The sequence below is a fragment of the Streptomyces sp. NPDC001108 genome (assembly GCF_053598535.1).
Map to the genome: position 1 here is coordinate 1 of NZ_JBSFKL010000006.1, position 414,925 is coordinate 414,925.

Annotated in this window: 347 protein-coding genes and 7 pseudogenes; 209 read left to right on the plus strand and 145 right to left on the minus strand. The window is 72.9% G+C overall.

The features are described 5' to 3' along the window. Positions 1 to 188 precede the first annotated feature (188 nt). A complete protein-coding gene (locus ACWC97_RS15435) occupies positions 189 to 1,487 on the plus strand; it encodes a DUF6986 family protein (RefSeq protein ID WP_450649657.1) in 1,299 nt (432 codons plus the stop codon). Between the two features lie 35 nt (positions 1,488 to 1,522). Here the strand turns inward: ACWC97_RS15435 and ACWC97_RS15440 are convergent, their stop codons facing one another. Then, on the minus strand, positions 1,523 to 2,551 hold the full coding sequence (locus tag ACWC97_RS15440; protein ID WP_450649659.1) for a LacI family DNA-binding transcriptional regulator: 1,029 nt from the start codon (positions 2,549 to 2,551) through the stop codon (positions 1,523 to 1,525). A gap of 182 nt (positions 2,552 to 2,733) precedes the next feature. Here ACWC97_RS15440 and ACWC97_RS15445 point away from each other — a divergent pair, with 182 nt between their 5' ends. Next, positions 2,734 to 3,690 (plus strand): ROK family protein, encoded by a 957-nt coding sequence (locus tag ACWC97_RS15445; RefSeq protein ID WP_450649661.1) that lies wholly within the window; start codon positions 2,734 to 2,736, stop codon positions 3,688 to 3,690. Between the two features lie 127 nt (positions 3,691 to 3,817). Here ACWC97_RS15445 and ACWC97_RS15450 read toward each other — a convergent pair whose 3' ends face one another. Continuing rightward, positions 3,818 to 5,863: an NPCBM/NEW2 domain-containing protein gene (locus ACWC97_RS15450; RefSeq protein ID WP_450649663.1), complete on the minus strand. Its 2,046-nt coding sequence runs from the start codon at positions 5,861 to 5,863 to the stop codon at positions 3,818 to 3,820. A 265-nt stretch (positions 5,864 to 6,128) separates the two neighbouring features. Between ACWC97_RS15450 and ACWC97_RS15455 the strand changes: the two genes are divergently transcribed. From ACWC97_RS15455 to ACWC97_RS15470, 4 genes are all read left to right on the plus strand, one after another. Further along, positions 6,129 to 7,418, plus strand: a complete 1,290-nt coding sequence (locus ACWC97_RS15455) for an ABC transporter substrate-binding protein (RefSeq protein ID WP_450650084.1) — start codon at positions 6,129 to 6,131, stop codon at positions 7,416 to 7,418. An 85-nt stretch (positions 7,419 to 7,503) separates the two neighbouring features. Continuing rightward, positions 7,504 to 8,379 carry a carbohydrate ABC transporter permease gene (locus tag ACWC97_RS15460; protein WP_385212679.1) on the plus strand — a complete coding sequence of 292 codons (876 nt, stop codon included), beginning with the start codon at positions 7,504 to 7,506 and terminating at the stop codon, positions 8,377 to 8,379. Next, a complete protein-coding gene (locus ACWC97_RS15465) occupies positions 8,376 to 9,293 on the plus strand; it encodes a carbohydrate ABC transporter permease (RefSeq protein WP_450649664.1) in 918 nt (305 codons plus the stop codon). The genes ACWC97_RS15460 and ACWC97_RS15465 overlap by 4 nt, the downstream gene beginning before the upstream one ends. A gap of 112 nt (positions 9,294 to 9,405) precedes the next feature. After that, a complete protein-coding gene (locus ACWC97_RS15470; protein WP_450649666.1) occupies positions 9,406 to 10,443 on the plus strand; it encodes an NUDIX domain-containing protein in 1,038 nt (345 codons plus the stop codon). Here ACWC97_RS15470 and ACWC97_RS15475 read toward each other — a convergent pair. Then, positions 10,402 to 11,112, minus strand: coding sequence for an MBL fold metallo-hydrolase (locus ACWC97_RS15475; RefSeq protein WP_450649668.1), 711 nt, complete (start codon positions 11,110 to 11,112; stop codon positions 10,402 to 10,404). The two genes, ACWC97_RS15470 and ACWC97_RS15475, sit on opposite strands and share 42 nt — an antisense overlap. A 103-nt stretch (positions 11,113 to 11,215) precedes the next feature. Beyond that, a complete protein-coding gene (locus ACWC97_RS15480) occupies positions 11,216 to 12,580 on the minus strand; it encodes a dipeptidase (RefSeq protein WP_352281143.1) in 1,365 nt (454 codons plus the stop codon). 183 nt (positions 12,581 to 12,763) lie between these two features. On the opposite strand from ACWC97_RS15480, the gene ACWC97_RS15485 reads away from it, so the two are divergent. Further along, positions 12,764 to 13,978 carry a geranylgeranyl reductase family protein gene (locus tag ACWC97_RS15485; protein ID WP_385212645.1) on the plus strand — a complete coding sequence of 405 codons (1,215 nt, stop codon included), beginning with the start codon at positions 12,764 to 12,766 and terminating at the stop codon, positions 13,976 to 13,978. A 42-nt stretch (positions 13,979 to 14,020) separates the two neighbouring features. On the opposite strand, the gene ACWC97_RS15490 is transcribed toward ACWC97_RS15485, so the two are convergent. Next, on the minus strand, positions 14,021 to 14,473 hold the full coding sequence (locus ACWC97_RS15490; RefSeq protein WP_352281141.1) for a nitroreductase/quinone reductase family protein: 453 nt from the start codon (positions 14,471 to 14,473) through the stop codon (positions 14,021 to 14,023). A 127-nt stretch (positions 14,474 to 14,600) separates the two neighbouring features. On the opposite strand from ACWC97_RS15490, the gene ACWC97_RS15495 reads away from it, so the two are divergent. Beyond that, positions 14,601 to 15,299, plus strand: coding sequence for a TetR/AcrR family transcriptional regulator (locus ACWC97_RS15495; RefSeq protein WP_352281139.1), 699 nt, complete (start codon positions 14,601 to 14,603; stop codon positions 15,297 to 15,299). 57 nt (positions 15,300 to 15,356) lie between these two features. Continuing rightward, positions 15,357 to 15,443 (plus strand): annotated as a pseudogene (locus ACWC97_RS15500) (DNA-binding response regulator); the annotation flags it as partial. Positions 15,444 to 15,470: 27 nt separating this feature from the next. Here the strand turns inward: ACWC97_RS15500 and ACWC97_RS15505 are convergent. Next, the gene (locus ACWC97_RS15505; RefSeq protein ID WP_450649671.1) at positions 15,471 to 16,682 is read right to left on the minus strand and encodes an MFS transporter; all 1,212 of its coding nucleotides are present in this window, start codon (positions 16,680 to 16,682) and stop codon (positions 15,471 to 15,473) included. A 109-nt stretch (positions 16,683 to 16,791) separates the two neighbouring features. Here ACWC97_RS15505 and ACWC97_RS15510 point away from each other — a divergent pair, with 109 nt between their 5' ends. Then, positions 16,792 to 18,006, plus strand: a complete 1,215-nt coding sequence (locus tag ACWC97_RS15510) for an ROK family protein (RefSeq protein ID WP_352277824.1) — start codon at positions 16,792 to 16,794, stop codon at positions 18,004 to 18,006. 282 nt (positions 18,007 to 18,288) lie between these two features. Here the strand turns inward: ACWC97_RS15510 and ACWC97_RS15515 are convergent, their stop codons facing one another. Together ACWC97_RS15515 and ACWC97_RS15520 are read right to left on the minus strand one after the other, a co-directional pair. Next, entirely contained in the window at positions 18,289 to 18,810 is a 522-nt protein-coding gene (locus ACWC97_RS15515) for an ATP-binding protein (RefSeq protein WP_385212638.1), read from the minus strand. Positions 18,811 to 18,995: 185 nt separating this feature from the next. Next, positions 18,996 to 19,313: a hypothetical protein gene (locus tag ACWC97_RS15520; RefSeq protein ID WP_352277827.1), complete on the minus strand. Its 318-nt coding sequence runs from the start codon at positions 19,311 to 19,313 to the stop codon at positions 18,996 to 18,998. 206 nt (positions 19,314 to 19,519) lie between these two features. On the opposite strand from ACWC97_RS15520, the gene ACWC97_RS15525 reads away from it, so the two are divergent. Beyond that, complete coding sequence (locus ACWC97_RS15525; protein WP_352277828.1) at positions 19,520 to 20,650, plus strand: L-cysteine desulfhydrase Cds1; 1,131 nt, start codon at positions 19,520 to 19,522, stop codon at positions 20,648 to 20,650. Between the two features lie 297 nt (positions 20,651 to 20,947). Here ACWC97_RS15525 and ACWC97_RS15530 read toward each other — a convergent pair. Next, positions 20,948 to 21,088 (minus strand): annotated as a pseudogene (locus tag ACWC97_RS15530) (MerR family DNA-binding transcriptional regulator); the annotation flags it as partial. Positions 21,089 to 21,145: 57 nt separating this feature from the next. Between ACWC97_RS15530 and ACWC97_RS15535 the strand changes: the two are divergent. Then, the gene (locus tag ACWC97_RS15535) at positions 21,146 to 21,712 is read left to right on the plus strand and encodes an RBBP9/YdeN family alpha/beta hydrolase (RefSeq protein ID WP_352277829.1); all 567 of its coding nucleotides are present in this window, start codon (positions 21,146 to 21,148) and stop codon (positions 21,710 to 21,712) included. A 24-nt stretch (positions 21,713 to 21,736) separates the two neighbouring features. On the opposite strand, the gene ACWC97_RS15540 is transcribed toward ACWC97_RS15535, so the two are convergent. Genes ACWC97_RS15540 through ACWC97_RS15550 form a run of 3 tightly spaced genes read right to left on the minus strand, consistent with a single transcriptional unit; the run spans position 21,737 to position 23,609 of the window. Beyond that, the gene (locus ACWC97_RS15540; protein WP_450649675.1) at positions 21,737 to 22,216 is read right to left on the minus strand and encodes an SRPBCC family protein; all 480 of its coding nucleotides are present in this window, start codon (positions 22,214 to 22,216) and stop codon (positions 21,737 to 21,739) included. Positions 22,217 to 22,274: 58 nt separating this feature from the next. Continuing rightward, entirely contained in the window at positions 22,275 to 22,715 is a 441-nt protein-coding gene (locus ACWC97_RS15545; RefSeq protein WP_450649677.1) for an SRPBCC family protein, read from the minus strand. Positions 22,716 to 22,772: 57 nt separating this feature from the next. Beyond that, complete coding sequence (locus tag ACWC97_RS15550) at positions 22,773 to 23,609, minus strand: DeoR/GlpR family DNA-binding transcription regulator (RefSeq protein ID WP_352277833.1); 837 nt, start codon at positions 23,607 to 23,609, stop codon at positions 22,773 to 22,775. Between the two features lie 185 nt (positions 23,610 to 23,794). Here ACWC97_RS15550 and ACWC97_RS15555 point away from each other — a divergent pair, with 185 nt between their 5' ends. Further along, positions 23,795 to 26,173 carry a hypothetical protein gene (locus ACWC97_RS15555; protein WP_450649679.1) on the plus strand — a complete coding sequence of 793 codons (2,379 nt, stop codon included), beginning with the start codon at positions 23,795 to 23,797 and terminating at the stop codon, positions 26,171 to 26,173. Here the strand turns inward: ACWC97_RS15555 and ACWC97_RS15560 are convergent. The 3 genes from ACWC97_RS15560 to ACWC97_RS15570 form a co-directional block, all read right to left on the minus strand. Further along, on the minus strand, positions 26,143 to 28,578 hold the full coding sequence (locus tag ACWC97_RS15560) for a right-handed parallel beta-helix repeat-containing protein (RefSeq protein WP_450649681.1): 2,436 nt from the start codon (positions 28,576 to 28,578) through the stop codon (positions 26,143 to 26,145). The genes ACWC97_RS15555 and ACWC97_RS15560 overlap by 31 nt on opposite strands. Before the next feature lie 153 nt (positions 28,579 to 28,731). Next, positions 28,732 to 29,331: an Rv1733c family protein gene (locus ACWC97_RS15565; RefSeq protein WP_385212623.1), complete on the minus strand. Its 600-nt coding sequence runs from the start codon at positions 29,329 to 29,331 to the stop codon at positions 28,732 to 28,734. Positions 29,332 to 29,594: 263 nt separating this feature from the next. After that, positions 29,595 to 30,095: a DUF6643 family protein gene (locus tag ACWC97_RS15570; protein ID WP_450649683.1), complete on the minus strand. Its 501-nt coding sequence runs from the start codon at positions 30,093 to 30,095 to the stop codon at positions 29,595 to 29,597. A 311-nt stretch (positions 30,096 to 30,406) separates the two neighbouring features. On the opposite strand from ACWC97_RS15570, the gene ACWC97_RS15575 reads away from it, so the two are divergent. The 3 genes from ACWC97_RS15575 to ACWC97_RS15585 all read left to right on the plus strand — a co-directional run bounded on the left by ACWC97_RS15575 (position 30,407) and on the right by ACWC97_RS15585 (position 33,508). Then, the gene (locus tag ACWC97_RS15575; RefSeq protein WP_450649685.1) at positions 30,407 to 31,048 is read left to right on the plus strand and encodes a nucleotidyltransferase domain-containing protein; all 642 of its coding nucleotides are present in this window, start codon (positions 30,407 to 30,409) and stop codon (positions 31,046 to 31,048) included. A gap of 38 nt (positions 31,049 to 31,086) precedes the next feature. Continuing rightward, on the plus strand, positions 31,087 to 31,827 hold the full coding sequence (locus ACWC97_RS15580) for a type 1 glutamine amidotransferase (protein ID WP_352277842.1): 741 nt from the start codon (positions 31,087 to 31,089) through the stop codon (positions 31,825 to 31,827). Between the two features lie 310 nt (positions 31,828 to 32,137). Continuing rightward, a complete protein-coding gene (locus ACWC97_RS15585; protein WP_352277843.1) occupies positions 32,138 to 33,508 on the plus strand; it encodes a TerD family protein in 1,371 nt (456 codons plus the stop codon). Positions 33,509 to 33,541: 33 nt separating this feature from the next. Here the strand turns inward: ACWC97_RS15585 and ACWC97_RS15590 are convergent, their stop codons facing one another. Next, positions 33,542 to 34,714, minus strand: coding sequence for a glycosyltransferase (locus tag ACWC97_RS15590; protein ID WP_352277844.1), 1,173 nt, complete (start codon positions 34,712 to 34,714; stop codon positions 33,542 to 33,544). Between the two features lie 58 nt (positions 34,715 to 34,772). Here ACWC97_RS15590 and ACWC97_RS15595 point away from each other — a divergent pair, with 58 nt between their 5' ends. The 4 genes from ACWC97_RS15595 to ACWC97_RS15610 all read left to right on the plus strand — a co-directional run bounded on the left by ACWC97_RS15595 (position 34,773) and on the right by ACWC97_RS15610 (position 38,344). Further along, on the plus strand, positions 34,773 to 35,561 hold the full coding sequence (locus tag ACWC97_RS15595; protein WP_352277846.1) for a glutamate racemase: 789 nt from the start codon (positions 34,773 to 34,775) through the stop codon (positions 35,559 to 35,561). A gap of 59 nt (positions 35,562 to 35,620) precedes the next feature. Continuing rightward, complete coding sequence (locus ACWC97_RS15600) at positions 35,621 to 36,184, plus strand: hypothetical protein (protein WP_352277848.1); 564 nt, start codon at positions 35,621 to 35,623, stop codon at positions 36,182 to 36,184. Between the two features lie 64 nt (positions 36,185 to 36,248). Continuing rightward, positions 36,249 to 37,835, plus strand: coding sequence for an apolipoprotein N-acyltransferase (gene lnt / locus ACWC97_RS15605; RefSeq protein WP_450649689.1), 1,587 nt, complete (start codon positions 36,249 to 36,251; stop codon positions 37,833 to 37,835). 29 nt (positions 37,836 to 37,864) lie between these two features. After that, positions 37,865 to 38,344, plus strand: a complete 480-nt coding sequence (locus ACWC97_RS15610) for an NUDIX hydrolase (protein ID WP_352277849.1) — start codon at positions 37,865 to 37,867, stop codon at positions 38,342 to 38,344. Between the two features lie 55 nt (positions 38,345 to 38,399). On the opposite strand, the gene ACWC97_RS15615 is transcribed toward ACWC97_RS15610, so the two are convergent. Continuing rightward, positions 38,400 to 39,785, minus strand: a complete 1,386-nt coding sequence (locus ACWC97_RS15615; protein WP_450649691.1) for an MFS transporter — start codon at positions 39,783 to 39,785, stop codon at positions 38,400 to 38,402. 214 nt (positions 39,786 to 39,999) lie between these two features. On the opposite strand from ACWC97_RS15615, the gene ACWC97_RS15620 reads away from it, so the two are divergent. Beyond that, the gene (locus ACWC97_RS15620) at positions 40,000 to 40,617 is read left to right on the plus strand and encodes a TOPRIM nucleotidyl transferase/hydrolase domain-containing protein (RefSeq protein WP_450649693.1); all 618 of its coding nucleotides are present in this window, start codon (positions 40,000 to 40,002) and stop codon (positions 40,615 to 40,617) included. A gap of 13 nt (positions 40,618 to 40,630) precedes the next feature. On the opposite strand, the gene ACWC97_RS15625 is transcribed toward ACWC97_RS15620, so the two are convergent. From ACWC97_RS15625 to ACWC97_RS15640, 4 genes are all read right to left on the minus strand, one after another. After that, positions 40,631 to 41,707: an ABC transporter ATP-binding protein gene (locus ACWC97_RS15625; RefSeq protein WP_450649695.1), complete on the minus strand. Its 1,077-nt coding sequence runs from the start codon at positions 41,705 to 41,707 to the stop codon at positions 40,631 to 40,633. Continuing rightward, positions 41,704 to 42,561 carry an ABC transporter permease gene (locus ACWC97_RS15630; RefSeq protein WP_352277873.1) on the minus strand — a complete coding sequence of 286 codons (858 nt, stop codon included), beginning with the start codon at positions 42,559 to 42,561 and terminating at the stop codon, positions 41,704 to 41,706. The genes ACWC97_RS15625 and ACWC97_RS15630 overlap by 4 nt, the downstream gene beginning before the upstream one ends. Then, positions 42,558 to 43,379 (minus strand): molybdate ABC transporter substrate-binding protein, encoded by an 822-nt coding sequence (gene modA / locus ACWC97_RS15635; protein ID WP_450649697.1) that lies wholly within the window; start codon positions 43,377 to 43,379, stop codon positions 42,558 to 42,560. Before modA ends, ACWC97_RS15630 begins: the two co-directional genes overlap by 4 nt. 198 nt (positions 43,380 to 43,577) lie before the next feature. After that, positions 43,578 to 43,970 carry a TOBE domain-containing protein gene (locus ACWC97_RS15640; protein ID WP_352277876.1) on the minus strand — a complete coding sequence of 131 codons (393 nt, stop codon included), beginning with the start codon at positions 43,968 to 43,970 and terminating at the stop codon, positions 43,578 to 43,580. Positions 43,971 to 44,258: 288 nt separating this feature from the next. On the opposite strand from ACWC97_RS15640, the gene htpG reads away from it, so the two are divergent. The 3 genes from htpG (at position 44,259) to ACWC97_RS15655 (ending at position 49,309) form a co-directional block, all read left to right on the plus strand. Next, positions 44,259 to 46,196, plus strand: a complete 1,938-nt coding sequence (htpG, locus tag ACWC97_RS15645) for a molecular chaperone HtpG (protein WP_450649699.1) — start codon at positions 44,259 to 44,261, stop codon at positions 46,194 to 46,196. Between the two features lie 120 nt (positions 46,197 to 46,316). Next, complete coding sequence (locus ACWC97_RS15650) at positions 46,317 to 47,798, plus strand: MFS transporter (RefSeq protein ID WP_450649701.1); 1,482 nt, start codon at positions 46,317 to 46,319, stop codon at positions 47,796 to 47,798. Between the two features lie 92 nt (positions 47,799 to 47,890). Further along, complete coding sequence (locus ACWC97_RS15655) at positions 47,891 to 49,309, plus strand: MFS transporter (protein ID WP_450649703.1); 1,419 nt, start codon at positions 47,891 to 47,893, stop codon at positions 49,307 to 49,309. Positions 49,310 to 49,367: 58 nt separating this feature from the next. Here the strand turns inward: ACWC97_RS15655 and ACWC97_RS15660 are convergent, their stop codons facing one another. Further along, positions 49,368 to 49,883 carry a DUF6630 family protein gene (locus tag ACWC97_RS15660; protein ID WP_352277878.1) on the minus strand — a complete coding sequence of 172 codons (516 nt, stop codon included), beginning with the start codon at positions 49,881 to 49,883 and terminating at the stop codon, positions 49,368 to 49,370. Positions 49,884 to 50,114: 231 nt separating this feature from the next. On the opposite strand from ACWC97_RS15660, the gene ACWC97_RS15665 reads away from it, so the two are divergent. Further along, positions 50,115 to 51,260 carry a glycosyltransferase gene (locus tag ACWC97_RS15665; protein WP_450649705.1) on the plus strand — a complete coding sequence of 382 codons (1,146 nt, stop codon included), beginning with the start codon at positions 50,115 to 50,117 and terminating at the stop codon, positions 51,258 to 51,260. A gap of 74 nt (positions 51,261 to 51,334) precedes the next feature. Here ACWC97_RS15665 and ACWC97_RS15670 read toward each other — a convergent pair whose 3' ends face one another. Continuing rightward, positions 51,335 to 52,633: a sugar ABC transporter substrate-binding protein gene (locus ACWC97_RS15670; protein WP_352277881.1), complete on the minus strand. Its 1,299-nt coding sequence runs from the start codon at positions 52,631 to 52,633 to the stop codon at positions 51,335 to 51,337. A gap of 741 nt (positions 52,634 to 53,374) precedes the next feature. Here ACWC97_RS15670 and ACWC97_RS15675 point away from each other — a divergent pair. From ACWC97_RS15675 to ACWC97_RS15685, 3 genes are all read left to right on the plus strand, one after another. Then, positions 53,375 to 54,349, plus strand: a complete 975-nt coding sequence (locus ACWC97_RS15675; protein WP_450649708.1) for an acetylxylan esterase — start codon at positions 53,375 to 53,377, stop codon at positions 54,347 to 54,349. 135 nt (positions 54,350 to 54,484) lie between these two features. Continuing rightward, complete coding sequence (locus ACWC97_RS15680) at positions 54,485 to 55,198, plus strand: hypothetical protein (protein ID WP_450649710.1); 714 nt, start codon at positions 54,485 to 54,487, stop codon at positions 55,196 to 55,198. Beyond that, complete coding sequence (locus ACWC97_RS15685; protein WP_352277885.1) at positions 55,195 to 55,839, plus strand: hypothetical protein; 645 nt, start codon at positions 55,195 to 55,197, stop codon at positions 55,837 to 55,839. The genes ACWC97_RS15680 and ACWC97_RS15685 overlap by 4 nt, the downstream gene beginning before the upstream one ends. A 28-nt stretch (positions 55,840 to 55,867) precedes the next feature. On the opposite strand, the gene ACWC97_RS15690 is transcribed toward ACWC97_RS15685, so the two are convergent. Continuing rightward, positions 55,868 to 57,607, minus strand: a complete 1,740-nt coding sequence (locus tag ACWC97_RS15690; protein ID WP_450649712.1) for a protein kinase domain-containing protein — start codon at positions 57,605 to 57,607, stop codon at positions 55,868 to 55,870. A gap of 67 nt (positions 57,608 to 57,674) precedes the next feature. Between ACWC97_RS15690 and ACWC97_RS15695 the strand changes: the two genes are divergently transcribed. Both ACWC97_RS15695 and ACWC97_RS15700 read left to right on the plus strand, forming a co-directional pair. Continuing rightward, the gene (locus ACWC97_RS15695; RefSeq protein WP_352277889.1) at positions 57,675 to 58,376 is read left to right on the plus strand and encodes a ribonuclease H family protein; all 702 of its coding nucleotides are present in this window, start codon (positions 57,675 to 57,677) and stop codon (positions 58,374 to 58,376) included. A gap of 74 nt (positions 58,377 to 58,450) precedes the next feature. Continuing rightward, positions 58,451 to 59,182: a CDP-alcohol phosphatidyltransferase family protein gene (locus ACWC97_RS15700; RefSeq protein ID WP_385212553.1), complete on the plus strand. Its 732-nt coding sequence runs from the start codon at positions 58,451 to 58,453 to the stop codon at positions 59,180 to 59,182. On the opposite strand, the gene ACWC97_RS15705 is transcribed toward ACWC97_RS15700, so the two are convergent. Next, positions 59,157 to 59,597 (minus strand): adenylyltransferase/cytidyltransferase family protein, encoded by a 441-nt coding sequence (locus ACWC97_RS15705; protein WP_352277892.1) that lies wholly within the window; start codon positions 59,595 to 59,597, stop codon positions 59,157 to 59,159. The genes ACWC97_RS15700 and ACWC97_RS15705 overlap by 26 nt on opposite strands. Positions 59,598 to 59,809: 212 nt before the next feature. Here ACWC97_RS15705 and ACWC97_RS15710 point away from each other — a divergent pair, with 212 nt between their 5' ends. Genes ACWC97_RS15710 through ACWC97_RS15720 form a run of 3 tightly spaced genes read left to right on the plus strand, consistent with a single transcriptional unit; the run spans position 59,810 to position 64,004 of the window. After that, a complete protein-coding gene (locus ACWC97_RS15710) occupies positions 59,810 to 61,075 on the plus strand; it encodes a glycosyltransferase (protein ID WP_450649715.1) in 1,266 nt (421 codons plus the stop codon). Continuing rightward, positions 61,072 to 62,748: a lipopolysaccharide biosynthesis protein gene (locus ACWC97_RS15715; protein ID WP_450649717.1), complete on the plus strand. Its 1,677-nt coding sequence runs from the start codon at positions 61,072 to 61,074 to the stop codon at positions 62,746 to 62,748. Before ACWC97_RS15710 ends, ACWC97_RS15715 begins: the two co-directional genes overlap by 4 nt. Further along, positions 62,745 to 64,004 carry a hypothetical protein gene (locus ACWC97_RS15720; RefSeq protein WP_450649719.1) on the plus strand — a complete coding sequence of 420 codons (1,260 nt, stop codon included), beginning with the start codon at positions 62,745 to 62,747 and terminating at the stop codon, positions 64,002 to 64,004. The genes ACWC97_RS15715 and ACWC97_RS15720 overlap by 4 nt, the downstream gene beginning before the upstream one ends. On the opposite strand, the gene ACWC97_RS15725 is transcribed toward ACWC97_RS15720, so the two are convergent. Further along, complete coding sequence (locus ACWC97_RS15725; RefSeq protein ID WP_450649721.1) at positions 63,910 to 65,430, minus strand: hypothetical protein; 1,521 nt, start codon at positions 65,428 to 65,430, stop codon at positions 63,910 to 63,912. The genes ACWC97_RS15720 and ACWC97_RS15725 overlap by 95 nt on opposite strands. A 144-nt stretch (positions 65,431 to 65,574) precedes the next feature. On the opposite strand from ACWC97_RS15725, the gene ACWC97_RS15730 reads away from it, so the two are divergent. Then, positions 65,575 to 66,765, plus strand: coding sequence for a glycosyltransferase (locus ACWC97_RS15730; RefSeq protein ID WP_450649723.1), 1,191 nt, complete (start codon positions 65,575 to 65,577; stop codon positions 66,763 to 66,765). Here the strand turns inward: ACWC97_RS15730 and ACWC97_RS15735 are convergent. The 4 genes from ACWC97_RS15735 to gmd form a co-directional block, all read right to left on the minus strand. Then, on the minus strand, positions 66,737 to 67,564 hold the full coding sequence (locus ACWC97_RS15735) for a glycosyltransferase family 2 protein (RefSeq protein ID WP_450649725.1): 828 nt from the start codon (positions 67,562 to 67,564) through the stop codon (positions 66,737 to 66,739). The genes ACWC97_RS15730 and ACWC97_RS15735 overlap by 29 nt on opposite strands. Then, a complete protein-coding gene (locus ACWC97_RS15740; protein WP_450649727.1) occupies positions 67,561 to 68,259 on the minus strand; it encodes a hypothetical protein in 699 nt (232 codons plus the stop codon). Before ACWC97_RS15740 ends, ACWC97_RS15735 begins: the two co-directional genes overlap by 4 nt. Beyond that, positions 68,256 to 70,511, minus strand: coding sequence for a LamG-like jellyroll fold domain-containing protein (locus ACWC97_RS15745; RefSeq protein WP_450649729.1), 2,256 nt, complete (start codon positions 70,509 to 70,511; stop codon positions 68,256 to 68,258). Before ACWC97_RS15745 ends, ACWC97_RS15740 begins: the two co-directional genes overlap by 4 nt. Positions 70,512 to 70,596: 85 nt before the next feature. After that, positions 70,597 to 71,610 carry a GDP-mannose 4,6-dehydratase gene (gene gmd / locus ACWC97_RS15750; RefSeq protein ID WP_352277905.1) on the minus strand — a complete coding sequence of 338 codons (1,014 nt, stop codon included), beginning with the start codon at positions 71,608 to 71,610 and terminating at the stop codon, positions 70,597 to 70,599. A gap of 129 nt (positions 71,611 to 71,739) precedes the next feature. Here gmd and ACWC97_RS15755 point away from each other — a divergent pair, with 129 nt between their 5' ends. Then, positions 71,740 to 72,723: a GDP-L-fucose synthase family protein gene (locus ACWC97_RS15755; protein WP_385212538.1), complete on the plus strand. Its 984-nt coding sequence runs from the start codon at positions 71,740 to 71,742 to the stop codon at positions 72,721 to 72,723. Positions 72,724 to 72,780: 57 nt separating this feature from the next. Here ACWC97_RS15755 and ACWC97_RS15760 read toward each other — a convergent pair whose 3' ends face one another. Beyond that, positions 72,781 to 74,394: a sugar transferase gene (locus ACWC97_RS15760; RefSeq protein ID WP_352277907.1), complete on the minus strand. Its 1,614-nt coding sequence runs from the start codon at positions 74,392 to 74,394 to the stop codon at positions 72,781 to 72,783. A 402-nt stretch (positions 74,395 to 74,796) separates the two neighbouring features. Continuing rightward, the gene (locus ACWC97_RS15765; RefSeq protein ID WP_450649731.1) at positions 74,797 to 76,302 is read right to left on the minus strand and encodes a SulP family inorganic anion transporter; all 1,506 of its coding nucleotides are present in this window, start codon (positions 76,300 to 76,302) and stop codon (positions 74,797 to 74,799) included. A gap of 396 nt (positions 76,303 to 76,698) precedes the next feature. On the opposite strand from ACWC97_RS15765, the gene ACWC97_RS15770 reads away from it, so the two are divergent. Further along, a complete protein-coding gene (locus ACWC97_RS15770; RefSeq protein ID WP_450649732.1) occupies positions 76,699 to 77,133 on the plus strand; it encodes a MerR family transcriptional regulator in 435 nt (144 codons plus the stop codon). A 13-nt stretch (positions 77,134 to 77,146) separates the two neighbouring features. On the opposite strand, the gene ACWC97_RS15775 is transcribed toward ACWC97_RS15770, so the two are convergent. Both ACWC97_RS15775 and ACWC97_RS15780 read right to left on the minus strand, forming a co-directional pair. Beyond that, entirely contained in the window at positions 77,147 to 78,142 is a 996-nt protein-coding gene (locus ACWC97_RS15775; RefSeq protein ID WP_352277911.1) for an MASE1 domain-containing protein, read from the minus strand. Positions 78,143 to 78,208: 66 nt separating this feature from the next. Then, a complete protein-coding gene (locus ACWC97_RS15780) occupies positions 78,209 to 79,066 on the minus strand; it encodes a PP2C family protein-serine/threonine phosphatase (RefSeq protein ID WP_352277912.1) in 858 nt (285 codons plus the stop codon). A 213-nt stretch (positions 79,067 to 79,279) separates the two neighbouring features. Here ACWC97_RS15780 and ACWC97_RS15785 point away from each other — a divergent pair, with 213 nt between their 5' ends. Then, positions 79,280 to 79,579, plus strand: coding sequence for a DUF1876 domain-containing protein (locus ACWC97_RS15785; protein ID WP_352277914.1), 300 nt, complete (start codon positions 79,280 to 79,282; stop codon positions 79,577 to 79,579). Between the two features lie 39 nt (positions 79,580 to 79,618). Here ACWC97_RS15785 and ACWC97_RS15790 read toward each other — a convergent pair whose 3' ends face one another. The 4 genes from ACWC97_RS15790 to ACWC97_RS15805 all read right to left on the minus strand — a co-directional run bounded on the left by ACWC97_RS15790 (position 79,619) and on the right by ACWC97_RS15805 (position 84,945). After that, positions 79,619 to 81,322 (minus strand): acyl-CoA dehydrogenase family protein, encoded by a 1,704-nt coding sequence (locus tag ACWC97_RS15790; protein ID WP_450649735.1) that lies wholly within the window; start codon positions 81,320 to 81,322, stop codon positions 79,619 to 79,621. Between the two features lie 55 nt (positions 81,323 to 81,377). After that, on the minus strand, positions 81,378 to 81,995 hold the full coding sequence (locus tag ACWC97_RS15795) for a TetR/AcrR family transcriptional regulator (RefSeq protein ID WP_392279600.1): 618 nt from the start codon (positions 81,993 to 81,995) through the stop codon (positions 81,378 to 81,380). 103 nt (positions 81,996 to 82,098) lie between these two features. Beyond that, entirely contained in the window at positions 82,099 to 83,739 is a 1,641-nt protein-coding gene (gene pgm / locus ACWC97_RS15800) for a phosphoglucomutase (alpha-D-glucose-1,6-bisphosphate-dependent) (RefSeq protein ID WP_450649737.1), read from the minus strand. 120 nt (positions 83,740 to 83,859) lie between these two features. Next, entirely contained in the window at positions 83,860 to 84,945 is a 1,086-nt protein-coding gene (locus ACWC97_RS15805) for a HEAT repeat domain-containing protein (protein ID WP_450649739.1), read from the minus strand. Positions 84,946 to 85,008: 63 nt separating this feature from the next. Between ACWC97_RS15805 and ACWC97_RS15810 the strand changes: the two are divergent. From ACWC97_RS15810 to ACWC97_RS15820, 3 genes and pseudogenes are all read left to right on the plus strand, one after another. Further along, a pseudogene (locus ACWC97_RS15810) lies at positions 85,009 to 85,167 on the plus strand (alpha/beta hydrolase); the annotation flags it as partial. Positions 85,168 to 85,288: 121 nt separating this feature from the next. Further along, positions 85,289 to 85,768, plus strand: a complete 480-nt coding sequence (locus ACWC97_RS15815; RefSeq protein WP_450649740.1) for an N-acetyltransferase family protein — start codon at positions 85,289 to 85,291, stop codon at positions 85,766 to 85,768. 50 nt (positions 85,769 to 85,818) lie between these two features. Then, positions 85,819 to 86,136, plus strand: coding sequence for a cupin domain-containing protein (locus ACWC97_RS15820; RefSeq protein WP_352277922.1), 318 nt, complete (start codon positions 85,819 to 85,821; stop codon positions 86,134 to 86,136). Here the strand turns inward: ACWC97_RS15820 and ACWC97_RS15825 are convergent. Further along, positions 86,126 to 87,379 (minus strand): MFS transporter, encoded by a 1,254-nt coding sequence (locus ACWC97_RS15825; protein WP_450649742.1) that lies wholly within the window; start codon positions 87,377 to 87,379, stop codon positions 86,126 to 86,128. The two genes, ACWC97_RS15820 and ACWC97_RS15825, sit on opposite strands and share 11 nt — an antisense overlap. A gap of 79 nt (positions 87,380 to 87,458) precedes the next feature. On the opposite strand from ACWC97_RS15825, the gene ACWC97_RS15830 reads away from it, so the two are divergent. Then, on the plus strand, positions 87,459 to 88,352 hold the full coding sequence (locus ACWC97_RS15830; RefSeq protein WP_450649743.1) for a LysR family transcriptional regulator: 894 nt from the start codon (positions 87,459 to 87,461) through the stop codon (positions 88,350 to 88,352). Positions 88,353 to 88,460: 108 nt separating this feature from the next. Then, a complete protein-coding gene (locus ACWC97_RS15835) occupies positions 88,461 to 89,396 on the plus strand; it encodes a carbohydrate kinase family protein (RefSeq protein ID WP_352277925.1) in 936 nt (311 codons plus the stop codon). 6 nt (positions 89,397 to 89,402) lie between these two features. Here ACWC97_RS15835 and ACWC97_RS15840 read toward each other — a convergent pair whose 3' ends face one another. After that, positions 89,403 to 90,695, minus strand: coding sequence for a hypothetical protein (locus ACWC97_RS15840; protein WP_450649744.1), 1,293 nt, complete (start codon positions 90,693 to 90,695; stop codon positions 89,403 to 89,405). 197 nt (positions 90,696 to 90,892) lie between these two features. On the opposite strand from ACWC97_RS15840, the gene ACWC97_RS15845 reads away from it, so the two are divergent. The 4 genes from ACWC97_RS15845 (at position 90,893) to ACWC97_RS15860 (ending at position 95,791) form a co-directional block, all read left to right on the plus strand. Further along, positions 90,893 to 92,170, plus strand: a complete 1,278-nt coding sequence (locus tag ACWC97_RS15845) for a beta-ketoacyl-[acyl-carrier-protein] synthase family protein (protein ID WP_450649746.1) — start codon at positions 90,893 to 90,895, stop codon at positions 92,168 to 92,170. A gap of 13 nt (positions 92,171 to 92,183) precedes the next feature. After that, complete coding sequence (locus tag ACWC97_RS15850; protein WP_450649748.1) at positions 92,184 to 94,034, plus strand: acyl-CoA dehydrogenase family protein; 1,851 nt, start codon at positions 92,184 to 92,186, stop codon at positions 94,032 to 94,034. A 261-nt stretch (positions 94,035 to 94,295) separates the two neighbouring features. Further along, positions 94,296 to 94,571, plus strand: coding sequence for an acyl carrier protein (locus tag ACWC97_RS15855; RefSeq protein WP_352277930.1), 276 nt, complete (start codon positions 94,296 to 94,298; stop codon positions 94,569 to 94,571). Then, positions 94,568 to 95,791 carry a beta-ketoacyl-[acyl-carrier-protein] synthase family protein gene (locus tag ACWC97_RS15860; protein WP_450649750.1) on the plus strand — a complete coding sequence of 408 codons (1,224 nt, stop codon included), beginning with the start codon at positions 94,568 to 94,570 and terminating at the stop codon, positions 95,789 to 95,791. Before ACWC97_RS15855 ends, ACWC97_RS15860 begins: the two co-directional genes overlap by 4 nt. Positions 95,792 to 95,891: 100 nt before the next feature. On the opposite strand, the gene ACWC97_RS15865 is transcribed toward ACWC97_RS15860, so the two are convergent. Beyond that, positions 95,892 to 96,866, minus strand: a complete 975-nt coding sequence (locus tag ACWC97_RS15865; RefSeq protein WP_352277933.1) for a PRC and DUF2382 domain-containing protein — start codon at positions 96,864 to 96,866, stop codon at positions 95,892 to 95,894. 413 nt (positions 96,867 to 97,279) lie between these two features. Here ACWC97_RS15865 and ACWC97_RS15870 point away from each other — a divergent pair, with 413 nt between their 5' ends. Beyond that, complete coding sequence (locus tag ACWC97_RS15870; RefSeq protein ID WP_450649753.1) at positions 97,280 to 97,864, plus strand: adenosylcobinamide amidohydrolase; 585 nt, start codon at positions 97,280 to 97,282, stop codon at positions 97,862 to 97,864. Positions 97,865 to 97,875: 11 nt separating this feature from the next. Here ACWC97_RS15870 and ACWC97_RS15875 read toward each other — a convergent pair whose 3' ends face one another. Next, a complete protein-coding gene (locus ACWC97_RS15875; RefSeq protein WP_450649755.1) occupies positions 97,876 to 98,781 on the minus strand; it encodes an RNA polymerase sigma factor SigF in 906 nt (301 codons plus the stop codon). A 423-nt stretch (positions 98,782 to 99,204) separates the two neighbouring features. Between ACWC97_RS15875 and ACWC97_RS15880 the strand changes: the two genes are divergently transcribed. From ACWC97_RS15880 to ACWC97_RS15905, 6 genes are all read left to right on the plus strand, one after another. After that, a complete protein-coding gene (locus ACWC97_RS15880; RefSeq protein WP_450649757.1) occupies positions 99,205 to 100,125 on the plus strand; it encodes an NADP-dependent oxidoreductase in 921 nt (306 codons plus the stop codon). After that, positions 100,122 to 100,871 carry a GNAT family N-acetyltransferase gene (locus ACWC97_RS15885; protein WP_450649759.1) on the plus strand — a complete coding sequence of 250 codons (750 nt, stop codon included), beginning with the start codon at positions 100,122 to 100,124 and terminating at the stop codon, positions 100,869 to 100,871. Before ACWC97_RS15880 ends, ACWC97_RS15885 begins: the two co-directional genes overlap by 4 nt. 178 nt (positions 100,872 to 101,049) lie before the next feature. Continuing rightward, complete coding sequence (locus ACWC97_RS15890; RefSeq protein WP_385212485.1) at positions 101,050 to 102,264, plus strand: PP2C family protein-serine/threonine phosphatase; 1,215 nt, start codon at positions 101,050 to 101,052, stop codon at positions 102,262 to 102,264. Between the two features lie 88 nt (positions 102,265 to 102,352). Beyond that, entirely contained in the window at positions 102,353 to 103,024 is a 672-nt protein-coding gene (locus ACWC97_RS15895; protein ID WP_450649761.1) for a TetR family transcriptional regulator, read from the plus strand. Further along, positions 103,021 to 103,794, plus strand: coding sequence for an SDR family NAD(P)-dependent oxidoreductase (locus ACWC97_RS15900; RefSeq protein WP_352277942.1), 774 nt, complete (start codon positions 103,021 to 103,023; stop codon positions 103,792 to 103,794). Before ACWC97_RS15895 ends, ACWC97_RS15900 begins: the two co-directional genes overlap by 4 nt. A gap of 59 nt (positions 103,795 to 103,853) precedes the next feature. Then, a complete protein-coding gene (locus tag ACWC97_RS15905) occupies positions 103,854 to 104,894 on the plus strand; it encodes an NAD(P)-dependent alcohol dehydrogenase (RefSeq protein WP_352277944.1) in 1,041 nt (346 codons plus the stop codon). A 36-nt stretch (positions 104,895 to 104,930) separates the two neighbouring features. Here ACWC97_RS15905 and ACWC97_RS15910 read toward each other — a convergent pair whose 3' ends face one another. Next, the gene (locus ACWC97_RS15910; RefSeq protein ID WP_450649764.1) at positions 104,931 to 105,533 is read right to left on the minus strand and encodes a phosphatase PAP2 family protein; all 603 of its coding nucleotides are present in this window, start codon (positions 105,531 to 105,533) and stop codon (positions 104,931 to 104,933) included. Then, complete coding sequence (locus tag ACWC97_RS15915; RefSeq protein ID WP_450649766.1) at positions 105,533 to 106,207, minus strand: DedA family protein; 675 nt, start codon at positions 106,205 to 106,207, stop codon at positions 105,533 to 105,535. The genes ACWC97_RS15910 and ACWC97_RS15915 overlap by 1 nt, the downstream gene beginning before the upstream one ends. Positions 106,208 to 106,461: 254 nt before the next feature. On the opposite strand from ACWC97_RS15915, the gene ACWC97_RS15920 reads away from it, so the two are divergent. After that, on the plus strand, positions 106,462 to 106,794 hold the full coding sequence (locus tag ACWC97_RS15920) for a BlaI/MecI/CopY family transcriptional regulator (RefSeq protein WP_352278028.1): 333 nt from the start codon (positions 106,462 to 106,464) through the stop codon (positions 106,792 to 106,794). After that, complete coding sequence (locus ACWC97_RS15925; protein ID WP_450649768.1) at positions 106,791 to 107,729, plus strand: M56 family metallopeptidase; 939 nt, start codon at positions 106,791 to 106,793, stop codon at positions 107,727 to 107,729. The genes ACWC97_RS15920 and ACWC97_RS15925 overlap by 4 nt, the downstream gene beginning before the upstream one ends. 21 nt (positions 107,730 to 107,750) lie before the next feature. Here ACWC97_RS15925 and ACWC97_RS15930 read toward each other — a convergent pair whose 3' ends face one another. After that, the gene (locus ACWC97_RS15930; RefSeq protein WP_352277950.1) at positions 107,751 to 108,248 is read right to left on the minus strand and encodes an NUDIX domain-containing protein; all 498 of its coding nucleotides are present in this window, start codon (positions 108,246 to 108,248) and stop codon (positions 107,751 to 107,753) included. 434 nt (positions 108,249 to 108,682) lie between these two features. Here ACWC97_RS15930 and ACWC97_RS15935 point away from each other — a divergent pair, with 434 nt between their 5' ends. After that, positions 108,683 to 112,099 carry a phosphodiester glycosidase family protein gene (locus ACWC97_RS15935; protein WP_450649770.1) on the plus strand — a complete coding sequence of 1,139 codons (3,417 nt, stop codon included), beginning with the start codon at positions 108,683 to 108,685 and terminating at the stop codon, positions 112,097 to 112,099. Positions 112,100 to 112,148: 49 nt separating this feature from the next. Here the strand turns inward: ACWC97_RS15935 and ACWC97_RS15940 are convergent, their stop codons facing one another. The 4 genes from ACWC97_RS15940 to ACWC97_RS15955 all read right to left on the minus strand — a co-directional run bounded on the left by ACWC97_RS15940 (position 112,149) and on the right by ACWC97_RS15955 (position 114,909). Then, the gene (locus tag ACWC97_RS15940) at positions 112,149 to 112,559 is read right to left on the minus strand and encodes a PTS-dependent dihydroxyacetone kinase phosphotransferase subunit DhaM (protein WP_352277953.1); all 411 of its coding nucleotides are present in this window, start codon (positions 112,557 to 112,559) and stop codon (positions 112,149 to 112,151) included. Then, positions 112,556 to 113,161 (minus strand): dihydroxyacetone kinase subunit DhaL, encoded by a 606-nt coding sequence (gene dhaL, locus ACWC97_RS15945; RefSeq protein WP_450649773.1) that lies wholly within the window; start codon positions 113,159 to 113,161, stop codon positions 112,556 to 112,558. Before dhaL ends, ACWC97_RS15940 begins: the two co-directional genes overlap by 4 nt. A gap of 54 nt (positions 113,162 to 113,215) precedes the next feature. After that, entirely contained in the window at positions 113,216 to 114,208 is a 993-nt protein-coding gene (dhaK, locus tag ACWC97_RS15950) for a dihydroxyacetone kinase subunit DhaK (protein ID WP_352277956.1), read from the minus strand. 146 nt (positions 114,209 to 114,354) lie between these two features. Continuing rightward, positions 114,355 to 114,909: a hypothetical protein gene (locus ACWC97_RS15955; RefSeq protein ID WP_450649775.1), complete on the minus strand. Its 555-nt coding sequence runs from the start codon at positions 114,907 to 114,909 to the stop codon at positions 114,355 to 114,357. Positions 114,910 to 114,987: 78 nt separating this feature from the next. Here ACWC97_RS15955 and ACWC97_RS15960 point away from each other — a divergent pair, with 78 nt between their 5' ends. Together ACWC97_RS15960 and ACWC97_RS15965 are read left to right on the plus strand one after the other, a co-directional pair. Beyond that, the gene (locus ACWC97_RS15960; protein ID WP_352277959.1) at positions 114,988 to 115,680 is read left to right on the plus strand and encodes a response regulator transcription factor; all 693 of its coding nucleotides are present in this window, start codon (positions 114,988 to 114,990) and stop codon (positions 115,678 to 115,680) included. Continuing rightward, positions 115,677 to 117,041, plus strand: coding sequence for an ATP-binding protein (locus ACWC97_RS15965; protein WP_450649777.1), 1,365 nt, complete (start codon positions 115,677 to 115,679; stop codon positions 117,039 to 117,041). The genes ACWC97_RS15960 and ACWC97_RS15965 overlap by 4 nt, the downstream gene beginning before the upstream one ends. 22 nt (positions 117,042 to 117,063) lie before the next feature. On the opposite strand, the gene ACWC97_RS15970 is transcribed toward ACWC97_RS15965, so the two are convergent. Continuing rightward, positions 117,064 to 117,993 carry an LLM class F420-dependent oxidoreductase gene (locus tag ACWC97_RS15970; protein WP_450649779.1) on the minus strand — a complete coding sequence of 310 codons (930 nt, stop codon included), beginning with the start codon at positions 117,991 to 117,993 and terminating at the stop codon, positions 117,064 to 117,066. A 231-nt stretch (positions 117,994 to 118,224) separates the two neighbouring features. Here ACWC97_RS15970 and ACWC97_RS15975 point away from each other — a divergent pair, with 231 nt between their 5' ends. From ACWC97_RS15975 to ACWC97_RS15985, 3 genes are all read left to right on the plus strand, one after another. Next, entirely contained in the window at positions 118,225 to 120,447 is a 2,223-nt protein-coding gene (locus ACWC97_RS15975) for an NADP-dependent isocitrate dehydrogenase (protein WP_385212457.1), read from the plus strand. A gap of 318 nt (positions 120,448 to 120,765) precedes the next feature. Then, positions 120,766 to 122,493: an aa3-type cytochrome oxidase subunit I gene (gene ctaD / locus ACWC97_RS15980; protein WP_450649782.1), complete on the plus strand. Its 1,728-nt coding sequence runs from the start codon at positions 120,766 to 120,768 to the stop codon at positions 122,491 to 122,493. A 155-nt stretch (positions 122,494 to 122,648) separates the two neighbouring features. Continuing rightward, positions 122,649 to 124,010 (plus strand): NAD(P)/FAD-dependent oxidoreductase, encoded by a 1,362-nt coding sequence (locus ACWC97_RS15985; protein WP_352277968.1) that lies wholly within the window; start codon positions 122,649 to 122,651, stop codon positions 124,008 to 124,010. A gap of 53 nt (positions 124,011 to 124,063) precedes the next feature. Here ACWC97_RS15985 and ACWC97_RS15990 read toward each other — a convergent pair whose 3' ends face one another. Together ACWC97_RS15990 and rho are read right to left on the minus strand one after the other, a co-directional pair. Then, entirely contained in the window at positions 124,064 to 125,050 is a 987-nt protein-coding gene (locus ACWC97_RS15990) for an aldo/keto reductase family protein (protein ID WP_352277969.1), read from the minus strand. 74 nt (positions 125,051 to 125,124) lie between these two features. Continuing rightward, positions 125,125 to 126,267, minus strand: a complete 1,143-nt coding sequence (rho, locus tag ACWC97_RS15995; protein WP_450649785.1) for a transcription termination factor Rho — start codon at positions 126,265 to 126,267, stop codon at positions 125,125 to 125,127. Positions 126,268 to 126,643: 376 nt separating this feature from the next. On the opposite strand from rho, the gene ACWC97_RS16000 reads away from it, so the two are divergent. Next, entirely contained in the window at positions 126,644 to 127,534 is an 891-nt protein-coding gene (locus tag ACWC97_RS16000) for a GNAT family N-acetyltransferase (RefSeq protein ID WP_450649787.1), read from the plus strand. A gap of 50 nt (positions 127,535 to 127,584) precedes the next feature. Here ACWC97_RS16000 and meaB read toward each other — a convergent pair whose 3' ends face one another. The 3 genes from meaB to mutA are packed head-to-tail and all read right to left on the minus strand — an operon-like array spanning position 127,585 to position 132,647. Then, positions 127,585 to 128,574 (minus strand): methylmalonyl Co-A mutase-associated GTPase MeaB, encoded by a 990-nt coding sequence (meaB, locus tag ACWC97_RS16005; RefSeq protein WP_450649789.1) that lies wholly within the window; start codon positions 128,572 to 128,574, stop codon positions 127,585 to 127,587. Between the two features lie 12 nt (positions 128,575 to 128,586). Continuing rightward, a complete protein-coding gene (scpA, locus tag ACWC97_RS16010) occupies positions 128,587 to 130,788 on the minus strand; it encodes a methylmalonyl-CoA mutase (RefSeq protein ID WP_450649791.1) in 2,202 nt (733 codons plus the stop codon). Then, positions 130,788 to 132,647, minus strand: coding sequence for a methylmalonyl-CoA mutase small subunit (gene mutA, locus ACWC97_RS16015; protein ID WP_450649793.1), 1,860 nt, complete (start codon positions 132,645 to 132,647; stop codon positions 130,788 to 130,790). Before mutA ends, scpA begins: the two co-directional genes overlap by 1 nt. Before the next feature lie 498 nt (positions 132,648 to 133,145). Here mutA and ACWC97_RS16020 point away from each other — a divergent pair, with 498 nt between their 5' ends. The 4 genes from ACWC97_RS16020 (at position 133,146) to ACWC97_RS16035 (ending at position 136,030) form a co-directional block, all read left to right on the plus strand. Further along, complete coding sequence (locus tag ACWC97_RS16020) at positions 133,146 to 133,949, plus strand: tyrosine-protein phosphatase (RefSeq protein WP_450649795.1); 804 nt, start codon at positions 133,146 to 133,148, stop codon at positions 133,947 to 133,949. A gap of 116 nt (positions 133,950 to 134,065) precedes the next feature. Next, a complete protein-coding gene (locus tag ACWC97_RS16025; protein WP_450649797.1) occupies positions 134,066 to 135,007 on the plus strand; it encodes a hypothetical protein in 942 nt (313 codons plus the stop codon). A 66-nt stretch (positions 135,008 to 135,073) separates the two neighbouring features. Beyond that, positions 135,074 to 135,478: a DnaJ family domain-containing protein gene (locus ACWC97_RS16030; protein ID WP_450649798.1), complete on the plus strand. Its 405-nt coding sequence runs from the start codon at positions 135,074 to 135,076 to the stop codon at positions 135,476 to 135,478. 66 nt (positions 135,479 to 135,544) lie between these two features. Next, positions 135,545 to 136,030, plus strand: a complete 486-nt coding sequence (locus tag ACWC97_RS16035) for a GNAT family N-acetyltransferase (RefSeq protein ID WP_450649800.1) — start codon at positions 135,545 to 135,547, stop codon at positions 136,028 to 136,030. 120 nt (positions 136,031 to 136,150) lie between these two features. Here the strand turns inward: ACWC97_RS16035 and ACWC97_RS16040 are convergent, their stop codons facing one another. From ACWC97_RS16040 to ACWC97_RS16050, 3 genes are all read right to left on the minus strand, one after another. After that, a complete protein-coding gene (locus ACWC97_RS16040) occupies positions 136,151 to 136,540 on the minus strand; it encodes a VOC family protein (protein WP_352277984.1) in 390 nt (129 codons plus the stop codon). 131 nt (positions 136,541 to 136,671) lie between these two features. Next, the gene (locus ACWC97_RS16045) at positions 136,672 to 137,499 is read right to left on the minus strand and encodes a VOC family protein (protein WP_352277986.1); all 828 of its coding nucleotides are present in this window, start codon (positions 137,497 to 137,499) and stop codon (positions 136,672 to 136,674) included. 87 nt (positions 137,500 to 137,586) lie between these two features. Continuing rightward, complete coding sequence (locus ACWC97_RS16050; RefSeq protein WP_450649803.1) at positions 137,587 to 137,919, minus strand: DUF6479 family protein; 333 nt, start codon at positions 137,917 to 137,919, stop codon at positions 137,587 to 137,589. A gap of 225 nt (positions 137,920 to 138,144) precedes the next feature. On the opposite strand from ACWC97_RS16050, the gene ACWC97_RS16055 reads away from it, so the two are divergent. The 6 genes from ACWC97_RS16055 (at position 138,145) to ACWC97_RS16080 (ending at position 146,487) form a co-directional block, all read left to right on the plus strand. After that, a complete protein-coding gene (locus tag ACWC97_RS16055; RefSeq protein ID WP_450649804.1) occupies positions 138,145 to 138,546 on the plus strand; it encodes a hypothetical protein in 402 nt (133 codons plus the stop codon). A 224-nt stretch (positions 138,547 to 138,770) separates the two neighbouring features. Beyond that, positions 138,771 to 139,757: an FAD binding domain-containing protein gene (locus tag ACWC97_RS16060; RefSeq protein WP_450649806.1), complete on the plus strand. Its 987-nt coding sequence runs from the start codon at positions 138,771 to 138,773 to the stop codon at positions 139,755 to 139,757. A 34-nt stretch (positions 139,758 to 139,791) separates the two neighbouring features. After that, positions 139,792 to 141,891 (plus strand): xanthine dehydrogenase family protein molybdopterin-binding subunit, encoded by a 2,100-nt coding sequence (locus ACWC97_RS16065; RefSeq protein ID WP_450649808.1) that lies wholly within the window; start codon positions 139,792 to 139,794, stop codon positions 141,889 to 141,891. Positions 141,892 to 142,039: 148 nt separating this feature from the next. Further along, a complete protein-coding gene (locus ACWC97_RS16070) occupies positions 142,040 to 142,540 on the plus strand; it encodes an ATP-binding protein (RefSeq protein WP_352277994.1) in 501 nt (166 codons plus the stop codon). A gap of 111 nt (positions 142,541 to 142,651) precedes the next feature. After that, a complete protein-coding gene (locus tag ACWC97_RS16075) occupies positions 142,652 to 144,055 on the plus strand; it encodes an NADP-dependent succinic semialdehyde dehydrogenase (RefSeq protein WP_450649810.1) in 1,404 nt (467 codons plus the stop codon). A gap of 59 nt (positions 144,056 to 144,114) precedes the next feature. Further along, the gene (locus ACWC97_RS16080) at positions 144,115 to 146,487 is read left to right on the plus strand and encodes a phosphoketolase family protein (RefSeq protein ID WP_450649812.1); all 2,373 of its coding nucleotides are present in this window, start codon (positions 144,115 to 144,117) and stop codon (positions 146,485 to 146,487) included. Positions 146,488 to 146,509: 22 nt separating this feature from the next. On the opposite strand, the gene ACWC97_RS16085 is transcribed toward ACWC97_RS16080, so the two are convergent. Continuing rightward, entirely contained in the window at positions 146,510 to 146,833 is a 324-nt protein-coding gene (locus tag ACWC97_RS16085) for a plasmid stabilization protein (RefSeq protein WP_450649814.1), read from the minus strand. Between the two features lie 113 nt (positions 146,834 to 146,946). Next, positions 146,947 to 148,059 (minus strand): baeRF3 domain-containing protein, encoded by a 1,113-nt coding sequence (locus ACWC97_RS16090; RefSeq protein WP_450649816.1) that lies wholly within the window; start codon positions 148,057 to 148,059, stop codon positions 146,947 to 146,949. A gap of 96 nt (positions 148,060 to 148,155) precedes the next feature. Between ACWC97_RS16090 and glsA the strand changes: the two genes are divergently transcribed. Then, entirely contained in the window at positions 148,156 to 149,490 is a 1,335-nt protein-coding gene (gene glsA, locus ACWC97_RS16095; protein WP_450649818.1) for a glutaminase A, read from the plus strand. A 40-nt stretch (positions 149,491 to 149,530) separates the two neighbouring features. On the opposite strand, the gene ACWC97_RS16100 is transcribed toward glsA, so the two are convergent. Then, positions 149,531 to 150,367 carry an endonuclease I family protein gene (locus ACWC97_RS16100; RefSeq protein WP_352278006.1) on the minus strand — a complete coding sequence of 279 codons (837 nt, stop codon included), beginning with the start codon at positions 150,365 to 150,367 and terminating at the stop codon, positions 149,531 to 149,533. 256 nt (positions 150,368 to 150,623) lie between these two features. On the opposite strand from ACWC97_RS16100, the gene ACWC97_RS16105 reads away from it, so the two are divergent. The 7 genes from ACWC97_RS16105 to ACWC97_RS16135 all read left to right on the plus strand — a co-directional run bounded on the left by ACWC97_RS16105 (position 150,624) and on the right by ACWC97_RS16135 (position 157,193). Then, the gene (locus tag ACWC97_RS16105; RefSeq protein ID WP_352278008.1) at positions 150,624 to 150,824 is read left to right on the plus strand and encodes a hypothetical protein; all 201 of its coding nucleotides are present in this window, start codon (positions 150,624 to 150,626) and stop codon (positions 150,822 to 150,824) included. 88 nt (positions 150,825 to 150,912) lie between these two features. Further along, positions 150,913 to 152,070, plus strand: coding sequence for a methyltransferase (locus ACWC97_RS16110; protein WP_352278010.1), 1,158 nt, complete (start codon positions 150,913 to 150,915; stop codon positions 152,068 to 152,070). A gap of 102 nt (positions 152,071 to 152,172) precedes the next feature. After that, positions 152,173 to 153,363 (plus strand): acyl-CoA dehydrogenase family protein, encoded by a 1,191-nt coding sequence (locus ACWC97_RS16115; protein ID WP_352278012.1) that lies wholly within the window; start codon positions 152,173 to 152,175, stop codon positions 153,361 to 153,363. 339 nt (positions 153,364 to 153,702) lie between these two features. Continuing rightward, positions 153,703 to 154,224: a hypothetical protein gene (locus ACWC97_RS16120; RefSeq protein ID WP_450649822.1), complete on the plus strand. Its 522-nt coding sequence runs from the start codon at positions 153,703 to 153,705 to the stop codon at positions 154,222 to 154,224. A 281-nt stretch (positions 154,225 to 154,505) separates the two neighbouring features. Further along, positions 154,506 to 154,637 (plus strand): hypothetical protein, encoded by a 132-nt coding sequence (locus tag ACWC97_RS16125; RefSeq protein ID WP_450649823.1) that lies wholly within the window; start codon positions 154,506 to 154,508, stop codon positions 154,635 to 154,637. Between the two features lie 122 nt (positions 154,638 to 154,759). Continuing rightward, positions 154,760 to 155,428, plus strand: coding sequence for a macro domain-containing protein (locus ACWC97_RS16130; RefSeq protein WP_352278018.1), 669 nt, complete (start codon positions 154,760 to 154,762; stop codon positions 155,426 to 155,428). A 124-nt stretch (positions 155,429 to 155,552) separates the two neighbouring features. After that, positions 155,553 to 157,193, plus strand: coding sequence for an ADP-ribosyltransferase domain-containing protein (locus ACWC97_RS16135; protein WP_450649825.1), 1,641 nt, complete (start codon positions 155,553 to 155,555; stop codon positions 157,191 to 157,193). A gap of 152 nt (positions 157,194 to 157,345) precedes the next feature. Here the strand turns inward: ACWC97_RS16135 and ACWC97_RS16140 are convergent, their stop codons facing one another. Beyond that, entirely contained in the window at positions 157,346 to 157,948 is a 603-nt protein-coding gene (locus tag ACWC97_RS16140; RefSeq protein ID WP_450649826.1) for a TetR/AcrR family transcriptional regulator, read from the minus strand. 100 nt (positions 157,949 to 158,048) lie between these two features. Between ACWC97_RS16140 and ACWC97_RS16145 the strand changes: the two genes are divergently transcribed. Then, positions 158,049 to 158,975: an NmrA family NAD(P)-binding protein gene (locus ACWC97_RS16145; protein ID WP_450649828.1), complete on the plus strand. Its 927-nt coding sequence runs from the start codon at positions 158,049 to 158,051 to the stop codon at positions 158,973 to 158,975. A gap of 134 nt (positions 158,976 to 159,109) precedes the next feature. Here the strand turns inward: ACWC97_RS16145 and ACWC97_RS16150 are convergent, their stop codons facing one another. Next, positions 159,110 to 159,628, minus strand: coding sequence for a CGNR zinc finger domain-containing protein (locus tag ACWC97_RS16150; protein ID WP_450649830.1), 519 nt, complete (start codon positions 159,626 to 159,628; stop codon positions 159,110 to 159,112). Positions 159,629 to 159,721: 93 nt separating this feature from the next. On the opposite strand from ACWC97_RS16150, the gene ACWC97_RS16155 reads away from it, so the two are divergent. Then, a complete protein-coding gene (locus ACWC97_RS16155) occupies positions 159,722 to 160,600 on the plus strand; it encodes an alpha/beta fold hydrolase (protein ID WP_450649832.1) in 879 nt (292 codons plus the stop codon). A gap of 673 nt (positions 160,601 to 161,273) precedes the next feature. Here ACWC97_RS16155 and ACWC97_RS16160 read toward each other — a convergent pair. Next, complete coding sequence (locus tag ACWC97_RS16160; protein ID WP_450649834.1) at positions 161,274 to 162,908, minus strand: amidohydrolase; 1,635 nt, start codon at positions 162,906 to 162,908, stop codon at positions 161,274 to 161,276. 123 nt (positions 162,909 to 163,031) lie between these two features. Between ACWC97_RS16160 and ACWC97_RS16165 the strand changes: the two genes are divergently transcribed. Then, entirely contained in the window at positions 163,032 to 163,748 is a 717-nt protein-coding gene (locus tag ACWC97_RS16165; protein WP_352278845.1) for a TetR/AcrR family transcriptional regulator, read from the plus strand. 121 nt (positions 163,749 to 163,869) lie between these two features. Here ACWC97_RS16165 and ACWC97_RS16170 read toward each other — a convergent pair whose 3' ends face one another. Then, on the minus strand, positions 163,870 to 165,339 hold the full coding sequence (locus ACWC97_RS16170) for an MFS transporter (protein WP_450649836.1): 1,470 nt from the start codon (positions 165,337 to 165,339) through the stop codon (positions 163,870 to 163,872). A gap of 80 nt (positions 165,340 to 165,419) precedes the next feature. On the opposite strand from ACWC97_RS16170, the gene ACWC97_RS16175 reads away from it, so the two are divergent. The 3 genes from ACWC97_RS16175 (at position 165,420) to ACWC97_RS16185 (ending at position 170,021) form a co-directional block, all read left to right on the plus strand. After that, positions 165,420 to 165,833, plus strand: a complete 414-nt coding sequence (locus tag ACWC97_RS16175) for a winged helix-turn-helix transcriptional regulator (RefSeq protein WP_450649838.1) — start codon at positions 165,420 to 165,422, stop codon at positions 165,831 to 165,833. 351 nt (positions 165,834 to 166,184) lie between these two features. Next, positions 166,185 to 168,413: a tetratricopeptide repeat protein gene (locus ACWC97_RS16180; RefSeq protein WP_450649840.1), complete on the plus strand. Its 2,229-nt coding sequence runs from the start codon at positions 166,185 to 166,187 to the stop codon at positions 168,411 to 168,413. A 63-nt stretch (positions 168,414 to 168,476) separates the two neighbouring features. After that, a complete protein-coding gene (locus tag ACWC97_RS16185) occupies positions 168,477 to 170,021 on the plus strand; it encodes a phytoene desaturase family protein (RefSeq protein WP_450649842.1) in 1,545 nt (514 codons plus the stop codon). Positions 170,022 to 170,053: 32 nt separating this feature from the next. Here the strand turns inward: ACWC97_RS16185 and ACWC97_RS16190 are convergent, their stop codons facing one another. The 11 genes from ACWC97_RS16190 to ACWC97_RS16240 are packed head-to-tail and all read right to left on the minus strand — an operon-like array spanning position 170,054 to position 184,035. Next, positions 170,054 to 171,028, minus strand: a complete 975-nt coding sequence (locus ACWC97_RS16190) for an acetylxylan esterase (protein ID WP_450649844.1) — start codon at positions 171,026 to 171,028, stop codon at positions 170,054 to 170,056. A gap of 4 nt (positions 171,029 to 171,032) precedes the next feature. Next, positions 171,033 to 173,459 (minus strand): polysaccharide lyase 8 family protein, encoded by a 2,427-nt coding sequence (locus ACWC97_RS16195; RefSeq protein WP_450649846.1) that lies wholly within the window; start codon positions 173,457 to 173,459, stop codon positions 171,033 to 171,035. A 7-nt stretch (positions 173,460 to 173,466) separates the two neighbouring features. Next, entirely contained in the window at positions 173,467 to 174,618 is a 1,152-nt protein-coding gene (locus ACWC97_RS16200) for an SGNH/GDSL hydrolase family protein (protein WP_352278834.1), read from the minus strand. Next, positions 174,615 to 175,694 carry a right-handed parallel beta-helix repeat-containing protein gene (locus ACWC97_RS16205; protein WP_352278833.1) on the minus strand — a complete coding sequence of 360 codons (1,080 nt, stop codon included), beginning with the start codon at positions 175,692 to 175,694 and terminating at the stop codon, positions 174,615 to 174,617. The genes ACWC97_RS16200 and ACWC97_RS16205 overlap by 4 nt, the downstream gene beginning before the upstream one ends. Further along, the gene (locus ACWC97_RS16210; protein WP_450649848.1) at positions 175,691 to 176,293 is read right to left on the minus strand and encodes a DUF624 domain-containing protein; all 603 of its coding nucleotides are present in this window, start codon (positions 176,291 to 176,293) and stop codon (positions 175,691 to 175,693) included. The genes ACWC97_RS16205 and ACWC97_RS16210 overlap by 4 nt, the downstream gene beginning before the upstream one ends. Before the next feature lie 2 nt (positions 176,294 to 176,295). Next, a complete protein-coding gene (locus ACWC97_RS16215; protein WP_450649850.1) occupies positions 176,296 to 178,281 on the minus strand; it encodes a hypothetical protein in 1,986 nt (661 codons plus the stop codon). A gap of 3 nt (positions 178,282 to 178,284) precedes the next feature. Next, the gene (locus ACWC97_RS16220; protein WP_450649852.1) at positions 178,285 to 180,066 is read right to left on the minus strand and encodes a heparinase II/III domain-containing protein; all 1,782 of its coding nucleotides are present in this window, start codon (positions 180,064 to 180,066) and stop codon (positions 178,285 to 178,287) included. Continuing rightward, positions 180,063 to 180,827, minus strand: a complete 765-nt coding sequence (locus tag ACWC97_RS16225) for an SDR family NAD(P)-dependent oxidoreductase (protein ID WP_450649853.1) — start codon at positions 180,825 to 180,827, stop codon at positions 180,063 to 180,065. The genes ACWC97_RS16220 and ACWC97_RS16225 overlap by 4 nt, the downstream gene beginning before the upstream one ends. 45 nt (positions 180,828 to 180,872) lie before the next feature. Next, positions 180,873 to 181,796: a carbohydrate ABC transporter permease gene (locus tag ACWC97_RS16230; protein ID WP_352278826.1), complete on the minus strand. Its 924-nt coding sequence runs from the start codon at positions 181,794 to 181,796 to the stop codon at positions 180,873 to 180,875. Further along, the gene (locus tag ACWC97_RS16235; RefSeq protein WP_352278824.1) at positions 181,783 to 182,754 is read right to left on the minus strand and encodes a carbohydrate ABC transporter permease; all 972 of its coding nucleotides are present in this window, start codon (positions 182,752 to 182,754) and stop codon (positions 181,783 to 181,785) included. Before ACWC97_RS16235 ends, ACWC97_RS16230 begins: the two co-directional genes overlap by 14 nt. Positions 182,755 to 182,766: 12 nt before the next feature. Beyond that, positions 182,767 to 184,035 carry an ABC transporter substrate-binding protein gene (locus tag ACWC97_RS16240; protein ID WP_352278823.1) on the minus strand — a complete coding sequence of 423 codons (1,269 nt, stop codon included), beginning with the start codon at positions 184,033 to 184,035 and terminating at the stop codon, positions 182,767 to 182,769. 224 nt (positions 184,036 to 184,259) lie between these two features. On the opposite strand from ACWC97_RS16240, the gene ACWC97_RS16245 reads away from it, so the two are divergent. Beyond that, the gene (locus ACWC97_RS16245) at positions 184,260 to 185,318 is read left to right on the plus strand and encodes a LacI family DNA-binding transcriptional regulator (protein ID WP_352278822.1); all 1,059 of its coding nucleotides are present in this window, start codon (positions 184,260 to 184,262) and stop codon (positions 185,316 to 185,318) included. A gap of 375 nt (positions 185,319 to 185,693) precedes the next feature. Here the strand turns inward: ACWC97_RS16245 and ACWC97_RS16250 are convergent, their stop codons facing one another. The 4 genes and pseudogenes from ACWC97_RS16250 to ACWC97_RS16265 form a co-directional block, all read right to left on the minus strand. Then, on the minus strand, positions 185,694 to 186,929 hold the full coding sequence (locus ACWC97_RS16250) for an MFS transporter (protein WP_450649856.1): 1,236 nt from the start codon (positions 186,927 to 186,929) through the stop codon (positions 185,694 to 185,696). Then, positions 186,926 to 187,417 (minus strand): annotated as a pseudogene (locus ACWC97_RS16255) (HIT family protein). The gene ACWC97_RS16250 and the pseudogene ACWC97_RS16255 overlap by 4 nt, the downstream one beginning before the upstream one ends. A gap of 38 nt (positions 187,418 to 187,455) precedes the next feature. Next, the gene (locus tag ACWC97_RS16260; RefSeq protein WP_450649858.1) at positions 187,456 to 188,331 is read right to left on the minus strand and encodes a phosphotransferase; all 876 of its coding nucleotides are present in this window, start codon (positions 188,329 to 188,331) and stop codon (positions 187,456 to 187,458) included. A gap of 50 nt (positions 188,332 to 188,381) precedes the next feature. Next, positions 188,382 to 189,377, minus strand: a complete 996-nt coding sequence (locus ACWC97_RS16265; protein WP_450649859.1) for a hypothetical protein — start codon at positions 189,375 to 189,377, stop codon at positions 188,382 to 188,384. 390 nt (positions 189,378 to 189,767) lie between these two features. Between ACWC97_RS16265 and ACWC97_RS16270 the strand changes: the two genes are divergently transcribed. Further along, on the plus strand, positions 189,768 to 189,926 hold the full coding sequence (locus ACWC97_RS16270) for a hypothetical protein (protein WP_450650087.1): 159 nt from the start codon (positions 189,768 to 189,770) through the stop codon (positions 189,924 to 189,926). 112 nt (positions 189,927 to 190,038) lie between these two features. Here ACWC97_RS16270 and ACWC97_RS16275 read toward each other — a convergent pair whose 3' ends face one another. Beyond that, positions 190,039 to 191,889 carry a serine hydrolase gene (locus ACWC97_RS16275; RefSeq protein ID WP_450649861.1) on the minus strand — a complete coding sequence of 617 codons (1,851 nt, stop codon included), beginning with the start codon at positions 191,887 to 191,889 and terminating at the stop codon, positions 190,039 to 190,041. A gap of 181 nt (positions 191,890 to 192,070) precedes the next feature. On the opposite strand from ACWC97_RS16275, the gene ACWC97_RS16280 reads away from it, so the two are divergent. The 4 genes from ACWC97_RS16280 to ACWC97_RS16295 are packed head-to-tail and all read left to right on the plus strand — an operon-like array spanning position 192,071 to position 197,450. Next, positions 192,071 to 193,180 (plus strand): NAD(P)H-dependent flavin oxidoreductase, encoded by a 1,110-nt coding sequence (locus ACWC97_RS16280; RefSeq protein ID WP_352278809.1) that lies wholly within the window; start codon positions 192,071 to 192,073, stop codon positions 193,178 to 193,180. After that, entirely contained in the window at positions 193,177 to 194,727 is a 1,551-nt protein-coding gene (locus ACWC97_RS16285; RefSeq protein WP_450649863.1) for an acyl-CoA synthetase, read from the plus strand. The genes ACWC97_RS16280 and ACWC97_RS16285 overlap by 4 nt, the downstream gene beginning before the upstream one ends. A gap of 56 nt (positions 194,728 to 194,783) precedes the next feature. Continuing rightward, positions 194,784 to 195,890 (plus strand): calcium:proton antiporter, encoded by a 1,107-nt coding sequence (locus ACWC97_RS16290; protein WP_352278806.1) that lies wholly within the window; start codon positions 194,784 to 194,786, stop codon positions 195,888 to 195,890. Positions 195,891 to 195,938: 48 nt separating this feature from the next. Further along, positions 195,939 to 197,450 carry an acyl-CoA synthetase gene (locus ACWC97_RS16295; protein WP_352278804.1) on the plus strand — a complete coding sequence of 504 codons (1,512 nt, stop codon included), beginning with the start codon at positions 195,939 to 195,941 and terminating at the stop codon, positions 197,448 to 197,450. A 195-nt stretch (positions 197,451 to 197,645) separates the two neighbouring features. Here the strand turns inward: ACWC97_RS16295 and ACWC97_RS16300 are convergent, their stop codons facing one another. After that, entirely contained in the window at positions 197,646 to 198,686 is a 1,041-nt protein-coding gene (locus ACWC97_RS16300; protein ID WP_450649866.1) for an RNA ligase family protein, read from the minus strand. A gap of 121 nt (positions 198,687 to 198,807) precedes the next feature. On the opposite strand from ACWC97_RS16300, the gene ACWC97_RS16305 reads away from it, so the two are divergent. After that, positions 198,808 to 199,266: a hypothetical protein gene (locus tag ACWC97_RS16305; protein WP_352278802.1), complete on the plus strand. Its 459-nt coding sequence runs from the start codon at positions 198,808 to 198,810 to the stop codon at positions 199,264 to 199,266. Positions 199,267 to 199,416: 150 nt separating this feature from the next. Here the strand turns inward: ACWC97_RS16305 and paaK are convergent, their stop codons facing one another. Then, positions 199,417 to 200,706 carry a phenylacetate--CoA ligase PaaK gene (paaK, locus tag ACWC97_RS16310; RefSeq protein ID WP_450649868.1) on the minus strand — a complete coding sequence of 430 codons (1,290 nt, stop codon included), beginning with the start codon at positions 200,704 to 200,706 and terminating at the stop codon, positions 199,417 to 199,419. Positions 200,707 to 200,877: 171 nt separating this feature from the next. On the opposite strand from paaK, the gene ACWC97_RS16315 reads away from it, so the two are divergent. Then, a complete protein-coding gene (locus tag ACWC97_RS16315; RefSeq protein ID WP_450649870.1) occupies positions 200,878 to 202,401 on the plus strand; it encodes an alpha/beta fold hydrolase in 1,524 nt (507 codons plus the stop codon). A gap of 22 nt (positions 202,402 to 202,423) precedes the next feature. Here ACWC97_RS16315 and ACWC97_RS16320 read toward each other — a convergent pair whose 3' ends face one another. Further along, the gene (locus ACWC97_RS16320; RefSeq protein WP_450649872.1) at positions 202,424 to 204,052 is read right to left on the minus strand and encodes an FAD-dependent oxidoreductase; all 1,629 of its coding nucleotides are present in this window, start codon (positions 204,050 to 204,052) and stop codon (positions 202,424 to 202,426) included. A 265-nt stretch (positions 204,053 to 204,317) separates the two neighbouring features. On the opposite strand from ACWC97_RS16320, the gene ACWC97_RS16325 reads away from it, so the two are divergent. The 7 genes from ACWC97_RS16325 (at position 204,318) to ACWC97_RS16355 (ending at position 209,622) form a co-directional block, all read left to right on the plus strand. Continuing rightward, positions 204,318 to 205,433, plus strand: a complete 1,116-nt coding sequence (locus tag ACWC97_RS16325; RefSeq protein ID WP_385212332.1) for a SchA/CurD-like domain-containing protein — start codon at positions 204,318 to 204,320, stop codon at positions 205,431 to 205,433. A gap of 78 nt (positions 205,434 to 205,511) precedes the next feature. Then, complete coding sequence (locus ACWC97_RS16330; protein WP_352278795.1) at positions 205,512 to 205,946, plus strand: cupin domain-containing protein; 435 nt, start codon at positions 205,512 to 205,514, stop codon at positions 205,944 to 205,946. Further along, positions 205,943 to 207,211: a beta-ketoacyl-[acyl-carrier-protein] synthase family protein gene (locus ACWC97_RS16335; RefSeq protein ID WP_352278793.1), complete on the plus strand. Its 1,269-nt coding sequence runs from the start codon at positions 205,943 to 205,945 to the stop codon at positions 207,209 to 207,211. Before ACWC97_RS16330 ends, ACWC97_RS16335 begins: the two co-directional genes overlap by 4 nt. Beyond that, positions 207,208 to 208,458 carry a ketosynthase chain-length factor gene (locus ACWC97_RS16340; RefSeq protein WP_352278792.1) on the plus strand — a complete coding sequence of 417 codons (1,251 nt, stop codon included), beginning with the start codon at positions 207,208 to 207,210 and terminating at the stop codon, positions 208,456 to 208,458. The genes ACWC97_RS16335 and ACWC97_RS16340 overlap by 4 nt, the downstream gene beginning before the upstream one ends. A 15-nt stretch (positions 208,459 to 208,473) precedes the next feature. Beyond that, positions 208,474 to 208,731, plus strand: coding sequence for an acyl carrier protein (locus ACWC97_RS16345; RefSeq protein ID WP_352278791.1), 258 nt, complete (start codon positions 208,474 to 208,476; stop codon positions 208,729 to 208,731). A 3-nt stretch (positions 208,732 to 208,734) separates the two neighbouring features. Beyond that, on the plus strand, positions 208,735 to 209,214 hold the full coding sequence (locus ACWC97_RS16350; RefSeq protein ID WP_352278790.1) for an SRPBCC family protein: 480 nt from the start codon (positions 208,735 to 208,737) through the stop codon (positions 209,212 to 209,214). 75 nt (positions 209,215 to 209,289) lie between these two features. After that, complete coding sequence (locus ACWC97_RS16355) at positions 209,290 to 209,622, plus strand: TcmI family type II polyketide cyclase (protein ID WP_352278788.1); 333 nt, start codon at positions 209,290 to 209,292, stop codon at positions 209,620 to 209,622. 70 nt (positions 209,623 to 209,692) lie between these two features. On the opposite strand, the gene ACWC97_RS16360 is transcribed toward ACWC97_RS16355, so the two are convergent. The 3 genes from ACWC97_RS16360 to ACWC97_RS16370 form a co-directional block, all read right to left on the minus strand. Next, positions 209,693 to 210,769, minus strand: coding sequence for a methyltransferase (locus tag ACWC97_RS16360; RefSeq protein ID WP_392279672.1), 1,077 nt, complete (start codon positions 210,767 to 210,769; stop codon positions 209,693 to 209,695). Between the two features lie 35 nt (positions 210,770 to 210,804). Beyond that, positions 210,805 to 211,875 carry a right-handed parallel beta-helix repeat-containing protein gene (locus tag ACWC97_RS16365; RefSeq protein ID WP_450649877.1) on the minus strand — a complete coding sequence of 357 codons (1,071 nt, stop codon included), beginning with the start codon at positions 211,873 to 211,875 and terminating at the stop codon, positions 210,805 to 210,807. A gap of 110 nt (positions 211,876 to 211,985) precedes the next feature. Beyond that, positions 211,986 to 213,614: an acyl-CoA synthetase gene (locus tag ACWC97_RS16370; RefSeq protein WP_352278782.1), complete on the minus strand. Its 1,629-nt coding sequence runs from the start codon at positions 213,612 to 213,614 to the stop codon at positions 211,986 to 211,988. A gap of 166 nt (positions 213,615 to 213,780) precedes the next feature. Between ACWC97_RS16370 and ACWC97_RS16375 the strand changes: the two genes are divergently transcribed. The 5 genes from ACWC97_RS16375 to ACWC97_RS16395 all read left to right on the plus strand — a co-directional run bounded on the left by ACWC97_RS16375 (position 213,781) and on the right by ACWC97_RS16395 (position 218,534). Further along, a complete protein-coding gene (locus ACWC97_RS16375; protein ID WP_450649879.1) occupies positions 213,781 to 214,581 on the plus strand; it encodes a crotonase/enoyl-CoA hydratase family protein in 801 nt (266 codons plus the stop codon). Positions 214,582 to 214,596: 15 nt separating this feature from the next. Continuing rightward, complete coding sequence (locus ACWC97_RS16380) at positions 214,597 to 215,544, plus strand: Zn-ribbon domain-containing OB-fold protein (protein ID WP_392279674.1); 948 nt, start codon at positions 214,597 to 214,599, stop codon at positions 215,542 to 215,544. Next, positions 215,545 to 216,597 carry a thiolase domain-containing protein gene (locus ACWC97_RS16385; protein ID WP_385212317.1) on the plus strand — a complete coding sequence of 351 codons (1,053 nt, stop codon included), beginning with the start codon at positions 215,545 to 215,547 and terminating at the stop codon, positions 216,595 to 216,597. It begins immediately after the preceding gene. Then, complete coding sequence (locus ACWC97_RS16390) at positions 216,590 to 217,756, plus strand: thiolase domain-containing protein (RefSeq protein WP_450649882.1); 1,167 nt, start codon at positions 216,590 to 216,592, stop codon at positions 217,754 to 217,756. The genes ACWC97_RS16385 and ACWC97_RS16390 overlap by 8 nt, the downstream gene beginning before the upstream one ends. A gap of 277 nt (positions 217,757 to 218,033) precedes the next feature. Continuing rightward, positions 218,034 to 218,534 (plus strand): hypothetical protein, encoded by a 501-nt coding sequence (locus ACWC97_RS16395; RefSeq protein ID WP_352278775.1) that lies wholly within the window; start codon positions 218,034 to 218,036, stop codon positions 218,532 to 218,534. A 101-nt stretch (positions 218,535 to 218,635) separates the two neighbouring features. Here the strand turns inward: ACWC97_RS16395 and ACWC97_RS16400 are convergent, their stop codons facing one another. Further along, positions 218,636 to 220,849: a terpene synthase family protein gene (locus tag ACWC97_RS16400; protein WP_352278773.1), complete on the minus strand. Its 2,214-nt coding sequence runs from the start codon at positions 220,847 to 220,849 to the stop codon at positions 218,636 to 218,638. Between the two features lie 382 nt (positions 220,850 to 221,231). Between ACWC97_RS16400 and ACWC97_RS16405 the strand changes: the two genes are divergently transcribed. Both ACWC97_RS16405 and ACWC97_RS16410 read left to right on the plus strand, forming a co-directional pair. Continuing rightward, entirely contained in the window at positions 221,232 to 222,563 is a 1,332-nt protein-coding gene (locus ACWC97_RS16405) for an N-acetylmuramoyl-L-alanine amidase (protein WP_450649884.1), read from the plus strand. Positions 222,564 to 222,608: 45 nt separating this feature from the next. After that, a complete protein-coding gene (locus ACWC97_RS16410) occupies positions 222,609 to 222,878 on the plus strand; it encodes a hypothetical protein (RefSeq protein ID WP_450649886.1) in 270 nt (89 codons plus the stop codon). A gap of 112 nt (positions 222,879 to 222,990) precedes the next feature. Here the strand turns inward: ACWC97_RS16410 and ACWC97_RS16415 are convergent, their stop codons facing one another. After that, positions 222,991 to 224,112: an aminoglycoside phosphotransferase family protein gene (locus ACWC97_RS16415; RefSeq protein WP_352278767.1), complete on the minus strand. Its 1,122-nt coding sequence runs from the start codon at positions 224,110 to 224,112 to the stop codon at positions 222,991 to 222,993. A 230-nt stretch (positions 224,113 to 224,342) separates the two neighbouring features. Here ACWC97_RS16415 and ACWC97_RS16420 point away from each other — a divergent pair, with 230 nt between their 5' ends. After that, a complete protein-coding gene (locus ACWC97_RS16420) occupies positions 224,343 to 225,842 on the plus strand; it encodes a DNA-binding protein NsdB (RefSeq protein WP_385212306.1) in 1,500 nt (499 codons plus the stop codon). A gap of 53 nt (positions 225,843 to 225,895) precedes the next feature. Here ACWC97_RS16420 and ACWC97_RS16425 read toward each other — a convergent pair whose 3' ends face one another. Both ACWC97_RS16425 and ACWC97_RS16430 read right to left on the minus strand, forming a co-directional pair. Next, a complete protein-coding gene (locus ACWC97_RS16425) occupies positions 225,896 to 227,428 on the minus strand; it encodes a PP2C family protein-serine/threonine phosphatase (protein WP_352278765.1) in 1,533 nt (510 codons plus the stop codon). Between the two features lie 353 nt (positions 227,429 to 227,781). Further along, entirely contained in the window at positions 227,782 to 228,510 is a 729-nt protein-coding gene (locus tag ACWC97_RS16430; RefSeq protein ID WP_450649889.1) for a YoaK family protein, read from the minus strand. 360 nt (positions 228,511 to 228,870) lie between these two features. Here ACWC97_RS16430 and ACWC97_RS16435 point away from each other — a divergent pair, with 360 nt between their 5' ends. Further along, entirely contained in the window at positions 228,871 to 229,386 is a 516-nt protein-coding gene (locus tag ACWC97_RS16435) for a lytic polysaccharide monooxygenase auxiliary activity family 9 protein (protein WP_352278762.1), read from the plus strand. A gap of 77 nt (positions 229,387 to 229,463) precedes the next feature. On the opposite strand, the gene ACWC97_RS16440 is transcribed toward ACWC97_RS16435, so the two are convergent. Both ACWC97_RS16440 and ACWC97_RS16445 read right to left on the minus strand, forming a co-directional pair. Then, on the minus strand, positions 229,464 to 230,198 hold the full coding sequence (locus ACWC97_RS16440; RefSeq protein ID WP_352278761.1) for a hypothetical protein: 735 nt from the start codon (positions 230,196 to 230,198) through the stop codon (positions 229,464 to 229,466). Positions 230,199 to 230,327: 129 nt separating this feature from the next. Further along, positions 230,328 to 231,281 carry a hypothetical protein gene (locus tag ACWC97_RS16445; protein WP_352278759.1) on the minus strand — a complete coding sequence of 318 codons (954 nt, stop codon included), beginning with the start codon at positions 231,279 to 231,281 and terminating at the stop codon, positions 230,328 to 230,330. Between the two features lie 370 nt (positions 231,282 to 231,651). Between ACWC97_RS16445 and ACWC97_RS16450 the strand changes: the two genes are divergently transcribed. The 10 genes from ACWC97_RS16450 (at position 231,652) to ACWC97_RS16495 (ending at position 244,662) form a co-directional block, all read left to right on the plus strand. Next, positions 231,652 to 234,204, plus strand: a complete 2,553-nt coding sequence (locus tag ACWC97_RS16450; protein ID WP_450649892.1) for an ATP-dependent Clp protease ATP-binding subunit — start codon at positions 231,652 to 231,654, stop codon at positions 234,202 to 234,204. A gap of 148 nt (positions 234,205 to 234,352) precedes the next feature. Beyond that, the gene (locus tag ACWC97_RS16455) at positions 234,353 to 234,667 is read left to right on the plus strand and encodes a hypothetical protein (protein WP_450649894.1); all 315 of its coding nucleotides are present in this window, start codon (positions 234,353 to 234,355) and stop codon (positions 234,665 to 234,667) included. Positions 234,668 to 234,801: 134 nt separating this feature from the next. Continuing rightward, complete coding sequence (locus ACWC97_RS16460; RefSeq protein WP_352278755.1) at positions 234,802 to 235,305, plus strand: hypothetical protein; 504 nt, start codon at positions 234,802 to 234,804, stop codon at positions 235,303 to 235,305. Next, positions 235,275 to 236,693, plus strand: coding sequence for a hypothetical protein (locus ACWC97_RS16465; protein WP_450650089.1), 1,419 nt, complete (start codon positions 235,275 to 235,277; stop codon positions 236,691 to 236,693). The genes ACWC97_RS16460 and ACWC97_RS16465 overlap by 31 nt, the downstream gene beginning before the upstream one ends. Beyond that, the gene (locus ACWC97_RS16470) at positions 236,690 to 238,147 is read left to right on the plus strand and encodes a vWA domain-containing protein (RefSeq protein ID WP_450649896.1); all 1,458 of its coding nucleotides are present in this window, start codon (positions 236,690 to 236,692) and stop codon (positions 238,145 to 238,147) included. Before ACWC97_RS16465 ends, ACWC97_RS16470 begins: the two co-directional genes overlap by 4 nt. Before the next feature lie 11 nt (positions 238,148 to 238,158). After that, positions 238,159 to 239,271 carry an ATP-binding protein gene (locus ACWC97_RS16475; RefSeq protein ID WP_352278751.1) on the plus strand — a complete coding sequence of 371 codons (1,113 nt, stop codon included), beginning with the start codon at positions 238,159 to 238,161 and terminating at the stop codon, positions 239,269 to 239,271. Then, positions 239,268 to 242,069 (plus strand): hypothetical protein, encoded by a 2,802-nt coding sequence (locus tag ACWC97_RS16480; RefSeq protein WP_450649898.1) that lies wholly within the window; start codon positions 239,268 to 239,270, stop codon positions 242,067 to 242,069. Before ACWC97_RS16475 ends, ACWC97_RS16480 begins: the two co-directional genes overlap by 4 nt. A 119-nt stretch (positions 242,070 to 242,188) precedes the next feature. Next, a complete protein-coding gene (locus ACWC97_RS16485) occupies positions 242,189 to 242,746 on the plus strand; it encodes a GNAT family N-acetyltransferase (RefSeq protein WP_450649899.1) in 558 nt (185 codons plus the stop codon). Between the two features lie 135 nt (positions 242,747 to 242,881). Continuing rightward, entirely contained in the window at positions 242,882 to 243,691 is an 810-nt protein-coding gene (locus tag ACWC97_RS16490; protein ID WP_450649901.1) for an aminoglycoside N(3)-acetyltransferase, read from the plus strand. A 200-nt stretch (positions 243,692 to 243,891) separates the two neighbouring features. Then, on the plus strand, positions 243,892 to 244,662 hold the full coding sequence (locus tag ACWC97_RS16495; protein ID WP_352278744.1) for a VOC family protein: 771 nt from the start codon (positions 243,892 to 243,894) through the stop codon (positions 244,660 to 244,662). 112 nt (positions 244,663 to 244,774) lie between these two features. Here the strand turns inward: ACWC97_RS16495 and ACWC97_RS16500 are convergent, their stop codons facing one another. After that, a complete protein-coding gene (locus ACWC97_RS16500; protein ID WP_450649904.1) occupies positions 244,775 to 246,178 on the minus strand; it encodes an LAETG motif-containing sortase-dependent surface protein in 1,404 nt (467 codons plus the stop codon). A gap of 474 nt (positions 246,179 to 246,652) precedes the next feature. Here ACWC97_RS16500 and ACWC97_RS16505 point away from each other — a divergent pair, with 474 nt between their 5' ends. Together ACWC97_RS16505 and ACWC97_RS16510 are read left to right on the plus strand one after the other, a co-directional pair. Next, positions 246,653 to 247,636: a lytic polysaccharide monooxygenase auxiliary activity family 9 protein gene (locus ACWC97_RS16505; protein ID WP_450649906.1), complete on the plus strand. Its 984-nt coding sequence runs from the start codon at positions 246,653 to 246,655 to the stop codon at positions 247,634 to 247,636. 243 nt (positions 247,637 to 247,879) lie between these two features. Next, the gene (locus ACWC97_RS16510) at positions 247,880 to 250,126 is read left to right on the plus strand and encodes a PAS domain-containing protein (RefSeq protein ID WP_450649908.1); all 2,247 of its coding nucleotides are present in this window, start codon (positions 247,880 to 247,882) and stop codon (positions 250,124 to 250,126) included. A 100-nt stretch (positions 250,127 to 250,226) separates the two neighbouring features. Here the strand turns inward: ACWC97_RS16510 and ACWC97_RS16515 are convergent, their stop codons facing one another. After that, positions 250,227 to 251,336, minus strand: coding sequence for a class E sortase (locus tag ACWC97_RS16515; protein WP_450650091.1), 1,110 nt, complete (start codon positions 251,334 to 251,336; stop codon positions 250,227 to 250,229). A gap of 360 nt (positions 251,337 to 251,696) precedes the next feature. On the opposite strand from ACWC97_RS16515, the gene ACWC97_RS16520 reads away from it, so the two are divergent. The 3 genes from ACWC97_RS16520 (at position 251,697) to ACWC97_RS16530 (ending at position 256,623) form a co-directional block, all read left to right on the plus strand. Further along, the gene (locus ACWC97_RS16520) at positions 251,697 to 253,076 is read left to right on the plus strand and encodes a ferredoxin reductase family protein (RefSeq protein ID WP_450649910.1); all 1,380 of its coding nucleotides are present in this window, start codon (positions 251,697 to 251,699) and stop codon (positions 253,074 to 253,076) included. Between the two features lie 173 nt (positions 253,077 to 253,249). Further along, positions 253,250 to 255,538 (plus strand): LuxR C-terminal-related transcriptional regulator, encoded by a 2,289-nt coding sequence (locus ACWC97_RS16525; protein WP_450649912.1) that lies wholly within the window; start codon positions 253,250 to 253,252, stop codon positions 255,536 to 255,538. A 308-nt stretch (positions 255,539 to 255,846) separates the two neighbouring features. After that, positions 255,847 to 256,623, plus strand: coding sequence for a hypothetical protein (locus tag ACWC97_RS16530; RefSeq protein WP_450649914.1), 777 nt, complete (start codon positions 255,847 to 255,849; stop codon positions 256,621 to 256,623). Between the two features lie 183 nt (positions 256,624 to 256,806). Here the strand turns inward: ACWC97_RS16530 and ACWC97_RS16535 are convergent, their stop codons facing one another. The 3 genes from ACWC97_RS16535 to ACWC97_RS16545 form a co-directional block, all read right to left on the minus strand. Then, positions 256,807 to 258,396, minus strand: a complete 1,590-nt coding sequence (locus tag ACWC97_RS16535) for an MDR family MFS transporter (protein ID WP_450649916.1) — start codon at positions 258,394 to 258,396, stop codon at positions 256,807 to 256,809. Between the two features lie 75 nt (positions 258,397 to 258,471). Then, positions 258,472 to 259,077 (minus strand): acyl-CoA-like ligand-binding transcription factor, encoded by a 606-nt coding sequence (locus ACWC97_RS16540; RefSeq protein ID WP_450649918.1) that lies wholly within the window; start codon positions 259,075 to 259,077, stop codon positions 258,472 to 258,474. Positions 259,078 to 259,177: 100 nt separating this feature from the next. Further along, a complete protein-coding gene (locus tag ACWC97_RS16545) occupies positions 259,178 to 259,975 on the minus strand; it encodes an SDR family NAD(P)-dependent oxidoreductase (protein ID WP_450649920.1) in 798 nt (265 codons plus the stop codon). A 182-nt stretch (positions 259,976 to 260,157) separates the two neighbouring features. On the opposite strand from ACWC97_RS16545, the gene ACWC97_RS16550 reads away from it, so the two are divergent. After that, complete coding sequence (locus ACWC97_RS16550; protein ID WP_450649922.1) at positions 260,158 to 260,652, plus strand: MarR family winged helix-turn-helix transcriptional regulator; 495 nt, start codon at positions 260,158 to 260,160, stop codon at positions 260,650 to 260,652. A 9-nt stretch (positions 260,653 to 260,661) separates the two neighbouring features. On the opposite strand, the gene ACWC97_RS16555 is transcribed toward ACWC97_RS16550, so the two are convergent. From ACWC97_RS16555 to ACWC97_RS16565, 3 genes are all read right to left on the minus strand, one after another. Beyond that, positions 260,662 to 261,207, minus strand: a complete 546-nt coding sequence (locus ACWC97_RS16555) for a GNAT family N-acetyltransferase (RefSeq protein ID WP_450649924.1) — start codon at positions 261,205 to 261,207, stop codon at positions 260,662 to 260,664. 56 nt (positions 261,208 to 261,263) lie between these two features. Beyond that, the gene (locus ACWC97_RS16560; protein WP_385212252.1) at positions 261,264 to 261,617 is read right to left on the minus strand and encodes a hypothetical protein; all 354 of its coding nucleotides are present in this window, start codon (positions 261,615 to 261,617) and stop codon (positions 261,264 to 261,266) included. Positions 261,618 to 261,734: 117 nt separating this feature from the next. After that, a complete protein-coding gene (locus ACWC97_RS16565; RefSeq protein ID WP_450649926.1) occupies positions 261,735 to 262,340 on the minus strand; it encodes a dihydrofolate reductase family protein in 606 nt (201 codons plus the stop codon). Between the two features lie 159 nt (positions 262,341 to 262,499). Between ACWC97_RS16565 and ACWC97_RS16570 the strand changes: the two genes are divergently transcribed. Then, positions 262,500 to 263,102, plus strand: a complete 603-nt coding sequence (locus ACWC97_RS16570; protein ID WP_450649928.1) for an ArsR/SmtB family transcription factor — start codon at positions 262,500 to 262,502, stop codon at positions 263,100 to 263,102. Next, positions 263,099 to 264,343: an MFS transporter gene (locus ACWC97_RS16575; protein ID WP_450649930.1), complete on the plus strand. Its 1,245-nt coding sequence runs from the start codon at positions 263,099 to 263,101 to the stop codon at positions 264,341 to 264,343. The genes ACWC97_RS16570 and ACWC97_RS16575 overlap by 4 nt, the downstream gene beginning before the upstream one ends. An 18-nt stretch (positions 264,344 to 264,361) precedes the next feature. Here ACWC97_RS16575 and ACWC97_RS16580 read toward each other — a convergent pair whose 3' ends face one another. Next, positions 264,362 to 265,414: a protein kinase family protein gene (locus ACWC97_RS16580; RefSeq protein WP_450649932.1), complete on the minus strand. Its 1,053-nt coding sequence runs from the start codon at positions 265,412 to 265,414 to the stop codon at positions 264,362 to 264,364. A 347-nt stretch (positions 265,415 to 265,761) separates the two neighbouring features. On the opposite strand from ACWC97_RS16580, the gene ACWC97_RS16585 reads away from it, so the two are divergent. After that, positions 265,762 to 267,417, plus strand: coding sequence for a TlrC/CarA/OleB/SrmB family ABC-F type ribosomal protection protein (locus ACWC97_RS16585; protein WP_450649934.1), 1,656 nt, complete (start codon positions 265,762 to 265,764; stop codon positions 267,415 to 267,417). A gap of 51 nt (positions 267,418 to 267,468) precedes the next feature. On the opposite strand, the gene ACWC97_RS16590 is transcribed toward ACWC97_RS16585, so the two are convergent. Then, the gene (locus ACWC97_RS16590; protein WP_352278718.1) at positions 267,469 to 268,398 is read right to left on the minus strand and encodes an N-acetylmuramoyl-L-alanine amidase; all 930 of its coding nucleotides are present in this window, start codon (positions 268,396 to 268,398) and stop codon (positions 267,469 to 267,471) included. A gap of 440 nt (positions 268,399 to 268,838) precedes the next feature. Between ACWC97_RS16590 and ACWC97_RS16595 the strand changes: the two genes are divergently transcribed. Together ACWC97_RS16595 and ACWC97_RS16600 are read left to right on the plus strand one after the other, a co-directional pair. Beyond that, the gene (locus ACWC97_RS16595; protein WP_450649936.1) at positions 268,839 to 269,363 is read left to right on the plus strand and encodes a hypothetical protein; all 525 of its coding nucleotides are present in this window, start codon (positions 268,839 to 268,841) and stop codon (positions 269,361 to 269,363) included. Between the two features lie 38 nt (positions 269,364 to 269,401). Next, a complete protein-coding gene (locus tag ACWC97_RS16600) occupies positions 269,402 to 270,292 on the plus strand; it encodes an alpha/beta fold hydrolase (protein WP_450649938.1) in 891 nt (296 codons plus the stop codon). Positions 270,293 to 270,352: 60 nt separating this feature from the next. Here ACWC97_RS16600 and ACWC97_RS16605 read toward each other — a convergent pair whose 3' ends face one another. Together ACWC97_RS16605 and ACWC97_RS16610 are read right to left on the minus strand one after the other, a co-directional pair. Then, entirely contained in the window at positions 270,353 to 271,636 is a 1,284-nt protein-coding gene (locus ACWC97_RS16605; RefSeq protein WP_450649940.1) for a phosphatase PAP2 family protein, read from the minus strand. Between the two features lie 257 nt (positions 271,637 to 271,893). Further along, on the minus strand, positions 271,894 to 273,060 hold the full coding sequence (locus ACWC97_RS16610) for a hypothetical protein (protein WP_352278712.1): 1,167 nt from the start codon (positions 273,058 to 273,060) through the stop codon (positions 271,894 to 271,896). Between the two features lie 366 nt (positions 273,061 to 273,426). Here ACWC97_RS16610 and ACWC97_RS16615 point away from each other — a divergent pair, with 366 nt between their 5' ends. Next, on the plus strand, positions 273,427 to 274,932 hold the full coding sequence (locus ACWC97_RS16615) for a carotenoid oxygenase family protein (protein ID WP_352278711.1): 1,506 nt from the start codon (positions 273,427 to 273,429) through the stop codon (positions 274,930 to 274,932). Between the two features lie 22 nt (positions 274,933 to 274,954). Here the strand turns inward: ACWC97_RS16615 and ACWC97_RS16620 are convergent, their stop codons facing one another. Beyond that, the gene (locus ACWC97_RS16620; protein WP_352278710.1) at positions 274,955 to 275,947 is read right to left on the minus strand and encodes an SDR family oxidoreductase; all 993 of its coding nucleotides are present in this window, start codon (positions 275,945 to 275,947) and stop codon (positions 274,955 to 274,957) included. A 123-nt stretch (positions 275,948 to 276,070) separates the two neighbouring features. On the opposite strand from ACWC97_RS16620, the gene ACWC97_RS16625 reads away from it, so the two are divergent. Continuing rightward, positions 276,071 to 276,598, plus strand: a complete 528-nt coding sequence (locus ACWC97_RS16625; RefSeq protein WP_352278709.1) for a DinB family protein — start codon at positions 276,071 to 276,073, stop codon at positions 276,596 to 276,598. Positions 276,599 to 276,757: 159 nt separating this feature from the next. Further along, on the plus strand, positions 276,758 to 277,594 hold the full coding sequence (locus ACWC97_RS16630; protein WP_450649943.1) for an EamA family transporter: 837 nt from the start codon (positions 276,758 to 276,760) through the stop codon (positions 277,592 to 277,594). 72 nt (positions 277,595 to 277,666) lie between these two features. Here ACWC97_RS16630 and ACWC97_RS16635 read toward each other — a convergent pair whose 3' ends face one another. The 4 genes from ACWC97_RS16635 to ACWC97_RS16650 form a co-directional block, all read right to left on the minus strand. After that, positions 277,667 to 278,989, minus strand: a complete 1,323-nt coding sequence (locus ACWC97_RS16635; RefSeq protein WP_352278705.1) for a BNR-4 repeat-containing protein — start codon at positions 278,987 to 278,989, stop codon at positions 277,667 to 277,669. 221 nt (positions 278,990 to 279,210) lie between these two features. Beyond that, complete coding sequence (locus tag ACWC97_RS16640) at positions 279,211 to 280,512, minus strand: sugar ABC transporter substrate-binding protein (RefSeq protein WP_352278704.1); 1,302 nt, start codon at positions 280,510 to 280,512, stop codon at positions 279,211 to 279,213. A 68-nt stretch (positions 280,513 to 280,580) separates the two neighbouring features. Next, positions 280,581 to 281,501, minus strand: a complete 921-nt coding sequence (locus tag ACWC97_RS16645; RefSeq protein ID WP_352278702.1) for a carbohydrate ABC transporter permease — start codon at positions 281,499 to 281,501, stop codon at positions 280,581 to 280,583. Then, positions 281,501 to 282,427 (minus strand): carbohydrate ABC transporter permease, encoded by a 927-nt coding sequence (locus ACWC97_RS16650; protein ID WP_352278701.1) that lies wholly within the window; start codon positions 282,425 to 282,427, stop codon positions 281,501 to 281,503. The genes ACWC97_RS16645 and ACWC97_RS16650 overlap by 1 nt, the downstream gene beginning before the upstream one ends. Positions 282,428 to 282,864: 437 nt before the next feature. On the opposite strand from ACWC97_RS16650, the gene ACWC97_RS16655 reads away from it, so the two are divergent. Next, on the plus strand, positions 282,865 to 285,162 hold the full coding sequence (locus ACWC97_RS16655) for an FAD-dependent oxidoreductase (protein ID WP_450649947.1): 2,298 nt from the start codon (positions 282,865 to 282,867) through the stop codon (positions 285,160 to 285,162). Positions 285,163 to 285,247: 85 nt separating this feature from the next. On the opposite strand, the gene ACWC97_RS16660 is transcribed toward ACWC97_RS16655, so the two are convergent. Next, on the minus strand, positions 285,248 to 286,036 hold the full coding sequence (locus tag ACWC97_RS16660) for an IclR family transcriptional regulator (RefSeq protein ID WP_352278698.1): 789 nt from the start codon (positions 286,034 to 286,036) through the stop codon (positions 285,248 to 285,250). Positions 286,037 to 286,409: 373 nt separating this feature from the next. On the opposite strand from ACWC97_RS16660, the gene ACWC97_RS16665 reads away from it, so the two are divergent. Continuing rightward, on the plus strand, positions 286,410 to 287,072 hold the full coding sequence (locus tag ACWC97_RS16665; RefSeq protein ID WP_450649949.1) for a lysophospholipid acyltransferase family protein: 663 nt from the start codon (positions 286,410 to 286,412) through the stop codon (positions 287,070 to 287,072). A gap of 174 nt (positions 287,073 to 287,246) precedes the next feature. On the opposite strand, the gene ACWC97_RS16670 is transcribed toward ACWC97_RS16665, so the two are convergent. Together ACWC97_RS16670 and ACWC97_RS16675 are read right to left on the minus strand one after the other, a co-directional pair. Continuing rightward, positions 287,247 to 287,939 (minus strand): tyrosine-protein phosphatase, encoded by a 693-nt coding sequence (locus tag ACWC97_RS16670; protein ID WP_450649951.1) that lies wholly within the window; start codon positions 287,937 to 287,939, stop codon positions 287,247 to 287,249. Between the two features lie 163 nt (positions 287,940 to 288,102). Next, entirely contained in the window at positions 288,103 to 289,356 is a 1,254-nt protein-coding gene (locus tag ACWC97_RS16675; RefSeq protein WP_450649953.1) for an oxygenase MpaB family protein, read from the minus strand. A 44-nt stretch (positions 289,357 to 289,400) separates the two neighbouring features. On the opposite strand from ACWC97_RS16675, the gene ACWC97_RS16680 reads away from it, so the two are divergent. Together ACWC97_RS16680 and ACWC97_RS16685 are read left to right on the plus strand one after the other, a co-directional pair. Next, positions 289,401 to 290,015 carry a TetR/AcrR family transcriptional regulator gene (locus tag ACWC97_RS16680; protein ID WP_352278692.1) on the plus strand — a complete coding sequence of 205 codons (615 nt, stop codon included), beginning with the start codon at positions 289,401 to 289,403 and terminating at the stop codon, positions 290,013 to 290,015. 112 nt (positions 290,016 to 290,127) lie between these two features. Further along, positions 290,128 to 291,645 carry an FAD-dependent monooxygenase gene (locus tag ACWC97_RS16685; protein ID WP_450649955.1) on the plus strand — a complete coding sequence of 506 codons (1,518 nt, stop codon included), beginning with the start codon at positions 290,128 to 290,130 and terminating at the stop codon, positions 291,643 to 291,645. 56 nt (positions 291,646 to 291,701) lie between these two features. Here ACWC97_RS16685 and ACWC97_RS16690 read toward each other — a convergent pair whose 3' ends face one another. Beyond that, positions 291,702 to 292,172 (minus strand): MarR family winged helix-turn-helix transcriptional regulator, encoded by a 471-nt coding sequence (locus tag ACWC97_RS16690; RefSeq protein WP_352278689.1) that lies wholly within the window; start codon positions 292,170 to 292,172, stop codon positions 291,702 to 291,704. A gap of 254 nt (positions 292,173 to 292,426) precedes the next feature. On the opposite strand from ACWC97_RS16690, the gene ACWC97_RS16695 reads away from it, so the two are divergent. The 4 genes from ACWC97_RS16695 (at position 292,427) to ACWC97_RS16710 (ending at position 295,188) form a co-directional block, all read left to right on the plus strand. Beyond that, positions 292,427 to 292,819 (plus strand): VOC family protein, encoded by a 393-nt coding sequence (locus ACWC97_RS16695; protein ID WP_450649957.1) that lies wholly within the window; start codon positions 292,427 to 292,429, stop codon positions 292,817 to 292,819. Continuing rightward, the gene (locus ACWC97_RS16700; RefSeq protein WP_450649959.1) at positions 292,820 to 292,921 is read left to right on the plus strand and encodes a VOC family protein; all 102 of its coding nucleotides are present in this window, start codon (positions 292,820 to 292,822) and stop codon (positions 292,919 to 292,921) included. Between the two features lie 164 nt (positions 292,922 to 293,085). Further along, positions 293,086 to 294,297 (plus strand): MFS transporter, encoded by a 1,212-nt coding sequence (locus ACWC97_RS16705; protein ID WP_450649961.1) that lies wholly within the window; start codon positions 293,086 to 293,088, stop codon positions 294,295 to 294,297. A gap of 63 nt (positions 294,298 to 294,360) precedes the next feature. Next, positions 294,361 to 295,188 carry an aldo/keto reductase gene (locus ACWC97_RS16710; protein WP_385212199.1) on the plus strand — a complete coding sequence of 276 codons (828 nt, stop codon included), beginning with the start codon at positions 294,361 to 294,363 and terminating at the stop codon, positions 295,186 to 295,188. A gap of 72 nt (positions 295,189 to 295,260) precedes the next feature. Here the strand turns inward: ACWC97_RS16710 and ACWC97_RS16715 are convergent, their stop codons facing one another. After that, the gene (locus ACWC97_RS16715; RefSeq protein WP_450649963.1) at positions 295,261 to 295,983 is read right to left on the minus strand and encodes a class I SAM-dependent methyltransferase; all 723 of its coding nucleotides are present in this window, start codon (positions 295,981 to 295,983) and stop codon (positions 295,261 to 295,263) included. A gap of 88 nt (positions 295,984 to 296,071) precedes the next feature. Continuing rightward, positions 296,072 to 297,034, minus strand: a complete 963-nt coding sequence (locus ACWC97_RS16720; protein WP_450649965.1) for a GlxA family transcriptional regulator — start codon at positions 297,032 to 297,034, stop codon at positions 296,072 to 296,074. A gap of 101 nt (positions 297,035 to 297,135) precedes the next feature. Here ACWC97_RS16720 and ACWC97_RS16725 point away from each other — a divergent pair, with 101 nt between their 5' ends. Next, on the plus strand, positions 297,136 to 297,786 hold the full coding sequence (locus ACWC97_RS16725) for an HD domain-containing protein (RefSeq protein ID WP_352281125.1): 651 nt from the start codon (positions 297,136 to 297,138) through the stop codon (positions 297,784 to 297,786). Positions 297,787 to 297,889: 103 nt separating this feature from the next. Here the strand turns inward: ACWC97_RS16725 and ACWC97_RS16730 are convergent, their stop codons facing one another. Further along, entirely contained in the window at positions 297,890 to 298,741 is an 852-nt protein-coding gene (locus ACWC97_RS16730) for an MHYT domain-containing protein (RefSeq protein WP_450649967.1), read from the minus strand. Positions 298,742 to 299,009: 268 nt separating this feature from the next. On the opposite strand from ACWC97_RS16730, the gene ACWC97_RS16735 reads away from it, so the two are divergent. Together ACWC97_RS16735 and ACWC97_RS16740 are read left to right on the plus strand one after the other, a co-directional pair. Further along, positions 299,010 to 299,744: a dienelactone hydrolase family protein gene (locus ACWC97_RS16735; RefSeq protein ID WP_450649969.1), complete on the plus strand. Its 735-nt coding sequence runs from the start codon at positions 299,010 to 299,012 to the stop codon at positions 299,742 to 299,744. Between the two features lie 79 nt (positions 299,745 to 299,823). After that, positions 299,824 to 300,216, plus strand: coding sequence for a glyoxalase/bleomycin resistance/extradiol dioxygenase family protein (locus tag ACWC97_RS16740; RefSeq protein WP_450649971.1), 393 nt, complete (start codon positions 299,824 to 299,826; stop codon positions 300,214 to 300,216). Between the two features lie 16 nt (positions 300,217 to 300,232). Here the strand turns inward: ACWC97_RS16740 and ACWC97_RS16745 are convergent, their stop codons facing one another. Beyond that, complete coding sequence (locus ACWC97_RS16745; protein WP_352281137.1) at positions 300,233 to 301,216, minus strand: LuxR family transcriptional regulator; 984 nt, start codon at positions 301,214 to 301,216, stop codon at positions 300,233 to 300,235. 206 nt (positions 301,217 to 301,422) lie between these two features. Here ACWC97_RS16745 and ACWC97_RS16750 point away from each other — a divergent pair, with 206 nt between their 5' ends. Continuing rightward, positions 301,423 to 302,859, plus strand: a complete 1,437-nt coding sequence (locus tag ACWC97_RS16750; protein ID WP_352281117.1) for an aminopeptidase P family protein — start codon at positions 301,423 to 301,425, stop codon at positions 302,857 to 302,859. 66 nt (positions 302,860 to 302,925) lie between these two features. On the opposite strand, the gene ACWC97_RS16755 is transcribed toward ACWC97_RS16750, so the two are convergent. Beyond that, the gene (locus tag ACWC97_RS16755; protein WP_450649973.1) at positions 302,926 to 303,666 is read right to left on the minus strand and encodes an SDR family NAD(P)-dependent oxidoreductase; all 741 of its coding nucleotides are present in this window, start codon (positions 303,664 to 303,666) and stop codon (positions 302,926 to 302,928) included. A 131-nt stretch (positions 303,667 to 303,797) separates the two neighbouring features. Here ACWC97_RS16755 and ACWC97_RS16760 point away from each other — a divergent pair, with 131 nt between their 5' ends. Both ACWC97_RS16760 and ACWC97_RS16765 read left to right on the plus strand, forming a co-directional pair. Further along, positions 303,798 to 304,157: a VOC family protein gene (locus tag ACWC97_RS16760; protein WP_352281135.1), complete on the plus strand. Its 360-nt coding sequence runs from the start codon at positions 303,798 to 303,800 to the stop codon at positions 304,155 to 304,157. 450 nt (positions 304,158 to 304,607) lie between these two features. Continuing rightward, complete coding sequence (locus ACWC97_RS16765) at positions 304,608 to 305,090, plus strand: DUF402 domain-containing protein (protein WP_450649975.1); 483 nt, start codon at positions 304,608 to 304,610, stop codon at positions 305,088 to 305,090. Between the two features lie 139 nt (positions 305,091 to 305,229). Here the strand turns inward: ACWC97_RS16765 and ACWC97_RS16770 are convergent, their stop codons facing one another. Next, a complete protein-coding gene (locus ACWC97_RS16770) occupies positions 305,230 to 306,450 on the minus strand; it encodes a neutral zinc metallopeptidase (protein WP_352281112.1) in 1,221 nt (406 codons plus the stop codon). A 404-nt stretch (positions 306,451 to 306,854) separates the two neighbouring features. Here ACWC97_RS16770 and ACWC97_RS16775 point away from each other — a divergent pair, with 404 nt between their 5' ends. Then, complete coding sequence (locus ACWC97_RS16775; RefSeq protein WP_450649978.1) at positions 306,855 to 307,736, plus strand: hypothetical protein; 882 nt, start codon at positions 306,855 to 306,857, stop codon at positions 307,734 to 307,736. Positions 307,737 to 307,916: 180 nt separating this feature from the next. Here ACWC97_RS16775 and ACWC97_RS16780 read toward each other — a convergent pair whose 3' ends face one another. Continuing rightward, positions 307,917 to 308,501, minus strand: a complete 585-nt coding sequence (locus ACWC97_RS16780; RefSeq protein WP_352281108.1) for a TerD family protein — start codon at positions 308,499 to 308,501, stop codon at positions 307,917 to 307,919. 144 nt (positions 308,502 to 308,645) lie between these two features. After that, positions 308,646 to 309,521 (minus strand): aminoglycoside phosphotransferase family protein, encoded by an 876-nt coding sequence (locus ACWC97_RS16785; RefSeq protein WP_450650094.1) that lies wholly within the window; start codon positions 309,519 to 309,521, stop codon positions 308,646 to 308,648. A 400-nt stretch (positions 309,522 to 309,921) separates the two neighbouring features. On the opposite strand from ACWC97_RS16785, the gene ACWC97_RS16790 reads away from it, so the two are divergent. Then, entirely contained in the window at positions 309,922 to 310,251 is a 330-nt protein-coding gene (locus tag ACWC97_RS16790) for a hypothetical protein (protein ID WP_450650096.1), read from the plus strand. 313 nt (positions 310,252 to 310,564) lie between these two features. Here ACWC97_RS16790 and ACWC97_RS16795 read toward each other — a convergent pair whose 3' ends face one another. Continuing rightward, on the minus strand, positions 310,565 to 311,356 hold the full coding sequence (locus tag ACWC97_RS16795; RefSeq protein WP_450649980.1) for an SDR family NAD(P)-dependent oxidoreductase: 792 nt from the start codon (positions 311,354 to 311,356) through the stop codon (positions 310,565 to 310,567). 365 nt (positions 311,357 to 311,721) lie between these two features. Here ACWC97_RS16795 and ACWC97_RS16800 point away from each other — a divergent pair, with 365 nt between their 5' ends. Together ACWC97_RS16800 and ltrA are read left to right on the plus strand one after the other, a co-directional pair. Next, positions 311,722 to 312,180, plus strand: coding sequence for a PH domain-containing protein (locus ACWC97_RS16800; protein ID WP_450649982.1), 459 nt, complete (start codon positions 311,722 to 311,724; stop codon positions 312,178 to 312,180). Between the two features lie 699 nt (positions 312,181 to 312,879). Then, positions 312,880 to 314,142: a group II intron reverse transcriptase/maturase gene (ltrA, locus tag ACWC97_RS16805; protein ID WP_450649984.1), complete on the plus strand. Its 1,263-nt coding sequence runs from the start codon at positions 312,880 to 312,882 to the stop codon at positions 314,140 to 314,142. A 33-nt stretch (positions 314,143 to 314,175) separates the two neighbouring features. On the opposite strand, the pseudogene ACWC97_RS16810 reads toward ltrA, so the two are convergent. Next, positions 314,176 to 314,667: pseudogene (locus ACWC97_RS16810) on the minus strand (transposase); the annotation flags it as partial. Positions 314,668 to 314,807: 140 nt separating this feature from the next. Next, complete coding sequence (locus ACWC97_RS16815; protein ID WP_450649986.1) at positions 314,808 to 315,812, minus strand: methyltransferase; 1,005 nt, start codon at positions 315,810 to 315,812, stop codon at positions 314,808 to 314,810. A gap of 353 nt (positions 315,813 to 316,165) precedes the next feature. Here ACWC97_RS16815 and ACWC97_RS16820 point away from each other — a divergent pair, with 353 nt between their 5' ends. The 8 genes from ACWC97_RS16820 (at position 316,166) to trpD (ending at position 326,557) form a co-directional block, all read left to right on the plus strand. Beyond that, entirely contained in the window at positions 316,166 to 316,366 is a 201-nt protein-coding gene (locus ACWC97_RS16820; protein WP_450649988.1) for an acyl-CoA carboxylase subunit epsilon, read from the plus strand. 10 nt (positions 316,367 to 316,376) lie between these two features. After that, positions 316,377 to 318,029, plus strand: coding sequence for an acyl-CoA carboxylase subunit beta (locus ACWC97_RS16825; protein ID WP_450649990.1), 1,653 nt, complete (start codon positions 316,377 to 316,379; stop codon positions 318,027 to 318,029). Positions 318,030 to 318,442: 413 nt separating this feature from the next. Then, positions 318,443 to 321,427: an AfsR/SARP family transcriptional regulator gene (locus ACWC97_RS16830; protein ID WP_352280131.1), complete on the plus strand. Its 2,985-nt coding sequence runs from the start codon at positions 318,443 to 318,445 to the stop codon at positions 321,425 to 321,427. Positions 321,428 to 321,671: 244 nt separating this feature from the next. Then, positions 321,672 to 322,706: a 2,3-diaminopropionate biosynthesis protein SbnB gene (gene sbnB / locus ACWC97_RS16835; RefSeq protein ID WP_450649992.1), complete on the plus strand. Its 1,035-nt coding sequence runs from the start codon at positions 321,672 to 321,674 to the stop codon at positions 322,704 to 322,706. A 12-nt stretch (positions 322,707 to 322,718) separates the two neighbouring features. Next, positions 322,719 to 324,302, plus strand: a complete 1,584-nt coding sequence (locus ACWC97_RS16840) for an anthranilate synthase component I family protein (RefSeq protein ID WP_450649994.1) — start codon at positions 322,719 to 322,721, stop codon at positions 324,300 to 324,302. After that, entirely contained in the window at positions 324,299 to 324,931 is a 633-nt protein-coding gene (locus ACWC97_RS16845; protein ID WP_450649996.1) for an anthranilate synthase component II, read from the plus strand. Before ACWC97_RS16840 ends, ACWC97_RS16845 begins: the two co-directional genes overlap by 4 nt. A 190-nt stretch (positions 324,932 to 325,121) precedes the next feature. Continuing rightward, on the plus strand, positions 325,122 to 325,403 hold the full coding sequence (locus ACWC97_RS16850) for a hypothetical protein (RefSeq protein ID WP_450649998.1): 282 nt from the start codon (positions 325,122 to 325,124) through the stop codon (positions 325,401 to 325,403). A 35-nt stretch (positions 325,404 to 325,438) separates the two neighbouring features. Continuing rightward, positions 325,439 to 326,557, plus strand: coding sequence for an anthranilate phosphoribosyltransferase (gene trpD, locus ACWC97_RS16855; RefSeq protein ID WP_450650000.1), 1,119 nt, complete (start codon positions 325,439 to 325,441; stop codon positions 326,555 to 326,557). A 97-nt stretch (positions 326,558 to 326,654) separates the two neighbouring features. Here trpD and ACWC97_RS16860 read toward each other — a convergent pair whose 3' ends face one another. The 3 genes from ACWC97_RS16860 to ACWC97_RS16870 all read right to left on the minus strand — a co-directional run bounded on the left by ACWC97_RS16860 (position 326,655) and on the right by ACWC97_RS16870 (position 330,193). Continuing rightward, positions 326,655 to 327,971: a cation:proton antiporter gene (locus ACWC97_RS16860; RefSeq protein ID WP_450650002.1), complete on the minus strand. Its 1,317-nt coding sequence runs from the start codon at positions 327,969 to 327,971 to the stop codon at positions 326,655 to 326,657. Further along, positions 327,958 to 328,494: a flavin reductase family protein gene (locus ACWC97_RS16865; protein ID WP_352280138.1), complete on the minus strand. Its 537-nt coding sequence runs from the start codon at positions 328,492 to 328,494 to the stop codon at positions 327,958 to 327,960. Before ACWC97_RS16865 ends, ACWC97_RS16860 begins: the two co-directional genes overlap by 14 nt. An 85-nt stretch (positions 328,495 to 328,579) precedes the next feature. Continuing rightward, on the minus strand, positions 328,580 to 330,193 hold the full coding sequence (locus ACWC97_RS16870) for a tryptophan halogenase family protein (RefSeq protein WP_352280139.1): 1,614 nt from the start codon (positions 330,191 to 330,193) through the stop codon (positions 328,580 to 328,582). A 257-nt stretch (positions 330,194 to 330,450) separates the two neighbouring features. Between ACWC97_RS16870 and sbnA the strand changes: the two genes are divergently transcribed. The 13 genes from sbnA (at position 330,451) to ACWC97_RS16935 (ending at position 353,062) form a co-directional block, all read left to right on the plus strand. Further along, the gene (gene sbnA, locus ACWC97_RS16875) at positions 330,451 to 331,500 is read left to right on the plus strand and encodes a 2,3-diaminopropionate biosynthesis protein SbnA (RefSeq protein WP_352280140.1); all 1,050 of its coding nucleotides are present in this window, start codon (positions 330,451 to 330,453) and stop codon (positions 331,498 to 331,500) included. A 161-nt stretch (positions 331,501 to 331,661) separates the two neighbouring features. Continuing rightward, positions 331,662 to 331,925, plus strand: a complete 264-nt coding sequence (locus tag ACWC97_RS16880) for an acyl carrier protein (protein ID WP_352280141.1) — start codon at positions 331,662 to 331,664, stop codon at positions 331,923 to 331,925. Next, complete coding sequence (locus ACWC97_RS16885) at positions 331,922 to 333,208, plus strand: beta-ketoacyl-[acyl-carrier-protein] synthase family protein (protein WP_450650006.1); 1,287 nt, start codon at positions 331,922 to 331,924, stop codon at positions 333,206 to 333,208. Before ACWC97_RS16880 ends, ACWC97_RS16885 begins: the two co-directional genes overlap by 4 nt. 35 nt (positions 333,209 to 333,243) lie before the next feature. After that, complete coding sequence (locus tag ACWC97_RS16890; RefSeq protein ID WP_352280143.1) at positions 333,244 to 334,338, plus strand: beta-ketoacyl synthase N-terminal-like domain-containing protein; 1,095 nt, start codon at positions 333,244 to 333,246, stop codon at positions 334,336 to 334,338. A 39-nt stretch (positions 334,339 to 334,377) separates the two neighbouring features. Further along, on the plus strand, positions 334,378 to 335,121 hold the full coding sequence (fabG, locus tag ACWC97_RS16895) for a 3-oxoacyl-ACP reductase FabG (RefSeq protein ID WP_450650008.1): 744 nt from the start codon (positions 334,378 to 334,380) through the stop codon (positions 335,119 to 335,121). A 71-nt stretch (positions 335,122 to 335,192) separates the two neighbouring features. After that, a complete protein-coding gene (locus tag ACWC97_RS16900) occupies positions 335,193 to 335,903 on the plus strand; it encodes a DsbA family protein (protein WP_450650010.1) in 711 nt (236 codons plus the stop codon). Continuing rightward, on the plus strand, positions 335,900 to 337,381 hold the full coding sequence (locus ACWC97_RS16905; protein ID WP_352280146.1) for a condensation domain-containing protein: 1,482 nt from the start codon (positions 335,900 to 335,902) through the stop codon (positions 337,379 to 337,381). Before ACWC97_RS16900 ends, ACWC97_RS16905 begins: the two co-directional genes overlap by 4 nt. Beyond that, a complete protein-coding gene (locus ACWC97_RS16910; protein ID WP_352280147.1) occupies positions 337,378 to 338,550 on the plus strand; it encodes an FAD-dependent monooxygenase in 1,173 nt (390 codons plus the stop codon). Before ACWC97_RS16905 ends, ACWC97_RS16910 begins: the two co-directional genes overlap by 4 nt. Positions 338,551 to 338,726: 176 nt before the next feature. Beyond that, entirely contained in the window at positions 338,727 to 338,942 is a 216-nt protein-coding gene (locus tag ACWC97_RS16915; protein WP_352280148.1) for an MbtH family protein, read from the plus strand. 72 nt (positions 338,943 to 339,014) lie between these two features. Next, complete coding sequence (locus ACWC97_RS16920; protein WP_450650013.1) at positions 339,015 to 344,090, plus strand: amino acid adenylation domain-containing protein; 5,076 nt, start codon at positions 339,015 to 339,017, stop codon at positions 344,088 to 344,090. Next, entirely contained in the window at positions 344,087 to 350,653 is a 6,567-nt protein-coding gene (locus ACWC97_RS16925; protein WP_450650015.1) for an amino acid adenylation domain-containing protein, read from the plus strand. Before ACWC97_RS16920 ends, ACWC97_RS16925 begins: the two co-directional genes overlap by 4 nt. Positions 350,654 to 350,657: 4 nt before the next feature. Beyond that, on the plus strand, positions 350,658 to 351,635 hold the full coding sequence (locus ACWC97_RS16930) for an ornithine carbamoyltransferase (protein ID WP_450650017.1): 978 nt from the start codon (positions 350,658 to 350,660) through the stop codon (positions 351,633 to 351,635). Beyond that, on the plus strand, positions 351,632 to 353,062 hold the full coding sequence (locus ACWC97_RS16935) for an MFS transporter (RefSeq protein WP_450650019.1): 1,431 nt from the start codon (positions 351,632 to 351,634) through the stop codon (positions 353,060 to 353,062). Before ACWC97_RS16930 ends, ACWC97_RS16935 begins: the two co-directional genes overlap by 4 nt. Before the next feature lie 84 nt (positions 353,063 to 353,146). Here the strand turns inward: ACWC97_RS16935 and ACWC97_RS16940 are convergent, their stop codons facing one another. Then, positions 353,147 to 354,049, minus strand: coding sequence for a hypothetical protein (locus tag ACWC97_RS16940; RefSeq protein WP_352280153.1), 903 nt, complete (start codon positions 354,047 to 354,049; stop codon positions 353,147 to 353,149). Between the two features lie 371 nt (positions 354,050 to 354,420). Between ACWC97_RS16940 and ACWC97_RS16945 the strand changes: the two genes are divergently transcribed. The 11 genes from ACWC97_RS16945 (at position 354,421) to ACWC97_RS16995 (ending at position 366,942) form a co-directional block, all read left to right on the plus strand. Then, on the plus strand, positions 354,421 to 355,212 hold the full coding sequence (locus ACWC97_RS16945; RefSeq protein WP_450650021.1) for a Tat pathway signal sequence domain protein: 792 nt from the start codon (positions 354,421 to 354,423) through the stop codon (positions 355,210 to 355,212). Positions 355,213 to 355,387: 175 nt separating this feature from the next. Further along, positions 355,388 to 356,575, plus strand: a complete 1,188-nt coding sequence (locus tag ACWC97_RS16950; RefSeq protein ID WP_450650023.1) for an inositol-3-phosphate synthase — start codon at positions 355,388 to 355,390, stop codon at positions 356,573 to 356,575. Next, positions 356,572 to 357,537, plus strand: a complete 966-nt coding sequence (locus tag ACWC97_RS16955; RefSeq protein ID WP_450650025.1) for an SCO3242 family prenyltransferase — start codon at positions 356,572 to 356,574, stop codon at positions 357,535 to 357,537. Before ACWC97_RS16950 ends, ACWC97_RS16955 begins: the two co-directional genes overlap by 4 nt. Beyond that, positions 357,534 to 358,412, plus strand: a complete 879-nt coding sequence (locus tag ACWC97_RS16960; protein ID WP_352280157.1) for a sugar phosphate isomerase/epimerase family protein — start codon at positions 357,534 to 357,536, stop codon at positions 358,410 to 358,412. The genes ACWC97_RS16955 and ACWC97_RS16960 overlap by 4 nt, the downstream gene beginning before the upstream one ends. Then, positions 358,409 to 359,068: an EboA domain-containing protein gene (locus ACWC97_RS16965; protein ID WP_352280158.1), complete on the plus strand. Its 660-nt coding sequence runs from the start codon at positions 358,409 to 358,411 to the stop codon at positions 359,066 to 359,068. Before ACWC97_RS16960 ends, ACWC97_RS16965 begins: the two co-directional genes overlap by 4 nt. Positions 359,069 to 359,123: 55 nt before the next feature. After that, entirely contained in the window at positions 359,124 to 359,981 is an 858-nt protein-coding gene (locus ACWC97_RS16970; protein ID WP_385213102.1) for a TatD family hydrolase, read from the plus strand. 12 nt (positions 359,982 to 359,993) lie between these two features. Next, the gene (eboE, locus tag ACWC97_RS16975) at positions 359,994 to 361,175 is read left to right on the plus strand and encodes a metabolite traffic protein EboE (RefSeq protein ID WP_392280079.1); all 1,182 of its coding nucleotides are present in this window, start codon (positions 359,994 to 359,996) and stop codon (positions 361,173 to 361,175) included. Further along, positions 361,172 to 362,548, plus strand: a complete 1,377-nt coding sequence (locus tag ACWC97_RS16980; RefSeq protein WP_450650029.1) for an alkaline phosphatase family protein — start codon at positions 361,172 to 361,174, stop codon at positions 362,546 to 362,548. The genes eboE and ACWC97_RS16980 overlap by 4 nt, the downstream gene beginning before the upstream one ends. Positions 362,549 to 362,584: 36 nt before the next feature. Beyond that, positions 362,585 to 363,373: a 4'-phosphopantetheinyl transferase family protein gene (locus ACWC97_RS16985; protein ID WP_352280162.1), complete on the plus strand. Its 789-nt coding sequence runs from the start codon at positions 362,585 to 362,587 to the stop codon at positions 363,371 to 363,373. A 216-nt stretch (positions 363,374 to 363,589) separates the two neighbouring features. Continuing rightward, the gene (locus tag ACWC97_RS16990) at positions 363,590 to 364,375 is read left to right on the plus strand and encodes an ABC transporter ATP-binding protein (RefSeq protein WP_352280163.1); all 786 of its coding nucleotides are present in this window, start codon (positions 363,590 to 363,592) and stop codon (positions 364,373 to 364,375) included. Next, positions 364,375 to 366,942 (plus strand): FtsX-like permease family protein, encoded by a 2,568-nt coding sequence (locus tag ACWC97_RS16995; protein WP_385213090.1) that lies wholly within the window; start codon positions 364,375 to 364,377, stop codon positions 366,940 to 366,942. Before ACWC97_RS16990 ends, ACWC97_RS16995 begins: the two co-directional genes overlap by 1 nt. Positions 366,943 to 367,119: 177 nt before the next feature. Here the strand turns inward: ACWC97_RS16995 and ACWC97_RS17000 are convergent, their stop codons facing one another. Beyond that, on the minus strand, positions 367,120 to 368,130 hold the full coding sequence (locus ACWC97_RS17000; protein WP_352280165.1) for a TauD/TfdA family dioxygenase: 1,011 nt from the start codon (positions 368,128 to 368,130) through the stop codon (positions 367,120 to 367,122). Positions 368,131 to 368,369: 239 nt separating this feature from the next. Here ACWC97_RS17000 and ACWC97_RS17005 point away from each other — a divergent pair, with 239 nt between their 5' ends. Next, positions 368,370 to 369,209 (plus strand): 4'-phosphopantetheinyl transferase family protein, encoded by an 840-nt coding sequence (locus tag ACWC97_RS17005; RefSeq protein ID WP_450650032.1) that lies wholly within the window; start codon positions 368,370 to 368,372, stop codon positions 369,207 to 369,209. Then, positions 369,206 to 369,754 (plus strand): hypothetical protein, encoded by a 549-nt coding sequence (locus ACWC97_RS17010; protein ID WP_450650034.1) that lies wholly within the window; start codon positions 369,206 to 369,208, stop codon positions 369,752 to 369,754. Before ACWC97_RS17005 ends, ACWC97_RS17010 begins: the two co-directional genes overlap by 4 nt. Before the next feature lie 35 nt (positions 369,755 to 369,789). Here ACWC97_RS17010 and ACWC97_RS17015 read toward each other — a convergent pair whose 3' ends face one another. Further along, positions 369,790 to 371,631, minus strand: coding sequence for a BTAD domain-containing putative transcriptional regulator (locus tag ACWC97_RS17015; protein WP_450650036.1), 1,842 nt, complete (start codon positions 371,629 to 371,631; stop codon positions 369,790 to 369,792). A gap of 162 nt (positions 371,632 to 371,793) precedes the next feature. Next, positions 371,794 to 372,297, minus strand: a complete 504-nt coding sequence (locus ACWC97_RS17020; RefSeq protein WP_352280169.1) for a MarR family winged helix-turn-helix transcriptional regulator — start codon at positions 372,295 to 372,297, stop codon at positions 371,794 to 371,796. Between the two features lie 38 nt (positions 372,298 to 372,335). On the opposite strand from ACWC97_RS17020, the gene ACWC97_RS17025 reads away from it, so the two are divergent. After that, positions 372,336 to 373,274, plus strand: coding sequence for a DMT family transporter (locus tag ACWC97_RS17025; RefSeq protein WP_450650038.1), 939 nt, complete (start codon positions 372,336 to 372,338; stop codon positions 373,272 to 373,274). A 59-nt stretch (positions 373,275 to 373,333) separates the two neighbouring features. Here the strand turns inward: ACWC97_RS17025 and ACWC97_RS17030 are convergent, their stop codons facing one another. Next, positions 373,334 to 374,641, minus strand: a complete 1,308-nt coding sequence (locus ACWC97_RS17030) for a serine hydrolase domain-containing protein (RefSeq protein ID WP_450650040.1) — start codon at positions 374,639 to 374,641, stop codon at positions 373,334 to 373,336. Between the two features lie 223 nt (positions 374,642 to 374,864). Further along, a complete protein-coding gene (locus ACWC97_RS17035; RefSeq protein WP_450650042.1) occupies positions 374,865 to 376,169 on the minus strand; it encodes a bifunctional folylpolyglutamate synthase/dihydrofolate synthase in 1,305 nt (434 codons plus the stop codon). Positions 376,170 to 376,466: 297 nt separating this feature from the next. On the opposite strand from ACWC97_RS17035, the gene ACWC97_RS17040 reads away from it, so the two are divergent. From ACWC97_RS17040 to ACWC97_RS17060, 5 genes are all read left to right on the plus strand, one after another. Further along, on the plus strand, positions 376,467 to 377,333 hold the full coding sequence (locus ACWC97_RS17040; RefSeq protein ID WP_352280173.1) for a DUF4132 domain-containing protein: 867 nt from the start codon (positions 376,467 to 376,469) through the stop codon (positions 377,331 to 377,333). Beyond that, complete coding sequence (locus ACWC97_RS17045) at positions 377,330 to 382,246, plus strand: DNA-binding protein (RefSeq protein ID WP_450650044.1); 4,917 nt, start codon at positions 377,330 to 377,332, stop codon at positions 382,244 to 382,246. Before ACWC97_RS17040 ends, ACWC97_RS17045 begins: the two co-directional genes overlap by 4 nt. 121 nt (positions 382,247 to 382,367) lie before the next feature. Continuing rightward, positions 382,368 to 383,522 (plus strand): ATP-binding protein, encoded by a 1,155-nt coding sequence (locus ACWC97_RS17050; protein WP_450650046.1) that lies wholly within the window; start codon positions 382,368 to 382,370, stop codon positions 383,520 to 383,522. Next, positions 383,519 to 387,217, plus strand: coding sequence for a vWA domain-containing protein (locus ACWC97_RS17055; RefSeq protein ID WP_450650048.1), 3,699 nt, complete (start codon positions 383,519 to 383,521; stop codon positions 387,215 to 387,217). Before ACWC97_RS17050 ends, ACWC97_RS17055 begins: the two co-directional genes overlap by 4 nt. Continuing rightward, positions 387,214 to 389,037 carry a hypothetical protein gene (locus ACWC97_RS17060; RefSeq protein ID WP_450650050.1) on the plus strand — a complete coding sequence of 608 codons (1,824 nt, stop codon included), beginning with the start codon at positions 387,214 to 387,216 and terminating at the stop codon, positions 389,035 to 389,037. The genes ACWC97_RS17055 and ACWC97_RS17060 overlap by 4 nt, the downstream gene beginning before the upstream one ends. Positions 389,038 to 389,231: 194 nt before the next feature. On the opposite strand, the gene ACWC97_RS17065 is transcribed toward ACWC97_RS17060, so the two are convergent. Together ACWC97_RS17065 and ACWC97_RS17070 are read right to left on the minus strand one after the other, a co-directional pair. After that, positions 389,232 to 389,777 (minus strand): hypothetical protein, encoded by a 546-nt coding sequence (locus tag ACWC97_RS17065; RefSeq protein WP_352280890.1) that lies wholly within the window; start codon positions 389,775 to 389,777, stop codon positions 389,232 to 389,234. A gap of 138 nt (positions 389,778 to 389,915) precedes the next feature. Beyond that, complete coding sequence (locus ACWC97_RS17070; RefSeq protein ID WP_450650052.1) at positions 389,916 to 391,166, minus strand: oxidoreductase; 1,251 nt, start codon at positions 391,164 to 391,166, stop codon at positions 389,916 to 389,918. Between the two features lie 95 nt (positions 391,167 to 391,261). Between ACWC97_RS17070 and ACWC97_RS17075 the strand changes: the two genes are divergently transcribed. Then, positions 391,262 to 391,885, plus strand: coding sequence for a TetR/AcrR family transcriptional regulator (locus tag ACWC97_RS17075; protein WP_352280886.1), 624 nt, complete (start codon positions 391,262 to 391,264; stop codon positions 391,883 to 391,885). Positions 391,886 to 392,022: 137 nt separating this feature from the next. After that, positions 392,023 to 392,823 (plus strand): DUF6585 family protein, encoded by an 801-nt coding sequence (locus ACWC97_RS17080; RefSeq protein WP_352280884.1) that lies wholly within the window; start codon positions 392,023 to 392,025, stop codon positions 392,821 to 392,823. Positions 392,824 to 392,835: 12 nt separating this feature from the next. Here the strand turns inward: ACWC97_RS17080 and ACWC97_RS17085 are convergent, their stop codons facing one another. After that, on the minus strand, positions 392,836 to 393,150 hold the full coding sequence (locus tag ACWC97_RS17085; RefSeq protein WP_450650055.1) for a hypothetical protein: 315 nt from the start codon (positions 393,148 to 393,150) through the stop codon (positions 392,836 to 392,838). A gap of 362 nt (positions 393,151 to 393,512) precedes the next feature. Between ACWC97_RS17085 and ACWC97_RS17090 the strand changes: the two genes are divergently transcribed. The 4 genes from ACWC97_RS17090 to ACWC97_RS17105 all read left to right on the plus strand — a co-directional run bounded on the left by ACWC97_RS17090 (position 393,513) and on the right by ACWC97_RS17105 (position 398,017). Further along, complete coding sequence (locus ACWC97_RS17090; RefSeq protein WP_450650057.1) at positions 393,513 to 395,090, plus strand: alpha/beta fold hydrolase; 1,578 nt, start codon at positions 393,513 to 393,515, stop codon at positions 395,088 to 395,090. A 126-nt stretch (positions 395,091 to 395,216) separates the two neighbouring features. Continuing rightward, positions 395,217 to 395,813: an RNA 2',3'-cyclic phosphodiesterase gene (thpR, locus tag ACWC97_RS17095; RefSeq protein ID WP_385213041.1), complete on the plus strand. Its 597-nt coding sequence runs from the start codon at positions 395,217 to 395,219 to the stop codon at positions 395,811 to 395,813. A gap of 145 nt (positions 395,814 to 395,958) precedes the next feature. Next, the gene (locus ACWC97_RS17100; RefSeq protein WP_450650059.1) at positions 395,959 to 396,816 is read left to right on the plus strand and encodes a class I SAM-dependent methyltransferase; all 858 of its coding nucleotides are present in this window, start codon (positions 395,959 to 395,961) and stop codon (positions 396,814 to 396,816) included. A 181-nt stretch (positions 396,817 to 396,997) separates the two neighbouring features. Beyond that, complete coding sequence (locus ACWC97_RS17105) at positions 396,998 to 398,017, plus strand: proline racemase family protein (protein ID WP_352280875.1); 1,020 nt, start codon at positions 396,998 to 397,000, stop codon at positions 398,015 to 398,017. Positions 398,018 to 398,079: 62 nt separating this feature from the next. On the opposite strand, the gene ACWC97_RS17110 is transcribed toward ACWC97_RS17105, so the two are convergent. Beyond that, positions 398,080 to 398,400 carry a hypothetical protein gene (locus tag ACWC97_RS17110; protein ID WP_450650061.1) on the minus strand — a complete coding sequence of 107 codons (321 nt, stop codon included), beginning with the start codon at positions 398,398 to 398,400 and terminating at the stop codon, positions 398,080 to 398,082. 155 nt (positions 398,401 to 398,555) lie between these two features. On the opposite strand from ACWC97_RS17110, the gene ACWC97_RS17115 reads away from it, so the two are divergent. Then, positions 398,556 to 399,281 (plus strand): class I SAM-dependent methyltransferase, encoded by a 726-nt coding sequence (locus tag ACWC97_RS17115; RefSeq protein ID WP_450650063.1) that lies wholly within the window; start codon positions 398,556 to 398,558, stop codon positions 399,279 to 399,281. On the opposite strand, the gene ACWC97_RS17120 is transcribed toward ACWC97_RS17115, so the two are convergent. Further along, positions 399,260 to 400,030: an AraC family transcriptional regulator gene (locus ACWC97_RS17120; RefSeq protein WP_352280869.1), complete on the minus strand. Its 771-nt coding sequence runs from the start codon at positions 400,028 to 400,030 to the stop codon at positions 399,260 to 399,262. The two genes, ACWC97_RS17115 and ACWC97_RS17120, sit on opposite strands and share 22 nt — an antisense overlap. Before the next feature lie 263 nt (positions 400,031 to 400,293). Between ACWC97_RS17120 and ACWC97_RS17125 the strand changes: the two genes are divergently transcribed. The 4 genes from ACWC97_RS17125 (at position 400,294) to ACWC97_RS17140 (ending at position 404,706) form a co-directional block, all read left to right on the plus strand. Next, positions 400,294 to 401,295, plus strand: a complete 1,002-nt coding sequence (locus ACWC97_RS17125; RefSeq protein WP_352280866.1) for an AraC-like ligand-binding domain-containing protein — start codon at positions 400,294 to 400,296, stop codon at positions 401,293 to 401,295. Between the two features lie 125 nt (positions 401,296 to 401,420). Further along, positions 401,421 to 401,570, plus strand: a complete 150-nt coding sequence (locus ACWC97_RS17130; RefSeq protein ID WP_450650066.1) for a hypothetical protein — start codon at positions 401,421 to 401,423, stop codon at positions 401,568 to 401,570. A gap of 144 nt (positions 401,571 to 401,714) precedes the next feature. After that, entirely contained in the window at positions 401,715 to 402,515 is an 801-nt protein-coding gene (locus ACWC97_RS17135) for a sulfite exporter TauE/SafE family protein (RefSeq protein WP_352280862.1), read from the plus strand. Positions 402,516 to 403,473: 958 nt separating this feature from the next. Next, the gene (locus ACWC97_RS17140) at positions 403,474 to 404,706 is read left to right on the plus strand and encodes a DUF4041 domain-containing protein (RefSeq protein ID WP_450650068.1); all 1,233 of its coding nucleotides are present in this window, start codon (positions 403,474 to 403,476) and stop codon (positions 404,704 to 404,706) included. A 72-nt stretch (positions 404,707 to 404,778) separates the two neighbouring features. On the opposite strand, the pseudogene ACWC97_RS17145 reads toward ACWC97_RS17140, so the two are convergent. The 5 genes and pseudogenes from ACWC97_RS17145 to ACWC97_RS17165 form a co-directional block, all read right to left on the minus strand. Beyond that, positions 404,779 to 405,288, minus strand: a pseudogene (locus tag ACWC97_RS17145) (transposase family protein); the annotation flags it as partial. After that, a complete protein-coding gene (locus ACWC97_RS17150; protein ID WP_450650098.1) occupies positions 405,203 to 405,760 on the minus strand; it encodes a transposase family protein in 558 nt (185 codons plus the stop codon). The gene ACWC97_RS17150 and the pseudogene ACWC97_RS17145, both read right to left, overlap by 86 nt. A 290-nt stretch (positions 405,761 to 406,050) precedes the next feature. Beyond that, complete coding sequence (locus ACWC97_RS17155) at positions 406,051 to 406,326, minus strand: hypothetical protein (RefSeq protein ID WP_351525384.1); 276 nt, start codon at positions 406,324 to 406,326, stop codon at positions 406,051 to 406,053. A gap of 530 nt (positions 406,327 to 406,856) precedes the next feature. Continuing rightward, positions 406,857 to 407,183 carry a hypothetical protein gene (locus ACWC97_RS17160; protein WP_450650070.1) on the minus strand — a complete coding sequence of 109 codons (327 nt, stop codon included), beginning with the start codon at positions 407,181 to 407,183 and terminating at the stop codon, positions 406,857 to 406,859. Between the two features lie 419 nt (positions 407,184 to 407,602). Next, on the minus strand, positions 407,603 to 408,253 hold the full coding sequence (locus ACWC97_RS17165; RefSeq protein ID WP_352280855.1) for a class I SAM-dependent methyltransferase: 651 nt from the start codon (positions 408,251 to 408,253) through the stop codon (positions 407,603 to 407,605). A 166-nt stretch (positions 408,254 to 408,419) separates the two neighbouring features. Between ACWC97_RS17165 and ACWC97_RS17170 the strand changes: the two genes are divergently transcribed. Together ACWC97_RS17170 and ACWC97_RS17175 are read left to right on the plus strand one after the other, a co-directional pair. After that, on the plus strand, positions 408,420 to 408,587 hold the full coding sequence (locus tag ACWC97_RS17170; RefSeq protein WP_450650072.1) for a hypothetical protein: 168 nt from the start codon (positions 408,420 to 408,422) through the stop codon (positions 408,585 to 408,587). Positions 408,588 to 408,991: 404 nt separating this feature from the next. Further along, a complete protein-coding gene (locus ACWC97_RS17175; RefSeq protein ID WP_450650074.1) occupies positions 408,992 to 409,732 on the plus strand; it encodes a DUF6193 family natural product biosynthesis protein in 741 nt (246 codons plus the stop codon). Between the two features lie 75 nt (positions 409,733 to 409,807). On the opposite strand, the gene adhP is transcribed toward ACWC97_RS17175, so the two are convergent. Continuing rightward, on the minus strand, positions 409,808 to 410,833 hold the full coding sequence (gene adhP / locus ACWC97_RS17180; RefSeq protein WP_450650076.1) for an alcohol dehydrogenase AdhP: 1,026 nt from the start codon (positions 410,831 to 410,833) through the stop codon (positions 409,808 to 409,810). A 339-nt stretch (positions 410,834 to 411,172) separates the two neighbouring features. Between adhP and ACWC97_RS17185 the strand changes: the two genes are divergently transcribed. From ACWC97_RS17185 to ACWC97_RS17200, 4 genes and pseudogenes are all read left to right on the plus strand, one after another. Beyond that, positions 411,173 to 412,798 (plus strand): helix-turn-helix domain-containing protein, encoded by a 1,626-nt coding sequence (locus ACWC97_RS17185; RefSeq protein ID WP_450650078.1) that lies wholly within the window; start codon positions 411,173 to 411,175, stop codon positions 412,796 to 412,798. After that, the gene (locus ACWC97_RS17190; protein ID WP_450650080.1) at positions 412,798 to 413,373 is read left to right on the plus strand and encodes a transcriptional regulator; all 576 of its coding nucleotides are present in this window, start codon (positions 412,798 to 412,800) and stop codon (positions 413,371 to 413,373) included. The genes ACWC97_RS17185 and ACWC97_RS17190 overlap by 1 nt, the downstream gene beginning before the upstream one ends. A gap of 175 nt (positions 413,374 to 413,548) precedes the next feature. Next, positions 413,549 to 413,865, plus strand: a pseudogene (locus tag ACWC97_RS17195) (transposase); the annotation flags it as partial. A 92-nt stretch (positions 413,866 to 413,957) separates the two neighbouring features. Beyond that, positions 413,958 to 414,668: a hypothetical protein gene (locus tag ACWC97_RS17200; protein WP_450650082.1), complete on the plus strand. Its 711-nt coding sequence runs from the start codon at positions 413,958 to 413,960 to the stop codon at positions 414,666 to 414,668. Positions 414,669 to 414,925: the final 257 nt, after the last annotated feature.

The following is a 414,925-nucleotide window of genomic DNA, read 5'->3' on the forward strand; positions in this document are numbered from 1 at the left end:
GAGATCAACGCCCGCAAGGGCTGACATCCCCCGGGACGGCGAACGGGTGCGGGGCCGCGCGGTACACACCGCACGGCCCCGCACCCGTTTCCCGTCACCATTGACGCAGGTCCGGGCGCCTTATAACTTCACTATACGGATTGTTGATTCCGGGAAGCGGAAACGGCGTGACTGTGAAGGGTGTGGAAATGGGTCAGCAGGAGAAGGTGGCAACGAGCCTCGCCGGTGCGGTCAGCGAGGAGATCAGTGCTTCCCTCACCTCGGTCGACGCCGAGCTCGCGCGCCGCTACCCGGGCGACCCGGGCACCCGCCAGCCGGTCCACACCGTCTACGTCCCCGGCGACGCCTTCGCCGCCGGCACCCTCCGGTCCTGGGGCGACCAGGCCCTGGCCGCCCTCGACGAGCACGCCCCCGACGCCGCCTCCTTCGCCGCCGTCCTCGGCATCCCGGAGGAACTGGCCGGGCCCGTCCACGACCGGGTCCGGGCCAAGCTGGAGCGCGAGCCGGTCGAGGACCTGCGCATCGACTTCGAGGACGGATACGGCCCCCGCCCCGACGCCGAGGAGGACGCGACGGCGGCCCGCGCCGCCCGACTGGTCGCGGAGGCGTACGCGAACGGCACGGCGGCCCCGTACATGGGCATCCGGATGAAGTGCATGGAGGCCGCCGTCCGCGACCGGGGCATCCGTACCACGGATGTCTTCCTCACCGGCCTGATGGAGGCCGGCGGTCTGCCCGAGGGGCTCGTCCTCACCCTGCCCAAGGTGACCTACCCCGAGCAGGTCACCGCCTTCGTCCGGCTCCTCGAAGCCTTCGAGCGGGCGCACGGGCTGCCCGACGGGCGGCTCGGCTTCGAGATCCAGATCGAGACCAGCCAGTCCATCCTCGCCGCCGACGGCACCGCCGCCGTAGCCCGCATGATCGACGCGGCCCGGGGGCGGGCCACCGGTCTGCACTACGGCACCTTCGACTACAGCGCCTGCGTCGGCGTCAGCGCCGCCTACCAGGCCAGCGACCACCCGGCCGCCGACCACGCCAAGGCCGTCATGCAGGTCGCCGCGGCGGGCACCGGCGTACGGGTCTCCGACGGCTCCACCAACGTCCTGCCGGTCGGCCCCACCGAGCGGGTCCACGAGGCGTGGCGGCTCCACTACGGCCTCACCCGCCGCGCCCTGGCCCGCGCCTACTACCAGGGCTGGGACATGCACCCGGCCCACCTGCCGACCCGCTACGCGGCCGTGTACACCTTCTACCGCGAGGGCCTGGAGCAGGCCGCCGCGCGGCTCGCCGCGTACGTGGCCAAGGCCGGCGGCGACGTGATGGACGAGCCGGCCACCGCCAAGGCGCTCAGCGGCTACCTCCTGCGCGGCATCGACTGCGGCGCCCTCGACGTCGCCGAGGTCGCCCGGCTGACCGGTCTGACGCGCGAGGACCTGGACGGCTTCGCCTCGCCCCGCCGGGCCGGCCTCACCGTCACCGCGCCGTAGCGGGTCCTTTGCGAGGGCCGCACCGGCCGCGTGGCTCAGGCGGGCGGAAGCTCGCCCGAGCCTCGCGGCACGAGCCGGGTCGGCAGCTCCACCCGGGCCGGGGCGTGCCCCGCTCCGTCGAGCCGGCGGAAGAGGTGCTCGGCCGCGGTGCGCCCGGCGGCCGCGGCGTCCTGGGACACGACGGTGATGCCGAGCAGGTCGGCCAGCTCGATGTCGTCGAAACCGACCAGGGCGACACGGCGCTTCAGCTCGGCGAGGACCCGCACCACCGTCACCGTCACCCGGTTGTTGCCCGCGAAGATCGCGGTGACCGGCTCGGGGCCGGAGAGCATCCGCTCGGCGGCGTCCCGCACTCGCGCCGGGTCGGTCGGGCCGAGCGACACCCAGGCGTCCCCGGCCTCCGTACCCGCCTCCGCCAGCGCGGCACGGTAGCCGCGCAGCCGCTCGGCGGCGGTGTGGATGTGCGGCTGGTCGCCGATGAAGCCGATCCGGCGGTGCCCGTGCGCGATCAGGTGTGCGACGCCCTCGCGGGCGCCGCCGAAGCTGTCGCACAGGACGGTGTCGGCGTCGATGAGGCCCGCCGGGCGGTCCACGAAGACGGTGGCGACGCCCGCCCTGATCTCCGGTTCCAGATAGCGGTGGTCGTCACCGGCCGGGATCACGATGAGCCCGTCCACCCGGCGGGCGCACAGTGCGAGCACCAGCTCCTGCTCGCGCTCCGGGTCCTCGGCGCTCGACCCGTTGATGAGCAGGGCGCCGTGGGCCCGCGCGACCTCCTCCACCGCGCGGCTCAGCGGTCCGTAGAACGGGTCGGCGAGGTCCTCCAGGACCAGGCCGATCGAGGCGGTGCGGCCCTTGCGGAGCACCCGCGCGCTGTCGTTGCGGCGGAACCCGAGCGCCTCGATGGCCTCCTGGACCCGGCGCTCGGTGTCGGACGTGACGCCCGGCTCGCTGTTGACCACACGGGAGACCGTCTTGAGGCCCACTCCGGCGCGGGCGGCCACGTCCTTCATGGTCGGCCGGTTGCCGTAGCGGGACTCGGGGTGACGGGCGGTCTCGGCCACGGTGCGCTTGTCCTGTTCTCTGGTGCGGACCGGCCGGCTCCCGCACGGGCGGTGCCAGGGAGCGGGCCGGGTCGTGTGCGGTCGAGCATAGGCCCTGGACAACGTTGTCAGCGGCAGGGAGACTGAGCCGGACCGTTTCCGGAAGCCGCAGGTCCCCGCCCCCTACCCACGGAGCCGTACCCATGCCATCCGATCTCGTCGCCGCGCTGGACATCGGCGGCACCAAGATCGCCGGAGCGCTGGTGGGCGGCGACGGCACACCGGTGGTCCGGGCGCGGCGTCCTACGCCGGCCCGGGAGGACGCCGGGACGGTGATGGGCGCGGTCGCGGAGGTGCTGGCCGAGCTGACCGGATCGCCCCGGTGGGCGCGGGTGACGGCGGTCGGCATCGGCAGCGCGGGCCCGGTCGACGCCTCGGCCGGTACGGTCAGCCCGGTCAACATCCCCGGCTGGCGCGGATACCCGCTGGTGGAGCGGGTGGCCGGGCTGGTCAGCGGGATGCCGGTCCGGCTGGTCGGCGACGGGGTCGCGATGACCGCCGCCGAGCACTGGCTGGGCGCCGCCCGGGGGTACGGCAACGCGCTGTGCATGGTCGTGTCGACCGGCGTCGGCGGCGGGCTCGTACTTGACGGCAGGCCGCACCCCGGCCCCACGGGCAACGCCGGACACATCGGCCATGTGAGCGTGGAACTGGACGGCGACCCCTGCCCCTGCGGTTCGCGCGGTTGCGTCGAGACCATCGCCAGCGGCCCGAGCATCGCCCGCCGGGCGCTGGCGGACGGCTGGCGGCCCGGACCGGACGGCGACACCTCGGCGGCCGCCGTGGCCGCCGCCGCGCGGGCGGGCGACGGGGCGGCGCTGGCCTCCTTCGAGCGTGCCGCCCAGGCGCTGGCCGCCGGGATCGCCGCCACCGCCGCCCTCGTCGAGATCGACATCGCGGTGGTCGGCGGGGGAGTGGCCGGTGCGGGCGACGTCCTCTTCGTACCGTTGCGCCGGGCGCTGGCCCGGTACGCCACGCTCTCCTTCGTCCGCCGGATCGAGGTGGCCCCGGCGGTGATGGGGGCCGACGCGGGCCTGGTGGGCGCTGCGGCGGCGGCCCTGGGGGCGGGACCGGACGGCGGGCCCGCCGCCCGCGGCTGACCGGTCCGCCGTGGTGCGGTGCACGGGACTCGTCCGGGCGGGCCCGCGGATGTCCGGTTCCGGGGCACGGGGATGCGCCGGGCGGGCTCCGGGGCGCACGGTACGCGGCAGCCCGCCCGGCCATCCGTCAGCAGGTGATCCGCAGATCCGCCCAGTCCGCGTGGTCGGAGTCGGTGCCGTCCCCGCCGTCGGTGACGACCAGGCGCACCACCCGCGCGCCGCCCACGTCCGCGGCGATCGGCTGCGCGGGCATCGCGTTGGTCAGCACACCGGTGGACGCGGCCGTGCTGTCGTCGGCCCGGATCTCGAAGGCGACCGATCCCTTGGCGCCCTTCTCGTCGTCCACGCCGACCCGCGCCGTCACCGTGGAGCAGGCCCCGCCCGTGTAGAACTCGACGGAACTGTGGGCGTGCACACCGAGCCCCTTGGCGAAGACCGTGCCGCCGATCGTCATCGGGTTGCCGTCGCCCGCCGCGCTCTCCCCGTTGCTGGTGTCCCGCTCCACGGGGCCCCAGCCGTTGCTCGCGGAGAGCCGTGGCAGATCGCTCAGAAAGCTGGTGCCCGCCGGGGGCGCGACCACCACATGGGCGCCGAGCGGGACGGCGGACCGCGCGCGGGTCCCGTTCGGCGCCCTGTAGCGGACGTCGAGCGTCAGACCGTACGCGCCGGCGGGGGTGGACGCCGGGGCCGTCACCCGCCAGCGGGTGGTGAGGGAGCGGCCGGTGGGCAGGGCGGGCGCGCCGGTCGGCGACACCGCCTCCACCCGCCAGCCCGAGGGGCCGTCCAGCCGGGCCGTCACCGCCTTGGCCGGGGTGCGGCCCAGGTCGGTGACGGTGGTGGTCAGGGTGGTGGTGCGGCCGGCCTCCAGCAGGGGCGCGGAGTCGATCCCGAGCCCGACCGCGGGCGGGTACGCGGCCCAGCCGTCGTCGGCGGCCACCCGCAGCAGCACGGTGCCGTGGGCCGGGACGGTCGCCGCCAGGGCGCCCGCCGTGTTGTACGTCCGGTGCTCCCACAGGTCGCGCACCGTGTAGCCGTCGGCCTTCGGCAGCCCCGCCCCGGCTGCGGTCGTCGCGATGTGCTGGGCGCTGTCGGTCTCGTTGAAGAGGGCGACCGCGCGGCTGCCGTCCGCCATCTCCTTGGCGACCACCCAGCGTCCGTCGGTCGAGGACAGCACGGTGCCCTGCTTGCCGAGCGGGTCCTGGTCGACCGCGACGACCTCGCGGTTGGAGAGGATCTCGTAGGTCTCCGCGCTCGCCCCGCGCAGGTCGGAGCCGATGAGCAGCGGTGCCGCCATCACGGACCACATGGAGAAGTGCGTGCGGTACTCGGTGTCCGTCATGCCGCCGTTGCCGACCTCCAGCATGTCCGGGTCGTTCCAGCGGCCGGGTCCGGCCGCCGCGGCCAGTGGCAGGTTCTGCTTCATGATCGACAGCATGCTGCCCCAGCTGTCGTTGATGTCGCCGGTGGTGCGCCAGAGGTTGCCGACCTCACCGGCCCATTCCCAGGGCTTGTTCTGGCCCCATTCGCAGATGCTGTAGACGATCGGGCGGCCGGTCGCCTCCAGCGCGTCCCGCATCGTCCTGTAGCGCTGCCTGGCGTCGACGCCCTGGTTGTTGCAGTTGTCGTACTTGAGGTAGTCGATGCCCCAGTCGGCGAACTGCCGCGCGTCGCTGTACTCGTGGCCCAGCGCGCCCGGGAGGCCGACGCTGTCGCAGGTCCTGGTACCGGCGCTGGTGTAGATGCCTATCTTGAGTCCCTTGGAATGGACGTAGTCCGCGACGGCTTCGATGCCGTTCGGAAAGCGCTTCGGGTCGGCCTCCAGCTTTCCCTCCGCATTGCGCTGCGGTGCGGCCCAGCAGTCGTCGAGATTGATGTACTGATATCCCGCGTCCTTGAGGCCCTTCTCGACGAAGATGTCGGCGATCCCCTTGATCATCGACTCGTCGAACTCCGCCCGGCAATGCGTGGAGTTCCAGTTGTTGAATCCCATGGGCGGGGTGAGCGCAAGGCCGTTTCCGGACTGCGGGGCGACGGCGCGGTGCGGCGCGGGGGAGTCCGCGGCGCCGGCGGGTACGGCCGTTCCCGCCGCGCACAGCAGCCCGGCCGCCAGCGCTCCTGCGGCCCGGCGGGCCGCCCGAGCGGTTCGGGTTGTACGGGTTGGAAGATGACGCATCGTCACGTTCCTCCACACTCGCATGATCGGATGGCGTCATGTGCACGCCAATGAGTGCGATTACGTTAGGGCGTGTTGGAGTCTGTTGGAAGGGGAGTGGCGCCAGTTAACTGGCATCTCGTCAAAACCCTTGACGGCACGAATAGTTGGGGGTGAGATCCAAGCGCACGTTCGGTTGTGTTGGGTTGCATCTCCGAGGGAGTCGGGCATGACGCAGTCTGATGACGGCAGGTACACCGTGCCGGGAAGTGTGGCGGGACACCGGATGTCCCGGCGGAGTCTGCTGCGGGGTGCGGCCGTCGGTGCCGGAGCCGTGGCGCTGCCCGCACTGCTGACCGCCTGCGGCAGCGGGCCCGGCGGCGACGGAAAGACGATCACCCTCGGGTCGAATTCCTCCGATCCGGTCCCGAAGAAGGCATTCGCCGACGCCTTCGCCGCGTACGAGGCGCAGTCGGACGGGCGGAAGGTGAAGGTCAACACCGTCGACCACAACACCTTCCAGGAGAACATCAACCGATATCTGCAGGGCAAGCCGGACGACGTCTTCATGTGGTTCGCCGGAAACCGGATGCAGTTCTTCGCCGAGAAGGGTCTGCTGCACGACATCAGCGATCTCTGGCAGGAATACGAGGGCTTCTCCGACGCGCTGAAGGCCCAGTCCACCGGGGCCGACGGAAAGCAGTACCTCACGCCGTACTACTACTATCCGTGGGCCGTTTTCCACCGCAAGAGCCTCTTCGCCGACCGCGGCTACCAGGTGCCGAAGACGCTCGACGCGTACGTGGCGCTCGCCCGGCAGATGCGGAAGGACAAACTGGACCCGATCGCCTTCTGCGACAAGGACGGCTGGCCCGCCATGGGCACCTTCGACTACATCGACATGCGGACCAACGGCTACGCGTTCCACAAGAGCCTGATGGCCGGCGAGGTGGCCTGGACCGACAGACGGGTCAGGGAGGTCTTCGACACCTGGCGGCGGCTCCTCCCGTTCTGCCAGCCCGGCGCCAACGGCCGTACCTGGCAGGAGGCGGCCGCCGGCCTCCAGAAGAAGGAGGCCGGCATGGGCGTCTTCGGACTGCCGCACCCCGGCGCCCAGTTCCCCAAGGACGAACAGGACGACCTCGACTTCTTCCCCTTTCCCGTCATCGCACCGGAACACGGGCAGGACGCCGTCGAAGCGCCCATCGACGGGTTCCTGCTGGCCGCGAAGTCGAAGAACCTCAAGAACCGCAAGACCCTGGAGAGCGCCAAGGACCTGCTCAGGTGGCTGGCCACCGGAAAGGCCGAGGACATCTACCTGAAGAGCGACCCGAACAACATCGCGGTCAACGACCGGGCGGACATCTCCGCGTACTCGCCGATCCAGAAGAAGGCGGTGGAACTCGTCTCCGGGGCGAAGCAGATCTCCCAGTTCCTGGATCGGGACACCCGGCCGGACTTCGCCTCCACGGTCATGATCCCGGCGATCCAGCAGTTCATCAGCGACCCGAACGACGTGGACGGACTGGTCAACAGCATCGAACGGCAGAAGAAGTCCCTCTTCGCCGCGGGATGACCCCGGCCCGCCCCGACACCATCCGACCGAACCTGGAGCCCCGACCGTGTCGTTGAACCCGGCCCGGCGCGCCGGACGGCGGTCCATGCGGCGGTTCACCGGCCGCGACCTCGCCGTACTCGGTGTGCTGCTCGGCATGCCCGTCCTGCTCGACATCGTTATCGTCTGGGGGCCGACCCTCGCCTCCGTGGCCCTCTCCTTCACCGACTGGGACGGTGTCGGGGACATCGAGTGGGCCGGTACCCGGAACTACGAGAACCTCTTCACCAACTACCCGCCGTTCTGGCCCGCGGCCCGGCACAATCTGCTCTGGCTCGCCTTCCTCGGCCTGGTCGCAACCCCGTTCGGCCTGCTGCTGGCCGTACTCATCGACCGGGGCGTGCGCTTCAGCCGCTTCTACCAGTCGACGCTGTACATGCCCGTCGTGCTCTCGCTGGCCGTGGTCGGCTTCATCGCCCAACTGGTCTTCTCCCGCGACCAGGGCGCCCTCAACGCCGTCCTCGGGGACACGGCCTCGCCCACCGACTGGCTCGGCGACCCGGACCTCAACATCTGGGTGGTGCTCCTCGCCGCCGCCTGGCGGCACACCGGCTACGTGATGATCCTCTACCTCGCCGGGCTGAAGGCCGTCGACCCCTCCCTCAAGGAGGCCGCCGCGATCGACGGCGCGGGCGAGGCCCAGACCTTCTTCCGCGTCGTCCTGCCCACCCTGCGCCCGGTCAACGTCATCGTCGGCGTCATCACCGTCATCGAGTCCCTGCGCGCCTTCGACATCGTGTACGCCGTCAACCACGGCCGCAACGGACTCGAACTGCTCTCGGTGCTGGTCACCGACAACATCATCGGCGAGGCCGGCCGGATCGGCTTCGGCTCCGCCATCGCCGTGGTCCTGCTGCTGGTCTCCCTGGGCTTCGTCGTGACGTACCTCGTCCAGGAGTACCGAGGGGAGAAGAACCGTTGAGCGCCCCGGCCGCCCCCGCCCCCGCCCGACCCGGCCCACCGGTCCGGGCCGCCCGCCGCCGCTTCCGCCCCGGCCGCGTCGGCGTCCACCTCTTCCTGACCGCGGTCTCCCTCGCCTTCCTCGCCCCGCTCCTGCTCGCGGTGTACGCCTCGCTGCGGCCGTACGACGAGACCTCGGAGCACGGCTACTTCTCGCTGCCGCGCCACCTCTCCCTGGACTACTACCGGCAGGCGTTCACCGATTCCGGAATGACGAAGTACTTCGTCAACACCCTGCTCATCGCCGTTCCCGGGGTGCTCGTCACACTCTTCCTCGCATCGTTCGCGGCCTTCGCGCTGGCCCGGCTGCACATGCGCGGCAGCCTCGTCCTGCTCATGTTCTTCACCGCCGGGAACCTGCTGCCCCAACAGGTGATCGTGACCCCGCTGTACGTGCTGTTCAACCGCGTCCCGCTGCCGTACTGGATGTCCGACTCGATGACGATGTACGACTCCTACTGGGCCGTCGTCGCCGTGCAGATCGGCTTCCAGCTCGGCTTCTGCGTCTTCGTCCTGGCCAACTTCATGCGCACCCTGCCGCAGGAGATCCTGGAGGCGGCCGTCGTCGACGGAGCGGGCGTGTGGACCCGGTACTGGCGGATCACCCTCCCGCTGTGCCGCCCGGCCCTGGCCGCGCTCGGCACGCTCCAGTTCACCTGGATGTACAACGACTTCCTGTGGGCGCTGGTCTTCATCTCCGACGGGGACAAGCTCCCCATCACCTCGGCGCTGAACAACCTCAGGGGGCAGTTCTTCACCGACTACAACCTGCTCGCCGCCGGATCGGTGATCGTCGCCCTGCCCACCCTGGTGGTCTTCCTGCTGCTCCAGCGCCACTTCATCGCGGGTCTCACCCTCGGCTCGACGAAGGGCTGAGGGGCCCGGCCGCCGCCGTCGGTCCCGTCCGGGAGACAACCGCCGCCCCGGCCGGGTTTTCGCGGCGGGGTGTTGCGGGCAAGCCTCAGGGGGCTACGGAAGAGGGGGAACCGTGATCGTCTGGGTGAACGGCGCGTTCGGCGCGGGCAAGTCGAGCGTCGCGCGTGAACTGATCGATCTGATCCCGAACAGCACCTTGTACGACCCCGAGCTCGTCGGCGCGGGGCTGCGGCAGCTGCTGCCCCAGAAGAGACTCGCCGAGGTGACCGACTTCCAGGAGCTGCCGATCTGGCGCCGCCTGGTCGTGGACACCGCCGCGGCGCTGCTCACCGAGGTGCCCGGGGTTCTGGTGGTGCCGATGACCCTGCTGAGACAGGAGTACCGCGACGAGATCTTCGGCGGGCTGGCCTCCCGGCGCATCCCCGTGCACCATGTCCTGCTCGCACCCGAGGAAACGATCCTGCGTGCGCGGATCGCCGAACGGGTGGAGGACCCCGACGACCCGGAGCACAGCGAACGGGTACGGCAGTGGGCCTACCAGCACATCGAGCCCTACCGGGCGGCCCTCGGCTGGCTCACCCGGGACGCGCACCTCATCGATTCCGGGGCGCTGACCCCGTACGCGACGGCCGAGCGGATCGCCGAGGCGGTCGGCGACGGCACCGCCGCCCCGTGCGAGATCGTCCAGACCCCCGAGCCGACCGCAGAGACCGTGGCCGCCGGGGTGCTGCTCTTCGACGAGCACGACCGCGTGCTGCTCGTCGACCCGACGTACAAGCCCGGCTGGGAGTTTCCCGGCGGGGTGGTGGAGTCCGGGGAGGCGCCGGCCCAGGCCGGTATCCGCGAGGTGTTCGAGGAGATCGGCATCCATCTGGACCGGGTGCCCACGCTCCTGGTCATCGACTGGGAGGCGCCCGACCCGCCCGGATTCGGCGGGCTGCGGCTGCTCTTCGACGGCGGGCGGCTCACCGGGGCGGACGCCCGGCGGCTGCTCCTCCCCGGTTCCGAACTGCGCGGCTGGCGGTTCGTCACCGAGGAGGAGGCGGCCGACCTGCTGCCGCCCACCCGGTACGCACGGCTGCGCTGGGCGCTGCGGGCCCGGGAACGCTCAACCGTGCTCAACCTGGAGGCCGGGATCCCCGTCGGCTGAGGCGCGCAGCACCGCCGCCGCGCCCCCGGCCACCGGATCGCCGTGGCCGAAGCAGACCGTGTCCGGCTCCAGCGCGGCCAGCCGCCGGAAGGAGGCCAGGGCCAGGTCCGGGTCGATGTTGAAGACACCGAGCATCACCCGGCCGACCCCGGCCACGCAGTCCCCGGTGAACAGCACACCGTGTTCCGGCAGATGGATCCCGATCGAGCCGGGGGTGTGGCCCGGGGCGTGCACCACCCGGGCCCCGCCGCCGAACCCGAGCACGTCCCCGTCGGCCAGTTCGCGGTCGACCCGGGTCGGCGGGGCGGCGGGGACGGTCCGCGTCCGCTCCCACAACGGGCGTTCCCAGTCCAGGAGCACGGGGGCCGCCATCGTCTCCTCGCCCCGGATCACCGCCGCGTCCGCGCCGTGCGCGAGGATCTCGGCACCGTGCCGGTCGGCGAGTTCCCGCGCGGCGCCGTAGTGGTCCTCGTGCCCGTGGGTGACGACGATCCGGGAGACACGGCCCGGGTCCAGGCCCAGTTCGCGTATCCCGGACTCGATCGCGGGCGCGGCGTCGGCGTCGCCCGCGTCGATCAGCGTCAGATCGGAGCCGTCACGCCACAGATAGGCCTGACCGATGGAGAAACGGAACATGTGCAGCCGGGGAAGCACTTCGACGAGGTCCATGCCGCGAACGTACGTCTCCGGCCCGCCTCGGGACCCCGTTCTACGCTCTCGGCGAGCTTCGCCGAACGCGTAGCGGGACCCGGAACGGGCCGGCCGGGGGCGGTCAGCCCTGCTTGGACTCCGCGTAGTTCCGCAGGAACAGGGCCTCGGCGAGGGAGAGCCGCTCCAGCTCCTGGGGCGACACGCTCTCGTTCACCGCGTGGATCTGCGCCTCGGGCTCGCTCAGCCCGATGAGCAGGATCTCCGCCTCGGGGTAGAGGGCGGCGAGGGTGTTGCAGAGCGGGATCGAGCCGCCCATCCCGGACGTCTGCATCTTCTCGCCGGGGTACGCGAACTCCATCGCCCGCGCCATGGAGGTGTACGCGGGGCTGGACGTGTCCGCCCGGAAGGGCTGGCCCTGGCCGACCTGCTCCACCGAGATCCTGGCCCCCCACGGGGTGTGCGCCCTGAGGTGGGCGGTCAGCAGTTCCGTCGCCTCGACGGCGTCCTGGCCCGGCGGGACCCGCAGGCTGATCTGGGCCCGCGCGCTCGCCTGCACCGAGGGCGTGGCCCCGAGCACCGGCGGGCAGTCGATGCCGATGACGGTGACGGCGGGCCGGGCCCAGATGCGGTCGGCGACCGTGCCGGTGCCGATCAGCCCGACCCCGTCGAGCACCTTCGCGTCCTTGCGGAAGTCGGCCTCCGGGTACTGGAGTCCGTCCCACTCGGTGTCCTGGGCGAGCCCGTCGACGGTCGTCGTGCCGTCCTCGGCGCGCAGCGACGCCAGCAGCTGGATCATCGCGGCCAGGGCGTCCGGGGCGGCGCCGCCGAACTGCCCGGAATGCAGGTTGCCCTCCAGGGTGTCGAGGGTGACCCGCAGCATCGTCATGCCGCGCAGCGTCGCGGTGACCGTCGGCAGCCCGACCCGGAAGTTGCCGGTGTCGCCGATGACGATGGTGTCGGCGGCCAGCAGTTCGGGGTGCGCCTCGGCGTACCGCTCCAGACCGCCGGTGCCCTGCTCCTCGGAGCCCTCGGCGATCACCTTGACGGAGACCGGCACGCCGCCGTTGGCCCGGAGGGCGCGCAGCGCGAGCAGGTGCATGATGAAGCCGCCCTTGCAGTCGGCCGCGCCGCGCCCGTACCAGCGGCCGTCGCGCTCGGTCAGCGTGAACGGCGGGGAGAGCCAGGCGGACTCGTCGAGCGGCGGTTGCACGTCGTAGTGCGCGTACAGCAGCACGGTGGGGGCGCCGGCCGGGCCGGGCAGGAAGCCGTAGACCGAGCGGGTGCCGTCGGGGGTGTCCAGCAGGGCGACGTCCTGGAAGTCCTCGGCGCGCAGCGCGTCGGCGACCCAGTCGGCCGCCGCCTCGCACTCGCTCTTCGGGAACTGCGCGGGGTCCGCCACCGACTGGAAGGCCACCAGCTCGGCCAGCTCCGACTTGGCGCGGGGCATCAGCGAGGAGATGGTCTCGGCGATCGGACGGGCGGTCATGGGCACGCTCCTCGTGGGTGCGACGTTATCTGGACGAATCCGGCCGCATGCGCACCGAGTGTGCGGCGTCGCACGCAGGACGAACGTACGGTCGATCCTCCCACAGCGGGGGCCGGGGGAGACGCGCCGTAGGATGCCGTGAGCAGCATGGGCCACTGGTGGGATCGGGAGCAGAAGCACATCGTGAGCAGCGAGAACGCAGACGCCGTACAGGAGCACGAAGAGTCGTCCGTGTGGGACGTCGTCGTAGTCGGCGGCGGACCGGCCGGGGCCTCGGCGGCCTACGCGGCGGCAGTCGCCGGTCGGCGGGTCCTGCTTCTGGAGAAGGCGGAGCTTCCCCGGTACAAGACATGCGGTGGCGGCATCATCGGTTTTTCGCGCGATTCGCTGCCGCCCGGGTTCGAACTCCCGCTGCGGGACCGGATCCACGCGGTCACCTTCTCGCTCAACGGCCGTCTGGCGCGGACCCGCCGCTCCAAGCGGATGCTCTTCGGGCTCATCAACCGCCCCGAGTTCGACGCCGGCCTGGTCGAGGAGGCGCAGAAGGCGGGAGCCGAGCTGCGCACCGGCGCGACGGTGACGCGGGTGGAGCAGCACGGTGCCGCGGTGCCCGACCGGCGCACGGTCGCCGTGGTGCTGTCCGGCGGTGAGACGGTGCTGGCCCGCGCGGTCGTCGGCGCCGACGGGAGCGCGGGGCGGATAGGAGCCCATGTCGGCGTCAAGCTCGACCAGGTGGACCTCGGCCTGGAGGCGGAGATCCCGGTCCCGCCCACGGTCGCGGAGGACTGGGCCGGCCGGGTGCTCATCGACTGGGGCCCGCTGCCCGGCAGTTACGGCTGGGTGTTCCCCAAGGGCGACGTGCTGACCGTCGGCGTGATCTCGGCGCGCGGCGAGGGCGCGGCCACCAAGCGGTACCTGGAGGACTTCATCGCCCGGCTCGGTCTCGCGGGCTTCGAGCCGAAGATCTCCTCCGGCCATCTGACCCGCTGCCGCAGCGACGACTCGCCGCTCTCCCGGGGCCGGGTCCTGGTCTGCGGCGACGCGGCGGGGCTGCTGGAGCCGTGGACCCGCGAGGGAATCTCCTTCGCCCTGCGGTCGGGGCGGCTGGCCGGTGAATGGGCGGTCCGGATCGCGGAGTCGCACGACGCGGTGGACGCCCGTCGCCAGGCGCTGAACTACGCGTTCGCCATCAAGGCCGGCCTCGGTGTCGAGATGGGCGTCGGGCGGCGGATGCTGAAGCTGTTCGAACGCCGTCCCGGAGTGCTGCACGCCGTGCTGACGGGTTTCCGTCCCGCCTGGAACGCGTTCGCCGGGATCACCCGGGGCACGACCTCGCTCGGCGAGCTGGTCCGTACGCACCCGCTGGCGCAGCGCGCCCTGTCCGCGATGGACCGTTAGCCCCGGCCCCGTTCGTCGGCCCCGGCCCGTTCGGGCGTACGGTCACCGCTCCACGGCGATCCGGAAGACGGGGTGGTCCGGGCAGGCCGCCAGCAGTTCGGCGTCCGAGGACTGCGCCGTGATGCCCTTGAAGTAGTCCTTGACCTCCCAGCCCCAGCGTTCCAGGTAGGCGCGGACGACGAGCGCCTTGTGCTCGTCGTCCGCGATCTCCACGGCTGTGAACGCGTGGACCTTCCGGCCCACCCGCAGTTCGCCGCCGCCGGCCGCGCGCATGTTGCGCACCCACTGGGAGTGGCCCCGCGCGGAGACCAGGTACCGCGCGCCCTCGTACGTGTGCGGGTTCACCGGGATGCGCTGCATCTGCCCGCTCCTGCGGCCGGGTACCGACAGCTCGGCCGAGCCGAAGAGGCTGAGACCCCGGCGGGCGAGCCAGCCGATCAGGCCGTTCATCCGGACGTTCATCGCGCTGCCACGGAGGTAGTACGGCTGGGACATGGGGACTCCTCGACTTCTTGAGAGCGGTGCTCTCGCTTGAGATCAGTGTGCACGAGCGGGGTACCGTAAAGCAAGAGCACTGCTCTCGTTCTTGGTCGGTGCTCTTCCTCCATGGCAGACTGGAGGCATGAGCACTGTCCGAGGAGTCAGGGAACGCGCCCGCGCGGAGATCACCGCGGCGATCAAGGACGAGGCGAAGAGACAGCTCGCCGCCGAGGGCGCCGCGAAGCTCTCGCTGCGCGCCGTCGCGCGCGAGCTGGGCATGGCCTCGTCCGCCCTCTACCGTTACTTCCCCAGCCGGGACGAGCTGCTCACCGCCCTGATCGTCGACGCGTACGACTCCGTGGGAGGGGCCGCCGAAGCCGCCCACCGCGCCGCCCTCGCCGAGGACGCCCCGCATCTCGCACGCTGGCTCGCGGTCACCCGGGCGGTGCGCGGCTGGGCCCTGGCCCACCCCCACGAGTACGCCCTGATCTACGGCTCGCCCGTGCCCGGCTACACCGCGCCCCAGGCCACGATCGGCCCCGCCGCCCGGGTCGGCCTCGTCCTGATCGCCGTGGTCGCGGACGCCCACCGCGCGGGCGAGCTGGCCCCGCCGCCGCTCGCCGGTGATCTGCGCGCCGAAGCGGAACGGCAGGTCGCGGACATCGCCCCCGACCTGCCCCCTCAGGCCGTGGTCCCGTTGATCGCCGCGTGGTCGCAGCTGTTCGGGCTGGTCTCCTTCGAGATCTTCGGCCAGTTCCACCGGGTGGTGGACGACCGGGAGGTCTTCTTCCGGGAGGCCGTCACCGCACTCGCCCGTACGGTCGGCCTGCCCGGCGCCTGAACGGTCCGGCCGGAGGGCCGCCCGCGCGGGCGGCCCTCCGGCCGGACCGGCTCACCGGAACGGGAGCGTGAGGTGAGGGCGCTCGTCAAGAGGGGGTTCTCCAACGAGGAGATCGCCCGGCGGCTGGTGGTCGGCCCGCTCACGGTGCCGGGCCGTGGACGGTGCGCGTGTTCAGCCGTGCGTCGCGCCGCGTGCCCCGTATCCCAGCGCCGCCGCCGCGACGGCCAGCACCGCCACCGTGGTGAGGGCCACCGGGAGCGAGGACCATTCGGCCAGGAAGCCGATGGCGGGCGGCCCGAGCAGCATCCCGCCGTAGCCGAGCGTCGATGCGGCGGCCACCCCGCCGGGCCCGGCCAGTGCACCGGCCCGGCCGACCGCGACCGGGAAGATGTTGGCCAGACCGATACCGGTGACCGCGAAGCCGAGCAGTACCGCCCACGTGCTGGGCGCGAGCGCGCCGAGCAGCATTCCCGCCGCGGCGGTCGAGCCGCCCATGACCAGGGTGCGGGTCTGGCCGAGCCGCTCCAGCAACGCCGTGCCGCTCAGCCGCCCCGCCGTCATCGCCAGCGCGAACAGGGAGTAGCCCGCGGCGGCCACGCCGGGGTGGGCGTGCAGGTCCTGCTCCAGGTGGAGGGCGCCCCAGTCGGCCAGCGCGCCCTCGCCGTACGCCGTGCAGAGCGCGATCACGCCGAACAGCAGCACCAGGCGCCTGGTCCGCCCGCTCATCCCGGGCGCACCGGACCCGGTCGCCCCGGCCACGGGCGGTGGCGCCGGACGGCTCAGCAGCACCGGCCCGGCCACCGCGGTGACCAGCAGCCCGATCACGGTGAGGGCGAGGAGGTGGGTGGCGGGGGAGAGGCCGCCCGCGACCAGCCCGCCGAGCCCGGCGCCGACCATCCCGCCGAGGCTGAACGCGGCGTGGAAGCCAGGCATCACGGGGCGCCGCAGGGCGGCCACCAGATCGACCGCCGCACTGTTCATCGCCACGTTCATCCCGCCGTACGCGGCGCCGAAGAGCAGCAGCACCAGCCCGAGCGAGAGAGCCGAACGCGTCTGTGCGGGCAGCGCGATGGCGAGCGGGAGCAGGACACCGCAGGCCACGGTCACCGGATGGCTGCCGAAGCGGCGGCAGAGCCGCCCGGTGAACATCATGGTCACCACGGCCCCGGCGGACACCCCGAGCAGGGCGAGCCCCAGCGTGGCGGCGGAGGCGCCGGTCTGCTGCTTGATCGCGGGGATGCGGACCACCCAGCCGGCGAAGAGGAAGCCGTCGAGGGCGAAGAAGAGGGTCAGGGCAGTACGGAGACGGGGCGGGGGAGGCACGGCGGGGTCACCGCCGGGGTCCCCCGGAAGAGCCGTCCGCAGTTTGTTTAGTTGCGGCACAAATTGAGGATAGGGGCGCCCCGGCGGTCGACGCAAGGCGGCTGCGGGCAGCCTCCCGGCGCCACCGGGGGGTCCGGTGCGGCCCGGGAATCATGGGAGACTCGCCCCCATGAACGGCAAGGTGTCCACCACCCGGACGAAGTTGGAGAGGGGCCGCAGCGCGCTCGGACCCGCGCTGGAGCTGGTCCACACGGGACGCGCGCCCACCCGCGCCGTGCTCACCTCCGAGCTCGGCGTCACCCGGGCGACGGCCGGTGCGGTCGCCGCCGAACTGGAGGCGCTCGGCCTGATCCGGGTCGACTCCCGGCCGGGCTCCGCCGCCGGATCGCAGGGCCGCCCCTCGCACCGGCTGGCGGTACGGGAGGACGGGCCCGTGGTCATCGCCGCCCAGGTGCACGCCGACGGGTTCCGGTCCGCCCTCGTCGGGCTCGGCGGCCGGCTCGTGGCCACCGCCCCGGGCCGTGTCGCCGTCACCGCCGATCCGGCCCAGGTCATCGGCGAAGTGGTCGACGAATGCGCCCGGTTGCTGCGCGACAGCGGACTGCGCTGCGTCGGCGCGGGCCTCGCGGTCCCCTCGGCGGTCGCGGAGCCGGAGGGCACCGCGCTCAACCCGCTGCACATCGCCTGGCCGGCCGGTGCCCCGGTCCGCGAGATCTTCGCCGACCGGGTGCGGGCGTCGGGCATCCCCGGCCCCGCGTTCACCGGCAACGACGTCAACCTCGCCGCCCTCGCCGAGCACCGGCACGGCGCGGGGCGCGGCGCCCGGCACCTGCTGTGCGTGGCCACCGGCCACCGGGGCGTGGGCGGCGCCCTGGTCCTCGACGGCCGCCTGCACACCGGGAGTTCGGGGCTCGCGCTGGAGGTCGGCCACCTCACGGTCCACCCCGACGGCCGCCCCTGCCACTGCGGCGGACGCGGCTGCCTGGACGTGGAGACGGACCCGCTGGCCTTCCTGCTCGCCGCCCGTCGCGACCCCGGCCCGGAGGAGTCGCTGCTCAAGCAGGCGGGCGACCTGCTCCGCACGGAGTACGAGGACGCGGCGGTACGGGGGGCGGCCGAGGAACTGATCGACCGGCTCGGCCTCGGGCTCGCCGGACTGGTCAACATCCTCAACCCGGACCGCATCGTCCTCGGCGGCCTGTACCGTGCCCTGCTCGACGCCGACCCGGAACGGCTGCGTGCGGTGGTCGCCGACCGGAGCCTGTGGGGCCGCAGCGGCAGTGTGCCCATCCTGCCGTGCACGCTCGACCACAACAGCCTGGTCGGCGCGGCCGAACTGGCCTGGCAGCCGGTGCTGGACGACCCGCTGACCGTGCTGGCCTGACCCGGCCCCGCCGGGGTGGTCCCGAGGGGGAACCCGTACGGCCATCGGCGGTACGACGGCACCGCACCCGCTCCGGGCGAGGCTCGGGAGTGCCGGGAGCCCCGGCCGCGCCACCCGAACCGACGCGCCGACCCGGCCGGACCGGCGCCGATCGCCCTGCTCCCCGGCGCTTCGCGGCCGGGGAGACCGGCCAGGACGAGTACGGGCGCCGGCTCTCCGTCCTGGACGAACGGTTCGGCCGGGGCAACGGCAGCGGAAGCACGGCCTGATCGTCGCGACGGGTCAGCCGACCGCCACGGACCGCTCGGTGGACGGCGCACGGCTCCCCAGGTCCATGGCGGGACCCAGCGCGAAGGGGCCGTCGGTGGTCGCTCCGTACACCGGGCCGGATGGCGGGGCGGTGAGGAAGGGCGGGGCCGGAAGGGTGAACCAGACCACCTTCCCGGCTCCGCCGCTCGGCCGGACCCCCCAGCTCTCGCTGACGGCGGCGATCAGCGCGAGCCCACGTCCCGAGGTGCTGGACATGCTGGGCGGGCGCACGGTCGGCAGCCTCGGATCGTGGTCGTGGACGGACACCATGAGCCGTTCGAGCAGCAGCTCGATCTCGACGGTGCACGACTTGTCCGGCTGGGCGTGCCGGTGGACGTTGGTCAGCAGCTCGGTGACGCCGAGTGCGGCTTGGTCGATCAAGGGTTCGAGATGCCAGGAGCGCAACTGCGCCGAGACGATTCTGCGGACCTGGCCGATCCGCGACGGCAGGGCCTGGAGCTCCACCGTGCAGTGCCTGCTTGGGTCGGTGATCACGACTGCGACTCCCCGAAAGAGGTCCGGAAGAAGACGAAGAAACGGATCCAGCAGTTGGCGGCTGCTGATGTGGTGCCGGCGGAGCGTCCTACCGTCACCGCCGGTGAACCGTGAGTGACGTGTTCAATGTCACTCAGGGGTCACCGCTCCGCAACTCGCGGCCTTCCGGCGCCGCGGGGCCCGCGTCAGGTCGTCCGGCCGCCCGCGCTGCGCAGCGTCTCCAGGAACCGGCGGGCCGGTCCGGTCCGGTCCGGCCCGTGGTTGCGCTGTCCCATCGTGAGCCGGTAGCGCGTCCCGTTGAGGCGGGCCACCGTGGCGTCGGACCCGGCGAACCAGGGCCGACCTGCGCTGACGGTGCCCACCGGGGCGCTGTCGATCTCCCGGCCGTTGCTGGTCAGCAGTGCGAGTCTGCCGTCCTTGACGACCACCTGTCCGGCCCGCGTGAGCGAACGGGCCCACCGCTCGATGCGGACTCCCGTCGCGCTGAACTCCGTTTCCTTCATGACTGCTTCGCCCCCTTCATGACACCTCTGATGGGCAGTCTGCACAATGCCGGGCCAGGACGCCAGGCCGCGTGCGGGCCGGGTGTCCCGGCCGTCACGGCCCGGGGGTCCAAGGCAGTGCTATGACCTGTCAAAGTGAACGTTTTTGCAGGTGGGGAGGGTAGGTTGCGGGAGACGGCGACAGCGGCACGAGGAGGAACGGGCTGATGGGCACCAAGACGCACGAGCACGCCGGACGGGTCGTGGAGACGGTCGACGTCGACCGCTCCGACGCCGAGTACCGGGCCTGGCTCAAGGAGGCGGTACGCAAGGTCCAGGCCGACGCCAACCGGTCCGCCGACACCCATCTGCTGCGCTTCCCGCTGCCCGAGGCGTGGGGCATCGACCTCTACCTCAAGGACGAGTCGACGCACCCCACCGGCAGCCTCAAGCACCGGCTGGCCCGCTCACTCTTCCTGTACGGGCTCTGCAACGGCTGGATCCGGCCGGGCAAGCCGGTGATCGAGGCGTCCAGCGGCTCCACCGCCGTCTCGGAGGCGTACTTCGCCAAGCTGATCGGCGTCCCGTTCGTCGCCGTGATGCCCCGCACCACCAGCCCCGAGAAGTGCCGGCTGATCGAATTCCACGGCGGCCGATGTCACTTCGTCGACGACTCCCGGAAGATGTACGAGGAGTCCGCCAGGCTCGCCGCGGAGACCGGCGGGCACTACATGGACCAGTTCACCTACGCCGAGCGGGCCACCGACTGGCGCGGCAACAACAACATCGCCGAATCGATCTACCAGCAGATGAGGCTGGAGCGCTATCCGGAGCCGACCTGGATCGTCGCCACGGCCGGAACCGGCGGCACCTCCGCGACCATCGCCCGCTACGTGCACTACATGCAGTTCGACACCCGGATCTGCGTCCCCGACCCGGAGAACTCCTGCTTCTTCGACGGCTGGACCCACCACGACCCCCTGGCCACCAGCGACTGCGGCTCCCGGATCGAGGGCATCGGCCGCCCCCGGATGGAGCCGAGCTTCGTGCCCGGGGCGATCGACCGGATGATGAAGGTGCCGGACGCCGCGAGCGTCGCCGCCGTACGCGCCCTGGAGCGGGCCATCGGCCGCAAGGCGGGCGGCTCCACCGGCACCGGGCTCTGGAGCGCGTTCACGCTGGTCGCCGAGATGGTTCGACAGGGCGCCACCGGCAGTGTCGTCACCCTGATCTGCGACCCCGGCGACCGCTACCTCGACAAGTACTACTCCGACGACTGGCTCGCCGAACAGGGCCTGGACATCGCCCCGTACGCGGCGACCATCGACTCCTTCCTGGCCGACGGCGACTGGCCCTGACCGGTCGGCCGCCCTCTCGGTGTGGCTCCGTCCCCGGAGGTCCGGCCCGGCCGGCCCGGGGCCGTCGGGTCGTTCGCCAAGCTGCTGCCCGCCGGCGGACAGGAGCGCGGACAGGCGCTCGCGGGTCCGGCGGAGGCCGTCCCGCTGGGCGTCGATGCGCCCGGCCAGGGCCTCCAGCTCGGCCCGGAGCGCCGGGCACATCTCCAGCGGGGCCTCCTCGCCGTCCGGGCGGAGGCAGTCCAGGTAGCGGCCGATCGCCTCCGTTCCCAGGCCCGCGTCGATCATCGTCCTGATCCGCGCCACCCGGTCGACGTCGGTGTCGGAGTAGATCCGGTAGCCGTTGCTGTCGCGAGCCGGGACCAGCAGCCCGCGGTCCTCGTAGTGGCGCAGCGCGCGCGGGCTCACCCCGGTCCGCTCGGCGAGTCCGCCTATGAGCACGGCTCCTCCTCGGTGACTTGACCTTCACGCCGACGTGAAGCCGTACCGTCCGGCGTCATGACACACACCTCAACCGAACGGCGCGCCTCGATCATCCACGGCTACGGCGCGACCCCCGAGGACCACTGGTTCGGCCGGCTGGCCGGGCAGTTCGAAGCCGATGGCATCCGCACGGCGGTCCCCGCCCTCCCGGACTCCGGGGCCCCGGACCCCGACCGCTGGGTGGCGGCCGCCGGAGCCGCCCTGGGCACGCCGGACGCGGGCTCGATCGTGGTGGCGCACAGCCTCGGCTGCGTCACGGTCCTGCGGCATCTCGGCTCACTGACCGGGCCGTGGCGCCTGGGCGCGCTGGTGCTGGTCGCGGGGTTCGTCGACCGGCTGCCGGACCTCCCGGAGCTGGACGTCCATGTCGACGGGGTGCCGGACCCGACGGGGATCGGCGGCCATGTCGACCGGCTCACCGTCCTGCGGTCGGACGCCGACCCGATCGTGCCGACCGGCCACACCGACCGCCTCGCCGGCCTCCTGGGCGTGTCCGCGCTGGTGGTCCCCGGCGCCGGGCACTTCCTCGCCTCCGACGGCGTGACGTCGCTCGACGAGGCGCGGACGGCCGCCCTGGGGTGACCGTCCGCACCGCGGGGGCGTCCGCTACGCGACGGCCCCCGCCAGCCGCCGGTCGAGAGCGCGCACCGCCTCCCGGAAGGCCCGGCCCACCCCCGGCCGGGCCAGCCGCATGAGCAGCCGGTAGGGCGCCGGACCGTCCACGGCGAACGTCCATTGCACCCGGGTGCCCGTACCCGCCGGAGTCAGCCGCCACTCCTCCAGCAACGCCCGTACGGCGGGCGCGTTGACCAGGTCGGCCCGGTAGGCGTACCGCTCGCCGGGCTCCGCCGCCATGATCGTCTCGTGGGCGGTGAAGCCGCCCTTGAGCCGGACCACGCGGCCATCGCCGTCCGGGGTGGGGCGGGCGGACGTCACCGCCGTGAACCATTCGGGCCAGCCCGGCACGTCGTCGGCGAGCGCGCGGTACACCGCCTCCGGGGGCGCGGACACCCCGGCGGAGAAGACCAGCCGCACCGGGGCGGTGTCGATGAATTCCAGCTCCACGGAACGGAGTCGGCGCGGCATGGAACGTACCTCCCGTGCGGTCGTGGGCCCGGTCGGCCACACCATAGCTGACGCGATATCAGATGTCTTGTGCCAGAAGGCCGTCGAGGACCCGGCCGAAGACCCGGCGCCCCGCGCGGGCGAGCGCCGGATCGCACCACCGGGGCAGCGGACGCACGGTCAGCTCCTCCACCCACACCACATGCGAACCGGACCCCGTCGGGGACACCTCGATCGATGCCCGGCCCCGCACCAGCGCACCGCGCTTCTCCAGCCGGCACGACCCCGCCCGCCCGGCGACGGGCGGCACCCACCGCACCACTTCCATCGGATCGTCGAACGCCAGCGGCCCCAGCCCGGTACGCGCCACGAAGACCGTACCGACCCCGGTCGGCGAATCCTCCGCGACCGTGATCCCGGTCAGCGGGACATGCGCGGCGTGCCGCTCCCAGTCCGTCACCCGGCGCCAGGACTCGGCGGCGGGAAGTGAGGTGAAGCGCTCGATCCGGAAGACGGCCATCCCGTGATTCTACGGAGTGTCCGACAAGTCCGGTACGCACCCCGCCGGGGGCGGGGATCAGGCGCCGTCGTCCGGGCCCCGCCCCGCCACCACCAGTCCCGGCAGATGCTCCTCGATCTCCGCCCGGGCGGCGGCCGACAGTCCCGCGTCCGTCACGAACGTGTCCACCTGCTCCAGCGCCGCGAACGAACTCAGACCCACCGTCCCCCACTTGGTGTGGTCGGCGACCACCACGACCCGCCGCGCCGACTGGACGAACCGGCGGTTGGTCTCCGCCTCCGCCAGGTTCGGCGTCGACAGCCCGGCCTCCACGGAGATCCCATGGACCCCCAGGAACAGCACGTCGAAGTGGAGGGAGGCGATCGCCTGGTCCGCGACCGGACCGACCAACGAGTCCGAGGGCGTCCGCACCCCGCCGGTGAGCACCACCGTGGCCGCCCCGGGCCGCGCCCCGGACGTCCCCGACGGCCGCTGCGCGGTGTGGAAGACATCGGCGACCCGCACCGAGTTGGTCACCACCGTCAGATCGGGCACCTCCAGCAACCGCTGGGCCAGGGCGAACGTCGTCGTACCGCCGGAGAGCGCGATGGCGCTGCCCGGCACCGCCATGGCGGCGGCCACCCGCGCGATGTCCTCCTTGGCCGTCAGCTCCAGCGCCGACTTCGCCTCGAAACCCGGCTCGTGCGTACTGGCCTCGACCACCGGCACGGCCCCGCCGTGCACCTTCTCGACGACCCCCTGGCGGGCCAGCGCGTCCAGGTCACGGCGCACCGTCATGTCGGAGACATTGAGCCTGCGCGTCAACTCGTTGACCCGGACCCCGCCGCGCCTGCGTACCTCGTCGAGGATCAGCGCACGCCGCTGCTCCGCGAGCAGGTTCTGGTTCTCGCTCAACGCCGGTCCGCCCCTTTCCTCCGTGGCCGTGCGGCGGTCATGTCGAACGGGGTCATCCTGCCACGCGGTGTGGTCCACCGCCGCACTGGGGAGATTCCGTGAGAGCGGCGCGGACACCGGCCCCTTCCACGATCCTGGTGACACCGCGTCAACACCCCCCATGAACCAGAGAGCGAGTCACCCTCGTGCCACCTGCCTCCCAGGCCCCGCAGAGTCCGGGGCCCGCGCTGGAACTGCTGGTCCACGGGGTGGGCGGCACCACCCCCCAGGAGATGCTCGACGATCCGCGCACGGTCCGGATCACCGGCGACGCGACCGCCGCCATCTACCGGCGGGCCGAGGACACCGACGCCGAACAGCACCCGGAGCGCTACCGCGACCGCCCCATCCCCGAGGCGTACTGCTGGTCCAACCTGACCTCGGGCAACGGCTCCCGGGCCCTGTGGCTGCTGCTGCTCCCCTTCATGGTGGTCAACCTCGCCCACTGGATGCGCCCCACCGCCCGCGCCCGCACCCGGGCGGTGCGCCTGTACGGGGTGGTCGTCCGGCTCGTCGCGCTCAGCCTCACCGCACTGCTCACCGCGGCCGCCTGCGAGGTGGCGCTCGACCTGGTGGCCTGGCAGTGCGCGGGGGTCCCGGCCTGCTCCGACCAGCGCTCCTGGCTCGGCTTCCTCTCCACCGCCCAGGGCGGCTGGTGGTCCCAGCCGGGCCGCCGGCTCGCCCTCGCCGCCGTGGTGCCCACCGCCCTGGTGATGCTCCTGTGGTTCCTCTCCAACCGCACCTGGAGCGCGTACGAATCGCAGCGCACCCTCACCGGCTCGGCCCCCGACGACGACACCTACGACTCCGGCGCCGGCACGCCCTCCGGCGTCCCCGCCCTCGCCCGGCCCGGATTCTGGTACGGCCGCCGGCTGGTCGCCCGGCTGCGCGCCGCGCACACCGCCGCCGGCTTCCTGACCGTCGCCGCGTCGGTCGCGGGCGCCGCGGCCCGTCACGACCGCTCCGTCGCGAGCCCCGTGCCGGGCTTCGTCGGCCGGCTGATCGAGGCGACGCTGCTGCTCTGCGGGTTCGTGGTGGTCTGGGTGGTCTGCCGCCGGGGCCGCAGCGAACGGCGCCTGGACAACAAGCTCGACCGCGCCCTCATCACCCACCTGCCCGGCGTCGCGCTGGCCCTGCTCGTCCTCTCCGCCGCGTACGCCGCCTGGTCCCGCCCCGGCTGGGTCTCCTCCGGCACCCTCCCGGGCGACTTCGCCTTCAGCTTCCTCGCCATCGGCCAGGGAACCCTCGTCGTGGTGCTCGCCGCCGTCTCGCTGGGCCTCTACCACCGCACCCCCGAAGCCCGCACCGTCCTGTACGGACTGGGCGGCCCGGTGGTCGCCATGCTCGCCTGCGCCCTCGGCGGGGTGATGAGCGGCGGAGTCTCCCAGCGCGTCGCCGACTGGCTCGACGGCCCCGGCACCCCCGGCATGGGCAAGGGCTCCGTCATCCCCGGACCGCCCGTCCTGCTCAGCTGGCAGGCATCGATCATCCCGGTGCTCCTGGTGCTGCTCGCCCTGCCCACCCTGTTCCTGCTGGCACGGACCTGGCGCACCGCCCGCGCCATGGAGCCCGGGATCGACCGGGAGTACGCCGAGGGCCGGCCGGAGCCCGCCCGTACCCGGCAGATCGCCCGCGTCCGGGCCGCCGCGGGGCTCACCGACTCCGTGGCCTGGATGCTCGGCCCCCTCTGCGGGGCCGCCCTGCTGCTCGGCGCCGGGGCGGTCCTCGGCGCCTGGGCGACCGGGGAGGTCCCCGGGCTCGCCATGAAGGGCAGCGGCGCGTTTCTCGAATCCCTCGCCGACGCCGCCCAGTCCACCGGTTCCTGGATGGTCGGACTCGGCTTCATCCTCTTCGTCACCTGGGGCCGCCGCGCCTACCGCGACGCCTCCGCCCGGCGCACCATCGGCATCCTCTGGGACGTCGGCACGTTCTGGCCGCGCGCCGCCCACCCCTTCGCCCCGCCCTGCTACGCCGAGCGCGCCGTCCCCGACCTGGCCTCGCGGATGTCCGGCTGGACCGGACTGACCCACGGCAGGCTCGTCATCTCCGGGCACTCCCAGGGCAGTGTGCTGGCCGCGTCCGCGGTCTGGCAGCTGCCCGCCCACACCCGCGGACGGGTCGCCCTGCTCACCTACGGCTCACCGATCGAGCGGCTGTACGGGCGTTGGTTCCCGGCCTACTTCGGGACCGGGCCGATGCAGGTGCTGCACCGGTCCGTGCACTGCTGGCGCAACCTGTGGCGGGCCACCGACCCGATCGGCGGCCGGGTCCGCCTCGACGACGTCACCGGCCCCGAGGTGGACCGAGGTCCGCTGCGCGACCCCCTGGTCTACGGCCGGACCCCGGAGCATCCGCTGCCCGAGGCGATCCTCGGGCACGGCGACTACCAGGCCGACCCGGTCTTCGCCGAGGAACGGGCCGCGCTGCTGGAGCGCCTCGACCCGGTCGTTCCCCGGCAGGCGGCCGGGGCGGACGGGGCAGGAGCGCCGCAGGGTCAGGGAAGTTCCGGCAAGTCCTCCGGGTAGAGCAGGGTGAGGTCGTCGGTGCTCACCTCGTCGAGCTGGGCGACCCGTCCCGCGTGCCGCTCCACCATCGACTCGAAGGTCTGGCGCGCGGTGCGGCCGTTGCCGAACGCCGGCCCCTTGGGAAGCTCGGTGAAGTACTTCAGCAACGCCTCCCCGGTCCCGGAGGCCAGACGGTACTCGTGCTCGTCGGCCTGCTGTCCGACGATCCGCAGCAGCTCGGCGGGCTCGTAGTCGCTGAACGTGATGGTCCGGGAGAAACGGGACGCCACACCGGGATTGACGGTCAGGAACCGCTCCATCTCGTGGGTGTACCCGGCGACGATCACGACCACCGCGTCCCGGTGGTCCTCCATCAGCTTCACCAGGGTGTCGATCGCCTCCCGGCCGAAGTCCCGGCCGGAGTCCTCGGGCGACAGGGCGTACGCCTCGTCGACGAACAGCACCCCGCCACGCGCCCGGTCGAACGCCTCCTGGGTACGGATCGCGGTCGAGCCGATGTGCTCACCGACCAGGTCGACCCGGGACACCTCGACCAGATGGCCCCGCTCCAGCACCCCGAGCGAGGCGAGGATCTCGCCGTAGAGCCGGGCCACGGTGGTCTTGCCGGTGCCGGGGGAGCCGGTGAAGACCAGATGGCGCCGGACCGACGCGGCCTTCAGCCCGGCCTCCTGACGGCGCCGGCCCACCTCGATCATGTCGGTGAGGGCCCGCACCTCGCGCTTGACGCTGTCCAGGCCCACCAGCGCGTCCAGCTCCGCCAGCACCGCGTCCGAGGGGCGCGCGGGAGCCTCGGGTGTCCCGGCCGGGGCGGGCTCCACCGCACGCTGGCCGGGAACCCCGCCGAGCAGCCCGGGGGAGGACTGGGTGGCCGTCAGTACGGTGGGCGCCGGGGGAGCGGAGGAGCGCAGCGCGCTCTCGTCGCTCGTGCAGTCCTCCACCACCGGGCCGGTCCCCTGGCCGTCGCCACGGGTGACGGGCGGCTCGGCGAACTCGTACCCGCCGCGGGCGCACCGCTCGGTCCGGCAGCGGGTCAGCGTCGTACGGCAGCCGTCCATCACATGGAATCCGTAGCCGTCGCTCCCGGTGACCCGGCAGCCGTTGAACGTGCCGCGGCCCTCGGCGGAGACGTAGAAACCGGCCTCGGCGGGCGAGGTGACCGTGCAGCGCTCGATCGTCGGGTCGGCGCCCTTGGTGACGATCACGCCGGTCTGGACGGTGTCGACGGTGCAGTTGTTCAGCGTGCCGCCGCTGCCGTGGTCGCGGAACCAGGCACCGGTGGACGTCTCGCGGATGCGGCAGTCGTCGAGTTGCGCGGTGGCCCCGTCGCTCACCGACACGGCGGTGTTGCGGACCTGGGAGAGATCGCTGTCGACGACGTCGGCGCGCGAGCCCCGGTCGAGGACGAAGAGGGCGTCCGGCACGTCGTGGACCCGGCACGAGTCCAGTATCACCGTCGCCCCGTCGCTCACCCAGACGGCGGGGTAGTCGCCCGTACTGTCGTGGATCTCGCACTGGTTGGCGTCGACCCGGGTGCCGGGATCCCAGACCGAGAGGCCGTTGCGGCCGAAGCGGCGCACCGTGGACCGGGTCAGGGTGAGCACCGAACGGGACCGCAGGTCGACCGCGTTCTCCGGGATGTCGTGGATGTCGCAGTCGGCCAGCGTCAGTACGGCGTCGGTGTCGAGCGTCACCCCGTCCGCGGACGTGCGGTGCACCGTGCAGTCGGTGAGATGGGCGGACGCCCGGGAGGTGACCTGGACACCGCTGCCCTTGATCTCGTACACCTCGCAGCCGAAGCCCTCCAGGCCGCTGCCCTCCCCGGTGACGCTCAGCCCCGCGCCCGAGGCGTGGTGGATCCGGCAGCGCTCCAGCCGGGGGTGTGCGCCGTCGCGCACCGAGACGCCGGACTGCCCGGCGGAGACCACCTCGCACTCCTCGAACACACCGCCCGCCCCGTCGAGTACGGCGAGACCGGCACCGGCGGGATTGTCGACGGTGCACCGGCGCACGGTCGGACGGGCGGCCCCGCGTACCTCGATCCCGGCGGCGGAGCGGGTGACGATCCGCAGGTCCGCGATCTCCGGCGCCCCGTCCTCGATCAGCAGCGCGGGCGCCGTCGAGTCCTGGCCCTCCACATGGATGTCCGAGACGACGGCGGAGGCGCGGACGGTCAGCGGCACACCGTCGACCGGCGCGATCCGCACGGAGCCGACCGAGCCCTCGGTGCCGCGCAGGGTCACCGCGCGGTGCAGGACCAGATTCTCCCGGTAGGTGCCCGGCGAGACGGTGAGGACGTCCCCGTCGGCCGCGGCCTCCAGGGCCGCGGTGAGGGAGGGGTACTCGCCTGTGCGGCGCCGCCACCGCGAAGTTCCGGTGTGTGTCACCTGGACCGTGCCCTGTGCCATGGCGCTGTTGTGTCCCCACCTCGTGCGTGCCTGATGCCCTGGTCACCGGCCTCGCGGCAGCGGTGGGTCCCCGGGACCGCCCACCGGGAAACCGGGCGGGCCGGTCCACCGTAGCGCGCGCGGCGGGCGGGAGTTGCCCCGATCAGCAGCCGATCAACTGCCGGTACCGGTCCTGCCCCAGTCCGGACCGGTGCTGGCCCACTCCTGGTCGATCCGGTCGTACCGCGCCTTCTTCAGACGACGGACGATCAGCTGCCGGACCCCCTCGACCGCGCCGGCCGCCAGCAGCCCGGCACCGATCCCCGCCAGCACCGCGTGGGCGCGGGCGGTGGCCGCGTCCATCGGACGGGGGACGGGGCGGCCCGCGTCGTCCGTCCAGATCTCCACCCGGGCGCCGGGGGCGGTCCGCCGGGATTCGATCGTCACGGTGCCCTGCCGCTCCGTGCCGTCGGGGGACCGCCAGCGCGCCACCACCGAGGACGGCAGGGTGTGCCGCGGGGCCGTCTCGGGGTCGGAGGGAAAGCGGGGGCCCTGCGGCGACCGGCGCACCACGACCGCGGTGGTGGCATGACGTCCGGCCCGCTGCGCCCGCGCCGACTCCTGCAGGGCGTCGTCCGTCCGCGCCCCGCACGCCCAGCCCAGCGCGGGCGCCGCCAGCACCATCAGGAGCAGCGAGGCCAGGGCCGTCCACGCCTCGCGCCGGTCCGTGGCACGGCGCAGCGAATTGTGCCGCCAACGCCAGACACCCGTCACCGCTCGCACTGTCCACGCCCCCTTCCGTATCCGTCTTAGCCCGGTACGGGATGCTTCATGCGCGGAGGAAGGGGCGAGAATGAGCCCTCTCTCCGCTCGGCGTGCGGAGCTCCCCCGCCCCGCGGCCCGGCTGACGAACCGTCCACTGACGCCCCATCCACTGACGCTCCGTCTGCTGACGGCCCATCCGGTACGGGACACGGAAGCCGCCGCCGAGTCCCCATGGCCCGGCGGCGGCTCCGTACGACGGTGCATGTCCCGGTTCAGTACCCCCGGCCCTGGTAGGGGCGGTTGTACGGGTCCTCGTAGGGCGAGGGGGCCGGGCGGGGTGCCGGGGCGGGCGCGGGGCGCGGCGCCGCCGGGCGCATCGCCTCGTAGCCGGTACCGGGCGCGGGGCGCTGCGGCTGCTGGGGATGGGGCGCCGGGTAGCCGCCGCGGGCCGCGGCGGGCTGCTGCGGGATGTACGGCGCCGGGGCGTGCTGCAACGGCGCGGGCGGCGCGGGCGCGTACCCCTGCGGGGGCGCGGGCTGAGGATAGCCGTACGACGGCGCGGGCGGGGTGGGGGTGGGGGCCGCGGGAAGAGCCGGCAGCGCCGCCGGGAGGGCGGGCAGATAGCTGTTGCCGGTGTCGTAGGCGGCCGGGACTCGGATCGGAGCGATCTGAGGAGTGCCCCGCTCCGCGACCAGGGAGTCGTAGATCGGAGTGTCGGGGAACGACGGTGCGGCGTAGTAGCCGCCGTCGAAGGTGGAGCGGGGGGACGTCATGACACCTAAGTTAAGCCCACGATGTGCCGGTTGGGGAGTCCCCATCTCGGGGGCATCCGATTTACGCTGATTCTGTCGGCGCGAGCCGCTGTAAAGATTGCTAAATCCGCTGTGAACACGAGGTCATTTCCGGTGGTGGGCGCGATGGTTCACGAGAAGTGGCCGCCGGGCCGCAAAGGGTGACATCCGCGTGGCGGTGCCCGGAGCGGAGATCGTCGGCCCGGAACGCTTTCGCCGGGCCGGTTAAATGCGGGATAAGGGTTCCGTCGGTGAAATTTCCGCGCGGCAAGTGCCACCAGTATCTTGGGTCGATGACCGAACTACCGCCGCCCGGCGGCACCGTGGCCGACTTGGACGAAGTGGAGGCCCGCTGGGCGGGTGCCTGGCGGCCGGAGCGGATCACGGAGCGGTTGCGCGGAATCGATACCCCGTGGTGCGTCGCGGCGGGATGGGCGCTGGATCTCTTCCGCGGGGAGCGAACACGGGCGCACGGCGATCTGGAGATCGCGGTGCCCGCCGCGGATTTCCCCGGGATTCGGGACCGATTCCCCGATCTTGTCTTCGACGCGGTCGGCTGGGGGCGGATCTGGGAAGAGGCGGGAGCCGGGGTTCTGGCGGCCACGCATCAGACGTGGGCGCGGGATCCGGAGACCGGCCGGTTCCTGTTCGACGTGTTCCGCGAGCCGCACGACGGCGGTATGTGGATCTGCCGCCGCGACCCGGAACTGCGGCTGCCCTACGACGAGATCATCGAGTGCACACCGGACGGCATCCCTTATCTGGCACCCGAAGCCGTGCTGCTCTTCAAGGCGAAGGCGGCGCGGCCCAAGGACCGGGCGGACTTCCGCGGAGTGCTGCCGCTGCTGGACCGGGCGCGACGGTACCGCCTGAGCGCCTGGCTGGAACGCGTCCATCCCGGGCACGTATGGCTGACGGAGCTGACGGAACGGTAGTCGGAGCCACGCGACGGACGACGGCGAGGAGCGGCACGATGAAGGACACCGGCACGACGGCCACGGCCCTGGTGGTGCAGCACGACTCCGGAGGCGGCCTCGGCCGCTGGGCCGCCTGGCTGGCGGAGCGGGGCGTCACGGCACGGGTGGTCCGGGCCCACGAGGGCGACCCGCTTCCGGACCGGCTGGAGGATTCCGCGCTCATCGTGCTCGGCGGAGCCTTCCTCCCCGACGACGACGTCCGCGCGCCCTGGCTGCCCGCGACCCGGGAGCTGGTGCGGCAGGCCCTCGCCGTACGGACGCCGGTGTTCGGCATCTGCCTCGGGGGCCAGTTGCTCGCCCAGGTCGCCGGTGGCGAGGTGCGCGGCAACCACGGAACGCCCGAGTTCGGCAGCACCCGGCTCGACCTGCGGCCCGAGGCGGCCGACGATCCGCTGTTCCACGGACTTCCCGCACACCTCTCGGCCATCGAGAACCACGTCGACGCCGTCACCGCGCTCCCCGCCGGCGCCCACTGGCTGGCCCGCAGCGAGGACTGCCCCTACCAGGCGTTCAGGATCGGCTCCGCGGCGTGGGGCGTGCAGTTCCATCCGGAGACCACCGCCGAACGGATCCGCGGCTGGAACCGCGACCGCCTGCACCGCAACGGCGCGCCGGACCCGGAGACCCTGCATGCCCGGGCGGTGCGGGACGAGCCCGGGTCCACCGCCACCTGGCGCACCGTCGCCCACCGCTTCGCCGACCTCGCGGCCGGGGCGGCCCCCGGCCCGGCGGCGTGACCAGGTGACGGGTACCGCGTCGACGCCGTGGAACACGTCGGCCGAGCACGCTCTCGTCGGGAAAGCCGGGCGGCGGGTCGGCGGAACCGCGAGGGGGCACGCGGTACTTCTCCCGAAGACCGGCCCCGTGTGCGGGGCGGGCCGCGCCGGACCCGCCGGGAACACCCGATCGGAAGACCGGAGCGGACCGGGGAGGCTCCGGACCCCGCGCGGACGGACGGGTCGTCGGGCCGGCCCGGTCTCCGCGCCCCGTGCGCCCGCCCGGCGGGTTAGGTTTGCGGGGAAGAGATTGTGGACCGAGGGACTCGCGATGGGGGCGAGCATGACCATGCTAAAAGGGGCCAATGTTCCGGTGCCGGCCCAGGCCGTGCGGGTCGAACTGGGGTGGCGTACCGCCCCGGGCACACCGGACGTCGACGGCTCGGCGCTCCTTCTCGTGTCGGGAAAGGTGCGCGGCGACGCCGACTTCGTCTTCTACAACCAGCCCTCGCACGCCTCCGGTGCGGTGCGCCACGAGGGCAAGCGCCCGTCCGCGGAGGGAATGACGGACAACCTCGCGGTCGATCTCGCCCGCGTCGAACCGGCCATCGACCGGGTGGTCCTGGCGGCCTCCGCGGACGGCGGCGCCTTCGGCCGGGTGTCCGGGCTGTACGTACGGATCACGGACGCGGCGAACGGCGGGGAGATCGCGCGCTTCGACAGCGCGGACGCCACGGTCGAGACCGCATTCATCCTCGGTGAGCTCTACCGCCGCCAGGGCGCCTGGAAGTTCCGGGCCGTCGGCCAGGGGTACGACACCGGCCTCGCGGGTCTCGCGACCGACTTCGGGATCTCCGTCGACGAACCGCAGCAGCCGCCCCGGCCGCCCCGGCCGCCGCAGTCTCCCTCGTACCCGCCGCCGCCCCAGTCCCAGCAGCCTCAGGCATACCAGCCGTACGCACAGCCCCAGCCGCCCCAGCCGTCCTGGGCTTCCCAGCAGACGCAGAGCGCGACCATGCCTCCCGCCCCGCCCGTCCCGCCGGCTCCGCCGGCCGCCGCCCCGGTACGCCTCTCCAAGGTGACGCTCACCAAGGAGGCGCCGCGGGTCTCCCTCGCCAAGCAGGGCGGCACGTCGGGGGCGCTCCGCGTCAACCTCAACTGGGAGGTGCGCAAGCAGTTCAAGGGCTGGGGGAGCAAGCTCGGCCGGGCCATCGCCCAGCACGCGGACCTCGATCTCGACCTCTGCGCCCTCTACGAGCTCACCGACGGCAGCAAGGGCGTCGTCCAGGCCCTGGGGAACGCCTTCGGCGCCCTCCACCAGCCCCCGTACATCCATCTCGACGGGGACGACCGGACCGGTGCCGTGGCCACCGGTGAGAACCTCACCGTCAACCTCGACCACATGGACAGGCTCCGCCGCGTCCTGATCTTCGTCACCATCTACGAGGGCGCCCGGAGCTTCGCCGATCTCCACGCGACCGTCACGCTCCAGCCGCAGCACGGCGCGCCGATCGACTTCTCGCTCGACGAGTGCACCGTCCCGTCCACCGTCTGCGCCCTGGCCCTGCTGACGAACAACGGGGGAGACCTCACCGTCCAGCGCGAGGCCCGCTATCTCGTCCCCGAGCGCGGAGTGAGCCCGCAGCGCACCATCGACCACGCCTACGGGTGGGGCATGAACTGGACCCCCGGCCGCAAGTGACGCCGGCGGGGCCGGTCCGCCGCCGGCCCCCGCTCACGGCTCCGGCGCGGCCTCGGGACGGGCGTACGTACGCCCCTTCCAGGCCGCGCCCCGGCCCCGGTAGTGCCGCACCGCCGAGTCGACCGTCATCAGCAGGTAGAGCAGGGCGGTGAACGGCAGCAGCGGCGCCCACCACGGCGACTGCCGGTAGTAGCGGAGCATCGGGAGGTACGTCCCGGCCATCACCGCCCACGCCAGACCGCCCGCGCACGCCGCCACCGGGTCCCCGCCCAGCAGCCCGGCGGCCAGCGCCAGCGGCGGCGCGAGATAGACCAGCGCCAGCCCCAGCACCGTCCCCACCAGCAGCGGCGGGCTGTGCCGCAGCTGCGCGTACGCGCTCCGCGCCACCATCCGCCACAGATCCCCGAGCCGGGGATACGGCCGCACACTGTCCACCCGCTCGGCGAGCCCCAGCCAGATCCGTCCCCCGCTGCGCTGCACCGCCCGCGCCAGCGAGACATCGTCGATCACCGCCTGCCGGATCGACTCCGGCACCCGGGCCCGCTCCGCGGCCCCGGTCCGCAGCAGGACACAGCCACCGGCCGCGGCGGCCGTCCGCGCCCCGGCCCGGTTCACCCACCGGAACGGGTAGAGCTGCGAGAAGAAGTAGACGAAGGCCGGGACGACCAGCCGTTCCCACCCGCTCGACACCCGCAGCCGGGCCATCTGCGAGACCAGGTCGTAGCCGCCGGACTCGGCGGCGGCGACCAGCTCGCGCAGACTGTCCGGCTCGTGCGCGATGTCGGCGTCCGTCAGCAGCAGGTACGCCGGCCTGCGCAGCCGGGCGCGGGCGATCCCGTGCCGCACCGCCCAGAGCTTGCCCGTCCAGCCCGGCTCGGGCTCACCCGGCGACAGCACCGACACCGGCAGCCCGCCGTACCGGACGGACAGCGCGCGGGCGACGTCGCCCGTACCGTCCGTACTGCAGTCGTCGACGAGGAAGACCTCCGCACGCCCCGGGTAGTCCTGCGCCAGCAGGGACGGAAGGGTCACCGGCAGCATGTCGGCCTCGTCACGTGCGGGCACCACGACGGCGACGGACGGCCAGCGTCCGGGGTCCTCACGACGGGGCAGCCGCTGGCCGGTCAGCCAGAAGAACCCCTGTCCCAGCAGCAGCCACACCCATGCGGCCAGCGAACCCACGGCGATCCAGGCAACGGCGCTCATTCGCCGCAGTCTGCCCCACCCGGACGTAACCGCACGAGCCGTCGACTATGGTGACCGGGTGAAGATCGCGCTCATGGACTCGGGAATCGGCCTCCTCGCGGCGGCCGCCGCGGTGCGCCGGCTGAGGCCCGACGCCGATCTGGTGCTGTCCTCCGACGCCCCCGAGCACACGCCCTGGGGACCGCGTACGCCCGAGTACGTGACCGCCCACGCGCTGGACGTCGCCCGCGCGGCCGCCGCCCACCGGCCGGACGCACTGATCGTCGCCTGCAACACCGCCTCCGTTCACGCCCTGCCCGCGCTCCGCGCCGCGTTCGAGCCCGCGCTGCCGGTCATCGGCACCGTCCCCGCGATCAAGCCGTCCGTCGCCACGGGCGGTCCCGTCGCGATCTGGGCGACGCCCGCCACCACCGGCAGCCCGTACCAGCGCCGGCTCATCGCGGAATTCGCCGGCGCCGTCGACGTCACCGAGGTGCCCTGCCCGGGTCTCGCCGACGCCGTGCAGGAGGCCGACGAGGCCGCGATCGACCGCGCGGTCGCCGCTGCCGCCGCCCACACCCCGCCCGACGTGCGGGCCGTGGTCCTCGGCTGCACCCACTACGAGCTGGTCGGCGAGCGCATCCGCGCCGCCGTGGGGCGGCCCGGCCTGCCGCCCGTCGCGCTGTACGGATCGGCCGGGGCCGTCGCCGCCCAGGCGCTGCGCCGGATCGGGGCCGAACCCGCTCCGTCGGCCGAATCCTCCGGACGCGTCTCGGTGCTCGTCGGCGGAGACCTCACCGACCTCCCCGAGGCCGCGCCCGCCTACCCGGAAGGGCGTCTGCTGGGAGCCGTCAGCCCGGTCCGCTGACCCGGTGCGGGCCGTTCGACCCCTGCCCGGCGTGCGGATTCCTGAGTACGCTGCTGGACATGAGGGACGACTCCCGCGAATCCCGTCACAACGGAACAGATCCCCACCCCGCCGTCTGGACCGGCCGGGCCACCAACCGCGCCCAGTGGGTCCTCGCGGCCGGGGGAGCCGCCTGCCTGGCGCTCGGCGTCCAGCTGGCCGTGAGCTCCAACTGGACCTCCGGGGTCGCCCCCCTGCTGATGTCCGTGATCGGCTGCGTCGCCGCCGGACTCCTCATGCTGTTCGGCACCCTCGCCTTCGTGAACGTGGCCGTCCGGATCGACGGGGACGCCCTGGAGGTGCGCTGCGGCCACATGGGCCTGCCCCGGCGCCGGATCCTGCTGACCCAGGTGGTCGGCGCCGAGTTCGCCCCCGAGGTCACCCCGCGCCAGTGGGGCGGCTGGGGGTACCGCTGGCGCCCCGAGCAGGGCACGGCCGTGGTGGTCCGCCGGGGCGAGGGGCTGGTGCTCCGGCTCGGCGACGGCCGGACGTTCACCATCACGGTCGACGACGCCGAGGCGGGCGTCCGGTTCATCCGCGAACGCCTGCGGCTGACCACGGGCGGCGCGACGGCCGGAGCCTGACCAGGGGCACTTCCTGCCGGGAGGGGCTCCCGGGCGCACAGCCAGCCACCGTAGACTCCGCCGGGTGAGCGCCACCATCACCCCCGTCGGAGCCGCGCAGCCGGTTCCCTCCACCGTCTCCCGGCGACAGCGCCTGGTGCGACCCGCCGCCGCAGTGATCGCGGGCGTGCTGCTCTATCTGAGCTTCCCGCCCCGCCCCCTGTGGTGGCTGGTCCTGCCCGGGTTCGCCCTGCTCGGCTGGGTGCTGCACGGCCGACGGCTGCGCGCCGGGTTCGGGCTCGGTCTCCTCGCCGGCCTCGGCTTCATGCTGCCGCTGCTGCACTGGACGGGCGAGGACGTCGGCCCCGTGCCCTGGCTGGCCCTCGCCACCGCCGAGGCACTCTTCATCGCGGTCGGCTGCCTCGGGATCGCCGCCGTCAGCCGGCTCGCCTGCTGGCCGCTGTGGGCCGCCGCCGTCTGGGCGCTCGACGAGGCCATCCGGGCCCGGGTGCCGTTCGGCGGCTTCCCCTGGGGGAAGATCGCGTTCGGCCAGGCGGACAGCGTGTTCCTGCCACTGGCCGCCCTGGGCGGCACCCCGCTGCTCTCCTTCGCGGTGGTGCTGTGCGGCTTCGGCCTCTGCGAGGCGGTGCTCCGCTTCCGGGCGTACCGGGCGACCGGGACCGTGCCGCGCGGAGCCGTGGTCGCCGCGGCCGCGGCCGTGCTCGTCCCCGTGGCCGGGGCCTTCGCCGCACTGCCGCTGGTCGACGACTCCGCCGAGGACGGCACCGCGACCGTCGCCGCGATCCAGGGGAACGTGCCCCGGCTCGGGCTCGACTTCAACGCCCAGCGCCGCGCCGTCCTCGACAACCACGTACGCCGCACCGAGCAGCTCGCCCGGGAGGTGAAGCAGGGCAAGGCCCCCCAGCCCGACTTCGTCCTGTGGCCCGAGAACTCCTCCGACCTCGACCCCTACCGCAACGCCGACGCCCGCATCCTGATCGACGAGGCGGTCAAGGCGATCGGCGCGCCCACCGTGATCGGGGCGGTCGTCGAGCCCGACACCGGGAACCTGCGCAACACCCTCATCCAGTGGAACCCGGGCAAGGGCCCGGTCGACACCTACGACAAGCGCCACATCCAGCCGTTCGGCGAGTACATGCCGATGCGGTCCGTCGCCCGGGTCTTCAGCTCGGACGTGGACCGGGTGCAGCGCGAGTTCGGTCCCGGCAGGAAGGTCGGCGTCTTCGACCTGGCGGGCACCAGCGTCGGGCTCGTGACCTGCTACGAGGCCGCGTTCGACGACGCCGTACGGGACACCGTCATGCACGGCGGCCAGCTGATCGCCGTACCCAGCAACAACGCCACCTTCGGCCGCAGCGAGATGACCTACCAGCAGCTGGCCATGTCCCGGGTGCGGGCCGTCGAACACAGCAGGTCCGTCGTCGTCCCCGTCACCAGCGGGGTCAGCGCGGTGATCCGCCCGGACGGGACGATCGTCCGGCAGACGGAGCAGTTCACCCCGGACGCGCTCGTGGACAAGGTGCCGCTGCGCTCCTCGCTGACGCCCGCGACCCGGATGGGGCCGCTTCCCGAGGGCGTCCTCGTCCTGATCGCCGCGGCCGGGCTCGGCCTGGTCGCCCTGCGCGCGGTCCGCGCCCGGAGCACCCGGTGACCGGCAGCCGCACCACATAGGGTCGGGGCATGGCTACTCCTGACTTCATCCGTGAGATCCGCGCCACCGCGGGTCGACAACTGCTCCTGCTGCCGGGGGTCACCGCGATCGTCTTCGACGACGAGGGCAGGGTGCTGCTCGGCCGCCGCACCGACACCGGCAAGTGGGCGGTGATCGGCGGCATCTGCGAACCGGGGGAGCAGCCGGCGGCCACGGCCGAACGCGAGGTGTTCGAGGAGACGGCGGTGCGCTGCGTGGCGGAGCGGGTGGTGCTCACCCAGGCCCTGCAGCCCGTGGAGTACGCGAACGGCGACCGCTGCCAGTACCTGGACGTGACCTTCCGCTGCCGGGCCACCGGCGGTGAGGCCCGGGTCAACGACGACGAGTCGCTGGAGGTGGGCTGGTTCTCGGTGGACGCGCTGCCGCCGCTGGACGAGTTCGGGCTCTTCCGGATCAAGCAGGCCCTGACCGACGAGCCCACCTGGTTCGAGCCCACCCCGCAACCCTGAGCGGGACCGTCCGCCGGGCGGGCCGTGCACGCGGCCCCGCCCGGCGGACGGCGCTTCAGGCGGTCCGGGCGTCCGCCGCCCGCACCCCGGAACCGTCCGGGTCGGAGGCCGTCGCCCCGATCTCCGCGAGGTCCCGGTGCCGGGTCTCCCGGGCGCAGCCGACCGCGAGCAGGGTGATCAGGGCCGCGGCGATGACGTACAGCGAGACCGGCGTCGAGCTGTCGTGGTCCGCGAGCAGCGCGGTGGCGATGAGCGGGGCCGGGGCACCGGCCGCGACCGAGGAGAACTGCGCGCCGATCGACGCGCCCGAGTACCGCACCCGGGTCGCGAACATCTCGGAGAAGAACGCCGCCTGCGGCGCGTACATCGCACCGTGGAACACGAGCCCGACGGTGACGGCGAGCAGCACGTTGCCGAAGCTCCGGGTGTCGATCAGCGCGAAGAACGGGAACGCCCAGACCGCGACGCCGACCGCACCGACGAGATAGACCGGCTTGCGGCCGACCCGGTCCGAGAGGGCACCCCACATCGGGATGACCGCGAAGTGCACGGCCGAGGCGACGAGCACCGCGTTGAGCGCCGTCTGTTTGCTCAGGTCGGCCGCCGTCGTCGCGTAGACCAGCACGAACGCGGTGATCACGTAGTAGCTGATGTTCTCGGCCATCCGGGCGCCCATGGCGATCAGCACATCGCGCCAGTGATGGCGCAGTACGGCGACGAGCGGCATCTTCTCCACCGCCCCGGCGGTGGCCCTGCGGGCCTCGGCCCGGGCCAGCGCCTCCTGGAAGACCGGCGACTCGTCGACGGAGAGCCGGACCCACAGGCCGAGGAGGACGAGCACACCGGAGAGCAGGAACGGGATGCGCCACCCCCATGCCCCGAAGGCGGAGTCGGACATCAGCGCGGTGAGCGCGGAGAGCACCCCGGTGGCGAGCAGCTGCCCCGCCGGGGCGCCGGTCTGCGGCCAGGAGGCCCAGAAGCCGCGCCGCCGGGCGTCGCCGTGCTCCGAGACCAGCAGTACCGCCCCGCCCCACTCGCCGCCGAGCGCGAAGCCCTGCACCAGCCGCAACACGGTGAGCAGCACCGGGGCGGCGGACCCGACGGTGGCGTGGGTCGGCAGCAGCCCGATCGCGAACGTCGCCCCGCCCATCATCAGCAGGCTGATCACCAGCAGCTTCTTGCGGCCGAGCCGGTCGCCGTAGTGCCCGAACACCAGGGCACCGAGCGGCCGGGCGGCGAAGCCGACCGCGTAGGTGAGGAAGGACAGGAGCGTGCCGACGAGCGGGTCGGACTCGGGGAAGAACAGCTTGTTGAAGACGAGGGCGGCGGCCGAGCCGTACAGGAAGAAGTCGTACCACTCGACGGTGGTGCCGATGAGGCTGGCGGCGACGATGCGTTTGAGGTTCGAGGATGCCGGCGGGGAGCTTGCTGGGGCGGCCATGGACACCACTTCCGGAGGGTGGGGACGGTTCCGTGTCGCCACACCGTAGGAAGGGCCGCATCGGCGGCGTATGTGGTGGGGCACCATACTTCCCGCGCGGCGTGTGCCCGGAGCCACCACGGCGGACGGGCCACCGGCCCGTTCGTCCCGAAGGTCCGGCCGGGGCGGGGAAATTCCTTGGCGGGAAGGAGACCCGGGAGCGAGACTCGGCCCCATGACGGAGATGCGGTTGTTCCGGGAGACGGTCACGGCGTGGGCGGCGGGCGGCCCCGAGGGCCCCGCGCGCGAGCTGGCCGCGCGGCTGCCGGTCCGGACGGTCGTCCTGCTGGAGGGGCCGAGCGACGCCGCCGCGGTCGACGCGCTGGCCGCCGCCCGGGGCCGGGACCTGGCGGCGGAAGGGATCTGCGTCCTGCCGATGGGCGGGGCGATGAGCGTCGGACGTTTCGCCGGGCTGCTCGGCCCGACCGGTCTGGGACTGCGCCTGACCGGGCTCTGCGACGAGCGTGAGCGCGGCTACTACGCCCGCGGTCTGGAGCGGGCCGGCGCGGTGCCGCAGGAGTTCTTCGTCTGCGCGGCCGACCTGGAGGAGGAGCTGATCCGCGCGCTCGGCGTGGCCCGGGTGAGGGAACTGATCGCCGCGGAGGGCGACCTGCGCCCCCTGGAGACCTTTCTCGGCCAGCCCGCCCAGCAGGGCCGTGCCCCGGAACAGCAGATACGGCGCTTCCTCGGCACGAAGAAGGGCCGCAAGATCCACTACGGCCGGGTCCTGGTCGAGGCCCTCGGCCCCGGCCGCGTCCCCGCCCCGCTCGACGGCCTGTTCGCCGCCCTCTGACCGCCGCCGGGTCTCACACCGGGTACGCGTGGGTCTGCGCGGCCTTCACCGTCGCCCAGACCTCCGCCCCCGGGTGCAGGCCGAGTTCGGCGGCGGCCACCGTCGTGAGGTCGGCGGCGAGCGGGAGTCCACCGGTGAGCGAGGCGCGGATCTGGTCGCCGTGCGCCTCCAGCCCGGCGACCTCGCAGCGCCACACGTTGCGCGCGCTGGAGCCGGTGGGCCGGCTGCCGTGGAGGGTGACCGCGCTCGGCGGGAACGCCACGAAGACCTCCCCGGCCAGGACCTCCGTGGTGGTGACGGCGGGGCCGTCGTCCAGCCGTACCGTGTGGCCGTCCGCCCGGCCCCGGTAGAGGTTGAGCCCGACGAGCTGGGCGATGTAGTCCGTACGGGGGTGGCGGGCGATCTCCGACGGGCTGCCCTCCTGGACGACCCCGCCCCGCTCCACGACGACCAGCCGGTCGGCGAGGACCATGGCGTCGAGCGGGTCGTGCGTGACGAGCACCGCCACCGCCTCGAACTCGGCCAGATGGCGCCGGAGCTGACCGCGCACCTCCAGCCGGGTCCGGGCGTCGAGGGCGGCGAGCGGCTCGTCGAGGAGAAGCAGCCGCGGACGGGTGGCGAGGGCGCGGGCCAGGGCGACCCGCTGCGCCTGGCCGCCGGAGAGCCGCCGGGGCCGCATTCCGGCGTGGTCCGCGAGGCCGAGGCGGTCGAGCCACTCGGCGGCCCGGTCGCGGGCGGCCGCCTTGCCCATCCCCTGGCAGCGCGGCCCGAACGCCACGTTGTCCAGGGCGGTCAGATGGGGGAAGAGGAGGTAGTCCTGGAAGACGACGCCGACCGGCCGGGACTCCGGCGGCGTACGCTCCAGGGCCGTGCCGTCCAGCCGCAGATGGCCGCCGGTGAGCGGGGCCAGCCCGGCCAGTGCCCGCAGGGCCGTGGTCTTGCCCGCGCCGTTCGGCCCGAGCAGCGCCACCACCTCGCCCGGTGCGACCCGCAGCTCCACGTCGAGCCGGAAGGCCCCCCGCTCCACCACCAGCCGGGCGTCGAGGCCCGCCGCTTCGGCACCGGCCGGTTCGTCGTGATTCCTGGTCATCCTGCGGTCATCCAACGGTCGCGCAGCCCGGCCAGTACCGCGATGGACACGGCCAGCAGCACCAGGCTGAGGGCGATCGCCGCCTCCGGGTCGCTCTGCAGCGCCAGGTAGACGGCGAGGGGCATGGTCTGGGTCCGCCCGGGGAAGTTGCCGGCGAAGGTGATCGTCGCGCCGAACTCGCCGAGCGCGCGGGCCCACGCCAGCACCGCGCCGGCCGCGATGCCCGGTGCGATCAGCGGCAGCGTGACCCGCCGGAACGCGGTGAAGCGGGAGGCGCCCAGGGTCGCCGCCGCCTCCTCGAAGCGCGGATCGGCCGCCCGCAGGGTGCCCTCCACACTGATGACGAGGAACGGCATCGCCACGAAGGCCTCCGCCACCACCACCCCCGCCGTGGTGAACGGCAGGGTGACGCCGAACCACGCGTCCAGCCACGTACCGACGACCCCGTTGCGGCCGAGCGCCGACAGCAGCGCCACACCGCCCACCACCGGCGGCAGCACGAGCGGCAGCGTGACGAGGGCACGTACGAGACCGCGGCCGCGGAACTCGACCCGGGCCAGCAGCCAGGCCAGCGGCACCCCGAGAACCAGGCTCACGGCGGTGGCGGCGGTCGCGCAGACCAGCGACAGTCGGAGCGCCTGCCACACCTCGGGGCTGGTCAGCTGCTCCGGCATGTCCCGCCACGGGGCCCGCACCAGCAGCGCGAACAACGGCACCACCAGGAAAGCCAGTCCGAGCAGCGCGGGCACGAGCAGGGGCAGCGGCGCGCCGCGGCCGCCCGCCCGGACCCGGTGACGTCGCGCCCCGCCCGGACGGGGGCCGCGCGCGGCGTCGGACTCGACGGGCGGGGTCACGGCTTCAGGAACCCGGCCCCGGTCAGGACCTTCTGCCCCTCGGCGGACCGCACCAGCGCGATGAACGCCTCGGAGGCGGCGGCGTTGGGGGCGTTCTTCAGCAGGGCGATCGGGTAGTCGTTGACGGCGTCGGCCGACTCGGGGAACTCCACGCCCTCCACCTTGTCACCCGCGGCCTTCACGTCGGTCCGGTACACGACCGCCGCGTCGGCCTCCTTCAGCTCGACCTTGGTCAGCGCGCTCCTGACGTCCTGTTCGTAGGAGACCGGGGTCAGCCTGAGCTTCGCGGCGTCGAGGGCCTTCTGCGCGGCGGCGCCGCACGGCACCTCCTTGGCGCAGAGCACCACCTTCAGGCCGGGGCCGGTGAGGTCCTTGAGCGAGGCGACCTTGTCGGGGTTGCCCGGCAGGGTGGCGATCTCCAGATGGTTGCGCACGAAGGTGGCGGGGGTGCCGGAGGCGTCGCCCGCGTCGGTGACGATCTTCATCGTCCTGGCGCTGGCCGCCGCGAACACGTCGGCCGGCGCTCCGCCGGTGATGCTCGCGGCGAGGGAGTCGCTGCCGCCGAAGCTGAACGTCACCTTCGTGCCCGGGTGCCGGCTCTCGAACGTCCTGCCCAGGGCGGTGAAGCTCTCCTTCAGCGAGGCCGCGGCGAAGACGGTCACCGTGCCGGACAGCTTTTTCGAGGAGGCCGCGGCGTCCGAGGCCGGTACGTCGTCCTTCCCGGACGAGGAACAGGCGGTCAGGACCAGCAGCGCGGCGGAGCCCGCACCGGCCACCTGAAGGGTCCGGCGGGTCCGGCGCGCGGTACGGGTTGTCACGGGTTCCACTCCCTCTGGTCCTCACGGACCCGTCTACGGTCTACCAGCACCACCGGGCCGACCCGATGATAATGCCGCAGATGCGAGGAGGAAGTCTGCTGTGGCTTCGCATGAGCCCGGCAGTCAGTCTCAGGGGCTTGCATGTGCGTTTGTACGGGACGGTCGCCCCGGTGGAGCCGGGAGGGGTGTCACCCCCGGTCAGGCACGGTCGATATGCACATTGGTCGACTTGATCCGGGCGGTCGCCTCCATCCCGACCTCCAGCCCCAGCTCCTCCACCGCCTCCCGCGTCAGCAGCGACACCAGCCGGTGCGGCCCGGCCTGGATCTCCACCTGGGCGGCGACGTCACCGAGCTTGACCGCGGTGACGATCCCCGGGAAGGCGTTGCGGACCGAGGTGTACGAGGCGTCCTCCTCGCTTCCGTCCTGGGCCAGCTCGACGGAGAAGGCGGCGAGGTCCTTGCCCTCGACGAGCCGCCGCCCGCTCTCGTCCCGGTGCGTGGCCACCCGGCCCGCGTCGGCCCAGCGGCGCGCGGTGTCGGGGCTCACGCCGAGGAGCCGGGCCGCCTGACCGATCGTGTAGTACTGCATACCGGCCAAGATAGGCCCACCCGCCCCGGGCCCCGGCGCCGGGCGCGCCCGGCCGGACCGGGGGTTGCTGGGCACGCATGTCCGCTTCGAGCGGCGCGTGGCCGAATGTCCCCAGCGTGTTTCAAGCCGCTGTGCAATCCCTCGGGAGGGCTCGTTCGACGCGGTGGGCCGGAGACACCGTATCCGACGCGGGAGCAGTTGGCGGAAGCCGTCCGGTGTCAAGAGCGGCTGATCTAAAGTGCTCAGGCCGGATCCCGAACCGAGGACCTGAGAAGGAATCACGGAATTATGCCCACTGAGACGTTCGAGTTTCAGGTGGAAGCGCGACAGCTTCTGCAGATGATGATCCACTCGATCTACTCGAACAAGGACGTGTTCCTGCGTGAACTCGTCTCCAACGCCTCCGACGCGCTCGACAAGCTCCGCCTCGAAGCGCTGCGCGACGACGCGCTCGACGTGGATGTGTCCGACCTGCACATCGCGATCGAGGCCGACCGGAAGGCCCGCACCCTGACCGTGCGGGACAACGGCATCGGCATGTCCCACGACGAAGTGGTCCAGCTCATCGGGACCATCGCGAACTCCGGGACCGCGAAGTTCCTGCGCGAGCTCAAGGAGGCCGAGGGCTCCGCCGCGGCCGAGGGGCTGATCGGCCAGTTCGGCGTCGGCTTCTACGCCAGCTTCATGGTGGCCGACGAGGTCGAGCTGCTGACGCGGCGCGCGGGGGAGGACCAAGGCACCCGGTGGATGTCGACGGGTGAGGGAACGTACACCGTCGAGACCGTCGACGACGCACCGCAGGGGACGTCGGTCACGCTCCGGCTCAAGCCCGAGGACTCCGACGACCAGCTCCACGACTACACCTCCCCGTGGAAGATCAGGGAGATCGTCAAGCGGTACTCCGACTTCATCACCTGGCCGGTCAGGATGGCCGCGGAGACCACGCCCGAGGATGCCGGGGCCGCCGGGGAGGAGGCCGACGACACCCCGCGCGAGCCCGAGACGCTGAACTCGATGAAGGCCCTGTGGGCCCGCTCGCGCGACGAGGTCTCCGACGACGAGTACCACGAGCTGTACAAGCACATCAGCCACGACTGGGTCGATCCGCTCACCACCGTCCGGCTCCAGGCCGAGGGCACCTTCGAGTACCAGGCGCTGCTCTTCATCCCCGCGCACGCGCCCCACGACCTGTTCATGCAGGGGTACAAGCGCGGCATCCAGCTGTATGTGAAGCGCGTCTTCATCATGGACGACTGCGAAGCCCTGATGCCGCCGTACCTGCGCTTCGTCAAGGGCGTCGTCGACGCCCAGGACCTCTCCCTCAACGTGTCGCGCGAGATCCTCCAGCAGGACCGCCAGATCCAGCTGATGCACCGGCGGCTGGCGAAGAAGGTGCTGTCGACGGTCAAGGACATGATGTCCGCCGAGCCGGAGCAGTACGCCACCTTCTGGCGCGAGTTCGGCCGGGTCGTCAAGGAGGGGCTGCTGAGCGACTTCGAGAACCGGGAGACGATCCTCGGCATCTCGTCCTTCGCCAGCACCCATGACAAGGACGAGCCGACCACGCTGCGGAGCTACGTGGACCGGATGAAGGAGGGCCAGGAACACATCTACTACCTGACGGGCGAGTCCCGGCAGGCCGTCGAGAACTCCCCGCACATGGAGGCGTTCCGGGCCAAGGGCATCGAGGTGCTGCTGCTGACCGACCCCGTCGACGAGGTGTGGGTCGAGGCGGACCCCGAGTTCGACGGGAAGAAGCTGCGCTCCGTGGCCAAGGGCGAGGTGGAGCTCGGCACCGAGGAGGAGAAGAAGGAGGCCGCCAGCGAACGGGAGGGCCGGCAGCAGGAGTACGCGGATCTGCTCGGCTGGATGACCGAGCGGCTCGGCGAGAGCGTCAAGGAGGTCCGGCTCTCCTCGCGCCTCACCGTCTCGCCCGCCTGCGTCGTCTCCGACACCAACGGTGTGACGCCCGCCCTGGAGGCCATGTACCGCGCGATGGGCCAGGAAGTGCCGCACTCCAAGCGCATCCTGGAGCTCAACGCCGGGCACCCTCTGGTCAGCGGCCTCAACCGGGCGTACGCCGCCCGGGGCGAGGAGCCCGTCACCGGTCTGGAGGAGACGGCGGAGCTCCTGTACGACCTGGCGCTGCTGGCGGAGGGCGGCGAACTGGGCGACCCCTCGCGCTTCGTCAGGCTGATGGCCGACCGGCTCGAACGCACGCTGTAGGCAGCACCGCGCGACGGGGCCGCGCCCCGCGCCATCGGGCGCGGCCCCACCGGTCCGATCCGGGACGGGACGGGGCCGACCCGTCGCCTTCCCCGTACGCACGCCGCAACGGAGGTCTCCGTGAAGTCCAGCGCCCCGCCCCCGGCCGGAAACCGGCCCCCGGAGGTGCGGTTCACAGCCGCGGACCGCCTGGTCGCCGTGCTCGCCCTCTCCGGGATCGTCGTCTCCCTGATGCAGACGATCGTGATCCCGCTGGTGCCCGAGCTGCCCGACCTCCTGCACGCCTCCCCCTCCGACGCGACCTGGGCGATCACCGCGACCCTGCTCGCCGGAGCAGTCGCCACCCCGGTGATGGGCCGGCTCGGGGACATGTACGGCAAGCGCCGCATGCTGCTGGTCAGCCTGCTCCTGCTGGTGGCCGGCTCGGTGGTCAGCGCGCTCGGCGACGGCCTCGGCCCGATGATCGTCGGCCGGACCCTCCAGGGCCTCGCCTCCGGCGTCATCCCGCTGGGCATCAGCATCATGCGCGACGAACTGCCCGCCGAGCGGCTCGGATCGGCGGTCGCGCTGATGGGGGCCTCCCTGGGGATCGGGGGCGCCCTCGGACTGCCCGCCGCGGCCTTTCTCGCCGAACGGGTCGACTGGCACGTGCTGTTCTGGGTGGCGGCCTGCATGGGCGGGCTCGCCACGGTACTCGTCCTGACGCTGGTTCCGGAGTCGCGGGTGCGCACCGGCGGACGGTTCGACCTGGTGGGCGCCGCAGGGCTCTCCGTGGCCCTCCTCTGCCTGCTGCTCGCGATCTCCAAGGGGGCGGCCTGGGGGTGGGCCAGTGGGTGGACGCTCGGCCTGATGGGCGTCTCGCTGGTCGTCCTGGCGGTGTGGGGCCGCTGGGAGCTGCGGACCGGGCAGCCGCTGGTCGACCTGCGGACCACCGCCCGGCGGCAGGTGCTGCTGACGAACATCGCCTCGGCGGTCTTCGGCTTCGCGATGTTCGCGGTCTCGCTCGTACTGCCCCAGGTGATCCAGTTGCCAACGGCCACCGGGTACGGCCTGGGGTCCTCGCTGCTGACCGTCGGACTGGTCATGGGCCCGTCCGGGCTGGTCATGATGGCGGTCGCGCCCCTGTCGGCGCGCATCTCCCGGACCCGTGGGCCGAAGACGACGCTGATGACCGGAGCCGTCGTGGTCGCCGCCGGGTATCTGCTGGGCATCGTGCTGATGTCCGCGATCTGGGAACTCCTGCTGGTGTCGGCCGTGATCGGGGCCGGGATCGGCCTTGCCTACGGGGCGATGCCCGCACTGATCATGGGCGCGGTGCCGGTCACCGGGACCGCCGCCGCCAACAGCTTCAACACCCTCACCCGGGCCATCGGCACCTCCGCCGCGAGCGCCGTGGCGGGCGTGGTCCTCGCCCAGATGACCACCCGGTTCGGCCCCATCGAGGTGCCGTCGCTGAACGGCTTCCGTACCGTCCTGGCGATCGGCGCCGGCTCCGCGCTGCTGGCCTTCCTCGTCGCGTCCTTCCTACCCGCCCACGACCTCGCCGGCGCCGGGGCCCGGCCGGCCACCGGGGCCACCGCGGCCGAACCCGCCGAGAGCTGAACGGGCCACGGGCAGGGGGCAGGGGCGCGGGCTCCCCGGCGCGCGGAAAACCGGTGGCGGGCGCCGCGCCGGGCCGCATAGCTTGTCGGCCCGTGACCGATGCCCGCGAGAGCACAGCGCCCGCCACCCCCGCCCGACCGGCTCAGGAACGCCCCGAAGCGGAGGAAGGGCTGTTCTCCCGTACGTACCGGTCGGCCACCGCGGGCTTCGCCGCGGTGATGTTCCTGACCGGGCTCGCCGCGCTCGCCGTGGTGCCCACCCTGCCGACCGCGGTACGGGACCTGGACGGGGTGGCGCTCTTCCCCCTGGTGGCGGGCTGTTTCGTGGCCGCGAGCCTGCTGGGCGGGGTGCTGGGCGGGCAGTGGGCGGACCGTTCCGGGGCACAACGCCCGCTGGCGGTGGGCATGGTGCTGGCGGTGGTCACCCTGCTGGTCTCGGCCGCCAGCGGCTCGGTGTGGCAACTGGCCGCCGGACGCTTCGTGGACGGCGTCGCGGGCGGCATGATCGCGGTGGCCGTCAACGCGGCGATCGGCCAGGCCTATCCCGACCAACTCCGGCCGAGGGCCCTGGCGCTGATGAGCGCCTGCTGGATCGTCCCGTCACTGATCGGCCCGCCGCTGGCCGGTCTGGTGGCCGAATGGTGGTCCTGGCGTGCGGTGTTCTACGGGCTGGCGGCGCTCACCGCGCTGCCTGCCCTGGCGGTGGTCGCCGCGCTGCGCGGCCGCTCCTGGCAGGCCCCGCCCGCGCCCGCCGGGGACGACGCGCCGCGACCGGCACCGATGGTGGCGCTGGCGGTGAGCGCGGGAGCCGCGCTCGGCCAGTACGGTGCGTCGGGCTGGGACATCCGCCATCTGCTGTTCGCGGCGGCCGGGCTGGCCCTGCTGGTGCTGTTCGCCGACCAACTGCTGCCGACGGGCACCTGGCGCGCCGCACGCGGGCTGCCCGCCACCGTGCTGCTGCGCGGCCTGAGTTCGGGCGTGTTCTTCACGCTGGAGGCACTGGTACCGCTGATGCTGGTCACCGGCCGGGACGTGGCCCCGGTCGTGACCGGACTGGCCTTCACCGGGGCCGCGCTGGCCTGGGCGGCCGCCTCCTGGGTGCAGGGCCGCCTGCCGGAGCGGACCCCGCGTCATCGCCTGGTCGTGGTGGGCGCCGTGGTGCAGGCCGCGGCGGTCGTGCTCGCCGCCGTCGGGTCGCTGCCCGGGATGCCGCCCGCCGTCGCCGCCTCGTCGATGGTCGTCGCCGCGACCGGCATGGGCCTGCTCACCCCGTCCCTCACCGTCCTCTCGCTCGGCCACGCCCCCCGCGACCGGCAGGGCTACGCCAGCAGCGCCATGCAGACCAACCAGAACCTGGGCCAGATCGTGATCCTGGGCATCGCCTCCGCCCTCTTCAACGCCTTCCTGAGCGCCGGATCGGACGACCACACCGGCTACGCCGCCGCGTTCACCCTGCTGCTGGTGCCGGGAGTCCTGGCGGCCGTGCTCGCCACCCGGGCCCGTGAGGCGTGACCGGAGCGCCCCGGGACACCGGGACCCGGCGCGGCCGCGTCGCCGGAACCCGCCCGGCTCAGACGCCGAAGGCGTGCACGACGATGCCCGCGCGCCCGGCGAGCTCCGTCAGCTCCCCGGCCCGCGAGGCCGGCAGGCACACCACCGGATAGCAGTCCGACTCCAGATCGATCACGGCGAGTGCCGCGCCGACCTCGCGGTAGCGGCGGCCGCACACCTCCAGGAAGTCGTACGTCGGCAGCAGCAGGTCACCGTCCTCGAAGAGCCCCCAGGGGTCGACGGCGGGCGCGGAGTCCAGCAGGCGCAACTGGGCGCGGATCTCCTCCGGATGCTCCTTCCAGTCGAACTCGGCGAGCAGCCCGTGCGCGTACAGGGCGTCGACCAGCGCTATCCGGAGGAGCTCCGGGACGGGGCCGTCGACGCCCCGGTCCTCCAACTCGTCCGCGTACGCCCGCGCATAGCCCTCCGGGTCGTCGTGGGCGAGCAGCACCCGCTCGGCGACGGCCGGGCGCTCGGGGGCGAGCAGGGCGGTGACGGCGGTCAGGGAAGCGGCGACGACTCCGGTGCCGGACACGGGCGTTCTCCTTCGAAGGCCCGGGGCCGCGACCGGTCCCGGGGACGCGAACGCCCTGTTCGGCGCTCATGGGGGAAGCCTGGCACAGGGGTACGACAGTCGGAGCGGGGAGCCGGATGTGCGAGCCGTACGCCCTGAGTGGGGCGTTGCGGATCAAACGCCGGTAACACGCCGTAATCAGGCGGAAAGTGGCCCTGTGGGTGGAGAAGGCGGAATCCTACGCTCGGTCCCATGCGCGTACTTTTCACCTCGACCCGCGGTGCGGGCCACTTCTACCCACTCGTCCCCCTCATCGACGCGTGCGCGGCGCGCGGTGACGACGTCCTCGTCGTCGCCCCCTCGGCGCTCGAACCGGTGCTCGCAGCCCGGAAGCAGCCGTACCGCATCGGCGGGGAGCCGCCGAGGGAGGCCATGGACGCGATCAGAGCGCGTGCGATGTCGCTCGCCCCGGACGACGGGGTCTCCGTGATGGTCGCGGAGGGGTTCGGCCGGCTTTGCACCGCCGCGATGCTGCCCGTGGTGGAGGAGGTCTGCCGGGACTGGCGGCCGGATCTGGTCCTGCACGAGACGTTCGAGTTCTCCTCCGTCGTGGCGGCCGAGCGCCACGGCATCCCGCACGCCCGGGTCGCGGTCTCCGCCGGGGGATTCACCGCCCTGGCCGACCCCCTGGTGGGCCCGGTGCTCGACGCGTACGGCTCCGGCATCGCGGAGCGGCTCCTGGCCTCCCCGTACCTGACCCGCCTGCCCGTCTCCATGGACCCGTCCCCGTACGACGTGACCCACCGCTACCACGAGGAGCCCCGGTCGGCGGTCCTGCCGGACTGGTGGAACGGGGCGAAGGAGCCGCTGGTCCATCTCACACTCGGCTCCGAGGCGGGCGCGCTGCCGACCGCGGCGGGGCTGTACCGGGGGCTGGTGGAGGCGGTGGGTGCGCTGCCGGTCCGGGTCCTGCTCACGACCGGGCGCCACCTCGGCCCCCGGGACCTCGGACCGCAGCCGCCGCACGTCCACGTGGAGTCATGGGTGCCGCAGGAGGACGTCCTGCGCAGGGCCTCCCTCGTGGTGTGCCACGGCGGGTCGGGGACGGTCTACGGCGCTCTCGCGGCCGGTGTCCCGCTGGTCTGCGTCCCGCTCTTCGCCGACCAGCCGGCGAACGCGCGGCTGGTGACCGCGGCGGGGGCCGGCGCGGCCGTCGTCCCGGCGAACGCCGGCGGCGAGGAACCCACGGTGCTGGGCCCCGACGACGTACGGAGCCTCGGCACCGCCGTCGAGCGGGTCCTCGCCGCGCCGTCGTTCCGCGAGCGGGCCCGGGCGCTGGCCGACGAGATGCGGTCCACCCCCTCGGCCGCCGAACTGGTCGGGGCCCTGTACGGGTGACCCCGGCGCACCGTCCGCTCCGGCGGACGGTGCGCCACAGGCCGTCCGGGACCGGAGGGGTCCCGGACCGCGGCTCAGTCCTGGATCAGGTCCTTGACCGCCTGTCCGGCCTCCCGCATGGCGTTCTTGGGCGTGGCCGAGCCGACCAGCACCGCCTGTACCTGCTTGGCGACCGCCTCCTCGATCTGGGAGTTCTTCGCGAACCGCCAGAAGGGGCTGCTGGTCGCCGTTCCGGTGATCTTGTCGGTCCAGCCGGTGGTGAAGGTGTCGCCCTGGACCTTCGGGTCCTCCAGGCCCTCGGTGGTGGTCGGCGGCAGCGCGAGCTGCTCGAAGTAGTCGGTGACCGTCTTCCTGTCCGACGTGGTGTGCAGCGCGAACTCGGTGGCCGCGTCCTGGCCGTGGCCCCGCACGATGACGATGACCTGGCCCCACAGCAGGGCGCGCGGGATGTCGCCCTTCTGCAGGACCGGACGGGCCACGGGCTGCATCGCGTCCGCCAGCTTCTTGTCCTTCGCCTGCGCGGCGATCACGCCCTTGCCCACCAGGGCGTCGTCGTAGAACGCGGCCCTGCCCTGGGCGAACAGGGCGCGCGCGTCGAAGCGGTCCACGTCGGCGGAGATCAGCCGCTCGTCGTACAGCCGCTTGTACCAGGTGACGGCGTCGATCGACGCGTCGTCGCCGATCGTCACCCGGTTTCCTTCGAGGAGCGTGCAGCCGAAGGTCTGCATCCACGGGAAGATGTCCTTGAGCTGCGCCACCTTCGTCGCGGCGGCGTACGGCACCAGCCCGCCGCCCAGCGCCTTCAGCTCGCGCAGGGCCGACTCGAACTCCTCGGTCGTGGTGGGGTGCTTGGTGATTCCGGCCTGCTCCAGCAGCTTTCCGTTGGCGACCAGGCCGATCGACCCGGTGGTCCACGGCAGCCCGAGCTGCTTGCCGTTGTACGTGCCACTCTCCAGCGCCACGTCGGTGTAGTGGCCCTCCGGGGCCTTCGTTCCCAGGTCGGCGAGCTTGCCGGTCTGGGCGATGGTGCCGAGCCAGGCGATGTCGAGCTGGACCGCGCCGGTGACCTGGCCGCCGCCCAGCTTGACCGCGAGCTGGCTGAGGTACTCGTTGTACGGGTACGAAGTCGTCTTGATGCTGGTGGACTTGAGCTTCTCCCAGTTCGAGACGATCTTCTGGACCGCGGGTCTGGCGGCCTCCTCGTTCATCGACCAGGACGTGAAGTGGAAGTCCTTGGCGCCGGTGTCGCCGCCGTTGGAGTTCGATCCGCTGGACGGCGCGCAGGCGCTCAGCGCCCCGGAGCCGGCGACTCCGAGCGCGCCGAGGGAGAACATCCGGAGCGCGCTGCGTCGGCTGAGGTCGAACCTGGTCATGAGGGTCTCTCCGTACGGGGAAGTCGAGCGGTTGAAGGTGGGGCGGGGGCCGCGTGCCGGGACCGGATCAGTGCCGGGTGCCGGGGATGCCGGATACGGCGTGACCGGCGGGCGGGACCGCGGGACGCGGACCGGGCGCGTCGGCGGACCGTGCTCCCGATGGGGGGAGGCGGCGGACGGGCTCCGCGGTGCGGTGGTCGACCGCGCGGACGCCCGGTGCGCCGGGCGGATTGCCCGGGGGGACGGGGCGGTCGAGGGGACCGCGTGCCACCGGGCCGGGCCGGTGCCCGGCGGTCGGCGGGTGGGGGGAGACGGGCGTGCCGGGCCGTGGTGCCCCGGCCGGGGCGACGGCCCGTGACTCGGGCCGGCCGCTGAGTAATCCGCTCAGCACGGACATGGCCCGCCGCACGCTCTGGTCGTTCCCTCGATCGAATGCCGTTACCGTGCGCACTCCGGCGAACCCGGCGTGCAACATGCGGAATCGTCGTCCATTCATCACGGAAACGTCAACCCTTGGGCGGGATGTGTTTGCGGTGTGCTGGCAAAGAAGTTTGACGATCCCTCAGCGAGGGAGTCTGAATCAGGATTCAGTGCCGCTCCATGCAAATTAATTGCGCAATATGGGCGCGCTTGCGGGATCCCGTGCCCGGCGGCGCCGGCTCCCGCGCCGGGCCCCCTGTTCGGCGGCGCGTTGCCGCACGGCACACTGTTCGGAAATACCGCACCGCGAGGAGACCAGTCATGGCCCTGTTCGACCTGTCGCTGCCCGAACTCCGCTCCTACCGGCCGCAGGTGGACGAACCGGAGGACTTCGACGCGTTCTGGGCGGAGACCCTCGACGAGACGCGCTCCTTCGACCTCGCGGCCTCCTTCGAGCCCGTCGAGACCGGGCTGAGCGGCATGCGCACCTGGGACGTCACCTTCGCCGGTTTCGGCGGCCATCCGATCAAGGGCTGGTTCAGCGCCCCCGCCGGTGCCGAGGGGCCGCTCCCGCTCGTCGTCCAGTTCCACGGCTACAACGGCGGACGCGGCCTGCCGCACACCCACGGCCTCTGGCCGCTGGCCGGGTACGCCCACTTCATCATGGACGTACGGGGCCAGGGCAGCGGCGGAAACGTCGGCGACACCCCCGACCCGATCGGCTCCGGCCCCTCCATCGCGGGCTTCATGACCCGGGGCATCGAGGACCCGCGGAGCTACTACTACCGGCGGGTCTACGCCGACGCCGTACGCGCCGTCGAAGCCGCCCGCTCGCACCCGCTCACCGACGCCGCCCGCACCCTCGTGGTCGGCGGCAGCCAGGGCGGCGGCCTCGCCCTCGCGGTCGGCGGACTCGTCCCCGGCCTGACGGGCATCGCGCCCGACGTCCCCTTCCTCTGCCACTTCGGCCGGGCCGTCACCCTCACCGACTCCAACCCGTACGCGGAGATCGCCCGTTACCTCAAGATGCACCGGGACAAGGAGCGGTGCGTCCTGCGCACCCTGTCGTACTTCGACGGGGTCTCCTTCGCCGCCCGGTCCACCGCCCCCGCGCTCTTCTCCGTCGGTCTGATGGACCAGGTCTGCCCGCCCTCCACGGTCTTCGCCGCCCACAACGCGTACGCCGGCCCGAAGGGCATGGAGGTCTACTCGTTCAACGGCCACGAGGGCGGCGACATGTTCCACGAGGCCGTCAAGGTCCGCTGGGTGCGCGAGGTGCTGAACGAAGCGGGCTGACCGGTGCCGGGGCGGGGGACCGGCGGGGTGTGGCCGGGGCCACGGACACCATGTCGACGCCTCGTATAGGGTCCAACGGGGTATGTCAATACCCCGTTCCGGTGGTCGGTGGCCAGGCAAGAGCAAGGGCGGACAGTGCGGCAGAGAATCTATGCGCAGACCCTGCGCGTCATCGCCTGCGCGCTGATGGTGTGGCAGGTCTGGCTGACGTGGTACGTCGCCGCCCACGAAGCCGTCGGCGTGCGGTGGAGCTGCGACGGCACCGGAAGCTGCGCCAGCGACCAGTTCGCCTCGGTGGCCCCGTTCCTGGGCATCGGCATGGCCGTCCTCCTCGGACTGCTCACCGCCCGGTACCTGCACCGGGCCGTGCCCGGTGCGATGGTCTCGCTGTCCGCCGCGGCCGCGCTCGCCGGCTGGTACGACGCGCTGGACGAAGGGCTGGTAGAGCGGGGGACCACCACCTCCTTCCACATCATCTTCCCGTTCGGCGAGTTCGCCGTCTCCAGCTGGCTCGCCTTCCTCTGGTCCGTCGCGGGCGCGGGCTGCCTGGCCGCCTGGTGGGGGGCGGCGGTCAGCCTGCGCCGGGGCGGCGGGCTGCGGAGGTTCTCCCGCCGCTGCGCCACGGCCGAGGCGCGGCTCACGGGCTGGCGCTCCGCGGGCGGCGGCAGGTACGGCGAGGTCACCGTGGTCTTCGAGGACGCCGCCGGGGTCCACCACGAGGTCCCGGCCGTCGTGGAACGCCTCGCGCTGCGCCGCGACGTCCTCGCGCTGTACGACCCCGACCGCCCCGACGACCCGGACCGCACCCGGGTCGTCATCCCCCGCAGGAAGGCGCTGCGCCTCGTATGAGCATCCCGACCCCTTCCCCCGTCGCCCGGCTGCGCGGCGCCTTCCGGTCACTCGGCGTCCTCTGCGCGCTCGGTACCGGACTCGTCCTGGCGGTCACGGTCCAGGGCGCCGTGCACGGCCCCCGCTGGCTGCTGTTCCTCGGGCTCCCCCTGGCGGCCCTCACCCTGGCCGCGTACGGCAGGATCGCCGAGGACATGGGCGAGAACGCGACCGCCGCCCCGCTGCGCTCCGACGGCCCGCGCGCCTTCGCGCCCGCCGTCGTCAACAAGGTGCGCGCGGTGGACAGGGCCAGTGGCCGGACCGTCGGTGACGGGCGGTCGGTGAACTCCGCCTTCGCCTTCGACCTGACCGTGGTGGCCGACGGACTGCCCCCGTACCGGGTCGAGGTCCGCCACCCGCTCGACCTCCAGGGGCTGCTGCACCGCTCCAGGGCGGTCGTCGAGTACGACCCCGAGCAGCCCTGGCGGGTCGTCGTCCCGCAGAACCCGCCGCGCGTCTGGCTGGCCAGGGCGGAGACGCTCACCCCGCCCCAGGGCGAGGTGGAGCGGGCCGGGCGCGGCGGCCCGGCCGGTCTGTGGGCCCTGGTGGCGGGTGCGGCGGTCGCCGCCGTGCTGCTGGTGGCGGTGGCGGTTCTGGGCTGAGCCCGGGCCCTGCCGGGCCGCCGGTGGCTCAGCTGTCGCGCGGGTACTTCTTGAGCACCTTGCCGTGGATGTCGGCCCGCAGATAGGCGCCGCCGTACTCGTCCGAGACGTAGACGCTGAGCGTCGGCTGGTAGTCGTCGAACGGGGACGCCGGGTCGATGTCCACGTAGTGCGTGGTGGGCTCGGCGACCCCCAGCTCCTTGTCCGCCCGGCGGATCAGCTCGGGCAGGGCGTCCCAGTCGAACTTGAGCAGGTCCACCGACTTGGCACCCGACATGAGTGTGCCGCCCGCGCGGTCCCGGACGGCCTTGCCGTCCCGGTAGGAGAAGACGTCGTACAGGGCCTTGTTCTTCGCGAGCGGGGCCTCGGCGCTCGCGTGCACGTCGTACAGCGTGAACGAGGTGATCTCGGTGCCGCCCATCACCGGCTTGAGCGAGGCGATGACGGACCGGGCACCGGCGGGCGTCAGCAGGTTCCTGGGCGGTGCCGGGGTCTTCTCCGTGGTGTCCGGGCCGGTGTTGTCCGGGGTGGTGCCCTTCCCGGCGGAACGGGCCGCGGCCGTACGTTCCGACTGCGGCCGGTCCGCGGCGGAGGCGGCGCCGGTGTCGGCCGGTCCCGTCTCCGTCCCGGGCAGCAACGACCACACCAGGACGCCGGTCAGGGCCGTCCCGGCGAGCGCGGTGGAGACCGCCACGATCCGGCCCCGCCGGACCCGCCGGTTGACCTCCCGGGTCCCCAGCGTCGGAGGCGCGGGGTTCGGGAAGGCGGGCGGGGCGAACGGATCGGCCGGCCGGGGAGCGGGGCCGGGGGGCAGGACGGCGGTCGGGGCGGGGCCGAAGCCGGGGCCCGGCGGTACGGCGTCCTGCGGGGCGGGTGTGGCCCGCCGGGGCGGTACGGCGTCCTGCGGGGGAGCGGTCCGGGGTCCGGACCCGTCGGCCACCGCGGCCAGCAACCGGTCCAGCTCCTCGGGGCCGGGCCGGGCGGCCGTGTCCCGGACCAGCAGCGCGGTCAGCACCGGTGCCAGCGGACCGGCCTGCCGGGGCGGCGGCACCTCCTCGTCCAGCACGGCGGCCAGCGTCGCCAGCGTGGTGGCCTTGCGCAGCGGATGGCGGCCCTCGACGGCGACGTACAGCATCATGCCGAGCGACCACAGGTCCGAGGACGGGTCGCCCTCGTCGCCGCGTATCCGCTCGGGCGCCATGTAGTCGGGGGAGCCGATGATGGAGCCGGTCGCCGTCAGGCTCGTGGACTCGCGGATCGCCGCGATGCCGAAGTCGGTGAGGACCGGGCTCCCGTCGGCCCGCAGCAGCACATTGGCCGGCTTCACGTCGCGGTGCAGGATCCCGGCGGCGTGGGCGGCCCGCAGCGCGGAGAGCACCCCGCGCCCGAGCCGGGCGGCCTCGGCCGGGGCGAGGGTGCCCTCGGTCAGCCGCTCCGCCAGGGAGGCGCCGGGCACCAGCTCCATCACGATCCACGGATACGTACCCGCTCCGCCGTCCACGATGTGGTGGACCGTGACCACCCCGGGGTGGTCCAGCCGGGCCAGCGCCCGCGCCTCGCGCAGCACCCGCTCGCGCAGCAGCCGGGCCGACTCCGGATCGTTCTCCATGAGCGCCGGGTCCGGGGGCCGCACCTCCTTGAGCGCCACATCGCGGTGCAGGGCCAGGTCGTGGGCCCGCCACACCATGCCCATGCCACCGCTGCCGAGCCGGTTCACCAGCTCGAAACGGTTGTCGATCACGCGGCGCTCAGGCCCCCCAGCGGTCATGGGGAAGAGGGTACGGGGCAACGCCGGGGCGGCACGCACCCACCCCGCGCGCTGGCATGATCAGGGCATGAACGAGAGCATCATCGCCGCCTGCGACGGCGCCTCCAAGGGCAATCCGGGACCCGCGGCCTGGGCCTGGGTGGTGGCCGACGCGCAGGGGCGGCCCGAGCGCTGGGAAGCCGGGCCGCTGGGCACCGCCACCAACAACGTCGCCGAGCTCACCGCCCTGTACGAGTTGCTGGCGGCCACCGACCCGGCCGTGCCGCTGGAAGTACGGATGGACTCGCAGTACGCGATGAACGCGGTGACCAAGTGGCTGCCGGGCTGGAAGCGCAACGGCTGGAAGACCTCGGCGGGCAAGCCGGTCGCCAACCGCGAGCTGGTCACCGGCATCGACGAGCGGCTGACCGGCCGGACCGTGCGGTTCACCTACGTCCCCGCCCACCAGGTCGACGGCGACCCGCTCAACGCCATCGCCGACCAGGCGGCCAGCGAGGCCGCCGTCGCCCAGCGCCCGGCCGGTACCGCGCACGGCGCCACCGAGCCCCCGGCGCCCGCCCCCGCCCGCGCCACCGGCACCCGGAGCGCCGGTGCCTCCTCCGGGGGCGGGAAGCGCCCGGGCGCCTCCCGCCCGGCCCGGTCCGGCGGCACCATCCGGGCCAGGTTCGCGGGCCGCTGCCGGTGCGGTCGCCCCTACGCCGCCCAGGAGATGATCGCCAAGAACCCCGAGGGCTGGGGCCACCCGGAGTGCCGTACCGCCTCCGCCTGATCCGGCCGACGGGCGGCGCCCGGACCGGCCCGCGTGCCATGATGCGGACCGGGGAGCGGCACGCTGGGGGGCGGATGCGAAGCACGGGCACGGTTCTGCGTGAGCTGCGCGGCGCCCAGAAGACGGCCAGAGGGGTGTCGCTGTACTCGCGGTACGTGAACCGGCCCGTCGGCCGGCTGTTCGCCGCGGCCGCGTACCGCATCGGCCTGACACCCAACCACGTCACTCTGGTCAGCGCGGCGTTCACCTTCTCCGGGATCGCCGCGGTGGCGCTGGTCCGGCCCTCGGCCGGGCTCGCGCTCCTGGTCTACGCCGCCCTGGCCGTCGGCTTCGCCCTCGACTCCGCCGACGGGCAGCTGGCCCGGCTCACCGGCCGGGGCGGCCCGGACGGCGAGTGGCTGGACCATGTGGTGGACTGCGCCAAGATGATCCTGGTCCACACCGCCGTCCTGATCTCCTTCCAGCGGTACGGCGGGGTGCCCGGCACGGGCTGGCTGCTGCTGCCGCTGGGCTTCCTGTTCACCGCCGTACTGACCTTCTGCGCCGGGCTGCTGCGCGAACAGCTGGGCCGGGCGGCCGCCCGGCCGGGCGCGGGCACCGGCGCCGCCGCCCCGGCCTCCCGGCTGCGGGCGCTCGCCCTGCTGCCCGCCGACTACGGGGTCTTCTGCCTGGTGTTCCTGCTGCTCGGCGACCGCGACGCGTTCCGGACCGGCTACGCGGCCCTCGCCGCCGTGCACACGCTGTTCCTGGTGCTGTTCCTCGTCAAGTGGTTCCGGGAACTCAGAGCGCTCCGGACTGACGGCTGACGATCACCTCCAGCGCCCGGCGCAACTGGGTGCTGGAGGTGTGCACGGTGTACGGGAAGTAGACGACCTCCACGCCGACCGCGGCCAGGTCGCGTTCCAGCCGTTCTCCGCGCTCCGTGCCCCGCCAGTCGTCCCCCTTGAAGAGGACGTCGAACCGCACCTGCTGCCAGGTCTCCACCTTGTCCGGCACCGTCTCCACGAAGGCCGCGTCCACGTAGCGCACGCTGCGCACGATCTCCAGGCGTTCCGGCAGCGGTATCACCGGCCGATGGCCCTTGGCGCGTTCGGCCATCTCGTCGGAGACGACTCCGGCCACGAGGTAGTCGCACTGACCGCGGGCATGCCGCAGGATGTTGAGGTGCCCCACATGGAACAGGTCGTAGACCCCCGGCGCGTAGCCGACCCTGTGCACCATCCGTTCTCTCCCCCCACGGTGGGCGCGACACCCCGGCCCCGCACACGGGGTGTCCGGACATGCCGTCCGGTGCGACGGGATGTCGGCATCGGTGCTGATGGTCCAACGACCTTACTGTGAAGAACAGTTGCGCATCTCGTGAACGGATAAGCTCGCTTTTGGGACCGTTCCCCGCGGGGAACACGGAGGGTCCCGGGGGGAAGGCGAGCGCCATGACCGATGCCCAGCTTCACCGACCGTTCGACGGCCGCACCCTGCTGCTCGTCTCGACGAACTACGCGCCGGAGCTGACCGGCATCGGCCCGTACGCCGCCCAGCTCGCCGAGCACTGGGCCGCGGCCGGGGCCGACACCCACGTACTGGCCGGGATGCCGCACTACCCGTCCTGGCGGACCGACCCCGGGTACCGGGGGGTGCGGCGGGTCACCGAGGAGCGGGCCGGGGTCACCGTGCACCGGCGTCGGCACTACGTCCCGCCCCGCCAGAGCGCCCTGCGCCGGGCCCTGTTCGAGGCGACCGTGCTCGGCCACGGAGTGCTGTCGCCGCCGGAGACACCCCCGCCGGACGCGGTGGTCGCCCAGATCCCCAGCCTCGCCGGAGGCGTGCTCGGCGCCCGGCTGGCCGCCCGGCACCGGGCCCCCTACATCCCCGTCGTGCAGGACCTGATGGGCGCCGCCGCCGCGCAGAGCGGCATCCGGGGCGGCGGAAGGGCGGCGGCCCTGGCCTCGGCCGCCGAACGCCGCGCGCTGCGCTCCGCCACCCTGGTCGGCGTCATCCACGAGAGCTTCGTGCCCCGCGTCGCCGCGTACGGCGTGGACCCGGGCCGCATCCGCACCGTGCCCAACTGGTCGCACGTACCGACGCCTTCGGCCGACCGGGCCGCGACCCGGGCGCGCCTGGGCTGGGACGAGGGCACCCCGGTCGTGCTGCACTGCGGAAACATGGGGCTCAAACAGGGGCTGGAGGTACTGGTCGACGCCGCCCGGCTGGCCCCCGGGATACACGTGGTGCTCATGGGCGACGGCAACCAGCGCGAGACGCTGCGCGGACGCGCGTCGGGCCTGCGCAACCTCGACTTCCTGCCCCCCGCCGCCGAGGACGAGTTCACCGACGTCCTGGCCGCCGCCGACGTGCTCGTGGTGACCCAGCGGGCCTCCGTCCTCGACATGAGCGTCCCCTCCAAGCTGACCTCCTACTTCGTCTCGGGCCGCCCCGTGGTGGCCTCGGTCGCCGAGGGCGGCGGCACCGCCCAGGAGGTCCACCGCTCCGGAGCCGGCCTCCTGGTCGCCCCCGAGGACCCGGCGGCCCTCCTCTCGGCGGTACGCAACCTCGTCGAGGCACCGGCCAGGGCGGACGCCCTCGGCGCCAACGGACCGCAGTACGTCGCACGCCATCTGGGCCGGGAAGCGGGCCTGGCCCGCTTCGACGCCCTGCTCACCGAGGTCCTCGCGGACGCGCAAGGGAGACCACGCCGATGAACCAGCCGAACACCGCCCTGGAGGACCAGGACGAACCGGCGCTGCTGCGGGACCAGTTCCGCCAGCTGCTGCGCTACCGGACCCTGCTCGTCTCCGGAGTGGTCGCCGGTCTCCTCGGCGGCGGCTGGCTCGCCCTCGGCGGGGAGGACACCTACACCTCCACCGGCGAGGTCGTCGTACGCTCCGCCGCCTCGGACCCCTTCGCCGCCGGCGCCTCCGCCGACAAGGGCATCAACATCGGCTCGGAACGGCAGACCGCCGTCAGCGACACCGTGGGCACCCTGGCCGCCGCCAACCTGGCCCGGCAGGGCGACCGGGTGGAGGTGGAACCCCTGCTGTCCGGCCTCCAGGTCACCAACCCGCCCAACACCCTGGCCCTCCGCTTCGCCTACACCGGCGCCACCCCCGCTCTCGCCCAGCGGCGCGCCCAGGCACTGGCCGCCGCCTATCTGGAGATCCGGCAGCAGCGCACCGAGAACAGCATCGCCAACATGGTCGAGGGCTACCGCGCCCAGCTCGCCCCGCTCACCACCCAGCGCGACCAGCTGACGCAGCAGACCGGCGGAAGCGGCGACGTGACCAGCGCGCGCGCCAACCTCGTCGTCTCGATCTCCGAACTCTCCCGGAAGATCTCCGAGCTGCGCGCCCTGGACACCACACCGGGCTATCTGACGAAGAAACCCGCCACCCCGACCGGACCCAGCGGCCCCTCCCTGCCGCTGCTGCTCGGACTCGGCGGCGTCGTCGGCAGCGCGCTCGGGCTGCTGCTGTCCTGGGTGCGGCTGGTCTTCGACCCGGCCGTACGCTCCACCCGGGAACTGGTCCGCTCGCTCGGCGCCCCCCTGCTCGGCACCCTGCCGAGGGAGCGCTCCGCGACCGGATCGCCCCTGGCCATCGGCCGCGGCGGCAGCCGGCTCGCCGAGGAGTACCGCGCGGTGGCCTTCCGGCTCGCCTACGACCCGTCCTTCGACCGGCGCCGCAGACTCCTGGTCACCGCCCCGCGCGGGGACGGCGCCGCCGCGTCCGCCGCCGCGGCCAACCTGGCCGCCGCCTTCGCCGAGATGGGCCGCGACGTCATCCTGGTCGAGGCGGACCTGCGCACCCCCGCCCTGGCCGCGAACCTCGGCCCCGCCGCCCAGGGCGTCCCGCCGCGCGGCATCAACCGGGGCGAGTGGTCCTGGCCCGCCGAGAGCCGGATGAACGTGGACGTGCCGGGCTCGGGCGCCTTCACCCTGATCGCGGGCCGCCGCACCGACAACGTGCCGCGTGCCCTGACCTCGGCCCTGGTCGGCCGCATCCTCGCCGAGGGCGACCGGCCCGGCGCCGTCGTCATCGTGCTGGCCCCGCCCGTCCTGGCCTACGCCGACGCCGTCGCACTGCTCGACCGGGTGGAGGGCGTCGTCGTGGTCTGCGACCAGCGGGAGGTGCACCGCGCCGACCTGGAACGCATCCGCGAGATCATCGCCGGGGCGGGCGGCTCGGTGCTCGGCGCCCTGCTCCATCCCGGCCTCGGCCGCCCCGAACGCCGGGCCCGCAGCCGCGCCGTCGGACACCGGGCGGGCGGCGGACGACCGGACCGGCGGCCCGGACCGGACGGCCACCCGGCGGACACCGGCGACCCCACCCAGACACTGGGCCTGCGCCCCTTCGACCCCGCCGCCGGACACAGATGAGGGCACGGACCGCGATCGTCTGCTCGGTCGCGGACCAGGGGGTGGCCGCCCTCACCAACATCCTGGTGCTGGTGAGCGCCGCCCGGATCTCCACCACGGCCGACTTCGCCCGCTTCTCGGCGGTCTACCTGGTCTTCACGGTCCTCCTCGGCGTCTCCGGCGCCCACACCGGCCAGCCGCTGGTGCTGCGGCGCGGCGACGGTCCGCAGGTGCGCGGCGCCTGCCGGTCGGCGGTCGCCTTCACCCTGCTCGCGGCGGCGGCGCTCGGCGCCCCGTCGGCCGGGATCTGCCTGCTGCTGCCCGGCGCCACCCCGGCCGCCCTGGCCGCCCTGGGAGCCGTACTCCCCGTCGTCCTGGGACAGGACGCCCTGCGGTACGCCTTCGCCACCCTGCACCGGCCGCACCTCGCGCTCGCCGGTGACACCCTCCGGCTGCTCTGCGTACTGGGCGCCCTCGCCGTACAGCCGCACGGCGTCTCCGCCGCCCGGCTGGTGACCGTCTGGGGGCTGGCCACCCTGCCCGCCCTGCTGCTGTCGGCCGCGCTGCTCCACCGGGAGACGGCCGGGGCGCCGCTGCGGATCGGGGAGCCGCTGCGCCGGGACCGTCTGGGGCGGCGGTTCGTCGTGGAGTTCGGGGTGGGCAACGCCACCGCCCAGCTCTCCGTGCTCGGGCTCGGCACGGTCGGCGACCCGCTGGTGGTCGGCGCCCTGCGCGGCGCGACCACCCTCTTCGGTCCGCTGAACGTGCTCTACGCCTCGGCCACCGGCTTCGGCCCGCCGCTGCTCGGCCGCCTCGCCGACGACCGGAGCCGGATCCGGGCCGCCGCCCTGCTCTCGGCCGTCCTCGCGGTCACCGCCGCCGCCTGGGCCACCGCACTGGCGCTGCTGCCCGAACCGGCCGGCCGCCGGCTGCTCGGCGACACCTGGCCCGTCGCGGCCGCCCTGCTCCCGGCGACCGGCAGCCAGTACGCGGCGATGGCCGTCGGCACCTGCGGGCTGCTGGCCCTGCGGGTCCTCGACCCGCGCACCACCCTCGCCGTCCAGGTGGTCTTCTCGCTCACCGCCGTCGCCCTCCTCACCGGCGGGTACCTGCTCGGCGGGGTGCCGGGCGCCGCCTGGGGGCTCTGCCTCGGCTCGGTCTGCAAGGCGCTGGCCACCTGGATCAGGGTGGTCCGGACCGGGCGCCGGACCGCGGCCGGACCGCTGCCCCCCGGCGCGGACGCCCGTCCCGTCCGCCCGGAGTCCGCAGGCTCATGACCAGCAGCAGGCACAGGGCCGCCACCGCGGGCTTCCCCGCCGCCTGCAACAGCGGGCCGCGCAGCAGGATGAAGGTGTACCCGGCGACGAACGGCACCGCCACCGCGAGAACACCGCCCGGCCCCGGCCCCGCCCGGGAGACGGCCCGCGCGTACCGCCGGTCGGTACGGGCGGCGGCGTACCCGATCAGCGCGAACGCGCCGGCCATGCCCGGAGCCCCGAAGTCCACCCAGATCTCGGCCCACAACGGGGCCGACAGGTTGGTCATGGTCATCCCCATCCACTGACCGACCCGCACCCCGGTGTCCTCCGGCTTGCCCTCCCACACCGAACGGGGCACGAAGAACAGGGCGGACCCCGCCAGTTGACGCCCGTAGCCGTGGCCCCGGCCGTCCACCCAGGTGATGGCGTTGGCGAACATCACCGTCTGGTCGTAGTCCTTGGCGGCCAGCGGCTCGAACACCGACGACGACTCCACCGGCCGGTACCCGTCGCTGTCGTAGCGGAACCGGTCCGCGTACGGGAACAGCACCAACGCCCCCACCACCCCCACGGCCAGCACCGAACGGTACATCGCCGCGCTGCTCGGGAACGCGGTGAACAGCAGCGAGACCAGCACCGTCAGGAACCAGTAACGGGCGTTGGAGAACGGGTTGTTGACGACGACGTTGAGCGCCACCAGCCCGGCCCAGACCAGCACCGTCGACGGGGAACGCCGCGCCCGCCGCGAGGTCACCAGACGGCGGGTGAAGAACAGCAGCGCGAGCAGCGCCGGCACCGTGCCGAAACCCTTGAGGAAGGCCGACCCCACATTGGACTGCCCCGACACCACCCCGCTGGCCGCCACCGAGGCGCTGATCTCCTGACGGCTGCTGAAGAAGACCGCGGGCCCGCCGAGCTTCACGACGTAGTAGCCGCTCGCCGCGAACGCCAGCACCACCAGCACCCTCAGCCGCACCGGATGCGCCACCGCCGGACCGCGCCCCGGCCGTGGGGCCGGCCGCGCGCGCAGGGGCCGCCGGGACGCCAGCAGCGCCCCCAGGTCGAAGGCCGCACACCCCACCAGCACCAGCGCCACCGCCGTCACCAGGTCCGCCCGCGGCCCCACCAGCGGTGTGGGCGTCCGCCCGAGCACGAGCTGGGTGAAGGGCGCCACCCCCATCGCGATGTACACGAACATCCAGAACACACCCTGCAGCAGCCGCCGCCGGGTGGAGAGGATCATCGTCGCGAGCCGCGCCCCCGCGTAGCAGGTCAGCACGAGCTGGAGCCAGTACGCGGCGTCCCGCGCCCCGTCGCCCGGCTGCGCGGCGACCACCGCCGGCAGGAAGCAGACCAGGGCGAGGATGAGGGGGATCGCCAGGGCGCGCGAGAGCATCGCCCACGACATGGGCTTCGCCGGTGGCGCCGCCTCCCGCGCGGACATCGTCTGCTCCCCGCCTCCATGGACCGGAGGGTCCGCGCACCATGGAGCCGCGTACCCGTGAACCGTGAACACTCTAACGAATCAACCCACTTGGGGTGTTTGGACGACTAGTCTCGGGGCGTCGGCCGAGGGCTGGAGGGCCTGGTGAAGATCCTGCACATCGTCACACTGCACACCCCGGACCACGCGTTCGGCGGACCGACCAGGGTGGCGCTCAATCTGTCGAAGGCCCAGCGGGCCGCAGGCCACGACGCCAGGATCATGGCACTCGCCGACGGATTCGACGAACCGCCGCCCCGTACGGTCGAAGGCGTACCGGCCCACCTCTTCCCGGCCCGCCACCCGCTGCCCGCCTTCGAGGTCAGCGGCATCACCTCCGGAGCGCTGCTGCGCACCGCCCACCGGATGGCACGCGGCGCCGACATCGTCCATCTCCACCTGATGCGCGACCTGGTGACCCTCCCCGCCGGACTGCTCACCCTGGCCTCCGGCACGCCCCTGGTCGTCCAGACCCACGGCATGGTCGACCCCACCGAGAACCGGATCGCCCGGCTCACCGACCTGCTGGGCGTACGCCGCGTCCTGCGCGGCGCCGACGTCGTACTGCACCTCACCGAGACCGAGCGCCGCGAGGTGGAAGCGGTCGCCGCGCCCGTGCCGCCGGCCCGCGCCGTACGACTGGTCAACGGGGTGCGCCCGCAGCCGATCAAGACCGCCCGGACCCCGGGGCGCCCGCCGACGGTCCTCTTCCTCGCCCGGGTGCAGCAGCGCAAGCGACCCGAGGACTTCGTCGCCGCGATGCCCGAGGTCCTGGCCCGCCACCCCGACGCCCGCTTCGTGCTGGCCGGACCCGACACCGGGGCCCTGCTCGCCACCCTGCGGCTCGCCCGCCGGCTGGGCGTGGCGGACTCGCTCGACCAGGTGGGGCCGCTCGGCCACGAGGAGGTCCTGGCGGCGGGGCGGGCGGCCGATGTGTACGTGCTGCCCTCGATCGAGGAACCGCTCGGCGTCTCCGTCCTCGAAGCGATGTCGGTGGGCACCCCCGTGGTGATCACCCGCACATGCGGGCTCGCCCCCGACGTGGCGCGCGCGGGCGCGGGCCGGGTGATCGACAGCCGGGTGGGCGAGGACGGGCAGAACGCGCACAAGGTCGCCACGGCCGTCCTGGAGCTGCTCGAACCGGAGGCCAACTCCAGGGCGGGGAAGGCCGCGTGGGAGCTGGTCAACGCGGACTTCACCATCGACGCCGTCGCCGAATCCCTCCGGCGGACCTACGAGGACGTGCTCCGCCGGAGGGACGGCCGGGTCAGGGGACGCGCCCCTCGCGGGACTTGAGCGCGATCTGCCAGCGGTAGAAGCTCATCGCCACCGCGAAGTCGAACCCCGCCCGCCCGTCGAGGAACCCCCGCCGGTAGACGTACATGTAGACGAAGGACACCAGCGGCTTGAACGGCGCCCGGTGGAACAACTGCCCCTGGCGGGACTTCGCCCGGCGCACCTGTTCCTTGACCTCGGGGTGGTGCTCCAGCCACGCCTCCCAGTCCGAGTAGCGGTTGTGCCGTTCGAACCAGGCGGCGACCGGGTCGAGGTCCTGGTGCTCGATCGGATGGCGCAGCGCCCCGACCTCGTCGGCGACCGGCTGGTAGTGCCCCTCGACCTCGCCGATGCCCGGTGCGTCGAGATCCGCCACCTCCGGGTACCGGCAGCGGGTCCGGTCGGTCAGCGACCGCTTGCGGATGGTGTAGCCGTGCCGCAGCCGCTTCCCGGCGAACCAGTAGCCGAGCGGGATGTCGTACGCGGCCGGCTTCGGCGAACCGGGGTCGGCGAAGATCCGGCGCAGCTCGGCCAGCAGGCCGGGGCTGATCCGCTCGTCCCCGTCGAGCAGCAGGATCCAGTCCAGGTCCGTGCGGACATGGTCCAGGCACCACTGCTTCTTGCGCGGATGGCCGCCGTCCCAGGTGTACGTGACCACCTCGGCCCCGCACTCCTCGGCGATCTTCACCGTGTCGTCCGTGCTGTGCGAGTCCACGACGACGACCGCCTCGAAGTGGCCGAGCACCGAGCCGACCGCCTCGGCGATGTTGAGCCCCTCGTTCCTCGTGGGGATCGCCACGGCTATCGGAAGCTTCTTCATCCGAGGTCCCCTTCGGGCAGCCAGGCGTAGCAGCCTGTGGAGGTGAAGGCGCGGGCGTCACGGCCCAGGGTGAGGACGGTCCGCTTCCCGTTGTCGGTCCCGCCCCCCTCGGCGAGCGGGGTGCCGTCGGCGCCGGTGATCCGCCAGGCGCAGCCCTCGGTGGGGGAGACGACCCGGTAGCGGCCCGGCCGCAGCCGCGCGCCCTGGAACGTGCCGTCCGGGTATCCCCGGGCCGCGTCCCGCAGCAGGTCGCGGCGCTGGGGGCAGAGGTGCTCGATCGCCGGCTCCGCGTCGGCGATCTCACCGGTCAGGAGCGCGCCGACCGCCACGTCCCGGTCGGCCTTCACCAGGTAGCGCAGCCGGTCGCAGGTCTCCTGGCCGGTCTGGAGCACGGCCGCCGGGTCCATGCCCCGGGGCACCCGGTCGGTCAGGTACTCCTTCTGCTTCCCGGTGAACGAACCGGTGGCCGGGGTGAGCTGCTCGACCGGGATCCTCGGCGGTTCGGTGGTGCGCGGGGCCGAGGGGTCTGCGGGGTCCCGGGGGACGGAGGAGGCGTGCGGGGGCGGGGTCGCGCCGGTGCCGGCCGCCTCCGGCGCGCCGCCCGGGTGCGGGGCCGGGGAGGGCGACGAGCCGCAGGCGGCCAGCGCCGCCGTCAGGACGACGACGGCGGCACCGGCCCGGAACGGACCCCTCATCCGCTGGTCCTCAGCGCGTAGTGGGCACTGATCTGCGCACTGGTCAGCGCGGTCGGGTAGACGGCGGTCTCGTCGACCTGACCGGCGAAGAACGTGCTGGACGGCTTGTTCGGCCAGCCGTTCAGGTTGTCCCCGCCGACCCGCCAGTAGCCGTCGTACTTCTCGTTGGTGGTGTACTGGGTGGTCGAGGCGCGCAGCACCCCGTCGACGTACAGTGCCATTCCGCCGGTGCCCTGGGTGGCGACGACGTGGTGCCAGGCGCCGTTGTTGTACGCGGCGGGGGTGGTGATGGTGCGGGCGCTGCCGCTCTTCACGCCGAAGACCAGCTTCCCGTCGTCGCGCATGTAGATGTGCTTGTCGTACTGGGTGCTGTCCTGCATGGTCAGATTGCTGAAGCCGACGATCCGGCCGCCCGTGGTGGTCGTGGTCCGGAACCAGGTCTCCACGGAGAACTTGGCGGGCTGCGGGTGGCGCTTGTTGCTGTAGACGTACTGGCTGGTCCCGTTGAGGCCGAGCGCCGTGGACGGGCCCGCGACGGCGGCCGGGACCGCCTGCCGGGTGGGGGAGTTGCGGGCGAAGCCGTTGTCGCGGCCGCCGCCGGTGTCGCCGACGAACGTCGAGGGGTCGTCGTACCGCCAGTACAGCGAGGCGCCGTCGGAGAGGACCCTGGCCGGGTACTTCGCGGCGGCGGACGCCACGGTCGCGGAGACGGCGGGCGACTTGGCGCTGGTGTTGGTGCCGTCGCTCGCGGTGATCCGGTACGTGTGGGTCTCGCCCGGTGCCACGTCCGTGTCGGTCCACCTCAGCTGAGGCCGGTCCCAGAACACCGAGTAGCCGGTCGTGGTGTACACCGGGGTGGTCCCGCCGTCCCGGTAGATCCGGTAGGTGAGGGTGCCGTCGTCGGTGTCGAAACTGGCCTGCCAGTTCACCTCCACCTTGCCGGCGGCGACCGTGGAGACGCTGACGTTCGGCACCCAGGGCGCCCCGGTGTCCGGGCCGTCGGCGAACCGGGTCAGCCCCTGCTGGGCGGTGCCGTTGACGGTGGTGAACTCGCCGCCCACCCAGAGGTAGTGGTGACCGCCCTTGTCCGCCTGGGCCATCACCCTCGGCCCGACCGGCTCGCCGATGCCGTCGTTGGTGTCCGGGAACCAGGGCAGCAGGGTGGGATCGGTCACCGACTGGGCCAGCAGATGCTTGCGCGGCTGGTTGGGGAACTCGCCCATGGTGGCGCAGTCATGGGCGTGGGACCCGCTGTACAGAACGTCCTTGTACACCAGGACGGCCTGGGTCGCGCCGAGGCAGGTGTCCCGCCAGCGCTGCGCGAAGGTGCCCAGGTCCAGGGCGATCCGCCCGTCGAACACACCGCCCCCGGTGCCCTCGTTGGCGGTGTAGAAACCGGTGGCGTCGGTCGCCAGGTCCTTCACCACTGAGGCGTCGGGGATGAACCCGGCCGGATAGCTCTTGGCCACCGCCCCGGTCGTCGCGTCGACGACCGCCAGCGCGTGCGACGTGGTGCCGTTGACGGTGAAGAAGTCGCCGCCGAGCAGCACGTGCTTGCCGTCCGGGGTGAGCTCGACCGCCCGGCCCACCTCGTCGGTGTCCGCCTTCCACGGCTTCAGCGCGGCCGCCGTGGTGACCGCGGCGAACTTGTTCCTGGTCTGCCCGGCCACCGAGTTGAAGTCGCCCCCGAGATACACGGTGTCGGCGGTGACGCTCAGCGCCCGCACCGTCGCGGAGACGGCGAGCTTGAAGTCCTGGCGCGGGGTGCAGGTGGCGGTGTCGATCGCGGCGATGTTGCTGACCCCGACCCCGCTCACCGACCCGAACTGGCCGCCGACATACAGGGTCTTCTGATCCGGTGAGAGCGCCAGGGCGCGCACGGTGGCCGTCCCGGACGACAGGGTGAACGAGAGCCGGCAGTCGGTCGGTTCGCCCGTCGCGGCGTCGAAGGCGGCGAAGTTCACCGCCGGTTGCTCCGAGGTGCCGGCCGCCGCGCCGGGCGGGCGGACGGTGGAGAAGGTCCCGCCGGTGTAGACGACGCCACTGGACGAACCGGCCATCGCCCAGACGATGCCGTTGGTCTGCCAGGTGGACAGGTCGTCCGCCGTCAGCGCGACCGGTGCGGTGAGGGCCGAGGCGGGCGAGGTCACCGACGCCGCGGCGGACAGGGCCCCGGCGAGCAGGGCGAGCGCCGCGGCCGCGGCACGCAGCCGGCCGGGCCCGGAGCGTCTGCGCCCCGTGGTTGCGTTCATCATTCGGCTCCGATGGTGAGAGCGAGCGGCGACCGGGCGGCCGCCGTCGGTGAGGGGCGCACAGCGGCGCCGGGGCCGCGAGGTCTCATCGGTCCACCCGCACGGACGCTCCGGCGAGCTGGTCGGACAACTGCCGGATGTCCGCCTCGACCATGATCCTGGCGAGCTCCCGGGACCGCACCACCGGTTTCCAGCCGAGCAGTTCCTCGGCCTTGGCGGCGTCCCCGATCAGGGCGTCCACTTCGCTGGGACGTTCGTACTTGGCGTCGTGGCGGACGTGTTCGCGCCAGTCGAGGCCCGCGTGCGCGAAGGCGTACTCCAGGAACCGCCGGACGCTGACGCCCTCGCCGGTGGCGACCACATAGTCGTCCGGGGTGTCGCGCTGGAGCATCCGCCACATCGCCTCGACGTACTCGGGGGCGTACCCCCAGTCGCGGACCGCGTCCAGATTGCCCAGGTGGAGATGGGTCTGCAGGCCCGCCTTGATCCTGGCCACGCCCCGGGTGATCTTCCGGGTCACGAAGGTCTCACCGCGGCGCGGGGACTCGTGGTTGAAGAGGATCCCGTTCACCGCGAACATCCCGTACGCCTCGCGGTAGTTGACGGTGGACCAGTACGAGTAGACCTTCGCGACGCTGTACGGGCTGCGCGGATGGAACGGGGTGCGCTCGTTCTGCGGCGGCGGGTTGGCGCCGAACATCTCGGACGACGACGCCTGGTAGACCCGGGTGTCGATCCCGCTGGCCCGGACCGCCTCCAGCAGCCGGACGGTACCGAGTCCGGTCACGTCCCCCGTGTACAGCGGGGCGTCGAACGAGACGCGGACATGCGACTGCGCGCCCAGGTTGTAGACCTCGTCCGGCCGGATGTCGCGCAGCAGGTTGACCAGCGCGACCCCGTCGGCGAGGTCGGCGTGGTGCAGCAGGAACGAGCGGTTCTCCTCCTCGGGTCCCTGGTAGATGTGGTCTATCCGCTCGGTGTTGAAGCTCGACGAGCGTCTGATCAGCCCATGGACGGTGTACCCCTTGTCGAGCAGCAGCTCGGCCAGGTACGAGCCGTCCTGGCCGGTCACGCCGGTGATGAGCGCGGTCTTCGCCACGATTCCCCCTTCTCCGGTCACCTCGGTGACCGTTGTCTCCGCACCGAATGCTTTCCGCCGGGATAGCCGCATCGGGCGATCCCCGGCAAGACGTCATCACCGACCGCGCCGACTGGCAGAATCCGGCCCATGACGACCGATCTCCCCGGCCGCCCCCGGGATTCCGCCCGTCCGCTGCTGCGATCCGGCGCGCGCGTCTTCGTCGCCGGGCACCGCGGCCTGGTCGGCTCGGCGGTGGCCCGCCGCCTGACCGCCGAGGGGTACGAGGTGCTCACCCGGGACCGCGACCGGCTGGACCTGCGCGACGGCGAACGGACCGGGGCGTTCCTCCGTTCCGCCCGGCCGGACGCCGTGGTGCTGGCCGCCGCCCGGGTCGGCGGGATCATGGCCAACAGCACGTACCCCGTGCAGTTCATCGAGGACAACCTGCGCATCCAGCTGAGCGTGATCGCCGGGGCGCACGCGGCCGGGACCGAGCGGCTCCTCTTCCTCGGCTCCTCGTGCATCTACCCCCGGCTCGCCCCGCAGCCGATCCCCGAAAGCGCCCTGCTCACCGGCGCGTTGGAGCCGACGAACGAGCCGTACGCCATCGCCAAGATCGCCGGGATCACGCAGATCCGCTCCTACCGCAGGCAGTACGGCGCCTCCTACATCAGCGCCATGCCCACCAATCTCTACGGACCCGGCGACACCTTCGACCTCGCGACCTCGCACGTTCTGCCCGCGCTGATCCGCCGGTTCCACGAGGCCCGCGTCGGCGGCGCGCCGGAGGTCGTGCTCTGGGGGTCGGGGAGCCCGCGCCGGGAGTTCCTGCACGTCGACGACCTGGCTGCCGCCTGCCTGCTGCTGCTGGAGCGGTACGACGGCGACGAACCGGTCAACATCGGCTGCGGAAGCGATCTGACCATCCGCGAACTCGCCGGGCTCGTCGCGGATGTGACCGGATTTCGCGGGAAGGTCGGCTGGGACGCGGACAAGCCGGACGGCACCCCGCGCAAGCTGCTCGACGTCTCCCGCCTCACCGCCCTCGGCTTCGCGCCGCGGATCGCGCTGCGCGACGGGATCGCCGGGACCTACGCGTGGTGGCTGGAACAGCACGCCGACAAGGGGTGAGCGTCCGGGCGTGCCGTCCCGGGGCGCGGGGGCTCCTCGCATCGTCCGCCGCCGCTCTCAGTACGCCCCGCGGCCGTCGGCGACGGCGCGCAGCGTGCGGGCCATGAGCCCCATGTCCGTGGCCACCGACCAGTTGTCGACGTACCAGAGGTCGAGGGAGACCGTCTCCTGCCAGGACAGGTCGGAGCGGCCGCTGACCTGCCAGAGGCCGGTCAGCCCCGGCCGCACCGCGAGGCGGCGCAGCTCGCGCTCGTCGTAGCGGGACACCTCGTCCGGCAGCGGGGGCCGGGGGCCGACCAGCGACATCTCGCCGCGGACCACATTGAGCAGCTGGGGCAGCTCGTCGAGCGAGGTACGGCGCAGCAGGCGGCCGACGGCGGTGACCCGGGGGTCGCGGCGCATCTTGAACATCGGGCCGTCGGTCTCGTTCTCGGCGGCCAGGCGCGGCTTGCGGCTCTCGGCGTCGAGGACCATCGTGCGGAACTTCCACATGGTGAAGGGCCGGTTGTTCCGGCCCTGGCGGATCTGGCGGTGGAAGACCGGACCGGCGGAGCCGAGCCGGACCGCCGCCCCGATCAGCACCAGCAACGGGGCCAGGGCCAGCAGGCCGAGGGCGGCGCCCAACCGGTCCACCACCGCCTTCACGACCGGCTGCGGCCCCCGGCGCAGCGGCGGCGCGATGTGCAGCAGGGTGAGCCCGGCCGCCTCGGCGGGCCGGACGCGGGCGGGCGCGAGGCCGGAGAGCCCCGGCAGGACGGACAGCGCGAGCCCGCCGTCGTGCAGCCCCCAGGAGAGCCGGGTCAGCCGCTCCTCGGAGAGCCGGGGGCCGGGGACCACCAGGGCCAGGTCCGCGTCCTGGGCGAAGGCCCCGCCCAGGACGGTCGACACGTCGTCGTCGGCGGGCTGTGGGGCGAGGCGGCCCGGCACCGGCACCCCGCACCCCAGCGGCGCGCCCCCCACCGGCACCGCGGCCACGACCCGGTACGGATGGTCGGTCCGGGACGCGAGAGCCCGCACCGCCCGGTCCACCCCCGGCGCTTCACCGACCACCAGCACCCGCCGGACCGGGCCGCGCCGGTGTCCGGGCCGGGGCAGCCGCCGCAGGGCCTGCGCCGCGACGGAGGCGGGCAGGGCGGGCAGCACGGCCAGGACCGCCGTCCCGGGACCGACCGGATCGCCGGTCAGTCCGCGCAGTACGGCGAGCACACCCATGAGCAGCAGCCAGTCACCGGCCGAGGCCAGGACTCCCGTGGCCCCGTCCGGCGGACGGTCGGCGTACCGGCCGCGTAACGCCCGCAGCCCCGACCAGAGCAGCGCGGCCGAGGCGACGGAGACGGCGAGCGGCGCGGGCGGCAGCCCCGCGGCGCGCAGCACCAGCCACGCGGGTATCCCCAGCCCGAGGAGCTCGGCGCCGAGGACGGCCGTCTGTGTGCCGGGTATGTGCTCGGGCGCCCTCGCCCCCTGGGGGGCCGGGCCGGTCCTGCGGCGGGGCCCGGCCGGTGTCCGCCGCCGGGGGCCGGTGCCGTTGCCCCGGGGCGGCTCCGGCAGCGGGTGCGGGCGCCGCACCCCGGGAGCTCTTGTCCGGATCGCGCCGGGCTGATTCGAACGAAGCACCCAGGCCGGTCCCGGCCGGGCCGACCTGTCCGCATCGGGTAGCTCGGCGTACCCCATGAACCCCCCAGTCGCCGTCGCAACGTCATGAGCAGGGCGCATCCGCCGATCTCCTGGTCCGACGGACGCGCCCACGCTCGCTGCACGATATCCACACGTGTGGCTTTTCGCTGGAGTTCTCGTGAAGTTCAGACATGTGTACTGGCTCGGTTCTCGTCCCGTTCCGCGCCGGATCGATCGGTCTGTGGCCGAGTGCGGCATTTGAAGTACGCCCGAATGCGGAGGTGTGGGGGCATCCGTGCCGGTCGACCGCTCGGGTCGCCCACCCAGGTTGGTTCGCCACGGGGCGCCGCCGGGAGGCCTTCCCCGGCCAACAAACGAGCGAACAGCCGTACGGTGACGCCGTTGGCCGGAAAGCTTCGGCGCGGTGGTGCGCCGGACCGGCCGGGGGCGCCCCGTGGGTCAGTGGCCGCCGGTGAGTCCGCCGGTCAGCCTGGCGTGGAGGTCTGCGCTCGGGTCGTTCAGGCCGGTGATCTCCACCGTCTTGCCGCGCTGGGCGTACTTGGTCCCGATCGCGTCCAGGGTGGCCACGGAGGAGGCGTCCCAGACGTGGGCGGCCGACAGGTCGATGACGACCTTGTCCGGGTCGCCGGCGTAGTCGAACCGGCCGACGAGGTCGTTGGAGGAGGCGAAGAACAGTTCTCCGGTGACCCGGTAGACCACCGTGCGGCCGTCGGGGTCGGTGACGGCGGTGACCCCGGTGAGGTGGGCGACGCGCCTGGCGAAGACGGCCATGGCGGTGAGGGAACCGACGACGACGCCGATGGCGAGGTTGTCGGTGGCGACCACCACGATCACGGTGATGGCCATGACGGCGATCTCGCCGGCGGGCATCCGCTTCAGGGTCCTGGGGGCGATGGAGTGCCAGTCGAACGTCGCGAAGGACACCATGACCATCACGGCGACGAGGGCGGCCATCGGGATGTCGGAGACGACGGGGCCGAAGACGATGCACAGCACCATCAGGAACACGCCCGCCAGGAAGGTGGAGAGGCGGGTACGGGCGCCGGAGACCTTCACGTTGATCATCGTCTGGCCGATCATGGCGCAGCCGCCCATGCCGCCGAAGAAGCCGGTGACGATGTTGGCCACGCCCTGGCCGATCGACTCGCGGGTCTTGGAGGAGCGGGTGTCGGTGAGGTCGTCGACGAGCTTCGCCGTCATCAGTGATTCCATCAGGCCGACCAGCGCCATCGCGAACGCGTACGGGGCGATCGTCGTCAGGGTGTCGAGGGTGAACGGCACGTCCGGCAGGCCCGGTACGGGCAGCGAGGACGGCAGCGTGCCCCTGTCGCCGACGGTCGGCACCGCTATCCCGGCCCCGACCGTGATGACGGTCAGGACGACGATCGAGACGAGCGGGGCGGGAACCACCCTGGTGACCTTCGGGAAGAACACCATCAGGGCCAGCCCGCCGGTGATCAGCGGATACACCGCCCAGGGCACGTCGTGCATCTCGGGCACCTGCGCCATGAAGATCAGGATCGCGAGGGCGTTGACGAAGCCGACCATCACGCTGCGCGGCACGAACCGCATCAGCTTCGCCACCCCGAGCGCGCCCAGGACCACCTGGAAGACACCGGCCAGGATGACGGTGGCGAAGAGGTGGCCCAGGCCGTGCTCCCGGTTCAGGGGAGCGATCACGAGGGCGACGGCGCCGGTGGCGGCGGAGATCATCGCCCGGCGTCCGCCGACGACGGAGATGACCACGGCCATGGTGAAGGAGGCGAACAGGCCGACCGCCGGGTCGACCCCGGCGATGATCGAGAAGGAGATCGCCTCGGGGATCAGGGCGAGGCCGACGACCAGCCCGGCCAGGACCTCGGTGCGCCAGACCCTGGGGTCGTTCAGCCAGTCGGGCCTGAGGCCGCGCAGCCACGCGGCGGGGGTCGCAGCAGCAGAAGACAAGGGGATGCGTACCTGTCGTGCTTGGGCACACCGGGGGCGGGCCGGGGCGTGCGGGGAGGAGCCGCGGGAGACCGGCCGGTATCCCGTGGGCGGCCCGGGTCGGGCCGGGGGTCGTGGCGGGCGTGGGCCGGGGGCCCGGGTGGTGTCCGGACCGACGGGTCACGTCCGGGGGCGGAGCGTCACGGCGGGCAGGCGGCGGCGATCGGCGTCATGGGCTCGCGCACGCTCTCTCCTGCGAGAATCGGGATGTCGCCGGGAACGTCATCGGCCCCGGAACGGCGGCGGGGCGGTCGGACCGCGCTCGCCTTCAGCAACTCTACCCTAACGTTAGGGTAGAGATCGGTGAGGTCGTGGTGGGCCGAGTCCCGCCACGACGGGGAGGACCAGGGAGACGGCGTGGACGACAGGCACATGCAGATCGGCGAGGTCGCCGCGCGGACGGAGCTGTCCCTGCGCACCATCCGGCACTACGAGGAGACCGGCCTGGTCATTCCCTCCGCCCGGTCCCAGGGCGGGTTCCGCCTCTACACCGAGACGGACGTCGCCCGGCTCATGGTGATCCGCCGGATGAAGCCCCTGGGCTTCACGCTGGAGCAGATGCGCGACCTGCTGGACGCCACCGACCGCCTGGACGGCGCTGACGCTCTCGACGACGGCGAGCGCGAGGCGCTGCTGGAGCGCGTGCGGACCTACCGGCAGACCGCCACCGAGCAGGTGGAGAAGCTGCGCGTCCAGCTGGCCCGCGCCGAGGACTTCGCCGCCACCCTGGGGGCCCGCCTGGAGCGGGACGCTCCGGCCGCGGGGGAGCACGTGCGTCCCGGACGACGGTGACGGGGCGCGCGGTTCAGCGGTGGTCGACCCCGTCCCCGGACCGGGGCGGCCAGGCCGCCGCGGCTCGTCCGGGCGCCAGCTGATCGACCACTTCGGCCAGTTCCTCGCAGGCGCGTTCGATGCGGTGGCGGACGTTGAGCTGCTCGGTCACCACCGCCGCGAGGAGCAGCGCGGTCAGGGCCACGCAGCCGTTGAACACGGCGAGGCTGACCATCACATGGACGATCGCCAGCCCCTCGAACGGGCCCGCTCCCTCCGTACCGGCGGCCGCGGCCAGCACCGACACCAGCAGGGCGCAGGGCGCGCTGCCCGCCAGCTGAAAGCGGAGCGCGGCCCAGACGATCAGGGGGAACACCAGGCAGATCATGGACAGCGAGCTGCGGGTGGCCACCAGCGACACCACCACCGAGACGACCGCCAGCGCACTCGCCTCGCCCCACCGGTCACCGGCCCGGGGCAGCCGGGCCCTGCGCAGCACGAGCAGCAGCGGGGTGACCACGAGCACCCCCATCGCGTCCCCCGACCACCAGGCCGCCCAGACCGGCCAGAATCCGCTCTGCGGCAGCTCGCCGTCGATCAGCAGCATGCCCGCGCCCACGGTCGCGCTCACCGTCATCCCGGCCAGCGCGCCGAGGAAGACCAGCACGACCCCGTCGCGCAGCCGGTCCAGCTCGCTGCGGAATCCGGCCCTGCGCAGCATCAGGTACGAGCAGAGCGGGGCCGCGGTGTTGCCCGCCACCACGACGAAGGTGGACGGGGTGACCGACCCGCTGAGCGTGGCGACGACGAGCAGCGAGCCGAGCGCGACACCGGGCCAGACCCCCGGCCCCAGGAGGACCAGCGCGCCCAGCGCGATACCGGTCGGCGGCCAGAGCGGGGTGACGACCGCCCCGTGGACGGAGACCTGCTCGATGAGGCCGAGCCCGCCGGCCGCGTAGTAGGCGGCGGCGACCGCCAGGACACGCAGGACGGTCGCCGCCGTCCGCCCGGTTCTCTCACTGCGGATCACGCGTCTCATCAGACACCGGCCCGGACAGGCGGCGGCCGCGTGACACGCCTGGGGGCGCCGGGCCGGTCAGGCCGCTCCGGACACGGCCGCCCGGCGGCCCGTGCCGGGCGCGGCGCCGTGGCGCACCACGAGCACGGCGGCGTCGTCCCGGTGCCCGGTCTGCCCGGCCGCCCGCAGCACCGTGTCGGCCAGCTCCCCGGCGCCGGAGCCGGCCCCCGCCCGCACCAGCCGGGTCACCGCTTCGAGGCCCTGGTCGATCGGGAACGAGGGGCCCTCCACCACCCCGTCCGTGACCAGCACGAACGCGCCCGGATCGGTCAGCCGCCGCCGGGTGACCGGATACCGCTCGCCAGCCTGGATGCCGAGCGGCAGCCCGCCCTCGTCGCTGGTCACCCCGGACCGGCCGTCGGTGGTGGCCCACACCGCGGCGACATGACCGGCCCGCGCGCTGTACAGCTCCCGCGACTCCGGGTCGAGCCGGACGAACGTACAGGTGGCGAAGAGCCCGGAGCCCGCCGAGACCAGCAGGTCGTTGGTCCGGGCCACCACCTCGCCGGGGTCCGTGGCCGTGGCGGAGATCGCCCGCATCGCGATCCGCACCTGGCCCATGAAGGCGGCTGCCTCGACGTCGTGGCCCTGGACGTCCCCGATGGCGAACGCCAGCGTCCCGTCCGGCAGCACGAACCCGTCGTACCAGTCGCCGCCGATGTCGAGGCCGCTGCGCGCCGGTGTGTACCGGGCGGCGGTCTGGAGTCCGGGGCGGGCGGGCAGCGAGGCCGGGAGCATGTCGCGCTGGAGGACCTCGGCCAGCTCCAGCCGCGCCCGGTGCAGCTCCACCTCGCGGCGGGCCCGGGAGGTCAGCTGCTGCAGGGTGGTGAGCAGCTCGTCGGAGCTCGCCGCACGGGGAGGCCGACGCCGGTTCATGGGCCGCTCCGCACCGCGCCCGTCCGTGCGGCGCACTCCGGGGCCGGTCGGCGCCCGCCCTCGCTGGACATCGTCATCCCGCATCCTATTTCGGCGGTGCCGTCCCCGCAGGGCGAGCGGGAACGCGCGGACCGGGCCGCCCGGGTGGATGCTGGGGACAGGACCGCGTCGAGGCGGCGCGACGCGACCGGGCGCGGTCGCAGGAGGTGTGCGATGACCCGCACGCAGGAGTGGCGGCTCCGTCTCGGCCTGACCGAGGACGACGGCACGACCAGGGCGGAGGCGGTCCTGGACACCGGTGCCGGGAAGGTCACCGGGCACGGGGTGGCCCACTGCAATCCGCAGGACGTGGACGTACCCGCCATCGGCGACGATCTCGCGGCCGGGCGGGCGATGAAGGACGTCGCCGCCCAGCTGATGAGGGCCGCCGACAAGGAGCTGGAGACCGTGGGCGGCGACCCCGCGACGGGCCCGGTGCCCCCGCCGTACGCCTGGCGCGACGCGACGGCCTGAGGCCGGGCCCGGGAACACCGCCCCGGGCCCGGTGGCGGCTCAGCCCTCCGCGCCGGAGTGCCGCTCCACGATCGCGGCGGTGGCCGTCCCGCGCGGCAGGACACCGTACTGGTGGCCGCGCTCCTCGCCCAGCCGGGCGGCGACGAACGCTTCGGCCGACGCCGAGGGCGCGTGGCGGAGCATCAGCGAGGCCTGGAGCGCCAGCGCCATGCCCTCCACCGAGGCACGCGCCCGCAACTGCGCCGCGACCGGATCCTTCAGGTTCTCGGCGAGTTCCCGCCGCACCCGGCCGACATGCGCGTCCAGCACGGAGCTGGCACCGGCCGTGGTCTCCAGCTCGGCCCAGAACGCGTCCAGCGCGTGCGGGGTCCGCCCGATGCCGCGCAGCACGTCGAGCGCGATGACGTTGCCCGACCCCTCCCACACCGCCATCACCGGCTGCTCGCGGTAGCGCCGGGCCAGCGGCCAGTCCTCGGTGTAGCCGTTGCCGCCCAGGCACTCCAGCGCCTCGTAGGCGTGGTGCGGACCGCGCTTGCAGATCCAGTACTTGGACACGGCGGTGGCCAGCCGCCGGAACAGCTCCTCGGACTCCCCGGCGCCGCTCTCGTACGCGTGCGCCAGCCGCAGCGAGGTCCAGGTCGCCGCCTCCGTCTCCAGCGCCAGATCGGCCAGGACCGCCGCCATGGCCGGCTGATCGACGAGCCGGGCGCCGAAGGCACTGCGGTGCCGGGCGTGCCAGATCGCCTCCGAGACCGACTGCCGCATGCCCGCGGTGGTGCCGAGCACGCAGTCCAGCCGGGTGTGGTTGACCATCTCGATGATGGTCGCCACGCCCCGGCCCGGCTCACCGGTCCGGACCGCCCAGGTGCCGTCGAACTCCACCTCCGAGGAGGCGTTCGACTTGTTGCCGAGCTTGTTCTTCAGCCGCTGGACGCGGAGGGTGTTGCGGGTGCCGTCGGGCAGCACGCGCGGCACCAGGAAGCAGGTCAGCCCGGCCTCCGCCTGGGCCAGCACCAGGAAGGCGTCCGACTGCGGGGCGGAGAAGAACCACTTGTGGCCGGTCAGGAGATGGGCCCGGCCCTCGGGGTCGGAGGCCACCGGGACGGCCCGGGTGGTGTTGGCCCGTACGTCGGAGCCGCCCTGCTTCTCCGTCATCCCCATGCCGAAGATCAGCCCGGACTTTTCGGCCGGGGCGATCGTCCGGGGGTCGTAGGAGCGGCTCAGCAGCCCCGGCAGCCACGCGCGCCCCACGTCCGGGTCGCGCTGGAGGACCGGGACCACGGCGTGCGACATGGACATCGGGCAGGCGTGGCCGGGCTCGATCTGCGCGAAGAGCATGAAGGACGCCGCCCGCGCCACCGCCGCCCCGGGCTTCGGGGCGGCCCAGCCCGCGGTGTGCGTGCCGTGCGCCACGGCCGCGCCGATGATCTCGTGGTACGCGGGGTGGAACTCGATCTCGTCGATCCGGTTGCCGAACCGGTCGTGGGTGCGCAGGACGGGCGGCGAGGTGTGGGCCAGCTCCGTGGCGTCCTGGAAGTCCCCGGAGCCGACCAGGGTGCCGATCGTGTGCAGGCGCGGCTCGTGCCAGCTGGCGCCGAAGGTCCGGACGGCTTCGGCGAGCGGCGCGTTGGTGCCGTACTCGTCGAGATCCCTGCGGGGCGGTGCCTGGTTGGTGACCTCGTGGGTGGGGTGCGGTGCGGGGGCCCCGGGGTGCGGGCCGGCCCGGTGCTCGGTGACGGTCATGGCGGTGCTCCTGTCCTGTTGCGTCGATGAGGGCGGGGCGTGCGGGGCCGGTCGTTCAGGCGGGCCGGGCGCCGACCGCCCTGAGGCACAGCGCGGTGAGGGCCTCCACGACCGGCTCCGCCTCCGCCCCGGCCCCCTCCCCGACCGGCGAGAGCGGGCCGAGCAACGCCTCGCCGACCGCGCCGATCACCGCGGCGGCCGACAACTCGACGTCCTGCGGCGGGAGTTCGCCCGTACGGATCCCGGTGGCGATGATGGTCCCGGCAAGTGCGTGATAGCCGCGCCGGTAGCCGAGCCGCTCCTCCTCGACGAGCGGGTCGACCGGCTCGGCCAGCAGCGCCCAGGCGGTACGCGGACTGCTCAGCGCGCGGTACGAGAAGACCTCGACCAGCGCCCGCAACTGCTCCCGGGCGCCGTCGCGGACCCGCACCGCCTCCCGCACCGCTTCGAGTTCATGACTCGCGACATGCCGGAAGACCGCGGCCAGCAACTCCTGCTTGGAGGCGAAGTGGTTGTACACGCTGCCGGTCGCGACACCGGCCCGCCGGGCGAGCGCGGAGACACTGGCCGCCGGGTACCCGCCCTCGGCGAGCAGCTGCCGCGCCGCGTCGAGGAGCCGTTCGCGGTGGGCGAGCCGGGTGGCCTCGGTACGGGCGGTGGCGCGGTAGGCCATGGTCTGAACCCCTATTCATATCTTGTGGTGTCCAGCCAAGCACTGTTCCCGGCCGGGCGCAACGGCCGGTTCCGGACCACCGGAACCGGCCGTCGCCCGGGGCTCAGGAGCCCAGCGCAGTGGCGACCACCGCCTTCGCCTCCTCCTGGACCCGGGAGAGGTGGTCGGCGCCGAGGAAGGACTCCGCGTAGATCTTGTAGACGTCCTCGGTCCCCGAGGGGCGGGCCGCGAACCAGGCGTTCTCCGTGGTCACCTTGATGCCCTCGATCGGCGCCCCGTTGCCGGGCGCCTCGGTCAGCACCGCCGTGACCGGCTCACCGGCCAGGGTGTCCGCGGTGACCTGCTCGGGGGAGAGGCGCGCGAGAACCGCCTTCTGCTCCCGGTCGGCCGGGGCGTCGATCCGCGCGTACGCCGGCTCGCCGAACCGGGCGGCGAGCTCCGCGTACCGCTCCGAGGGGGACGAGCCCGTCACCGCGAGGATCTCCGAGGCGAGCAGCGCCAGCAGGATGCCGTCCTTGTCGGTCGTCCACACCGAGCCGTCCTTGCGCAGGAACGACGCCCCGGCGGACTCCTCGCCGCCGAACCCGAGCGAACCGTCGGCCAGCCCGTCCACGAACCACTTGAATCCGACCGGGACCTCGACCAGCCGGCGGCCTAGACCGGCGGCGACCCGGTCGATCATCCCCGAGGAGACCAGCGTCTTGCCGACCCCCGTCGACTCCGGCCAGCGCTCTCGGTGCCGGTACAGGTAGTCGATGGCGACGGCCAGGTAGTGGTTCGGGTTCATCAGCCCGCCGTCCGGTGTCACGATGCCGTGCCGGTCCGCGTCGGCGTCGTTCCCCGTCGCGATCCGGAACCGGTCGCGCCGCTCGATCAGCGAGGCCATCGCGTACGGCGAGGAGCAGTCCATCCGGATCTTCCCGTCCCAGTCCAGCGTCATGAACCGCCAGGTGGGATCGGTCAGCGGATTGACCACCGTGAGGTCGAGCCGGTGCTGCTCGGCGATCCGGCCCCAGTACGCGACCGACGCCCCGCCCAGCGGATCGGCGCCGATCCGCACCCCGGCCGCCCGCACCGCGTCCAGGTCGAGCACCGCCGGAAGATCGGCCACGTAGCCGCCGAGGAAGTCGTACGTCCCGGTGGTCGACGCCGCACGCGCGCGGGCGTACGGCATCCTCCGCACCTCCTTCGACCCGGCGGCGATGATCTCGTTGGCCCGCCGCTGGATCCAGCCGGTGGCCTCGGACCCGGCGGGGCCGCCGTTCGGCGGGTTGTACTTGAACCCGCCGTCGCCCGGCGGGTTGTGGGAGGGCGTCACCACCACGCCGTCGGCGAACCGCTCCGTGCGGCCCCGGTTGTGGCCGAGGATCGCGTGCGAGACCGCCGGGGTCGGGGTGTAGCCGTCGGCCGGATCGAGCAGCACGGTCACGTCGTTGGCGGCGAACACCTCGACGGCGGTCACCCGGGCGGGTTCCGACAGCGCGTGGGTGTCGGCGCCGAGGAAGAGCGGCCCGTCGATGCCCTGGAGCGCCCGGTACTCGCAGATCGCCTGGCTGGTGGCGGCGATGTGGTCCTCGTTGAACGCGGTGGCCGTGGCCGAACCGCGGTGGCCGGAGGTGCCGAACGCCACCCGCTGGTCCGGGTCGGCCGGGTCCGGGTGCAGCGTGTAGTACGCCGTCACCAGCCGGGCCACATCGATGAGATCCTCGGGCCGGGCCGGTTGTCCGGCTCGCTCGTGCGGCATGCCTGCTCCTTGGTGTCGGTGGTCGCTCCGGTTGCTTCCGTCCCATTTTCCCGGGCCGCCCGCACCGTGCCGAGACCGCCCCGCCGGACGGCGGTCCGGCGACGGCCCCCGCCGCGCCGCCTACGCCGGGGACCCCGGGAGCCCGCCGGTCCGCGACCCGCCCGCGGCAGGACCGGCGAGGTCGGCCACCACCAGAGCGGCCGCCCGTGCCGGGTCGCCACCGGCGCGGGCGAGCAGCGCGGCCGCGTCGTACTCCGTACCGGCCGACTCCCGGTGACTCACCTTCAGCGCGTGCACCGACTCGTAGCGCGGTGACCGGAGCGCCGCGCCGAGATCCGGGCGCAGCCGCTCCAACTCCACGACGACCGCCCAGGCATCGGCCTCCATCCGGACCCGCCGCACCGGGTCGCAGGCCGCGGCGGCCCACTCGGCCCCGGCCGGATCGGGCCCGTAGGCGGCCAGCGCGGGCAGGAGTTCGGGGACGCCCAGGATCGCCGCCGCGTCGACGAGGAAGAGGCAGGATCCGTCGTCGGAGTCCAGCAGGTGCGCGATCAGCGGGACGGCCCGCGGGTCGTGCCGTCGGGCCAGCCCCCGGGCCCCCTCCTCCCGGACCGCGCCGTGCGTGTCGGTGGTGCACGTCCGGAGCGCGTCCCTGATGGCGGCGGTGTCCTGCTCCAGCTGGAACCCCAGCGTGAAGGCCGCCCATGCGCGGACCTCCGGGTCCTGGTCCCCGGTGAGCCGGATCAGCGCCCGGACGTCGGGCCCGTCGGGCAGGCCGCTGTCGACGGAGGCGAACTCCGAGGCGACGTCGCGCCGCAGACCGGCGTCCTCGTGTCCGGACAGCCGCACCAGCACGGGAACGGCGCGCGGGTCCCGCGTCCGGCCCAGGGCGTGGACGAGGGACGACAGCACACGGCGCTCCGTCTCCACCCCGGCCAGCGCCATCAGGGACATCGCCGCCCCGCCGCGCAAGGACTCGTGCGCCTCGGCCGCCTTTCCGGCCAGATCGCAGCCCGCCTCCCGCTCCAGGACACCGGCCGATCCCAGCAGCTCCGACGCGCAGTGCGCCACGGTCTCCGCGCTCGCCCCCTCCACCACCTCCTCGACCAGGGCCCAGTAGGCGTGCAGGTCCTCGTCCGCCCCCGAGTTCTCCGCCACCCGTGCCGCGGTCGTCAACCGCCCCCGTATTCCAGCCCCGTCGTCCATCCACGCATTCTCACACCGGGGACGGGCCGCGCGGGCCGGTGTCAGCCCGCGACCCCGGGCACGCGCGGCTCCCGGGTGCTCACCGTCGCCGACGGCGAGGGACACGGCGTCCTCTACGCGCCCGGCGGCGATTCCTGCGCGGACACGGCGGCCACGGCCTACCTGACCAGGGGCCGGCTCCCCGCCGAGGATGTGACCTGCCGGGCCGGGGCCGAGCGGTAGCCCGCCACGGCGCGCTTCCCGTCTCCCGAGGACCGGCCGAACCAGGCCCCCGCGGACCGGGTAGGTTCGGCCACGACGACGGGCGGCCCGCCGGGGTCGGCCGGACAGGAGGGGTGGAAAGGTGCCGAACGATTCCGTACCGGAGGACCGGGTGGTGCTCCGAGGGGCGACCGCGCAGGACGCCGGGCCGCTCACCCGGCTCTTCCTCGACTCGCGCGCCGCGGCCATGCCGTATCTGCCGAAGGTGCACAGCGACGAGGAGACCCTCGCCTGGATGACCCATGTGGTCCTGCCCGGCACCGCGGTGCGGATCGCCGAGACCGGGGCCGGCGAGCTGCTCGGTTTCTCCTCCGTGAACGGGACCGAGCTGGAACACCTCTACCTCCGTCCCGACGTACGGCGCCGGGGCATCGGTTCGCTGCTGCTGGCCGAGGCACGCGAGCGGGCGGCCGGGGAGCTCACGCTCCACGTCTTCCAGCGCAACACCGACGCCCGGGCCTTCTACGAGCGGCACGGATTCACCGCCGTCGCCTTCGACGACGGGAGCCGCAACGAGGAGGGGGAACCGGACGTCAGATACCGCTGGACGGCAGGCGGCTGACCGGCCGCGGCAGGATCGCGGCCGGGCGGACCCTGCGGCACAGTGGGCACATGGACGACCTGAACAGCCTCGCCGACGAGCACCTGACCGCGGCCCGCGCCTCCGCGCACGGCCGCAGCGCCCACCGTCTGCTGCACGAGGAGCCCCTGCGGCAGACCGTCATCGCCCTCACCGCGGGCTCCGCCCTCGACGAGCACAACGCCCCCGCCGCCGCCTCGCTCCAGGTGCTCCGCGGCCGGGTCCGGCTCACGGCGGCCTCCGGCGACGTGGAGCTGGGGGCCGGCGGGCTCCAGCCGATCCCGCAGGAGCGGCACGGGCTGCTGGCCCTGGAGGACGCCGTGGTGCTGCTGACCGCCGTCAACGAGTGACGGCACCGGGGCCGGGGGCCGCCCGGACCCGCTCCAGGACCCACACGGCCAGGCTGCCCGCGGCGAGCGCGCCGCCGAGCAGGCAGACACCGCTCCAGCCGGCCCGGGACCAGACCACCGAGGCGAGCGCGGCCCCGGCCGCCCCGCCCATGAAGAACAGCGTCATGAAGGCGGAGTTGATCCGGTTGCGGGCCTCCGGACGGAGCGCGTAGATCACGTTCTGACTGCTGTTGAGCCCGGCCTGCTGGGCGATGTTGAGCAGGATGACGCCCACCGTCAGCCAGAACAGCGAGGTCCCCCCGGCCAGCAGCGGCAGCCAGGCGAGCGTCAGGAGCAGGGCGGCCGTCGCCGAGACCGCCTGCACCCGGCCCCGGTCGCCGAGCCGCGCCGCGATGTTCATACCGATCACCCCGATGACCCCCACCAGACCGAACCCCCCGATGGCGGCCGCGTTCCAGCCGAAGGGGGAACCGGCCAGCAGGAAGGTCAGCGAGGTCAGCTGCACGCTGTACGAGGCCATGGAGAACGCGCCGAAGGCGGCCCGGCGGCGCAGCACGGGCTCCTCGCGCAGCAGCGCCAGCGTGGAGCGCAGCAGTCCGGTGTACGGGATCGAGGCCGTGCCGCCCGGCCGGGGCAGCCGGGGCAGCCGACGGTGCAGGAGCACCGCCATGACGGCCATGAGCGCGGCGTTCACCCAGTACACGGTCCGCCAGCCGCCCAGTTCGGCGAGCGCGCCTGCGGCCATCCGCCCGACCAGTCCGCCGAGCAGCACCCCGGACATCACGATGCCGACGACGCGGCCGCGCTCGGCCGGGGCGGCGAGCGTCGCCGCGAACGGCACCACCACCTGCGCCCCGACCGAGGTCAGCGCGGTCAGCAGGGTCCCCGCGACGAGCAGCGGCCCGGTCGGCGCGGCGGCCGTCGCCAGCAGGAAGAACGAGGTGAGGGCGAACAGCCCCACCGCGAGCCGCCGCCGGTCCAGGACGTCCCCGAGCGGGACGAGGAGGATCAGCCCCAGAGCGTAACCGGCCTGGGCGGCGGTGACGATGAGTCCGGCCGCGGTCGGCCCCAGGTCCAGACGGGCCTGGATGACGTCGAGGAGCGGCTGCGCGAAGTAGTTGCCCGCGCAGGAGAGGGCGGCGGCGAGCGCCATCAGCAGAACCAGGCCGCGTCCGAGGGCGGGCGGTCGGGAGGAAGTGCCGGGGACGGCCCGGCCGGGGATTTCCTGAGTGGTGTGAGCCATGCGCCCAGCTTCCGGGAGCCACCATCCATGAGTCCAACACATGTTTTTCATTTCATCGATCGTGATTCACGATGGACGCATGGAACTTCAGCAGATGCGCTACGTCGTCGCGGTCGCGGAACTCGGCAGCTTCACCCGCGCCGCGCAGCGGTGCCTGGTCGTCCAGTCGGCGCTGAGCCATCAGATCGCCCGGCTGGAGAAGGACCTGGGCGCCCGGCTCTTCGACCGCACCAGCCGCCGGGTCCGACTCACCGCGGCGGGCGAGGCGTTCCTCCCGCAGGCCCGCCAGGCGCTCGACGCGGCGGAGCGGGCCCGCGCCGAGGTCGCGGCGACGGCGGGGGAGGTGCGCGGCCGTCTGGCGGTCGGGGTCATCCCGACCGTCTCCTCGGTCGACGTCCCGGCCGCGCTGCGGGCGTTCCACCTGCGCCACCCGCAGGTACGGATCGTGCTGCGCGAGGGGGCCAGCAAGGACCTCGTCCAGGAAGTGCGGGACGGGACGGTCGACGTGGCGTTCCTGGGCGTGCTGCCGAGCTACCGCCCCACGGGGGTGAACGACCACGAGCTGAGCACCGGCGAACTGGTCGCCGTCGTGGCCCCCACCCATCCGCTCGCCGCGGAGCGGCAGGTGGACCTCGCCCGGCTGGCGCGGGAGCTCTTCGTCGACTATCCGGACGGCACCGCGGCCCGCGCGCAGTCGGAGGAGGCGTTCGCCGCCCACGGACTCACCCGCGAGGTGGCCTGCGAGGTCAACGGCACCGACTTCATCGTCCGGCTGGTCCGCAGCGGCCTCGGCATCGCCCTGCTCCCGTCCGCCTTCGCGGCGGAACTGACCGGTGTCAGCGTGCTGTCCGTCGACGGAGCCCCGGCCCGCACGGAACGCCTGGTCTGGAGCCGCTTCCGGCCCACCCCGGCCGCCGCCGCGTTCCTGACCGGACTCGGCGTCGGCCCCGGCGACGGGGCGGGGGACCGGTGACGCCGCCACCGGGCCGCGTCCCCGCGCACGGCAGGATCGGGGGGAACGGCCCCGGGCACCCGGCCGGCCGGGACACGTACACCAGCGCACGGTAGGAGACCCCACCCCATGCTCGACGGATTCGACCTGCTGGTCATCGGCGAGTGCGTCGCCGACATCGTCCGGCGGCCCGGCCTGGCCGACCGGGTCCACCCGGGCGGCAGCCCGGCCAACGTCGCCCACGGCCTGGCCCGGCTCGGCCACCCCACCACCCTGCTCACCCAGCTCGGGCCCGACGCCCACGGCCGGCTGATCCGGGACCATCTCGCCGGGGCGGGCGTCGAGGTCCGCACCGACGGCGCCACGGCCGCCACCCCGTCCGCCGCCGTGACCCTGGACGGGACGGGCCGGGCCACGTACACCTTCGACATCGGCTGGACGCTCGGCCCGGTCGCCCCGGAGCGGCCGCCGCACCACGTCCACACCGGTTCCGTCGCCGCCGTGCTGGAACCGGGCGGGGACACCGTCGTCGGCGCCGTCGAGTCGCTGCGGACCACCGCCACCGTCAGCTACGACCCCAATGTGCGCCCCGCGCTGATGGGGGACCGGGACGTCGCCCTCCGCCGGGTCGAGCGGTGCGTCGCGCTCAGCGACGTGGTCAAGGCCAGCGACGAGGACCTGGACTGGCTGTACCCCGGCGAGGAGCCGGAGCGGGTCGCCGAGCGGTGGCGGGCGAGCGGCCCGGCGCTCGTCCTGGTCACCCGGGGCGGCGACGGGGCGCTGGCGGTGTGGTCCGGCGGGCGGGAGGCGATCGCCGCGCTCCCCGCCGAGGTCGTCGACACCGTGGGGGCGGGCGACGCCTTCATGTCCGGCACCCTGCACGCCCTCGCCGCGCACGGGCTGCTCGGCGCGGCCGCCCGGGAGCGGCTGCGCCGGGCCGACCGGGCCCTGGTCGCCGACGTCCTGCGGTACGCGGCGGCCTCGGCGGCGGTGACCGTGGCCCGGGCGGGCGCCAACCCGCCGGACGCGGCGGAGCTGCGGGCGGCGCTGGGGCCCGCCCGGTAGCCCGGATCAGCCGGTCACGGTGGGGCGCGGGCCGCTGTCGTCGTCGAGGAACTCGACGACGGCGAGCGCGAACAGGGCGCACAGCGCGATCCACACCGTGACCAGTCCGGTCGGCCGGTCCCACACCAGCAGGACCGCGCCGGCCACCACGACCACCGTCCAGTTCAGCGGGCGCCGGGCGCGGTGCACCCACCGGCCGACCGGGCCGCCGGTGAACCCGGCCGCCTCCCGCACCGCTCCGATGCCGCCGCTCCACACCGCCGTCACCCGGGTCGCGGCACGGCCCCTACCGGTGAGCCACGCGGCGAGGGCCACCACGACGCCCAGCGTGACGACCAGCCGCACCAGCACCCGCATGGGTCCGGCCAGCGCGTCGAAGACCGCACCGGCGGCGGGCCGGGACACCCCGGAGGGCAGGCTGTCGAGGTAGAAGGCCCGGCCCAGCCACAGGGCCAGCCCCAGCACCGCCGCGCCCGCCCCCACGGCCAGCGCCGTCGCGACCAGCGCGCGCCGCCGGCGAACCGAGAGGAGCACCCCGCCCGCCGCCAGTGCCAGGGTGACCGGCGGCAGCCAGAGGCCGATGAGCTGGAGGGCCCGGAACCACATCGTCGCCCTGCCCACCGACGGGGCGGTGAGCACGGTGAAGTCGGTGTGGACGGCGGGGAGTTTCGCCGCCGCCTTCAGTCCCCGGTCGACGAGCCGTTGTTTCACCTGGTCGACGACGGGCGCGAGATCGACGGTGACGGTGTCGTCCGTGATCCGTACCGCTCCCTCCCGGCTCCCGGACAGGGCCTTCACCGCGGCGGACTGGGAGGCCCGGTTGAGATCGGTCCAGATCCTGGCGAAGGCGTCGCCGGAGACGAACCTCTCCACCGTCCCGTGCACGAACCCGGTGATGCCCGTGGTGAGGGGGCCGCTCAGCGTCGCCAGCGCCCGGTCGAGCGCGGGCCGGTCCGCGGGCGCCACATCGGCCAGCAGCGTCTTCACGTCCAGGTGCTGCATGACCGCGCCGGTGACGCGGTCGGTCACCGCCGCCCGCACCTCCGGGTCGGAGGCCAGCGGCGCCATCATCGCGACGTAGTTGCCGGTGTCGCCGATCTGGTTCTTCGCCCAGGTGGACACGATGCCCAGCGGGGTCAGGACGGTGGCGACGAGCACGAGCAGCACCGCGAGGGCCGACCGCGCACGGGGCGGGCGGTGCCGCGCGCCCCCGGCCTCCAGCGCTGCCACCCTGGCCCGCAGCGCCGCCAGTTCGCCGTCGTCCGGGGAGGGGCCGGCCCGGTCGTGCTCCGCTTCCATCCCTCCACCTGACGGCCTTCCGGGACGGGGCGCGTGGCGGGCTGCTGCGGATGGCGGAACGCGGTCACCACGGCGTGCGCCCCGGGACACGCGCCGGGCGAAGAAATGACCCGATCGGCTCATTGGCCGCATCCTCACCGGGGCTACGACCGTTCGACCACCAGTAGGGGTGATCGATTACAGCGGAGGGGGCGGAGATGACACGGGTCGGTGCGGACGTGGCGGTGACGGGACTGGGGCTGGTGACTCCGGTGGGGGTGGACGAGGACGCCTTCTGGGACGGGCTGTGCGCCGGGGTCTCCACGGCCCGTCGCTGCGAGGAACTGGCCGGTCTGCCGGTCGACTTCGGCTGCCCGGTGGACGGCGTCGACCTGGACGAGGCGATCGGCGGGCGTTCGGTCTGGCGGATGGCGAGGTTCGTGAAGATGGCGCTGCTCGCCGCCCGCCGGGCGGTGGCGGACGCCGGCCTGTCGCCGGACCGGTGGGACGGCGACCGGGTCGGGGTGGTGCTCGGGGTCGGGGTCGGCGGGGTGTCCGCGCTCGTCGACAACGTGCGCAGGCTCGACGGCGGCGGGGCGGAGGCGGTGTCACCGCTCCTGGTCCCGATGATGATGCCCAACGCGGCGGCCGGGGAGGTGGCCATCGCGCTGCGGGCGTACGGCCCGAGCCTGGCCCCGGCGACCGCCTGCGCCTCCGGGGCGACCGCCCTCGCACTCGCCCGCGACCTGCTGCTGGACGGCCGGTGCGACGTGGTGGTGGCGGGCGGCGCGGACGCCGTGCTCACCCCGCTGGTGGTGAGCGCCTTCGCCGGAATGGGGGCGCTCTCCCGGCGCACCGGCGATCCGGCGGGGGCCTCGCGGCCGTTCGCCGAGGACCGGGACGGGTTCGTGATCGGCGAGGGGGCCGGCGTACTGGTGCTGGAGCGGCCGGCCGACGCCCTCGCCCGGGGCGGCCGCCCGCGCGCCCTGCTGACCGGCGCCGGTTCCGCCACCGACGCCCACCACCCCACCGCCCCCGACCCGTCCGGGGGCGGGGCCCGCAAGGCCGTCACGGCCGCGCTGAACGAGGCCGGCTGGAGGCCCGACCAGGTCGACCACATCAACGCGCACGGCACCGCCACCCCGCTGAACGACGCGATGGAGGCCGCGCTCATCGCCGGGCTCTTCCCGCACCGCCCCTCGGTGACCGCCCCGAAGGGCGTGCTCGGGCACACCCTCGCGGCGTCCGGAGCGATCGAGGCGGCCGCCTGCGTGCTGACCCTGGAGCGCGGGACCGTACCGCCGATCGCCAACCTGGGCGCGGCGTCGGAGGAGTTCGATCTCGACTGCGTGACCGGCGGGGCCCGGTCCCAGGAGGTCGAACGGGTGCTCAGCCACTCCTTCGGATTCGGCGGGCACAACGTCGTCCTCGCCCTGCGGCGGTTCGGCACGGACCATCCGTCGCCCTCGGACCGGGGTGTCCTCGACAATGCTTGATCGTTCTATTTTCATGACCGCAGCGACCGACCACACCTCCGCAGAACGGACCAGGGACCTCCTCACCGGTGTGCTACTCGGCGACGAATTCCACCGGGAGCACGGTTTCTGGCAGCGGCTGATCCGTACCGAACCCTTCCGCAGCCCGTGGCGCGGCTCCACCGAGGAGGAACGCCGGGCCCTCGCGTACGAGCGGCTGCGCCACCTCAACGACAGCCTGGAGGGCGAGGCCCCGCCGACCGGTGCCCGCGCGCTGGCCGCTCTGCACGAGTGGCTGGGCCCGGTGGACCCGGCGCTGACCACGGTGGCGGGCATCCACTACAACCTCTTCCTCGGCAGCCTCCTCGACCACGGCGGTGAACACCGCCGCGACCTCTCGGACTTCCTGCGGCTGCGGCGCGTCGGCACGTTCCTCTGCACGGAGGTGGCGCACGGCAACGACGCGGTCGCCGTCGAGACCACGGCCGAGTACGACCGCGAGCGCGACGGCTTCGTCCTGAGCACCCCGCACGCCGGGGCGCAGAAGTTCATGCCCAACACCAGCCCGTGCGGCGGCCCCAAGTCCGGACTGGTGGCCGCGCGCCTCCTCGTCGACGGCCGTGAACACGGTGTCTTCCTCTTCCTGGTGCCGCTCACCGACGAGGCGCGGACCCTGCCCGGCGTACGCGTGCGGCTGCTGCCAACCCGTACCGGCAGCCCGGTCGACCACTGTCTGACCTCCTTCGACCGGGTGTTCGTGGACCGCACCGCGCTCCTGGACGGGGAGCACGGCCGGATCGGCGAGGACGGGGAGTTCAGCAGCGCCGTCGCCAACCGCAGGCGCCGCTTCCTCGCGTCGATCGGGCGGGTCACCTCCGGCAAGATCTCGATGACGGCCTGCGCGGTCGGCTGCGCGCGCGCGGCGCTCGCCGTCGCCGTCCGCTACGGGGGCCACCGCCTCATCTCCGGCCCCCGGGGCTCGGACCGGGTGCCGGTGATCGCGCACCGCAGCCACCACGGGCCGCTCGCCTCGGCGATGGCCACCGTCTTCGCGATGAGCCTGCTGCACCGCCGGGCCCTGGACCGCTGGGAGGCGGAGGGGCCGGGGGAGGAGGCGGAGCGGCTGGTCGCCGTCGCCAAGGGCTGGGTCACCTGGGAGGCCAGGTCGGTGATCGTGGAGTGCCGGGAACGCTGCGGCGCCCAGGCGCTCCTGGAGCACAACGGGCTGAGCGAACTCCTGACCGGGATCGAGGGCGCCATCACCGCCGAGGGGGACAACCTCGCCATCCACGCCAAGGCCGCCGCCGAGATGCTCTTCGCCACCGCCCCGGCCGGCCCCGGTCATCTCCCCGGGCCGGGCGCACTCGACGATCCCGGCTTCCTCGGGCGGCTGCTCGCCCGGCTGGAGGGGATCTGGTTCGACCGGGCCCGTGAGCGGATGCGCCTGGTCCCGCACGGCGACCCGCTGGCGCGCTGGAACGCGGCCTCCGGGCCCGCGCTGCGCGGCGTCGAGGCGCACGCCCAGCGCCAGGCCGCCGAAGCGTACGCCCGGGCGGTGGCCGCGCTCCCCGAGGGACCCGCCAGGGAACGGCTCGGCGCGCTGCAACGGCTCTTCGCGCTCGAACGGATCGCCCGCGCCGGTGGCGATCTGCTGGCGGCGGGGCTGCTGACCGCCGATCAGGTCGACGGGCTGCCGGACCGGCTGGAGGAGCTGACCGCGGAGATCGCCCCGCACCTGCCCGAGCTGGCCGAGTCCTTCGCGCTGCCGCCGGAGGTGCTTGCCGACTGGCCCATCGCCCGCCCCGACTACGTGGACGCCTACGACGATCCGGAGGCCCCGTGGCGGCCGGACACGGACGGGGCGCCGTCCTCCGAGGAGCGGTGAGAACCATGAACCTAAGGAGAACAACCGTGCGTGGCAGTCGGGTCGGAGAGGCGATCGGAGCCGTCGGCGTCCGCTTTGTCCTATTGGCGTACTGGAGTGCGACGGCCGTGCTGGCCCGCTGGTGCGAGGGGTGTGAGGAGAACGGTGCCGAATCGGTTCGGCGCAAGGCGTAACTGGACGCACTCCATCCAGTTGATCCGGCGTCGGGATGGTTTCGCCGCCGTCCCGGCAGTCCTTACCGAACGATGGAAAGAAAGAAACATGAGTACGATTCACCCGAGGATCGCCGAGGTGCTGACGCAGACCTTCAAAGTGCCCGCCGCGGAGATCCACCCGAGTTCCACCATGGACAGCCTGGAGATGGACTCCCTCGCCGTCGCAGAGTTCGCCGTGCTCATCAGGGAGGCGACCGGCTGCGACCGGGAGTTCGAGCAGTTCCCCAAGGGCGCCACACTGGCCGACATCACCCGGTTCATGGACGCGGCGGCCGGCGGGGTCCGGCTGGGCGGCGAGGCAGCGATGAGCAAGGCCCGATGAGCAGGCCGGACATCGCCATCACCGGTCTGGGCATGATCACCCCGGTCGGCAACGACACCGAATCGACGTGGCGGGGGGTGTGCGCGGGCGTGTCGCCGGCGCGTACCGTCGCCGGGCTCGAAGGGTGCGCGATCGACTTCGCCTGCGTGGTCGACGGCATCGACCTGGACGCCGCGATCGGCGGCCGGGCGGCCTTCCGTATGGGGAAGTACGTCAAGCTCGCCATCCTCGCCGCCAGGGAGGCGGTCGCCGATGCCGGGCTCGATCCGGCACGGTGGGACGGCACCCGGGTCGCGGTGATCGTCGGCACCAGCAGCGGAGGATCCACCTCGCTGACCGAGCAGGCCGTGGTGCTCGACCGGCTCGGGGCCGGAGCGACCTCGCCCTCGGCGATCCTGCTCACCATCCCGAACATGCCCGCCGCCGAGATCGCGATCCAGATGAAGGCCACCGGGCCGAGCATGGCCCCGTGCACCGCCTGCTCGTCCGGCGTCACCGCGCTGTCCGTCGCCCGCGACCTGCTGGTCAGCGGACAGTGCGACATCGCGCTCGCCGGGGCCACCGAGTCGATCGTCTACCCGGTCGCGATGGCGGGGTTCGCCAGGTCCGGTGCCGGCGCGCAGCGGGACGGGGACCCGGCCGGGCTGTGCCGCCCCTTCGCGGCCGACCGGGCCGGACTGGTGCTGGGCGAGGGCGCCGCCGTCATGGTCCTGGAACGGGCGGACGATGCCCGGACCCGGGGCGCGGCCCCCCGGGCCCTGCTCGCGGGCACTGGTGCCACCACCGACGCCCACCACCCCATCAGTCCCCACCCCTCCGGGCGGATCGCCCAGGCGGCGGTGGAGGCCGCACTGCGCGACGCGGGCTGGGCCGCCGAGGACGTCGACCACGTCAACGCGCACGGCACGGCGACCACGGCCAACGACGCCATGGAGGCCGCCCTGATCTCCCGCGTCTTCCCGCACCGGCCGCCCGTCACCGCCCCCAAGGGTGTTCTCGGGCACTGCATGGGGGCGGCCGGGGCGATCGAGACCGGGCTCACCGTCCTCGCGCTCCAGCGGGGCGTCGTGCCCCCGATCGCCAACCTCGACGCCCCGTCGCCCGAGTTCGACATCGACTGCGTCGTCAAACAACCGCTGCGGCAGCCCATCCGGCGGGCCGTCAGCCACTCCTTCGGATTCGGCGGACACAACGCCGTGATCGCTCTCCAGCGTCCGTAGGCATCCGGCAGGTGGTGCGACGGGGGGAACACCGCCCGGCGTACCACCGGCCACCCCCCCCGTGCACCACCCGCGGAAACGTGCGGACCGGAGGGCCGGATCAGCGGCGGCGGCCGCGACCGAAGTCGCCGCCCATGCCCTTTCCGGGTATGTCCGTGCCGTCCGCGTAGTCGATCTGCTCCTTGCGCAGCTCCGCGGAGACCTCCTTCTGCTCGGTCACCTTCCTGGTCTCCATCCGCACCCGCTCGACGGGCACGGTCTCCTTGCTGGTGGTCGCGCGCTCCGCGTGCAGGGTGACCTCCACGTCCTGCTCGCGGATGTCCGGGTGCTGCGCCGCCGTCTTCTCGTCGGGGCGGAGCGGTTCCCGGATCAGCCGTACCTCCTCGTGCGTCACCGGCACGGTCCGGGTCACGTTCTCCGTGACGACGTACTTGTGGAGGCGTGCCCTACCGCTCTCGTACTCCTCGGTGCCGACGTGCAGCTGTTCCTCGGAGCGGATCATCTCGCCCTTGCCGCCCGGCTCGCCGGCGGAGCGCATGGGGCCCGCTCCGGCACCGGCCAGGGGACGGGAGGTCGCGGCCGTCCCGGTGGTCTCGTGGTGCATCGGCCGGCCGGGGGTGCCGGTCGCCCCGGGCATTCCGGTCGGCGTGGTCCTGCCGGTCCCGGTGGTGCCGGCCGCGCCCATGGCCGTGGTGCCCGTACCGGTGCCGGTCGCGGTGTCCGTGCGGCCGCGGGGCCTCATGGCGGTGGTGTTCCTGGGCAGACCGTAGTGGTCGTACAGCTCCTCCTCCTCGGCCACGGACAGATGCGCGTCCGCGTCCACCCGGGGCGCGTCCTTGACACGGGTCTTCGGGTGCGAGATGTGCAGATCGGAACCCACCCGGCGGGCCCCGGCCAGCGGGACGAAACTCTCCTTCATGCCGAACAGGCCGGTCTTGACCGTGATCCAGTCCGGCCGGCCCGTGTTGTCGTCGACGTACACCCGGCCCACGGTGCCGACCTTCTCACCGTCGGTGTCGTACACCGTCAGGCCGTCGAGTTCTCCGGAATCCGTGAAACCGTCAGCGGCTGCCATGGTCGATTCCTCCTCCTCCGGGCGCGTCCTGCGGCGGGGGCCGCCAGGGGAGGCGCGTCCGTACTCCATCGCGCCTCACCCGGATGGACGGTGCAACCGGGTGAGGCGCCGCTCCCGCCGTCCGCCGTCCGCCCGGTCCGCGACGGCGGCCCGCGACGGGCTTGGACACCCGGCCGAAGCGTTGCGCCATTCGGGTGATTCGATGGCCGGATCCGGCCGGTGCACGGTGGTGGCCGGCTTCGAACGGGCGCGGGGTACGTTGGCCTCCCGCACCGGGCCGACGGCGGAGAACGTCGGCCGCAGCCCCGCCGAGCCACCGGGAGTGTCCCATCCGTACCGTACGCAGCCTGCTGCCCGGACAGCGCGGCGAACTGCTCGCCCGGCACGAGGACGGTGCGGAGCTGCACCATCTGGTGTGGCGGCTGGGCCCGGGGTGGCGGGTCTGCGGCAGCGCGGTGCTCGGTGGCGGCATCGGCCCGCGTGAGTGGATCCTCAACGCCCAGGTGCCCGGCGGCTACCCGCGGACGGACCCCGACCGGCACCTCGCGGAGATCGCCGCCGCCGAACGGCTCACCGGCCCCGGCGCCGGGCTGATGACGGCCGCCGACGTGACCGCGTACACCGTGGCGGCCGACGGCGGGGTGACCGCGACCGCCACCTGCGGACTCGGGGTACGGGGCTGGGCCGCGGCCCCGGCCGAGGGCATCGACGGCCCGCCGCCCCCGGGCACGGTCAACATCGTGGTCACCGTCCCGGCGCCGCTCTCCGACGCCGCGCTCGTCAACGCCGTCGCCACGGCCACCGAGGCGAAGGTGCAGGCGCTTCTGGACGCGGGCCTGGACTGCTCGGGCACCCCCACGGACGCCGTCTGCGTCGCCGCCCCGGACCCGGGGGCGGGGCCCGCCGAACCCTTCGCGGGACCCCGCTCGCGCTGGGGCGCGCGACTCGCCAGGGCGGTGCACGCCGCCGTGCGCGAAGGAGCGCTCCGCCAGCGCTGAGCGGGCCCGGCTCACTCCTCCACGAGCAGCCCGCCGCGGAGCTTGCGCAGGATCCGGCTGATCAGCCGCGAGACGTGCATCTGCGAGATGCCGAGCTCCGCACCGATCAGGGACTGCGTCATCTCATGGCCGAAACGCAGGTCGATGATGCGGCGCTCGCGCTCGTCCAGGCCGTCCAGCAGCGGGGCCAGCGTGTGCAGGTTCTCGACCGCCTCCAGTGCCGGGTCGGGGCCGCCCAGCACCTCCGCGAAGGTGCGCGCCGGTGCGCGGAGCCGCCCCGCGTCCGAGGCGTCGGCCGGTACGTCCAGGGAGCCCGCCGCGTACCCGTTGGCCGCGACGATGCCCTCGATGATCTCGTCCTCGCCCAGCCCCATCCGCTCGGCCAGCTCCCGGACCGTGGGTTCCCGGTCCAGCTCGGTGAGGAGCGCCTCCTTGGCCCGGGCCAGGTCGACCCGCAGCTCCTGGAGGCGGCGCGGCACGTGGACCGCCCAGGTGGTGTCGCGGAAGAACCGCTTGATCTCCCCGGTGATGTAAGGGACCGCGAAGGAGGTGAACTCGACCTCGCGGGACAGCTCGAACCGGTCGATGGCCTTGATCAGCCCGATGGTGCCGACCTGGACGATGTCCTCCATGTCGTCGCCCCGGTTGCGGAACCGGCCCGCGGCGAACCGGACGAGCGAGAGGTTCATCTCGATCAGGGTGTTGCGCGCGTACTGATGGGCGGGGGTCCCCTCCTCCAGGTTCTGGAGGCGGTCGAAGAAGAGCCGGGACAGCTCGCGGGCGTCGGCGGGGGCGACCCGTCCCGCGTCCTCGATCCACGGCAGGCCGCCGATGTCGCCGACGGAGGCCGGCGGCGGTCCGGGCCGGGCACCCTCCGCTCGCTCCGCACCGGCGGTCCGCGCAGTGTGCGCCCTCATTCCGTCACGCTCCCCTGGTCGTAGCCCGTGAGGTGTATGCACATGCCCAGGGACGCGGCACCCATGCGGACGGACCGGTGCCTGGCCGGGCCGTGTACCCCAGGATGGCCGGGAATCGCCGTACGCGTCGACCGGCCGCCGGGCGGGGCCGTGCGGACAGCGCAACCGCCCCACCGGTACGGGGGAGCCCGGTGGGGCGGTCGTCCTTCAGACTGCCACAGCCGGGGGGCGGTACGGGGCCGACCGGCGCATATGCGGCGCTAGTTGAGTCGAAATCGACGGTCCCGCCCCGCGGCTCCCGGCCCCACCGGGCACCCGACGGAACCGGAACCTGGGAATACCCGGGCGGGCGGGGGACTTGCCGCTGCTGGGCGGCCGGTGCGGCCGCCCAGCCGGTGCCCTGCGGCAGCAGAGAGGAAGCCCATGCCCAAGGCGTATGTGTTCACCCGCTACGGCGGTCCCGAGACGGAGGCCCTCGCCGAGCAGGACAAACCGGTACCCGGACCGGGCGAACTGCTCGTCGCGGTCCGGGCCGCCGGGGTCAACCCGGTCGACTGGAAACTGCGCACGGGGTACGTCAGGCCCGGCAGCGAGCCGCAGCCCTTCCCCACCGTGTTCGGCAGCGAGGCCGCCGGGACGGTCGAGGCAGTCGGTCCGGACACCGAGGGCTTCGCGGTCGGCGACGAGGTCTTCGGCAACCCGGTGACCGGCGGCTACGCCGAGTACACGCTGCTGCCCGTCGCCGTCACCGCGCACAAGCCCGCCGGGCTGTCCTTCACCGACGCGGCGACGCTGCCGGTCGCGGCGGCCACCGCGTACGACGCGATCCACCAGCTGGACCTGGCGGCGGGGGCGACCCTGCTGATCACCGGCGCCGGTGGCGGGGTCGGCAGTGCCGCGATCCAGCTCGCCCGACACCGGGGCGTCCGAGTGGTCGGCGTCGCGAGCCCGGCCAAGAAGGAGTTCGTCGAGTCGCTCGGCGCGGTGCACGTCGCGTCCGGCCCCGGACTCGCCGAGCGGGTGCGGAAGGCGGCCCCCGAAGGGGTGGACGCGGTCGTCGACCTGGTCGGCGGCGAGACCCTGCGGGCCGCGGCGGCCCTGCTCGACGACCCGGCCGGCCTGATCGGCATCGGGGACAAGCAGCTCGTGGTGGAGCTCGGCGGCGCGGCCGTCCGGCGGGCCCGCAACGCGGCGGTCCTCGAAGCGCTGGCGCGGCTCACCGAGGACGGCGTGCTGCGGACCCATGTCGACCGGACCTACCCGCTCACCCGGGCGGGCGACGCGCTGCGCGCCGTGGAGCAGGGCCACGCACGCGGCAAGACCGTGATCGAGGTGGCCCGGTGAGGGCTCCGGACGGCACGCATCCGCTGGACAACCCGGTCCGCGCCGCGCTGACCGGGCCGCACGCCCGGTTCGCCGAGCGCCGTGGCCGGATCCTGCGCTACCCGGTGGACGTGGCCCCGTGGGTCGCCCTCCCGGACGAGCCGGAGGCCCGGGACTGGGCGGACGCGGCGGCCCTGGTCGGGCCCGGCGGCGCCATCAGCATCACCGCCTTCCGCGAGCCGCCGCCGGACGGCTGGGAGGTCGTCTTCGACATCGACGGCGTCCAGCTCGTCGACGCCGGGGTCGCCACCGAATCCTTCCCCGGCGCCGTGCGGCTCGGCCCCGCCGACGTACCGGAGATGCTCGCCCTGGTCGAGCGGACCCGGCCGGGCCCGTTCCTGCCCCGCACCGTCGAGCTCGGCACCTACCTCGGGGTGCGGCGCGAGGGGGTGCTCGTCGCCATGGCGGGCGAGCGGATGGTCCTGCCGGGCTGGTCCGAGATCAGCGCCGTCTGCACCGACGAGTCCGTGCGCGGGCAGGGCCTGGGCACCGGACTGGTGCGTGCCGTCTCCCACGCGATCAAGGAGCGCGGCGACACGCCGTTCCTGCACGCGGCCGCCGCCAACACGAATGCCGTCCGGCTCTACGAAGCCATGGGGTTCGTGCTCCGCCGCCGCACGTCCTTCCTCGGGGCGCTGGCCCCGGACCGGCCGGCCTCCGACCTGTCGGCCTCCGACGGCGACCGCCCCGCCGCGGCCGTGCGCTGACCCCGGCCCGGGGTGTCCGGCCGGCCTCTGCCGGACACCCCGCCCGGCCGGACGGTCCGGTTCTCGGGACCTTCGGCGCGGACCGGAAGGCCCTACGACTCGTGTGCCGCGCCCGGATGCGGGGTGCACTGGTAAGGAGTGCCGGCACCGGGCCGGCGGGTCCCGGGAGGAGTCGGCCGTGAGGATCGGGCTTCGACGCCTGTTCTCCGTACCCGGAGCGGTGCTCCCGGGGACGGACGCGGGGGAGGAGGCCGTACGCGCGCCACGGGTCCGCAACCCTGTGCTGTTCGGCATCCTGGCCCTGCTGACGGCCGTGTTCGTCCTGGTGGACGTCCGGACCGCCGGTGAGCTCCGCCTGGTGCCGCTGCTGGTGGTGGTCCCCGCCCTCGTCTCCGTCTTCGGGACGATCCGGCAGACCGCCGTCGTATCCCTCCTGATCATGCTGGTCGTCACCGGATCGCACCTGTCGACCGGCGGCTCCCGCGGGGACGTCCTCACCGGCATCGTCTTCACCGTGCTGGCCTGCTGCCTGGGCATCGGCGCCTGCGTCCTGCGCGTCCGGCACGCCACCCAGATCGCCCGGCTGCGCTCCGCCGCCGTCGCCCTCCAGCGCCAGATCCTGCGCCCGCTGCCCATCCTGACCGACCAGGTCCTGGCCCACGGCATCTACACCCCGATCGAGGAGGACCGCCTGGTCGGGGGCGACATCTACGAGGTCGTCCAGTCGCCCTACGGGACCCGGGTGATCATCGGGGACGTCCAGGGCAAGGGGGTCGCCGCGATCGGGGCCGGCTTCGCCGTGCTCGGGGCCTTCCGGGAGGCGGCCATCCGCGAGCCCGCCCTGACGGGCGTGGTCGACGCCCTGGAGGACGCGGTCGCCCGGCACAACACGTTCTCCGCCCAGACCGGGGAGACCGAACGCTTCGTCACCGCCCTGGTGCTCGGCTTCGACGGGAGCGACCGGGTCGAGGCCGTCAACTGCGGCCATCTGCCGCCCCGGCTGCTGCACGGGGGCGTGGCCGCCGCCGTACCGCTGCGTCACACCTCCGTGCCGCTGGGCATGGCGGAGCTCAGCCACGAGGGCAGGGCCGCCGAGCGGCTGGACTTCCCGCCCGGCGCCACGCTGCTGCTGTGCACCGACGGGGTCACCGAGGCCCGTGACGCCTCCGGCGCCTTCTACCCGCTCGACGCCCGACTGGGCCGCTGGGCGGAACGGGCCCCGTACGACGTGCTGACGGAGCTCGACGCCGACCTGGACTCCTTCTCCGGAGGCGTACGGCGGGACGACATCGCCGCACTCGCCCTGCGCCGGGCGGTGGCCGGTGACCCCGCCCGCGGCGGTGCGGCCGGGCACGGCGCCCGCCGGTCCGCCGAGGCGTTCGGCGGCCGGTAGGGGCGGCCCGGAGCGGCGCGCCGCACGATCGAATGTCCCGCCGGGACTCATGTCGCGGTGGGACATTTTTTAGGTGTACGGTGCATGTATGAATCCGGAACGGAAGAGCCCGGAGCGGCGGGGCCGCAAGGCCCGCCGGACCCGGGACACGCTGGCGCGGGCCGCCTTCGAGCTGGTGCTCGACCGGGGCCTGAGGAGCGTGACGGTCGAGGAGATCGCGGACCGCGCGGACGTCGACCGGCGCACCTTCAGCCGGTACTTCACGAGCAAGGAGGCCGCGGTCCTGGACTCGATCCGGGGCGACAGCGACCGGATCAACGACGCCCTGCGGGCCCGCCCGGCCGATGAGCCACCGCTCACCGCCTACCGAAGGGCCGTGGAGGACTGGCTGGAGGACCCCGACACCCCGGCCTGGCACCGGCGTGAGCGGATCTTCGAGCTGGTCGTCCTCGCCGAGCGGGAGCCGACCCTCTACGCGGCGTTCCACCACATCCGGGTGGACGCGCAGGAGGACTCGGTCGCCATCCTCGCGGACCGGCTCGGCGTCGACGCCCGGGACGACCTCCGCCCCGCCGTCGCGGTCGCCGCGGGCGCCGGGGCGCTCCTCGCGGCCCAGGCGGCCTGGGCCCGCGCCGACCGACCGGACGACCTGCCCCGACTGATCGGACAGGCGTTCGACGCCCTGGCCGGGGAGCTGCTCACGCGGCCTCCCGGCGGGCAGGCACCACACCGCACCACCGAAGAAAGCAGAGACCGATGAGCACCACCCCCACCCCCGCCGACCAGGAGTTCACCGGCCGGACCGCCCTCGTCACCGGCGGTGCCTCCGGCATCGGCCTGGCGCTGGCCCGCAGGCTGGCCGCGGGCGGCGCCGCCGTCGTCGTCGCCGACTACGACGAGGCGGGTGCCCGCGAGGCCGCCGCCGAGCTGGCGGGCACCGGGGCCGAGGCCGCCGCCGTCGCCCTGGACGTCACCGACCCCGCCTCCGTCGAAGCGGGCGTACGGTTCGCCGTCGACACCTTCGGCGCCCTGCACCTCGCCGTCAACAACGCGGGCATCGCCGGACCCTCCAACCCCACCGGCGCCTACGAGGTCAAGGACTGGGACCGGGTCGTCGCCACCAACCTCAGCGGCGTCTTCTACTCGATGCGCTACGAACTCCCCGCCATCGTCGAGGCGGGCGGCGGCGCCATCGTCAACATGTCGTCGATCCTCGGCACCAACGGCTTCGCCGGATCGCCCGCGTACGTCGCCGCCAAGCACGGCGTGGTCGGCCTGACCAAGACGGCGGCCCTCGAATACGCGGCCCGCAACGTCCGGATCAACGCCGTGGGCCCCGGCTTCATCGACACCCCGCTGCTCCGGAACACCGACAGCGCGGCCCGCGAGCACCTGATCTCGCTCCACGCGGCCGGACGGCTCGGCACGGCGGAGGAGGTCGCCGAACTGGCCGCCTTCCTGCTCTCCGACCGTGCCTCCTTCGTCCACGGGAGCTACCACCTGGTGGACGGCGGCTACTCCGCCGCCTGATTGGCGCACGGGGGCAACGGGGGTGAAGTCGTGCAGAGATCGAACGTGAGGAGAACTCCATGAAGGCCGTCCAGTACCGCACCGTGGGCGCGGCGCCCGAGGTCGTCACCGTGCCCGACCCGGAGCCCGGTCCCGGCCAGGTGCTGCTGAAGGTCACCGCCGCGGGCGTCTGCCACTCCGACATCGCCGTGATGAGCTGGCCCGCGGAGCAGATCCCGTTCCCGCTGCCGCTCACCCTCGGCCACGAGGGCGTGGGCACCGTCGCCGCGCTCGGCGACGGGGTGAGCGGGCTCGCGGTCGGCGACGCCGTCGCGGTGTACGGCCCCTGGGGCTGCGGCACCTGCGTCAAGTGCGCCGAGGGCAAGGAGAACTACTGCCTGCGCGCCAAGGAGCTCGGCATCGCCCCGCCCGGACTGGGTGCCCCCGGCGCCATGGCCGAGTACATGATCGTCGACGACCCGCGCCACCTGGTGCCGCTCGGCGGACTCGACCCGGTGCAGGCCGTGCCGCTCACCGACGCGGGCCTGACCCCGTACCACGCGATCAAGCGCTCGCTGCCCAAGCTGGTCCCCGGCGCCACCGCCGTGGTCATCGGCACGGGCGGGCTGGGCCATGTCGCGATCCAGTTGCTGCGGGCCATGACGGCCGTACGGGTCGTCGCCCTCGACGTCTCCGAGGAGAAGCTGGCCCTGGCCCGCGAGGTCGGGGCCCATGAGACCGTCCTGTCCGACGAGGGCGCGGCGGCGAGGATCCGGGAACTCACCGGTGGGATCGGAGCCCAGGTCGTCCTGGACTTTGTCGGGGCCCCGCCCACCGTCGCCACCGCCGGGGCGGCGGCCGCGATCGACTCCGACGTCACGATCGTCGGCATCGGCGGCGGCGCGCTGCCGGTCGGCTTCGGCTCCCTGCCGTACAACACGACGGTGACCTCCCCGTACTGGGGGTCGCGCGCCGAGCTCGCCGAGGTGCTCGACCTCGCCCGCGCCGGGGCGGTCCGGGTGCACGTGGAGACGTACACCCTGGACGAGGCGCCGCTGGCGTACGAGCGGCTGCACCACGGGAAGATCAACGGTCGCGCGGTCATCCTCCCCCACGGCTGACCCGGCCGGCCGGGGCCCGTCCGCACGGGCCCCGGCTCACCGCGTGGCGACCAGCGGCCGCAGCGCGGTGCCGCGCATCCGGTCCACCGCCGGGGCGCAGCGCCGCGCCGCGACCGTCAGCGGCCAGGCGACGACCACCCCGGTCACCAGCGCGGCCAGCACGTCGTGCGGGTAGTGCGCGCCGACCCACACCCGGGACGCGGCCATCAGCGCGGCGGCGGTCACCGCGACCGCGCCGAGTCTGCGGTCGGCCAGCCAGATCGCGGTCGCCGCGGCCACCGCGATCGCGGTGTGGTTGCTGGGGAAGGACCAGTCGTTCAGCGGCGGGCAGGCCTCCACCGTCACGACCTGGAGGGTCCGGCAGGGGCGCTGCTCGTGGAAGGCGGACTTGACCAGCTCGTTGGCGAGGAAGGCGGCCACCACGACCAGCGGGGCGCTCAGCGCCATGGCGGTCCGCGCCGGGTCGCCGGAGCGCGAGCGCCACCAGGACATGAGCATCAGCAGGGCGAACAGGGCGAGCCCGTAGTCCGTCCAGAGGCGGACGGCGGTGTCCAGGGCGGCGGGGGAGCGCTGCGCCAGCTCCGTGACCCAGGTGTACAGGCCGCCGTCGAACGAGGCGGCGGTGGAGGCGAGGTGCATCAGCCGTTCTCTCCTTCCGCCCCGGCGGCCCGGCGGTTGCGGGACCGGAGCAGTTCGACGGCGAGCGGGATCAGGGAGACCACGACCACGAGGGCGACGATCGGCAGCAGATAGCGGTCGACGTTCGGCACCGAGGAGCCCAGCGCGTAACCCGCCAGGACCAGCCCCACCGTCCAGACCAGCCCGCCGACCGCCTGCCAGAGCGCGAACACCCCGGCCGGTACGTTGAGCGCCCCGGCCAGCGGGTTGAGCACCGTACGCACCACGGGGACGAAGCGGGCCAGCACGATCGCCCGCGCGTGCCCGTATCTGCCCAGCAGCTCCTCGGCGCGGGCGGCGCCCTCGTGCAGCCGCCGGGAGCGGCTGCGGGCGAGCAGGGCCCGGCCGCCCCGCCCGCCGATCCAGTACCCCGTCTGGGCGCCGAGCAGCGCGCCGGCCACGGCGGCGACCAGGACCTGCGGCAGTGACAGGTGCACCGGGCCGTGGGCGCCCGGCACACAGAGCAGGCCCGCGGTGAAGAGCAGGGAATCGCCGGGCAGGAAGAAGCCGACGAGCAGCCCCGTCTCGGCGAACAGCACGACGGCGATGCCGAGCGCGCCGAACGCCGCGAGCAGCGAACCCGCGTCCAGCGGGTTCACCGCCAGCGGCACGGAGGCCAGTGAGAATCCGGACACGGTGGTGGGTCTCCCATAATGGTGAGCGGGCGGCCGACGGGGCGCCCGGACTGACTACAGTGGCGTAGACGGTCTACATCACTGTAGACGCCCGATGGGGGAGGAGAGTTCCCATGTCCCAGGCGAAGGGGATACCGAACGGGGAGACAGCCCCCGACCCGCACCGCGAACCGCCCTCCCGGCCCGCCCCCGGCACCCCCCGCCCGGCCGCCACGAGCCCCGGCGCCGCACCGGAGCGCCGCCCTTCCGGCGAGCTGGAATCCACGATCCTCACGGCCCTGTGGGCGGCCGGAACCCCCCTCACCCCCGGCCAGGTCCAGAGCGCCATCGGCCCCTCCCTCGCCCGCACCACCGTCACCACGATCCTGTCCCGCCTGTACGAGAAGGGCGCCGTCGCCCGCAGCCGCGCCGGCCGCGGATTCGCCTACACCCCCACCGAGGACGAGCCCGGACTGACCGCCCGCCGGATGCACAGCGAACTGCGCAAGCGCGAGGACCGGGGCACCGTCCTGGCCCGGTTCGTCTCGCAGCTCACCGACGAGGACGAGCGACTGCTCCGGGAGCTGCTCGACGGGGAGGCCCCATGATCTACGCCGTCTGGATCCCCCTGCTGATGCCGTTCCTGGTGGTGCCCGCGGCCCGTCGCCTCGCCGACGCGCTGGCACCCGCCCGCGCCGTGCTGCTGCTCACCGCGACCGGCGCCGGCCTCGCCCTGTCCGGCCTCCTCGCCCTGGCGCTGCTCGTGGTCCCCGGCGCGACCCGCTTCTCCGTCGTCTCCGCCCTCGGCGAGCTGGTCCGGCCCCCGGCCGGGGCCGCCCCGGCCGTCGCCGTCCCCCTGGCGGCCGCCGCGTTGGCCCTGCTGCTCGGCTGCGCCACCGCCGTCGCCCGCACCGTCCGCCGCCACTGGGCGGAGCTGGGGACCGCCGCACCGGCCGGGGGACCGGCGGACGGTGAACTGACCGTGCTGCCCGACAGCCGCCCCGACGCCTACGCCCTCCCCGGACGCCCCGGCACCCCCGGCCGGATCGTCGTCACCACCGGAATGCTCCACGCCCTCGACCCCGCCGAACGCGAGGCGCTGCTCGCCCACGAACGCGCCCACCTCACCGGCCGCCACCACCTCTTCACCGTCGTCGCCGAGGCGGCCGCGCTCTGCCACCCCGCGCTGCGCTCCCTGCGCGCCCCCATGCGGTACGCCCTGGAGCGCTGCGCCGACGAGGCCGCGGCATCGGCCGTCGGGGACCGGCGGATCGCCGCCCGCGCCATCGGCCGGGCCGCCCTCGCCGCCCGCGCCGACGAGAGCGCCGCACCGACCCGCCCGAGGGCCGCGCTCGCCGCCGCGGCCGGTCCCGTACCGCGCCGGGTCGCCGCCCTGCTCGGCCGCGCCCCCGCACGCCGCCGCGCGGGGCGCGCCGCGGCCGCCGTACTGCTCGCCTGCCTGGTCGTCTCCGGTGCCGCCGCGCTCGACGCGACGGACGACCTGCACAGCAGCATCGAGGCCGCCCAGGTCGGCCACGGCTGACCCGGCGGGGCCGGGCCCCGGTCAGGGCGCGGCCGGCCCCTCCGCCAGCCGCTCGCGCAGCCGGTCGAGGAAGACCCGCTGCCCGGCCACGAGCCGCCCGGCCGCCTCCTCGGGCGCGCACCAGGCGAACCGGTCGACCTCCGGGAACTCCCGCTCCACCCCCGACCCCCTCGGCCACTCCATGGTGAACGTCCCCGGGACCGCCGAAGCGGCGTCGACATCGGCCTCCAGCGCCCACACGGTCACGGTCTTCCCCCCGGACTGACGGCTCTCGCCCAACGCGATCCACGGCCCCTCCGGCACCGGGTGCCCGAACTCCTCCCCGAACTCGCGGCGGGCCGCCGCGGCCGGCTCCTCGCCGGGGCCGTACTCCCCCTTGGGGACCGACCACGCCGCCTGCTCCCGGCGCGCCCAGAACGGGCCGCCCATGTGCCCGATGAGCACCTCGAAACCGGTCCCGCCCGTACGGCGGAACAGCAGAAGACCCGCACTGCGCGTGGTGCGCCCCGGTGATGGCATGCCGTCAAGTCTGCGCCCCGGCCCCGGCGTACCGGCGCCGACGACACCCCCTCTTCCGGGACGTGCTTCGAAAGTACCGGGGCGGCCTTCCGCCTCGCGATCGCACGCACCGGGCACCCGCGGGGCCGCCCTCCGGGCAGACGACGCTCCTTCCGGAGCACGCCCTTGATCATCCACGTCATCGGTCCGACGCCGCCTGTTCTCCGTGAGGTTCCCGATGCCCCCTGGTGTGCCGCCCCGGCCCCGGCCATGCTGTCCGCCGGACACGCCCGCCGCCCGCACCGGGCCGCGCAACCATCGGGAAACCAGGAGGACTTGTGGGCCTTGGCACAGTCGGTACGACGAACGGACCGCGCGGGAGGGCGGCGAGACGGCCCAGGACCGCGGCCCGCCCGCTGGTACTCCTCGCGACGGCGTCCGCCCTGACACTCGGCATGATCCAGCCCGCACTCGCGGACCCGAACCCCGACCCGCGTCCCGGCACGGCCGCCGAGATCCTCCGCCCCGTCGCCCCGCCCCCGGCGAGCAGCGCCCCGAGCGCGTCGCCCCGGGCGCTCGCGGACGGCGACGGCATCGAGACCGCGCGGGCCTCCCGCCCCCTCGCCCCCGGGATCCGGCTCGACTCCTACGACCGGCTGGAATCCGACAAGTGGCTGCGGGTCGACCAGCTCTCGGTCGATCTCGCCGGCAGCGGGGTACGCGCCGACTACCTCTCCTCCGGCAAGGTCTCCGAACGGCGCACCGTCTCCGAACTCGCCGCCCGGCACGACGCCGGTTCCGGCCGCCGGACCGTCGCCGCGATCAACGCCGACTTCTTCGACATCAACCAGACCGGGGCCCCGGAAGGCATCGGCGTCAAGGACGGGGTCCCCGTCCAGTCGCCCGCCCCCGGGATCAACCGGGCCGTCGGCATCGGCCCGGACAGCGCGGGCCGCATCCTCGACCTCTACTTCGAGGGGACGCTCACCCTGCCCTCCGGCCGGCGACCGCTGACCGCGTACAACGCCGCCAATGTGCCGTCCGGCTCCATCGGCGCGTACACCTCCGCCTGGGGGAGCGCCGACCGCGCCCTCACCGTGGACGCCGGGAAACCGGTCGCCGAGGCGGCCGTCCGGGACGGCAGGGTCGTCTCCGTGGCGGACGCGCCCGGATCGGGGCCCGTCCCGGACGGGACCACCTTCCTGATCGGCCGGGAGGCGTCCGCCGCCGCGATCGCCGCGCTCCGGCCCGGCGACCCGGTGTCCCTGGCCTACCGGGCGCGCACCGACTCCGGCGCCGTACCGCGCACCGCCGTCGGCGGCCGGGAACTCCTGGTCGTCGACGGCGTCGCCCAGAACCACGAGGGCGAGGGCAACAACACCGCCGCGCCCCGCACCGCCGTCGGATTCTCCAAGGACGGCCGGGCGATGCAGATCATCACCGTCGACGGCCGCCAGGCGGACAGCGGCGGCGTCACCCTCACCGAACTCGGCCTGATGATGCGCCGGGCCGGCTCGTACAGCGCGCTCAACCTGGACGGCGGCGGCTCCTCGACCCTGGTCGCCCGCGCCCCCGGGAGCGATGCGCTCCAGGTGGAGAACAGCCCGTCCGACGGCAGCGAGCGCACCGTCCCCAACGGCCTCGCCCTCACCGCCCCCGACGGCAGCGGACGGCTCAAGGGCTACTGGGTCCAACCCCGCACCCCCGCCGCCATCGCACCGGGCACCGACCCCGTCAAGGGCGGCCACCCCGACCGGGTCTTCCCCGGCCTCACCCGGCGCCTCACCGCGACCGGCTACGACGAGACGTACGGCCCCGCCCAGGGCGCCCCGCGCTGGAACACCACCCGCGGCTCCGTCGGCACGGTCGACGCCCGCGGGCTCTTCACCGCACGCGCGGGCGGTACCACCGAGGTACGCGCCCAGCACGGACCGGCCCGCGGCACCGCCACCCTCACCGTCCTCGACGAGCTGGCCCGCATCCAGCCCACCACCCGGCGGGTGGGCCTCGCCGACGGCGGAGCCACTGGCACCTTCGGCATCGTCGGGCTCGACGCCCACGGCACCAGCGCTCCCGTCGAACCGCGCGACGTCACGCTCGACTACGACCGCGCGCTCTTCGACATCCGCGACGACGGGCAGGGCTCGTTCACCGTCGCCTCGCGCACCGGCTCCGGCGCCGGGCTGGTCACGGCGACCGTCGCGGGCACCACCACCGTCCTCGCCGTCAGCGTCGGCCTCACCGAACAGGCCGTCTCCTCCTTCGACGACGCCGCGTCCTGGAAGTTCAGCCAGGCACGGGCCGACGGATCGCTGACCGCCACCCCCGACGGCCGCACCGGCACCGGGCTGAGGCTCGACTACGACTTCACCCTCTCCACCGCCACCCGCGCCGCCTACGCCGCCCCGCCCCGGCCGGTCACCGTTCCCGGCCAGCCCCAGTCGTTCAAGCTGTGGATCAAGGGCGACGGCAACGGTGCCTGGCCGACCCTGCACCTCAAGGACGCGGCCGGCTCCGACCAGCTGCTGCGCGGTCCGTACGTGACCTGGACCGGCTGGCGGCAGGTCACCTTCGACGTGCCGCCGGGCACCGCCATGCCGCTCTCCGTCTCCCGCTTCTACCTCGCGGAGACCGCGGCCGCCAAGCAGTACACCGGAGGGATCGTCATCGACGAACTCACCGCCCAGGTGCCGCCCACCGTCGAGCTGCCCGAACAGGCCGCCCCCGCCGATCCGCTGATCGACCCGGCCGCCGTGACCGGCCGCCGGGACTGGAGGTTCGCCGTGATGTCCGACGCCCAGTTCGTCGCCCGCGAACCGGACAGCGCCCTCGTCGCCCAGGCCCGGCGCACCCTGCGCGAGATCAGGGCGGCCGCCCCGGACTTCCTGGTGGTCGCCGGGGACTTCGTCGACGAGGGCTCGCCCGCCGACCTGGCCTTCGCCCACCGGATCCTCGACGAGGAGCTCGGGTCCGCGCTGCCCTGGTACTACGTGCCGGGCAACCACGAGGTGATGGGCGGCCGGATCGACAACTTCGTCCAGGAGTTCGGGCCCGCCCAGCGCACCTTCGACCACAAGGGCACCCGCTTCGTCACCCTCGACACCTCCAGCCTCGGCCTGCGCGGCGGCGGCTTCGCCCAGATCCGGCAGCTCCGCGCCCAGCTGGACGCGGCGGCCAAGGACCGGAGCGTCGACTCGCTGATGCTGATCCAGCACGTCCCGCCGCGCGACCCGACCGTGCAGAAGGGCAGTCAGCTCGGCGACCGCAAGGAGGCCGCCCTGATCGAGCAGTGGCTCGCCGACTTCCGCCGCACCACGGGCAAGGGCGCGGCCTTCATCGGCGGCCACGTGGGGGTCTTCAACGCCTCGCACGTCGACGGAGTGCCCTATCTGATCAACGGGAACTCCGGGAAGGCGCCGGCCGGACCCGCCGCCGAGGGCGGCTTCACCGGATGGTCGCTGGTGGGCGCCGACCGCGTCGGACCGGGCGAACAGGCCGCGGCACGGCAGCGGCCGTGGCGGGGCGGACCCGACTGGGTCTCCGTCCAGACCCGCGCGCACGTCGACGCGGTACGGATCGACGCACCGCCGGTGCTCCAGGCCGGAGGCCGTACGAAGGTCACCGCGACCGTCACCCAGGGCAGCCGCGAGGTCCCGGTCGGCTTCCCGCTGGCGGCGGACTGGACCGGATCCCCGAACGTCCTCATCGGGGACGCGAAGGGACCGGGGCCCCGGCGCACGGCCGTCCTCGACCCGGCCACCGGCACCCTCACCGCGCTCCGGCCGGGCACCGTCACCCTCGCCGTGACGGTGAACGGCACGACCGAGCGGGTACGGATCAGGATCGTCGCGGCCGCCGCCGACGCCGCCTGACGCCACGGGACCCGGGCTGCCCGCACCACGGTGCGGGCAGCCCGTCCGGCTACAGCTTGCGGTACGCGTACGCCTCCGACGCGGCGGCCGCCACCGCCTCGATGTCGCCGCCCGCCGACGCGGTGACCACCGCGGCCACCGCGCCCTCCACGAACGGCGCGTCCACCAGCCGGGAACCGTCCGGCAGTTCGTCGCCCTCGGCCAGCATCGACTTCACCGTGAGCACCGCGCTGCCCAGGTCGACCAGGAGCGCCACACCCGCGCCGGAGTCCACCGACCGGGCGGCCCCGGCGATCAGCTCCGCGCTCGTCCCCAGCCCGCCGCCGGGCAGCCCGCCCGCGGCGGCCACCGGAGCCGTGGCACCGCCCGCCGCCAGCCCCCTGGCCAGCTCCGCCACGGACTCGGCCACCGGACCGCTGTGCGAGACCAGCACGATCCCGACCCCGCCACCGGCGCTCATGCCGCACCCCCGGCCGTTTCGGCCAGTGCGGTGATCAGCAGCGCCGCCGAGGTGGCCCCGGGATCCTGGTGCCCGACGCTGCGCTCGCCCAGATAGCTCGCCCGGCCCTTGCGGGCGAGCATCGGCACCGTGGCCACCGCCCCTGTGTCCGCCGCCTCCCGCGCCGCGTCGAACGAGGTGCCGAGCGCCTCGACGGCCGGCAGCAGCGCATCCAGCATCGTCTTGTCCCCGGCCTTCGCCCCGCCGAGCCGCGCCACCGCGGCGACGCCCTCGGCCAGCGCCCCGGCCAGCTCCCGCTCCGACACGGCGGGGGCGTCGCCCAGGGCCTTGCCGGTGCGCCGCAGCAGCGTCCCGTACAGCGGGCCGGAGGCGCCGCCGACGGTCGAGATGAGCTGCCGCCCGGCCAGTGTCAGCACCGCCCCGGGGGTCCCCGGCCCCTCCTCGGCCAGGACCTTGGTCACCGCGGCGAAGCCGCGCCGCATGTTGCTGCCGTGATCGGCGTCCCCGATCGCGGCGTCGAGGTCGGTGAGACGGTCCGCCTCACGGTCCACCAGGGCGGCGGACGCGGTCATCCAGCGGTGGAAGAAGTCGGTGTCGAGCACATGATCTCCTTGTCGCTCCAGCAGAACGGGCGGGACGGGCGGGGCACGGGCGGATCAACGGCCCCAGCGCAACGCGGGTGTCTCCACCGGCGCGTCCCATAGCCGCAGCAGCTCCTCGTCCACCTGGCAGAGCGTCACCGAACAGCCCGCCATGTCGAGCGAGGTCACATGGTTCCCCACGAGCGTACGGGCCACCGCCACACCCCGCTCGGACAGCACCCGCGCCACCTCCGCGCCGAACCCGTACAGCTCCAGCAGCGGCGTGGCGCCCATGCCGTTGACCAGGACGAGCACCGGCCCGGTCGGCCGCAGGTCGTCCAGGACCGCGCCCACCGCGACGTCCGCGATCTCCCGCGAGGTCATCATCGGCCGCCGCTCCCGGCCGGGCTCGCCGTGGATGCCGATGCCCAGCTCCAGCTCGTCCGGCGGCAGGTCGAAGGTGGGGGAGCCCTTGGCCGGGGTGGTGACCGCGCCCAGCGCCACCCCGAAGCTCCGCGACGACGCGTTGACCTGCCGGGCGACGGCCGCCACCCGGTCCAGCGGCGCGCCCTCCTCGGCCGCCGCTCCGGCGATCTTCTCGACGAAGAGCGTGGCGCCGGTACCCCGCCGCCCCGCGGTGAAGAGGCTGTCCGTCACCGCCACGTCGTCGTCGACCAGCACCTGCTCGACCCGGACGCCGTCCTCCTCGGCGAGCTCCGCGGCCATCTCGAAGTTCAGCACGTCGCCCGTGTAGTTCTTGACGACGAACAGCACGCCCGCGCCGCCGTCGACCGCCGAGGCGGCCCGCACCATCTGGTCCGGCACGGGCGAGGTGAACACCTCGCCGGGGCAGGCGGCCGACAGCATCCCGGGCCCGACGAACCCGGCGTGCAGGGGCTCGTGCCCGGAACCGCCGCCGGAGACCAGCGCCACCTTCCCCGCCACGGGCGCGTCACGGCGCACCACCGTGCGGTTCTCGACGTCCACGACCAGCGCCGGATGGGCGGCCGCCATACCGCGCAGCGCGTCCGCGACCACGGTCTCGGGGGTGTTGATCAGCATGCTCAACGGGGTCTCCTGACGAGAGGGGAAGGCCCGCTCCTCGGGGCAGGAGGCGCGCACCGACCGGGCGGACTCGCCGAGTCGCCGCCGACTCTACTGAGTCGGCGGCGCGTTGTGCCGGAGGCGGCCGGAGGGATGTCCGGCGGGCCGGGCTACTGCCCCTCGATCTCGACGAGCGGCGCGTGCTGGTACCAGGTGCAGAAGACCGAGATCTCCCGGTCGCCCTGGGTGAACGTCACCCGGATCCACTGGGCCGTCTTCCAGACCTGCATCTGCCAGCCGGAGTTCGGGGTCGCCGAGACCAGCTCGGCCGAGGACCGCTCGATGTCGAAGACGACCCGTCCGCCGTCGACGGTGTAGCCCTTGACGTTCGCGGACCCGCCGGGGGCGGTGCGGCTCGGGTCCGGCGCGGGCGGCCGGGCGGGGGCGCGGGGGGCGTCGGGCGACGGGCTCCCGGCGGAGCCGTCCTGCCGCACCCCGCCGGGCTCGGAGCGGGTGGGTTCCGGGGACTTCACCGGACGCCGGGAAGGGGTCTTCCCGGGCTCGGGCAGGCTGTTCGAGGCGCGCTCGGCCTCCGCGATGGGCACGGCGCGGGGAGGGTCGTACGCGGTGCCCGTCATCGCGGTGTGAACTCCCCACCAGGACAGCGTGACAGCGGCTCCCGTGGAGAGCACCCAGGCTATGCTGTGTACCAGTGCTCGTCGCATCGTGGGGCCCATTGCATCATGTGCGCGTCCCGGCAACCGATGCGGGGAGCAGTTCGTTGAACGCCATACAATTTTTCCATGGCTAGTGTGCTCGTCGTCGAGGACGACCGTTTCGTGCGATCAGCCCTCATCAGGCATCTGACCGAGGCCTCGCATGTCGTACGGAGCGTCGGAACCGCCCTCGAAGCACTGCGCGAAGTCTCCCAGTTCCGTTTCGACGTGGTCATTCTCGACCTCGGGCTCCCCGACCTGGACGGGGCCAAGGCGCTGAAGATGCTGCGCGGCATCACCGACGTACCGGTGATCATCGCCACCGCCCGGGACGACGAGACCGAGATCGTGCGGCTGCTCAACGACGGCGCCGACGACTATCTGACCAAGCCGTTCTCCGTCGAGCACCTCTCGGCGCGCATCGCCGCGATCCTGCGGCGCGCCCGCGCGGCCGACACCGGTGGTGCCCCGGTCTCCCAGGTGATCCAGGTCGGCGGGCTCACGATCGACCCGCTCCGCCGACAGGCGGCGCTGGACGGTGCCGCGCTCGATCTGACCCGCCGTGAGTTCGACCTGCTCGCCTTTCTCGCCGGCCGGCCCGGGGTCGTCGTCTCGCGCAAGGAGCTGCTGGCCCAGGTGTGGCAGCAGTCGTACGGCGACGACCAGACGATCGACGTCCATCTGTCGTGGCTGCGGCGGAAGTTGGGCGAGTCCGCGGCGTCGCCGCGCTATCTGCGTACCTTCCGGGGCGTGGGCGTGAAGCTGGAGCCCCCTCGGTGAGATGGGCTCTGGTCAGGGTCTGCCTCGCGGTCACCGTGATGGTGGTGGTCGCCTTCGCGGTGCCGCTCGGACTGGTCGTCAGGGAGATGGCGTCGGACCGGGCGTTCTCGAACGCCGAGCGGCAGGCGGCCGCCATCGGGCCCACGCTCTCCATCACCACCGACCGGACCCAGCTGAGCCGGGCCATGCTCTCCACCGACGCCGGGGCGGCCGGGCGGATGGCCCTGCACATCCCGCCCCACGGCGACCGCCCCGAGGTCGAGCTCGGCCACGGCCGGGCCTCCCGCGACGAGATCGAGGCCGTCCGGCGGCTGGGCCGTTCCGGGATCTCGGACGTACCGGGCGGATCGGCGCTGCTGGCACCCATCGCGCTGAACTCCGCCGAGACCTCGATCGTCGAGGTGTTCGTCTCCGACGCCGATGTCACCGACGGGGTGACCACCGCCTGGATCATGCTGGCCGGGGTCGGTGTCGCGCTGGTCGTCGGCGCGGTCGCGGTGGCCGACCGGCTCGGCGTACGGCTGATCCAGCCGGCCGAGCAGCTCGCGGACGCCGCGCTCGAACTGGGCGAGGGCAGGCTCGGCGTACGGGTGCCCGAGGACGGGCCCACCGAGCTGAAGCAGGCCGCGGTCGCCTTCAACTCCATGGCCGACCAGGTGGTGCGGCTGCTCGCCAACGAACGCGAACTCGCCGCGGACCTCTCGCACCGGCTGCGCACGCCCCTGACGGTGCTCCGGCTCAACGCCGCCTCGCTGGGCGAGGGGCCCGCCGCCGAGCACACCAGGGCCGCCGTCGAGCAGCTGGAGCGCGAGGTCGACACGATCATCCGCACCGCCCGCGAGGCCAGGCCGCGCACCGGCGTGCCGGTCCCCGGGGCGGGCTGCGACGCGGCCGAGGTGATCCGCGAGCGGATGGACTTCTGGTCCGCGCTCGCCGAGGACGAGGGGCGCCCGGTGAGCGTCGCGGGCATCGACCGCCCCGTACGGATCCCGGTGGCCCGGGCCGACCTGGTGGCCGCGCTCGACGCCCTGCTGGGCAACGTCTTCCGGCACACCCCGGAGGGCACCGCCTTCTCGGTGGACGTGCACAACGGCGGTGACGTGGTGATCGTGCTGGTCTCCGACGCGGGGCCCGGCATTCCGGACCCGGCGGCGGCCCTCGCCCGGGGCAACGGCGACGGCCGCACCGGTTCGACCGGGCTCGGGCTCGACATCGTCCGGCGGATGGCGGAGGCCACCGGCGGCGATGTCCGCGTCGGCCGGTCCGTCCTCGGCGGGACCGAGATCCGGATCTTGCTCCAGCTGGACGGCGGCCGCCCCGAACCGGGGCGCCGCCGTCGCGGCGCGGGGCGCCGCCGCTGACGCCCCGGACCGGGGCGGGCGCTCAGACGCCGGCCGCGCGCGCCGCCCGGTACACCTCGGCGGCCACGTCGATCAGCTCCGAGGCGTCGCGCGTCGTGCCCTGGAGGTCCAGCAGGATCTCCGGGACGCCGGTGGCGGCGTGGGCCGCCAGGTCCGCCACGATCTGCGCCACGTCGCCGTGGAAGGGTGCGCGGTCCGCCCCCGCCACCGGTGCGGCGCTGTACCGGGCGTTGGCCCGTACGCAGACGCCGAGCGGCCGCTCCCGGCCCCGTTCGGCCGCCAGCTCCCGGATCCGGTCCCACTGCTCGGTGAGCCGGTCGGCGCCCATGGCGACGGGCAGCCAGCCGTCCGCCCGGTCGACCAGGCGGCGGGTGGCCCGGGGGCTGTTCGCCGGCAGGTACACCGGGACGGGACGGGCCGGCTTCGGGCCGACCTCGGAGGGGGCGATGGTGGTCAGCGTCCCGGTGTACGAGACCGGGTCGGGGCCCCAGACGGCGGCGCACACGTCGAGCAGCTCGTCCAGGACCGCGCCCCGCTTCTCGAACGGGGCGACCGAGGCGGCCGCGTACTCGTCCAGGGACCAGCCCGTACCGAGGCCCGCGACCACCCGGCCGCCGCTCGCGGCGTCGAGCGAGGCGAGCGAACGGGCCAGCTGGAAGGGCACGTGCAGCGGGGCGACCAGGACGCTGGTGCCGAGCCGGGCCCGGCTCGTCGCCCCGGCGGCCAGCGCCAGGGTGATCAGCGGGTCGGCGACGCTGCGGTACTGGTCGGGCCAGGGCAGGCCCGGAACGTTGTACAGGCCCTGCGTGGCGGGCTCGGGGAAGATGATCCGCTCGAAGACCCAGAGGCTCTCGTAGCCGATGTCCTCCGCGGCGCGGGCCACCTCGGCCACGTCGCGGCCGAGGTCGTACTGCTTCATCTGCGGAAGACCGAGACCCAGCGAGACAGCCATGTGCGCACTCCTTCTGAAGGCGGTCGGCAACCACCGTATGCCACCCGCCCGTTGACCGCCGCGAGGGCGGGCCCGAGCGCCGGGGGCCGGGGCGGACGGGCCCGCCGGGGCGTGCCGTACGGCGCCGAAGGGGCGGTTCGCCGGGAGCGGGGGCGGGGCCCTGTCGAGACCGGGGCGGTCACGAGATATCTTGATGTCAAGCAATGTCGCAGACGTGGAGCGGAGCACAGGGTGACTGACTCGACCATCATCTACACACACACCGACGAGGCCCCGGCCCTGGCGACGTATTCGTTCCTGCCGGTCGTCCAGGCGTACGCCTCGACGGCGGGGGTCAATGTCGAGAGCCGTGACATCTCGCTGGCGGGGCGCATCATCGCGGGCTTCCCGGAGCGCCTGGAGGAGGGCCAGCGCATCGACGACGCGCTCGCCGAGCTCGGTGAGCTGGCCAAGCGCCCCGAGGCCAACATCATCAAGCTGCCCAACATCTCCGCCTCGATCCCGCAGCTGAAGGCGGCGATCGCCGAGCTCCAGGCGCAGGGCTACGCGCTTCCGGACTACCCGGACGACCCGCAGACCGACGAGGACAAGGACGTCCGCGCGCGCTACGACAAGGTCAAGGGCAGCGCCGTCAACCCCGTACTGCGTGAGGGCAACTCCGACCGCCGCGCCCCCGCCTCGGTCAAGAACTACGCCAAGGCGCACCCGCACCGCATGGGCAAGTGGTCCGCCGACTCGAAGACGAACGTCGCCACCATGGGCGTCGACGACTTCCGCTCCACAGAGAAGTCCACGGTGATCACCGAGGCCGGTTCGCTGCGCATCGAGCTCGCGGGTGACGACGGCACCACCACCGTGCTGCGCGAGTCGGTCCCGGTCCTGGCGGGCGAGGTCGTCGACGCCGCGGTCATGCGCGTCGCCGCGCTGCGCGAGTTCCTGACCGCGCAGGTCGCCCGCGCCAAGGCCGAGGGCGTGCTCTTCTCGGTCCACCTCAAGGCCACCATGATGAAGGTCTCCGACCCGATCATCTTCGGCCACGTGGTCCGCGCCTTCTTCCCGAACACCTTTGCGAAGTACGGTGACGTGCTCGCCGCGGCCGGCCTCTCCCCGAACGACGGCCTCGGCGCCATCCTCAAGGGCCTGGACGGGGTGCCGCACATCGGCGCCGAGATCAAGGCGTCCTTCGAGGCCGAGCTGGCCGAGGGCCCCGCGCTCGCCATGGTCGACTCCGACAAGGGCATCACCAACCTGCACGTGCCGAGCGACGTCATCGTGGACGCCTCCATGCCGGCCATGATCCGCACCTCCGGCCACATGTGGGGCCCGGACGGCCAGGAGGCCGACACCCTCGCCGTGCTGCCGGACAGCAGCTACGCGGGCGTCTACCAGGTCGTCCTCGACGACTGCCGCGCCCACGGCGCCTTCGACCCGTCGACCATGGGCTCGGTCCCGAACGTCGGCCTGATGGCGCAGAAGGCCGAGGAGTACGGCAGCCACGACAAGACCTTCGAGATTCCCACCACCGGTACGGTGCGGGTCCTCGACGGCAACGGCGACGTCGTCCTGGAGCAGGCCGTCGGCGCCGGCGACATCTTCCGCATGTGCCAGGCCAAGGACCTGCCGATCCAGGACTGGGTCAAGCTCGCCGTCACCCGGGCCCGCGCCACCGGCGCCCCGGCCGTGTTCTGGCTCGACGAGGACCGCGCCCACGACGCGCAGCTGATCGCCAAGGTCAGGACGTACCTCGCCGACCACGACACCGACGGTCTGCAGATCGAGATCATGTCGCCGGTGAAGGCCACCGCCTTCTCGCTGGAGCGCATCCGCCGCGGTGAGGACACCATCTCCGTCACCGGCAACGTGCTCCGCGACTACCTGACCGACCTGTTCCCGATCCTGGAGCTGGGCACGAGCGCGAAGATGCTCTCGGTCGTCCCGCTCATGAACGGCGGCGGTCTCTTCGAGACGGGCGCCGGGGGCTCCGCGCCCAAGCACGTCCAGCAGCTCGTCAAGGAGAACTACCTGCGCTGGGACAGCCTGGGCGAGTTCTTCGCCCTCGCGGCCAGCTTCGAGCACCTCGCGGCGACCACGGGCAACGCGCGGGCCAAGGTCCTCGCCGACACGCTCGACCGCGCGACCGGCACCTTCCTCAACGAGGACAAGTCGCCGAGCCGCAAGCTGGGCGGGATCGACAACCGCGGCAGCCACTTCTACCTGGCTCTGTACTGGGCCCAGGAGCTGGCGCGCCAGACCGAGGACCCGCAGCTCGCGCAGTCGTTCGCCGCCCTCGCCAAGACGCTGGGCGAGCAGGAGCGGACCATCGTCGACGAGCTGATCGCGGTGCAGGGTTCGCCCGCCGAGATCGGTGGCTACTACCAGCCCGACCCGGCGAAGGCCGCCGCAGTCATGCGCCCGTCGGCGACCTTCGTCGAGGCCATCGCCTCCATCGGCTGACGAAACGCCCGGAAACACCTCCGGTGGGCGCGCCCAGGCGCCCCGCCCCTCCGCCCCGGCCGGCAGTACGCCCGGCCGGGGCGGTTCCGTATCTCCGTTCGGGTACGGAACTGGTGTTCCAGTCGTTCCCGGCCCCGGGCCGCCCCCTGTCGGGTGAATGTGGCGCGGCGGCGGCCGGGCGGAACCCGTCCGGCCGCCCCGTGGCTGATTTGCTGCACCTGCAATCCGGCGTGACGCGCGCGGGAGGAGCCCGCCGGCCGTCGCGGCGGCGGAGGCGCCCCACGGCCGGCCGCGAGCGACGACCGAAGGAGCGCCCCGGTGACGACGGGCACAGCAGGTGCGGCCGAGGACGAGGCGGCGTACGCCGACGAACTGCCGCTCCGCGCCAGGGAACCCGGGAACGCCGTCGTCACCTGGCTGACCACCACCGACCACAAGACCATCGGCAGCCTCTACCTCGTCACCTCCTTCGCCTTCTTCCTCGTCGGCGGGGTGCTGGCCCTGATGATGCGGGCCGAACTGGCCCGCCCGGGACTGCAGTTCCTGTCGGCCGAACAGTTCAACCAGGCGTTCACCATCCACGGCACGATCATGCTGCTGATGTTCGCGACGCCGCTGTTCGCCGGATTCACCAACTGGATCATGCCGCTCCAGATCGGTGCGCCCGATGTCGCGTTCCCGAGGCTGAACGCCTTCGCGTACTGGCTCTACCTCTTCGGCTCGCTCATCGTCGTCGCGGGCTTCCTCACCCCGCAGGGCGCGGCCGACTTCGGCTGGTTCGCCTACTCGCCGCTGACCGACGCGGTCCGCTCGCCCGGCATCGGCAGCGACCTGTGGATCATGGGCCTGGCGTTCTCCGGCTTCGGCACGATCCTCGGCTCGGTCAACTTCATCACCACGATCATCTGCCTGCGCGCCCCCGGCATGACCATGTTCCGGATGCCGATCTTCGTCTGGAACGTCCTGCTGACCGCGGTGCTCGTCCTGTTGGCCTTCCCGGTCCTCGCGGCGGCCCTGCTGGTGCTGGAGGCGGACCGCAAGTTCGGCGCGCACGTCTTCGACCCCGCCAACGGCGGCGCGCTGCTCTGGCAGCACCTCTTCTGGTTCTTCGGCCACCCGGAGGTCTACATCATCGCCCTGCCGTTCTTCGGCATCGTCAGCGAGGTCATCCCGGTCTTCAGCCGCAAACCGATCTTCGGCTACATCGGCCTCGTCGGCGCGACGATCGCCATCGCCGGGCTCTCCGCGACCGTCTGGGCCCACCACATGTTCGTCACGGGCGCGGTACTGCTGCCGTTCTTCTCGTTCATGACCTTCCTCATCGCGGTGCCGACCGGGGTGAAGTTCTTCAACTGGATCGGCACGATGTGGAAGGGATCGTTGTCCTTCGAGACCCCGATGCTCTGGTCGATCGGCTTCCTGGTCACCTTCCTCTTCGGCGGCCTGACCGGGGTGATCCTGGCCTCGCCGCCGATGGACTTCCACGTCTCGGACTCCTACTTCGTGGTCGCCCACTTCCACTACGTCGTCTTCGGCACGGTGGTGTTCGCGATGTTCTCCGGATTCCATTTCTGGTGGCCGAAGTTCACCGGCAAGATGCTCGACGAGCGGCTCGGGAAGGTGACGTTCTGGACGCTCTTCGCCGGTTTCCACGGCACCTTCCTCGTGCAGCACTGGCTGGGCGCGGAGGGCATGCCGCGCCGCTACGCCGACTACCTCGCCGCGGACGGCTTCACCGCGCTGAACACGGTCTCCACCGTCTCCTCGTTCCTGCTCGGCCTGTCGGTCCTGCCGTTCCTCTACAACGTCTGGAAGACCGCCAGGTACGGCGAGCCGGTCCGGACCGACGACCCGTGGGGCTACGGCCGCTCACTGGAGTGGGCGACCTCCTGCCCGCCGCCGCGCCACAACTTCACCGCCCTGCCGAGGATCCGCTCCGAGTCCCCGGCCTTCGACCTGCACCACCCCGCCGTCCGGGCCCTCGACGCATCCCGCAACCGCCCGCCCACCGGGATCCCCGGCGCCCCCGGGAGCGAGCGGCCCTGAGCCCCCGGCGCGGCTCCGTCCGTCCGCCGTCGTCCGTCCGCCGTCCCCAGCAGGCGAAGTCCGCACGGGTTCGTCAGGATGGGTGACGACGGGCGCGTGCGAGGGGAGGGGCAGGCGAACGGACGACCGTACAGGCCCGAGAAGGGACGAACACCGTGGCACGACCCAGGATCCTCGTTGTCGGCGCCGGATTCGCCGGAGTGGAGTGCGTACGCCGCCTGGAGCGCCGCCTCGCCCCGGGAGAGGCGGACATCGCCCTCGTCGCCCCGTTCTCGTACCAGCTCTACCTCCCGCTGCTGCCGCAGGTCGCGGCGGGCGTGCTCACCCCGCAGTCGGTGGCCGTCTCACTGCGCCGCAGCCGCAGGCACCGCACCCGGATCGTCCCCGGCGGAGCCATCGGGGTGGACCCCGCGGCGAAGGTCTGCGTCATCCGCAAGATCACCGACGAGATCGTCTACGAGCGCTACGACTACATCGTGCTCAGCGCCGGAAGCGTCACCCGCACCTTCGACATCCCCGGCCTGCTGGAGCACGCGCGGGGCATGAAGACCCTGGCCGAGGCCGCCTACGTGCGCGACCACGTGATCGCCCAGCTCGACCTCGCGGACGCCAGCGACGACGAGGCCGAGCGGGCCTCCCGGCTCCAGTTCGTGGTGGTCGGCGGCGGCTACGCCGGCACCGAGACCGCGGCGTGCCTGCAACGCCTCACCACCAACGCGCTCCAGCAGTACCCCCGCCTCGACCCGAGGCTCATCAAGTGGCACCTCATCGACATCGCCCCGAAGCTGATGCCCGAACTCGGCGACAAACTGGGCCGGAGCGCCATGGAGATGCTGCGGGCCCGGGGCATCGAGGTGTCGCTCGGCGTCTCGATCGCCGAGGCCGGCGCGGAGCAGGTCACCTTCACCGACGGCCGTGTGCTGCCCTGCCGCACCCTGATCTGGACGGCGGGCGTCGCCGCGAGCCCCCTGGTCAAGACGTTCGACGCGGAGACGGTACGCGGCCGGCTGGCCGTCACCTCCGAGATGAGCCTGCCCGGCTTCGACGGCGTCTTCGCCCTCGGCGACTGCGCGGCCGTCCCCGACCTGAGCAAGGGCGACGGAGCCGTCTGCCCGCCCACCGCGCAGCACGCCATGCGCCAGGGCCGCAGACTCGCCGAGAACCTCATCGCCACCCTCCGCCACCAGCCGATGCGGCCGTACGTCCACAAGGACCTCGGGCTCGTCGTGGATCTCGGCGGCAAGGACGCGGTCTCCAAGCCGCTCGGCGTCGAGATGCACGGCGTCCTCGCCCAGGCCGTCGCCCGCGGCTACCACTGGTCGGCGCTGCGCACCAACGTCGCCAAGGCGAGGGTCATGACCAACTGGGTGCTCAACGCGGTCGCGGGCGACGACTTCGTCCGCACCGGCTTCCAGTCCCGCAAACCGGCCACCCTGCGGGACTTCGAGTACACCGACTCCTACCTCACCCCCGCACAGGTCCGCGAGCACACCGCCGCACTCCACACCCGTGCCTGATCCCCGCGGCGCCCGGTCCCGCACGGTACGGCGCGGGACCGGGCGCGCCCGGATCAGCCGTTGCCCGTGTGGGCCGGGTCCCGCTCGACCACCGGGTCCAGAACGGCGTCGATCTCCTTCAGCAGCTCCGCGTCGAGCCGCACCCCGGCCGCGCCGATGTTCTCCGTCACCTGCTCGGGCCGGGAGGCACCGATGATCGCGGCCGAGACGTTCGGGTTCTGCAGCACCCAGGCGACCGCGAGCTGCGCCATGCTGAGCCCGGCGGCGTCGGCCAGTGGCCGCAGCCGCTGCACCCGCTCCAGCACCTCCTCGCGCAGCCAGTCGGCCACCATGCCGGCGCCGCCCTTGTCGTCCGTGGCCCGCGTACCGGGCGGCAGCGGCGCCCCGGGCCGGTACTTGCCCGTCAGCACGCCCTGGGCGATCGGCGACCAGACGATCTGACCGATGCCCAGCTCCTCGGAGGCGGGCACCACCTCGCTCTCGATCACCCGCCACAGCGCCGAGTACTGCGGCTGGTTGGAGATCAGCGGCACCCGCAGCTCCCGCGCCAGGGCGTGCCCGGCCCGCAGCTGCCCGGCCGTCCACTCCGACACCCCGATGTACAGCGCCTTGCCGGACCGGACGATGTCGGCGAACGCCTCCATCGTCTCCTCCAGCGGCGTCGAGTGGTCGTAGCGGTGCGCCTGGTAGAGGTCCACGTAGTCGGTCTGGAGCCGGCGCAGCGAGCTGTCGATGGACTCCATGACGTGCTTCCGGCCGAGTCCCCGGTCGTTGTGCCCGGTGCCGGTCGGGAAGTAGACCTTGGTGAACACCTCCAGACCTTCGCGGCGCTCGCCCTTCAGCGCCCGGCCCAGCACCGCCTCGGCGCGGGTCCCGGCGTACACGTCCGCGGTGTCGAAGGTGGTGATCCCGGCGTCGAGCGCGGCCCGGATGCAGGCGGCGGCCGTCTCCTCCTCGACCTGGGAACCGTGCGTGAGCCAGTTCCCGTAGGCGATCTCACTGATGGTCAGGCCGCTGCGCCCGAGTCGACGGAACTCCATGTGGCTGCTCTCCCTGTACGCGTGAGGCACGTGTCGTGCGGTGGCCCGGTCATGCTATTGCGCCGGGCCGGGGCTCACGCCTCGGGAACGGTGGAGTGGACGGCGCGCAGGAAGGCCGCGTTGTCCGGGGTACGGCGGAGCCGGTCGAGCAGTGTCTCCAGGGCGTTCCGCGGATCCCTGCCGTGCAGCGCACGCCGCAGGGCCCGGACGGTCCTCAACTCTCCAAAAGATACGAGGAGTTCCTCCCGGCGGGTGCCGGACGCCGGGATGTCCACGGCCGGATGGACGCGCCGGGCGGCGAGTTGACGGTCGAGCCGCAGCTCCATGTTCCCGGTGCCCTTGAGCTCCTCGAAGAAGTACTCGTCGGCGCGGGAACCGGTCTCCACCAGCGCGGTGGCCAGGATGGTCAGCGAGCCGCCCTCCTCGGTGAGCCGTGCGGCGCCGAAGAGCCGCTTCGGGCCGAGCAGGGCGGACGCGTCGACGCCCCCGCTGAGGGTGCGCCCGCCCGCCGCGCAGGCGGTGTTGTGGGCCCGGCAGAGCCGGGTGAGGGAGTCGAGCAGGACGACGACGTCCCGGCCCTGCTCGACCAGCCGCTCGGCACGGGCCACCGCGAGCTCGGCGAGGGCGATGTGCTCCGTCGCGGGCCGGTCGAACGTCGAGGCGAACACCTCGCCCCGTACCGACCGGCGCATGTCGGTGACCTCCTCGGGGCGTTCGTCGACCAGCACCACCATCAGGTGGCACTCGGGATGGTTGGCGGCGACGGCGGCCGCGATCTGCTGGAGCAGCACCGTCTTGCCGGTCCGGGGCGGCGCGACGACGAGCCCACGCTGCCCCTTGCCGATCGGTGCGACCAGATCGACCAGGCGCATCGCGGTGCCGCCGGACGCGGTCTCCAGCCGAAGCCGCCGCTCCGGGTGCAGCGGAGTGAGGTCGCGGAAGTGCGGGCGGCCGTGCAGGGCCCGCGGGGGAAGGCCGTTGACCCGCTCCACGGCGGACAGGGTGCGCGGCTGGTCGCAGCGCCCCGCGACGGCGTCGCCCCGACGCAGTCCGTGGCGGCGGATCAGGGCGTCGGGGACCACGACGTCATCGGGGGAGGGGAGTCCGTCGCGCACGCGCAGGGTGCCGTGTCCCCGGGGCGTGAGGTCGAGGAGGCCGGTGGCTTCCTCGGTCACCGACCCGGTGGCCGGGAGGGGGAGTTCGATCGTGCTGGTCATGGTGGAGGGTCCTTTCGCGGACAGGGCGAACGGGAAGGCCGGCCGACGCGGGCGGAAGGAACACGCCCCGCACGGCGGGCGGGAAACACCTGGACGGACAAACCGGTCCGGACCGGGCGAAGTGACAGGGAGGAAGCCGGATCACCGACCGGAAGGGGAACGGTGCGGCGGCTTCGGAGAGAGGAATCGGCACCGGCGCCTCCGAAAGAGGCGTACACAGGTGCCGATCGCACGGTACCACGGCTCTCGGGCGGCGGACAGGGGGCCGGGGCCCCGATATCCGGTTGCCGAGATGTTCGCCGGGTGATGAGGTGCTCCGGGCCGTCCGGTCCGCCCTCCCTGTCGCCGACCGGCGCTCCGGCGCCCAGGAGTCACCTTGTCGCTACGCGTCACCGCACTGACCGACCCGGCCCCGTCCCCGGGCGGCCACCGCCTGGCCTGGCTCGCCGCCGATTCCTCGGGAACCCCGCTCGGTTCGGCGTTCCTGCGGGTCTTCACCCGCGAGGGCCAGGACCACCTCGCCGAGCTCGACATCCAGGTGCACCCTGCGGAGCGGCGCGCGGGCGTCGGCTCACGGCTCTTCGACGCCGCCGTGGCCGCCGCCCGCGAGGCGGGCCGGCGCACCGTCCTCGCCCAGGCCCGCGCCGACTCCCCGGGCGACCACTTCCTGCGGGCCAGAGGGGCGCGCGCGGTGCTGACCCTGACCTACACGCGCCTCGCGCTGGCGGAGGCCGACATCGAGGCCCTGCGCCGGACCGCCGGACAGTCGCGCCCCGGCTACCGGCTGGTCTCCTGGCACGGCACCGTCCCGGACGGACTCGCGGAGACGTTCGCCCGCTCCCGCCGGGCCATGGACGACATGCCCATGGACGACACCGACTTCGGCACGGTCGTCTGGGACGTGGACCGGGTCCGCTCCGCCGCGGCGGCCGTCGCGGCACGCGGCGACCTGCTCCACACCGTCGCGGCGGTCGACACGGACGACTCCACGATCGTGGGCTTCACGGAACTGGTCGTCCCGGGCGACGGGACGGGCGACGCCCAGCACTACGGAACCGGTGTCCTCCCCGAGCACCGGGGACACGGCCTCGCCCGGTGGATGAAGGCCCGATCCGTCCTCCGGGCCCGGGAGGACCACCCCGCGCTGGAAGGACTGCTGACGGACTCCGCCGACAGCAACGCCCCCATGCGGCGCGTCAACGACGCACTCGGCTACCGGCCGACCCACCGGTCGGTGGAGTACCAGCTCGACCTCCCGCAACGGTAGGCGGCCCGGTGGCCGGGGGAGAACCCCGGCCACCGGACCCACCGCGCGGATCAGGCGGTGCCCCGGAACGCGGCAAGGATGTGCTCGGCCGCCGCCGTCGGCGTCAACTCGCCGTCACGCACCCGCCGTTCGAGGCCAGGGGTCAGGGAGCGCACCTCGGGATGGGCGCGCAGGCTCTCCAGCAGCTCGTCGCGGACCATCGTCCAGGTCCAGTCGACCTGCTGGTCCCGGCGCTTGGCGGCCAGCCGGCCGCTCGCCTCCAGCTGCGCCCGATGCTGCTCCAGCCGATCCCACAGGGTGTCCAGACCGGTCGACTCGCGGGCGCTGCACGTCAGCACCGGCGGGGTCCACGCCGCGTCCGCCGGGTGCATCAGCCGCAGCGCGCCCGCCAGTTCACGCGCGGCGGCGCGGGCGTCGCGCTCGTGCGGGCCGTCCGCCTTGTTCACCGCGATCGCGTCCGCCAGCTCCAGGACGCCCTTCTTGATGCCCTGGAGCTGATCGCCGGTCCGGGCCAGCGTCAGCAGCAGAAACGTGTCGACCATGTTGGCCACCGCCGTCTCCGACTGCCCGACGCCGACCGTCTCCACCAGCACCACGTCGTACCCCGCGGCCTCCATCACCACGATGGACTCCCGGGTCGCCTTCGCCACCCCGCCGAGCGTCCCGGCGGTCGGGGACGGGCGGACGAACGCCGCCGGGTCCACCGCCAGCCGTTCCATCCTGGTCTTGTCGCCCAGGATGGAACCGCCGGTACGGCTGGAGGACGGGTCGACGGCCAGCACCGCGACCCGGTGCCCGAGCCCGGTGAGCATCGTCCCCAGGGCGTCGATGAAGGTGGACTTCCCCACCCCCGGCACCCCGCTGATGCCGACCCGCCGGGCGTTTCCGGAGTACGGCAGCAGCTCGCGCAGCAGCCGCTGGGCCAGCTCGCGATGGTCGGGGCGGAGGGACTCGACGAGGGTGATGGCGCGCGCGATGTACGCCCGCTTCCCGTCGAGCACTCCCTTCGCGTAACTGTCGATGTCGATGGTGGGCGGCATCCGGTCAGCCGCTCACAGCTCGTGGCCGAGCGCGGCACCGAGCCGCGCCACCAGGTCGTACGCGGCGTCCGGGATGACCGTGCCCGGCGGGAACACCGCCGTCGCCCCCGCCTCGTGCAGCGCCTCGACGTCCTGCGGCGGGATCACCCCGCCCACCACGATCATGATGTCCTCGCGCCCCTCGGCCGCCAGCTCCTCACGGAGCGCCGGCACCAGCGTGAGGTGCCCGGCGGCCAGCGAGGAGACGCCCACGACGTGCACGTCCGCCTCCACCGCCTGCCGCGCCACCTCGGCCGGGGTCTGGAAAAGCGGGCCGACGTCGACGTCGAAGCCCAGGTCGGCGAAGGCGGTCGAGATCACCTTCTGGCCCCGGTCGTGCCCGTCCTGCCCCATCTTGGCGACCAGGATGCGCGGACGGCGCCCCTCGGCCTCCTCGAACCTGTCCACCAGCGCCCGGATCCGGTCCACGGAAGGGGATTCACCTGCCTCGTTGCGGTACACACCGGAGATCGTACGGATCTGGCCGGCGTGCCGTCCGTACACCTTCTCCAGGGCGTCGGAGATCTCGCCCACGGTCGCCTTCGCCCGTGCCGCGTCGACCGCGAGCGCCAGCAGGTTGCCCTCCAGCCCCTGGCCCGGCCCCCGCTCCGCCGCCGCCGTGAGCGCGTGGAGCGCGGCCCGGCAGGCCGACTCGTCGCGCTCCGCGCGCAGCCGGCGCAGCTTCTCGATCTGCTGGGCACGCACCGAGGAGTTGTCGACCTTGAGCACCTCGATCTGCTCGTCGCTCTCCACCCGGTACTTGTTCACCCCGATGACCGGCTGGCGGCCGGAGTCGATCCGCGCCTGGGTACGGGCCGCGGCCTCCTCCACCCGGAGCTTGGGGATGCCCGCGTCGATGGCCTGCGCCATGCCGCCCGCCGCCTCGACCTCCTCGATGTGCTGCCAGGCCCGGCGCGCCAGGTCGTACGTCAGCTTCTCCACGTACGCGCTGCCGCCCCACGGGTCGATCGTCCGGCAGGTGCCCGACTCCTGCTGGAGGAGCAGCTGGGTGTTGCGGGCGATCCGGGCGGAGAAGTCGGTCGGCAGGGCGAGCGCCTCGTCCAGCGCGTTGGTGTGCAGCGACTGGGTGTGCCCCTGGGTGGCGGCCATCGCCTCCACACAGGTCCGGGTGACGTTGTTGAACACGTCCTGCGCCGTCAGCGACCAGCCCGAGGTCTGCGAATGGGTGCGCAGCGAAAGCGACTTGGTGTTCTCCGGGCCGAACTCCTTGACCAGTTTGGCCCACAGGAGCCGGGCGGCCCGCAACTTCGCGATCTCCATGAAGAAGTTCATGCCGATCGCCCAGAAGAACGACAGCCGCGGCGCGAAGGCGTCCACGTCGAGCCCCGCGTCCCGGCCCGCCCGCAGGTACTCCACCCCGTCGGCCAGGGTGTACGCCAGCTCCAGATCGGCCGTCGCACCGGCCTCCTGGATGTGGTAGCCGGAAATGGAGATCGAGTTGTAGCGCGGCATCTTCTGCGAGGTGAACGCGAAGATGTCCGAGATGATCCGCATCGACGGCTTCGGCGGATAGATGTAGGTGTTGCGGACCATGAACTCCTTCAGAATGTCGTTCTGAATGGTTCCGGCCAGCTTCTCGGGCCCGACACCCTGCTCCTCCGCCGCCACGATGTACAGCGCCAGTACCGGGAGGACCGCGCCGTTCATCGTCATCGACACCGACATCCGGTCCAGCGGGATGCCGTCGAAGAGCTGCCGCATGTCGTAGATCGAGTCGATCGCCACGCCCGCCATGCCGACGTCGCCCGTCACCCGGGGGTGGTCGCTGTCGTAGCCCCGGTGGGTGGGCAGGTCGAAGGCGACGGAGAGGCCCTTCTGCCCGGCCGCGAGGTTGCGGCGGTAGAAGGCGTTCGACTCCTCGGCCGTGGAGAACCCGGCGTACTGCCGGATCGTCCAGGGCTGGTTGACGTACATCGTCGGATACGGGCCCCGCAGATACGGGGCGATGCCCGGGTACGTGCCGAGGAAGTCGAGCCCTTCCAGGTCGCGCCCGGTGTACAGCGGCTTGACCGCGATGCCTTCCGGGGTCTCCCACAGCAGATCGCTGTCGGAACCGCCGGTGGACTCCTTCACCGAAGTGCGCCACCGGTCCTCGGAGACCTCGGCGGCACCGCCCGCGCCGAGCTCGATGCCGGAGAAGTCGGGGATACGCATTACGCCACATCCATACGGTCGAGAAGGGAGGAGAGCACGGCCACCACATCGGAGCCCGCGAAGACGTACTCGTCGACACCGGCGTACTCGCCGGGCCGGCCGGCCAGGAAGACCCGGCGTGCCCCCGCCGCGCCCAGCTCCCCGGCGACCGCCGCGGCCTGCTCGGCGTAGAGCGCGTCGCTGGAGCAGAGGCACGCCACGGTGGCTCCACTGGCCCGGAAGGCGTCGGCGACCGTCGCCGCGTCCACCGTGACCGGCTCGTGGACCGGCTCGATACCGCCCGCCTGGAAGAGATTGGCGGCGAAGGAGGCCCGCGCGGTGTGCGCGGCAGCGGGGCCCAGCGCGGCGAGGAACACCCTCGGCCGCTGTCCGGTCGCCGCGAGATGCGCGTCCGACCGGGCACGCAGCGCCTCGAACGCCTCGTCCCGCCGCACCCGGGGCAGACCGCCCGGCCCGTCCGCCGCCAGGGGCGCGGGATCGCGCTCCACCGGACGCTCCGACAGCAGCGGGAACTCGCTGACCCCGGTGACCGGTTCCTTGCGGCGGGCCAGATCCTTGCTGCGCGCCGCCCAGGTGGCCGAGAGGCGGTCCCCGATCATGCCCGAGCGCAGGGCGGCGGCCTGGCCGCCGGACCGCTCGATCTCCTGGAAGAACGCCCAAGCGGCCTCGGCCAGTTCGGCGGTGAGCCGCTCCACGTACCAGGAACCGCCCGCCGGGTCGACCACCCGGGCCAGATGCGACTCCTCCAGCAGGATCGTCGAGGTGTTGCGGGCGATCCGGCGGGCGAACGCGTCCGGCAGGCCCAGGGCGTGGTCGAAGGGCAGCACGGTGACGGAGTCGGCGCCGCCGACCCCCGCGCCCAGACAGGCCAGCGTCGTGCGGAGCATGTTCACCCAGGGATCGCGACGGGTCATCATCACCGACGACGTCACCGCGTGCTGGCGCTGGGCACCGGCCCCCGGCGCCCCGCACACCTCCGCCACCCGCGACCAGAGCCGCCGGGCGGCCCGCAGCTTGGCGATGGTCAGGAACTGGTCGGCGGTGGCCGCGTACCGGAACTCCAACTGCCCGCAGGCATCCTCGACCGGCATCCCCGCGTCCGTCAGCGTCCGCAGCAGGGCGACCCCGGTCGCCAGCGAGGCACCCAGCTCCTCGGCGGCCGAACCGCCCGCCTCGTGGTACGGCAGCGCGTCGACGGCCAGCGCACGCAGCCCGGGGAACTCCCGAGCGCACCGCTGCGCCCAGTGGACGGCGGCCGTGTGGTCGGGCTCCGCACCCGTGCGGGCGGCCCGCCCCAGCGGGTCGGCGCCCAGGTTGCCGCGTACGTCCGGCGCGTCGACACCGCGCTCCGCGCAGATCCGCAGCAGCTCCGCGGCGGCCGCGTCGGTCTCGTCGCCGGCGTCGAGCACCACGGGTGCAAGGTCGAGATAGACCCCGTCCAACGCCGCCGCCAGCGCGGACACCGGGACCCCGGCACCGCCGCCGAGCGTCAGCCACAGCGAGGTGACGCCGTTCTCCAGGTCGGCGAGGACGGCCTCGTTGAGGCGGCCGATGTCCGGAAGGGCGTGCCGCTGCCGTACGTCCCAGCCGCCCGCCGCGTTGCCCGCGGCCTTGCTGCCTCGGGTGAAGGGGGCGAAACCCGGGTATCCGGCATCGGGCGCGCTGTCGCGCGAGGTGTAGAGGGGGCGGGTGATGAGCCCGTCCTCCACCGTGGTGGACAGTGCTTCCTCGGCGGCCGGACCCTCGGCTTCCTTGCCCGATCTACGCAGTACGCCTTCGACGAGGCGTTGCCATTGCTCATGGGCGGGAGCAGGGAACTCGGCGGCCAACGAAAGCCCGTCGGCAGGCAGGACCGTCATGCCCAGATGCTAGGGCAGGGCGCTTAAGGCCAGCCCGGGTTCCTCTTGTGACTTTGCCCTCTCCGGAGTGCGCTTGATCCTTCACCCACCGTGGCCTACGGACGCCGCGAGGGCGGTCGGCAGGCGCATGGCCGGGACCGGCTCCGGGCGGTCCTCGGGCGGATACGGGGAAAGGAGAGCCACCTGGCCGCGCGGTCGCGGACGCCCGGTTGCGGGAATTCCGGAAAGGCTTCCCCCCCCGGTCCGCCCGCAGGGTGGATTTTCCTCTTCCGGCGGATTCCGATAAGCGGCCCCGCCAGGGGAGTGATTCCCACCCGCCGCGGAGGGCGAACGCCCGGTGATTGGTTCCGCTTTCACTTCTTCCGGTCTCTCGGTTGTGCCCCCGATGGGCGCAGACCGGCGTTTTACTTTGTCGTTCTCCCGGCCGCGTGCGACGTTTGTGAAGATCGGATCGAATGAATGCGGATACCCGCCGGAAAACCGAAGGGGAAGTGCGACGTGCAGACCGCCAGAGCCGTTCCGGCATCCACCGTCCTCAATCTGCGAGACCTGGGCGGTATCGCTCTCGGTCCGGACCGCCGGGTCCGGGAGGGCGCCGTTCTGCGGTCCGGGCAGCTCAGCGGGCTCGACGCGGAACAGGACTCCCAGGTGGCCGCGCTCGGCATCCGTACCGTCGTCGACCTGCGGACCGCCGACGAGCGGGCGGCGTCCCCCGACCGGTTGCCGCCCGGGGCGAGACTCTTCGTCGCCGATGTGTTCGGGGGCAACCCGGGGGTCCCTCCCGCCCGGCTGCGCGCGCTGCTCGCCGACCCCGTGGAGGCCGAGCAACTGCTCGGCGGCGGGCGGGCGGAGGGGCTGTTCGCGGACACCTACCGGCAGATGGTGCTCTCACCGGGGGCGTCGGCCGCGTACCGGGCCTTCGTCGAGACGGTCGCCGACGAGGGCGCCCATCCGGTGCTCTTCCACTGCACCGCGGGCAAGGACCGCACCGGCTGGGGGGCCGCCGTGCTGCTGATGATCCTCGGGGCGTCTCGCGAGACGGTGCGCGCCGAGTTCCTCGCCGTCAACCCGGTGGTGCGGGACGCCTTCGCGGACCGGGTCCGGGACTTCCTCGACGCGGGCGGCGACCCGCGGATCGCGTCCGCCATCACCGAGGTGCGGCCCCGCTACCTGGACACGGCGCTGGACGCGATGGACGAACGGTGGGGCGGGCTCGACGGGTACGTACGCGACGGCCTGCGCATCCCGGAGGCCGTGCTGGAGCGGCTGCGGGCGGCCCTGGTGGTGCCCGCCCGGTCATAGGCCCCGCCTTCGGGCCGGGGAGGACGGGCCTCCGGGGTTGACTTGATACCCCCAGGGGGTATGTTGTGTGCGTCGGGGGGCGCCGCCTCCCGGTCGGGCCGATGGAGGACACCGTCATGAACAACGCACTGAAGATCACCGCCTTCGCCGCCGCGCTCGCCGCGACCTTCGGCACCGCGTACGGCGTGGGCCGGGGCGTCGACCCGCTGGTCGCCGCCGAGGACGCCGCGGGCCGGCACGGCGGCCACGGCGCGGAAGGGAAGGGCGATGCGGCGCCGCGGGCGGCCGATCAGGTGCCCGGCGGGCTCCAGGTCTCCGAGAGCGGTTACACCCTGGCCCTTCGGACGCCGACGCTCCGGGCCGGGGCCCGGGACGAGATCCGCTTCGCGGTCAAGGACGACACCGGGCGCAAGGTCACCGCCTACCAGCGTGAACACGGCAAGGAGCTGCATCTGATCCTCGCCTCGACCGACCTCACCCAGTACCGGCACCTGCACCCCGTCCGCGCGGCCGACGGCACCTGGTCGACCCCCGTGGAGCTGCCCGAGGCGGGCGGCTACCGGGTGTTCGCCGACTTCACCCCGGCGGGGAAGAAGGCCGGGAACCTCACCCTGGGGGCCGACCTCGCCGTCTCCGGCGCCTACCGCCCGGCCACCCTCCCGGCCCCCGCCGCGGTCGCCGAGGTCGACGGCTACCGGGTCGTGCTGGGTGGCGGACTCCGTGCCGGGCAGGCCGGCGAACTGAAGCCCTCGATCAGCCGGAACGGCCGCCCCGTCACCGATCTGGAGCCCTACCTCGGCGCGTACGGGCACCTGGTCGCCCTGCGCTCGGGCGACCTCGCCTATCTGCACGTTCACCCGAACGAAGGAGGGCCGGGCCCGGTGGTCTCCTTCACCGCGACAGCGCCCAGCGCGGGCACGTACCGGCTCTTCCTCGACTTCAAGCACGGGGGCAAGGTGCACACGGCGGCCTTCACCGTTCCGGTGGCACCTGTGGCGCAGAGCGGCGGGGAACACGGCGGGAGCGACACCGGAACGCCCGCCGGACACGCCCATTGACCGGGCCCCCTCCGGCCCCTCGGTAGGGTGAAGGGGCTGGATCCGAATCTCCGGAAGGGGCGCACGGTGACCGAACGCAAACCCGCGGGCATGAGCTTCGAATCATGGGTGGACAAGCAGGTCCGGGAATCCGAACAGCGGGGCGACTTCGCGAAGTTGCCCGGATTCGGCAAGCCGCTCGAAAGCCTCGAGGCGCCCTACGACGAGAACTGGTGGATCAAGCAGAAGCTCCAGCGGGAGGGCGTGTCGGTGCTGCCGCCGACCCTGGCCCTGCGCAAGGAGGCGGAGGACCTGGTCGCGGCGCTGCCCGGGGTGCGGACGGAGCGCGAGGTGCGGGGCATGCTGGCCGACACCAACGAGAAGATCCGGGCGACCCTCCTCCGACCGCCGCCCGGACCGCCGCTGAACCTCAGGCCGTTCGACGTGGACGCCATGGTCGCCGAATGGCGCGAGGCCCGCGGGGAGGCGTAGACGCCGAGGCGCGGGGAATCTGGCCCCGGTCACCTGTCCGAATCTCGACTGCGTAATACTCCCCCCATGAGATCGGGTATTACGCGACAGCGGGGCGGGGCGCGGGCCGCGGACATCAGGCGGGCCACGGCGCGGGACGCGAAGGCGCTCACCCGGCTGGTCCGGAGGTCCGGCGCCTACGAGGGGCGGTACGCCGCCATGGTCGCCGGGTACCGGGTGGGCCCCGACTACATCGAGGCGCACCGGGTCTTCGTGGCCGAGCGGCCCGGTGCCGCCGGGGTGCTCGGCTTCTACGCGCTCGTCCTGGAGCCGCCGGAGCTCGACCTCATGTTCGTCGCCGACGAGGCCCAGGGCCTCGGCATCGGGCGGCTGCTCATCGGCCATCTCCTCGAGGAGGCGGGGCGGGCCGGGGTGACCGGCGTCCGGGTCGTCTCGCATCCGCCCGCCGAGGGCTTCTACCGGAGTGTGGGGGCCCGGCGGACCGGGACCCTGGCGGCCGATCCGCCCGTCGTGATGTGGGACCGGCCGGAGCTGCTGCTGCCGATCGGCTGAATCGGGCCACCGGACCGGATCGGGCGTCCCGTGCCCCGCACGGCGCGGGGCCGGCCGGAACCCTCGTGGGTTCCGGCCGGCCCCGGTCGTCATCCGGGTCCGCCCCGGTCGTGGGCGTCGTTACTCGGGAAAGCCGCCGTACGGACGCGTGATGATCTCCATCGCGTGACCGGAGGGGTCGAGGAAGTACACGCCCCGGCCGCCGTCGTTGTGGTTGATCGCGCCCGGATGCTTCCGGTGCGGGTCCGCGTAGTACGTGATCCCGAGCTCCTCGATCCTCGCGAACGCCGTGTCGAACTCGGCTTCCGAGATGAGGAAGGCGTAGTGCTGCGGGACGATCGAGGACTCCGGAATGGTGGCGAAGTCGAGAGTGACTCCGTTCGCGGTTTCGAGGGGGATGAAGGGCCCCCACTCCTTGCCGATCTCCAGGCCCAGAACGCCCGCGAGGAATGCGGCGGACTCCCGGTTGTCCCGGGAGTGGATGATGGTGTGGTTCAACGAAACTGACACGGTGGAATGCCTCCAAGTAGGCACTCACGGGCACCTCCACGCCTCACCCAGCCGGTGACCAACGCGCGATGCCGTACGTAAAACCCTAGATCAATTCGAACGTACCGTCGAGGGTGTGCGAAAAGATCCAGTCAGGCGGAATTCTCCGCTCCGGAGCCCGGGTCGCCGATCACCGTGAAGAGGCCGCCGTCCGGATCCAGCAGTGTCGCCTCGCCGCCCCGGGCCGCCGGGGGCCGTTCCGCGAGCCGGCCGCCGTTCTCCCGCGCGGCGGCCACCGTGGCCGCCACGTCGTCGACCGGAAAGTGCACCTGCCAGTGCGGGCGGACCAGCGGGTCGGGGGCCGCCTCCACCGCGCCGGAACTGATCCGGGCGAGGCGGTGCCCGTCGCAGTCGACGACGACCTCGTCCTTCTCGTACGACACCTCGCAGCATCCCGGATGCCCGCTCGCCCAGCCGAGCACCTCCCCGTAGAAGATCGCCGCGTCGAAGGCGTTGCGGGTGAGCAGTCGCAGCCGGGCGTGCGAGTGGCCGTCCGGTGCGCGCGGCGCGGTCGCGGGCACGGGCCGCTGCCAGATGCCGAACACCGCCCCGTCCCGGTCCGCCACCAGCGCCCCGCGCCCGTTGCCGAGCGCCATCGGGCCCACGGCGACGGTTCCGCTGCGCTCGCGGATGCGGGCGGCCGTCGCGTCGGCGTCGGCCACCGCGAAGTAGGGCGTCCAGGCCACGGCCATCCGGTACGTGGTCGCCATCGCACCGATCCCGGCGACCGGCACGCCGTCCCGGAGCGCCACCGCGAACCCCGGCCCCAGCCCGCCCTTGCGGAACGTCCACCCCAGCACCCTGCCGTAGAAATCCTGTGCCGAGTCGAGTTCGCGGGTCATGAGGTTGACCCAGCAGGGTGCGGCGGGTCCGGTCAGCGGCGCCGGTGCGGGCGCCTTCCCCGAGGGGCCTGCGGTCATGGTGGTCCTGTCTCCACGGTCGTGCGCCCGGCGTGCTGCGGGCGACAGTCCCTGGTCGTGTCGGTCGGTGTGCCGCCCGGAGCTCCGCTATTCGCGCCGTTCGTCGGGCTCGCGGGGGATGGGCGTGTTGCCGTGGTCGCCGAGCTCGTAGGGCGACAGGCCGCGGCGGTCGGGCGGGAAGTGGTCGTCACCGTGCACGTCGCGTTCCTCGACGTGGCTGCGGTGGTCCGGCCGGGGCGGCTGCTCCTCGGGTCTGGGCGGCGGCGGCTCCTGGGCCCGGCGCCGCCGCCCCAGCCAGACCGCGCCGATCAGGACGGCCACCAGCACCACGCCGACGATGCCCAGCATCGAACCGCTCGCCCCCCGGTCGTCGGCGAGCACGGAGGCCAGCGAGCTCAGGTCTGCGTTCGAAATGTCCATATGTGCCGGATACCCCGAGCTGGCGTCCGCACTCAAAAAAACACATGAATTCATGTTTTAAGTTGATATGTCTCGCGGCGTGTTTCGCCACCGGGCGGGAGCGGACGGCCGGGGGTGGCCGCGTTCCGGTCCCGGTCTCCTGTCGCCGTCGCCGGAGTCAGGGGAGAGGCTGGAGGCATACCCGGATCGCCGTGGGCGGCGGTGCGGCGAGTGGAAGGAGGCGCCGTGAACGCCACCGAGGAACAGGAAGCGGCACGGAGCGGATACGGCCGGGAGGTGTCCGTCGTCGTGAGCGGGTGCGGGTCGGCCGACGCGCGGACGGTCTTCGACGTGCTGCGGGCGGCGTTCACCACCGACCGCGCCTCGGCCGACGTGCCGCAGGACCTCGCGGGCCGACGCCCGACCGCGTGGGTCGTGACCGTCGACGTCTCCGAGGAGCGGGTGGTGTCGGGGCCGGTCGCGCTCGGTGCCCCGGTCAGCGTCGACGTGCAGGGCGGCTACTGGGCGGTGGAACGGCTGCGCCGCAGCCTGGCGCACGCCTTCGACGTGACGGTCGTCGGAACGGTCTCCGGCGACCAGGAGGAAGAGGTGCGGCTCCGCCTGGCGGAGCGCGCGGCCGGCTCCTGAGCGGGGTCGGGCGCCACGGGCGACGGCTTCCTCCGTCCGCCGCCCGCAGGTGGAGCAATACCCGTGAGGCGGCACGACCGTCTGGTAGAAAACGGGCAAAAGGCCACCTCGGAAAGGTGCGAGTGCGTGGACCCCTTCTGCCGACGGGACGACGGCGCGCGACAGCCGCGGACAGCGGGCGAGGCCGCCGGGGCGCACGCCGGTGCGGCCGGGGGAGTGGCGCCGTGAAACCCTTCTCCTACCTCCGTGCCCGGTCCGTGGAGGAAGCCGTCCGGGAGAGCGCCGCCCGCCCCGGCGCGGCCTTCCTCGGCGGCGGCACCCAGCTCGTCGACCTGATGAAACTCGGCGCCGCCGCGCCCGGGCTGCTGATCGACATCACCCGGCTGCCGCTGGACCACGTGGCCGACACCCCGGACGGCGGCCTGCGGATCGGCGCGACGGTACGCAACAGCGACCTGGCCGCCCACCCCGCCGTGCGTGCCCGCTACCCCGCCCTCTCCCGGGCGCTGCTGTCCGGCGCCTCCGGACAGCTCCGCAACGCCGCCACGACCGGCGGCAACCTGCTCCAGCGCACCCGCTGCCCGTACTTCCAGGACATCTCCAAACCGTGCAACAAGCGGGAACCCGGTACGGGCTGCCCCGCCCGCGACAGCACCCTGCGCGACCTCGCCGTGCTCGGCCACTCCGCGCAGTGCGTCGCCACCCACCCCTCCGACCTGGCCGTGGCGCTCTGCGCCCTCGACGCCACCGTCCGCCTGACCGGACCGGACGGGGCGCGCGCCGTGCCCGTCACCGGATTCCACCGGCTGCCCGGGGACACCCCGGACCGGGACACCGGGATCCGGCCCGGCGAGCTGATCACCGAGGTGGAGCTGGCACCGCCCCCCGAAGGCTCCGCCTCCCTCTACCGCAAGGCCCGCGACCGGGCCTCCTTCGCCTTCGCCCTCGCGTCCGTCGCCGCTGTGCTGAGCGTCCGCGACGGCCGGATCACGCACGCCGCGCTGGCCTTCGGCGGCCTCGCCCACCGGCCCTGGCGGGCCCGGACCGCCGAGGAACTGCTCCACGGCGCACCGGCCACCGACGAGACCTTCGAGCGCGCCGTGGACGCCGAACTCGCCGCGGCCCGGCCCCTGCGGAACAACGCGTTCAAGGTGCCCCTCGCCCACAACCTGGCCGTCGGCGCCCTCGCCGAACTCGCCGCCGCCCGCTGACCGCAGCAACGCCGACCCGCCGGGAGGAACCGCCATGAGCCAGGCCCCGCCGCCCCTGGGCACCCCCGCCGTCCGCCGCGAGGGCCGGGACAAGGTCACCGGCGCCGCCCGCTACGCCGCCGAGCACACCCCGCCGGGCTGCCTGTACGGGCGGATCGTCCCGGCCGCCGTCGCCCGCGGCCGCGTCCTGGCCGTCGACACGGCCGACGCCCTGGCCCTGCCCGGCGTGCGCGCCGTCCTCACCCACCACGACGCACCCCGGCTGGAAGAGCCCGACGACCCGATCCTCGCCGTGCTCCAGGACGACCGGGTCCCCCACCGGGGCTGGCCGGTCGCGCTGGTGGTGGCCGAGACGCCGGAGGCCGCCGACGCGGGCGTCGAGGCGCTGCACGTCGCGTACGAGGCCGAGCGGCACGACGTGCGGCTGACCCCGGACCACCCCGGCCTGTACACCCCCGACACGGTCAACGGCGGCTACCCCGCCGTCCGGGAACGCGGCGACACCGAGCGGGCCCTCGCCGCCGCCCCCGTTCTGATCGACTCCACCTACACCCTCGGCGCGCTGCACAACCACCCCATGGAGCCGCACGCCACCACGGCGTGGCGGGACGGCGACGGGCACCTCACCGTCCACGACTCCAGCCAGGGCGCCACCCCGGTCCGCGACAGCCTCGCCGCGGCGTTCGGTATCCCGCCCGGACGGATCACCGTCCGGTCCGAGCACGTCGGCGGCGGCTTCGGCTCCAAGGGCACCCCGCGCCCGCAGTGCGTCCTCGCCGTCATGGCCGCCCTCCGCACCGGGCACCCCGTCAAGGTCGTGCTGTCCCGGCGCCAGATGGCCGCCCTGGTCGGCCACCGCGCCCCCACCGTCCAGCGCGTCCGGCTCGGCGCCGAACTCGACGGCACCCTCACCGTCGTCGACCACGAGGTCGCCACCCACACCTCCACCCTCAAGGAATTCGTCGAACAGGCGGCCGTCCCCGCCCGGGTGATGTACGGCTCCGCCGCCGGTCGCACCGCCCACCACGTCGTCGCCCTGGACGTGCCGAGCCCCTCCTGGATGCGTGCCCCCGGCGAGACCCCGGGCATGTACGCCCTCGAATCCGCCATGGACGAACTCGCCTCCGCCCTCGGCATGGACCCGGTCGAGCTGCGCCTCCACAACGACCCGGCGCACGAACCGGACTCCGGCCGCCCGTTCAGCAGCCGCGGTCTGACCGCCTGCCTGGAGACGGGCGCCGCCCGCTTCGGCTGGTACGGCCGCGACCCGAGCCCCGCCGCCCGCGAGGAGGGACAGCACCTCGTCGGCACCGGCGTCGCCGCCGCCACCTACCCCGTCTACATCTCCTCCTCCGGCGCCTTCGCGCACGCGGCCCCCGACGGCTCCTACCGGGTCGGCGTCAACGCCACCGACATCGGAACCGGTGCCCGTACCGTGCTCGCGCAGATCGCGGCCGACGCCCTGGCCACCTCCCTGGACAACGTCCGGACCGAGATCGGCAGCAGCGAACTGCCCGACGCCCCGGTGGCCGGCGGCTCGACCGGCACCGCCTCCTGGGGGTGGGCCGTGCACAAGGCGTGCGTCCTGCTGCGCCGCCGGCTGCGCGAGCACACCGGTCCGCTCCCCGCCGACGGACTCACCGTCACCACCGACACCCGGGAGGAGACCGGCCGGGACTCCCCGTACGCGCGCCACGCGTTCGGTGCCCACTTCGCCGAGGTCGCCGTGCACGCCCGGACCGGGGAGGTACGGCTGCGCCGGATGCTCGGGGTCTTCGCGGCCGGGCGCATCCTCAACCCCCGTACCGCGCGCTCCCAGTTCATCGGCGGCATGACCATGGGCGTGGGGATGGCGCTGACCGAGGCGAGCACCATGGACCCGGCCTTCGGCGACTTCACCGAGCGCGACCTCGCCTCGTACCACGTACCGGCCTGTGCCGATGTGCCCCGGATTGAGGCACACTGGATCGACGAGGACGACCCGCACCTCAACCCGATGGGCAGCAAGGGCATCGGGGAGATCGGCATCGTCGGCGCCGCGGCGGCGGTCGCCAACGCGGTGCGGCACGCCACCGCCGTACGGGTGCGCGACCTTCCGATCACCCCGGACACTCTCCTGCCGTACCTGCTCTGACCCGGGCGGTCGCCCCCTGTTGCGGGACCGGCGGCGGCGGGCCACCCTGGGGAGTGACCCAGAAGAGACATCCGCTCACTCTTCGTGTTCGGGGGTCGTTGTTCAACGGGGCGAATGCCAGTGGGCCTCGATGTGAGGAGCCTCGACGATGACCGTTCCACTCGACCGGCACTTCCTGGTCGAACTCCAGATCTCGGCGGACCGGGTGTCCCAGTTGCAGCGCATAGTCGCCGCACACCTCCGCCACTGGGATCTCGAACTCCACGTCCGGCCGGTCTGCCGGGGGATGGCGGAGCTGCTGACCAATGTCCACCGCCATGTCGGCGACGGCCACCCGTGCACCGTCGAACTCCGCTGGTCCGGGCGGCATCTCACGGTCTCCGTCGCCGACGAGGGCGCCGGGATGCCGCGGCTGCTGGGCACCGGTGGCGGCGGTCTAAGCCGTGTGATGGCGCTCAGCGACAGCTGGGGCACCTGCCGCACCGACGAGGGCAAGGTCGTCTGGTTCACCCGGTACGCCGAGGAGCCGCGCAGCATCGACCGGGTGCCGCTCTCCCCGCTGCCCGACGGCAGCGAGTTCCGCAGCCCGCCCGCGGCGGCCCCCGCCCCCGCCGAACCCGTGGCGGTGTTCGACCCCGCTCTCGTCTGATCCGGGACGGGCCCGACGGGACCGCCGGCCGGATGTCCGCCCGGCGGCCCGCGTATGCGGCACGGCGCATGGCGGGGCGCGGCCGAAGAACCGAGTCAAGGAGGCACGGCCATGCCCATCGCGACGGTCAACCCCGCGAGCGGCGAAACCCTCAGGACGTTCGAAGCGCTGGACGCGGCGGGCATCGAGCAACGGATCGCCACCGCCCGCACCGCGTTCGCCGCGTACCGGACCACCGGCTTCACCGAACGGGCCCGTCTCCTCGACCAGGCCGCCGCGCTGCTCGACGAGGACCAGCGGGACATCGCGCGCACCATGACCACCGAGATGGGCAAGCCCGTCAAGGCGGCCCGCGCGGAGGCCGCCAAGTGCGCCAGGGCCATGCGCTGGTACGCCGCCCACGCGGAGGAACTCCTCGCCGACGAGCAGCCCTCCGCCGAGGACGTACGCGACTCCGGGGCCTCCCGGGCCCACGTCCACTACCGGCCGCTCGGCGCCGTGCTCGCCGTGATGCCGTGGAACTTCCCGCTCTGGCAGGTCGTGCGCTTCGCCGCCCCGGCGCTGATGGCCGGCAACGTCGGGCTGCTCAAGCACGCCTCCAACGTGCCCCAGACGGCGCTGTACCTGGAGGGGCTCTTCCGCCGGGCCGGCTACCCGGCGGGCTGCTTCCAGTCCCTGCTGGTGGGCTCGGCCGCGGTCGAGGCGGTCCTGCGCGACCCCAGGATCGCCGCGGCCACCCTCACCGGCAGCGAACCGGCCGGCCGCTCGGTCGCGTCGATCGCCGGGGACGAGGTGAAACCCACCGTCCTCGAACTGGGCGGCAGCGACCCGTACCTCGTCATGCCCTCGGCGGACGTCGCCCGGGCCGCCCGTACCGCAGTCACCGCGCGGGTGCAGAACAACGGGCAGTCCTGCATCGCCGCCAAACGGTTCATCGTGCACACGGACGTGTACGACGAGTTCGCCGAGCGGTTCACCGTCGGCATGAAGGACCTGACGGTCGGCGACCCGATGCTGGAGTCCACCGACGTCGGCCCGCTCGCCACCGAACAGGGCCGCACCTACCTCGCGGAACTGGTGGACGACGCGGTGCGCCGGGGCGCCGACGTGCTGTGCGGGGGAGGCCGCCCCGAGGGGCTCGCCCCGGAGCTGGAGCACGGCTGGTTCTACGCCCCCACCGTCCTCGCCGGGATCACCCCCGCCATGCGGATCCACCACGAGGAGTCCTTCGGCCCCGTCGCCTCGCTCTACCGCGTCGACGGGCTGGCGGAAGCCGTCGCGCTCGCCAACGACAGCCCCTTCGGTCTCAGCTCCAACGTATGGACCCGGGACCCGGAGGAGGCCCGCCGCTGCGTACGCGACCTGGAGGCCGGCGGCATCTTCTTCAACGGCATGACCGCCTCCCACCCCGCCCTGCCGTTCGGCGGGGTCAAACGCTCCGGATACGGCCGCGAACTCGCCGCACAGGGCATCCGCGCCTTCTGCAACACGACCACGGTCTGGTACGGCCCCTAGCCTCCGTCCTTTCAGCCTCAGCCTCAGCCTTCGCCTCCACGAGAGGCCGGGAGTCCCCCATGAGCAACGCCCCGTCCGGCCCGACCGACGAGGAGATCGCGGCACTCGACGCCCACTGGCGCGCCGCCAACTACCTCTCCGTCGGCCAGATCTACCTGATGGCCAACCCGCTCCTGACCCGGCCCCTGGTCCGGACGGACGTCAAGCCGCGGCTGCTCGGCCACTGGGGCACCTCACCCGGGCTCAACCTGGTCCACACCCACCTCAACCGCGTCATCAGGTCCCGGGGTGTGAAGGGGCTGTGCGTCTGGGGCCCCGGCCACGGCGGACCCGCCGTCCTCGCCAACTCCTGGCTGGAGGGCAGCTACTCACGGACCTACCCCGACGTCCCCCGGAACGCCGAGGGGATGGGGCGGCTCTTCAAGCAGTTCTCCTTCCCCGGCGGGGTACCCAGCCACGTGGCACCCGAGACCCCCGGCTCCATCCACGAGGGCGGCGAACTCGGCTACGCCCTCACCCACGCCTACGGGGCCGCCTTCGACCACCCCGACCTGCTCGTCACCTGCGTCATCGGCGACGGCGAGGCCGAGACCGGACCGCTCGCCGCGTCCTGGCACTCCAACAAGTTCCTCGACCCGGTCCACGACGGAGCCGTCCTCCCCGTCCTCCACCTCAACGGCTACAAGATCGCCAACCCGACGCTCCTCGCCCGCCTCCCCGAGACGGAACTGGACGCCCTGCTGCGCGGCTACGGGCACGACCCGCTCTACGTCGGCGGCGACGACCCGTTCAGCGTCCACCGGGCGATGGCCGCCGCGATGGACCTGGCCGTCGACCGCATCCGGGAGATCCAGGGCGCCGCCCGCACCGGCGGCGGGTCAGGCCGCCCGCACTGGCCGATGATCGTGCTGCGCACCCCCAAGGGCTGGACCGGCCCGGCCGAGGTCGACGGGGTGCCCGTCGAGGGCACCTGGCGCGCCCACCAGGTCCCGCTGCCCGGGGTCCGGGACAACCCGGCCCACCTGCGCCAGCTGGAGGAGTGGATGCGCTCCTACCGCCCCGAGGAGCTCTTCGACTCCCAAGGGCGGCCCCGCCCGCAGGTGCTCGCCTGCGTGCCCGAGGGCGACGCCCGGCTCGGCTCGACCCCGTACGCCAACGGCGGCCTGCTCCTGCGCGACCTGCCCGTACCGCCGCTCGACGGGTACGCGGTCGAGGTCGACAAGCCCGGCACCGTGGTGCACGAGCCGACCCGGGTGCTCGGTGGGCTGCTGGAGGCCGTCATGGCCGCCACCGCAGAACGCCGCGACTTCCGCGTCGTCGGCCCCGACGAGACCGCCTCCAACCGGCTCGACGCCCTCTACGGCGCCACCGCCAAGGCATGGCAGGAACGCCTCCTGCCCACCGATGAGCACCTCGCCCACGACGGACGCGTCATGGAGGTGCTCTCCGAACACCTCTGCCAGGGCTGGCTGGAGGGCTACCTGCTCACCGGCCGCCACGGACTCTTCTCCTGCTACGAGGCGTTCGCCCACATCGTCGACTCGATGGTCAACCAGCACATCAAATGGCTGAAGACCTCCCGTCGGCTTCCCTGGCGCCGCCCCGTCGCCTCACTGAACTACCTGCTGACCTCGCACGTCTGGCGCCAGGACCACAACGGCTTCTCCCACCAGGACCCGGGATTCGTCGACCACGTCCTCAACAAGAGCCCCGAGGTCGTGCGGGTCTATCTGCCGCCGGACGCCAACACCCTGCTCTCCGTCGCCGACCACGCGCTGCGCAGCCGCGACTATGTCAACGTGATCGTGGCCGGCAAGCAGCCCACCTTCGACTGGCTCACCCTCGACCAGGCCCGCGCGCACTGCGCCCGCGGTGCCGGCGCGTGGCCCTGGGCCGGGACGGAGGACGGCAGCCGGGAACCGGACGTCGTGCTCGCCTGCGCCGGGGACGTCCCCACACTGGAGACGCTCGCCGCCGCCGACCTGCTCCGCAGGCACCTGCCGGAACTGGCGGTCCGGGTGGTCAACGTGGTCGACATGGCCCGGCTGCTGCCCATCGAGGAGCACCCGCACGGCATGCCGGACTCCGAGTACGACGCGCTGTTCACCCGGGACGTCCCCGTGATCTTCGCCTATCACGGCTATCCCTGGCTGATCCACCGCCTCGCCTACCGGCGCGCGGGCCACGGCCATCTCCACGTACGGGGCTACAAGGAGCAGGGCACCACCACGACGCCCTTCGACATGGTGGTCCTCAACGATCTGGACCGCTTCCGGCTGGTCATGGACGTGATCGACCGGGTGCCCGGACTCGGCGTCCGCGCGGTGGCCGTGCGCCAGGCGATGGCGGACGCCCGGACCCGCCACCACGCGTGGATCCGGGAACACGGCACGGACCTGCCCGAGGTCGCCGACTGGACGTGGAGCGGCTGATCCCGGCAGCCCGGGTCGCGGCTCAGCGGCCCAGCGCCCGGGCCAGTTCGGCCTTGGTCATGCCCGAACGGCCGTGCACGTTCTTCCGCTTCGCCTCTTCGTAGAGCTGGTCCCGGGTCGGTCCGGCCGCCCCGCCGTGCGAGCGCGGCTCGCCGCGCCGCGTCGAGGACATGTCCTCGACGGAGGTACGGCTCGCGGTTCCGGACCCCCCGGCGCGGGCGCGTTCCCTGTTGGCCGTGCGGGCCGCGATCTCCTCGGCCCGTTCCTCGCTGACGCCGCGCTCCTGCGCGCTCTCCTTGATGTGCTCGTACTGCCGGTTCCGCTGGGGACCGAATCCCTGGGGCATGGTCCGATCACTCCTCTCCCGGAGCTCCTGGGACGCCTTCCCCACCAGTCTCCCAGCGCGCCCGGGGGCCCGCACACGGCAGGCGTGCGGGCCCCGGACGTCCTCGGAACGGCTCAGTAGCGCAGGGCCGCCGCGATCCTTCCGTGCTCCGCGAGCGAACCGTCCGGGAGGAAGACCACCTCGCCGCCGCTGTCCAGGGCCCGCTCCACCAGCTCGTCCACGACGTCCTCGCGGACCGTGGGGTCCGTCAGGTCGGCGTCCTCGCCCACCGGCGTCAGGTGCTCGTCGGTCACCCGCACGGTCCGCTGGAAGCCCTCCTCCACCGCGACCAGCCCGGCACGGCCCTCCCGCACCGCGGCCCACACCTCGTCGAGCCCGCCGGAGAAGGCGCGCCGGCCGCGTGCCTCGTCGAGCCTGCCCTCGACCGCCGCGACGAACCGCTTCCGCGCCTCGTCGAGCACCGGGCGCAACTCCTCCAGCAGCGCGCCCGGCGCCGTCCCGGCGGGCACCCCCTTGGCCAGCCGGCCCGTCGCCGAACGGGCGCTCTCGCCGACCTCGTCCAGCACCGCGAGCGCCTGGGCGGAACCGGCCAGGAACACCGGGCGCGGATCGGCGGCCAGCACCGCCCGCAGCTCCTCGTCGACCGACCGGAGGAAGGCGCGGGTCTCCTGGCTGCTGAAGATGCTCGGCGTGTCGCCGATCCGCTCCTCGCGCTGCGGATCGGACTGCACCGGGGGAGCCGTCATCGGGAATCCGCCGGCGCGCGCCTCGTGCAGCGCGTCGACCGTGCCGCCCCACAGCTCGGCGCGGTCGGCCGAGACGGTGACCACCCAGAACGGGCGGGCCTGGGCCTTCGCCGCCACCAGGTTGCGGGTCAGATAGCTGTCGCTCAGCACCACCCGTTCGGGCGCGGTACGGGGGAGCTGCCAGATCTGGAACTCGTCGGGGGTGGCGAGCAGCACGAGGGCGTCGAGGGCCCGCCTCGGGTCCACCTCGGCGACCGCCCGGTCGAGCTGCTCCCCGATCGCGGTCCGTGTCTCGCGGCCGACCGCCGGGTCGGCCTCCAGACGCTTCATCGCCTCGGAGACCAGGTTGCGCAGCCGTACGGCGTCCTGGGCGTTGTCCGGGGTGCGGCGGTGCGTCGGCAGGGTCAGGGACACGGCCGGATAGGGCTTGGCCGTCCGCAGTTCCCGCAGCAGTTCGGCGGTCAGGTCGTCCGTATCCATCGTTCTCTCCCAGGGGCTTCGGGTGGTGTCCGCTCCCGAGCGAAGCGGTTGACGTCGGCGAGTCAATTCATACCTTTTGAACCTAATATGGGCGAGATGAGTGCCGCCGAAGCCGTCACCGAGGCCCTGCGTGAACTGCACGCGCGGTTCGCTCCGCTGGGGGAGGGCAGCGTCGCCGAGTACATCCCGCAGCTCGCGCGGAGCGATCCGGGCGCCTTCGGGCTGGCCCTGGTCAGCATGGACGGCCACCGCTACGGGGCGGGCGACACCACCGTCCCGTTCACCCTGCAGTCCGTGTCGAAGCCGTTCGTCTACGCGCTCGCCCTGTCGCTCCTCGGGCTCGACGAGGTGGGCCGCTGGGTCAACGCCGAGCCCAGCGGCGAGGCGTACAACGCGATCAGTCTGGAGCCGGACACCGGGCGCCCCGACAACGCCATGGTCAACGCGGGCGCCATCATCACCACCGCGCTGATCCCGGACACCCCCGGTGCCCCGAGGTTCGAGCGGGTCCTCGACTGCCTGAGCCGGTTCGCCGGCCGCGAGCTGGACGTGGACGAGCAGGTCTACGCCTCCGAGGCCGCCACCGGGGACCGCAACCGGGCCCTCGCCTATCTGATCCGGAGCACCGGGCCGCTGCCCGTCGACCCGGTCGCCGCCGTGGACACGTACTTCCGGCAGTGCGCGGTCCGGGCCACCGCGACGGACCTCGCGGCGATGGCCGCGACGCTGGCGCACGGGGGAGTCAACCCGCTCACCGGCGAAGCGGTGGTTCCGGGGCCGGTGGCCGCGCAGACGCTGGCGGTGATGGCCACCTGCGGCATGTACGACGGCTCCGGCGACTGGCTGCTGCGGGTCGGGCTGCCCGCGAAGAGCGGCGTGTCCGGCGGGCTGATCGCGGTGAGCCCCGCCCGGTTCGGGCTGGCGGCCTACAGCCCCCGGCTGGACCCGACCGGCACCTCGGTCCGCGGGCGGGCCGCGGTCGGTGCCCTGTCCGAGGAACTCGGGCTCCATCTGATGCACAATCCGGCGCTGGCCGGCAGCACCGTCACCCTGATCGCCACGCCCGACGAGCTGCCCACCGCCGGGGCGGGCGTGCCGCGCGAGCGGGTCGCCGTGGTGGCCGCCCAGGGCGCCCTGGACTTCACGGCCGCCGAACGCGTGCTGTACGCCCTGGACGAGGCGCGCCCCGGGGGCACGGAGCCGGTCGTGCTGGACCTGACGGAGGTGACCGGCGTCGACCGGGTGGCCTTCACGATGCTGAGCGGCGGGCTCGGCCGGATCGCCGCGTCCGGGGCGCGTACCGCCGTCGTCGACCGGGCGGACCGGCTGGCCCTGCCCGGCCCCGGGGAACCGGGCGGACCGGCCGTGCCGCGGGGCTTCGCCACCCGGGCACGGGCCCTGGCCTGGTGCACGGGCGACGGGCCGGGCTGAGCCCGGACGGTGGCGGCCGCCCGGGCTCGTCGCGTCCCGTCTACCAGATCGACGTGACCCACTCGGGGTGGTCGATGAACGGGTTCCGGTTGTGCTGGTACTGGTTGTAGATGACGTCGTTGCGGCGCTTCTCGAAGGCGTCCGGCGGGTCCTGCTGGCTCCAGGTCTTCAGCACGGAGAGCCGGCCCATGTACGGGGCGGAACCGTTGCCGACCTTGTCGTTGGGCTCCAGGTCGGGGAAGGAGTCGCCGCCCTCGTAGCGGACGGCCATGTAGAGGAGCATCCGGGCCACGTCGCCCTTGACCGCGTCGCGCGGCTCGAAGGAGTCGCTGTCGGTGTAGTTGCCCGGGGCGCCGCTGACCGCGCTGCCACCGTTGTCGAAGTCCTTGTTGCCGCGTATCGAGTTGACGGTGACGTCCTCCGGGCGCAGGTGGTGGAGGTCGGTGCCGGGCCCGGTGGCGGTGCCGAAGTCGCCGTGGGACTTGGCCCAGACGTGCTCGCGGTTCCAGTTGCCGACCGAGCCGCCGTTGGCGCTCTTGGACAGGGACCGGCCGGTGTAGAGCTCGATCACGTTCGAGCTGTTGGCCGGGTCCTGGTCGGTGTCCTTCAGGGCGTCCCAGACCTGGCTGTAGGAGACCTTGGACTGGCTGCTGATGATCGTGTGCAGGGCGCTCTTGAGCTGGGCGCCGCTCTTGCCGAGCGCGTCCTTGTAGTAGGTGTCGTCGAGCACCTGGAGCGAGGACGACGAGGAGGCGGGGGCGGCGGTCGAGGCCGGGTGGATGGCGGCCGGTGCGGCGGCGGCCGTCGCACCGAGCACCGCGAAGGCGGCGAGGGTCGCCAGCAGCGGGCGCCGGTGGCGAGGAAGACGACGGGACATGTGGGGTGTCCTCTCCTGTCCTGAAAGGGCCTGCGCCACGGCACCGTCGCGAGGTGGGGGGCGGCGCTGCGGCGCAGTCGTGTGGTACGTGGTAGCGGGAGCCTTCCACACGCACCGTGACCATGGTGTGAACGCTGCGTACCTATCATGTGCAGGTCAAGTGAGGGCTCGGACGGGCGGTCGGGAGTGGGGCGCGGGCCTCGGATGCGGCGGGGCGGACGCGGAGCGAAAATGGCCGAAAGGACGAGGAGGCGGCATGAGCGAAGAGCCCGAATCCGTATCCGTATCCCGGGGTGTGACTCCCGACAGCCTCTTGCACACCGGCGGCAGCGACGATCCCTCGGCGGAGGATCTGGTGCTCGCCTCCGGGCGGGACCTCACCCCGAAGAATCTCCAGTGGGCCGAGCGCAGGCTCGCCCGTGAGGGGCGGTCGGCGATCGACAAGACACTGCCCTGAGCCGGGGCCGGCGGGGCCCGGCGGCCCCGTGCCCGAGCCGCGGGGAGCGTGTGGGCGTTCCCCGCGGCTCGGCTAGCCTGGGTGCACAATGAACCGTTTGACGACGTCAGGGGCCGGGTTCGACCTCGCCCGCTACCCCGAGGACCCGCGCGACCCGTTCCGTGCCTGGGATGCCGCCGACGAGTACCTGCTGCGGCGGCTGGAAGGGGCCGACGGCACGGAACCGGTGGACCTGTCGGGCGCGGTGACCGTGGTGGGCGACCGCTGGGGCGCCCTGAGCACGGCGCTGGCCGCGCACCGCCCCGTACAGATCACCGACTCCTACCTGGCGCAGCGCGCGACCCGGGCGAACCTGGACCGCAACGGCGTGGCGGCGGACGCCGTGCGCCTCCTGTCGGCCCGGGACACCCCGCCGGAGCGCGTCGACGTCCTGCTGGTGCGCGTCCCGAAGAGCCTCGCGCTCCTGGAGGACCAACTGCACCGGCTGGCGCCGTCCCTCCACGCGGACACCGTCGTCATCGGCACCGGCATGGTCAAGGAGATCCACACCTCCACCCTCCGGCTCTTCGAGCGGATCATCGGCCCCACCCGCACCTCCCTGGCCGTCAAGAAGGCCCGGCTCGTCTTCAGCACCCCCGCCCCGGGGACGGCCCGCACGCCCAGTCCGTGGCCGCACCGCTACGAGCTGCCCGGCGGGATCGGCCCCGTCTCCGGCCGCACCGTCGTCAACCACGCCGGGATCTTCTGCGCCGAGCGCCTCGACATCGGCACCCGCTTCTTCCTCGGCCACCTGCCCGCGCGCAGCGGTCCCGAGCGGGTCGTCGACCTCGGCTGCGGCAACGGCGTCGTCGGACTCTGCGCCGCCCTCGCCAACCCCGAGGCGACGGTCACCTTCATCGACGAGTCGTACCAGGCGGTCGCCTCCGCCGAGGAGACCTTCCGGACCAACACCGGACCGGACGCCAGGGCCGAGTTCCTGGTCGGCGACGGGCTGGCCGACGTGGCGCCCGACAGCGTGGACCTGGTCCTCAACAACCCGCCGTTCCACTCCCACCAGGCCGTCACCGACGCCACGGCCCGCGCCATGTTCCGCGGTGCCCGCGCCGCACTGCGGCCCGGCGGCGAACTCTGGGTCGTCGCCAACCGGCACCTCGGCTACCACACCCGGCTCCGCCGCATCTTCGGCAACTGCGAGACCGTCGCCGGGGATCCGAAGTTCGTCGTCCTGCGGGCCGTCAAGCGCTGACCCCACCGGACCGCGTCCCGGCCCTTCCGGATTCTTGCAACACGTTCTACTGTGTGCGCCGCCGCACACGGACGACGCCACCGCGAGACTCCCGGAGGGGCCGTGCACCTCGAATACACGCCCGAACAGCAGCAGCTGCGCACCGAACTGCGCGCGTACTTCGCCGCACTGGTCCCCGACGACGCCCATGCGCGCTACGCCGCCCCGGAGGCCCAGAAGCGCTTCTACCGGGAGACGATCCGCCGCCTGGGAACCGACGGCTGGCTCGGCGTCGGCTGGCCGGTGGAGTACGGCGGGCGCGGCCTCTCCCCGATGGAGCAGTTCATCTTCTTCGACGAAGCGGCGCAGGCCAATGTCCCGCTGCCGCTGATGGCCCTCAACACGGTCGGCCCGACGATCATGCGGTACGGCACCGACGAGCAGAAGGCGTACTTCCTGCCGAGGATCCTCAGCGGCGAGATCGATTTCGCGATCGGCTACAGCGAGCCCGACGCGGGCACCGACCTCGCCGCCCTCAAGACCCGGGCGGTACGCGAGGGCGACGAGACCACCGGCCACTACACGGTCGACGGGCAGAAGATCTGGACGACCAACGGCGACACCGCCGACTGGGTCTGGCTCGCCGTCCGCACCGACCCGGACGCGGCCCCGCACAAGGGCATCACCATGCTGCTCGTCCCGACCTCGGACCCGGGCTACTCCTGCACCGTGATCAACACCCTCGCCTCCCACGACACCACCGCCAGCTACTACGAGAACGTCCGCGTCCCCGCCTCCCACCGCGTCGGCGAGGAGAACAAGGGCTGGCGGCTGATCACCAACCAGCTCAACCACGAACGCGTCACCCTCGCCGCCCACGGCACCATGGCGATCCGTGCCCTCCGCGACGTCCAGCGCTGGGCGGCCAACACCCTGCTCGACGACGGCCGCCGGGTGATCGACCTCGGCTGGGTCCGCACCCTGCTGGCCCGCACCCACACCCGGCTCGACGCCATGAAGCTCCTCAACTGGCAGATGGTCTCCGCCGTCCAGAACGGCACCCTCACCCCCCAAGACGCATCCGCCGTCAAGGTCTACGGCTCCGAGGCCCGACGCGACGCCTACGCCTGGCTGATGGAGATCGTCGGCGCGGCGGGCCCCCTCAAGGAGGGCTCGGCGGGCACCGTCCTCCACGGCGAGCTGGAACGCGGCTACCGCTCCGCCGTCATCTTCACCTTCGGCGGCGGCAACAACGAGATCCAGCGCGAGATCATCTCCTGGATCGGCCTGGGCATGCCCCGCGTTCGCCGCTGAGCCCTTCGCGGCCGAGACGCGCCCATGCCGCATGTGGGTACTTCCCCGCGATCCGCCGACCGTGGGCGAGTGCGTCGAGCAAGTACCGCGCCCCATCCGTGGGTTCGGACGACGGGAACGAGCGGCCGCCGTCGACGCCGGTGCCGGTCGGGCTTGTGCCCACGGGCCGGGCCGGCGGTCTTCATCAGGGTCACTGCACCGATCCGGTTGCCGTCGTCCGGGTACTCCTGGCTGACCGCGTCCGCCAGGACCTCTGGAAGTGATCGCGAGGCACCAGTCCTGGGGATGGCGGCCCTGTTGCCCGGACCCGTTTCCGGTCACGGCGCTAGATTGGTGTACGTGGGAACGCGGGGGCGGAGGTATCGGTATGTGGGGCCGGCGGAGCTGAAGGTGCTCGTCCAGGCGGCCCACGGGGGTCGGAGCATCCGCTCCGCGGTGGACTTCGGCGCCTGGGTCTCCGCGCTGACCTCGGCCGAGTTGGCCGAGCCTTTCACGTTCGTCGTCGATGGCGGCGGGGTGCTGCGACTCGCTCCGCGCCTCAGGGAGCACGTGGTGTGCGCCGACGGCGGAGAGGTGCTGAGCGCCGACGAGATGAGCTTTCGTGAGGAGTCCGGACGATGGGCGGTCGAGGAGGTCAGCAACCAGTCGACCGGGTACTGCCCGGACGTCGGCTCATGGCCGGCCGTGGCCGGGGCCCTGGATCGGATCGGGCTCCGTCGTCCACCCGGGTTCACGCACGAGGTGGTCTTCCGTCGTTGCCGCTCCTGCCACGAGCTCAACATCGTGCGGGAGGAGGACTTCGTCTGTGTCTTCTGCGGCGAGGATCTGCCGCGGGAGTGGAATGCGGGGGAGCCCGGGTGACTGGTCGAACAGCGAAGATCACGGCGTGGTGCGAGTGCGGCAGCGCGGCGGTGCGGGAGGTCAACCAGTTCGTCCTCCACGATGCGTTGTGGTGGGACTCGGAGTTCTTCTGCGGGTCCTGTGGGACCTACATGTGCGAACACGCTGGTCGGGGACGAGCGCCCGATGATGTCCGGGAGGCCCTGCTCGCAGCGCACGGACCTGTCAGGCTCCGGCTGGTCGGCCCGGCTCCCAGTCTGGTTCCTGCTCTGAAGGTCCTTCGGGAAGTCTCGGTGGTCTCGTTGTCGCGCGCTCGCGAGCTGGCCGGAGAGCTGAGCCGCGACGGCCTGGTGGGGACCTTGGCGGAGATGGAGTTCCTCAAGGCGCGGCTGGAACGGCGAGGGCTCCACGCCGATCTCGACAGAAACCGGTGAGAGCCGTGGTCCGACGCCTCCTCCGGCTCCGACCAGGTCCGCGAACCCTGTGGAACGGCGTTGTCAGTGGCGCGCGATAGCTTCGGAGGTGTTCGGGATCACGGGGCAAGAAGGGTGAATTCGTGGGGTTCAGGCATGCGTTGAGCGTCGTCCTCGTCGACGTCAACGACGAGGTGGTGACGGCGTGGCGGTCCGCGTTCGCGGACACGCCGGAGGTCGAGATCAGGCGGGGCTCCCTTCTCGGGGTGGACGCCGACGCCTGGGTCTCGCCGACCAACGAGCGCGGCCGCATGGATGGTGGGGTCGACGCCGTCGTCAAGCGGTACCTCGGCGCGGGCATCCAGGTGCGGGTGCAGCGGGCGATCCGTGACCGGTTCGGCGGACGGCTGCCGGTCGGCAGCGCGGTGTGCGTCCCGTCCGGGGCGGACATACCCCGCTATCTGATCTCGACGCCGACCATGCGTCAGTCGTCGCAGAACATCAGCGCCACGATGAACGTGGCGCTGGCCTGCGCGGCGGCCTTCCAGGCGGTGCATCTGCAGAACCGGGCGAAGCCGGGCAGCATACGGTCGGTGGCACTCGTCGGGATGGGCGCGCAGACCGGGCAGGTGCCCGCGAAGGTGTGCGCCAACCTGATGTGGACGGGTTACACCCTCTTCCACGACCACGGTTTCGCGGACTACGACGAGCTGCGGGCAGCCGTGCTGGGCCAGCTCGACGACATCGAGGGAGCGGGGTCCGCGCGGCGGGTCCGGATCAACGTGCCACAGCGGCCCTCCTTTCGTCACTGACCCGAAGACCGCGACGAACGGTGCCGTCCAGGGGGCGGTCACCGGCGACGGTCCCGCCGTATCCGTTCAGCACGCCGGAGCGCCGGCGAAAGCGCCCGAATCGAGTACTGGGAGTTCCACCCTCGTGAATGATGTCGACACGACGGCCGCGGGCGGCGCCGGGGCTCCGGCCGGGGACCCGCTGGGGCTGGCCGAGCTGTTCACCGGCGGCGGCGAGCCCTGGCTGCCGCTGCTCGCACCGGTGATCGAGGCGCAGCCGGGGGCCGCCGACCTCATCGGCCCGAAGCGCAGCCCGGAGGTCGTTCCGGTGCGCGAGCTGACGTTCCAGGCGTTGAAGCCGCATCCGCCGGAGAAGTGGAAGGTGGTCGTCTTCGGACAGAACCCCTACCCGAGGCCGGAGAGCGCGACCGGCATCGCGATGTTCGACAACACCTTCAACAACTGGAAGGACAGCCAGTTCGGCAGGGTCGTGAGCATCCGCTGCCTCATCAAGGCGGCCGCGATGTGGAAGTACGGCATCGCCAAGAAGACCCCGATCGCCGATGTCCGTGCCCTGCTGAAGAAGGAGGACACGGTTCAGCCGCCCGAGTGGTTCCAGGCGATGCTGACCCAGGGCGTGTTGCTGCTGAACGCGTCGCTCACGGCGAGCGCGGACGGGGCGATGGCGACCGATCGGCACACGGCGTTCTGGCGCCCCGTGGCCGAGCAGATCGTCGAGGAGATCCTCCGGGCCAAGGAGGCCGCGGCGGACGAGGACGACCGTGGTGTGGTGTTCGCCTGGTGGGGTGCGCACGCCCGCAGCCTGAAGAGAGTCGTCCAGCGGCTGGAGAAGAAGTATCCGGGCGTCGAGGTCCGCCACCTGGACCATGTCAATCCGGCCGCCCAGGGGGACCGGTTCTGCGAGGGCGACCACTTCGCCGAAGTGAACGACGCCCTGGGAGCGGTGGGGGCCGAGCCGGTGGACTGGCTGCCGCAGAAGGGCTGGGACCAGCCGGCGGGCGGGGCCGATGGGCCGCAGAACGATGGTGTGGCGCAGCGGATGGGGGCGTTCATCGCGTCCACGATGGAGTTGCACCAGCTCTATCTGGAGCGGCTCACCAGCGTCAAGGACGAGGGCCTCGTCCTGCCGCCCGTCACCGGTGTGTTCGACACGCCGCTGATGGACTTCCGGAAGGCCGTCGAGCCGGTCTCGCGGGTGCTCGGGCAGTTGGATCGGCACATCGAGCGGTCGATCGGCTTCGGGGAGACGAAGGCGGCCGAGGCGGCGTCCGACGGCACCCTGTCGGCCGACGAGATCTCGGCCCTCCACCTGTACACGTGCGAGTCGGGCTTCTACCGCGAGATCAACGCCGTGCTGCGCTCGTCGGACCGTGAACGCGTGGTGCCCTACCTGCCCTACCTGCGGTTGCTGTTCTCGGCGATGGAGGCGCTGCCCGCGCAGACGCGGCCGTTGTGGCGTGGGGTCGCGCTGGACCTGCGGTCCCAGTACCCACTGGGGCGGACGGTGACGTGGTGGGGCGTGTCGTCGTGCACGTCCGAGCTGGGGGTGGCCCGCGCGTTCCTGGGCGGGCGCGGCCGGCGGACGCTGTTCGAGGTGACGCCTGCGCGGGCGGTCGGGATCCGCCGATTCTCCGCGTTCACGGGGGAGGAGGAGTACATCCTCGCGCCGGGGACACAGCTCAAGGTGACGGACGTCAAGGCCGAGCGCGGGGGGCTGTGCACCGTGCGGCTGACCGAGCTGGAGGGGGCCGGCCTGGTGTCGTGACGGCTGCCGTTCGGCCGGACCGGTCCGGCCGAACGGCTCCCCCGGGTTCCTGAGGCGCCGCCCGCCCCCACAGGCGGTACGGATCGCGAGGCGTGACGGCTCTCCCGTACCTGCTCACGGTGCCCACGAAGAAGACCCAGGGTGCGTCGCGGCTACTCCGCCGCGCCCGTGCCCGTGCCTGTCCCCCTCGGCCCCGGGGTCTGCGGGCTCAGCCCCAGGGTTGTGAGCCGGAGCAGACGTTGTGCCGAAGCGGTGGGGTCGGGGTGGTGCTCGGTGGCCATGGCGAGGCCGGCGGCCAGCGTGATCAGATCGGCGGCCGTGACGCCCGGGTCCACGGCGCCGTCCCGCACGGCATGGTCCAGCAGGAGGCCGGCCGCTTCCTGGAGCGTCGCCGAGCAGCTGTTGTCCTGCGGGGAGCCCTCGTAGGAGAGCAGGACCGCCAGCCCATGGGCGCGTACGCAGTAGGCGACGACCTCGCCGAGCCACTCCAACAGGGCGGCACGTGGCTCGAACCTGGGGCGATTCGTCAGTTCCTGGGCGTGCGTACGCAGTGCCTCGACCCGTTCCCGCGAGACCGCTTCCAGCAGTGCGCGGCGCGAGGGGAAGTGGCGGCGCACCGTGGCCGAACCGACGCCCGCCGTGCGGGCGATCCGCTCGAAGGACGCCTCGGCGCCGTGAGAGGCGATCTCCTCCTCCGCCACCGCGAGGAGACGCAGGTAGTTGCGCCGGGCATCGGCGCGTTGTGGTGCGGGCATGACACGGGCTCCGGAGGCTCTTGCACTAAACGGCGGGGGCCACCGTATTGTATCGGGTAAGAAATGGTGACCCTCGCCACTTCATGCCCCGGGAGTGCTCATGCCGAACCCGTTCGCAGCGCCCGTGCTCGTCGTCGGCGCCACCGGCAAGCAGGGAGGCGCCACGGCACGTGCCCTGCTGGGCTCCGGAATTCCGGTCCGGGCCCTGGTGCGCGACACGTCCACGGCGCGGGCGCGGGCCGTCCGGGAGTTGGGGGCCGAACTGGTCACCGGTGACCTCGGCGACCGTGCGTCCCTGGCCCGCGCCGCCGCGGGCGCCCGTGCGGTCTTCTCCGTGCAGATGCCCGCCCCGACCCAGGACGGCTTCGACTTCGACGGTGAGGTGGCCCAGGCGGCCAACCTCGTCGAGGCCGCACTGGAGGCCGGTGTGCCGCAGTTCGTCCACACCTCCGTGACAGGGGCCGGGCAGCACACCGCGATCCCCGGCTGGGCCGAGGGCCGCTGGGCGTCCGTGGAGGGCACTCTGGGTGCCAAGGCGGCGATCCAGGACCGGGTCCGCGCGGCGGGTTTCCCGTACTGGACCCTCCTCAAGCCCGGCTTCTTCATGGAGAACTTCCTCCCCTCCAGCGCCTTTCTCTTCCCTCGCGGCGTCGGCGGCGGCCTGGTCAGCGTCCTGAAGCCCGAGACCCGCCTCTCCCTGGTCGCCGTCGACGACATCGGGGCCGCTGCGGCGGCGGCCGTCGCCGACCGGGACACGTTCAACGGGGTCGAACTGGAACTGGCGAGCGACTATCTGTCGATGAAGCAGATCGCCGAGGTCCTCTCCCGGACCCTGGGTACGCGCCTGGCCGCGCCCGACATGACCGAGGCACAGGCCCGCGCCGCCGGAATGCCGGGGTCGGGCGCCAGTCACGACTTCCTCAACGTGGCCGGTCAGCCCGGTCGCCCCCGGTACGCACGCGAACTCGGCATCCCTCTCACCACCTTCGAGACCTGGGCCCGTACGCATCTGAGCCCCACCGCGTAGGTCCGGGGGATCTTCCTGCGGGACCGGGTGCGGTGCGCGCCCGCGCCTCGTCGGGTGCGGCCGCCGCCGCGCAGTGCGGCCGCACCCGCCGGAGCCTCTGGATCGAGCGGGGCGGCCCGTCGCCGTGGAGGGGCCTACCGTCGCGGGTGCGACCTCTGGAACCGCGCGGACTTGGCGCGGTTGCCGCAGACCTCCATCGAGCACCAGCGTCGGGAGCCGTTCTTGCTGACGTCGTAGAACCACAGGACGCACGCGGGGTTCGCGCAGTGGCGGACGCGCTCGGCCCGTTCGGTGAGCAGGCGGACCAGGTCGGCGGCGGCGGTCCAGGCGGGCAGCCATGCCGGGTCGTCCGTGACGGTGGCGACCCGAGGTGCTCCGTCGTGCAGCCCGGGCCGGTGGAAGCCGTGGGCCAGGACATCGTTGAGCGGGGCGTCGTCCCCGTCCTCCAGTGCGGCGCGCAGCGCGGACCGGGCCCGCAACAACGCCTCGCGGACGGCGGCGGTGTCGGCGTCGATGACCGCCATGTCGTGGTCGTCGAGCCAGCTCTCCAGGCCGTCGGGCTCGTCGAACTGGTCGAAGGTGTGGCCCTGATCCACCCAGACGGAGTTGACCAGATCCAGGGCCAGGGGCTCGCCGATGAGGGGGCGTGTCATGCACCCAGTCTACCCAACCGGTAAAGATAGCTTGACTGGTTAGTCGTGACCATCCTACGCTTGCACTGCAGTCAACTGGCTAAACGAATTTAGATGGTTGGAGTCATCGTGAACGCAGTGCGCCACCACACCGTCCGGATCGACGGACTCGACATCTTCTACCGCGAGGCGGGCGATCCGGACGCGCCCACACTCGTCCTGCTGCACGGCTTCCCGACCTCCTCGGCGGTCTACCGTGACCTGCTGACCGACCTGGCCGACGAGTTCCATCTGATCGCTCCGGACTACCCCGGCTTCGGCCTCAGCTCCGCACCGCCCGCCGACGCGTGGGACTACACCTTCGACCATCTGGCGGACACGGTGGACGCCCTGCTGGAGCAGCTGGGTGTCACCCGGTACGCGCTCCACGTCCACGACTACGGGGCACCCGTCGGATTCCGCCTGGCGCTGCGCCACCCCGAGCGGATCACCGGCATCGTCACCCAGAACGGCAACGCCTACGAGGACGGCCTCACGCCGTTCTGGAAGCCGCTCCGCGACTACTGGGCCGACCGGTCCACCGGGAACCGTGAGGCGCTGCGCGGCATGCTCACCGCCGAGGCCACCCGCTGGCAGTACACCCACGGCGTCCCGGACCCCGCGCTGGTGGACCCGTCGCAGGCGCTGCACGACCAAGCGCTGCTGGACCGGCCCGGCAACCAGGAGATCCAGCTCGACCTGTTCCTGGACTACGGCACCAACCCGCCGCGCTACGCCGCATGGCAGCACTACCTGCGGACGCACCGGCCGCCGCTGCTGGCGGTCTGGGGCCGGGGCGACGAGATCTTCGGCCCGGACGGTGCCCGCGCGTTCGCCCGCGACCTGCCCGATGCCCGGATCCATCTGCTCGACGCGGGCCACTTCCCGTTCCTGACCGGGCGGGCGCGGAGCGGGGCGCTGATCCGCGACTTCCTGCGCGGTCTGCCCGACTGACGGTGAGGGGGTGACGTCGTGACGCTGCGGGTGGGTCCGGCGACCCGACGGACTGACGTCTCGACTGCCCTGCTGGGGATCCGTCGGCTCGTCGGACGTCACCACGCACGCGGCTGGACGGGCGTTTGTGACCTCGTGGGAGCTTGGTCCGGAAGCCCCGTGACTACGCTCGCACGGCACGCTGGTCGCGGCAGGGGTGGCGGGCACGGCTGCGACCGCGCTCGAACGCGGCTGCGCGGTGGTGCTGCTGCCCGCCGGATCGCCCCGGCCTTGAGCCGGGCAACCCGGGCAACGGGCCCGGGGCCGCGGCCGTCGAAGCGGCCCTCGACGACACACGGGGGCGACGGACGGGGGCCCCGGCGCCCTGTCGTGGTCGCCGAGGCACGCCCGCCCCTCCTCCTGGAGGCGGCCCCGCCAACGCGACCGCCGGGTCCCCGACGACCTCCTCCTGGTCTGCGTGAGCGAGGACTCCACCACGGAGCACACCGGGCCTGTGATGATCATGCTCGGCCTGCGGACCAGGGGCGTCGCCCGGGCCGGTACCGAACTCCTTTCCCCCATAAGGGATTTGAGGGAATCGGCACCTGCCATACGGTTGGTGCCGACCCGCCCGGAAGCGCGGGAGTCCTCGCGGCTGCCGCCGCCCGGCTGAACGCTTACGCGTGCGGCCGGCTCACACCGCGTGGACGAGCTGGCCGCCCACGTACGTGCGCTCCACCCGCGCCTGCGCGATCTCCTCGGCGGGCCCGGTGAAGATGTCCCGGTCGATGACCACCAGATCGGCGAGGTGCCCGGCGCGCAGGCTGCCCGCGTCGTCCAGGCCGTTCACGTGGGCGCTGCCCGCGGTGTAGGCGGCGACCGCGGTCTGGAGGTCGAGCCGCTGCTCGGGCAGGAAGACCCGCTCGTCGGCGGTGCCGGGCTCCTTCCGGTTCACCGCCACATGGATGCCTTCGAGCGGTGCCGGGCTGCTCACCGGCCAGTCGCTGCCCGCGGCCAGGGTCGCCCCGGCCCGCACCAGATCGCCGAACGGGTACTGCCAGGCGGCGCGCTCGGGCCCGAGGAACGGGATGGTCAGCTCGTCCATCTGCGCCTCGTGGGCGGCCCACAGCGGCTGGATGTTGGCGATCGCGCCGAGCCGGGCGAAGCGGGGCAGGTCCTCGGGGTGGACCACCTGGAGATGGGCCAGGTGGTGGCGGTTGCCACGACGGCCGTTGGCGTCGAGCGCCGCCTCCACGGCGTCGAGCGCCTCCCGCACCGCGCGGTCGCCCAGCGCGTGGAAGTGCACCTGGAAGTCGAGCGCGTCCAGCTCCGTGACGTACCCCCGCAACGCGCCGGGCTCCACGAAGCTGAGGCCGCTGTTGGCGGTCGCACAGCCGCAGCCGTCGAGGTACGGGGCGGTCATCGCGGCGGTGAAGTTCTCCGCGATCCCGTCCTGCATGATCTTCACCGAGCCCGCCCGGAACCGCCCGTGGCACAGCCGTTCGCGCCGGGCGACCAGCTCTTCGATCTGCTCCGCGCCCCGCTCCCGGTCCCACCACAGCGCACCGTTCACCCGGGCGGTGAGCGACCCCTCGCGGGCCGCCCTCAGATACGTGTCCGAGGGGTCGGGCTTGTCGCCGAGCACTCCGAGCAGCGCGTCCTGCCAGCCCGTGATGCCGAGGGAGTGCAGCAGCCGCTGCGCGCGCAGCAGCCCCTCCAGCCGCTCCCGCGCGGTGCCCGGCGGCACCAGCCGGGCCACCAGGGCGACCGCGCCTTCCTGGAGCATCCCGTTGGGCGTGCCGTCCGGCTCCCGCTCGATACGCCCGTCCGCCGGATCGGGGGTGTCCGCGGTGACCCCGGCGAGTTCGAGCGCACGGCTGTTGGCCCAGGCACCGTGGTGGTCCCGGTTGGACAACAGCACCGGGCGGTCCGGGACGACCCCGTCCAGCAGCTGCCGGGTGGGCATCCCGCCCTCGAAGCTCTCCAGGGACCAGCCGCCCCCGGTGATCCACTCGCGTCCGGGGTGGGCCTTCGCGTACGCCCCGACCCGCTCCAGGTACTCGGCCGCCCCGACCGTCCCGGTCAGATCGCACTCGGCCATCTCCACGCCGCCGCTCACGGCGTGGACATGGGCGTCCTGGAACCCCGGGAGCAGAAGCTTGCCGGTCAGGTCCACGACCTCGGTGCCGGGACCGATGAGATCGCGCACCTCGTCGTGGCCGACGGCGGTGATCCGGTCGCCGGTGACGGCGAGCGAGGAGGCCCGGCTGCGGGCCGGGTCCGCGGTGAAGACGGGGCCGCGGGTGAAGACCAGGTCGGCTGCGGTCATGGGCTGCTCCAGAACGGACGGGACGGCGCTCGGCACATGGCGGCACGCGTCGGGAAAAGCGGTCGGCGCCATCGAATAGGAGGGACGGTTCACACGTCAATAGTGTTGACGTAGGGTCTGCCCATGGCAGACCGGGTGGTTCCCGAAGGCCGGCGGCAACGCCGCAGGCCCACCAAGCAGGGGGCGCTGCTCTCCGAGGAGCTGATCGTCCGGACCGCGCTCCACCTGATCGGGCAGCGCGGCGCCGAGGCGCTCTCCGTACGCAGGCTCGGCGCCGCCCTCGGCGCCGACCCCAGCGCCCTGTACCGCTACTTCCGCAACACCGACGACCTTCTGCTCGCCGTCGCCGACGAGCTGATCGGCCGCGCCCAGCAGGGCCTGGCCCTGACCGGCTGCTGGCGGACCGACCTGCGCGCCATCGGTCTGCGCATCCACGAGTCGTACCGGGCCAACCCCCAGGCCGCGGTCCTCGCGGCGCACCGCACGACCGGCCGTCCGCACGAGATGCGCGCGGTCGAGACGATCCTCGGCGTCCTGCGGGAGGCGGGCTTCCCGGACGGGCTCGCGGTCCGTATCTACCACGCCTTCGTCGACCAGGCCCTGGCCTTCGCGGCCCAGGACGCCGCAGCCCTCGCCCTGCCGCCCGCCGCCCGGGCGGCCGACGCCGAGGTCTGGCAGGAGGCGTACGGGAGGCTGTCCGCCGACACCCACCCGCACATCGCCGCGACCTTCCCGCTGCTCGCCGCCGACATGCGGGTCAGCGGCTACCCCTTCGCCCTGGAGCTGATGCTCGACGCCGTGGCAGCGCTCAGGCCCGCGACGGCGGCCGAGGGCGGTTGATCGAGCACGCCGAGCAGGGCCGGTCGGCCCTGCGGCCGTGGCCGGGCGTCGGCGGCCCGGCTTCCCGGGAGGAGGGCACCTTCGTGGGCCAGTACACAACGGGTGGCGTCGCCTTCCCCGCTCAGCGGGCGGCGTTCTCGGCCGCCGGGACCTCCCCGACCGTCCTCGGACGGCGCGCGGGAACGGGGGATCGCAGCAGGGCGGCGGCGAGGAGGAGCGAGACCGCGACCAGGCACGCGCCGACGCGGAAGGCCAGCCGGTAGCCGTCCGTGAGCGCCGGGACGGGGCTCGTCCCGCCGCTCAGCAGGGCATCCGTGCGCGCATTGGCGAGGGTGCTGAGGACGGCGAGCCCGAAGGCGGAGCCGATCTGCTGCATGGTGTTGAACATGCCGGAGGTGATCCCCGAGTCCTGGGGCGTGGCCGCCGACATCGCGAGTGTGGCCAGCGCCGGCATCGCGAGGCCGAAGCCGACGCCGAGCGGCAGCAGCGCGGGCAGGACGTCCACGGCATAGCTCCCGCCCACCGGTACGCGGCCGAGCGCGGCGAGACCGGCCGCGATCAGCGCGAGTCCCGGAAGGAGTACGGCGCGGGGGCCGAAGCGCGCGATCAGCCGGGGCGAGAGGGCGAGGGACAGCGCGCCGATCGCGACCGAGACCGGGAAGATGCCGAGGCCGGTGCGCATCTCGTCGAAGTGGAGCACCTTCTGCAGGTAGAGGACGCACAGGAACTGGAAGCTGAACATCCCGGCCACCATGAGGGCCTGGATACCCATCGCGCCCGCGACGTCGCGTGAGCGGAACACCCGCAGCGGCAACAGCGGATGGGAAGCCCTCGCCTGGCGGACGACGAACGCCAGGAGCAGCGCGAGCGCCACGGCGCCGCGGCTCAGCGTGTGCGCGGACGCCCAGCCGCGGTCGGCGGTCTCGACGATGGTGTAGACGCCGAGCATCAGCGCGGAGGTGACCAGGAGCGCGCCCAGGACATCGGTTCCCCTGCCGAGGCCGACGCCCTGCCCGGGAGCGAGCACGCGCCAGGCCGCCAGCACGGCCACGGCTCCGATCGGGACATTGACGAAGAAGATCCAGTGCCAGCCGATGGTCTGCGTCAGGGCTCCGCCGACGAGGAGGCCCAGCGAGCCGCCGGCGGACTGGACGAAGCTGTAGACGCCGATGGCCCTGGCCCGCTCCCTCGGCTGCGGGAACAGGGTCACGACCATGCCGAGGGTGACGGCGGAGGTCACCGCGCCCCCGATGCCCTGGACGAACCGGGAGGCGAGCAGCGTCGCCGGGTCCTGGGACACCCCGCACAGCAGCGAGGCCGCCGTGAAGACACCCAGGCCGGCGATGAAGACGCGCTTGCGCCCGACGAGGTCGCCGAGCCGTCCGGCGAGCAGCAGCAGGCCGCCGAAGGGGACCAGATAGGCGTTGACCACCCAGGCCAGGCTGGAGGGGGAGAACCCGAGGCCGTGCTGGATGGACGGCAGCGCCACGCTCACGATGGTCCCGTCGAGAATGACCATCAACTGTCCGGCGCAGAGCACGACCAGTGCCGACCAGCGCGACCGCGGCGCTGATGAGTTGGTCCTTCGCATGCGAACTCCTCCCATGGGGCACGACTTGTTACAGCGGTCATCTTCTGTAACCATGCCGTGCGGTGGAAGGAGGCACTTTCATGTCACACCGTCACACCGATGTGTCCGAGCAGGTCAACAACGAGGCGTGCCCGCTCACCGAGGTCCTCGACCACGTCGCGGGCAAGTGGAGCATCGGGATCCTCGTCGCCGCCGCACACGGACCCGTCCGGTTCACCGAGCTGGAACGCACCATCACCGGTATCAGCCGGCGCATGCTCACTCTGAACCTGCGCAAGCTGGAACGGGACGGCCTGCTCATCCGCACCGTCCACCCCACCGTTCCGCCCAAGGTGGAATACAGCCTCACGCCCATGGCCCACGAACTCCACGCATCCCTGACCGGGCTCGTCGGCTGGGCGGAACGCCACCGGGCCGACATCACCGCGGCCCGCGCCACCTACGACGCCGCCGCATCGAATCCCGACGCCCCCACAAAAACCGGCAGGCGTTGAACCATCGCCCACCGGCGGACGGCAATCGGAGACCGGGCCACCCGGTCGACCGGCCCTCCGCGGTACGTGCCACGAACGCGTAGGGGTACGAGCGCCTCCCGGGGCCGGTCGCCGCATGGCCGGCTCGAGGCCGACGAGAGGCGGAGCGGTCCCTCCCGGCGCCTCGGCGGCGGGGATTGTCGGTGCCCGCACGTATCCTGCGCGTACGTACGGCGTCGAGCGGGAGGTACCGACATGAGCGACACGAATCCGGTGCGCGGCACCGCTGCGCCGCGATGCGGTGTCCCCGCCATACTGGACGGGCCGGGGAGGGCGTGGGTACGGGCGTAGCGACGGGGGCGACAGCAGGCGATGGCGGACACCAGGCTGATCCAGAGCCGGTACCGGCTGCTCGAACGGATCGGGCGCGGCGGCATGGGCGAGGTGTGGCGTGCTCAGGACGAGTCGCTGGGTCGTCATGTTGCCGTCAAATGCCTCAAGCCGATGGGGCCCCAGCACGATCAGGCGTTCACCCGGGTCCTGCGCGAGCGCTTCCGCCGCGAGGCCCGGGTCGCGGCCTCGCTCCAGCACCGCGGCGTCACCGTCGTGCACGACTTCGGTGAGCACGAGGGCGTCCTCTATCTGGTGATGGAGTTGCTGGACGGCCGCAACCTCAGCCAGCTCCTGGACGAGAACAAGCAGAGCCCCCTGCCGGTCGACGACGTCGTCGACATCGCCGAGCAGGTCGCCGACGCCCTCGGTTACACCCATCAGCAGGGCATCGTCCACCGCGACCTCAAGCCCGCCAACATCATGCGGTTGACCGACGGCACGGTGAAGATCTGCGACTTCGGCATCGCCCGGCTCGGCCATGACATCGGCTTCACCTCCCGCCTCACCGGCACCGGCATCGCCATGGGCACCCCGCACTACATGTCGCCCGAGCAGATCAGCGGCGGTCAGGTCGACCACCGCAGCGACCTGTACTCACTGGGCTGTGTCCTCTACGAGATCGCCACCGGCGCACCCCCGTTCGATCTCGACGACTCCTGGGCCGTCCTGGTCGGACACCGCGACACCCAGCCCCGCCCGCTCCGCACCCACCGGGCCGAACTGCCCGGCTTCTTCGACCGGGTGGTGCTGGAGCTCCTGGCCAAGACCCCCGACGAGCGGCCCGTCGACGCGGGCGACCTGCGTCACCGGATCGCCGTCGGCCGTACCGGTGGGCAGCCGTATCTGCCGCCCACCGGTCAGGTGCCGCTCGCGCCGCCGGCCCTCGTCATGCCTCCCGCGCGGCAACTGCCCGGCTGGGCCGGTTCCATGACCGGCGGGCGCCCGGCCGTCGGCCTCCGCCCCGCAGCCGTGACCGGCCATTTCACCGGGCTGACCGGCCAATGGACCACCGGCGCGGGCCCGCGCACCCCGGCCGACGGCCTCCCGCCGGTCCGCGCCGGGCGCCCGACGCCCTCGCCGGAGCTGCTCTCCGTCCTCGCCAGCCGGCACAGTGCGGGGCTCAACCTGGGCCGCCTCGGCCACTGGGAGGAGGCGGGCGAGGTGCACCGGGCGGTCGCCGCCGAGCGCGAGCACGCCCTGGGCCCCGACCACCCCGACACCCTCGCCAGCCGGTACGAGATCGGCTTCTCCCTCAGCCGCACCGGGCGCGCCGCGGACGCCCTGCGCGAGTTCGACCGCGTGGCCGGGGCCCGCGAGCGCGTGCTCGGCCCCGACCACCCCGACACCCTCGCCGCCCGGCAGGAGAGCGCGTACGTGCTGGGCCGCCTCGGCCGGCACTTCGAGGCCCATCAGGTGTACGCGGAGGTGCTCGCGTCCCGGGAGCGGACGATGGGCCCCGACCACCCCGACACCCTGCGCTGCCGCCACAACCTCGCCTTCAACATGGGCCGGCTGGGCCGCCTGGAGGACTCGTACCGGATGGCCAGGGAGGTGGTGGCGGCCCGTACCCGGCTCCTCGGCGCCGACCACCCCGACACGCTGGTGACGCTCTACGAAGTGGCGTACACCCTGGGCAGGCTGGGGCGCTGGCCGGAGGCGCTCCAGGCGTACCGGGAGGTCGCCCGGGCCCGGGCCAGATCGCTCGGCGCCGACCACCCCGACACCCTCGCCGCCCGCTACGAGGTCGGGATCGGCCTCGGCCGGCTGGGCCGCAGCGAGGAGGCGCTGGAGCTGTACCGCTCCCTGGTGGCGGACCGGACCAGGGTCGCCGGGCCCGAGGACCCCGAGACGCTCCGCGCCCGGCACGGCGTCGGCGTCAACCTCGGACGGCTGGCCCGCTGGGAGGAGGCGCTCGCCGAAGCACGGGAGGTGTGCGCGATCCGCGAACGCGTCCTGGGCGCCGACCATCCCGACACCCTGGTCAGTCACCGCGAGGTCGCCGTCGGTCTCGGCTGGCTCGGCCGCTGGTCCGAGGCGCTCACCGCCTACCGGACGGTCGCCGGGGCCCGCGAACGGAGCCTGGGGGCCGGCCACCCCGACGCCCTGGCCGCCCGCAACGACGAGGCGCACTGCCTGGAGCAGCTCGGCCGCGGCCCGGAGGCCGTCGAGCTGTACCGCCAGGTCGCGGCCGCCCGCCGCGACCGGTAACTGTCCCCCGGATGATCTGCCCCGCCCCTGGCCGGGGGCGAACGCGCCGTGCTACCAAGGGCCATGCCCGCACCCGACAGCTATGACGCAGTGATCGTGGGCGGCGGCCACAACGGACTGGTCGCCGCCGCCTACCTCGCCCGTGCCGGACAGTCGGTCCTGGTCCTGGAACGCCTCGCCACCACCGGCGGGGCGGCCGTCTCGACCCGCCCCTTCGCCGGTACGGACGCCCGCCTCTCGCGCTACTCGTACCTGGTCTCGCTGCTCCCGTCGAAGATCGTCCGCGATCTCGGGCTGGACTTCGCGGTGCGGAAGCGGACCGTCTCCTCCTATACCCCCACCGTGCGCGGCGGCCGGGCCACCGGTCTGCTCGTCGGCGCCGGCCGCACCCGGGAGTCCTTCGCCGCGCTCACCGGCTCCGACCGGGAGTACACGGCGTGGCAGCGCTTCTACGGCATGACGCGGCAGGTCGCCGAAGGGGTCTTCCCGACCCTCACCGAACCCCTGCCGGACCGGGCCGCCCTGCGCGACCGGATCGGTGACCCGGAAGCCTGGCGGACCCTCTTCGAGGAGCCCCTCGGCGTCGCGGTCGAGCGGAACTTCACCGACGACCTGGTCCGCGGCGTCGTCCTCACCGACGCACTGATCGGCACCTTCGCCGACGCCCACGATCCTTCGCTGATCCAGAACCGCTGCTTCCTCTACCACGTGATCGGCGGCTCCACCGGCGACTGGGACGTCCCCGTCGGCGGCATGGGCGCGCTCACCGACGCCCTCGCCCGCGCCGCCCGCGAGGCCGGGGCGGAGATCCGCGTCCGCCACGAGGCGGTCCGGATCGAGACCGACGGGCGGCGGGCCGAGATCACCGTCCGCTCGGCCGGGGGCGAGCAGGTCGTCGCGGCCCGCACCGTGCTCGTCAACGCCTCGCCGCAGGCGCTCGCCGGGCTCCTGGGCGAGGAGCCGCCCGCCCCCGCCGAAGGCGCCCAGCTCAAGGTGAACATGCTGCTCACCCGGTTGCCCCGGCTGAAGGACCGTTCCGTGGACCCGCGCGAGGCGTTCGCCGGAACGTTCCACATCGCCGAGGGCTACGGACAGCTCGCCGACGCCTACCGGGACGCCGCCGCAGGACGGCTGCCCGCCGCCCCGCCGTCCGAGATCTACTGCCACTCGCTGACCGACCCGTCGATCCTCGGCCCCGACCTGGCGGCCCGCGGCTACCAGACCCTCACCCTGTTCGGTCTGCACACCCCCGCCCGGCTCTTCGCCGCCGACAACGCCGCGACCCGCGCCGAACTGCTGGCGGCCACGCTCGCCCAGCTCGACGCGCACCTGGACGAGCCGGTCACCGACTGCCTGGCCCGCGACGCGAACGGAGAGCCGTGCATCGAGGCGAAGACCCCGCTCGACCTCGAACGGGAACTGCGGCTGCCCGGCGGCCACATCTTCCACCGGGACCTCGCGTTCCCGTACGCCACCGGATCGACCGGCCGGTGGGGGGTGGAGACACCGCACGCCAACGTGCTGCTCTGCGGGGCCGGTGCTGTGCGCGGCGGCGGGGTCAGCGGGGTGCCCGGCCACAACGCCGCGATGGCGGCGCTGGGCCGGTGACCCTTACTGCACCTAGGCTTTGAAGGCAGGGCCTAGCGGCCGAACACGCCGCGCAGCGCGGCCAGCTTGCGCGGCAGGTCGTACTCCGCGCCGCCCTCGTGCCCGTTGTACGGGAACACCTCGATCCGGGCCGGACCGGCGTAGCGGTGGTACGCGGCGAACACCGTGGACGAGGGGCAGATCCGGTCCATCAGACCGACCGAGAACCAGGCCGGGGCGGTTGCCCGCGCCGCGAAGTTGACCCCGTCGAAGTAGGACAGGGTCGTCATGGCCTCGTCGACCCGGAAGCGGTGCCCGGAGAGCCAGCGGGCGATCTCCGCGTACGGCCCGGCGTCCGTGATCTGCGAGGCGCGCCGGTAGTGGCAGAGGAACGGCACGTCGGCGACGGCGGCCGCGACGTCGTCGCGCAGACCGGCCACGGCCAGCGCGAGCCCGCCGCCCTGGCTGCCGCCGAGCACCGCCACCCGTGCGGTGTCCACCGCCCCGTGGGCCCGTACGGCGTCCACCGCCCGTACCGCGTCGGTGATCAGCCGCCGGTAGTAGTGGCGGTGCGGGTCCTCGATGCCGCGGGTGAGGAAGCCGGGGGAGGCGGAGCCGTGCCCGTCCGGGGCGAGGTCGGGGGTGTCCGCGGTGTTCTTGCCGCCACCGCCCTGCCCCCGGTTGTCCATCACCAGATGGGCGTAGCCCAGCGAGCTCCACACCGGCCAGGAGTACGGGATGCCCCGGCCGCCGTTGTAACCGATGTACTGCACCACGGCGGGCAGCGGACCGGAGCGTTCCTTCGGCAGCAGCAGCCACGCCTTCACCGGCTGCCCGCCCCAGCCCCGGAACGCCACGTCGAACACGTCGAGGGTCGCGAACCCGGTGTCGTACGGGACGAACGCGGCGTCCAGGTCGTGGCGGGCCGTCTCGATGAGGGTCTTCTCCCAGAACGCGTCGAAGTCGGCCGGTTCCTCCGGCTCGGGCCGGTAGTCGCGCAGCCGGTCCAGCGACAGGTCGAACAGCAAGGGTCTAGCTCCTCTTCAGGGTGAGGTTGAGGGTCGCGCCGTGGCGCCCGGCGGTGTCGGCGGTGATCCGGACGCCGCCAGGGACGGCGGCGACCCGCACGCCCGGATCGGCGGAGGCGACGGCCAGACCGGGCCGCGCCAGGTCCAGGACGACCGAGGACCGCAACTGCGTCGGGTCGGACAGCGCCACCTTCACGGTCGCGCCGTCCGGCCGTACCAGCACCGAGGCCGGCCCGTCCGAGGCCAGCTCCCGCACGGTGCCCGCCGTCCAGAAGTTCGCGGCGAGCAGCCCGTCCGAGCCGCGCCGCACCGCGTGCACGGCAGTGGAGCGGGCGATCGCCTCGACGGGCGGGGCGGCCGACCACAGGGCGGTCCGCCCGGGGGAGGCGGCGGGGGCCTGGAGCCAGTAGTAGCCGGCCCCGTCCGGGGCGGTGCCGTGGTCCTGCCAGAGCGTCAGGTAGGGGCGGGTGACCGGGGTGTCGGTGCCGTACTTGAGGTTGATCTCCCGCCAGGTCGCCGTGCGGTCCTCGCGCAGCCCCCGGAGCGTCACGGGCTCGGGGAAGACGTAGCCGCCGGTCCCGGCCAGATGCAGCCACCGCACCCCGTCGAGCCGCTCCGACCAGCCGGTGTCCGCCGGGGCCGCCGTGCCGTCGACGAGCAGCGCCGCCGCCGGGTCGCGGAGCTTGCGGTTCTCCACCACGGTCTCGACGGTGCCCGCGTCGGCGCCGATGCCCGAGCCGACGCAGGCGATCACGTCGTCCAGGCAGAACCAGCTCTTCAGCCCGTGCAGCGAACTCCCGTACGCCCGCAGCTCCATGCCGTACGCGCCGAGCGTGGTGCCCGGCAGGGCGGTGCCGCCCGCCCAGTCGGCGGTGCTGGTGGTCCGCTGGCCCGCGGCGTCCGCCGGGCGTCCGGCGACGACGGTGGTGCCGGGCAGCCGGGCCGGGTCGACGGTCGGCCAGTAGTCCTCGCTGTAGTGCCCGAGGTCGTCGGTGTGGAGGAGGACCATGCCGTCGGAGAGGTGCCAGCCGTGCAGGTTCTCGTTCTGGATCGACTCGTAGTTGTAGATCCGGGACGAGTAAGCGGAGATGCCCAGGGAGAAGGAGGGGCGCCGGTGGGCCGCCTTGTCCATCCGGGGATGCTGCTTGTGGGTGACCAGCGGTCCCCGGGCCGGCACCGGGGAGGCGAGGACCCGTTGCGCGGCGACCAGCGAGGCGAGGTCGGTGACGGCCAGGAAGTCCCGGTAGGTGTCCTCGGCGATCCACTGCTTGACCAGAGCGGTGAACCGGTCGCCGGTCTCGCCGGGGAAGCCCGGGATCAGACGGACCACCGCCTCGATGACGGTCTGCGCCGAGACATGGCCCTGCTTGCTGGGGCGGGCGATCTCCCGCCCGCACACCGAGGCCATCACGTCGCCGCGCACCAGCAGCGGGTCGAAGCCCTCGTCGACCCAGCCGCGGATGTGGTCGAGGTCGGGGTCGGTGACCGCCCAGGCGGTACCGGCGAGCAGGTTCAGCAGCCGGGAGAGGCTGTTCAGCAGTTCCTTGCCGTACCCGCCGTTGTACGGGTGCTTGTAGTGCTGGAGGAACGATCCGTCGGAGTAGAAGCCCTCGCCGGTGCCCTCCGCCGCCGCGTTGGCGTCGTTGAAGGCCAGGACGCTGTTGGCGCCCGAACCCTCGACGTCCGAAAGAGCGTCCCGGACCCGGGCCAGGTCGTCGCCGGCGTCGCTGAGCACGGCGTTGACGGCGACGACGGTGGAGACCCACACCCGGTTGGCCCCGGTGGCGATCTGCCGGTCGGCCCGCCAGAGGTTCGGGTCGGGCGTGTAGTGCCGTACGGCCCCGGTGACCCGGCCGAGCCGCTCCGGCCCGAGCACGTCGTACAGGAGCACGGCCGTGTCGTTGAGGGCGAGCGCGGCGCCGATCTCCCAGTCCCAGTCGTTGTCGAAGCGGGCGTGGGCGGGCCCGTAGCGGTGGTCCAGCATCCAGTCGATCCCGGCGAGCAGCAGATCGCGCAGCGCCGGGTCGGCGTACTGCGGGGTGCCGGGGACGGCCCACGCGGTGGCGGCGGTGGCGAGCCGCTTGAACGAGGTCGTCACATGGTTGGAGAGGGTGGTGCTGGTCAGGTCGGGGAAGAGCCCGTCGGTGCGGGTCGGGTCGAGGCCCAGGGCCGCCGTGGTCGCGACCCTGCCGGTCCGGGCGACGGCCGCCGAGATCCGGGGGTCCGTCGGGTCGAGGCCGGGGCCGCCGGTGAGCAGGGTGTGCCAGCGGACGCGCAGGGCGGCGGGGTCGTCGGCGAAGGTGCCGGTGGCCGTGGCGGGTCCGGTGGCCGAGGCTGTGGGCGGCGGGAGCACGGCGGCCGCGCCGAGGGCCGCCGCCGTGGCGAGGACGGTGCGGCGGGTGGTGCGGGAGGTGGGGACGGGGTCGGTCATGCGGCCCTCACAGAAGGTGTCGGCGGTCCACGGCCGCGGCCAGCGCGGCGTGACCGGAGGGGTCGGGGTGGAGTCCGTCGCCGCTGTCGTACGCGGGCCGGAGCCGGGACGGGTGGTCCGGGTCGCGCAGTGCCGCGTCGAAGTCGGCGACCGCGTCGAAGACCCGGCCGGTACGCACCGCCGCGTTGACGTGCTGCCGTACCGCCTCCAGCTCCCGGGTCCAGCGGGTCCAGCCCTCGAACGGGGTGATGGTCGCGCCGACCACCCGCAGCCCTGCGCCGTGGGCCCGCAGCACCAGCTGCCGGTAGCCGGCCAGGACGAGCGCCGGGTCGGTCTGGTGCGGCGGCTGCTGGAGGTCGTTGACGCCGAGTTGGACGAGGACGGTGCGCAGTCCGGGCAGAGCCAGCACGTCGCGGTCGAAGCGGGCCTGGCCGCCCGGCCCGAACCGGGCGTCGTCCAGCAGCAGCCGGTTGCCGCTGATGCCGAGGTTGGCGACGGCCGATCCGGGCAGCCGTCCGGCGAGCTGGTCGGGCCAGCGTAGATCGGCGTCGTCCGGCGTGCCGACGCCCTCCGTGATGGAGTCGCCGAGCACCGCGACCGCCGGCCCGTGAGCGCCCGTCACCTCGACGCCGGTGAGCAGGAACACCGAGGTGGTGCGGGTGCCGTCGACGGAGTGCGAGGCATGGGTGTTGCGGTGGAAGGAGAGCGGGCCGGTGGGCCCGGGGAGCCGGGTCTCCACGGTCAGCCGCGCCCCCCGGGCGGCCCGCAGCCCGGCGACCGGGTCGCTGGTCAGCGAGGCGCCCGCGGCGAGCCACGCCTGCCGCCGCCCGCCGAAGGAGACCGGACGCCCGCCCGCCGTCACCGGGCCGACGAGGACCGGTGCGGTGCCGAAGGGGTGGGCGTAGCGCAGCCGGACCCGGCCGCCCGCCGACAGCCGTACGTGGGTGGTGCACAGGGCGTCGGTCAGCCCAGCCGTCGCCATCGGGTCGGCGGGGGTGGGCGCGGTCTGCGCGGTGGCCCAGGAGACCGTCCAGCGGGACGGGCCCGGACCTCCCGAGGGACCGGCCGCCCGTGCCGCCGGTGCCGTGACAGCGACCGCGGCCAGCCCGCCGGCCGCCGCCGTCAGTACCCCGCGCCTGGCGGGTGCCCGGCCGCTCACGCGGGGCACGCACCCGTCGGGTCGTACGCGCCGCCGTAGGTGCCGACGGCGTCGCCGCCGGTGTTGCCGCTCATCGTGTTGGTGCAGACCGGGCCCTGCGGGGTGCGCATGAACTTGATGCCGCCGCCCGCGTTGCCGGTGATGGTGTTGCCGTAGACGCTGGTGCCGGTGCCGTCGGTGGCGGTGTCGCCGCCGAGGCGGATACCCGCGCCGACGTTGTCGTGGACGGTGTTGTAACGGAGGATGTTGCCGCTGCCGCGCGCGTCCAGTCCGCCGGAGCTGGGATCCTTCTGGGCGCCGCAGTCGTTGTACTCGACGTAGTTGTGGGTCGAGTTCTCCTTGATGTCGACGCACTCGTTGCCGTACGTGGCGATGGTGTTGTGGTGGATGCGGTTGTTCCTGCTGATGTCGGGGGCGGCGTCCGGGGCGCCGTTGGCCCCCTGCTGTTCGGGGGCGGTGCCGAGGTAGATGCCCTCGCCGTTCTTCCCTCCGCCGCCGAACACGAAGTCGTTGACGCCGCAGTGGGTGATGGTGTTGCCGGAGATGTCGGCGCCGGTCACCAGATAGCGCACCCGCAGACACTCGTCGGCGGCGTTCTTCAGCGTCATCCCGGTGATCCGCAGCCCGCCCACCCCGTTCCCGGGAGTCGTGCTCATGACATAGATGAGCTTGAGGCGGTACCCCGACACCTCGGCCGACGAGCCGTGCAGCCCGTCCACGGTGAAGCCGTCGAGCGTCGTCGAATCGTGCTGGACCTGGATGATCCGGGCCTCGCCCGCCCCCTTCACCACGGCGTCCGACGGGCCGGTGATGGTCACCCCGGCGCGCCTGGTGACGACGTCCTGCCGGTAGGTCCCGGCGGCGAGGTTGACCACCGCGCCGGTGGGCGCGAGGTCGACCGCCTTCTGGATCGTGGCGAGCGGGGCGCCCCGCTCCGTACCGGAGTTGGCGTCGCTGCCGGACGGCGACACGTAGTACGCGGTGGCGGCCTCGGCGGCCACCGACGGCGGGGGCAGGACGAGCGGGGCGCCGGCGGCGAGCGCGGCGACGAGGGCGGAACGCAGAACACGGCTCATGGGGTGTACCTCCTGGGATCGGCGAAGGACAGGGCGAGCAGTACGGGAACGCTGGGACCGAGAAGCAGGGGACCCAGCGGCACGACGAGGGAGAGCAGTACGGCGGACACCACCGCGCCGAGCAGTGCGGTGCCACGGGCCGCCGAGCCGAAGCCGAGTGCCAGCGCACCGCGCGACCAGGCCCGCACCGACCCGTGCGGGAACCGGCCCGCCTCGGCCGCCAGCGCCACATGGTGGACGGTGAGCGCGGCCGCGACGCCCACCTGCGCGGCGAGCAGCACGAAGGTCCACGGCTCCGGACGGCCCAGCAGATGGACGACGTTGACGGCCAGCACGCCACCGGCCGCGGTGGACGCGAGGGAGTGCCGCCACAGCGCCCGCCAGTAGCGGGGAAAGGCCGTGAACGTCCCGGTGAAGCACCGGCCGTCCCCCTCCTCCCGCCACCGCTGGAGCGCGTGCGCCAGCGCGGCGAGCGCGGGCAGCCAGGTCACGATCCCGAGCGACAGCACGGTGAACGCGGCTCCGGCCGCCGCCGGGTACGCCACGAACTCCAGCCGCCGCAGCAGCGTCGGCCAGGTGGACGAGGAACGCGCGCCCATGGTCAGCCCACCCTTCCCGTGTACGGCTCCGGGACGTCGAGCAGCACCCGGCCGTCCCGCTCCAGCCGGGTGGCCGCCACCACGTAGGGGGCCGGGTCGTCGCCGCCCAGCAGCACCGCCGCCGCGTCGGCCGACGTCCCGGCGGTACGGATGCGACGGTCGACGGGGGAGAGCAGCACGGTCTCCGCACCGAAGGAGACGCCCCACCCCCGCTCGCACTCCACCCGCCCGGCCGGGCCCGGCTCCGCGCCCGGGACGATCGCGGTGAGGAAGGCCGCCCCGGCCGAAGGGCCGGTCGTCGTCCGCAGGGTGTGCAGGGTGCGGGTGAGCCGCAGGTCCGGTGTGCTGGATGTCGGATTGGCCTCGACCTCGGTGGTCTCCGCGACGACCCGGGCGTCCAGGGGCGCGAACCCGCGCACCAGCGCGCGGGCCGTCCCGGACCGGATCAGCCGGTCACCACCGGGCAGCGGCTCGGTCGGCCGGTCGGTCTGGAGCAGGAACGTCCACTCCCGCTCCGCCTCGGCCTCGGCGAGGTCCAGCAGCACCAGCCGCCCCGCCGGGGTGAACACCAGCGTCCGGTCCAGCCGCCGCACCCCGAGCGCGGGGTCGTACATCGCGGCGATCTCCGCCGTGGCATGCGCCCAGCCGCAGTCGGGCGCGAGGAGCACGTCGCGCTGGCGGGCCTGCCGGTCGTGGGGGATGTCCCGGTACACGTGGTACCGGTCCTCGTCCGCGTACCCCTGCCCGTCCACCAGCAGCAGGTTGTGGTGCGCGGCCCGCTTGCGGTTGCTGTAGCCCTCGTCGACCGCGAGGAAGGCGCCCTGCGAGACCAGTACGAACGAGCCCGAATCGGGGTGGTGGTGCCCCTGGTTCAGGGTGTCCCAGCCCCGCTCCGCCCGGTGCTGCGCGGACGCCTCCCACGCCTTGTGGCCGCCGCCGGGGCTCGCCTTGAACGAGACGAGCGTGGCGTCGTCCTCCCAGCCGGTGCGGGCGGCGAGCAGCCCCAGGTCCGGGAAGAACGCCCGTTTCTCGGTGGGCCGTTCGGCGGGAACGGACGGGTCGTACCAGAGGTATTCGAGGTACGCCTCCGGCAGGATGCCCGGCCGTACCCCGCTGTGCTCCGCCTCCTGCCACAGCAGTTCGTCCGAGACGAGATCGCCCAGCCACTGCGCCTCGGGGATCCCGTACCGCGCCGCGAGCCGGTAGTACAGCCCGGCACTGTGCCCGCTGCGCCGGTCGTGGCAGTCGCCGTGGTCGACGTTGAACGCGAACCCGGGGGCCAGCTGGTGCATCCGGTAGCGGAAGGTACGGGGGAGGAACCCGCCCCGTTCCCACCAGTCGATCCCCTCCGCCTCCTGGAGGAGGTCCAGGTGGGCGGCGAGGAACGGCACCCCGTAGCGCCAGTAGACGACCCCCTCGGCGTGCGAGCCGTCGTCCGGCAGCAGATCGAGGACCGTGCCGAGATTGTCCCGGGCGCGCTCCGTCCACTCCTCCTTGCCGAGGACGTAACCCGCCGTCGCCAGGCCCGCGTGGCAGATCCAGTTGTGGTTCTGCCAGTACGACGACGACCACCAGCCGCCCTCGCTCGCCACCGCGAACTCGTACATCCGCCGCCCCTGGAGCAGCAGCTTGTACCGCAGCAGCGCCCGCGTCTCCTCCGGGAGTTCGTCACCGACCCACCGCAGGGCGAGCGAGAGGTGGTGCAGCAGCCAGCCGGCGTCCAGGTCGTGGTCGGGCATGTGGGCCCGGCCCCAGTGCGGCAGCCGCGCGGCCGCCTCGATCCACCGCGCGCTCTCCGCCAGATGGGCCGGATCGCCGCCCACCCGGTGGGCCAGCGCGGGGTTGGACGCGGCGGGGCCCAGCCAGGTGATGCTGGCGAGCGGGTGGGCGCGCGGCGGGGTCAGCCCGCGATGGCGCACGGCCTCCGCGTACAGCCGGGCCCGCTGCGCGGGGCGCGGTCCGGGTGGCGGGGTCGCCGAGAGCAGCACGGGTCAGCCCTCCGTCCGGTACGCGGCGCTTCGCCCGTCGGCCAGCGAGACCGTCAGCACCCCGGCGTCGTCCAGCTCCACGCCGGTCACCGCGGGAGCCGCCGACGCCGCCTGGTACACGGAGGCGAACGTGACCCGCTCCGCCCGCGCCGTGAGGTCGACATGGGTGCGCACCCGCTGCGGATCGTCCGCCGGGCCGGGGCCCGGCCGGGAGACCGGGCGCACCGTCGTGCCCGGGGAGTGGGTGTGCCGGCCGTGCAGGACCTCGTCGCCGTACCAGGTGGTGTGCAGCTCGCCCGAGGGCCGGACCTGGACGTCCAGCGCCACCCCGGGGCGCAGTTGCGCGACCGGGGACCGCTCCGGCCCGGCCTCCACCGTCAGCAGATCGACCAGGTGCCCGTCACCGAGCACCACCCGCCGCACCGCGCGCACCCCCTCGTACGCCTCCGTCACCTCGGCGGTGACCGAGGTGGCGTCCGAGCCGAGCAGCCGCCCGGCGCACTCCGCCTGCTCCCCGTCGTCCACCCGGAAGGCCGGATGGGCCCGGGTCGACGCGTACAGCCCACGGAAACCGGCGTGCGCGTACGGCACCTGGCCCGGATCGGGCTGCCACGCGGTGGAGTCGCCGTAGAGATACAACGACAGCTTGTCGCGGTGGCCGTGCGAGCCGCCGTGCGGACCGAAGTCCAGCAGCGCGTGGACCCCCGCGTGGCGCAGCACCGCGTACCCGGTGTCCGGGAACACCGTCACCGCGCCGGGTGCCGGCCGGTTCGGCAGCGGGGGACCGGCGAACCAGCCGTCCAGCTCCCGGTCGAGCCCGTCGTCGGCCCCGCCCAGTTCGGCACGGGCCCGCCCGGCCACCGCCTCCAGGGCGGGGGAGGGAACCAACTGCTGTGCCAGCGCCACCAGTTCGAGCCACTCCAGGGCGAGCGGGGCGCGCCGGTACGGGCCGTCGTGCAGCGCCGGGAGGATGCCGCCCGGCGTGGCGATCGCCGCCAGCGCGTCCGTCATCCCCGCCAGCACGTCCACCACGTCCGGGGGCAGGGCGGCGGGGTCGGCGCCGCGCAGCGCCAGCAGCGCGGCCCGCAGCACGAACCCGTGGTAGTAGGTGCTGCCCTCCCACTCCCAGCCGTCCTTGGCGACCGCGACCCGCAGATGCGCGTACAGCCCGTGCTCGCCCTCCAGCCACCGCCCGGCCCCGTCCCACGCCCGGCCGCGTACCGCCGCCGCGCCCCGGCCCGCCGCCGCACCCGCGGCGTTCAGCCACGCGGTGTAGTTCGACGCGAGAAGATCCTGGCCGGTGAGGACGGACCGGGCGTCCAGCGCGGCCCGCTCCAGCGCGTCCAGCAGGGGCAGCACACCGGCCAGACCCTCGGTGGAGTCCTCGGCGAGCGTGATCACGGCGTGGCCGATGTTCACCGCCCAGATGGCGTCGGTCAGCGCCTGGTGGAAGAGACGGCCGCGCAGCATCCAGTCCTGCGCCTCGCCGTGCCGCCCGGTGGCCAGCTCCGCGTACAGCCCCGCGTACTCCACCAGCCGGGCCACCGCCTCCGCGCGCTCGCCCCGGTGCGCCAGCACCCGCACGTGCCGCGCCCACGCCTGGTGGGACAGCACCAGCCAGGCGCCGCGCACCGCCTCGTCGTCCACCCGGCAGCCGTACGCGCACCGTGCGCCGCCCTCGGGGAACACCCCGCCGAGCAGATCACCGTGATCGAGCTCCACGCCGTGCGCCGGGCAGACGTACGCGTGCCACCAGCCGCCCCGCTCCCGGGGAACGCGCCTCACCGCGGCCACACGCCACCGTCGATGTCCACCGTCATGGCGGTGAGGAAGCCGGAGGCGGGCGAGGCCAGGTGGACCACCGCGGCCGCCACGTCCCGCGGGGTGCCGGCCCGGCCGACCGGGATGCCCGCCTCGATCGCGCGCTGGGCCTCGGGGGCGGTGAAGGTGTCGTGGAAGGCGGTGCCCTTGATGAAGCCGGGGGCCACGGCGTTGACGGTGATGCCGGTGCCGCCCAGCTCCTTGGCCAGGCCCTTGGTGAAGCCGAGGACACCGGCCTTGGCCGCCGCGTACGCCACCGAACCGGGGCCGCCGCCGTTGTGCGCGGCCAGCGAGGACATGGTGATGACGCGTCCGGCCGCCGACTCCTCGAGATGGGGCAGGGCGGCGCGCACGGTGCGGAAGGCGGAGGTCAGGTTGGTGGAGAGGACCCGGTCGAAGTGGTCGTCGGTCATCTCGGCGACGGTGGCCCGGCCGATCAGATGGCCGGCGTTGCAGACCAGGACGTCCAGGCCGCCGAGGAAGCCGGTCGCCTCCTCGACGAGCCGGTCCACCTCCTCCGTCACCGTCACATCGGCCCGCAGCGCCTTCGCCCGGCGGCCCAGCGCCTCGATCTGCGAGACCGTCCGGGCGGCCTCGTCGGCGGAGGAGTGGTAGTGGACGGCGACGTCGGCACCGGCCTCGGCGAGCGCGACGGCGATGGCCCGGCCGATGCCGTGGCCCGCCCCCGTCACCAGCGCGCGGGAACCGTGGAGATCAGCAGACATGGAGCACGTACCTTTCGAGGAGGGGGAAATCCGGGGCGGGCGGGGTCATTTGAGACCGGCGGTCGCGAAGCCCTGGACGAAGTAGCGCTGGCCGATCAGGAAGAGAACGACCATGGGAAGGGTGGCCAGCGTGGTGCCGGCCATCAGGAAGTGCCACTGGGGCCCGTTCTCCGTCTTGAAGACGGAGAGCCCCACCTGGATCACCCGCAGACTGTCCGTGCGGGTCACCAGCAGCGGCCACAGGAAGTTGTTCCACGACGACTCGAAGGTCAGCAGCGCCACGGTGGTCAGCGCGGGCTTGACCTGCGGGGTCATGATCCGGGCGTAGATCCGGAACTCGCCCAGCCCGTCGAGCCGGGCCGCCTCCTCCAGCTCCACCGGGAGGTCCAGGTAGAACTGGCGGAAGAGGAAGACCGCGAACGGGGTGACCGCCCCGGGCACGATCAGCGCCCACCAGGAGTCCAGCCAGCCGCTGCCGCCCTGGCCGAGGATGTCGTTCCCCCCGGCCAGCGGCATGAAGCGGACGATCAGGAACTCCGGCAGCACCTTGGTGTACGTGGGGATCATCAGCGCGGCGATGAAGAGGTAGAAGATGACCTCGCTGCCGCGGAACCTGATCCGCGCCAGCGCGTACCCTGCCATCGACGCCACGACCACGTTGATGGTGGTGTGACTGACCGCGATGATCAGACTGTTGCGGGCGTACGTCGCGAACGGCGCCGCCTTCAGCGCGTCGACGTAGTTCCCGAACTCCCAGTGCTCCGGCAGCAGTCCGGCGTCCTGGGAGGCGATCTCCACCGGGGTCTTGAGCGAGGTGAGCACCATCCAGACGAACGGCACCACCATCAGCAGCGAGACGACAACCAGGGTCGTGTAGAGCGCGATCCGGCCGGCCGGGACCGGCTTGCGCTTCCTCGCCCGCCGGGGCGCGGGCGGAGCGGCCGGCGCGCAGGGCTCAGTTGTGGCCACGGGTGCCTCCCATGATCCGCCGGTTGACCAGGGTGAAGCCCATCAGCAGGACGAACAGCACCAGGGACTGCGCGCAGGCGTACCCGACGCGGAACTCCCGGAAGGCGGACTTGTAGATCTCGTACGTCATCATCGTGGTGCTGTTGGCGGGGCCGCCGTCGGTCAGGATGTAGATCTGGTCGAAGGACTGGAAGGCGCTGATCATCGATGTGATCAGCACGAAGAAGGTCGCGGGCTTCAGCAGCGGCAGGGTGATCGAGAAGAACTGCCGGACCCGGGACGCGCCGTCCACCGAGGCCGCCTCGTACAGCTCCTTCGGCAGGGACTGCAACGCGGCCAGATAGATGAGCATCTTCATGCCGATGCCCTGCCAGACGCCGACCAGGATCACCGACGGCATCGCCCAGGTGGTCGAGGAGAGCCAGGCCGGGCCGTCGATCCCGAGGAACGACAGCAGGGTGTTCAGCAGCCCGTTGCCCGGGTTGTAGATCCAGAGCCAGACCAGCGCGATCGCCACGGTCGCGGTCACCTGCGGCAGGAAGACCGCGGTGCGGAAGATCCCCCGCGCCCTCAGGCCGGTGTGCAGCGCCAGGGCGACGAGCAGCCCCAGCAGCATGCCGAACGGCACGGTGAAGAAGGTGTACACGACGGTGTTGACGACGGACTTGCGGAAGACCGCGTCGCCCAGCATCTCGCGGAAATTGTCCAGACCCACGAACTGCGGCGCCGTCAGCACGTCGTACTTCGTGAAGGCCAGGACCACCGACGCGACGACCGGCAGGCCGATCCAGAGCGAGGCGTGCAGCAGCGCGGGCGCCACCATCAGCATGCCGGCGCGCTGCCTGCGGCGTCCCGGCCCGGTGGGGGACCGGCGGGAGCGCGGACGCCGCGCGGCCGGGTGTGCGTCCGGGGAGGCGGGCGGCGCGGGACGCGCCTTGAGTACGGATGTCGTTCCCACGGTGACGGGTCCCTACATCCGGCCGATGGCGGCCTCGGCGAGCCGGCCGAGTTCCGCGATGGCGTCCTTCGCGGACTGCTTCCCCACGATCGCGGGTTCCAGCGTCGGCTTGATCTTCTCGCGGATCTCCATCCACGCGGGGGTGCCGCCCTCGGAGCACGCGTCGCCCATGCTCCGCAGGGAGAGGTCGACGAACTTGTTCTCCTTCACGTACGAGGTGTCGCTGAGGTCCTTCAGACCGGGCACCGAACCGCGCTGCCTGGCGGCACCGAGGATCGACTCGGGGGCGGCCAGGTACTCGACGAGCGCGCGGGCCGCCGCGGGGTGCCTCGAACCGGCGGACTGGCTGACGAGCGTGCCGCCCTGGAGCATCGCGGGCCTGCGGTTGGCGAGGACGAACGCACCGAGCCTGTCCTCCTTCAGCAGGTCCGGGGCCTGGTCCCCGACCTGCTTCCACAGCGCGCTCGTCGTCATCATCATCGACGCCCTGCCGGTCTGGACGTTGGACGGGGCGCCGAGTTCGGTCTTCTTCCCGTAGTCGGCGGAGCCGTCCGCGACGAGGTCCTTGAAGAACTGGAGCGCCTCGACCCCGCGCGCGTCGGTGAACATCACCTTCTTGCCGTCCTCGCTGAACAGCTGCCCGCCGTTGGCGAAGAGGAACGTCTCCCAGCACTGGCGCAGGTCGATGGAGAACGGGTCGAAGCCGATCCGTCCGCCGTGGGTCAGCCGCTTGGCCACGGCGCGCAGTTCGGCCCAGTTGGCCGGGGTCTTCCTGATCCCGGCCTCGGCGAAGTGGTCCTTGCGGTAGACGACGATGCGGGTGTCGAGGACGACCGGCAGCGCGTACAGCTTGCCGCCGTACCGGGAGGGCTCCAGCACCCGCTCCTCGTAGTCGTGCGCGGAGGCGAACTCCTCCGGCAGCTCGGCGATCGCCTTCTTCGCCGCGAACGGGGGGATCCAGCCCACGCCCATCATCAGCACGTCGGGCAGCAGACCGCCCGCCAGGCCGGTGGTGATCTTCTCGTTGAGCTGCTGGTACGTGGTGTAGTCCACGTTCACCTTGACGTCCGGGTACTTCTTCCGGAAGCCGCCGAGGATCTCCTGCTCCAGCAGCTTCTTGCCGTCGGCGCCCTCGTAGATCGGGGTGAGCAGAGTGATCTCACCCTCGGCGGGGCCTTCGGCGGAGCCGGCCGGCGAAGTGCCGGTCCCGCAGCCGCCGAGCGCGGCGGCGGCCGTTCCGGCGCCGATGGCGGCGAGCAGCGACCGTCGATTGAGTTGCATGGGACACCCCTCTTGAGGTGGAGGCTGTGGATCGATCCAGCAAGGAGTCCCGGCCATGGCTGGGAAGTGCTGGTAAATCGATGCAGTGATGCTAAGAAGGTGGTGAGAGGGGCGTCAACAGCTTGTGTCCATGAATTTTCTGGAGCGTTAACGGGTGTAGCGGTAAACCATGTCCAGTAAATCGATACACTGATAGGGTCGTGCGTAGTCGAACCGGAGGTGGCATGAGCGGGGTAACGATCCATCAGGTCGCGCAAGCGGCGGGGGTGTCCGCGAGCACGGTCTCCAACGTCCTCAACGGGCGTACGGACCGGATGCAGGCGGCCACGCTGGCCAGGGTGGAGCAGGTGATCGAGCAGCTCGGCTACCGGCCCAACCGCGCCGCCCGGATGCTGCGCACCGGCCGCATCAAGGTCATCGGCCTCATCGTGCCCTCGGTCGCCAACCCGTTCTGGGGCGCCCTCGCCCGCGAGCTGGAGGCCATCGCGCTCGCCGAGGGGTACCACGTCCTGCTCTGCAACAGCGAGCGCGATCCGGCCCGCGAGCTGAAGTACGGCGAGGAACTGCTCGCGGACGGGGTCAGCGGGGTGGTGCTGTGCTCCTCGCTGCCCTCCATCGACCATGTGACGCCCCTGCTCAGCCGGGGGCTGAAGATGGTCGCCTTCGACCGCACCGCGCAGGCGGGCGACCCGCCGTCACTCGCCTCGATCAGCGTCGACAACGCGATGGGTGCCGAGCTCGCCACCCGCCATCTGATCGAACTGGGGCACCGGCGCCTGGCGTTCGTCTCCGGCTCCGTCAACAGCGTCAACCGCCGTGAACGGCTGCGCGGCTTCCGGGCCGCCCTGGAGTCGGCGGGCCTCGATCCGGCCGACGCGATCGTCTGGCCCGGCGCCGACGCCACCGAGTTCGGCGACAAGGACGCCGCCGAGCTGGGCCGCAACGCGGCCCGCGAGCTCCTGTCCGGGCCGCGCCCGCCCACCGCGTTCGTCGCGATCAACGACATGTGCGCGATCGGGATCTGCCGGGGCGCCAAGGACGCGGGCCGCAGCGCGGGGCAGGACGTCTCCGTGGTCGGCTTCGACGACATCCTCCTCGCCGACCTCTTCGAGCCGCCGCTGACCACGGTGCGCCAACCGCTGCCGGAGATGGCGGCGGAGACCTTCCAACAGCTCCGCGCCCGCATCGAGTCCGTCCCGGCGGCGGGCCGCTCCCTGCTCATCCGCCCCCGCCTGGTGGTCCGCGAGTCGACGGCCCCGGCACCGGCGGGCGGGGCCGGGTAGCGGCACGGATTCCGCGGACCGGTGCCGGCCACCGCGACCGTGCCGGCCCGTGCGCGGGCCGGACGCGTGGGCATCCGCCGAAGGCTCGTCCTCACCGGCCCCACCCGCAACACGGTCGACGACGCCCGCCGCGCCCGCCGGGCCGGGGCCGGGATCATCGGCTCGACCAGTGGGGCCCGTTCACCGCTGAGCGAGACCGGTACGCACCCCCTCGCCGCCGGGGACAGGACCTCGTCCCCGGCCCGCGGACCACGGGCAGCCGCCTCGCCCACCTGGTCACCGCCGGGCCACCAGCCCGGCGCCCCTCCCGCCCTGCGTACGGCGACGGCGCGACGGACCCGCCCACCTTCCGTCGGATGTCACGGACGACCAGTCCTACAGATCGGCCCGGAAGCGATGGACCCGGTACACGTCCCGGACGCAGAGGTTGAGCAGCGTGGCCGCCACGATGGCACCGGAACAGACCAGGAGCACGGTCCGTCCGGTCCAGACCTGCGCGGAGAGGGCGACGACGAGGTAGCCGACGGGGATGGCGATCCGCTCGCCCACCCCGTTGAACGCGCTCATCCGGCCCAGTTCGTCCCGGGGCACCTGCTGTTGGAGCGCGGTGTTCCACGCGACGACGGCCACATCCAGCCCGATGCCCGCGAGCACCGCGCCGAGCAGCACCCAGAGGAGCGGCAGCCCGAGCCCGAGCGCCGTCGGCGGCAGGCAGAGTCCGGCGCTCGCGACCACGGCGACGGCCAGCAGCCGGTCCGGCTTCCAGCGCAGACACAGCACCGTCCCGGCCAGCAGCCCGGAGGCGAACGCCCCCTGGACGAGCCCCCAGGACCGCGCCCCCGCGTAGTGCTCGGCCGCGACCACCGGGCCCAGGAGCTGGAATCCGGCCAGCCACGCGGCGACCACCACCGTGCCCGAGACGGTGTACGTCCACAGCCAGACGCGTTGCCGGAACCCGGCCCAGCCCGCCCGCAGATCGGCGATCACACCTCCCGCCACCGCGACCGGCGCGTCCAGCCGCAGCCCGAGCAGCAGCAGGGCCGCGACCAGGAAGCTGAGCGCGTCCCACGACAGGGCCCACCCCGGGCCGCCCACCGCGACGATCACCCCCGCGGCCACCGGCCCCAGCACCTTGACGGCGTTGTTCGGAAGCCGGACCAGTGCGTTGGCCCGCAACAACTGCTCGGCCGCCACGAGTTGGCCCACCACACCCACGGCGGCCGGTGCGGTGAAGGCCGCGGCGACCCCCGAAACGAAGCCGCACGAGGCGATCGAGGCGGTCGTCGCATGGCCCGTGGCCACCAGCGCCGCGAGGGCCCCCTGCGCCAGCGCGGCCAGCAGATTGCCCAGGAACAGGATCCGGCTGCGCGAGAACCGGTCCGCGAGCACCCCGCCCGCGAGGAGGAAGACGATGGTCGGTACGGAGTTCGTGGCCAGGACGGTCCCGAGCGAGCCCGCCCCGCCACCCTGCCCGATCACCGCGTAGGCCAGCGCGAGCGGGGCCATCGCGGAGCCGGTGGTGGAGACGAGGTTGGCGAGCAGGAACCGCCGGAAGGCGGGAATCCGCAACGGAGTCGGGACGGCCGCCGCCCCGGTGGCCGGTGCGGTCACGCCTCACGCTTCCCGCAAGCGCCGGTCCGGTCCAGTTCCTCGCCGAGCGCCGCCCGCAGCGCGTCGTGCCGGGGGCCGAGGGCGTAGCGGCCGTCGGTCCAGCGGTCACGCGGGTAGAGCTAGACCGGCCGGGACACCCGGTCGGCGGGCTCCCAGTCGTAGCGGGGCCACACATGGGCGTGCAGAAAGCCGTCGGTGTTGCCGAGGATCTCCAGGTTGACCCGGCGGAACGCGGGGTCGGCACGGAGGCAGGCGCGCTCGACGGCCTCACCGAGCCGGTCCATGTCGGAGAGGAAGGCCAGCCGCTTCGCCCTCGGGAGGTCCGAGAGACGGCGCACCCCGGGCTCGTCCACGAGAAGCACCGAGTACCCGGGCAGGAACTGCACGTCCCCGATCGCGGCGAACCCCGCGTCCAGGCGGCGTACGACGGCCGGGTTCTCGCCCCGCAGGGCACTGGCTATGCGGTGGTCCCGCCAGTCGGAGGTCATCGCGGGAACCTATCGTGACCCGGCGCGAACGCCCCGGGTCACAGGCGTTGTTCGGCCAGCTCCAGCCAGTGTTCCACCTGCTCCGGAGGGAAGTGCCGGACGGCCCAGTCGGTCATGCGCAGGCTCATGTGGGCCCAGCAGGGGCGGAGTACGTCCGCGGGCAGGGCGTCCAGAATCTCGTCGAGGCGGCGGACGACGCCCGGGGGCTGTTCCCCGGCGTGCAGGCCGAAGCGGAGGGTGACCAGATCGAAGCGGTGGTCCCCGCGCCCGGCGCCGTCCCAGTCGACGACGCCGGTGACGGAGCCGTCCACGGCGAGCAGGTTGCCGTGGTGGAAGTCCAGGTGCACCACGTCGTCCCCGGCCAGCACAGGGGGATGGGCGGCGCCGACCGACCGGATCCGCTCCTCCAGCGCCGCACCGCGCGCGCTGTGTCGGCGCAGCGGCTCGTGGAGGCAGTAGCCGGGGCCGTCCTCCCGCAGATACAGGGGCACCCGCGGGACGTCGGTGCGCCCGGCGAGCAGCCCCGCCAGCGCGGCGTTCAGAGCGAGCGCCCGGTCCAGCCCGTCGTGGTCCAGTACGTCCGGCGGCGCGCCCGGCAGCAGCTCCTGGACCAGCACCACCGCATCGTCCACCTGGAGCGCCAGCTCCGTCGAGGGGCAGGGGTACCCCCGCTCGCGCAGCACCGCGCAGACCGCCAGCGGGCCCGCCCGCAGCTCGTCGATCCGGGCGCCGGGCCGCCACTTCAGCACGGACCGGTGCCCGTCGGGCCACCGGACGTACGCGGCTCCCACCTGCCCTCCCGGACAGGGGCCCTCGACCACCAGCCGCACCCCCGTCATACGATGCACGGCGGCGGTCAGCCGGTCGGGGGCGAGGCGTTCGGTGCGGGTCCGGTGCCGGGGTGCGGAGGTCATCGGGACATTCTCCGGCAGGGCGCCGGGCGGTTCCGGGGCCGGGGCACGGCTCAGGAGAGCACCCACCGGGGCGGGTGCCCGGGGTCGGCCGGACAGACGAAGACATGCAGGTCGCGGTCGCGGCCGAAGCGGAGCCGGGTGGGCCGGGCCGTCGCCGCGCCTTCCTGGACCGGGGCGTTCCCGCGCGGGACGAGGGCGCGGTCCTCGACCGGTATCCAGCTGAGCGAGGAGCCGTCCCACTCGATCCCGTCGGCCGTCAGCAGCAGCCGCGCCGGGGCGGCGCAGGACGGACACGGGACGGGCATCGGGCCCGTCGACGGCCAGCTGGGGAAGCCGCCGACCCGCCAGCCGGGCGGGATCGACAGGTCACCCTGGTAACTGAGGGCGTCGGGGCCGTGCTCCGCCGCCCGGGCGTCGTCCCACGCGTCGATACGGGCGAGCAGCGGGGCGGGCAGGGTGTCGCCCTCCGCCCACGGATAGGTGTCCACCTCTTCGGGGTGCAGGACGCACGGTTCGGGAAGGTCGTCCGGCCACCGCAGCAGGGGCGCTTCGGGCGGGTCGGTGAGGAGGCGCCCGGCGCGCCCGGTCTCCGCGGCCCGCCGCCACCGCAGTCGGTAGCGGACCTCCAGGTGCGGGCCATGGGCGAAGGAACAGCGGAAGAGCTGGACCAGGTCCGCGTCGTCCGGTCCGGCGGCCAGCCCCGGGACGTCCCGGCGGAAGAGCTGGGCGAGCCCCGTGAAGGGCACCGGCCCGTCCTCCCCGGGCGTTCCGGCGCCGGGCCACGGCCGGGCCGGTGGCCGGGAGCCCGTGGCCCGGGCAGTGCGGATACCGTCCGGCGCGTACCCCTCGGACTCGGGCCGGTGCGGCTCGCGGCAGACCGGCCAGGGCTCGTCGTCCGGCCAGAGCATCGGCCCACCCACATGGCTGTCGTGGGGGCCGGGACTCCCGGGCCTCGGGTGCAGCCGGGTGGTCCGGCCCCGGTGCGCGGCCAGTTCCGGGAAGACGGTCTCCACCGGCACTGGCCGGTCCGGCGTGGTCCTGGTCATGGGCGGACCGTACCCGGGCGGAGGAGCCCGGCCCGGGGCGGGCCCGGATTGCGGATCGCCACGGCATCGGCCGGATCCGCTCATCCCCGATGCGACCCCGAAGGTCTACGACGGCGGCTCGCACGGCATCGCGATGGCCCCGGGCGACGAGGAGCGGTTCAACGCCGACCTGCTGGAGTTCCTCGCGCGGTGCCCCGCCGGGCGGCCGGCCTCACTCCCTCGGCGGCCGCCCGGGGTGCCGGTGGGGGCCGCGTTCCGCCGCGGCATGCCACCAGCCGGGCGGAGAGGCGCCGGTGACCCCGGACAAGGGCTGGTCGGAATGGAGGCCGAGCCGCCGCAGCGCGTCGGCCCGGACGCGGACGTCGACCCGTCAGCGGCTACGTCTCCACCATCCGGGTCCACCCCGTCCCCGGCCGGGACGACGCCGCCGAGGTGCAGTGGTCCGGGCGCTTCGCCCCCGACGGCGTCACCGACGACGAAGCCGTCGCACTCTTCACCGGCATCTACGCCGACGGTCTCGACGCCCTCCACGAGACCCTCGGCGTCTGACGGCGACAGGCGTACCGGCGGGTCCTCGCGACGTTGACGGCCGGAACCCGGGCAGGGCCGTGAGCCCGGGGATCCGCCGCCCGCCGGACGCGGATCCCCGGCCCGCGGGCCGTCAGTCGGCGGAGGCCGTCCACCCCCGGGCCTCCACCCGGGACGCGTCGCGGGAGCGGCTGTCGTCGAAGAGCGTGCGGCCGTCGTCCTCGACGCGCACCGCGTCCACGTACACCCCGCGGCCGACGTACAGCTGGTCGGTCGCGTACCGCCAGCGCAGGCGCAGCTCCGTGCCGCGCCAGGCGGTGAGGTCGGCCTCCAGGTCGTGCCAGACCCGGCCGGACCAGCCCGCGACCGAACCGGCGGGATGGGCCTCCGGCTCCGGACGGGGCCGCCCCGGGGCCGGGACGGTGGTGAACGGCACGGGCTGCCAGGTCGCCCCGGCGTCCGTCGACGCCTCCAGGAAGAGGAAGTCGGAGCCGGGCTCGGTGTCCCACCACAGGGCCGAGCGCAGCCGGGCCCGCGCGGAGGCGGGCCGCAGCGCGGGCAGGGTGAGTGTGGCGGTGGTGCCGCTCGCCATGCCGGAGAACCACGCCGTGCGCCCGTGCGCGGGGCGGACCGCGACGGCGCGGGCCATCCGGTTGGCGGTGGCGACGCGCGGGGCGCTGCCGGAACGCCAGTTGCGCACCGGGTGCACCGAGTTGCCGAGGACGATCAGGAAGGAGTCGGTCGTCGGGTCCAGGACGAGACTGGTGCCGGTGAAGCCGGTGTGGCCCGCGGTGCGCGGAGTGGCCATCGCGCCCATGTACCAGTGCTGGTAGAGCTCGAAGCCGAGGCCGTGCGCATCGCCCGGGAACGCCGTGTTGAAGTCGGTGAAGAGCAGGTCCACCGAGGCGTCCGAGAGGATGCGGGAGCGCCCGTACACCCCGCCGTTGAGCAGCGTACGGGCGAGGATCGCCAGGTCCCAGGCGCAGGAGAAGACCCCGGCGTGGCCCGCCACCCCGTCCAGGCTGTGGGCGTTCTCGTCGTGCACCTCGCCCCAGACCAGTCCGCGGTCCAGCCCGGACCAGGGCTGGCGGGCGTCCTCGGTCGCGGCGACCTTCGGCTTCCAGGCGGCCGGCGGGTTGTAGCGGGTGCGGTGCATCCCGAGCGGGGCGGTGATCTCCTCGCGGAGCAGGACGTCCTGGGCGCGGCCGGTGATCTTCTCCAGGACCAGCTGGAGCGAGATCAGGTTGAGGTCGGAGTAGAGGTAGACCGTGCCGGGCGGGTTGGCCGGGACCTCGTCCCACAGCAGGCGCAGCTTCCCCTCGCGGGTCGGCGCCTTGTAGAGCGGGATCCAGGAGCGGAACCCCGAGGTGTGGGTGAGCAGATGGCGGATGGTGATGTCCTGCTTGCCACCGCCCGCGAAATCGGGGAGGTACGCGGCGACCTTCGCCTCCAGCTCCAGCTTCCCGCGCTCGATCTGCTGCACGGCCAGGATCGAGGTGAACAGCTTGGAGACCGAGGCCAGGTCGAAGACGGTGTCCTCGGCCATCGCGATCTGCTGGTCGGGCGGGAACTCCACTCCGGTGTCGGTGGTCTCGTCGTACGCGGCGTAGCGCACGGCCATGCCGATCGGCCGGTGCAGGGCGACCGTTCCGCCACGCCCGGCGAGCAGTACCGCCCCCGCGTACCAGGGATGCTTCGGGGAGTCGGCGAGGAACTTCTCGGCGTCGGCCACCAGTTGGTCCAGGGGCTCCTGGAGCAGCCCGGCGCGGGAGGCGGGCCCGCGCCGCAGCGTCGGGCGGTTCTGCCCGGGTGCGGCGCCCCCGGATTCCGTTGTGCGCACAGCCGACGATCCCGTCTCCGCTTCCATGGCCGACGCCCGCTCCGCGAACGGGACCGGTGCCAGGGCGATCGCCCCGCCCAGGGCCAGCATCCCACCGCCCAGCCTCCGCCGGCTGATGCCTCTGCCCGCCGCGTCCTCGGTCATCCGGAGCCCCTTCCGCTGCGCGAAAATAACTTTCGTCATCTCGCCCGCCACTGAAACTTCCTGCCGACGCAGAGGTTACTGTCACCCCTGCCGTCACGGGGGCCCCGTGCGCCGGAAAGAATCTGACTGGGCATCAGAAAATCTCTTCCCTCGACTGCCCGGCTGCGGCATCCTGCCGCCCATGGAGACGGAGCTGAGCAAGAAACTGGGAGTCGAGCACGCCATCTTCGGCTTCACGCCGTTCCCGGCGGTGGCCGCGGCCATCACCCGGGCCGGTGGCTTCGGCGTTCTCGGCGCGGTCCGCTACACCGCCCCCGACGAACTGGCGCGCGATCTCGACTGGATGCAGGAGCACACCGACGGCAAGCCGTACGGGCTCGACGTCGTCATGCCCGCGAAGAAGGTCGAAGGGGTCACCGAGGCCGATGTCGAGGCGATGATCCCGGAAGGGCACCGCCGGTTCGTCCAGGACACCCTCGCCAAGCACGGCGTACCGGAACTCCCCGAGGGCGAGGCGTCCGGCTGGCGGATCACCGGCTGGATGGAGGAGGTGGCCCGCAACCAGCTCGACGTCGCCTTCGACTACCCCATCAGACTCCTCGCCAACGCCCTCGGATCGCCGCCCGCCGACGTCGTGGGGCGCGCCCACGACCGGGGCGTCCTCGTCGCCGCCCTCGCCGGAAGCGCCAAGCACGCCCGCCGCCACGCCGACGCCGGCATCGACATCGTCGTCGCCCAGGGGTACGAGGCGGGCGGCCACACCGGTGAGATCGCCTCCATGGTCCTGGTCCCGGAGGTCGTCGACGCGGTCGGACCGCTCCCCGTCCTCGCCGCCGGAGGAATAGGCAGCGGGGAGCAGATCGCCGCCGGGCTCGCCCTCGGCGCCCAGGGCGTCTGGCTCGGCTCCCTCTGGCTGACCACCGAGGAGGCCGACCTCCACTCCCGCGCGCTCACCCGCAAACTCCTCGACGCGGGCTCCGGCGACACCGTCCGCTCCCGCGCGCTGACCGGCAAGCCCGCGCGCCAGCTCCGTACCGAATGGACCGACGCCTGGGACGACCCGGCGGGCCCCGGAACGCTGCCCATGCCGCTCCAGGGGCTGCTGGTGGCCGAGGCCGTCTCCCGGATCCAGAAATACGAGACCGGGGCCCTGCTCGGCACCCCGGTCGGCCAGATCGTCGGCCGGATGAACAGCGAACGCAGTGTGCGGGCCGTCTTCGACGACCTGACCCGCGGTTTCGAGCGCGCCGTGGACCGGATCGACCGCATCGCCGGACGGAGCGCCTCATGACACCGCCCCCCAACGGCTTCTGGGCCCAGGCCACCGCCGACCCCGGCCGCACCGTACTGATCGCCCCCGACGGCGAGGCATGGACGGCGGGCCGGCTGCACGCCGCCGCCAACCGCATGGTCCACGGACTGCGCGCGGCCGGACTGGAACGCGGCGACGCGTTCGCGGTCGTCCTGCCCAACGGCGTCGAGTTCTTCACCGCCTACCTCGCCGCCTCCCAGGCCGGCTTCTACCTCGTCCCCGTCAACCACCACTTCGTCGGCCCCGAGATCGCCTGGATCGTCGCCGACTCCGGGGCCAAGGTCCTCATCGCCCACGAACGGTTCGCGCGGGCCGCGACCGACGCCGCCGACGAGGCGAAACTCCCCGCGAGCCACCGCTACGCCGTGGGTACCGTCGACGGTTTCCGCCCGTACGCCGAACTGCTCGAAGGACAGCCCGAGGACGCCCCGGAGGACCGCACCCTGGGCTGGGTCATGAACTACACCTCGGGCACGACCGGACGCCCGCGCGGCATCCGCCGCCCGCTCTCCGGCCGCCTCCCCGAGGAGAGCCACCTCGGCGGCTTCCTCGGCATCTTCGGCATCAAACCCTTCGACGACAACGTCCACCTGGTCTGCTCGCCGCTCTACCACACGGCCGTGCTTCAGTTCGCCGGCGCCTCCCTGCACATCGGCCACCCCCTGGTGCTGATGGACCGCTGGGCCCCCGAGGAGATGCTGCGGCTGATCGACACCCACCGCTGCACCCACACCCACATGGTCCCCACCCAGTTCCACCGCCTGCTCGCCCTGCCCGACGACGTGAAACGGCGCTACGACGTCACCACCATGCGGCACGCCATCCACGGCGCCGCGCCCTGCCCCGACCACGTCAAACGCGCCATGATCGACTGGTGGGGGAAGTGCGTCGAGGAGTACTACGCGGCCAGCGAGGGCGGCGGCGCCTTCGCCACCGCCGACGACTGGCTGAGGAAACCGGGCACGGTCGGCCGGGCCTGGCCGATCAGCGAACTCGCCGTCTTCGACGACGACGGCAACCGGCTGCCGCCCGGCGAGCTCGGCACCGTATACCTGAAGATGAACACCGGCGGCTTCAGCTACCACAAGGACGAGACCAAGACCCGGAAGAACCGCATCGGCGACTTCTTCACCGTCGGCGACCTCGGCCTCCTCGACGAGGACGGCTACCTCTTCCTCCGCGACCGCAAGATCGACATGATCATCTCCGGTGGCGTCAACATCTACCCCGCCGAGATCGAGGGCGTCCTCCTCGGCCACCCCGCCGTCGCCGACGTCGCGGTCTTCGGCATCCCGCACCCCGACTGGGGCGAGGAGGTCAAGGCCGTCGTCGAACCGGCCGAGGGCCACCGGGCCGGCCCGGAGCTCGCCGAGGCGATCCTGCTCCACTGCGAACAGCGGCTCGCCGGATACAAACGCCCCCGCACCGTCGACTTCATCGAAACCCTGCCCCGCGACCCCAACGGCAAGCTCTACAAACGGCGGCTGCGCGACCCCTACTGGGAGGGACACTCCCGGGCCGTGTGAGCCGGACGGCCGCCGCCCGGCGGCGGCCGTACCGGGGCTCTGGCAGGGTGAGGCCCATGAACGCGCGCACCACGGTCCGGGCACTGTCGACCCAGTGGACGGTGGCCGTTCCGGTTCTCGCCGCACTCGCGCTGGTGTTCAGCTGGGGCCGGGAACTGCCCACGTTCGCGGTCGTCGTGGTCGCGCTCTGCCTGGCCGGTGCCGTCCTGGCCGCCGTGCACCACGCCGAGGTCATCGCCCACCGGGTCGGGGAGCCGTTCGGCTCGCTCGTGCTGGCCGTCGCCGTCACCGTGATCGAAGTGGCCCTCATCGTCACCCTGATGGCCGACGGCGGCCCCAAGACGACCGCACTGGCCCGCGACACCGTCTTCGCCGCCGTGATGATCACCTGCAACGGGATCGTCGGACTGTCCCTGCTCGTCGGGGCGGTCCGTTCCCGCGTCGTCGTCTTCAACGCCGAGGGATCCGGGGCCGCCCTCGCCACCGTCGCCACCCTGGCCACGCTGAGCCTCGTCCTGCCGACCTTCACCATCGGCAAACCCGGCCCCGAGTTCTCCAGCGCCCAACTGACCTTCGCCGCCGTCGCCTCGCTCTTCCTGTACGGGCTCTTCGTCGCCGTCCAGACCGTCCGGCACCGCGAGTACTTCCTGCCCCTCACCCCGGAGGGCGCGCTGAAACCGGACGAGAACCACGCACCACTGCCCGGCCGGGGCGCCACACTCCTCAGCGTGGTGATGCTGCTGGTCGCACTCGTCGCGGTCGTCGGCGACGCCAAGTCCGTCTCCCCGACCATCGAGTCCGGGGTGGAGGCGGCCGGCATGCCGCAGGCGGTGGTCGGCGTCGTCATCGCCCTGCTGGTCCTGCTGCCGGAGACCCTCGCGGCGGTACGGGCGGCCCGCCGCGAGCGCGTCCAGACCAGCCTCAACCTCGCCCTCGGCTCGGCGATGGCCAGCATCGGCCTGACCATCCCGGCCATCGCCCTCGCCTCGATCTGGCTCCACGGCCCGCTCCACCTCGGCCTCGGCGCCACCCACATGGTGCTGCTCGTCCTCACCGTGGTGGTCGGCGCGCTGACCGTCGTCCCGGGACGGGCCACCCTGCTCCAGGGCGGCGTCCATCTGTCGATCTTCGCCGCCTTCGTCTTCCTCGCGATCAGCCCCTGACCGTCCCGAACCCTTGACCAGCGGGTTCCGGCCGCACAGGATCACGCCATGACAGGTGTACGGAGCAGCACAGTCGACGGAGTCCTGGCGCGCAGCGCCCGGCGCACACCGGAACGGACCGCACTGCGGTACGCCGACCGGTCGTGGAGCTACGCCGCACTCGACGCGGCGGTCAGTACGGCGGCCGCCGTCCTCACCGAGGAGCACGGACTGCGCCCGGGCGACCGGGTCGCCTGCTACGCGCACAACTCCGACGCCTACCTGATCGGCTTCCTCGGCTGCGCCCGCGCCGGGCTCGTCCACGTACCGGTCAACCAGAACCTCACCGGCGGCGACCTCGCGTACCTCCTCGAACAGTCCGGCAGCACACTGGTCCTCACCGACCCGGACCTCACCGGCCGGGTCCCCGGCACCTTCCCGGTCCGCCCGCTGCGCGACGCCCCCGACTCCCTCCTGGCGGCCACCGCCGTACCGCGCCCCTTCGCCCCGGAGCGCGGACCGGCCGCGGGCGACCTCGTGCAGCTGCTCTACACCTCCGGCACCACCGCGCTGCCCAAGGGCGCGATGATGACGCACGGCGCCCTCGTCCACGAGTACGTCAGCGCGATCACCGCACTCGACCTCAAGGCCACCGACCGGCCCGTGCACGCCCTGCCGCTCTACCACTCCGCGCAGATGCACGTCTTCCTGATGCCGTACCTCGCCGTCGGGGCGGAGAGCATCGTCCTCGACGCGCCCGACGCGGACCGGATCCTCGAACTCGTCGAGACCGGGCGGGCGGACAGCGTCTTCGCCCCGCCGACCGTCTGGATCGGCATCTCCCGCCACCCCGGCTTCACCACCCGTGACCTCGGCGGGCTGCGCAAGGCGTACTACGGCGCGTCGATCATGCCCGTACCGGTCCTGGAGCGGCTCCGCGAACGGCTGCCCGCGCTCGCCTTCTACAACTGCTTCGGGCAGAGCGAGATCGGCCCGCTCGCCACCGTCCTCGGACCGGACGAGCACGAGGGCCGGATGGACTCCTGCGGCCGCCCCGTCCTCTTCGTCGAGGCCCGGGTCGTCGGCGAGGACGGCCGGGAGGTGCCCGACGGCACCCCCGGCGAGGTGGTCTACCGCTCGCCCCAGCTGTGCGACGGCTACTGGGACAAGCCCGAGGAGACCGCGGCGGCCTTCCGTGACGGCTGGTTCCACTCCGGCGACCTCGCGGTGCGCGACGCGGACGGCTACTTCACCGTCGTCGACCGGGTGAAGGACGTCATCAACTCCGGCGGCGTCCTGGTCGCCTCCCGGGAGGTCGAGGACGCCCTCTACACCCACCCCGCGGTCGCCGAGGCGGCTGTCGTCGGCCTGCCCGACGAACGCTGGATCGAGGCGGTCACCGCCGTCGTCGTGCTGCGCGGCGAGGCGACGGCCGACGAACTCATCGGCCACGCCCGCGAGCGGCTCGCCCACTTCAAGGCCCCGAAACGGATCCGCTTCGTGGACGAACTGCCGCGCAACGCCAGCGGGAAGATCCTCAAGCGGGAACTGCGCGACCGGTTCGCCGAGGAGGTGCGGTGAGAGCGGCACGGGCCGATGCCGGAGCGACCCACTTCCCAGGGGCGGAGGTCGGACGCGACGGACGGATGTGAAGCCGCCCCGTACGGCGTCGGGGGCCCCGCCGAGGCCGTGTGCGCCCCGGTTCCCGGAGCCGCGAGGGCGGCTGATCGGGGCGCCACGCGCCGGGATGCGATGTGCCGGGACGCGATGTGCCGGTCACGCCCGCCCGGGGCCGGCGGCGGACCGGTCCTCGGCGTCGAACGCGGCCAGGGCGCGCACCCCCGGTCCCAGGGCACGCCCCAGGGCGTGCAGGAGCGGCTCCTCCACGCCGCCCAGGGCCTCGGAGAGTTCCTCGGAGACGTCCCGTGCGATCTCCTCCGCCACCGCGTCCACGGAGGTCCGGGGGCCGAGCTTGCTCACCGCGGCGGCCGCCCGGGCGGGGGTGAGCAGCGACGACGCCTGGACCAGGAGCCAGGCGGGAACCCCCGCCGCGCCCTGTGGCGGCACCAGATAGGGCCGGGCGCCGTCGAAACGCGCATCCTCGGCGAACGCCTTCTGCTTCACCTTCACCACCGGGCGGGCCCCGGCACCGTCCGGGCCCGCCTCCGGCCACTCTGCCGCAGGTTTGAGGACGTACCCCTCGGCCAGGTTCTCCGCCATCTCGGGAAGGCCGAACAGGGCCGGGACGCGGGTGGGGAAGGCGCAGGGCAGCTCCTGGAGTCCGTTCAGCGCGCCCCGGCCGACCACGGGTACGCAGACGAGCCCGGCGTCGGCCGCGGTCCGCCGCAGCTCCCGGTCGGAGAGCCACCACCGCCCCCCGCCCGTCTCGACCGAGGCGTCGAACGGCAGCCACCGCGGCGTCGGCGCGTACCAGACCCCGGTCTGCACCGGTTCGACCCCCGCGACGGCGGGGACGTCCGGGTGCGGGTAGCGGCCGCCGGCGAGCTCCCCGTAGACCGTCACCACCGCGTCCCCGCCCCATGCGGCGCGCGTCGCGGAGGCGAAGCGGGCCGCGGCCACCGACAGTTCCGGCCAGATCCTGCTGACGCCGAAGAAGCCGTCCAGCGCGTCGTCGCCCAGGGGCTCGCGCCGCTTCGCCGGGCGGGTCCCGGCCCCGTCGCAGACCACCGCGAAATGCGCCCCGTGAACCTTCTCCACCGCGATCCACTCGCGGACCCCGGACAGGCCGAGCCGCTGCTTGGCGGAGATCTTCGGATAGGGCCGCAGGGCGGGACCCGTTGACGTCGTGTCGGACACACCGGGAATTGTGGCCGCGCGGTCCGAACCCGGGCAACCGGGATTCGCCGGGGGCGGGGCAGCGGGCTCGAAGTCCGCCAACTCGTTTGAGTGCGAAGCGACTTGTGCTGGAATCGGGTGCATGAGTGAGCGCGGAGAAGGTACGGGGGAAGTGGCCCCGGGGGAGTCGGAACCCGGAGGCCGGTTGTCCGCCGAGGCGCAGCGGCTGCGCGACGAGGCGCGGAAGGGAATCCGGCTCGCCGACCGGCGGGCCAGGCTCTGGGCGGTCATCGATGTCGTCCTGGGCTTTCCCGCCGCCCTGCTCGCCGCCGTGTCCGGTGCGGCGGGACTGGCCACGGCGGACGCGCGTGTTCCCGCGGCGCTGCTGGCCCTGGTGTCCGCTGGGCTGTCGGCAGGGGCCGGATTCCTGCGGAGCGACGACCGGCGGGTGGCCCACAAGCGGGCGCGGACGGCGTGGGCCGCCCTGGAGGGCGAGACCGTCGTCGTGCTGGCGGACGGACGGCTCGACGAGGAGGGGCTGCGCCGCCTGTTCGGACTGCGGCAGGCCGCGCTGGCGGCGTACGACGGCGACCCCGCCTGATCCGTCGAGGGCCGGGGCCGCCGCGGGGCGTCGCGGCGGCCGCCCGCCCGCGGAGCCCGGCGCGGGTGCGACCACGGGCCCGGCCTGGGGCCGGCCGACCGGGTCCATGAGCGGGCCTTCGGGCCCTACCGGTGGGCCCAGGCGCCGTCCCTACCGCTCCCCGCGCTCGTCCACGATCCGGCGGAACTTGCCGGCCGACCGCTCCAGCGTCTCCGGATCGACGATCTCGACCCCGACCGACACCCCGATCCCGTCCTTGACGGCCGCCGCGATCGACGCCGCGGCGGCCGTCCGCTGCTCCGGAGCGGCCTGGGCCCGCGCCTCCGCCCGGACGGTCAGTACGTCGAGGCGGCCCTCACGGGTCAGCCGCAGCTGGAAGTGGGGCGAAACCCCCGGCGTACGCAGCACGATCTCCTCGATCTGCGTCGGATAGAGGTTCACCCCGCGCAGGATCACCAGGTCGTCGCTGCGCCCGGTCACCTTCTCCATCCGCCGGAACACCCGGGCGGTGCCCGGCAGCAGCCGGGTCAGGTCCCGGGTGCGGTAGCGGATCACCGGCATCGCCTCCTTGGTGAGCGAGGTGAGGACCAGTTCGCCCTCCTCGCCCTCGGGCAGCACCTCGCCGGTGAACGGATCGACCACCTCGGGATAGAAGTGGTCCTCCCAGATGTGCAGCCCGTCCTTGGTCTCGACGCACTCCTGCGCCACCCCGGGGCCCATCACCTCGGAGAGGCCGTAGATGTCGACCGCGTCGATCGCGAACCGCTCCTCGATCTCGCGCCGCATCTCCTGCGTCCACGGCTCGGCACCGAAGATCCCGACCCGCAGCGAGGTGGACCGGGGATCGACACCCTGCCGCTCGAACTCGTCGAGCAGCGTCAGCATGTACGACGGGGTCACCATGATGATCTCGGGGCGGAAGTCCTGGATCAGCTGGACCTGGCGGGCGGTCATCCCCCCGGAGGCCGGGACGACCGTGCAGCCGAGCCGCTCCGCCCCGTAGTGCGCGCCGAGCCCGCCGGTGAACAGCCCGTACCCGTAGGCCACATGGACCTTCATCCCGGGGCGCCCGCCGGCGGCCCGGATCGAGCGGGCCACCACATCGGCCCAGATGTCCAGGTCGCGGTCGGTGTAGCCGACGACGGTCGGGCGGCCCGTGGTGCCGCTGGAGGCATGGATGCGCCGGACGCGCTCCTCGGGGACGGCGAACATCCCGAAGGGGTAGTTGTCCCGCAGATCGGCCTTGGTCGTGAAGGGGAAACGGGCGAGATCGGCGAGGGTGCGGCAGTCCTCCGGGCGCAGCCCGGCGCGGTCGAAGGCGGCGCGGTAGTGTCCGACGTTCTCGTACGCGTGGCGCAGCGTGGTCCGCAGCCGATCCAGTTGGAGCGCCGCCAGTTCGTCCCGGCCCAGTCGTTCCGCCTCGTCCAGCAGCGACGCCATCGGGATCTCCCTCCTCCGAGCAACGACCGATCATTCGGTCGATCTTTCGGTAGCAGTAATTCAGTTCGGTCCGCCGGATGGCAAGAGGCGCGTAGGCACCGATCGGGGCCGGTACTTCGCTCATACCGAACAGGGCCGCACGGACCGGCCGGCCCTGTTTGGATGGCGGGCATGCCGATCTTCCACGCATATGACGGGACCGAACTCTCCTACCGCCTCCTGGGCGAGGGCGCGGCGCTGATCTGCCTGCCGGGCGGGCCGATGCGGGCGGGCGCGTACCTGGGAGACCTCGGCGGGCTCGCCGCGCGCCGCCGGCTCGTGGTACCGGACCTGCGCGGCTCCGGGGACTCCGCGGTGCCGGACGATCCGTCGACGTACCGCTGCGACCGGCTGGTCGACGATGTCGAGGCGCTGCGCGAACACCTCGGCGAGGAGCGCGTCGACCTGCTGGCCCACTCCGCCGCCGGCAACCTCGCCGCCCTGTACGCGGCCCGCCATCCGGGGCGGCTGCGCACCCTGACGCTCGTCACGCCCGGCACCGTGGCGGTGGGCATCGAGGCTACCGAGCAGGACTGGTACGAGGCGAGCGAACTGCGGTGCGACGAGCCCTGGTACCCGCGGGCGCGGGCCGCCCTGGACGACTTCCTGGCGGGCGACGCGCCCGACGAGGTCCGGGCCGCCGTCGCCCCGTTCGCCTACGGGCGGTGGGACGAGGTCGCCCGCGCTCACGCCGCCGCCGGGCCCGGGCTGACCAATGCCGCCGCGGCCGCCCACTTCTACGCGGACGGCGCCTTCGACCCGCCCGCCACCCGGGCCGCGCTGGGCGAGGTCGCCGTACCGGTCCTGGTCCTCGCGGGGGAGTACGACGCGGGCCCCACCCCGGACCGCGCCGCCGAACTGGTCGCCCTCTTCCCCGACGCCGAGTTCGTCGTCCAGCGCGGCGCGGCGCACTTTCCCTGGCTGGACGGCCCGGGCGCCTTCGTCCGCGCGGTGGAGGCGTTCCTCGACCCCGACGTACGCAGTGTGCACGCCGGAGGGACCCGGCTCGCCTACCGGGTGTGGGGGAAGCCGTCGGCGCCGCCCGTCGTGCTCGTCCACGGCCGGGGCGACGACAGCCGCACCTGGACCGGGATCGCCGAGAGCCTCGCGGCGGAGCACCGGGTGTACGCCTTCGACTTCCGGGGGCACGGGCTCAGCGACTGGCCGGGGCGCTACTCCTTCGAGCTGTTCCGGGACGATCTGCACGCCTTCCTGGAGGCCCGCAACCTGGCCGGGGCCACCGTCGTCGGGCACTCCATGGGCGGTGCGGCCGCCCTTCTGCTCGCGCAGCGGGAGCCGGGGCTGATCGGGCGGCTCGTCCTGGAGGAGGCGCCGCCGCCGTTCCCGCTCGACCCGCCGCGCGCCCCCGCCGTACGGCCCGAGGGGGAGCTGCCGTACGACTGGCCCGTGGTCCCGTCGACCGACGCCCAGCTGAACGCACCGGACCCCGGCGTGCGGGACCGGCTCGGGGAGATCACCGCCCCGACCCTCGTCCTCGGCGGCGGCCCCGCCAGCCATGTCGACCAGGAACGGCTGGTCTGGCTGGCGGGGCGGATACCGGACGGCCGGTTCCGGACCGTCGACGCCGGTCATCTCATCCACACCGAACGCCCCGGTGCCTTCCTCGCGGCACTGCAGGAGTTCGGCCTGTCCTGAGCCGACGGCGGGCGGCGGCGGGTCAGGCGCGATCGAGCAGCGAGGTGAGGACCTCGTACAGGGTCTGCTCGGCGTCCGCCACCGGGCCCGCCGACCGCCAGGCCACGAAGGCGTCGGGACGCACCAGCACCGCTCCCCCGCGCGTCGTCCCGTGCGCCTCGGCCCAGTCCGCGCCGCCCTCCGGCTCCAGATCGGAGCCCGGGCCGATGCCGTACGCGGGCAGCCGTACCGTGAGCCGGGCCGCGACCCGTTCCGCCGCCCGGCGCCACACCGTGTCCTCACCGTCCGTGAGCAGCACCAGCGTCTGCTCGTACAGATCGAGCGTGGACTTGCGCTCTCCGCCCTGACGGACCCACAGATGCGGAGCACGACTACCTGGTTCACCGTTCAACCGCACGCCCTGCGGGACCACCGGCTGCTCGGGGTCGACCCCCAGCACCGCGCCCCGGGTGTAGCGGTAGCCCAGCGCCACGCTCAGCATGCCGCCCTGGCGGCCGCCGCCCGCCGCCGGCGCCGCCTCGTACCCCGGGTGGCTGTGCTCGCCGGAGCGCGCCGACGCCCGCGCGCTCGTCGCCCGCGCCACCGGCAGCCGCTCCGCCTCGTAGCTGTCCAGGAGCCCCGGACCCGCCTCGCCCTTCAGGACGGTCGCCAGTTTCCAGGCCAGGTTGTGCGCGTCCTGGATGCCGGTGTTGGAGCCGAACGCCCCGGTGGGGGACATCTCGTGCGCCGAGTCGCCGGCGAGGAAGACCCGCCCGGAGGAGTACCGCTCGGCGACCCGCTCGGCGGCGTGCCACGGCGCCTTTCCGGTGATCTCGATGTCCAGATGCGGCGCGCCCACCGCCGTCCGGATGTGCCGGGCGCACCGCTCGTCGGTGAAGTCCTCCAGGGTTTCGCCGAGTTCGGGCTTCCACGGCGCGTGGAAGACCCAGTCGCGCTTGTTGTCGACCGGCAACAGGGCACCGTCCGCGTCGGGGTTGGTCAGGTAGCAGACGATGAAGCGCCGGTCGCCCAGCACATCGGCCAGGCGCAGCGAGCGGAAGGTGATGCTGACGTTGTGGAAGAGGTCCCCGGGCCCCGTCCGGCCGATGCGCAGCTGGTCGCGGATGGGGCTGCGCGGCCCGTCGGCCGCGACGAGGTAGTCCGCGCGGACACTGATGTGCTCGCCGGTCTCCCGGTTCTTCAGCGCCGCGTGCACCCCGGAGGGGTCCTGGTCGAAGCTCTGCATCTCGGTCGAGAACCGAAGATCACCGCCCTGCCTGCGGGCCTGCTCCAGCAGCACCGGCTCCAGATCGTTCTGGCTGCACAGGCACCAGCCGGTCGGGCTGAAGCGGGCGATGCCGCCGCCCGGGTCGATCTCCTTGAACAGCCACTCCTGGTCGTCCCCGGTCAGCGAACCGGCTTGCAGGATGCCGTGGTTGTCGGCGAGCACGGTGGCCGCCCGGCGGATGCCCTCCTCGGCGCCCGCCGTACGGAACACCTCCATCGTGCGGACGTTGTTGCCGCGGCCGCGCGGGTGTGTCGAGGTGGCCCGGTGCTTCTCGACCAGCAGGTGTTCGATCCCGAGCCGGCCGAGAAAGAGTGATGTGGACAGGCCCACCAGGGAGCCGCCCACGATGAGGACCGGTACGCGAATGTCGACGTTCTCGTTCATCAGTTGCTCCTGCTCCAACGCCGTTCGGATGCATTGTTCAATGCCCTGGTGAGAGCGGTTCGGACGGCTGCTCACCTGAACGGTTCATAAATCTCGCGCCACCCGGACCAGCGTTTCACGATCGGTCACGGAGACGATGCCCGCGGCCCTGACGCGGATCACGCACGTTCGCCGGGAGAGACCCCGCTCCGGAAAACCACTCGCCACCCGACGGCCGGCGGCAGGCCACCCTGCCCGCCGGACCGTCTCGAAGGAGTTCGCAAAGATGACCACCACCCTCTCGGAACGGATCTCCCAGTCGGCCTTCGACGGCTCCCGACTCCGCGTCGTACTCCTTCTGGACCTCTACGACGGGGCCCAGAAGGAGTTCCTGGAGGCGTACGAGCACATGCGCAACCAGGTCGCCTCCGTCCCCGGGCACCTCAGCGACCAGCTCTGCCAGTCCATCGAGAACCCCTCGCAGTGGCTGATCACCAGCGAGTGGGAAAGCGCGCCCCCCTTCCTCGCCTGGGTCAACAGCGAGGAGCACGTCGCCACCGTCCAGCCGCTGCACAACTGCGTGCGCGACACCCGGTCGCTGCGGTTCAGCGTCCTGCGGGAGACCGGGAAGGCGTTCGAGATGGCGCCCGAGGCGGCCAAGGGCCGTCTCCAGGCGGCCCCGCGCCTGGGCGACGGAGTGGTGCGGCACGCGCTCACCTTCACCGTCCGCCCCGGCACCGAGGACGTCGTGGCGAAGATCCTGGCCGACTACGAGTCCCCGCAGGCCCGGGTCGACGCGGAGACCCGGCTGCGCCGCACCTCGCTCTTCATGCACGGCAACCGCGTCGTGCGGGCCGTCGAGGTCGAGGGCGACCTGCTCGCCGCGCTCCGCCACGTCGCCCGGCAGCCCGAGGTCCGGGCCGTCGAGGAGGCGATCAACCCGTACCTGGAGCAGGACCGGGACCTCAGCGACCCGGACTCCGCCCGGATGTTCTTCACCCGGGCGGCGCTCCCCACCGTCCACCACGTGACCGCCGGCCGGCACCGGGCGCAGGACGTGCGCCGCCACGCCCTCTTCTACCAGGCCAAGGAGGGCTGCGGCATGGCCCTCGCCCGCCTCCTCGCCGAACAGGACGAGGAGGCCGCCGAGAACCCGGCGAGCATCGTCGAGAGCAGCACCATCTTCCAGCGCGACGACGTCGTCGTCCGGCTCCTCGAAGCGGTCGGCCCGATCGAGGACCAGGCCGCCCAGGTCGTGGGCGTCGACGGCACCGGCAAGGAAGCCAGGCTCGGACGGCTCCTCGACGGCGACGCCGTTCCCACCGACGGCCCGGGGCTCGCCCGCTTCCTCAAGGAGTCCGAGATGACCCTGATCACGGACCGGCAGGCCATGGAGTCCTGAACCGCGCATCAACGCCCCCTGGGGGGTTCTCGCTCGACCCGTCGACACCACACGCAATGCGCCAGGAGGAGAACAGACATGACCACGCACCGGCCACGCATCGTGGACCTCAGTGAGACGCAGCCCAACCGCAGGCGCGGCGGCGATCTCCGTGCCATGCTCACGCCCACCGCGGTCGGGGCCACCAGCGGCTTCATGGGGCTGGCGATCGTCCAGCCCGGCGAACGCATCGGCGAGCACTACCACCCGTACTCCGAGGAGTTCGTGTACGTGGTGAACGGCCTGCTCGAGGTGGACCTGGACGGCGAGCCGTACCGGATGAGCCCCGACCAGGGCCTGCTCATCCCGCCCTACATGCGCCACCGGTTCCGCAACGTGGGCGACATCGAGGCGCGGATGGTCTTCCATCTCGGCCCGCTCGCCCCGCGCCCGGAGCTCGGCCATGTCGACACCGAACACACCGGGTCCGACGACCGCGTAGCCCCGCCGGAACGAACGGAGGCCGCCTCATGACCCGCCGCGTGGCGGTCACCGGCGTCGGCGTCGTCGCCCCCGGCGGCATCGGCGCCCCCGCCTTCTGGGACCTCCTCGCCAACGGACGCACCGCGACCAGGGGCATCACGCTCTTCGACCCGACCGGCTTCCGGTCCCGGATCGCCGCCGAGTGCGACTTCGACCCGGCGGCCCACGGACTGGACGCCGACACCGTCGCGCGGCAGGACCGCTACGTCCAGTTCGCGATGGTGGCGGCCCGGGAGGCCCTCGCCGACGCGGGCCTGGACCCGGAGAAGGTGGACCCCTGGCGGATGGGGGTGTCGCTGGGCACCGCGGTCGGCGGCACCACCCGGCTGGAGCACGACTACGTCGCCGTCAGCGAGCACGGCGCCCGCTGGGACGTCGACCACCAGAAGGCCGACCGCCATCTGGAACGGGCCTTCTCGCCCAGCACCCTGGCCTCGGCGGTGGCCGAGCAGGTCGGCGCGCACGGCCCGGTGCAGACCGTCTCCACGGGCTGCACCTCCGGCCTCGACGCGATCGGCTACGCCTTCCAGTCCGTCGAGGAGGGCCGCGTCGACATCTGCGTCGCCGGGGCGTCCGACTCGCCGATCACCCCGATCACCGTGGCGTGCTTCGACGCGATCAAGGCCACCTCGGCCAACAACGACGACGCCGAGCACGCCTCCCGGCCGTTCGACGCGCGCCGGGACGGCTTCGTGATGGGCGAGGGCGGCGCCGTCCTGGTCCTGGAGGAGCTGGAGCACGCCCGCGCCCGCGGCGCCACGGTCTACTGCGAGATCTCCGGCTACGCCACCTTCGGCAACGCCTACCACATGACCGGGCTCACCCCCGAGGGCCTGGAGATGGCCGAGGCGATCAACCGGGCCCTGGCCCACGCCCGGATGGACGGCTCGCGGATCGACTACGTCAACGCCCACGGCTCGGGCACCAAGCAGAACGACCGGCACGAGACGGCCGCCGTGAAGCGGGCCCTGGGCGCCCACGCCTTCGACATCCCGATGAGCTCGATCAAATCCATGGTCGGCCACTCGCTGGGAGCGATCGGAGCGATAGAGATCGCGGCCTGCGTACTCGCCCTGGTCCACCAGACGGTGCCGCCGACGGCGAACTACGAGACCCCCGACCCCGAATGCGACCTCGACTACGTGCCGCGTACCGCACGGCCCCTGAAGCTGCGCAGCGTCCTCTCGGTGGGCAGCGGATTCGGCGGGTTCCAGTCCGCGGTGGCCCTGACCCGGACAGGAGGGAGGACCCCATGAGCACCCGCAAGGCCCGGCGCACCGTCGTCACCGGCATCGGTGTGGTCGCCCCCAACGGCACCAACACCGAGGCCTTCTGGAAGCTGACCCACGAAGGCGTGAGCGTCCTGGACCGGGTCACCCGCGAGGGCTGCGAGCACCTGCCCCTGCGGGTCGCCGGCGAGGTACGGGGATTCGAACCGGCCGGACTGATCGAGGAGCGCTACCTCGTCCAGACCGACAAGTTCACCCACTTCGCGATGGCCGCCGCCGACATCGCGCTGGAGGACGCCCGGCTCGGCCGCGCCGACTACGAGGCCTCGCCCTTCGACGTGGGCGTGGTCACCGCGGCCGGATCGGGCGGCGGCGAGTTCGGCCAGCGTGAACTCCAGCGGCTCTGGGGCCAGGGCTCCACCTACGTGGGCCCGTACCAGTCCATCGCCTGGTTCTACGCGGCCAGCACCGGCCAGATCTCCATCCGCGGCGGCTTCAAGGGCCCGTGCGCGGTGGTGGCCAGCGACGAGGCCGGCGGCCTGGACGCGCTGGCGCACGCCGCCCGCTCGATCCGCGGCGGCACCGCGGCGGTGGTGGTCGGCGCGGCCGAGGCCCCGCTGGCGCCGTACTCGGTCGTCTGCCAGCTCGGCTACGACGACCTCAGCACCGAGGAGGACCCGAGCCGCGCCTACCGGCCGTTCACCTCGGACGCCCGGGGTTTCGTCCCGGCCGAGGGCGGAGCCATGCTGGTGGTCGAGGAGGAGCGGTCGGCGCTCCGGCGCGGCGCCAAGGTCCGGGCCGAGCTCGCCGGGCACGCCGCCACGTTCACCGGGGCGGGCCGGTGGGAGGAGTCCCGGGAGGGCCTCGCCCAGGCGATCATCGGCGCCCTGCGGGAGGCCGACTGCGCGCCCGAGGAGATCGACGTCGTCTTCGCGGACGCCCTCGGAGTACCGGCCGCCGACCGGGCCGAGGTGCTGGCGCTCGCCGACGCCCTCGGCGCGCACGGCAGCCGGGTGCCGGTGACGGCGCCCAAGACCGGGATCGGACGCGCCTACTGCGGGGCGCCCGTACTGGACGTGGCCGCCGCGGTGCTCTCGATGGAGAACGCGCTCATACCGCCCACGCCGAACGTCTTCGAGGTGTGCCACGACATCGACGTGGTGACCGGCAGCGCCCGCCCCGCCGAACTGCGCACGGCGCTGGTGCTCAGCCGGGGGCTCATGGGCTCGAACTCGGCGATGGTGCTGCGGCGCGTCACCGACCCCCGAACGTGACAAGGAGAAGTCCTGATGACCGACCGACTGACCTACACGGAACTCGCCGCGCTGATGAAGAAGGGCGCCGGGGTCACCGTGGACCCCCGCGACATGGAGCAGCGCCCCGGTTCGGCCTTCGACGAGTACGGCCTGGACTCGCTGGGCCTGCTCGGCATCGTCGGCGTGCTGGAGAACCGGCACGGCCGGGCGCTGCCGGCCGACGCCGACCGCTGCAAGACCCCGCAGGAGTTCCTCGACCTCGTCAACAACAGCCTCATGACAGGAGCCTGAACCGTGCCCGGACACACCGAGAACGAGATCACCATCGCCGCCCCGCTCGACCTGGTCTGGGACGTGACCAACGACCTGGAGAACTGGCCGAGGCTGTTCAGCGAGTACGCCTCGGTCGAGATCATCGAGCGGGACGGGGACAGCACCACCTTCCGGCTGACGATGCACCCCGACGAGAACGGCAAGGTGTGGAGCTGGGTCTCCGAGCGGACCGTGGACCGCGCCACGCGCACCGTACGCGCCCGTCGCGTCGAACCCGGCCCGTTCCAGCACATGGACATCCGCTGGGCGTACACGGAGGTGCCCGGCGGGACCAGGATGCACTGGACCCAGGACTTCGCGATGCGCCCCGACGCGCCCGTGGACGACGACTGGATGACCGACAACATCAACCGGAACTCCAAGGTCCAGATGGAGCTGATCCGGGACAAGATCGAGCAGCGCGACCGGGAGCGCCGCACCGCCCCCGTCGGGGCCAACTGACCCGCCACCCGCCCGCGGTCCGCCGCCCCGCCGTCCGGCCGGGCGGCGGACCCGACCCCAGAAAGGCATCTCCCGATGCACCACGCCCTGATCGTCGCCCGGATGGCACCGGGCTCGGCGCCGGACATCGCCGAGCTGTTCGCCGCCTCGGACAGCACCGAACTGCCGCACCTGGTCGGCGTCACCCGGCGCAAGCTCTTCCAGTTCGGCGACGTGTACCTGCATCTGATCGAGTCCGAGAACCCGCCGGGGCCCGAGATCGCGAAGGTGACCGGGCACCCGGAGTTCAAGGCCATCAGCGACAAGCTCTCCGCGTACGTCAGCGCGTACGACCCGGAGACCTGGCGCGGCCCCAAGGACGCCATGGCCCACGAGTTCTACCGGTGGGAGCGCGCCGCCTCCGCGTGAGACCCGCCGCCACATGCCCCGGGCCCGGCCGTTCGGCCGGGCCCGGGGCATGTGCGGTGCGGTGGTCCGGTCAGTCCGGGACGACGCACTCGAACGCGTGGAGGTAGGGGTTGACCGGAACGACGTCCCCGATCAGCAGCCCGGCGTCGGAGATCCGGGTCACCAGGCTCTCCCGGGTGTGCTTCGCCCCGCCGACGTTGAGGAGCAGCAGCAGGTCCATCGCGGTGGTGAACCGCATCGACGGGGTGTCGTCGACCAGGTTCTCGATGATCACGACCCGGGCCCCCGGACGGGCCGCGGCGACGACGTTGCGCAGCGTCCGGCGGGTGCTGTCGTCGTCCCACTCCAGGATGTTCTTGATGATGTACAGGTCGGCCCGGACCGGGATCGCCTCCCGGCAGTCCCCGGCGACGATCCGGGTCCGGTCCACCAGCGGCCCCTGGTCCCGCAGCCGCGCGTCCGCCCTGGCCACCACGCCCGGCAGGTCCATCAGGGTGCCGTGCAGGCCGGGGTGCTTCTCCAGCAGGCTCGCCACGACATGGCCCTGGCCGCCGCCGATGTCGGCGACCGACTCCACCCCGGTGAGGTCGAGGAGTTCGGCGACGTCCAGGGCGGACTGCACGCTGGAGGTGGTCATCGCGCGGTTGAAGACCTGCGCGGACTCGTGGGCGTCCTGGTGCAGATGGTCGAAGAACCCCTTGCCGTGCACGTCCTCGAAGACGCTCCGGCCGGTGCGCACCGCGTCGTCCAGGCGCGGCCACACGTCCCAGGTCCAGGGCTCGGTGCACCACAGCGAGATGTCGCGCAGGCTGTGCGGGTCGTCCTCGCGCAGCAGCCGGGACATCTCGGTGTGGGTGAAGCGCCCGTCCGGCTCCTCGGCGAAGATCCCGTAGCAGGCCAGGGCGCGCAGCAGCCGCCGCAGCGGGCCCGGCTCGACCTGCACCAGATCCGCGAGTTCCCGCGCCGTGGCCGGGGTCTCGCCCAGCGCGTCGGCGACGCGCAGCCGGGCGGCGGCGCGCACGGCCGCGGCTCTGGCCGCGCCGAAGACCAGCTCCCGCAGCTGCATCGCCGGCTGCGGCGGCGCGACGGGGTGCGGGAGGGAGGTGTGTACGGGGGTGGGGGCGGGGTTGGGGCTCACGGTGGTCATGCTGTCTCGCTTCTCCTCGTGCGGGGGTGCACCGGTCAGCACATCCCGGCCGGTGCGGACGTGGCGCAGGTGTTGGCGGTGAAGGTGTTGCCCTTTCCGGTGTCCCCGTTGGTGAGGTCGGCCGGCTTGTTGTCGAGGACGACGTTGTCGCTGATGGTGTTGTTGGTGTTCTTGGTGCCCACGAAGCTCTTGAACAGGACGACGCCGCCGGACATCGGGGAGGTCCCGGCGTTGTCGCGGACGGTGTTCGCGCGGACCCGGGTGTCCGCGGCGCCGGTGAGCACGATGCCGGAGCCCTGGAGGGCCGACAGCCGCTCGGTCGCGGCGCAGAACTTGTTGTTGCCGGTGACCGTGTTGGACTCGATGGTCATGGCCCCGGCCTGCGGCCGCCCCTCGTCGCCCACGACGAACATTCCGGTGCAGTTGGCGGTGACCCCGTTGTGGTGGACGGAGAGGTTGCGCACCCGGCGGGCGGTGAGGCCGATCCGGTTGTCCGACAGGGCGTTGTGGCTGACCTCGGTGCCCCCGGTGTCGGTGGCGCCGCCCTCCTCGTCGACGGTGTTGGCGACGAAGATGCCCGCGTCGCCGTTGGAACGGGCGGCGTTCTCCGTGAACAGGGCGCGGGTGGAGCGCTCCTGGGCGATGCCCCAGACACCGTTGTGCTCCGCGGTCACCCGGCGGACGGTCAGCCGGTCGGTGCGGGAGGACCAGACCCCGCTCTTCTTGAACCCGGAGACGGTCAGCGACTCGACCCGGACGCCGTCCGTGATGCCGCCCGCCGCGCCCAGGACGCAGACGCCGTTCCCGGCCTTGGCGCAGGCGTCGTCGGCGGCCCGGGTGCCCGGTTCGGCCGGACGGATGACGGTACGGCCGCCGGTGCCGCGCAGGGTGAGCCCGGAGGTGGTGATCCGTACGCTCTCCCGGTACGTGCCGGGCAGGACGAGGACGGTGTCGCCCGGCCGGGCGGCGTCCACCGCCCGCTGGATCGATTCGCCCGGACGCACCACCCGCGCGGTGGGGGCGGACGCGGAGGGCGAGGCCATGCCCACGGCCGCGGCGGAGAGCGCCGCGACCGGGACCAGGATGGTGATGGTTCGTTTCCTCATGAATCGAAGCTATGGGCGATCCGACCCGGTTGCCACACAGCGTGAGCGGATGGGTTCGGAGCGTGCCCGAATGGCTTACGCGGGCGGCCCGGACCGGTGGCCGGACAGGCTCACGCCCCGGGCCCCCGCCGGGGCGCGACGACCGAGCGGGCCCACCGGTAGTCGGCCTTGCCGCTCGGCGAGCGCTGGATGGTCCGGGCGATCACCAGCCGACGGGGGATCTTGTAGCCGGCGAGCCGGGTGCGGCAGTGCGCCTGGAGCTCGTCCAGCGTGGGCTCGGCCGCTCCCTCGCGCAGCTGCACCACCGCCGCGACCCGGTTGCCCCACCGCTCGTCGGGGACCCCGGCGACCAGCACGTCGTACACGTCCGGATGGGCCTTGATGGCCTGTTCGACCTCCTCCGGGTACACCTTCTCGCCCCCGGTGTTGATGCACTGCGAGCCCCGGCCCAGCACCGTGACAATCCCGTCCCCGTCGACCGTCGCCATGTCCCCGAGCAGTACCCAGCGCTCCTCGCCCCGGCTGAAGAAGGTCTCCGCCGTCTTGTCCGGGTCGTTGTAGTAGCCGAGCGGCACGTGTCCGCGCTGGGCCAGCCGCCCCGGCTCGCCCGGGGCCACCGGCTCGTGCGTCGCCGGGTCGACCACCGCGGTGCGGGAGTTGACCTGGAGCCGGAACCCCTTCTCCGGCCCCGAGTCGGCCGTCGCGGTGCCGTTGAAGCCGGACTCCGAGGAGCCGAAGTTGTTCAGCAGCATCACCGTCGGCACGAGCTCCTGGAACTCCGCCCGCACCGAGTCCGACATGATCGCGCCGGAGCTGGACACGGAGAACAGCGACGAGCAGTCCGTCCCCTTCAGCGGACCGCGCAGCGCGTCGATCAGCGGCCGCAGCATCGCGTCGCCGACCAGCGACACACTGGTCACCTTCTCCTTCTCGATGGTGCGGAGCACCTCCTCCGGCGCGAACCTGCGGTGCACCACGACCCGCTGCCCGAAGTTGAAGCCGATGAAGGCGGTGAGCGTGGAGGTGCCGTGCATCAGCGGGGGAGTGGGGAAGAAGGTGATCCCCTCGCCGCCCGCGGCGACCCGCTCGGCCAGCTCCTGCGGGGACTTCACCGGCTCCCCGGTCGGCGCGCCCCCGCCGAGACCGGAGAAGAAGAGGTCCTCCTGGCGCCACATCACCCCCTTCGGCATGCCCGTGGTGCCGCCGGTGTAGATGATGAACTGGTCGTCGGCCGAGCGAGGCGGGAAGCCGCGCTCCGGGCTTCCGTTCGCCTCCGCGTCGGTGAACGCGACCGCCTCCGGCCCCGGTGTCCCCGCCGCCGGGGTGCCCACCCGCACCAGATGGCGTAAGGCCGGGGCCTTGGGCGCGGCGGCAGCCACCCGCTCGTCGAACTCGGCGTCGAAGACCAGCGCGGTCAGGTCCGCGTCACGGTAGAGGTAGGTCAGCTCCTCTTCCACGTAGCGGTAGTTCACGTTGACCGGGACGATCCGGGCCTTCAGGCAGGCCAGCACGGTCTGGAGGTACTCCACCCCGTTGTAGAGGTGCAGCCCCAGGTGCTCGCCCGGCGCGATGCCCGCCTCGATCAGGTGGTGGGCGAGGCGGTTGGCCGCCGCGTCCAGTTCCGCGTAGGTCAGTCTGCGCTCCGCGCCCGTACCGGGGTGGTCGAGGTAGACGAGCGCCTCCCGTTCCGGGACCGCGTCGACGACCGACTCGAACAGGTCGGCAAGGTTGTACTCCACCCACTCCTCCTGACCCCGGAAGCTGACTGGCTCGGCGGTCATTAGAGCGCCGGTGGACGCAACTGTGAAGAGGTCCCGCCGAAGAAATCTGACTGCCTGTCAGAAAACTATTGAACTGGCACCCCGCCTACTGCAACCTGTTCCAGGTCTAGACGGGAGGCCGACAATGACTGGTACGGAACACCTCGGCGTACGGCGCGAGGGCGCCACGCTGGTGCTCACCCTGAACAGGCCCGAGGCGAAGAACGCCCTGTCGCTGGCGATGCTGGTCGGGCTGTACGACGGCTGGCTGGAGGCGGACGCCGACGACACTGTCCGCTCCGTCGTGCTGACCGGCGCGGGCGGCTGCTTCTGCGCCGGGATGGACCTCAAGGCCCTGGCCGGCAAGGGCATGGCGGGCGAGCAGTACCGGGACCGGATGACCGCCGATCCCGATCTTCACTGGAAGGCGATGCTACGCCACCACCGCCCCCGCAAACCGGTGATCGCCGCCGTGGAGGGCCACTGCGTCGCCGGCGGCACCGAGATCCTCCAGGGCACCGACATCCGCATCGCCGGCGAGGGCGCCACCTTCGGCCTCTTCGAGGTGAAGCGCGGCCTCTTCCCCATCGGCGGCTCGACGGTGCGGCTGCCGCGCCAGATCGCCCGGACGCACGCCCTCGAAATGCTCCTCACCGGACGCCCGTACAGCGCGTCGGAAGCCGCCGCCATCGGCCTGATCGGCCGGGTCGTCCCCGACGGCACCGCACTGGAACACGCTCTCGAAACCGCCGAGCGGATCAACACCTGCGGCCCGCTCGCCGTCGAGGCCGTCAAGGCGTCCGTCTACGAGAGCGCCGACCTGACCGAGACCGAGGGACTGGCCGCCGAACTGAAACGCGGCTGGCCGGTCTTCGCCACCGACGACGCCAAGGAAGGCGCCCGCGCCTTCGCCGAGCAGCGCCCGCCCGTCTACCGGCGCGCCTGAGCCGAGGAGATCACCGTGCCCGAAGCCCTCAGCGCACCGCTGGTGGTGGAATTCCCCTTCACCCGCTCCCTCGGACCCGTCCAGAGCGCCTTCCTCACCGGACTGCGCGAACGCACCGTCCTCGGCGTCCGCACCACCGGGGGGAAGGTCCTGGTCCCGCCCGTCGAGTACGACCCCGTCACCGCCGAGGAGCTCAGCGAGCTGACCGAGGTCGCCGCCACCGGCACCGTCACCACCTGGGCCTGGAACCCCGCCCCGCGCCGCGCCCAGCCCCTCTCCACCCCCTTCGCCTGGGTCCTGGTCCGGCTCGACGGCGCCGACACCGCCCTGCTGCACGCCCTCGACGCCCCCGGCCCCGACGCCGTGCGCACCGGCATGCGGGTACGCGTCCGCTGGGCCGCCGAGCGGACCGGAGCCATCACCGACATCGCCTGCTTCGAGCCGTACGACGGCGAGGACACCGGACAGGCCGCCACCCCCCACGACGGCGTCTTCGCCGACCCCGTCACCGGCATCGTCACCCCCGCCCGGCTCGACTACCGCTACACCCCGGGTCGCGCCCAGAGCGCCTACCTCGGCGCCCTCGCCGACCGGCGCATCGTCGGCGAACGCTGCCCCTCCTGCCACAAGGTCTACGTCCCGCCCCGCGGCGCCTGCCCCACCTGCGGAGTCGCCACCACCGAACAGGTGGAGGTCGGCCCGCGCGGCACCGTCACCACGTTCTGCATCGTCAACATCAAGGCGAAGAACCTGGACATCGAAGTGCCGTACGTCTACGCGCACGTCGCCCTGGACGGCGCGGACCTCGCCCTGCACGCCCGGATCGGCGGCATCCCCTACGACCAGGTGCGCATGGGCCTGCGCGTCGAGCCCGTCTGGACCGAGGACGGGCGCCACCCCGACCACTACCGGCCGACCGGCGAGCCCGACGCCGACTACGACGCGTACAAGGAGCTGCTCTAGATGCGAGACGTGGCGATCGTCGCCTTCGCGCAGACGGACCATCTGCGCCGCACCGACGAACTCTCCGAGGTCGAGATGGTGATGCCGGTGCTCCACCGGGTCCTGGACGCGACCGGCCTCCGGACCAGCGACATCGGCTTCACCTGCTCCGGCTCCAGCGACTACCTCGCGGGCCGCGCCTTCTCCTTCACCATGGCGCTCGACGGCGTCGGCGCCTGCCCGCCGATCTCCGAGTCCCATGTCGAGATGGACGGCGCCTGGGCCCTGTACGAGGCCTGGGTGAAGATCCGGACGGGACAGGCCGACACCGCACTCGTCTACTCCTACGGGAAGTCCTCGCCCGGCCGGGTGCGGGACGTCCTCACCCGCCAGCTGGACCCCTACTACACCGCCCCGCTCTGGCCCGACTCCGTCGCGCTCGCCGCCCTCCAGGCCCAGGCGCTGATCGACGCGGGCGACACCGACGAGGCCGCCCTCGCGGAGATCGGCCACCGCAGCCGCGCCGACGCGGCCGACAACCCGCACGCCCAGCTCAGGACGGCCGCCCCGGCCGGGGAGTACGTGGTACGGCCCCTGCGCACCGGCGACTGCCCACCGGTCGGCGACGGCGCCGCCGCCGTCATCCTCGCCGCCGGTGACACCGCACGGGCCCTGTGCCCCCGGCCCGCCTGGATCCGCGGCATCGACCACCGCATCGAGCCGCACGGCCTCGGCGTCCGGGAGCTGACCGACTCGCCCTCCACCCGGCTCGCCGCCACCCGCGCCGGGGCCTTCGAGCGCCCCGTGGACACCGCCGAACTGCACGCCCCGTTCACCTCCCAGGAGGTGGTGCTGCGCAAGGCGCTCGGCCTCGACGGGAAGGTGCGGGTCAACCCGTCCGGCGGCGCCCTGGCCGCCAACCCCGTCATGGCCGCCGGGCTGATCCGCCTCGGCGAGGCCGCCGCCCGCATCCATCGCGGCGAGTCCGACCGGGCGCTCGCCCACGCCACCTCCGGGCCCTGCCTCCAGCAGAACCTGGTCGCCGTCCTCGAAGGGGAGAACGCCCATGCCTGAGGAGCCCGTGGCCGTCGTCGGCATCGGCCAGACCAAGCACGTCTCCGCCCGCCGGGACGTCTCGATCGCCGGACTGGTCCGCGAGGCCGCCGTCCGCGCCCTGGAGGACGCCGCACTGACCTGGGCGGACATCGACGCCGTCGTGATCGGCAAGGCCCCCGACTTCTTCGAGGGCGTGATGATGCCGGAGCTCTACCTCGCCGACGCCCTCGGCGCGGTCGGCAAGCCGATGCTCCGCGTCCACACCGCGGGCTCGGTCGGCGGTTCCACCGCACTGGTCGCCGCCAACCTGGTCGCCGCCCGCGTCCACCGCACCGTCCTCACCCTCGCCTTCGAGAAGCAGTCCGAGTCCAACGCCATGTGGGGGCTCTCGCTGCCCATCCCGTTCCAGCAGCCGCTGCTGGCCGGGGCGGGCGGCTTCTTCGCCCCGCACGTCCGGGCGTACATGCGCCGCACCGGCGCCCCCGACACGGTCGGTTCCCTGGTCGCGTACAAGGACCGCCGCAACGCGCTCAAGAACCCGTACGCGCACATCCACGACCCGGACATCACCCTGGAGAAGGTCCGGTCGGCCCCGATGCTCTGGGACCCGATCCGCTACTCGGAGACCTGCCCGTCCTCCGACGGGGCCTGCGCCATGATCCTCACCGACCGGACCGGAGCGGCCCGCTCGCCCCACCCGCCGGCCTGGGTGCACGGCGGCGCCATGCGCAGCGAGCCGACGCTCTTCGCGGGGAAGGACTTCGTCTCGCCGCAGGCCGGCCGCGACTGCGCCGCCGACGTCTACCGCCAGGCCGGTATCACCGACCCCCGGCGGGAGATCGACGCCGTGGAGATGTACGTGCCGTTCTCCTGGTACGAGCCGATGTGGCTGGAGAACCTCGGCTTCGCCGACGAGGGGGAGGGCTGGAAGCTCACCGAGTCCGGGGTCACCGAGCTCGACGGCGATCTCCCGGTCAACCCCTCCGGCGGGGTGCTCTCCACCAACCCCATCGGCGCCTCCGGCATGATCCGCTTCGCCGAGGCAGCGCTCCAGGTACGGGGACGGGCGGGCGAGCACCAGGTGCCCGGCGCCCGCAAGGCGCTCGGTCACGCGTACGGCGGCGGCGCGCAGTTCTTCTCCATGTGGCTGGTCGGGGCCGAGCCCCCCACCGGCTGAGAGCCTGCGGGGCGGCCTCCGACCGGGCGGCCACGTCCCGGCGCGCACGCTCCAGGCGTTGCCGGAACGCCGCCGCAAGCCCGCTCCGGCGCCTTGGAGCCGCGCGCACCGGACCGCGTCCGCTCGCCGGTCGAAGGTCACCCGGCAGGCTCCGGGACCGCCCCCGCGCGCTGGGCGCCCGCGGGGGCGGTCCCGGAGCGGGCCGGCGGTGCCGTCCGGCTCCGTCCCCGCGCGGGCCCGGCGCCGCGAGGCGGGCCCGGACACGTAACATGGCCCCATGTCCTTCCTCCGCCGCCGTAGCGCAGCCACACCCGCGGGCCCCGACTTCGACGTCCTGGCCATGGACCCGGGTGACTGGCCCGGAAACCTGGGCGCCGGTCTGCTGCCCGCGCCCGACGGAAGCTGCCAGGGCGTCTTCCTGCGCTACGACCTCTTCGGCGGCCGCGGCCCCGCGATGATCATCGGCAACCTCCCGGAGGGCTCGCCCGCCCGCGAGACCGAGGAGGGCCAGGCGCCGTTCGAGGTCGCCCAGCTGCTCCTCGCCCTGGAGAACGACGAGCCGGTCGAGGTCACGGGCACGGAGGACATCCCCGTGATGCAGGGCGACAACCTGCTGATCGTCCGCCGGATCAAGCTCTCCGAGAGCCGCATCTCCTGCGTCCAGTTCGACCGCAGCGACGGTGTGCTCGTCACCATCGCCAGCTGGGACCGGCCGATCACCGACGATCTGTACACCCTGCTGAAGCCGCTGCCCGCCGAGCTGTTCCAGCAGGGCTGATCCGGGCCCCGGCCCGGCCGAAACGGTCCTGCTCGTCGGCCGTCCGCACCCGGACGGCCGACGCCGTGTTCCTGGCCCGGGGCCCGGTCCGAAGGACAGCCCTACACACCGGCCGCGGAGAACGGGGCGAAGAGCGTCGTCACCCGCGCCGCCGAGACACCGAGCCCCGTGGGGCCGCCGGCGTGCCACGGGGCCGCGTTCCCGCGCCGCAGGTCCTCCTCGCGGTAGCGGCGGCAGCCCCGGTGCCAGATCAGGATGCCCGCGAGCCAGTTCCGCAGCTCGCGCACGTACCCGGCGAGCACCTCGCGCGCCTCGGCGTCCAGCCCGAAGTCGTCGTAGAGGGTGGGCAGTTCGTGCTCGGCCACGTGGAGGAACTGCCTCAGCCGCGACTCCATCAGGTCATGGACGACCGCCACCCCGGTCGGATAGTCCACCCCGAAGAAGTTCTGCACGACCAGCACGCCGTTGTGGATCTCGCCCTCGTACTCGATCTCCTTCTGGTACGAGAAGAGGTCGTTGAGCAGGCAGGCGTAGTCGGCCGCCGCGTTCTCCAGCGAGCGCATCGGACCGCTGCGGTAGACCTCCGGCGGAACCTTCCGGCCGTGCCCGAGCCGGCACAGGCTCATGGTGAGGTCGGAGCCGAAGGTCGCCCGCCGCATCTCGATGTAGTCCACCGGGTCGGGGATGCGGTTCTGCGCCTGGTTCGCCAGCTCCCAGATCCAGCTGGCGGTCATCGCCTCCACGGCCGCGCGGAAGGTCCGGCGGCCTTCCGGGTCCATCGGGGCCGAGGTCCTCGCCCAGAGGTCGGCGAGCCCGCGCTCCAGGGCGTTGACCGGTTCCGGCGTCCCGGCCCCGTCCAGGGGCATGAAGAGCGACAGGCGTTCGTTGGCGATCCGGGCCCCGTGCAGATCACGGGTCCGCCCGTGCACCACCGGGAACCAGTCGTCGCCGTACGTCCCCCACGTCAGCCACTGCGAGACGAGGTCCAGCTGTTCGGGCGTCGCGTCCGGGTGGATGCCCGCCGCGCACAGCGGGAGGTCGTAGGCGAGGAGCCGTTGCCGGTCCCAGATGTGCGAACCGGGCACTCCCGGCTGCGGTGACAGGATGCCCGTCCGGTCCGCCCAGTCGACGATCCGGCACCGGGCCCCCTCCAGGTGGGGGCTGAGTGTCGTGCCGAAGGGCAGGCGGAAGTCAGGCAGCAGCGACGGGCCGACACGCTGGCGGGGCAGGTGGCCGTGGCCGCGCAGCCGGGCCGCCTCCGCGCGCACCGGAAGGCGGATCGACGCCGCGGCCATCCCGAAGGCGGTGGTGCCCGCCCCGGCCGCGCCGTCGTTCATGTAGCGGCTGGAGCGCATGTGCCACTCGTGACCGCCCGATTGCCAGTCCTGGAGCCCCTTGACGTACGCCACCAGCGAGGCGGCACGGACCGGGTCGAGCCCCTTCTCCGCGCAGAGCGGGCCGAGTTCGGTGAGCGCGGTGTTCTCGAACTGCTGGAGCCGGGAGGTCAGCAGGTCGTTGACGGCCTCGGCGGCCTCCTGGGTGGAGCAGCCGAGGAAACGTTCCAGGACCAGCACACCGTTGCTGTTCTCGCCCTCCTCCTCGACCTCCCGCTGGTACGAGAAGAGGTCGTTGCGCAGATGGACGGCGTCGGAGAAGGCGTCCCGCAGCACCCGCAGCGCCCGCTCGTCCGCCACCTCCTCGGGGACCTCGGCGCCCGCCGCGTACTCCACGAGCCCCGCCGACCAGGGGGCCCCGCCCACCTTGCGGCGCATCTCGATGTACTCGACGGGGTTGGCGACGCGCCCCTCGTCGATGTTGGACAGCTCCCACAGCGACTCGTTGAGGAGGTTCTCCGTCGCCTCGGCGAATCTGGCCCGCCAGGCGTCGGACATGCTCGGGACGGTACGTCTCCACAGGTCGGCCAGCCCCGCCTCGACCGGGTTCTCCGGCTCCGGCATGGCGGCGCCCCGCTCCATCGGCATGAAGGCGGGCAGCCGGTCCAGGTACCGCTTGGCGCCCGCCCGGTCCGGCGTGCGCTTGAACAGCTCCAGGAAGTGGTCGTCGAAGAAGAAGACCCATACGTACCAGTCGGTGACCAGGGACAACGCCTCGGCCGAGCAGTCGGGATGGGTGTACGCGCACAGCAGCGCGTAGTCGTGGGAGTCGATGTCCCGCTCCTCCCAGACACCGGAGCCCTCCACCATCCCCATGCCGCGTGCCCACCGCTTGGTGTGGGTCCGCGCCTCCTCGACATGGGCGTTGAGCCGGGCCGGATACGGAACGTAGAAGTCCGGCAGGGTGAAGGGCTGAGCCATGTGCGTCCGGTGCCTTTCCTGGACCGCCGCGCGAAACACCGCGCGGGAGTGATCGTGTCGGCGCGAGCACTACCCTTCGACTGTTCGAGGTACACACATCCGGGATTAGTCATACAAAGCTAGTGATATACGGCGTCGCGCGGAGGGTGGTGGACGCCCCGTGGCGCCGTCGCGCCCCCGGCAACGAACGGCCGTTCTCTGCCAGTTGATCTTCCTCTCGCAGGTCAGACGCCCTGTCAATGGTCTGGTCCACTGGCTCGTCCGCTGTCCGTCACCGATCTCTTGACGTGCTGTCATCTCAGGTCGGAGAGTGTGCGCGCACGGCGGAACGGTGAGATCGGATCGCACACGGCTCGTACGTACGGCTCCAAGAAGGGTTGTCATGACGTCGAAGAAGAGGACCGGAATCGCGCTCGCGCTGACAGGTGTCGGCGCGCTGAGCATGGCGCTGCTCAGCCCCGCGGCGCAGGCCGGTGCGGACGGGGTGCGACCGGAATGCCCGCGCACCCTCGACTGCGACTGGGTCCCGGCGGCGTACCAGCAGACCGGCGACCCGGCCGACAAGGAGACGTACGGGAACTACGACACCGCGGACCGGCCGAACACCAACAAGATCAAGTTCATCGTTCTGCACGACACCGAGGAGGACTTCGACACCACGCTGAAGATCTTCCAGAACCCGCTGAAGCAGACCTCCGCCCACTACGTGGTGCGCTCCTCCGACGGCCATGTCACCCAGATGGTGAAGAACAAGGACGTCGCCTGGCAGGCGGGCAACTGGTACGTCAACAGCCACTCCATCGGCATCGAGCAGGAGGGCGTCGCCGTCGAGGGCGCCACCTGGTACACCCCCGAGATGTACCGCTCCACCGCCCGGCTGGTGCGCTATCTGGCCGCCAAGTACGACATCCCGCTCGACCGGCAGCACATCATCGGCCACGACGGGGTCCCGCCCACCAGCGCGTCCGGCACCAAGAACATGCACTGGGACCCGGGCACCTACTGGGACTGGAACCGCTTCATGAAGCTGCTCGGCAGGCCCACCGTGCCCAGCGCCTCCAAGAAGAGCGAACTGATCACCGTCGGACCGGACTTCAAGCAGAACAAGCAGGCCTTCCGCGACTGCGAGAAGGGCGTCGACCTGCCGGTCCAGGGCTCCAGCGCCGTCCCGCTCCACACCGGCCCCTCCGAGGACGCCCCGCTCTTCTCCGACCCGGGCCTGCACACCGACGGCTCGCCCGGCACCAACTGCGCCGCCGACTGGGGCAGCAAGATCAGCGCCACCCAGCAGGCCGTCGTCGCGGACCGGGCCCCCGGCTGGACGGCGATCTGGTGGTACGGCCAGAAGGCCTGGTTCCGCACCCCGGCCGAGGACCGGGTCACCGTGCCCACCGCCGGACACGTCGTCAGGCCGAAGGCCGGCCGCACCGACGTACCGGTCTACGGCGTCGCCTACCCGGAGAAGTCCGAGTACCCGGCGGGCTTCGGCGACCAGCGGGTGGGCGCGCCGCTCCAGTACACGATCAAGGCGGGGCAGTCCTACCCCGGCGGCGGCGAGGCGCCCACCGGCTTCTTCTACTCGCCGACGATCGACTCCTCGTACCCCTTCGACCACGCGTACTTCAGCGGCAAGGAGAAGTACGTGACGGTGCAGATCGGCCACCGCATCGCCTTCGTGAAGGCGTCCGACGTGGACATCGTCCGCACCCGCTGAGTCCCTGCCGCCCCTGGGTGTCCGTCCGAACAGAAGGAGAGGCTCATGCAGAAGCTGACCAGGACCGCAGTCACCGCGGCGGCGGGAGCCGTCATGGCGCTCGCGCTGACCGGAGCCGGTGCTGCCCTCACCGTGGCGACCGCCTCGGCCGCCGCGGCGGCCGAGACCGGCACGCTGGGCTGGGAGTTCGCCGGCGCCTTCGACACCCAGCAGGAGTGTGTCGCGGCCGGGGACGCCGGTGTCGCCGCCGGAAGCTGGACGAACTACCGCTGTGTCCTGTTCGAGGCCCGCTGGGACCTGATGATCCCCGCGTGACGGCCCGACGGCCCGGGTACCCCGCCACCTGACGGGTGTGCGGCGGGGTACCCGGGCCCCGGGGCCGGTATGTCGGCACCGGCCCCGAGGCCCGCATCCCCCCGGAGCAGGGTCAGCGCGTACCGACCGCGGCACGCACGGCCCTGCGGGCCATCGCGCAGTCGTCGTGCAGCCGGCGCAGCAGCAGCCGCTGCTCCTCGCTCGACGACAGCGCACCCGGACGTTCCTGCCCGGGCCCCGGGGCGGCCGAGTCGCGCATGGCACGCTGCACGGCCGTCTCGTACGTACGGATCTCCCCGGTCAGCACCAGCATCAGGTTCACCAGGAAGGCGTCCCGCGCGGCGGGGCCCGCGGCCTGCGCCAGCTGGCTGATCTGCCGCCGCGCCACCGGGGCGTCGCCCAGCACCGTCCAGAGCGTCGCCAGGTCGTAGCCGCGCAGGTACCAGCCGGCGTGCTCCCAGTCCACCAGCACCGGACCGGCGGGCGACAGCAGGATGTTGGAGAGCAGCGCGTCACCGTGGCAGAACTGCCACATGTCCTGACGGCTGCTCGCGTGCGCCAGCCCGTGCAGCAGCTTCTGCAGGTCGCCCAGATCGCGGTCGGTGAAGAGCCCCAGCTCGTGGTAGCGGGAGACCCGGGCGGCGTAGTCGAGAGGGGCCCCGAAGAGACCGGGGGCCGGCCGCCAGGCGTTGACCCGGCTGATCGCACCGAGCGCGGACCGGATGTCGGCCCGGGGCGGCGCCTCCGACGGATGCCTGCTCAGCGCCGCGACCCGGCCTGGCAGCCGCTCGATCACCAGTGTGCAGTTCTCCGGATCGGCCGCGATGAGACGCGGCACGCGCACCGGCGGGCGGTGCCGGACGAACGCACGGTATGCGGCTATCTCGTGGCGGAACCGCTCCGACCAGGCGGGCGAGTGGTCCAGTAAACATTTGGCGACCGCGGTGGCCCGGCCCGTGGAGCCGACCAGCAGTACCGAGCGGCCGCTGCGCCGCATCACCTGGACCGGGTTGAACTCGGGACAGATCCGTCGCACCGAGGCGATCGCCATCCTCAACTGGGCCCCCTGCGGGCCGGACAGGTCCAGCCGGCCGCTGAGCGGGGGTCCCGCAGGCCGCCGCGGCCGGACCGTGCCGGGCGCGGACGGATGCGGAGCGAGGTACGGCCCGCCGCCCGCCCCCAGAGGGCGGAGCGGCCGGGGCGGGGCGGTCACGGAGGACGATGCTGTGTACATGGGGGAGACAGATCCCTTCGCGCGCCGACAAGTTGCGTACACCGCCCCGCCGGCGGCCGGTCGGCACCCTGGGGAGTACCGAGGGCTGCCGGGCGGGGTGGCGCTTTCCTACCTGACACCTGGCGCCGGGTGGCAGACCATCTGGCGCACCCTGGCGAACGGTGGCGAATTGGCGCAGGGCGTCTGACAGGGCGTTACTGTCGAAACAGCCGAGAACCTGGGGGCTTGACGTGACCGGAGAACCCAACACCCGCCTGTCCGACCTGTTCGGCCTCGCCGGCTGGTCCAAGGGCGAACTCGCGAGAATGGTGAACAGGAAGGCGGCGGCCATGGGCCACCCCCAACTGGCCACCGACACCTCGCGGGTGAGGCGGTGGATCGACATGGGGGAGTGCCCCCGCGATCCGGTGCCCAAGGTGTTGGCGGCCCTGTTCACCGAGCGGCTCGGTCGTGTCGTGACCATCGAGGACCTCGGGTTCGACCGGCGCGGGCGTGCGGGGAAACGGCGGGAGGCCGGGACGCAGGAGAATCCCGACGCGCTTCCGTGGGCGCCCGACCGGACGGCAGCGGTCCTCACCGAATTCACGGGAATGGACCTCATGCTCAATCGACGCGGCTTGGTGAGCGCGGGCGCCGCGCTCGCCGCAGGATCGACCATCACCGGCCCCATGCACGACTGGCTGCACTCCGACCCCGTACTGGCTGCCGACGCGCCAAGGACCGACGACCCGCTGCACGCGGACCCGGCCGGTTTCGACCGGTACGAGGCCGCCCCCATCGGGTCGGACGAGATCGAGGCGCTCGAACGGTCCGTGGAGGTGTTCCGCGCCTGGGACGCCTCGCGCGGGGGCGGACTCCAGCGCAAGGCCGTGGTGGGCCAGCTCAACGAGGTGGGCGGCATGCTCGCCTACCGTCACCCCGACCATCTGCAGCGCCGCCTCTGGGGCGTCGCGGCCAACCTCGCGGTGCTCGCGGGCTGGATGTCCCACGACATCGGCCTCGAACCCACCGCCCAGAAGTACTTCGTCATCGCGGCACACGCGGCGCGCGAGGGCGGCGACCGCCCCCGGGCGGGCGAGGCGCTGTCCAGGGCGGCCCGCCAGATGGTCCACCTGGGCCGCCCCGACGACGCCCTGGACCTGATGAAGCTCGCCAAGTCCGGCTCCGGGGACATGGTCCTGCCGCGTACCCAGGCGATGCTGTACACCATCGAGGCGTGGGCGCAGGCATCGATGGGGCGCGGCCAGGCGATGCGACGCACCCTCGGCAAGGCGGAGGAGCTCTTCGTCTCCGACAAGAGCGATGTCCCACCGCCCAGTTGGATGCAGATGTTCGACGAGGCGGACCTGCACGGCATGCAGGCGCTGGCGTTCCGTACGCTCGCCGATCACGAGCCCTCCGCGGCGATCACCGCCCAGCGCCACGCCAAGCAGGCGCTGGAGCTGAGGGCCAACGGCCGTCAGAGGTCCAAGATCTTCGACTACATCTCGCTCGCCTCGGCATGCTTCATCGCCGACGACCCGGAGCAGGCCGACCGGTACGCCCGGCTCGCCCTCATGTCGATGGGCGAGACCTCCTCGCACCGCACCTGGGACCGGCTGCGCGAAATGTACCGGCTCACCGGCCAGTTCGCGGGATACACGAAGATCGCGGACCTGCGCGAGGAGATCAAGCTCTCCCTGCCGCAGACCTCGGTCGTCAAGCAGCCGAGGCGTACCTCGCAGATCTGAGGGACGGCCCGGTCGTACGGGGTCGTGGTCGTGGGCGGGCATGCCCACGTGTGTCAGTGTGCCGTGCCGTCCGGCGTCATGCGGTTCCGGGTGGGCGAGGCCATGTGCGTGGCTGCGGACGTGGTGTCGTGCTGTGGTGCCCCGACACGGGCGACCAGTACGCAGGCGTCGTGCAGAGGCAGGTCGTCACCGAACTCCGCGACGACTGCCCGCAGGCATTCCTGCGCGGTCCGGGCTTGCGCGAACAGGGGGGCCAGCGCCAGCAGGGCCTCGGGGCCGGTGGCCCGGTCGCCCCGGCGGTACAGCGCGTCGGTGTGCAGCACCAGCACATCGCCGGGCAGCAGCCGTGCTTCGTCCTGTTCGTAGACGACCCCGGAGGCCGCGCCGAGCAGGACACCGTCCGGCGCGGGCAGCGGACGGCCCGTTCCGTCGCGGAACAACAACGGTGCGGGGTGACCGGCCTGTGCCCAGGAGAGGGCGCCGGTCGCCGGATCGAACCGGCAGCACAGCGCGCTGCCCAGAGCGGATTGGACGGAGGACTCCAGTAACTGGTTGAGATGCCCCATCAGCGCACCCGGACCGATGCCGGCCAGGGCCATCCCGCGCAGCGCGCCCAGCAGCATCGCTGTCGACGAGGCCGCGCGGACGCCGTGACCGGTCAGATCGCCGACGGCCAGGAAGATCCCGCCGTCCGGCACCGCCAGTGCGTCGTACCAGTCACCGCCGAGGTGCGCGCTCGACCCGGAAGGGAGGTGGTGGGCGGCGAGGTCCAGCGCGTCCGGCTCCCGGGAAGGGAGGCGCAGCGTGCCCCGCCACGGGGGCAGCACGGCCTCCTGGAGCTCGACGGCCACGCGGTGCTCGACCCGCGCGCGGTACTCCCGGCGGCGCAGCGAGTCGTGGCTCCGGTGCAGCGTCTGCTCGCTGCGTCGGAGTTCGCTGACATCGCGCAGGACGGCCCACATGGCGACGGTGCGGCCGTCCGGATCGAGGACGGGCTCACCCGTCATGTGGAGGGTGCGCACCCCGCCGTCGGGCCGCAGGATGTGGAACTCGCCGTCTATCGGCCTGCCGTCCACCAGGCAGTCCGTCATCAGTGAGCTGAGGAGCGGCTGGTCCTCGGCAGGGAGTACGGACGGCAGCTCGTCCAGCGGGAGCGGCCCGGCCCCGGGGGACCTGCCGAAGATCTGGAACAACTCCTCCGACCAGCTCACGTCGCCGGTGAGCAGATCCCATTCGGCGCTGCCCACACGGCCGATCAGCGAGCCCGGCCTCGGCATGCCGCGCTCCGGCGTGCCCGGCACCGCCCTCGACGCCGGGACCTCCGTGCGGCGTTCGGGGGCTGCGGACGGCGGGCCCTCCCTGAGCTGGTCCAGATGGGCCCCGAGATTCTCCAGGTGGTGGACCGCGAGATCGTAGAGCGCGCGCCGCCAGCGCAGCTGGGGGTCCTCCTCGTCGACCAGCGCCGTGCCCCGCCGTACCGCGTCCACGTCGCCGCGGAGCCGACGGGTCCGGCTGATCAGCGCGTCCACCGTCTCGTGCTCGGGCGGTTGTGGGGCGGGGCGGTCCGCGGACAGGGGGGAGGGCATCTCGTACTCCGATACAGGCGCGGTACGACCAGGTCCGAGAGGTGGACCGAAGACGACTGTCGCACAGCCGGGGGGAGGCCGTAAGGGATTTGGCGACACTCGATGCGCTGTTGCCTTCGGAATATGCCACGGGCTGCACAGGCGGCTGCTCCTTCGAACGCCCTTGCTGTATACGGACGTTGGCGCAAGTCAGCCGGTGTGCACGGGGCGATCGGCCAGGGTGGCCGCCGCATCCGGGCTTGCATGTCCGGCCTGGTTCGGGCATATGCCAGACGTCTTCGGTCGGCGGAAGGGCCGGCGCCGTGCCGTGGGTGTGGTGCGGAGGCCGTGGTCCGGCGAGGTGTGCCCTTCGCCTACGCGGGCGTGTCACCGCGCCCGCGCCCCGGAGCGTCCGGGCCCGGCTCCCGCGATCCGGTCGGAACGTCACGGTGCCGGAACCGCACCCGGTGCCGGTTCTCGACGAGCAGTGCGGCGCCCGCGGCCGCCGCGCCCGGCCACAGGTGCCCCGTGACGGCGGTGGCCGCGGCGCCCGCCGCCACCGCCACCAGCCGACCGGCCACCCAGAGGTCCCCGCGCCCCCACGACCGCAGCGCCGCGCGGCCGACGAGCCCGGTGAGCGTTCCGGTGAAGTAGTTGGTCGGGGTGGAGCGGATCCGTCCCTGGATGCCCATGGCCACGGCGGTGAGCGCCAACAGCGCCGTCCGGCCCCCGGCGGAGCCGGCCGGACCCAGGGCCCACAGCGCGGATGCCGTGGCCAGCAGGGCCACCTCCGCCAGTAGCATCACGGGAAGCGGCCACTTCGGTCGGCCCTCCATCCACGCGCCGCAGGCGACCCCGGCGCCGTACGCGAGGAGCGCCGTCACCACCCGGATCACCACCCCGTGCTCCCCGGCGCCGGTGGCGGAGATACCGAGCAGCACCAGGTTCCCGGTCATCACCCCGGCGAAGACCTGGCCGACGCAGAGGAAGGCGAAGGCGTCGGCCGAGCCGGAGGCCGCCGACAGGAGCAGCAGGGGCCATTCGCCCCAGGGGCCGGGTGCGGCATCGGGGCGGGGGACGGGAGGGCGTACGGCAGTGGACACGTCCGCATTTTCGGCCCCGGCACCGCCGCCGGACCGGTGTGACCCGCCGGGGAACGCCGCGGAGCGCCTCCCTGGTGCGGGCGCGCGAGGGGCGGGCGTGTGAAGCGGGGGAGTGCGCCCCCGGCGTACGCGCGATGGTGGAACAGGGCGGTGCCGGGCACCTTGACGGGGATCCGCCGATCGGTATGGTCTAGGCCAAGTGCAGTTCCCTGCCGGGCGCCCGGCGTTTCCCGGGCGTACCCGGCGGCGGTACCTGCCGTGCCCTTCGCACATCTTGGCCCCACACCAAAGAGGCCGGTCCGGCACCACGGGCCCCCATAGCCCGCTCGGGTGCGGCGACGCCTCCTGTGAAGGAGAAGCATGCACACGAAGAGGAAGACGGCCGCGGTCGTCGGCGCCCTGCTCGCCCCCGTGCTGGCCCTGACCCTCCCGGTCGGGTCCGCCAGCGCCCACGGGTACATCTCGTCGCCGCCGAGCCGTCAGGCCCAGTGCGCCGCCGGAACCGTGAGCTGTGGCGAGATCAAGTACGAGCCGCAGAGCGTGGAAGGCCCCAAGGGGCTGACCAGCTGCAGCGGCGGGAACAGCCGGTTCGCCGAGCTCGACAACGACTCCAAGGGATGGAAGGTGACCTCGGTCGGCCGCAGCACGTCCTTCCAGTGGGTGCTGACCGCCCGGCACGCCACCAGCACCTGGCAGTACTTCGCCGGCGGCCGGAAGGTCGCGGAATTCAACGACAACGGTGCGCAGCCCGGTGCCACGGTCACCCACCAGGTCGACTTCGGCAGCGTGACGGGGCGTCAGAAGGTCCTCGCGGTGTGGAACATCGCGGACACCGCCAACGCCTTCTACGCCTGCATCGATCTGAACATCGGCTGAGCCCCGGTGCCGGGCGGAACGGACGACGACCGTTCCGCCCGGCACCACCCGCCCCGGAACGCCGCCGGTCCGGGGCATCAGCCGGACGGATCCACGGGCAGGGCCCGCGCCGCCGGGTCGCCCCGCTCGTCCGCGCGCCTGGCCTGCGGTACGCCGGGGCGGGCCGCCGTGCCGCTCGGGACGGTCCGCTCGGCGGGTGCCGGATGCTCGGCGGCGCCGCCGATCGGCTCGGGGTCGGTCCAGTAGACGCCGAGCATCGTACGGAGCGTCGTGGGGTGCTGGCCGGGCCCGGTGGGCACCGTCAGCCGGTCGAGGTGCTGCCACAGCTCGTGGTCGGCCCGATCGGCCCCGCCGCCCTCGCGGGCGTGGACGTCCTGATGGCGCTGCACGGCGACGGCCAGCTCGCGGAGGGTCTCGCGGCTCTGCTGCCCGGCGGTGTGGCTCTGCGTCCGGTTCACATTGCGCTGTTCCTGACCCAGCTCGGTGATGGCCCGCTGCACCCGCTGGTGGAAGTTGGCGGTGCGGCGGCGCAGCGACTCGAAGTCGGCCCGGGTGGCGAACCACTCGTGCTTGCCGGCATCGCCCCGGGCGAAGCACTCGACCCGGAACTCCTCGCGCTCGGTCTTGCGCCGCCGCAGCACGCTCGCGGTCCGCTCGTGGACGTGGGTGAGGATCTTCCGGGCTCGCGGCAGGTTGTCGGGGTGGATGATCGCGGCCCATGTTCTGGCGTCACGGGTGGGAGGGTGGATGTTCGACGTGAGCAACTGCTCGAACTCTTTGTCGCCGAGCTGCGCGAGGTCCTGGGCGTCCACTACTGGCCTCCAAGCCGGTGTTGGGCGGTATGCGTCCAGCGTGGCGTATGGAACTGACAAGGAGGTAGAAATCAGGAAATAGAACGTACTGCGGCTGACGGTCCTGATCGAAGCGGTATTGACGGCCTGTCAGCACCCAGGGGTGTGCTGCGGCGGCCTGTGCACCACGGACACCGTGGGTTCCCCGACGGGGCGCGCGAACACCGTGCTGCACGGAAGCACCCCGGACCATCTGCCGCATGTCCGAAAATGCGCGTCAGCCGGGGTCCTTGCCGTCGTCCCGGGGAACGCTGCGGCCGACGGCGTACGCCCTCGGGCGCGCCACAGCGGCGCGCGTACCCCGTCGTCCTCGGAGACCTGGCAGCGGAGGCCGTTGACGACCTCGTCCCGCGCGATGTCCCAGCCAACGACACCGTTGCCCTTGCGCGTGAGTTCCACGAGACGGGCGCGTTCGTCCCCGTGCCCGGTGTTGACGTCGCACTCCACGACGCTGGTCCAGGAACGTCCGTCCACGGCCCCGGCCAGGGCGATCACCGGGAGAGCCACCGCAGCCAGCAGCAGGGCGGCCACCGATGCGCCGTCCGCGGTGCGTTCCAGCCAGCCGGAGGGGATGGTGTGGCTGCGTCTGCCGCTGTCGCGCTCGCGCCGTCCGGTGCGGTACTCGACGATCACGCCGAGCCGCAGCGCGTAGGAGACGAGACCGACCGCCACGCCCCACCACGGGCCGTGGAAGGCCCCCACCACCAGCGCGCAGGTGAGCGGGACGACCGCGGCCTGCAGGACCGTGTGGGCGGTGGGGGTGTCCGCGTGGACCCGGGCCCCGCCCTTGGCGGCGAAGTACGCGTACGAGGTGCGCGACACCACGACGGCGAGCACCGAGGCCAGCAGCGCGTCGTTGAGGAGCATCCCGATGAGGACGTCGGGCCAGTTGGACGGCTCCATGGCGACGAACGCCTCGCTCGCCGCGCCTCCGCCGCCCAGCGTCCAGGCCAGCTTGAGGACGGGCACGGCGAAGACGACCGCCAGCAGCACGAGGTGACCGGGGCCGCCCTTCAGGTCCGTGGACCGTTCCTTGTTGCTCATGGGCCAAGTCTTGGCGGGGGCCGGACGGTCGGCGAGGCGACGGCCACCGGTCCCGTCGACGGGGACGACGGGACCGGCCCGATCCGGTTGCGCCACCGTCCGGAAATCACCCGATCGGGCTACCCGCGACCGGACCGGGGGATCCACGGCCACCGGGGCACGGGTCGCTCGCGGGGGAGGGGGGCGAGTCTCCGTGCCGTTGCGTGACCAGGTGGGCGTTGTTCTAGTGGGACCACCTGCCCATGGGGGCCACGGTACGGGCTCGGCGCTCCGTGGGCACCGGGCACCGGAACCGGTTCCCCGGCACGGGGCGATCCCGGCGGGCCGCCCTTCGCGCGCTCTTTGCACCCGCACTCACTGGACGGTGACCATGACCATGTCCTCCTTCGGTTCCTTCGGCGGCCCGGACCCGTTCTCGGAAATGCTCAACCGGTTCTTCGGGATGTCCCCGGCGTCCTCGCCACCGCAGGTGCAGCGGGTCCCGATCGGCAGGCTGCTGACCGAGTCGGCCCGGGAGCTGATAGGCCGGGCGACCACCCGGGCGACCGACGACGGCAGCCGGGACCTGGACACCGAACACCTGCTGTGGGCCGCCACCCAGGTGGACCCGTCCCGCACCCTGCTCCAGCAGGCCGGGGCGGACCCGGACGAGCTGGGCAAGCGGATCGCCGAGGCCCTGCCGGGGGCGAGCGCCACTCCGTCGGCGGAGCCCAGCCTGACGCCCGCCGCCAAGCGCGTACTGCTCCAGGCGTACGAACGTTCGCAGGCGGCCGGGGTGTCGTACATCGGGCCGGAGCACATCCTCGGCGCGCTCCTGGACGCCAAGGAGTCCGGTGCGGCCAAACTGCTGGGCGCGTACGGCACCGACACCGGCAGGCTGCGGCGCGAGGCCGACGACGCCGCACGGGCCGACGGGACACCCGCGGCCGGTACGAGCGACACCCCCACGCTCGACCAGTACGGTCGGGACCTGACCGAGGAGGCGAAGGCCGGGAAGCTCGATCCCGTGGTCGGCAGGGCCGAGGAGATCGAACAGACCGTGGAGGTCCTCTCCCGGCGCTCCAAGAACAACCCGGTGCTGATCGGTGAGCCCGGGGTCGGCAAGACCGCGATCGTGGAGGGAATCGCCCAGCGCATCGTGGCCGGTGACGTCCCGCGCACGCTCAAGGACAAGCGGGTGATCGCGCTGGACCTCTCCGGTCTGGTGGCGGGCTCCCAGTACCGCGGCCAGTTCGAGGAGCGGCTCAAGAACGTCATCGAGGAGGTCAGCGCCGCCGCCGAGTCGACGATCCTGTTCATCGACGAGCTGCACACCGTGGTCGGCGCCGGAGCGTCCGGCGAGGGCGCGATGGACGCGGGCAACATGCTGAAGCCCGCGCTGGCCCGCGGCGAACTGCACGTGGTCGGGGCGACCACCATCGACGAGTACCGCAAGCACATCGAGAAGGACGCCGCGCTGGAGCGCCGCTTCCAGCCCGTCATGGTGCCCGAGCCGACGGTCGAGGAGACCATCCAGATCCTGGAAGGCCTGCGCGACTCCTACGAGGCGCACCACCAGGTCCGCTTCGCCGACGACGCCCTGGTGGCGGCCGCCGAGCTGTCCGACCGCTACATCAGCGACCGGTTCCTGCCGGACAAGGCCATCGACCTCATGGACCAGGCGGGCGCCCGGGTGCGGCTGCGGTCGCTCGGCCGGTCCACCGAGGTCGTCTCCCGTGAGGACCGGCTCGCCAAGCTCAAGCGGGAGAAGGACGAGGCCGTCGCCTCCGAGGACTTCGAGAAGGCGTCCGAGCTGAAGGGCCGGATCGCGGAGACCGAGGCCGAGCTCGCCGGGATCGAGGAACGGCGCGAGGGCGTCATGGACGTCACCACCGCCGACATCGCCGAGGTCGTCTCCCGCCGCACCGGCATCCCGGTCACCCAGCTCACCGCCAGCGAGAAGGAGAAGCTCCTCAGGCTGGAGGACGCGCTGCACTCCCGGGTCGTCGGCCAGGACGAGGCGGTCACCGCGATCGCGGAGGCGGTACGCCGCAGCCGGTCCGGAATGGGGGACCCCGACCGGCCCGTGGGCTCCTTCCTCTTCCTCGGGCCCACCGGCGTCGGAAAGACCGAACTCGCCAAGGCGCTGGCCGAGCTGCTGTTCGGCGACGAGAACCGGATGGCCCGCTTCGACATGAGCGAGTTCCAGGAGAAGCACACCGTCTCCCGGCTCGTCGGCGCCCCGCCCGGATACGTCGGCCACGAGGAGGCGGGCCAGCTGACGGAGAAGGTGCGCCGACAGCCGTACAGCGTGCTGCTGTTCGACGAGGTGGAGAAGGCGCATCCCGACGTCTTCAACACCCTGCTCCAGGTGCTCGACGACGGGCGGCTGACCGATGCGCAGGGGCGGACGGTGGACTTCCGGCACACCGTCGTCATCATGACGTCCAACATCGGGGCCCAGCGCATCCTCGCCCACAAGGGCGATGTCTCCGAGATCCGCGAGGACCTCATGGGCGACCTGCGGGGACACTTCCCGCCGGAGTTCCTCAACCGTGTCGACGAGACGATCATCTTCCACGGGCTCGACAAGGGCGACCTCGGACAGATCGTCGACCTCATGCTGGACGGCAGCAAACGCCGGGTCCGGGCCCAGGGCATGGAGCTGGAGGTCACCGAGGCGGCGAAGAAACTCCTTGTCGCGCACGGCCACCAGCCGGAGTTCGGCGCCCGTCCGCTGCGCCGCACGATCCAGACCGAACTCGACAACCGCATCGCCTCCCTGCTGCTGGGCGGCGAGGCCGATCCGGGCGACACCATCGTCGCCGACGTGCGGGACAACGCGCTGGTCTGCACCGTCGACCGCCCGAAGACCTCCGCCGAGGAGGCCGCCGGGGACGGGGGCGCCGCCGACGGAGCGGCGGAGGGGACGCCGGCCGAGTAGCGCCGCGCGGCCCCGCCGCCCGCAGGGCCTGCCGTACGCTCCCCGGTCCGTACGGCAGGCCCTGCACCGCGCTGCGGACTTCCGGAAATATGAAGTGCGTTCGAGAGGTGAATGTCATCGCTCGAACGGGTGGCGGACGGTGTCCCGGATGCGACGCCGTGTCGACGCGCGGCTATTCCTGCTGCTTGTGATCGAGAACCTGCTGCGCACCGCCACCGCGGTCGCCCTCACCGCCCTGCCCCTGACGATGACGAGCCCGGCGTTCGCCTCGGACGACCCCCTCACGGCCCAGCTGATCCCGTGCGCCTCCGTCGTGGCACCCGCCGGGCACATCTGCGTGCCGTCGCCGAAGCAGTGCATCAAGGCGCCGTGCCCCCAGTACGACCTCGTGGCCCTCCCGTTCCTCCCGCTGGCCGCGGGCGCGGGGCGGGGGACGCCGGAGGGGGTGGGGCACTCCTTCTGACCTCTGCCCGGGAGCGGTCTTCCGCGCCGCTCGCACACCTCCGTCCGGACCGATTGTCAGTGGTCGCGGATACGTTCGGTGGTGTCCTGCCGTTGTGGCGCGGAAGTCGCCCCGGTACGCAGAGGAGTGGTGTGTTGTCAGACTGGGAGAGGTCCAGCACGGTACGGGTGACCGCGCCGGCGCGGGCCCGCAAGCTGGCCAAGGTCCCGTTCGTCGAACTGGCCGACGGACGTCTTCAGGGTGTGGTGTCCAGCGGGTCGGACATCGGGCGGGTCTACGTGTCGTCGGTCGCCGTCGGCACCTACGCCTTCGCGTGCAGCACCAACAACAACCGTCCGTGCGGCGGCGCCCGCGGCTCGTTCTGCAACCACATCATCGCCCTGATCGGCGAGGCCGTGCTCCAGTACGGTGCCGAGCGCGTCGCCCGCTATCTGCGCGTCGAGCCCGGGGAAGGGGAACCGGACGCGAGCGCCCTCACCTCCGCGATGCGCGACACCCGTCCCCCGCAGGCGGACGCCGGGGCCGCCGCGCCGGTGTTCAGCCGGTTCCTGCGCCACCTCGCCTACCTGGAGTTCACCCCGGACACCACCCCGGTGCCGGAGATGCACTGGTTCCCGACGACCAGGGCGGTGGCCTGATGCGCGCCGACCTCCTCGCGGAGCCCCTCGACGGACTCGACGAAGTCCTCGCCGCCGTCGACGTGTTCGACCGGGCCCTCGTCGCCGGGCTGCTCCGCCCGCAGGCGGCCCAGACCGAGGGGCTGACCGCGCTCGCCCACGCGGTCGCCGGCAGCCCGCTCGCCTCGCGGGTCGCCGGGGCGGCCGAGAAGGCGGCGGCCGGGGCCGCGAGCGAGGACGACTTCGTCGCCCTCGCCGCCGCCCGCACCGCGCTCCTCGGCTCCGCGCACGACGCGCTGACCGCCCGGGTTGCCGAGGCGACCGGACGGACGCGCGGCGAGGACCCCGTACCCCCGCCCGCCGGGCAGCAGCCGGCCAACCTGCTCGCCGCCGCCCGCTCCTGGCTGTCGGACCTGGCGCGTTCCGGATGGCAGGGCATCGACCACGACCTGGCCGCCGGAGCGGCCCCCGTCGTCTCCGCCATGCTCCCGGAGCCCGCGCTGCGCCGCCCGGCGATGCTCCTCGACGGCTTCGCGGCCGAGCTGGCCGCCTCCTGCCCGGGAGCCACCCTGGAGCGGATACCGGTGCGCCGCTGGGCCGACCTGTGGGCCCGGGGACTGCTGCTCACCGTGCCCGGTGCCGCCGGGACGCCGGTGACGGGCACGGCCACCGGCCGCCTGCTGCCCCTCGGCGTCGACCTCCAGGAGCACCCGACCGCCGTACAGGCGCAAGTCCACGCGGTGTTCGAGCCTGCGGACGGCGGGGCGCCGCGGCTGGTCCGGGCCGGGGCGGCGGTGCCGAAACCCGACACGGTCGTCGGGGCGGGCCTCTGGCAGCTGCTCCGCCCGCGTCTCTCACTGCTCGCGGCCCTCGGAGACGGCCGCGCCATGGACCTCACCGACATGCCCGTCACCGCCGAGGGCGATCTGCTCTGGAGCGACGAGCACGCCCGCTCGGGCGAGCCCGCCGACGCGTTCGCCACCGCCCGGGTCGCCCTGCCCACCGCCACGGACGCGGCCACCGCGCCCCTGGACCGCCACCCGGCACGCATCGCCGTCCCCGTGTTCCTGGAGGGCTACACCACCGCCGAGGACGACGGCACCCGGACCTTCGTCCTGCCCGGCTGCGCCCTGGCCGTCGACACCGGCCGCATCCCGGCCGCCGGGCCCCTCACTCCCGAGGCGGTCGCGGCGTCCGGTGCCTGCATCGGACTGCTCCGCTGGGACGCCGGGGCCTACCGCGTCCAGCCCCTGGCAGTCGAGACGACCGTCCGGAAGAAAGCCGTCGCGGTGCACGCCGGGGGATGGGCCGGGGGTACGACCGACAAAGCGGGTGCCAGGGCGGAGAAGGCCGCCACCGACGCCGTCACGGTGTTGCGGGAGCGGGCGGGAAGGCTGCTGCGGAAATGACCGAGCACACGACGGCCCCGGCCGCCGGAACCACGCCCTCCGGGGCGGACCCGCAGGAGAACCGGCGCCAGGTCCTCTACTGGCGGCTCCTCGCCTGCCTCTTCGACCAGGAGGAACAGGCCGCGCTGGAATCGGCCGGCCTCGCCGTGGTCGAGGACATCGGCCTGCCGGCCGCGCTGCTGGACCCCCAGGCATCCGTCGATTCGGTCGTGCAGCGCCACCCGGAGCTGGCCGACGAGTTCGACGGCCTGATGGCCTCCGCCACCGAAGCCGACGGCGGGGCGGGCGACGACGGCGGAACGGACCGTGACCGGGCCGCCGAGGTACGGCGGGCGGCCCTGGTGTCGAAGGTGCTGCTCAACGTCTTCGCCTCCGGCTCGGGCCAGGTCACCGCCGGACAGCTGGCGCGCTGGCAGTCGGACGCCGACTGGCTGGAGCGCGCGCTCGGCTGCCGCCCCGGCGATCTGCGCGGCGGCCGGACCGGTGGGCGCGCGGCGGGACGGGGCCCCGGCCCGGCCGGCACCGGCGGCAACGGCACGACCCCCGACCTCAGCCGGCTGATCCCGGCCATCGGGCCGGAGCTGGGGAACATCGAGGCCGATCTCGTCAAACGGATGCACCTGCGCGAAGTGCTCGCCGACCCCGCGCTCGCCGCCCGGCTCACCCCGAGCATGTCGCTGATCGAGCAACTGCTGCGGGACAAGAACAACCTCTCCGGCGTGGCCCTGGCCAACGCCAAGAGCCTGATCCGACGCTTCGTCGACGAGGTCGCCGAAGTGCTGCGCACCCAGGTGGAGAAGGCCACGGTCGGTGCCCTGGACCGCTCGGTCCCGCCCAAGCGGGTCTTCCGCAACCTCGACCTCGACCGCACGATCTGGAAGAACCTCACCAACTGGAGCCCGGAGGAGGAGCGGCTCTACGTCGACCGCCTCTACTACCGGCACACGACCCGCAGGACGACACCCCAGCGGCTGATCGTCGTCGTCGACCAGTCCGGCTCGATGGTCGACTCGATGGTCAACTGCACCATCCTCGCGTCGATCTTCGCCGGGCTGCCCAAGGTGGACGTCCATCTGATCGCCTACGACACCCAGGCGCTCGACCTCACCCCCTGGGTGCACGACCCCTTCGAGACCCTGCTGCGCACCAACCTCGGGGGCGGCACCGACGGCACGGCCGCCATGACACTGGTCCAGCCGAAGATCGCCGAACCCCGCAACACCGTCGTGGTGTGGATCTCCGACTTCTACGAATGGCGGAGCGAACCGCTCTTCGAGGCCATGGCCGCCATCCACCGCTCGGGAGCCCGGTTCATCCCCGTCGGCTCGGTCACCAGCGCCGGCCGGGGCAGCGTCAACCCGTGGTTCCGCGAACGCTTCAAGGACCTCGGCACGCCGGTCCTCTCCGGCCACATCCGCAAGCTCGTCCACGAACTCAAGAACTTCCTCGCCTAGAAAGGCCCCTCATGTCCGACCTGTTGCGCGCCCCCGCCGAGATCAAGTACGCCGAGGAACTGGAGTGGCTGGAGTCCGTCGACGACAACCCCAAGCCCTTCTCCTGGCGGCTCTCGCCCAAGATGGTGCGCCTGTTCATCCTGGGCTCCGAGCGCTCCGACGGCCTGGACCGCGAGATCTCCCAGAAGTGGTACGGAGACCGCAGCTTCGTCGAGCGCTCCATCGTCACTCTCGCCTCGGACCGGGGCCTGCTGCTGATAGGCGACCCGGGCACGGGCAAGAGCTGGCTGGCCGAACTGCTGTCCGCCGCGATCTGCCGCAACTCCACGCTCGTGGTGCAGGGCACGGCCGGCACCACCGAGGACCACATCAAGTACTCCTGGAACGTGTCGATGGTCATCGCCAAGGGCCAGTCCCGGGAGTCGATGATCCCCTCACCGATCATGACCGCGATGGAGTCCGGCGCCATCGGCCGCTTCGAGGAGCTGACCCGCTCCACCAGTGACGTGCAGGACGCGCTGATCTCGATCCTGTCCGAGAAGTACATCTCGGTCCCCGAACTGGACAGCGACAGCATCGTCTTCGCCAAGCCCGGATTCTCCGTCATCGCCACCGCCAACAGCCGCGACCGGGGCGTCAACGACCTGTCCTCGGCCCTCAAGCGCCGGTTCAACTTCGTCCGCATCCCGGTGGTGACGAACAAGAAGAGCGAGGCGGAGATCGTCCGCTTCCGCACCGAGGAACTGCTGCGCCGCCACCAGATCGAACTGGAGGTCCCGCCGACGCTCCTGGACGTACTGCTGCGCAGCTTCGCCGACCTGCGGGCCTCGGCGGCGGCGGCCGGCAGCGAGGACGAGAAGCTGGAGTCCGCGCTGTCCACCGCGGAGCAGATCGGTGTGCTGGAGGACGCGGTGCTGCACAGCAACTTCTTCGGCCGGCACACCCTGACCGCCCGCACCCTGGCGTCCTCGCTCGTCGGCTCGCTGGCCCGGCGCGAACCCGAGGACCTGGCCATCCTCAACAAATACCTGCACGGCGTCGTCGAGCCGCGCAGCAAGGAAGAGGGCGGCTCCTGGCCGGAGTTCCTGGAGGGCGGCCGCGACGCGATCGCGACCCTGTCATGACCGGCACCCACGAAGGCACCTTCGAGGGGCTCCGCACCCAGCTCCAGGAGGCCGCGGCGGCCTTCGCCGACGGACCGGACGCCTTGGAGGGAATCCTCCTCGGCATCGTCGACGACGTCGACCACGCGGCCCGCGAACCGCTGGAGATCTTCCCCGTCTGCCACCACTCACCGGCCTCCGCGATCGCGATGGCCCGCCGCCTGCGGGAGAAGCAGCCCAAGGTCGTGTACCTGGAGCTGTGCGAGGACATGGCCCCCCTCCTGACCGAGTTGCGCAACTGCAGGCTGCCGGTGGCGGTCCAGTCCTTCGCGACCGAGGTCGACGGCTTCCCCGCCGACTGGTCCCCGCTGTCGGTGGTCGCCCCGATCACCGAGGCATCCGCCGAGTACCAGGCGATCGCCTACGCGCTGGACACGCCGGGCGTCGAGCTCGTCCTCGTCGACCGCTCCTCCGACCACGTGTTCCAGTGGGACGCGCGCGGCGCGCACCCCGAGGCCCCCGCCGACCCGGACGCGCCGCCCGTCGAGGAGGAGGCCGCGCTGCACGGCGACGCCGTGGGCGTGGAGATCGGCGACCTGCGCCCCCGCTTCGCCGAGTTGGAGGAGCACCTGCTGCGCCACGGCAAGGTCCGGCACTGGTCGGAATGGTGGCACCAGTACGTCGAGCTGCCGCTCGGCGACAGCGACCACGACACCTACCGCCAGGTCATGCTCCTGATCGGCAGCCTCTTCCGGCGACTGGCGCCCGGCGACCCGCACCGGGTCCGGGTGGACGAGGACCGCGAGCGCCACATGTGGACCCGGATGCGCCGGCACCTCGCGGCGAGCGGAGCCGACCCGGCGGACTGCCTCTACGTCTGTGGCGCCTTCCACGCGGTCAGCAGGGTCGAGGAGTTCGGCGTCCACGGCGCCGACACCTTCGAGATCACCCCGCCCACGGCCACGGTCTGGCAGCACGGCCTGATCCCGTCCAGCCACGCGGCGATCGAGGCGCAGTTCGGCCTCGCCGCCGGATCGGTGTCGATCGCCGCCACCGTCTGGGCGAAGAACGTCAGGCGCAGCCGCGTGAAGCCGTTCCGCCTGGCGGGACAGGCCGGCAAGGAGAAGACAGGAGCCAGGAAGGCCGGGCCCCTGCCGGACCCGGTCGCGGACCTGCCGCCCTCGTACCGGCTGACCGGCTTCCTCCAGCGGCCGCCCGTCCTGGACCGGCTGGACGAGGCCGAACTGCTCGGCTGGTCGGTGGAGATCGTGCGCGCCGCCCGCCGCAACGGCTACCTCGCCTCCACCGCCGACGCCATCGCCGTGTTCGAGACGTCGATCCTGCTGGCCGGGATGCGCGACCGGGCCAGACCCACCCCGTACGACTTCCAGGACGCGGCGGTCACCTGCATCGAGAAGGACTCCGTGCCCGGCCGCCGCGACGTCCGGCGCCTGGTGGAGATCATGATGGGCGGCGACCGGGTCGGCCAGGTCGGCTACGACGCGCTGCCGCCCCTCGCCCGTGACGTGCACGACCGGCTGGCACCCCTGGGACTGGAACTCCAACGGCGCGGAGTGCGGCGCGCCCTGCTGGACATCGCCGCGCGCCCGGAGCTGGAGCGCTGCTCCGACGCACTGTGGATGCTGCGGTATCTGATGCCGCAGGGCGCCGCCCGCCCGATCATGGGCGAGCGGAAGCTGGGGGAGCGGCCGATCCAGGAATCGTGGGACCTCGCCCTCGGCACGCACCAGCGCGCGCTCATCGAGCTCGGATACGAGGGCGTCAGCATCGAGCAGGTGCTGGAGCAGCGGCTGCGCCGGACCGCGTACGACCCGCAGGCGACCACGGAGACCGTCCTGGCGGCCGTCGAGGACGCGACGCTGTACCTGCGCAGCCGTCGGCTCGCCGACGAACTGGGCACCCACGCCCTGGAGGTGCTGTCCGCCGAGCGCGGCGTCGACGGCGCGCCCGAGGTGCTGCGCCGGGTGCGACGGCTGCTGGCGTACTACCGCACCGCCGAGCCGGTACTGCCGCCCTGGATCGAGTCGTTCGTCAAGGCCGGCTACGCCCACTACTGCACGCTGCTGCCGACGGCGTTCACCGACGAGGACGCGACGGTCCGTCAGGTGGCGGCGATGCTGGGCTTCCTGTTCAGCATGGAGAGCCTGGCGCTCTCCCTGGGCTGCGACCGGACCCAGCTGGAGCTGGCGGTGGGCCAGTCGCACCCGGAGGAGTCGTCGAAGACGGCACTGCTGTGGGCGGCACAGGTCCAGCTCGGCCGTCTGACCCGCGCGGAACTCCGCGCGCGGTGCGACGCCCTGCTGGACAACCCGCTGACGGTGGCCGCCTATCCGCGCTGTCTCAGCGGCTTCGTCCACGCGCTGGAGCCCGTTCCGGGACTCACCGACTTCGTCGTGGAGGCCGTCTCGAACGCCTTCGGGCGGCTGCCGGACCAGGTTCTGCTGCCCTGGCTGCCGACGCTGATCACCACCCTGCGGTCGAGCGGCTCGGAGCTCGCCCCGCTGCTGATCCGGGAGGCCGGACGGACCTTCCCCGGCCGACTGGCCGCGCTGGACGCCTGGGTGCCGCCGTGGCGGGCCCCGTCCGCACCGCCCGCCGCGCAGTCGACGGGCGGCGCGCGGAGCGGCCAGGGAAGCGCCCTGCTCGCCGCGCACCCGGGGACGTGCGACGCGCTCGCGGGCCTGCTCGGCTGCGAGGACGGCTGGGAGGAGCCGGACACCGGCCCCGCAGGGGCGGCGCTGCTCGACCGCCATCCAGCCACCGCACAGGCACTGGAGGCGCTGCTCGCCACCGGGTGACCTTCTGCGGGCCGGTCCCGGACGGACAGAGCGCGGACCGGCCCACAGCGACGAAGTGCCTGGTCAGAGGGGTGCGCCGACCTGGACGCCGCCTCAGCCGCCGTGATTCGATGACGCCCATGACATCGTTCTGGACGGGAAAGCGGATACGGCTGCGCGGCATCGAGCCCGACGACTGGACCGCCCTCATGCGCTTCGCCGAGGAGGAGGCGGGCACGGGCGACCTGCCCCGCCTGCCGCGTTCGGCCGAGCAGCACCGCGCCCGCGCGAAGGAACTGTCCGTCGCCGCCCTCGACGCGGACTGCTTCCAACTGGCGGTCGAATCGATGGAGACCGGGGAGATGGTCGGGGCAGTCGGCTCCTTCCAGACCGACCCGAGGGCCGGGTGGTTCGAGTACGGGGTCGTCATCGGCGCCGGCCACCGGCGCAGCGGGTACGCGGCCGAAGCCGTACGGCTCCTGCTGCGCCACATGTTCGACGAGCGGCGGTTCCACCGCTGCCAGGCCCGGATCCTCGCGTACAACACGGCGTCACTGGCCCTGCACCGACGACTGGGATTCGTCGAGGAAGGCCGGCTCCGCGACCATGTGTACGTCGGCGGGCGTCACCAGGACCTCGTCCTGATGGGCATCCTCGCGGAGGAGTTCGCCCTGGCGCACCCCTCGGACGGATTCTGAGTGGAGCGGGACCGCGCCCCTGACCGGTGGTGGAGCCGGCTCGCCGCCCGGCACCGACCGGGCGCCGCGCGGGATACGGAACGGGCGGGAAAACTCCATGGCCCCGGCGGAGTCATGGCCGGATAATGCCTGCTCATGTCAGCCAAACCTGTCTCCGGCCCGATGTGCACCCGCGCATCGCTCGCGGCCGATCTCCGTACGCTCGGACTGCGCCCCGGTGAAACCGTGCTGGTGCACTCCTCGCTGAGCTCGCTGGGCTGGGTCTGCGGCGGCCCCGTGGCCGTCGTCATGGCGCTGCTCGACGTGCTCGGCGAGGAGGGCACCCTGGTCGTGCCGACCCACTCCGGTGACAACTCCGATCCGGCGCTCTGGTCGAACCCGCCCGTGCCCGAGGCATGGTGGGAAGGGATCCGCGCCGCGACCCCGGCCTTCGACACCCGGACCACCCGCACCCTCGGCGTCGGAGTCGTACCGGAGACCGTACGTACCTGGCCGGGCGCGCTCCGCAGCTCCCATCCGCAGACCTCCTTCGCCGCCGTGGGCCCGCGCGCCGCCGCCATCGTGGACGGGCACGCGCCCGACTGCCGCCTCGGCGAGCGCAGCCCGCTCGCCAGGCTGGAGGAGAGCGGGGCACGGATCCTGCTGCTGGGCGCCGGATACGACTCCTGCACCGCCTTCCACCTGGCCGAATACCGGATCCCCGCCCCACTGACGGACAACTCCTTCGCCGCCGTGACACCGCAGGGGCGCCGCTGGGTCACGGTGCGCGACACCATGATCTCCTCGGAACGGTTCGACGAGCTGGGCGCGGCGTACGAGAAGGAGCGCCCGGTGCTGCGCGGCGCGGTGGGCGGCGCCGGGGCGCGGCTGTTCGGCCTCGCCGACGCCGTCGCCTACGCCGAGGGCTGGCTCCCCGCGCACCGCCCCGAAGCGGCCGGGATCTGACCGACCCGGACCGGGCAGACACTGGCCGGCACACCTCCCCAGGCGCGCATCACCGCTGGTGGGAGCCACCTCGGCCGGTCGTGGCGCGGGAACGGGCGCGGGGGCGGGGCCGCCCGGGTGCGGGTACGCCGTACGGGGTCCACGGTGGGAGCACGAAGCCGTACCGGCCGCGGCGGTGGGGAAGCCCGAAGGAGCAGCGCATGGAGGCCCTGGAAAGGATCAGGCCCGTGAACGGCGCACCCTGTTGGGTGAGCCTGATCGTGCGTGATCTGCGCGCGGCCCAGGGCTTCTACCGGTCCGCCCTGGGCTGGGAGTTCGTCGACAGCGCGCTCGGCGACAACTTCTGCGTGGCGATGGCGCGGGGGCTGCCCGTGGCCGGGCTCGGATCCTGCTCCCGCACCGCCCGGCCGCCCGCGGTCTGGACCCCGTACTTCGCGGTGGACGACGCGGACGAGACCGCGGACCGGGTCAGGGAGCGTGGCGCGACCCTCGCCGTCGGGCCGGTGAAGCTCGGCGAGGGCCGGGCCGCGATCGCCGCCGACCGCGACGGCGCCATCTTCGGATTCTGGGAGGGAACGGCCCTGACCTGGTCGGTGGGCCGGGGCGACGCCCCCGCCCGCCTGGACCTGCGCACCCGCCACGCCTTCGAGGCTGCCATCTTCTACGCGGAGGTCTTCGACTGGGCCGAACGCCCCGGCGGCTGCACGGTCGACTACACGGAGGGCCACGTCCACATCGGACTCGACGGGCACACGGTCGCCACCCTGCACGGCGGCGGGGTCGGGAGCGCCGCCGACCCCGCGATCAGGCCCCGGTGGGTCGTCGGCTTCCGCGTCGGGGACGGCGCGCGGACGGCGACCGCCGCCGGCGCCGCGGGAGGAGCGGTGTCCCCGTCCAACGGCGGGCCCTCGACGGACGACTTCGTCATCCGCGACCCCGACGGCGCGCTCTTCACCGTGTTCGACGCCTGAAAGCCCCTCCCGGAAACGGGGGGCGCGGCCCCGGAGCGACCATCCGCTCCGGGGCCGCGACCTGCGCGTTCCGTGCCGTCGTCCGACGACGGCCGTCAGCCGCGCCGGTGGCTCACCGGCCGCTCGCGCTCTTCCTGCGGAGGAGGAACACCGCGCCGCCGCCGACCACGACGAGCAGGGCGGCGGCGCCGGCGATCATCGGGGTGGCGCTGGAACCGCCGGTCTCGGCGAGGTCGCCGCCGCCGGTCGTGGAACCGGTGACCTGGTCCGCGGGCGCGGTGGGGGCGGGCGCGGCGGAGGGGGCCGTCGACGGCTTGGTGCCGGGAGCGGCCGTCCTGCAGTCGAGGATGCCCCGGAAGGTCTCCTCGAAGCCGTTCGGGCCGGTGACGGTGAGGTCGTACGAGGAGTCCTCGGCGACCGGGACCGTCACGGTCTTCGTGCCACCGGGGGCGACGGTGTACCGCGCGCCCTTGAGAGTGAAGGTCCACGGCTCGTCACCCTGGTTGGTGGCGGTGACGTCGACGCCGCCCTTCGCGCAGTCGGTGGCGGCGGTGACGGCGGGGACGGCCCCCTTCTTCGCCCAGGACGCGGATGCCTTGGCGGTGACGGCGGCATCGCTGGACCCGGCCAGGACGAGGGTCTGGCTGGGGCCGTCCGTGCTGACGAAGGCGCGGCCGAGCGGAACCCCGGTGGTGGCCCGGGCGGTCAGTTCGGCCGATCCGTCGGGGGTACCGGCGGGGACGTCCAGGAAGACCCGGTCACCGTTGGCGGCGTTCTCGACGGGCCTGCCGTCCGCATCGACGATCCGTACACCGGCCGGGGCGCCGGGAGCGAGGGCGAGGGAGACGGTCGACGCGTTCGTGGCGACGGTGACCGGACCCACGCGGTCACCGGACCTGCCCGCGACGGAGGCGGGGGAGAGCACCAGGGACTCCTTCGGCTCCTGGAGGCTCTCCGCCCGGCCGAGCAGGTAGTCGGTCAGCAGTTTGGCGTCGGGGTCCGTGGGGGTGGCCGCCACCCGGTCCGAGAAGTGCCAGATGGCGGCCTGGGTTCCCGCGGCGGCCTCGTTCGCGTCGAGGTTCTTGGCGCCGACCTTCTTGGCCAGGTCGGCCACCGCGACCTCGGGGTAGGAGTTCTCCAGGACCCAGAGGATCTTCCCGGCGTCGCCGTTGTCGTGCAGGGAGGACTGGTCCCAGCCGACCTCCTTGTAGTGGAAGTCCTGCCGGGCCCCGGTGCGCAGGTCGATGCAGTAGGTCGAGAGCGTGCCCCCCTGCCCGGTCCGCATCTCGAACAGGCCCGCGCGTCCGACGGACCACTTGCTCCCGTCCTTCTCCTCGATAGTGACCGGCCCGTAGTCGGTCAGGCCGCCGAGCTTCGCGGTGGCACCGCCCGTGCCCAGGGGGCTCTCGTCGGCCGCGGCGGGTCCGGCGAGGGCCATGGCCCCCGTCGCGAGCAGACCCGAGGCCAGGGAGACGGCGGCCAGACGGGCGGCGCCGCGTCTGAAGACAGAAAACATGGAATTCCCCTCGAAAGCAGGCCGATCCGCGCCGTTGGTCGATGAAGGGGCGCGGTGGATGCCTGCGGCATACGTACGGACGCGGGCGGGGCTTGCTGCGCCACCCGGGTACACGGGAATCCTAGGAACTCCGTTCCCGGGGAATGCCGGTCATAGGGCTGGGATAAGGCTAGCGAGCCGGAATCGTTACCGGTGGTGCCCAACTCACCGGGAAACACGGGAGGAAGAGGTGCATCGGGCGGTGCGCGAGCCCGTTCCGGGGGAATCGGTCCGGACCAATCCGGGGTCTGCGTGAGTACAACCTGAGGTATGCCTTAAGGCATCCATAAGAATGGCCCGCCGGTGCTCGGGAAGGGCGGCCGACGCGTTTTTCGGGGTTAGGTTGCTGATCGCCGGGCCGCGGAGGCATCGAGCCGAAAAGGCCGCCCCGCCGGCCTGCTCCCGGACGTCGTCATTCCTGAGGAGTTCTTCCCCATGACCCTTCGCCGCAAGGCCGCCGCGTGCACCGCCGCAGGCGCCGCCTCACTGGTTCTGGCCGCGCTGTCGAGCGTTCCCGCATCGGCCCACGGTTCGATGACGGACCCGGTCAGCCGGGTTTCCGCCTGCTACGCGGAGGGCGTGGAATCGCCGACGTCCGCGGCGTGCAAGGCGGCGATCGCCGCCAGTGGCAAGCAGGCGTTCTACGACTGGAACGCGGTCAACATCGCGAACGCGGCCGGGAAGTCGAAGCAGATCATCCCCGACGGCAAGCTGTGCAGCGCCGCCAACGACACGTACCGGGGCCTGGATCTGCCGCGTACCGACTGGCCGTCCACGAAGATGGCGGCGGGCGCCCACACCTTCCACTACAAGGGCACCGCCCCGCACAAGGGTTCCTTCGAGCTGTACATCACCAAGGACACCTACGACCCGTCGAAGCCGCTGAAATGGTCGGACCTGGAGGCCCAGCCCTTCGTGAAGGTCGCCGACCCCCGGATGGAGAACGGCGACTACGTGTTCCAGGGCAATGTCCCCGCGAGGTCCGGGCGCCATCTCATCTACTCGATCTGGCAGCGCTCCGACTCCCCGGAGGCCTTCTACACCTGCTCGGACGTCGTCTTCGGCGGCGGCGCCAAGGGCGGCGCCGCCGCACCCACCGCCTCCGCGCCGACCGAGAAGGAGATCGAGGAGGGCGCCGCCAAGTCCTCCGTCCAGCACCAGGGCCACGGCGGTCACGGAGCGGCCGCCCCGGCCTCCACCGGGGCCGGCACCGCGCAGGGCGCCGCCGGGACACCGACCGGTGCCGACGAGCCCCGGGTCGACAGCGCCGCCGAGGGGTCCCCGCACACCACGCTCGCCGAGACCGGTGGCGACGGCTCCACCCGCTACATCGCCGTCGCGGGGGCGGCGGTCCTGGCCGCCGGCGCGACCGCGGTGTTCGCCGTCGGCCGACGCCGCTCGACCGCGGCCGGCCGCTGACCCCTCTCCCGTCCCCCGGCGGTCGTGTGCCGGGGGAGCGGTTCGGCACCGTGGCGGCCCGAACAGCCCGGTGCCGACCGGGCCGGCCGCCGTAGTCAACAGCCCCCATCCGCCCGCACTCCGGCCGGCCGGAATCCGTCGGGCCCCTGGCGTGCCAGACACCGCCCGGCAGGTGGCGGTTCGACGACATGCCCCGGGGAACCGGCAAGGCGGGGTCGGACAGTCAAGGAAGGAAGCGCCGTCGTGAACAACCGACCGTCCCGAGGAGCCGACCACCTCGCGGCCATCGTCGATGCCCTCCCCGATGGCCTCGTGATCGTGAACGGCAACGGCACCATCGTCAACGCCAACACCACGGCGCTCGGCATGTTCGAGATGCCCGGTGCCGTGCTCGTGGGCCGTGGGCTGTTCGACCTGCTGCCCGGCTTCGACCCGCGGTCCCTCCCCGGCTCGGTCCCGCTCCCCGAGGACGTCGAAGGCCCGTTCCGCACCGCACCCGAGCGGATGACCGCGCGACGCGCCGACGGGAGCGAGTTCGCCGCGGAGGTCACCGGCGTCCACCTGGACGGCCGGGGCGGGAGCCGAGGTCCGTACGACCACGCCGGTGAACGTCTGCTCCTGCTCGTGATGCGGGACCTCACCGGCACCATCGACACCGAAGGCGAACTGAACCGCTCGCACGAACAGTTGGAGATGGTCCTGCGGGCCGCCTCGGAAGGCGTCGTCGGGACGGACATCGAGGGGCGGGTCGTCCTGGTCAACCCGGCGGCGGCACGGCTCCTGGGATACCGGGCCGGTCAACTCGGCGGCCAGGACCTCCACTCACTGATCCTGCACTCGCGGACGGACGGCGAGTCCTACCCGTACGAGGAGTCGCCCCTCGCCGACACGCTCAGGTCCGGCCGCGCCCACCGGGTCCGCGAGCAGGTCCTCTGGACCCGGGACGGCACCCGCGTCCCGGTCGACATCGCGACCGCCCCGGTCCGTGAGGGCGGCCGGCTCGTCGGGGCCGTCCTCACCTTCACCGACCAGCGCCCGTACGAGCGGCTCGTACAGGAGCACGAGGCCGAACTGGCCGAACTGACCGAGCGGCACGGCGCCGAACTGGACCGGCAACGGGACCGGCTCGCCGCGCTGACCGCCCGCAACACCCAGCTCACGGCGGCACTCGACGGAGCCCTGCACGGAACCCTGGCGGAGCTGACCGCGGAACTCCGCACACTGGCGGCCGACGACGCCGTCCACCTCTGGCCGGAGGCCCACCGGCTCCTGAACCACCTGGTGTCCGGATACACGCGGGCGGCCGCCCTGATCGACGACGTCCTCGGCCATCAGCGGTCCGACACGGGGGCGGAGGGACTGCGCCGGAGCCGCGTACTGCTCGACCGGGTCGTCGACGCCGGTATCGACCGCGCCGTCGAACTGGCCGGCCCCGGCCGCCTCCGTTTCCAGGTGAACACCCCGCCGGTGGAGGCGGAGGCCGACCCGGAACGCCTCGCCACCGCGCTCGCGCATCTCATCGCCGACGTCGCGGGCATCGGCGCCACGGACGCCGGCCACCCCGATCCGCTGGTCGCGATCACGGTCGAGCCCGCCCCGCGCGGTGACGCGGTACGCGTCGAGGTGCGCGGACCGCACACCGGCGGCGACCCGGTCCACCAGGCCCTCGTCCACGGCATCGTCGGTGCGCACGGCGGTACGGTCCGCACCCGTGAGGTGCCGGGGACGGGCGGGGGCGTCCACGTCATGGACATCCCCTACCCGCCCTCCGGGCGGAACCCCGGGGCGCCGTCGCCCGCCCACCGGGACGACGCGGGGCCGGTCCGGCCCGCCGCGGAGGTCGCGGTCATCGGCGGGACCGGGCGCCGGCACGCCCGCCGGGCGGTTCCGGACCCCCTCCCGGACAGCGCGCGGACGCCCGTCCGCACCGGCCCGGGAGCGTCCGGGCGCCGCCGGGGACGCCCCGCCGAAGGCGTCGTCGCGACCGCCGCGGAGAACACGCGGAGCTACGCCCCCGACGGCGAGGCCGCGCGCCCCCGACGGGCCCGGGGAACTGCCCCGGCCCCGCAGACCGGCACCCGCACCGCCGGCCCGGACGGCTCCGCGACCCCGGCCGCACGCCCCGCCCCGGGCGGCCGGCACGCCTCGATGGCCGGCCAGGAATGGGGCGAGCCCGTCGGTGCCGAGCCCTGGGGCCGGTCCGAACTCACCCCCGCCGGTGTCGAGGGCGCTCCCGGACTGGTCCCGGCGCCGGTCTACTGGCCCGAACCCGCGGCGGAGACGCCGGCCGGGTACGAGGCGATCCAGGACCGTCCGGTCCTCCCCGGCCCGTACGGCACCCCCTCGCCGGCGGAACCCCCGGCGCTCACGGCCCCGAGGACGGCGGTGCGCGGGCGGGCCGCCCAGGCGGCCATGATCGGAGCCGGGGCCGTATCCGTACAGCCCGCGCAGCTCGTGACGGTGCCCGGCCCCCACCAGTCGACCGCCTGACCGCCCGCCCGGACCGGTCGGGGCCCCGAGGAACGGACCACGCGCGGCTGCCGGAGAACCGGCAGCCGCGCGACGCGTTCCGCACCGCGCCCGCGGCGCCTCACCGTTCCTGGATCTCCGCCGGTTCACCCTCGGCGCGCGGCCGTTCCTCGGCGAGTCTGCCCCAGACGACCATCCGGTACGTGCTCGTGAACTCCGGTGTGCAGGTCGTCAGCGTGATGTAGCGGCCCGGCGCGGTGAAGCCCGAACCGGCGGGCACCGGATCCAGCACGGCGATGTTCTTCGGCGTGGTCCGGGGCAGGATGCTCGCCATCTTGTAGACGTAGTACGTGTCCCGCGTCTCGACGACGATCGGGTCCCCCGGCCGCAGGTGGTTGATGTAGCGGAACGGCTCCCCGTGGGTGTTGCGGTGCCCGGCGACTCCGAAGTTCCCCGCCTTCGCCCCCGGCATCGAGGTGGGGATGCTGTCCTTGTCGTAGTGGCCGACCATGCCGCGGTCCAGGACCCGGGTCTTGTCGATGCCTTCCGCGATCGGCACGACCACGTCCAGCTTGGGGATGTGCAGGATCGCGAAGCCCTGGCCGGGCTCGAACGCGTCCGGTCCGCCACCGCTGTGCGCCCAGGAGCGCTCCAGCTCGTGACGGGCGCTGCCCGTGATGCTGTGGGCGCGCACGTTCGACCACCACAGCTGGTACGAGGTGAAGAGGAGCATCAGCGCCCCCGTGGTGATGAGGACCTCACCACCCACCCGGCCCGCCACCGTGGCAGCGCCCGGCTTCCGCGCCCGGGCCGCGCGCCGGGCCTCGACGCGGGTCATGGGCGGCGGCGGGACAGTGGGGGAGGCCAGCGGGGCGCGGGACCGGGGCGAGGCGTGCCGGCGCGCGCCGCGTTTCGGGGACGGTACGGCGGTGTGCCTGCCGCTCCGCTTCGCGGCCTTCCGGCGCGCGGCGCGCCCGCCCTCGGGCAGCGGCCCCGTCATACGACGGCCTTCGGAGACCTGCGGCGTGAACGCGCACAGGGAAGAGGCCCGATCGAGTCGTGCATGACTTTCCTTGTTCTCTGGTCCGGTGTCATGTGCCGGATCGCCGCCTCCGGTTCCCGGCCGGCGTACTTTCGCGGGGCCGAGGGAGCGTGGGGGATCGTGGACGACACAAGGGGAGATGCCCGGCGGGCCATCGGCCGCCGCATGCCGACGATATCCGATTCGGATGGTCGAAGTCCGTTCGTTGCCAGCGGATTTGAGGGTGCGACGGCTCATGGGGCGCACTGGTCGAGGTGATTCTTATTCGCCCCGGAAGCGAGGCTCAAGAGAACCTTAAGGATTTTCCGCAAGGGGCACAGGAAGTCTTTTCCGGAAATTCGAGCCGCTAGGTTCGATCCCGTGGAAATACGGGACCGTGTCCAATCCAGTGCGAAATCCTCCACCGTGCGGCCGGCAGGCGCCCCTACGGGCCGGGGGCGCGCCTCGCGCACCGCGTCGACGCCCCTCGACGTGATACCGGGCCCGCGGCACGCCGTGCGCCGGCCGGCCCGCACGGCGCCCCCGCGGACCAGGCACCGCGAGCGGCCCGTGCGCTCGTACCTGGTGCGCCCGGCCAGGGTGGTGAAGCGGGCCCTCGCCACCGGCGACCGATGGGCCGGTCCCTGGCGGATGTCTCCGAAGGCCCTGCTGGCGGGGGTGGCCACGGGAGGCGGGTGGGTCCTGGCCCTGTGGGCCGTGAACGTCCGGCCGACGGCCCGGCTCGGCGAACTCCTCGCGGACCTCGCCCATGTGACCGGTCTGCTCGCCGGGTACGGCGCGCTCGTCATGTTCTTCCTGATGGCGCGGGTGCCCGCCGTAGAACACGGGGTGGGTGCAGACAGACTGGCCCGGTGGCACGCGTGGGGCGGGCGCTGGGTGGTGCTGCTGTGCCTGGGGCACACCCTGCTCGTGGTGTGCGGTTCCGCCGCCCGCGACGGGCACGACCTGCTGACGTCCGCGCTGCGGATGCTGGGCCGTACGCAACTGGCGCTCGCCGGGGCAGGGCTCGTGCTGCTGTGCGCGGTCGGCGCGGTCTCCGCCCACGCGGTACGGGGCCGGATCCGGCACGAGACCTGGCGGGCGGTCCATCTGCTGACCTACCTGGGCGCGGCGCTCGGCGTCGCGCACCAGGTGACCGGCCCGGACGTCGCGGTCAACGCCTGCGCGTGGTGGATGTGGGCGCTGCTGCACCTCACCGTGCTGGTGCTGCTGGTCCGGTACCGGATCGTCGTTCCGGTGCGGCAGGCGCTCCGGCACGATCTGCGTGTTGTGGAGGTCCGGGCGGAGGGGCCCGAGGTGTTCTCGGTCGTGATGCGGGGCGAGGGGCTCGACGAACTCGCCGCGGAGGCCGGCCAGTTCTTCCGGTGGCGGTTCCTGCAACGGCGGATCTGGCACTCGGCGCTGCCCTTCTCGCTCTCCGCGCCCGTCCGGGACGACCGGCTGCGGATCACGGTCAAGGCGGTCGGCAACCACACCCGCCGCATCCGCAGGCTCAGGCCGGGCACCCGGGTGCTGGCCACGGGCCCCTTCGGAGCCATGACGGCCCACCGGCGCAAGCGGCGAAGGGTGCTCCTGCTCGCGGGCGGGGTGGGCATCACACCGATACGGGCCCTCTTCGAGACGCTGCCCGGCGGCCCCGGCGACATCACCCTGCTCTACCGGGCCGGCAGCGAGGACCAGTTGGTGCTGCGCGAGGAACTGGAGGCGATCGCCGCCCACCGTCAGGCGCGGCTGCACTACCTGCTCGGCCGCTCCGACGCCTCGTTCAACCCACTGGCACCGCAGACGCTGCGGAGCCTGGTCCCCGACCTGGCCCGGCGCGACGTCTACCTCTGCGGTCCGAGCGGCATGACCGTCGCGGCGACCGCGGCACTCGTACAGGCCGGGGTGCCCCGGACCCGCATACACACCGAGAGCTTCGCGCTCTGACCGGTCGCCGGTCGCCCGTCGCCGGGTCGCCGACCGGCGCCGGGCGCAGGATACCCGGAACTCCGCACGACCCCGTACGCCGTTCCGCGCACCGGCAACGCTCCGCAGTCGCGCATCTACACTGTGCTGATGCTTCGCGAAGAGGCGAGGCACCTGAGCATCACGGGGGCCCCATGGGATTCGGCTTCGGGCAGCGGCGCAGCGGGCAGCCCCCCGCCGAGCGGACCAGTTTCGTCGGGCGGACCGAGGAGGTCGCGCTGATCCGGGAGGCGTTCCAGGAGGCGCGGCTCGTCACCCTCGTGGGGCCGGGCGGCGTCGGAAAGAGCCGCACCGCCCTGCGCGCGGCGGAGGGCCTGCGGGACCGGTTCCCGGACGGGGTGTGGCTGGTCGAGCTGTCGGCCCTGTCCGATCCGGAGCTGGTGCCGGAGACGCTGGCCACCGTGCTGGAGGTGCCGGAGCACGCCGGGATGGGATCGCTGGACGCGGTGGTCTCCCACATCAGGGGACAGCGGCTCCTCGTCGTGCTCGACACCTGCGAGCACCTGGTCGACGCCTGCGCCGTGCTCTGCGACGTCCTGCTGAGGGAGGCGGCCGAGGTGTGCGTCCTGGCCACCAGCCGGCAGCCCCTCGACGTCGTCGACGAGCGGACGATGGCGATCGCCCCGCTCGGCGTGGACGACGCCGTGGAACTGTTCACCCAGCGGGCCGCCCGGGTGCTGCCCGGCTGGGCCGTCACCGATGCCAACCGGGACCAGGTGCTCTCGCTCGTGGAGCGGCTCGACCGGATCCCGCTCGCCCTCGAACTGGCCGCCGTGCGCCTGCGGGTCGCGCCGCTGGCGGAGCTGGTGGCCCGGCTGGACCGCCGGTTCGAGGTCTTCACCGGCGGCCAGCGCGCCGCCTGCGCCCGCCACCAGACCCTGCGGACCACGATCGGCTGGTCCTACGAGCTCTGCACCCCGGCGGAGCGCCTCCTCTGGGCGCGGCTGTCCGTCTTCGCCGGCCCCTTCGAGCTGTCCGCCGCCGAGCGGGTGGGCGGCGGCGACCGGCTCCCGGCCGACGCCGTGCTGGAAGCGCTCTTCGGGCTGGTCGACAAGTCGGTGGTGCAGCGCGTCGGGGAGGACGGGGCGCGCTACCGGCTGCTGGACACGATCCGTGAGTACGGGGCCGAGCGCCTCGACGAGGACCGCACCGCGACCGACGTACGCGAACGCCACTTCGAGCACCATCGCGAGACGGCCCGCCGGATGTGGGAGGAGCTGATCACTCCCGCCCAGGCCGAACTGCACCGGGCGGTGCGCGGCCAGATCGCCGACATCCGGGCCGCGATGAAGTACGCCTTCTCGACGGAGGGCGGCGCGGCGGACGGGCTGGTCCTCGCCGTCTGGCTCGCTCCCCACTGGCGGGCCAGCGGCACGCTGTCGGAGGGGCGGTACTGGATCGACAAGGGCCTCGCCCTGGTGCCGGAGGACTGCTCGGAGCGGGCCTGGGGCCTCTTCATGACCGGTGTGTTCGCGACCTGGACCGCCGCCCTCGACGAGGCGCCGGACCTCTTCCGATGGGCCCGGGAGTCGGCGCTGAACTGCGACGAGCAGCGCGTCGCGCTCTTCACGGAGGCGTACAACGGCGCGATGCGGGCCCTGTGCGGCGAGATCGAGGAAGGGCTCGCCGACATGGAGCAGGGCCGCCGCCAGATCGTCGCCGTGGGCGACCTGCTGGGCATCAGCATGGTCCACTACGAGGGCGCGCTGCTGCGGGCCGCGCTCGGGCACACCGACGGAGCCCTGGAGCTGTGCGCCTGGGGGCTGGCCCATCTTGAGGGCACCGGCGACCGGCAGTTCTACGGCTCCACGCTGATGGCCCAGGGGCTCATCCTCTGGCTCGCCGGACGCCACGACGAGGCCGCCGAGGTGCTGAGGGAGTCCCTGGAGGCCATCAGTGAGATCGGCGACGTGCTCGTCGCGGCGCTCTGCTGCCTGGGCCTGTCCTGGCACGCGGCCCTGGCGCAGCGCCACGTCCGGGCGGCCTGGCTGCTGGGATACGCGGAAGGGGCGCGCCGGCTCAGCGGGGATCCGGTGGCCATGCTCGCGGCCGTGCTGGAACAGCAGGAGACGACCCGGAGCGCCGTACGGGACGCGCTGGGGGACGCGGAGTACGAGCGCTGGCACGGCGTCGGGGCGCGGCTGTCGGGGACCGAGATCCTGGCGGCGGTGCGCTCGGACACCGACCGGCCGCCCTCGCCCCGGCGGACCGTGCCCCGCGCCCGGCCGGAGCCCGCGGCGGCCGATCTGCTCACCCCCCGGGAACGGGAGGTCGCCGTCCTGGTCGCACGCGGGCTCTCCAACCGGGAGGTGGCCGAGCACCTGGTGATCTCCAAGCGGACCGCGGACACCCATGTGGAACGGATCCTCACCAAACTCGCCATCGACTCACGCACGGAGATCGCCTCGGTGCTGGAGCCCTGACCCCGTACGTAGCCGGGCGCGCCGCCGGTACGTATGCCGACGCCGACGGGGTGGGCGCGGGGGGCCGCACAGATACGTGTACCGATGCGCGATTCGGCGCGGGCCCCCGGGGTGGCCCGTGCGGCAGGCTGGGCGTGCCGCTGGGGCAGGAAGCAGCTGTGCGGCAAGGGTGGTCGTGGCCGACGCGCAGGCCCGAGTGCTCCCGCCCCAGCGGTACCAGGCGTACGGCGCCCCCTCCTTCCGCATGCGTGGAGGGCCCGGGACAGCCCTTAGGGTGGAGGGAGTACCACCCGAGAAGAGGATGCGCCATGTCCTTCGCCCCACTCGGCCGGCACAACGGCGAGCACAGCGACCACTGCAACACCGTCCTGTGCTGCCGCTGCCAGCAGCGGAGCTGGACGACGCAGCAGGGCAGCGAACGGCTGTGCGGTCCGTGCGCCGCCTGCTGCCGGGAGTGCGGCAGGGCCCCGGCCCCGTATCTGGACGGGCTGCACGACGGGGTCTGTTCCGACTGCCGCGGTCTCTGCGCGAACTGCCGCAAGCCCCTGCCCGACATCGGTGCCTGCGAGTGCCGGCAGTGGAAGCAGCGCCCGGGGGGCGACCCGATCGGCTTCGTCCTGCAGGGCTTCCCCGCACCCCTGCTCCAGGCCCTCGGACACCGGGTGCCGCGCACCCTCCCCGACATCCTTTACGGCGAGCTGGAGCACCGCACGGCCGCCCAGCTCCTCGACCGCGTCGAGCGCCGCTGGAGCAACCGCTGGTCCCACGCCATCCACGAACGCGACGAGGAGAACCGTCGCCGCTGGGCGCCGCAGGAGATCGCCGAGGCCCTGGTGAGCCCCGGCCGGTGCGGGAACAGGGCCTGCGAGGACGGCTACCTGCTCACCGACGGCGCGCCCTGCCCGTACTGCCAGCAGCCGGCCCACCGCTTCGTCCCGGCCACCGCCGAGACGGTCGCCACCTCGGAGCACGCACGCGCGACCGCCGCGCGGATCCGCAGGACGCTGGTCGGCAACCGCGCGGCCGCCAAGCGGCCCGGCGGCGGTACCCGGCCGGCCGTGTGGCCGGTGCCGCACGACGACTGACCCGGACCCGCGCGGGTGGGACAGGGCCCGGAGCCGGCAGCCACGACGGGTCCCGGATCCGGGGATACGGCGAAGGCCCGGCCGCCGTGTCCGGCACGGGCTCTTCCGGACGGCGTGTCGCACGTGTCCGGAAGAGCCCGCCCCGTCACGGCGGCCGGGCCCCTGCCACCGGGAGCCGGTGGCTCAGCTCGCCTCGGCCGCGGCCTTCTCCTCCGCGAGCCGCTGCATGCCGCTCTGCGTCTTGAGCGGCTTCTCCTTGATGAACAGCACCGCGATCAGGGCGAGGAAGGCGAACGGCGCGCCGACCAGGAAGACCTCGGCGGTCGCGACCCCGTACGCCTGCTCGACGATGTGCCGGGCCGGTTCGGGCAGCTTGCTCAGGTCGGGGACGGAGTGGCCGGAGCCGCCGCCGGCCGCCGCGCCGCCGAAGCCCTTCTCCAGTTCGCTCGCCACCCGGTTGCCGAGCACGGCGCCGAGGGCGCTCGTACCGATCGCGCCACCGAGGCTGCGGAAGAACGACAGGACCGAGGTCGCCGCGCCCAGCTCCGAGGCGGGCACGTCGTTCTGGGCGGCCAGCACCAGGTTCTGCATCAGCATGCCGACGCCCACGCCGAGAACGACCATGTAGACGCTGAGCAGTCCGAAGGAGGAGTCCGCGCTGATCGTGGAGAGCAGACCCATGCCCGCGGTCATGATGATGCCGCCCGCGATGAGGAAGCCCTTCCACTTGCCCCGGGAGGAGATGATCTGACCGGCGACGGTCGTCGAGATCATCAGACCGAGGATCATCGGCAGGCTCATCAGACCGGCGATGGTCGGCGTCTTGCCCAGCGAGATCTGGAAGTACTGCGAGAGGAAGACGGTGCCGCCGAACATGGCCACACCGACGAGCATGCTCGCCACGGTCGTCAGCGTCACCGTGCGGTTGCGGAAGATGTCCAGCGGAATGATCGGTTCCTGGACCTTGGACTCGACCAGCACCGCGAGGGCCAGCAGGATGACACCGGCGCCGACCAGGGCGGCGGTCTGCCAGGAGGCCCAGTCGAAGCGGTTGCCCGCGAGGGTCACCCAGAGCAGCAGCGCGCTGACGCCGCTCATGATGAGCACGGCACCGAGATAGTCGATCTTCACCTCGCGGCGGACCGTGGGCAGCTTCAGCGTCAGCTGGAGCAGCACGATCGCGAGCAGAGCGAACGGCACCCCGATGAAGAAGCACCAGCGCCAGCCGAGCCAGGAGGTGTCCACGAGCACACCGCCGATCAGCGGGCCCGCGACGGTGCCGACGGCGAACACGGCACCGAAGATGCCGGAGTAGCGGCCGAGTTCACGCGGCGGGATGATCGCCGCCATCACGACCTGGGCGAGCGCCGTGAGGCCGCCCGCGCCGATGCCCTGCACCACACGGCTCACGATCAGCAGGCCGACGCTGTGCGAGAAGCCGGCCACCAGCGAGCCGACGACGAACATCGAGAGCGACAGCTGGATGAGCAGCTTCTTGTCGTAGAGGTCGGACAGCTTGCCCCAGATCGGGACGGTCGCCGTCATCGCCAGCAGCTCGGCGGTGACCACCCAGGTGTACGAGGACTGGCTGCCGTTCAGGTCGGCGATGATCCTCGGAAGGGCGTTGGAGACCACGGTCGAGGCCAGGATGGCCACGAACATACCGGCCATCAGGCCCGACATGGCCTGGAGTATCTGACGGCGTGACATGGCCGATGGCGCCGCCTCGGGCGCACCGGCTATCTGTTCTTCGGGAGTGGCGGCAGCGCTCATCGGCCGGCGTTCCTCATTCTCTGGATTCTCGGGTGGTTCTCGGTGGCGGAATCCCGGTGGGGCTCCGCGCATGGGTCAGTCGTTCAGGCCCGCGGCCAGTGCGGTGAACGCCTCGTGGTAGATGCTCTGGAACGTGCGGGTGCGTCCCGAGGCCACCCAGAGCTCGACGGAGGCGCGTACGGCGGCGATCGCCACATGGGCGACGAGCCGGGGGCGGAGGTCGGACTCGGGGTCCTGGCCGAGCCGTTCGGCGACGACGGCGACCAGCGCCCGTTCGTCCGCGCCCTGGGCGGCCAGGAACCGGGGGAGCAGCGACGGGCTCTTCCGCACCACCGCCATCTGGAGCTCCCAGCGTTCGTGGTCCTCTTCGATGTGGGCGAGTTCCTGGGCGATGGCCTCGCGCAGGGCCTGGAGCACGGTGAAGTCGGACGGTGCGTCCAGCACGGCCCGGCAGACCCGTTCGGCGTCCTCCTGGAGGGGGCGGGTGATCGCTTCCTCCAGGCACGGGAAGTAGTTGAAGAAGGTGCGGACGGATACGCCGACCGCGTCGGTGACCGCTTCCACGGTCACCTCGTCGATGCCGCGTTCCGCGGCCATGCGCAGCGCCGTGTCCGCGAGGGCTCTGCGCGTGGCACGCTTCTTGCGTTCACGCAGCCCGAGAGACGGGTCGGCGGAGGTCATGACGTGCATGCTATGCATTTTTGCGTGGTGTGCAAAATTATTTGGGCGGTACGGGAGAACCCCGCACCGCCCGCGTGGAACCGGCTGCCCGGCACCGACCTTATCCCGGAAGCATGGCCCGTCGTCCGGGGGCGGCGGAGGACTGCATGGTCATGCCGCCGTCGACGACCAGGAGTTGGCCGGTGAGGTAGCGGGACTCGTCGGAGGCGAGGAAGACCATGGTGTGCCCGATGTCCTCGGGGGCGCCCAGGTAAGGAAGCGCGTTGCCCTTCTTCAGTGCCGCGATGACGTCCTCGGGCAGGTTGTTCTCCAGGGCGGGGGTCATCACCGCACCGGGGGCCACCGCGTTGCAGCGGATGCCCTGCGGTCCGTACTGGACGGCGATCGACTTCGTCATGCTGACCACCGCGGCCTTCACGGCGCCGTACGAGGTCTGCAGGACGTCGCCGACGAGCGCGGCCACGGACGCGGTGTTGATGATCGACCCGCCACCGGCGCTGATCATGTGGGGGACCGCGTGCCGGGAGCCGAGAAGGGTGCTGCGCATGTTGAGGGTGACGGCCCGGTCGAACTCGTCCATGTCCATGCGGAGCAGGTCCAGGTCCTTGCGCGGGTTGGTGCCGCCGACGTGGTTGCACAGGACGTGCAGCCCGCCGAACTCGGCGACGGCCGCGGCGACCATGTCCGCGACCGAGCCCTCGTCGGTGACGTCCACGGTGACCGGCAGCGCCCGCCCGCCCGCGGCCTCGACGAGGGTGGCGGTCTCCTCCGCGCTCTGCCCGTGGTGGTCGGCGACCACGACCCGGGCGCCCTCGCGGCCCATCAGCTCGGCGGCGGCCCGCCCGATGCCGCTGCCCGCGCCGGTGATGACCGCCACCTTGTCCTTGAGGCGTTCCATGGCCCTGATCCTTTCGTCGTGCCGGTGGTTCTGCCGGTGCCCGGCGGGGAATGCCGCGCCACCCACATTGTGCACAGTACACATCGTGTGCACTGTGCACAAACATCTCGGGTGGTGGCCTCGGGAGCGGTGCGGCCATGCGCGATGATGGCGGGGAACCAATGGTGGGAGAGGGTCGAGCGATGAGTGAGCAAGAGTCCCGGCTGAGCGATCTGGAGCGGGAGCTGACCCTGCTCTCCCGGCACTTCATCGCCGCCCGGGGCCCCCGTGCGGGCCAGAGCCTGGAGCGCTCGGCGTATGTGCTGCTCACCCGGCTGGAAGTCGGCGAGCCGCTCACGCTCAAGGAGCTGGCGCTCACCTTCCAGGTCGATATCTCCACCATCAACCGGCAGGTCAGCGCCATGCTCCGGAACGGGCTGGTGGAACGCATCCCCGACCCCGACGGCGGAGTGGCCCGCAAGTTCCGTCCCACCGCGCTCGGCCTGGAACGACTGGCGGCGGACCGCGCCGTCAGCCGCGCCGGGGCGGACCGCCTCATCGAGATCTCGGGGTGGACCCAGGAGCGGACCGAGGAGTTCGTCACCCTGCTCATCGAGTTCAACCAGAGCATCGAGCGGCTCGAAGGGCTCACCTGGTCCCGCACGGGCCGCCCGGACGGACGGCCGCCCCAGGGGTGACCGGGACGGTCAGGCGCGGCGGTCCGCCTCCGGCGGTCTCCCCGGCCGCAGGGTCTTCTCCAGAAGCGTGAACGACTTGGGCGCGCCGCCCGGCTGCGGTTTGCCCGCCTTGTGGCCGACGGCCCGGTACCCCTCGGCCAGGTAGTAGGCGGTCAGGCGCGCGTTGGTGGCCAGGCAGTCGAGGCGGACGCGCGTCCTCCCCGCCTCGGCCACTCGCCGCTCGGCGGCCCGCAGCAGCCTCCGGCCCGCTCCCGCGGGGGCGTTGCCGCGGTCGACCATCAGCCGGTGCACATATCCGGCCACCGGCGGCTGCGGCCCCCAGGCGTCCTCGTCCGCCCACCACAGTTCCCAGGCCCCGAACAGCCGGCCCCGGTCCTCGGCGACCCAGACCTCACCGCTCGTCATGACCCGGCGGAAATGGTCCTCGCCGAGCTCGCCGGGGCGCCACTGGCCGGTGATGCCCCGGCCGAGCATCCAACGGGCGGCCCCGTCGCGGAGCCGGACCAGAGCGGCGGCGTCGGACGCGTCGGCGAGGCGGAGGCGTGGCTCGTTCACGCCGCGATCCTCGCACGGGCGCCCGGACCTGTACGGGTGAGGCGGCGCCCCGCCGGCTACCGGAAGGTGTGGACCACCTGGATCCCGCCGACGATGTGGGCGTTGAAGTCGTCGAGCTCGTCCGCCGGGACCCACAGTTCGAGGATGGTCCTCCCACCGGCCTGACGCACCGGATAGCGCCGCAGGAACTCCGAATCGACCTCGAAACGCGTCACGAACCCGGCTCCGCTGTGCTTCACGTTCCAGTCCCGCGCGATCATGATCGCGTACTCCTCGTCGAGGACCGGATAGAAGAGGGGCTGCTCGGGCAGGCGGGGCGGCCAGGCACGCCAGCCCGACTCCCGGACCAGCTCCAGCTCCTCCGGGCCGGTCGGGCGCCACAGGGTCGTCGTCGCTCGCGCGCCGGTCATGAAACGGATCCTTCCGCGGGTCGGGCCTCGGGGCGGGCCGTCCGGGTGCCGGACGATACCCGTACGGCCCGTCGCACGGCCACGGGGATTCCGCCCCGGACCACCCGTGACCTCGTGCTACGCGGTGGCTGCCGCCGCGCGGGCGTACGTGAGGAAGACCGCCCCGGACTCCAGCACGGTGTGGTCGGTGAGGTCCCAGGCGCGGGGATCGAAGGGAGCCCCGCCGGAGAAGAGCGGGATCCCGGAACCGATGGTCATCGGGCTCAGCTTCACGATCATTCCGTCGATCTCGGAGTACAGCGAAGCGGCCAGCTCGGCCCCGCCCAGCAGCCAGATGTCCTTCCCGTCCTGCTGCTTCAACTCCCGTACGACCTCCACCGGATCGTCCGCGACGATCTCCACCGCCGGGTCCGGGCTCTCGCCGATCGTCCGTGAGAACACCAGATGGCGCAGGTGCGGATAGGCGTCGGTCACCCCGACCCGCAGGCCGAGCTCGTAGGAACGCCGCCCTTCGAGGACCGTGTCGAAACGGCTGCCCGGGTCGGTGACGGACAGTGCGGCACGGGCCGGGCCGGGCAGCGTCTCCGGGTACTTCTCCACGAGGTGCCGGACGTACTCCTCGGGGATCGGCCAGAAGCCGTCCGGGCCGGTCGGGTCGGCGCCGTCCGGTCCGGCTATGTATCCGTCGAGGGTGGACGCGATGAAGTACACGAGCTTGCGCACGGGGGCCTTTCGCAGAACGAGTCGTCGAGATTCCATGATCGCCGCATGCGCGTCGCCGGACAAGAGCCGGCGGCCGGCGACGACCGAGGCGGGCATCGGGAGCGTACGCCCTTCACAACAACTCTTTCGAAAGAACTGTTGTGGGGCTATCGTCTGCGCATGACCGCCTCGGACCTCCCACCCCCGCGCGATGTCGAACTCGGCACCGCGGCCCTGCGCGTGCTCGCCCACCCCCTGCGGCTGACCGTGCTCGCCCTGCTGCGCGAGCGCGGCCCCGCCACCGCCACCCACGTCGCCGACGCACTGGGCATCAACCCCGGCGCCGCCAGCTACCACCTGCGCCGACTCGCGGCGGGCGGACTCATCGAGGAGGAACCCGACCGGGGCACCGGACGGGAACGCTGGTGGAGGTCCGTCCACCGCCAGTCGGTCCACGACCCGGCGACGGCCACCGCCGAACAGCGCGACACCGGCCGCGCCTACACCCAGGCCGTGGCCGAAGTCGCCGCCGACCGCCTGCACCGGGCCGCGCGGGAAGTGCCGCTGCTCCCCGAGGACTGGCTCCGGGCCACCGCCTACGGCGACTTCCTGCTCCATCTGACCCCCGATGACACCAGCCTGATGCGGGACGAGATCTTCGAGGTGATCACCCGGTACCGCGACCGGTCGGGCGGGGTACCCGAGGGCACTTCGCCGGTCTTCGTCCAGGTGCAGGCGTTCCCGGCGCCCGGCACGGTCCTGCCGCCGGACGCCGGAGCGTGAGCCTCCCCGCTCCGGCGGCCCCACCGCGGCCCGCGTACCGGGACGTCAACGTCCTGCGCTGGCTCACCGCGTACACGGCCTCGGTCACGGGCGACGTCGTGTACTTCCTCGCCCTGTCCTGGGCGGCCACCCGGGTCGCCGGACCCTCGCAGGTGGGTCTGGTGGTCTCGGCGGGGGCGCTGCCGCGCGCGGTGCTCATGCTCGGCGGGGGAGTGGTCGCCGACCGCTTCGGGCCGCGCCGGGTCGCCGTCGTCAGCGACGCGGTCCGCTGCGGGGTGATCCTGGTGACCGCCGGGGCGGTCGTGGCGGCGGCACCGGGCGTATGGCTGCTGATCGCCGTCGCGCTGGTCTTCGGCGCGGTCGACGCGGTGTTCATGCCGGCGGTGGGCGCCCTCCCGCCCCGGATCACCGAGCCCGCCCAACTCGCCCGGGTCCAGGGCATGCGCGGCCTGTCGATCCGGCTCGGCAACGCCACCGGGCCGCTCCTCGCGGGGGCGTTACTGGTGTCCGGTGGCACGGCCGGCGCGTTCGCCGCCTCCGGAGCGCTGTTCGCGGTCTCGCTCGTCCTCCTGCTCACGGTGCGGACCTGCGAACCGCCCGGCCCCGCCCCCCTGCCCTGTGGCTCCGCCCGGCGCGAACTGGGCGACGGGCTGCGCTACCTGCGCCGCCACCGGCTGCTCGCCCCACTCGTCGTCGTGACCGGCCTGAGCGAGATGTGCTTCAGCGGCCCGGTCGCCACCGGACTGGTGCTCCTGGCGGACGAACGCGGCTGGGGCGCGCCCGGCATGGGATGGATCGCCGGCGCCTTCAGCGTCGGAGCCGCGGCCGCCGCACTGCTGCTCACCGCGGCGCCCCGAATACCCCGCGCCGGCCTCACCATGGCGGGCGCCCTGCTCGTCACCGCCGCGGGGGCGGTCGCCCTGGGGCACGCCGCCTCCTTGCCCGGAGCCGTCGCGTTCGGCGCCCTGATCGGCATGAGCAGCGGATTCACCACCACGGTGACCGGCGCCCTGGTCCAGACGGAGACGGATCCCCGCTACCTCGGCCGGGTCACCTCGGTCACGACGCTGTGCACGCTCGGCCTGGCCCCCGCGCTCTTCCCGGCCGTCGGGATCACCGTCCACCTGTGGGGCGCGGGCGCGTTCTTCACCGGATGCGGCGGGGTCTGCCTGCTCGCCGCCGTGCTCGCCCTGTCCACTCCGGTACTCCGCCGCGCCGGACTCCGGCCGCCCGGGCGGTGACCGTACCGCCCGGCCCGCTCACCGCCCGGCCCGCTCGATCGCGGCGGCCGGGTACGGCGTCCGTCGGCTCCCGTGGACCAACCGGCGCTGGAACCCGTCCACGACGACGGCCCTCGGGGCATGCCGGTCGATGACCGAGGCGACCCCCGGCGCCACCCCCTCGGGCCGGTCGTCCGTGAGCCAGCGGCGCAGGAACTCCTCGTGCCCCAGTCCGCCGCGCAGCCCGGTGGGGAGATGGTGGCGGAGCAGATGGTTCGCCAGGTAGTCGCTGTCGTACGCGCGGTGCGCGGCCAGGAACGCGGACTCGGCGGGGGAGAGCTCGAACTCCGTGCTCAGCGCGAGGCCGAAATCCGCGAAGCGGACCGAGCGGCCGTCGGTCAGGACGTTGTCGAAATGCGCGTCGAAGTGGACGAGCCCCCGGGAGCGCATGAAGGCGGCCGTACGCATCACGGCTTCCTCCGCCCAGGCGTACCGGGCCCCGTACCCGTCGCCCGGCGTTCTCTCCCGGTGATCGGCGAGCCAGGCGGCGAGCGTCTGCGGCAGATGCTCCAGGAAGACCACGACGGAGGCGGCGGACCGGCCAATGGCCTCCAGCCGGGCGCGCACGGCCGACGACCCCTCCCAGTGCGCGACCGCCCCGTCGATACCTCCGAACTCGTCGGCGAACCCGCTCGGCGGCGTGTCCGGGAGCACCCGCCAGTGGTACATCAGCGGGAAGTCCGCGCAGGCGCCGTCGAGCACCCACCCGGTGGTCAGGGCGTGCACGGCCAGCTCGCGCCAGGCGCCGAACCCGGACGAGCCCACCCCGTACTGGTAGAACGCGGGCAGCCCGAAGACGTTCGCCGTGGACCGCACGTTCTCCGGTCTCATCTCGATGTCCGTCAGCGGGATCCGCTTGACGAAGACCGGCGTGCCGTCGACCTCGAACTCGGCGGTCCTGCCCCCGACACCGGAGCCGAGCGTCGTGGCCGAGGCCATCACGTCACGGAGCCGACGGTCGCTCAGCAGCGACAACCGGGCGGACACCGCCCCGAAGGCGGCCGGACGTACGGGGTGCGGCGGACGGTCCATGAACGGCTCCTCACCGCCCGCGCCGGGCACCGGCCCCGACGTACCGGCGGCCGCGCGAACGCGATCGATCCTACGGACCGGCACCGGCACCGGCACCGGTCAACCGCTCGGAAAACGCCTTGCGGGCCCCCGCCGCCGCGCCTACGGTGCTGCGCATGGGTTCTCTGTGACAGTCCCCGCGCGGCCGCGTCGAGTCCGGCTCCGCCGCCGCGCGTTCTCCTCCGCGCCGCCTCTCCTTCCGTGATCCCCGCGCCCTGCCCGGCAGGGTGCGCGGGGCTTCCACGGCGTGCGCGGACGCGTCCCACCGACCACACCCATCGGCCCGGCCGAGAACAGGGGGCTCACCCATGCCCGTCGCGCAACTCGCACTCCACGACGTCACCCGCCGCTACGACGACCACATCGTGCTGGACCGGGTCTCCTTCACCATCAGCCCCGGCGAGAAGGTCGGCGTCATCGGCGAGAACGGAGCGGGAAAGTCCACGCTGCTCCGGCTGATCGCCGGGCTGGACCGGCCCGACAACGGCGAGCTGACCGTGACCGCGCCCGGCGGCTCGGCCCATCTCGCCCAGTCGCCGCGGCTGCCGCCCGAGGTGCGTGTCCAGGACGTGGTGGACGCGGCCATGGCCGATCTGCGCGACCTGGAGGCGCGGATCCGGCAGGCCGAGACCGGGCTGGAGGGACTGTCCGGGGCCCGGCTCACCACCGCACTGGACGACTACGCCCGGCTGCTCGCCCACTACGAGGCGCGCGGCGGCCACGGAGCCGACGCCCGGGTGGACGTCGCGCTCCATGAACTCGGTCTCCCCGGGCTGGCCCGGGACAGGACGCTCGCCACCCTCTCCGGCGGCGAGAGGTCCCGGCTGGCGCTGGCCACCACGCTCGCGTCCCGGCCGGAGCTGCTGCTGCTGGACGAACCGACCAACGACCTGGACGAACGGGCGCTGGGCCGCCTGGAGGACCGTCTGCGGGCCCACCGGGGCACCGTCGTCGCGGTCACCCACGACCGGGTGTTCCTGGAACGGGTCGCCACCACGATCCTGGAAGTCGACGAAGGGAAGGTGACGCGCTACGGCGACGGTTACGACGGCTACCGCGCCGGCAAGGCCGCCGAACGGCGCCGCCGCCTGCAGGAGTACGCCGACTGGCGCGCGGAGCTGGACCGCAACCGGAAACTGGCGGCCTCGAACGCGGGACGGCTGGCGGCGGTCCCGCGCAAGCTGCCCCTCGCGGTCTTCGGCCACGGCGGATTCCGGTCCCGGGGCCGCGGCCACGGGGCCATGGTCCGCATCCGCAACGCGAAGGAACGCGTCGAGCGGCTGACCGGGCGGCCCGTCGCCCCACCGCCCGAACCACTGGTGTTCACCGGCCGGTTGACCACCGCCGCCGACGACGGGACGGAACAGCCCGTGGCCGAGCTCGACGGCATCCGGGTCGGGAACCGGCTGCACCTGCCGTCGCTCCGGATCGGCGGCAGCGACCGTCTGCTGGTCACCGGCCCCAACGGCGCGGGCAAGACCACGCTGATGCGGCTCCTGGCGGGCGAGACGACACCCGACGAGGGGACGGTGCGGACACGCGGCCGGGTCGGTCATCTGAGACAGGAAGGGACGAGATGGCCACCGGGGCTGACGGCGCCCCAGGCGTTCGCCCGGGGACGCGGGGGCGACCTGGACGAGCAGACCGAACGGCTGCTGGCACTCGGCCTGTTCGCCCCGGCCGATCTGCGGCGGAGGGTGGGCGAGCTGTCGTACGGGCAGCGCCGTCGGCTCGAACTGGCCCGGCTGGTCGGCGATCCGGCCGATCTGCTCCTCCTGGACGAGCCGACCAACCACCTCTCCCCGGCCCTGGTCGAGGAGTTGGAAGGGGCCCTGGCCGAGTTCCCGGGCGCCGTCGTCGTCGTCACCCACGACCGCCGGATGCGCGGCCGGTTCTCCGGCGGGCACCTCGAGCTGAACGCCGGCCGTGCCGTCCCGCCGACCGGTGAGAAGGGCACGGACTGAGCGGGGGCCGGCCCCCACGCCCCACCGGGGCACGGAGGCCGGCCCGCGGCCTCAGTCGGATTCGGTGACGGCCCGGTCGATCGCGGCCTGGACCGCGGCCACCACGGTCTTCGAGTCGGCGCCGGTGCCGAGCTGACCGGCGAGGGCGGTGATCGCGGCCGTCTGGGCGGCCAGCCGCTTGTCCATGGACCGGATGCGGGCCTGCATGTCCTTCAGGATGGACTGCGGCTGCCACGTCGGGTTCGTCGCGTGGTCCGCCGCGTCCGCCGGACCGCCGATCGCGTCGGTCTTCCAGACGGCGTCGAAGATGTCGCGCTTGGTGATTCCGGCCATGGGGTCCTCCTCGGGGTCGGAGCCGTTCCAGCTCGCGGGGTGCTTGAGCCGCTCCGCCACGTCGGCGCGGAGCTTGGCCATGGTGAAACCGCGGGGGTCGACCTTGTCGTTCGACCACTCCAGGTGTCCGATCACGGATTTGGCGGACCATTTGTGCGCCCGGCACAGGGCGGCCTGGACGCGGACGATCGCGTCGTACTGGACGGCGGGCCAGGGGTCCTTGCCGTTGCCGAGGTTCTCGCATTCCCAGCCGTAGAACCGGGCGTTGCCGTCGACCCCGTTCGCGTTGCCCTTGGTGGGCGGGGTGGGACGGGTGCCGTACGACTCCGCTATCACCTGGTTCAGGACCTTGGGGTCGCCGCCGCCGGCATGGTTGGCGCGGCCCCAGCCGACCAGGTGCACCTGGCCGTTCTTCGCGATCATCCCGTGGCACAGCGGACCGGGCAGGTCCGGGTAGCCGTCACGCACGATCCGGACCGTGTTCGCGGTGCCCTTGGTCACCGTGTGATGGACGACCGACCCGTTGACCGGCCCCCAGGGGCCCTTCGCATTCCGGTTGTGGGTACGCCAGTTCCCGACCTCGACCACGCGCACGCCCTCGGCGCGCAGCGCCTTGAGGACGGCAGCGGCGGACAGAGGAGTTGCCATTCGTCTTCCTTTCAGCCCGAGGTGTACGAGCGGTGCCGTCGATCGACTCGACCGTCTCCACCCGGAGGAACGCGCCACGCCGGTCGCCCCTGCTCGCGGAGTCGAACCGGCACGTGGCGACGTGTGGTTCATACGAGTTCCATACCCCCGCGTCCGCCGCAGGACTCGACCGGGAGGCCCGCAGTATGGACGGCCGTCGCCATCCACCCACCGGACACGGCCGGTTCACCGGTCCCGGACACGCGAACACCGACCGGATCCGGCGGACGTACGCTACCCAGCGCCCTGCCCGAGCGGGAGGGAAACCGCTTCCCCACCACCGGTACGAGTGGCCGCGCCCGGGGGCTCCGCGGGAAAACCGGAGGTGGCGGGCGCGCGGCCCGGACTATCGTGTACCGCTGCCGTCCGCACCCGGGCGGGCCCGACGGAGAGGCGGCGGAGTGCCGGACACGTACAGGATCATGCTGGACGCCGAACTGGCCAAGGCGTTCGACGTGTGGTCCGGGTACCTGGGCGCGGAGACGGGGGAGGACCCCGTCGTCCGCGAACGGCTGCGCTCCGCGCTGGAGTCGGCCCGTGCGGCGGCGGCGGCCGGCGACCGCGAGTTCGCCCGGACCAGGGTGGCGGACATGTACGAGGAGGCCGAGGAGGCCCGCCTCCGCTGGGCGCCCACCGCACCGAGGCCCCGCGAGGCGGACGGGCAGGCGCGTGACTACGCCAAGGACCGGCTGCGCGGGACCATGTCCGTGCACCGCCGCGAACGTCTCGACACCCTCGCGATTCTCCTGAGAGTCGGCGCCCGCCGCCTCCTGGCCCTCCCCGGCCTCGACGGCGCCGTCCGCGAGGACATCGACTACATCACCGCCCGTGCCTCGATGGCCCTCGACCTGGACCACCCGGTGGCGGCGGAGCGCGAGCTGGAACGCCTGAGGGCCCTCGAACGGCGCTGCGGCCTGCGGGACTGAGCGTCGCACCGAACCGGAAGAGCTGGGAGAATCCCCGTATGCCCCTCGCTGAAACACTGTCCGGGATCTCCCTCGCCCACGAGACCTTCGGTGATCCGTCCGATCCGCCGGTCCTGCTCGTAGCGGGGCTCGGCGCACAGATGATCACCTGGCACGAGGACTTCTGCCGCGCGCTCGCGGAGCGCGGGCGCCGGGTGATCCGTTACGACAACCGGGACTGCGGACTGTCCACCCGGTTCGACGACCGCCCCGTCGACATGGCCCGGTTCGTCCGGACGGTGAGCGCCGGGGACATCCCGGAGGCCCTCGCGATGGCGCCCTACTCCGCCCAGGACATGGCCGACGACGGCTTCGGCCTGCTCACCGCCCTCGGTATCGAGCGGGCCCATGTGGTCGGCTCGTCGATGGGCGGGCTGCTCGCCCAGCTGATGGCCGTCGCCGCGCCGGAGCGCGTCCTGACCCTGACGTCGATGATGTCCACGACGGGCGAACCCGAGTACGGCCGCTCCAGCCCCGAGGCCCAGGCGGCGCTCCTTGCCCCGAAGCCCTCGGACCGCGAGGGGTACGTGGCGGCGGCCGAGCGGGACCTGCTGTGGGCCTCCAAGCGCTACGCCGACCCGGCGGCCCTGCGCGACCTGGCCGCCCGGAGCTACGACCGTGGCCACTACCCGGCCGGAACGGCCCGGCAACTCGCCGCCATGACACTCAGCGGCCCGCGCACCGACGCGCTGCGCGCACTGCGGGTGCCGACGCTGGTGATCCACGGCCTGGACGACACCCTGGTCCACCCCAGCGGCGGGGAGCGTACGGCCGAACTGGTGCCGGGCGCGGAGCTCCTGCTCCTCGCCGACATGGGGCACGACCGGCCGCGCCCGCTCTGGCCCCGGATCATCGACGCCCTGGAAGCGCACACCCGCCCGCGAGACTGAACGCGGACGGCGCCCCTTCCGCTCGCGGTGAGCGGAAGGAGCGCCGCCGGGGGAAGCGCCTCAGGCGAGTTCGGGCTGCGGCTGTGCCGACCGGACCGGTACGACCTTCGCATCCCACCGCCCGGTGGTCCGCACGTAGCAGTAGATGACCGAGACCATCGCGAGGACGAGCAGCGGCCCGAACAACCAGGGGGTTCCGGCCATCACCGTGGGCAGGTAGCGGTACGCCACCAGCAGCGCGGCGAAGACCGCCGTGCCGTAGCCGACGAGCAGGGTCCCCGACCGGTCCCAGCCGCGTTCGAGCGAGCGGAGCCCCGCCTCGATGGTGAGCGTGAACACGACTCCGGCGATGATGTCGGCACCGTAGTGGTAGCCGAAGCCCAGCGTGGCGCCGAGCGTGGCGATCAGCCAGAACGTCCCCGCGTACCGCAGGAACCGGGGGCCCCTGCGGGAGTGGATGAAGATCGCGGTGGCCCATGCGGTGTGCAGGCTGGGCATGCAGTTGCGCGGAGTGATCCCGTCGAACGGCATGTGCTGGGGGGCGTCGAGCGGCGGCGGGGTGTTCGGCCAGAGGTCGGCCAGCGCCCAGTGCCCGCCGTCCGCGCCATAGGCGAAGATCGGTCCGACCACCGGGAAGATCATGTAGATGCCGGGCCCGAGCAGCCCTATGACCAGGAAGGTGCGGACCAGGTGGTGGCTCGGGAAGCGGCGCTCGACCGCCACGCGCCGCAACTGGTACGCGGCGACAGCGACCGCCGCCACCGGGAGCTGGGTGTAGACGGCGTCGAGGAAGTGGGCGCCTACCGGTCCCGTGGCCGTGACGAGTCGGCCCACCAGCCACGAGGGATTGCCCAGCGCGTGATCCGCGACGGCGACGTACTGGTCGAGCACCTCGTAGCGGGTCTTCGACGTGATGAGCAGCCAGGTGTCGCCGGTCTTCCGGCCCGCCACCAGCAGCAGCCCCAGCCCGACGCCCTTCAGCAGCAGCGTCCGCTCCGCGCCCGTGCGCCGGGTGAAGGCGATGACCACACAGCCGATGATCACCCACAGCGCGCCGTTGCCGAAGGGGTGGCCCCCGTTCAGACCGATGCCGGCCACCCACCGGACCAGGAGGAAGACAATGTCGATGCCGACGGCGGCGCAGAGGGCGATGAGCCGCTGCCGCCAGGTGAGGACCAGCATCGTCAGCGCCATGCTGGCGTACAGCAGGAAGCCCGACTTGGGGGCGACCACCACCTCCTGCGCCTGCGTGACGATCGGCCCCGGCAGACCGTAGTGCCGCGCGGCGATCTCCAGCGCGACGAGGAAACCTAGGGTCACCACGGCCGCCGCGGTCCACAGCATCGCCCGGGGCCGACGCCATGCGGTGATCAGAGCTCTGAAGTTACTACGCGAAAAAAACCGCGATGCTATAGATATCAAGTGTTTGGCCGATTTGTTCGGTTCTGGCTGGACAGGGCACTTTTCAATCCGTTTGGCATGGTTTTCCAGGGAAGGGCAGGCGTCTGGGGCGCTCGTCATGAGCCCGAACATGCTATCGGAGCGCGTCTGCGAGCCCGCTGGTCAGGCGGTACGGGGCGGCCTGCCGGGCACCCTGTCCGTCAGCTGACGGGGTGTTCGGTCCGGGGCGAACGAGCGGAGTCCAGCTGCTTCAGCCGGTGCCGCAGGGCCTCGACAGCTCCGGGACGTCGGCCGGGCACCCGCTGACGCAGGGCCACCAGGGCCGGGCCGAGCTCCAGGGCCCGCCGCGGATCGCCGATCTCCTGCCACTGGTGGTGGGCCCGGTCCGCGGCACCCTCCACGGCGGGGTCGTCCGGCGGCTGGCGGCGGGCGAGGCGGGCGTCGGCGGCGGCCGTCCACAGCTCGCAGCTGCGGGCCGGATCACCGGCCAGGCGGGCGAGGTCGGCCCGCACCTCCAGCCAGTGGACGGCCTCGGCGGAGGCGGCGCCGTGGGTGCGCAGCGCCCACCCCTCCCACAGGGCGGCCAGCGACGCGGCCTCGCCGTGCCGCCCGGCGTGGGCGGCCGCGAGGATCGCGGGCAGCGGATCGCTCCCGGCGGCGGACGGGAGGTCCGCGAGGCCCTGGGCGGAGGCGGTCGGCCCGCCGGGCGCCGAGGGAGAAGGCGGCGGCGCGGGGTGCGAAGCGGTGTCCGGGGCGATGAACAGGGCGCTGTCGGCGCCGAGCTGGGCGACGGTCTGCGCGTGCAGTCGGGCGAGCGGCGGATTGAGGCCGCTGCGCCACACGGCGGCGAGTGCCTTCAGATAGGACGGTTCCGCCGGACGGCGGCGGGCCGACGGCGGAACGATCCGTCCGTACAGCCGGGTTCCGTGGCCGAGGCCGAGCCCCTCGGCGTGGAGCTTCGGCCAGGCGTCCGGGGCGGCGGCCAGGTCGACCACGACGGTGGTGGTTCCCGGGCGTCGCGTCGCGAGCTCGGCGGCCAGCCAGTGCCAGGGCAGCGAGGTGTAGCGCAGGGTGGCGGGCGTGGTCCGGGCGAGCGCGAGGTGGATCAGCCGCTGACGGTGGTCGAGGTGGAGCTGGCCCGCGAGGTAGAGGGTGAGCGGGCCGGGCTCGGTGGCCGCGGCGCGGATGCGGGTGAGCACCGTCTGCGGGTCGGCCGGATCGGCGAGCTCGACGACGGTGGCAGTGGCGGAGCGGGTCAGGATGCCGGGTGCCACCGCGGCCAGCGGGGACAGGGCGCCGGTCGCGTCGACGAGGCGGCCCTTGCCGGCCGGGGCTGCCGCGATCAGCAGCGCGGTCCCGGATGTCATGTCCTCCCCGTCGATTACCACAGCAGCACCGTAGCCGCTGCCCGGGACCTGGGGGAAACGGGCGCCCAACTCCACTCCGATGACTGGGTAGTACGTTCGTGCGACCGCCTCGCCGGGCGGGGCAGCCCCCCTGCCGGCCGTCCGGCCGGGGGAGATGTCGATGACGCGTACAACGTACCGCGTTCCCGCGTGAGTTGACGCATCGCGGCGCCTCCTGCGGCGCCCCGGCGACACCCCTCGGGGGTGGCGTCAGCACCACCCCGGCCAGGGCCCCAGACCTCCTGACCGGCCGCCGGCGGCGCAGCAGACTCGGTCCCGAACCGGCGGGAACCCGCCGGGGCACGGACGCACGGACGGAGAGAAACGATGACCGGTCACACCCGCCGAAGGGTTCTCGGGGGAGCGGCGCTCGCGGCCGTCGGCAGCGTCGTCGGGGGCTACGGACCCGGCCACTACGGCACTGCCGCGCAGGCGGCCACCCGGGACGGCACGGACCGGGGCGGCGCGTCGTTCCCGTTCCTGGAGGGGGCCTTCGCCCCCGTCACCGAGGAGCTCACCGCGTTCGGCCTCCCGGTGACCGGCCGGGTGCCGCGCGATCTGGACGGCCGCTACCTGCGCACCGGCCCCAACCCACTGGGCCTGGAGGACCCGCGGGCCCACCACTGGATGATCGGCGACGGCATGGTGCACGGCGTGCGGCTGCGCGACGGCCGTGCCGAGTGGTACCGCAACCGGTGGGTCCGCTCCTCGCAGGTGGCCGCCAAGCTGGGCGAGACGTACCCCGGCCCGGTCCCGCCGGACGACTTCGCGTGCAACACCCACGTCATCCCCTACAAGGGGCGCATCCTGGCGCTCCAGGAGAGCGGACCGCTGCCGTACGAACTGGACGGCGAGCTGAACACCGTCCGGCCCCACGACTTCCTCGCCACGCTGGAGGGGGCGTTCACCGCGCACACCAAGTACGACGCGGTGGCGGACGAGCTGCACGCGGTGGCGTACTACCCGACCTGGGACCATGTGCGGCACATCGTGGTCGACCACACCGGGCGGGTGGCCCGGACCAGCCGGATCCCGGTGGCGGACGCGCCGATGATGCACGACTTCGCCCTCACCGGGAAGTACGTGGTGATCGTCGACCTGCCGGTCACCTTCGATCCGGCGGCCGCCCGGGCGGGCGCGGCGGTTCCGTACACCTGGAACGCGAAGCACCCGATGCGGGTGGGGGTGATGAAGCGGACGGGGGGAGCCGTCCGCTGGTTCGAGATCGACCCGGTCTTCTTCTCGCACACGCTCAACGCCTACGACCAGGGCGACACCATCGTCATGGAACTCACCACCATGCCCGCGCCGTTCCACGTCGCGGGCACCGAGGGCGGCCCCTCCGGCACCGGGGCCCCGGCCCTCGACCGCTGGACCATCGACCTGCGCGCCGGGCGGGTCCGCACCACCCGGATCGACGACCTGCCGCAGGAGTTCCCCCGCATCGACGAGTCGCTGGTCTCCCGGCGGCACCGGTACGCCTACACGGCGTGCGCCGCGGAGATGTGGCGCGCCTACGGGACGGTCGACGGGGTGCCGCCGGACGAGACGTTCACCAACTGCCTGGTCAAGCACGACATGCTGCGCGGCAGTCGGCAGGTGCACCGCTTCCCCCGGGGCGCGGCCGCCTCGGAGCCGGTCTTCGTGCCGCGCCGAGGGGCACGGCACGAGGACGACGGCTACCTCCTGTCGTACGTGCACGATCCGGACCGGGGCGCGAGCGACCTGGTGGTCCTCTCGGCGGAGGACTTCACCGGCCGTCCGCTGGCCCGCGTCCACCTGCCGGGCCGGGTGCCGCTCGGCTTCCACGGGAGCTGGGTGCCGGACGCGTGAGCGGCACCCGCTCCCGCCCGGATCAGCGGTAGTCCTCCGCCGGGGCCTCCTTCCCGCCGTACACCGTGTCCTCGATGAACGCCCAGGCGTCCGGCCGGCTGCCGTCCGCGTCCCGGACGTCGTAGACCCGGCCGAGTTCGCCGCTGGACGTGGACTTCCCGTTCCAGCGGGCGGCCCGGTCCGGGTCGGCGGCGAGCGCCGCGACGCCCCGGGCGAGGAAGAGCGGGGACTCGGCGATCGCGAAGGTCGGCTCCTGGGCGATGGCGTCGCGCCAGTTCTCCTCCGTGACCCCGAAGTGGGTGAGCATCTGCTCCGAGCGGAGGAAACCCGGGCTGACGGCGACGGCGGTGCCGCCGTACTCCGCCAGCTCCTCGCCCAGACCGTAGGCGATCCGGATGGGGGCACCCTTCGCGAGGTCGTAGTAGAGGTTCTCGCGGTACCGGCGGTTGGAGGCCGCCGTCCCGTCGGTGACCTCCACGTGCAGGGGCGCGTCGGAGCGGATCAGGAGGGGGAGGGCGAGCGCCGCGGTGATCACGTGCGAGCGCACCCCCAGCTCCAGGATGCGCAGCCCGTCCGCCAGCGGCGTCTCCCAGCTCTTCTTGCCGAAGACGGAGCGGATGAGCAGGTGGTCGCCGCCCCAGAGGTCGTTGACCAGGATGTCGAGCCGGCCCTGTTCGCGGTCGATCCGCTCGACCAGGGCGCGTACCCGCTCCTCGTCGAGATGGTCGGTGGGGACGGCGATGCCGGTGCCGCCGGCCGCGGTGACCAGCTCGGCGGTCTCCTCGATGGTCTCCGTGTTCCGGCCGACCTCGCTGACCCGGGCGCGCGTGGTGCGGCCGGTCACGTAGACGGTGGCGCCGGAGCGGCCCAGTTCGACGGCGAGGGCGCGGCCGGCGCCCCGGGTGGCTCCGGCGACGAGCGCGATCCGGCCGGTGAGCGGGGTGTCCCGGGGGGTGTCCGGGTGGGTGTGCGGGGTGCTTCGGGTGGTGTTCGGGGTGTGCGTTTCCTCGTTCATGGCATCACCGTGCACGGGAAACCCGACAGATCCTGTCTCCTTTTCCGGCGCGTTCTTCCACGATTTCCTCCACGGGCTCCCCGCCCGGGTTTCCCGGCGGTCGCCGCCTGGAAGGCAGTGCCCATGACGACGACTCCGGACGGACGACCCGTCCCGCCCCCGCGCGCCGACGAGCGCGCCATGCTCGAATCCTGGCTGGACTTCCACCGGGCGACGCTCGCCCTCAAGTGCGCGGGACTGGAGGACGGACAGCTGCGGCTGGCCACCGCGTCCCCGTCCCGGATGACCCTGCTCGGCCTGGTCCAGCACATGGCCGAGGTGGAACGCAACTGGTTCCAGCGGGTGCTGGCCGGGCAGGACGCCCCCCGGGTCTTCGACGACGCCGGCCCCGACGGATTCGCCCTCGCACCGGACCGGGGCATCGAGGAGGCCACGGCGGCCTGGCGGGCGGAGATCGCCCGGGGCCGGGAGCTGAGCGCCGACGCCGCGCTCGACGACACGGGGCTCCTCCCCGGGCCGGACGCGGAGTACCTCGGCGACCAGGGCGTCTCCCTGCGCTGGATCCTGGTCCATCTGATCGAGGAGTACGCGCGCCACAACGGCCATGCCGACCTCATCCGGGAACGGATCGACGGAGCCGCCGGAGTCTGACCTCGGCCGTTCCGCATTCCCGGTAAATCTCCGCCAAAGGCCCTTGCCGTGAAGGGAGTTGGCCCCGGTAGGCTCCCGGGGCGAATGGGAGGGGTGGGGCATGGCGAGCCGGAGGGTACGGCGCGGAAGCGGTACGGGCCCGAGGAGGCGGGGCGGACCGTGATCGCTCTGCTGCTGGCCCTGGGCAGCTCCCTGGTCTACGGCTGCGCCGACTTCCTGGGCGGACTCGGCGCCCGCAAGGCCCATGTACTGCGCACCGTCGTGATCGCGGCGCCGGCCTCGCTGGCGGTGGAGCTGACCCTGTGGCCGGTGCTCGGGGCCTCGTTCGGCCCCGGTGCGCTCGGCTGGGGTGTCGCGTCGGGGGTCGCCTCGGCGGGCGCGTTCGCACTGCTCTACCACACCCTGGCGATCGGCCCGATGAGCGTGCTCTCGCCGGTCACGGCGGTGGTCTCCGCCATGCTTCCGGTCGGGGTGGGCCTGGTGCAGGGCGAACACCTCGGGGCGGCCGGGCTGGTGGGCCTGCCACTGGCGCTGGCCGCGGTGGTGATGGTGAGCGCCGGGCACGGTACCGGGGCGGTGCGGCCCTCACGCCGGGCGCTGCTGCTGGCTCTCGGTGCCGGTTCCGCCATCGCCGTCCAGCTCATCTGCCTCAACCAGGCGCCCGCCGGGAGCGGGGTGGCCCCGCTGATCGTGGGGCGGGCGGTCTCCGCGGCGATCACGCTGGGCGTGGCCGTCGTGATCCGTTCCGGCCTGGGCACCGAGCGGCCCGCGTACGCGGTGTCGGCCGCCGCGGGCGCCCTGGACTCGGTGGCCAACCTGCTGTTCCTGATGGCCGCCCGCGGCGGGGACCTCGCCGTCGTCGCCGTCATCACCGCGCTCTACCCGGCGGGTACGGTGCTGCTCGCCCGGAGCGTGCTCGCCGAGCGGATCCACCGCGGCCAACTGGTGGGGCTCGGCGCGGCGGCCGTCGCGGTCGGTCTGCTGGCCCTGACCTGAGGAGCCGGGGGAGAACCGGGGCCCGCCGCCCGCGCCACGGTCCGGGGCGGGCGGCGGCCTGCGGCGCGGGCCTCAGCGACGCCCGTAGTACAGCGAGTTGCTCGCGGTGATCGGCAGGTACAGCACGTCGGACCCGTCCGAGTCCTGGCGCACCGCCAGCCGGTCGGCGGTCACGCCCGGCGCGGCGGACTGCGCGACCCAGGCCCCGTCCGCGTTCTGCGTCGCGGCGAAGACCCGGTCGGTGCCGGTGGTGGTCACGTAGTACACCCGCTTGGTGTCCGTGGCGTCCCAGGTGATTCCGATGGCGGCGGCCGTCTGGCCGCCCGCGTACACGGTCTTGCTGACCCAACTGCTGCCGCTCGGGTAGGCGTAGTAGACGCGGAAGTTGGCGCCGCTCTCGGCCGAGCGGTAGCGGTAGGCCACCTTCGGGGTGGAGCCGTCCAGGGTGAGCTTGGCGCTCTGCACCGCCGGGCCGGTGTAGGCGTTGTCGATGCTCCACTCCTCGCCCGCGGTGAGGTCCTGGATCACGTCGGACGTGGCCGGCGTCACCGGCGTGGTGATCGCGGCGCCCCTGCTGTCGGCGAAGGTGCCGGACGCCGGGTCGTAGCTCATGTACGTGAGCTGGTGGCGGAAGCCGGTCGCCGGGGCCTTCGCCCACTCGAACAGCAGGTGCACGCGCCCGGTGGCGTCCACCATCAGGTCGTCCGGGTACACCGAGCGGTTCAGCGCGTCGGCGAAGGTGGCGACCACGCTCCACTTCGAGGCGGCGTTGTCCCAGCGGTAGAGCTTCCCGGGCCGCTTGTCGGCGCCGGAGCCGACCCGGGCGGCCAGGTACAGGTCGCCGTTGGGGGCGGTGGTGACGACCGGGTACGTGATGCCCACGCCCTGGTCGGGCAGTTCGGACGAATGGTCCGTGACGTCGGTGCCCGGGGCCTCGGTGCGGAAGTAGCGCCAGGGGTCGGCGTGCATCGAGGTGAAGACGTGCAGCCGGCCGCTGCCGTCGCGGGCGACGGACGGCTGGTTGTGGCCGTTGTCGTCGGCGAACTCCGCCTGCTGCCCGTTCTTGTCGAGCAGCGGAAGGCGGCTCCAGACCCCGTCCGGGTCGCGCCGGGCGATGGCCGGACGGTGCGTGGCCGCGGTCGCGCCGGGCTCGTTGAACGCGAAGTACGTGTACTGCCCGCGGCCCTTGTACGTGGCGACCGGGGACCACCAGGCGGCCTGGTTCGACGAGTCCATCGCGTACGGGATCTTCTCGATCGCCGTGGCGGCGGCCGTGGTGGCCGCGACGGCCGTGCCGTCCGTGCCGCCGTCGGCCTGGGCGGCCGGGACGAGCGTGAGCAGGGCGGCCAGGGCCGCTGCCGAGGCCGCGTACACGCGTGCCGTGGGACGTCGCAAGGTGAGCTCCTTCGCGGATGCGGGGGTGAGGCGAACGGAGCATCCCTCTTGCAGAACTGCCCCGTCGCTGCGCCGGGAGCTTACAACTGATCCCAGATCACGAATAGAGGGTGCACAATACGAAACTAAAATACGTCTTGGGGAAGTCGGGTGCGGGATGCCGGAGGGCCCGGTACCGGCGGAACCGCCTGTACCGGGCCCTGTGGCCGCCGAGCGCCGGATCAGCGCTTGATGAGGTCCGTGACCTCCTCGGCGGCACGCTTCATGGCGTCCTTCGGCTTCGACTTGCCGACCAGGACGGCCTGGACCTGCTTGGCCACGGCCTCCTCGATCTGGGCGTTCTGCGCGAACTGCCAGAACGGGCTGCCGGTCGCCGTCTTGGTGATCTTCTCGGTCCACTCGGTGGAGAACGTGTCCTTGGCGACCTTCGGGTCGGCCAGGCCCGCCGTGGTGGACGGCGGCAGGGCGCGCTCGGCGAAGTACTGGGCGACGGTGGCCTGGTCGGTCGTGGCGTGCAGCGCGAAGTCGGTGGCCGCGTCCTGGCCCTTGCCCTTCACGATCGCGATGACACCGCCCCACAGCAGCGCCTGGGGCGTGTCGCCCGCCTTCAGCACGGGACGCTGCATCGGCTGCATGGCGTCGGCCAGCGTCTTGTCCTTGGACTGGGCCGAGGTCACGCCCTTGCCGATGATGGCGTCGTCGTAGAAGGCGGCCTTGCCCTGCCCGAACAGGGCGCGGGCGTCGAAGCGGTCCACGTCGGCGGCGATCAGCTTCTGGTCGTGGAGCTTCTTGTACCAGGTGACCGCGTCGATCGAGGCGTCGTCGCCGATGGTGACCTTGTCACCGTCGAGCAGCGTGCAGCCGAAGGTCTGCATCCACGGGAAGATGTCCTTGAGCTGGGCGACCTTGGTGGCCGCGGCGTAGGGCACCACACCGCCGCCGAGGCCCTTCAGCTCCCGCAGCGCGTCCTCGAACTCCTCGATGGTGGTCGGGTGCTTCTTGATGCCCGCCTTCGCCAGGAGCTTGGAGTTGGCGATGAGGCCGATCGAGCCGGTGTTCCACGGCAGACCGTACTGCTTGCCGTCGTACTTGCCGCTGTTCAGCGCGACGTCGGTGTATCCGCCCTTGCCGGCCACCGAACCGAGATCGACGAGCTTGCCCATCTGCGCCACCGCGGCGAGCCAGGCGATGTCGAGGTGGATCGCACCGGTGGTCTCGCCGCCGCCGAGCTTGAGCGTGAGCTGGCTCAGGTACTCGTTGTACGGGTACGAGACGGCGCGGATCTTGGAGCCCTCGGCCTTCTCCCAGGCCTTGATGATCTTCTCGATGGAGGGCTTGGCGGCCTCCTCGTTGAGCGACCAGGAGGTGAAGTCGAAGTTCTTGGACTTCGTGTCGCCTCCGTTCGAGGAGGAGCTGGGGCCGGACGGCGCGCAGGCGCTCAGGGCGCCGACGCCGGCCACGCCGAGCGCGCCGAGACCGAACATACGAAGCGCGCCGCGCCGGCTGAGACCAGAGGTGGTCATGGTTGTCTCTCCATTGAGGGTTGGGCGGAAGGGGAACACGTGGGGGAGGGAGCGGGGGACCCGCGGGCTCAGCTCTTGACCGAACCGGCGGTCATACCGCCGACGAGGTAGCGCTGGAGGAACATGAAGGCGACGACCACCGGGACGGACACCACCAGGGAGGCGGCCATCAGCTCGGGCCAGGCGGTCTGGAACTCGCCGATGTACGTCGAGACGAGGCCGGGCGGCAGGGTCTGCTTCTCCTTGTCGGCCAGCGTCACCGCGAAGATGAAGTCGTTCCAGCCGCGGACGAAGGCGAACAGCCCGGCGGCGATCATCCCCGGCGCGGCCAGCGGGGCCACGATGGAGTGCAGCGTCCGCCAGCGGGACGCGCCGTCGATGGACGCGGCCTCCAGCAGGGCGTCCGGGATGGTGTCGAAGATCCCCTTCAGCATCCACACGCACAGCGGCATCGTGAACGTGGTGAAGGACAACACCAGGGCGGTGTACGTGTTCAGCAGGCCGAAGCTGGAGAAGACCGCGTACAGCGTCACCAGCAGGAGCGCCTGCGGGAACATCTGGGAGGCCAGCACCATGTGCATCAGCGAGCGCCGTCCGCGGTAGCGGAACTTGGAGAACGAGTAGCCCATGTACGTGGCGACGACCACGCTCAGCACGGCGGTGATCGAGGCGACGATCAGCGAGTTGACCAGGTACTTGATCAGCTGGTCGTTCTCGGCGAGGGCCGTGAAGTTGCTGAAGGTGATCTCGGTGGGGATCAGCCTCGGCGGGAACTGGAAGGTCTGCTCGGGGCTGCTCAGCGCGGTGACCAGCAGCCAGTACACCGGCAGCATGCCGAAGGCGCCGATGACCAGGACGGCGGTCCAGGCCACGATCCGCGAGCGCAGCAGGTCCTTGCGTATCCGGCGGCGCGCGGTGCGCCCGGAGGACGTGGCGGCGGGGCTCAGCCGGTCGGTGCCGGACAGCGGGGTGGTGGTCGTGGAAGTCATCAGGCGTCGTTCTTCCGCTCGGTGATCCTGAGGTACACAACTACGAGGACGAGCAGCAGCAGCATCCACAGGCCGCCCAGCGCGGTCGCCCGGCCGATGTCGAAGCCCTTGAAGGCGGTCTGGTACACGGCGGTGGCGAAGGTCTCGGTCGCACCGGCCGGGCCGCCGCCGGTGAGCACGTAGATGGTGTCGAAGTGCTGGAAGTTCCAGATGAACTCCAGCAGCAGCACGATGGAGGCGACGCCGCGGACCTGCGGCCAGGTCACGGCGAAGAAGCGCCGGATCGAGCCGGCCCCGTCCATCGAGGCCGCCTCGTGGAGTTCCTTGGGCACGGTCTGCAGACCGGCCAGGAGCATGACCATCATCCACGGGAAGCTGGCCCAGGTCTTGGTGATGATGACCGCGAGCATGGCCGTGCCGGGCTGGCCGAGCCAGGAGATCGACTCCTCGATGATCCCGGCCTTCATGAGGACACCGTTGAGCACGCCGTAGTTCGCGTTGAAGATCCACATCCAGAGGAAGGAGACCACCACGCCCGGGATCACCCAGGGGAAGAGGAACAGACCGCGCAGGAAGCCGCTGCCCTTCAGGCCCGAGTTCAGCGCCAGGGCGAGCGCGAAGCCGATCACGAACGGGACGACGGTCGCGCCGACCGTGAAGACCAGCGTCTGCTTCAGGATGGTGAGGAAGTCGCCGTCCAGCCAGTAGGAGAAGTTCTCCAGCCCGACGAACTCCCGGCCCGGCAGCCGCAGGTCCTGCTTGAAGAAGCCCGTGACCAGGGCCGACAGCAGCGGATAGATGATGATCGTCGCGAACAGGGCGATTCCCGGCGCGGTCAGCAACAGTGCGAACGCGCCGTTGGAGAGCCGTCCGCCGGCCCGCTCACGGCGTGGAGCGGCCTTCTGCGGAGGTGCGGCCGTACTCATGGGTGTGTCCTCTCGAACGGGGCAGGAGCGCTGGTGCGGGGCGTGCCGCGGGCGGCCGTGCGCGGACGGACGGGTGCGGCACGCCCGGCTGTGCCGGTGGGGCCGCTCCGCCCTCTGCCTCGACCGAGACCCTGCAGGAATGCCATACATGCTCCATTGAACGCAAGTTGCAGCATGCGGGATCGTTCTCCATATCGTGCGACGGCGTCAACCCTTTTGGGCGGTGAATCGCCGGATCTGTGCAGAACCGGCGAAGCCGTCGAACGAACCGCGGGCCCAGCTGGGCGTCCGTGGTGGCGATCGTCTGTGGCTGCGCCGGAAATCTACAACACATCCCACTGGCTGAACAGTGGTTGCACAATATGGAAGTGATGTACGTTCAAGGACGCTCCGCTGTGGCGGAGAGTATCCGAGCTTCACTCCAAGGAGGCCGCACCGTGCGGGAAGAAGAGGTCCATTACGACATCGCCGTCATCGGCGGCGGCCTGGCGGGGACCTGCGCGGCCATCGCCGCGGCCCGGCTCGGCCGACGTGTCGCCCTGGTCAACAACCGGCCCGTCCTGGGCGGCAACGCCAGCAGCGAGATCCGGGTCTGGGTCTGCGGCGCCACCGCCCACGGGGTGCACCGGTGGGCCCGGGAGACCGGCATCATGGGCGAGCTGTACACCGAGAACCAGTACCGCAACCCCGAGGGCAACCCGTACTACTGGGACCAGGTGGTCCTCGACGCCGTACGGGCCGAGCCCAACATCGACCTGTACCTCAACACCGACGTACGCGAGGTCGACGCGACCGGCCCGGACGACGCCCGCGCGCTGCACTCGTGCACCGGCTGGATGATGGGCTCGGAGCGGCGCATCACCTTCCACGCCGAGCAGTTCCTCGACTGCACCGGTGACGGCCTGCTCGGCCACCTGGCCGGCGCCGAGTACCGTATCGGCCGCGAGGCCCGTGCGGAGTTCGACGAGCCCTGGGCGCCCGAGGAGCAGGACGAGGCGCTGCTCGGCTCGACGATCCTGTTCCACACCAAGGATCTGGGCCGCCCGGTGAAGTTCGTGGCGCCCGACTCCGCCCGCGACCTCACCACCACGCCCATCCTGCGCAACCGGGTCCTGCGCACCGGTGACAACGGCTGCGACTACTGGTGGATCGAGTGGGGCGGTGAGATCGACACCGTCCACGACAACGAGCGCATCCGCGACGAACTCCAGTCCGTGATCATGGGGATCTGGGACCACATCAAGAACTCCGGGGAGTTCCCGGACGCCGAGAACCTCACCCTGGAGTGGGTCGGCAGCCTCCCCGGCAAGCGCGAGTACCGCCGCTTCCTCGGCGACTACGTCCTCACCCAGCAGGACATCCTCGAACAGCGCCAGTTCGAGGACCGGATCGCCTTCGGCGGCTGGTCCGTCGACCTCCACCCGGTCCAGGGCATGTACGCCGACGAGCCGGGCGCCCGCCAGCGCTACGCGGACGGCATCTTCCACATCCCGCTGCGCTCGCTGTACTCGGCGAACGTCACCAACCTGTTCTTCGCCGGGCGCAACATCTCCGCCACCCACATCGCCTTCGGCGCCACCCGGGTCATGGCCACCTGCGCCACCCTCGGCGAGGCCGCCGGAACCGCCGCGGCGCTGTGCGTCGCCGAGGACCTCACCCCGCGCGAACTCGCCACGAAACGGCCCGAACTGGTACGTCGTACCCTGCTGCGGCAGGACGCCTCCGTCATCGGCCTCACCGACGACGACCCCGGCAACCTGGCGCGCGCGGCCAGGGTCAGCGCCTCCTCGCACCTGGGGCGGCTGGCCGCCGAACCGGCCGGGGCGGCGCCCGGCGAGCCGTACCCGCTCAGCCGCGACCTCGCGTTGCTGCTGCCCGTGGACCCCACGCTCGACACGGTCGAACTGCTGGTCCACGGAGCCCCGGAGGGGTCGGTCGAGCTCGCCGTGGAGCTGTGGAGCACCGGCCGCCCCGAGAACGCCGTCCCGGTCGACCGGCTGCTCGCCACCACGGTGACCGTGCCCGCCGGCGGCCCCCACTGGGTCACGGCCCGGCTCGACCACCGTCCGGACACCCCGGAGAACGTCGTCCTCATCGTCCGGTCCTGCCCGGGCGCGGCCCTGGTCCTGGTGCCCGAGCGCACCGAGGGCGTCCTCGCGCTGCGCAGCAGGGTCGAGGGGGACGCGGCCGTCGACCACGACATCCCGGAGGAGGAGGGCCAGCTGGTCCTGGAGTGGCAGGCCCGCGGACTGCGGCGCCAGACCTTCGCGTTCCGTGCGACGCCGGAGACCGGGGCCTTCCTGCCCGAGCGCGCCGTCGGCGGCTACCAGCGCCCCTACGGCGGCCCGCAGAAGTGGTCGTCCGCACCGCTGGCCGACCCGGACCGGGCCGAGCAGTGGCTGCGCCTGGACTGGGACGGCGAGCAGCGGATCGCCGAGGTGCGGGTGGTCTTCGACGACGACGTCGACGAGTACCTCAACAACCTGCACCGGCACCGCACCCCGTTCGAGGTCATGCCGGAGCTGGTCCGCGACTACCGGATCGAGAGCCGCGAGCCCGACGGCGGCTGGCGCACCCTGCTGACGGTGACGGACAACCGCCGCCGCCACCGGGTGCACGCACTGACCGGTGAGGACGGCGGGCCCGTACGGACCGACGCGCTGCGGCTCGTGGTGGACGCGACGCACGGGGCACGGCACGCCCAGGTGACCGCGTTCAAGGCGTACGGCGCGTAACGGCGCCCGCCGGTACGGCGGAGGGGCCCGGTGAAAGGCTGTCGACCTTTCACCGGGCCCCTCGCGGGTCTCTTCGCGCGGCGGCTCAGAGGGCGCCGAGTGCCTGACTGATGACGTCGGCGGCCTCGACGACCTCCCGGGTGAGGGCGAGGCGCTGTCCCTCGGCCTCGGTGTGGCTGCCGAGCAGGGAGGTGGGGCCCCACAGGGAGATGGCGGCGACCACGTCCCCCGAGCCGTCCCGGACGGGTGCGGCGAGGGAGGCCCGGCCCAGGGCGCGCTCCTCGGCCTCGACGGCGTATCCGGTGCGGCGGACGGTCTCGATCTCGGCGTCGAGGAGATCGTGGCTGGTGGTCGTGAAGTCGGTGTGCGCCGTGAGCGGTTCGGGGAGCAGCCTGCGGCGTTCCTTGGGCGTGAGGCCGGTGAGCAGGCACTTGCCGATGCTGGTGGCGTGCAGCGGGGCGCTGTGCCCGGCCTGCGTATAGGACTTGGGGGCGCGGGCGCCCTCGAAGTTGCACAGGAACATCAGCTCGGTGCCGCGGCGGATGGCGGCATTGGCCCCGAGTCCGGTACGGGTGGCGAGGTCCTGGAGGACCATGCGGGCGGCGCGGTGCACCGGGTGGCGGTTGGCCGCGGTGGCGGCGAGCGGCAGGATACCGAGGCTGAGGCGGTAGAGATTGCTGACGGGGTCGCGTTCCACCATGTCGAGGCGTTCGAGGGTGGACAGCAGCCGGGACGTCGTCGAGGAGCCCAGCCCGGTGAGTTCGGCGACGTCCGAGACACGTAGTTCGGCGCGGCCGGAGTCGAGTGCGCGCAGCACCGAGACAGCCCGTTCGACGCTCTGGTTCGTCCCGGCGTCGGTCGCCCGAGTAGCCATGACCCTCCTTATTCTGCAAATCGTTTGCACATTCTGCATCAGCATATCGCTTAACTGGCCACCCCGTGAGAGGAATTTGCCAGTTCATGGCCGGAACAAGCTCCTGGACGCGCCGGGCTTCTGACGGTCCGGGGAAGGGGTCGCCACGCACGCGCGTCACCCACCATGAGAGGCTGCGGTGTTCGGCACCGGACCGCGCCGGAAGCGCCGAACCGCCCGGTTCCACGAGGCGGTTCCCGCCGACTCCCCACGGGCGGCGAGATGAGTACCGGCACTCAGGCGCCGCAGCGTCCCGGCCCTTGACGATGAGGGACGGACGCGATGAGGAACGACATCGCCCGTACCCGAACCCGCTTACCCAGGGAGCCCGTTCATGCTCAGCCGTATCGCCGAGGTGCTGGTGCCCGCGGCCGGCCGTCTGTCGGTGACCACCGACCCCGGCGCGGGTCTCGCGCCCGGAAGCCTCGTGGCCGCGAACCACACCTCCCTGGCCGACCCCGCGGTCGTGATCGCCGCGCTGCGCCGCCTCGGCGTCGAGCCGGTCGTCATGGCGGCCGCGGGGCTGTGGCGGATTCCGCTGCTGGGCCGCGCGCTCGCCCACGAGGGGCACATCCCCGTCGTCCGGGGAGACCGGCGGGCGGCGGCCTCGCTGGACCTCGCCGCACGGGCCCTGGAGCGGGGGCGCCTGGTCCTCATCTACGCGGAGGGCGGGCTGCCCCGCCGCCGGGACGCCGCGGAAGCCGCCCCCGGCCCGTTCCGCAGCGGCCTGGCCCGGATCGTCGAGTACACCGGCGCCCCCGTCGTCCCGGTGGGCCAGGCGGGCGCCCGCCGGCTCGCCTCGGGCGGCGCCGCCAAGCAGGTGGCCGGTCTGGTGACCGCGCCCCTGCGCCGCCCGGACCTCCACGTCCATGTCGGTACGTCCTTGGAGCTGACCGGCGACCGGGCCTTCCGCACGGCACGGGCCCGTACGGCGGTGACGGAGGCATGGCGAACGGCCGCCGCCCATCTGCGCGAACCCGCCGCACTGGCCGCCTGACCCGAGCGGTTCGTTCCACCACCGGACGGCCCCGCGGTGCGGCCGGGCGAGCGCGGCGCCGGGCCGGCGACCCGAAGCCGGAGGGGCCTCGGCAGGTCTATGGTCCCGGCACCGGGACCGCCCGGCGGGGCGCCGTCGAGCGGAACGACCCGCCCGCTCCGCCCTCCAACGGCCTCAGCGGACGGGCGTCCCGCCGATCCCGTCGACGCCGGGAATTTCCTGCGGCGCGGCGCCGTGCGCACGCAGATAACCGGCGAGGGAACCGTGGTGGCTCCGGATCCACAGCAGGGCCCGCTCCAGATGCCGGGGTTCGACCGGCAGCGTGTTGTGCCCCCGCGCACCCGTCGGCGCGGTGCGACCGAGGCCCAGTTCGGCATTGGTGCGTACGAAATCGGCGGTGACCTCGGCCTCGGAGGCACCGAACAGGGTCTGCAGGACAGCGACCACCACGCCGGTCCGGTCCTTCCCGGAGGCGCAGTGGACCAGGACCGGCTCGGGCCGCTCGGCGGTGAGCCGCCGCAACACCGCCAGCACGGAGCGCCCGGCGTGCTCCGCCATCGATGGATACAGCTCCATCTGCTCCCGTGGCCACCGCTGCTCCGCGTACACCGGCACGTGCAGGTACCTGATCCCGGCGCCGTGCAGGGCGTCGGGCCGGTCGGACACCTCGGGCCGGCTGCGCAGGTCGACGACGGTACGCACGCCCGCGTCCTCCAAAGCCCGCGCGCCCCCGGCCGTCAGACCGTCCAGGGCCCCGGAACGGAGGAGCAGGCCGCGCGGCAGCGCCCCGACCCCGCCGGCGTCCCGGAAGTTCCGTATGCCGTCGATGCTGGTCAGCGGCGTTGTTCCTATGCTGTCGGTCGTCATCGGGCCACTGTATGTCCCGCTGTCCGCCCTACCGGGACGTGCCCGCTTCGGTCCGAGGCGCCCACCGGCCGTACCGGAACGCGAGGGAAAGCCCCGGGCGTCACCCCGCCACGCCGCACATCCGGCCGTACCGGAGTCCCTGCGCGGACGACCGCGGGGTGCGTCACGCTGATTCCGGAAGCCGGGCCACCGCGGCGTCGTCGCCGCCGGGGAACAGCGACGCCAGGTACTCGCTCTGCGCCCGGGCCCCGCGCTCCTCCAGCCGGTGCCGGCCTCCGGGCAGCGAGCCGAGGACCCGGTAGCGCACGACGTTCCTCGTCTGCGCGAGCGGCACGGCCCACGGCAGCCTGGGGCGCAGGCCCAGGTCGCGCATGCCCGGCAGCCCCACGAAAGCGGTGAGCATGCTCAGCTGCCGGGCCCGCTCGTAGCGTTGATGGAGCCGCTCCACGGCCGGGGCGCGGTGCCCGAAGGCGCGCTCGGCCTGGGCGTCCATCGTCAGTCGGGCCAGTTCCTGACCGGCCCTGCTCTGGCCACCCGCGGCCAGCAGGATGTGGTAGTTCCACCGGTGCCGGACGTACTCGTCGTCGGTCAGCCACTGCGGCGCCACGCCCATCAGCCAGCCGACGTACCGCCACAGGTGCATGAGGTCGTCGCGCTGCCGCCGGGTCAGCCGCACCCCCAGCATCAGGCACCCCGCGATCACCGTCGCGTCGAACAGCCCGAGCGTGGCCGCCTGGTCGGCCTGGCTGATCGGGCGGCCCCACCGCCCGGTGTCCCACCGCGCCGCGAAACGGGCGTTGACCAGCGCGTGCATCACCCGCACATGGACCGTCAGACGCCAGCCCTCGGCCCCCGGACGCAGCCCGCCCGGACGCGTCACCGCGTGGGACCAGGCGGCCGTCTCGCCCAGCCGCCGCAGCGTCCGCCCGTCCGCCAGCCCGCCGGTGAGTACCAGCAGATCCGCCGGACCGCCGAACCGGTATCCACCGACCAACGAGAGAAGGGTCAGTACGTCACCACTGTTGCGCCCCAGCGAACGGAACGTCGCCGCCCCCGACTCCACCCGCCCCCAGTCCACCCAGTCCGGCACGGCGACCACCCGCTCCAGGAACGACCGCAGAGCCTCGGGCAGTCCCTCGGGCATGTCCGGCGCCGCGCGCAAGGCCGCACCCACCTGGGCCCGCGTCACCCGGCCCGCCGTCCCGTCCGGGAGCCCCATGGCCCCGGCCAGGGCGGCGCCGGGCTCGTCCCGCTGCAGAAGGGCCGCCCCCAGCCGCTCCATCAACTCCTCGTCGACCTCTCCGCCGATCCCCGTCAGCCACAGGAGCGGACGGGCGATCCTGCGCCCGCGCTCCTCGGCCTCCCGGAACCGGCCCGGAAACCGCCCCTCGCCACGTGCCGCGTCGCTCCGTGTCATACCGACCGTTGTAACGCGAGTAATCATTCGCATACAATTCGTGTATGCGCAGGACGCCCCGGCAGGAGCGGTCACGGCAGATGGTCGAGCGGATCGTCGAGGCGGGGCGGACGGTCCTGGCCCGAGACGGCTACGCCCGGTTCGCGACGACCCGGGTCGCCGCCGAGGCGGACATCAGCCCCGGCTCCCTCTACCAGTACTTTCGTGACAAGGACGAGCTGCTCGTCATGATCATGGAGCGGTACTGGGCCGAGACCGGCGACCGGATCGCGGCCTCGCTCGCCGACCAGCTCGACCAGCCGTCCGAGCGGCTGATCCCCAGCGTCGTCGAAGCGCTGCTCCGCGCCGTCGAGCACGACTCGCGACTCCTTCGCGTTGTGGTCGAGGAGGTGCCGCCCGGCTTTCACGGGGACCACCTCCACAGCCTGCGCCGCCGCGTCCAGGATCTGTGCTCGGCCTATGTGGCGGGCCACACCCCACCGGCCGGCCGGGGGACCACGCGCGCCTGGGTGCTCGTCGCCGCGATGGAGGCGCTCAGTGTGCGCTGGGTACTCGACCGCCCGGCCATCCCCCGCGAGGAGCTGGTCGAAGAGCTCACCGCCCTGGCCGCCGCGTACCTGACGGGCACGGCCGCCTCCCCGCCCGGCCTCCAGGCCTGACCTTCGTCGCGCCCCCGCCCCGCCGACGGGGGAGGCGGAGGGCGGAGGTATGAATGGTCCGTCCAGTGTTGTTCCGCGGTGTGCGGTGGGGTGAAGGGCCGGGTGTGTCGTGGTGCGTGGGGAGGAAACGGCGGGGGCGGAGGTCGTGGTCGTCGGCGGGGGCCCGGTCGGAATGCTGCTAGCCGCCGAGCTCGCCGGGTACGGGGTCGACACCGTACTGCTGGAGTCGGGCGGCGCCGTGTCGGACTGGCCGAGGGCGACCACGCTGCATGCCCGGGCGGTGCAGATTCTCGCTCGGCGCGGGCACCTGCCGGGACCCGTGCGCGCGTACCGGGACGGACCGGGGGAGAGCCCGTTCCATTTCGCGGGTCTGCCGGGACTGGCCATCACGACCCCGGCGAACGAGCCCGCCCCGGTCCTCAAGTGCGTTCAGGCCGAGCTGGAACGGCATTTCGAGGCACGGGCGCGCGAGGCCGGGGCCCGGGTGCTGCGCGGGTACCGGGTGACGGGGGTCTCCCAGGGGGCCGACGGGGTCCGGGTCACGGCCGAGGGGCCGCACGGGACGACGGTCCGTACGGGCCGGTACGCGGTGGGAGCGGACGGAGCACGCAGTACGGTGCGTGACCTCGTGGGCATCGCGTCCGACACCCACGAGGCCACGGTCTCCGCCCTGGCGGGCACGGTGACTCTCGCGCGGCCCGACGACCTCGCCCCGGGGTGGCACCAGACGCCACGCGGCTGGATCGTCGCCAAGCACACCGCCGACGGCCGCACGCATCTGCGGACACTGAACTGTTCCGGTGCCTTCGCCGGCCGACAGGCGCCGCCCGTACTGGAGGAACTGCGCGGTGAGGTGTCCTGGCTGGCGGGCCGGGACATCGGAATGGGCGATCCGCAGTGGCTCAGCAGATTCAGCGACTTCTCCCGGGTGGCCCGGGACTTCCGCGCCGGACGGGTCTTCCTGGCGGGGGACGCGGCACATGTCCATTTCCCGATCGGCGGCCAGGGCTTGAGCGCCGGGGTGCTCGACGCCCTCAACCTGGGGTGGAAACTGGCCCTGGCCGTCAACGGCCGGGTAGCCGCAGGGCTGTTGGACACCTACGACGCCGAGCGCCGCCCGGCCGCCGGGCGCATCGTGGAACAGACCCGGGCGCAGCTCGCGCTGATGCGGCCCGGGCCCGAACTGGACGCGCTGCGCGAGGTGTTCACCGCCATGCTGCCGGCGGATCGCGCGCAGGGGCGTCTCGGCGCGATGATCAGCGCCCAGGACACGGTGCTCCCCGGCCATGAGGGGCCGAGGGGCACGGGGGAGTTCCTGAGCAACCTGGTGCTGGACACCCCGGACGGCGAGACCGATGTGATCACGCTGCTGCGTGGCGGCGGGCCGCTGCTCCTGCTGCTCGGCGGGGAGAGCGACCGTCACGCGGAGGAGGCCCGGGGGTGGGAAGGGGCCGTGCGGGTGGTCCGGGCCCGGCCCGTGACGCCCCTGCCGTTCGACGCGGTGCTCGTGCGACCGGACGGATACGCGGCCTGGGTGCCGGGCGGCCGCGCACTGCCGGACGTACTGGCCCAGTACCTCCGGCAGTGCTCCGAACGGGGCCGTGGGCTGCCGGACCCGGCCGAAGGGTGAACCACGCGCCCCGGGGTGGTGTGGTGGTTCAGCCGGCGGTGGCCCGGGTCGGCCGGTCACACGGTGGCGTGCGAGGGCGGGGTCACCGCCTCCACGACCGCGACCAGCGGGGCGAGTTCGGGGTTGTCGGCGGCCTCGCGCAGCGCCTCGCGCAGCGCCGCGTCATTGGTCGGCCGGGCCTCTTCGAGGAGCCGCAGCCCGTCCTCGGTGACGTTGGTGTAGATGCCGCGCCGGTCGGTCGGGCAGAGATAGCGGGCCAGCAGGCCGCGGTCCTCCAGCCGGGTCACCAGGCGGGTGGTGGCGCTCTGGCTGAGCACGACCGCGTCGGCCACCTGCTTCATCTGCAGATGGCCGCCCTCTCCGTCGTGCTGGCGGCTGAGCACGTCGAGCAGGGAGTACTCCCGGACGCTCAGGTCGTGCCCGGACTGCAGTGCCCGCTCGATGTGCGCCTCGATCTTGCCGTGCAGGAATGACAGAGCGGCCCATCCGTTGGCGAGGGCGGTCAGCGAGTGGTCCGTGGCGGTCATGGGGATGGGTTCCTTTCCCGTTTCCCGGTGCGACACGGACCAGGGTAAGCCCTGGACCGGGGCAATCCGCGAGGAGCGGTATGCCGCCCCTGCAAGGAACGGGCACCCCGGTGCTCCGGCGGTGACGGGGTGTGGCCGGAGGAGATGCGGGATCCGCCGGGGCCGGGACAATCGGTTTCAGCCGCCCTGTTCCCAGGGCCGCCGTGCCCCGGGCGCCGGACGGGCCCTAAGGGTGCGAGACGAAGGGGATGACCATGGCCGTTTCCGGCGCTGCGATGAACCTCACCCGGGCCGCCCATGTCGGGATCTCGGTCGCCGATCTGGACGTCTCGGTCGCGTTCTACCGGGCCCTGACCGGGCGGGAGCCCGTCGTCGCGGGCGAGACCATGCACAGTGACCCGTTCGGCAGGTCGCAGGGGCTGCCCACCGCGAAACTCCGCTACGCCACGATCAACCTGGACAACGGCCTCGGCATCGACCTCATCGAGTTCCAGGAGCCGCGGGGCGAGCGGACGGGAGGGATGGCCAACCGTCCGGGCTCGGTGCACCTGTGCTTCCGGGTCGACGACTTCGACGCGGTGTACCGGCGGATGAAGGAGGCCGGGTACGGCTTCCTCGGCGACGACTACACCTTCGTGGCGGGCTAGGTGACTCCGGACGCGGCGCTGGGGACCAGGGTCGCGTACTTCAACGACCCGGACGGCACCAACCTGGAGATCATCCAGCCCCGGGGCGGTTTCGCCGGCTGAGGCCCCGCCTGCCCCGCCACGACGCGTCTTGGAGGTGCCGACGGATGCCACCCGCCCAAGGTCCACGGCCATAGACGAATGCCCGCGTTTGCATTTATCGCGCGTATGCAACTATTGTCGTGTCCCGTAAGGCGCACAAGCAATCCGTATGGAGGGCCGCTCCCATGCCGCTCGCACTCCTCGCCCTGGCCGTAGGGGCTTTCGGGATCGGCACCACCGAGTTCGTGGTGATGGGTCTCCTGCCCCAGATCGCCGCCGACTACGGCGTGTCCGTCCCCACCGCGGGGCTCCTCGTCACCGGTTACGCGGCAGGCGTCGTCATCGGCGCACCGCTGATGACGGTCCTCGGCACCAGGATCAGCCGCAAGACGATGCTCATGCTGCTCATGGTCCTGTTCACGGCCGGCAACCTGCTGTCCGCCGTCGCGCCGAGCTTCGGGGTCATGTTCGCGGGCCGCGTCGTGGCCTCGTTCGCCCACGGGGCGTTCTTCGGGATCGGCTCCGTGGTCGCGGCCGAACTGGTCGCCCCGGAGAAGAAGGCGGGTGCGATCGCCACCATGTTCACCGGGCTCACCGTCGCGAACATCGTCGGCGTACCGGCCGGCACCTTCATCGGCCAGGCCGTGGGCTGGCGGACCACCTTCGCGGCGGTCGCCGCGCTCGGCGTCGTCGGTCTGCTCGGCATCGCCCGGCTGGTGCCCGCCCTGCCGCGTCCCGAGGGCGCCCGCCTGCGCCGGGAACTGACCGCGTTCCGCAACCCGCAGGTACTCCTCGCGATGGCGATGACCGTGCTCGGCTTCGGCGGCGTCTTCGCCGCGATCACCTACATCGCCCCGATGATGACCTACGTGGCGGGTTACTCGGACGGCGCGGTCACCTGGCTGCTGGCCCTGCTGGGCGTCGGCATGTTCCTCGGCAACCTCCTCGGCGGCCGCTTCGCCGACCGCCGGCTGATGCCGATGCTCTACACGACCCTCGGCGGTCTGGCCGTCGTGCTCGGCCTGTTCACCTTCACCGCGCACGACAAGGTCGCCGCCGCCGTGTCGATCCTGCTCGTGGGCGCCCTCGGTTTCGCGACCGTCCCGCCGCTGCAGAAGCGCGTCCTGGACCACGCCCACGGCGCCCCCACCCTGGCCTCCGCCGTCAACATCGGCGCGTTCAACCTCGGCAACGCGCTCGCCGCCTGGCTCGGCGGCATGGTCATCGCCGCAGGGCTCGGCTGGACCGCCCCGAACTGGGTCGGCGCGCTGCTGGCGGCCGCGGCCCTCGGCCTCGCCTTCTGGTCCGCCGCCCTGGAACGCCGCACCCCCGCGGCCGTGCCCGCCGACGGCCCTGCTCCCGCCGACGCTCCGGCCCCGGTCGCCGTCCACGGCTGACCCCCCCACACTCCCTCTCCCATTCCGATCCCCACCCCCACGACAGCAAGGAAGCGAACCACCATGACCGGCAACGTTCCCACCGTGAAGCTGAACAACGGCGTCGAGATCCCCCAGCTCGGCTTCGGCGTCTTCCAGGTCCCCGACGACGAGACCACCACCGCCGTCTCCGCCGCCCTGGAAGCCGGATACCGCAGCATCGACACCGCGGCGATCTACGGCAACGAGGCCGGCGTCGGCCGCGCCCTCGCCGCCTCCGGCCTGCCCCGCGAGGACCTGTTCGTCACCACCAAGCTCTGGAACGCCGACCAGGGCCACGACGCCACCCTGCGCGCCTTCGACGCCAGCCTCGCCAAGCTGGGCCTGGACCACGTGGACCTCTACCTGATCCACTGGCCCACCCCCGCCCGCGACCTCTACGCCGACACCTGGAAGGCGTTGGAGAAGCTCGCCGCAGACGGCCGCATCCGGGCCGCGGGCGTCTCCAACTTCCAGCCCTCCCACCTCCAGCGCCTCCTGGACACCAGCGACCTCGTCCCCGCGGTCAACCAGGTCGAGCTGCACCCCGGCCTCCAGCAGGCCGAACTGCGCGCCTTCCACGCCCAGCACGGCATCGCCACCGAGGCGTGGAGCCCGCTCGCCCAGGGCGCCGTCCTGAACGACCCGGAGATCACCGCGATCGCCGACCGCACCGGCAAGTCCCCCGCCCAGGTCGTCCTGCGCTGGCACCTCCAGCTCGGCAACATCGTCATCCCCAAGTCCGTCACCCCGGCCCGCATCCGCCAGAACCTCGACGTCTTCGACTTCACCCTCACCGACGACGACATGGCCGCCATCGCCGCCACCGACCGGGGTCTGCGCACCGGCCCCGACCCGGACGAGTTCAACTGACACCCGGCCGGTACACGGTCCCCGGTCCGCCGGAAGAAGCCCCCGTGGGCACCGTCCGGCGGACCGCCGTTCCTAGGGGCGGCGTGCCACGAACACGAACTCCCGGCCCGGCCGGTCCGGCGCGTCACGCACCTCGTCCACCACATAGCCCTGCGCGGCCAGCGCCTCCCCGATCTCGTCCCGTTCCCGGAACCGCAGCGTCGAGTCCGAGGTCATCACCCGCCCGTCCGCGAACACACAGGTCGAGCGGAACGTCACCAGCGGCAGCGCCACCTCCACCAGGTCCACCCAGCTCTCCACCGGCCCGGTCCCGGCGACCTCCACCACGCTCCACGACCGCTCCCGCGTCCACTCCTCCCAGGCGCGCCGGGCCGGATCACGGGTCTCGAAGACCAGCCGCCCGCCCGGCTCCAGCGCATCGAACGCATGCCGCAGCGTCAGCTCCCAGTCCCGGGGACCGGTGATGGCCTGGGCGACGTTCGCCGTCATCGTCACCAGGTCCGCCCGCACCGGCAGCGGCACCGTCGCGTCCCCGTGGACCCACCGCACCCGCCCGCCGCCCGGCTTGCCCCGCGCTACCTCGAGGGACGCCAGGGCCGGTTCGACACCGGTGACCTCGACACCCCGGCCGGCCAGCAGCAGCGCGAACACGCCCGTCCCGCAGCCGACATCCAGCACCCGCCGCGCCCCGAACTCCCGCACCATGTCCAGATAGGCGTCGAGATCGCTCCGGTCGGGATCGAGCGGATCGTAGAGCGCGGCCAGTACCGGATCCGTGAAGCACTCATCAGCCATGCCACCGAAACTACGCACCTCCGTACCCTTTCAACCACCCTTCTGCTAGGCATAGTTGACCCACCGGGGCAGAAGGGGAGGGTGCTGCTCAGAGGCCGGGCTGGTCGGTGGTCCCGAAACGCCTGCGGTACTCGGTGGGCGTGATGCCCAGATGCCGGGCGAAGACCCGGCGCAGCGTCTCGTCGCTGCCCAGACCGCTCAGCCGGGCGGCCGAGGTGATGCCGTGACCGTCCAGAAGGAGCTGCCGGGCACGGTCCAGCCGGACCCGCTCGACCCAGCGCGCCGGGGTGGTCCGCAGCTCGGCCCGGAAGAGCCGGGAGAGATGGCGGGTGCTCACGCAGGCGGTGGCGGCCATCGTGGACGGGCTGTGATCGGCGGACGGGTCGGCCAGCACGGCAGCGGTCAGGGAACGCAGCAGGTCACCCCGGACCGGCGGTGTGGCCAGAGCGGCGGAGAACTGGGACTGCCCGCCCGGCCGCTGCATGAACACCACCAGCTCACGGGCGATCCCGCGCGCCGCCTCGGGACCGTGGTCCCGCTCCACCAGCGCCAGCGCGAGATCGATCCCGGCACTGATCCCCGCACTGGTGTGGAAACGACCGTCACGGACATGGAGCGCGTCGGCCTCGACCCGCACCCGGGGATGGCGCAGGGCCAACGCCCGGGCATGCCGCCAGTGCGTGGTGGCCCGGCGCCCGTCGAGCAGCCCGAGCCCGGCCAGGACGAACGCCCCCGTGCATACGGACGCCACCCGCCGCGCCCGCCCGGCCAGCACCCCGGCCGCCTCCAGCAACGCCCCGTCCACCCCCTGGCCCGCGAGACGGTCGGCCCCGGCGACCACCAGGGTGTCCAGCTCTCCCACGTCCCCGGGCGCGGCGGTGGCCGCCAGCACGACCCCGGCGGACGTGGTGACGGGGCCGCCGTGCGGGGAGACCAGGAACGTTCCGTAACCGTGGCCGCGTCGCGCCGCCTGGTCGAAGACCTCCAGCGGACCACTGACGTCGAGCAGGGTCACCGCGTCGAAGACGAGGAACCCGACCCGCCGCGTCATGTCCGGATCCGAGGGGTGCGTGGCCGCAGAGACATGGCGCCAGCCTAGACCGCGCGGGACCGTGGAGAGGACCACGGACCACACCCCGAGGGAGACCCGCCATGACCACCCAGACCGCCCGGACGATCGCGGGCGTACGCATCCCCGACAGCGCTCTGGCGAAGGAGGCGACCGAGCTGGTGCGCGAGGCCGCCACTCCGCTCCTGTTCGACCACTCGCGCCGCGTGTTCCTCTTCGGGGCCCTGCGCGGTGCCCAGCAGGGACTGGATTTCGACCCGGAGCTGCTCTACATCGGGGCGATGTTCCACGACCTCGGCCTGACCACCCGCTACGCCCGTACCGACCAGCGCTTCGAGATCGACGGCGCGGACGAGGCCCGCCGCTTCCTCCACGCCCACGGCATCACCGGCGAACCGGCCCAGCGGGTGTGGACCGCCATCGCCCTGCACACCACACCCGAGATCCCCCTCCACATGGACCCCGAGATCGCCCTGGTCACCCGTGGCGTCGAACTCGACGTCCTGGGAATCGGCTACCAGGCGGTCACCGACGAGCAGCGCGCCGCCGTGGTCGCCGCCCACCCCCGCCCCGACTTCAAGAACCGCATCCTCGCCGCGTTCACCGACGGCATCAAGGACCGCCCCGACACCACCTTCGGCAACGTCAAGGCCGATGTACTGGCCCACTTCGTCCCCGGCTTCCGCCGAGGCGACTTCGTGGAGGTCATCCGTCACTCCGACTGGCCGGAGTGACTCCGCGGAGGCCGCGCGGGAACCTCGAATCCGTCGGGCTCCGCCAGGACATGAACACCGCCTCGCCGGTCCAGCGGTGCGACGCTGGCCTGCCCGCGCTCCTTTACAGGCCGCTGCCCGCCTTCTGCCGCCGGGTCTTCCGCCGGGCGGTGTGCCGCTGGGGCGTGGCGGTGGAGGTGGCGCCGGACGGGCGGGTGCCCGGGGCGCCGTTCCACTCATGACCGAGCATGAGGACGGGGTCGAACATCACGATCGCCGCGGCGATGACGAGGAACACCGCGGGGCCCAGGAGCATGGGTACGAGGAGCTGTGTGCCTGTCATGCCGCCGCTGTGCGAGCCGTGTCCCGCGCCCGGTTCCACGTCGAGTGCGGCCATTCCGGTGTAGTGCATCGCGGCGACCGCGACGCCGAAGATCAGGCTGGCCCGCAGGCTCGCCCGGAACCCGTACGCCGACATCGCCGACCACAGCGCGGCGGTCGATGCGGCGACCGCGATCACGACGGACAGCACGACCAGAGGCATGGCGTACGTCACCCCGGACCCCACGTGCATCGCCGCCATGCCGAGGTAGTGCATGCCCGCGATGCCCAGGCCCATCAGCACACCGGCCGTCACCAGCGCCGGCCGCCGGGCCCCCAGGTAGCCGACGGTGAAGATGCCGATGCCCACGACGGTGACCGCCACGACCAGACTCGCCGCGGTCAGCGGGCCGTCGTAGGTGATGGGTGATTCCGCCACGCTGAAGCCGAGCATCGCGATGAAGTGCATCGTCCAGATCCCGACCCCGATCGACGTGGAGCCGAGCGCGAGCCAGCCCGCCTTCGCGCCGCCCCCGCTGTGCATCGACCGGTTCGTGCACCGCAGCCCGAGGGCACCGCCCAGCCATGCCACCAGGAATCCGGCGACCGGGGTCACGAACCCCAGGCTGAATCCGTCGACGGTCGCGGATGCCATCGCTCCGCCCCTCCCTCTTGTCCGAGCCGTACGAACTCCCCTCCGGAACCCGCCTGATGACGATATGCAGCCACAATGGCCGAAAATCCACTACTGGATAACCAAATGATTAAGAATCGTCAAGATTGATCTTGAAGCGGACTTTCTGTGGCACGGCGCACGGACAAAGTGCCCATATGGGTTCGTGGCGTTTCCGGACCGAGACCTGATGAAATGTCACTCCGCGCCGCCCCGGGCGGCCCGACCCATCAGCCTCGGCAGGAGACCCATGCGTACCGAAACACTGCAGATCCCCACCGCGGACGGCACGGCCGACGCCTTCGCCGCCCACCCCGGTGACGGCGGGCGCCATCCCGGTGTGCTGATGTACATGGACGCCTTCGGGATCCGGCCCGTCCTGCGGGAGATGGCCCGCGAACTGGCCGGGCACGGCTACTTCGTCCTCGTCCCCAACGTCTTCCACCGCACCGGCCCGGCACCGGTGGTCCGGCTTCCCGAGCACATCGGGGAGAAGGACCGCGACGAACTCATCAGTCGGCTGATGCCCCTGATCAAGGAGCACACCGCGGAACGCACGCTGAGCGACGCCGACGCCTACCTCGACTTCCTCACCGCCCGCCCCGAGGTCGCCCCCGGACCGGTCGGGGTGACCGGCTACTGCTTCGGCGGCCTCCTGGCGATGCGGACCGCCGCGGCCCACCCCGGCCGCGTCGCGGCCGTCGCCGCGTTCCACGCACCCGTGGCCGCCGACGGTCCCGGCCTCTTCGCCCCGGTCACCGCCCGGGTCCATCTCGGCCACGCCGAGGGCGACCTGACCCCCCAGGACCTCGACGCGCTCGGCCGGGACCTGGACGCCGCGGGGGTCGACCACACCTCCGAGATCTATCCCGGCACCGTCCACGGCTTCACCATGGCCGACACCGACGCCTACGACGCCGCCGGGCTCCAGCGCCACTGGGACCGCCTGCTGCCCCTCCTCGCCGCCACCCTGACCGACGGCTGAACCCCCGAGCGCCTTCCCGCGCCCTCGCGGGGGCACCGAACGGCCCCGCGAAACCGGCGGCTCCCGTAGGGTGAGCCCCATGCCCGCCCTCTACCCGCGCGTGCTCACCGACGACTACCCGGCCGCCTTCGCCTTCTACGCGGCCGTACTGCCCGCACTGGCCGGACACGTGCCCGCACGCGGCGACGCCGCCTCCGGATACGCCAGCTGGGACACCCCTCGGGGCGATACCGCTTTCGCCGTGATCCGGCGGGACGTGTTCACCACCGCGGTGCCCGGTGCCCCGACGGCCGGCGGTACGGTCCTCGTCCTGCCGGTCGCGGACGCCGCCGCCCTGGACGAGGCCGTCGCCCTGTGCCTCGCGCACGGTGCCCGCACGGTCGCGCCGGCCAGTGATCTGCCGGGATGGGGACTGCGCGCGGCGTATCTCTGCGACCCGGACGGCAACCTGCTGGAGATCCAGACGTACTGACCACCCCGCCCCCGGTTCACAGCAAGCCCGACCGCTGTGCCTGGAGGGCCAGCTGGAAACGGTTCGCCGCGCCCAGCCGGGCCATCAGAACCTGTAGCCGGCGGAAGAGCGTGCGACGGCTGATGCCCAGTTCCCGGGCGATCACGTCGTCCCCGGCCCCGCCCGCCAGGAGCCACAGCAGCCGCCGGTCGGCGGGCGGCAGGCCGCCCGGGCGGGTGGTGCGCCCGTGCAGCGGCAGGGCCCCGGCCCAGGACTGTTCGAACAGTGCGATCAGCGCGGACAGCAGACCGCACGGCTGTACCACCAGCATCGTGTTGTGCACGTCGGCCTCCCGGATCGACAACGACACCAGGGCGTACGCCTCGTCGATGATCACGAGTTTGACCGGGACCGACGGCATCACCCGGGCCTGCTCACCGGCGCGGACACACGGCTCGATGACCTCCGCCAGGTGTCCCGGATGCTCCAGCGACTCCCGCGAGTACACGACGCGCTGCGTGATCCCGCGTGCCAGCGTGGCCAGCGCGTCGTCGGTGGTCTCCGGCATCGGGAAGTACGGCGGTGACTCGAACTGCCGGATCTGTTCCCGGGCGCTGGCCCAGGCCTGCCGCATCCGCGGCCCGACCGCCTCACCCGTGACGACCTCCACGAGATCGTCGTTGTACGCGGCCAGCCGGTGGCGCCTGAACGATTCGAACGCGCCCCCGACGGCGATCCGCGACTCCTCGATCTCGGCCGCCCGGTGCCGGGCGAGGATCTCCAGCCCCGCGGCGGGCGGTACCGGGGCCACCACGTCCCCGTCCTTCCCGGCGGCGCTGGCCAGCCCCGCCGCGACCAGCGCACCGTACGCCCCGGCCAGCTCCTCGCCCTCCAGCCCGGCCGCCTCGCCGACCGCGCCCAACGAGGCCGGTGCCAGCTCCAGCAGCGCCAGGTAGACCCGGACCGAGGCGGGCTTGATCCCCAGCATCCGGAGCGCCTCGCCGGGCTCCGCGTTCTCCATCCTCATGCGCCCATTGTCGGCCTCCGCGCACCACGCCGTGACCGATCCGTGCCAGTGGCACTCCTCGGCTCCCCGCACGGGCATTTCCCGGTAGCGTCCGGGAAACCGCCGCCGGACGGCGGACACCCGCCCGCGACCCCCGGGCCCCGGGAACCCCGGGGCTCACGGGAATTTCCGGCACTCCACGAACCCCCGGCATCCCCGGGATGCGGATGAGAAGAAAGGTGTACGCCGTGGCGAAAGGCCGCAAGAACGGTCTCTACGCAGGGATCTCCGAGGAACTGTCCGCGCTGATGCGTACCGGCTGGGCGGACACCGAACGGCACGATCTGACCCCCGACGCGCAGGCCCCGCACGCGGCCCGCCGCCGTGCCGCGCTCTCCGCGCGTTTCCCCGGCGAGCGCCTCGTCGTCCCCTCGGGGAACCTCAAGGTCCGCTCCAACGACGACACCTATCCCTTCCGGGCGTACTCGGGCTACGTCCACATGACCGGGGACCAGGCCCGCGACGGCGCGCTCGTCCTCGAACCCCGCGCGGACGGCGGCCACGACGCCTACTGCTACCAGCTGCCGCGCGACGGCCGCGACAACAACGAGTTCTGGACCGGTTCCACGGCCGAACTGTGGATGGGCCGACGCCGCTCCCTGGCCGAGTCGCAGACCGTCCTCGGACTGCCCTGCCGGGACGTGCGCACCGCGGCCGAGGATCTGGCCGCCTCCACCGCCCCGACCAGGATCGTCCGCGGCATCGACCCGGCCCTGGAGGCCGCCGTCACCACCGACGAGGACCGCGACGCCGAGCTGGAGGAGGCGCTCGACGCCCTCCGTCTGGTCAAGGACGACTGGGAGATCGGCGAACTCCGCAAGGCCGTGGACTCCACCGTCCGCGGATTCACCGACGTCATCGGTGAACTCTCCAAGGCGGTCGCCTCCTCCGAGCGGTGGATCGAGGGCACGTTCTTCCGCCGGGCCCGGCTGGAGGGCAACGCCGTCGGCTACGGCACGATCTGCGCCGCGGGCGACCACGCCACGATCATGCACTGGACGAACAACGACGGCCCGGTGCGCCCGGGCGAGCTCCTCCTGCTCGACGCCGGGGTGGAGACGGACACCCTCTACACCGCCGACGTCACCCGCACCCTCCCGATCAGCGGCACCTTCACCCCCGTGCAGCGCGAGGTCTACGACGCGGTGTACGAGGCGCAGGAGGCCGGCATGGCGGCGGTCAAGCCGGGTGCCGCCTACCGCGACTTCCACGAGGCGTCCCAGCGCCACCTGGCGGCCCGGCTGGTCGAGTGGGGCTACATCGAGGGTCCGGCCGACCGCGCGTACGAGCTGGGCCTGCAGCGCCGGTTCACAATGGCGGGCACCGGCCACATGCTCGGCCTGGACGTCCACGACTGCGCGCAGGCCAGGAACGAGGAGTACGTCGAGGGGGTGCTGGAGCCGGGCATGGTGCTCACCGTGGAGCCGGGGCTGTACTTCCAGCCGGACGACCTGACCGTGCCCGAGGAGTGGCGGGGCATCGGCGTCCGGATCGAGGACGACCTCCTTGTCACCGAGGACGGTCACGAGAACCTGTCGGCGGGGCTGCCGAGGTCCGCGGAGGCCGTCGAGGCGTGGATGGCCCGGTTCGCAGGCTGAGGTCCGGGCGGAGAGTACGAGGGGGAGGGCCGCCGGCCCTCCCCCTTCTTCTGCTGCTTCCGTGGGTCAGGCGGTGAAGCCGCCGTCGACATGGAGTTCGGCCCCGGTGATGTAGGCGCCGTCCTCGCCCGCGAGGTGGGCGACGGTGGCCGCGATCTCGGTGGTCCGGGCGTAGCGGCCCACCGAGGTCAGGCCCGCGATCGCCTGGGCGTTCGGCCCGTCGGCGGGGTTGGCGTCGGTGTCGGTGGGGCCGGGGTGCACCAGGTTCACGGTGATTCCCCGCGGGCCCAGTTCCCGGGCCAGCCCCCGGGTCATCCCCGCCAGGGCGGTCTTGCTCATCGAGTACAGCGCCAGCCCCGGGAAGGGGGCGCGGTCGGCGACGTTGCTGCCGATGCTGATGATGCGCCCGCCCGGACCCATGTGGCGGGCGGCGGCCTGGGCCGCGGTGAACGGGGCCCGGACGTTCACCGCCAGGGTGCGGTCGATCTCCGCCGCTCCCCAGTCCTCCAGGGGTCCGACGAGGAAGACCGCGGCGTTGTTGACCAGGATGTCGAGCCTGCCGAACGCCGCGACCGCCTCCTCCACCGCGGCGGCCGGTGCCCCGGGCCGGGCGCTGTCGGAGCGCAGGGCCAGGCCCCGGCGCCCCGCGGCCCTGATCCGTCCGGCCACGGCGTCGGCGCGTTCCGCGTTGTTCTCGTAGGTCAGGACGGTGTCGGCGCCCGCTTCGGCCAGACGCAGCGCGACGGCGGCGCCGATGCCCCGGCTTCCGCCGGTGACCAGGGCAACTTTTCCTTCAAGTCGTGTCATGCCATGGAGCTTCGCGGGCGCCGGGGCCGGGCGCTGGCGGGAATCCGACCCGGTGTTCGGCCCGTAGTCTTCGCTACCGGCCGTAGAAGTTCACCGACCGCCCTGGAGCCGCCGTGCCCGTCCCCACGAGGATGAAGTTGACCGCCGTCACGTTCGACTGCCCCGACCCGCTGGCCCTGGCGGCCTTCTACCGGCGGGCCACCGGCTTCGAGCCGCACCCGGCGTCGGACGCCGACTTCGCGGGCCTGACCCGGGGGGACGGACTCTTCATCGGCTTCCAGCGGGTCGACGACTACCGATCCCCGCAGTGGCCCGGCCAGACCGTCCCCCAGCAGATGCACCTCTGCTTCGACGTCGACGATCTCGACGCGGCCGAGGCGGAACTGCTCGAACTCGGCGCGGGCAGACCGGACCACCAGCCGCACGACGCCACCCGGGCACGGGTCCTCACCGACCCGGCCGGCCACCCCTTCTGCATCTGCCAGGGCTGAGAAGCCGCACTGGACGCCGTGCCGGGTTCCGGGAGCCGGACGTCGGATGCTGGACGGCGGTCTCCCCTGACGGCGGAACCTCTCGGTCGGGCCGCGGACCCGGCATGTCCGCCGTGGTCGGCAACACCGTCTGCTTCGTACGCCCCGACTCCCTCGCGCTGCGGCCGCTGAACCTTGCCCGGCCAACCGCCGTCCGGCACCACACCACGCCCACGTGCGCCGCACCTGCTCGGCGGTGCGGGAGGAGGGGCCGCCCGGTACCCTGCGCCGATGGAATCAGAACCCGGAACCCGGGGTCGGCCGAAGCGTTTCGGCGCGGGAACGACCGTTGTCCGGCGTGATGTCCACCGGTCCGGGCGAGTGTGGAGCGAACATGCCCTGCGGGTCCTGTCCGACTCCGGCGAGGCTCTGGTCACGGCTTGTGCCCCTGGGGCCCAGGTCCGTCGGCCCGTGCCGCGTTCCGTTGCCCGCGCGGGCAACGGCCACGCATCCCACACCGGGGCGCTGGACGCTTTGGTGGAGAGGGAGTGGGCACTCGTTCCCGGGGTCTGGCGGGACACGGAGCTGCTGCTGTGGAAGCCGCCGACGGCGTGGTTCAGCGTCAACGCCTTCTTCACCGCGGCCGGCCTGCGGAACTGGTACGTCAACTTCGAGCACCCGGCCCGCCGCACCGACGACGGGTTCGACACCTTCGACCTTGCCGTCGACCTTGTCATCGACCCCGATCTGACCACCCTCACCTGGAAGGACGAGGACGAGTACGCCCACGTCCGCCGCCTGGGCATCGTCACCGACGCCGAACATCGCTGCGTGGAACTCGCCCGCTCCCAGGCTCTCGCGCTGATCGAGGACCGGGCCGGGCCGTTCGCACAGGCGGACCGGTGGAGCGCCTGGCGCTGGGATCCGGTCTGGGCGGTTCCGGGATTGTCATGAGCTACATCATCCGGTGGAACCACCCTGCCGACGACCGGCAGCTCCAGCAGGTCGTCGGCAGGGCGAACGTTGCGTGATGCGGCTGGCCGGACCAACGAGAAACCTGGGGGCGGGAGTTGGTCCGTGGGGGAGGTGGTCGTTACTCGGCGTCGGGCTTGACGAGGTCGGGCAGTTTGGCTTCGAAGAGCTTGTCGAAGGTGAGGGAGGGCAGGATGTGCCCCTGGTTCGGTGCTTGGTTGGCTATGTCCGCGCCCCACCTGGACGTGTTGTAGCGCTGGGTGGGTGTGCCGTGGTGGCCGGAGCTGGTGAAGCTGCAGTCCCCGACCTGGTAGAAGGATTTCTCGGCCTTCAGGACGCGGGCGGCGTTCAGTGACTCGCCGCGGGAGTGGGTCAGGTAGTACGTGCCGAAGGCGTCCGCCATGAGTTCGGTGCGGCGGGTGGCTTCCGGGCCGGTGAGGTCGCTCTCGAAGAGGTTCTTCTGGTACTGGACGTGGTGGCCGAACTCGTGGCCCAGGATGCCGCGTGGTGCGATGTCGCCCAGGTTGACCTTGGTCATGCCCTGCAGGATGCCGTCGCCCATGATGATGCGGTCCGTGACGCCGAGTGGCTGCGGGTCGTCCTTCTCGCTGTAGGCGAAGGCGTTGAAGGTGAAGATCGGGTTGGCGCCGCCCCGCAGGATCGGTTCGGAGCCGACCAGTTCGATGAGCATGTCGGCCAGATCGAGGTTTTCCTGCGGTGTGCCGCCGTAGAGCACGGACAGGGTGCGCGAGAGCCGGTCGGGGCTGGCGAAGACGTCCGCGCCGTGCATGGGGATCAGTTCGATGCGTGCGGAGTCGATGTCCCAGAACCTCTTGAGGTTCTTCATCTCGGAGTTGAGCTGCCGGGTGTACTCGCCGTTGACACCGAACGTGTTCGACGGTGATTCCTTGCCGTAGATCAGCGCGTCGTAGGTGGGCATGTCGAACCCGCCGAAGAGCGAGAGGATGAAGATGTTCCACGGGTCCTGGGCGCCGTCCAGGAGGGCGTTGGCGTACTGCGACAGTTCGGTCGTCGCGCACTGGTAGTCGCCCGGGTCGATCGCGCTGTCGCGGATCTCCTGCCACTGTCCGTCCTGCAGGCCGTACTTGGCCTTCGCGGCGTGGAGGCGGGCCTCCCAGTCGGCGGGCAGTTTCGCCAGGATCCGGTCGACGACGGCCTGGTGCTGCGGGTCCATGGAGGAGAGGTCCAGAGTGGCCCGCGGCGACTGTTCCGCCGTGGCCGTGACGCCGGTCGTGTCAGCCGCGTGCGCGGGGAGCGTCATGCCAAAGCCACAGGTCGCGGCGATGACCAGACTCGCTGCCACGGACAGGGTCTTCTTCACGAGGTCTCCTTTCGGGGGCGCCCGGGACGAGGCGCCCGAGGGCGACGCCCAGTCTGCGGGTCCGGCCACCGGATCAAGAACAGCCGGTCACTGTCCGAAACCGGCATGTCTGGAACCTGACAACCCCGCCCGGACGGCTCCCACGGCCAAACCGCCCGGGCCGGGACCCCGCGGTCCCGGGCCTGCGGACCGTCCCCCCGTCCACGCGGCGGTCCTCACCGGCACGGTCGGAAAGGGGGCCGGCGTCGTACCGGCCAGGTGCCGGGCAGCGCCGATGCTGGGCGGGTGTGCATCAACTGCCGTTTGTGTAAGGCCTGTTGACGGCTCTCGCTCGCCGCTGCTGTAATCCATTCGCCTTTGGGAACAGCGTTCTGCACCGCAGAACAGAGGGAGGGTGGGGTCGGATGAAGCTCGGCAGGATCACGGCGGTCACGGCGGTCGCGGCCGCGATGCTTGTCGGGAGCGCGGCATCTCCCGCCGCGGCCGCGGCGGACTGGACGCGAACCGCGCATTACGAACGATGGACCGGGTTCAACGCGCTGGAACGCGGGCAGGGCGTGGCGACGGACGGAACGTACTTCTATTACGCCGGACCCGGCGGGATGGTGAAGGCCGCCGTCGCGAACGACTCCGAGACCGCCTCGTCACCAACCCCCATCCCCTGGGACATGTACACGACGTACGGCAGCGACCACATAGGCGACGTGGAGTACTACGGCGGTTACGTGATCGCCCCGATCGAGGACGGCAGGAACGGCTACCAGCACCCGCTGCTGGCGCTCTACGACGCCGGCAGCCTCGGCTACACCGGCCGCTACGTGCAGCTGCCCCTGGACCGGATGCCGGGCGGGGTGCCATGGGTCGCGGTGGACGCGGCGGCCGGACTCGTCTACACCTCGCCCTGGGACCACGATGCCGCCCGGGGCACGGACGTCCTGGTCGCCTACCGCCTCGAGGACCTGCTGAACCTGCCGGCCGGCTCGGTGCTCCCGGTGGCGCGGACGGTGAAGCTCTCGCAGCCGCTGAGCCGGATCCAGGGCGCCGCGATGTGGCAGGGCAGGCTCTACGCCTCCGTCGACGACAAGGCGAAGTCCGTCTACTCCATCGACACCGGCTCCGGCCAGGTCGCCTACGAGTTCCACCAGGACGTGGAGCCCGGGGACGAGGTCGAGGGCATCGCCGCCTGGGACTTCGGCCCCTCGGGCGGTCAACTGCACATCGTGAACGTCGGATCCGGCTGGAAGTCGATCTTCCTCTACCTCCAGCACTACACCCGCAACGGCTGAACCACCCGGCCCCGAACTCCATAGCCGCCCGGCCGCGGCCACGCGCCCGGCCGGGCGGCCCGCACCTACCTCAGCCGCCCGGCCGTCGCCCTCGAACTGCTCACCGGATGCGGTATGGACCCGCCTGGCTGTCCACTGGGCCGGTACGCGGGGCGGACGCGTCAGGCCCCCACGCGGGGGTTATTTGGTGGTGGCGAAGCGCATGAGTGCGTGTTCGTTGCCTTGTTTGATCTTGCCTGTCGTGTTGATGACTTCGAGTTTCCAGGTGTTGTCGGTGCGGGTGGCTTTGGCTACGGCGCAGCCGTTGTCCTGGGTGAGGAGGCTGGGCCAGATGTCGGCGACTTGTTCGGAGCTCCCTCCGGTTGCGTCGTACACCTTGAAGCTGATGTTGCGTGCTTTCTGGAAGGAGCTTCCCTTTTTGTAGGCGGCGGCGATGAAGACGATCGAGGTGATGTGGGGTGGCAGTCGGGCGAACTCGACCGTGACTGTCTCGTCGTCACCGTCGCCGTGTCCGGTCTGGTTGTCGCCGCTGTGGACGAGGGATCCGTTGCCCATGGGGTCGAGGGAGTCGAGTCCTGCCAGGCGTACCGGGTCGCCGTCCTGCATGGCGATGGCGATCAGGTCGAGGTCGGTGCCGGACTTGCGGCGGAGCATCCCCATCATTCCGCCGCTGCTGCCGGCGGTCGGGTCCCAGGACACCCCGATGGACAGGTGGGTCACCCCGTCCAGGTCGGCCGGTCCGTCTTCCTTCTTGAGCGTAATCATGGGTTAAATCATCCTCTGGGCCAGGAACGTCTGACACACCGAGTGTGCCTTGCGTCCTCCCGGTCCACGGCGCCCGGGGATCACGGGGGCAGGCCCGCGGGCGGCGGGGGCGGGTGAGTGGTTGGTCGGGTGCGGGTTTGTGGGCTATCGGGTCAGGGTGAGTAGTTCGTCGAGTGCTGGTCCCTCGTTACCGCTGTGGGTGAGGTGGGCGATGGCGGCGAAGGGGGCGATGACCTGGCTCCAGGCGTGGAGCCGGTCGTTGTCGAGGCCGCACGCCGCTGCGATGCGTGTGCAGCGGGTGCTGATGCCTTCGAGTCCGGCGCCTGCTACGACGAGGTCGACGGCGTCGTAGCAGGGGTCACCGGTGCAGGCTTTGGGATCGATGGCCATGAGGCCGTGTTGGCCGCCGTCGAGGGCGTTGCCCGGGTGGAGGTCGCCGTGGAGCAGCACCGTTGTCGTCTGTGTGTCCAGTAGCCGTTCGCATCGCTGGGTGGCCCTGTTCCATGCGGTGGTGTCGATGCGTGTGCTGATCGCGGGCTCGGAGAGGCGTCTGCCGACCCGGGTGAAGGCTTCGTGGCATCGTTCGCGCAGTGTGCGTACGGGTGTGGGCGGGGAAGGCACGTTGTGCAGGGCGGTGAGGAGTTCGGCCCATGCTTCCGTGAGCGCGGCGGCGGGCATGTTCTGTGCCGGTGTCCCGGGCGTGATCTCTTCCAGCAGCATCGCGCCTGCCTCCTCGTCGAGGGCGAGTACGGACGGCACGCGGCCCGAGGGGGCGAACCACTCCAGGATCCGGGCCTGTTCGGCCAGGAGGGCGCGTTCCGGAGTGATCTTCAGTACTGCGGGTGTGCCGTCGGGCCGGCGGCAGCGCAGTGTGAGTGACGAGGCGCCGTCCGGCAGGGGCCCACCGAGGACGAGTCCCCACCGGGACGCCAGCTCCGCGAGGACGTCCGGTGCGTCGGCGCACCATTGAGCGGCCCGAGGGCCGAACCGGCGCACCAGCCGCGCGGTGACGTTCTGCATGTCCACCGGTAGTCGTTCCATCCGGTGCAGTGTGCCCTGCGCCCGGCCACGTGTCACCAGGTTCCGGGACCTGGTGACACGGGAAATGGGATCCCGGGGCGCGGGGTTGGGGGGTCTGGTGGCGCGTGGGCGCCCGGGTGGTTGGCGTGATTGGTCTGTACCAGATGTGGTGTAGGTCTTGCCGGGGTGTCGTGGTCGTGGGCAGGATCTGAGTGCGACCGGGCAGGCGATCACCTGTTACCCGTTGTCGTGGGCGTGGTGTCTGCGTTGTCCGTGGTACCCCATGGGACTTCGCCTGTGGAAGCCGGACCGGTCCGGTTCTGTTCTGTTCCGTGCTCCATCCGTGTATGCGCCCTTTTTCGTCGTGTGTTGTCATCGGACGAAGGAGTTTCCCGTGTTCATGAAGTCCCTTTCCCGTAAGCGCGCCACCAGCGCGGCTGTGGCCTTCGCCGCGGCCGCGACCGCGGCGGGTTTGGTGTTGGCGGTGGCGCCCGCTGCACAGGCGGTGCCTGGTGACTGCACCGTGTCGTCCGGGAGCGGCTCTCTTTCGAGTTTCTGTGCCAGTGGTACGGGGCTGCACCGGATCCATGCGGTGCTCAATCCGCTCGATCCCAGACTCCCGCAGCGCGTGGTCCTGGGTGAGTGGGCGCCGGTTGGTCAGTCGTCGGTGGTTTCGAATTCTTGGGGTGCGGGGTATGTCGCGAATGTCTGGGTGGATCGCACCGACTGACGCCCCGGCCCTTTCCTGACCCGCCCCACCCGTCCCCTGACCCGCCCGTTTCTGACGTGCCGTGCCTGTTTCTGGCGTGTTGTGTCCGGTTCGTGGTGGTGGGTGGCGGGTGGGATGGGGGGCGGGCCGGCCCGTGGCGCCGGGGTTGTGGGCCCCCGTGGCACTGGGGTTGTGGGCCGGTCCGTGGCGCTGGGGTTGTGGGCTGGTCAGTCGTCGGTGGGGCTGGTCCGTGGCGATCGTAGGCCGGCCCGTGGTCCGCGTGGCTGGTGGGTCGGCCGGTGGGGTCGGCCGGTGTGGGTGGGGGTGTTGTTGTTTAGGTGGCGAGGATGCCGCCGTCGACTGCGATGTGGCTGCCGGTGGCGAAGGAGGCGTGGTCGCTGAGTAGCCAGAGGGCTGCGTGGGCTATTTCGTGTGGTTCGGCCATGCGTTTTTGGATCTGGCGGGTGATGAATGTTTCTTCGAGGGTGGGTTCGTTCTCGATGGCGGTGTTGATCATTTCGGTTCGGGTGGTGCCTACGATCAGGGAGTTGACTCGGATGTTGTGGTTGCCGTATTCGGCGGCTGTGGCTTTGGTGAGGCCGAGTACGGCGTGTTTGGCGGCGATGTAGGGGGAGGGGGCGCCGGTGGCGATGAGTCCTGCCGAGCTGGCGGTGTTCACGATTGCTCCGTGTCCGCGTGTGAGCATGGCGGGGATCTGGTGGCGCAGGCAGTTCCATGTCCCGCGTACGTTGATGTCCATGATGTGGTCGAAGTCCTCTTCGGGGAGTTCGTGGGTCCGGCCGAAGACGGAGCCGGCGTAACCGGCGTTGTTGAAGGCGCCGTCGAGGCCGCCGAAGTGCTCGAGGGCGGTGGTGACGGCGCGTTCGACGTCGTCGGCGCGTGTCACGTCGCCGGTGCTGTGGGTGGCCCGGCCGCCGGTTGCCGTGATCTCCCGTGCCAGGGTTTCCAGCCGGTCCTCGCGGCGGGCCATGAGGACGACGGCCGCGCCCTCGGAGGCGAACAGCCGGGCTGCGGCCTCGCCGATGCCGCTGGATGCTCCGGTGATCATCACGGTCCGGCCGGCCAGCAGGCCGGTGTTCTGTATGGGGGATGTCCGTTCGTTCATGTACGCGAGTAAACCCGAAGGGGCCGGCCGCCATACGCGCTTTTCCCGGACCGATGCCCCAGACCGAGACCCCGGACCGATGCCCGGCCCGGTGCTCCGGACCGATGCTCCGGGCCGAGAGCCGCGGGTTCTGGGGCGGCCGGTGTCCACGGTCAGGCGTGGATCGACGCCCGGGCGGTCGGCGGCGTCTACCGGCCGTACCGGGCCCGGCGGGCCTGGGTCGGGAGCCGGTCACGGTCCAGAGCCTCCGAACTCGCCGCGGACGGTCCGCTGCGTCGGTACGTTGAGGGCAAGCTGCGCGGCGGACACACGGCCGGGGGGTGCCCCTATGTCTTTGGTCAAGCTGTGTGGCTCACAATGCGGGCATGGATGACCAGGGTGGGGACTCGGTGTCGGTGTGGCGGGTGGGTGGGACGGCTCGCGTGGCGGGCTATGCCATCCCGGCCGTTGTCGGGGTGAAAGCGCTCTTCGGCTGGGCGGGTTGGGTTTCCTCTCCGCAAGCCGAGACGGCCCGGACGGCCGGGCTGTGGTCGGGGCTGGCCGTCGGCGTCGCGTTGTTCTTCTGGTGGGCGATCCTCAGGGTCCGGCTTGAGGTCGGCCCTGACGGGATCGTGGCGGTCAACCCGTGGGGGACCCACCGCCTGGCGCTGGACGAGGTGGCCTCGGTGCGGCTTGGTGCGTGGGGCGCGGAGTTCCGTCACGGAGACGGTTTCAAGACCACGGCCTATGCGCTGAGCGAGCTGGCCGCGGGAACCTCACAAGACCGGCGTTTCGCGGAGCTGCAGGCTGTCCTGGAGGCGAACCCCGATTCCTCACCGCGGTGACGCCTGACAGAGACGGCGATCAGGAACTGGCGGCCGCGGTTCGTAGAAGGTTCCGTCGCGGAGCATCGCGAACAGGACGTCGGCCGGGCGTCTGGCCAGGCGGAGCAGGGCCTGGGTGTTTGTGTCCTGAACGCGGAAAGGGATCTGTTTGTAGGGCAGTTCCTGGAAGCGATGCTGTGCGAGAGATGAAGGTATGGCCCTTCGAAGTCGCCCTGCGGGGGGAGGCTTCAAACCGCCTCATGCTGCGTTGGCTGAAGACCGTCGTGGTGAGCGATGAGGAAAAGGCATCCAAGAGGTGTCAGGTGGGGACTGGGAAGACGAGTGCAAACGAATCACTGCTGACGTGTCGTAAGACCTTCAGATGGCATCGAAACCGGGGTGTATACCCAGCTCCGGGATAAGTCTGGCGGGTGCCCGTTTATTGGCCAGGCGGTGTCCGGCATGCAGGTGACGTGAGCCCAGTCTGCTGCTTTCGCATGGAACAGGAGAAGGTATGTCCCGACACTGTCCGCCTTCTGGGCGGGCGAGAGGGAGAGCTCCAAGCGGCCGAAACCGTGAGGGGTTGAGTACCGAGGCGGGACATGCTGGCGGACCGGTTCGTAGTAGTGGTGAAGCCCTTGTAACGGGGGTGGAGCGAAGGGACCGGGTCGTTCGTGACTGAGTGTGTCGTATCAACCGGAACTGTCCGGGAGGAGTCCGATGGACCAGTTGAAGTCACCAGCCGAACCGTTCGATATCTCGAAGTGGGAAGTCAAGGAGGCGTGGGAGGAAGTCAGTGCGAACAAGGGCGCGCACGGAGTGGATGGACAGAGTGTCGACGACTTCGAGAAGGACCTGAGGAACAACCTCTATAAGGTCTGGAACCGGATGTCATCGGGCTCATACTTCCCTCCTCCCGTGCGTGCGGTGGAGATTCCAAAGCCTCATGGCGGTGGCATGAGAATGCTCGGCATTCCCGCTGTTGCCGACCGTGTGGCTCAGACTGTGGTGGCCCGGCATCTGATGCGAAGGGTGGAGCCTATTTTCCACCAAGATTCCTTCGGATACCGACCCGGACGGTCTGCGCTGAACGCGGTGGAGCGTTGCAGGGAACGCTGTCGGAAGCGGGACTGGGTGGTGGAGTTCGACATCGCCAAGTTCTTCGACAGCGTGCCCTGGGACCTCCTTGTCAAGGCGGTGGAAGCTCAGACCGACGCCGTTTGGGTGAAGTTGTATGTGGAGCGGTGGCTTGCTGCACCGCTCAAGATGCCCGACGGTTCCCTGATGGACCGCGAGCGTGGGACTCCGCAAGGAGCTCCCGTCTCGCCGGTCCTGGCGAACCTGTTCCTGCACTACGCGTTCGATCTCTGGATGGACCGGGAGTTCCCCACCGTCTGGTTCGAACGGTATGCGGACGACGCGGTGCTGCACTGCGTCTCGGAGCGACAGGCCATGAAGGTGCTGTCCGCTCTGGCGAACAGGATGGCCGAGGTCGGATTGAGACTGCATCCGGACAAGACCCGGATCGTGTACTGCAAGGACGGGAAGTGCCGGGGCTCCTTCGGAGCCACGGCATTCACCTTCCTCGGGTTCACGTTTCGGGCCAGGTGCAGTCAGGATCGCCACGGCAAGCTCTTCTTGTCGTTCGACCCCGGCATCAGCAAGAACGCTCTGAAGAAGATCAGCGGCGAGGTGAGGTCCTGGCACCTGCATACGCGCTCGGATCTGTCCTTCACCGACCTCGCCCGCAGGATCAATCCTGTGGTGGCGGGGTGGATCAACTACTACGGCCGGTTCAGGCCCAGTGAGTTGACCCGTTTCTGGAAGCGCATCAACGCCTACTTGGTGCGTTGGATCCGCCAGAAGTACGAACGGCTCGCGCCGCTGCGGAAGGCCCTTGCGAAGCTGCGGGAGATCGCTCAGCGATATCCCCGCATGTTCACGCACTGGCGCTGCACGACGGTGGCCGCGTCAGGTTGGTGATCAGAACGGCAAGAGCCGTGTAACGGGAGACTGTTACGCACGGATCTGTGAGAGCCGAGGGGTGAGAATCCCCTCGGCTACTCGGCGGTGCTTGCCCTGGGCGATCTTCTTGTCTTAGTAGGCCCGGGACGCCGGATCGTCCAGGGCGGCGAATGCGGAGAGGAAGAGGGCTCGTTTGAGCTGTTTGTTTCCTCTCCTGGAGGGTTGCTCGCCTCGGATGGAGGAGCCCGAGCTCCGGGTTGCCGGGGCGAGTCCGGCGTAGGCGGCGAGGTGGCCGGCGGTCGGGAAGGTGCTGCCGTCGCCGGCCTCGATCAGGATCCTGGCTCCGGTCCTGATGCCGGCGCCCGGCATCGACGTCAGGACCTTGGAAAGAGGGTGGACCTTCAGCAGTTCCTCGATCCGCCCGGCCAGTAGCTTGCGCTGGTCGAGCACGGCCGTCAGCGAGGCGGCCGGGCTCGGGACGATTAGCGCGGCCGCCTCGGTCCCCGGAACGGTGACGGTCTGCTCGGCCAGGGCGGCGAAGATCAGATGCCCGGCGTGCCCGCAGCCCCGGGGTGTCCTGGGGCCGGGTGCCGGGTGCCGGGTGCCGGGTGCCGGGTGGCGGGGTGTCCGGGGGGTGGGGGTTTCGGTGGCGGGGTTTTGGTGGGGCGGTGGTGTTCTGGGTGTCAGGTGGTGCTTGCTGCCTCGAGGGCGGACAGTACGGTCGGTGTCGGCACGATGCGTCGCAGGCGCAGTCCGGCCGCTGTGAACAGGCGGGCGAAGTCTTTTGCTGTGCGTTCCTTTCCGGTGAGGGAGGCCGTCGTCATCAGGTCCATGGTCTTGGACTGGTGGGGCAGGTTCCCGGGTGGTACGACGGCGTCGATGACGAGGACGCGGCCGCCGGGTGTCATGGACCGTCGGCAGTTGTGCAGGATCGTGGCCGAGTCGTCGTCCCAGTCGTGGAGGATTCGTTTGAGGAGGTAGAGGTCTCCCGCCGGTACGGACGGGAAGAAGTCGCCGTGTGGCAGTGACCAGCGGCCGGTGGTGTCCGGGTGGCCCAGGCGGTGGCCGGCCAGGTCGTGTTCGCGGTCGTGGAGGATTTGGCGCAGGCCGGGCCGGCGGCGCAGTACTTCGGTGAGCAGGCCGCCGTGGCCGCCGCCGACATCGATGACGGTGCCGTGGGACGGGAAGTCGTGGGCGGTGGCGACGGGCCGGTTCTCGGGGTCCGGCATGGCGGTCATGCTGACGTGGAGGACGGCGGCGGTTTCCGCGTCGCGGGCGAAGTGGTCGAAGAACGGTGTCCCGAAGATCCCGGTGAGGGCGGGGCCCCTGTCGGTCAGGCAGCGGGTCATCTCCCCGGCGGGCCGCCACATGGAGGGGTCGGTCGGCATGAGGAGCGCGGCGCGGGCGGAGTGGGGGGCGTCGGAGCGCAGGGCCCGGCCGGTCGTGGTCAGCCGGAAACGCCCTTCGTCCGTCTCCTCGACCACCCCGCGGGTGGCGAGGAGCCGCAGGACCCGGCCGGGGTTGCGGGCGTCGGTGCCGGTCGCCGCGGCGAGCCGTTCGACGCTCTCGTCACCGTCCGCCAGGTGGTCGGCCACCCCCACGGCGGCCGCGGCGCGCAGCGCCGCGGGAAACAGGAATGCCAGGCTCTCGTCGATCAGCCGGGCGGCGGACTGCCGTGCCGTGCTCATGCCGTTGCGCCTTCTCGTTCCCCGGGTGGGGCCAGGATGGCGCACGGGGCGGGGCGGGGGCGGTCACCTGCAGACCGCCCCGGCCCGGTCACCGGGGGCCGCGGGGCCGCCCGGCCCGGGAGCCGCTGGTCGCGGGCGTCCTGCCCGGCCGGGCCGCCTGGCGGGGGTGCCCGGCCGTCTTCACCCGGACGTGGGTCTGCGGGAGGGCCGGGAGGCGCCGCCCGGCCGGGGCGCCGTGCCCGCCGGGCGGCCCCGGGCATAGGGGCCGCGTAGTACCCCGCAAGGGCCCTGTCGTCCCCTGGGTGGGCCCGCGGGGTACTACGCGGTCCACTTGGGAGTCACGGGAGGGTGAGATGAACGGTCCGGACAGTCCCGGGATCGCGCTGAACATCGAACGGGGGCAGGCCACCGACGAGGAACTGGCCGCGCTCACCGTGGTGCTGTTCGCGCTGCGCGCCGGCCGGGCGGACACACCGGCGAACCGGCGGCCGGCCGCCGGTTCGCGGTGGTGGCGGCACATGGACCGCTACGACGCCCCGATCAGCTGGCAGTGAGGAGGACGACATGACGACAACGATCGACCCCCAGACCCCCACCCACACCCCCGCCCCGGCCCCTGCCCCGGCTCCCGCCCCAACCCCGACCCCGGCCCCGGCCCCCGTCCCGGCCGATGTCCGGGGCCGTGTCGTGGAGCTGCACGCCCTGCGCGAACTGGCCCGCGGCGGACCGAGCGAGAAAGCGACCCGGGCCCAGCACGCCAAGGGGAAACTGACCGTGCACCAGCGGCTGGCGCTCCTCTTCGACGAGGGCACCTTCCACGAGGTCGAGCAGCTGCGCCGGCACCGGGCCACCGGCTTCGGCCTGGAGGACAAGAAGCCCTACACCGACGGTGTCGTCACCGGCTGGGGGCTCGTGGACGGCCGGACCGTCTTCGCCTTCGCGCACGACTTCCGGATCTTCGGCGGTGCGCTGGGCGAGGCCCACGCCACGAAGATCCACAAGATCATGGACATGGCCATCGCGGCGGGTGCCCCGCTGGTCTCGCTGAACGACGGCGCCGGCGCCCGTATCCAGGAGGGCGTCAGCGCGCTCGCCGGCTACGGCGGGATCTTCCGCCGCAACACGAGGGCCTCGGGCGTCATCCCGCAGATCAGCGTGATGCTCGGCCCGTGCGCGGGCGGCGCCGCCTACAGCCCCGCCCTGACCGACTTCGTGTTCATGGTCCGCGGGACCTCGCAGATGTTCATCACCGGCCCGGACGTCGTCAAGGCCGTCACCGGCGAGGAGATCACCCAGAACGGGCTCGGCGGCGCCGACGTCCACGCCGGGACCTCGGGCGTCGCGCACTTCGCCTACGACGACGAGGAGACCTGCATCGCCGAGGTCCGCTACCTCCTGTCGATGCTGCCCTCCAACAACCGCCAGGACCCGCCCGCCCAGCCGGCCCGCGACCCCGCCGGCCGGCGCGCCGACGCCCTGCTCGACCTCGTGCCCGCCGACGGCAACCGCCCCTACGACATGACGAAGGTCATCGAGGAGATCGTCGACGACGGCGACTACCTCGAGGTCCACGAACGCTGGGCCCGCAACATCGTCTGCGCCCTGGCCCGCCTCGACGGGCACACCGTCGGTATCGTCGCCAGCCAGCCGCAGTCGCTGGCCGGGGTCCTGGACATCGGCGCCTCCGAGAAAGCGGCCCGTTTCGTCCAGTTCTGCGACGCCTTCAACATCCCCGTCATCACTCTCCTCGACGTCCCCGGCTTCCTGCCCGGCGTCGACCAGGAACACGGCGGGATCATCCGCCACGGCGCCAAACTCCTCTACGCGTACTGCAACGCCACCGTCCCCCGTATCTCCCTCGTCCTGCGCAAGGCGTACGGCGGCGCGTACATCGTCATGGACTCCCAGTCCATCGGAGCCGACCTCACCTACGCCTGGCCCACCAACGAGATCGCCGTGATGGGTGCCGAGGGCGCCGCCAACGTCATCTTCCGCCGGCAGATCGCCGCCGCCCCGGACCCCGCCGCGGCACGCGCCCGCATGGTCGAGGAGTACAGGAGCGAACTCATGCACCCCTACTACGCCGCCGAACGCGGACTGGTCGACGACGTCATCGACCCCGCCGAGACCCGCGAGGTCCTGATCACCTCCCTCGCCATGCTCCGCAACAAACACGCCGACCTGCCCTCCCGCAAGCACGGCAACCCCCCGCAGTAGACCCCCGCCCGGGGCACGGAACACGAGAACCACCACACCCGCCGGGCCGCCCCTCGCCGGGCCGCCCCTCGCCGGGCCGCCCCTCGCCGGGCCGCCCCTCGCCGGGCCGCCCCTCGCCGGGCCGTCCTCGCCGGGCCGTCCCCGCCGGGCCGTCCTCGCCGGGCCGTCCCTCCCACCGTGCCCCGGGTGGTCACGGCCGCCCGGACCCGCACGGATGTGCCCGCATATGACAGACAGCCGGCCCCCGCAGGTATGCCCGCGACCGGCACCGGGAACCAGCCACCGAGAGTTCGTCCCCGATCACCCGTTTCGAACTCCTGGCCGGGTAATCTGGCCCCCGGAATTGCCTCGGGGTGGGGGAAACGGGAGGCCCGGTGGGGGAACGGTTCTTGTTCAAAATCCTAGGCCCACTCATGGTGACATCGGGTGAGCGGAAGGTGGTCATCGGCGGTGCCCGCCAACGGACCACCCTCGCCCTGCTGTTACTCAACCCCGGCCGGACCGTGCCGGTGGACACCCTGGTCCACGAAGTGTGGAACGGGAACCCGCCCGCCACCGCCCGCACCCAGATCGCCATCGTCATCGCAGCCCTCCGCAAGACGTTCAAGGCCCAGGGCGCCGCCGACGACACCATCGTGACCACACACCCCGGATACCTCCTCGACGCCGAGAGCCACTACATCGACTCCGTGGAGTTCACCGACCTCGTCGCCCAGGCGGAGACCGACGTACGCGAACAGCGCCTCAAGGACGCCGCCCGCCACTACCGCCGCGCCCTGGACCTGTGGCGCGGACCCGCACTCGCCGGAGTGTCCGGACTGCTCGTCGAGGAAGAAGCCGGCCGGCTCGGCGAACACCGCCTCAACGCCTACGACGACGCCACCGCCGTCCAGCTCGCCCTGGGACGCCACTACGAACTCCTGCCCGAACTCCGCGGGATCGTGCAGGACAACCCCCTGCGCGAACGGACCCGCTACCACCAGATGCTCGCCCAGTACCGGGCCGGCCGCCGCGCCGAGGCCATGGAGTCCTACCGCGAGGCACGCGAGCGGTTCATCGAGGAACTCGGACTCGAACCCGGCCCCGACCTCCAGGAACTCCACGACCTGGTCCTGCGCGACGACCCCTCGCTGACCCCCGCCGACGGACCCGTCCTCGTCACCGACACCACCCCGCCGGACGTCGCCGTCGTCCCCTCCGAACTCCCCCCCGACGTCCCCGGATTCACCGGACGCGAAAAAGAACTCACCGCCCTGGACGCACTGATGACCGAGTCCGGGACCACCCTCCAGACCCCCACCGTCGGCCTGATCACCGGCGTCGCCGGAGTCGGCAAGTCCGGCCTCGCCCTGCGCTGGGCCCACCGGGCCGCCGACCACTTCCCCGACGGACGCCTCTTCGCCGACCTGCGCGGCTACGACGGCCAGCACGAACCCGCATCCGTCTCCGACGTCCTCGGCCGCTTCCTGCGCTCGCTCGGCGTACCCGGCCAGCAGATCCCCGAAGCCCTCGAAGAACGCATCGCGCTCTACCGCAGCCTCCTCGCCGAACGCCGCGCACTGATCGTCCTGGACAACGTACGCACCCACGCCCAGGTCGCCCCCCTCCTCCCCGGCAGCGGAACCAGCTGCGCCCTGGTCACCAGCCGCGACCAACTGGAACAACTGGTCACCTGGCCCCAGGAGGCCCGCGTCCACCTCGGCGTCCTGCCCCCCGACGCCGCCGTCGCCCTCGTCGCCCGGATCGCCGGCGAAGAACGCATCACCACCGCCCGCACCGACACCGACCAACTCGTCGAACTCTGCGACCGCCTCCCGCTCGCCCTGCGCATCGCCGCCGCCCGCCTCGCCTCCAAATCACACTGGTCGGTACGCCACCTGGTCGCCAGACTCAGCGACGAACGACGCAGACTCGACGAACTCAGCCAGGGCGAGTCCCGGGTACGCGCCGGATTCGAACTCAGCTACCGCTACCTCTCCACCGACGCCGCCCGCCTCTTCCGCCGCCTCGGCCTCGCCCGCGTACCGGACTTCACCTCCTGGGCCGCCGCCGCACTCCTCGACACCGACGTGATCGACGCGGAACTCCTCCTCGAAGACCTCGTCGACACCCAGTTCCTGGAAGTCGTCGGCGTCGACCCGACCGGCCGGCTGCGCTACCGCTTCCAGAACCTGCTGCGCCTGTACGCCGCCGAACGCGCCCGCGACGAGGAATCCGACGAAGACCGCCGCGACGCCTGCCGGCGCGTCTTTCGCACCGCGCTGACCATCGCCCGCGAGGCACACCGCCGCGAGAGCGGCGGGGAGTTCGGCATCGTCCACAGCACCGCCACCCCCGCCGCCGTCGACACCGACCTGCTGGAAGAACTCCTCGCCGACCCCCTCGCCTGGTTCGAGGCCGAACGCCTCTGCCTGGTCGGCATGATCGAACAAGCGGCCCGGACCGGCATGGCCGACCTCGCCTGGGACCTCACGGCCTGCGCCTCCGTACTCTTCGAGACCCGCAGCTACGTGGAGAACTGGCAGAGCTGCGCCGCACACGCCCTGGCCGCGGCACAAGCCGCCGGCGACCGCCTGGGCCAGGCCGTCATGCTCCACCACACCGGAGCCGCCGCACTGATGCGCCAGAGCATGGACGAGGCCAGGGCCCGCTTCGAGGAAGCCCTGGCACTCTACGCGGACCCGGACGGACAACTCGGCCGCGCCCTGGTCCTGCGCAACCTCGCCGTCGTCCACCGCCTCCAGGGCGACCCCGACGCCGCGGCCGGCCGGCTGCGCGCGGCCCTGCCCATCTTCCGCGAGGCCGGCGACCTGTCCTCGCAGTCCTCCGTCCTGCAGAACATGGCCCAGCTCGAACTGGACCGGGGCAACTACGAAGCCAGCCTCGCCCACGCCCAGGACGCCGTCCGGGTCGCGGAATCCATGCGGCCCGTCGCCTCACGCAGCCTCGCCCAGTGCCTGTACCGGCTGGGCAGCGCACAGCTCCTGTCCGGACGGGCACAGGAGGCCGAGGACACCTACCTGCGGGTGGAGGAACTCTCCCGCGCCAAGGCCGACACCCACGGCCTCGCCCACGCCCTGTACGGGCTCGGCCAGGCCCGGGTGGCGCTCGGCGCCCTCGAATCGGCCGAGACCGCCTACGTCCAGGGCCGCAAGGTCGCCCGCGGGCTCGACAGCCCCGTGGTCGAGGGATCGATCCGCCTGAAACTCGGCGTACTCCTGAGGGAACTGGGCCGGGAGGAGGAGGCCCGCACCGAACTCCTGGGCGCCAGGGAACTGTTCACCCGCAGAGGGGCCACACACTGGCAGGACGAGGTCGCCCGGGAACTCGGCGGCTTCCCGGAAACACTCCCCAACCCCGTGCCGCACCTCCCCCCCAACAGCCCGGCCACCGAATAAAAAATAGGGGAGCCGTCCCACACCCCCGCCGGAACCGAACGGGGCCGCCCCCCAACCCCCGCTCCCCAACCCCGCCGGGGCGGCCCCCTTGAAAGAAAAAAGAGGGGGACGGCCGTATTCCAGGACCCGCCCCCCAGGCCACGGAACGGGGCCCGCTTAATCCGCCGATAGCACGCCGATAAGCCGGATGCCTAGCGTCATCACAGCAATTCTGTTCCCCCCTTCAAGAGCTGTGGAGTCAGTGATGCCGCCCAACCCCGAGGTGCCCTCGTTCGCCGTGATACCCGGCGCACAGGTGCACCGAGTCCTCGACGGCCGGCACGAGGAAGTGGTCCGGCTGGTCGAGTCGGCCTACCGCGCGCACGGCGCGGGCGACACCGTCAACCCGCCCTCCTCCTTCCTGCGCTTTCCCGACCGCCCCGCCTCACGCATCATCGCCCTGCCCGCCTCCCTCGGCGGCCCCGCACCCGTCCACGGCATCAAATGGATCTCCAGCTTCCCCGGCAACACCGCAGCCCACATCCCCCGCGCCTCCGCCGTCCTCATCCTCAACGACCCCACCACCGGCTACCCCCTGGCCTGCCTGGAAAGCTCCATCATCAGCGCCGCCCGCACCGCCGCCTCCGCGGCCCTCGCCGCCGACCGGCTCAGCCAGGGACGCGACCGGCCACGCCGCATCGGCTTCTTCGGCACCGGCCTGATCGCCAGATTCATCCACCAGTACCTCGCCGGCACCGGCTGGACCTTCGAAGAGACCCACATCCACGACCTGTCCGACGAACACGCCCACGGCTTCACCCGACACCTCGAACACGAGGGCCGAAACGGCACCATCACCCTCCACACCGACCCCGAACACCTCATCCGCTCCAGCGACCTCGTCGTCTTCGCGACCGTCGCCGCCGCCCCCCACGTCACCGACCCGGCATGGTTCACCCACAACCCGCTGGTCCTGCACGTGTCCCTGCGCGACCTGTCACCCGAAGTGATCCTCTGCGCCACCAACATCGTCGACGACATCGACCACTGCCTGAAGGCCGAAACCTCCCCCCACCTCACCGAACAGACCACCGGGAACCGGGAATTCATCGACGGCACCCTGTACGACGTACTCACCGGCGACCTGAAGATCCCCCACGACCGCCCCGTCGTCTTCTCCCCCTTCGGACTCGGCGTACTGGACCTCGCACTCGGCAGACACATCCACGACACCCTCCGCGCCGACGGCCAACTCGCCGTCGTGGACGGCTTCTTCCACGAAACACGCCGGTACGGCTGAGAGGAGACGACCATGACCACCCTGCTCGACAGCCCGCCCCGCCCCACCGGCCCCGGCCCCCGACCCATCACCGTACGCGTGGAGGAGACCGCCCTCACCCCCCACGAACCACTCGACCTGTACGCCGCACTGCACGCACGACCCGCACACGACGTCTTCCTCCTCGAAAGCCGCGAAGGCCCCGGACAGGACCCCGGCGCCACCGTCGTGGGCCACGGACTGCTCGCCGAGATCCGCGTCCACACCGACCACATCGCCGTCGACGGCACCGACACCCTCGTCACCGCCACCCTCGCCGCCGCCGACACCCTCGGCCTCACCCCCCGCCCCGGCAACGAACGCGGCCTCCTCCACGGCGACCAGCTCTGGCACCTGCTGCGCACCGTCCAGAACCTGTTCACCGTGGAGACCACCCGCCCCCACGACAGCTACGCCTTCGGATTCCTCGCCACCCTCGGCTACGGCTCCGCCTGGCACATGGAAACCCTCCCCGACCGCGGGGAGCGGGACCACGACGAACCCGACATCGTCCTCGCCCTGTTCCGCGAGACCATCTGGTACGGCCCCCAGCCCGGCACCGTCCGCAGACTCACCGCCCACAGCGACGCCTTCCCCGACCCCGACCCCGACCCCGACCCCGACCCCGACCCCGACCCCGGCCCCGGCCCCGGCCCCGGCCCCCGGACCTCTGCCGCAGCAGCCGCCCCGCCCCCCGCCGGCCCGGCCCACCAGCCCCCGCCCCGGGCACCCCGCCCGCACTCCGTCCGCGACACCTGCGACGAACAGACCTTCCTCGAACGGACCAGGCGCTGCCTGGAACACATCGGCGTCGGCGACATCTACCAGATCCAGATCGGCCACCGCATCGACGTCGAGACCGACCTCGAACCCTTCGACGTCTACCGCCGGCTGCGCGAGCGCAACCCGTCCCCGTACATGTACCTCCTCCCGCGCGGCCCGCGCACCGTCATCGGCGCCAGCCCCGAAGTCCTCTTCCGCACCCAGGGCGGCAACGTCGTCATGCGGCCCATCGCCGGAACCGCACCCCGCAGCGGCGACCCCCGCACCGACGCCGCCCGCGTCGCCCGGCTCGTCGCCGACGAGAAGGAACGCGCCGAACACGTCATGCTCGTCGACCTGTGCCGCAACGACATCGGCCGGGTCTGCCTGCCCGGCACCCTGCGGGCGCACGACCTGATGACCGTCGAGACGTACTCCCACGTCTTCCACCTCGTCTCCACCGTCCAGGGCACCCTCGCCCCCGGCCACGACACCTGGTCCGTGCTGCGCGCCACCTTCCCCGCGGGCACCGTCACCGGCGCACCCAAGATCCGCGCCATGGAGATCATCGAGGAACTGGAGAGCGAACCGCGCGGCATGTACGCGGGCGCCGTCGGCCTCATCGACCTGCGCGGCTGGAGCCAGCTCGCCCTGTGCATCCGCACGATCGTGCACGACGGCCGCACCCACACCTACTCCACCCAGAGCTGCGCGGGCATCGTCGCCGACTCCTCGCCCCCCTCCGAATGGCGCGAGACCCTCCACAAGATGGGCGCGGCCTACTGGTCGCTGACCGGTCAGGAGCTGCTGCCGTGAAGGTCCTGCTCGTCGACGCCTACGACAGCTTCACCCACATCATCGACCAGTACCTGCGCACCCTGGGCGCCGACACCGACGTCGTGCGGTCGCACACCCGCACCCCGCACCAGCTCGCCGCCCTTGGGCCGGACGCGGTCGTCCTGGGCCCCGGCCCCGGCAACCCGGCCGACTCGGGCCACGTCGAACTGGTACGCACCTTCGCCGGGGTTGTCCCCCTGCTCGGCATCTGCCTGGGCCACCAGGCGATCTGCCTGGCGTACGGGGGCCGGGTCCGGGTGGCCGGGCGGCTCAAGCACGGCAAGACCAGCCCCGTGCGCCACGACGGCGCCGGAGTGTTCGAGGGACTGGAACCGGTGATGACCGCCACCCGCTACCACTCGCTGATCGCCGACGAACCGCTGCCGCCCCCGCTGACCGCCACCGCGCACGCCCAGGACGACGGCTACGTGATGGGGCTGCGGCACCGCACGCTCGCCGTGGAAGGGGTGCAGTTCCATCCCGAGTCCATCACCACCGCCGGCGGGATGCGGCTCCTGGACAACTTCCTGACGGCCGCCTCCAGGGCCGCCCCCGCACGGAATGCGGCCCAAATACGCAACGCGCTCACCGGCCCGCCCGGAAAATGACACCAACCCCCTGACCGCACCCTTCGAACGACTGGAATATCCACGTCCGCAAGACGCTGAGCAGCGGTTATATCGAATATATTGCTGTGCCTGGTAAGGGGAAGTCCTCGCGATAATGATTCGAAGCAGGCCCTTCCTAATGTTCTGGATGTCGGAACGAACCGCAACAGTTCATAGGGGGAAAAGAATCATGAAGCTCGACGCGATCACCAAGAAGACCCGGCGGACCCTGGCCCTCGCCCTCGCCTCCGCGGCGGTCCTCGCCACCGTGCAGGCCGCCGCGGAGGCCGGCCGGGCACCGCACACCGGATCGGCCGTCACCGCCTCCGCCACCCCGCTGGACGACCCCTGGCACCCGAACACCGCGTCCGTCCGAAGACTGGTCGCCGACGACCCGTGGCACCCCGCCCCGGTGTCCGCCCAGGACCGGGTCACGGACGACCCGTGGCACCCGGCGCCCAGCGCCGCCTGACCCCAGCGCCGCCCGACCCCAGAAGGAGAAGACCAGTGAGCGCCACACCACCCGAACAGGAACGTTCCTGGCCCCCGTTGCTGGGACAGGTGCTCGACGGCCGGGACCTCACCGCCCTCGACACCGCCTGGGTGATGGACCAGGTGATGCGGGGCCGGGCGACCGACGCGCAGATCGCCGGCTTCCTGGTGGCCCTGCGGGCCAAGGGCGAGACCGTGGGCGAGCTCGAAGGACTCGTCCACGGGATGCTGGCCCATGCCGTACACATCGACGTGCCGGGCAGGACCGTCGACGTGGTGGGCACCGGGGGCGACGGGGCACGCACGGTCAACATCTCCACGATGGCCGCGATCGTCGCCGCGGGGGCCGGGGCACGGGTCGTCAAGCACGGCAACCGGGCGGCGAGTTCGGCCTCCGGCTCCGCCGACGTCCTGGAAGCCCTGGGCGTCACCCTGCGGCTGCCGCCCGAACGGATCGCCGCCGTGGCCGACGAGGCCGGCATCACCTTCTGCTTCGCGCCGGACTTCCACCCCGCGATGCGCCACGCGGCCGGCCCGCGCAGACAACTCGGCATCCCGACCGTCTTCAACGCGCTGGGCCCGCTGACCAACCCGGCGTCCCCCACCGCGCAGGCGGTCGGGGTCGCCGACGCCCGGCTGCTGCCGCTGATCGCCGGAGCCCTGGCCGGGGCCGGCGGACGGGGCCTGGTCTTCCGCGGCGACGACGGCCTCGACGAACTCACCGTCACCACCACCTCGACCGTGCTCTGCGTCGACGACGGCGCCGTCCGCCGGGAACGGTTCGACCCCCGCGACCTGGGGATCGCCCGCGCCCCCCTTGAGGCACTGCGCGGGCAGGACGCCGCCTACAACGCGTCCGTCGCCCGCCGGGTCCTGGACGGCGAACGCGGACCGGTCCGCGACGCGGTGCTGCTCTCCGCGGGCGCCGCGCTCGTGGCGGGCGAACCCGCGGGGGGCCGGACCGTCACCGAACGCCTGCGTTGGGCGGTGGAAGCGGCGGGCCGGGCGATCGACTCCGGCGCCGCGGCCGGCACCCTCGAGCGGTGGGTACGGGCCACCTCGGCCCCGTGCACCCCGGCACCGTGCACCCCGGCCGGCACGGCCCCGGCCGCCCGGGTCGCCACCGCGGCATGACGCGGACACCCAGGGGGCGGGAGCCGGGGCGGACGGTGCCGTGGCACGGCCCGCCCGGGGGACCGGCAGGGGCGCGGCCGCGACCCCGTCCGCGCGGTCACCGGGCGGTGGTGGCCCCGAGCGCCAAGGACCGCTCCCGGTCCGTGTCGCCCGTACCCGGCGGCCCGGACTTCGCGCGCCGGGAGCCGCCGGGCCTCTCGCGCCGGATCCAGGAGAGGGCCGGCGAGGTGATGCCGGTGGTGACCAGCGCCATCAGCACCAGCATGGTGAACAGATCGGGGCCGATCACACCGAGTTCGAGCCCCAGGTTCAGCACCACCAGCTCGGTCAGGCCCCGGCAGTTCATCAGCGCCCCGATCGCCAGGGAATCGCGCCAGGACTGGCCCGAGAGCCGGGCCCCGCCCGTGCTCCCGCCCCATTTGCCGAGGACCGCGACGGCCAGGACCGCCAGCGCCCACAGCCACTGGACCGGGTCGCCGGCCAGCAGTGAGACATCGGTGTGCAGCCCGGTGGAGACGAAGAACAGCGGCAGCAGCACCGGTACCGAGAACGCGCGCAGCCGGGCCGCGCAGTGCTCGATGACCGCCGACCCCCGAGGAGTGACCAGACCGAAGACGAAAGCGCCGAACAGGGCGTGCACACCGATCCGGTCGGTGGCCAGCGCGCAGAGGCACAGGCCGCTGAACAGGACGACGAGGACCACCCCGTCCACGGCCCGTTCGGCCCGCCCCGCCCAGCGGGCGAGCAGCGGACGCAGCACACCGACCATGACGGCGAGGAAGGCCGCGGCCAGCGCCGCCGTCGTCAGCGCCTCGGCCGGCGAACCACTCGTCGACACCGCGACGACCGCCGCCAGCAGGCACCAGGCGGTCACGTCGTCGACCGCCGCGCACGCCATGGCCAGCGACCCGATCCGGGTACCGAGCAGACCGCGGTCGGTGAGGACCCGGGCGAGCACGGGGAACGCGGTGATGCTCATCGACACGGCGATGAACAGCACGAACGGCAACCGCCCCACGCCCGGCGGCGCGAGGGTGCCGAACATCGCCAGGGCCAGCAGCGAGCCCAGCACCAGCGGCAGGGCGATGCTCGCCTGACTGACCACGACGGCGGTCCCCCGATGCCCGCGCAGCGTGCCGAGATCGAGTTCGAGACCGATCAGGAACATGAAGGCCAGCAGGCCCAGGTTGCCCAGGGCGCCGATGTAGGGCAGCACCGACTCGGGGAACAGCCAGGCCTGCGCCGCGGGCGAGACCCAGCCCAGCAGCGACGGCCCCAGCATGATGCCCAGGGTGATCTCGCCGATGACCGGCGGCTGGCCGAACCTGCGGAACAGCTGGGCCCCCGCCTGGCACACCAGGATGACGACCGGGACGGCGATCAGCAGATCGGGCAGCGGGTCATGTGCCGACACGGCCGGCTCCTTCCCTGGCCGGCGCCGTGGCGTGCGACCAGCGTGCGTAGCGGCGCCGCCCGTACAGCAGCGGCTGGGCACTCTCGTCGGCGGTGAACCGCCGCACCCGGACGAAGACGGCGGTGTGGTCCCCGACCTCCCGGGTACCGGCCACCGTGCAGTCGGCGACGGCGTGCGCGGCCTGCGTCAGATGCGGTCCGCCCGCGCCCAGCGGCAGCCGCCACTCGCTCAGCGCGAACCGGTCGGGGTTGCCGGAACTGAACAGGTCGGAGGTGGCCTGCGCCTGCTCGTGCAGCAGATTGAGGGCCAGCTGCCCACTGGACAGCACGGACTGGGTGGTGGGGCTCGCGGTGCGCAGGCAGATCACCAGCGTCGGCGGACCCAGCGCCACGCTCGCCAGCGAACTGCAGGTCATCCCGCGGGGCGTGCCGTCGGCGCCGAGCGCCGTCACCACGCAGACACCGGAGGGGAAACCGCCCATCAGCGGGCGTATGTCGGCTTCCGGAACGGGCCGGTCGGTCATGGATTCTCCTTCGAGGGTGTGCCGCGGGCCCGGCAGCCGGCCGGAGAGGGGGGACCCGGCTGCCGGGCGACGCGGAGCGGCACGGCTACTTGCCGTGCAGCCTGCGGAGCGCCTCGTGGGTGCTCGGCAGCGAGTTGAGGAGCTCCTTCTGCTCCTTCTTGACCTGCGCGAACATGGCCTGCGCGGCGGCCACGGACTCCGGCTTGTGGGCGAGGATCGGCAGCGGCGCGTCCGGCTCCAGACCGAGACCGGCGAAGATGCAGTAATAGCGCTCGTTGGTCCAGAAGTTACGGAACTCCGCCTCGAAATTCCCGTAGTACGTCGTGTCGTCGGTGGCCGCGGGATTGACCGGGAGCCCCGCCTTGTACGCGTCGATCTTCTCGCGGATGCTCTCGGGGAGCTTCAGCTCCTTGTTGGCGCGCCAGAACGGCGAGTCGGTACGCGGCGCGAAGTAGAAGTGGGTCTGGATGAAGTCACGGGTGTCGTCGAACATCACCTCGATTTCCTTGTTGAAGTTGTCGACCAGGGTCTGGTTGAACGTCTTGTCCGGGAAGTGCTTCGCCAGCTGGTAGGCCGCGGCCGTGATGAAGTAGATGCCGGTCGACTCCAGCGGCTCCAGGAAGGCACCGGACAGGCCGATGCCGACGACGTTCTTCACCCAGGCGCGCCGGTTGCGCCCGACCCTGAACTTCACGTGGTTGAACTCGGTGGTCTCGGGGTCCAGGCCCCACAGCTCGCAGAACTCGGCGGTGGCCTCCTCCTGCGTGGTGAACCGGCTGGAATAGACGTAACCCGTCCCGAAACGGCCCGGCATCGGTATCTTCCACGTCCACCCCGACGACATCGCGATCGCCGAGGTGTACGGCTCCACCCCGTGGGCGTCGTCGTCGTGCGGGACGGCCGTGGCCACCGCGCGGTCGCACAGCAGCTGGTCGCTCATGTCGACGAAGGGCTCCTCCATCGCCTGGTTCATCAGCAGGCTGCGGAAGCCGGAGCAGTCCACGAACAGATCCGCGTCCAGGACCCGCCCCTCCTTGGTGTGCAGGGCCTTCACGAAGCCCCGCCCGTCCTTCTCGACGCGCGTCATCTCGTCCTGGACGTGGTGCACACCCTGCTTCCCGGTCGCGAACCGGCGCAGGAAGTCCGCGACGAGCGCCGCGTCGAAGTGCCACGCGTACCGGGTGGGGGAGGTGCCGTCCAGGAACCGCGGCGCCTTCTTGGCGTCCATCAGCGGCGCCTCGCGGAAGCAGGCGTAGTCGTACGGCTCCTTCGTCCTCCCCTCGAACCTGTTCTTGAACCAGTAGTGCGACATCGGGATGCCGTCGTGCTCCGGACTGATGCCGAACGGGTGGTAGAAGTGGTCGGAACCGCCCCCGTCGAGCTCGCGCGGACCGCTCTGGCCCCTGCCCGGCGTACGCCAGTTGATGAAACGGACCGCCATCTTGTAACTGGCGTTGCACTCACGCATCCAGTCCTCCTCCGCGATCCCGAGGAAGTCGAAGAGAACACGGTGCAGATTCGGCACGGTGGCCTCGCCCACACCGATACGCGGAATGCTGGGCGCCTCCAGCACCGTGACGTCGACCGTGTTGTGGAGGGCCTTGCCGAGATAGGCGGCGGTCATCCAGCCGGCCGTACCGCCGCCGAGGATCACGACCTTCTTGATGGCGTTGTCTGTTGCGGTGGAGGTGCCCGTCATATCGAATTCCTCTTCTGGCCGGAGTGGTGGTGGCGGAACTGTGGGGATGGCCAGAATCGGCAGAATATCTACGGCATTTCTATAAGCCGGAGGAAAAGGCTGAATGAGATCGCCGCCCCCTCGCATTCGACACGCCCGGCGGCCGGCCCCGCACCGTGCACCGCCCGGCGCCCTTATGGAGGGCGTATAGCGCGCGGGCGCAGTCTGGCCCTGTTCATTCCGCACTCGTATCTCCCAGCAGAGGATGGCCGCATCACATGGCGCGCACAGAACGGGAGCCGGAGACGGGGCTGAAAGGCATCCTTTCCACCGTGGGAGGAACCCCGCTCGTAGAGCTCGAACGGTTGGTGCCGGGGTCCACCTCGCGGGTGTTCGCCAAGGTGGAGCGCTTCAACCCCGGCGGCAGTGTCAAGGACCGCTCCGCACTGAACATGGTGGCCACGAAGATCAGGTCCGGGGAACTCGTCCCGGGCCGGTCGACGGTCATCGAGTCCAGCTCCGGAAACCTCGCGATCGGGCTCGCGCAGATCTGCGGCTACTACGGCCTGCGGCTCGTCTGCGTGGTGGACACCCGTACCACCCGGCAGAACATCGCGATCCTGCGGGCCTACGGGGCCGAGGTCGAGATCATCACCGAACCCGACCCCGCCACCGGACAACTGCTGCCCGCCCGGCTGCACCGGGTCGCCGAACTCGTCGCGACCACCCCCCACGCCTACTGGCCCGACCAGTACGCCAACCCGCTCAACCGGCGGGCCCACGAGACCACGATGGAGGAGATCACCGAAGCCCTCGACGGCAAGGTCGACCAGCTCGTCGTGGCCGCCGGCACCAGCGGCACCCTCGGCGGCTGCGCCCAGTACATCCGCCGCCACCGCCTGGGCACCACCGTCAACGCGGTCGACGCCCTCGGCAGCGTGCTGTTCGGCCCACCCGCCGACTGCGCCCGCCTGGTGCCCGGCCACGGCGCGTCCGTCGCACCGAAACTGCTGCGGCGCTCCGACGCGGACCGGGTGGTGCACGTCGGCGACCTCGACTGCGTGGTGGGCTGCCGCACCCTGGTACGCCGCGAGGCGATCCTCGCCGGCGGCTCCTCGGGCGCGGTCGTCGCGGCCCTGACCCGGCTCGCCCCCGGCATACCGCCCGGCTCCAACGTGGTGATCGTGCTGCCCGACGGCGGCGACCGCTACCTCGACACCATCTACGACGACACCTGGGTACGGCGGCACTTCGGCGACGTCGCCCACCTGTGGGACGGGCCGGACGACGCCCGGGCCGTGGGCCAACTGGCCGATATAGCCCAGTAATAGCGTTCCGCCGCAGAATTTTTCCCATCGGAGGGAACGGCACCGGGACGAAAGTCTCCCGAAAGCCCGGCACCACCGGAACACAGAAATCCCGTCCCGGGAAATCCCCTCCCCGCGAGATCCCGGACAGGGACATCCGAACCGAGAACCGGAGGCACCACATGACCGCCCAGATCACCGACCTCGACACCGCGCGCAAGGCCGAGATCAAGGACATCGTCTGCGACATCCTCGAACTCGAACTCGACGAGGTCACCGACACCAGCCTCTTCAAGGAGGAGCACGACGCCGACTCCCTGCGCACCATCGAGATCCTCGCCTCCCTGGAGCGCAACTTCGGCCTCGTCCTGGAGCAGGCCGAGCTCAGCCGCATGGTCAACCTGGCGGGCGTGTACGCCGTGGTCGCGGAGGCCGAGGGAAAGTGAGCGGGGCGACGGACGGCACGGCGCCGCGCACGGCCGCCCGCCACCGGGTGGTGATCACCGGGCTCGGCGTGGTGACCAGCATCGGCATCGGAGTGGACGCCTTCGCCGCCGGCCTGCGCGCCGGACGCAGCGGTGCCCGGCCGATCGGCGCCTTCGACACCACCGGATTCGCGTACTCCAACGCCTGCGAGGTCACCGACTTCGACCCCGGCCAGTGGCTGCGCGACCTGAGGGCCGACGAGCTCGGCCGGGCCGCGCAGTTCGCGGTGGCCGGCGCCCGGATGGCGGTCGCGGACGCGGGACTCACCGAGGACGACGTACGGGCCAGACGCACCCTGGTCTCGGTCGGCACCACCGACGGCGAGTCCCGCGACCTGGACCATCTCATCGGCCTCCAGGTCGCCGAGGGCGAGGACCGGCTCGACGCCACCGTCGCCCGCCGGGTGTGGCCCGGCCGGCTCTCCGCCGGCATCGTCCGCGAACTCGGCCTGGAGGACGTGGAGACGGTCACCGTCCCCACCGCCTGCGCGGCCGGGAACTACGCGGTCGGCTCCGGCTACGACGCCATCAGCTCCGGCGACGTCGAGATGGCGCTCTGCGGCGGGGCCGACGCACTGTGCCGCAAGACCTTCACCGGCTTCTACCGGCTCGGCACCATCGCCCCCGACGTCTGCCGCCCCTTCGACGCCGACCGGCAGGGCATCCTGACCGGCGAGGGCGCCGGGATCCTCCTCATGGAATCCCTGGAGTCCGCACGCGCCCGCGGCGCCCGCATCTACGCCGAGGTCCTCGGCTACGGACTGTCCTGCGACGCCAGCCACCCGGTCGCACCCGACCGGGACTCCATCGCACGCTGCATCACCGCCGCCCACCACAACGCCGGCATCGAGGCGTCCGACGTGGACTTCATCTCCGCCCACGGCACCGGCACCAGGGCCAACGACGTCACCGAGGTCGGCGCGATCCGGCAGGTCTTCGGCGACGACCTCCCGCGCACCGTGTCGATCAAGTCGATGATCGGCCACACCATGGGCGCCGCCAGCGCCCTGGCCGCGGCCGCCTGCTCCCTGGCCCTGCGGGAGGGATTCATCCCGCCCACCATCAACCACCGCACCACCGACCCCGAGTGCGCGGTCGACTGCGTACCCAACCAGGCGGTCGAGGCCCGGCTGCGGGTCGTGCAGAACAACGGCCTCGCCTTCGGCGGGAACAACGCGGTCCTGATGCTCGGCCACTGGGACGGACCCTCCGCCCAGACCCCGCCCGCCCGCACAGCGGCGTGAACCGGCCCGACGCGGCCTGAGAGGAGTCGAACGCAATGTCAGCCGACGCGGTCACCACCGCGCAGGACCTGGTCGTCTCGGGCTGGGCCGTGTCCTCGCCCTACGGACTGGGCCGGGACGCCTTCACCACCGGACTGCGCGAGCAACGGCGCGCCGTCCACCCCCTCGACACCACCACCTGGCCGGTCCCCTACGACGAGGCCGGACTCATCCCCGGCTTCGACATCAGGGCCGTCCTCGGCCGCAAGGGCACCCGCTCCATGGACCGGGTCACCGCCATCGCCGCCACCACCGTGGGCATGCTCCTGGACGAGTACGGAACGGGACTGGCCGACACCCCCGAGAGCACCGGCCTGGTCCTGGGCACCTCCGGCAGCGTCCAGTCGATCATGGACTTCACCCGGGACGCCCTCACCGGCAAAGCGCCCTACCTGGTCGACCCCGCCAGATTCCCCAACACCGTGATGAACTGCCCCACCGGACACAGCGCCATCCGGCACACGCTCAAGGGCCCCAACGTCACCGTCTCCGGCGGCGCCGCCACCGGACTCCTCGCCCTCAACTACGCCTCCCGGCTCCTGCGCGGCGGCCACGCCACCGCACTCCTGGCAGGCGCCGCCGAGGAGTTCTCGCTCCAGCGCGCCCGGCTGGAGCACGTCGCCGACCACGGCGGCACCGCCCCCGAACCGCTCGGCGAGGGCGCGGCACTCTTCCTCCTGGAGAGCGGGGCCGCGGCCCGCGACGGCGGACGCACCGCCCTCGCCACCGTGCTCGGCTGCCGCTTCCGGGCCTTCCGCGACACACCCCGTGCCTCCGCCGTGCTCAGACACTGCGTCGAGGAGGTCCTGGCCGCCGCCGGAGCCACCCCCGACGACCTCGCGCTCATCGCCCCCGGCACCCCGCCCGGCGTCTTCGGCAAGGAGGAGACCGCCGCCCTGGACGGCCTCACCGCCCCCCGCACCGCGATCCGCCCCCTGGTCGGCGACGCCACCGCCGCCGGCGCCGCCTTCCAGCTCGCCGCCGTCCTCGCCGCGGCCGACGCCCGCCCCGCACTCGCCAACCGGCTCGCCCTGGTCACCGCCGTCGACCGGGACGGAACCGTCGGCGCCGCCCTCCTCCGCCTCGGCTGACCCACCACCCGAACCGCACTCGCAGAAAGGGCACGCACCATGTCCGACACCCTCAGACCGGTGGCCCTCGTCACCGGCGGATCGCGCGGCATCGGACGGTCCGTCGTGGAGGTCCTGGCCCGCGACGGATACGACGTGGCCCTGTGCTACCAGTCCCGCGCCGAAGCGGCCGAACTCGCCGCGAAAACGGCCCGGGAACACGGCGCCCGGACCCTGACCGGCCGCCTCGACGTCACCGACCGCGACACCGTACGCGCCTTCGTCGCCCAGACCGAGGACACCCTCGGCCCGGTCGACACCCTCGTCACCGCCGCCGGAATCGTCCGGGACAGCAACCTCGCCACCCTCACCGACGACGACTGGGACGCCGTGGTGCGCACCAACCTCGACGGCACCTACAACTTCGCCAAGGCACTCGTCTTCCCCATGATGAAACGCCGCCGCGGCACCGTCATCACCCTCTCCTCGATCGCCTCCCGGGGCCAGGCGAGCCAGACCAACTACTCCGCCTCCAAGGCCGGGATCATCGGCTTCACCAAGGCCCTCGCCAAGGAGGGCGGCCGCGCCGGACTGCGCGCCAACACCGTGGCACCCGGCTTCATCCGCACCGACATGACCGGCACACTCTCCGAGAAGTACGCCAAGGAGATGACCAGGAACATCCCGCTCGGCCGGTTCGGGGAACCCGAGGAGGTCGCCGAACTCGTCGCGTTCCTCGCCTCCGACCGCGCCGCGTACATCACCGGACAGGTCTTCTCCATCGACGGCGGCCTGGTCGTCTGACCCCGCCCCCGCGCCCCCGCACGGCGCCCGGAACAGACCACCGCCCCGCCCGCCACGCCCAGGAGCCCGCCGTGACCGCCCGCACCGCCAAGCCGCCCCGCTTCTACTTCAACCTGCGCAGCCCCTACAACTTCTTCGCCCTCGCCGACCTGGAACGCGACCACCCCGAACTCCTCGACCGCGTCCAATGGCGCCCGTTCTGGGAACCCGACCCGACCAGCGAGAAACTCCTCGCCCAGGCATCACCCGGCGCCGCGTTCCCGTTCCACCCGATGTCCCGGGCCAAACAGTTCTACATCCTGCGCGACGTCCGCAGACTCGCCGCCGACCGCGGCCTGGAACTGACCTGGCCGGTGGACCGCACACCCTGGTGGGAGCCGGCCCACCTGACCTGGTTCCTCGCCGAACGCGAAGGACTGGGCCGCACCTGGGTCGAACGCGCCGGCCGCGCCCGCTGGCTGGAAGGACGCGACATCTGCGACCCCGACGTGGTGCGCGAACTCGCCGAGGAGATCGGCCTGGACGCAACGGAGGCCGCCCAGGCCCCCCACCACCCCCTCCTGCGCGAACAGGGCGTACGCGCCCTGCTCGACGTGCACCGCGACGGCGTCTTCGGCGTCCCCTACTTCATCAACGGCGGCGAACCCTACTGGGGCCTGGACCGCGTCACCGCCTTCGCCGCCTCCTTCACCCCCGCCCCCGCCCCCGCCACCGCCGAGCCGCCCGCCGCGCCCGCCGCGGGCCGCACCACCGACATGAGCCACGCGGGAGGCTGCGGATGAACACCACCACCCAACCCGCCACGGCCGGCGGCACCCTCCCGCTCACCGCCGTCCAGGAAGCCATGTGGACCGCGTACCGCGTCGCACCCCACAGCGCCTCCTACAACATCGTCATGCCCCTGCTGCTGCGCGGCCCCCTCGACCCGGCCGCCATGGCCCGGGCCGTCACCGCCGTCGGCGAACGCCAGGAACTCCTGCGCTCCGTCTTCACCGAACACCACGGCGCACCCGTCCGCACCCCCGCCGAACACGCCCTGGTCACCATGGAGTTCCACGACCTCGGCCCCCTCGACGACGAAGCCCTGCGCCAGGCCGCACAGGAAGCCGGCGCCCGCCCCTTCCGCCTGGAATCCGGCGCCTTCCGGGTCGTCCTGCTGCGCCGCACCGACCACGAGTGGGTCCTGGTCACCGCCGCCCACCACATCGTCAGCGACTTCACCTCACGCTGGCTGCTCGTACGCGACCTGCTCGACGCCTACACCGCCATCGCCTCCGGCACCGCCCCGGCCTGGCGCCCCATCCCCGGCTCCTACACCGACCACACCGCCGAGGAACTGCGCCACACCGCCTCCGAGGCGGGACGGCGCGGCGCGGACCGGTGGCGCGAATCGGTCGCCGGGGCACCCGCCGCACAGCTCCCGCCGGACCGGCCGCGCCCCGCGGTCCGCTCACTCAGCGGCGGCACCGTCGTCCGCGTCCTGGACCCGGCCTGCGCCCGCGGCATCGACCCCGCCGCCGACGCCGCCGGCGTCACCCCGTTCGCCTACCTCCTCGGCGTCTTCCAGGCCCTCACCCACCGCTGGACCGGCCAGGAGGAGTTCGTCCTCGGAGTACCCGCGACCAGCCGCATGGGCAAGGCACAGCGCGACGTGATCGGCTGCTACCTCAACACCATGCCCGTACGCGCCGAGTTCGCCCCCCACAGCACCTTCCGGACCACCGCCGCACTGGCCGGCGAACGGGTCATGCGCGGCATGGTCAACGTCCGCTACCCCTGCGCCCTGGCCTTCCCCCAGGCCACCGTCTTCCGCACCGCACTGTTCCTGGTCCAGATGGACCGGATGGACCCACCGGTCCCCAACGTCCCGCCCGGACAGACCATCGGCCCGTCCATCACCTACAAGGGACTGGACATCGCCCTGGTCGACGTCCCCCAGCAGGAGGGCCAGCTCGACCTGCTGCTGCGCATCGAGCAGACCCCCCACGGCATCACCGCCGTCTTCTCCTACGACACCGACCTCTTCGACCACGCCACGGTCGAACGGTTCGCCGACGGATACGAGCGGATGCTCACCGCGGCCGTCACCGACCCCGACACCCGGATCACCGACGTCGAACTGACCGGACAGGACGAGACGGCCGCCCTGCTCGCCCTCGGCACCACCCCCTTCGACGACACCGCCGACCTCACCGGATTCGACGACTTCGACGCTTTCGAGTCCTTCGAGTCCTTCGAGAACCCCCGGGACCACCGATGACCCCGCGCATCGCGATCGCCGGCGCGGGACTGGGCGGCCTGACCGCCGCCGCCGCCCTCCACCACCGCGGCCTGGACGTCCAGGTCCATGAACGGGGGGAGGAACTGCGCGAACAGGGCGTCGGCATGCACCTGGGCCCCAACGGCACCCGGCTGCTCCAACGCCTGGGCCTGGGCCCGCAGCTGGCCAGGAGCGCGGTGCGCCCCGAGGCACTGGAGATACGGGCCTTCCACAACGGCGCCCTCGTCGCCCGCCAGGAGATGGGCGAGGCCTGGCAGCAGCGGTTCCGCGCCCCGTACTACACCGTGCACCGCGGCGACCTGCACCGGATGCTGGCCTCACAGGTCCCCGCCGAGCGCGTCCACACCGGCAGGGAACTCGTCCGGTACGAGGAGACCGGGCACGGCGTCGTCCTGCACTTCGCGGACGGCACCGACGCCCACGCCGACGTACTGATCGGCGCGGACGGCATGCACTCGGTGGTCCGCCGCACCCTCGCGGGCGACGACACCCCGGTCTACTCCGGCAACAGCGCCCTGCGCGGCCTGGCCGACGCCGCCGCCCTGCCCGCACTGGACCCCGCCCTGATGTACATGTACGCGGGCCCCGGCGCCCGCGTCCTGCTCTACCCGGTCGCCGGCGGACAGCAGTTCACCTTCGTCGTGGTGACCCCGGCCGCCGAGGGCGCCGCCGAGTCGTGGACCAGCGCCGGCGACCGCACCGACCTGGCCGCCGTCCTGACCGGCTGGGACCCGGCCGTGCGCGCACTGGCCGACGCGGCGGGGGAGGTGCGCCGCTGGGCGCTGTACGACCGCGAACCGCTGAAGCGGTGGAGCACCGCCCGCACCACCCTGCTGGGGGACGCGGCCCACCCGATGCTCCCGCACCACGGACAGGGCGCCAACCAGGCCGTCGAGGACGCCGTGGCGCTCGCCGTCTGCCTCCAGGAGGCGGCGCCCGGCGCGGACGGCATCACCGCCGCACTGCACCGCTACGAGCGGGCACGCCGCCCGCACACCACCCGCGTGCAGCTCGGTTCCCGGACCGGGCAGCAGCCGGGGGACGCCGCCCGGCGCCGCCTCGACGCCGAGAACGTCGACTGGGTCCTCGACCACGACGCCGAAGCGGCCCTGGCCGGGACACCGGACCGCCTTTCCCGGGCGGTGTGACCCGCACACCGCAGCACCGCCCACCCGGACAAGGGGCCCCTGGCGCTCTCCCCGCGCCAGGGGCCCCCGGCGTTCCCCCACACCCCGGGCCCGGCCAATACATCGTCGGCATAGGGCCCCGATAGCTCCCCCTTCAACCATGTCCATAACCGACCACACAGAGGGACGTCGAACTGATGAGCGAGAAGCAGACCGAAGAGACCCTGTACCGCGTCGTGCTCAACGACGAGGAGCAGTACTCGATCTGGTGGGCCGACCGCGCCCTGCCGGCCGGCTGGCACACCGAGGGCACCCAGGGCACCCGCGAGGAGTGCCTCGCGCACATCGCCGGGATCTGGACCGACCTGCGCCCCCTGAGCCTGCGCCGGCGCATGGACGCCACCGCCGCCTGACCCAACTGGCCGCCGGATCCGAGGCCGGGCCCGACCCCCACCGCGCCGCCCGATCCCGATGGAGGAGAGACTGTGAACGACCGCACGCTGTCGGGCCCGGACGCCGGTGCGACCACCGCCCGGCCCAGGACCGCACCCCTGCTGCCCGCCCTGTTCGCCGCCCAGCGCGCCCGCACACCCGACGCGCCCGCGGTGATCGGCCCCGACGGGACCACGGTCACGTACGCCGCACTCGGCGCCCGCGCCGCACTGTTCGCCACCCGGCTGCACGCCCTGGGCGTACGCCCCGGCGACTTCGTGGGCGTGTGCCTGCACCGCGGACCCGACCTGGTCGCCGGGCTCCTCGGCGTCTGGCTGGCGGGCGCCGCCTACGTACCGCTCGACCCGAACCACCCCGCAAGCCGCATCGCCCTCGTCCTGGACGACGCGCAGGCCCCCGTCGCCCTCGCCGAACGGGCCACCGCCGGCCAACTGCCCACCGGCATCCGGACCCTGCTCACCGACGACACCACCGGCGAACCGGCCCCAACGGCACCGGAGCCCCCGGCCGACCCGGCCCGGCCCGCCTACGTACTGCACACCTCCGGCTCCACCGGCCGCCCCAAGGGCGTCCTCGTCCCGCACGCCGGCATCGCCAACCGGGTGCGCTGGCTGGCCCACCGCCACCGCCTCGGCCCCGCCGACCGGGTCCTGCTCAAGACCACCGTCGGCTTCGACGCCGCCGGACTCGAACTGTTCTCCCCCCTCATCAGCGGCGCCGCCCTCGTCCTCGCCCCCCAGGGCGCCGAACACGACCCCGCGACCCTGCTCGCCGCCGTCACCGACCACGGCGTCACCGTCCTGCAGGGCGTCCCCTCCGTCTACCGGCGCCTGGTCGACGAACCCGGCTGGGAACGCGCCACCGCCCTGCGCCTGGTCTTCAGCGCCGGCGAACCCCTCCACGCCGACCTGTGCCGCCGCATCCTCGAACGCGCCCCCGGCGTACGGATCTGGAACACCTACGGCCCCACCGAGGCGTCCGTCGACATCACCGAGCACCCGTGGGACCCCGACCGGGACACCGGCGCCGTCCCCATCGGACGCCCCATCGGCAACACGCGCGTCGTCGTCCTCGACCCGGCGGGCCGGCCCGTACCCGTCGGCGTCGCCGGCGAACTCCACGCGGGCGGCATCCAGCTCGCCCACGGCTACCTGGGCCGCCCCGACCTGACCGCCGAACGCTTCGTCCCCGACCCCCACCACCACGGACAGCGGCTCTACCGCACCGGCGACAAGGTGCGCTGGCGCGCCGACGGCGTCCTCGAATACCTCGGCCGCCTCGACCAGCAGGTCAAGATCAACGGCGTACGCATCGAGCCCGGCGAGGTCGAGGCCGCGCTCACCGCCCACCCCTGGGTCCGCACCGCCGTCGCCGCCGCCGTCCCCGACACCACCACCGGCGGCCACCGCCTCGCCGCCTGGGTCCAGCCGCGCGGCGAAGCACCCCGCCCCGACGAACTGCGCGCCTTCCTGCGCCGCACCCTGCCCGACGTCCTGGTGCCCTCCGTCTTCGTCACCGTCGACGCATGGCCCCTCACCGCCAGCGGAAAGATCGACCGCGGCGCACTGCCCGACCCGGCCGCCGGCCGCACCGAAACCGCTCACGTCCCGGTACGCGACGCCACCGAACGCGCCGTCACCGAGATCTGGGCCCAGCTCACCGGCGTCCCCGCCGGCCAGATCGGCGCCACCCACGACTTCTTCCAGCTCGGCGGCTCCTCCCTGATGCTGACCCGGCTCTCCGAACTGCTGTCCGCGTCCGCCGGCACCCGGATCCCGCTGCGCGCCCTGTTCACCGCGACCACCGTCCAGGCCCAGGCCGCCCTGATCGCCCGCCCCGGCGACCCGACCGGTGACACCCACCCGGCAGAAACGGTTCTCCCCGTGCCCCGCAAGCCCGAGGGAATGCCCCTGTCACCCGGCCAGCAGGGCATGTGGCTCCTGGACCGGCTGCGCCCCGGCAGCAGCGAGTGGAACGCCCCCGTCTTCCTCACCCTGCCCGCCCGCTACAGCGACGCCACCGTCGCCACCGCCCTCACCGCCCTCGCCGACCGGCACGAGATCCTGCGCACCCGGTACGTCCTGCACGGCACCGAACCCGTCCAGACCATCGACGCCCCCCGCACCCGCCCGCCCCGGACCCGCACCGCGACCGCCGCGACCACCGACGAGCTCAACGCCCTGGTGCAGGAGGAGTTCGCCCGCCCCTTCGACCTGGCCAACGGCCCCGTCTGGCGCGCCCTGACCGTACGCCGGGGGAGCGGCCACCTGCACGTGGTCCTCTCCCTGCACCACATCGCCTGCGACGGCTGGTCCTCCGTCATCCTGGAACGCGACCTCAAGGCCCTCGCCGAGGCCGCCCACACCGGCACCGACGCCCGCCTGCCCGCCCTCCCCGTGCAGTACGCCGACCACGCCGCCCACCGCCGCGCCCGCCTCACCGACACCTTCCTCGCCCGCGAACTCGACCACTGGAAGCAGGCCCTGGACGGCATCGCCCCGCTCGACCTGCCCGCCGACCGGCCCCGGCCACCGGTACGCGACGCCCACGGCGCCGTCCACCTCTTCACCGTCCCCGCCGCGCTCACCGAACGCGTCGCCGCCCTCGGCCGCAGCTGCGGGGCGACCCTCCAGCAGACCCTCCTCACCGCGTTCGCCACGCTCGTCGCCCGCCTCACCGGCCGCTGGGACGTCCCCGTCGGCATCCCGGTCGCCGGCCGGGAACGGCCCGAGACCGCCGACGTCGTCGGGTTCTTCCTCAACACCCTCGTCCTGCGCTGCCGGGCCACGGCCCACGACACCTTCCACGACGCCGTCCTCAAGGTCCGCGACACCGCCCGCACGGCCTTCGCCCACCAGGAACTGCCCTTCGACCGGCTCGTCGCCGAACTCGACGACACCCGCGACACCGCCCGCACCCCCCTCTACCAGGTCATGTTCGACCTGCACGAGGAGGGCCGCACCGGCACCGCGACCTCCTCCGGCGACCTCGACGCCTTCCGGGGAGCCTGGCAGGCCGCCCGCACCGACCTCACGTTCGTCGTGCAGCGCCAGGACGACGGCTCCCTGCTCGGCATGGCCGAGTACGCCACCGCCCTGTTCGACCCCGCCACCGTCGAACGCTTCGCCACCTGCTGGACCCGGCTCCTGGAGACGGTCGCCGACGACCCGTGGACCCCCCTGGGCACCGCCGACCTCCTGCCCGCCGCACTGCGCACCGAACTCCTCGCCCACGGCCACGGCCCGGCCGGCCCGGGGGAGACCCCCACCCAGGCCTGCGACGGCGCCGTGCACACCGCCGTCGCCGAGACGGCCCGGCGCTCCCCGCGGGACCCGGCCGTCGTCTGCGGCGACGAGACCTGGACGTACCAACGGCTGACCGGCCGCGCCGCCCACCTCGCCCACCGGCTGCGCGCCCTCGGCGCCGGCCCGGAGACCACCGTCGCCGTGCTCCTCGGCCGCACCCCCGACCTGCTCGCCACGATCCTCGCCGTCTGGCAGGCGGGCGCCGCCCACGTCCCGCTCGACCCCGGCGCCCCCGACGAACGCCTCGACCATGTCCTCACCGACTCGCGGGCGGGCGTCCTGGTCACCGACACCACGGGCGCCGCCCGCCTGGCCGGCCTCCACCACGGCGCCGTCCTCACCCTGGACACCGAACCGGGCACCGCACCGCCGGCCGACGCCCCGCCACTGCCCGCCGCGGACGGCACCCGCCTCGCCTACCTGATGTACACCTCCGGCTCCACCGGCCGCCCCAAGGGCGTCGCCGTCGAACACCGCACCCTGCTGCCGGCCCTGCGCGCCTTCCAGGCCCACCTGGACTTCGGCCAGGGACCCGACGAAGCCTACCTCGCCCTGGCCCAGCCCACCTTCGACATCTCCTGGACCGAACTCCTCATGCCGCTCGTCGCCGGCGGCCGGGTGGTCCTCGCCCAGGACCACGAACTGCGCGACCACCGCGCCCAGCTCGCCCTCATCGACCGGCACGCCGTCAGCCACCTGCAGGCCGCCCCCACCCACTGGCAGATGCTGATCGACGCCGGACTCGGCCACCGCCCCCTGGTCGGCAAGACCGGCGGCGAGGACTGCCCGCCCGCCCTCGCCCGCGACCTCTCACGCCGACTGTGGCGGTTCATCAACGAGTACGGCCTCACCGAGACCACCATCGCCTCCACCCGGTGGGACGCCCACGACACCGCACGCTCCGTCCCGATCGGCCGCCCCTACCCGCACTGCACCGTCCGGGTACTGGACGAGAACCTCGCCCCCGTCCCCTACGGAGCCACCGGCGAACTGTGCATCGGCGGAACCACCCTCGCCCGCGGCTACCACGGCCGCCCCGACCTGACCGCCGCCGCGTTCGTACCCGACCCCCACGGCGACCCCGGCACCCGCCTCTACCGCACCGGCGACATGGCCCGCATGCTGCCCGACGGCACCCTGGAATTCGCCGGACGCGCCGACGGCCAGGTCAAGATCCGCGGCCGGCGCGTGGAGACCGGCGAGGTCCAGAACGTCCTGGCCGAACACCCCTCCGTCGCCCAGGCCCTCGTCACCGTCCACGGCACCGGACCCGACGCCGCACTCATCGGCTACTGGGTCGCCGCCGACCACATGCCCGTACCCGCCGACAGCGCACTCCTGGACCACTGCGCCCGCAGACTGCCCGACTACATGGTCCCCGCCCTCCTCGTGCCGATCACCGCCGTACCCCTCACCCGGCACGGCAAGGCCGACACCGCCGCCCTGCCCGTACCCGACCTCGCCGCCGCCCTCGCCGACGAGCCCTACACCGCACCCGAAGGCCCCGTCGAGGAGATCGTCGCCGGGATCTGGGCCGAGGTACTGCTCGGCCCCGACGCCGTCGCGGGCCACCGGATCGGCTCCCGCCAGGGATTCTTCCGCAGCGGCGGGAACTCCGTACGCGCCGCCCAGGTCATCGCCCGCATCCAGGAGGAGTTCGACGTCGAACTGCCCCTGCGAGCCGTCTTCGAACGCCCCACCGTCGCCCGGCTCGCCGAAGCCGTGGAAGAAGCCGTGACGGCCGAGATAGAGACGCTCACCGAAGCCGAACTCGCCCTCGCCCACAGGGAGTACCAGCCGTGACCGCACCCACCGCGCCGACGCGGCCCACGCAGGAGGAACTGCGCGCCGAACTCCTGCGCCGCCGCCTCGCCGGCCGCGCCGGGCAAGGCACCCCGACCACCGCCAGGGCCGCCACCATCCCCCGCGCCGACCGCACCAAACCCCTCGAACTCTCCTCCGGACAACGCCAGCTGTGGTTCCTGCACCAACTCGACCCGGCAAGCCCCGAATACCTCCTGCCCATGGCCCACCGGCTCCACGGCCCGCTCTCGACGGACACCCTCCGCCAGGCGTTCGACGCACTCGCCGCCCGCCACGAGATCCTGCGCACCCGCTACGTCCTGGACACGGCCGAACCCCGGCAGGCCATCGACCCGGCCGCCCCCGTCGACCTCACGGTCACCGACCGGCCCGGCCTCGACCCCGCCGCCCGCGACACGGCCGCCGTCACCTTCACCGAGACCCACGCCACCCAGCCCTTCGACCTCGCCACCGACCACCCCCTGCGGGTACGGATCCTGCGCCTGGCCCCCGACGACCACGTCCTGCTCGTCGTCATGCACCACATCGCCTGCGACGCACTGACCCGCCCCCTGCTCCTGGCCGACCTCGCCGCCCTCTACCGGGGCGAGGAACTGCCCGAACCCCCCGTCCAGTACGCCGACTACGCGGCCTGGGCCGCCCGCCGCCAGAACGGCCCCGACGCCGACCGCGGCCTCGACCGGTGGCGCCGCGAACTCACCGGCGTCGAACCGCTCGCCCTGCCCACCGACCGCCCCCGCCCCGCCACCCGCACCTGGGACGGCGCCTCGCACGGCTTCGACGTCCCCGCCGCCACCACCACCGCGCTGCGCCGGACCGCCGACCAAAACGACGCCACCCTCTTCATGGTCCTGCTCACCGCCTACCAGGCCCTCCTCGGCCGCTACACCGGCAAACAGGACATCGCGGTCGGCACCGCCGTCTCCGGCCGCACCCGCCCCGAACTGCGGCAGATGGCCGGATACGCCTACAACACCCTGGTCCTGCGCGCCCGCTGGGGGAGCGACCCGGCCTTCACGGACCTCCTCGCCGCCAACCGCACCACCGTCCTGGACGCCTTCGACCACCAGGACACCCCGTTCGACCGGATCGCCGACGAGCTGGAGCCCGAACGCGACCTGTCCACCACACCGCTCTTCCAGGTCATGTTCGACCTCGCGTCCGGCGAGGGAACGGACGGACCCGAACTGCCCGGCATCACCGCCCGACCCGTCCCCGCCGCCGGCTCCATCGCCCGCTTCGACCTGACCCTCCACCTCACCGAACGCGCCGACGGCACCCTGCACGGCAGCCTCGAATACGCCACCGCCCTCTTCGACGCCACCACCGCCGCCCGGATCGCCGGCCACTACACCCGCCTCCTCACCCAGATCGCCACCGCCCCCCACACCCCCCTGTCCGCCCTCGACCCCATCGGCCCCCAGGAACGCGCCCTCCTCCTCGACGGACCCGCCACCCCCGTCGGCACCGACCACCCCCTGGACGCCACCGCCCTGCGCCCCGTCCTGGAAACCATCCTCCACCAGGCCGCCACCACCCCCGACGCCACCGCCCTGCGCCACGACGGCACCACCTACACCTACCGCCGGCTCGCCGAGGAATCCGAACGCCACGCCCGCCGGCTCACCGGACTCGGCATCGGCCCCGAGGACACCGTCGCCGTCCTCCTGGACCGCTCACCCCACCTGATCACCGCCCTCCTCGGCATCTGGCGCGCCGGCGCCGCCTACGTCCCCCTCGACCCCGGCTACCCGGACGACCGCATCGCCCACATGCTGGCCACCACCGACACCCGCACCGTCCTCACCGAGACCCGCCACGCCGACCGCTTCGCCGACGGCACGGGCCGCACCGTCCTGGTCACCGACGACCCCGCCGAACAGGCCGCCCGCACGGCCGCCACCGCCGCCCTGCCCACCACGTACGACCTCGACGCCCTCGCCTACGTCATCCACACCTCCGGCTCCACCGGCCGACCCAAGGGCGTCCTCGTCACCCACCGCGGCCTGGCCAACTACCTCGGCTGGACCGTCCAGGCCTACGCCGACGCCGGCCCCGGCGGCGCCCCGCTGTTCTCCTCGATCGCCTTCGACCTCGGCGTCCCCGACCTCTACGCACCCCTGATGACCGGCCGCGCCGTCGACCTGCTCCCACAGGACTTCGACACCGCCGACCTCGGCGCCCTGCTCACCGCCGGCGCACCCTACGCCTTCATCAAACTCACCCCCGGCCACCTCGACCTGCTCCAGCAACAGCTGACCGACGACCAGGTCCGCGGCCTGGCCGGCCTCGTCATCGCCGCGGGCGACTCCTTCACCGCCCGCCTCGCCGAACGCTGGACCGCCGCCGCGGGCCCCGACGGCCCCCGCCTCGCCGCCGAGTACGGCCCCACCGAGATCACCGTCGGCAACTCCGCCTACTTCCTCGACGAACCCCTCACCACCGAACTCGTCCCCATCGGCCGCGCCGTCCCCCACACCACCATGTACGTCCTGGACGAACACCTCGCACCCCTGCCCGTCGGCGTGCCCGGCGAGGTGTGGATCGGCGGCATCGGCGTCGCCCGCGGCTACGCGGGCCGCCCCGACCTGACCGCCGAACGCTTCGTCCCCGACCCCTACGGCCCGCCCGGCACCCGCCTCTACCGCACCGGCGACATCGCCCGGGTCCTGCCCGACGGCAACCTCGACTTCGTCGCCCGCGCCGACCACCAGGTCAAACTCCGCGGCTACCGCATCGAACCCGGCGAGATCGAGTCCGCACTCACCGCCCACCCCGCCGTCGCCGAAGCCGTCGCCCTCGTCCGCGAGGACACCCCCGGGGCCAGGGAACTCGTCGCCTACCTCGTCCCCGCCGAAGACGCCCGCCCCGACGACCTCACCCCGGCCACCCTGCGCGCCCGCCTCGGCGACACCCTCCCGCCCTACATGGTGCCCGCCGCCTACCTCACCCTCGACGCCCTGCCACTGACCGCCAACGGCAAACTCGACCGCCGCGCCCTGCCCGCCCCCGGCCGCGCCGCCACCGCCGTCGGCGCCTACGTCGAGGCCCGCGACGCCACCGAAGGCGCCATCGCCGCGATCTGGGCCACCGTCCTGGGCCGCGACACCGTCGGCGTCCACGACAACTTCTTCGAGCTCGGCGGCGACTCCATCCGCGCCGTCACCCTCGTCGGCGCCCTGCGCGAGGCCGGCTGGGAGACCAGCGTCCGCGACATCTTCGCCCACCGCACCGTGGCCCGCCTGCGCACCGCACTCGCCGACGCCGACACCGACGCCGACGCCGACGCCGAGGGCACCGGACCCGGCACCACCGTCGCCCGCTTCGCCCTCATCGGCGACGACGACCGCGCCGCCCTGCCCGCCGACGTCACCGACGCCTACCCCGTCTCCCTCACCCAGGCCGGGATGATCGTCGAGATGCACGGACGCAGCACCGAGAACCGCTACCACAACATCACCTCCTTCCGGATCCGCGACGAACTCCCCTTCGACCCCGACGCCTTCCAGCGCGCCGCCGACCTCATCGTCGAACGCCACGAGGTCATGCGGACCTCCTTCGCCCTCGACGGCTACTCCCGGCCCCTCCAGCTCGTCCACGCCGCCGCCCGGATGCCCTGCGTCTTCCACGACCTGCGCCACCTGCCCGCCACCCGACGCGAACAGGCCCTGTGGGAATTCGCCGACCGCGACCGCGAAGAACTCTTCGACCTCACCCGCGCACCCCTCATGCGCATGGCCGTCCACCTCCTGGACGACGAGAGCTGGTGGCTGTCCATCACCGAATGCCACCCCGTCATCGAGGGCTGGAGCTACCACTCCCAGCTGATGGAAATGGTCCGCGCCTACCACGCACTGCGCTCCGGCACCCCACCCGAGCCCGCCCCGCCCCTGCCCTCCGTCCGCTACGCCGACTTCGTCGCCGGCGAACTGCGCTCCCTGGACGACACCGCCGACCGCGACCACTGGCGCCGCATCGTCGACACCTACGAACGCTTCAGCGTCCCCACCGGCTGGCAGGGCGACGACGAGAGCGACGAGCGCTACCGCATCGACATCCCGCTCGGCGACACCGAACCGGGCCTGCGCGCCCTGGCCACCGCCGCCGAGGTCCCCTACAAGAGCGTCCTGCACGCCGCCCACAGCAAGGTCCTGTCCCTGCTCACCCGCGCCACCCGCTTCCGCGGTGGCATGGTCGCCGACGCCCGCCCCGAGGAAGCCGGCGCCGAACGCGTCTCCGGCATGTACCTCAACTCCGTGCCCTTCCCCTACGAGCGCACCGCCAGGACCTGGGGCGAACTCGCCCAGCAGGTCTTCGCCCACGAGGTCGAACTGTGGCCGCACCGCCGCTACCCCATGCCCGCCATGCGCGTCCCCGGCGGCGAGTCCCACCTCATCGACGTCCTCTTCCACTACCTCGACTTCCACCAGGTCGACACCGAACTCATCGACATCATGGCCAGCCGCGACGACAGCCCCAACGAGTTCCGGCTCGTCGTCGGCACCCCCGTACGCGGCCACCTCTCCCTCGCCTCCCGCACCGGCACCCTCTCCCGGGGCCGCGCCAAACGCCTCGCCGCCCTCTACACCGCCGTCCTCACCGACATGGCACGCACCGGCGCCGACGGCGACGCCCGCGGCGCCTACCCCGACGCCCAGGAACGCGCCACCCTCACCGCCCCCGCCCTGCCGCACTCCGACACCCCCGCCGACGTCCTCGGCGCCATCGAGGCACAGGCCGCCCGCACCCCGGCCGCCCCCGCCCTCTCCCACGGCTCCACCACCCTCTCCTACGCCGCCCTCGACGCCCGCGCCGAGGCCGTCGCCCACCGGCTGCGCGCCCTCGGCGCCGGACCCGAGACCCGCGTCGCCGTACTCCTGGACCGGGGCCCCGACCTGGTGGCCGCCCTCCTCGGCGTCTGGAAGACGGGAGCCGCCCAGGTCCCCCTGGACCCCTGCACCCCCGACCCCCGCATCACCGCCGCCGGCATCACGCTCGCCGTCACCGAACGCCGGCACGCCGCCCGCCTGGGCGACGTCCCGCTCCTGGTCACCGAGGACATCGACGACACCCCCGCACCCACCCGGCCCGCCACCGCCCACGACCCCGACCGCCTCGCCTACGTCCTGCACACCTCCGGCTCCACCGGCACCCCCAAGGGCGTCGAGATCAGCCACCGCTCCCTCGCCCACTACCTCCACTGGGCGGTCGAGCAGTACGCCGCCGCCGGCACCGGCGGCGCACCCTGGTTCACCTCCGTCGGCTTCGACCTCGGAATCCCCGCCCTCTACGCCCCCCTGATGACCGGCCAGACCGTACGGCTGCTCCCGCAGACCTACGAACCGGGGGAGTTCGGCACCGAACTCCTCAAGGGCGCGCCCTACTCCTTCGTCGGACTCACCCCCGGCCACCTGGCACTCCTGGAAACCCAGCTCACCGACGCCGAACTCGGCTCCCTGGCCGCGCTCGCCGTCTGCGCCGGCGACGCCTACCCGGCCGACCAGGCCCACCGGGTCACCGCCCGCACCCGGGCCGGCGGCATGGCCCTGGCCGCCGAGTACGGCCCCACCGAAGCCACCGTCGCCGCCACCGCCCTGCGCGTCCTGCCCCGGCACCGCCCCGCACCCCGCCCCGCCCCGGCCGCCTCCGGCGTCCGGACCGGACTCCAGCACGCCGCCACCCTGCACGCCCCCGAACACCCCCGCGACCCGCGCACCCTCGTGGCCCTCGGCTCCCCGCTCCCGGGCGTCACCCTGCGCCTCCTGGACGACCTGCTGCGCCCGGTCCCCGACGGCATCACCGGCGAGGTGTACCTCGGCGGCGACGGACTCGCCCGCGGCTACGCCGGACGCCCCGGCCCCACCGCCGCCGCGTTCCTGCCCGACCCCTACGGACTGCCGGGCGCCCGCCTCTACCGCACCGGGGACCTGGCCCGCCGCCTGCCCGGCGGCGCCCTGGAGTTCCTCGGCCGCGCCGACGACCAGGTCAAGATCCGCGGACACCGCGTCGAACCCGGCGAGGCCGAGGCCGCGCTCGCCGCCGACCCCGCCGTACGCGAAGCCCTCGTCGCAGCCGTCGACGCCGCCGACGGCGGCAAGCGCCTGGCGGCCTGGGTGGTGCCCGCCGAGGGACACACCGTCCACGTGCCCGCCCTGCGCGAGAGGCTGCGCGCCGTACTGCCCGCCGCCGCCATCCCGGCCACCGTCACCGCCCTGCCCGCGCTCCCGCTCGGCGACAACGGCAAACGCGACCGGTTCGCCCTGGTGGCCCGCGCCGCCACCGCCGCCGACACCCCCTACGAGGAGCCGCGCAGCGACACCGAACGGCGGCTCGCCGCCGTCTGGGCCGAGGTGCTCGGCCTCGAACGGGTCGGCGTCCACGACGACTTCCGCGACCTCGGCGGCGACTCCCTGCTCGTCCCGCCCCTGCTGCTCGCCGCCCGCAGGGCCGGGCTCCCTCTCGACCTCGCCACCGCACTGCGCCACCACACGGTGGAACACCTCGCCGCCGCACTAGACGCCCGTACGGCCCAGGAAGGCTGACCCCATGCGCCATCTGATCTCCATCGACGACCTCACCGACGCGGAGCTGCGGCGGATCGTGGACCGCGGCGCCGAGTTCTCCGCCGGCCCCGCCCGCCGGGCCCTCCCGCTGGACGGCCAGGTGGTCGGCGTCTACTTCGCCAAGACCTCCACCCGTACCCGCACCGCCTTCTCCTCCGGATCGCTCCGACTGGGCGGCTCCCTCGTCTCCTACGGACCCGGCGACCTCCAGCTCAACACCGGCGAGACCACAGAGGACACCGGCCGGGTGCTGTCCGGGATGCTCGACGTCCTCGTCGCCCGGACCGCCGGGCCCGAGGCCGAACTGCGCGACTGGGCCCGCCAGGGCACCATGTCCGTGGTCAACGCCATGACCGCCGAGGAACACCCCACCCAGGCACTCACCGACCTCACCACCCTGGTGCGCCACTTCGGCCGCGTCGAGGGCCTGCGCGTCCTGTACACGGGCGAGGGCAACAACACGGCGGCCGCCCTCGCGCTCGCCCTCACCCGCTTCCCCGGCGTCCACTTCGAGGTCCGCACCCCGCCGGGCTACGGACTCGACGAGACGATCGTGCGCCGGGCCCGCGCCCAAGCAGCCCGCACCGGAGTTACCCTGACGGAGCGTCACGACATGGAGGAGCTGGCCGGCGGCTACGACGTGATCTACACGACCCGCTGGCAGACCACCGGCACCAGCAAGCCCGACCCCCACTGGCGCACCCTCTTCGCCCCCTTCCGGGTCACCCCCGCCCTGTGGGGGACCAGCCCGGACGCCGTGTTCATGCACGACCTGCCCGCCCACCGGGGCGAGGAGGTCGCGGCCGAGGTGCTCGACGGGCCGCACAGCATCGCCTTCGCCCAGGCCACCAACAAGATGCACAGCGCGATGGCGGTCCTGGAGTTCGTCCGCACCGCGAACGGGCCCCAGGCACCCGCGACGGCCCCGGCCGCCGGCCGCGAGTTGGTGGCCGCGCGATGAAACCCGCGACCGGCCCCGCGCCCGCCCCCGCCGACCCGGCGGTGGTGCCCTGGCTCCTGGCCGAGCAGCCCACCGACACCGACACCGACACCGGCACCAGCACCGGCACCGGTCCCGTTCCCGTTGCCGACACCGTTCCCGGCACCGGCGCCGCTGCCGAGGAGCGGCCCGCCGGGACGCCCGCGCCCGCCCCGGCCGGGAAGGACACCGCCCCGCCCGTACCGCTGCGGCGCAACCGCGACTACCGCCTGCTGTGGGGCGGCGCCGGCCTCTCGCTGCTCTCCGGACGCGCCACCGCCGTCGCCTACCCGCTGGCCGTCCTGTGGGCGACCGGGTCGCCCGGCGACGCCGGACTGGTGGGGACCGCGCTGCTGCTGCCGCAGCTCGTGGTGCAGCTGCCCGGGGGCGCGCTCGTCGACCGCTGGGACCGCCGGCGCGTCATGCTCGCGACCGGGCTCGGCCAGGCGGTGGTCGCCGGCGCGGTCGCCGCGCTCCTGCTCAGCGGGCAGATACTGCTGTGGGCGCTGCTGGCCGCCGCGTTCGCCGAGGGCACCCTCGGCGTGCTGTTCCAGCTGGCCGAGCGGGCCGCCGTGCCCGCCGTGGTGCCGCCCGAGCAGATCGGCGCCGCGATGACCGGCAACGAGGCCCGTACCCGGGGGGCCGCCATCGCGGGCCAGCCGCTGGGCAGCGGACTGGTCACCCTGGGCTCCGCGCTGCCGTTCGTGGCGGCCGCCGCCGGTCAACTCGCCGCCGTGGCATGCCTGTTCGGGGTAAGGGGACGGCTCCAGCAGGACCGGGCCCCAGCGCCCCGCACCGCGCTGGCCGCCGAGGTCCGCGCCGGACTCGTCTGGATGTGGCGCCAGCGCTTCCTGCGGGCCGTGATGGCCGCCGTCGCCGTCTCCAACATCCTCTTCCAGGGCCTCAACCTGGCGGTGATGTCCGGCATCCAGTCGGCGGGCGGCACCGAGTTCCAGGTGGGCGCCGTGCTCTCGCTCAGCGGGGCGGGCGGCCTGGTCGGGGCGCTCAGCGGCGGCCGGTGGACCGAACGCCTCTCCATGCGCGCCCTGGTCATCGGCGGGCTGGCGGTCTGGGCGCTGCTGATGGTGCCCGTCGCCGTGCTCCGCGACCCCTACGCCCTGGGCGCGATCTTCGCGCTGAGCGGCTACGTGGGCGGTGTGTTCAACGTGGCGGGCAGCGTCTACCTCGTGCGGATCGCACCGGACGAGATGCGCGGGCGGGCCAACTCCCTGGCCATGCTGGTCGGCGGCGGCGCGATGGCCGTGGGACCGGTCGCGGCCGGGTTCGCCCTGGAGGGCCTCGGCCCGACCCGCACCATCCTCGGACTCAGCCTCGCGATGGCCCTGACGGCCCTGGCCGCGCTGGTCTCCCCGGCCCTGCGCCGGGGCCCGTTCGCGGCGAACGGCTGACCGGCCCCGGCCCGGCCCACGGAAAGAAGAAGGGGGGGCACCGCGTCCGCGGTGCCCCCCCTTCCCCGTGCCTGCCGGGAGGTGTCATCTCCCGGACGGTTCACCCCGCCCGCGCGCCGCCGCGGCGAGCACCACGGCGACGGCCACCACGACCGCGCCGACGAGCCACGCGGCGACGGTGAGCGTGAGCCGGTCGGGCCGGAGCAGCGGCTGTCCCCGCTCCGCCTGCCAGAGCAGCAGCGCGGTGACCCCGGCATGGCCGGCGCCGACGACGGCGACCAGGGCCGTGCGCGTCCCCTCGCCCCGCAGCAGCCGCACCCGTCCCGCGAGCATCCCCAGGCCCAGGGCGACGAGCGGCAGCAGCTGCAGCGCGTGCAGACCGACGAAGTGCGCGACCCGCAGGTCCCCGCCACCGGTCGCCCAGTGGGTCAGCGGCAGACCGGAACCGCCGTCCAGCACCCCGACGCCGTGCGCGCCGACCGTGCCCGGATGCTCCCCGGCGTCCACGGCCCGCTGCTGCGCCGCCGTCGGACTGGTCATCAGATACCCGATCGACATGCCCGCCAGGGAGACGGACACCCCGATCGGCACGGCCCAGGCCAGCGGCCGGTCCACCGTGCGCTGCCACAGGAGGAAGACCCCGAGCAGCAGCGTCATGGTCCAGCCGACATAGGCCGCGCCACCCATCGCCTTGACCAGCACCTCGTCAAGGACGGACGACACATTGAAGTGGCTGCGTTCGCCCCGTGCCGCCTGGAACGCGATGATCGACATCTCCGGAACGACGAACAGCACCACGGTGGCGGTGCCGAGCCGGCCCAGGGTGCGCCGCCAGCGTTCCGTCCGGCCGATCATCCACGCCAGGGTGATCGTGTACAGGCCGAAGGAGACCGCGAACTTCAGGGGTTTGAGCCACACCCCCTCACCCAGCACGGTGCGTCCGTCGAGGAACAGGCCGCCGGCGGCCGTCGCCGCGAGCAGTGCCATCGCCCCCGCGCACCAGGCGAGGGGGCCGTGTAATCGGGGGAGACCCCCGTTGTCCTCCGTGTCCTTGTCCCGGACCCGGGTGGTGGTGAGCGTGACCACAGTGACTCCTTCACTGGTGGGGGCAGTGACCGGTACTGGCCGCTTACTTGGCCGGAAAACGATGTAGTGATACGTACATCCGCTTTCCGGAAGAACGTAATCCGTGGCCCTATCGTCCAGACATCACGGCGGCTTCGGCACCCGCCGAACCCCCACGTGACCAGGCAATACACCCCGCCGGTCCGGTATAGGACGCACATAGCGCGCCCTGTGAGAGTCGTTGCATCACCGAAGTCCTCCGCAACGCGCCCACTGACGAAGGAGAACCACCGATGCCGCAGAACACCATGGACCGCCGGGGCGTCCTCAGGACCGCCGTCGGCATCGCCGGGGCGGCGGCCGCGGTGACGGTGGCCGGCGCCCCGCCGGCGGCCGCGCACGGCCGGCCCCGCAGCGAGTTCCCCGACGTACCGGGCATGGTCGGCGACCGCCGCGCCAACGAGTTCTGGTACGAGTACGACGAGCGCTTCTACTTCAACCCGACGCCCGAGGCGTCCGAGGCCGTCGCCGCCATAGTCAAGCCGCTCGGCGGCTTCACCAAGGTTGACACGGCCTGGGCCGAGACCCGCTCCGGCGGCCGCTACCCGCGCAGCTTCCTGGAGCTCGTCCGCCCCAACCGCGACGCCTTCGTCCTGCTCTCCGACCTCCAGCGCGACGTCTACCGCGAGTTCTACGGGGACGACCCGCGCGGCCTGGTCCGCGCCTTTCAGGACTTCGGCCAGGGCGTCCTGTTCGACCCGCGCCGCGCGCCCGGCGAGAAGGTCCACATGATGAACTTCACCCCGCCGGACTTCACCCACGCCTACCACCGCTGGCAGCCCTTCCTGGCCGGCTTCCGCCTGCTGGACATCGACGTCACGTGGTGGACCCACATCAACCGGCTCGCGGGCCTCGCCTGGGAGCTCCAGTCCCTCGCCCAGCCGGCCATCGACGCGAACGACAACAAGCACCTGCCCCGGCGGACCGTCGACGGCCTCACCCGCAAGTGGCTGCACCGCACCCCCGACCAGCTCGACCGGGCCTTCGACACCTACCCCTACCCGGCCGACATGGGCACCTTCTAGGCCCTGCCCCGGACCTGCCGCCTGCCGTGCGGTGCACGGGGACGACCCCGGCGACGCACCCCCCCGCGCGCCGGCACCGCACGGCGGGCGGCACCCCCAGGACGGGCCCCAGGAGGCCGCCGCACCCCCCGGACCGCGCACCCCACCCCGCACGACACAGGAGGCACAGCCCACCATGCCAGCCACGACCGGAACGTCCCCCCGCATCGGCGTCTGGATGATCGGCGCACGAGGCTCGGTCGCCACGGCCGCGACCGCCGGCGCCGCCGCGATCGCCGCGGGCAGCGCCTCCAGTGACGGATGCGTCACGGACCTCCCCCCGTTCCGCGACGCATCACTCCCGGCCCTCGCCGACCTCGTGTTCGGCGGACACGACCTCGTGTCCGTCCCCCTCACGGCGAGGGCCGGGCAACTCGCCCGGGCGGGCGTCCTGCCCGCCACCCTCCCGGACGACGTACGCCACGCCCTGGAAGCCGCGGACCGCGAGATCCGCGACGGCTCCCAGCGGCCCGGCGAACCCCAGGCCCGGGCCGCCGCACGCTTCACGGCCGACATCGTCTCCTTCCGCGAACGCCACGCCCTGGAACAGGTCGTCGTCGTCAACGTCTCCTCCACCGAACCCCTGCCCGACCCCGACCCCGCCTTCCTCGACCTCACCGAACTCGACGAGGTCCTGACCACCGCCACCGACCTGCTGCCGCCCAGCTCCCTGTACGCCTACGCCGCCTTCCGCGCCGGCTGCGCCTACGTCAACTTCACCCCGTCCGCCGGTGCTTCGCTGCCCGCCCTGGAGCAGCTCGCCCGCGCCTGCGGGGTCCCGCACGCCGGGCGCGACGGCAAGACCGGCGAGACCCTCGTCAAGAGCGCACTCGCCCCGATGTTCACCCAGCGCGCCCTGCGCCTGCGCTCCTGGTCCGGCACCAACCTCCTCGGCGGCGGCGACGGCGCCACCCTCCAGGACCCCGAGGCCGCCCGCAGCAAGACCGAGTCCAAGCAGCGCAGCCTGGAGGAGACCGTCGGCCACCCCGTCCAGGGCCAGGTCCACATCGACAACGTCCCCGAGATGGGGGAGTGGAAGACCGCCTGGGACCACATCTCCTTCGAGGGCTTCCTCGGCGTGCGGATGTCCATGCAGTTCACCTGGCAGGGCTGCGACTCCGCCCTCGCCGCCCCCCTCGTCCTGGACCTCGTCCGACTGGCCGCCCACGGCCGCCGCCGCGGCGAGCGCGGGGCACTGACCGCGCTCGGCTTCTTCTTCAAGGACCCGGCCGGCTCCCGCGAACACAACCTCACCCTCCAGTACGAGACCCTGACCGCCTGGGCCAACGCCCCCGTCCCGGTCACGACGGGCAGCCCGCGATGACCACCTGGCGCACCTACGCGGAACTGGTCCGGGCCCCCGCCGCGATCACCGTCCCCGGCGACGTCCTCGCCGGAGCACTCGCCGCCGGCCGCCCCGGCCCCGCCCGCACCACCGGCCTCGCCGCGTCCTCCGTCGCCCTGTACTGGGCCGGCATGGCCCTCAACGACTGGGCGGACCGCACCCAGGACGCCACCGAACGCCCCGAACGCCCCATCCCCTCCGGCCGCCTCACCCCGCGCGCCGCCCTCGCCACCGCCACCGCCCTCACCGGCGCGGGCCTCGCCCTCGGCGCCCTCGCCGGCGGCCGCCGCACCCTGCTGCGCCGCACCCTGCCCCTGGCCGCCGCCGTCTGGGCCTACGACCTCGGCCTCAAGGCGACCCCGCTCGGCCCCGCCGCCATGGCCGCCGCCCGCGCCCTGGACGTCCTGCACGGCACCCGCCCCGGACACGCGGCCGCCGCACTCCCGGCCGCCGGCGCCGTCGCCGCCCACACCTTCGCGGTGACCCGCCTCAGCCGCCACGAGGTCGAGGGCGCACCCCCCGGCGAGCCGGAACTGTCCCTGGCGACGACCACCGCGATCACCGCGGCCGGCACCGCCCACCTCCTGACCACCGCCACTGCCAGACTCTCCTCGGCGGCGGCCGCCGGCGCCCACCTCGGCGCCCCCGCCGCCTCCTCCGCCGCCGCACTGCTCGCCGCCGAGACACCCCCCACCGCCACCACCCTGGTCACCGCGACCGCCCTCGCCACCTACGCGGGCACCTGCACCCGCGCCCAGACCTCCGTCGCCCGCGACCCCCGCGCCCCACGCGTCCGCGCCGCCGTCGGCGCGGGCATCCACGCCCTGCTGCCCCTCCAGGCCGCCCTGGTGGCCCGCGCCGGAGCACCCCTGCTCGCCCTCCCGCTCGTCGCCGCCCTGCCCCTGGCGGGCCGCCTCGCCCGGAAGGTGTCCCCGACATGAGCCACCCGGCCCCCACCGACCTGCGCTTCGCATACGGCACCAACGGCTTCGCCGACCACCGCCTGCCCGACGCGCTGCGCGTCCTGGCCGACCTCGGCTACCAGGGCGTCTCCCTCACCCTGGACCACCAGCACCTCGACCCCTACGCCCACGACCTGCCCCGGCGCATCACCGAGACCCGCCGCGCCCTGGAGACCACCAACCTCGCCGTCGTCGTCGAGACCGGCGCCCGCTACCTCCTCGACCCCTGGCGCAAACACCGCCCCACCCTCCTCTCCGCCGAACCCGAGGGCCGCGAACTGCGCCTGGGACTGCTGCGCCGCGCCCTCGGCATCGGCGCCGAACTCGGCGCCGGGGCCGTCCACCTCTGGAGCGGCACCCCGGACCCCGGCACCACCCCCGAACAGGCCTGGCAGCGGCTCGTCGACGGCTGCGCCGAGACCCTCGCGCACGCCGACGCCGCCGGGATCGACCTCGCCTTCGAACCCGAGCCCGGCATGCTCGTCGCCGACCTCGCCGGCTACCGCAGACTCCACCACGACCTCGGCCGCCCCGACCGCCTCCGCCTCACCCTGGACATCGGCCACTGCCGGTGCCTGGAACCCCACACCGTCACCCACTGCATCGAACTGGCATCCGACCGCCTGGCCCACGTACAGATCGAGGACATGCGCCGCGGCGTCCACGAACACCTGCCGTTCGGCGAGGGCGAGATCGACTTCCCGCCCGTCCTGCGCGCCCTCGCCACCGCCGGCTACCGGGGACTGGTCTCCGTGGAACTGCCCCGCCACAGCCACGCGGCCACCGCGACCGCCCGCCACAGCATCGAATTCCTGCGTACCGCAGCCCTGCCGAAGGAGGCCGAACCGGTATGACAGCACCGACGACCACGGTGGCCCCGGCCACCGTGCACCACCCCCTCACCCTGCGCGCCCTCGCCGAAGGACTCGGCTCCGCCCTCGGCCACGACCACCGCGCCCGCCTCGCCCGGGACCTCGACGCCGTCACCGAACAGGGACCGGCCGCCCTCGACACCCGCTTCCCCGCCGCCGGCCGCGTCTACGGCCGCGGCCGGCTCTCCGGCTGGGCCGGCTGGAGCATCGAGGACGGCGTACGCACCCGGCTCCTCACCCGGCTCGCCCTCGAAGGACCGCGACTGGCCCACGAGCTCACCGACCGCTACCGCACCGGCGACGCGGCGGAACGGCGCGGCGTCCTGTGCGCCCTGCCCTTCCTGCCCCTGGGACCACACGCCCTCCACCTCACCGACGACGCGCTGCGCACCAACGACAACCGGCTCATCGCCGCGGCCCTCGGCCCCTACGCACACGCCCACCTCGACCAGTACCGCTGGCGCCAGGCCGTCCTCAAATGCCTCTTCACCGGGATCCCGCTGGCCAAGGTGGCCGGACTGCACGAACGCCGGGACGCCGAACTCGCCCGCATGGCCGCCGGCTTCGCGGCCGAACGCCGGGCGGCGGGCCGCACCGTCCCCGCCGACCTGTGGCTGATCGCCACCCACCCCAGCTGAGCACCGCCCCCGGCCCCCCGGGGGACCGGGCCACACACCCCGACGGAGATCGGCCATGCGCATATTCGACCCGCACATCCACATGACGTCCCGGACCACCGACGACTACCGGGCCATGTACGACGCAGGCGTCCGCGCCCTGGTGGAACCGGCCTTCTGGCTCGGCCAGCCACGCACCCACCCGGCCAGCTTCACCGACTACTTCGACGCCCTGATCGGCTGGGAGCCCTACCGCGCCGCCCAGTTCGGCATCCGCCACCACTGCACCATCGGACTGAACCCCAAGGAGGCCAACGACCCGCGCTGCACCCCCGTGCTCGACCTGCTGCCGCGCTACCTCGCCAAGGACTCCGTCGTAGCGGTCGGGGAGATCGGCTACGACACCATGACCGACGCCGAGGAACACGCCTTCGCCGCCCAGCTCGCCCTCGCCGTCGAGTTCGGGCTGCCCGCACTGGTCCACACCCCGCACCGCGACAAGGCCGGCGGCACCGCCCGCTCACTGGCCGTCATCCAGGAATCCGGCATCCCGCCCGGACACGTCGTCCTCGACCACCTCAACGAGGTCACCGTCACCGAAGTGATGGGAACCGGCTGCTGGATGGGGTTCTCCATATACCCGGACACCAAGATGACCCCGCAGCGGATGGTCGACATCCTCAAAAAGTACGGAACGGAACACATGCTCGTGAACTCGGCGGCGGACTGGGGCCACAGCGACCCCCTGCTCACCAGGACCACCGCACGGGCCATGCTCGAAGCCGGATTCGACGAGGATGATGTCGACCGCGTCATGTGGCGCAATCCGATCACGTTCTACGGGCAGTCGGGCAGGCTTGACCTGGACGGTTACAACGATGTGCAGGCCGCGGGGCTGTACGCCGGAAACTCGATTGCCCGCGGCGGCAGTTGAGGTCGATACATCATGCGTCTGCACCACTCGGACTCCACCACCATCCACCTCGCCTACTGCACCAACGTGCACCCGGCGGAGACCCTCGACGGAATCACGGCCCAGCTCACCGACCACGCCCAACAGGTACGCCAGCACCTCGGCACCGACCTCGTCGGCCTCGGCCTCTGGCTCCCCGCCGACGTGGCCCACCACCTCGCCGACCACCCCGACGCCACCGCCGCACTCCGCCGTGCCCTGACCACCCGGGGCCTGGAGACCGTCACCCTCAACGGCTTCCCCTACCGGGGCTTCCACAGCCCCGTCGTCAAACGCGGCGTCTACTTCCCCGACTGGTCCGAGCCCGCCCGCCTCACCTACACCCTCAACCTCGCCAAGGTGCTCGCCGCACTGCTCCCCGAGGACGCCGCCCACGGCTCCATATCCACCCTGCCCCTGGCCTGGCGCACCCCCTGGACCGGCGTGCAGCGCTCCGCCGCCGCCCGGCACCTCGACGACCTGGCCGCCGGACTCAAGCGGATCGAGGCCGAGACCGGCCGCACCATCCGCGTCGGCCTGGAGCCCGAACCCGGCTGCGTCGCCGAGACCACCGCCCAGGCCGCCCAGGCCATCGCCGGCGCCGACCACGACTGGATCGGCCTGTGCCTGGACGCCTGCCACCTCGCCGTCCAGCACGAGGACCCCAAGAGCGCCGTCGCCGCCCTCGTCGCCGAAGGCGTCCCCATCGTCAAGCTCCAGGCCTCCTCCGCCCTCGTCGCCGACACACCCGCCGCCACCGAGACCCGCGCCGCACTGCGCCCCTTCGCCGAACCCCGCTTCCTGCACCAGGTCCGCGAACAGGGGCCCGGCAACACCCTGCACGGCTCCGACGACCTCGCACCCGCCCTCGCCGGCGCCCTGCCCGCCGACGCCCCCTGGCGCATCCACTACCACGTCCCCCTCCACGACCAGCCCGAGCCGCCACTGCGCACCACCAGCGACTCCCTCCAGGAGACCCTGCGCGCGACACTCGGCGGAGAACGCGCCCTCACCGACCACATCGAGGTCGAGACCTACACCTGGGACGTCCTGCCGGCCGGACTCCGGCCCACCGGCGCCGCCGGCATCGCCGCCGGGATCGCCGCCGAACTGGAATGGACACACGGCGAACTGATCCGCCTCGGCCTCACCGAGCACGGGGGAGACACACCATGAACACCCACCAGGTCGCGGTCCTGTGCACCGTGGGCCTCACCCCCCGCCTCCTCGGCGAGATGCCGCACGTCGCGGCCATCGGCCAGGAAGGATTCACCGCCCGCCTCGACACCGTCTTCCCCGCGGTCACCGCCACCGTCCAGGCCACCCTCACCACCGGCCTGCTGCCCCGCGACCACGGCGCCGTCGCCAACGGCTGGTACCACCGCGACCACGGCGAGGTCATGATGTGGCGCCAGCACAACGCCCTCGTCGCCGGCGAGAAGGTCTGGCAGGCCGCCCGCAACCGGAACCCGGACCACACCACCGCCTACCTGTGCTGGTGGTGGGCCATGGGCGCCGACGTCGACACCGTACTGACACCCCGACCCGTCTACCACTACGACGGCCGCAAATCCCCCGACTGCTACACCAGACCCGCCGCACTGCGCGACGAACTCACCACCCGCCAGGGCGAGTTCCCCCTCTTCAACTACTGGGGACCGACCGCCTCCCTCGCCTCCACCCGATGGATCGCCGACGCCGCCCGCCACGTCGCCGACACCCGCCGCCCCGACCTCTCGTTCATCTACGTCCCCCACCTCGACTACGACCTCCAGCGCTACGGACCCGACAGCCCCCAGGCCGTACGCGCCGCCCGCGAGGCCGACGCCGCACTCGCCCCGCTCCTCGGCGACCTCCGCGACCGCGGCACCACCGTCGTCGCCCTCAGCGAATACGGCATCGGCCCCGTCTCCCGCCCCGTCGACATCAACCGCGCCCTGCGCCGCGAAGGACTCCTCTCCGTCTACACCCAACGCGGCATGGAGTACCTGGACCCCTGCACCTCCCGCGCCTTCGCCGTCGCCGACCACCAGGCCGCCCACGTGTACGTCGCCGACCCCGCCGACATCCCACGCGTCCGCGACGTCCTCAAACACACCGACGGCATCGACGAGATCTGGGACCGCACCGAACAGGCCGCGTACGGCATCGACCACCCCAACGCGGGCGAGCTCGTCGCCGTCACCGAACCCGACGCCTGGTTCACCTACTACTACTGGCTCGACGACACCCGCGCCCCCGACTTCGCCCGCGGCGTCGAGATCCACCGCAAACCGGGCTACGACCCGGCCGAACTCTTCTTCGACCCCGCCGACAAGGCGGTGAAGGCGAAGGCAGCACTCACCCTGCTGCGCAAGAAGGCCGGAATGCGCGCACCACTCACCGTGGTACCGCTCGACCCGGCCCACGTCAGGGGCAGCCACGGACGGCTGCCCCAGGACCACCGGGACGGACCACTCCTGCTGTGCTCCGACCCCCGGCAAGAACGGGACCGCTACCACGCCACCGAGGTCAAGGACCTGCTCCTGCGCCTCAACAACCTGGCCTGAGACCGGCCGTACCGACAAGGATCGAGAGGAGGCCAGATGACACCTCGGCGGAACACCGCGATCAGCGAGGTGCGCATACCCCGCCCGGCGCTCGAAGCGGTCGCCCGGATGCGGGAATCGGGAGAGACCCACGTGTGGTGGTGGCCGCTCGGCGCACGGACCGACCCGGCGGACTACGCCGTCCTGGACGAGGTGGAACGGGGCCGAGCCCAACGCTTCCACGCGGAGGCGGACGCCGCCGCGTTCACCGCGACCAGGGCCGCCGCCCGACGGGCCGTCGCCGGGCTGCTCGGCGTACAACCGCAGGACGTCGCCTTCGGCCGGCGGATCTGCCCCGGCTGCGGCGACCCGGAACACGGCCCGCCGGCCGTCACCCGACCACCGGTCCCGCTCGCCGTCAGCCTCTCCCGCACCGCGGGAGCCGGAGCCCTCGCGGTACGGGCGGGCACCTGGGTGGGGGTCGACGTGGAGGCCCTGCGCCCGGTCGAACCCGCGGGCCTGGCCGAAGTGGTCCTCACCGCCCCGGAGAGCGCCCACATCCTCGGCCTGCCCCCGGGCCCGGCCAGGGACGCCGCCTTCCACCGGGCCTGGACCCGCAAGGAGGCCGTGGTCAAGGCCGTCGGCCTCGGCCTGCTGGGCATGCCGCTCAACACACTGGACGTCGCCCCGGCCCAGGACGGCCCCGTCCACGTGGTGCACCGCTACCGCGGTGAGGAAACCCACTGGCAGGTCACCGACGTCGACACCGGCGGCCCCTGGGCGGCCGCCGTGGCACGCCCCAGGACCGGACCCCCTGGCCCGGTCCGCATCCACACCCCGGCATGACACCGGGAACCCCGCGCCGCGGGAACCCCTTCCCGCGGCGCGGACCCATGCCCGCACCCCACCCCGCCACCCGGCCGAATCCCTGGTCAACTGCCCCGAAAAGAAACGAAGTGGATCGAATATAGAAGTACGGACCATGCTCGACGCGACGCCCTATACGCTCGAAATCCATCCCACGAACCCCGGAACCGCACTACCGAGAGGACAGGTCGCAACATGGTGACCGAGACGAGCCGCCCCTCACTCGACAACGGCTACAACACGGTCAACCGGGGGTACGCCCTTCGCCTGGCCGACGTGACCAAGGTGTACGGCAGGAACGACCGCGGCGTACGTGCCCTGGACGGGGTCTCCGTGGGGATCGAGAGAGGCTCCTTCACCGCGGTGATGGGCCCCTCCGGCTCCGGCAAATCGACGTTCCTGCACTGCGCGGCCGGCCTCGACAAACCCACCACCGGCCAGTCCTACATCGGCGACACCCAGCTCAACGACATGAACGAGACCCAGCTGACGAAGCTGCGCCGCCGGCGCATCGGCTTCGTCTTCCAGGCGTTCAACCTCATCCCGTCCCTGTCGGTCCGCGAGAACGTCGAACTGCCCCTGCGCCTCGCCGGCGAGAGCCTCGACCGCAACTGGCTGGAGGAGATCCTCGCCCGCGTCGGCCTGGCCGGCCGGGCCTCCCACCGGCCCGCCGAACTCTCCGGCGGCCAGCAGCAGCGCGTCGCCATCGCCCGCGCCCTCATCACCCGGCCCGACGTCATCTTCGGCGACGAACCGACCGGCGCCCTGGACACCGTGACCGCCAAGGAGATCCTCTCCCTCCTGCGCGACTGCGTGAACGAGACCGGCCAGACCGTCGTCATGGTCACCCACGACCCGGTCGCCGCCTCGTACGCCGACACCGTCCTCTTCCTCGCCGACGGCAGGATCGCCGGAAAGATGGACGCCCCCACCGCCGACCGCGTCGCCGAGCGCATGACACACCTGGGAGCGTGGGCCTGATGCTGCGCTACGCACTGCAGACGCTCAGGGCGAGGAAGGGCGGCTTCATCGGAGCCTTCCTCGCCCTGTTCTGCGCCGCCGCCCTCGTCACCGCCTGCGGCATCCTCCTGGAGACCGGCCTGCGCGGCACCATCGCCACCGAGCGCTACGCCGCCGCACCGGTCATCGTCGGCGCCGACCAGAACGTCCACCAGACGACCGTCAAGAAGAAGAAGGGCAAGGTCAAGGAGAAGCACAAGGCGAAGCCACTGGCCGAGCGGGTCTGGCTGCCCGAGGGCACCACCGCGACCCTCGCCGCCTTACCCGGTGTCCGCAAGGCCGTGCCCGAGACGAACTTCCCGGCGTACGCGGTCGGCCCCCAGGGCCGCATCGTGCCCGGCGTCGACGGCAAGCCCTCCTACGGGCACGCCTGGTCCTCCGCCGCCCTGACCCCGTTCGAACTGATCGACGGCAAGGCACCCGTGACCACCGACGAGGTCGTCCTCGACCGGGAACTCGCCGGCCGCACCGGACTCAAGACCGGCAGCAGCCTCGTCGTCCAGTCCACCGGCGCCCCGACCACGTACAAGGTCAGCGGCATCGCCGCGGCGAAGGACGGCGACCTGCACCAGCAGACCTCGCTGTTCTTCTCCGACGAGACCGCCCGCACCCTCTCCGGACGGGCCGGCCAGGTCGCCGTCGTCGGCCTGCTGCCCAAGCCCGGCGTCTCCGCGAGCCAACTCGCCGACCAGGCCGGCAAGGCCCTCGCCGACGACGGCCGCAAGTACGCCGTCGCCACCGGCGGCGAGCGCGGCCCCGTCGAGTTCCTCGACGCCGGCAAGGCCCGGGTCAAACTCGTCTCCATGGGCGGCGCCATGGGCGGCACCTCCCTGCTCGTCGCGATCCTCGTCGTCGTCGGCACCTTCGCCCTCTCCATCCAGCAGCGCTACCGCGAACTCGCCCTGCTGCGCGCCATCGCCGCCACCCCCAAACAGGTCCGCCAGCTGATCGGCCGCGAGGCCCTGATCATCGGCGGCCTCGCGGGCGCCCTCGGCTCGGCCGCGGGCCTGCCCATCGCGTACTGGCTGCACGGCAAGTTCATCGACTTCAAGGCCATCCCCGACACCCTCGAACTCACCTTCAGCTTCGTGCCGTTCACCGCCGCGATCGGCGCGGCCCTGCTCGGGGCATGGGTCGCGGCCCGCATCTCCGCCCGCCGCACCGCCCGCATCCGCCCGGCGGAGGCCCTGTCCGAGGCCGCCATGGAACAGCGCCACTTCGCCTGGGGCCGCCTCGGCGGCGGCGTCCTCGTCCTGGCCCTCGGCATCGGCGTGGTCGTCCTGCTGGGCTTCCTGCGCACCGAACCGGCCTCGCAGCCCGTCACGTTCCTGTCCGTCGTGGTCCTCGCCGTCGCGGTCTCCCTGCTGGGCCCGGTCATCGCCCGCATCGCCGTCGCGATCCTCGGGGTCCCGCTGAAGTTCTCCCGCGTCGGCGGCCACCTCGCGACCGCCAACGCCCGCGCCAACGCCAAGCGGATGGCCGCCGCCGTCACCCCGCTGGTCCTGCTCATCGGCATGGCCTGCACCGTCCTGTTCGTCCAGACCACCATGGGCGACGCCGCCTCGGCCCAGGCCAAGGCGGGCAACAAGGCCGACTGGGTGGTCGCCTCGAACGGCCCCGGCGTCCCCGCCGGGGCGACGAACGCCCTGCGCGCCGTACCGGGCGTCACCCAGGTCACCGAGATCGTCCGCACCCAGGTCCGCGTCGGCCTCGACAAGTACCCGGCACAGGGCATCTCCGCACAGGGCCTCACCACCACCTGGGACCCGGACGTCTCCCGCGGCAGCCTCAAGGGCTTCGGGGACGGCAGCATCGCGATGAGCGACGTCTCCGCCGACCACCTCGGCAAGAAGCCCGGCGACACGCTCCAGGTGACGCTCGGCGACGCCACCGTGGTCCGGCTGAAGGTCGCCGCCGTCTACGAACGGGGCCTGGGCTTCGGCGACCTGACCATGTCGCACGACCTGATCGCCCGGCACGTCGACAACCCGCTCGCCTCCTCCGTCCTGGTCAAGACCGCCGGCGACGGCAAGGCGGGCCGCGAGCAGCTGGCCGGCGCCCTCAAGAACTACCCGGGCATCGGCCTCCTCGACCGCACCCAGGTCGACGACGTACAGGCCGAGGTCCAGCAGTCCAACGCCGAGGTCAACTACCTCGCCATGGGCCTGATCATCGCGTTCACCGCGATCGCCGTGGTGAACACCCTGGCCATGTCCGTCTCGGACCGCACCCGCGAGTTCGCCCTGCTGCGGCTCGTCGGCACGACCCGCCGCCAGGTGATGTCGATGCTGAGGATCGAGACCGCGCTGATCGTGCTGGTCGCCGCGGTACTCGGCACGGCCATCGCCCTCGCGGTGCTCACCGCCTTCAGCGTCGGGATGACGGGCGCCGCCCAGCCCTCCATCGACCTGCCGATGTTCCTCGGGGTCCTCGGCTTCGCCGCGGTGCTCACCGCCCTGGCGACGCTGGTCCCCGGCCGGTTCGCGCTCGGCGGCCGCCCGGCGGACGTCATCAGCGCCCGCCAGTAGCCCCGCACCGCACCACCACCCCAGAAGGGGGTACGGGAGTCCGCTCCCGTACCCCCTTCCCCGTTGCCGCCGCACCGCTGGCCGCACGGGAACGGCCGAGGGGCCGGCCCCCCCCTTCTCGCGGGGGCCGGCCCCTCGGCCTGTCCGGCGGACCCGGACGTCGGGTGCGCGGCCCGCTCAGCCGAGGACCGCGCCGTTGCCCGCCCGGTCCACCCGGCTGCGCCGGTGGTCCAGGTGCGCGTACACCCGGTGCAGCCAGCGGTCCGCACCGTTGTAGGCCGGGGTGAACGAGGTACGGCCGTGCACCGCGAGACGGTTGTCGACGACGGCCAGGTCGCCGACGCGCAGCGACAGCGCCGACATCGTCGCCATGAACGCGTCCCGCAGCTCGGCCATGGCCCGGCGGGCCTCGTCGTCCAGCGGATGGGTGGCGGAGAAGTCCACCAGCACATTGGGGTCCTCCGGGGCGCCGTTGAGCACCGCGTGGGCGGGCGTCACGCTGTCCAGGGCGCCGAAGGACGGCGGCGGCTCGGTCAGGAACCGCGGCTCGGACAGCACCGTCCGCGCCCGCTCCGAAAGCAGCGGAAGCGCGCGGCGGATCGAGGACGTGCACAGCTTCGCGTCGCCCGTCGGGTCCTCCCGCACACACAGCAGACCCACGAAATCCGGGCGGTTGTCGTGGAATGCGTTCTCGGTGTGGAGTTCGAGAAGAACGGAACCCGCATTGCTCTGCGAGGACTCGCTCCCCGGAACGGGAACGACATTCTGCACGAGCGCACCCGTCTTCTCGTTACGGAATGCTATGACCTCCCCGAGATGCAGCATCGCGGTGGTGACGACGGAGGCGGCGACCGTGGGAAGACGCTCCACCGACCCCTTCACGGCCGGCGTCGGAAGCAGCGGGACCTTTGCCACCACCGGCAGGTTGCGCAGCAGCAGGACCCCGTCGGGGCCCGCGTCGTGACGGAACGCGCGCAGCGCCGACAGCAGCCGGTGCGGAAGCCGTACGGAGGCCTCGCGCGCCGCGTCCAGCCAGTGCGGATCATCGATCCTGCCGTTCGCGGAGCCCTTCGGGGTCAGCTGTTCGGCGACGGCGACGAGCGCGTTCCGCTCGGCCTGCGAAAGCTCCACGACGGTGCCGGCCGCCACCGCGGAAAGCGGCAGGGAAAGCGTATGGGTCTCGGACATGGGGACATCCTCGGATCGCTCGGACTTTACCGGCCCAGTTTCCGAGGAGGTGCTATCGCGGCCCTACGGGGAATTCGGGGACGGATCACCGCCCGGGCACATATAGGCGGCCCGTAGCCGCCGGGCGGACGATCGCACCGTGGCATTTCTGTCCGCCCGTCCGGGCGGAGGAGACGGAGGCCACGGGAATCACGGGAGCCCGACCGGGCCTCGAAAAGGAAGAGGAATGGGGGCAGTCCATGGCGTTCGTACCCGGAACACCGAAGAACACCGGGACCCGGCAGCCGTCCCGGGCCGCGCCCGGGACGCCGGATCTCGCCGGTGCGGTCCACGTCTGGTGGTGGCGGCCGCCGCACCGGGTCGTCCCCGACGACCTGGCGCTGCTGGGCACCGACGAATTCCACCGCGCGCTCACCCTGCTGGCCGAGCGGGACGCGGCCGCCTTCGTGCACACGAGGGCCGGGGCGCGCCGCGCGCTGTCCGAACTGCTGCTCGTGGCACCGCACTCCATCGAGCTGGGCCGGCGCCGGTGCCCCGGCTGCGGGGACCTCGGTCACGGCCCGCCGGTGATCGAGCGCCCCGAGGTGCCGTGGGCGGTCAGCATGTCCCGCACCGCGGGGTGCGGGGTCTTCGCGGTCGGCGAGGGCCACGCCCTCGGGGTCGACGTCGAGGCGGTGCGGCCCATGCGCCGGGCCTCGCTGTACGACTCGGTGCTGACCGACAACGAACGCGCCCACCTGGGGTCGTTGCCGCCCGGACCGGTGCGCGACGCGGGATTCCACCGCGTCTGGACGCGCAAGGAGGCCGTCGTGAAGGCGGTCGGGCTGGGGCTGGTGGGCACCGAGCTGAACCGGCTGGAGACCTGGCCGGCCCGGCAGGGGCCGGTCCGCGTCCTGCACACGCACTCGGGCCGGACCACCGTCTGGTCGGTGCAGGACCTGCGGCTCGACGACCGGGTGGTCGCCGCCCTCGCCCGCCCGCCCGGCACGGACCCCTCCGGCCCCGTCCACATCCACTCCGTACCCGGCCCGCCGGACGAAACCGGCCGGCCCGACACCGAAGGAAGCCGCCCGTCATGACGACGCATCCCCCGGAGACCGCCCCGCTGCCCCCGGCCGTTCCGGCCGCCCGTACCCGCGGCCCGCGCGCCGACCGCCCCGGTCAGCCCGACGAGACCGGGCTGGTCCGGTACTTCGCCGAGCTCGCCGCCGCCGTCGAGCAGGCGGACCCCGGTCCCGCCGCGCGCGGCGGCTGGGAGGAGCGCGAACGCGTCCGGGTCTCCTCCTGGGTGCGTGCCGTCTACGAACACCCGCTGTCCCCGGCCGTGTTCGGCCGACCCGACGGCCCGGTCGCCCACGAGGTGCGGGCCGCCCAGGCCGCCGAGCTCGGCTTCCGCATCGACGTCGGCCGGGGGCGCGCCGTGCCGGCCAAGCCCTCCGCCGAGGTGCGGGCCGTCGCCGCGGTCGCCGCCATGTGGGCGGTCACCGCGGCCGCCTTCGGCCCCGCCGCCCGGCCGCCCCGCGAACGCGTCGTCGCCGACGCGTGGACCGTGGTCCGCGAGACCATCGCCCCGGCGCTCGTCCCCGAGATCCCGACGTACTCCTGGACCCGCGGCACGTGGTGACACCGCGGACGGCGCGGACCCACCGGCCACCGCGGTCATCCGACCGCGGTGGCGCTGTCGTGCGCGGCGGGCCGGCGCCGGGCCGGGACGACCGGTCCGGCCTGCGCCGGGTCCAGCGACGCCGCGTACAGGAGCACCAGCTCATGGCACCGGTACAGCGGCAGCCCCTCGGCGTCGAGGCCGGAGAGGTCGAGCAGCGCGGTGTCCACCAGCGACTCCAGGACCCGCTCGGCCTCGTCCTCCGACAACGCGAGGCGTTCGGCGGCGTCCCGGGCCGAGAACGGCTCCGTACCCGCGCCGGACAGTGCCCGCAGCGCGGCCGGCCCCCTGGCGGACATGCGCCGCACCGACGGCAGCAGCGCCTCCCGCACGTCCAGATCGCCGAAGGACAGCTCGGCGAGCCGCTCGGCCGGATCGGCGAGCCGGTCGGCGAACCGGCGGGCCGGCCACGACGGCCGCGCCGCGAGCCGGGCGCCCACCACGGCCAGCGCCAACGGCAGCCCCCCGCAGTAGGCGACCAGGTCGTCGGCGGAGTCCGGGTCGCTGTCCAGCCGCTCCGCACCGGCCGCCTCGGCCAGCATCGCCAGGGACGCGTCGTCGTCCAGGGGCGCGAGGGCCACGGTGTCCGCCCCGGCCACCCGGGCCAGCCGGGCCCGGCTGGTGATCAGCACCGCGGCCTGCGGGCCCACGGGCAGCAGCGGTGCCACCTGGAGGTCGCCGACCGCGTCGTCGAGGACGACCAGAAGCCGTTTGCCGGAGGTCCGCGCCCGGTAGAGCCGGACCAGCTCGTCGCGGTCGAGGCCGGGCGGGGAGCCGCCGTCGAGACCCGGCTCGCCCAGGGCCCGCAGCAACCGCACCAGCACCTCGCCGACGTCCTTGGGCGTGCCGTCGCGGTGGCACAGCTCGGCGAAGAGCTGACCGTCGGGGAACCGGTCCGCGCTCTTCTCGGCGGCCCGTACGGCGAGCGCGGTCTTGCCCACCCCCGCCATCCCGGTCACCAGCAGGCGCCGGGGCCGGTCCGTCCCGGCCGCCAGCCGCGACGTCAGCAGGGACAGCTCCGCGGACCGGCCGACCAGCGCGCCCTCCGCGGCCGGAAGCATGGCGGGTGCATCGGACCGCCCCCGCGCTGCCCCTGCACCTCGCAACCCCAGCTCCCCGCCCAGCACGGCCTGGTACGTCGCCCCGAGCACCTCGCCCGGATCCACCCCCAGCTGGTCGACGAGCACCTTGCGCCCCTCGTAGTACGTCTGGAGGGCGTCGGCCTGCCGCCCGCACCGGTACAGCGCGGTCATCAGCTGGGCGCGCAGCCGCTCGCGCACCGGATGCTCGGCGACCAGGCCCGTCAGCTCGGCCGTCACCTGCTCGTGCATGCCCAGCGCGAGATCCGCCTCGATGCGGTTCTCCAGCGTCAGCATCCGCGCCTCCTCCAGCTGCGGCAGCTCCGCCTCCAGAAGGAACTCGGTCACGTTCGACAGCGCCGGACCGCGCCACCACCCCAGCGCCCCGGCCAGCAGCCGCTGGGCGTCGGCGTGCCGCCGCTCCCGCAGCGCCTCCCGGCCCAGCCGGTCGAGCCGTTCGAACTCGACGACGTCGATCCGGGCACCGGGCGCCCGCAGCACGTAGCCCGGCTGCCGCCGTACGATCTCGACCCCGTCGCCGAGCAGCTTGCGCAGCCGCGACATGTACGTGTAGATCTGCGCGCTGGCCGTGACGGGCGGGTCCCACCCCCACAGCAGCGCGCCGAGTCTGGAGTCCGAGACGACCCGCCCGTGCGCGAGGAGCATCGCGGCGAGGACCGTGTGCACCTTGGAGCCGGACAGCGCGATCCGGTCTCCGTCACGCCGGGCCTCCACCGGCCCGAGAATCCGGAAGTCCATGCGGCAAACCCCTTTCAGGTCTGAGCCTCCTGCATGCCGTCCGAAGGTAGGCGGCGCCCTTATCCATGGGTTATCGCCATCGGCCGGATGCCGATACCGGACGCCGGCACCCCCCGGGACGCGGCCGCGTCCCGGGGGGAGGGGAAAGGGGGGCGGACCAGGTCACCGCGGCGGTTCGACCCGTGCCAGCCAGGCGGTGAGCAGCGCTTCGAGGTGCGCGGCCTCGTCGGGGGCGAGCTCGTCGAGCATCCGGCGCTCGTTGCGCATGTGGTCGGTGAAGGCCCGGTCGAACAGCTCCCGTCCCGCACCGGTGAGCGCGACCACCCGCCCCCGGCCGTCCTCGGCCGACCGGCGACGGGTGACCAGCCCGTCGCGTTCGAGCCGGTCGAGGCGTTTGGTCATCGCCCCCGTGGTCACCATGGTGAACGCGGCCAGCTCGCCCGGGGCGCGCTCGAAGGGCTCCCCGGCCCGCCGGAGCGCCGCCAGCACGTCGAACTCGCCCTCGTTCAGTCCGTGCCGCCGGTAGACCAGGCACAACTGCTCGGTCAGCAGGGCGGCGAGGCGGTGGAGCCGGCCGATCACCCCCTGGGGACCCACGTCCACGTCCGGGCGCTCCCGCGCCCACTCGGCCTGGATACGGGCGACGTGGTCCTCGTAGTCGTTCACCGCACCAGAATAGCTTCCAGGGAAGTTATATTTCTTCCGTGGAAGCTACTGTGCGATGGACCCTGGTGACGGCGATCGCCCCGATCGCCTGGGGAACGAACTACTTCGTCACCCACGAATACCTACCCGCCGGCCACCCGCTCCACGGCGCGGTGCTCCGGTCCCTGCCCGCGGGAATCCTGCTGCTGGCCCTGCGCCGGCGGATGCCCCACGGGTCGTGGTGGTGGAAGTCGCTGGTGCTCGGCACCCTCAACATGGGGTCCTTCTTCACCCTGGTCTACCTCGCGGCCCAGCTGCTGCCGACGAGCATCGCCTCCACCGTCATGGCGGCCTCGCCCCTGGTCCTGATGGTGTCCGCCTGGGCGGTGGTCGCCGAACGGCCCCGGCCCCTACCCCTGCTGGGCGGCACCATCGGCCTGGCGGGCGTGGGCCTGATGCTGCTCACCGGCACCGCGCGCCCGGACGCGCTCGGCGTCCTCGCCTCGGCCACGGCGATGGTGCTGTCCTCCCTCGGCTACGTGCTCGCGAAGCGGTGGAACACCGGGACGGACGTCATCGCCTCGACGGCGTGGCAGCTGGTCGCCGGGGGACTGGTCGTGCTCCCGCTCGCCCTCGCCGTCGAAGGAGCGCCCCCCTCCCTCGACACGGGCGCGGTCCTCGGATTCGCCTACGTCTCCGTCGTCGCGACCGCCATCGCCTTCGTCGCCTGGTTCGCCGGGCTGCGCCGGCTGCCGGCGGCCGCGGTCGGCCTGGTCGGGCTGCTGAACCCGGTCACCGGCGTGCTGCTCGGCACCGCCGTCGCCTCGGAGACCCTCACCCCGCAGCAGCTGGGCGGACTGCTCCTCGTCCTGGCCGGGATCGTGCTCGGCCAGCCCGTCGCCGCCACGGCCGCCGCCCGGATCCGGACCCGGGCCGGGACGGCGGACCCCCGCCGCACCGGCCCCGCGGCCCGCACCGGACGGCGGGACACCGGCTGAGCCGCACGGGCGCGGCACGGCCCGGTGCGCCCGCGCCGGCTCCCGCCGGGGCGGGCGGATCAGCGAAGGACCGCCGCCCAGGGCTCCGCGGAGAGGTCGGTACCGGTCAGCACCGAGGGGGCGGACGCCGGCGACAGCGCCGCGGACCCGGCACCCGCCGGGCACAGGGCGCCGACGACGTAGCCGTTGAGAGCGTCGTCGATCGGGCTCGGCTCGAAGCCGGTGCCGTCCTCGTTGATCCGCTGGTACTTCATCAGGTTCCAGCCCGTGGCCACCTGGCGGCTGCCGTCCGCACTGGACAGCGCGAGCGTGCCGGCGCCGAACACCGCCCCGTCGTGGCCCCAGAAACGCCCGCAGCCGGGAATGTCGACGGCGTACAGGCCCAGGCCGTAGTCGATGCCGTCCACCGACACCGTGCGCTGCATCTCCCCGAGCGCCGCCGGACCGATCAGACGGCCGGTCAGCAGGGCGCGGTAGAAGCGGTTCAGATCGTCGGTGGTGGAGACGACCGCACCCGCCGTGGAGGCCCAGGACATGTCGTAGACGCTGTAGTCGCGGGGCGGGTCGATCAGCCCGTAGAAGCTCTCGTACATCCGGGAGTGCGGACCCCGGACGGCGGGGCCCTGCGGGTAGGAGGTGTGACGCAGCCCGGCGCGCTCGATGACGTTCCGGGTGATGTACGACTCCGCGCTCCGGCCGGTGACCTTGGCGAGCAGCAGCCCGGCGACGACGTAGTTGGTGTTGGAGTAGTGGCCGGGCTGCGCCCCGGGTGCTCCGGTGGCCGGGGCCGCGAGCCCCAGACGGACCAGCTCCTCCGGAGCGATGGAGCGGAATCGTCCCTCGTCGAGGCTGGCCGGCGAGCCCTGGGCCAGGGACGGGAAGGCGCCGACGACGTAGTCGCCGATGCCGCTGGTGTGGTTCAGCAGCATCCGCACGGTGATCAGGCGGCCGCGCTGCCCGGGTATCAGGCCGGGCAGGTAGTCGCCGATGGGGGCGTCCAGCCGGATGCGGCCGCGTTCGACCTGCTGGAGCACGGCGACCGAGGTGAAGGTCTTGCTGATGCTGCCCACCCGGTGCCGCATCCCCGGCTCCACCGGGCGGCCCGTGTCCACGTCGGCCACGCCCGAGGCCCCCTCCCAGCTCCGGGCGCCGTCACGGACGCTGGAGTAGACGCCGTACATGCCCGCCGCGTGGACGGCGTCCAGGGAACCGCCCAGCGCCGCCGGGTCCAGGCCCGCCCCGGACGGGGACGGTGCCGGGGACACGGCCGCAGCCCGGGGCCCGGCATCCGCGAGGGCCACGGGCGCGGCGGTGGTCACCAACAGGGCGGCGGCGACCGCGGTCGAGGCTGTCCGGAGGATACGCAAAGGGAAGTCCTTTCCTTCGTGCCCGAAATACGTCCCGGCCATCCTGATCGGCCATTCCCGTGGCGGCGTCCTTCCCGGGGACGAACCGGCGCCGCGCCCCCTGGCACCGCGAGGTGAAATCGCCGTGCCAGGACGGTACTTGGGGAGGACGCGGGCCGCGGCGGGGACCGGACGGCGGCGGTTCTCAGGGCCCGGCGCGGGCCGCGGCGCGAGCGGCGTCCCCTCAGCCGGGCGGCAGGGCGAGCGCGGTACGTGCCTCCCCGACCAGGCGCAGCGAGCCGAACACGACGATCAGGCCGCCGGGCCCGGCGAGGCCGGCGGCCCGGCGCAGCGCCGAGGGGGCGTCCCTGGCCGTCAGGCACGGCCCCCGGCGGCCGGGGGAGAGCCGGCCGTGCAGGGCGGCGGGGGCCGCGGCCTGGTGCGAGCCGGTGCGGGTGAGGACCAGGGGCCAGTCCGCCGGGAGCGGGGCGAGCATCCCGGCCACGTCCTTGTCGTCCATCGCCGCGAAGACCAGCACGGGCGGGCCCGGATACCCGCCTGTGCGGGCCCGGTCCAGGATCTCGGGGGCGACGGTCCGCACGCCCTGCGGGTTGGTGGCGCCCTCCAGCAGGACCCGGCCGGTCCAGTCGTCCAGCCGGGCGTGCGGGACGAGTTCGAGGCGGCCGGGCCAGCGGGTGGCCGCCAGCCGGGGACGGAGCCGTTCGGCGTCCGGATCGCGGATGTGGCCGCGTTCGGCCAGCGCGTCCACCGCGGCGATGGCGACCGCGAGGTTGTGGTGCTGGTGCGCGCCGGGCAGGGGGCAGGGCAGATCGCGGTGCACCGCGCGCGGAGTGGTGACGTCCACCAGCGTCGCCGGACCGCGGCCGACGGTACGGGCGGTGTAGCGGATCTCGTGGTCCATCCGCCACACGGACAGTCCCGTCCGTGTCCTGAGCACCTGTTGTGCGCTGGAGGCCGCCTCGGGGGCCAGCCGTCCGAGAACCACGTGGTCGCCGTCGCGCACGGCTTCGATCTTGGCCCGGGTGATCTCTGCCAGGGAACCGCCGAGCAGCCGGGTGTGGTCGAGTCCGACGCCGGTGAGGACCTTCACGTCCAGGCCGAGTTCCGCGGCCGCGGCCCTGCTTCCCCCGATGCTCGCCTCGGCCACCGCCAGGCCGACACCGGCCCGCCGGAAGTGCACGGCCGCGGTCGCCGTGAAGACGCCCTGGCTCAGGACGGGCAGACCGTGCCGCTCGATCGCGTGCCACACCTCGGCGAACGCCGCGGTGTACTCGGCCCGGGTGACGGGAACCCCGTCGATCCGGATCCGCTCCCGGGGCTCCTGCAGATGCGGGCTCGGCATACTGCCGACCCGTGCCCCGGCCGCGGTTACCGCCGACACCGCGAACGCGCAGGTCGACCCCTTGCCGTTCGTACCGACCACCAGCATCCCGCGCAACTCCCGCTCGGGACGGCCCAATGCCTCCAGCAGCCTGGGGACGTTCGCCTGCCGCACCGGCCGGGGAAGACCGTGGGGGTTCTCATGCATCTTCGCGAGGATGTCGACGCAGCGTTGGTAATCCACCCGCCCGATCATGCCACCAAGGGTGAGGGACAAGAAGCGGGGAGTGACCGCCCCCGGAGGCGGGTGTCCGCGCCGCCGACGGGGACGACGCCACCCCGCCGGCGCGACGCCCCCGCCGGAGCACGGCACCCGCACCCCGCCGTGAACCGCGTTGTCAGAGGCCCTCGCTAGTCTCCCCCACATATCGCAGCCCAGGGACTCCTCGCAGTCCCTGGTTCCGGCTGCGCCGGCATCGGATGGACAGGCGGAGGGGCACAACTGATGGCGTGGCTGGCAGCGGGTGAGGGGTACGAGATCACCCTGGAGGAAGGGCGCGTGGTCGCACGGCGCGCCGGGGGACGGCAGTTGAAGACGGTGCCGAAGGCACTGCGCGACAGTCCCGAAACCGACCGGCTGAAGCAGCTGGCCGAATGGCTGGACCGGCACGCCGCCGCGTGCGTGGCCCAGGTGGACGCCTGGATGGTCTCCTCGCTCCCGGTCCCGACCGAACTGATCGTACGGGTGTGGCCGGACGAGGCGTGGCGGGCGGCGCTGCGCGACATGGCCGTCGTCGGCGACGACCCGGACGAGGCCGGCTTCCTGCGGGACGTCACCGCGGACGGGGAGCTCAAGGTCGTCGACCTCGACGGCGAGACCGTACGGCTGTCCCCGCGCACGGTGACGCTTCCCCACCCCGTCCTCCTGCCGGACCTGGACGACGTACGGGACTTCGCCGCCGACCTCGGCATCACCCAGAAGGTGGAGCAGATCCACCGGGCGACCTGGACCCGGCCGGACGGACCGGACACCGCACACCCGGCGACGGCGACGGAGGTACGGGACTACGCCGGCGGGAAGTTCGCCTCGCGGTTCGGCCTCGCCGCACGCGCCACCAGCCTCGGCTACCGCGTCTCCGGCGGCTACGCCACCTGCAAGGTGCGCGACCGGGGCGCCGGCACGGAGGCATCGGTGTGGATCGGCGAGCCGTACTGGGACGGGGAGTCGGAGACCGGCGCACTGAGCTGGCACGACGGGGACGGCCGCGCGGTGCGGCTGACCGAGGTCGGACCGGTCGCCTGGTCCGAGGGGATGCGCATGGCCGCTGCGCTCTACGCCGGCCGCACGATCGAGAAGGGTGAGGGCGCATGACCGCGACGACTGGGAACAACAATCGGGAACTCCTCGCGGCGGGCGCGGTCCTCCCGGCCGGCACACCGGACGCGGGCCCCTTCGCGGTCGAGCTGACCGCACGGACCTACCACCACCCGGTCCTCGGCGACGACCGCGTCGTCGTCCGGCTGGCCGCGGCCGAACTGGGCCCCGCCGAGGACCTCGCCGCGAGCTTCCTCGGACTCGAACCGCACACCGCCCCCACCGTGGTCGGCCTCGGCCCGCGCCGGGAACTCGGCTTCCCCGAATGGGTCCTGGTCCACCACCCCGAGGACGGGCACCACGCCCTGGCCGTCGTACCGGAGCTGGACCGGCTGGCCCGGCAGGCCAGGACCAAACCCAAGGCCGCCCTGGACGCCTGCCACGAACTGGCCGGACGGCTCGCCCAGTCCGTCCCGCACTTCCTGCCCCTCTTCTACGAGCAGGCCGCGCGGATCTTCCTCGGCGTCGAGAACAGCACCTACGCCGGCCAGCTCTTCGGCCGCGCCCGCACGGCCGAGGCCCAGCACGGACTGACGGTCGACGAGAACCGGCTCGACGCCGTGTTCCTGGAGTTCGCCCTGGCCGGCGCACTGCCGGTAAAGGTCCTGACCGGCTACGGCAAGGACCTCTCGGCCCGGCTCACCCCCGCCGAGGCGTACGAGCGGTTCCGCCGGCTGTGCGTCCGCCGCACCGCCGGCGGCCTCGCCCCCTCCGCCCAGACCGCGACCGAACTCAAGCGCCTCGCCCGCGCCGCGTCCCTCTCCGGCAGCGAGGCGGAACAGGACCACCTCGCCGAACTCCTCCCGCTCCCGGCCACCCTGCGGGCCCCCGCCGGCTGGTGGAAGTCGCACCGCGGCGCACTGGTCGCCCTGGCCCGCCGCGTGCCGTCCGTACGGGGCACACTGCTGTCGATGACCCCGCCCGGGGACGACGGGGAGACGGCCGAGCTGTGGCTGGGGATCCTCGCGGACTCCGGGGCCGACGCCGGCCTCACCGACGCCGGCCTGCCGCAGCAGGAGCAGTGCTCCGACGGCGCGGCCGGCTGGCTGGAACGCTTCCACGCCGCCCGCCACCGGGGCTGGGGCCCGCGCCCGGCACTCCCCGCCCTGCTCGCCCTGGTCGAGCGGGCGGCCGGCCGGCTGCGCACCGACCTGGCCGCACGCCCCGACAACGAGCGGTTCCTGCGGATCGGCGTCGAGGACGTGGACCTGCTGGACCTCCTGCTCTCCCTGGGGATCCAGGTCGCCGACCCCGAGAGGAAGCACCTCCGCCACCGCGGCGACAACGCCCTGAACCTGACGGACTGGGCACGCGGCGACAACCCCCGGGACCTGACCGCACTGGAGGCCGACCCACGCTTCCGGCCCGCCTTCCGGCGCGCGGCCGACGGCTACACCAACGCCTCCTCCGGCGCCGACGTGATGCGGCGGCTGGCCGCCTCCCCGGGCGGCCGCCCGATGCTCACCGAATGGATGCGCGAGGTGGCCGCCTCCTCGGTGACGGCCGCACTGCCCGGACTGCCGCAGACGATCGAACGCCTCTCGTGGCTGCCCGCCGAGGCCCTCACCCTCGCACCGCGGGAGGTCGCGGCCGCGGCCGGCGCCGACCTCGGCGAAGCCGTGGCACGCACCCTGCGCGGCGGCCTGTGGGAGGAACTGCGCTGGCCGGCGTGGGAAGAGGCCCTGGAACACCTGGCACCCGGACACCACAGCACCGAGGGCCTCACGGTCGCCGAGGCATGGCCGTACCTGATCGTGGCCAACGCCACCCAGGCACGCGTCATCGACGCCGACTCCACCGTCCTCGTCCACGACCTGCGGACACCCCCCACCTCCGTGTGGCGCACGGGCTTCCACTACGTGGACGGCGCGCTGCTGGTGTTCTGGAGCACCTACGGCCGCGGCGAACCGCAGGGCTACTGGCACACCGCACCCGACACGGTGTTCACGCTCCCGGGCCTCGACTCCTGGGCCATGCGCTCGGACCACCTCAGCCTGCCACTGCCCACCGGCGGCCGGGCCACCGGCGGGGGAGTCCTCCACACCGGCGACACGAAACTGCCCGCCGAACGCGCGCTGCTGTCCGACGGCACCTCGTACTGGGTCTGGCAGGACAGGGACGGGGACGAACCGGGCGGCTGGCTCGAACACGACCCCGCGAGCGGCACGTACGGCCGGCGCTCCCAGCCCGGCTTCCTCGCCGACGCCCTGCTGCCGCATCCTCCCGGAACCGAGCTGACGGCCCGGTCCTGCCGACTGCGCCCCGCCCCGGCGGTGGCCGGATCGGCCCAGGGGACGTCCGCGGACGGACTCCTCGGCTGGCGCGTCGTACAGCTGCCCGACGGCACCCACCACGGCGAGGACACCACCGGACGGACCGTCACCCTCCCCAAGGACAACGGACGGCCGGACGGCGCCCTCACGTTCCCCGGCGACGACCGGCCCCGGGCCCTGACCCGGCAGTGGCGCGAACTGTCGCTCCACGACCCGGACGGCCTGGTCACGGCGACCGCCCACTGCGAACACCACAACAACCTGTACGGGACCGCCGCCCAGGCCCTGCCGCCCCTGCCGTACCTGCACATGCTGCGCGCCCGCGACCCGCAGGGATCGGCCGCGCTGCGGGGCACCGACACGGAGACGGCCGGGGCCCTGCTGAAGGCGGCCGCGCTCGCCGAACGGGCGACGGACCTGCCCGGACTGGTACGCACCGCACTGCCCCGCCTCTCGGCACCCGAACTGGTCGCCGGAGTGGTGAAGGTGCTGCGCTTCGCGATACAGCAGCAGAAGACGCTGGACGCCGTGGCCGCACGGCTCGACCCCGCCGACCGGCCCGCCGAGGACCGGATCCAGGGGCCCAGCGACCAGACGCTCGCCAAGGCACTGAACGGCATCACCGACACCGAGCGCTCCTACTACAACTACGGCGCCGACTCCGACGTGACCCACCGCTACCTGGAGGACCTGGCGTCCGTGCGCGCCGACACCGCCGCCACGGTCCCGCCGGGCCGGCTCCACTTCGACCTCCCGTCACTGCCGTACTCGTCACTGCCGTTCGTCCCGCTCCTGGACGAGCCGGCCGCCCTCGCCTACCGGGCCGTCGCACCCGGCGCCGACCCGGAACACCGGGCGGCCCTCCTCGACATCCTGGGCCGGGTGGACGCGCTGGGACTGGCCTCGACGGCCTCGGCCACCCACTGGCGCCGGGTCACGGTCCGCCTGACCACCCCCCACCTGCACACACCGGACGGCCAGCGGCGCAGCGCCGCCCACCGCAGCGTGCTGCCCCTGGGCGGCGGCGCCGCGCTCGGCTTCACCGAGCACAACACCGAGATCGACGGCGGCCGGGAGTTCAGCGCGCTGTTCCACGACCCGAGCGGCCGCTTCGAGGTCCCCGGCCCCTACACCGGCAGCGGCGAGACCCGGGTCGGCGACCGGACCCGCGCCGCCGACTGGCTGACCCGCTTCCTCGAAGAGGCCCGGACCCGCCAGGCCGCGCCCTTCTCGCCCCGGGCCGCCGACGAGTTCAGCGAACTCACCGGCGCCTCCCGGGCCCTGGCCCGGATCCTCCTCGCGGGCATGCCCGCCATCGACAGCTGGGAGAACAACTTCCTGCCCGCCGAACTGCGCAGGACCCTCGGCCTGAAGGTGGCCGAGGCCGGACACGCCCGCGACGAACTGCGCGCACTGCCGGCCGAGGTGCGCCGCGCGCTCCTCGCGGCGCTCCTGCCCGACACCCCGGCACACCTGTGGACCGAGGGCCCCGACGTGGCGGCGGCCGCCGCCGTGTGGAACGCGAAGGTGGGACGCCGCCGCCAGGTGCCCGACTGGCTGACCGCGGAGGCCGCCCGCGCCACCCGCGGCGGCTGGCCCGTGCACCGGGCCCTCCCGGCCCTGCTGGAACCGGAGTCCTCCCCGGAACTCTCCACCGACGTGCCGTGGCACATCGAGGGCGACCGCCCGGCACCGGCCACCCCCGCCGACACCCCGTTCACCTCGTCGGTCCTGGCCGGCGCCATGAGCCTGACGGCCTGGCTCGCCCACCGGCTGCCCGCCGGCGACCCGGTCAGGGCGGCACTGCCCAGCGCCCTGACCGCCGTGCGGCAACGGCTCGCATACCCCGAACTGCTGCTCTCCGTCGGGCACTTCACCAGCCTCGCGGACTTCCGGAAGGTGGCCGGCGCCCCGACCCGGACCGCACCCGACCACGAGCAGTACGGCGCGGTGCTCATGGCCACGCAGGACGGCCAGCCCCAGCCGGCCGTCCGCCCCGCCCTGCTGGACCCCACCGGATCCGACCCCTACCTGGCGGCCCTGCGCGGCGCCGACCAGCAGCCGACCCAGACCGAGGCGGCCCTGCGCCGCGCCCACGACCCGGCGTTCGCCCGGCTGCTGGCCGACCCGGGCGCACCCGCGGCCGGCACGGCGGACGACGAGGGCCTGTGGTGGCCGCAGGACCCGTCCCGTTCGGTGCCCGAACGCGTCGCCGAGGCCGCCGGGAAACACGGACTGACCGCCGACGCGGCGACGCTCTACCTGATGCTGCTGGCCCTGCCCGACCCGACGGACCGCAACACCGCCCGATGGACGGGATGGAAACCGGCCCGCCTCAAGGCGGCCCGGACCGAACTCGCCGCGACCGACCTGGTGGTGACGGCCGTACGGGCCCGGGCCGGACGCTCCCTGTTCCTGCCGGGCGCCTGGGCGGAGCAGTCGGCACCCGTCCTGCCCGTCGAGCAGTGGAAACTGCCGATGTACGGGACCGTCACGGGCGGCCGTCCCGCACTGGGCGCCCTGGTCCCGCTCGAACCGGCCGCGGAGCTGTTCACCCGGGCCTGGCGGCGGATCCTCGACGGCGACCTCCCGCGCTTCGAGGAACTGAAGGTGCGGCGCACCAGGCGCCGCCGCTGAACCACCACGGCCCCGCAGCCGGGCCACCCGCCACCAGGACGGCGCGGCGCCCCCGCACCCCGGGCGCGCCGCGCCGCCCCGCCCCCCTACGCACCCCGCGAACCCTGACGAAGGACCCCGCATGACCGCCACCGAACAGACCGCACCCGCCCGGCAGGGCCGGCCGGCCGAGGAGCACCACGCCACCGAACTCGCCTTCCTCGCCGCCCAGGACACCGGCCCCCGCCCGCCCGGCTGGGCACTCACCCCCCGCGCGGTCGTCACGTTCGTCTGCGGCAGCGACGGCGCGGAACTGACCCTGCCCCGGCGCCGGACCGGCCTCCCGACGAAGCTGGTGATCGCCCCGAAGTTCGTCGGCGAACGCGCCCTGGTCGAACGCTGCGTGGTCACCCTCGCCGGAGAACGCGGACTGCTGCTCACCGGCGAACCCGGCACGGCCAAGTCGATGCTGTCGGAACTCCTCGCCGCCGCCGTCAGCGGCACCAGCGCCCTGACCGTGCAGGGCACCGCGGGCACCACCGAGGACGCGTTCCGCTATGGCTGGAACTACGCCCTGCTCCTCGCCCAGGGCCCCACCCCGCAGGCCCTGGTGGACTCCCCGGTCCTGGCCGCCATGCGGGCCGGACGGGCCGTGCGGGTCGAGGAGATCACCCGCTGCCTGCCCGAGGTCCAGGACGCCCTCGTCTCCATCCTGTCCGACCGGCGGATGAGCGTGCCCGAGCTGACCGCCACCGAGGACGCGGTCGTCCGCGCCGCCCCCGGCTTCACCGTCATCGCCACCGCCAACCTCCGCGACCGGGGCGTCTCGGAGATGTCGGCCGCGCTCAAGCGCCGCTTCAACTTCGAGACCGTCGACCCGATCGCCGACGCCGACGCCGAAGCGGTCCTGATCCGCCGCCAGGCGGTCGCCGCCGTCCAGCGCGCGGGCGCGGCCTTCGCCGTCGACGAAGCCGTCCTCGACGCCCTCGTCACCGTCTTCCGCGACCTGCGCTCCGGCCGCTCCACCGAGGGCTGGGACGTGGAGCGGCCCGGCACGGTCATGTCCACCGCCGAGGCCGTCCAGGTCGCGGCGTCCCTCGGGGTCGCGGCCGCCTACCTGCCCGGCGGGGACGTACTCGACCTGCTGCCGGGACACCTGCTCGGCGTGGTCCGCAAGGACGACCCCGCCGACCACGCACGGCTGCTGGGCTACTGGGACGGCCCGGTGCGCCGCCGGGCGGAGAACGGCTCGGCGATGTGGCGCCGGCTCTGGGACCTGCGCGGGAGCCTGCGTTGACCGCCCCGGACCCCCGCGCGGCCGTGGAAGCGCTGGCCGCGTCGCGCACCCCGTACCTGCTGGGCGTGCGCCACCACAGCCCGGCCCTGGCCGCGGTGGTGCCCGCCCTGCTCGACGAGGCACGGCCCGACGTGGTCTGCGTCGAGCTGCCGGCCGACTTCCGGCCCTGGCTCGAACACCTCGCCGACCCCGGGACCGTCGCCCCGGTCGCCCTGGCCGGCGCGGGCGAAGGAGGACGGCTCTCGTTCTACCCGTTCGCCGACTTCTCGCCCGAACTCGCCGCGATCCGCTGGGCCGCGGGCAGGGGAGTGGAGGTCGTGTGCTGCGACCTGCCCCTCGCCGACCCGGGCTGGTCGGCGAAGGAACCCGCACCGGCCCCCGGACCGGACGGGACCGGGACCGCGCACCCCGCCGCCCCCTCCGACGCCAAGGACACACCCGGCCCCGGCCCCGGCCCCGTTTCCGAGGACGGGACGGTACGGACACGGCACTCCTACGCCGAGGCGCTCGCCGCCGCCGGCACCGGCCGGGACGGGGACGACCTGTGGGACCGCGCCGTGGAGGTACTGGCCCCGGGGTGCGCCCCGGACGCGGTGCGCCGCGCCGCACTGGGCGTGGGCTGGGCCCTGCGCGCCGACGCCGCCGTACCCGCCGCCGACCTGGCGCGGGAGGAACGGATGCGGCAGGTGATCGCCGCCGCCTCGGCCCACGGGCGCCGGGTGGCGGCCGTGATCGGCGCCTTCCACGCCCCCGCGCTCCTCACCCCCGCACGGGCGGGCACCGGAGCACAGACCGGGGCCGGGCCGGACACCGCGCGGGACCGGCCCGAGGCCGAGGCCGGGGCCGGGAAGGAGACCACCACGGCGTCCGACGGCCCGGCGGTGACCTCCCTCGTGCCCTACTCCTTCGACCTGCTCGACTCCCGGTCCGGCTACCCGGCCGGAATCCGCGACCCGCTCTGGCAGCAGGCGGTGCTCACCACCGCCGGCGACCCGCAACGCATCCGGGAAGCCGCCGGCGACGCGGTGACCGCCCTCTGCCGCGAGCTGCGCCGCAACGGCCACACCGCGGGGACCGGCGAGGCCGCCGAGACCCTGCGCCTGGCCTGCGACCTGGCCGCCCTGCGCGGCCTGCCCGCACCCGGACGCGGCGAACTCCTGGAAGCCGTCACCACCGTCCTCGGACAGGGCGAACCCCTCGGCCGGGGCCGGGCCCTGGCCCGCGCGCTGGAGACCGTGTTCGTCGGCACCACCCGCGGCCGGATCACCCCGCACGCACCCCGGTCCGGCCTCGGCCCCTCCGTCGAGGCCGAACTCGCACAACTGCGCCTGCCCCGCCCCGACGACCCCGCCCCCCGCGACCTGCGCCTGGACCCGCTGCGCTCACCGCTGGACGCCCGCCGCGAAGCGCTCCTCCAACGCCTGCTGGTGATCGGCGCCTCCTACGGCGAACCCCTGGACGTGGCCGGCACCGGCGACGCCACCGCACTCGGCACCCGATGGCGTGCCGCCTGGACCCCCTCCGTACCCGCACGCCTCGACCTCGCGGGCGTACGCGGAGTCACCGCGGCCCAGGCCGCCGCCGGCACCCTCGCCGCGACCGCCCGCCACGAGGCCGCCGAAGGCGGACCCACCCCGGCCCAGATCCTCACCGGACTGACCGCCGCCGCCCGCTGCGACCTGCCCGCACTGGTCGACGCACGCCTGCACGAGGCGACCGCCGTCCTGCCCCGCGACGCCGACCTGCCCGAACTCCTCCAGGCCCTGGACCTGCTGGAAGGACTACGACGCGGCCACTACCCCGCCACCCCGCACCACACCCGCACCACGGCCGGCACACTCACCGGGGAACTCCTCGAAGCCGCGGTCCGCTCCCTGCCCGGCCTCGCCGGAAGCGACAGCGAGGCCGACGCCGCCGCACTGGTCGCCCTCGCGGACCGGGCGGCCACCCGCCACCTGGGCCTGCGACTGGACCAGGCCCTGGCCGAACTCGCGGACGGCGGCGCACCGCTCGTCCAGGGCGCGGCCCTGGCCGTCCGCGTCCTGCTCGACCTGGACGACGCGACCGGACTGGGCGGACGCACGGCCGGCTGGATCGACCAGGCCACCGCCCCCGACACCCGCCGGGCCCTGACGAAACGCCTCACCGGACTGCTCACCGCCGCCGGCCCGCTGCTCCAGACCTCACCGGACGCCCTGACCCCGCTCATGGACCGGATCGACACCCTGACCGACCAGGACTTCCTCGACCGGCTCCCGGCCCTGCGCGGCGGCTTCGACACCCTGCCCCCCGCCGCCCGCGACGGACTGCTCACCACCGTCACGGACCGGCTCGGCGACCGGCTCGACCTGTCGCTCGACGCCCCGCCCGAACTGCTCGCCCTGTGGGCGGCGGCCGACGCCGCCGGATCGGCGGCCCTCAAGGCCCTCGGCCTGCCCCACCCGGACACCCCCACATACCCCGACCCCGACCCCGACCCCGACACCGACCCCGACCCGGACCCGGACCCGGACCCGGACCCGGCCGGCACCCCCCGCCCCGCACCGGACACCGCCCCGAACGGCCCCGACCGCCGCCTCGGCCGCACCGACCGCTGGCGCCTGCTCCTGGGCCGCCACAAGGAACACCTCACCGGCGACGCCCGCCGCTACGCCCACGCCCTGGACGAGCTCTACGGCCGCGGCCGCGGCGAAGGCGCACACGACCCCGGCGCCACCGCCCCCGGCCAGGGCGGCGGCCAGGACCCCTCCTTCCCCACCGCCCGGGAGTGGGCACAGGAACTGGAAGCCCTCTTCGGCACCGACGTACGCGAAGAAGTCCTCGCCGAGGCCGCCGACACGGGACGCACCGACGTCCTCGCCCAGCTCGACCCGGCAGCCGTACGCCCGTCCGTCGAACTCCTCGGCTCGGTACTGTCCCTGGCCGGAGGCATGCCCGAGGCCCAGCTCGCCCGGCTGCGCCCCCTGGTGAAGCGGCTCGTCGACGAGCTGTCCCGGCAGCTGGCCACCCGCCTGCGCCCGGCCCTCACCGGCCTGGCCACCCCCCGCCCGACCCGCCGCCCCGGCGGACGCCTCGACCTCGCCCGCACCCTGCGCGCCAACCTCGCCCACACCCGGCGGACACCGGACGGCCGGCTCGTCGTCGTACCGGAACGCCCGCTGTTCAGCACCCGGGCGAGCAAGGAGGCGGACTGGCGCCTGGTCCTCGTCGTCGACGTCTCCGGCTCGATGGAGGCATCGGTGATCTGGTCGGCGCTGACCGCCGCCGTCCTCGGCGGGGTCCCCACCCTGTCCACCCACTTCCTGGCCTTCTCCACCCAGGTGATCGACCTGACCGACCGGGTCGAGGACCCGCTGTCCCTGCTCCTGGAGGTCCGGGTCGGCGGCGGCACGCACATCGCGGCCGGCCTCGCGCACGCACGCTCGCTGATCACCGTGCCCAGCCGCACCCTCGTCGTCGTGGTCAGCGACTTCGAGGAGGGCGCACCCCTCGGCCACCTGCTGGGCGAGGTCCGCGCCCTGGCCTCCAGCGGCGCCCACCTGCTGGGCTGCGCGGCACTCGACGACACCGGCACCCCCCGCTACTCGGTGCCCGTGGCGCGCCGACTCGTCGCGGCCGGAATGCCCGTGGCCGCCCTCAGCCCGCTCGAACTCGCCCGCTGGGTGGGCGACCGCCTCCGTGGAGAACCCCGTTGAGCACCCGCACCCTGCCCCCCGTCGCCCCCGACGTCCTCGCCGACGCCGTGGAACAGCTCAGCCCGCGTCTGCGCAGAAAACTCGACGCGGCGATCACGGACTGCGCCGGCCGGGCCTCGGCCACGGCCGACGGGGCGGTCGAGGTCCCCTTCGGCGAGGACGCCGCGGTCACCCTGCGCCCCGGCCCGTCCGGCACCGTCACGGAAGCCGGACAGGCCGTGTGCACCTGCCTGCTGGCCCCCCGCTGCCTGCACCGGGCCGCGGTCCTGGGCGCGGCCCCCCTCGCCGACGGCAACGACGCCACCGACCCCGCACCCCCCGGCACCGGCACACAACCGGGCCCGCAGGAGGCCGCACCCGCCACCGGAGCCGGGGCGGCCGCCCCGGCCGCCCCCGACGCGGCACAGGTCCGCGCCGCCACGGCGCTGTGGGACGCCGCCGCCGAGGCCCTGTCCGCAGGCGCCACGGCGGGCGGCGCCGTGGTGCAGGCCGAACTGCTCCGCGCCGCCCACACCGCCCGGCTGGCCGGCCTGCCCCGGGCCGAAGCGGCCGCACTCACCGTCGTACGGGGCCTGAGAGCCGCACGGGACCGGAGCGGGGAACAGCGCCTCGCCGACCTCACCGGAGCCTTCCGCGAGCTGCTGGCGGGCGCCGCCCTGCTCGCCTCCGGAACCCCCGGAACGGACGCGGCGCGCCCCGCCCGCCGGGTCTACGGACAGGGCGGCACCCTGCGGGTGTACGGCCTGTGCCGCGAGCCGGTGCTTTCCGCGACGGGATACGGCGGGGTGACCACGCACCTGGCCGACCCGGACGGCACCCCCTACACGGTGTCCGACGTGCGCCCCGGCGGCCTCGCCCGCGCGAAGGGCGCGGGATCCGCGTCCGTGGCGCTCGGCGGCGCTGTCCTCGACCACGCCGGCCTGGCCCGCGGCGGCCTGCGGATCGTCGGCGCGACCGTCTCCGAGGACGGTCGGCTCGGCGCGGGACGGAAGGTCGGGGCGACACCGCTGCGCGGGGTGGACTGGTCCGAGGAACCGGCCGCCGCCCTCTTCGCCCGGCCGGTGCGCGAGGCGATGGCCGCCGTCCTCGCCGACCCGGGCGGCCCCGGGGGCCCGGCACCGGAGCTGCTGGGCTGCGACACGGAGGTGATCGGCGCGGCCGACGGCTGCGTCGTCGTCCGCGTCACCGGCGGGGGACCGCTGCTGCGGCTGCGCCCCGCCCACCCCCACCCGGAGCTGCCGCACGCCGCCAACCTGCGACGGATCGCCCAGCACCCCGGGCTCGCCCTGCGCGTGCTCGGCCGCCCCGACCTGGACCGGGCGGCGACGCTCCTGCCGCTGGCGGTCGGGCCGGTGCCGGGGGAGTCGGCCACCCTGCGCCTGCCGGAGGCGTGGAAGGGCCGCGCCGACCTGGGCTACGACCGGCTCCAGGGCGAGCACTTCCCCGCCCGGCCGGCGGGAGGGACGGCCGACGGGCCGGTCACCGCGGGCCCCGACCCGCTGGCCCTGGCACCGCTGTGGCGGGTCCGGCGCCTGCTGGAGACGGGTGTCGCGGGCGGCCGGCGCGCCGTGGCCGAGGCGGGCCGGGGGCCGGACGCCGCCTCGCTCTCCGCCCGCCTGACCCGGGCGGGGCTCGGCCGGGCGGCCCATCTCGCGCGGGCCCTGACGGCGGAGGCGGGCCGCCGCCCCCGCGACCCCTTCGGCCGCCTGGCCGACCCCTCCGCCGACGCCTACGCCCGGGCCTGGCTCGCCTCGGCCGTGCATCTGGCCGCCGCGGAACGCTCGCTGCTGGCCGCGTCCTGGACGCACCCCGCGACCTGACCCCGCCCGGCCCGACAGGCCGCCACCGGGCGGCCGTTGAAGTCGTCGCGGAACAGGTCGGCCGCCACGGAACGGGCCGGCCGGCGGGACCGTCCGCGCGCGCGTCGAGGTCTACCCCACGCACACGGTCTGACCGCGGTGGCGGGCCGGACACGTCCGGCCGGAGCCCGGGCCCCGGCCGGACGCGGGGTCCGTCAGACGCTCCAGATCTCCTTCACCGTCGCCACCCGGCCCTGGGCGTCCAGCGTGATCTCGTAGATGTTGCCGAAGCAGCCGAAGGGCGCCTTCACCTTGGGGTAGTCGTCGGGCGCCCCGATCTCCTGGGCGAGGCAGCGGTCGATGTGCAGCGCCAGCTGGTCGTGGTCGACCTGCTTCCACTGACCGGGGCCGTCGGCCAGGGCCAGCTGCGCCCCGACGTTCTCGGGCAGGACGTAGTGCGTGGTCGGGGCGTCCTTGTCGGCGCCGTAGATCCAGTCGTTCGGTGTGCAGTGCGGCTTGGCCCGTGCGGCCTCGAAGCCGCCGGCGTCACGCATCAGCGTGACCTTCAGCCGTGTGTGCCCCGCGGGCAGGGTCGGCGGCTTGCCGCAGTCCCCGTCCTCCGCGCCGCCGGCGGCCGGGGAGGCGGCGCCGTCGCCCCCGGCCGCGCCCACGGCGTCGGATTCCTCCGGGCCGCAGGCGGTGACGGCGCCCAGAGCGGCGAGCAGTGCGATCGCGCCGAGAAAACGGCGAGTTGACGTCATTCCTTCATTCCCCCGAATGAGATGGCTCAGTGACGTGATCATGATTGATCGACGGGGCTTTCTACCCCACGGAGCCGTCGGGGGGCCAATCGGCCGGGCCAGGGGCCGCGCCCGGCGCGACCGTACCGCCGGGGCCGGTCACTCGCCCTCGGCGCCCCGCGCGGTGGCCAGCCAGGCACGGTAGCGGCGCAGGGCCCGCCGCTGCTTCCACTGCTCGGAGGCCAGGGCGAGGGCCGGGTGGATACCGGGCCGGGGGCCGGCGCCCCTGGCGAGGCGGCGCATCTGGTGGCGGACCCGGGCCATGCCGGCCGCCGAGGCGAGCGTCTTGTCGGACCAGGTCACCGGTGCCATCCGCCGGTCGGCCTCGTGGTCGTCCTTCCACCGGTCGGGCAGGTCCGGGGTGACGGCGAGGGCGGTGCCCATGCCGATGACCGCCACGCCGCTGTCGAGGACCTGCTGTGCCGTGACGCGCCGGGTGATGCCGCCGGTGAGCATCAGCGGCAGCGGGCTCGTTGCGACCAGGTCCCGGGCCAGGTCGAGGAAGTAGGCTTCCCGGGCCCGGGTCCGGGCGTCGGCGGAGCCGCCGGTCATCGCCGGGCTCTCGTAGCTCCCGCCGGACAGTTCGACCAGGTCGACGCCGAGCGGTGCGAGCATCCCGATGACCTGCCGGGCGTCGTCGGCGTCGAAGCCGCCGCGCTGGAAGTCGGCGGAGTTGAGCTTGACCGCGACGGCGAAGGACGGGGAGACGGCGGCGCGTACGGCCCGGACGGTGTCCAGCAGCATCCGGGCCCGGTTCTCCAGCGGCCCGCCCCACCGGTCGGTGCGCGTGTTGACCAGCGGGGAGAGGAACTGGGAGAGCAGATAGCCGTGGGCGGCGTGGATCTCCACCCCGTCGAACCCCGCCTCCTCGGCGCGGCGGGCCGTGACGGCGAACCGGTCCACGGTCCGGTCGATCTGCCGCGCGGTCATGGCGGTGGGCTGCCCGAACCGGCCGCTGTGCCTGCCCAGGGAGACACCGGCGTCGGACGGCCCCCACACCACGCCGGGCATGCCGGATTCCACCTGGCGGCCGGGGTGGTTGATCTGCATCCAGACCGCCCCGCCGCCCGACCTGCCGGCCGCGGCCCAGTCGGCGAACGGTTCGAGCGGCGCGTGCTCGTCGAGCACGACGCCGCCGGGACCGGTCAGCGCCTCGGCGTGGACCATGACGTTGCCGGTGATCAGGAGCCCGGCACCGCCCGCGGCCCAGCGCCGGTAGAGCGCCGGCAGCCGCCGGCCGGGAAGCTGTCCCTCCCCGGCCATGTTCTCTTCCATGGCCGCCTTCGCGATCCGGTTTCCCAGTACCTGCCCGGAACGCAGCCGCAGGGGCGAGAACAGCTCGCTGGTCATGGTCGTCTCCCTCTTCCGTGTCGTCCGCCTACAATGTGTGCACCACTTACATTACGGTGCGATGTGAGCATCGCAAACATTGGAGGGTGTGAGCTGTGCCGCAGAGCAACGGGTACCACCACGGCGATCTGCGCGCGGCCTGCCTGCGTGCCGCGCGCGAGCTGCTGGAGGAGGGCGGCGGCGCCGGGCTGTCGCTGCGCGCCGTCGCCCGCCGCGCCGGAGTGTCGGCCACGGCTCCCTACCGCCACTTCGCCGACCGCGACGCGCTCGTCTCCGGGGTCGCCGCGCAGGGATACCGCGAACTCGCCGGGAAGCTGGCCGGGGCCCGCCCGTCCCCCTCGTCGCCGGACGACCTGGCCGCGCTCGCCGTCGTCTACGTGCGGTTCGCGCTCGAACACCCCGCACTGTTCCGGGCGATGTTCGCCGAACCCTGCGACCCCGCCAGTGAGGAACGCGTCGCCGCGGCCGCCGTCCTCTCGCAGTACGTCCAGGACGTCGTCCGCACCGCGTTCCCCGGGGCCGGAGACCCGGCGGCACGCGCGACCGCAGTCTGGGCCCTCGTCCACGGGCTGGCGTTCCTGCACCTCGACGGCAAACTCGACAGCTCCACCCCGCAGGCGGTCGACGACCAGGTCCGCGCCGCCGTGCACGCCCTGCTCGCCCCGCCCCCGGCGACGCCGCGCACCGCGACCGCTTCCGGCCCCGGGACGGCCGCCTGACAGTCGCGTGCCGGGCACGCGCAACAGGACCGAAACCCTCTTCCCGGACAGGCGGCCCGCCCCCGACAATGGACTCAACCATCCTGCCCCCGGGGGGACTTGTGCCGGACCGTGCTTCCACTCCAGTTCCGCCCGCCATGCGCGGAGCCGCGCAGGAACTCCAACTCGGCCCGCGCCAGGGGCTGGCATGGACCGAGCCGGGGCGCTTCCCGTGGATCGTGGTGCTGCTGCCGGCGGTGATCGGACTGCCGCTCCTCTGGATGGGGATCTCGACCGCGGCGGAGGCCCTGCGCAGCGACGGCGCCTGGTACTACGGGCTGCCGCTGCTCGTCCTGGGGGCCGGCATCGTCTCCGTGGCCGGCTACTACCTCTTCCTCGGACTCACGAGACGGCAGCCGCAGGTCTGGGTGGGCCACTACCGCAACGGCATCGTCCGCCAGGTCGCCGGGAACGAGCCGGAGGCGTACACGTGGGACGAGATCGGCGGCATCCGGTGGCACGGCACCAGAGTGACGAACGGGATCACCAGCGCCACCACGCACGAACTGCGGGTACGCCCCCGCAAGGGCGCCGAGATCGTGGTGACCGACGGCTACGCGGGAGCCGTCCGGTTCACCGAGGAACTGGACAGGACGTTCACCCGCGCACGGCTGCCACAGGACGGTGCCCGGCTGGGGGCGGGCGAACGGATCGGCTTCCTCGGCTTCCACCTCGACCCCGCCGGCGTCGGACACCTCGACCGCCTGCTCGGCTGGCGCGAGATCGAGCGGATCGAAGTGGAACACGGCTGGCTGGAGATCCGCCGGCACGGCGACAGGAAGCCCTGGGCCAGATTCCCCGTGGAAGCGGTGGAGAACCTCTCGGTCCTCCTGGCCCTCACCGAGAGGATGTGCCGGGAGGCGGCCGCGAACCGGCCGGAACCGGGCGACCCGGCCTGACCCGCCGGGCCCCTACGCCCCGTCCCCGCCCGCGCGGTCCAGCACCCCGGCCACGACGGTGTGCAGATGGCGGCGGAACCGGTCGAGCGAAGCCAGGTCGCGCGGGCCCAGGCGGCGCCCGGCGGGGTCGATGACCCCGGCCTGGCCGAAGGAGTGAACGGTCCACACGATCGTGAAGACCAGCATCTCGACGTCGACCCCGGCGCCGATACCGGCACGGTCCAGCACCGTACGGACCCCGGCGGCGACCTCGGCGACGAGCGGCCCGGCGAACTCCGCCTCGATCTCCGCCAGTTCGGCCCCTCGGACAGCCAGCTGCGCATCCACAGCGCCGGGACCTCCGGGTTGCCCAGACAGAAGGAGAGATACGTGTCGACGAAGCCCAGCAGCGCGGCACGGGTCTCACCGGCCGACGGACCGCAGCCGCGCAGCTCCTCCAGCGCGGCCGCGGCTGTTCCTCCAGCGCCGCCGCACCCTGCCCTGAACCCCGCCAGGACGACCGGCGAAACACCCTCCGCACCGACGGCACGTCGTACCCACCACGTACCCCCGCACCCGGCCTGCTGCCCCTGACGTACCACCGGTTCGTGCCCCACAACGACGCGCACGGACAAGCCCCGCTGAAAGGCTCGACCGGCACGCCCCCGGACACCCCGGGCCGGCCCCCCCGTCACCGTCAGGAGAAGCACATGACCACCCCCGGCACCGCCACACGGCGCGCCTCGGCCATGGCACTCGCCCTCGCCGCCGGCCTCACCACCGCCCTGGCCGCCGCACCACCCGCCCCCGCCGCCCCGCACCCGCCCACCGACACGGCACCCACGGCCGGACTCGGCCGCTACCACCAGCAGCGCCCCCACTGGCACGGCTGCGCCCGGGCAACGGACGACGAGACCGGCCGCGCCCTCGACACCGCCGGCGCACGCTGCGCGGACGTGACCGTACCGCTCGACTACAGCAAACCCCGGGGCCGGACCATCACCGTCGCCATATCCCGCCTGAAGGCCACCGACACCCGCCACCGGATCGGCTCCCTCCTGATCAACCCCGGCGGCCCCGGCGGCCCCGCCCTCGACATCGGACTCCTCGTACGCCCCGCGATGAAGGAGACCGGCGCCCGCTACGACCTCATCGGCATGGACCCCCGCTTCACCGGCCGCAGCACCCCCCTGGACTGCGGCCTGACCTCCGGACCCGGCCTGCTGTCGGCCGGCCCCGACCGGGCCGGCTTCGACCGCCAGACCGCCCGCGCCAAGGACGTCGCACAGCGGTGCCGCACCACCAACGGCCCCCTCCTGCCCCACGCCACCACACGCAACACCGCCCGCGACATCGACGTCGTCCGCAGCGTCCTCGGCGAACGGAAGATCTCCTACCTGGGCTTCTCCTACGGCACCTACCTGGGCACGGCCTACACCCAGATGTTCCCCGGGCGCTACGACCGGGTCGTCCTCGACAGCGCCCTGGACCCCGACCGCTACAACCCCCGCCTCCTCAAGGGAGCCGACGCCGAGAACGAGAAGGCGTACGACGACTGGGCCGAATGGACCGCCGCCCGCGACAGCACCTACGGCCTCGGCCGCACCCGCGCACAGGTACGGGCCACCCTCGACGACGTGATCGCCGCCTCCGCCCGCCAACCGCTCACCGTCGGCACCGCCCCCGACGTCTTCCGCCTCGACAACAGCCAGGTCCCCGCCCTGCTCTTCACCGAACTCGCCGACGAGACCGAACCGGCACGCGCCCTTCTGGCCGAACACATGGCCCTGCTCGCCCGGGCCGCCGAAGGCCGCCCCACCACCCTGCCGCCCGCCTTCGCCGCCCTGATGCGCGGCGTGTTCACCCCCGCCGGTTCCCCCGTCGCCAGCGCCCAGACCGCGATCCTCTGCGGCGACGTCGCCGCCCCGCGCGACCCCGAGACGTACTGGCACGACATCGAGAACGGCCGTACCGCCCACCCGCTGTTCGCCCCGCTGACCGAGAGCATCACCCCGTGCGCCTTCTGGGACCGCCCCCGCGAGGCACCCCTCCGCGTCACCCACGACACCCCGGCCCTGATCGTCGCCTCCACCGGCGACCCCCGCGTCCCCTACACCCACAGCGCCACCCTGCACGACCGCCTGCCCAGCTCCCGCCTCCTCACCCTCGACGGCGCCAACCAGCACGCCAACTACGCCGTCTACGGCAACACCTGCGTCGACTCCACCGTCAACTCCTACCTCGCCACCGGCCGCCTCCCCGCCCACGACCGCACCTGCGCCAAGTAACCGCCCCCACACCACGCACCCCGGCCCCGACCCGACCCCGCCCGGGCCGGGGCACCGGGCCGGGAACGAGACCACCCGGCAGCCCCGGACACCACCCCCACCACCCGGTGCGGTACGAAGTCCGGTGTGAACGATCAGACCCCGCCCACCACCATCCGCGTCTTCATCGCACTCGCCCCACCCGACCACGCGAAGGAAGAACTGGCCCAGGCACTGCGCCCCGCCCACGCCACACACCCCCGCATGCGATGGAACCGCATCGAGGACTGGCACATCACCCTGGCCTTCCTCGGAGAACTCCCCACCACAACGGTCCCCCCGCTCCGCCCGCCCCTCGCCGCCCTCGCGGCGGACCACCCACCGCTGCGCCTGGCACTGCACGGCAGCGGCACCTTCGACGACCGGGTGCTCTGGAGCGGAATCACCGGAGACCTGGACGGGCTGCACCACCTCGCCGCCGACGTGCGCACCACCGTCAGGAACCACGGCATCGACTTCGAGGACCGGCCCCTGCGCCCCCACCTCACGCTCGCCCGCGCCCGCCGGGGAGACCCGTCCTCGGTGGGCGAGATCGCCGGGAGCCTCGCCGGATTCACCGGCCGCCCCTGGCACACCGAACGCCTGCACCTGGTCGGGAGCAACGCCGGCCGCAGCCGGGGCCCGATCCACTACCGCGACATCGAGGCATGGCCGCTCGGCGACGAACAACCCGCCAGAACCTGACCAACGGATACCGTGGTGGTCCGCCAACCGGCCTCCCTCACCACCACGTCCCCCTCGAAGCCCCCGACAGGCACCCGCGACCCCCGCCCCGGACCACCGGCCCGGACCACCGGCCCGGGACCGACCGCGACGAAGGAGCGGCACCATGGCACACGAGCAGACGCGGCCACCGGACCACACCGCGGTGCGGACCGCCCTGTGGCGGGCACTGCACCTGGAGGCCGACCCGCCCCCGCACGTCATCGAGGACGAGATCGGCCTGCGCCTGGTGGCCCCCGGCGACGACTGGCGCACCCGCCCCGACATGGACCCGCGGACCACCAGCGGATTCAGGGCGGCCATCGTCGCCCGCGCCCGGTACATCGAGGACCTGATCACCGAACAGGCCGACCGGGGCACGACCCAGTACGTCATCCTGGGCGCCGGACTGGACACCTTCGCCCAGCGCAACCCGGAACTCGCCTCCCGCCTCCAGATCTTCGAGATCGACCAGCCCGCCACCCAGGCATGGAAACGCCACCGCCTCACCGAACTCGGCTACCGCGTCCCCGACCGGCTCCACCTCGTACCGGTCGACTTCGAGGCGGACGAGAACTGGCTCGAAGAACTGACCCGGGCCGGATTCGACACCGGCCGCCCGGCGGTCGTCGTCTCCACCGGCGTCACCATGTACCTCACCAAGGAAACCAACGCGGCCACCCTGCGCGAGATCGCCGGCCTCGCACCCGGATCCACCCTCGCCACGACCTTCCTGCTCCCGCCCGAACTCCTCGACGACGCCGACCGCCCCGGCCTCCGGACGAGCAAGGAGGGCGCCCAGGCATCCGGAACCCCGTTCATCAGCTTCTACACCCCCTCCGAGATGCTGGCACTGGCCCGCGAAACCGGCTTCGAGGACGCCCGGCACGTGTCCGGGGCGCTGCTCGCCGAGCGCTACTTCTCCGGTCGCGCCGACGGACTGCGCCCGTCGAGCGGCGAGGACCTGCTGCTCACCACCGTCTGACCCCGGTCCCGGGCGGCCGATCCGTGCCAGTGGCACTCCCGGGCACCGGGCACCCGCGGTGCGGGATACCGTCCCGGAACCCCCGCACCACGGCGGCGGGGGAGCGGCACGGCCCGGCCGGGACCGCCCCACCGTCCCCGAGGACCGGCGCCGCACCGGCGACCGGACCGAGGAGAACACCATGACCACCCGTCAGGTACACACCGTCGACTACCACACCGGCGGCGAACCCTTCCGCATCGTCCCCGAGCCGCCGACCGCCATCGAGGGAGCCACCGTCGCCGAACGCCGGATGTTCGCCATCGGCGACCCCGACGTACAGGCCCTGCGCACCCTGCTGTGCTTCGAACCCCGCGGCCACGCCGACATGTACGGCGGCTTCCTCACCCCGCCCGACGACGAGGGCGCCCACTTCGGCGTGCTGTTCTGGCACAAGGACGGCTTCTCGACGGCCTGCGGCCACGGCTCCATCGCACTCGCCGCCTGGGCCGTGCGGACCGGCCGCGTCGCCCGCGACCCCTCCGGCACCACCACGGTCGTCATCGACGTCCCCTCGGGCAGGGTCACCCTGCGCGTCCGCACCGAGGGCGGGCGGACCACCGGCGTCGACTTCGTCAACGTCCCCGGCTACCGGCTCGCCGAACGCGTCCCCCTCACCACCTCCCGCGGGGACGTCGTCGTCGACATCGCCTACGGCGGCGCCATCTACGCACACCTGGACGCGGGCAGCACCGGACTCGCCGTCACCCCCGAGCACTACACCGACCTCATCGCGATCGGACGCGAGGTCAAACAGGCGCTGAACGACACCGAGCACGCCCGGCACCCCGCCGACGACCGCCTCAGCGGCATCTACGGCACCATCCTCTACGACGACCTCGGCGACGACGAGAACGGCAACCCCCACCAGCGCAACGTCACCGTCTTCGCCGACGGCCAGGTCGACCGTTCCCCCTGCGGCTCCGGCACCTGCTCCCGCGTCGCCGTACTCGCCGCGACCGGCCGCCTCGCACCGGGCCGGACCCTCGTCCACGACTCGATCGTCGGCACCCGCTTCCACGCCCGGATCGTCGAGGAACTGACCGCCCACGGCCGCCCCGCCGTCGTCGCCGAGGTCACGGGAAGCGCCTACCGGACCGGCGAGCACCACTTCGACCTCGACCCCGAGGACGGTCTCGGCACCGGCTTCGTCCTGCGGTGACCGGCCGGGCGGACACACACGACGGGCGGTGCGGCGGCCCCGGCCGAAGCCGCACCGGCCGGTCAGAGACCGGCGACGTCCCGGGCCTTCTTCAGCACGGAGTCGAACGTGTCCACCGCGGCGTCGCGCCGCTTCGCGCGCGCCGCCCGGTCCGCCGGCACCAGCCGCGCGGCGACCTGAACGGCATGGTCGTCCGGATCATCGAAAACGGCCCACGGATCCTCCCCGCCACCCCCACCGTGCGTCGTGACCTCCTTGACCGCCCGGAGCACCACCGCCCGGTCCACCCCCGGCTGCATGGCCAGCCGCACCTGGAAACGGGCCATCCACTTCTCGCGGTCCTTCTCCCGCGCCGCGTCCGCCGTCCGGTCCTTCTTCGCCATGTGCTCTCCCCGGGTGATCGTCAGCCGTCCGTCAAGACACTGGACGCCGGGAAACGGAACCGGGTTGCGCACGCCGCACCGCACCTCCCACCGCCACGGCCCACCGTGCATACTGACCCCGCGGAAACCGAGGGCCGGCGACACCGGGACGGGACATGACGGAGACGACCGACCCCCAGTCCTTCGACCGGTTCGCCCGCGACTACGACCGCTTCGTGAGCCTGCTCCCCGGACGGAACACCGCCTGGCTCCTGGGACTGGGCCTGAAGGGCGAACGGGCCCTGGACGCCGGCTGCGGCCCGGGACACGCGGTCGAAGCCCTCTCCGGGCACTTCCGGGAAGTCGTCGGCCTCGACCTGAGCGCCCCCCTCATCGAGATCGCCAGGACCACAAGAGCACGGCCCCACACGCACTACATCGTGGCGGACCTGCTCACGCTGGAGGACGCCGACGGCTTCGACCTCGTCTACAGCCACACGACGCTCCACCACCTGAAGGACTGCCGCGCGGGCCTCGAACACCTCAAGAGCCTCGCACGACCCGGCGCCACCGTCGCACTCGTCGACAACGTCTGCGACGCCCGCCCCACCCCGCCCCGACGGGCCTACACCTGGCCCGCACGGTGGAACTTCCCCCGCGAGGTCCGGCGCCTGGGGCTCCGTGACGCCTGGTTCCAACTGCGCTTCTGGCACAGCCGGCCCTGGCTGGCCCACCTGCTCAGCGACCGCTACCTGACCCGCGCACAGTTCCGCGAGCTCTACGGAAGCGTCTTCCCCGGAGCACGCTTCGACGACCTCGGCTTCGCCCTGGCCATGGTCTGGAAAGCCCCGCCGACCCGGGACCAAGCCCCCCGGCCCCCTCAGGGACCGGACCCCCGGTAAGCACTGGGCGGACGGCCCAGCAAGGCACCGAAAGCGGTGGTGAACGCCGCCGGACTCCCGTACCCCAGATCCGCCGCGACCCGGGCCACCGGCACACCAACGGCCAGGTGCCGCAAGGAATGCACGACACACGCCCGCTGCCGCCACTGCGCGAAACCCAACCCCGTGGACCCACGGAACCACCGGCCAAGAGTACGCTCGCTCACCCCCAGCTCAGCAGCCCAACGAGCAGGCGGATCATGGACGTCCGGACGGCGCAGGAACGCGGCGCACAGCCGCCGGAGCGCCGGATCGGCAGGCAGCGGAACCTCCAGGGGCAACGGCGCCAGACCGGCCAGCTCATGCAGGAGCAGACCCACCAGCGCGGCATCACGACCATGCTCCGGATACAGCGGCTCCATGTCGACGGCCGCCAGAAGAAGCTCCCGCAGCAACGCGGAGACCTCCACGACCCGGCACCGGACGGGAAACCACGGCACGGCGGCCGGCTCGACGTAGAGACTGCGGGTACTCACCCCGCGCATCGACACCCGGTGCCGCGTCCCCGCCGGGACCAGCACCGCCCGGTCGGGAGGCACCGTCCACGCCCCCTCCGCCGTCGACACCTCCATCACACCGGTCGCCGCATACAGCACCTGGGCCCGGCGATGCTCGTGGTACGGCAGCAGATGACCGGGCGGGTAATCGGTACCGATGGCCAGAACAGCACGGTCGAAGCCATCGACCTCGTCGACTCGGACATTGCGCACACCAGCCAGACTAGTAGCCGCGTCCCGCCTGCACATGGCCGCCGCGGTGGCAGGCCCCCCACCGGCACGAGGACGGACGAACCCGCCACCTGCCGCAGCCGGTTGGCGGAGCCCACCGCCACCGCCGTGAATCCCGCAGGACCGCCCACGCCCCTACCCACGCCCCTGCCGCCGCCCACCGCCCCGCCCGACGCCCCCCCCTTGCCTCAGCCTGGCCGAAGATGGTCTTCCCGGAGCGGCTCCGGGTTCCCGACCATGTCGCGATGACGACTTCCGCCGCCGCATCCGTGGTTTCGCTGTCCAACAACGGCCTGGCCGCCACCGACCGGTTCGGCTGGTTCGTCGACGTCATCCACGACCAGATCGCACCGCTGGCCATGACCAGCTCCCACGCCCGGGACTTCCCCGCGCAGGTCCGGCACACCGACCTCGGCGCGGTGCAACTGGCCCGGTTCGCCTTCCCCGCCCTGGACGCCACCCGGACCGCACGGCACATCCGGCGCGGCGGCACCGACACCTACATGCTGGCCCTCATCCACCGCAGCCCCATGCAGGTGACCCAGCAGAACGGAAGCGTCGCCGTCGACGCCGGCGGACTGGTGTTCTTCGACATGGCCCACCCGCTGGAGGCGACGTTCCCGGACCTCGGACTGGGCACGGTCCTGACGGTCCTCCACCTTCCCAGAGCGGCCTTCCCCCTGCCCGCCGACCAGACGGACCGACTGCTCGCCCAGCCGCTGTCCACGCACACCGCCACGGGCTCCCTCCTGCGGCACCTCATGGGAACCGCGTTCGGGCAGGTCACACACCAGTCGAAGGCGGAGAACCAACGCCTGGGCACCATCGCCGTCGACCTCGCAGCAGCCTTCCTCGCCGGCCACATCGACGTCAGCGGCCTCCTCCCCACCGAGACCAGACGCCGAGCCCTCGTCGCGAGAATCGGAGCGTTCATCGAGACGAACCTCGGCGACCCGGGCCTCACCCCCGCCACCATCGCCTCCCACCACCACATCTCCGTCCGCACCCTCCACCAACTCTTCAGCGCCGAACCCGAAGGCGTCATGGCGACCGTACGACGCCGACGACTGGAACGCTGCCGACAAGCCCTCGCCACACCCTCCCCGCACAAGCAGCCCATCGGCGTGATCGCCACCCGATGGGGATTCTCCAGCCCGGGCGAGTTCAGCCGCGTGTTCAGGAAGACCTACGGCGAAACACCCCGGCAATTCCGGGACGGCACACCCCCAGCACCTTCTCCGCACTGAAAGCACATCCGCCCCGCACCCGTCGCCAACTCCACGAAGACACGGCACACCACGATGGGCGCGTGGCACCAGCGGCCGAAAAAGGCCCTGCCACCCACACCATCCAGGAGAGCCCGGGAGGCGAGATGGCAGGGCAGACGCCCAGCGGCGGCGACGGTTCGTTCAGCCGCGGCACGGGGCAGGGCTGCGGCTTCTGCATGGGAGTCATGCTCGCCCTGATCATCCTCATCGCGGTCGTACTCGTCGGCGGCCTCTCCCTGCTGTCCGGAAGCTGACCACCGAGAACCAGCACCCCACGCGACCCGCCAACCCGCACCGCGACCACCCGGCCCGACCCAGGAAACCTCTGTCGGATCGGCGAAAGAACCTGGCAACCAATCGATTGCCCGCCACACCGCCAGGCCCGTAGCGTCACAGCAGTGCAAACCCCCTACCTCCTGCTGCTCCTGTTCGGCTGCCTGACCGGGATCACCACGGCACTCTTCGGATTCGGCGGCGGCTTCGTCACCGTCCCCGTCGTCTACGCCCTCTGGAACACCCCGGCCCACCCCGACACCGACGCCATGCACATCGCAGTGGCCACCTCCACGGCGGTCATGGTCGTCAACTCGCTCTTCGCGACCCTGACACAATGGCGCCAGGGCCGGATCCGCCAGGAATACATCTGGCCCATGGCCGCATTCGTCCTGGCCGGCGCGGTGGCCGGATCCCTCCTGGCAACCCGGACCGGCGAAACCACACTGCGCACACTCTTCACCGCCTACCTGCTCGCGACGATCACCGACAGCCTGCTCCGCAAGGGCTTCCTGACCACCCCGCAGACCCGGGAACCACGCCCCCTGAGCCGCCCCGCCACCACCCTCGGCGGCCTCGCCATCGGCACCGTCGCCGCCTGCCTGGGCGTCGGCGGCAGCGTCATGACCGTCCCCCTGCTGCGCCGCCGCGGCCTGCCCATGGCCGAGGCCACGGCGATGGCCAACCCGCTCAGCGTGCCCGTCGCCGTGGTCGGCACCGCCGTCTACGCCCTCGCGGCCCCCACCCCGCACCCCGGCCCCGGACAGCTCGGCCACATCGACCTGATCGCCTGCGCCGCACTGCTCGCCGGCTCACTGCCCACCATCGCCCTCGCCCGCCGCACCACCGCCCGCGTCCCGGACCGGGCCCACTCCTTCGCCTACGTCGCCCTGCTGGCAGTCGTCACACTCGTCATGGTGATCTGAACAACAGGCCGGCACCACGGCACCGCCCCGGCCCTTCCCCACCGAAGAGCTGCCGGGACCGCTTCTCCTGGCACCCCAGTTTCGGTCCCTGACCGAGGAAGACATCCGCGAACTCCTGCGCCGGGCGGTGAAGGACGAGCACGGCCTCGACGGCACGGTCACCCTGACACCCCGAGGCCGAAGACGCCCTCGTACGTCTCGCGTGGGCGGAAGCCTTCTCGATCTGCTCGTACTGCTGGGGCGAACCCGCCCAAGCCCTCCACTGTCTTTGTCACCGTGTCCAGGCCCCGGCCTGCACCACCAGGGCCTTCACGAAGACGAGCAGGGCCGGGCTTCCCGCCCAGGCGCGGCGCGGGTGGGGCCCAGCATGCGCGCCAGCGACGCCCGTGAAGCGGCCGGCGCTGCCGGCAGAAGTACGTCGGCACCAGCAGCAGACCCCACCCGTTCAGGTGCGGGCGGATCACGCTCGGCCGGATCTATTTCCGTCGCCGTCCGGGCTTCCGGCGCTCGTGGACCAGCCAGGGTGCCTTTTGCGCCGCTTTTCGTGATCGGCCCGTCTCCTGACAGGTTGCACGGCAAGATCGCGAGAGTTGTCTGGGTGTGTCACCGAACGGTGCCCGGGTGGGGGAGTGTGCGAGTGAGCATGAGCGGATTCCGGTTCAACCCGCCGCCGAACTGGCTGTTGCCCGAAGGCTGGGTTCCCTCGGACGGCTGGCAGCCAGACCCCACGTGGCCGCCTCCTCCGCCGGGCTGGCAGTTGTGGCTTGCCGAGTCTCCCGACGCTGCTCCGGCGACCGGTGCCATTCCTCACCAGTACGAGCCTCAGCCCGCGGCCCCTGCCGCCCGGAAGCGGGGCTGGTTCGGCCGCCGACGACAGCCTGGGACAAGCGAGCTCGAAGAGCTGAGGGCATGGATCGCACAGGCCCACGGCGCGGACGCCGCCCAGGTCGCCGGGCTGGTGCGCCGCACACGCCAGGAAGCGGCCGCGCTGCTGACACAGGCCCAGGCGCAGGCCGAAGCGATCGTCGAGGAAGCACGCCGGACTGTCAAAGACATCAAGAGGGAAGCCAAGCAGGTCGCCAAAGACGCTGAGAAGACCCGCAAGGAAACCGAGCGGCAGCGCAGTGAGATCAACCAGGCCGAGAGCCGTCTTACCGATCTGCGCGCCCAGATCGTCACCACCGACGAGACCGTCCTCCTCCAGCAGGCAGGAATCTACGCCTACCGGCACCAGCTCCACGACGCGGTCGCCTACCGCAGCCGCCTGGACTCCCTCAAAGCCGAGATCAAGGACCTCGCACGCAACAATCAGGCGGTCCTGGCAGCTACGGACTGGACCGTCAACGGCTCCGCGCGCGAGGGCCGCAAGATGATCCGCGACTTCTCCAAACTGATGCTCCGCGCCTACAACGCAGAAGCCGACTACGCCGTACGCACCATGCGCCCCCACCGCCTCACCTCACTGGTCGACCGCCTCTACAAGAGCCGGGAGACCATCGCCAAGCTCGGCGCCACCATGCACATCCGCATCTCCGACGCCTACCACGATGCCCGCGTCCGCGAGCTGCAGCTGACGGCCGACTTCCTGCAGAAGAAGGACGAGGAGAAGGAAGCCCAGCGTGAGACGAGAGCCCGCGAACGCGAGGAGGCGGCCGCCCAGCGTGAGCTGGACCGCGAACGGGAGAAGCTGAACAAGGAACTCAACCACTACGAGGCCGCCCTCGAACGCCTCCGCTCCCAAGGCAACGATGACGCGGTACGCGACATGGAGGCCAAACTCGCCGAGATCCAACAGGCACTCCAGGACGTCGACGCACGGGCGGCGAACGTCCGCACCGGCTACGTCTACGTCGTCTCCAACATCGGTGCCTTCGGCGACACCATCGTCAAGATCGGCATGACCCGACGCCTCGAGCCTCTCGACCGCGTCTACGAACTCAGCGGCGCTGCCGTCCCCTTCCGCTTCGACGTCCACGCCCTGATCTTCAGCAAGGACGCCGTCGGTCTGGAATCCCGCCTCCACCAGGAATTCGCGGACCGGCGCGTCAACCGCGTCAACAGCAGGAAAGAGTTCTTCTACGTCACCCCCGCCGAAGTGCGCACCGTACTGGAACGCTTCTCAGGAGAACACCTGGTGGAGTTCAGCGAGACCCCTCAAGCACTTGAGTGGCGCGCCAGCAGAACAACCTGATGCGGCGACACTCCAACGCTGTCGATAACGGGCTGCCCCGCGATTGATCACGAGGCGTGTTGGCCTGGGGAGTTAGCTGGTGGGTGATTCAGCAGGCCGTCGTGCGGACGGGCACGGGTTCGGTACTCGTCTTGTGCCGGGTGGGCCGCTGGGCAGCGCGATCGGAGACGAGGGCGGCGATGGCCTGTGGGTTTCCCCGTAGGTTTCGCGGCGGCCGGTGTATCGCTGGAGTGGGCGCCACTGGCGTACTTCTGCATTCGCGTGCTCGACGCGGATCCGCCGGGAGGACTGACGGCGCTTGTGCTCGCGCCAGCCGTAGTGCTCGGTAAGCGGCCGCTCGGCCGGGTCTTTCGCGGTCTTCGGTTTCTTCGGCGGGGCAAAGACCTGGTCGGGGAGCTCGTTGGCGAGGCCGCGGTAGCCGTCGTCGACCTCGGCTTTCACGCCGGGATGCTGGTGGAACTGTTCGGCGATGCCCTCGGTGCGCAGCGCGTTCTGGTCATGCATGCGGCCGGGCCGCAGGGCGCCGGACCACAGGGTGCGGTCCCGGTGGTCGCTGATCGTGGTGGTCTTGAAGGTGTTCTGCCTGCGCTTGCCGGAGACGAAGGCGCGGCGGCCAGGCTGGCCTGCCCGGGGGCGGCGGACCTGGGGTTTCCATCCCGTCGATCCGCAGAGTCACGTCCTCGGCTTCGGCATAGGAGAAGACATCGGCCAGGGCGCGCAGGCGCACACCGGGACGGTCGGGAACGGCGAACCCCCGCTCGGCGAGCAGCGGGCGGATCTCGGCGAGGGCCCGGCCGATCGTGGAGGACTCCACCTCGTAGAGCACCCCGAGGGCCTCATGGGCAGGGCCAGTCCGCAGATGTACGAGTGTGGCCGGCAGCCGGTCGGTGAAGACGAATTCCTGCTTCGGTCCGGCTCCTGCCTGACGCTGGCGGGCTCCCTCGCGCCGTTGGTGGCGTGCAGACTCACAGCGCGCCTCCCAACGCGGAGCGAGTTCTTCCACCAGCGCGCCCAGATGCTTACGCGAGAGGCCGCAGAAGGCATGATGTGACATGGCCGCGCGGACCTGTTTGCTCTTCACAACCCAGACAACTCGCGCGGCCTTCCGTATCTTGCCTGACGTGACCAAGATCAATCACGAGGCAGCCCGTGACGAATCCGGCGTCGCGTCGCTCAGCACGCCCTGATCACGATCTGACTGCACCGGCGAGGTCGCGGAGTCTGATCGATCGCTGACTCGCCGCGCTCGCCTACAGCCGCCTCCAGGCCGTCGATGCAGGTAGCGACCGGGCTGGCTCTGGTCACCTGTGCGGTCCAGGCCGGTCCCCCCGGCGTTGTGCCGGACTACGTCAGGACGAGAGGCACGGTGATGGTGAGGTGTTCGTCGGTGGTCGGCAGGGCGGTGGCAAGAGCGTTCATACGAGCTGCGAGGTGGCCGATCACCCGGCTGGTCAGTTCCTCGTCCCACTCCGCTGTGCCTTCCGGTGGCAGGCGCATCTCCTCCCTGGCAGGCGGGTTGTCACCGAGATAGCGCGCGGTGTCCATGTTGACGACCCAACAGGCCAGTGCGATCTTCACCTGCCCGGGTGCCGCCCACTGCGCCCGTATGTGGGCGCACATACTGAAGTCGTCCCCGCCGAATGTGACCGTAGTGGAGAACGCCCTGCCACGAGGGTATTGCCGTATCAGCTTGAGTACTGCTGGTTCCACAACGGCTCGCGCCATAGGTTCCGTATACACCGTCTGCCCCCCTGTCGAGCCTCGCCTTCAGCATCCCAGACGGGGCCTGCGGCGAACAGATCGGCTGCCGTCCCGACCGTTTCCTCTCCAGGGGAACGCTGTGCACCTCGTGGGCATGCGAACGGCGCCGCATCCTGGGGGATGCTGTTGGCCAATTCGGGACATGGCGTGACGTCACAATCGCGGGGCAGCCCGTAAGTACTGCACGCAGCGGGTACATGGGGATGATCTGCGTGCGCCGGTTCGACGTGAGGCGGGCCCGTCCCGGAGGGAGCCCTTGGCGGAGAGCCCCAGCAGCTAGGGACTTTGACGGATCGGAGTTTGTTGTCGTCAGTCCCGAACGCACGGACCCCTGACCTCCCCGCGGGGTTTCCAGGCTGGGAGGCCAGGGATCCCGGGGCAGGTGACGATCAGATGGTGACGCAGACGTCCTCGATGGATCGCCCATCGCGCTCCAGGCCGCCACACACAAGCTTCGAGGCCGCCTGCTCGCGGCCGACCTCCCACCGGTGGCTCGCCGCATTGACCCTGGAGGAGTGGTAGTTGCCCCAGTAGGCGCGAAGGGTGCCGGGCAGGCCGTCCTTGGTCCTCACGGTGATGTCCTGGACGAATCGGTTGTGGTGCGCGGTCAAGACGCAGACGTACTGGCCGCAGGACGAGCTGACCCCGGCGTGGGCTGGCGTGGCAGCAAGCAGCGGGAGGGCACAGGCCGTGAGCAGAGCGGCAACATTCTTCATACGGGGCATGACCGGTCAACGATCAAGAAGGGAAGCGGATGCGCACTCACCGCCCTTCGGACGATTCCTGCATGGCCGGACAACGGCCTCCTCGGGGAGCGGACCCTGTCACCTGGCGGCACAACGCTGCGCAAGGAGTCCCCTCACCCACGACGCCCGCAACCCGCCCGCCGGCCTGATAACCCGTGCCCGGGGTGATGGCGCGCTCACCAACGTCGATCTGCGTGAGGAGAGCGCCGGGGAAGGACGGGCCGAAAGGCGGGCGAGATCTTCGTGGTGCCGTCCGGCAGCCCGACAAGTCCGCTCCGCCGATCTCGTCGGCGGATGGGTTCACCGAGACGCTCTCCCAAGGGGGTGTCGGCCCCTCGCCGCGGATCCGGGCAGGCACCTACCAACTGCCCCCCCCGTGAGCCGCGGATCTACGCGCTGGCCCCACCCTGGGCGGGGCTCAGGACCCAGACGCCGTAGTCCTCGTTCGCGGGGTGCAGTTGGTAGGTGCCTGCCCGCAGGTCGACGCGGAGTCCGGCGGCCGCGAGATCCGCCTCGAACTCGGCCGCGGTGTAGGCGTGGGCGTGCGACGGCCGGTCCTGGAGGTGGAAGCCAACCAGGATCCGGCCGTTCTCGCCGAGCACGGCGCGCATCGCGCGCAGGGCCTCGCGCTCGGTGCCCTCGGCCAGGTAGATCATGACGTTGCCGACGCAGACGACCAGGTCGAACGGGCCGTCGTCGGGGCCGAGGCCGAGGATGTCGCGTTCCTCGATCGGCAGTCCGGGGTAGGTCTCCCGGGCCTGCCGGACCAGTGTCCCGTCGGGCTCGATCGCGACCACGTCGTGCCCGCGCCGCAGAAGCGCCGCGGTGACCCGGCCCATGCCGGCACCGGCGTCGAGCACCCGGGCGCCGCGCGGCAGGAGCGTGTCGGCGAGCCGGGCTTCACCGTCGATGTCCTCGCCGGCGGCGACGAGACCGGCGAACCGCTTGCCGAAGTTCTCGCTGTTGCCCGCCTCCTGCCAGCGGGTCCGCCGCGTCGTCATCGGCGTGGGGCCCCCGTGTGCCGACGTGCTCCTGTTCATGCTCCGCATCCTAGGCGTCGTTCTGAAGGACCAAATCCAGCAGGTCCTGCCGTAGCAGGTGGCCGGGCCCGCCCAGCACTCCGGCTCCCACACCTGCCGACGCCGCCACCCGGAACCTGTGCCCGCTTCCGCCGTCCGGAACCGGGCCTCGTCGGGGGAGCCGACCGTGGTGCCGGCCATCCGGCGTCCCAGCTCCGCCTGGGCGCAGGCACTGCCGCTGCTGCGCCGGGCCGCGGACGAAGCGCTGCCCGGGCCCACCGACGCGGATCTGCGGGAGCAGGCGGAGGCGATCCGGTCCGGCGCCCGGTACGTGCCGCGGGTCCACGCCACGTAGAGGCCCGGACAGCGGAGCGTGCGGGGAAGGGGGCGGCCCGTCCGAGCGACGCGCAACGGGCCTCCGGACGGTCTTCGCAGTCCACACCGCACTCCCTTCCACCCGCAGGAGTGTGCGGCGGCATACCGCTTCCCCCCGGACCGCGCACCCCAGAAGGGCGGCGTCGAGGGGCGGTCGAGCCCGCGGCCGGGCTCCCCGAACCCCTTCCGCGGTTACCCAGAGGATCCACACCGCTGACGAGCACTCACCGGGACATGCACGTCCTGGCGGCACTTCTCGAACGCGGGGAAGAGCAGTGCCACCCCGTGTTCCCGGCCGCGTCCCTTCCGGCTCGCGTCCGTTCCGACCGAGGCACTCTCAAGCCCGAGCCCCTGCCGACGCACAGGCTCAGGCACAATCGAGCCGTGCCCAACCCTCCCGATCCCTCCGCCCTGTACCCGGACGTCGCGGCCTTCGGCAGCCTCGCTGCCGCGCTTCGGGCCGAGGCGGAGGGCTGCCTCGGCGCCGCCCCCGTCACCTCCTCACATTCCGATCCGCTGCGCCACGCTGCCGTCGCCAGCACCCTGCCTCACCGCGAGCCGCTGCAGATCAGCGCGTGGTCCCACGAACGCCGGTGGTCGATTCGCGGCGCGGAACCCTTCCAGGGACTGGCACTCCTCGACGGCAGGACAGAGAACCTGACGGAGATCGCCAGGGCCGCCCGGGCGTGGCACGACGGGACGTCCCTGGACGACATCCGCCGGGCGGTCCCCTTCGTACACCTCACCGGCAGGGCCGAGGTGCCCGACCACCATCCCGCACGCCTCACGGAATCCGAGTGGCACAGCCTGCGCCAGGAAGCGGCTGAACTCGAGTACCCCTGGAGCACGTCGTACCAAGCCCTGATCGAGGCGGCATACGCCGAACCGGCGCTGCGTGCCCTCTATCCGTTCACCAGCCACTGGGCACTGCGCTTCTCGGCCACCACCCGCCCGGACCTGACCGTGGTCGGACCATGCCTCACGGCGGGCAGCGACGGCACGTACGGCCTGGGCCGGGGCTTCATCACTCCGGACCTCGGCCGGTTCGCCACGGCGCACGAGGCCGTGGCACTGGCCGTCCAGCACCTGCCGACCGGCCTCGGCCCGGTCACGCTCGGCGGCTGATCGGCCCAGGGCCCCATCACCCCTGGTCAGGCTGTACGAACGGCACACCACCCTCACACCGAACCGGACACGGGCTCAGGTACGGGTCCTGCTCATGTCGAAGACGAGACGGCCCGGCACCTGGCCGCCCAGCACCTCATCGATCGAGGCGTTGATGTCGGTCAGGTCCCGGGTCTCGCGCACCACCCGGGTGCGGCCCAGGCTATGCAGCCGGAAGACCTCGGCCAGGTCCTCCCGGGTGCCGACGATCGACCCGACGATCTTCGTTCCGTTGAGCACGGTGTCGAAGACCGGGATCTCCAGCTTCCCTTCCGCCGGCAGGGCCACCAGGACCAGCGTGCCACCACGCCGCAGTGATGCGTACGCGGCCTCGAACGAGGCGTTGCTCACCGCAAGCGAGACGGCCGCGTCGGCACCACCGAGCCGCTGCGCCTCCTCGGCCACGTCCTGCACACGTGCGTCGATGACGTGGTCGGCGCCCAGATCCCTGGCGAGGGCGAGTTTCTCGTCGGTGACATCTACCGCGATGGTCTCGGCGCCGAAGATCCGGGCGTACTGCAGGGCCAGGTGTCCCAGCCCGCCGATGCCGGACACGAGCGCCCGGGTACCGGGGCGCGCCCCGGAGAGCTTGACCGCTTTGTACGTGGTGACACCCGCACAGGTCAGCGGTGCCGCGTCCAGCGGGTCGATGTCGTCGGGCACGGGTACCACGTACGTTCCGTGGGCGAGGGCGTACTCGGCATGGCTGCCGTCGACCGAGTAGCCGCTGTTCTGCTGCTGGAGGCAGAGCGTCTCCCAGCCGGAGACGCAGTGGTCGCAGTGCCCGCACGCCTCTCCGAGCCAGGGAATGGCCACCCGGTCGCCGACCGCGAGGTGGGTGACCTGGTCGCCGGCCGCCTCCACGATGCCGATGCCCTCGTGGCCCGGGACGAAGGGAGGGGAGGGCTTGACCGGCCAGTCGCCGTGCGCCGCGTGGATGTCGGTGTGGCACAGGCCGGACGCCTCCATCCTGACGAGAACCTGGTGCCCGGCGGGAGAAGGGACCGGCCGGTCCTCGACGACCACCGGTTCGGTGAAGCTGCGGACAACGGCCGCTTTCATGGGGGCTCCTCTGCCTCGATGAGTACATCCGGCCCACGGTGCGCAACCGGGGTGCACAAGCCTTGAAACAGACTATTTCGGATAGATTGCTCCTGCCTCTCCTCCCAGACGGCCCGGTCCCCGAACGGCCTCCGAGCCACCGCGGGTGGGGCGCCGTGCGGCTCGGCCCCTTGGCATGCCCAAAGGACGAGCTGGGTCGGCTTGGTCGTGCACCGCACCCCGAGGGCCTCCAGCAGCGGATCGGCTCCGCAGTACACCGATCACCACACGACACCAAAGCCTGCATAATCGAAGCACAATCTAGCGCCAATAGAAGGGCAATATTGATACAGTTTCCGCATGAGTGATGAAGTGAGTGTCGAGTCGCTTCTCGAAGAGGCCCGGCTGGCAGCCGAGATGCCTCCGCCGGAAGAGCGCCTGCGGCTGCGCGAGGCGGCCGGGCTGACCCGCGCCCAGGTCGCTGCCGCGGTCGGCGTCACACGCGGCAGCATCACCAACTGGGAAACCGGAGCCTCCACCCCCATCCCGCCCGCCCGCCTTCCCTACCTGCGCCTGCTGCGCGGCCTCGCGGAAATCCACCCCGCACCCGCCCAGGGCCCGGCCCCGGCCCAGGATCCGGACCCGGTCGGGGCGCTGCCCACCGACGGGCCCTCCAGCACCCCGATCCCGCCCGCCCCGGCGCCCTTCATGTTCACCGGTCTGGAGACCCTGCGCGGCCCGGACGGCCGCGCCATCGAGGGAGACCCCGGCCCGTGCGTCCAGTGCGGCATCGAGACCACCTACCAGTCCACCGACGGCCGCCCCCTCCACTCCGGAGCCATGTGCCGACCCGCCCCCACACCGCCCCCGGCCGCACACACCCCGGCCACCCCGGTCGTCACCGCCCCCGCCCCCGCCCCGGTCTCGCCTACCCCCGCCCCGGTCTCGCCTACCCCGGCCCCGGCGGCGACCCGCCCACAGCGCCGGAGCAAGTCCGCCGAGCGCGCCGAAGCCGATCTGATGGCACTCATCAGGGGCGCCGTCCAGCAGGAGGCCGAGCGCGCCGACGGTGACGAGGAAGCCGCGCTCAAGGCGCTGGGCAAGCGCGCGGTCCCGGACGTCATGCACCTCTTCCACGAGACCCGGGCCACCGCCCGCTACGACTACACCGCCTACCCCGCACTCCCCGACATCCTGCACAAGCCGTCCACGAAGGAGCCGGACCAGATCTGGGAGGCCCGCCCCTCCTACCGGAACCCCGCCTACTCCCTGCGCGCCGCCCGCGCCGACATCCAGGTCACGGCCCTCGACGTCAACGCCGCCTACCTCTCAGCGCTCAAGGTCTGGCTGCCGATCGGGAAACTCGAACACACCACCGGCCCGGACGGCGTCGGCCCGAAACGCTCCGGGGTCCACCTCATCACCCCCGCCCCCTGGACCCACCCCCACCTGCCCGACCCCCTCGGCGACCGCGACACCCCCGGCGCCCTCTGGATCACCGACGCCACCCTTCGCCTCCTGCTACGCCTCTCCGGACCGAAGTGGGGCCTCACCGAGGCGCCGACCGTCCACGAGTCCTGGACGAGCGGCGCGACCGAGAACTTCCTGGATGCCCTGCGCAAACTGCTGGTCGCCGCGCGCGCGGAAGCGATCGCCGCCGGGGACACGCTGACGACCGAGTACGTCAAGGCCATGTACAGCAAGTTCGTCTCCACCATGGGGGAGTCCATCCACAACCGCGAGATGATCCGCCCCGACTGGATGCACAACATCCACTCCCAGGCGTACGCCCTGCACTGCGGCCGCGCGTACAAAGCCCACCGGGCCGGGCTGGGGATCGTCGCGCTCAAGCACACCGACGAACTCCACCTCACCGGAGACCCCTGGACAGTGTTCCGCGAAGGGCGCGGCGTGTCCGAGATGAAGGTCAAGTCCGGCGACGGCAAGACCTCCGGCATCTACATGGTCGGGAAGGCGGACGGCTGATGGCCGGGAGGTGGATGGACTTCGGGAAGTACGGCGCGGACGGCGTGCCCGGGGCCGAAGCGCTCGGGATCGCCCTGGAGGGCATGGTGCACGGCATCGCCTCCCCGGTCGACAGCGAGCGCGGCCTCGCCGCCCGCCTGAACTACCTCACCCGGTCCGACGCCGGATACGAAGCGATGGACCGGGCCGGAATCCACGTCTCCCCGCGCACCCTGATGGCCTGGCTCGCAGAAGAACGCACCCCGAACAAGGCCAACCTCGCCCGCCTGGACGCCGCGTACTGGAACCTGCGCCGCCGCAACGTCGCCACGGACCTCAAGCACCGGCTCAACAACGCCGGCCGGGGCACCCGGGTGGAGATCAACCCCGTCAACCAGGCCGGGGTGGAGCAGAAGTACCGGCGTGACCTGTCCAGCCGCAGCGTCTCCGTCCGGGGCGTCTGGGACCGCGCCGTGGACGCCTGGACCAACGACGACCTGGACGAGCTCGACGCGGTGTGGGACGAGATCCTCGACCTGATCGGCTCCGACTACGACGGCTACAGCAACGTCTCCTCCATCGGATGGAACGCCTGACCCCGGCCCCGGGGCAAGCCCCGCCCCCGGCACTGGCAAAGGGGGCCGCGAACTCCCTGACTGTGCTGAGGCCAATTTGTGCGGCCCGCTCGGACGGCGCCCCGATCTACGTCATAGCGCAGTGCTCTTGGCGACCACGTCGGCGTTCCCAGTCGTGCCGTCCATTGTCGAGACCCGGAAGTATCCGGTGATCGTGCGGTGGTGGGAGAACGTGTGGGAGGAGTTCACCCCGTTCTTCCGCTTCGGCACCGAGATCCGACACATCGTCTGCACGATCAACGCGATCGAGTCCCGGCGATTCTGGGATCCGGCGGGCGATCAAGGCTCGCGGCCACTTACCAACGAGCATGCCGCGTTGAAGTGCGTCCACACGGCGATCGCGTCGCTCGCCCCCATCGGCAGGGGCCAAGTCCGCTGGACCGTGTGCTGAAGGACCGCACTGAACGCCTTCTGTATTCCTTCGGCGGCTGTCTCTCCGCAGCCCGTCAGTAATACTCAACAAGACGATCTGCACCGCTCGTTTGACAGATCCAGGGCTGGAGGAACCTGTGCGGGACGGTTTTTCCGATGGATTCTTTACACGGATGGCGCGCGACACGCATCCAGTGGACCTGATGTGTCTCTATCTGCTCCATGGCTCGGTCGAACGGATCCCTGGCCTGTTGGTTGATCAGGAGATGCTGTCGTTCAGGTACCTGAGTCAGCACGTCCGTGACTGGGACCGCTCGACCTGTGGTGACGCCGATATGTTCTCGCTCTGCATTCAGAGGAAGGTCAACGGGCGGCTGTACGGATTGGAATTCAGGGTCTATTTCACCGCTGGTGATCCCTATGCCGACGCGGTGATTCCATTCGGTGCCGCTGTCGACCTGTCCCGGTTCATACACCATTTGCGTGCGCATTACGCCCCAGGGGAAGCTCCGGGTGACTGGGAATTCGGCGTGTACACCGACGTGCGTGATCTGAGAGAGAGCGTCGTGCTGTTCGGTAACCATCGCGAGGTCTGGTTCCAGGTCAACCGCGGCCCGGTGGCTGGCCGGGCCAATTCCACTCCCCGGAACCGGCGCCGACTGGTAGCCGGCTGCCTGCACGGGAACCAGTTCGGGGCCGGCATGCAACTTCACGCGGGAAGTGTGGCGTTCCCTGACCGTCATGACGTCGTCGACGGTACTTCGGCCGAAGCGCGGGCGTACCGGCGGTATGTGGCCAGGCTGCACAATCCTCTTCCTCTGCGGGTGGGACGGCCAGTTCGTCCTGGATTCGGCATGAGGACGCGGCGGCGCTCTGCAGGCTGATCGATACCGGGTCGCACGGTCACCGGGAAACGGTGAGCTCCTTCAGAGTTGCCACTGATCGGGCGGCGGGTTTGGGTCGTTGGTTTCGTATCCTGCCGCACTTTTCGACGGGCAGGAATCGCGTCCGTCGGTCAGGCCAGTGCGACCAGGTCCCGGTAGTCAGCGCCCCACAGGTCCTCGACGCCGTCGGGGAGCAGGATGATGCGCTCGGGCTGGAGGGCCTCGACCGCTCCCTCGTCGTGGGTGACGAGGACGAC

What these genes read in the sequence shown, in the direction of transcription:
- ACWC97_RS16090 (WP_450649816.1), bottom strand. Translation starts at nt 148,059, where the DNA reads ATGGATACGGACGACCTGACCGCCGAACTGCTGCGGGAACTGCGGACG.
- ACWC97_RS16530 (WP_450649914.1), top strand. Translation starts at nt 255,847, where the DNA reads ATGTCCTTCGCCCCACTCGGCCGGCACAACGGCGAGCACAGCGACCAC.
- ACWC97_RS16725 (WP_352281125.1), top strand. Translation starts at nt 297,136, where the DNA reads ATGACCACCCAGACCGCCCGGACGATCGCGGGCGTACGCATCCCCGAC.
- ACWC97_RS16945 (WP_450650021.1), top strand. Translation starts at nt 354,421, where the DNA reads ATGCCGCAGAACACCATGGACCGCCGGGGCGTCCTCAGGACCGCCGTC.
- ACWC97_RS16650 (WP_352278701.1), bottom strand. Translation starts at nt 282,427, where the DNA reads ATGAGTACGGCCGCACCTCCGCAGAAGGCCGCTCCACGCCGTGAGCGG.
- ACWC97_RS16400 (WP_352278773.1), bottom strand. Translation starts at nt 220,849, where the DNA reads ATGGCTCAGCCCTTCACCCTGCCGGACTTCTACGTTCCGTATCCGGCC.
- ACWC97_RS17045 (WP_450650044.1), top strand. Translation starts at nt 377,330, where the DNA reads ATGACCGCGACGACTGGGAACAACAATCGGGAACTCCTCGCGGCGGGC.
- ACWC97_RS15675 (WP_450649708.1), top strand. Translation starts at nt 53,375, where the DNA reads ATGGCCCTGTTCGACCTGTCGCTGCCCGAACTCCGCTCCTACCGGCCG.
- ACWC97_RS16405 (WP_450649884.1), top strand. Translation starts at nt 221,232, where the DNA reads ATGACGTCGAAGAAGAGGACCGGAATCGCGCTCGCGCTGACAGGTGTC.
- ACWC97_RS16275 (WP_450649861.1), bottom strand. Translation starts at nt 191,889, where the DNA reads ATGACCGAGGACGCGGCGGGCAGAGGCATCAGCCGGCGGAGGCTGGGC.
- ACWC97_RS16785 (WP_450650094.1), bottom strand. Translation starts at nt 309,521, where the DNA reads ATGCAGAACGTCACCGCGCGGCTGGTGCGCCGGTTCGGCCCTCGGGCC.
- ACWC97_RS15545 (WP_450649677.1), bottom strand. Translation starts at nt 22,715, where the DNA reads ATGGCCGTCTTCCGGATCGAGCGCTTCACCTCACTTCCCGCCGCCGAG.
- ACWC97_RS16485 (WP_450649899.1), top strand. Translation starts at nt 242,189, where the DNA reads ATGACATCGTTCTGGACGGGAAAGCGGATACGGCTGCGCGGCATCGAG.
- ACWC97_RS16470 (WP_450649896.1), top strand. Translation starts at nt 236,690, where the DNA reads ATGACCGAGCACACGACGGCCCCGGCCGCCGGAACCACGCCCTCCGGG.
- ACWC97_RS16750 (WP_352281117.1), top strand. Translation starts at nt 301,423, where the DNA reads ATGCGGATGAGAAGAAAGGTGTACGCCGTGGCGAAAGGCCGCAAGAAC.
- ACWC97_RS16890 (WP_352280143.1), top strand. Translation starts at nt 333,244, where the DNA reads ATGTCAGCCGACGCGGTCACCACCGCGCAGGACCTGGTCGTCTCGGGC.
- ACWC97_RS16175 (WP_450649838.1), top strand. Translation starts at nt 165,420, where the DNA reads ATGTCACACCGTCACACCGATGTGTCCGAGCAGGTCAACAACGAGGCG.
- ACWC97_RS15840 (WP_450649744.1), bottom strand. Translation starts at nt 90,695, where the DNA reads ATGGAAGCGGAGCACGACCGGGCCGGCCCCTCCCCGGACGACGGCGAA.
- ACWC97_RS17115 (WP_450650063.1), top strand. Translation starts at nt 398,556, where the DNA reads ATGACGGAGACGACCGACCCCCAGTCCTTCGACCGGTTCGCCCGCGAC.
- ACWC97_RS15685 (WP_352277885.1), top strand. Translation starts at nt 55,195, where the DNA reads ATGAGCATCCCGACCCCTTCCCCCGTCGCCCGGCTGCGCGGCGCCTTC.
- ACWC97_RS16315 (WP_450649870.1), top strand. Translation starts at nt 200,878, where the DNA reads ATGCCGATCTTCCACGCATATGACGGGACCGAACTCTCCTACCGCCTC.
- ACWC97_RS15460 (WP_385212679.1), top strand. Translation starts at nt 7,504, where the DNA reads ATGCGGCGGTTCACCGGCCGCGACCTCGCCGTACTCGGTGTGCTGCTC.
- ACWC97_RS17005 (WP_450650032.1), top strand. Translation starts at nt 368,370, where the DNA reads ATGGCGTTCGTACCCGGAACACCGAAGAACACCGGGACCCGGCAGCCG.
- ACWC97_RS15585 (WP_352277843.1), top strand. Translation starts at nt 32,138, where the DNA reads ATGGGGGCGAGCATGACCATGCTAAAAGGGGCCAATGTTCCGGTGCCG.
- ACWC97_RS16985 (WP_352280162.1), top strand. Translation starts at nt 362,585, where the DNA reads ATGACACCTCGGCGGAACACCGCGATCAGCGAGGTGCGCATACCCCGC.
- ACWC97_RS17000 (WP_352280165.1), bottom strand. Translation starts at nt 368,130, where the DNA reads ATGTCCGAGACCCATACGCTTTCCCTGCCGCTTTCCGCGGTGGCGGCC.
- ACWC97_RS15715 (WP_450649717.1), top strand. Translation starts at nt 61,072, where the DNA reads ATGAACCAGCCGAACACCGCCCTGGAGGACCAGGACGAACCGGCGCTG.
- ACWC97_RS16365 (WP_450649877.1), bottom strand. Translation starts at nt 211,875, where the DNA reads ATGAGGAAACGAACCATCACCATCCTGGTCCCGGTCGCGGCGCTCTCC.
- meaB (WP_450649789.1), bottom strand. Translation starts at nt 128,574, where the DNA reads ATGCCGCCCACCATCGACATCGACAGTTACGCGAAGGGAGTGCTCGAC.
- ACWC97_RS17190 (WP_450650080.1), top strand. Translation starts at nt 412,798, where the DNA reads ATGGCCGGGAGGTGGATGGACTTCGGGAAGTACGGCGCGGACGGCGTG.
- ACWC97_RS16880 (WP_352280141.1), top strand. Translation starts at nt 331,662, where the DNA reads ATGACCGCCCAGATCACCGACCTCGACACCGCGCGCAAGGCCGAGATC.
- ACWC97_RS17010 (WP_450650034.1), top strand. Translation starts at nt 369,206, where the DNA reads ATGACGACGCATCCCCCGGAGACCGCCCCGCTGCCCCCGGCCGTTCCG.
- ACWC97_RS16140 (WP_450649826.1), bottom strand. Translation starts at nt 157,948, where the DNA reads ATGCCCGCACCACAACGCGCCGATGCCCGGCGCAACTACCTGCGTCTC.
- ACWC97_RS15865 (WP_352277933.1), bottom strand. Translation starts at nt 96,866, where the DNA reads ATGGCAGCCGCTGACGGTTTCACGGATTCCGGAGAACTCGACGGCCTG.
- ACWC97_RS17015 (WP_450650036.1), bottom strand. Translation starts at nt 371,631, where the DNA reads ATGGACTTCCGGATTCTCGGGCCGGTGGAGGCCCGGCGTGACGGAGAC.
- ACWC97_RS15705 (WP_352277892.1), bottom strand. Translation starts at nt 59,597, where the DNA reads ATGGTGCACAGGGTCGGCTACGCGCCGGGGGTCTACGACCTGTTCCAT.
- ACWC97_RS15935 (WP_450649770.1), top strand. Translation starts at nt 108,683, where the DNA reads ATGATCCAGCCCGCACTCGCGGACCCGAACCCCGACCCGCGTCCCGGC.
- ACWC97_RS15475 (WP_450649668.1), bottom strand. Translation starts at nt 11,112, where the DNA reads ATGGACCTCGTCGAAGTGCTTCCCCGGCTGCACATGTTCCGTTTCTCC.
- ACWC97_RS15490 (WP_352281141.1), bottom strand. Translation starts at nt 14,473, where the DNA reads ATGTCCCAGCCGTACTACCTCCGTGGCAGCGCGATGAACGTCCGGATG.
- ACWC97_RS15510 (WP_352277824.1), top strand. Translation starts at nt 16,792, where the DNA reads ATGAACGGCAAGGTGTCCACCACCCGGACGAAGTTGGAGAGGGGCCGC.
- ACWC97_RS16100 (WP_352278006.1), bottom strand. Translation starts at nt 150,367, where the DNA reads ATGTCCCGTCGTCTTCCTCGCCACCGGCGCCCGCTGCTGGCGACCCTC.
- ACWC97_RS16180 (WP_450649840.1), top strand. Translation starts at nt 166,185, where the DNA reads ATGGCGGACACCAGGCTGATCCAGAGCCGGTACCGGCTGCTCGAACGG.
- ACWC97_RS16285 (WP_450649863.1), top strand. Translation starts at nt 193,177, where the DNA reads ATGACACCGCCCCCCAACGGCTTCTGGGCCCAGGCCACCGCCGACCCC.
- ACWC97_RS16335 (WP_352278793.1), top strand. Translation starts at nt 205,943, where the DNA reads ATGACCCGCCGCGTGGCGGTCACCGGCGTCGGCGTCGTCGCCCCCGGC.
- ACWC97_RS17130 (WP_450650066.1), top strand. Translation starts at nt 401,421, where the DNA reads ATGGCAGGGCAGACGCCCAGCGGCGGCGACGGTTCGTTCAGCCGCGGC.
- ACWC97_RS15850 (WP_450649748.1), top strand. Translation starts at nt 92,184, where the DNA reads ATGACCGCAGCGACCGACCACACCTCCGCAGAACGGACCAGGGACCTC.
- ACWC97_RS16330 (WP_352278795.1), top strand. Translation starts at nt 205,512, where the DNA reads ATGACCACGCACCGGCCACGCATCGTGGACCTCAGTGAGACGCAGCCC.
- ACWC97_RS16820 (WP_450649988.1), top strand. Translation starts at nt 316,166, where the DNA reads ATGAACGGTCCGGACAGTCCCGGGATCGCGCTGAACATCGAACGGGGG.
- ACWC97_RS16160 (WP_450649834.1), bottom strand. Translation starts at nt 162,908, where the DNA reads ATGACCGCAGCCGACCTGGTCTTCACCCGCGGCCCCGTCTTCACCGCG.
- ACWC97_RS16210 (WP_450649848.1), bottom strand. Translation starts at nt 176,293, where the DNA reads ATGGGCGCGCGTTCCTCGTCCACCTGGCCGACGCTGCTGCGGCGGCTG.
- ACWC97_RS16265 (WP_450649859.1), bottom strand. Translation starts at nt 189,377, where the DNA reads ATGACCAGGACCACGCCGGACCGGCCAGTGCCGGTGGAGACCGTCTTC.
- ACWC97_RS16870 (WP_352280139.1), bottom strand. Translation starts at nt 330,193, where the DNA reads ATGACGGGCACCTCCACCGCAACAGACAACGCCATCAAGAAGGTCGTG.
- ACWC97_RS15925 (WP_450649768.1), top strand. Translation starts at nt 106,791, where the DNA reads ATGATCTACGCCGTCTGGATCCCCCTGCTGATGCCGTTCCTGGTGGTG.
- ACWC97_RS17065 (WP_352280890.1), bottom strand. Translation starts at nt 389,777, where the DNA reads ATGACGTCAACTCGCCGTTTTCTCGGCGCGATCGCACTGCTCGCCGCT.
- ACWC97_RS15735 (WP_450649725.1), bottom strand. Translation starts at nt 67,564, where the DNA reads ATGAAGAAGCTTCCGATAGCCGTGGCGATCCCCACGAGGAACGAGGGG.
- ACWC97_RS15695 (WP_352277889.1), top strand. Translation starts at nt 57,675, where the DNA reads ATGAACGAGAGCATCATCGCCGCCTGCGACGGCGCCTCCAAGGGCAAT.
- ACWC97_RS15610 (WP_352277849.1), top strand. Translation starts at nt 37,865, where the DNA reads ATGGCTACTCCTGACTTCATCCGTGAGATCCGCGCCACCGCGGGTCGA.
- ACWC97_RS16320 (WP_450649872.1), bottom strand. Translation starts at nt 204,052, where the DNA reads ATGAACGAGAACGTCGACATTCGCGTACCGGTCCTCATCGTGGGCGGC.
- ACWC97_RS15495 (WP_352281139.1), top strand. Translation starts at nt 14,601, where the DNA reads ATGAGCACTGTCCGAGGAGTCAGGGAACGCGCCCGCGCGGAGATCACC.
- ACWC97_RS16615 (WP_352278711.1), top strand. Translation starts at nt 273,427, where the DNA reads ATGACCGGTCACACCCGCCGAAGGGTTCTCGGGGGAGCGGCGCTCGCG.
- ACWC97_RS15895 (WP_450649761.1), top strand. Translation starts at nt 102,353, where the DNA reads ATGAATCCGGAACGGAAGAGCCCGGAGCGGCGGGGCCGCAAGGCCCGC.
- ACWC97_RS16680 (WP_352278692.1), top strand. Translation starts at nt 289,401, where the DNA reads ATGCGCAGGACGCCCCGGCAGGAGCGGTCACGGCAGATGGTCGAGCGG.
- ACWC97_RS16390 (WP_450649882.1), top strand. Translation starts at nt 216,590, where the DNA reads ATGCCTGAGGAGCCCGTGGCCGTCGTCGGCATCGGCCAGACCAAGCAC.
- ACWC97_RS16260 (WP_450649858.1), bottom strand. Translation starts at nt 188,331, where the DNA reads ATGACCTCCGCACCCCGGCACCGGACCCGCACCGAACGCCTCGCCCCC.
- ACWC97_RS16105 (WP_352278008.1), top strand. Translation starts at nt 150,624, where the DNA reads ATGAGCGAAGAGCCCGAATCCGTATCCGTATCCCGGGGTGTGACTCCC.
- ACWC97_RS16445 (WP_352278759.1), bottom strand. Translation starts at nt 231,281, where the DNA reads ATGAGCAACAAGGAACGGTCCACGGACCTGAAGGGCGGCCCCGGTCAC.
- ACWC97_RS16950 (WP_450650023.1), top strand. Translation starts at nt 355,388, where the DNA reads ATGCCAGCCACGACCGGAACGTCCCCCCGCATCGGCGTCTGGATGATC.
- ACWC97_RS16710 (WP_385212199.1), top strand. Translation starts at nt 294,361, where the DNA reads ATGACCGGCAACGTTCCCACCGTGAAGCTGAACAACGGCGTCGAGATC.
- ACWC97_RS17160 (WP_450650070.1), bottom strand. Translation starts at nt 407,183, where the DNA reads ATGAAGAATGTTGCCGCTCTGCTCACGGCCTGTGCCCTCCCGCTGCTT.
- ACWC97_RS16970 (WP_385213102.1), top strand. Translation starts at nt 359,124, where the DNA reads ATGCGCATATTCGACCCGCACATCCACATGACGTCCCGGACCACCGAC.
- ACWC97_RS16735 (WP_450649969.1), top strand. Translation starts at nt 299,010, where the DNA reads ATGCGTACCGAAACACTGCAGATCCCCACCGCGGACGGCACGGCCGAC.
- ACWC97_RS15450 (WP_450649663.1), bottom strand. Translation starts at nt 5,863, where the DNA reads ATGCGTCATCTTCCAACCCGTACAACCCGAACCGCTCGGGCGGCCCGC.
- ACWC97_RS16675 (WP_450649953.1), bottom strand. Translation starts at nt 289,356, where the DNA reads ATGACACGGAGCGACGCGGCACGTGGCGAGGGGCGGTTTCCGGGCCGG.
- ACWC97_RS15640 (WP_352277876.1), bottom strand. Translation starts at nt 43,970, where the DNA reads ATGCAGTACTACACGATCGGTCAGGCGGCCCGGCTCCTCGGCGTGAGC.
- ACWC97_RS15960 (WP_352277959.1), top strand. Translation starts at nt 114,988, where the DNA reads ATGGCTAGTGTGCTCGTCGTCGAGGACGACCGTTTCGTGCGATCAGCC.
- ACWC97_RS16435 (WP_352278762.1), top strand. Translation starts at nt 228,871, where the DNA reads ATGCACACGAAGAGGAAGACGGCCGCGGTCGTCGGCGCCCTGCTCGCC.
- ACWC97_RS16850 (WP_450649998.1), top strand. Translation starts at nt 325,122, where the DNA reads ATGAAGCTCGACGCGATCACCAAGAAGACCCGGCGGACCCTGGCCCTC.
- ACWC97_RS17050 (WP_450650046.1), top strand. Translation starts at nt 382,368, where the DNA reads ATGACCGCCACCGAACAGACCGCACCCGCCCGGCAGGGCCGGCCGGCC.
- ACWC97_RS17200 (WP_450650082.1), top strand. Translation starts at nt 413,958, where the DNA reads ATGGCGCGCGACACGCATCCAGTGGACCTGATGTGTCTCTATCTGCTC.
- ACWC97_RS15900 (WP_352277942.1), top strand. Translation starts at nt 103,021, where the DNA reads ATGAGCACCACCCCCACCCCCGCCGACCAGGAGTTCACCGGCCGGACC.
- ACWC97_RS15805 (WP_450649739.1), bottom strand. Translation starts at nt 84,945, where the DNA reads ATGGACGACGGGGCTGGAATACGGGGGCGGTTGACGACCGCGGCACGG.
- ACWC97_RS16505 (WP_450649906.1), top strand. Translation starts at nt 246,653, where the DNA reads ATGACCCTTCGCCGCAAGGCCGCCGCGTGCACCGCCGCAGGCGCCGCC.
- ACWC97_RS16025 (WP_450649797.1), top strand. Translation starts at nt 134,066, where the DNA reads ATGAACAACGCACTGAAGATCACCGCCTTCGCCGCCGCGCTCGCCGCG.
- ACWC97_RS15535 (WP_352277829.1), top strand. Translation starts at nt 21,146, where the DNA reads ATGACACACACCTCAACCGAACGGCGCGCCTCGATCATCCACGGCTAC.
- ACWC97_RS16500 (WP_450649904.1), bottom strand. Translation starts at nt 246,178, where the DNA reads ATGTTTTCTGTCTTCAGACGCGGCGCCGCCCGTCTGGCCGCCGTCTCC.
- ACWC97_RS16645 (WP_352278702.1), bottom strand. Translation starts at nt 281,501, where the DNA reads ATGACTTCCACGACCACCACCCCGCTGTCCGGCACCGACCGGCTGAGC.
- ACWC97_RS16600 (WP_450649938.1), top strand. Translation starts at nt 269,402, where the DNA reads ATGCCCCTCGCTGAAACACTGTCCGGGATCTCCCTCGCCCACGAGACC.
- ACWC97_RS16790 (WP_450650096.1), top strand. Translation starts at nt 309,922, where the DNA reads ATGAAGTCCCTTTCCCGTAAGCGCGCCACCAGCGCGGCTGTGGCCTTC.
- ACWC97_RS16085 (WP_450649814.1), bottom strand. Translation starts at nt 146,833, where the DNA reads ATGCCCCAGGGATTCGGTCCCCAGCGGAACCGGCAGTACGAGCACATC.
- ACWC97_RS15540 (WP_450649675.1), bottom strand. Translation starts at nt 22,216, where the DNA reads ATGCCGCGCCGACTCCGTTCCGTGGAGCTGGAATTCATCGACACCGCC.
- ACWC97_RS16940 (WP_352280153.1), bottom strand. Translation starts at nt 354,049, where the DNA reads ATGGCACTGCTCGCGGCGACGGCCGCCGGCGGCCTGTTCCTCGACGGA.
- ACWC97_RS16990 (WP_352280163.1), top strand. Translation starts at nt 363,590, where the DNA reads ATGGTGACCGAGACGAGCCGCCCCTCACTCGACAACGGCTACAACACG.
- ACWC97_RS17165 (WP_352280855.1), bottom strand. Translation starts at nt 408,253, where the DNA reads ATGAACAGGAGCACGTCGGCACACGGGGGCCCCACGCCGATGACGACG.
- ACWC97_RS16545 (WP_450649920.1), bottom strand. Translation starts at nt 259,975, where the DNA reads ATGGAACGCCTCAAGGACAAGGTGGCGGTCATCACCGGCGCGGGCAGC.
- ACWC97_RS16660 (WP_352278698.1), bottom strand. Translation starts at nt 286,036, where the DNA reads ATGGCTACTCGGGCGACCGACGCCGGGACGAACCAGAGCGTCGAACGG.
- ACWC97_RS15745 (WP_450649729.1), bottom strand. Translation starts at nt 70,511, where the DNA reads ATGAACGCAACCACGGGGCGCAGACGCTCCGGGCCCGGCCGGCTGCGT.
- ACWC97_RS15860 (WP_450649750.1), top strand. Translation starts at nt 94,568, where the DNA reads ATGAGCAGGCCGGACATCGCCATCACCGGTCTGGGCATGATCACCCCG.
- ACWC97_RS15760 (WP_352277907.1), bottom strand. Translation starts at nt 74,394, where the DNA reads ATGGGGTACGCCGAGCTACCCGATGCGGACAGGTCGGCCCGGCCGGGA.
- ACWC97_RS17105 (WP_352280875.1), top strand. Translation starts at nt 396,998, where the DNA reads ATGACCACCCGTCAGGTACACACCGTCGACTACCACACCGGCGGCGAA.
- ACWC97_RS15625 (WP_450649695.1), bottom strand. Translation starts at nt 41,707, where the DNA reads ATGACCAGGAATCACGACGAACCGGCCGGTGCCGAAGCGGCGGGCCTC.
- ACWC97_RS16755 (WP_450649973.1), bottom strand. Translation starts at nt 303,666, where the DNA reads ATGACACGACTTGAAGGAAAAGTTGCCCTGGTCACCGGCGGAAGCCGG.
- ACWC97_RS16995 (WP_385213090.1), top strand. Translation starts at nt 364,375, where the DNA reads ATGCTGCGCTACGCACTGCAGACGCTCAGGGCGAGGAAGGGCGGCTTC.
- ACWC97_RS16455 (WP_450649894.1), top strand. Translation starts at nt 234,353, where the DNA reads ATGCGACGCCGTGTCGACGCGCGGCTATTCCTGCTGCTTGTGATCGAG.
- sbnB (WP_450649992.1), top strand. Translation starts at nt 321,672, where the DNA reads ATGCCGCCCAACCCCGAGGTGCCCTCGTTCGCCGTGATACCCGGCGCA.
- ACWC97_RS15600 (WP_352277848.1), top strand. Translation starts at nt 35,621, where the DNA reads ATGAGGGACGACTCCCGCGAATCCCGTCACAACGGAACAGATCCCCAC.
- ACWC97_RS15740 (WP_450649727.1), bottom strand. Translation starts at nt 68,259, where the DNA reads ATGAGGGGTCCGTTCCGGGCCGGTGCCGCCGTCGTCGTCCTGACGGCG.
- ACWC97_RS15590 (WP_352277844.1), bottom strand. Translation starts at nt 34,714, where the DNA reads ATGAGCGCCGTTGCCTGGATCGCCGTGGGTTCGCTGGCCGCATGGGTG.
- ACWC97_RS16195 (WP_450649846.1), bottom strand. Translation starts at nt 173,459, where the DNA reads ATGACCGACCCCGTCCCCACCTCCCGCACCACCCGCCGCACCGTCCTC.
- ACWC97_RS16775 (WP_450649978.1), top strand. Translation starts at nt 306,855, where the DNA reads ATGAAGCTCGGCAGGATCACGGCGGTCACGGCGGTCGCGGCCGCGATG.
- ACWC97_RS16185 (WP_450649842.1), top strand. Translation starts at nt 168,477, where the DNA reads ATGCCCGCACCCGACAGCTATGACGCAGTGATCGTGGGCGGCGGCCAC.
- ACWC97_RS16375 (WP_450649879.1), top strand. Translation starts at nt 213,781, where the DNA reads ATGACTGGTACGGAACACCTCGGCGTACGGCGCGAGGGCGCCACGCTG.
- ACWC97_RS15690 (WP_450649712.1), bottom strand. Translation starts at nt 57,607, where the DNA reads ATGACCGCTGGGGGGCCTGAGCGCCGCGTGATCGACAACCGTTTCGAG.
- ACWC97_RS17150 (WP_450650098.1), bottom strand. Translation starts at nt 405,760, where the DNA reads ATGTCACATCATGCCTTCTGCGGCCTCTCGCGTAAGCATCTGGGCGCG.
- ACWC97_RS15445 (WP_450649661.1), top strand. Translation starts at nt 2,734, where the DNA reads ATGCCATCCGATCTCGTCGCCGCGCTGGACATCGGCGGCACCAAGATC.
- ACWC97_RS16690 (WP_352278689.1), bottom strand. Translation starts at nt 292,172, where the DNA reads ATGACCGCCACGGACCACTCGCTGACCGCCCTCGCCAACGGATGGGCC.
- ACWC97_RS15880 (WP_450649757.1), top strand. Translation starts at nt 99,205, where the DNA reads ATGCCCAAGGCGTATGTGTTCACCCGCTACGGCGGTCCCGAGACGGAG.
- ACWC97_RS15835 (WP_352277925.1), top strand. Translation starts at nt 88,461, where the DNA reads ATGCTCGACGGATTCGACCTGCTGGTCATCGGCGAGTGCGTCGCCGAC.
- ACWC97_RS16825 (WP_450649990.1), top strand. Translation starts at nt 316,377, where the DNA reads ATGACGACAACGATCGACCCCCAGACCCCCACCCACACCCCCGCCCCG.
- ACWC97_RS16145 (WP_450649828.1), top strand. Translation starts at nt 158,049, where the DNA reads ATGCCGAACCCGTTCGCAGCGCCCGTGCTCGTCGTCGGCGCCACCGGC.
- ACWC97_RS16715 (WP_450649963.1), bottom strand. Translation starts at nt 295,983, where the DNA reads ATGGCTGATGAGTGCTTCACGGATCCGGTACTGGCCGCGCTCTACGAT.
- glsA (WP_450649818.1), top strand. Translation starts at nt 148,156, where the DNA reads ATGAGTGCCGCCGAAGCCGTCACCGAGGCCCTGCGTGAACTGCACGCG.
- ACWC97_RS16720 (WP_450649965.1), bottom strand. Translation starts at nt 297,034, where the DNA reads ATGACGCGGCGGGTCGGGTTCCTCGTCTTCGACGCGGTGACCCTGCTC.
- ACWC97_RS16745 (WP_352281137.1), bottom strand. Translation starts at nt 301,216, where the DNA reads ATGGAGAACGCGGAGCCCGGCGAGGCGCTCCGGATGCTGGGGATCAAG.
- ACWC97_RS16475 (WP_352278751.1), top strand. Translation starts at nt 238,159, where the DNA reads ATGTCCGACCTGTTGCGCGCCCCCGCCGAGATCAAGTACGCCGAGGAA.
- ACWC97_RS16535 (WP_450649916.1), bottom strand. Translation starts at nt 258,396, where the DNA reads ATGAGCGCTGCCGCCACTCCCGAAGAACAGATAGCCGGTGCGCCCGAG.
- ACWC97_RS16305 (WP_352278802.1), top strand. Translation starts at nt 198,808, where the DNA reads ATGAGTGAGCGCGGAGAAGGTACGGGGGAAGTGGCCCCGGGGGAGTCG.
- ACWC97_RS16760 (WP_352281135.1), top strand. Translation starts at nt 303,798, where the DNA reads ATGAAGTTGACCGCCGTCACGTTCGACTGCCCCGACCCGCTGGCCCTG.
- ACWC97_RS16340 (WP_352278792.1), top strand. Translation starts at nt 207,208, where the DNA reads ATGAGCACCCGCAAGGCCCGGCGCACCGTCGTCACCGGCATCGGTGTG.
- ACWC97_RS17100 (WP_450650059.1), top strand. Translation starts at nt 395,959, where the DNA reads ATGGCACACGAGCAGACGCGGCCACCGGACCACACCGCGGTGCGGACC.
- ACWC97_RS16640 (WP_352278704.1), bottom strand. Translation starts at nt 280,512, where the DNA reads ATGACCACCTCTGGTCTCAGCCGGCGCGGCGCGCTTCGTATGTTCGGT.
- ACWC97_RS15670 (WP_352277881.1), bottom strand. Translation starts at nt 52,633, where the DNA reads ATGACCAGGTTCGACCTCAGCCGACGCAGCGCGCTCCGGATGTTCTCC.
- mutA (WP_450649793.1), bottom strand. Translation starts at nt 132,647, where the DNA reads ATGACGGTCCTGCCTGCCGACGGGCTTTCGTTGGCCGCCGAGTTCCCT.
- ACWC97_RS16915 (WP_352280148.1), top strand. Translation starts at nt 338,727, where the DNA reads ATGAGCGAGAAGCAGACCGAAGAGACCCTGTACCGCGTCGTGCTCAAC.
- ACWC97_RS16065 (WP_450649808.1), top strand. Translation starts at nt 139,792, where the DNA reads ATGAGCCAGGCCCCGCCGCCCCTGGGCACCCCCGCCGTCCGCCGCGAG.
- ACWC97_RS15795 (WP_392279600.1), bottom strand. Translation starts at nt 81,995, where the DNA reads ATGGCCTACCGCGCCACCGCCCGTACCGAGGCCACCCGGCTCGCCCAC.
- rho (WP_450649785.1), bottom strand. Translation starts at nt 126,267, where the DNA reads ATGACCAGCACGATCGAACTCCCCCTCCCGGCCACCGGGTCGGTGACC.
- ACWC97_RS16560 (WP_385212252.1), bottom strand. Translation starts at nt 261,617, where the DNA reads ATGACCGGCGCGCGAGCGACGACGACCCTGTGGCGCCCGACCGGCCCG.
- ACWC97_RS15480 (WP_352281143.1), bottom strand. Translation starts at nt 12,580, where the DNA reads ATGACCGCCCGTCCGATCGCCGAGACCATCTCCTCGCTGATGCCCCGC.
- ACWC97_RS15830 (WP_450649743.1), top strand. Translation starts at nt 87,459, where the DNA reads ATGGAACTTCAGCAGATGCGCTACGTCGTCGCGGTCGCGGAACTCGGC.
- ACWC97_RS16865 (WP_352280138.1), bottom strand. Translation starts at nt 328,494, where the DNA reads ATGACCGACCGGCCCGTTCCGGAAGCCGACATACGCCCGCTGATGGGC.
- ACWC97_RS16240 (WP_352278823.1), bottom strand. Translation starts at nt 184,035, where the DNA reads ATGCAACTCAATCGACGGTCGCTGCTCGCCGCCATCGGCGCCGGAACG.
- adhP (WP_450650076.1), bottom strand. Translation starts at nt 410,833, where the DNA reads ATGAAAGCGGCCGTTGTCCGCAGCTTCACCGAACCGGTGGTCGTCGAG.
- ACWC97_RS16800 (WP_450649982.1), top strand. Translation starts at nt 311,722, where the DNA reads ATGGATGACCAGGGTGGGGACTCGGTGTCGGTGTGGCGGGTGGGTGGG.
- scpA (WP_450649791.1), bottom strand. Translation starts at nt 130,788, where the DNA reads ATGCGTATCCCCGACTTCTCCGGCATCGAGCTCGGCGCGGGCGGTGCC.
- ACWC97_RS17090 (WP_450650057.1), top strand. Translation starts at nt 393,513, where the DNA reads ATGACCACCCCCGGCACCGCCACACGGCGCGCCTCGGCCATGGCACTC.
- ACWC97_RS15520 (WP_352277827.1), bottom strand. Translation starts at nt 19,313, where the DNA reads ATGAAGGAAACGGAGTTCAGCGCGACGGGAGTCCGCATCGAGCGGTGG.
- ACWC97_RS15620 (WP_450649693.1), top strand. Translation starts at nt 40,000, where the DNA reads ATGACGGAGATGCGGTTGTTCCGGGAGACGGTCACGGCGTGGGCGGCG.
- ACWC97_RS16410 (WP_450649886.1), top strand. Translation starts at nt 222,609, where the DNA reads ATGCAGAAGCTGACCAGGACCGCAGTCACCGCGGCGGCGGGAGCCGTC.
- ACWC97_RS15665 (WP_450649705.1), top strand. Translation starts at nt 50,115, where the DNA reads ATGCGCGTACTTTTCACCTCGACCCGCGGTGCGGGCCACTTCTACCCA.
- ACWC97_RS16205 (WP_352278833.1), bottom strand. Translation starts at nt 175,694, where the DNA reads ATGAGCCGTGTTCTGCGTTCCGCCCTCGTCGCCGCGCTCGCCGCCGGC.
- ACWC97_RS15560 (WP_450649681.1), bottom strand. Translation starts at nt 28,578, where the DNA reads ATGGCACAGGGCACGGTCCAGGTGACACACACCGGAACTTCGCGGTGG.
- ACWC97_RS16620 (WP_352278710.1), bottom strand. Translation starts at nt 275,947, where the DNA reads ATGAACGAGGAAACGCACACCCCGAACACCACCCGAAGCACCCCGCAC.
- ACWC97_RS17110 (WP_450650061.1), bottom strand. Translation starts at nt 398,400, where the DNA reads ATGGCGAAGAAGGACCGGACGGCGGACGCGGCGCGGGAGAAGGACCGC.
- ACWC97_RS15825 (WP_450649742.1), bottom strand. Translation starts at nt 87,379, where the DNA reads ATGGCTCACACCACTCAGGAAATCCCCGGCCGGGCCGTCCCCGGCACT.
- ACWC97_RS16730 (WP_450649967.1), bottom strand. Translation starts at nt 298,741, where the DNA reads ATGGCATCCGCGACCGTCGACGGATTCAGCCTGGGGTTCGTGACCCCG.
- ACWC97_RS16035 (WP_450649800.1), top strand. Translation starts at nt 135,545, where the DNA reads ATGAGATCGGGTATTACGCGACAGCGGGGCGGGGCGCGGGCCGCGGAC.
- ACWC97_RS16245 (WP_352278822.1), top strand. Translation starts at nt 184,260, where the DNA reads ATGAGCGGGGTAACGATCCATCAGGTCGCGCAAGCGGCGGGGGTGTCC.
- ACWC97_RS16910 (WP_352280147.1), top strand. Translation starts at nt 337,378, where the DNA reads ATGACCCCGCGCATCGCGATCGCCGGCGCGGGACTGGGCGGCCTGACC.
- ACWC97_RS15615 (WP_450649691.1), bottom strand. Translation starts at nt 39,785, where the DNA reads ATGGCCGCCCCAGCAAGCTCCCCGCCGGCATCCTCGAACCTCAAACGC.
- ACWC97_RS15955 (WP_450649775.1), bottom strand. Translation starts at nt 114,909, where the DNA reads ATGCGACGAGCACTGGTACACAGCATAGCCTGGGTGCTCTCCACGGGA.
- ACWC97_RS16165 (WP_352278845.1), top strand. Translation starts at nt 163,032, where the DNA reads ATGGCAGACCGGGTGGTTCCCGAAGGCCGGCGGCAACGCCGCAGGCCC.
- ACWC97_RS16355 (WP_352278788.1), top strand. Translation starts at nt 209,290, where the DNA reads ATGCACCACGCCCTGATCGTCGCCCGGATGGCACCGGGCTCGGCGCCG.
- ACWC97_RS15525 (WP_352277828.1), top strand. Translation starts at nt 19,520, where the DNA reads ATGGGCACCAAGACGCACGAGCACGCCGGACGGGTCGTGGAGACGGTC.
- ACWC97_RS16605 (WP_450649940.1), bottom strand. Translation starts at nt 271,636, where the DNA reads ATGCTGTGGACCGCGGCGGCCGTGGTGACCCTAGGTTTCCTCGTCGCG.
- ltrA (WP_450649984.1), top strand. Translation starts at nt 312,880, where the DNA reads ATGGACCAGTTGAAGTCACCAGCCGAACCGTTCGATATCTCGAAGTGG.
- ACWC97_RS16705 (WP_450649961.1), top strand. Translation starts at nt 293,086, where the DNA reads ATGCCGCTCGCACTCCTCGCCCTGGCCGTAGGGGCTTTCGGGATCGGC.
- ACWC97_RS15780 (WP_352277912.1), bottom strand. Translation starts at nt 79,066, where the DNA reads ATGAACCGGCGTCGGCCTCCCCGTGCGGCGAGCTCCGACGAGCTGCTC.
- ACWC97_RS16830 (WP_352280131.1), top strand. Translation starts at nt 318,443, where the DNA reads ATGGTGACATCGGGTGAGCGGAAGGTGGTCATCGGCGGTGCCCGCCAA.
- ACWC97_RS16665 (WP_450649949.1), top strand. Translation starts at nt 286,410, where the DNA reads ATGCTCAGCCGTATCGCCGAGGTGCTGGTGCCCGCGGCCGGCCGTCTG.
- ACWC97_RS16395 (WP_352278775.1), top strand. Translation starts at nt 218,034, where the DNA reads ATGTCCTTCCTCCGCCGCCGTAGCGCAGCCACACCCGCGGGCCCCGAC.
- ACWC97_RS16795 (WP_450649980.1), bottom strand. Translation starts at nt 311,356, where the DNA reads ATGAACGAACGGACATCCCCCATACAGAACACCGGCCTGCTGGCCGGC.
- ACWC97_RS16345 (WP_352278791.1), top strand. Translation starts at nt 208,474, where the DNA reads ATGACCGACCGACTGACCTACACGGAACTCGCCGCGCTGATGAAGAAG.
- paaK (WP_450649868.1), bottom strand. Translation starts at nt 200,706, where the DNA reads ATGGCGTCGCTGCTGGACGAGGCGGAACGACTGGGCCGGGACGAACTG.
- ACWC97_RS16670 (WP_450649951.1), bottom strand. Translation starts at nt 287,939, where the DNA reads ATGACGACCGACAGCATAGGAACAACGCCGCTGACCAGCATCGACGGC.
- ACWC97_RS16815 (WP_450649986.1), bottom strand. Translation starts at nt 315,812, where the DNA reads ATGAGCACGGCACGGCAGTCCGCCGCCCGGCTGATCGACGAGAGCCTG.
- ACWC97_RS16935 (WP_450650019.1), top strand. Translation starts at nt 351,632, where the DNA reads ATGAAACCCGCGACCGGCCCCGCGCCCGCCCCCGCCGACCCGGCGGTG.
- ACWC97_RS15720 (WP_450649719.1), top strand. Translation starts at nt 62,745, where the DNA reads ATGAGGGCACGGACCGCGATCGTCTGCTCGGTCGCGGACCAGGGGGTG.
- ACWC97_RS16070 (WP_352277994.1), top strand. Translation starts at nt 142,040, where the DNA reads ATGACCGTTCCACTCGACCGGCACTTCCTGGTCGAACTCCAGATCTCG.
- ACWC97_RS16080 (WP_450649812.1), top strand. Translation starts at nt 144,115, where the DNA reads ATGAGCAACGCCCCGTCCGGCCCGACCGACGAGGAGATCGCGGCACTC.
- ACWC97_RS16840 (WP_450649994.1), top strand. Translation starts at nt 322,719, where the DNA reads ATGACCACCCTGCTCGACAGCCCGCCCCGCCCCACCGGCCCCGGCCCC.
- ACWC97_RS16960 (WP_352280157.1), top strand. Translation starts at nt 357,534, where the DNA reads ATGAGCCACCCGGCCCCCACCGACCTGCGCTTCGCATACGGCACCAAC.
- ACWC97_RS15785 (WP_352277914.1), top strand. Translation starts at nt 79,280, where the DNA reads ATGACCCGCACGCAGGAGTGGCGGCTCCGTCTCGGCCTGACCGAGGAC.
- ACWC97_RS16225 (WP_450649853.1), bottom strand. Translation starts at nt 180,827, where the DNA reads ATGTCTGCTGATCTCCACGGTTCCCGCGCGCTGGTGACGGGGGCGGGC.
- ACWC97_RS16290 (WP_352278806.1), top strand. Translation starts at nt 194,784, where the DNA reads ATGAACGCGCGCACCACGGTCCGGGCACTGTCGACCCAGTGGACGGTG.
- ACWC97_RS16980 (WP_450650029.1), top strand. Translation starts at nt 361,172, where the DNA reads ATGAACACCCACCAGGTCGCGGTCCTGTGCACCGTGGGCCTCACCCCC.
- ACWC97_RS16590 (WP_352278718.1), bottom strand. Translation starts at nt 268,398, where the DNA reads ATGGCAACTCCTCTGTCCGCCGCTGCCGTCCTCAAGGCGCTGCGCGCC.
- ACWC97_RS15910 (WP_450649764.1), bottom strand. Translation starts at nt 105,533, where the DNA reads ATGCACCTCGCCTCCACCGCCGCCTCGTTCGACGGCGGCCTGTACACC.
- ACWC97_RS16905 (WP_352280146.1), top strand. Translation starts at nt 335,900, where the DNA reads ATGAACACCACCACCCAACCCGCCACGGCCGGCGGCACCCTCCCGCTC.
- pgm (WP_450649737.1), bottom strand. Translation starts at nt 83,739, where the DNA reads ATGCCGCACGAGCGAGCCGGACAACCGGCCCGGCCCGAGGATCTCATC.
- ACWC97_RS16075 (WP_450649810.1), top strand. Translation starts at nt 142,652, where the DNA reads ATGCCCATCGCGACGGTCAACCCCGCGAGCGGCGAAACCCTCAGGACG.
- ACWC97_RS15455 (WP_450650084.1), top strand. Translation starts at nt 6,129, where the DNA reads ATGTCCCGGCGGAGTCTGCTGCGGGGTGCGGCCGTCGGTGCCGGAGCC.
- ACWC97_RS16580 (WP_450649932.1), bottom strand. Translation starts at nt 265,414, where the DNA reads ATGGACCGTCCGCCGCACCCCGTACGTCCGGCCGCCTTCGGGGCGGTG.
- ACWC97_RS15990 (WP_352277969.1), bottom strand. Translation starts at nt 125,050, where the DNA reads ATGGAGTTCCGTCGACTCGGGCGCAGCGGCCTGACCATCAGTGAGATC.
- ACWC97_RS15930 (WP_352277950.1), bottom strand. Translation starts at nt 108,248, where the DNA reads ATGCCATCACCGGGGCGCACCACGCGCAGTGCGGGTCTTCTGCTGTTC.
- ACWC97_RS16550 (WP_450649922.1), top strand. Translation starts at nt 260,158, where the DNA reads ATGAGTGAGCAAGAGTCCCGGCTGAGCGATCTGGAGCGGGAGCTGACC.
- ACWC97_RS16585 (WP_450649934.1), top strand. Translation starts at nt 265,762, where the DNA reads ATGCCCGTCGCGCAACTCGCACTCCACGACGTCACCCGCCGCTACGAC.
- ACWC97_RS15710 (WP_450649715.1), top strand. Translation starts at nt 59,810, where the DNA reads ATGACCGATGCCCAGCTTCACCGACCGTTCGACGGCCGCACCCTGCTG.
- ACWC97_RS16625 (WP_352278709.1), top strand. Translation starts at nt 276,071, where the DNA reads ATGACGACGACTCCGGACGGACGACCCGTCCCGCCCCCGCGCGCCGAC.
- ACWC97_RS15580 (WP_352277842.1), top strand. Translation starts at nt 31,087, where the DNA reads ATGAAGGACACCGGCACGACGGCCACGGCCCTGGTGGTGCAGCACGAC.
- ACWC97_RS15905 (WP_352277944.1), top strand. Translation starts at nt 103,854, where the DNA reads ATGAAGGCCGTCCAGTACCGCACCGTGGGCGCGGCGCCCGAGGTCGTC.
- fabG (WP_450650008.1), top strand. Translation starts at nt 334,378, where the DNA reads ATGTCCGACACCCTCAGACCGGTGGCCCTCGTCACCGGCGGATCGCGC.
- eboE (WP_392280079.1), top strand. Translation starts at nt 359,994, where the DNA reads ATGCGTCTGCACCACTCGGACTCCACCACCATCCACCTCGCCTACTGC.
- ACWC97_RS16540 (WP_450649918.1), bottom strand. Translation starts at nt 259,077, where the DNA reads ATGACCTCCGCCGACCCGTCTCTCGGGCTGCGTGAACGCAAGAAGCGT.
- ACWC97_RS16740 (WP_450649971.1), top strand. Translation starts at nt 299,824, where the DNA reads ATGCCCGCCCTCTACCCGCGCGTGCTCACCGACGACTACCCGGCCGCC.
- ACWC97_RS17080 (WP_352280884.1), top strand. Translation starts at nt 392,023, where the DNA reads ATGCGCGGAGCCGCGCAGGAACTCCAACTCGGCCCGCGCCAGGGGCTG.
- ACWC97_RS17070 (WP_450650052.1), bottom strand. Translation starts at nt 391,166, where the DNA reads ATGACCAGCGAGCTGTTCTCGCCCCTGCGGCTGCGTTCCGGGCAGGTA.
- ACWC97_RS16385 (WP_385212317.1), top strand. Translation starts at nt 215,545, where the DNA reads ATGCGAGACGTGGCGATCGTCGCCTTCGCGCAGACGGACCATCTGCGC.
- ACWC97_RS16955 (WP_450650025.1), top strand. Translation starts at nt 356,572, where the DNA reads ATGACCACCTGGCGCACCTACGCGGAACTGGTCCGGGCCCCCGCCGCG.
- ACWC97_RS15970 (WP_450649779.1), bottom strand. Translation starts at nt 117,993, where the DNA reads ATGGCTGTCTCGCTGGGTCTCGGTCTTCCGCAGATGAAGCAGTACGAC.
- ACWC97_RS16360 (WP_392279672.1), bottom strand. Translation starts at nt 210,769, where the DNA reads ATGACCACCGTGAGCCCCAACCCCGCCCCCACCCCCGTACACACCTCC.
- ACWC97_RS16155 (WP_450649832.1), top strand. Translation starts at nt 159,722, where the DNA reads ATGGTTGGAGTCATCGTGAACGCAGTGCGCCACCACACCGTCCGGATC.
- ACWC97_RS16045 (WP_352277986.1), bottom strand. Translation starts at nt 137,499, where the DNA reads ATGACCGCAGGCCCCTCGGGGAAGGCGCCCGCACCGGCGCCGCTGACC.
- ACWC97_RS16150 (WP_450649830.1), bottom strand. Translation starts at nt 159,628, where the DNA reads ATGACACGCCCCCTCATCGGCGAGCCCCTGGCCCTGGATCTGGTCAAC.
- ACWC97_RS16965 (WP_352280158.1), top strand. Translation starts at nt 358,409, where the DNA reads ATGACAGCACCGACGACCACGGTGGCCCCGGCCACCGTGCACCACCCC.
- sbnA (WP_352280140.1), top strand. Translation starts at nt 330,451, where the DNA reads ATGGCGCGCACAGAACGGGAGCCGGAGACGGGGCTGAAAGGCATCCTT.
- ACWC97_RS15575 (WP_450649685.1), top strand. Translation starts at nt 30,407, where the DNA reads ATGACCGAACTACCGCCGCCCGGCGGCACCGTGGCCGACTTGGACGAA.
- ACWC97_RS16490 (WP_450649901.1), top strand. Translation starts at nt 242,882, where the DNA reads ATGTCAGCCAAACCTGTCTCCGGCCCGATGTGCACCCGCGCATCGCTC.
- ACWC97_RS15755 (WP_385212538.1), top strand. Translation starts at nt 71,740, where the DNA reads ATGACGACCGATCTCCCCGGCCGCCCCCGGGATTCCGCCCGTCCGCTG.
- ACWC97_RS16570 (WP_450649928.1), top strand. Translation starts at nt 262,500, where the DNA reads ATGACCGCCTCGGACCTCCCACCCCCGCGCGATGTCGAACTCGGCACC.
- ACWC97_RS16930 (WP_450650017.1), top strand. Translation starts at nt 350,658, where the DNA reads ATGCGCCATCTGATCTCCATCGACGACCTCACCGACGCGGAGCTGCGG.
- ACWC97_RS17040 (WP_352280173.1), top strand. Translation starts at nt 376,467, where the DNA reads ATGGCGTGGCTGGCAGCGGGTGAGGGGTACGAGATCACCCTGGAGGAA.
- ACWC97_RS16480 (WP_450649898.1), top strand. Translation starts at nt 239,268, where the DNA reads ATGACCGGCACCCACGAAGGCACCTTCGAGGGGCTCCGCACCCAGCTC.
- ACWC97_RS17155 (WP_351525384.1), bottom strand. Translation starts at nt 406,326, where the DNA reads ATGTGCGCCCACATACGGGCGCAGTGGGCGGCACCCGGGCAGGTGAAG.
- ACWC97_RS16295 (WP_352278804.1), top strand. Translation starts at nt 195,939, where the DNA reads ATGACAGGTGTACGGAGCAGCACAGTCGACGGAGTCCTGGCGCGCAGC.
- ACWC97_RS16450 (WP_450649892.1), top strand. Translation starts at nt 231,652, where the DNA reads ATGACCATGTCCTCCTTCGGTTCCTTCGGCGGCCCGGACCCGTTCTCG.
- ACWC97_RS16325 (WP_385212332.1), top strand. Translation starts at nt 204,318, where the DNA reads ATGACCACCACCCTCTCGGAACGGATCTCCCAGTCGGCCTTCGACGGC.
- ACWC97_RS16610 (WP_352278712.1), bottom strand. Translation starts at nt 273,060, where the DNA reads ATGACATCCGGGACCGCGCTGCTGATCGCGGCAGCCCCGGCCGGCAAG.
- ACWC97_RS16415 (WP_352278767.1), bottom strand. Translation starts at nt 224,112, where the DNA reads ATGTACACAGCATCGTCCTCCGTGACCGCCCCGCCCCGGCCGCTCCGC.
- ACWC97_RS15700 (WP_385212553.1), top strand. Translation starts at nt 58,451, where the DNA reads ATGCGAAGCACGGGCACGGTTCTGCGTGAGCTGCGCGGCGCCCAGAAG.
- ACWC97_RS15435 (WP_450649657.1), top strand. Translation starts at nt 189, where the DNA reads ATGGGTCAGCAGGAGAAGGTGGCAACGAGCCTCGCCGGTGCGGTCAGC.
- htpG (WP_450649699.1), top strand. Translation starts at nt 44,259, where the DNA reads ATGCCCACTGAGACGTTCGAGTTTCAGGTGGAAGCGCGACAGCTTCTG.
- ACWC97_RS16425 (WP_352278765.1), bottom strand. Translation starts at nt 227,428, where the DNA reads ATGCCCTCCCCCCTGTCCGCGGACCGCCCCGCCCCACAACCGCCCGAG.
- ACWC97_RS15845 (WP_450649746.1), top strand. Translation starts at nt 90,893, where the DNA reads ATGACACGGGTCGGTGCGGACGTGGCGGTGACGGGACTGGGGCTGGTG.
- ACWC97_RS16495 (WP_352278744.1), top strand. Translation starts at nt 243,892, where the DNA reads ATGGAGGCCCTGGAAAGGATCAGGCCCGTGAACGGCGCACCCTGTTGG.
- ACWC97_RS15725 (WP_450649721.1), bottom strand. Translation starts at nt 65,430, where the DNA reads ATGTCCGCGCGGGAGGCGGCGCCACCGGCGAAGCCCATGTCGTGGGCG.
- ACWC97_RS16525 (WP_450649912.1), top strand. Translation starts at nt 253,250, where the DNA reads ATGGGATTCGGCTTCGGGCAGCGGCGCAGCGGGCAGCCCCCCGCCGAG.
- ACWC97_RS16050 (WP_450649803.1), bottom strand. Translation starts at nt 137,919, where the DNA reads ATGGACATTTCGAACGCAGACCTGAGCTCGCTGGCCTCCGTGCTCGCC.
- ACWC97_RS16280 (WP_352278809.1), top strand. Translation starts at nt 192,071, where the DNA reads ATGGAGACGGAGCTGAGCAAGAAACTGGGAGTCGAGCACGCCATCTTC.
- ACWC97_RS15875 (WP_450649755.1), bottom strand. Translation starts at nt 98,781, where the DNA reads ATGAGGGCGCACACTGCGCGGACCGCCGGTGCGGAGCGAGCGGAGGGT.
- ACWC97_RS16780 (WP_352281108.1), bottom strand. Translation starts at nt 308,501, where the DNA reads ATGATTACGCTCAAGAAGGAAGACGGACCGGCCGACCTGGACGGGGTG.
- ACWC97_RS15820 (WP_352277922.1), top strand. Translation starts at nt 85,819, where the DNA reads ATGGACGACCTGAACAGCCTCGCCGACGAGCACCTGACCGCGGCCCGC.
- ACWC97_RS16695 (WP_450649957.1), top strand. Translation starts at nt 292,427, where the DNA reads ATGGCCGTTTCCGGCGCTGCGATGAACCTCACCCGGGCCGCCCATGTC.
- ACWC97_RS16170 (WP_450649836.1), bottom strand. Translation starts at nt 165,339, where the DNA reads ATGCGAAGGACCAACTCATCAGCGCCGCGGTCGCGCTGGTCGGCACTG.
- ACWC97_RS15570 (WP_450649683.1), bottom strand. Translation starts at nt 30,095, where the DNA reads ATGACGTCCCCCCGCTCCACCTTCGACGGCGGCTACTACGCCGCACCG.
- ACWC97_RS16110 (WP_352278010.1), top strand. Translation starts at nt 150,913, where the DNA reads ATGAACCGTTTGACGACGTCAGGGGCCGGGTTCGACCTCGCCCGCTAC.
- ACWC97_RS15790 (WP_450649735.1), bottom strand. Translation starts at nt 81,322, where the DNA reads ATGACCGTCACCGAGCACCGGGCCGGCCCGCACCCCGGGGCCCCCGCA.
- ACWC97_RS15940 (WP_352277953.1), bottom strand. Translation starts at nt 112,559, where the DNA reads ATGAGCGCCGGTGGCGGGGTCGGGATCGTGCTGGTCTCGCACAGCGGT.
- ACWC97_RS17035 (WP_450650042.1), bottom strand. Translation starts at nt 376,169, where the DNA reads ATGCATGAGAACCCCCACGGTCTTCCCCGGCCGGTGCGGCAGGCGAAC.
- ACWC97_RS17185 (WP_450650078.1), top strand. Translation starts at nt 411,173, where the DNA reads ATGAGTGATGAAGTGAGTGTCGAGTCGCTTCTCGAAGAGGCCCGGCTG.
- ACWC97_RS15855 (WP_352277930.1), top strand. Translation starts at nt 94,296, where the DNA reads ATGAGTACGATTCACCCGAGGATCGCCGAGGTGCTGACGCAGACCTTC.
- ACWC97_RS17125 (WP_352280866.1), top strand. Translation starts at nt 400,294, where the DNA reads ATGACGACTTCCGCCGCCGCATCCGTGGTTTCGCTGTCCAACAACGGC.